At 61.0% G+C, this 456,499-nt stretch carries 421 protein-coding genes, 1 tRNA gene and 6 pseudogenes (2 of these 428 cut by a window edge); 198 read left to right on the forward strand and 230 right to left on the reverse strand.

All coding sequences use genetic code 11. The features are described 5' to 3' along the window. Window positions 1-21: the 3' end of a YaeQ family protein gene (locus tag ACFQND_RS23640; protein WP_377414695.1), read on the forward strand. 537 nt of this gene lie to the left of the window's left edge; the window shows 21 of its 558 coding nt (coding positions 538-558); the start codon falls outside the window, past its left edge; it ends in the stop codon at window positions 19-21. 4 nt (window positions 22-25) lie between these two features. Here the strand turns inward: ACFQND_RS23640 and ACFQND_RS23645 are convergent, their stop codons facing one another. Then, the gene (locus tag ACFQND_RS23645; RefSeq protein WP_377414698.1) at window positions 26-919 is read right to left on the reverse strand and encodes an ion transporter; all 894 of its coding nucleotides are present in this window, start codon (window positions 917-919) and stop codon (window positions 26-28) included. Window positions 920-1,098: 179 nt separating this feature from the next. Beyond that, window positions 1,099-2,865 (reverse strand): long-chain fatty acid--CoA ligase, encoded by a 1,767-nt coding sequence (locus ACFQND_RS23650; protein WP_371439991.1) that lies wholly within the window; start codon window positions 2,863-2,865, stop codon window positions 1,099-1,101. Between the two features lie 149 nt (window positions 2,866-3,014). Between ACFQND_RS23650 and ACFQND_RS23655 the strand changes: the two genes are divergently transcribed. The 8 genes from ACFQND_RS23655 to ACFQND_RS23690 all read left to right on the forward strand — a co-directional run bounded on the left by ACFQND_RS23655 (window position 3,015) and on the right by ACFQND_RS23690 (window position 9,771). Continuing rightward, complete coding sequence (locus ACFQND_RS23655) at window positions 3,015-4,010, forward strand: Bug family tripartite tricarboxylate transporter substrate binding protein (RefSeq protein ID WP_371439992.1); 996 nt, start codon at window positions 3,015-3,017, stop codon at window positions 4,008-4,010. 146 nt (window positions 4,011-4,156) lie between these two features. Further along, complete coding sequence (locus ACFQND_RS23660; protein WP_371439993.1) at window positions 4,157-4,936, forward strand: GntR family transcriptional regulator; 780 nt, start codon at window positions 4,157-4,159, stop codon at window positions 4,934-4,936. Then, window positions 4,933-5,733, forward strand: coding sequence for a transporter substrate-binding domain-containing protein (locus ACFQND_RS23665; RefSeq protein ID WP_371439994.1), 801 nt, complete (start codon window positions 4,933-4,935; stop codon window positions 5,731-5,733). Before ACFQND_RS23660 ends, ACFQND_RS23665 begins: the two co-directional genes overlap by 4 nt. Window positions 5,734-5,875: 142 nt before the next feature. Beyond that, window positions 5,876-6,538 (forward strand): amino acid ABC transporter permease, encoded by a 663-nt coding sequence (locus ACFQND_RS23670; RefSeq protein ID WP_371439995.1) that lies wholly within the window; start codon window positions 5,876-5,878, stop codon window positions 6,536-6,538. A 93-nt stretch (window positions 6,539-6,631) separates the two neighbouring features. Continuing rightward, window positions 6,632-7,285, forward strand: a complete 654-nt coding sequence (locus ACFQND_RS23675) for an amino acid ABC transporter permease (RefSeq protein ID WP_371439996.1) — start codon at window positions 6,632-6,634, stop codon at window positions 7,283-7,285. Next, on the forward strand, window positions 7,269-8,051 hold the full coding sequence (locus tag ACFQND_RS23680) for an amino acid ABC transporter ATP-binding protein (protein WP_371439997.1): 783 nt from the start codon (window positions 7,269-7,271) through the stop codon (window positions 8,049-8,051). Before ACFQND_RS23675 ends, ACFQND_RS23680 begins: the two co-directional genes overlap by 17 nt. Before the next feature lie 252 nt (window positions 8,052-8,303). Continuing rightward, window positions 8,304-9,464, forward strand: a complete 1,161-nt coding sequence (locus ACFQND_RS23685) for an MFS transporter (RefSeq protein WP_371439998.1) — start codon at window positions 8,304-8,306, stop codon at window positions 9,462-9,464. A 16-nt stretch (window positions 9,465-9,480) separates the two neighbouring features. Further along, entirely contained in the window at window positions 9,481-9,771 is a 291-nt protein-coding gene (locus tag ACFQND_RS23690; protein WP_371439999.1) for a hypothetical protein, read from the forward strand. A 15-nt stretch (window positions 9,772-9,786) separates the two neighbouring features. Here the strand turns inward: ACFQND_RS23690 and ACFQND_RS23695 are convergent, their stop codons facing one another. Further along, the gene (locus tag ACFQND_RS23695) at window positions 9,787-10,266 is read right to left on the reverse strand and encodes a Cd(II)/Pb(II)-responsive transcriptional regulator (RefSeq protein WP_371440000.1); all 480 of its coding nucleotides are present in this window, start codon (window positions 10,264-10,266) and stop codon (window positions 9,787-9,789) included. A gap of 120 nt (window positions 10,267-10,386) precedes the next feature. Between ACFQND_RS23695 and ACFQND_RS23700 the strand changes: the two genes are divergently transcribed. The 7 genes from ACFQND_RS23700 (at window position 10,387) to ACFQND_RS23730 (ending at window position 15,505) form a co-directional block, all read left to right on the forward strand. After that, complete coding sequence (locus ACFQND_RS23700; RefSeq protein WP_371440001.1) at window positions 10,387-10,815, forward strand: hypothetical protein; 429 nt, start codon at window positions 10,387-10,389, stop codon at window positions 10,813-10,815. Window positions 10,816-10,926: 111 nt separating this feature from the next. Beyond that, window positions 10,927-11,244, forward strand: coding sequence for a hypothetical protein (locus ACFQND_RS23705; protein WP_371440002.1), 318 nt, complete (start codon window positions 10,927-10,929; stop codon window positions 11,242-11,244). Between the two features lie 11 nt (window positions 11,245-11,255). Next, window positions 11,256-12,674, forward strand: coding sequence for a TolC family protein (locus ACFQND_RS23710; protein ID WP_371440003.1), 1,419 nt, complete (start codon window positions 11,256-11,258; stop codon window positions 12,672-12,674). Between the two features lie 32 nt (window positions 12,675-12,706). After that, entirely contained in the window at window positions 12,707-14,119 is a 1,413-nt protein-coding gene (locus ACFQND_RS23715; protein ID WP_371440004.1) for a multicopper oxidase domain-containing protein, read from the forward strand. A 22-nt stretch (window positions 14,120-14,141) separates the two neighbouring features. Further along, window positions 14,142-14,642: a cupredoxin domain-containing protein gene (locus tag ACFQND_RS23720; protein ID WP_371440005.1), complete on the forward strand. Its 501-nt coding sequence runs from the start codon at window positions 14,142-14,144 to the stop codon at window positions 14,640-14,642. Window positions 14,643-14,659: 17 nt separating this feature from the next. Continuing rightward, window positions 14,660-15,145 (forward strand): DUF411 domain-containing protein, encoded by a 486-nt coding sequence (locus ACFQND_RS23725; protein ID WP_371440006.1) that lies wholly within the window; start codon window positions 14,660-14,662, stop codon window positions 15,143-15,145. A 12-nt stretch (window positions 15,146-15,157) separates the two neighbouring features. Further along, window positions 15,158-15,505: a copper-binding protein gene (locus tag ACFQND_RS23730; RefSeq protein ID WP_371440007.1), complete on the forward strand. Its 348-nt coding sequence runs from the start codon at window positions 15,158-15,160 to the stop codon at window positions 15,503-15,505. Window positions 15,506-15,565: 60 nt separating this feature from the next. Here ACFQND_RS23730 and ACFQND_RS23735 read toward each other — a convergent pair whose 3' ends face one another. Beyond that, the gene (locus ACFQND_RS23735) at window positions 15,566-15,760 is read right to left on the reverse strand and encodes a heavy-metal-associated domain-containing protein (protein WP_371440008.1); all 195 of its coding nucleotides are present in this window, start codon (window positions 15,758-15,760) and stop codon (window positions 15,566-15,568) included. Between the two features lie 183 nt (window positions 15,761-15,943). On the opposite strand from ACFQND_RS23735, the gene ACFQND_RS23740 reads away from it, so the two are divergent. From ACFQND_RS23740 to ACFQND_RS23750, 3 genes are all read left to right on the forward strand, one after another. After that, window positions 15,944-18,364 carry a heavy metal translocating P-type ATPase gene (locus ACFQND_RS23740; protein ID WP_371440009.1) on the forward strand — a complete coding sequence of 807 codons (2,421 nt, stop codon included), beginning with the start codon at window positions 15,944-15,946 and terminating at the stop codon, window positions 18,362-18,364. Then, on the forward strand, window positions 18,361-18,801 hold the full coding sequence (gene cueR, locus ACFQND_RS23745) for a Cu(I)-responsive transcriptional regulator (protein WP_371440010.1): 441 nt from the start codon (window positions 18,361-18,363) through the stop codon (window positions 18,799-18,801). Before ACFQND_RS23740 ends, cueR begins: the two co-directional genes overlap by 4 nt. 189 nt (window positions 18,802-18,990) lie before the next feature. Continuing rightward, window positions 18,991-20,322 carry a TAXI family TRAP transporter solute-binding subunit gene (locus ACFQND_RS23750; RefSeq protein ID WP_371440085.1) on the forward strand — a complete coding sequence of 444 codons (1,332 nt, stop codon included), beginning with the start codon at window positions 18,991-18,993 and terminating at the stop codon, window positions 20,320-20,322. Between the two features lie 43 nt (window positions 20,323-20,365). On the opposite strand, the gene ACFQND_RS23755 is transcribed toward ACFQND_RS23750, so the two are convergent. Further along, window positions 20,366-22,741 carry a DUF1631 family protein gene (locus tag ACFQND_RS23755; RefSeq protein WP_371440011.1) on the reverse strand — a complete coding sequence of 792 codons (2,376 nt, stop codon included), beginning with the start codon at window positions 22,739-22,741 and terminating at the stop codon, window positions 20,366-20,368. Window positions 22,742-23,317: 576 nt separating this feature from the next. Between ACFQND_RS23755 and aqpZ the strand changes: the two genes are divergently transcribed. Beyond that, window positions 23,318-24,004 carry an aquaporin Z gene (gene aqpZ / locus ACFQND_RS23760; protein ID WP_371440012.1) on the forward strand — a complete coding sequence of 229 codons (687 nt, stop codon included), beginning with the start codon at window positions 23,318-23,320 and terminating at the stop codon, window positions 24,002-24,004. Between the two features lie 61 nt (window positions 24,005-24,065). Here the strand turns inward: aqpZ and ACFQND_RS23765 are convergent, their stop codons facing one another. Together ACFQND_RS23765 and ettA are read right to left on the reverse strand one after the other, a co-directional pair. Continuing rightward, on the reverse strand, window positions 24,066-24,605 hold the full coding sequence (locus ACFQND_RS23765; RefSeq protein WP_371440013.1) for a DUF1415 domain-containing protein: 540 nt from the start codon (window positions 24,603-24,605) through the stop codon (window positions 24,066-24,068). Between the two features lie 130 nt (window positions 24,606-24,735). Continuing rightward, on the reverse strand, window positions 24,736-26,397 hold the full coding sequence (gene ettA / locus ACFQND_RS23770) for an energy-dependent translational throttle protein EttA (protein WP_371440014.1): 1,662 nt from the start codon (window positions 26,395-26,397) through the stop codon (window positions 24,736-24,738). A gap of 292 nt (window positions 26,398-26,689) precedes the next feature. On the opposite strand from ettA, the gene ACFQND_RS23775 reads away from it, so the two are divergent. The 4 genes from ACFQND_RS23775 (at window position 26,690) to ACFQND_RS23790 (ending at window position 30,597) form a co-directional block, all read left to right on the forward strand. Beyond that, window positions 26,690-28,435: a DEAD/DEAH box helicase gene (locus ACFQND_RS23775; RefSeq protein ID WP_371440015.1), complete on the forward strand. Its 1,746-nt coding sequence runs from the start codon at window positions 26,690-26,692 to the stop codon at window positions 28,433-28,435. A gap of 22 nt (window positions 28,436-28,457) precedes the next feature. Beyond that, entirely contained in the window at window positions 28,458-29,009 is a 552-nt protein-coding gene (locus ACFQND_RS23780; RefSeq protein WP_371440016.1) for an epimerase, read from the forward strand. Between the two features lie 116 nt (window positions 29,010-29,125). Further along, entirely contained in the window at window positions 29,126-29,920 is a 795-nt protein-coding gene (locus tag ACFQND_RS23785; RefSeq protein ID WP_371440017.1) for an SDR family NAD(P)-dependent oxidoreductase, read from the forward strand. Window positions 29,921-29,937: 17 nt separating this feature from the next. Continuing rightward, the gene (locus ACFQND_RS23790) at window positions 29,938-30,597 is read left to right on the forward strand and encodes a DNA-3-methyladenine glycosylase I (protein WP_371440018.1); all 660 of its coding nucleotides are present in this window, start codon (window positions 29,938-29,940) and stop codon (window positions 30,595-30,597) included. Here ACFQND_RS23790 and ACFQND_RS23795 read toward each other — a convergent pair. From ACFQND_RS23795 to ACFQND_RS23805, 3 genes are all read right to left on the reverse strand, one after another. After that, window positions 30,587-31,990 carry an MATE family efflux transporter gene (locus ACFQND_RS23795; protein ID WP_371440019.1) on the reverse strand — a complete coding sequence of 468 codons (1,404 nt, stop codon included), beginning with the start codon at window positions 31,988-31,990 and terminating at the stop codon, window positions 30,587-30,589. The genes ACFQND_RS23790 and ACFQND_RS23795 overlap by 11 nt on opposite strands. Window positions 31,991-32,125: 135 nt before the next feature. Further along, window positions 32,126-33,370 carry an MFS transporter gene (locus ACFQND_RS23800; RefSeq protein WP_371440020.1) on the reverse strand — a complete coding sequence of 415 codons (1,245 nt, stop codon included), beginning with the start codon at window positions 33,368-33,370 and terminating at the stop codon, window positions 32,126-32,128. Beyond that, window positions 33,363-33,848, reverse strand: a complete 486-nt coding sequence (locus ACFQND_RS23805) for a MarR family winged helix-turn-helix transcriptional regulator (RefSeq protein ID WP_371440021.1) — start codon at window positions 33,846-33,848, stop codon at window positions 33,363-33,365. Before ACFQND_RS23805 ends, ACFQND_RS23800 begins: the two co-directional genes overlap by 8 nt. A 59-nt stretch (window positions 33,849-33,907) precedes the next feature. On the opposite strand from ACFQND_RS23805, the gene ACFQND_RS23810 reads away from it, so the two are divergent. Next, the gene (locus ACFQND_RS23810; RefSeq protein ID WP_371440022.1) at window positions 33,908-34,456 is read left to right on the forward strand and encodes a PaaI family thioesterase; all 549 of its coding nucleotides are present in this window, start codon (window positions 33,908-33,910) and stop codon (window positions 34,454-34,456) included. Between the two features lie 7 nt (window positions 34,457-34,463). Here ACFQND_RS23810 and ACFQND_RS23815 read toward each other — a convergent pair whose 3' ends face one another. Beyond that, window positions 34,464-35,414: a LysR family transcriptional regulator gene (locus tag ACFQND_RS23815; protein WP_371440023.1), complete on the reverse strand. Its 951-nt coding sequence runs from the start codon at window positions 35,412-35,414 to the stop codon at window positions 34,464-34,466. A 133-nt stretch (window positions 35,415-35,547) separates the two neighbouring features. Between ACFQND_RS23815 and ACFQND_RS23820 the strand changes: the two genes are divergently transcribed. Further along, window positions 35,548-36,546 (forward strand): Bug family tripartite tricarboxylate transporter substrate binding protein, encoded by a 999-nt coding sequence (locus tag ACFQND_RS23820; RefSeq protein WP_371440024.1) that lies wholly within the window; start codon window positions 35,548-35,550, stop codon window positions 36,544-36,546. A gap of 1 nt (window position 36,547) precedes the next feature. Next, window positions 36,548-37,771, forward strand: a complete 1,224-nt coding sequence (locus ACFQND_RS23825) for a CaiB/BaiF CoA transferase family protein (protein WP_371440025.1) — start codon at window positions 36,548-36,550, stop codon at window positions 37,769-37,771. Between the two features lie 111 nt (window positions 37,772-37,882). Here the strand turns inward: ACFQND_RS23825 and ACFQND_RS23830 are convergent, their stop codons facing one another. Beyond that, window positions 37,883-38,908: an ABC transporter substrate-binding protein gene (locus tag ACFQND_RS23830; RefSeq protein WP_371440026.1), complete on the reverse strand. Its 1,026-nt coding sequence runs from the start codon at window positions 38,906-38,908 to the stop codon at window positions 37,883-37,885. Continuing rightward, on the reverse strand, window positions 38,905-40,752 hold the full coding sequence (locus ACFQND_RS23835; RefSeq protein WP_371440027.1) for an SLC13 family permease: 1,848 nt from the start codon (window positions 40,750-40,752) through the stop codon (window positions 38,905-38,907). The genes ACFQND_RS23830 and ACFQND_RS23835 overlap by 4 nt, the downstream gene beginning before the upstream one ends. 144 nt (window positions 40,753-40,896) lie before the next feature. Here ACFQND_RS23835 and gloA point away from each other — a divergent pair, with 144 nt between their 5' ends. The 3 genes and pseudogenes from gloA (at window position 40,897) to ACFQND_RS23850 (ending at window position 43,372) form a co-directional block, all read left to right on the forward strand. After that, the gene (gene gloA / locus ACFQND_RS23840) at window positions 40,897-41,343 is read left to right on the forward strand and encodes a lactoylglutathione lyase (RefSeq protein ID WP_377414716.1); all 447 of its coding nucleotides are present in this window, start codon (window positions 40,897-40,899) and stop codon (window positions 41,341-41,343) included. Between the two features lie 83 nt (window positions 41,344-41,426). Beyond that, window positions 41,427-41,857, forward strand: a pseudogene (locus tag ACFQND_RS23845) (DUF3363 domain-containing protein); the annotation flags it as partial. Window positions 41,858-42,004: 147 nt separating this feature from the next. Beyond that, window positions 42,005-43,372, forward strand: a complete 1,368-nt coding sequence (locus ACFQND_RS23850) for an IS5 family transposase (protein ID WP_377414719.1) — start codon at window positions 42,005-42,007, stop codon at window positions 43,370-43,372. 124 nt (window positions 43,373-43,496) lie between these two features. On the opposite strand, the gene ACFQND_RS23855 is transcribed toward ACFQND_RS23850, so the two are convergent. Next, on the reverse strand, window positions 43,497-44,522 hold the full coding sequence (locus tag ACFQND_RS23855) for an AraC family transcriptional regulator (protein WP_449301356.1): 1,026 nt from the start codon (window positions 44,520-44,522) through the stop codon (window positions 43,497-43,499). A gap of 188 nt (window positions 44,523-44,710) precedes the next feature. On the opposite strand from ACFQND_RS23855, the gene ACFQND_RS23860 reads away from it, so the two are divergent. The 8 genes and pseudogenes from ACFQND_RS23860 to ACFQND_RS23895 all read left to right on the forward strand — a co-directional run. Further along, window positions 44,711-44,845, forward strand: a complete 135-nt coding sequence (locus ACFQND_RS23860; RefSeq protein WP_377414722.1) for a hypothetical protein — start codon at window positions 44,711-44,713, stop codon at window positions 44,843-44,845. Between the two features lies 1 nt (window position 44,846). Then, on the forward strand, window positions 44,847-45,992 hold the full coding sequence (locus ACFQND_RS23865; protein WP_377414725.1) for an acyl-CoA dehydrogenase family protein: 1,146 nt from the start codon (window positions 44,847-44,849) through the stop codon (window positions 45,990-45,992). Further along, the gene (locus tag ACFQND_RS23870; RefSeq protein ID WP_377414728.1) at window positions 45,989-47,059 is read left to right on the forward strand and encodes a CaiB/BaiF CoA transferase family protein; all 1,071 of its coding nucleotides are present in this window, start codon (window positions 45,989-45,991) and stop codon (window positions 47,057-47,059) included. Before ACFQND_RS23865 ends, ACFQND_RS23870 begins: the two co-directional genes overlap by 4 nt. Further along, a complete protein-coding gene (locus ACFQND_RS23875) occupies window positions 47,056-48,732 on the forward strand; it encodes a long-chain-fatty-acid--CoA ligase (RefSeq protein ID WP_377414731.1) in 1,677 nt (558 codons plus the stop codon). The genes ACFQND_RS23870 and ACFQND_RS23875 overlap by 4 nt, the downstream gene beginning before the upstream one ends. Window positions 48,733-48,759: 27 nt before the next feature. Beyond that, entirely contained in the window at window positions 48,760-49,941 is a 1,182-nt protein-coding gene (locus tag ACFQND_RS23880; RefSeq protein ID WP_377414734.1) for a thiolase family protein, read from the forward strand. Beyond that, on the forward strand, window positions 49,938-50,738 hold the full coding sequence (locus ACFQND_RS23885) for an enoyl-CoA hydratase/isomerase family protein (protein ID WP_377414737.1): 801 nt from the start codon (window positions 49,938-49,940) through the stop codon (window positions 50,736-50,738). Before ACFQND_RS23880 ends, ACFQND_RS23885 begins: the two co-directional genes overlap by 4 nt. A 30-nt stretch (window positions 50,739-50,768) precedes the next feature. Beyond that, window positions 50,769-51,551, forward strand: a complete 783-nt coding sequence (locus tag ACFQND_RS23890) for an SDR family oxidoreductase (RefSeq protein ID WP_226463329.1) — start codon at window positions 50,769-50,771, stop codon at window positions 51,549-51,551. Between the two features lie 150 nt (window positions 51,552-51,701). Continuing rightward, window positions 51,702-51,818, forward strand: a pseudogene (locus tag ACFQND_RS23895) (acyl-CoA dehydrogenase C-terminal domain-containing protein); the annotation flags it as partial. Window positions 51,819-51,820: 2 nt separating this feature from the next. On the opposite strand, the pseudogene ACFQND_RS23900 reads toward ACFQND_RS23895, so the two are convergent. The 12 genes and pseudogenes from ACFQND_RS23900 to ACFQND_RS23955 all read right to left on the reverse strand — a co-directional run bounded on the left by ACFQND_RS23900 (window position 51,821) and on the right by ACFQND_RS23955 (window position 65,436). Beyond that, window positions 51,821-52,913, reverse strand: a pseudogene (locus tag ACFQND_RS23900) (IS630 family transposase). Between the two features lie 304 nt (window positions 52,914-53,217). Further along, window positions 53,218-53,949 (reverse strand): TetR/AcrR family transcriptional regulator, encoded by a 732-nt coding sequence (locus ACFQND_RS23905; protein WP_377414740.1) that lies wholly within the window; start codon window positions 53,947-53,949, stop codon window positions 53,218-53,220. Window positions 53,950-54,041: 92 nt separating this feature from the next. Further along, the gene (locus tag ACFQND_RS23910; protein ID WP_377414743.1) at window positions 54,042-55,193 is read right to left on the reverse strand and encodes an acyl-CoA dehydrogenase family protein; all 1,152 of its coding nucleotides are present in this window, start codon (window positions 55,191-55,193) and stop codon (window positions 54,042-54,044) included. A 43-nt stretch (window positions 55,194-55,236) separates the two neighbouring features. Then, window positions 55,237-56,025, reverse strand: coding sequence for an ABC transporter ATP-binding protein (locus tag ACFQND_RS23915; RefSeq protein ID WP_377414746.1), 789 nt, complete (start codon window positions 56,023-56,025; stop codon window positions 55,237-55,239). Between the two features lie 60 nt (window positions 56,026-56,085). Further along, window positions 56,086-57,336, reverse strand: coding sequence for an ABC transporter substrate-binding protein (locus ACFQND_RS23920; protein WP_226463324.1), 1,251 nt, complete (start codon window positions 57,334-57,336; stop codon window positions 56,086-56,088). Window positions 57,337-57,416: 80 nt separating this feature from the next. Next, the gene (locus ACFQND_RS23925; RefSeq protein WP_377414749.1) at window positions 57,417-58,469 is read right to left on the reverse strand and encodes a branched-chain amino acid ABC transporter permease; all 1,053 of its coding nucleotides are present in this window, start codon (window positions 58,467-58,469) and stop codon (window positions 57,417-57,419) included. 2 nt (window positions 58,470-58,471) lie between these two features. Beyond that, the gene (locus tag ACFQND_RS23930; RefSeq protein WP_377414752.1) at window positions 58,472-59,356 is read right to left on the reverse strand and encodes a branched-chain amino acid ABC transporter permease; all 885 of its coding nucleotides are present in this window, start codon (window positions 59,354-59,356) and stop codon (window positions 58,472-58,474) included. Further along, entirely contained in the window at window positions 59,353-61,320 is a 1,968-nt protein-coding gene (locus ACFQND_RS23935; protein ID WP_377414755.1) for an AMP-dependent synthetase/ligase, read from the reverse strand. The genes ACFQND_RS23930 and ACFQND_RS23935 overlap by 4 nt, the downstream gene beginning before the upstream one ends. Beyond that, entirely contained in the window at window positions 61,317-62,114 is a 798-nt protein-coding gene (locus tag ACFQND_RS23940) for an ABC transporter ATP-binding protein (protein ID WP_377414758.1), read from the reverse strand. The genes ACFQND_RS23935 and ACFQND_RS23940 overlap by 4 nt, the downstream gene beginning before the upstream one ends. A 106-nt stretch (window positions 62,115-62,220) precedes the next feature. Next, entirely contained in the window at window positions 62,221-62,982 is a 762-nt protein-coding gene (locus ACFQND_RS23945; RefSeq protein ID WP_226463319.1) for an SDR family NAD(P)-dependent oxidoreductase, read from the reverse strand. Between the two features lie 26 nt (window positions 62,983-63,008). Further along, window positions 63,009-64,247, reverse strand: coding sequence for a thiolase family protein (locus ACFQND_RS23950; protein WP_377414761.1), 1,239 nt, complete (start codon window positions 64,245-64,247; stop codon window positions 63,009-63,011). 122 nt (window positions 64,248-64,369) lie between these two features. Further along, window positions 64,370-65,436: pseudogene (locus ACFQND_RS23955) on the reverse strand (CaiB/BaiF CoA transferase family protein). A gap of 134 nt (window positions 65,437-65,570) precedes the next feature. On the opposite strand from ACFQND_RS23955, the gene ACFQND_RS23960 reads away from it, so the two are divergent. The 6 genes and pseudogenes from ACFQND_RS23960 (at window position 65,571) to ACFQND_RS23985 (ending at window position 70,066) form a co-directional block, all read left to right on the forward strand. Further along, window positions 65,571-66,353 carry an enoyl-CoA hydratase/isomerase family protein gene (locus ACFQND_RS23960; RefSeq protein WP_377415213.1) on the forward strand — a complete coding sequence of 261 codons (783 nt, stop codon included), beginning with the start codon at window positions 65,571-65,573 and terminating at the stop codon, window positions 66,351-66,353. 15 nt (window positions 66,354-66,368) lie between these two features. Then, a complete protein-coding gene (locus ACFQND_RS23965) occupies window positions 66,369-67,595 on the forward strand; it encodes a phenylacetate--CoA ligase family protein (RefSeq protein WP_377414764.1) in 1,227 nt (408 codons plus the stop codon). Between the two features lie 127 nt (window positions 67,596-67,722). Beyond that, window positions 67,723-68,472, forward strand: coding sequence for an electron transfer flavoprotein subunit beta/FixA family protein (locus ACFQND_RS23970; RefSeq protein ID WP_377414767.1), 750 nt, complete (start codon window positions 67,723-67,725; stop codon window positions 68,470-68,472). 1 nt (window position 68,473) lies between these two features. Further along, complete coding sequence (locus ACFQND_RS23975) at window positions 68,474-69,415, forward strand: electron transfer flavoprotein subunit alpha/FixB family protein (RefSeq protein WP_377414770.1); 942 nt, start codon at window positions 68,474-68,476, stop codon at window positions 69,413-69,415. A 45-nt stretch (window positions 69,416-69,460) separates the two neighbouring features. After that, window positions 69,461-69,766: pseudogene (locus tag ACFQND_RS23980) on the forward strand (LysR family transcriptional regulator); the annotation flags it as partial. Window positions 69,767-69,844: 78 nt separating this feature from the next. Further along, window positions 69,845-70,066: a hypothetical protein gene (locus ACFQND_RS23985; protein ID WP_377415235.1), complete on the forward strand. Its 222-nt coding sequence runs from the start codon at window positions 69,845-69,847 to the stop codon at window positions 70,064-70,066. Here ACFQND_RS23985 and ACFQND_RS23990 read toward each other — a convergent pair. The 4 genes from ACFQND_RS23990 to ACFQND_RS24005 are packed head-to-tail and all read right to left on the reverse strand — an operon-like array spanning window position 69,988 to window position 73,078. Beyond that, window positions 69,988-70,656: a class I SAM-dependent methyltransferase gene (locus ACFQND_RS23990; protein WP_377414773.1), complete on the reverse strand. Its 669-nt coding sequence runs from the start codon at window positions 70,654-70,656 to the stop codon at window positions 69,988-69,990. The two genes, ACFQND_RS23985 and ACFQND_RS23990, sit on opposite strands and share 79 nt — an antisense overlap. After that, complete coding sequence (locus ACFQND_RS23995; RefSeq protein WP_377414776.1) at window positions 70,644-71,237, reverse strand: hypothetical protein; 594 nt, start codon at window positions 71,235-71,237, stop codon at window positions 70,644-70,646. The genes ACFQND_RS23990 and ACFQND_RS23995 overlap by 13 nt, the downstream gene beginning before the upstream one ends. A gap of 25 nt (window positions 71,238-71,262) precedes the next feature. Further along, the gene (locus ACFQND_RS24000) at window positions 71,263-72,531 is read right to left on the reverse strand and encodes a type II toxin-antitoxin system HipA family toxin (protein ID WP_377414779.1); all 1,269 of its coding nucleotides are present in this window, start codon (window positions 72,529-72,531) and stop codon (window positions 71,263-71,265) included. A gap of 4 nt (window positions 72,532-72,535) precedes the next feature. Further along, on the reverse strand, window positions 72,536-73,078 hold the full coding sequence (locus tag ACFQND_RS24005) for a helix-turn-helix domain-containing protein (RefSeq protein WP_377414782.1): 543 nt from the start codon (window positions 73,076-73,078) through the stop codon (window positions 72,536-72,538). A gap of 250 nt (window positions 73,079-73,328) precedes the next feature. Between ACFQND_RS24005 and ACFQND_RS24010 the strand changes: the two genes are divergently transcribed. The 6 genes from ACFQND_RS24010 (at window position 73,329) to ACFQND_RS24035 (ending at window position 80,353) form a co-directional block, all read left to right on the forward strand. Next, the gene (locus tag ACFQND_RS24010) at window positions 73,329-75,749 is read left to right on the forward strand and encodes a DEAD/DEAH box helicase (RefSeq protein ID WP_377414785.1); all 2,421 of its coding nucleotides are present in this window, start codon (window positions 73,329-73,331) and stop codon (window positions 75,747-75,749) included. A gap of 11 nt (window positions 75,750-75,760) precedes the next feature. Next, on the forward strand, window positions 75,761-77,032 hold the full coding sequence (locus tag ACFQND_RS24015) for a hypothetical protein (RefSeq protein WP_377414788.1): 1,272 nt from the start codon (window positions 75,761-75,763) through the stop codon (window positions 77,030-77,032). A 29-nt stretch (window positions 77,033-77,061) separates the two neighbouring features. Beyond that, window positions 77,062-77,535: a hypothetical protein gene (locus tag ACFQND_RS24020; protein ID WP_377414791.1), complete on the forward strand. Its 474-nt coding sequence runs from the start codon at window positions 77,062-77,064 to the stop codon at window positions 77,533-77,535. A gap of 159 nt (window positions 77,536-77,694) precedes the next feature. Next, on the forward strand, window positions 77,695-78,951 hold the full coding sequence (locus ACFQND_RS24025; protein WP_377414793.1) for an IS256 family transposase: 1,257 nt from the start codon (window positions 77,695-77,697) through the stop codon (window positions 78,949-78,951). A gap of 12 nt (window positions 78,952-78,963) precedes the next feature. Beyond that, window positions 78,964-79,401 (forward strand): hypothetical protein, encoded by a 438-nt coding sequence (locus ACFQND_RS24030; RefSeq protein WP_377414795.1) that lies wholly within the window; start codon window positions 78,964-78,966, stop codon window positions 79,399-79,401. Then, window positions 79,394-80,353 carry an O-methyltransferase gene (locus ACFQND_RS24035; RefSeq protein WP_377414798.1) on the forward strand — a complete coding sequence of 320 codons (960 nt, stop codon included), beginning with the start codon at window positions 79,394-79,396 and terminating at the stop codon, window positions 80,351-80,353. Before ACFQND_RS24030 ends, ACFQND_RS24035 begins: the two co-directional genes overlap by 8 nt. Here ACFQND_RS24035 and dndE read toward each other — a convergent pair. The 17 genes from dndE to ACFQND_RS24120 form a co-directional block, all read right to left on the reverse strand. Beyond that, window positions 80,350-80,736 (reverse strand): DNA sulfur modification protein DndE, encoded by a 387-nt coding sequence (gene dndE / locus ACFQND_RS24040; protein ID WP_377414801.1) that lies wholly within the window; start codon window positions 80,734-80,736, stop codon window positions 80,350-80,352. The genes ACFQND_RS24035 and dndE overlap by 4 nt on opposite strands. Further along, window positions 80,736-82,718 (reverse strand): DNA sulfur modification protein DndD, encoded by a 1,983-nt coding sequence (dndD, locus tag ACFQND_RS24045; protein WP_377414804.1) that lies wholly within the window; start codon window positions 82,716-82,718, stop codon window positions 80,736-80,738. Before dndD ends, dndE begins: the two co-directional genes overlap by 1 nt. A 3-nt stretch (window positions 82,719-82,721) precedes the next feature. Next, window positions 82,722-84,185, reverse strand: a complete 1,464-nt coding sequence (dndC, locus tag ACFQND_RS24050) for a DNA phosphorothioation system sulfurtransferase DndC (RefSeq protein WP_377414807.1) — start codon at window positions 84,183-84,185, stop codon at window positions 82,722-82,724. After that, on the reverse strand, window positions 84,182-85,306 hold the full coding sequence (gene dndB / locus ACFQND_RS24055) for a DNA sulfur modification protein DndB (RefSeq protein ID WP_377414810.1): 1,125 nt from the start codon (window positions 85,304-85,306) through the stop codon (window positions 84,182-84,184). The genes dndC and dndB overlap by 4 nt, the downstream gene beginning before the upstream one ends. Window positions 85,307-85,599: 293 nt before the next feature. Continuing rightward, on the reverse strand, window positions 85,600-85,854 hold the full coding sequence (locus tag ACFQND_RS24060; RefSeq protein ID WP_377414813.1) for a DUF2274 domain-containing protein: 255 nt from the start codon (window positions 85,852-85,854) through the stop codon (window positions 85,600-85,602). Then, a complete protein-coding gene (locus ACFQND_RS24065; RefSeq protein WP_377414816.1) occupies window positions 85,851-87,152 on the reverse strand; it encodes a TrbI/VirB10 family protein in 1,302 nt (433 codons plus the stop codon). The genes ACFQND_RS24060 and ACFQND_RS24065 overlap by 4 nt, the downstream gene beginning before the upstream one ends. 2 nt (window positions 87,153-87,154) lie before the next feature. After that, on the reverse strand, window positions 87,155-88,168 hold the full coding sequence (gene trbG, locus ACFQND_RS24070) for a P-type conjugative transfer protein TrbG (RefSeq protein WP_449301357.1): 1,014 nt from the start codon (window positions 88,166-88,168) through the stop codon (window positions 87,155-87,157). Further along, window positions 88,165-88,869, reverse strand: a complete 705-nt coding sequence (trbF, locus tag ACFQND_RS24075; RefSeq protein WP_377414819.1) for a conjugal transfer protein TrbF — start codon at window positions 88,867-88,869, stop codon at window positions 88,165-88,167. The genes trbG and trbF overlap by 4 nt, the downstream gene beginning before the upstream one ends. Before the next feature lie 10 nt (window positions 88,870-88,879). Continuing rightward, window positions 88,880-90,256: a P-type conjugative transfer protein TrbL gene (gene trbL, locus ACFQND_RS24080; protein ID WP_377414822.1), complete on the reverse strand. Its 1,377-nt coding sequence runs from the start codon at window positions 90,254-90,256 to the stop codon at window positions 88,880-88,882. Then, window positions 90,253-90,546: an EexN family lipoprotein gene (locus ACFQND_RS24085; protein WP_377414825.1), complete on the reverse strand. Its 294-nt coding sequence runs from the start codon at window positions 90,544-90,546 to the stop codon at window positions 90,253-90,255. The genes trbL and ACFQND_RS24085 overlap by 4 nt, the downstream gene beginning before the upstream one ends. Before the next feature lie 10 nt (window positions 90,547-90,556). Next, a complete protein-coding gene (gene trbJ / locus ACFQND_RS24090) occupies window positions 90,557-91,321 on the reverse strand; it encodes a P-type conjugative transfer protein TrbJ (protein ID WP_377414828.1) in 765 nt (254 codons plus the stop codon). After that, window positions 91,318-93,768, reverse strand: a complete 2,451-nt coding sequence (gene trbE, locus ACFQND_RS24095) for a conjugal transfer protein TrbE (protein WP_377414830.1) — start codon at window positions 93,766-93,768, stop codon at window positions 91,318-91,320. The genes trbJ and trbE overlap by 4 nt, the downstream gene beginning before the upstream one ends. A 22-nt stretch (window positions 93,769-93,790) precedes the next feature. Beyond that, window positions 93,791-94,063: a VirB3 family type IV secretion system protein gene (locus ACFQND_RS24100; RefSeq protein WP_304850780.1), complete on the reverse strand. Its 273-nt coding sequence runs from the start codon at window positions 94,061-94,063 to the stop codon at window positions 93,791-93,793. A gap of 17 nt (window positions 94,064-94,080) precedes the next feature. Then, the gene (locus tag ACFQND_RS24105) at window positions 94,081-94,413 is read right to left on the reverse strand and encodes a TrbC/VirB2 family protein (protein ID WP_377414833.1); all 333 of its coding nucleotides are present in this window, start codon (window positions 94,411-94,413) and stop codon (window positions 94,081-94,083) included. Continuing rightward, a complete protein-coding gene (trbB, locus tag ACFQND_RS24110) occupies window positions 94,410-95,450 on the reverse strand; it encodes a P-type conjugative transfer ATPase TrbB (protein ID WP_377414836.1) in 1,041 nt (346 codons plus the stop codon). The genes ACFQND_RS24105 and trbB overlap by 4 nt, the downstream gene beginning before the upstream one ends. Next, window positions 95,434-95,910, reverse strand: coding sequence for a CopG family transcriptional regulator (locus tag ACFQND_RS24115; RefSeq protein WP_377414839.1), 477 nt, complete (start codon window positions 95,908-95,910; stop codon window positions 95,434-95,436). Before ACFQND_RS24115 ends, trbB begins: the two co-directional genes overlap by 17 nt. Further along, window positions 95,907-97,937, reverse strand: a complete 2,031-nt coding sequence (locus ACFQND_RS24120; protein ID WP_377414842.1) for a conjugal transfer protein TraG — start codon at window positions 97,935-97,937, stop codon at window positions 95,907-95,909. Before ACFQND_RS24120 ends, ACFQND_RS24115 begins: the two co-directional genes overlap by 4 nt. A 375-nt stretch (window positions 97,938-98,312) precedes the next feature. Between ACFQND_RS24120 and ACFQND_RS24125 the strand changes: the two genes are divergently transcribed. The 11 genes from ACFQND_RS24125 (at window position 98,313) to ACFQND_RS24175 (ending at window position 108,697) form a co-directional block, all read left to right on the forward strand. Continuing rightward, window positions 98,313-99,503 (forward strand): ABC transporter substrate-binding protein, encoded by a 1,191-nt coding sequence (locus tag ACFQND_RS24125; protein WP_377414845.1) that lies wholly within the window; start codon window positions 98,313-98,315, stop codon window positions 99,501-99,503. 69 nt (window positions 99,504-99,572) lie between these two features. Then, a complete protein-coding gene (locus tag ACFQND_RS24130) occupies window positions 99,573-100,430 on the forward strand; it encodes a branched-chain amino acid ABC transporter permease (RefSeq protein WP_377414848.1) in 858 nt (285 codons plus the stop codon). Window positions 100,431-100,482: 52 nt separating this feature from the next. Further along, window positions 100,483-101,283 (forward strand): SDR family NAD(P)-dependent oxidoreductase, encoded by an 801-nt coding sequence (locus ACFQND_RS24135; RefSeq protein WP_377414851.1) that lies wholly within the window; start codon window positions 100,483-100,485, stop codon window positions 101,281-101,283. Window positions 101,284-101,330: 47 nt separating this feature from the next. Further along, window positions 101,331-101,630, forward strand: coding sequence for an ABC transporter substrate-binding protein (locus ACFQND_RS24140; RefSeq protein WP_377414854.1), 300 nt, complete (start codon window positions 101,331-101,333; stop codon window positions 101,628-101,630). After that, entirely contained in the window at window positions 101,627-102,514 is an 888-nt protein-coding gene (locus ACFQND_RS24145; protein WP_377414857.1) for an ABC transporter substrate-binding protein, read from the forward strand. Before ACFQND_RS24140 ends, ACFQND_RS24145 begins: the two co-directional genes overlap by 4 nt. 171 nt (window positions 102,515-102,685) lie before the next feature. Further along, window positions 102,686-103,693 carry a branched-chain amino acid ABC transporter permease gene (locus ACFQND_RS24150; RefSeq protein WP_377414860.1) on the forward strand — a complete coding sequence of 336 codons (1,008 nt, stop codon included), beginning with the start codon at window positions 102,686-102,688 and terminating at the stop codon, window positions 103,691-103,693. Continuing rightward, window positions 103,690-104,448, forward strand: a complete 759-nt coding sequence (locus tag ACFQND_RS24155; RefSeq protein WP_377414863.1) for an ABC transporter ATP-binding protein — start codon at window positions 103,690-103,692, stop codon at window positions 104,446-104,448. Before ACFQND_RS24150 ends, ACFQND_RS24155 begins: the two co-directional genes overlap by 4 nt. Beyond that, complete coding sequence (locus ACFQND_RS24160; protein WP_377414866.1) at window positions 104,445-105,152, forward strand: ABC transporter ATP-binding protein; 708 nt, start codon at window positions 104,445-104,447, stop codon at window positions 105,150-105,152. The genes ACFQND_RS24155 and ACFQND_RS24160 overlap by 4 nt, the downstream gene beginning before the upstream one ends. Next, window positions 105,149-106,396, forward strand: a complete 1,248-nt coding sequence (locus ACFQND_RS24165; RefSeq protein WP_377414869.1) for a thiolase family protein — start codon at window positions 105,149-105,151, stop codon at window positions 106,394-106,396. The genes ACFQND_RS24160 and ACFQND_RS24165 overlap by 4 nt, the downstream gene beginning before the upstream one ends. Before the next feature lie 29 nt (window positions 106,397-106,425). After that, window positions 106,426-107,994, forward strand: a complete 1,569-nt coding sequence (locus ACFQND_RS24170; protein WP_377414872.1) for an AMP-binding protein — start codon at window positions 106,426-106,428, stop codon at window positions 107,992-107,994. Further along, the gene (locus tag ACFQND_RS24175) at window positions 107,984-108,697 is read left to right on the forward strand and encodes a GntR family transcriptional regulator (RefSeq protein ID WP_377414874.1); all 714 of its coding nucleotides are present in this window, start codon (window positions 107,984-107,986) and stop codon (window positions 108,695-108,697) included. Before ACFQND_RS24170 ends, ACFQND_RS24175 begins: the two co-directional genes overlap by 11 nt. A 114-nt stretch (window positions 108,698-108,811) precedes the next feature. Here ACFQND_RS24175 and ACFQND_RS24180 read toward each other — a convergent pair whose 3' ends face one another. The 10 genes and pseudogenes from ACFQND_RS24180 to ACFQND_RS24230 all read right to left on the reverse strand — a co-directional run bounded on the left by ACFQND_RS24180 (window position 108,812) and on the right by ACFQND_RS24230 (window position 115,818). After that, complete coding sequence (locus ACFQND_RS24180) at window positions 108,812-110,773, reverse strand: DUF3363 domain-containing protein (protein ID WP_377414877.1); 1,962 nt, start codon at window positions 110,771-110,773, stop codon at window positions 108,812-108,814. Window positions 110,774-111,091: 318 nt separating this feature from the next. Further along, window positions 111,092-111,604 carry a S26 family signal peptidase gene (locus ACFQND_RS24185; protein ID WP_377414880.1) on the reverse strand — a complete coding sequence of 171 codons (513 nt, stop codon included), beginning with the start codon at window positions 111,602-111,604 and terminating at the stop codon, window positions 111,092-111,094. Then, window positions 111,601-112,119: a DUF2840 domain-containing protein gene (locus tag ACFQND_RS24190; RefSeq protein ID WP_449301360.1), complete on the reverse strand. Its 519-nt coding sequence runs from the start codon at window positions 112,117-112,119 to the stop codon at window positions 111,601-111,603. Before ACFQND_RS24190 ends, ACFQND_RS24185 begins: the two co-directional genes overlap by 4 nt. Next, complete coding sequence (locus ACFQND_RS24195) at window positions 112,119-112,382, reverse strand: chromosome partitioning protein ParB (RefSeq protein ID WP_377414886.1); 264 nt, start codon at window positions 112,380-112,382, stop codon at window positions 112,119-112,121. The genes ACFQND_RS24190 and ACFQND_RS24195 overlap by 1 nt, the downstream gene beginning before the upstream one ends. Next, window positions 112,379-113,080: a ParA family partition ATPase gene (parA, locus tag ACFQND_RS24200; RefSeq protein WP_377414889.1), complete on the reverse strand. Its 702-nt coding sequence runs from the start codon at window positions 113,078-113,080 to the stop codon at window positions 112,379-112,381. The genes ACFQND_RS24195 and parA overlap by 4 nt, the downstream gene beginning before the upstream one ends. Window positions 113,081-113,321: 241 nt before the next feature. Beyond that, a pseudogene (locus tag ACFQND_RS24205) lies at window positions 113,322-114,125 on the reverse strand (replication initiator protein A); the annotation flags it as partial. A gap of 44 nt (window positions 114,126-114,169) precedes the next feature. After that, the gene (locus ACFQND_RS24210) at window positions 114,170-114,457 is read right to left on the reverse strand and encodes a helix-turn-helix transcriptional regulator (RefSeq protein ID WP_377414892.1); all 288 of its coding nucleotides are present in this window, start codon (window positions 114,455-114,457) and stop codon (window positions 114,170-114,172) included. 92 nt (window positions 114,458-114,549) lie between these two features. Then, window positions 114,550-115,227, reverse strand: a complete 678-nt coding sequence (locus ACFQND_RS24215; protein ID WP_449301361.1) for a DNA -binding domain-containing protein — start codon at window positions 115,225-115,227, stop codon at window positions 114,550-114,552. Next, entirely contained in the window at window positions 115,115-115,408 is a 294-nt protein-coding gene (locus tag ACFQND_RS24225; protein ID WP_377414898.1) for a transcriptional regulator domain-containing protein, read from the reverse strand. Before ACFQND_RS24225 ends, ACFQND_RS24215 begins: the two co-directional genes overlap by 113 nt. A 68-nt stretch (window positions 115,409-115,476) precedes the next feature. After that, a complete protein-coding gene (locus ACFQND_RS24230; protein WP_377414901.1) occupies window positions 115,477-115,818 on the reverse strand; it encodes a DUF2958 domain-containing protein in 342 nt (113 codons plus the stop codon). A 141-nt stretch (window positions 115,819-115,959) separates the two neighbouring features. On the opposite strand from ACFQND_RS24230, the gene ACFQND_RS24235 reads away from it, so the two are divergent. After that, the gene (locus ACFQND_RS24235; protein WP_377414904.1) at window positions 115,960-116,268 is read left to right on the forward strand and encodes a helix-turn-helix domain-containing protein; all 309 of its coding nucleotides are present in this window, start codon (window positions 115,960-115,962) and stop codon (window positions 116,266-116,268) included. A gap of 12 nt (window positions 116,269-116,280) precedes the next feature. Here ACFQND_RS24235 and ACFQND_RS24240 read toward each other — a convergent pair whose 3' ends face one another. From ACFQND_RS24240 to ACFQND_RS24260, 5 genes are all read right to left on the reverse strand, one after another. Continuing rightward, the gene (locus ACFQND_RS24240; RefSeq protein WP_377414907.1) at window positions 116,281-116,628 is read right to left on the reverse strand and encodes a DUF2958 domain-containing protein; all 348 of its coding nucleotides are present in this window, start codon (window positions 116,626-116,628) and stop codon (window positions 116,281-116,283) included. A gap of 589 nt (window positions 116,629-117,217) precedes the next feature. Then, window positions 117,218-117,523, reverse strand: coding sequence for a DUF736 domain-containing protein (locus ACFQND_RS24245; RefSeq protein WP_377414910.1), 306 nt, complete (start codon window positions 117,521-117,523; stop codon window positions 117,218-117,220). A 549-nt stretch (window positions 117,524-118,072) separates the two neighbouring features. Then, window positions 118,073-118,600 carry a thioesterase family protein gene (locus ACFQND_RS24250; protein ID WP_377414913.1) on the reverse strand — a complete coding sequence of 176 codons (528 nt, stop codon included), beginning with the start codon at window positions 118,598-118,600 and terminating at the stop codon, window positions 118,073-118,075. 293 nt (window positions 118,601-118,893) lie between these two features. Further along, the gene (locus ACFQND_RS24255; protein WP_377414916.1) at window positions 118,894-120,903 is read right to left on the reverse strand and encodes a ParB/RepB/Spo0J family partition protein; all 2,010 of its coding nucleotides are present in this window, start codon (window positions 120,901-120,903) and stop codon (window positions 118,894-118,896) included. Between the two features lie 727 nt (window positions 120,904-121,630). After that, entirely contained in the window at window positions 121,631-122,026 is a 396-nt protein-coding gene (locus ACFQND_RS24260) for an ATPase (RefSeq protein ID WP_377414919.1), read from the reverse strand. Between the two features lie 549 nt (window positions 122,027-122,575). Here ACFQND_RS24260 and ACFQND_RS24265 point away from each other — a divergent pair. The 3 genes from ACFQND_RS24265 to ACFQND_RS24275 are packed head-to-tail and all read left to right on the forward strand — an operon-like array spanning window position 122,576 to window position 126,242. After that, entirely contained in the window at window positions 122,576-123,799 is a 1,224-nt protein-coding gene (locus ACFQND_RS24265) for an ABC-three component system protein (protein ID WP_377414922.1), read from the forward strand. 29 nt (window positions 123,800-123,828) lie between these two features. Then, on the forward strand, window positions 123,829-124,284 hold the full coding sequence (locus ACFQND_RS24270; RefSeq protein ID WP_377414925.1) for a three component ABC system middle component: 456 nt from the start codon (window positions 123,829-123,831) through the stop codon (window positions 124,282-124,284). Next, a complete protein-coding gene (locus ACFQND_RS24275; RefSeq protein ID WP_377414928.1) occupies window positions 124,281-126,242 on the forward strand; it encodes a DUF3732 domain-containing protein in 1,962 nt (653 codons plus the stop codon). Before ACFQND_RS24270 ends, ACFQND_RS24275 begins: the two co-directional genes overlap by 4 nt. Here ACFQND_RS24275 and ACFQND_RS24280 read toward each other — a convergent pair whose 3' ends face one another. Beyond that, window positions 126,243-126,500: a DUF1016 N-terminal domain-containing protein gene (locus tag ACFQND_RS24280; protein ID WP_449301358.1), complete on the reverse strand. Its 258-nt coding sequence runs from the start codon at window positions 126,498-126,500 to the stop codon at window positions 126,243-126,245. Between the two features lie 375 nt (window positions 126,501-126,875). Between ACFQND_RS24280 and ACFQND_RS24285 the strand changes: the two genes are divergently transcribed. Further along, a complete protein-coding gene (locus ACFQND_RS24285; RefSeq protein ID WP_377414931.1) occupies window positions 126,876-127,166 on the forward strand; it encodes a DUF3892 domain-containing protein in 291 nt (96 codons plus the stop codon). A 208-nt stretch (window positions 127,167-127,374) separates the two neighbouring features. Here ACFQND_RS24285 and ACFQND_RS24290 read toward each other — a convergent pair whose 3' ends face one another. After that, window positions 127,375-128,136 (reverse strand): abortive infection family protein, encoded by a 762-nt coding sequence (locus tag ACFQND_RS24290; RefSeq protein WP_377414934.1) that lies wholly within the window; start codon window positions 128,134-128,136, stop codon window positions 127,375-127,377. 388 nt (window positions 128,137-128,524) lie between these two features. Between ACFQND_RS24290 and ACFQND_RS24295 the strand changes: the two genes are divergently transcribed. Both ACFQND_RS24295 and ACFQND_RS24300 read left to right on the forward strand, forming a co-directional pair. Beyond that, on the forward strand, window positions 128,525-128,695 hold the full coding sequence (locus tag ACFQND_RS24295) for a hypothetical protein (protein WP_377414937.1): 171 nt from the start codon (window positions 128,525-128,527) through the stop codon (window positions 128,693-128,695). Continuing rightward, on the forward strand, window positions 128,692-129,000 hold the full coding sequence (locus ACFQND_RS24300) for a helix-turn-helix domain-containing protein (protein WP_377414940.1): 309 nt from the start codon (window positions 128,692-128,694) through the stop codon (window positions 128,998-129,000). The genes ACFQND_RS24295 and ACFQND_RS24300 overlap by 4 nt, the downstream gene beginning before the upstream one ends. Here ACFQND_RS24300 and ACFQND_RS24305 read toward each other — a convergent pair. Next, on the reverse strand, window positions 128,927-130,153 hold the full coding sequence (locus ACFQND_RS24305) for a tyrosine-type recombinase/integrase (protein ID WP_377414943.1): 1,227 nt from the start codon (window positions 130,151-130,153) through the stop codon (window positions 128,927-128,929). The genes ACFQND_RS24300 and ACFQND_RS24305 overlap by 74 nt on opposite strands. A 368-nt stretch (window positions 130,154-130,521) precedes the next feature. Further along, complete coding sequence (locus ACFQND_RS24310; protein WP_371440029.1) at window positions 130,522-131,406, reverse strand: LysR substrate-binding domain-containing protein; 885 nt, start codon at window positions 131,404-131,406, stop codon at window positions 130,522-130,524. A gap of 118 nt (window positions 131,407-131,524) precedes the next feature. On the opposite strand from ACFQND_RS24310, the gene ACFQND_RS24315 reads away from it, so the two are divergent. Genes ACFQND_RS24315 through ACFQND_RS24325 form a run of 3 tightly spaced genes read left to right on the forward strand, consistent with a single transcriptional unit; the run spans window position 131,525 to window position 134,698 of the window. Beyond that, window positions 131,525-132,508, forward strand: a complete 984-nt coding sequence (locus tag ACFQND_RS24315; RefSeq protein ID WP_371440030.1) for a Bug family tripartite tricarboxylate transporter substrate binding protein — start codon at window positions 131,525-131,527, stop codon at window positions 132,506-132,508. A gap of 4 nt (window positions 132,509-132,512) precedes the next feature. Continuing rightward, entirely contained in the window at window positions 132,513-133,952 is a 1,440-nt protein-coding gene (locus ACFQND_RS24320) for an N-acyl-D-amino-acid deacylase family protein (RefSeq protein WP_371440031.1), read from the forward strand. Next, window positions 133,949-134,698, forward strand: a complete 750-nt coding sequence (locus ACFQND_RS24325) for an aspartate/glutamate racemase family protein (protein WP_371440032.1) — start codon at window positions 133,949-133,951, stop codon at window positions 134,696-134,698. Before ACFQND_RS24320 ends, ACFQND_RS24325 begins: the two co-directional genes overlap by 4 nt. A gap of 163 nt (window positions 134,699-134,861) precedes the next feature. Here ACFQND_RS24325 and eda read toward each other — a convergent pair whose 3' ends face one another. The 3 genes from eda to ACFQND_RS24340 form a co-directional block, all read right to left on the reverse strand. Next, window positions 134,862-135,476 (reverse strand): bifunctional 4-hydroxy-2-oxoglutarate aldolase/2-dehydro-3-deoxy-phosphogluconate aldolase, encoded by a 615-nt coding sequence (gene eda / locus ACFQND_RS24330; protein WP_371440086.1) that lies wholly within the window; start codon window positions 135,474-135,476, stop codon window positions 134,862-134,864. A 38-nt stretch (window positions 135,477-135,514) separates the two neighbouring features. Next, a complete protein-coding gene (gene edd, locus ACFQND_RS24335) occupies window positions 135,515-137,332 on the reverse strand; it encodes a phosphogluconate dehydratase (protein ID WP_371440087.1) in 1,818 nt (605 codons plus the stop codon). A gap of 166 nt (window positions 137,333-137,498) precedes the next feature. Beyond that, a complete protein-coding gene (locus ACFQND_RS24340) occupies window positions 137,499-138,050 on the reverse strand; it encodes an OmpA family protein (protein ID WP_371440033.1) in 552 nt (183 codons plus the stop codon). Window positions 138,051-138,158: 108 nt separating this feature from the next. Here ACFQND_RS24340 and ACFQND_RS24345 point away from each other — a divergent pair, with 108 nt between their 5' ends. Both ACFQND_RS24345 and ACFQND_RS24350 read left to right on the forward strand, forming a co-directional pair. Further along, window positions 138,159-138,707 carry a gamma-glutamylcyclotransferase gene (locus ACFQND_RS24345; protein ID WP_371440088.1) on the forward strand — a complete coding sequence of 183 codons (549 nt, stop codon included), beginning with the start codon at window positions 138,159-138,161 and terminating at the stop codon, window positions 138,705-138,707. A 93-nt stretch (window positions 138,708-138,800) separates the two neighbouring features. Then, complete coding sequence (locus ACFQND_RS24350) at window positions 138,801-139,313, forward strand: superoxide dismutase family protein (RefSeq protein WP_371440089.1); 513 nt, start codon at window positions 138,801-138,803, stop codon at window positions 139,311-139,313. A 149-nt stretch (window positions 139,314-139,462) separates the two neighbouring features. On the opposite strand, the gene ACFQND_RS24355 is transcribed toward ACFQND_RS24350, so the two are convergent. Continuing rightward, entirely contained in the window at window positions 139,463-140,014 is a 552-nt protein-coding gene (locus ACFQND_RS24355; protein ID WP_371440090.1) for a nucleotidyltransferase family protein, read from the reverse strand. 72 nt (window positions 140,015-140,086) lie between these two features. Between ACFQND_RS24355 and pdxH the strand changes: the two genes are divergently transcribed. Next, window positions 140,087-140,740 (forward strand): pyridoxamine 5'-phosphate oxidase, encoded by a 654-nt coding sequence (gene pdxH / locus ACFQND_RS24360; RefSeq protein ID WP_371440034.1) that lies wholly within the window; start codon window positions 140,087-140,089, stop codon window positions 140,738-140,740. Here pdxH and folK read toward each other — a convergent pair. The 5 genes from folK to ACFQND_RS24385 are packed head-to-tail and all read right to left on the reverse strand — an operon-like array spanning window position 140,737 to window position 145,398. Further along, window positions 140,737-141,246: a 2-amino-4-hydroxy-6-hydroxymethyldihydropteridine diphosphokinase gene (gene folK, locus ACFQND_RS24365; RefSeq protein ID WP_371440035.1), complete on the reverse strand. Its 510-nt coding sequence runs from the start codon at window positions 141,244-141,246 to the stop codon at window positions 140,737-140,739. The genes pdxH and folK overlap by 4 nt on opposite strands. 3 nt (window positions 141,247-141,249) lie before the next feature. After that, window positions 141,250-142,878: a polynucleotide adenylyltransferase PcnB gene (gene pcnB, locus ACFQND_RS24370; protein WP_371440036.1), complete on the reverse strand. Its 1,629-nt coding sequence runs from the start codon at window positions 142,876-142,878 to the stop codon at window positions 141,250-141,252. A 60-nt stretch (window positions 142,879-142,938) separates the two neighbouring features. Further along, complete coding sequence (locus tag ACFQND_RS24375; RefSeq protein WP_371440037.1) at window positions 142,939-143,613, reverse strand: HAD family hydrolase; 675 nt, start codon at window positions 143,611-143,613, stop codon at window positions 142,939-142,941. Between the two features lie 10 nt (window positions 143,614-143,623). After that, complete coding sequence (hda, locus tag ACFQND_RS24380) at window positions 143,624-144,310, reverse strand: DnaA regulatory inactivator Hda (RefSeq protein WP_371440091.1); 687 nt, start codon at window positions 144,308-144,310, stop codon at window positions 143,624-143,626. 17 nt (window positions 144,311-144,327) lie between these two features. After that, window positions 144,328-145,398 (reverse strand): AI-2E family transporter, encoded by a 1,071-nt coding sequence (locus tag ACFQND_RS24385; protein WP_371440038.1) that lies wholly within the window; start codon window positions 145,396-145,398, stop codon window positions 144,328-144,330. Window positions 145,399-145,578: 180 nt separating this feature from the next. On the opposite strand from ACFQND_RS24385, the gene purM reads away from it, so the two are divergent. Both purM and ACFQND_RS24395 read left to right on the forward strand, forming a co-directional pair. Further along, entirely contained in the window at window positions 145,579-146,610 is a 1,032-nt protein-coding gene (gene purM, locus ACFQND_RS24390) for a phosphoribosylformylglycinamidine cyclo-ligase (RefSeq protein ID WP_371440039.1), read from the forward strand. A gap of 143 nt (window positions 146,611-146,753) precedes the next feature. Continuing rightward, window positions 146,754-147,737, forward strand: a complete 984-nt coding sequence (locus tag ACFQND_RS24395; RefSeq protein ID WP_371440040.1) for a nucleotide-binding protein — start codon at window positions 146,754-146,756, stop codon at window positions 147,735-147,737. A gap of 23 nt (window positions 147,738-147,760) precedes the next feature. Here the strand turns inward: ACFQND_RS24395 and ACFQND_RS24400 are convergent, their stop codons facing one another. Both ACFQND_RS24400 and murJ read right to left on the reverse strand, forming a co-directional pair. Beyond that, window positions 147,761-148,612, reverse strand: a complete 852-nt coding sequence (locus tag ACFQND_RS24400) for a SirB1 family protein (protein WP_371440041.1) — start codon at window positions 148,610-148,612, stop codon at window positions 147,761-147,763. 93 nt (window positions 148,613-148,705) lie between these two features. After that, a complete protein-coding gene (gene murJ, locus ACFQND_RS24405) occupies window positions 148,706-150,271 on the reverse strand; it encodes a murein biosynthesis integral membrane protein MurJ (RefSeq protein ID WP_371440042.1) in 1,566 nt (521 codons plus the stop codon). A 348-nt stretch (window positions 150,272-150,619) separates the two neighbouring features. Between murJ and rpsT the strand changes: the two genes are divergently transcribed. Next, complete coding sequence (gene rpsT, locus ACFQND_RS24410; RefSeq protein ID WP_007864125.1) at window positions 150,620-150,931, forward strand: 30S ribosomal protein S20; 312 nt, start codon at window positions 150,620-150,622, stop codon at window positions 150,929-150,931. 264 nt (window positions 150,932-151,195) lie between these two features. Here rpsT and ACFQND_RS24415 read toward each other — a convergent pair whose 3' ends face one another. After that, window positions 151,196-151,507 (reverse strand): DUF3579 domain-containing protein, encoded by a 312-nt coding sequence (locus ACFQND_RS24415; protein WP_371440043.1) that lies wholly within the window; start codon window positions 151,505-151,507, stop codon window positions 151,196-151,198. A gap of 249 nt (window positions 151,508-151,756) precedes the next feature. Between ACFQND_RS24415 and ACFQND_RS24420 the strand changes: the two genes are divergently transcribed. The 5 genes from ACFQND_RS24420 (at window position 151,757) to ACFQND_RS24440 (ending at window position 157,568) form a co-directional block, all read left to right on the forward strand. Further along, window positions 151,757-152,971: an aspartate aminotransferase family protein gene (locus ACFQND_RS24420; RefSeq protein WP_371440044.1), complete on the forward strand. Its 1,215-nt coding sequence runs from the start codon at window positions 151,757-151,759 to the stop codon at window positions 152,969-152,971. Window positions 152,972-152,973: 2 nt separating this feature from the next. Further along, complete coding sequence (argF, locus tag ACFQND_RS24425; protein ID WP_371440045.1) at window positions 152,974-153,909, forward strand: ornithine carbamoyltransferase; 936 nt, start codon at window positions 152,974-152,976, stop codon at window positions 153,907-153,909. A 34-nt stretch (window positions 153,910-153,943) separates the two neighbouring features. After that, window positions 153,944-154,882, forward strand: a complete 939-nt coding sequence (locus ACFQND_RS24430) for a LysR family transcriptional regulator (RefSeq protein ID WP_371440046.1) — start codon at window positions 153,944-153,946, stop codon at window positions 154,880-154,882. A gap of 162 nt (window positions 154,883-155,044) precedes the next feature. Continuing rightward, window positions 155,045-156,544: an aldehyde dehydrogenase family protein gene (locus ACFQND_RS24435; protein ID WP_371440047.1), complete on the forward strand. Its 1,500-nt coding sequence runs from the start codon at window positions 155,045-155,047 to the stop codon at window positions 156,542-156,544. A 46-nt stretch (window positions 156,545-156,590) separates the two neighbouring features. After that, the gene (locus tag ACFQND_RS24440; RefSeq protein WP_371440048.1) at window positions 156,591-157,568 is read left to right on the forward strand and encodes a Bug family tripartite tricarboxylate transporter substrate binding protein; all 978 of its coding nucleotides are present in this window, start codon (window positions 156,591-156,593) and stop codon (window positions 157,566-157,568) included. 9 nt (window positions 157,569-157,577) lie between these two features. Here ACFQND_RS24440 and rraA read toward each other — a convergent pair whose 3' ends face one another. After that, a complete protein-coding gene (gene rraA, locus ACFQND_RS24445) occupies window positions 157,578-158,063 on the reverse strand; it encodes a ribonuclease E activity regulator RraA (protein ID WP_371440049.1) in 486 nt (161 codons plus the stop codon). Between the two features lie 4 nt (window positions 158,064-158,067). Beyond that, window positions 158,068-158,832 carry an SDR family oxidoreductase gene (locus ACFQND_RS24450; RefSeq protein WP_371440050.1) on the reverse strand — a complete coding sequence of 255 codons (765 nt, stop codon included), beginning with the start codon at window positions 158,830-158,832 and terminating at the stop codon, window positions 158,068-158,070. A 203-nt stretch (window positions 158,833-159,035) separates the two neighbouring features. Here ACFQND_RS24450 and kynB point away from each other — a divergent pair, with 203 nt between their 5' ends. The 3 genes from kynB (at window position 159,036) to kynA (ending at window position 161,938) form a co-directional block, all read left to right on the forward strand. Continuing rightward, window positions 159,036-159,683, forward strand: a complete 648-nt coding sequence (kynB, locus tag ACFQND_RS24455) for an arylformamidase (RefSeq protein ID WP_371440051.1) — start codon at window positions 159,036-159,038, stop codon at window positions 159,681-159,683. Between the two features lie 11 nt (window positions 159,684-159,694). After that, window positions 159,695-160,975 carry a kynureninase gene (gene kynU, locus ACFQND_RS24460; RefSeq protein WP_371440052.1) on the forward strand — a complete coding sequence of 427 codons (1,281 nt, stop codon included), beginning with the start codon at window positions 159,695-159,697 and terminating at the stop codon, window positions 160,973-160,975. Between the two features lie 117 nt (window positions 160,976-161,092). After that, window positions 161,093-161,938, forward strand: a complete 846-nt coding sequence (gene kynA / locus ACFQND_RS24465) for a tryptophan 2,3-dioxygenase (protein ID WP_371440053.1) — start codon at window positions 161,093-161,095, stop codon at window positions 161,936-161,938. A 71-nt stretch (window positions 161,939-162,009) separates the two neighbouring features. On the opposite strand, the gene ACFQND_RS24470 is transcribed toward kynA, so the two are convergent. The 3 genes from ACFQND_RS24470 to ACFQND_RS24480 all read right to left on the reverse strand — a co-directional run bounded on the left by ACFQND_RS24470 (window position 162,010) and on the right by ACFQND_RS24480 (window position 166,649). After that, a complete protein-coding gene (locus ACFQND_RS24470) occupies window positions 162,010-163,197 on the reverse strand; it encodes an FAD-dependent monooxygenase (RefSeq protein ID WP_371440054.1) in 1,188 nt (395 codons plus the stop codon). Next, window positions 163,194-166,109, reverse strand: a complete 2,916-nt coding sequence (locus ACFQND_RS24475; protein WP_371440055.1) for an aconitate hydratase — start codon at window positions 166,107-166,109, stop codon at window positions 163,194-163,196. Before ACFQND_RS24475 ends, ACFQND_RS24470 begins: the two co-directional genes overlap by 4 nt. 126 nt (window positions 166,110-166,235) lie before the next feature. After that, entirely contained in the window at window positions 166,236-166,649 is a 414-nt protein-coding gene (locus ACFQND_RS24480; RefSeq protein WP_371440056.1) for a hypothetical protein, read from the reverse strand. A 159-nt stretch (window positions 166,650-166,808) separates the two neighbouring features. Between ACFQND_RS24480 and ACFQND_RS24485 the strand changes: the two genes are divergently transcribed. Further along, entirely contained in the window at window positions 166,809-167,657 is an 849-nt protein-coding gene (locus ACFQND_RS24485; RefSeq protein WP_371440092.1) for a helix-turn-helix domain-containing protein, read from the forward strand. 69 nt (window positions 167,658-167,726) lie between these two features. Here the strand turns inward: ACFQND_RS24485 and ACFQND_RS24490 are convergent, their stop codons facing one another. The 7 genes from ACFQND_RS24490 to ACFQND_RS24520 all read right to left on the reverse strand — a co-directional run bounded on the left by ACFQND_RS24490 (window position 167,727) and on the right by ACFQND_RS24520 (window position 176,180). Next, on the reverse strand, window positions 167,727-169,196 hold the full coding sequence (locus ACFQND_RS24490) for an MFS transporter (RefSeq protein WP_371440057.1): 1,470 nt from the start codon (window positions 169,194-169,196) through the stop codon (window positions 167,727-167,729). Window positions 169,197-169,474: 278 nt separating this feature from the next. Beyond that, window positions 169,475-169,792, reverse strand: coding sequence for a hypothetical protein (locus ACFQND_RS24495; RefSeq protein WP_371440058.1), 318 nt, complete (start codon window positions 169,790-169,792; stop codon window positions 169,475-169,477). A gap of 216 nt (window positions 169,793-170,008) precedes the next feature. Further along, window positions 170,009-172,636: a bifunctional aconitate hydratase 2/2-methylisocitrate dehydratase gene (locus ACFQND_RS24500; protein WP_371440059.1), complete on the reverse strand. Its 2,628-nt coding sequence runs from the start codon at window positions 172,634-172,636 to the stop codon at window positions 170,009-170,011. A 49-nt stretch (window positions 172,637-172,685) separates the two neighbouring features. Continuing rightward, window positions 172,686-173,327: a hypothetical protein gene (locus tag ACFQND_RS24505; RefSeq protein WP_371440060.1), complete on the reverse strand. Its 642-nt coding sequence runs from the start codon at window positions 173,325-173,327 to the stop codon at window positions 172,686-172,688. 53 nt (window positions 173,328-173,380) lie between these two features. Then, the gene (locus ACFQND_RS24510) at window positions 173,381-174,379 is read right to left on the reverse strand and encodes an HpcH/HpaI aldolase/citrate lyase family protein (protein ID WP_371440061.1); all 999 of its coding nucleotides are present in this window, start codon (window positions 174,377-174,379) and stop codon (window positions 173,381-173,383) included. Beyond that, window positions 174,376-175,152, reverse strand: a complete 777-nt coding sequence (gene tam / locus ACFQND_RS24515; RefSeq protein WP_371440062.1) for a trans-aconitate 2-methyltransferase — start codon at window positions 175,150-175,152, stop codon at window positions 174,376-174,378. The genes ACFQND_RS24510 and tam overlap by 4 nt, the downstream gene beginning before the upstream one ends. 41 nt (window positions 175,153-175,193) lie before the next feature. Further along, entirely contained in the window at window positions 175,194-176,180 is a 987-nt protein-coding gene (locus ACFQND_RS24520; RefSeq protein ID WP_371440063.1) for a malate dehydrogenase, read from the reverse strand. A 210-nt stretch (window positions 176,181-176,390) separates the two neighbouring features. Between ACFQND_RS24520 and ACFQND_RS24525 the strand changes: the two genes are divergently transcribed. From ACFQND_RS24525 to ACFQND_RS24620, 20 genes are all read left to right on the forward strand, one after another. Then, a complete protein-coding gene (locus ACFQND_RS24525) occupies window positions 176,391-177,173 on the forward strand; it encodes a GntR family transcriptional regulator (RefSeq protein ID WP_371440093.1) in 783 nt (260 codons plus the stop codon). A gap of 235 nt (window positions 177,174-177,408) precedes the next feature. Then, window positions 177,409-177,855 carry a succinate dehydrogenase, cytochrome b556 subunit gene (sdhC, locus tag ACFQND_RS24530; RefSeq protein WP_371440064.1) on the forward strand — a complete coding sequence of 149 codons (447 nt, stop codon included), beginning with the start codon at window positions 177,409-177,411 and terminating at the stop codon, window positions 177,853-177,855. Window positions 177,856-177,874: 19 nt separating this feature from the next. Next, window positions 177,875-178,240 (forward strand): succinate dehydrogenase, hydrophobic membrane anchor protein, encoded by a 366-nt coding sequence (gene sdhD / locus ACFQND_RS24535; RefSeq protein ID WP_371440065.1) that lies wholly within the window; start codon window positions 177,875-177,877, stop codon window positions 178,238-178,240. 44 nt (window positions 178,241-178,284) lie between these two features. Further along, the gene (gene sdhA / locus ACFQND_RS24540; RefSeq protein ID WP_377414957.1) at window positions 178,285-180,081 is read left to right on the forward strand and encodes a succinate dehydrogenase flavoprotein subunit; all 1,797 of its coding nucleotides are present in this window, start codon (window positions 178,285-178,287) and stop codon (window positions 180,079-180,081) included. Window positions 180,082-180,119: 38 nt separating this feature from the next. After that, window positions 180,120-180,824, forward strand: coding sequence for a succinate dehydrogenase iron-sulfur subunit (locus ACFQND_RS24545; RefSeq protein ID WP_371438668.1), 705 nt, complete (start codon window positions 180,120-180,122; stop codon window positions 180,822-180,824). A 25-nt stretch (window positions 180,825-180,849) separates the two neighbouring features. Further along, window positions 180,850-181,173 carry an FAD assembly factor SdhE gene (locus ACFQND_RS24550; protein WP_371438669.1) on the forward strand — a complete coding sequence of 108 codons (324 nt, stop codon included), beginning with the start codon at window positions 180,850-180,852 and terminating at the stop codon, window positions 181,171-181,173. Window positions 181,174-181,195: 22 nt separating this feature from the next. After that, on the forward strand, window positions 181,196-182,506 hold the full coding sequence (gltA, locus tag ACFQND_RS24555; RefSeq protein ID WP_371438670.1) for a citrate synthase: 1,311 nt from the start codon (window positions 181,196-181,198) through the stop codon (window positions 182,504-182,506). Window positions 182,507-182,536: 30 nt separating this feature from the next. Further along, window positions 182,537-182,764: a hypothetical protein gene (locus ACFQND_RS24560; protein ID WP_371438671.1), complete on the forward strand. Its 228-nt coding sequence runs from the start codon at window positions 182,537-182,539 to the stop codon at window positions 182,762-182,764. A gap of 43 nt (window positions 182,765-182,807) precedes the next feature. Continuing rightward, complete coding sequence (locus tag ACFQND_RS24565; protein ID WP_371438834.1) at window positions 182,808-183,728, forward strand: LysR family transcriptional regulator; 921 nt, start codon at window positions 182,808-182,810, stop codon at window positions 183,726-183,728. Window positions 183,729-183,768: 40 nt separating this feature from the next. Then, the gene (leuC, locus tag ACFQND_RS24570; RefSeq protein WP_371438672.1) at window positions 183,769-185,190 is read left to right on the forward strand and encodes a 3-isopropylmalate dehydratase large subunit; all 1,422 of its coding nucleotides are present in this window, start codon (window positions 183,769-183,771) and stop codon (window positions 185,188-185,190) included. A 10-nt stretch (window positions 185,191-185,200) separates the two neighbouring features. Continuing rightward, entirely contained in the window at window positions 185,201-185,851 is a 651-nt protein-coding gene (gene leuD, locus ACFQND_RS24575; RefSeq protein WP_371438673.1) for a 3-isopropylmalate dehydratase small subunit, read from the forward strand. Between the two features lie 78 nt (window positions 185,852-185,929). Beyond that, complete coding sequence (gene leuB / locus ACFQND_RS24580; protein ID WP_371438674.1) at window positions 185,930-187,000, forward strand: 3-isopropylmalate dehydrogenase; 1,071 nt, start codon at window positions 185,930-185,932, stop codon at window positions 186,998-187,000. Window positions 187,001-187,277: 277 nt separating this feature from the next. Then, window positions 187,278-188,417, forward strand: coding sequence for an aspartate-semialdehyde dehydrogenase (asd, locus tag ACFQND_RS24585; protein WP_371438675.1), 1,140 nt, complete (start codon window positions 187,278-187,280; stop codon window positions 188,415-188,417). A 270-nt stretch (window positions 188,418-188,687) separates the two neighbouring features. Continuing rightward, window positions 188,688-191,504: a FimV/HubP family polar landmark protein gene (locus ACFQND_RS24590; RefSeq protein ID WP_371438676.1), complete on the forward strand. Its 2,817-nt coding sequence runs from the start codon at window positions 188,688-188,690 to the stop codon at window positions 191,502-191,504. A 62-nt stretch (window positions 191,505-191,566) separates the two neighbouring features. Then, on the forward strand, window positions 191,567-192,361 hold the full coding sequence (truA, locus tag ACFQND_RS24595; protein ID WP_371438677.1) for a tRNA pseudouridine(38-40) synthase TruA: 795 nt from the start codon (window positions 191,567-191,569) through the stop codon (window positions 192,359-192,361). Between the two features lie 157 nt (window positions 192,362-192,518). Next, complete coding sequence (locus ACFQND_RS24600; protein WP_371438678.1) at window positions 192,519-193,235, forward strand: phosphoribosylanthranilate isomerase; 717 nt, start codon at window positions 192,519-192,521, stop codon at window positions 193,233-193,235. Continuing rightward, a complete protein-coding gene (gene trpB, locus ACFQND_RS24605) occupies window positions 193,213-194,472 on the forward strand; it encodes a tryptophan synthase subunit beta (RefSeq protein WP_371438679.1) in 1,260 nt (419 codons plus the stop codon). The genes ACFQND_RS24600 and trpB overlap by 23 nt, the downstream gene beginning before the upstream one ends. Next, a complete protein-coding gene (trpA, locus tag ACFQND_RS24610) occupies window positions 194,469-195,275 on the forward strand; it encodes a tryptophan synthase subunit alpha (protein WP_371438680.1) in 807 nt (268 codons plus the stop codon). The genes trpB and trpA overlap by 4 nt, the downstream gene beginning before the upstream one ends. 150 nt (window positions 195,276-195,425) lie before the next feature. Further along, complete coding sequence (accD, locus tag ACFQND_RS24615) at window positions 195,426-196,298, forward strand: acetyl-CoA carboxylase, carboxyltransferase subunit beta (protein WP_371438681.1); 873 nt, start codon at window positions 195,426-195,428, stop codon at window positions 196,296-196,298. Between the two features lie 204 nt (window positions 196,299-196,502). After that, window positions 196,503-197,162, forward strand: a complete 660-nt coding sequence (locus ACFQND_RS24620) for an LON peptidase substrate-binding domain-containing protein (RefSeq protein WP_371438682.1) — start codon at window positions 196,503-196,505, stop codon at window positions 197,160-197,162. A gap of 23 nt (window positions 197,163-197,185) precedes the next feature. Here ACFQND_RS24620 and ACFQND_RS24625 read toward each other — a convergent pair whose 3' ends face one another. The 19 genes from ACFQND_RS24625 to ACFQND_RS24715 all read right to left on the reverse strand — a co-directional run bounded on the left by ACFQND_RS24625 (window position 197,186) and on the right by ACFQND_RS24715 (window position 218,776). Beyond that, complete coding sequence (locus tag ACFQND_RS24625) at window positions 197,186-198,994, reverse strand: polysaccharide biosynthesis protein (RefSeq protein WP_371438683.1); 1,809 nt, start codon at window positions 198,992-198,994, stop codon at window positions 197,186-197,188. Continuing rightward, window positions 198,981-200,486: a DegT/DnrJ/EryC1/StrS family aminotransferase gene (locus ACFQND_RS24630; protein ID WP_371438684.1), complete on the reverse strand. Its 1,506-nt coding sequence runs from the start codon at window positions 200,484-200,486 to the stop codon at window positions 198,981-198,983. Before ACFQND_RS24630 ends, ACFQND_RS24625 begins: the two co-directional genes overlap by 14 nt. Continuing rightward, on the reverse strand, window positions 200,483-201,124 hold the full coding sequence (locus ACFQND_RS24635; protein ID WP_371438685.1) for a NeuD/PglB/VioB family sugar acetyltransferase: 642 nt from the start codon (window positions 201,122-201,124) through the stop codon (window positions 200,483-200,485). The genes ACFQND_RS24630 and ACFQND_RS24635 overlap by 4 nt, the downstream gene beginning before the upstream one ends. Window positions 201,125-201,148: 24 nt before the next feature. Beyond that, window positions 201,149-202,285, reverse strand: a complete 1,137-nt coding sequence (neuC, locus tag ACFQND_RS24640; protein WP_371438686.1) for a UDP-N-acetylglucosamine 2-epimerase — start codon at window positions 202,283-202,285, stop codon at window positions 201,149-201,151. A gap of 5 nt (window positions 202,286-202,290) precedes the next feature. Continuing rightward, complete coding sequence (gene neuB / locus ACFQND_RS24645; protein WP_371438835.1) at window positions 202,291-203,328, reverse strand: N-acetylneuraminate synthase; 1,038 nt, start codon at window positions 203,326-203,328, stop codon at window positions 202,291-202,293. After that, window positions 203,322-204,119 (reverse strand): SDR family oxidoreductase, encoded by a 798-nt coding sequence (locus tag ACFQND_RS24650; protein ID WP_371438687.1) that lies wholly within the window; start codon window positions 204,117-204,119, stop codon window positions 203,322-203,324. Before ACFQND_RS24650 ends, neuB begins: the two co-directional genes overlap by 7 nt. Further along, window positions 204,116-204,805, reverse strand: a complete 690-nt coding sequence (locus ACFQND_RS24655; RefSeq protein ID WP_371438688.1) for an acylneuraminate cytidylyltransferase family protein — start codon at window positions 204,803-204,805, stop codon at window positions 204,116-204,118. The genes ACFQND_RS24650 and ACFQND_RS24655 overlap by 4 nt, the downstream gene beginning before the upstream one ends. Beyond that, window positions 204,802-205,776 carry a Gfo/Idh/MocA family protein gene (locus tag ACFQND_RS24660; protein ID WP_371438689.1) on the reverse strand — a complete coding sequence of 325 codons (975 nt, stop codon included), beginning with the start codon at window positions 205,774-205,776 and terminating at the stop codon, window positions 204,802-204,804. Before ACFQND_RS24660 ends, ACFQND_RS24655 begins: the two co-directional genes overlap by 4 nt. After that, complete coding sequence (hisH, locus tag ACFQND_RS24665; RefSeq protein WP_371438690.1) at window positions 205,776-206,435, reverse strand: imidazole glycerol phosphate synthase subunit HisH; 660 nt, start codon at window positions 206,433-206,435, stop codon at window positions 205,776-205,778. Before hisH ends, ACFQND_RS24660 begins: the two co-directional genes overlap by 1 nt. Then, entirely contained in the window at window positions 206,432-207,187 is a 756-nt protein-coding gene (hisF, locus tag ACFQND_RS24670; RefSeq protein WP_371438691.1) for an imidazole glycerol phosphate synthase subunit HisF, read from the reverse strand. The genes hisH and hisF overlap by 4 nt, the downstream gene beginning before the upstream one ends. A gap of 11 nt (window positions 207,188-207,198) precedes the next feature. Then, complete coding sequence (locus tag ACFQND_RS24675) at window positions 207,199-208,482, reverse strand: N-acetyl sugar amidotransferase (protein ID WP_377414969.1); 1,284 nt, start codon at window positions 208,480-208,482, stop codon at window positions 207,199-207,201. 93 nt (window positions 208,483-208,575) lie between these two features. After that, window positions 208,576-209,775, reverse strand: coding sequence for a hypothetical protein (locus ACFQND_RS24680; protein ID WP_371438693.1), 1,200 nt, complete (start codon window positions 209,773-209,775; stop codon window positions 208,576-208,578). Between the two features lie 54 nt (window positions 209,776-209,829). Further along, window positions 209,830-211,137: a type III glutamate--ammonia ligase gene (gene glnT, locus ACFQND_RS24685; protein WP_371438694.1), complete on the reverse strand. Its 1,308-nt coding sequence runs from the start codon at window positions 211,135-211,137 to the stop codon at window positions 209,830-209,832. 16 nt (window positions 211,138-211,153) lie between these two features. Then, a complete protein-coding gene (asnB, locus tag ACFQND_RS24690) occupies window positions 211,154-212,908 on the reverse strand; it encodes an asparagine synthase (glutamine-hydrolyzing) (protein ID WP_371438695.1) in 1,755 nt (584 codons plus the stop codon). A gap of 9 nt (window positions 212,909-212,917) precedes the next feature. Next, window positions 212,918-214,345 carry an aminomethyl-transferring glycine dehydrogenase subunit GcvPB gene (gene gcvPB, locus ACFQND_RS24695; RefSeq protein WP_371438696.1) on the reverse strand — a complete coding sequence of 476 codons (1,428 nt, stop codon included), beginning with the start codon at window positions 214,343-214,345 and terminating at the stop codon, window positions 212,918-212,920. A 1-nt stretch (window position 214,346) separates the two neighbouring features. Then, window positions 214,347-215,747 carry an aminomethyl-transferring glycine dehydrogenase subunit GcvPA gene (gene gcvPA / locus ACFQND_RS24700; RefSeq protein WP_371438697.1) on the reverse strand — a complete coding sequence of 467 codons (1,401 nt, stop codon included), beginning with the start codon at window positions 215,745-215,747 and terminating at the stop codon, window positions 214,347-214,349. A gap of 105 nt (window positions 215,748-215,852) precedes the next feature. Next, entirely contained in the window at window positions 215,853-216,407 is a 555-nt protein-coding gene (locus ACFQND_RS24705) for a sugar transferase (RefSeq protein WP_371438698.1), read from the reverse strand. After that, the gene (locus tag ACFQND_RS24710; protein ID WP_371438699.1) at window positions 216,404-217,222 is read right to left on the reverse strand and encodes an aldolase/citrate lyase family protein; all 819 of its coding nucleotides are present in this window, start codon (window positions 217,220-217,222) and stop codon (window positions 216,404-216,406) included. The genes ACFQND_RS24705 and ACFQND_RS24710 overlap by 4 nt, the downstream gene beginning before the upstream one ends. A 42-nt stretch (window positions 217,223-217,264) precedes the next feature. Beyond that, entirely contained in the window at window positions 217,265-218,776 is a 1,512-nt protein-coding gene (locus tag ACFQND_RS24715) for a lipid II flippase MurJ (RefSeq protein WP_371438700.1), read from the reverse strand. 221 nt (window positions 218,777-218,997) lie between these two features. Here ACFQND_RS24715 and lysS point away from each other — a divergent pair, with 221 nt between their 5' ends. From lysS to ACFQND_RS24735, 4 genes are all read left to right on the forward strand, one after another. After that, window positions 218,998-220,533, forward strand: coding sequence for a lysine--tRNA ligase (gene lysS, locus ACFQND_RS24720; RefSeq protein ID WP_371438701.1), 1,536 nt, complete (start codon window positions 218,998-219,000; stop codon window positions 220,531-220,533). 137 nt (window positions 220,534-220,670) lie between these two features. Then, entirely contained in the window at window positions 220,671-221,180 is a 510-nt protein-coding gene (locus ACFQND_RS24725) for a YgjP-like metallopeptidase domain-containing protein (protein WP_377414974.1), read from the forward strand. Between the two features lie 122 nt (window positions 221,181-221,302). Continuing rightward, on the forward strand, window positions 221,303-222,418 hold the full coding sequence (locus ACFQND_RS24730; protein ID WP_371438703.1) for a phosphoserine transaminase: 1,116 nt from the start codon (window positions 221,303-221,305) through the stop codon (window positions 222,416-222,418). Between the two features lie 77 nt (window positions 222,419-222,495). Next, complete coding sequence (locus tag ACFQND_RS24735) at window positions 222,496-223,668, forward strand: 3-phosphoglycerate dehydrogenase family protein (RefSeq protein WP_371438704.1); 1,173 nt, start codon at window positions 222,496-222,498, stop codon at window positions 223,666-223,668. A gap of 143 nt (window positions 223,669-223,811) precedes the next feature. Here ACFQND_RS24735 and nagZ read toward each other — a convergent pair whose 3' ends face one another. The 24 genes from nagZ to ACFQND_RS24855 form a co-directional block, all read right to left on the reverse strand. Next, window positions 223,812-224,870: a beta-N-acetylhexosaminidase gene (gene nagZ / locus ACFQND_RS24740; protein WP_371438705.1), complete on the reverse strand. Its 1,059-nt coding sequence runs from the start codon at window positions 224,868-224,870 to the stop codon at window positions 223,812-223,814. A gap of 60 nt (window positions 224,871-224,930) precedes the next feature. Continuing rightward, window positions 224,931-225,329, reverse strand: coding sequence for a holo-ACP synthase (acpS, locus tag ACFQND_RS24745; RefSeq protein ID WP_371438836.1), 399 nt, complete (start codon window positions 225,327-225,329; stop codon window positions 224,931-224,933). Window positions 225,330-225,474: 145 nt separating this feature from the next. Continuing rightward, the gene (locus tag ACFQND_RS24750) at window positions 225,475-226,272 is read right to left on the reverse strand and encodes a pyridoxine 5'-phosphate synthase (protein ID WP_371438706.1); all 798 of its coding nucleotides are present in this window, start codon (window positions 226,270-226,272) and stop codon (window positions 225,475-225,477) included. A 30-nt stretch (window positions 226,273-226,302) separates the two neighbouring features. Further along, window positions 226,303-227,052: a DNA repair protein RecO gene (gene recO / locus ACFQND_RS24755; protein ID WP_371438707.1), complete on the reverse strand. Its 750-nt coding sequence runs from the start codon at window positions 227,050-227,052 to the stop codon at window positions 226,303-226,305. 214 nt (window positions 227,053-227,266) lie between these two features. Further along, entirely contained in the window at window positions 227,267-228,220 is a 954-nt protein-coding gene (gene era / locus ACFQND_RS24760; protein WP_371438837.1) for a GTPase Era, read from the reverse strand. A 156-nt stretch (window positions 228,221-228,376) separates the two neighbouring features. Further along, a complete protein-coding gene (gene rnc / locus ACFQND_RS24765; RefSeq protein WP_371438708.1) occupies window positions 228,377-229,060 on the reverse strand; it encodes a ribonuclease III in 684 nt (227 codons plus the stop codon). Between the two features lie 18 nt (window positions 229,061-229,078). Then, complete coding sequence (locus tag ACFQND_RS24770; protein WP_371438709.1) at window positions 229,079-229,420, reverse strand: DUF4845 domain-containing protein; 342 nt, start codon at window positions 229,418-229,420, stop codon at window positions 229,079-229,081. Window positions 229,421-229,492: 72 nt separating this feature from the next. Beyond that, window positions 229,493-230,458: a signal peptidase I gene (lepB, locus tag ACFQND_RS24775; protein WP_371438710.1), complete on the reverse strand. Its 966-nt coding sequence runs from the start codon at window positions 230,456-230,458 to the stop codon at window positions 229,493-229,495. 84 nt (window positions 230,459-230,542) lie between these two features. Next, complete coding sequence (gene lepA / locus ACFQND_RS24780) at window positions 230,543-232,354, reverse strand: translation elongation factor 4 (protein WP_371438711.1); 1,812 nt, start codon at window positions 232,352-232,354, stop codon at window positions 230,543-230,545. Between the two features lie 586 nt (window positions 232,355-232,940). Next, the gene (locus tag ACFQND_RS24785) at window positions 232,941-234,398 is read right to left on the reverse strand and encodes a DegQ family serine endoprotease (protein ID WP_371438712.1); all 1,458 of its coding nucleotides are present in this window, start codon (window positions 234,396-234,398) and stop codon (window positions 232,941-232,943) included. A 119-nt stretch (window positions 234,399-234,517) separates the two neighbouring features. Further along, on the reverse strand, window positions 234,518-235,549 hold the full coding sequence (locus ACFQND_RS24790) for a MucB/RseB C-terminal domain-containing protein (protein WP_371438713.1): 1,032 nt from the start codon (window positions 235,547-235,549) through the stop codon (window positions 234,518-234,520). Between the two features lie 32 nt (window positions 235,550-235,581). Continuing rightward, window positions 235,582-236,208 carry a sigma-E factor negative regulatory protein gene (locus ACFQND_RS24795; protein ID WP_371438714.1) on the reverse strand — a complete coding sequence of 209 codons (627 nt, stop codon included), beginning with the start codon at window positions 236,206-236,208 and terminating at the stop codon, window positions 235,582-235,584. Window positions 236,209-236,312: 104 nt separating this feature from the next. Beyond that, the gene (gene rpoE / locus ACFQND_RS24800) at window positions 236,313-236,948 is read right to left on the reverse strand and encodes an RNA polymerase sigma factor RpoE (RefSeq protein WP_371438715.1); all 636 of its coding nucleotides are present in this window, start codon (window positions 236,946-236,948) and stop codon (window positions 236,313-236,315) included. Beyond that, window positions 236,945-237,445 (reverse strand): hypothetical protein, encoded by a 501-nt coding sequence (locus ACFQND_RS24805; protein WP_371438716.1) that lies wholly within the window; start codon window positions 237,443-237,445, stop codon window positions 236,945-236,947. The genes rpoE and ACFQND_RS24805 overlap by 4 nt, the downstream gene beginning before the upstream one ends. A gap of 56 nt (window positions 237,446-237,501) precedes the next feature. Beyond that, window positions 237,502-238,746: a beta-ketoacyl-ACP synthase II gene (gene fabF, locus ACFQND_RS24810; protein WP_371438717.1), complete on the reverse strand. Its 1,245-nt coding sequence runs from the start codon at window positions 238,744-238,746 to the stop codon at window positions 237,502-237,504. Window positions 238,747-238,834: 88 nt separating this feature from the next. Then, window positions 238,835-239,074, reverse strand: coding sequence for an acyl carrier protein (acpP, locus tag ACFQND_RS24815; protein WP_007873885.1), 240 nt, complete (start codon window positions 239,072-239,074; stop codon window positions 238,835-238,837). A gap of 181 nt (window positions 239,075-239,255) precedes the next feature. Further along, window positions 239,256-240,002, reverse strand: coding sequence for a 3-oxoacyl-ACP reductase FabG (gene fabG / locus ACFQND_RS24820; protein WP_371438718.1), 747 nt, complete (start codon window positions 240,000-240,002; stop codon window positions 239,256-239,258). Next, on the reverse strand, window positions 239,999-240,949 hold the full coding sequence (gene fabD, locus ACFQND_RS24825; protein WP_371438719.1) for an ACP S-malonyltransferase: 951 nt from the start codon (window positions 240,947-240,949) through the stop codon (window positions 239,999-240,001). The genes fabG and fabD overlap by 4 nt, the downstream gene beginning before the upstream one ends. Window positions 240,950-241,005: 56 nt before the next feature. Beyond that, window positions 241,006-241,653 (reverse strand): hypothetical protein, encoded by a 648-nt coding sequence (locus tag ACFQND_RS24830; protein ID WP_371438720.1) that lies wholly within the window; start codon window positions 241,651-241,653, stop codon window positions 241,006-241,008. Next, window positions 241,634-243,058 carry a sialidase family protein gene (locus tag ACFQND_RS24835; protein ID WP_371438721.1) on the reverse strand — a complete coding sequence of 475 codons (1,425 nt, stop codon included), beginning with the start codon at window positions 243,056-243,058 and terminating at the stop codon, window positions 241,634-241,636. Before ACFQND_RS24835 ends, ACFQND_RS24830 begins: the two co-directional genes overlap by 20 nt. Before the next feature lie 9 nt (window positions 243,059-243,067). Continuing rightward, window positions 243,068-244,045, reverse strand: a complete 978-nt coding sequence (locus tag ACFQND_RS24840) for a beta-ketoacyl-ACP synthase III (protein WP_371438722.1) — start codon at window positions 244,043-244,045, stop codon at window positions 243,068-243,070. A 32-nt stretch (window positions 244,046-244,077) separates the two neighbouring features. Beyond that, entirely contained in the window at window positions 244,078-245,169 is a 1,092-nt protein-coding gene (gene plsX, locus ACFQND_RS24845) for a phosphate acyltransferase PlsX (RefSeq protein ID WP_371438723.1), read from the reverse strand. Between the two features lie 89 nt (window positions 245,170-245,258). Beyond that, window positions 245,259-245,441, reverse strand: coding sequence for a 50S ribosomal protein L32 (gene rpmF / locus ACFQND_RS24850; RefSeq protein ID WP_007873878.1), 183 nt, complete (start codon window positions 245,439-245,441; stop codon window positions 245,259-245,261). A gap of 242 nt (window positions 245,442-245,683) precedes the next feature. Beyond that, on the reverse strand, window positions 245,684-246,226 hold the full coding sequence (locus ACFQND_RS24855) for a YceD family protein (RefSeq protein ID WP_371438724.1): 543 nt from the start codon (window positions 246,224-246,226) through the stop codon (window positions 245,684-245,686). A gap of 25 nt (window positions 246,227-246,251) precedes the next feature. On the opposite strand from ACFQND_RS24855, the gene ACFQND_RS24860 reads away from it, so the two are divergent. The 3 genes from ACFQND_RS24860 to ACFQND_RS24870 all read left to right on the forward strand — a co-directional run bounded on the left by ACFQND_RS24860 (window position 246,252) and on the right by ACFQND_RS24870 (window position 252,144). Further along, a complete protein-coding gene (locus ACFQND_RS24860; protein ID WP_371438725.1) occupies window positions 246,252-246,899 on the forward strand; it encodes a Maf family nucleotide pyrophosphatase in 648 nt (215 codons plus the stop codon). A gap of 5 nt (window positions 246,900-246,904) precedes the next feature. Then, on the forward strand, window positions 246,905-247,663 hold the full coding sequence (locus ACFQND_RS24865; protein WP_371438726.1) for an SAM-dependent methyltransferase: 759 nt from the start codon (window positions 246,905-246,907) through the stop codon (window positions 247,661-247,663). Between the two features lie 185 nt (window positions 247,664-247,848). After that, complete coding sequence (locus ACFQND_RS24870; RefSeq protein WP_377414984.1) at window positions 247,849-252,144, forward strand: hypothetical protein; 4,296 nt, start codon at window positions 247,849-247,851, stop codon at window positions 252,142-252,144. Between the two features lie 120 nt (window positions 252,145-252,264). Here ACFQND_RS24870 and ACFQND_RS24875 read toward each other — a convergent pair whose 3' ends face one another. Genes ACFQND_RS24875 through ACFQND_RS24890 form a run of 4 tightly spaced genes read right to left on the reverse strand, consistent with a single transcriptional unit; the run spans window position 252,265 to window position 255,545 of the window. Next, window positions 252,265-253,350 (reverse strand): S49 family peptidase, encoded by a 1,086-nt coding sequence (locus ACFQND_RS24875; protein ID WP_377414987.1) that lies wholly within the window; start codon window positions 253,348-253,350, stop codon window positions 252,265-252,267. Between the two features lie 21 nt (window positions 253,351-253,371). After that, a complete protein-coding gene (locus ACFQND_RS24880) occupies window positions 253,372-253,737 on the reverse strand; it encodes a Rieske (2Fe-2S) protein (protein WP_377414990.1) in 366 nt (121 codons plus the stop codon). Between the two features lie 17 nt (window positions 253,738-253,754). After that, complete coding sequence (locus ACFQND_RS24885) at window positions 253,755-254,414, reverse strand: HAD family hydrolase (RefSeq protein WP_377414993.1); 660 nt, start codon at window positions 254,412-254,414, stop codon at window positions 253,755-253,757. A 42-nt stretch (window positions 254,415-254,456) separates the two neighbouring features. Then, window positions 254,457-255,545, reverse strand: a complete 1,089-nt coding sequence (locus tag ACFQND_RS24890) for an RluA family pseudouridine synthase (protein ID WP_377414996.1) — start codon at window positions 255,543-255,545, stop codon at window positions 254,457-254,459. A gap of 751 nt (window positions 255,546-256,296) precedes the next feature. Here ACFQND_RS24890 and ACFQND_RS24895 point away from each other — a divergent pair. After that, window positions 256,297-259,386 (forward strand): Rne/Rng family ribonuclease, encoded by a 3,090-nt coding sequence (locus ACFQND_RS24895; protein ID WP_371438732.1) that lies wholly within the window; start codon window positions 256,297-256,299, stop codon window positions 259,384-259,386. Window positions 259,387-259,679: 293 nt separating this feature from the next. Here ACFQND_RS24895 and ACFQND_RS24900 read toward each other — a convergent pair whose 3' ends face one another. The 4 genes from ACFQND_RS24900 to hemC are packed head-to-tail and all read right to left on the reverse strand — an operon-like array spanning window position 259,680 to window position 264,002. Then, a complete protein-coding gene (locus tag ACFQND_RS24900; RefSeq protein WP_371438733.1) occupies window positions 259,680-260,969 on the reverse strand; it encodes a heme biosynthesis protein HemY in 1,290 nt (429 codons plus the stop codon). An 18-nt stretch (window positions 260,970-260,987) separates the two neighbouring features. Beyond that, window positions 260,988-262,112 (reverse strand): uroporphyrinogen-III C-methyltransferase, encoded by a 1,125-nt coding sequence (locus tag ACFQND_RS24905; protein WP_371438734.1) that lies wholly within the window; start codon window positions 262,110-262,112, stop codon window positions 260,988-260,990. Then, window positions 262,109-262,999, reverse strand: coding sequence for a uroporphyrinogen-III synthase (locus tag ACFQND_RS24910; protein ID WP_371438735.1), 891 nt, complete (start codon window positions 262,997-262,999; stop codon window positions 262,109-262,111). The genes ACFQND_RS24905 and ACFQND_RS24910 overlap by 4 nt, the downstream gene beginning before the upstream one ends. A gap of 4 nt (window positions 263,000-263,003) precedes the next feature. Next, window positions 263,004-264,002, reverse strand: a complete 999-nt coding sequence (hemC, locus tag ACFQND_RS24915) for a hydroxymethylbilane synthase (RefSeq protein ID WP_371438736.1) — start codon at window positions 264,000-264,002, stop codon at window positions 263,004-263,006. A 69-nt stretch (window positions 264,003-264,071) separates the two neighbouring features. On the opposite strand from hemC, the gene ppc reads away from it, so the two are divergent. From ppc to ACFQND_RS24940, 5 genes are all read left to right on the forward strand, one after another. Next, a complete protein-coding gene (gene ppc, locus ACFQND_RS24920; RefSeq protein WP_371438737.1) occupies window positions 264,072-267,050 on the forward strand; it encodes a phosphoenolpyruvate carboxylase in 2,979 nt (992 codons plus the stop codon). Window positions 267,051-267,624: 574 nt separating this feature from the next. After that, window positions 267,625-268,380 (forward strand): gluconate 2-dehydrogenase subunit 3 family protein, encoded by a 756-nt coding sequence (locus tag ACFQND_RS24925; RefSeq protein ID WP_371438738.1) that lies wholly within the window; start codon window positions 267,625-267,627, stop codon window positions 268,378-268,380. 12 nt (window positions 268,381-268,392) lie between these two features. Beyond that, window positions 268,393-270,153, forward strand: coding sequence for a GMC family oxidoreductase (locus tag ACFQND_RS24930; protein WP_371438739.1), 1,761 nt, complete (start codon window positions 268,393-268,395; stop codon window positions 270,151-270,153). A gap of 29 nt (window positions 270,154-270,182) precedes the next feature. Then, a complete protein-coding gene (locus ACFQND_RS24935; protein ID WP_371438740.1) occupies window positions 270,183-270,566 on the forward strand; it encodes a c-type cytochrome in 384 nt (127 codons plus the stop codon). Window positions 270,567-270,764: 198 nt separating this feature from the next. Next, window positions 270,765-270,905 (forward strand): hypothetical protein, encoded by a 141-nt coding sequence (locus ACFQND_RS24940; RefSeq protein ID WP_371438741.1) that lies wholly within the window; start codon window positions 270,765-270,767, stop codon window positions 270,903-270,905. A gap of 18 nt (window positions 270,906-270,923) precedes the next feature. Here the strand turns inward: ACFQND_RS24940 and ACFQND_RS24945 are convergent, their stop codons facing one another. Genes ACFQND_RS24945 through ACFQND_RS24965 form a run of 5 tightly spaced genes read right to left on the reverse strand, consistent with a single transcriptional unit; the run spans window position 270,924 to window position 276,342 of the window. After that, window positions 270,924-271,685, reverse strand: coding sequence for a CoxG family protein (locus ACFQND_RS24945; RefSeq protein ID WP_371438742.1), 762 nt, complete (start codon window positions 271,683-271,685; stop codon window positions 270,924-270,926). Next, on the reverse strand, window positions 271,675-272,151 hold the full coding sequence (locus ACFQND_RS24950; protein ID WP_371438743.1) for a (2Fe-2S)-binding protein: 477 nt from the start codon (window positions 272,149-272,151) through the stop codon (window positions 271,675-271,677). The genes ACFQND_RS24945 and ACFQND_RS24950 overlap by 11 nt, the downstream gene beginning before the upstream one ends. A 10-nt stretch (window positions 272,152-272,161) precedes the next feature. Beyond that, window positions 272,162-273,028 carry an FAD binding domain-containing protein gene (locus ACFQND_RS24955; RefSeq protein ID WP_371438744.1) on the reverse strand — a complete coding sequence of 289 codons (867 nt, stop codon included), beginning with the start codon at window positions 273,026-273,028 and terminating at the stop codon, window positions 272,162-272,164. Next, window positions 273,021-275,357, reverse strand: a complete 2,337-nt coding sequence (locus ACFQND_RS24960; RefSeq protein ID WP_371438745.1) for a xanthine dehydrogenase family protein molybdopterin-binding subunit — start codon at window positions 275,355-275,357, stop codon at window positions 273,021-273,023. The genes ACFQND_RS24955 and ACFQND_RS24960 overlap by 8 nt, the downstream gene beginning before the upstream one ends. A gap of 4 nt (window positions 275,358-275,361) precedes the next feature. Further along, window positions 275,362-276,342, reverse strand: a complete 981-nt coding sequence (locus ACFQND_RS24965; RefSeq protein WP_371438746.1) for a Bug family tripartite tricarboxylate transporter substrate binding protein — start codon at window positions 276,340-276,342, stop codon at window positions 275,362-275,364. A 284-nt stretch (window positions 276,343-276,626) separates the two neighbouring features. On the opposite strand from ACFQND_RS24965, the gene ACFQND_RS24970 reads away from it, so the two are divergent. Continuing rightward, window positions 276,627-277,178, forward strand: coding sequence for a MarR family winged helix-turn-helix transcriptional regulator (locus ACFQND_RS24970; RefSeq protein ID WP_371438747.1), 552 nt, complete (start codon window positions 276,627-276,629; stop codon window positions 277,176-277,178). A gap of 107 nt (window positions 277,179-277,285) precedes the next feature. Here ACFQND_RS24970 and ACFQND_RS24975 read toward each other — a convergent pair whose 3' ends face one another. Beyond that, complete coding sequence (locus ACFQND_RS24975) at window positions 277,286-278,038, reverse strand: GntR family transcriptional regulator (protein WP_371438748.1); 753 nt, start codon at window positions 278,036-278,038, stop codon at window positions 277,286-277,288. Window positions 278,039-278,296: 258 nt separating this feature from the next. Here ACFQND_RS24975 and ACFQND_RS24980 point away from each other — a divergent pair, with 258 nt between their 5' ends. The 5 genes from ACFQND_RS24980 (at window position 278,297) to ACFQND_RS25000 (ending at window position 283,593) form a co-directional block, all read left to right on the forward strand. Next, a complete protein-coding gene (locus ACFQND_RS24980) occupies window positions 278,297-279,676 on the forward strand; it encodes an FAD-binding oxidoreductase (protein ID WP_377415003.1) in 1,380 nt (459 codons plus the stop codon). A 25-nt stretch (window positions 279,677-279,701) separates the two neighbouring features. Further along, a complete protein-coding gene (locus ACFQND_RS24985; RefSeq protein ID WP_371438750.1) occupies window positions 279,702-280,724 on the forward strand; it encodes a TauD/TfdA family dioxygenase in 1,023 nt (340 codons plus the stop codon). 4 nt (window positions 280,725-280,728) lie between these two features. Continuing rightward, window positions 280,729-281,742, forward strand: coding sequence for an NAD(P)H-quinone oxidoreductase (locus tag ACFQND_RS24990; protein ID WP_377415006.1), 1,014 nt, complete (start codon window positions 280,729-280,731; stop codon window positions 281,740-281,742). A gap of 77 nt (window positions 281,743-281,819) precedes the next feature. Continuing rightward, window positions 281,820-282,803, forward strand: coding sequence for a tripartite tricarboxylate transporter substrate-binding protein (locus tag ACFQND_RS24995; protein WP_371438752.1), 984 nt, complete (start codon window positions 281,820-281,822; stop codon window positions 282,801-282,803). A gap of 91 nt (window positions 282,804-282,894) precedes the next feature. Further along, window positions 282,895-283,593, forward strand: a complete 699-nt coding sequence (locus tag ACFQND_RS25000; RefSeq protein WP_377415009.1) for an ABC transporter ATP-binding protein — start codon at window positions 282,895-282,897, stop codon at window positions 283,591-283,593. Window positions 283,594-283,729: 136 nt separating this feature from the next. Here the strand turns inward: ACFQND_RS25000 and ACFQND_RS25005 are convergent, their stop codons facing one another. Next, on the reverse strand, window positions 283,730-284,368 hold the full coding sequence (locus ACFQND_RS25005) for a tRNA-uridine aminocarboxypropyltransferase (RefSeq protein WP_371438754.1): 639 nt from the start codon (window positions 284,366-284,368) through the stop codon (window positions 283,730-283,732). 249 nt (window positions 284,369-284,617) lie between these two features. On the opposite strand from ACFQND_RS25005, the gene ACFQND_RS25010 reads away from it, so the two are divergent. Further along, complete coding sequence (locus tag ACFQND_RS25010) at window positions 284,618-285,769, forward strand: zinc-binding dehydrogenase (protein ID WP_371438755.1); 1,152 nt, start codon at window positions 284,618-284,620, stop codon at window positions 285,767-285,769. 34 nt (window positions 285,770-285,803) lie between these two features. Here the strand turns inward: ACFQND_RS25010 and ACFQND_RS25015 are convergent, their stop codons facing one another. The 3 genes from ACFQND_RS25015 to ACFQND_RS25025 all read right to left on the reverse strand — a co-directional run bounded on the left by ACFQND_RS25015 (window position 285,804) and on the right by ACFQND_RS25025 (window position 288,413). Further along, entirely contained in the window at window positions 285,804-286,256 is a 453-nt protein-coding gene (locus ACFQND_RS25015; protein WP_371438756.1) for a DUF2214 family protein, read from the reverse strand. A 179-nt stretch (window positions 286,257-286,435) separates the two neighbouring features. After that, window positions 286,436-287,218 (reverse strand): 3-hydroxybutyrate dehydrogenase, encoded by a 783-nt coding sequence (locus tag ACFQND_RS25020; protein ID WP_371438757.1) that lies wholly within the window; start codon window positions 287,216-287,218, stop codon window positions 286,436-286,438. Between the two features lie 70 nt (window positions 287,219-287,288). Then, the gene (locus ACFQND_RS25025; RefSeq protein WP_371438758.1) at window positions 287,289-288,413 is read right to left on the reverse strand and encodes a patatin-like phospholipase family protein; all 1,125 of its coding nucleotides are present in this window, start codon (window positions 288,411-288,413) and stop codon (window positions 287,289-287,291) included. Window positions 288,414-288,593: 180 nt separating this feature from the next. Between ACFQND_RS25025 and ACFQND_RS25030 the strand changes: the two genes are divergently transcribed. Beyond that, window positions 288,594-288,821: a SlyX family protein gene (locus tag ACFQND_RS25030; RefSeq protein ID WP_371438759.1), complete on the forward strand. Its 228-nt coding sequence runs from the start codon at window positions 288,594-288,596 to the stop codon at window positions 288,819-288,821. 141 nt (window positions 288,822-288,962) lie between these two features. Here ACFQND_RS25030 and ACFQND_RS25035 read toward each other — a convergent pair whose 3' ends face one another. From ACFQND_RS25035 to ACFQND_RS25065, 7 genes are all read right to left on the reverse strand, one after another. Continuing rightward, on the reverse strand, window positions 288,963-290,444 hold the full coding sequence (locus tag ACFQND_RS25035) for an MBL fold metallo-hydrolase (protein WP_371438760.1): 1,482 nt from the start codon (window positions 290,442-290,444) through the stop codon (window positions 288,963-288,965). A gap of 179 nt (window positions 290,445-290,623) precedes the next feature. Continuing rightward, window positions 290,624-291,007, reverse strand: coding sequence for an HPF/RaiA family ribosome-associated protein (locus ACFQND_RS25040; RefSeq protein ID WP_371438761.1), 384 nt, complete (start codon window positions 291,005-291,007; stop codon window positions 290,624-290,626). 221 nt (window positions 291,008-291,228) lie between these two features. Next, window positions 291,229-291,639, reverse strand: coding sequence for a DoxX family protein (locus ACFQND_RS25045; protein WP_371438762.1), 411 nt, complete (start codon window positions 291,637-291,639; stop codon window positions 291,229-291,231). Window positions 291,640-292,030: 391 nt separating this feature from the next. Beyond that, a complete protein-coding gene (locus ACFQND_RS25050; RefSeq protein WP_371438763.1) occupies window positions 292,031-292,279 on the reverse strand; it encodes a hypothetical protein in 249 nt (82 codons plus the stop codon). Window positions 292,280-292,425: 146 nt separating this feature from the next. Then, on the reverse strand, window positions 292,426-292,680 hold the full coding sequence (locus tag ACFQND_RS25055) for a DUF6868 family protein (RefSeq protein ID WP_371438764.1): 255 nt from the start codon (window positions 292,678-292,680) through the stop codon (window positions 292,426-292,428). 48 nt (window positions 292,681-292,728) lie between these two features. Then, window positions 292,729-292,971 (reverse strand): helix-hairpin-helix domain-containing protein, encoded by a 243-nt coding sequence (locus tag ACFQND_RS25060; protein ID WP_371438765.1) that lies wholly within the window; start codon window positions 292,969-292,971, stop codon window positions 292,729-292,731. A 194-nt stretch (window positions 292,972-293,165) separates the two neighbouring features. Next, complete coding sequence (locus ACFQND_RS25065) at window positions 293,166-293,573, reverse strand: GFA family protein (protein ID WP_371438766.1); 408 nt, start codon at window positions 293,571-293,573, stop codon at window positions 293,166-293,168. A 275-nt stretch (window positions 293,574-293,848) separates the two neighbouring features. Between ACFQND_RS25065 and ACFQND_RS25070 the strand changes: the two genes are divergently transcribed. After that, window positions 293,849-295,087 (forward strand): MFS transporter, encoded by a 1,239-nt coding sequence (locus ACFQND_RS25070; RefSeq protein WP_371438767.1) that lies wholly within the window; start codon window positions 293,849-293,851, stop codon window positions 295,085-295,087. Between the two features lie 150 nt (window positions 295,088-295,237). Here the strand turns inward: ACFQND_RS25070 and ACFQND_RS25075 are convergent, their stop codons facing one another. From ACFQND_RS25075 to ACFQND_RS25110, 8 genes are all read right to left on the reverse strand, one after another. Next, a complete protein-coding gene (locus tag ACFQND_RS25075; RefSeq protein ID WP_371438768.1) occupies window positions 295,238-295,984 on the reverse strand; it encodes a maleate cis-trans isomerase family protein in 747 nt (248 codons plus the stop codon). Next, a complete protein-coding gene (locus ACFQND_RS25080; RefSeq protein ID WP_371438769.1) occupies window positions 295,981-296,424 on the reverse strand; it encodes an acyl-CoA thioesterase in 444 nt (147 codons plus the stop codon). Before ACFQND_RS25080 ends, ACFQND_RS25075 begins: the two co-directional genes overlap by 4 nt. Continuing rightward, window positions 296,421-297,629 carry an FAD-dependent monooxygenase gene (locus ACFQND_RS25085; protein ID WP_371438770.1) on the reverse strand — a complete coding sequence of 403 codons (1,209 nt, stop codon included), beginning with the start codon at window positions 297,627-297,629 and terminating at the stop codon, window positions 296,421-296,423. Before ACFQND_RS25085 ends, ACFQND_RS25080 begins: the two co-directional genes overlap by 4 nt. Next, window positions 297,626-297,880, reverse strand: coding sequence for a hypothetical protein (locus ACFQND_RS25090; RefSeq protein WP_371438771.1), 255 nt, complete (start codon window positions 297,878-297,880; stop codon window positions 297,626-297,628). Before ACFQND_RS25090 ends, ACFQND_RS25085 begins: the two co-directional genes overlap by 4 nt. Beyond that, the gene (locus ACFQND_RS25095) at window positions 297,880-298,509 is read right to left on the reverse strand and encodes a VOC family protein (protein ID WP_371438772.1); all 630 of its coding nucleotides are present in this window, start codon (window positions 298,507-298,509) and stop codon (window positions 297,880-297,882) included. The genes ACFQND_RS25090 and ACFQND_RS25095 overlap by 1 nt, the downstream gene beginning before the upstream one ends. 45 nt (window positions 298,510-298,554) lie before the next feature. Then, on the reverse strand, window positions 298,555-300,252 hold the full coding sequence (locus ACFQND_RS25100) for an AMP-binding protein (protein WP_371438773.1): 1,698 nt from the start codon (window positions 300,250-300,252) through the stop codon (window positions 298,555-298,557). A gap of 28 nt (window positions 300,253-300,280) precedes the next feature. Next, window positions 300,281-301,261, reverse strand: a complete 981-nt coding sequence (locus tag ACFQND_RS25105; protein WP_371438774.1) for a Bug family tripartite tricarboxylate transporter substrate binding protein — start codon at window positions 301,259-301,261, stop codon at window positions 300,281-300,283. 66 nt (window positions 301,262-301,327) lie between these two features. Continuing rightward, entirely contained in the window at window positions 301,328-302,584 is a 1,257-nt protein-coding gene (locus tag ACFQND_RS25110; protein WP_371438775.1) for an alpha/beta hydrolase, read from the reverse strand. A gap of 78 nt (window positions 302,585-302,662) precedes the next feature. On the opposite strand from ACFQND_RS25110, the gene ACFQND_RS25115 reads away from it, so the two are divergent. Continuing rightward, window positions 302,663-303,481 carry a TetR/AcrR family transcriptional regulator gene (locus ACFQND_RS25115; protein WP_371438776.1) on the forward strand — a complete coding sequence of 273 codons (819 nt, stop codon included), beginning with the start codon at window positions 302,663-302,665 and terminating at the stop codon, window positions 303,479-303,481. Between the two features lie 21 nt (window positions 303,482-303,502). Here ACFQND_RS25115 and ACFQND_RS25120 read toward each other — a convergent pair whose 3' ends face one another. From ACFQND_RS25120 to ACFQND_RS25135, 4 genes are all read right to left on the reverse strand, one after another. Then, window positions 303,503-304,759: an AI-2E family transporter gene (locus ACFQND_RS25120; RefSeq protein WP_371438777.1), complete on the reverse strand. Its 1,257-nt coding sequence runs from the start codon at window positions 304,757-304,759 to the stop codon at window positions 303,503-303,505. 33 nt (window positions 304,760-304,792) lie between these two features. Further along, window positions 304,793-305,515, reverse strand: coding sequence for an FkbM family methyltransferase (locus tag ACFQND_RS25125; protein ID WP_371438778.1), 723 nt, complete (start codon window positions 305,513-305,515; stop codon window positions 304,793-304,795). Between the two features lie 103 nt (window positions 305,516-305,618). After that, a complete protein-coding gene (locus ACFQND_RS25130; protein ID WP_371438779.1) occupies window positions 305,619-306,359 on the reverse strand; it encodes a LytR/AlgR family response regulator transcription factor in 741 nt (246 codons plus the stop codon). Further along, window positions 306,356-307,417 (reverse strand): sensor histidine kinase, encoded by a 1,062-nt coding sequence (locus tag ACFQND_RS25135; protein ID WP_371438780.1) that lies wholly within the window; start codon window positions 307,415-307,417, stop codon window positions 306,356-306,358. Before ACFQND_RS25135 ends, ACFQND_RS25130 begins: the two co-directional genes overlap by 4 nt. A gap of 255 nt (window positions 307,418-307,672) precedes the next feature. On the opposite strand from ACFQND_RS25135, the gene argH reads away from it, so the two are divergent. The 4 genes from argH to ACFQND_RS25155 all read left to right on the forward strand — a co-directional run bounded on the left by argH (window position 307,673) and on the right by ACFQND_RS25155 (window position 313,016). After that, window positions 307,673-309,118 carry an argininosuccinate lyase gene (gene argH / locus ACFQND_RS25140; protein WP_371438781.1) on the forward strand — a complete coding sequence of 482 codons (1,446 nt, stop codon included), beginning with the start codon at window positions 307,673-307,675 and terminating at the stop codon, window positions 309,116-309,118. 260 nt (window positions 309,119-309,378) lie between these two features. Next, entirely contained in the window at window positions 309,379-310,038 is a 660-nt protein-coding gene (locus ACFQND_RS25145) for a response regulator (RefSeq protein ID WP_371438782.1), read from the forward strand. After that, the gene (locus ACFQND_RS25150; protein WP_371438783.1) at window positions 310,035-311,405 is read left to right on the forward strand and encodes an ATP-binding protein; all 1,371 of its coding nucleotides are present in this window, start codon (window positions 310,035-310,037) and stop codon (window positions 311,403-311,405) included. Before ACFQND_RS25145 ends, ACFQND_RS25150 begins: the two co-directional genes overlap by 4 nt. Window positions 311,406-311,591: 186 nt before the next feature. Continuing rightward, window positions 311,592-313,016, forward strand: a complete 1,425-nt coding sequence (locus ACFQND_RS25155; RefSeq protein ID WP_371438784.1) for a phospholipase D-like domain-containing protein — start codon at window positions 311,592-311,594, stop codon at window positions 313,014-313,016. A 23-nt stretch (window positions 313,017-313,039) separates the two neighbouring features. On the opposite strand, the gene ACFQND_RS25160 is transcribed toward ACFQND_RS25155, so the two are convergent. Continuing rightward, window positions 313,040-313,972 (reverse strand): LysR family transcriptional regulator, encoded by a 933-nt coding sequence (locus tag ACFQND_RS25160; RefSeq protein WP_371438785.1) that lies wholly within the window; start codon window positions 313,970-313,972, stop codon window positions 313,040-313,042. 147 nt (window positions 313,973-314,119) lie between these two features. Between ACFQND_RS25160 and ACFQND_RS25165 the strand changes: the two genes are divergently transcribed. The 9 genes from ACFQND_RS25165 (at window position 314,120) to ACFQND_RS25205 (ending at window position 331,219) form a co-directional block, all read left to right on the forward strand. Further along, window positions 314,120-315,613, forward strand: coding sequence for an MFS transporter (locus tag ACFQND_RS25165; RefSeq protein WP_371438786.1), 1,494 nt, complete (start codon window positions 314,120-314,122; stop codon window positions 315,611-315,613). 398 nt (window positions 315,614-316,011) lie between these two features. Then, window positions 316,012-317,520: a DegQ family serine endoprotease gene (locus ACFQND_RS25170; protein WP_371438787.1), complete on the forward strand. Its 1,509-nt coding sequence runs from the start codon at window positions 316,012-316,014 to the stop codon at window positions 317,518-317,520. A 200-nt stretch (window positions 317,521-317,720) separates the two neighbouring features. Then, on the forward strand, window positions 317,721-323,738 hold the full coding sequence (locus ACFQND_RS25175) for an alpha-2-macroglobulin family protein (RefSeq protein WP_371438788.1): 6,018 nt from the start codon (window positions 317,721-317,723) through the stop codon (window positions 323,736-323,738). A gap of 23 nt (window positions 323,739-323,761) precedes the next feature. Next, entirely contained in the window at window positions 323,762-324,352 is a 591-nt protein-coding gene (locus tag ACFQND_RS25180) for a hypothetical protein (protein ID WP_371438789.1), read from the forward strand. A gap of 97 nt (window positions 324,353-324,449) precedes the next feature. Next, window positions 324,450-326,717 (forward strand): penicillin-binding protein 1C, encoded by a 2,268-nt coding sequence (gene pbpC, locus ACFQND_RS25185; protein WP_371438790.1) that lies wholly within the window; start codon window positions 324,450-324,452, stop codon window positions 326,715-326,717. Between the two features lie 24 nt (window positions 326,718-326,741). Beyond that, window positions 326,742-327,650 carry a LysR family transcriptional regulator gene (locus ACFQND_RS25190; protein ID WP_371438791.1) on the forward strand — a complete coding sequence of 303 codons (909 nt, stop codon included), beginning with the start codon at window positions 326,742-326,744 and terminating at the stop codon, window positions 327,648-327,650. A gap of 116 nt (window positions 327,651-327,766) precedes the next feature. Next, complete coding sequence (locus ACFQND_RS25195) at window positions 327,767-328,921, forward strand: mandelate racemase/muconate lactonizing enzyme family protein (RefSeq protein WP_371438792.1); 1,155 nt, start codon at window positions 327,767-327,769, stop codon at window positions 328,919-328,921. Window positions 328,922-328,956: 35 nt separating this feature from the next. Then, window positions 328,957-329,943 carry a Bug family tripartite tricarboxylate transporter substrate binding protein gene (locus ACFQND_RS25200; protein ID WP_371438793.1) on the forward strand — a complete coding sequence of 329 codons (987 nt, stop codon included), beginning with the start codon at window positions 328,957-328,959 and terminating at the stop codon, window positions 329,941-329,943. A gap of 127 nt (window positions 329,944-330,070) precedes the next feature. Continuing rightward, on the forward strand, window positions 330,071-331,219 hold the full coding sequence (locus ACFQND_RS25205; protein ID WP_371438794.1) for an alpha-hydroxy acid oxidase: 1,149 nt from the start codon (window positions 330,071-330,073) through the stop codon (window positions 331,217-331,219). A 38-nt stretch (window positions 331,220-331,257) separates the two neighbouring features. Here ACFQND_RS25205 and ACFQND_RS25210 read toward each other — a convergent pair whose 3' ends face one another. The 9 genes from ACFQND_RS25210 to ACFQND_RS25250 all read right to left on the reverse strand — a co-directional run bounded on the left by ACFQND_RS25210 (window position 331,258) and on the right by ACFQND_RS25250 (window position 343,424). Beyond that, entirely contained in the window at window positions 331,258-332,844 is a 1,587-nt protein-coding gene (locus ACFQND_RS25210) for a class I adenylate-forming enzyme family protein (RefSeq protein ID WP_371438795.1), read from the reverse strand. A 48-nt stretch (window positions 332,845-332,892) separates the two neighbouring features. Further along, window positions 332,893-333,711 carry an SDR family oxidoreductase gene (locus ACFQND_RS25215; RefSeq protein WP_371438796.1) on the reverse strand — a complete coding sequence of 273 codons (819 nt, stop codon included), beginning with the start codon at window positions 333,709-333,711 and terminating at the stop codon, window positions 332,893-332,895. 43 nt (window positions 333,712-333,754) lie between these two features. Continuing rightward, entirely contained in the window at window positions 333,755-335,311 is a 1,557-nt protein-coding gene (locus ACFQND_RS25220; protein ID WP_371438797.1) for a class I adenylate-forming enzyme family protein, read from the reverse strand. A 54-nt stretch (window positions 335,312-335,365) separates the two neighbouring features. After that, the gene (locus tag ACFQND_RS25225) at window positions 335,366-336,526 is read right to left on the reverse strand and encodes an acyl-CoA dehydrogenase family protein (RefSeq protein WP_371438798.1); all 1,161 of its coding nucleotides are present in this window, start codon (window positions 336,524-336,526) and stop codon (window positions 335,366-335,368) included. Continuing rightward, window positions 336,523-338,547, reverse strand: a complete 2,025-nt coding sequence (locus ACFQND_RS25230; RefSeq protein ID WP_371438799.1) for an acetyl/propionyl/methylcrotonyl-CoA carboxylase subunit alpha — start codon at window positions 338,545-338,547, stop codon at window positions 336,523-336,525. Before ACFQND_RS25230 ends, ACFQND_RS25225 begins: the two co-directional genes overlap by 4 nt. Before the next feature lie 13 nt (window positions 338,548-338,560). Continuing rightward, a complete protein-coding gene (locus ACFQND_RS25235) occupies window positions 338,561-339,739 on the reverse strand; it encodes an acyl-CoA dehydrogenase family protein (protein WP_371438800.1) in 1,179 nt (392 codons plus the stop codon). A gap of 73 nt (window positions 339,740-339,812) precedes the next feature. Continuing rightward, entirely contained in the window at window positions 339,813-341,435 is a 1,623-nt protein-coding gene (locus ACFQND_RS25240; protein WP_371438801.1) for an acyl-CoA carboxylase subunit beta, read from the reverse strand. Beyond that, window positions 341,432-342,340, reverse strand: coding sequence for an SDR family oxidoreductase (locus ACFQND_RS25245; RefSeq protein WP_371438802.1), 909 nt, complete (start codon window positions 342,338-342,340; stop codon window positions 341,432-341,434). The genes ACFQND_RS25240 and ACFQND_RS25245 overlap by 4 nt, the downstream gene beginning before the upstream one ends. 286 nt (window positions 342,341-342,626) lie before the next feature. Continuing rightward, a complete protein-coding gene (locus ACFQND_RS25250; protein WP_371438803.1) occupies window positions 342,627-343,424 on the reverse strand; it encodes a crotonase/enoyl-CoA hydratase family protein in 798 nt (265 codons plus the stop codon). Window positions 343,425-343,608: 184 nt separating this feature from the next. Here ACFQND_RS25250 and ACFQND_RS25255 point away from each other — a divergent pair, with 184 nt between their 5' ends. From ACFQND_RS25255 to ACFQND_RS25300, 10 genes are all read left to right on the forward strand, one after another. Beyond that, window positions 343,609-344,484, forward strand: coding sequence for a branched-chain amino acid ABC transporter permease (locus ACFQND_RS25255; protein ID WP_371438804.1), 876 nt, complete (start codon window positions 343,609-343,611; stop codon window positions 344,482-344,484). Between the two features lie 124 nt (window positions 344,485-344,608). Beyond that, the gene (locus tag ACFQND_RS25260; RefSeq protein WP_371438805.1) at window positions 344,609-345,685 is read left to right on the forward strand and encodes a branched-chain amino acid ABC transporter permease; all 1,077 of its coding nucleotides are present in this window, start codon (window positions 344,609-344,611) and stop codon (window positions 345,683-345,685) included. Window positions 345,686-345,775: 90 nt separating this feature from the next. Then, entirely contained in the window at window positions 345,776-346,612 is an 837-nt protein-coding gene (locus ACFQND_RS25265) for an ABC transporter ATP-binding protein (protein WP_371438806.1), read from the forward strand. Next, complete coding sequence (locus ACFQND_RS25270; protein ID WP_371438807.1) at window positions 346,609-347,400, forward strand: ABC transporter ATP-binding protein; 792 nt, start codon at window positions 346,609-346,611, stop codon at window positions 347,398-347,400. The genes ACFQND_RS25265 and ACFQND_RS25270 overlap by 4 nt, the downstream gene beginning before the upstream one ends. 54 nt (window positions 347,401-347,454) lie before the next feature. Then, window positions 347,455-349,311 (forward strand): AMP-dependent synthetase/ligase, encoded by a 1,857-nt coding sequence (locus tag ACFQND_RS25275; protein ID WP_371438808.1) that lies wholly within the window; start codon window positions 347,455-347,457, stop codon window positions 349,309-349,311. A gap of 100 nt (window positions 349,312-349,411) precedes the next feature. Continuing rightward, window positions 349,412-350,572: an ABC transporter substrate-binding protein gene (locus ACFQND_RS25280; RefSeq protein ID WP_371438809.1), complete on the forward strand. Its 1,161-nt coding sequence runs from the start codon at window positions 349,412-349,414 to the stop codon at window positions 350,570-350,572. 74 nt (window positions 350,573-350,646) lie between these two features. Next, window positions 350,647-351,807 carry an ABC transporter substrate-binding protein gene (locus tag ACFQND_RS25285; RefSeq protein ID WP_371438810.1) on the forward strand — a complete coding sequence of 387 codons (1,161 nt, stop codon included), beginning with the start codon at window positions 350,647-350,649 and terminating at the stop codon, window positions 351,805-351,807. 98 nt (window positions 351,808-351,905) lie between these two features. Then, on the forward strand, window positions 351,906-353,069 hold the full coding sequence (locus ACFQND_RS25290; RefSeq protein WP_371438811.1) for an acyl-CoA dehydrogenase family protein: 1,164 nt from the start codon (window positions 351,906-351,908) through the stop codon (window positions 353,067-353,069). A 102-nt stretch (window positions 353,070-353,171) separates the two neighbouring features. Further along, complete coding sequence (locus tag ACFQND_RS25295; protein WP_371438812.1) at window positions 353,172-354,377, forward strand: acetyl-CoA C-acetyltransferase; 1,206 nt, start codon at window positions 353,172-353,174, stop codon at window positions 354,375-354,377. Window positions 354,378-354,525: 148 nt separating this feature from the next. Beyond that, window positions 354,526-356,679, forward strand: coding sequence for a 3-hydroxyacyl-CoA dehydrogenase NAD-binding domain-containing protein (locus tag ACFQND_RS25300; RefSeq protein ID WP_371438813.1), 2,154 nt, complete (start codon window positions 354,526-354,528; stop codon window positions 356,677-356,679). Window positions 356,680-356,748: 69 nt separating this feature from the next. Here ACFQND_RS25300 and ACFQND_RS25305 read toward each other — a convergent pair whose 3' ends face one another. Next, window positions 356,749-357,501: a TetR/AcrR family transcriptional regulator gene (locus ACFQND_RS25305; RefSeq protein WP_371438814.1), complete on the reverse strand. Its 753-nt coding sequence runs from the start codon at window positions 357,499-357,501 to the stop codon at window positions 356,749-356,751. Window positions 357,502-357,747: 246 nt separating this feature from the next. Here ACFQND_RS25305 and ACFQND_RS25310 point away from each other — a divergent pair, with 246 nt between their 5' ends. Further along, window positions 357,748-358,950: a Y-family DNA polymerase gene (locus ACFQND_RS25310; protein WP_371438838.1), complete on the forward strand. Its 1,203-nt coding sequence runs from the start codon at window positions 357,748-357,750 to the stop codon at window positions 358,948-358,950. On the opposite strand, the gene ACFQND_RS25315 is transcribed toward ACFQND_RS25310, so the two are convergent. Then, window positions 358,947-359,465: a DUF1569 domain-containing protein gene (locus ACFQND_RS25315; protein ID WP_377415028.1), complete on the reverse strand. Its 519-nt coding sequence runs from the start codon at window positions 359,463-359,465 to the stop codon at window positions 358,947-358,949. The two genes, ACFQND_RS25310 and ACFQND_RS25315, sit on opposite strands and share 4 nt — an antisense overlap. A 212-nt stretch (window positions 359,466-359,677) precedes the next feature. Between ACFQND_RS25315 and ACFQND_RS25320 the strand changes: the two genes are divergently transcribed. From ACFQND_RS25320 to ACFQND_RS25330, 3 genes are all read left to right on the forward strand, one after another. Further along, on the forward strand, window positions 359,678-360,136 hold the full coding sequence (locus ACFQND_RS25320) for a tetratricopeptide repeat protein (RefSeq protein WP_371438816.1): 459 nt from the start codon (window positions 359,678-359,680) through the stop codon (window positions 360,134-360,136). Window positions 360,137-360,258: 122 nt separating this feature from the next. Continuing rightward, entirely contained in the window at window positions 360,259-360,561 is a 303-nt protein-coding gene (locus ACFQND_RS25325; RefSeq protein WP_371438817.1) for a hypothetical protein, read from the forward strand. Between the two features lie 24 nt (window positions 360,562-360,585). Continuing rightward, the gene (locus tag ACFQND_RS25330) at window positions 360,586-361,434 is read left to right on the forward strand and encodes an enoyl-CoA hydratase-related protein (protein WP_371438818.1); all 849 of its coding nucleotides are present in this window, start codon (window positions 360,586-360,588) and stop codon (window positions 361,432-361,434) included. A gap of 44 nt (window positions 361,435-361,478) precedes the next feature. On the opposite strand, the gene ACFQND_RS25335 is transcribed toward ACFQND_RS25330, so the two are convergent. The 6 genes from ACFQND_RS25335 to ACFQND_RS25360 form a co-directional block, all read right to left on the reverse strand. After that, entirely contained in the window at window positions 361,479-361,727 is a 249-nt protein-coding gene (locus ACFQND_RS25335) for a GlsB/YeaQ/YmgE family stress response membrane protein (protein ID WP_371438819.1), read from the reverse strand. A gap of 163 nt (window positions 361,728-361,890) precedes the next feature. Beyond that, a complete protein-coding gene (queF, locus tag ACFQND_RS25340; RefSeq protein ID WP_371438820.1) occupies window positions 361,891-362,718 on the reverse strand; it encodes an NADPH-dependent 7-cyano-7-deazaguanine reductase QueF in 828 nt (275 codons plus the stop codon). A gap of 75 nt (window positions 362,719-362,793) precedes the next feature. Continuing rightward, window positions 362,794-363,684: an alpha/beta fold hydrolase gene (locus ACFQND_RS25345; protein ID WP_371438821.1), complete on the reverse strand. Its 891-nt coding sequence runs from the start codon at window positions 363,682-363,684 to the stop codon at window positions 362,794-362,796. Window positions 363,685-363,847: 163 nt separating this feature from the next. Then, on the reverse strand, window positions 363,848-364,681 hold the full coding sequence (locus ACFQND_RS25350) for a 2OG-Fe(II) oxygenase (protein WP_371438822.1): 834 nt from the start codon (window positions 364,679-364,681) through the stop codon (window positions 363,848-363,850). A gap of 15 nt (window positions 364,682-364,696) precedes the next feature. Continuing rightward, window positions 364,697-365,473 (reverse strand): peroxide stress protein YaaA, encoded by a 777-nt coding sequence (gene yaaA / locus ACFQND_RS25355; protein ID WP_371438823.1) that lies wholly within the window; start codon window positions 365,471-365,473, stop codon window positions 364,697-364,699. Between the two features lie 93 nt (window positions 365,474-365,566). After that, window positions 365,567-365,995 carry a LysR substrate-binding domain-containing protein gene (locus tag ACFQND_RS25360; RefSeq protein WP_371438839.1) on the reverse strand — a complete coding sequence of 143 codons (429 nt, stop codon included), beginning with the start codon at window positions 365,993-365,995 and terminating at the stop codon, window positions 365,567-365,569. Here ACFQND_RS25360 and ACFQND_RS25365 point away from each other — a divergent pair. Next, on the forward strand, window positions 365,975-366,331 hold the full coding sequence (locus ACFQND_RS25365; RefSeq protein ID WP_371438824.1) for a Bug family tripartite tricarboxylate transporter substrate binding protein: 357 nt from the start codon (window positions 365,975-365,977) through the stop codon (window positions 366,329-366,331). The two genes, ACFQND_RS25360 and ACFQND_RS25365, sit on opposite strands and share 21 nt — an antisense overlap. 98 nt (window positions 366,332-366,429) lie before the next feature. Here the strand turns inward: ACFQND_RS25365 and ACFQND_RS25370 are convergent, their stop codons facing one another. The 3 genes from ACFQND_RS25370 to ACFQND_RS25380 form a co-directional block, all read right to left on the reverse strand. Then, on the reverse strand, window positions 366,430-367,020 hold the full coding sequence (locus tag ACFQND_RS25370; protein WP_371438825.1) for a DUF3501 family protein: 591 nt from the start codon (window positions 367,018-367,020) through the stop codon (window positions 366,430-366,432). Window positions 367,021-367,034: 14 nt separating this feature from the next. Then, entirely contained in the window at window positions 367,035-368,384 is a 1,350-nt protein-coding gene (locus ACFQND_RS25375) for a heterodisulfide reductase-related iron-sulfur binding cluster (RefSeq protein ID WP_371438826.1), read from the reverse strand. A gap of 240 nt (window positions 368,385-368,624) precedes the next feature. Further along, window positions 368,625-369,047 carry a rubrerythrin family protein gene (locus ACFQND_RS25380; protein WP_096671699.1) on the reverse strand — a complete coding sequence of 141 codons (423 nt, stop codon included), beginning with the start codon at window positions 369,045-369,047 and terminating at the stop codon, window positions 368,625-368,627. 336 nt (window positions 369,048-369,383) lie between these two features. Here ACFQND_RS25380 and ACFQND_RS25385 point away from each other — a divergent pair, with 336 nt between their 5' ends. The 4 genes from ACFQND_RS25385 to ACFQND_RS25400 all read left to right on the forward strand — a co-directional run bounded on the left by ACFQND_RS25385 (window position 369,384) and on the right by ACFQND_RS25400 (window position 373,211). Then, window positions 369,384-370,043 carry a VOC family protein gene (locus ACFQND_RS25385; protein ID WP_371438827.1) on the forward strand — a complete coding sequence of 220 codons (660 nt, stop codon included), beginning with the start codon at window positions 369,384-369,386 and terminating at the stop codon, window positions 370,041-370,043. A 99-nt stretch (window positions 370,044-370,142) separates the two neighbouring features. Next, a complete protein-coding gene (locus ACFQND_RS25390; protein ID WP_371438828.1) occupies window positions 370,143-371,885 on the forward strand; it encodes an FAD-dependent oxidoreductase in 1,743 nt (580 codons plus the stop codon). Continuing rightward, window positions 371,882-372,079 carry a DUF2783 domain-containing protein gene (locus ACFQND_RS25395; protein WP_371438829.1) on the forward strand — a complete coding sequence of 66 codons (198 nt, stop codon included), beginning with the start codon at window positions 371,882-371,884 and terminating at the stop codon, window positions 372,077-372,079. The genes ACFQND_RS25390 and ACFQND_RS25395 overlap by 4 nt, the downstream gene beginning before the upstream one ends. 73 nt (window positions 372,080-372,152) lie before the next feature. Beyond that, window positions 372,153-373,211 carry a S1C family serine protease gene (locus ACFQND_RS25400; RefSeq protein WP_371438830.1) on the forward strand — a complete coding sequence of 353 codons (1,059 nt, stop codon included), beginning with the start codon at window positions 372,153-372,155 and terminating at the stop codon, window positions 373,209-373,211. Window positions 373,212-373,421: 210 nt separating this feature from the next. Here ACFQND_RS25400 and ACFQND_RS25405 read toward each other — a convergent pair whose 3' ends face one another. Further along, window positions 373,422-374,321 (reverse strand): LysR family transcriptional regulator, encoded by a 900-nt coding sequence (locus tag ACFQND_RS25405; protein ID WP_371438831.1) that lies wholly within the window; start codon window positions 374,319-374,321, stop codon window positions 373,422-373,424. 70 nt (window positions 374,322-374,391) lie between these two features. Between ACFQND_RS25405 and ACFQND_RS25410 the strand changes: the two genes are divergently transcribed. Continuing rightward, window positions 374,392-375,393: a bile acid:sodium symporter family protein gene (locus ACFQND_RS25410; RefSeq protein ID WP_371438832.1), complete on the forward strand. Its 1,002-nt coding sequence runs from the start codon at window positions 374,392-374,394 to the stop codon at window positions 375,391-375,393. 253 nt (window positions 375,394-375,646) lie between these two features. After that, window positions 375,647-378,547, forward strand: a complete 2,901-nt coding sequence (locus ACFQND_RS25415; RefSeq protein WP_377415037.1) for a valine--tRNA ligase — start codon at window positions 375,647-375,649, stop codon at window positions 378,545-378,547. A 248-nt stretch (window positions 378,548-378,795) separates the two neighbouring features. On the opposite strand, the gene ACFQND_RS25420 is transcribed toward ACFQND_RS25415, so the two are convergent. After that, the gene (locus ACFQND_RS25420; RefSeq protein WP_371435080.1) at window positions 378,796-379,812 is read right to left on the reverse strand and encodes an NAD(P)-dependent oxidoreductase; all 1,017 of its coding nucleotides are present in this window, start codon (window positions 379,810-379,812) and stop codon (window positions 378,796-378,798) included. A gap of 136 nt (window positions 379,813-379,948) precedes the next feature. On the opposite strand from ACFQND_RS25420, the gene galU reads away from it, so the two are divergent. Then, window positions 379,949-380,839: a UTP--glucose-1-phosphate uridylyltransferase GalU gene (gene galU, locus ACFQND_RS25425; protein ID WP_371435081.1), complete on the forward strand. Its 891-nt coding sequence runs from the start codon at window positions 379,949-379,951 to the stop codon at window positions 380,837-380,839. 64 nt (window positions 380,840-380,903) lie between these two features. Here the strand turns inward: galU and ACFQND_RS25430 are convergent, their stop codons facing one another. The 3 genes from ACFQND_RS25430 to cysM form a co-directional block, all read right to left on the reverse strand. Next, window positions 380,904-381,131, reverse strand: a complete 228-nt coding sequence (locus ACFQND_RS25430) for a sulfurtransferase TusA family protein (RefSeq protein WP_371435082.1) — start codon at window positions 381,129-381,131, stop codon at window positions 380,904-380,906. Between the two features lie 77 nt (window positions 381,132-381,208). After that, entirely contained in the window at window positions 381,209-381,739 is a 531-nt protein-coding gene (locus ACFQND_RS25435) for an NUDIX domain-containing protein (protein WP_371435083.1), read from the reverse strand. 95 nt (window positions 381,740-381,834) lie between these two features. Further along, window positions 381,835-382,737, reverse strand: coding sequence for a cysteine synthase CysM (gene cysM / locus ACFQND_RS25440; protein ID WP_371435084.1), 903 nt, complete (start codon window positions 382,735-382,737; stop codon window positions 381,835-381,837). Window positions 382,738-382,777: 40 nt separating this feature from the next. On the opposite strand from cysM, the gene ACFQND_RS25445 reads away from it, so the two are divergent. Together ACFQND_RS25445 and ACFQND_RS25450 are read left to right on the forward strand one after the other, a co-directional pair. Continuing rightward, window positions 382,778-382,862 (forward strand) — tRNA-Leu (locus ACFQND_RS25445). Window positions 382,863-383,013: 151 nt separating this feature from the next. After that, window positions 383,014-384,234, forward strand: coding sequence for an MFS transporter (locus tag ACFQND_RS25450; RefSeq protein WP_371435085.1), 1,221 nt, complete (start codon window positions 383,014-383,016; stop codon window positions 384,232-384,234). 111 nt (window positions 384,235-384,345) lie between these two features. On the opposite strand, the gene ACFQND_RS25455 is transcribed toward ACFQND_RS25450, so the two are convergent. Beyond that, the gene (locus tag ACFQND_RS25455) at window positions 384,346-385,338 is read right to left on the reverse strand and encodes a Bug family tripartite tricarboxylate transporter substrate binding protein (protein WP_371435086.1); all 993 of its coding nucleotides are present in this window, start codon (window positions 385,336-385,338) and stop codon (window positions 384,346-384,348) included. 74 nt (window positions 385,339-385,412) lie between these two features. Further along, window positions 385,413-386,333, reverse strand: a complete 921-nt coding sequence (locus tag ACFQND_RS25460) for an NAD-dependent epimerase/dehydratase family protein (protein WP_371435087.1) — start codon at window positions 386,331-386,333, stop codon at window positions 385,413-385,415. Between the two features lie 77 nt (window positions 386,334-386,410). Between ACFQND_RS25460 and ACFQND_RS25465 the strand changes: the two genes are divergently transcribed. Then, a complete protein-coding gene (locus ACFQND_RS25465; RefSeq protein WP_371435088.1) occupies window positions 386,411-387,451 on the forward strand; it encodes a CDP-6-deoxy-delta-3,4-glucoseen reductase in 1,041 nt (346 codons plus the stop codon). A 62-nt stretch (window positions 387,452-387,513) separates the two neighbouring features. Here the strand turns inward: ACFQND_RS25465 and ACFQND_RS25470 are convergent, their stop codons facing one another. Continuing rightward, window positions 387,514-387,870, reverse strand: a complete 357-nt coding sequence (locus ACFQND_RS25470; RefSeq protein WP_371435089.1) for a hypothetical protein — start codon at window positions 387,868-387,870, stop codon at window positions 387,514-387,516. Between the two features lie 162 nt (window positions 387,871-388,032). On the opposite strand from ACFQND_RS25470, the gene ACFQND_RS25475 reads away from it, so the two are divergent. Further along, window positions 388,033-389,037 carry a Bug family tripartite tricarboxylate transporter substrate binding protein gene (locus ACFQND_RS25475; protein ID WP_371435090.1) on the forward strand — a complete coding sequence of 335 codons (1,005 nt, stop codon included), beginning with the start codon at window positions 388,033-388,035 and terminating at the stop codon, window positions 389,035-389,037. 114 nt (window positions 389,038-389,151) lie between these two features. Here ACFQND_RS25475 and ACFQND_RS25480 read toward each other — a convergent pair whose 3' ends face one another. The 11 genes from ACFQND_RS25480 to ACFQND_RS25530 form a co-directional block, all read right to left on the reverse strand. Further along, window positions 389,152-390,126 carry a Bug family tripartite tricarboxylate transporter substrate binding protein gene (locus ACFQND_RS25480; RefSeq protein WP_371435091.1) on the reverse strand — a complete coding sequence of 325 codons (975 nt, stop codon included), beginning with the start codon at window positions 390,124-390,126 and terminating at the stop codon, window positions 389,152-389,154. Beyond that, window positions 390,123-390,746, reverse strand: a complete 624-nt coding sequence (locus ACFQND_RS25485) for a nuclear transport factor 2 family protein (protein ID WP_371435092.1) — start codon at window positions 390,744-390,746, stop codon at window positions 390,123-390,125. The genes ACFQND_RS25480 and ACFQND_RS25485 overlap by 4 nt, the downstream gene beginning before the upstream one ends. A 171-nt stretch (window positions 390,747-390,917) precedes the next feature. Next, window positions 390,918-391,826: a LysR family transcriptional regulator gene (locus ACFQND_RS25490; RefSeq protein WP_371435093.1), complete on the reverse strand. Its 909-nt coding sequence runs from the start codon at window positions 391,824-391,826 to the stop codon at window positions 390,918-390,920. A 79-nt stretch (window positions 391,827-391,905) separates the two neighbouring features. Next, complete coding sequence (locus ACFQND_RS25495) at window positions 391,906-392,622, reverse strand: ABC transporter ATP-binding protein (protein ID WP_371435094.1); 717 nt, start codon at window positions 392,620-392,622, stop codon at window positions 391,906-391,908. A gap of 17 nt (window positions 392,623-392,639) precedes the next feature. Next, window positions 392,640-393,407 carry an ABC transporter ATP-binding protein gene (locus ACFQND_RS25500; protein WP_371435095.1) on the reverse strand — a complete coding sequence of 256 codons (768 nt, stop codon included), beginning with the start codon at window positions 393,405-393,407 and terminating at the stop codon, window positions 392,640-392,642. A 10-nt stretch (window positions 393,408-393,417) separates the two neighbouring features. Then, window positions 393,418-394,503: an ABC transporter permease subunit gene (locus ACFQND_RS25505; RefSeq protein WP_371435096.1), complete on the reverse strand. Its 1,086-nt coding sequence runs from the start codon at window positions 394,501-394,503 to the stop codon at window positions 393,418-393,420. 45 nt (window positions 394,504-394,548) lie between these two features. Further along, window positions 394,549-395,478, reverse strand: a complete 930-nt coding sequence (locus ACFQND_RS25510; protein WP_371435097.1) for a branched-chain amino acid ABC transporter permease — start codon at window positions 395,476-395,478, stop codon at window positions 394,549-394,551. 265 nt (window positions 395,479-395,743) lie between these two features. Continuing rightward, window positions 395,744-397,099, reverse strand: a complete 1,356-nt coding sequence (locus ACFQND_RS25515; RefSeq protein WP_371435098.1) for a replication-associated recombination protein A — start codon at window positions 397,097-397,099, stop codon at window positions 395,744-395,746. Window positions 397,100-397,144: 45 nt separating this feature from the next. Continuing rightward, on the reverse strand, window positions 397,145-397,780 hold the full coding sequence (lolA, locus tag ACFQND_RS25520) for an outer membrane lipoprotein chaperone LolA (RefSeq protein WP_371435230.1): 636 nt from the start codon (window positions 397,778-397,780) through the stop codon (window positions 397,145-397,147). A gap of 113 nt (window positions 397,781-397,893) precedes the next feature. After that, window positions 397,894-400,248 (reverse strand): DNA translocase FtsK, encoded by a 2,355-nt coding sequence (locus ACFQND_RS25525; protein WP_371435099.1) that lies wholly within the window; start codon window positions 400,246-400,248, stop codon window positions 397,894-397,896. Between the two features lie 278 nt (window positions 400,249-400,526). Then, window positions 400,527-401,204, reverse strand: coding sequence for a Crp/Fnr family transcriptional regulator (locus ACFQND_RS25530; RefSeq protein WP_371435100.1), 678 nt, complete (start codon window positions 401,202-401,204; stop codon window positions 400,527-400,529). Window positions 401,205-401,373: 169 nt separating this feature from the next. Here ACFQND_RS25530 and trxB point away from each other — a divergent pair, with 169 nt between their 5' ends. The 3 genes from trxB (at window position 401,374) to rpmG (ending at window position 402,897) form a co-directional block, all read left to right on the forward strand. Then, on the forward strand, window positions 401,374-402,315 hold the full coding sequence (trxB, locus tag ACFQND_RS25535) for a thioredoxin-disulfide reductase (protein ID WP_371435101.1): 942 nt from the start codon (window positions 401,374-401,376) through the stop codon (window positions 402,313-402,315). Window positions 402,316-402,484: 169 nt separating this feature from the next. Continuing rightward, window positions 402,485-402,718, forward strand: a complete 234-nt coding sequence (gene rpmB / locus ACFQND_RS25540) for a 50S ribosomal protein L28 (protein ID WP_092128623.1) — start codon at window positions 402,485-402,487, stop codon at window positions 402,716-402,718. Window positions 402,719-402,729: 11 nt separating this feature from the next. Beyond that, window positions 402,730-402,897, forward strand: a complete 168-nt coding sequence (rpmG, locus tag ACFQND_RS25545) for a 50S ribosomal protein L33 (protein WP_007863188.1) — start codon at window positions 402,730-402,732, stop codon at window positions 402,895-402,897. Between the two features lie 285 nt (window positions 402,898-403,182). On the opposite strand, the gene ACFQND_RS25550 is transcribed toward rpmG, so the two are convergent. Together ACFQND_RS25550 and ACFQND_RS25555 are read right to left on the reverse strand one after the other, a co-directional pair. Beyond that, a complete protein-coding gene (locus ACFQND_RS25550; RefSeq protein ID WP_371435102.1) occupies window positions 403,183-404,382 on the reverse strand; it encodes a DesA family fatty acid desaturase in 1,200 nt (399 codons plus the stop codon). A 195-nt stretch (window positions 404,383-404,577) separates the two neighbouring features. Next, window positions 404,578-405,834 (reverse strand): RsmB/NOP family class I SAM-dependent RNA methyltransferase, encoded by a 1,257-nt coding sequence (locus tag ACFQND_RS25555; RefSeq protein WP_371435103.1) that lies wholly within the window; start codon window positions 405,832-405,834, stop codon window positions 404,578-404,580. 55 nt (window positions 405,835-405,889) lie between these two features. On the opposite strand from ACFQND_RS25555, the gene ACFQND_RS25560 reads away from it, so the two are divergent. Together ACFQND_RS25560 and ACFQND_RS25565 are read left to right on the forward strand one after the other, a co-directional pair. Then, window positions 405,890-406,126 (forward strand): DUF1653 domain-containing protein, encoded by a 237-nt coding sequence (locus ACFQND_RS25560; RefSeq protein ID WP_371435104.1) that lies wholly within the window; start codon window positions 405,890-405,892, stop codon window positions 406,124-406,126. Between the two features lie 145 nt (window positions 406,127-406,271). Then, window positions 406,272-407,888 (forward strand): peptide chain release factor 3, encoded by a 1,617-nt coding sequence (locus tag ACFQND_RS25565; RefSeq protein WP_371435105.1) that lies wholly within the window; start codon window positions 406,272-406,274, stop codon window positions 407,886-407,888. Between the two features lie 71 nt (window positions 407,889-407,959). On the opposite strand, the gene ACFQND_RS25570 is transcribed toward ACFQND_RS25565, so the two are convergent. Next, the gene (locus tag ACFQND_RS25570; protein WP_371435106.1) at window positions 407,960-408,430 is read right to left on the reverse strand and encodes an Lrp/AsnC family transcriptional regulator; all 471 of its coding nucleotides are present in this window, start codon (window positions 408,428-408,430) and stop codon (window positions 407,960-407,962) included. A 106-nt stretch (window positions 408,431-408,536) separates the two neighbouring features. On the opposite strand from ACFQND_RS25570, the gene mdeB reads away from it, so the two are divergent. Then, entirely contained in the window at window positions 408,537-411,224 is a 2,688-nt protein-coding gene (mdeB, locus tag ACFQND_RS25575) for an alpha-ketoglutarate dehydrogenase (RefSeq protein ID WP_371435107.1), read from the forward strand. 64 nt (window positions 411,225-411,288) lie between these two features. On the opposite strand, the gene ACFQND_RS25580 is transcribed toward mdeB, so the two are convergent. Together ACFQND_RS25580 and purN are read right to left on the reverse strand one after the other, a co-directional pair. Then, window positions 411,289-411,810: a fasciclin domain-containing protein gene (locus ACFQND_RS25580; protein ID WP_371435231.1), complete on the reverse strand. Its 522-nt coding sequence runs from the start codon at window positions 411,808-411,810 to the stop codon at window positions 411,289-411,291. 146 nt (window positions 411,811-411,956) lie between these two features. After that, window positions 411,957-412,562, reverse strand: coding sequence for a phosphoribosylglycinamide formyltransferase (purN, locus tag ACFQND_RS25585; protein WP_371435108.1), 606 nt, complete (start codon window positions 412,560-412,562; stop codon window positions 411,957-411,959). 13 nt (window positions 412,563-412,575) lie between these two features. Between purN and ACFQND_RS25590 the strand changes: the two genes are divergently transcribed. From ACFQND_RS25590 to ACFQND_RS25610, 5 genes are all read left to right on the forward strand, one after another. After that, on the forward strand, window positions 412,576-413,274 hold the full coding sequence (locus ACFQND_RS25590) for a YceH family protein (RefSeq protein WP_371435109.1): 699 nt from the start codon (window positions 412,576-412,578) through the stop codon (window positions 413,272-413,274). A 61-nt stretch (window positions 413,275-413,335) separates the two neighbouring features. Next, a complete protein-coding gene (locus tag ACFQND_RS25595) occupies window positions 413,336-414,517 on the forward strand; it encodes an acyl-CoA dehydrogenase family protein (protein WP_371435110.1) in 1,182 nt (393 codons plus the stop codon). A 34-nt stretch (window positions 414,518-414,551) separates the two neighbouring features. Continuing rightward, window positions 414,552-415,667, forward strand: a complete 1,116-nt coding sequence (locus ACFQND_RS25600; protein WP_371435111.1) for an acyl-CoA dehydrogenase family protein — start codon at window positions 414,552-414,554, stop codon at window positions 415,665-415,667. Between the two features lie 271 nt (window positions 415,668-415,938). Then, window positions 415,939-417,576 carry a hypothetical protein gene (locus ACFQND_RS25605; RefSeq protein WP_371435112.1) on the forward strand — a complete coding sequence of 546 codons (1,638 nt, stop codon included), beginning with the start codon at window positions 415,939-415,941 and terminating at the stop codon, window positions 417,574-417,576. 177 nt (window positions 417,577-417,753) lie between these two features. After that, window positions 417,754-420,771, forward strand: a complete 3,018-nt coding sequence (locus tag ACFQND_RS25610; RefSeq protein WP_371435113.1) for a beta strand repeat-containing protein — start codon at window positions 417,754-417,756, stop codon at window positions 420,769-420,771. Window positions 420,772-420,849: 78 nt separating this feature from the next. On the opposite strand, the gene ACFQND_RS25615 is transcribed toward ACFQND_RS25610, so the two are convergent. Beyond that, window positions 420,850-421,407 (reverse strand): HNH endonuclease, encoded by a 558-nt coding sequence (locus tag ACFQND_RS25615; RefSeq protein WP_371435114.1) that lies wholly within the window; start codon window positions 421,405-421,407, stop codon window positions 420,850-420,852. A 368-nt stretch (window positions 421,408-421,775) separates the two neighbouring features. Here ACFQND_RS25615 and ACFQND_RS25620 point away from each other — a divergent pair, with 368 nt between their 5' ends. The 4 genes from ACFQND_RS25620 to ACFQND_RS25635 all read left to right on the forward strand — a co-directional run bounded on the left by ACFQND_RS25620 (window position 421,776) and on the right by ACFQND_RS25635 (window position 427,977). Next, on the forward strand, window positions 421,776-422,786 hold the full coding sequence (locus ACFQND_RS25620) for a bifunctional riboflavin kinase/FAD synthetase (RefSeq protein ID WP_371435115.1): 1,011 nt from the start codon (window positions 421,776-421,778) through the stop codon (window positions 422,784-422,786). Between the two features lie 118 nt (window positions 422,787-422,904). Then, window positions 422,905-425,742 (forward strand): isoleucine--tRNA ligase, encoded by a 2,838-nt coding sequence (gene ileS / locus ACFQND_RS25625; RefSeq protein ID WP_371435116.1) that lies wholly within the window; start codon window positions 422,905-422,907, stop codon window positions 425,740-425,742. Beyond that, window positions 425,742-426,242, forward strand: a complete 501-nt coding sequence (lspA, locus tag ACFQND_RS25630) for a signal peptidase II (RefSeq protein ID WP_371435117.1) — start codon at window positions 425,742-425,744, stop codon at window positions 426,240-426,242. The genes ileS and lspA overlap by 1 nt, the downstream gene beginning before the upstream one ends. 73 nt (window positions 426,243-426,315) lie before the next feature. Beyond that, window positions 426,316-427,977: a Na/Pi cotransporter family protein gene (locus ACFQND_RS25635; RefSeq protein ID WP_371435118.1), complete on the forward strand. Its 1,662-nt coding sequence runs from the start codon at window positions 426,316-426,318 to the stop codon at window positions 427,975-427,977. A 24-nt stretch (window positions 427,978-428,001) separates the two neighbouring features. On the opposite strand, the gene ACFQND_RS25640 is transcribed toward ACFQND_RS25635, so the two are convergent. Continuing rightward, complete coding sequence (locus ACFQND_RS25640; RefSeq protein WP_371435119.1) at window positions 428,002-428,823, reverse strand: NUDIX hydrolase; 822 nt, start codon at window positions 428,821-428,823, stop codon at window positions 428,002-428,004. Window positions 428,824-428,825: 2 nt separating this feature from the next. Further along, window positions 428,826-429,809 carry a quinone oxidoreductase family protein gene (locus ACFQND_RS25645; protein ID WP_371435120.1) on the reverse strand — a complete coding sequence of 328 codons (984 nt, stop codon included), beginning with the start codon at window positions 429,807-429,809 and terminating at the stop codon, window positions 428,826-428,828. Window positions 429,810-430,059: 250 nt separating this feature from the next. Between ACFQND_RS25645 and ACFQND_RS25650 the strand changes: the two genes are divergently transcribed. The 4 genes from ACFQND_RS25650 (at window position 430,060) to ACFQND_RS25665 (ending at window position 433,299) form a co-directional block, all read left to right on the forward strand. Next, on the forward strand, window positions 430,060-430,953 hold the full coding sequence (locus ACFQND_RS25650) for a Bug family tripartite tricarboxylate transporter substrate binding protein (RefSeq protein ID WP_371435121.1): 894 nt from the start codon (window positions 430,060-430,062) through the stop codon (window positions 430,951-430,953). Between the two features lie 160 nt (window positions 430,954-431,113). Next, window positions 431,114-431,491: a cupin domain-containing protein gene (locus ACFQND_RS25655; protein WP_371435122.1), complete on the forward strand. Its 378-nt coding sequence runs from the start codon at window positions 431,114-431,116 to the stop codon at window positions 431,489-431,491. Between the two features lie 14 nt (window positions 431,492-431,505). Next, on the forward strand, window positions 431,506-432,441 hold the full coding sequence (locus ACFQND_RS25660; RefSeq protein WP_371435123.1) for a DUF6282 family protein: 936 nt from the start codon (window positions 431,506-431,508) through the stop codon (window positions 432,439-432,441). A gap of 27 nt (window positions 432,442-432,468) precedes the next feature. Then, complete coding sequence (locus ACFQND_RS25665; RefSeq protein WP_371435124.1) at window positions 432,469-433,299, forward strand: IclR family transcriptional regulator; 831 nt, start codon at window positions 432,469-432,471, stop codon at window positions 433,297-433,299. 419 nt (window positions 433,300-433,718) lie between these two features. On the opposite strand, the gene ACFQND_RS25670 is transcribed toward ACFQND_RS25665, so the two are convergent. Then, window positions 433,719-435,110, reverse strand: coding sequence for an aminotransferase-like domain-containing protein (locus ACFQND_RS25670; RefSeq protein WP_371435125.1), 1,392 nt, complete (start codon window positions 435,108-435,110; stop codon window positions 433,719-433,721). 177 nt (window positions 435,111-435,287) lie between these two features. On the opposite strand from ACFQND_RS25670, the gene ACFQND_RS25675 reads away from it, so the two are divergent. Further along, complete coding sequence (locus ACFQND_RS25675) at window positions 435,288-435,521, forward strand: hypothetical protein (RefSeq protein WP_371435126.1); 234 nt, start codon at window positions 435,288-435,290, stop codon at window positions 435,519-435,521. Between the two features lie 440 nt (window positions 435,522-435,961). Then, window positions 435,962-436,384: a GFA family protein gene (locus ACFQND_RS25680; protein ID WP_371435127.1), complete on the forward strand. Its 423-nt coding sequence runs from the start codon at window positions 435,962-435,964 to the stop codon at window positions 436,382-436,384. A gap of 184 nt (window positions 436,385-436,568) precedes the next feature. Here ACFQND_RS25680 and ACFQND_RS25685 read toward each other — a convergent pair whose 3' ends face one another. Continuing rightward, window positions 436,569-437,480 (reverse strand): LysR family transcriptional regulator, encoded by a 912-nt coding sequence (locus tag ACFQND_RS25685; protein WP_371435128.1) that lies wholly within the window; start codon window positions 437,478-437,480, stop codon window positions 436,569-436,571. A gap of 94 nt (window positions 437,481-437,574) precedes the next feature. Between ACFQND_RS25685 and ACFQND_RS25690 the strand changes: the two genes are divergently transcribed. The 3 genes from ACFQND_RS25690 to ACFQND_RS25700 all read left to right on the forward strand — a co-directional run bounded on the left by ACFQND_RS25690 (window position 437,575) and on the right by ACFQND_RS25700 (window position 440,475). Beyond that, window positions 437,575-437,988: a RidA family protein gene (locus ACFQND_RS25690; protein WP_371435129.1), complete on the forward strand. Its 414-nt coding sequence runs from the start codon at window positions 437,575-437,577 to the stop codon at window positions 437,986-437,988. Window positions 437,989-438,011: 23 nt separating this feature from the next. Next, window positions 438,012-439,436, forward strand: coding sequence for an amidase (locus tag ACFQND_RS25695; RefSeq protein ID WP_371435130.1), 1,425 nt, complete (start codon window positions 438,012-438,014; stop codon window positions 439,434-439,436). Window positions 439,437-439,500: 64 nt separating this feature from the next. Continuing rightward, a complete protein-coding gene (locus ACFQND_RS25700) occupies window positions 439,501-440,475 on the forward strand; it encodes a tripartite tricarboxylate transporter substrate-binding protein (RefSeq protein ID WP_371435131.1) in 975 nt (324 codons plus the stop codon). Window positions 440,476-440,536: 61 nt separating this feature from the next. On the opposite strand, the gene ACFQND_RS25705 is transcribed toward ACFQND_RS25700, so the two are convergent. Beyond that, the gene (locus ACFQND_RS25705) at window positions 440,537-441,373 is read right to left on the reverse strand and encodes a class III extradiol dioxygenase family protein (RefSeq protein WP_371435132.1); all 837 of its coding nucleotides are present in this window, start codon (window positions 441,371-441,373) and stop codon (window positions 440,537-440,539) included. Window positions 441,374-441,380: 7 nt separating this feature from the next. Then, the gene (locus ACFQND_RS25710) at window positions 441,381-441,749 is read right to left on the reverse strand and encodes a protocatechuate 3,4-dioxygenase (RefSeq protein WP_371435133.1); all 369 of its coding nucleotides are present in this window, start codon (window positions 441,747-441,749) and stop codon (window positions 441,381-441,383) included. Window positions 441,750-441,972: 223 nt separating this feature from the next. Here ACFQND_RS25710 and ACFQND_RS25715 point away from each other — a divergent pair, with 223 nt between their 5' ends. Beyond that, window positions 441,973-442,956, forward strand: a complete 984-nt coding sequence (locus ACFQND_RS25715; protein ID WP_371435134.1) for a Bug family tripartite tricarboxylate transporter substrate binding protein — start codon at window positions 441,973-441,975, stop codon at window positions 442,954-442,956. Between the two features lie 145 nt (window positions 442,957-443,101). Here the strand turns inward: ACFQND_RS25715 and ACFQND_RS25720 are convergent, their stop codons facing one another. Beyond that, on the reverse strand, window positions 443,102-444,094 hold the full coding sequence (locus tag ACFQND_RS25720) for a Bug family tripartite tricarboxylate transporter substrate binding protein (RefSeq protein WP_371435135.1): 993 nt from the start codon (window positions 444,092-444,094) through the stop codon (window positions 443,102-443,104). 24 nt (window positions 444,095-444,118) lie between these two features. On the opposite strand from ACFQND_RS25720, the gene ACFQND_RS25725 reads away from it, so the two are divergent. The 3 genes from ACFQND_RS25725 (at window position 444,119) to ACFQND_RS25735 (ending at window position 446,382) form a co-directional block, all read left to right on the forward strand. Then, window positions 444,119-444,391 carry a hypothetical protein gene (locus ACFQND_RS25725; RefSeq protein ID WP_371435136.1) on the forward strand — a complete coding sequence of 91 codons (273 nt, stop codon included), beginning with the start codon at window positions 444,119-444,121 and terminating at the stop codon, window positions 444,389-444,391. Then, a complete protein-coding gene (locus ACFQND_RS25730) occupies window positions 444,388-445,248 on the forward strand; it encodes an IclR family transcriptional regulator (protein ID WP_371435137.1) in 861 nt (286 codons plus the stop codon). The genes ACFQND_RS25725 and ACFQND_RS25730 overlap by 4 nt, the downstream gene beginning before the upstream one ends. 78 nt (window positions 445,249-445,326) lie before the next feature. Beyond that, complete coding sequence (locus tag ACFQND_RS25735) at window positions 445,327-446,382, forward strand: hypothetical protein (protein WP_371435138.1); 1,056 nt, start codon at window positions 445,327-445,329, stop codon at window positions 446,380-446,382. Window positions 446,383-446,424: 42 nt separating this feature from the next. On the opposite strand, the gene ACFQND_RS25740 is transcribed toward ACFQND_RS25735, so the two are convergent. Further along, entirely contained in the window at window positions 446,425-447,219 is a 795-nt protein-coding gene (locus tag ACFQND_RS25740) for an SDR family oxidoreductase (RefSeq protein WP_371435139.1), read from the reverse strand. Window positions 447,220-447,261: 42 nt separating this feature from the next. Here ACFQND_RS25740 and ACFQND_RS25745 point away from each other — a divergent pair, with 42 nt between their 5' ends. Beyond that, complete coding sequence (locus ACFQND_RS25745; RefSeq protein ID WP_371435140.1) at window positions 447,262-447,870, forward strand: SH3 domain-containing protein; 609 nt, start codon at window positions 447,262-447,264, stop codon at window positions 447,868-447,870. 11 nt (window positions 447,871-447,881) lie between these two features. Beyond that, window positions 447,882-448,925 carry a M48 family metalloprotease gene (locus ACFQND_RS25750; RefSeq protein ID WP_371435141.1) on the forward strand — a complete coding sequence of 348 codons (1,044 nt, stop codon included), beginning with the start codon at window positions 447,882-447,884 and terminating at the stop codon, window positions 448,923-448,925. 279 nt (window positions 448,926-449,204) lie between these two features. Here the strand turns inward: ACFQND_RS25750 and ACFQND_RS25755 are convergent, their stop codons facing one another. The 6 genes from ACFQND_RS25755 to ACFQND_RS25780 all read right to left on the reverse strand — a co-directional run. Further along, a complete protein-coding gene (locus ACFQND_RS25755) occupies window positions 449,205-450,122 on the reverse strand; it encodes a DMT family transporter (RefSeq protein ID WP_371435232.1) in 918 nt (305 codons plus the stop codon). A gap of 51 nt (window positions 450,123-450,173) precedes the next feature. Beyond that, window positions 450,174-451,790, reverse strand: coding sequence for a gamma-glutamyltransferase (gene ggt / locus ACFQND_RS25760; protein WP_371435142.1), 1,617 nt, complete (start codon window positions 451,788-451,790; stop codon window positions 450,174-450,176). A 34-nt stretch (window positions 451,791-451,824) separates the two neighbouring features. After that, entirely contained in the window at window positions 451,825-452,820 is a 996-nt protein-coding gene (locus ACFQND_RS25765; RefSeq protein ID WP_371435143.1) for a Bug family tripartite tricarboxylate transporter substrate binding protein, read from the reverse strand. A gap of 145 nt (window positions 452,821-452,965) precedes the next feature. Further along, on the reverse strand, window positions 452,966-454,477 hold the full coding sequence (locus ACFQND_RS25770; RefSeq protein ID WP_371435144.1) for a tripartite tricarboxylate transporter permease: 1,512 nt from the start codon (window positions 454,475-454,477) through the stop codon (window positions 452,966-452,968). A 9-nt stretch (window positions 454,478-454,486) separates the two neighbouring features. After that, entirely contained in the window at window positions 454,487-454,975 is a 489-nt protein-coding gene (locus tag ACFQND_RS25775) for a tripartite tricarboxylate transporter TctB family protein (protein ID WP_371435145.1), read from the reverse strand. A gap of 290 nt (window positions 454,976-455,265) precedes the next feature. Beyond that, window positions 455,266-456,499, reverse strand: partial view of a GspE/PulE family protein gene (locus ACFQND_RS25780; RefSeq protein ID WP_371435146.1) — the 3' portion only. The gene runs 578 nt beyond the window's last position; the window shows 1,234 of its 1,812 coding nt (coding positions 579-1,812); its start codon lies beyond the right edge, outside the window; its stop codon occupies window positions 455,266-455,268.

Consider the following 456,499-nt stretch of genomic DNA (forward strand, 5'->3'; position numbering starts at 1 on the left):
CGGTTGACGGCAGGCGACTAAAACTTCAGGATGCCGTGTCGGCGTGCTGCTGGTAAGGCGGCAGCCGTGCGCCGCAGCTGGAGCAAAAATCAGCGCCCGGGCCATGGCCTTCGCTCAGGCATTCATGGCAGGTGCGTGTGGTCGGCGCCTGCGAGACCTGCATCTGCCGCTGCGCCGCCATCTCCGCCGTCACGATACCGGTGGGCACCGCCAGAATGCCCCAGCCCATCAGCATCATGAAAGACGCAATCAGCCGTCCCAGATCGGTCTTGGGCGTGATGTCGCCAAAACCTACCGTCGTCACCGTGCTGATGGCCCAGTAGACCGAAGTGGGAATGCTGGTGAAACCGTTGGTCTGGCCCTCGACCACATACATCACCGTGCCCATGACCAGCACCACCATCAGCACGGCCGACAAAAACACCAGGATTTTCCGGCCGCTGGCGGCCAGCGCGCGACCCAGAAACTGGTACTCGGCCACATAAGCGGCGAGCTTGAACACCCGGAACACCCGAAGCAGGCGCAACACCCGCACATCAATGAGCGCATGCAGCTCGGGGAAAAACAGCGCCAGGTAGGTCGGCAACACGGCAACCAGGTCGATGATGCCGAAAAAGCTGGTGGCATATTGCAGCGGCTTGCGCACACACAGCAGGCGCGCAATGTATTCGGCGGTAAACAGCACGGTAAACAGCCACTCGGCGCCGTTCAGCATGGGCCCATGGGACTGATGGATCGCCTGCACGCTGTCGGCCATGACCACGGCAATGCTGAGCAGGATCAGGGCGATAAGCGACAGGTCGAACACACGCCCGGCGCGGGTGTCGGCCTCGAAAATAATCGTGTACCAGCGCAGGCGCCAGCCGGCCAGCGGCTTGCCGTAATGTGGTGTGGAGAGCGAAGAAGAAGGTTTTGCCATGCTTGCAGGCCGCGCCATTTGGCGCGACCTTGTTGATTACCAAGTCACGCACGATACATCAGTGCCGCGCGGGTCCACGGACGAGCCGGCGATCACTCTCTTTTTAATAGCACGTTGCGCGCCAAAGACGGTGGCCAGGGGCACTTTTCATCCAGAAATTGGGCCTGAGGAGGCCAAATTCAGGTTTTTGCGGCCTCCGCCTCCTGCAGGGTGCGCCACATCACCTTGCCCGAGCCGCTTTTCGGCAGTGCATCGACAAACTGCACCACACGCGGGTATTTGTAGGCCGCCATATTGTCCTTGCACCAGTTGATGATGTCTTCCTCGGTGGTCTTGCCTTTGGCGGCAGCGCGCAACACCACCACGGCCTTGACGCTTTCACCGCGGTAGGCGTCATGCGTAGCGATGATGCAGGCCTCCTGGATCGCCGGGTTCTTGAACATCAGCGCCTCCACTTCCGCAGGCCAGACCTTGAAGCCCGACGCGTTGATCATGCGCTTGAGCCGGTCGGTGAGGAAAAAGTAGCCCTCTTCATCCACATGCCCCAGGTCACCGGAGCGGAAAAACCGCTTGCCGTCCAGCTCCATGAAGGCTTCGGCGGTCGCGTCCGGGCGCTTCCAGTAGCCCTGGAATATTTGCGGTCCGCTCATGATGATTTCGCCCTGCTCGCCCTGCGGCACTTCCTCCAGCGTCAGCGGGTCTATCACGCGGGAATCGCAGCTGAGAAAGGGTACGCCAAGGCATTGCTGTTTGGTCGCATCCGGCGGATTGCTGTGCGATGGTGCTGCCGTTTCTGTCAGGCCGTAACCTTCGGCGTAACGCAAGCCGTATTGCTCCCACAGGCGCTGGGCCACGGCCTGCGGCATGGCCGCACCGCCGCCGCCTATGTAGACCAGACTGCTCAGGTCAAAACTCGAAGTTGCCGCAGCAGGCGTACCGTCTTTTGCCTGCACCGGCCCGGCGGGAAAGTTGGGGCTGGCCATCAGGTCTATCACCATGGTCGGGATGTTGGCCCAGTGCGTCACGCGCCAGCGCGAGATCAGCCGCCCGGCCAGTTCACGGTCCCAGCGCGGCATGATGACCAGCGTGGCGCCGCCGTAGATGGCCGTATGCATCACCGAAACCATGCCGGTGATGTGGAACATGGGCACCACCGACAAGACAACATTTTCAAACGTGCTGTTGCCCCACAGCGAGCCGGCCACGGCGTTATGCATGATGCTGGCGTGCGTGTGCATGCAACCCTTGGGAAAGCCGGTGGTGCCGCTGGTGTAGGGCAGCACGGCCAGGTCTTGCGGCCCCACGCTGTGCGCGGGCAAGCTATCGGTGGTGAACGACAGCGCATCCTGCCAGGCCATGACCCTGCCGCCATCCAACACCTGCAAATCATGGCGAGCTCCCAGCCAGTCGCGCCAGGCCTCGGGCATTGCGTCGCCGGCCGCAGCGATATCAAACGCATCGCTGTAGTGCGACACGATCAGGGTCGTCAGGCGCTGCGCGGGTTCAAGCTGCGAACTGGCCCGGGCCAGTTCGGGCGCCAGATCAGCCGCCGCAATGGCAACTTTGGTGTCGGGGTCGGTGATGTAGTGCTTGAGCTCTTCGGCGCGGTTCATGGGATTGACCGGCACCACCACGGCGTTGGCCCGCAGGATGGCAAAGTGCGCGATCACCCATTGCGGGCAGTTCTGCATGTAGAGCGCCACGCGATCACCCTTTTTGACGCCCTGCGCATGCAGGGTGGCGGCCAGGCGCTCGGCCTGCTGCATGACCTGCGCATAACTCAACACCTTGTCAAAAAACACCAGCGCGGGTTTGTCGGGAAAACGCAGCGCACTGACCGCCAGGTTGTGCCACAGGGAAGTGGCCGGCGGCGAGATGCTGCGCGGCAGCCGCTTGGGCCAGACTTTGTAGTGCAGGTTCTGGCGGGTAGTTGTAGGCTGGGGCAAGGAAGAACTCCGGTGGGTTGGGCGCCTCCAGCGTAACCGCAGCGCGCGTGCCCTGCATTGGGGAAGCACCTGATAAAACAGTGTCGCCTCAGCGACCTGCAATCACTATCATGAAGCATTGCCACCAGCCGTCTTTACAAAGAAACACCATGCGTTTTTTCAATGCCCTTTCAAGCTTCCGCACACATTCCCGCCAGGCTTTGCTGGGCGCCTGCCTGCTCGCGGCCAGCGCCAGCGCATTTGCCGCCTTTCCCGAAAAGCCGATAAGGGTCGTGATCGGCTTTCCGGCCGGCGGCCCGCTGGACCAGCACGCCCGCCTGCTCACCGACAGACTGCAGGCGGTGCTGGGCCAGCCCATCATCATTGACTACAAGTCCGGCGCCGGCGGCACAGTGGGAGCTCAGGACGTGATGAAAGCGGCACCCGATGGCTACACGCTGATGCTGGCCAACACCGGCGTGATGGTCATCAACCCGGCGCTGTACAGCAAGCTGCCCTATGCCACGCTCAAGGACTTCACGCCCATTGCCCGCACCGCCATGCAGCCGCTGGCCCTGCTGGTCAACCCCAAGCTGCCGGTCAGGACACTGAAGGAATTCATCAGCTACGCCCGCGAGCGGCCGGGCCAGATCAACTACGGCTCGGCCGGCAACGGCGGCATCAGCCACCTGGTGCCCGAGATGTTCAAGAACGCCACCGGGCTGTTCATGGTGCACATCCCTTACCGCGGCAGCGCCCCGGCGTTTACCGACCTGATGGGCGGCCAGGTGCAGTTCATGGGCGAGTCGATCCCGCAGGCAGCCAACTATCACAAGCAGGGCAAGGTACGCGCCCTGGCCGTCACCAGCAAGGAACGCAACCCGGCCCTGCCGGATGTGCCCACCGTGATTGAATCAGGCGTCAAGGGTTTTGAAGTGGTCGGTTTTTATGGTTTCCTGGCACCTGCCGGCCTGCCCAAAGACGTAACCGCCAAACTGAGCGATGCCTTCAAGCAGGTCATGGCCAACCCGGACATCCGCAACCGCATGGTGACCCAGGGCGCCGACCCGGCCTTCATGGGCAGCGATGAGTTTGCCCAGTTCCTGGCAGCGGAGATGCCGCGCTGGGCAGCGGCCGTCAAGGCATCGGGCGCCAAACTGGACTGAGGGCGCCGCACACCCAAACCTGGTGCATGTTCCAGCACATAAACGCCAGACTGGTGCCCATAACTTGTATACCAGCCTGGCAACCAGGCTGACTCCGGGGATTTCCTGCTGAAAATCGGTGGCACGGGAGTTGCACTGCCTTGTGCATGGCCACCGCATCCGACATCAGCAAACGCATCATCGAAGCCGTGATGGCGCAAAAGCTTGCCCCCGGTTCACGCCTGGGCGAGCAGCAACTGGCCATGCTGTTTGACTGCAGCCGCACCATCGTGCGCGAAGCCCTAAACCAGCTGGCAGCCCGCGGCATCGTCACCGTCAGCAGCCGGCGCGGCTGGTACGTCATTGAGCCGTCGCAGGAGGAAGCGCGTGAAGCCTTCGAGGCGCGGCGCGTGATCGAAATGGGCCTGATACGCTGCACACCCGAAGTCAGCAAGGCCGCCGTCAGGCAGCTCAAAAGCCACCTCAGCCAGGAGAAGGCCGCCATCAGGGGCAGCGACGTCGGCCTGCGCAGCTTTCTGCTCGGCGACTTTCATGTGTGCCTGGCCGAATGCCTGGGCAACAGCCTGCTGGCCGACACGCTGCGCGACTTCACCGCGCGCACCACGCTGATCGCCATGCTCTACCAGTCCTCGCACGACGCGGCGCAGTCCTGCAATGAACACGTCAGGATAGTCCAGGCCCTCGAAAAGGGCGACCTGGTGCTGGCCGAAAAACTCATGCAGGCCCATATCGGCAGCGTCCAGGCCACGCTCAAGCTGCACCCGGCCAGCGGCGATCCGCTGGCGCAGCTGCGCAACGCCCTGAGCCCCCTGTCGCCACCCGCAGTCAAAACGGCACAAGACTTGCATACAAGCTCAGCCAAAACCCGCCGGGGTGCGGCCAAACCCCTTGATGAACCCTCAACTTACCTCGGAGCCTTGTTATGAAACCATCGACACACACAAAACGTTTCTTTTCCCTTGGCATCGCTGCGGCGGCCCTGCTGCTCGCCGCCGGCGCGCAGGCACAGTCCGCACTTGACGAGGTCATGAAGGCGAAAAAAATCACCATCGCCATCCCCACCGACTTCCCGCCCTACGGTTTTGTCGGCACCGACCTCAAGCCGCAGGGCCTGGACATCGACATGGCCAACTACATTGCGGCCAAACTCGGCGTGGAGATTGAGCTCACCCCCGTCAGCAGCGCCAACCGCGTGCCCTACCTGCAAACACGCAAAGCCGACCTGGTGATCTCCACCCTGGGCAAAAATGCCGAGCGTGAAAAGGTCATCGACTTCACCGCGGCCTACTCACCGTTCTTCCAGGCCGTCTTTGCGCCAAAGTCCATGAGCATCAAGAGTTTTGCCGACCTGGCGGGCAAAAGCGTGGGCGTGACGCGCGGCGCCATCGAAGACCAGGAGTTGAGCAAACTCGCCCCGGCAGGCACGGACGTCAAGCGTTTTGAAGACAACAACGCTACCGTCTCCTCCTTCGTCGCAGGCCAGGTGCAGCTGATTGCCACCGGCGCTTCCGTTGCCGGCAACATGATGGCCAAGAACCCGCAACTGAACACCGAATACAAGCTGCTGCTCAAGGACTCGCCCAACTTTATCGGCGTGGCCAAGGGCGAAGACAAGCTGCGCCTGAAGGTCAACGAGATCATTGCCGCCGGCAAAAAAGCCGGCGACCTCGACAGGATGGCCGTCAAATGGCTGGGCCGCCCGGCAGGAGACCTGCCGCAATAAATGCACACCCCTGTTGGGGCTCGCTGCGCGTAGCCCCCTCTCCCCTTGCAGGGGACGCTGTCTGCGGCCTGGCAGAGCCAGTTCCGCGACAGCACTGGCTTCGGACGGGGAAACCCCCATTTTTTTTTCGAGGTGCCACTAGATGCGTGTTGAACTTGATTTCATCGCTGTGCTAAGCCAGTGGCCTTTGCTTGCCAAAGGCGTGGCCTGGACTGTGGGCCTGACGGTTATTTCGGCCGTGATCGGCGTGGTGGTTGGCGTGGCATTTGCCTGGGCCCGCTCGCACGGCTCAGTCTGGCTCAAGGCGGTGGTGGGCACCTATGTTGAGTTGATACGCAACACGCCCTTCATCGTGCAGCTGTTCTTTGTGTTCTTCGGGCTGCCTGCGGCGGGCATCAAACTCTCGCCCGAACTTGCCTCCATCATCGCCATGGTGATCAACCTCAGTGCCTACGCGACGGAGATCATTCGCGCCGGCATTGATGCCACACCCAAGGGGCAGATTGAGGCCGCCATGAGCCTTGCGCTCAACCGCATGCAGACCTTTGTGCGGGTGGTGCTGCCGCCCGCCCTGCGCAAGGTGTGGCCCTCGCTGGTGAGCCAGATCATCATCGTGATGCTGGGCTCGGCCGTGTGCGGCCAGATCTCGACAGAGGAACTCAGTTACGCCGCCAACCTGATACAGAGCCGCAACTTCCGCGCCTTTGAAGCGTATATCGTCGCGACGCTGGTTTACCTGGCGCTGGCTATTGGTGTACGGCAGCTACTCAACTGGCTTGGTCCGCGCTTTTTATTCGGGAGGTGACCATGCAGCCCCCACCCTCACTCACTACGTGTAACTCACTGCCCCTTGGGGGGGCGCAGGCCCGCTTGGGGCGGCCCGGCGCGAGGCCTGATCATGGTTGACTTCACCGTCTGGGACATCTTCCGCAACCTGTTGCTGGCCGCGCGCTGGACCGTGGTGTTGTCGCTGATTGCCTTTATCGGCGGTGGGCTGGTGGCCTTGCTGCTGCTGGTTGCGCGGCTCTCAAAAGCCAGGGGCATGGGCCGGCTGGTCGGCGGCTACGTGCAGTTATTCCAGGGCACGCCGCTGCTGATGCAGCTGTTCCTGGCCTACTTTGGCCTGGCGCTGTTTGGCGTCAAGACATCCGCCTGGGTCGCCGCATCCGTGGCGCTCACGCTTTACACCAGCGCCTACCTGACTGAAATCTGGCGCGGCTGCGTGGCGGCGATTCCCCAAGGGCAATGGGAGGCAGGGCAAAGCCTGGCGCTCAGCTTTCGCGAGCAGTTGCAGCACGTGGTGTTGCCGCAAGCCGTCAAGATCGCGCTGCCGCCCACGGTCGGCTTCCTGGTGCAGGTGGTCAAGGGCACGGCGCTCGCGTCCGTCATCGGTTTTATCGAGCTGACCAAAGCCGGCACCATGATCACCAATGCCACCTTCAAGCCCTTTGTGGTTTACAGCTGTATAGCCCTTTTGTACTTTGCGCTGTGTTTCCCCATCAGCCTGTACGCCAAAGTCCTGGAAAGGAAAATCAATGCAAGCCGTCGCTGAACAAACCGCCACTTCCGGCGAGGCGCCTGCGCGCTCCATCGTGCAAATCACCGCCCTGCGCAAATCCTACGGCGCCAACGAAGTGCTCAAGGGTATAGACCTGCAGGTCAGGCCGGGCGAGGTCATCGCCATCATAGGCAAAAGCGGCTCGGGCAAAAGCACGCTGCTGCGCTGCATCAACGGCCTGGAGGTTTTCCAGGAAGGTGCACTCACGGTCGACGGCAAACCCCTGCTGCATGAAAGCGCCATGGCCATGCGCGAACTGCGCCAGCGCGTGGGCATGATCTTCCAGAGCTTCAATTTATTCCCGCATTTGACGGTCGGCAAAAACATCATGCTGGCGCCTTCGCTGGTGAAAAAAACCGATCCGCAGGCTGCCGCCGCGCAGGCGCGGCTTCTATTGACCCGCGTTGGTCTGGCCGAAAAGTTCGATGCCATGCCCGAGCAACTCTCGGGCGGCCAGCAGCAGCGTGTGGCGATTGCCCGCGCGCTGGCCATGGAGCCGGCCGTGCTGCTGTGCGACGAGATCACCTCGGCGCTGGACCCCGAACTGGTCGGTGAAGTGCTGCGCGTGGTCGAGAGCCTGGCCGACGAGGGCATGACGCTGCTGATGGTGACGCATGAAATGAGTTTTGCCCGCAAGGTCTCGGACCGCGTGATCTTCATGCACCAGGGCCGTGTGCACGAGATGGGGCCGCCCGCGGAAGTATTCGGCAATCCGCAAACGCCTGAACTCAAACAGTTTTTGTCCTCGCTGAACGACTAGACTGCGACCAGGCCGGAAAACCGGGCGCCAGGCGCGCGGTCACCTCAGGCCAGCAACATCACGCCCTTCCCGGCACAATGCAGGAGGCGCACGCCTTTCTGCCAAAACCGCCCGGCCCGCCGGGGCTGATAAAGCCAGCAGGCGCGCTTCTTTTTTGATAGCTGGCTGCGCCCATTCACCGGGGGCCAGACAGCTATTTGACATGTATTTTTGCCTTGTCCAGGCGATTTTCACTCCCCGCCTGCCCACACCATGCCCCGCATCCTTTATTTCTTCGCACTGTGCAACCTCGTGATCGGCAGCAGTGCCTTTGTACTGGGCGGCATTTTGCAGCCCGTAGGCGCGGCGCTGGGCATCAGCGTTGCAGCAGCCGGCCAGGTCATGACGGCCTATGCCGTGGCCACTGCCGTGCTCGCGCCCGTGCTGATCATCCTGACGGCAAAGTGGTCCAGGAAGCGCGCCATCCAGCTTGCCCTGGGGTTTTTTACGCTGGGCGGCCTGGTGTCGGCACTGGCGCCCGACCTGACCACCCTGCTGCTGGGCCGCGTGCTGATGGGTGCGGGCGCCATGTTCTCGGCCGCCGCATCGGCACTGGCGGTGAGCATGGTGCCGCCGGCGCTGCGCGGCCGGGCGCTGTCGATTACTTTTTTGGGCATGAGCATCAGCTATGCGGTGGGCCTGCCCATGGGTGCATGGCTGGGCCTTGAGTACGGCTGGCGCGTGCCGGTGTGGCTGTCTGCGGGCGCAAGCCTTGCCGTGCTGCTGGCCGCGAGCTGGCTGATCCCCGCCAGCATGGCCAGCGCGGGCAGCAGCTTTGCGGGCTTCAGGGCTGCGGCGCGGCAAGGCGCCGTGCTGCGCGTGTGGCTGCGCACGCTGCTGTTTTTTATCGCCATCTTCAGCGTGTTCGCCTATGTGGGTCCGGTGCTGCTGACACTGAACCCCATGAGCTCGACACAACTGTCCGTGACCCTGGCCGTGTTCGGCCTGGCCGGCGTGGCCGGCACGCTGGTGGGCGGCTGGGCCAATGACCGTTTTGGCGCGCTTAAAACCATACTCGTACAGCTGGCGGTGCTGACCTCCACGATGTGCCTCTTGCCCCTGACGGCGGGCAATGTGCCTGCGACGCTGGCAACCCTGGTGGCCTGGGGTATCGCAGGTTTTGGCCTGATGGCGCCGCAGCAAAGCCGGCTGGCCAGCCTGTCTCCTGCGCAGGCGCCCTTGCTGCTCAGCCTGAACGGTTCCATGCTTTATATCGGCACGGCGCTTGGCGCGGTCATCAGCGGCGCACTGATTGACAGCGTAGGCTTTGCCCATCTCGGATGGGTGGGCGCACCTTTTGGCCTGCTGGCCATCCTGACCCTTGTATTCGACCGTGCACCGGCGGCATGTCCCGCCGTCCCCAATCCAAGCTGATATCACAGGACACCATATGACACCTGAATCACAACACCAGGACCTGCAAACCGCTTTGCAGCAAGTAAGTGCCGGCACACTGGGCGTGGTCGCGTTCTCGAACCTGGCCCGCAGCCAGCAAGTGCTGGCCCAGGCCTTGCCTGAACGCTTCAACGAAGTCCTGCTGAATTTACTGGACCGGCTGGAGTCAAGCGCGCTGTTCACCGATGAAAGCTGCTCATTCAGCCACAAGGACTTGCTGGACAGCCTGCAGATGTGGCTGGACAAGGCGCAGCTTCAGCTCCAGAAAAACCTGAAGCCCGGTTAAAAAGAAACGCCGCCCTCAGACGTGACGTTTGCGGGCCGGGGCCGCCGGCTGAACAGGCGGCAGGGGCAGGCTGTCGGCCTGCTCGTGCAGCGCCTCGATGATGTGGCAATGTGCATCCGTGCCGTCGCAGCGGTCGCGCAGGGCTTTCAGGTCTTTTTCAAGCGCCCGCAACTCCTTCAGCCGTGCCCGCACATGGCCCAGGTGCCCGTCCAGCGCAACACGCGCCGTGGCGCAGTCAGCCTTGATGTTCAGGTCCAGCCCCAGCAAGGTGCGCACCTCGTCCAGCGACATGTCCAGCGCTCGGCAGAGCCGGATGAAGCGCAGCTGGTGTATATCGCCATTGCTATAAAACCGATAGCTGTTGTCGCCCCGTCCCTGGGGACTGAGAAGCTTTTCCTTTTCATAAAAACGGATGTTCGCGCTGGACACGCCGCTCAGGGCGGCGGCTTCGCCAATCTGGTAGGCACCAGGTGTTTTCGGATGGAGTGAAGCCATGCTTAACCTTAAAGCTACTTTATGGTTTCCAATGGTAGTTCTGCTTTAAAAAAACTTCAAATGCAACAAACAAATTCCCCTTGTTATTGAACTTTCCCTGCCACCCACTATCATTAGCCCATGCGTCATTTGCTGCTCGCCCTCCTGATTGTCCTGCTGCCCCTGCGCGGCTGGCTCGGTGATGCGATGGCCACCAGCATGGCAACAGCCCCCTTGCAGCACCAGCAATCCGCTATGGAAGTTATAGCTGGTCACGCGCATGAACCGGTGGCTGCAAGCCATTCCGGTCATGAAATGGCATCCCATGCACCGGCGCAGGCCCTGCATGACTGTGCGGAGCAGGCCGATGACCAGTCAGCCCAGTCCGGCAATGCACATGACGGCCATTGCAATACCTGCGAAGCCTGCCAGGCTTGCCACACCGTTGCGCTGTCGCCCGTGGCGCTGGGCCTGAACACCTCGTTCAATGCCCCGACGCAGCCCCGCGCCATGGCAGCGCAATTCACCAGTGCACCTGCTGCACTGGGCCAAAAACCACCGATTTCCTGAAGCCCAGGCCCGTATTGGGTCTGTACCAGCCTCCGGCACGCGCGGCCCACGCCGCCCTGCCCGGATCACCGCGATTTTTTCAATCGCCCGCTTGTATTTCAGGAGACTTTTGTGGACATCCGTTTTATTTCAAAACCGCTGGTCGGGCTGCTTGTGCTTTTGCCTGTGTGGGCCAGCATCGCCCAGGCCCAGACACCGGCAGCACCACCGCCGGCCAACACACCAGCCCAGGCTGCGCCGGCGCCCTTTCGTTCCGCGCTGGAGAACTACCAGCCCTACACCGACCAAAAAACCGCACCCTGGAAAGCCGCCAACGAACAGGTGGACCGCAACGGCGGCTGGCGCGCCTACGCCAAGGAAGGCCGAGCCGCCGCGTCACCCGCTGCCGCACCTCAAGCCGATCCGCACGCCGGACACGCCAAACCATGAGCGGCGCACCCATGAAACAAATAGCGCGATACACCGCCCTGGCCACGGCCTGTCTGGTGCTGGCCGGCTGCGCTTCGGTCGGGATGGACGAGGCTATCAACGACACCAACAGCCAGCGCAAGAGCTTCACCCAGGGCAAGCTGGAACTCAGCCGCACGGCCGAGCAGCAGGAAGCGCGCCGCAAACTCAGCAGCGAGTTGCTGGCAGAACCATTGCGCATGGACGACGCCGTTCAGCTCGCCCTGGCCAACAGCCCGGCCGTACAAGCCCTGCTGGCCCAAAGCTGGGCCGACCTGGCGCAGGCCAGGCAGACCGGCCGCATCGCCAACCCCATCTTCAGTTTTGAACGGATACGCGCCGGTGACGAACTGGAACTGGGCCGACTCTTGTCGTTTGGGCTGCTGGATTTGTTGACGCTGCCACAGCGCCAGGCCATTTCGCGCGGCCAGGTGGCGCAGGCCAAGGTGCAGCTCAGCGCCAATGTGGTGGAGCAAGTCACCCAGGTGCGCCAGGCCTGGGTACGCGCCGTGGCCGCGCAACAAAACCTGCACTATGCGAACCAGGTCAACCGCACGGCGCAGGCCAGCGCGGAACTGGCGCGGCGCATGCAGCAGGTGGGCAACTTCACCAGACTGCAACGCGCCCGCCAGCAAAGTTTTTATGCCGATGCAAGCGCCCAACTGGCGTTGGCGCAACACGCGGCCACGGCCACGCGGGAAGAGCTGGTGCGGCAACTGGGCTTGAGCGACAGCCAGGCAACGCAGCTGAAACTGCCAGAACGCCTGCCCGACCTGCCCAAAGAAGCGCGGCCTGCGGCGGTGGTGAATACCAGCGCCACCGAGCAACGGCTGGATGTGCAGCTCGCGCGCAACCAGCTCGACATCGCCGGCAAATCCCAGGGGCTGAACCTGCTCACCAGCCTGGTCGATGTGGAATTGGGCATTCGCCGGGACACGGTGTTTGACAACAGCAAAGGCACCAGCACCGCGCGCAAAGGGTTTGAACTCGACATCCGCCTGCCCCTCTTCGATTGGGGCAATGTGCAGCGCGACGCGATGAATGCGCAATCGCTGGCGGCGGCCAACCGTTATGACAACACGGTGCGCAATGCCTCATCGCAACTTCGTGAAAGTTATTCGGCCTACCGCACGGCGTACGACGTGGCCGCGCTGTACCGCGATGAAATTGTGCCGCTGCGCAAAACCATGGCCGAAGAAAACATGCTGCGTTACAACGGCATGTTCATCGGTGTCTTCGAACTCCTGGCCGACACCCGTGACCAGATCAGCAGCGTGATGGCGGCGATCAACGCCAGCCAGCAGTTCTGGCTGGCCGACGCCGCACTCGCCGCCTCGCTGACCGGCCGACCGGCCGCGACAGCCGCCCTGTCTTCCTCTGCAGGCAGTGCTGCTGCCGCCGCTGCGCACTGAGCCGCGGCATCACCTCATTCAACGGACTACTTATGACGAACAGAAGAAACTTTTTGGCGGGTGCCGGTGCCTTGACCGGCGCCGTGGCCGCCGCCTCGGTCAGCAAGGTGACCATGGCCGCCCTGCCCGAACCCGTGTTGCAGACCAGCCCCGACACCATGGCGCCGCTGCTGCCCAACACCGGCCGGCCCTACAAGCCGGTGGTGACGCTCAACGGCTGGACCCTGCCCTGGCGTATGAACCAGGGCGTGAAGGAGTTCCACCTGGTGGCCGAACCGGTGGTGCGCGAAATGGCGCCCGGCTTCAAGGCCCACCTCTGGGGTTACAACGGTCAGTCGCCCGGCCCGACCATCGAAGTCGTGGAAGGCGACCGCGTGCGTATTTTTGTCACCAACAAGCTGCCCGAACACACCAGCGTGCACTGGCATGGTCAGCGTCTGCCCAACGGCATGGACGGTGTCTCGGGCCTGACCCAACCGGCCATTCCGGCGGGCAAAACCTTTGTCTACGAATTTGTGGCGCGCCGGCCCGGCACCTTTATGTACCACCCACATGCCGACGAGATGACACAGATGGCCATGGGCATGATGGGTTTCTGGATCACGCACCCCAAAACCCAACACCCGCTGATCGACGAGGTGGACCGCGACTTTGTGTTTCTGCTCAATGCCTACGACATCGACCCCGGCGCCTACACACCCAAGATCATGACCATGCTGGACTTCAATCTGTGGAGCTGGAACAGCCGGCTCTTCCCCGGCATCGATCCGCTGGTGGTGCGCAAAAACGACAAGGTGCGTATCCGCGTCGGCAACCTGACCATGAGCAACCACCCGATTCATATCCACGGGCATGAGTTCACTGTCACCGGCACAGACGGTGGCCCGACGCCCAAAACCAGCCGCTGGCCGGAAGTCACAACCGATGTCGCGGTGGGCCAGATGCGGCAGATCGAGTTCCTGGCCGACGAAGAAGGCGACTGGGCTTTTCATTGCCACAAGAGCCACCACACCATGAACGCCATGGGCCACGAGGTGCCCACCATGATTGGGGTGGACCACCGCAAAGTTGCCGGCGAGATCAGCAAGTTGCTGCCCGACTACATGGTGATGGGTGAACGCGGCATGGCTGACATGGCCGAGATGGAAATGCCGCTACCCGACAACACCCTGCCCATGATGACGGGCGCCGGGCCTTTCGGCTCGGTCGAAATGGGCGGCATGTTCTCCGTGCTCAAGGTGCGCAAAAACCAGAAACCCGGCGACTACAAAGACCCGGGCTGGTACCAGCATCCGGCCGGTGAAGTGGCCTATGAATGGACTGGCAGCCTGCCCAATCCTGCACGTTTTGCGGCCGAGGGCGGCAAGTCCATGCCGCTGCGCAACAGGCCGGCCAAAGACATCGAAGTGCAGATCCGTAAACCCCAAGGCCATGCCGGCCACTGACTTTATTGACCCAAGGAATCCCATGAACACTCAAAACGCTCTCAAATTCGTAGCTGCTTGCGCCCTGCTGGCGGGGGCCACAAGCACTTTTTCCCATGAAGGCCATGCCGGGCCCAAAGCCGCGGCCGGCGCGCCCGAACAAAAAGCCTGGGGCGTGGCGGGCGACGCCAAGTCGGCGACACGCACCGTGACCCTGACGATGGACGACAACATGCGTTTCACGCCGGACAAGCTGGTCTTCAAACAAGGCGAGACCGTGCGTTTTGTGATCCGCAACCAAGGCAACATCCTGCACGAAATGGTGATTGGCACCAAGGACGAGCTCGACAAACATGCCGCCATGATGGTCAAGTTTCCCGGCATGGCGCATGACGAACCCTATATGGCCCACGTCGCCGCCGGCAAGTCCGGCGAGCTGGTCTGGACCTTCAACCGGCCCGGCGAATTTGACTTTGCCTGCCTGATCGCCGGCCACTACCAGGCCGGCATGGTCGGAAAAATCAGCGTGACTGCAAACCCTTAATCTCAAGAAAGCAAAAGATGAAAAGACGCTACCTGCTTCAAACCCTCGCCGGCCTGGCCGGCGCCTGCACCCTCACACCCGCGCTGATGGCGCAAACCCGGCCGCAGGTCGAGGTCTGGAAAGACCCGGACTGCGGCTGTTGCGCCGACTGGGTCAAACACATGGAGGACAACGGCTTCCAGGTGCTTGTACACGACAGCGGCAATGCCGCGGTCAGAAAACGCCTGGGCCTGCCGGAAAAACTGGGCTCCTGCCACACCGCCCTGGTCGATGGCAAATACCTGGTCGAAGGCCATGTGCCCGCCCGCGATATCCAACGGCTGCTGAAAGAACGGCCGCAAGCCCTGGGACTGACCGTGCCCGGCATGCCGGTCGGCTCGCCGGGCATGGATGGGCCCATCTACGGTGGCCGCCAGGACCCCTACAAAGTGCTCTTGGTGCTGAAAAACGGCGACACCCGCGTCTTTCAAGACTACCCCACCAAAACACCTGCCAAATCCTGAAAGGAAGAACACATGACATCACGCCACACCCTGTTGCTGCTGGCCGCCCTGCTGGCCGGCGCGGCCCACGCGCAAACCACTGCACACATGCACACGCCGGCCAGCGAGCCCGGCAAAGAAGTTGCGCAGCCCGCTGCCGAGCTGAGCGAAGGCGAAGTCCGCAAAGTGGACAAGGACGCCAAAAAAATCAGCATCAAACACGGTGAACTCAAAAACCTCGACATGCCACCCATGAGCATGGTGTTCCAGGTCAAGGACCCGGCTTTGCTGGACAAGGTCAAGGCCGGTGACAAGATTCGTTTCCGCGCCGAGAAGGCCGGCCCGGCCTTTGTGGTCACCGATATCCAATTGGCCCAATAAGACGCAAAAAAACCCACCAGGCCAACATCAGGCCGGGTGGGTGTTGGGGACAAATGCCGCTTACGCAGCAGGCGGGTAACCCGCCTCCGTCAACGCCTCGACAAAGGCCGCGCGGTCCTCGCTGGACTCAATCTTGACCTTTTTACTGGCCACATCCACCTCGACTTTGGCCTCTGGATCGACCAGCTTGACGGTGCGGTTCACCATGCCGGCGCAGTGGCCGCAGGTCATGTCTTGCAATTCAAATTCAATCATGGGTACTCCTGGAAAGATGGAAAACCTGACTCTAAACCTTGCCCCCATGGTAAGGTCAAAGCCTGTCGCGCCATACCCACATGACACCCGGGGGATTGATCTCAAGCCCCTTGACCTTACCATTATGGGAAGCTTGACACTTGCCTCATCGCCGGTCAAACGGCACAACACCCGAGGAGCCCCATGAACACCGCAGCCCTGCCGATAGCAACCCCCTTGCAACAAACCGACTGGACTTTGCCAGTAGAAGGCATGACCTGTGCCTCCTGCGTGTCACGGGTAGAAAAAGCGTTGACCGCCGTCCCCGGCGTGGGCGAAGCCAGCGTCAACCTGGCCACCGAGATGGCCAGTGTCAAGGCCGACAAACAAGTCACGCTGCAGGTGTTGCGCGCGGCTGTCGACAAAGCCGGTTATTCGGTGCGTGAGCAGTCGGTACAACTGAAGGTGGACGGCATGACTTGCGCGTCCTGCGTGTCCCGCGTTGAAAAAGCCCTCAAGCAAGTACCCGGCGTGGCCTCGGCCGAAGTGAACCTGGCGACCGAAACCGCCGAGGTCAGGTTTGTCGGCCGGGATAACAACCTCGCGGCCCTGATCGCTGCGGTCGACAAAGCTGGCTACAGCGCCAGCCCCGTGACGCAGGATGGCTCCAGCACCACCGCCAGCACAAAACCCGCCAACGACTGGTGGCCAGTCGCGGTGGCGGCTGCGCTGTCCGTGCCGCTGGTCCTGCCCATGTTCGGCCTGTTGTGGGGTTCCGGGTGGATGTTGCCCGGCTGGCTGCAACTGGCCCTGGCCACCCCGGTGCAGTTCTGGCTGGGCGCCCGTTTTTACCGCTCTGGCTGGAAAGCGCTCAAGGCGCGGGCCGGCAACATGGACTTGCTGGTTGCGCTGGGCACCTCTGCCGGTTATGGACTGAGTGTCTACCTCTTGTGGGCCCATCGCGATCACGGCATGCCACACCTTTACTTCGAGGCCTCGGCCGTCGTGATCACCCTGGTGCTGCTCGGAAAATGGCTGGAAACCCGGGCCAAACGCCAGACCACCGAAGCCATACGTGCGCTGAACGCCTTGCGGCCTGAGACCGCACGGGTACGGCGCGACGGCCAGGACATCGAGCTGCCGATCAGCCAGGTGCTCAAAGGCGACAAGGTGGTGATCCGGCCCGGCGAACGGGTAGCGGTGGACGGCGTGGTGATCGAAGGCTCCAGCCAGATCGACGAGTCCCTGATCACCGGCGAGAGCCTGCCGGTTGCCAAACACGCGGGGGACAAGGTCACCGGCGGCTCGGTCAATGCCGAAGGCCTGCTGGTGGTGGAAACCACGGCCATAGGCGCGGAATCCACCCTGGCCCGCATCGTCAGGCTGGTGGAGTCGGCCCAGGCCAAGAAGGCGCCCATCCAGCGCCTGGTGGACCGGGTCAGCGAAGTGTTTGTGCCGGTGGTGATTGGCATCGCGCTGCTCACCTTGCTGGGCTGGGGCCTGGGCACCGGCAACTGGGAAACCGCCATTCTCAATGCGGTGGCGGTGCTGGTCATTGCCTGCCCCTGTGCCCTGGGCCTGGCCACGCCGACGGCGGTGATGGCGGGTACCGGCGTGGCCGCGCGGCACGGCATTCTGATCAAGGACGCGGAAGCGCTGGAAGTCGCCCACAAGATCAAGATCGTGGCTTTCGACAAAACCGGCACCTTGACCGAAGGCAAACCCGAGCTGGTGGCGGCCGACACCGTGAACGGTGACCACGCGGCATTTTTGATCGCCAGCGCTTCGATTCAGGCCGGCAGCGAACACCCGCTGGCCCGTGCCGTGCTGGAGGCCGCCAGCCGTGAAGGCCTGCAGCCCATGCCGGCCACCGAGGTCCGGGCGATTGCGGGCCGCGGTATGGCGGCCGTGGTCGGCCAGCGTGAGTTGCGTCTGGGCAGCACCCGTTTCATGGAGGAGTTGAAGGTAGACCTGGGCATGCTGACGGCCCGGGCCAGCGAGTTGCAGGCGCAGGGACGCACCGTGTCCTGGGTGGCTGACGTGACCGGTCAGCCCGTGTTGCTGGGCCTGCTGGCTTTTGGCGACACGCTCAAAACCACGGCCGCACTGGCTGTCGCCAAATTGCACGAACAAGGTGTACGCGCCGTGCTTGTAACCGGCGACAACCGCGGCAGCGCCGAGATGGTGGGCCGGCAACTGGGCCTGGATGACATCCGCTTCGAAGTCCTGCCCGAAGACAAGGCCAGGATCATCGCCGAACTCAAGGCCGGCGGCCTGGCCGTCGCGATGGTGGGTGACGGCATCAACGATGCACCGGCGCTGGCAGCGGCCGATGTGGGCATCGCCATGTCCACCGGCACCGACGTGGCCATGCATGCGGCCGGCGTGACCCTGATGCGCGGCAACCCGGCCCTGGTGGCCGACGCCATAGATATCTCGCGCCGCACCTACGCCAAGATTCGCCAGAACCTGTTCTGGGCTTTTGTTTACAACGTGGTCGGCATCCCGCTGGCGGCTTTCGGCCTGCTCAATCCGGTGATCGCCGGCGCCGCCATGGCATTCAGCAGCGTCAGTGTGGTGAGCAACGCCCTGATGCTGCGCCGCTGGAAAGGAAGCAACACATGACCATGAACCCACTCCCGGCCGGCCCTTTCAATATTGGCGAAGCCGCGCGCCAGTCGGAGGTTTCCGCCAAGATGGTGCGCCACTACGAGTCCTTAGGCCTGTTACCCAGCGTGCACCGCACGGACTCGGGCTACCGCCAGTACAGCGACAAGGAAGTGCACACCCTGCGCTTTATTAAACGCTCGCGTGACCTGGGTTTCAGCATGGCGGAGATTGCCGACCTGCTCAAGCTCTGGCAAAACCGGCGCCGCTCCAGCGCCGACGTGCGGCGCATTGCCATCAAACATGTGGACGACCTGAACCAGCGCATGGCCGAGATGCAGGCCATGAAACACACGCTGGAACACCTGGTCCACTGCTGCCAGGGCAACCAGCGGCCGGACTGCCCGATTCTGGATGAGCTGGGGAAAGAACCCGCGCCCGCCGGCAAGAAGTGAAACGTGCAAGGGGCACCAGATCGGCACGGCATAAAAATGGCCCCTTGCTGCAGGACTTCTGGGCACCCTTCTTTCGCTATATCTTCTATAGCTGCTTGCGCTCATTTTTAAAGGGCTGCAAGCCTTTTTCCTATAAATTCAGAAACAGTTAACCGGAGCCTCACAGGCGTGACCATGCTATGGTTGCGCATGCCCAAAACCATACGCTACACCTTGCTGTCGCTGCGTGATCTGGTGGTCTCCGCCGGTCCCTTTATCCTGCTGGCCGTCACGCTGCTGGCACTGGCTTACTGGTGGCTGGACCCGAACCCGCCCAAACGCGTGACCCTGGCCACCGGCCCGGCACAAAGTGCTTATGACGAATTTGGCAAACGCTACGCCAAGGCGCTGGCCGCCGAGGGCATTGAAGTGGTGCTGCACCCGTCCGAAGGTTCGGCTGCCAACCTGAAGCTCTTGCGGGAAGGCAAGGTGGACCTGGGTTTTGTGCAGGGCGGCAGCAACGATTACAGCGAAGAAGACGAGGAAAAGCTGGCATCGCTGGGCAGCCTGTTTGTAGAGCCCGTGTGGCTTTTTTACCGCGAAGAGTCCGCCCGCCAGGCAACCCCGACCGGCACCCTGTCAGCCCTGACCCAGTTGCAGGGCCTGCGCATCAACGTGGGAACCCCCGGCAGCGGCGTGCCCCGCCTCATGAACAGGTTGTTCGAAAGCAACCACATTGACCCGGCCAGCCTGCGGCTGTCCAGGCTGGCGCAAACACCGGCCACGGTGGCGTTCCTGGGCGGCGAGCTGGACGCGATTGTGTTTGCCTCGGCCCCCGAATCGCTGATGGTGCAAATGCTGCTGCAGACACCGGGTGTCAAGCTCATGAACTTCGCGCAGAGTGAAGCCTACTCGCGCCGGTTTTCATTTTTGAGCCCGGTGCGTTTGCCGCGCGGCATGGTGGACCTGGCCGGCAATGTGCCGCCCGAAGACGTGCGGCTGGTGGCGCCGACCACTGCGCTGATTACCCGCACCACCACCCACCCGGCGTTGCTGCAGCTGTTTGCGCAGGCGGGCAACCAGATTCATGGCAAGGCGGGCTGGTTCAAGCACGCCCGCGAGTACCCGAATATTGAAAACAACGAGTTGCCGATTGCCAAGGAAGCCGAACGCGCCATCAAGAACGACTCCCCGCTGCTGCAGCGCTACCTGCCGTTCTGGGTGGCCAACCTGATCGAGCGCATGTGGCTGGTCATGGGCATCATCATCGCCGTGCTGCTGCCGCTGTCGCGCATCGTGCCGCCGCTGTATGCCTTCCGGGTGCGCTCGCGCATTTTCAGGTGGTACGGCCAGCTGCGCAGCATAGAGGTGCGCAGTGAAACCGAGGACTGCGGCGCACTGCTGCGTGAGCTCAACCAGCTTGACAGCCGGGTCGAGAAAGTCAGCGTGCCGCTGTCCTATACCGATGAGTTATACGCATTGCGCAACAACATCCACCTGGTCAGGAAAAAGCTGCTGCGCGCAGAAACTGCCACGGACTGAAAGCGGCGCGCCAGCCTTACCGTTTTGCCGGCCTTGAGCGGTGCTACAGCCTGCTGCTGCCGTCCGCGCCACTCACGCTGTTGCGCATGGCTGTGCGGGCCACATTGTCCAGCGCGCCGTCGAGCACACCCTGCTGGCTGATGACCTTGACCAGTTCCTGCAGCAGCAAATACTGCAGCAGCGGGCCGGTCATGGAGTGCGTGCGGCCGCCTTCGCTGGTAAACATGTACAGGGTGTTGTAAGGGCTGATCCAGGTCAGCTGCGCACGCAGCCACTGCGTGTCATGGAGCAACTCCACCCAGGCGCCCAGGCGCAACTCCACGCCTTCGCCTGGCTCTGGCCGGACAGGGGCGGCGGTCGCAGCAGGCTCTCTCTCCTCGGGCCTGGTAGCTTCAAAACCGGGTTTGGTAGTGGCAGGAAGATCATCCATGAACCCGGAGTTCTGGGCTTCCTTCGGGGCGAGCCACGGTTTTTTGCGTGTGGTTTCATCATTGGCGTCAAACGCCTCGTCAAGGTCTTGCCGGCTTCTGGACCTGGAATCGACAGGCGCGGGCTCGGCCTTCAATGCCGCCTGGTGCACCTGCATGAGCTCGTCAAAAAACTGTTTGGAATCTGCCAGCGGGTAGTCGATCGATAGCAGCCCCGCGCGTATTCCTTCCAGCATGCCGGGAATGATCTTGACCAGCCGCTTGCGATGGCGCGAGGTCTGGGCAGGATCCAGGCTCCAGAGCATCTCACCCAATGTCAGGCTGAACTCGGCCTTTTTGGTTTCGGGCCCGCCGTGCTCGCCGGACAGGCGCTCCCGCGCCATCACCTGCGCCCATGGGCCGGTCAGGAAAGCCGTGACCACACGGTTGCCGCTGACAAAATCCGGGCGCGCGCGGATTTCCGCAGCTATCTTTTCGGCCAGCAGGTTGCGCTGCTCCGCCTGCAGCAGGGCCTGCACGGCCAGGCTTTGTGATTCATTGTTTCCCGAACTGCGCAGGGCCTGGCTGGTTTCAAAAGTTTTCAGCAGCGTGGCGAAATGCTGGGCATCGCTGGCATGCTCCTCCGTCAAAAGAGGCGCGATATCCTGCAGGTCCTGCATGAACCCGGCAAAACCTGCCGCGTTTTCGCTGGAGTACGCCAGGCTTTTGGCCGTGATCACTTCAAGCAGGCGCCTGGCGGGGTGGTTCTTGTCACTGAAAAAGCGGGGGTCATTCACGCCCAGCCGCAAAAAAGCCGGCTCTGCATCTGCAATGATCTGCCGCACCGGCGCCAACAACCGTGGATCGCTGGCCATCTGCTCGATCATCAGCCCAACCACCTCGATGGCCAGCGACTGGCCCAGGCTCTTGGCCTCGGTCTTGAGTTGCGCCCGCATCTGCGCCAGCGGCAAAGGCGGCGCCACGCGAGCCCTTTTCGCCCGGCTCGAGGCAATGCCCTTTTCCTTGAGTTCGGCCAGGACATCCATGGCAGCCGGCACGGTATGCGAAAACTCCTGTTGCGCCATCTGCTCAAAGCCCGACGGCAGGAGGCTCTCCTTGAAGGATTCGTCGTAATCGCCCACCAGCAGGCGGTGCAGGTGGTCCAGCGTCAGCAATGCGTCATTGCCGGATCTGGCTTGCGCAGCGCCTGGTGCGCGGCCAACGGGAACGAAGCCGCTGTGACCATAATATCCAGAAGCAGGGGCGCCAGGCGCATCCATCAACCCCGCCTGGTCATGCCACGGACCTGACGGGCCGGCTGGCCTGGCCGTTTTATCTGCATGCGAAGGGATCACGCCATAAGCGGCCGGCGCGATCCCCTGCTCTGTCAGTTGGTCGCTCAGCAGGACATACAGCGACTGCAACTCCCTGCCCATGAGCTGGGCGCCATGCATCAACCAGCGCGAACGCGCCAGGTTGTCCGCGGGGAGATCCTGCAGTTGCTTCATCAAGGCCTGGCAGAAAATTTCGGGTCGCAGGGGATTCTTGTCGGCCTTGACCGAACTGAAACCCTGGGCCGTGCTCAGGCGCGCGGACAGCCCGGCCAGCCCGGCTTCACAAGCCAGTGAAACGATTTGCAGCAGGCGTGCGCTGTCGACGGTTTCCTGGACCTGGTTGTCCCCCATCAACTCAAGGTCGTCAAAACTCAGGGATGAAAATGAACGGCTGGTCTTGTCCGCTTTTTTGGCGACAGCAGGTTTTGTGTCATCGGCAATCGCATTGGTCAGCACAGTCGCAAAACCCTGCTCAATCACCGACTGGTTCTTCTTGAGTGCCGAAATGGCATCCTGGAGCTGGCGTTTTTCCGAGCTTTCAGAAACAAACATCGAGCGCTCATACAGAGCATCCACCAGCTTGCTGCACCAACGCGAAATCAACAGCGGGCACTGCCGGAATGCTTCGTTAAGACAGGCTTGGTAAGCGGCGGTAAGGGCTTGCGGGGACTTGCTCATGGTCATGGTTTTGGGATTGCACTTTCAGGCCAGGGAGCGAAAAAGACTGAAGCAGAGGGGAAGTCCAGATGATAGCGGCCAGCAGCACGATTGATGCACTTCACCGGCACCACTCACCACAAGCGCGCCGCAACATCAATGTTCATCTACTTCGACGGCGCGTCCAGTAACCATTTCTTACATGCCAAATAGCAATGAAACAGTGCACCCTCCAATAGAAAACCGCATCACCCTCGCCCCCAAAACCTTACACCTGGTTACCTGGCGCCATAAAAATCCCGGGTGACGGCCATGGGAATTTGTTGTGAACAAACATCGCCTGGCCATAGCCTTGCCGGCTATCGAAGGCCGTGCATCGCTTCAACAGCCCTGAACGGGCGCCGGGAAAACCCGTACTCCATAGGCCAGAAAATTCGTGAATATGCCAACAATCTCCGCACACGATCAAGGCTGGAACCGTAAGATCTCCATGGCTTATATGAAGTACAAAGCCTTAATCCGAAATGATGCACACAGGCAGGTGCCTTGTTCATCCCCTGACCTTTTTCTCACAAACAAACCCGGAGGGAAATCCTTATGAAACAGTACGGTGCAGAATTTTTTGGTACGTTTTGGCTTGTGCTTGGCGGCTGCGGCAGTGCGGTTCTCGCCGCAGCATTTCCGGGACTGGGCATCGGGTTTGCCGGTGTCGCGCTGGCCTTCGGCCTCACCGTTCTCACCATGGCGTTTGCGATTGGCCATATTTCAGGCTGCCATTTGAACCCTGCGGTCTCGGTCGGCTTGTGGGCCGGCGGCCGCTTCCCCGCGAGCAAGCTGCTGCCCTACATCGTGGCCCAGGTGCTGGGGGCGATTGCTGCCGCTGCCGTGCTGTACGTGATTGCCAGCGGTGCCCCGGGGTTTGATGTCACCAAGGGCTTCGCCTCGAATGGCTATGGCACCCACTCCCCCGGCGGCTACTCCCTGATGGCCGCTCTGGTCACCGAGGTCGTGATGACGATGTTCTTCCTCATCGTCATTCTGGGCGCCACCGACAAGCGTGCACCTGCAGGCCTGGCCCCTGTCGCGATCGGGCTTTGCCTGACCCTGATCCACCTGATCAGCATTCCGGTGACCAACACTTCCGTGAATCCGGCACGAAGCACCGGCGTCGCGCTTTTTGTGGGCGACTGGGCGGTCGCCCAGTTGTGGTTGTTCTGGCTTGCGCCCATTGGCGGCGCACTGCTGGGTGCTGCCGCCTACCGCTTCATAGGCAGCGAAGACTGATCCCCACCTGGCTGTTCCGCAAAATGATTCGCAGGCCGCCGCGGCGGCCCGCCTCCCGGAGTCATGACAGTCCCAGGGCCTTCCAGCCGGAGTGGCCCAGCTTCTCCAGCGTGGCAATGTTCTGTTCAAAGATTGTCTCGGCCTCGGGAAAGGCCTCTACCGCACGCTCCACACTGTCCTCGCGCAGCAAATGCAGGATGGCAAACGGCGCGCGGTTGGTGTAGTTGCTGATGTCGTCAGGCTCCGTGCCATCGAACTGGAACTGCGGGTGAAAGCTGGCAAGCTGCACCACGCCTTCCAGCCCGTGTTCGTCGACCACACCTTCGGCTATTTCAAGGAAATCATTGAAGTCCAGAAAGTCTTCAAACAGCGTCGGATGAATCAGCAGCGTGGTGTCGATCTCTTCAGCAGGCGTAGCCACCAGCAGGTCCAGCTCCCGGTCAAGTTCCTCAAGCAGGTCGTCAGCATGGCGCGCCTTGCTGACCACCAGACGGACCTGGTTCTTCACGTACACCGCTTTCGCAAACGGGCACAGGTTGAGCCCGATCACGGCCTTCTCAAGCCAGTGCCGCGTAGTCGCAAGAACAACGTCGTCCGTCACGCCCACAGCACATCTCCCCGTACCAGTTCCCCATTCAAGCAGGGGCCGCGGGACTGGCTCCGCCAGACCGCAGGCGCAGCGGCCCCCTCGGGGGGCAGGGAGCTACACGTAGTGAGCGACCGTGGGGGCATTATTTCAGCGCTTTGAAACGCACACGCTTGGGCTTGGCACCCTCTTCGCCCAGGCGCTTCTTCTTGTCGGCTTCGTATTCCTGGTAGTTGCCGTTGAAGAAGGTCCACTGGCTGTCGCCTTCGGCCGCCAGGATGTGGGTGGCGATACGGTCCAGGAACCAGCGGTCATGGCTGATCACCAGCACGGAGCCTGCAAATTCGAGCAAAGCGTCTTCCAGCGCGCGCAGGGTTTCCACGTCGAGGTCGTTTGACGGTTCATCGAGCATCAGCACGTTGCCGCCGGCAATCAGTGTCTTCGCCAGATGCAGGCGACCGCGCTCACCGCCGGACAACATGCCCACGCGTTTTTGCTGGTCGGCACCGTTGAAGTTGAAACGGCCCGCATAGGCACGGCTGGGCATGGTGAACTTGCCGACAGTCAGCAAATCGAGGCCGCCGGAGATGTCTTCCCACACGGTTTTTTCGTTGGACAGGTCGTCCCGGTGCTGGTCCACGAAAGCCATCTTGGCCGTCTTGCCGATGGCGACTTCGCCGCTGTCCGGCTGTTCCTTGCCTGCAATCAGCTTGAACAGCGTGGATTTACCCGCGCCGTTGGGGCCGATGATGCCGACGATAGCGCCTGCGGGCACCTGGAAGCTCAGGTTGTCGATCAGCAGGCGGTCGCCAAAGGATTTGCTCACGCCCTTGAATTCGATGACTTCATTGCCCAGGCGGTCGGCCACAGGGATGAAAATCTCGTTGGTTTCAACGCGTTTCTGGTATTCGAAATCCGACAGTTCCTCGAAGCGGGCCAGGCGCGACTTGCTCTTGGCCTGACGGGCCTTGGGATTCTGGCGTGACCATTCCAGCTCTTTCTTCAGGGCCTTGGCGCGGGCTTCCTCGCCCTTTTGCTCCTGCGCCAGGCGTTCGCCCTTTTGCTCCAGCCAGGTGCTGTAGTTGCCCTTCCAGGGGATGCCGTGGCCGCGGTCCAGCTCCAGAATCCACTCGGCGGCGTTGTCCAGGAAATAGCGGTCATGGGTGATGGCGACCACGGTGCCCGAGTAACGCTGCAGGAACTGCTCAAGCCAGTCCACCGATTCGGCGTCCAGGTGATTGGTGGGTTCGTCAAGCAGCAGCATGTCGGGTTTGGACAGCAGCAGGCTGCACAGCGCTACGCGGCGTTTTTCGCCGCCCGACAGCACGCCGATCACGGCATCCCAGGGCGGCAGGCGCAGCGCGTCAGCAGCGATCTCGAGCTGGTGCTCAGAGTCCGTGCCGGCAGTGGCGATGATGGCTTCCAGGCGGGCCTGTTCAGCGGCCAGTGCGTCAAAGTCGGCATCGGGCTCGCCGTAGGCGACGTACACCGCTTCCAGCTGGGCCTTGGCGGCAAACACCGCGCCCATGCCGGCCTCCACACTCTCGCGCACCGTATGGGTGGGGTCGAGCTTGGGTTCCTGCGGCAGGTAGCCGATGTTCAGGCCCGGCATAGGCGTGGCTTCGCCCTCGATTTCGGTGTCCAGGCCGGCCATGATCTTGAGCAAGGTGGACTTGCCCGACCCATTGGTGCCCAGCACGCCGATCTTGGCGCCGGGGAAAAAGCTGAGGGACACGTCTTTGAGAATTTGACGTTTGGGCGGCACGATTTTGCCGACCCTGTTCATGGTAAATACGTACTGGGCCATCTGGATTGATCTCTAAAAAAGGAAAACAGGACAAGTGCGGCATTGTGAAAACAGGGCAGTTTTCCGCTGCCATTTCTGCCGTTAACCCTCTATTATCGTTCCGTGAGACAATAGCGGGGTTGCTGGCTCCAGTTACCCGCAACAATTTGGGCACATCCCGGGCTTACTTCCAAAGTAGCTACGTGATACTTTCAGCCCGACTTTTTGACCCCATCTGCCTATCACTGGCGGGTTGCCTCCAAACAAAGAGCACCCAACAGGCCGATCACTAGCACCCAAGCGGTGCAAAACCATGACATTTGAAGAATTGAATCTGGCCCCGGCCATTCTTAAGGCCGTGCTTGAGCAGGGCTACGACACCCCCACGCCCATCCAGGCCCAGGCCATCCCGGCCGTGCTTGCGGGCGGCGACCTGTTGGGCGGCGCCCAGACCGGCACCGGCAAGACCGCGGCGTTCACGCTGCCCCTGCTGCAACGCCTGTCCACCGAGCCGCGCCTGACCAACCGCCGCGGCGTCAACGCCGTGCGCGCGCTGATCATGACACCAACGCGCGAGCTGGCGGCACAGGTTGAGGAAAGCGTGCGCACCTACGGCAAATACCTGGACCTGACATCGATGGTGATGTTCGGCGGTGTTGGCATGGGCGCACAAATTGAAAAACTGCGCCGCGGCGTGGACATCCTGGTGGCCACGCCCGGCCGCCTGCTGGACCATGCAAGCCAGGGCACGCTGGACCTGAGCCAGGTGCAGATCCTGGTGCTGGACGAAGCCGACCGCATGCTGGACATGGGCTTCATCCATGACATCAAAAAAGTGCTGGCGCTGGTGCCCAAACAAAAGCAGTCCCTGCTGTTCAGCGCAACCTTCAGCGATGAAATCCGCGAACTGGCGAACGGCCTGCTGCGCGACCCGGCCCACATCCAGGTCACGCCGCGCAACACCACTGTGCAGCGCATCACGCAGACCATTCACCCGGTCGGCCGCGGCAAGAAAAAAGCCCTGCTCACGCACATCATCAACGAGCACAACTGGAGCCAGGTGCTGGTGTTCACCCGCACCAAGTTCGGCGCCAACAATGTCGCCGAACACCTGACCAAAAACGGCATCCCGGCCATGGCACTGCATGGCAACAAGAGCCAGACCGCCCGTACGCAGGCGCTGCAGGACTTCAAGAGCGGAGCCATCCGCGCGCTGGTGGCGACCGACATCGCAGCCCGCGGCATCGACATTGATGAGTTGCCGCACGTGGTGAACTACGAGATCCCCAATGTCAGCGAAGACTATGTGCACCGCATCGGCCGCACCGGCCGCGCCGGCAACAGCGGCGAAGCCGTCAGCCTGGTGTGCCTGGATGAAGAAGGTTTCATGCAGGACATCGAGCGCTTCACCAAGCAGAACATTGACAAAGTGGTCGTGCCAGGCTTTGAAGCCGAGCCCGGCGAAAAAGCCGAGCCGCTGGCCATGGGCCGCCAGACCATCTGGGGCGGCCTGGGCAAACCACCAAGCCGCGACGTGATGCAGGCTGCCGCCAAGGCCGCCCGCACTGAAATGATGCAACGCATCCGTGACACCAAGGGCTCGCAGCCTGCACGTGGTGCCAGCAACGGCAATGGCGGCGGCGGCGGTGGACGCGGCCGTGGCCCGGCCGGTGGCGGCAATGGCGGTGGCAACAGCGGTAACGGTGGTGGCAACGGCGGCGGCAATTTCGGCCGTGGCCCGCGCACGCCCAACCCGGGCCAGCCACGCCAGAACTCGGGCTACGGGCAGCCAAGGAATGCGCAGGCAGCCCGCCCGCGCGATGAGCAGCCGCGCGCACCGCGCAACGAGTCACGAAACGAGCCACATAATGACTTCGACAACCACCAGCCTGCCAGCCACGCCTCTTCAGGCTTCCCGTCTTCCGGACAACCTACGGGCGGCAACCGCGGCAACTTCCGCGGCGGACGCTCCGGTGGTGGCGGCGGCTCGGGTGGCGCTGGTGGCCGGGGCAACGGGCCTCGTCGGCCGGGCGGTCCTGGCTCGTTTACTGGCCGATAAGGCTTATTCGGCGGTTCACTGCGTGGGCCGTCGCGCGCCGGATGTGCAGCACCTCAAGCTGGTGTCGCACATCACCAACCATCCCGGGGCATTCACGGCCCCTCCGGTCGATGATGTTTTCATAGCACTGGGCACCACCATCAAGGTGGCCGGTAGCCGCGAAGCTTTCCGGGCCGTGGATTTTGACGCCGTAGTCGCCATCGCAAAGGCAGGCCGCGCCGCCGGTGCAAGTCGTCTGGGCGTTGTCAGCGCCATGGGCGCCGACAGCCACTCCAGCGTCTTCTACAGCCGCGTCAAGGGCGAAATGGAAGCGGCAGTCAGCAGCCTCGGTTTTGCAACCGTGGTCATTGCGCGTCCCTCACTCCTCGCAGGCGACCGCGCATCTTTAAAGCAGGCCCAGCGCCTGGGCGAAAAGCTGGCGCTCTCGGCCTTCAAATGGATCAACCCCCTGCTCCCCGCCAACTACCGTTCGGTGGAAGCCGGCCAGGTTGCGCACGCGCTGGTGAACACGCTGCAGTCAACCGCCACAGGGTGCCACATTCTGCTTTCCGGCGAGATAAATCAGGTCTTCTAGGCCTCTAGCCGCCTGTAGCCGTGCGCGACCAGCTATTCTTTTTATAGCAAACAGGCAAGCGCTGCGATGCGCCCATGCCTGCTGCACCTGAAAGCTGCCGCAGTTACCATAGCGGCATGACTGCCCCAACCCAAGCCGCCATTTCCTTTGGACTCATGGACCGCGTCTGCATCGTCACCGGCGGTGCGCAAGGCATAGGTGAGGCCTGCATTCGCCGCTTTGCACGCGAGAAGGCCAAAGTCGTCATTGCAGACATTGACGATGCACGCGGCGCAGCACTGGCAGCCGAAGTGGGCGGCCTGTATGTGCATTGCGACGTCGGCGACAAGGCCCAGGTGGATGCGCTGGTGAACAGCACCGTGGCAGCCCATGGCCGCCTTGACGTTCTGGTCAACAATGCCGGCATCTTCAAGGCCGCCGATTTCCTGGAGATCAGCGAAGCCGACTTTGATGCTGTGCTGCGTGTCAACCTCAAGGGCGCCTTCCTCGTCGGCCAGGCTGTGGCGCGTGAAATGGCCAAAGCGGGCGCCGCCTGCAAAGGCAGCATCATCAACATGAGTTCGGTCAACGGCGTGCTCACCATTCCGACAATCGCCAGCTACAACGTCAGCAAGGGCGGCATCAACCAGCTCACACGGGTGATGGCACTGGCGCTGGCCGACAGGGGCATACGCGTGAACGCCGTTGCGCCCGGCACCATCGCCACCGAGCTGGCGGCCAAAGCCGTGCTGACCAGCGACGAGGCCAAAGCCCGCATCATGAGCCGGACCCCCATGAAAAGGCTGGGCGAGCCTTCCGAGATCGCAGACACCGTGGCCTACCTGGCCAGCGATGCAGCCAGCTACATCACCGGCGAGATCGTCGTGGTGGACGGCGGCCGCATGACACTGAATTACACCGTGCCAACCTGAAAGCTCCCCGACGCCATATGCCCGCCGACACGACACCCCTGCCCTCAGGGCTTTTCGCGGACGACAGCCACACCGCACGTTGCGCCTGGTGCCAGGCCACACCGCTTTACCGCAACTACCACGACAGCGAATGGGGCTTCCCCGTGGCGGACGAACGCAGGCTGTTTGAAAAAATCTGCCTAGAGGGTTTTCAGGCAGGCCTGAGCTGGCTGACGATACTGAACAAGCGTGAAAACTTCCGCAGCGCCTTTGCCAACTTTGAGGCCGAGCAGGTCGCCTGCTTTGACCAGCACGACGTCAAACGCCTGCTGGCCGATGCCGGCATAGTCCGGCACGCAGGCAAGATCGCCTCGACCATCAACAACGCCCAGCGCGTCATTGAGCTGCGCCGCGAGTTCGGCTCGCTGGGCGCCTTTGTCTGGCAGATGGAGCCCAAAGCTGCGGAGCGGCCAAAACACATCACGCATGAGGTTGTGAAGGCCATGCCCAGCTCGCCGGCATCTGCCGCCCTGTCCAAAGACCTGAAAAAACGCGGCTGGAGTTTTGTCGGTCCCACCACCATGTATGCCTTCATGCAGGCCATGGGTCTTGTCAACGACCACTTTGAAGGCTGCGCCAGCCGTAAAGCCGCGCTGGCAGCACGCGCGGCATTCAAGCCGCCAACAATCAGCCGATGACGCCCGGCTGGATACGGCGCAACAGCGTGGCCGTGCGGCACGGCCATCCAACCCGGCCAAACCAAGCGCCGCCTGCAATGGCAGCTGCGATCACAACACCGTAGACCAGCAGCGCAGTTCCCTGCGCCATGAACACCTGCGCCAGCCCGCCGCCCCAACGTATGGCAAGCCAGCCACCTGCGGCAGCCACTGCCAGCCTGGCAATGTTGCCGGCAACAGGCCACAACAAACGCCCGGCCCCCTGCGAGGCGAAGTACAGCACCAGCCCGACGCCAAAAAAGCCATACAGCGGGCCGACCGAGCGCAGGTAAAGCGTGCCGGCCCCTATCATGGCCGGGTCGCTGCCAAACAGCGACAGCCAGGCGTAGGGGAAAATCGCGGCCGCCAGCCCTATCGCTTCGGTCAGTGTGAAAGCCATGGCCGCACCTATCCAGGTCGCGCGCAAGGCACGTTCATGCTGGCCCGCACCCATGCAGGTGCCGACCATGGCCACCAAAGGCGCGCCCAGGCCGAACACCAGCGGCACCAGCAAATACTCCAGCCGGGAGGCCGTGCCGTAACCGGCAATGGCGGCAGGACCGAAACCACCGGCAAGCGAAGTCGCCACAGCTATGGACAGGTTGGTCGCCACAGTGGAAATCGAGCCCAACAAGCCAATACGCAGGATGTCGCGGAACAGCGGCCAACGCAATTTGACCTGCGTGAACGATGGTTTGAGCAGGCTGTGATCCGACCACAAATAGGCCGCAAGCACCAGCGTGCCGAACAGGTAATACAGCAACAGCGCGATGGCACCGCCGGCAATGCCAAGCGCCGGCACCGGTCCCCAGCCGAAGATCAGCAAGGGAGACAACGGCACCACCACAACAACACCCGCCACGGTTACATTGGCCGGCACCGTCATGTTGCCGGTGCCGCGTATCACGGCCGCCAGTGAATTGAACAGCCAGACCAGGATCGCGCCGGCAAACACCCAGTGCGAGTACGTGGTCGCCGCTTCAAGTGAAGCGCCGCTGCCACCCATCTGCGTATAAAGCCAGCGGCCACCCAGCAAAAGCACCAGCGAAAACGCCAATCCGAAAGCCAATGCAATCACCATGGCATGCAGGACCAGCGCATCTGCATCGTCGCGACGCCCTGCCCCCAGCGCACGTGCAACCGATGAGGCAATGCCACCGCCCATCGCACCAGCGGAGGTCATCTGCATCAGCATCACGATGGGAAACACCAGCGCCATGCCGGCCAGTGCATCGGTGCCAAGCTTGCCGACAAAATAAGTCTCTATCAGGCCAACGGAAGCCTGCGCCACCATCACGAGGATGTTGGGCGCAGCCAGGCGCAACAGCGTGCGGCCAATCGGCGCTTCAAGCAAGAGGCGAGTGCGCGCGTCCATATCAACCCCCACGGTTGCTCACTTCGTGTAGCGCCCTGCCCCCCGAGGGGGCCGCTGCGCCTGCGGACTGGCAAAGCCAGATCCGCGGCCCCGGCTTGAAAATGCCGGCGGCCACGCTTTGCGCCTTGAGCTGTCTCATATGGCCGCCCTCGTTTGACGCGGCAGCAGGGCCTCGCGAATGGGCAGGTTCACCAGCGCGGCGCCGACGGCCAGTACGATGTCTATGTACCAGACCCAGTCATAGCTGCCGGTCGCCTGGAACACATAACCCCCGAGGAAGGCACCAAAGAAACCGCCGACCTGGTGCGCCAGCATGACGATACCGAACAGCATGGCCATGTTGGTGGTACCAAACATCTTGGCCACCAGCCCGGCCGTGGGCGGCACTGTTGACAGAAAAGTCACGCCCATGACTGCTGCAAAAATCAGCATCACTGCCGGTGTTTTGGGCGCCAGCAGAAACAACAGCACAGCCAGGCCGCGTGTTGCATAAAGCAAGGCTAGCAGCGACTTCATGCGCCAGCGGCCCACGGCCCAACCCATCGCCAGGCTGCCGACGATATTGAACAGCCCAATCATCGCCAGCGCCCAGCCGCCTATCTCGGGCGGCAAGCCGCAGGCAGCCACCACACCCGGCAGGTGCGTGGCCAAAAAGGCAACGTGAAATCCGCACACCAGGAAACCCAGGCTCAGGTAGCGGTAGCTGGGCGTGGCAAGCGCCTGGCCTATCGCCTGGCGGGCGCTGAGCGCTTTCGTGCCCGAACTTGCCGCGGCCTGGGCGGCCAGTGCCTTCGAATTGCCCTTGAGCACAAACACCGCCGGCAAAGCCAGCAGCACCAGCACACCCAGCCATTGCATCGCGCTGGCCCAGCCAAGGGCGGCAGTCAGGCCTATCGCAATCGGCGCCATGGCGAACTGGCCGAACGAGCCGCCCGCATTGACGATGCCTGTGGCCAGGCCGCGTTTTTCGGCGGGAACGAGGCGTGTGCTGGCGGCCATCAGCACCGATGGGCCAGCCATGCCGGCGCCGCCTGCAGCCAGCACGCCTATGGCAAAGATCAGGCCGGCCGTGCTGGTCATGAGCGGCGTGATGATGGTGCCAATCGCAACCAGCACCACGCCCAGGAAGATCACACGCCCGGTGCCTATGCGGTCAGCCACGGCGCCGGCAAAAGGCTGCGTCAGCCCCCACCAGAGCTGGCCAAACGCAAAAGCCAGGCTGATGCTGCCTATGCCCAGCGCGGTCGAGGTATTCAGTGCAGACAAAAACAGGCCCATGGTCTGCCGCACCCCCATGGTCAGTGCAAAAGCGCCGGCGGCGGCCAGCAATACCAGCCAGATCGCCATGCCTGCCTGGGCAGGTGCTTGGGGTTTATTCATCATCGGCTCCATCTTCAGGCTCAAGGGGGGACAACAGTTCGAGGGATTCATTGATCAGCACATGCAGCGCCAGCACGCGCTCGACACCCAGCATCTCGTTCAGGCCTTCCTGCGCCGCCTTCCAGCGGTGGCGTGCCTCTTCGCGTTTGGCGCGGCCTGCAGGGGTGATGGCCACACTGCGGCTGCGTGCATCGGAGCCGGCGGCAAGCTCCAGCCAGCCCGCGTCGGTCAGTGGTTTGAGGTTGCGCGTCAGGGTGGAGGCGCTGATTTTCATGCCTTTGGCCAGCTCACCCGGGCGCAAGGGGCCCAGCTTCAACACATAGGTCAGCAACGAATACTGCGTTGTCTTGAGCCCGGCCTTTGCCATTTCGATGTCGTAATGCCTGGCCACCCTGCGCATGAGCTGGCGCAACCGCAGGTTGGTACACCCTTGCGCTTTCAACTGGACCAGAATTGACGGATCAGGTTTTTTTGCCATGATTAAATTGTAGCTACAATCATTGTATATACAAACATAATTCGACAGGAGTTTGCCAAATGACCCCACAGGACACATTGACTCAATGGCTGGAGCAAAGCACCGCGGTACGGGCCCGCATGACGGCCGGCGGCGGCAAACCCGGCCTGGCGCGGCCCGAGCAGGTCGCCGGCAAGACTGGCCTGGAGATCATGCAGGCCATGCTGGCCGGCGGGATTCCCTACCCGCACATTGCCGAAACGCTGGACTTTTCACTGATAGAAGTAGAGCCCGGCAAGGCAACCTTCCAGGGCACACCGCAGCTCAAGCACTACAACCCGCTGGGCAGCGTGCACGGCGGCTGGTACGCCACGCTGCTGGATTCCGCAGTCGGCTGCGCCGTGCACACCATGATGCCTGCGGGCCGCGGCTACACCACGGCGGAATTGAGCGTCAACATTGTGCGGGCCGCATCACACAAGAGCGGGCCGCTGCGCGCCATAGGTATGGTGATTCACTGCGGCAGGCAACTGGCCACCGCCGAAGGCCGCATCGTCGGGCCGGACGGCAAGCTGTATGCGCATGCAACAACGACTTGCCTGGTGTTTGAATTGCCCAAACAAGGCTAGGCTGATTTCACCCGGCATGCCGCCGTATCGCAGCCTGTATCAAGCCGACCGCGGGCAGTTTCGCCGCCCCCTTGAGCGTGATAAACACAAGGTGGTTGATAGGGAACGGCTCAGCCAGGCTTAGTTTCCGGACCTTGCCCGCCGTCGCGTAGTAGCTCACGGCACTCTTGGGCGCGATTGTGAGGAAATTGCTTGCAGCCACCGTCGCAAGATTGGTGTGAAAGGACGAGCTTTCAATGTGGGGACGCGGGGGCAGCAGGCCTATGCCGACAAAAGCCGCCTCAAACATCTGCCGCGTATAGGTGGCCCGCAGCGGAAGAATCCACGGCTGCCCAAGCAGCCTTGACAGGGCAAGCTTGCGTGCGCGGGCCAGCGGGTGGTTTTGTGCGCAGGCGATTTCAAGATTCTCGTCGGCCAGCGGGTCTATCTCGAACACATCAAGATTTTTCCGCGCGCTCTCGGTGTCAATCCGGCCAATGACACAGTCAATCTCGCCGGCCCGCAGCCTGTCCAGCACCTCGGAAACCGAGCCCTCCTGAAACCAGAGCCGGGGCAGTTGCCCGCTAGCTGCCAGCTCGGCAACCAGGCGGGGAATCAGCGCAACGCCGGCCAAGGGCAGCATGCCTATGCGGACCAGCGGCATTTCAGGCTGCTCCGCAAATGCCTGCCCCGCTGCATCAAGCGCCCCAAGGGCAATTCTCAAACGCTCCAGCGCGCGTTCACCCGCGGGTGACAGGACGCCGCCCCGCGTGGTGCGCTCCATGAGCCTGCAACCGAAAGCGGTCTCCAGTTCCTGCAGCATTTTTGTCGCGCTTGGCTGGCTGATGCGCAAGGCGTCTGCAGCGGCAGTCAGGGTCCCCGTGGCAGAGATCAGGTCCAGCAGCTTCAGGTGACGGATACGCAGCCGGTCCACCCTGGCACTCGAAAAACTGCCCGGAATTGGCGCTGAAGCAGGCATGTTGGTCATCATGATTTCGAATGACTCTATTCAAAATCAATAGTTTACAGAGATTAATGCTGAAACCACAATCAGGTCTGGCAACGCCAGAGACATGCACCGTGCCACGATTCAAACCACGAAGGAGACAGCAATGAAACGTATTGTTCCAGGCCCCCAATCCAGCACACGCCGCACGGCGCTGTGCCTGGCCTTGCTGGGCGCATTCAGCCTGCAGGCGCAGGCCCAATCAACCTACCCCAACAAGCCGGTCCGCATGGTTGTGAGTTATGCCGCCGGCAATGTCACGGACCTGCTGGCGCGGGTGGTTGCAGAAAGGCTTTCGGACAAGTGGGGCCAGCCCGTCACGGTCGACAACCGGCCCGGCCAGGGCGGCAGCCTGGGCGCGCAGATCGCGGTCAAAACGCCTGCTGACGGTTACACCCTGCTGTTCTCTGCCATGGCCGCCATGGCCATCAACCCGCACGTTTATGGCAACCTGGGTTATGACGTCAGGAAGGACTTCGTGCCTGTTGTCAACGTGGCCTACCCAACCATGGTCATGGTCGTCAACCCCGAGCTGAAAATCAACTCGCTGACAGCGCTGATCGCCTACAGCAAGGCCAACCCCACGGCCCTGAACTATGGCACCGCAGGCAACGGCACGGTCCCGCACCTGAACATGGAAACACTGAAAGCGCAAACCGGCCTGGTTGCGCAGCATGTTCCCTACAAGGCGGCAGGCGCCGTGCTCACGGACGTGCTGGGTGGCCGCATCCAGATCCAGCAGGAAGCCCTGTCGGTCCTTCTTCCGCAGGTCAAGGCGAAAAGGCTGATCCCCATCGCCGCAGGCTCGTCAAAACGGCTGGCGCAACTGCCCGACGTGCCGACGATTACCGAGCTGTTTCCAAAATACCAGGCCGTCGTTCCATGGCTGGGCATCTTCGCCCCGGCAGGAACACCCAAAGCCATCGTGGACAAGATCAACAAGGATGTCGATGACATCCTGAGGCAGCCCGACGTACAGGAAAAGCTGCTGGGCAACGGCCTGGATGCCGTGGGCGGCTCTCCCGAGACCTTCGCAAAAACCGTCGCCACCGACTACGAGCGGATGGACAAGCTGGTCAAGCAACTGGGACTGAAAGTTGACTGAAATGACATTGACCAAAAACCACCCAGGCAAGCCAGCACCGCTTCAGAGCATACGCATACTGGACCTCACCACCGTCCTTGCCGGCCCCTACTGCACCTACCAGCTCGGGCTGCTGGGCGCAGAAGTGATCAAGATAGAGCGCCCCGGACAGGGCGACTGGGCCCGCAACGGTTCGCCGATCACAAACATACCTGAATTTTCGGCGCAGTTCGTCGCACAGAATGCCGGCAAAAAATCGATCACACTGGACCTTCAGTCAGACCAGGGGCGCGAGATTGCCCTGAGGCTGATTGAAAGCTCGGACATCCTGGTGGAGAACTTTTCACCAGGCGTGGCGGACCGGCTGGGCCTGGGCTACGAGATGGCACGCGGGCAGCGCAAGGACATTGTGTATTGCGCGCTCTCGGGCTATGGACAGGACGGCCCCATGAGCCGCCGGCCTGCGTACGACCACGTCATCCAGGCCATCTCCGGCATCACCATGCTGACAGGCACCAGGGAAAGTGTGCCCAACCGGATTGGCCCGCCGCTGTTCGATTACCTCGCCGGCATGTATGGCGCTTTTGCGGTGATGGCAGCGCTGCGCGAACGCGACCGCACCGGCCAATCGCAAATGGTGGATGTCGCCATGCTGGATGCCGCGATCGTGGCCATGGCGTCCACGGTCTCCACCCTGGTGAATGGCGGGATCACACCCCAGCCCAACGGCAACACCGCAGCCAGCGGAAGCCCGGCGTCCGGCATTTTCGAGACCCGCGAGGGCCTGCTGTCCATGACCGGCAACCAGGAACAACAGGTCGTGCGCCTGTGCCGCGTACTGGGGCTGGACGCGCTGCTGGACGACGACAGTTTCTCCACGACTGCCAGCCGCGCCGCGAATGCAGATGCCTTCCGCCGGCTTCTTGCATCGGCCCTGCAGCAGCGCACGGCGCTTGAATGGGAAGAGTTGCTGGCGGCAGCGCACGTGCCGGCAGCCAAGGTGCGGACCGTGATGGAAACCATGAATGAGGCGCATGTGGCGCATAGGGAAGTGCAGCAGCAGGTCCAGGACCCGGTGACCGGCCACAGCATGTCGGTTCCGTCCATAGGTTTCAAATGGAATCAGCTCGCTCTGGGCCCTGACGAAGCACCACCGCGGCTCGGCCAGCACACCGACCAGTTGCTGGCGGCACTGGGCTTGAGTGCGACGGACATCGGCCAGCTCCGTAGCGCAAACGTTATCTGAACCAGCTGGCGTGCTGCGGGCCGCGGGCCGCGGGCCGCGCACCATATCGCTATATTTTTCATAGCTGGTGGCGCAAGCTGCACGCCGGCCTGGGTCATTTTGAATTAAAAATCAGGGGTAATAGAGCTGGTTGAGGCGCGCTGCCTCTATATAAATCGAGGGCAAACGCACATTGCGGGCCCGCAGCGCGGCATCACGAATCGCGACGCTGTAGTGGCTGCCCTCAACGATGGGCGGCGGCGGTGATCCAGGTTTGGCTTTCAGCCAGGCCAGCGTCGTCGTCGCAGCCGCCTCGCCCATGGCCCTCGAAGAAGGGGCAACACTCAGGCCGCCGCCCTGCTCGACATAGTCGACACGGATACCGATGGGCAGCGGCTGGGCATTGGCCTCAATCCATCGAATGACCGTGGCCGGGGCCGCGGACTCACGTGTTTTTGGCCTCACCGTCAGACCGTCATACGACAGCACCAGCAGCGCGTCGGCCTTGCCGGCCATGCCCTGGATGGCGGCCTGCCACGAAGCAAAATCATCCAGCGTGTGGACTTCCACCACGCTGTGCGGTGCCCAGTTGAAGGCCTGGATCTGCCTGAGCTGGCCGGCGCCTGTCGTGCCGGTATTGCTGATAACCGCCAGTCGCGCGGGCAAGCCCTTGCGGGCCTGCAGCAGGGTTTCACGAATGGCATCCAGGGGCAGGACCTCCACAATCCCGGTCACATTCGCCGCACCGGCATAGCCATAGAACTGGGGTTCACGGTCAATCGCGGTGAAAACCACCTTGGGGCGGGCCCTGGATACATAGCGGCGCGCCACGTATTCCTGCGCTTCATCGTCAACCGCCAGGATCACATCCGGGTCAAACTGCCACACGGCCCTCTGGCCTTCCTTGCCGGCATCTTCCCTGTGGTCGTCGTCCGGCAGGCTGTCTATGCCCAGGTAATGCCGGCGCACCGAGACAGGTTGCCTGTTTTTGTCCAGAACCCGCTGTATGCCCTCATCCATTTTTTTGGCGGTCGATGAATTGCGGTCAGAACTGTGCAGCACCAGGATGCGGGGTTTGGAAAGATTGAAACCGCCCAGCAGCAAGAGCGCAACCACCAGGAAAGTGCCCGTCAGTATGGCCGCCTTGCCTTTTTTCATACGAGGCCCAGCCATTCCCAGTAAGGGATTGAAAGGTAGGCGGCAAGGATGCGCGCCAGGTTCATCCAGTGGTTGTAAAGCAGGAACTCCGCGCGCCTGCAGTACTGGCCAAGACCGCTGCCCAGCACCTGCAGGTACTGGGAACTCTGGTACGGCATGAACCAGATGTCACTGAACATCGCCGTCAAAAACACCACCACCCACGGGTTGATGAATTGGGCCTGGGCGATCGGGACAAGCACAACCGCAGCCACCACCATGCCGGCGGTAACCGGCAACACCAGGCGCAGCATCAACGTGACCGCCAGCGCAACGGGAATGAAAACTGCCATGCGCCCACCGACAAAGTCAAACGCGCTCCCTACGCCCTGGGCAAGTGCCGTATCCAGCCCCAGGTAAGTGATGGCCCGGCTCAGGCCGTCAAGGCTCAGCAAAAAGAAGATCATTGGCCAGTCAATTTTTTGCTGGAAATCCTGTTTGCTCAGCAGCCCCAGCAAGAGCAGGCCAACCAGCAAAAATGCCGCGATCCACGCCGGGGAAATCTGGTGCAAGCTGGCAGTGGTCGCACCCACCAGAAAAAACAAAAAACCGATCAGGGCGGCTTTCTCCGCGCCGGTCATGGGGCCCAGCAACGCCAGTTGGCGCGCCAGCCGCGGCTTGGGCAAGGGCGCGCCGGCAGTGGGCGCCCCAAAATACAGGCGCGTGACCAGCAGGTGCGCAGCGGTCACCGTCAGCGCGGCAACACCTGCCGCCACAAACCAGAAGGCGCCCTGGAACTGGTTCTGCAGCTGGGTCGGCAACATGCCAAACACCATCAGGTTGGACGACTTGCTGGTCAGGAACATGGGTGAAAAAAGCACCGTCCCGGAAAAGGCGGCGGCCATCAATGCCGTTGCCGCCCGGCTTTGGGCCGGCAGGTTGAGGCCTTCAACCATGTCCTTGTAAAACGGCAAAACCAGGGACAGCCGGGCATTGCCGGAAGGCATGATGGGCGAAAGGATGTAGCCGGACAGCAGCAAGGCAGCCTGGTGCCAGAACGGCGTGTCCGGCAGGCGTATCAGCAGCCACAGCATGAAGCGGTAACTCAGGCCGGAAGAAGCAATGACCGCAGCCAGGGCGTACACGCCCAATAGCGTGGTCAGGGTTCTGGATGAAAAACCCGCCAGGGCCACATCCGGCGGCACCAGGCCCACAATCAAAACCGCAACGATGGCGATCAGCGGCGGAATGAATTCATCCGCCAGGGTAAACAGCCACATCAGCACCGTGCCCGACAGGATGGCCAGGAACAGCGCAGCCTCAACCACCAGCCCCGCCATGCCTGCAAGAAAATAAATCGCCGGCGGCACAATGACAACGCTGGTCCAGCCTGCGATTTCCCTCGGCGAAAGGGGCAATAGCGGTTTTCTCTTTGAGGCAGCCGGTTTGAGGAAGGGCTCCCCGCCCACATAACCCATCAAACCCAGCAGCGCACGGGAACGCAGGGAAGGATCGGCAGCGGCAAGTTCCGCCAGGGCCTCGCGTGGAATCTGAATCGCCCTGCCCGGCGTGATGGCAGTCACGTCACACAGATAGCTGGCCATGTCGCTGGCCGCTTCTTCACCGCAGCGCTGGTCCGTCAATGCCACGACACGCCCGGCAGGCGTTGCCAGTTGCAACTCGCCCGACTCGATCAGGTAAAGAAATTTGGCCGCTGCGTTCCTGGCACAAAGCACTTCGCCTGCAGCAAACTCCACCGTGCGCAGGGAACCGACAAGCCGGGCCAGCGGTTTGCCCGAGGCACCGGAAAAAAGAGCATCCCGGCGCAGGCGGGCAGCGTGTTCGGAGTCGTTCTGGTCAGACACTGCAGGGCATTGTGCAAATGAACTCTGTTAAGAGGAGGGAGCATGGGCCGGAAGCCGAACCGATGGTATCACCGGGTTTTACAAATCCAAACCGCCTGTTGCAGGCTGCCTGCAAATTCCGGCCGCCCGCAGGATAATCCCCTCATGCGACTACTCCACACCATGCTGCGCGTTGGCAATCTCCAGCGCTCCATCGACTTCTACACCCAGGTACTCGGCATGCAGCTGCTGCGCAGGTCGGAAAACCCGGAATACAAATACAGCCTGGCGTTTGTGGGTTATGAAGGCAATCCGGCGCAAGCCGAGATCGAGCTGACCTACAACTGGGGCACCGAGAGCTATGAGATGGGAACGGCCTACGGCCACATCGCGCTCGGCGTACCCGACGCCTACGCAGCCTGCGACAAGATCAAGGCAGCCGGCGGCAACGTCACACGCGAGGCCGGCCCAGTGAAGGGCGGCACCACGGTGATTGCGTTTGTCACCGACCCGGACGGCTACAAGATCGAATTAATACAATATAAATCAATGACTTACGACGACGGACGCCATTCAGACGCCAAAAACAGTGATCCGCTGCGCAGCGCGTAGCAGATGAGCAACAAAAGCCTGCACAAGCTGGCATTTGTTTGTCCGGTTATGGCACGGAGCCTTGGATACCAACTTTCGCTCCATTGATCGGCGGCAACAAGGGGTTGGGCGACCTGGGCTTTGGCGGCGAGGTCAAGAACACCATGCAACAGCGCGCCGACTTCCTCGCCGAGCAGGGGCTGGCCGAGCGACGCGGGCAGCGAGTGATCCTCGCCCGGAACCTGTTGGGCACACTACGCAATCGGGAACTGGCGCAGATCGCCAAGGACATTGCGGCCGCAACCGGCTGGTGCATCGACCCGTCACGGACGGACAGCGCGTTGCAGGCATCTACCGGCGTTCCGTCATACACACCAGCGGGCGCTATACGATGCTGGACGACGGCTTGGGTTCATGCCTAGTGCCGTGGAAGCCGGTGATCAAGCATTGGCTAGGGCAGCAAATCGCCGCGAGAGTGCGCGGTGGCGTGGTTTCGTGGGAAATTGGACAGCAGCGTGGCTACTCACTGAACTGAGGCCACTCGAACTTGTCATGGCCGAACATAGTCTAGTCGTCCCTGAGAAACCCCCTAACTCCAGTATTGATGAGGGTTAGCGGGGTGGTAGAGCGGCATAGATATTGCAAGAATTGAGGCCATTAAAGCTTCAAACCTTGCAAACTCATGGCACTTCGCGAGACCCGACATTCAACTGAAGTGGACCTGTTCCGCCAAGAACTGGTCAATCTCATCGACCTGCGTCACCCGCTGGTCAAGCTCGCGCAGAACATCGACTGGAAGTCCTGCGGGGCCCGCTTCGGCGGGCTGTACGCCACCGGCATTGGTCGCCCCGGCCACCCCCTGCGGCTGATGGTGGGCCTGCAACTGTTGAAGCACACCAGCAACCTGTCCGACGAAGAAGTCGTGGCCGTCTGGGTGGAGAACCCGTACTGGCAGCACTTTTGCGGCGAGCAGTACTTCTGCCACGACTTTCCCATTGATCCGAGCCTGATGACCGGCTTTCGCAAGAGGATTGGCGAAGCTGGTTGCGAGTTCATCCTCGGCCTGACCGTGATTGCAGGCCTGGCGACGCGCACGGTAGCGAAGACCTCACTGGCCGTGGTCAACGTGGACACCACCGTGCAAGACAAAGCAGTTGCGTTTCCCACCGATGCCCGACTGCTGCACAAGGCGCGCGTGGCTCTGGTCAGGCGTGCCAGGAAGGGTGGCATTGAGTTGCGCCAAAGCTACGAGCGCGTTGGCAAGGCAGCCTTCGTGCGCTCCCAGCGCTACGCTCATGCCCGCCAGTTGAACCGAGCCAAAGCCCAGAGCAGAAAGCTGCGCACCTACCTGGGCCGGGTGATCCGCGACATCGAGCGCAAGACCGAGGGCAACGGCGCACCGCAAACCAGCTTTGCCCGGCTGCTGCAGGTGGCGCGGCGTATCCACAGTCAGCCCAGAAAGCGCAGCGAGGGTGATCCGCCCAAGCTGTACAGCGTGCACGCCCCGGAGGTTGAATGCATCGCCAAAGGCAAGGCGCACAAAAAGTACGAGTTTGGTGTGAAGGTCGGTATCGTCTCAACCAGTAAAGAAAGCTTTGTGATCGGTGCCAAGTCACTGCCGGGCAATCCGTATGACGGGCACACGCTGCAGGCGTGCATTGAGCAGGCTGAGCGCGTCACGGGCATCCAGCCCAAAGAGGCCTACACGGACAGAGGCTACCGGGGTCATGGCTGCAACACTGGCACATTGAAAATCTGGATCGCCGGTGCCAAGCGTGGGGTGACAGCGGCAATCCATCGAAAGCTCAAACGAAGGAATGCGGTGGAGCCGGTGATTGGGCACATGAAATCAGACGGCCGTCTGGCCAGAAACTTCCTCAAGGGCGTTGACGGTGATGCGATCAATGCGCTGCTGTGCGGTGCCGGGCACAACATGCGCAAGATCCTCAAGAAGCTGCGGCTTCTTTGCGCCCAATTGGGCATCATGATCGGGCAACTCTTAAGTGCGACACGTGAACAAACCGCTGCACTCAAACTGCGGACCGTCTGAAATGTGAGTTTCTCAGGGACGACTAGTCTAGAAGCCAGCTTCGCAAGTTGATTCATATGTCGACATCATGCCGAAAAGTTCATTTATGGCCTTGATGAATCTCTTCCAGTTGCGCGCAATAGAACTATGCGCTGCGGGAATGTGATCGATAGGCGCCGGGGGCACTACCCGTCCACGATTTAAAGGCCCGCTGGAATGCGGTGCTGTCGGTGAATCCTAACTCTGCGGCAATGATACTCAGTGGTGCGTTGGTGCTTGCCAACCGAACGATTGCCATGTCGCGCCTCAACTCATCCTTCACCATCTGGAACGATTGCCCCTCCATGGCCAGATGACGCTGAAGGGCGCTGACCGACATGTGCAGGCACTGTGCAGCGGCAGCCAAATCGGGCCATTCCGGGCACACCTGCTGCAATAGTGCGCGTACCCTTGCGCTGTATGCGCGCTCGTTCAGACGATAGCCCACCAGATTGCCCGGTGCGGCGCGCAGAAAAGACTGCAGCGCGACCGCGTCACGGCGCATCGGCTGCGCGGATGCGGTGGAGTCGAACCAGACAGCGGGGCACCTCTGCCCGAAACGCAAGCTACCGGAGAAGATTCGAGCATAGTCTTCGGCATGGGCAGGCTGCTCGAAAGGGAAGTCAAAACCTTTAGGTACCAACCGGCCACCATGCAGCCACACAAGAAGGCGCCAGAAGACGCGCAGCAAGAGGCCATGTAGAAAGTCGGCGTGCTCACCTGGACCGCCTCTCGACTCTAGGGTGACACCAAACAGCGAGCCATCGGTGACAGGCACAAGAAGCACATCATCTTGTAGTAGGGCGAAGGATTCGCTCACGCGGTGCAAAGCTGCTGCCAGCGTTCGTGTCCCGAGTGTGGAACGAGCCACTAGAGCGAAACTGCCGCAGCGTAACGGCCTGCCACGCAGGTAGCCTAAGCATTCGTCGTCCAGGCTGTCCTTCACGGCACTGAAAAGCGCGATGTATTGATTGACGGTCACGCGCGACTGCGTCAGGTGCAGCAATGACTCGACGATGCCAGCCCGCCCCAGGACGCTGCTGATCCAGGACTCGGTGGCCAACCCCTTGTCGCGCGCACCGTCCAGTAGCCCATGCACGGCAAAGATAGGAACAGTGACAACGGGTCTCACGATGGTTTAGGGGCGCAGCTTCTTCTGCACCAAGAAATAGATGTCGTTTGTCAGTTTATCGAGGTCATTTGCCATCGTCACTTAAGAGGCTGACTACTACGATCTTGCGAGGGTTCTGAGCACGCCCGAATCGTTCAGTTCGACATGATAAAGACGTTTCGGGCCATACCAAAAAAGGAGACAAGCACATGATTCAATTTGCCAAGCTTGGTGCCGGCGAGCTCCGGCGTCGCATGTCTGGAGAATTGCAGGACAACGACCTAGGCTGTACCCGGGCATTGCAGCTCTTCTGCGGTCTGGCCGCCATTCGAGGAGTGTTCTGACGTGCTTCCGCAATTGCACCGACATCCCTGGATGGACAGCGACATCGAGACCTTTCGCGAGCAGGTTCGCCGCTACATCGGCGCCGAGATGGCTCCCAAGCTGCCAGGCTGGCGCGAGCAAGGCTATATCCCGCGCGAAACCTGGCGGCCCCTCGGTGAAATGGGCTTCTTGCTGCCAGAAATGCCCGAGACCTATGGCGGCGTTGGGGCCAGCCTCGCCTATCAGCTGGTGGTGCAGGACGAGCTGACCAAGGCCGAAATGCCGAACAACGTCACGGTGCACAGCATCGCCTCTCACTACATTATGGACTACGGCACCGAGGCGCAAAAGCAGCGTTGGCTGCCCAAGCTCAGTAGCGGAGAGATGCTGGTCGGCATCGCGATGACCGAGCCCGGCTGCGGCACGGACCTCAAGGCCATCGCCACGCGCGCTCGCCTCGACGGCTACCACTACGTGATCGACGGCGCCAAAACCTTCATCACGAACGGCTTTACCTGCAACCTTCTGATCGTGGTCGCACGCACCGGCGAAGCGGGCAGCCGGGGACTGTCGATGATCGTGGTGGAGACCGAGAACTTACCCGGGTTTCGCGTGGGCCGCCTGCTCGAGAAGATCGGTATGCCGGCGTCGGACACGGCCGAACTCTTCTTCGATGGGGTTCGCGTACCGGTCGACCAGTTGTTGGGAGGCGTCGAAGGGCATGGTTTCAAGCAGCTGATGGGCCAGTTGCCCTACGAACGCATGTCCATCGCCGTGCCGGCGGCAGCCGTCATCGACCGGGCCCTAGAACTCACGCTGGCGTACACGAAGGAGCGCAAGATCTTCGGCGCGCCGCTGTTCGACATGCAGACCACGCGCCACAAGCTGGCCGAAGTGGCCACCATCGCCCACGTGGTGCGCACCTTCGTCAACGATTGCATCCAACGGCTGCTGGACGGAACGCTTGACGACGAAGCCGCGTACATGGCCAAGTGGTGGTGCACCGAGCAGCAGTGCCGCGTGACCGACGAGTGCCTACAGTTGTTCGGTGGCTATGGCTTCATGGCCGAGTACCCGATCGCGCGCATGTACTCCGCCTCGCGCGTGCAGAAGATCTACGGCGGCGCGAACGAGGTCATGAAGGAACTGATCGCGAGGAAGCTGTGAACGCGCCGCACGCTCTGCGGACGCCGCTGCACGGCATCCGCGTGGTGGAGTTCGAGGGCATCGGACCGGGTCCGCTGGCCGCCAGAATGCTGGCCGACATGGGCGCCGAGGTGGTCGCGCTGACACGGGCCGAGCAGGCCGCTGCTGCGCAGCGGCTGGGCGGGGCGGCTGAGAATCCACTGCGCCGCGGCAAGACGGTCGAGGTCATCGACCTGAAATCACCCGACGGCAAGGTGCGCGCCCTGGATCAGATCGCCCAGGCCGACGTCCTAATCGAGGGCTATCGCCCAGGTGTGATGGAACGGCTGGGGTTCGGCCCTGCCGAATGCGCGGCGCGCAATCCCAGGCTGGTCTATGGCCGGATGACGGGCTGGGGCCAGGACGGCCCGCTCGCCCAGTCTGCCGGCCACGACCTGAACTACGTCGCGTTGACGGGCCTGTTGTCGCTGTCGGCGCGCAAGGGACAGGCGCCTATCGTGCCGCCCACGGTGCTGGGGGATGCGGCCGGGGCGCTGGGCTTGGCCTTCGGTGTCGCCTGCGCGCTGGTCGATGCACGCGCCACCGGCCGCGGCCGGGTCGTGGACGCGGCCATCGTTGACATCGTGGCCATGCTGGGCACGCTGGTGCACTGGATTCGCGCCAATGGGCAGATCGACGGCGCGCAACCGAGCCCGTTTCACGATTCGCCGTTCTATGACGTGTACGCCTGCGCCGACGGCGGCTTCATCAGCCTCGCGGCGGTGGAGCCCACATTCCATGCGCTGCTGCTCTCGAAGCTGGGCCTCACGGACGTGGACCCTGCCGACCAGTACGACACGGCGACGTGGCCAGCGCTGAAGCAACGCATCGCGGCCCTAATCCGCAGCCTACCCCAGGCGCACTGGAGCGAACTGCTCGAAGGCAGCGACGCCTGCTTTGCGCCCGTGCTTAGCCTGGCCGAGGCGGTGCGACATCCGCACAACACGGCAAGGGGCATCTACCAATCCACCCCCTCCGGCGCCATCGAAGCGGCCACGGCCCCACGATTCCAGGCACTCAACGCAACCACTCAGGAGACAAGAAAATGACCAACACCACCCACCCTGCCAAGCCCGTCCGCGGTTGCCCGTCCACCACGGGCAACGAGCGCCAGCTCAACACCACGACGCTGATCCGGCACGCCGCGCGCACCCACCCAGACCAGGAGATCGTCTACCGCACGCCCGATGGGGGCTGGGACCGTTACACCTATGCCGATTGCTACGCGCGCGTCTGCCGAAGCGCCAATGCACTGCGCGCGCTCGGCGTTGCGCCGGGCGACCGGGTCGGTATCCTGGATTGGAACAGTCGGCGCCACTTCGAGCTGTACTGGTCCATCCCCGGCCTGGGCGCGGTCATGCTGCAGATGAACCTGCGCTTGGGCGCAGAGGACCTGGGCTATGTGGTCGGTCACAGCAAGGTGTCCTACGTTTGCGTGGACGAGTCATTGCTGCCCATTGCCGAATCCGTCGCAGCGAATTCGCCCCAGATCAAGGGCTGGATCGTCATGACCGACAAGCCGCTGGACCAGATCAAGACCATGCTGAAACCGCTACGGCACTACGAAGACCTGCTGGCCACCGCCGACACGAAGATCGACTGGCCCGAGATCGACGAAACCTCGGCCTACAGCGCTTGCTACACCACCGGCACCACGGGCAAACCCAAGGGCGTGTACTACTCGCACCGCGGCATCTACCTGCACTCCACGGCCATGGCCACCAACATGGGCATGACGCTGGACGACTGCGTCATGCTCATCACGCCCATGTTTCACGGGCAGTGTTGGGGCCTGCCACAGGCCGCCACGCTGCTGGCTGACAAGATCGTGCTGCCGGGCCGCTACGCCGCCGAGGACACCATGCCGCTGGTTGACGCCATGATTGCCGAGGGCGTGACGATCACCAACGGCGCACCGGCCATCTTCCAGCCCATGCTGCAGTACATCGAGACGCTGCCGGTCAAGCCGGACTTCAGCCGCATGCGCATGCTGTCCGGCGCGAGCGAGCCGCCGCTGTCGATGATGATCGGTTTCCACGAAACCACGGGCGCCGAGGTGGTGCACGCCTACGGCGCCACCGAAGCCACGACGCTGGTGACCGTCAACCGCCTCAAGCCCACGCTCAAGAAGCACCTGACCCAGGACGAGCGGTGGAACCTCAAGCGCAAGCAGGGCCTGGTCCTGACCGGGGTTGACATCCGCATCCTCGACGCCGGCGACCAGGACCTGCCGCATGACGGACAGTCGGCAGGCGAGATTTGCCTGCGCGGCCCCTGGATCACGACCAGTTACCACGACATGCCCGATTCCGGCGATCGCTTCCTGGAGGGCGGCTGGTGGCGCTCGGGCGATGTCGGCACGGTGGACGGGAACGGCTACCTCAAGGTCACCGATCGCATCAAGGACGTGATCAAGAGCGGCGGTGAATGGATATCTTCTATTGACATGGAAAACCTGCTCATGGGCCACCCGGCTGTGCGCGACGCCGCAGTGGTCGGCATTCCCCATGCGAAGTGGCAGGAACGACCGCTGGCCCTAGTGGTGTTGAAGCCCGGCCAGCAGGCGACCCAGGAACAACTGCAGGAACACCTGACCAGCACCTTCGCCAAGTGGCAGTTGCCGGATCTGGTCCTGTTCGTCGAGGCCATCCCCAAGACCAGCGTCGGCAAGCTCGATAAGAAGCGCATTCGCGCGGAGCATGCGGGTCGCTATGTCGAGTGAGCCAACCTATTGCTACAGGAGAACAACATGAATGACCAAGAACCCGTCATCGTCGGTGCGCTGCGCACCCCCGTGGGCAAGCGCGGCGGGCGCCTGCAGAAATGGCACCCCGTCGATCTGCTGGCCGAAACACTGCGCCAACTGGTCGAGCGCTCCGGCATCGATCCGACGGACTTGGACGACGTGATCGTCGGCTGCGTGCTGCAATGGGATCAGCAGCACGGCAACCTGGGCCGGCATGCCGTGCTGGCGGCGGGGCTGCCCGAATCCGTCCCTGCGGTGACGGTCGATCGGCAATGCGGCTCCGGCCAGCAGGCGGTGGGCTTTGCCGTGCACGGCATCCGGGCGGGCGCCTACCAACTGGTCATCGGCGCCGGGGTGGAGTCGATGTCGCAGGCCCCCATGCCGCCGTCGTTCAAGCCCGGCGCGCCGCTGGGCTCGCAGTACAGCCCGCGCGAGCTGGCGCGCTACCAGGACAACCCGCTGCTGCCGCAAGGAGCTTCATCGGAGTTGATGAACAAGCGCTTCGGCCTCACACGCGAAGCACTGGATGCCTTCGCCGTGCGCAGCCATCGGCGTGCCACCGAGGCCTCGCAGGCCGGTCGCGTCAAGGATCAACTGGTGCGGCTGACCGAGGACCCGGCCGACCCGGACAGCCCGCTCGTCACCGCCGACGAGGGCATACGCGCCGACCCCAACCCCGAGAAGATGGCCACGCTCAAGCCGATTTTTGCTGCCGACGGCGCCACCACGGCCGCCAACTCGTCGCAGATCAGCGATGGCGCCGCCGCGCTGCTGATCGCCAGCCGCGCCTATGCCAAGCAGCATGGCCTGAAGCCGCGCGCGCGCTTCGTCAGCACCGCCGTGGCCGCCGCCGATCCGGTGATCCAGTTCACTGCGGTGCTCGACGCCACCCGCAAGGCACTGAAAGAGTCGAGCCTGAGCCTGGCCGACATCGACCTGTTTGAAGTCAACGAGGCCTTCGGCGGCGTGCCGCTGATGTTCCAGCAGGAATTTGGCATCCCTGACGACCGCCTCAACGTCAATGGCGGCTCGGTGGCGATCGGCCATCCGCTGGGCTCCACCGGCGCGCGCATGCTCACCGACCTGTTGTGCGAGCTGGAGCGCCGGGGAGGCCGCTATGGTCTGCAAACCATCTGCGAGGCCTCGGGCACGGCAAATACCACCATCATCGAGCGGCTTGCATGAGCTTGACCACCATGACCGAAGCCAGCGAAGTGCTTGTCGTCCGTGAAAGTGCCATCGTCACCTTGACCATCAACCGCCCGCACGCGAAGAACAGCTTAAACCGTGCGGTATTCGACGGCCTACGCGCGCAGCTTGCGCAACTGCGCGACGACGATGCCGTGCGAGCGGTCATCATCACCGGTGCCGAGGGCGTGTTCTGCGCCGGCGCCGACATCACGACCTTCGACGCTCTGCGCGCCGAGCCGCTGCTGGGCGAACGCGCGGCGGTGGGCGGCAGCTTCTGGTCCGAACTCGGGAGCTTCCCCAAGCCAGTCATCGCGGCGGTGGAAAAGCTCGCGCTGGGCGGCGGCACGGAGCTGGCGCTGGCCTGCGACATCGTGATCGCTGGCGAGTCAGCCAAGTTCGGCGTGCCGGAGGTCAAGCTAGGCGCCATTCCGGGTGCCGGGGGCACCCAGCGCCTGATCCGTTCCATCGGCAAATCCAAGGCCATGTCCCTGCTTCTGACCGGCGATTTCATCGACGCCCGCAAAGCCTGCGCGGCAGGCATCGTCGCCGAAGTGACGGCTGACGGCCAGGCCCTGCCAACGGCATTGGCGATGGCCAGTCGGATTGCGGCCAATTCGCCGCTAGCCGTGGCGCTGGCGAAAGATGCGGCCCTGTCCAGTTTTGAAACCCCGCTTGCGCAGGGTCTGGAGCATGAAAAGCGCAATTTCTTCATCGCCTTGCGTTCAGCCGACAACCTGGAAGGGCAAGCGGCATTTTTGGGCAAGCGCGCGCCCAGCTTCACCGGCCAATAGCGCCTATCTGTGATCCATCGAGGAAAAGCCATGCACCTGAATTCCAACATTTCTGCCGTCATCACTGGGGGCGCCTCCGGTCTGGGGGCTGCTGCGGCCAGGCGTTTGGCCAGCCATGGCGTCAAAGTCGCCATCTTCGACATGAACGAAACCATCGGTCAGGCGTTGGCAAGCGAACTCGGCGGCGTGTACTGCAAGGTGGACGTGACGTCAGAGGAGCAGGTGGACGCAGCCTTCGCCAAAGCCCGCGCAGCCATCGGGCAGGAACGCATTCTGGTCAACTGCGCAGGCACTGCCGACGCCGCCAAGACTGCCAGCCGCGACAAGAAGACTGGCGAGATTCGCGCGGCATCTGCGGATCGCTTCAACCGCATCATCCAGATCAACCTGGTGGGCACTTTTCGTTGCATTGCCAAGTCGGCGGCGGGCATGATGGCACTCGACGCGCTGTCCGACGGCGACCGCGGCGTCATCGTCAGCACCGCTTCGGCAGCCGCGCAGGACGGCCAGATCGGCCAGGCCAGCTACTCGGCGAGCAAGGCGGCCATTGTGGGCATGACCTTGCCTGTCGCACGCGACCTGATGGACGAAGGGATCCGGGTCAACACCATCTTGCCCGGGCTCTTTGGCACGCCGTTGCTGCAAGGCCTGCCCGACAACGTCAGACAGGCGCTGGCGGCGTCTGTGCCGTTTCCGAAGCGCCTGGGTGAACCCGACGAATTTGCGCAGGCCGTCGAGTTTCTCGCCACTTGCGGTTATATGAACGCTGAGTCCATCCGAGTGGATGGTGCCATTCGTATGGCTCCGCGCTGATGCGCATGCAGCTTCTTCAAGGTTGATACGCGTGACCCACAACTCGCGCAAAGTGATAACGCCTTGATGAAAGTAAATCGGACCTTGGAGGAAAGCGCCGACTGGTTGCTCGCTCACGGCAAAGCGTAATCTCAGGACTGCGAGGCAGGTGCGGTGCATTTCCTGAAGCTAACTGGCATTGTGATCGGAGGCTGGTTGCTGGCACGTATGGCCGAAGCCTCCACGGCGCAACTATCGGTGGGTTCGGGCAACGCGAGCCTCATCTGAGCCTAGTGTCCTGTCCCGCTGATACGTGAGCAAAGTCGGTGCAACTTCTCTAGGATCGAATCGGCAGTAGCAGTCCACTTGAAAGGCTGGCAATTTGCGTTGTGCGCGGCGACGAAGTGATCGATGCGCTGCACGAGTTGCTTGACGCTGGTGAACGAGCCGCGGCGGATCGCCTTGTCGGTGATGAGCGCGAAGAATCGCTCGACCTGGTTGAGCCATGAGCTGTAGGTCGGTATGAAGTGCATGTGCCAGCGCGGGCGCGCTGCCAGCCAGACCTTGATCTTCGGATGGCTGTGGGTGGCGTAGTTGTCGACGATGCAGTGAACGTCCAGTTCGTGTGGCACAGACTTGTCGATCTCGCGAAGGAACGACAAGAACTCCCGATGTCGATGCCGTGGCTTGCAACTAGCCAGCACGGCACCGTTGAACACGTTTAGCGCTGCGAACAACGTGGTCGTTCCATGCCGCTTGTAGTCATGGGTGACACCCTCAACGTAACCAAACCCCATAGGCAGCATCGGCTGCGTGCGCTCCAGCGCCTGGCACTGGCTCTTCTCATCGACACAGATGACCAGCGCGTTGTCCGGCGGGCTCAGGTACAGGCCGACGACGTCGCGCAGCTTCTCGATGAAGAACGGGTCGTTGGAGAGCTTGAAGCCCTCGGTGCGGTGCGGCTGCAGGCCAAAGAGTTGGAAGTAGCGCGCCACACTGCTCTTGGAGATGCCCGTCTGGGCGGCCCACCGTGCGCACGCTCCAGTGCGTGGAACCATTGGCCGGCTTGGTGTGCAACGTGGTCTTGATCATTTGCGCCACACGTTCATCGTCAATCGAGCGCGGCTTGCCTGGGCGCACATCGTCGCACAGACCAGGGATGCGTCGATCGATGAGTCGTGATCGCCACTTGCCCACCGTAGCCTTGGTCAAATCCAAGCGCTCTGCGATCAAGTTGTTGGGCTCGCCATCGGCACTGCTCAGAACAATGCGCGCTCGATTGCTCAAGGATGCGGGCAGCGAGCGGCTACGCGCAAAGGACTGCAGTTGCGAGCGCTCCTCGTCCGACAACACCAAATCGACTTTCGGTCTGCCTGTTCTCATCGCGGTATCTCCGTTCCAAAGATACCGCAATGACATGCAAAACTAATGCCAGTTATTTACGGGACAGAACACTAGCGCATCATAGCTCGACGCTATGCGACGCACATTCTGGTAGAGGCTTCACCTTTGCGCAACATCGTGGTCACCGCCGCGTCCAGCACATTGGCATTGTCGGACGACCAGCTTTGAACGACGGGCCGAGCATGAGTGATCAGGATGTCTTAGCGGCATGAATCTTGAAAGAAAATTTTTACATGAAAATTCTCATATCCACCAAGAGATTCGGATTTTGTCAAGAGGCCCCCTACTTGTCGGCCGACTTCGCCCTCGTATCCGTCTTTCCGACGGCAACCGGACGAATGCCGTGGGCCAGCAATCCAATGAAGATGTCGGCGACCTCATCGCCGCGCAGACGGCCTTCTGCGTGGAACCACTGGGAAATCCCGCCGACAGCCCCCATGAACCAGAACACGGCCAGCTTGGCATCGCATTGTGCGATGGACCCGTCCCGAATGCCATCCTCAAACACTTTGCGCAGTTCCAGATCGAACTTGCGGCGCCTCGCGGTGATCTTCGTCTGGTCCGCCGGCGTCATCGCCGAAAAATCGTGAAGGATCGCAGGCGCTCCCATTTCGTCAGTCAGCAGCGAGATGTAGTTCTTGATGAAGGTCGTGATGCGTCCGTACCCCGTTGATTCCGAGGCAATAGCGTCTTTGAGGACTTGGTCCCCAAGCCCCATCGACAGCTCGTGGCACTCGTAGATCAGTTCCTGCTTGTTCTTGAAGTAGTAATAGAGCGCGGGCTTCGTGACGTTGAGCGCAGCGGCAATCTCGTCCAAGGACACATTCTTGTATCCATGGCGGCCGAACGTGCGTGACGCCTCCGCAATGACCGCCTGCTTCTTCAGCTGGTATTGCTCATCAGCGCCGCCGACCGCGTTGTTCCACTTCACACTCTTGGCCGGGCGTTTGACGGCCGGGCCACGGGGTTTCGGCTTCGGCTTCGGCTTCGGTTTGGCGTCGACTTTCGTGCTCATTCTTACTGTGTCCTCTATGCATTCGCCCCGAAAAAGGCATGGTTTCAATGATATCGGACAGACAAATCGCAAGCACCAAGCCCGCACGCATGTCAACTCGTCAGTATCTGACGTGCAATGATCAACCGTTGAATGTGGCTGGTGCCCTCGTAGATCTTCGTCACTCTCACATCGCGGTAGTATCGCTCGACAGGGAAATCGTTCACGTAGCCATAGCCACCATGCACCTGCAGCGCAGCCGAACAGACCTTCTCCGCCATTTCACTGGCAAATAGCTTGGCCATCGCGGCTTCCTTGATAGACGGGAGCTTCGCATCCGTCAAGCGCGCCGCGTACAGCATGAACTGGCGAGCCACGTCGACCTGCATGGCCATGTCCGCCAGGTCGAAGCTGACGGCCTGCAACTCGGCGATCGGTTTTCCGTAAGCCTCGCGCTCCTTCGCATACCGGATCGCAGCCTCCAAGGCTGCGCGGGCAATGCCGATGGACAGCGCCGCGATCGCAATGCGGCCGTCGGACAGCAACGAGAGCGCTTTGCCATAGCCGCGCCCTTCCTCGCCGATCATGTTCTTCGCCGGCACACGCAGATTGTCCAGCTGAATCTGGGCGGTGTGCGCCGTGTGCTGGCCCAGCTTGTTTTCGACTCGAAGGCATTGATAACCCGGGTCCTTCGGGTCCGCGATGAACAAGCTGAAGCGGTCGCGAGCGCCCGGCGCTCCCGTGGCGGCTACCACCAGGGCAAAGCCGGCCTCGCTGCCGTTGGATATCCATTGTTTGCTGCCATTGAGCACATAGCTGTCGCCATCGCGTTTGGCCGTGGTGCGGATGGCCGCAGTGTCGGACCCGGCATGCGGCTCCGACAACAGGAAGGCCCCAATGCGTTGGGCGTTGGCCAACTCGGGCAGGTACAACTGCATCTGCTCCTCGGTGCCAAACGATCGGAGCACGTGCGCGGACGAGTTGTGCACATGCATCAGGGTGGCAAAACCACCGTCCGCTGCGGCGAACTCCTCAATCGCCAGACAGTACTCCACGAACGACAACCCGGCGCCGCCATAGGCCTGTGGCGCCAGCATCCCCATGAAGCCAACCTCGGCCACTGCGCGGATTTCATCGTAGGGCCAGGCGCTGCTGCGGTCACGTTCCGCCGCAGTGCGGGCCACAACTTCGCTGGCCACGCGCCGGGCCGACTCCCGGATCATCACTTCCTGTTCGCTCAAAAATGCATTGGAAACGTTCGTCATCGCTCATCCTTGAATGTTGTCGATCCTGCGGGGCACGTGCCCATCAGCCTAGCCACCGCTTTCGGCGGCGGTAATGTTTCATGTCCCTGAAGCTCTTGCGCTCACCGTCCACCGTCAGACCCAGATAGAACTCGCGCACGTCCTCGTTGCTCTTGAGGCTGACAGATGGGCCTTCGAGCACGACCCGGCCGCTTTCCATCACGTATCCGTAGTCGGCCAGCTCCAGCGCGACGCGCGTGTTCTGCTCGACGATCAGCAGTGTCAGGCCACTGGCCTTAAGTTCAGACAGCAACCCATAGACCTCTTCCACCATAAGGGGCGCCAAGCCGAGCGAGGGTTCATCGATCATGACCAGCTTCGGTCTGGCCATAAGGGCACGCCCGATCACCAGCAACTGCTGCTCACCCCCGGACAGATAGCCCGCGGTACGGTTGCGCAATGCGGCGAGCCGCTTGATACGGCCATACACCTCGTCAAGCAGTTCCTTGGCATCGCGCCCATTGCCCATGTGCCCGCCGACCACCAGGTTTTGTTCCACTGTCATGTGGCGCAGAACTTTGCGACCTTCCATGACGTGTACCAGCCCCCTCTGGACCTGGGCGGCCGGATTTCCCCCCGCGATGTCGACACCATCAAAGGTGATGGCGCCTGCCGTCACGCGACCATCTTCGGTCTTGATCAGGTTCGAAATGGCCTTCAGCGTGGTGCTCTTTCCAGCACCGTTCGCGCCCAGCAAGGTCACGCACTGCCCAGCAGGCACTTTGGCTGAAATGCCTTTTACAGCGAGAATGACATCGCTGTACAACACCTCAACGTTGTTCAGTTCAAGCACAAGTGTCTCCGGTTGGATTGGCGTGGATCCCGAACGAACCGAATCCACGCCGGGTTGCAGTTACCACTTGCTCAGCAGAGGCACGGGGACGCTTTGCTCAAGGAGCTTGTAATGGCCCTTTTCAACAGTACCGATGTTGACGGCCATGCCTTCGGTGGGGAACGGCGCGTCCTTGCTATATTGGATGTTGGGCAGCACACCGAAGCTGCGTTCGCTCGACATCGGCGTCGACAGCAGCGCCGCCCGGACGTCTTCCCCCTTGACGTCTTTGATACCCTTGATCTTGACCGCCTGCTCGAAGGCTCTGGCCACGATAAGGCCTTGGCTCATGCCCATGATGCAGGCTGAGGTGTAGCTGACCTGTGCCTTGTACTTGGTGCGCAGCTTCTCGAAGAATGCCCGCGCCGTGGTCGGATCTTCCGTGGGCATGGCCATCCCGTAGACCTCGTAGTTGCCTTCCATCTGCTCTAGACCGCCCAAGGCCTTGCCCGACGAAATCAACCCGTTGTGGGCCGACATGACGATCGGGATGTTGGTCTTTCCAAGGCTTTGCAGGGCTCGACGAGTCGCCACGACGGAGGCCGTGTTGTTGAAGACTTGAAGCACGTTCGCGCCCTTGCGAATCAACCGGTTCACTTGCTGGGTCAGGTCGGTTGGTTGGGCTTCGGTGTAGACCGTCTCCACGACCTCCAGGATCTTGGGGTTGTCTTTCGCGAACTTCTCGATGCCCTTGTGGATATCCACATAAGCCGGGGAAACTTCGGAAGAGATCACACCTACCTTGATGGGTGCGTTGGAGCCCGATTTCTTCTGCAACCAGGTGTAGAAAGCCGCCGCCTCGTGCGGATAGGTGGCCCGGGCGTTGAACACCCAGCTGTCGCTCTTCCACGCGAAGCCATAACCGGCGGTCGCAAGGACCTGAGGCACCTTATCATTGGGTAATCGCTGCTGCAGGGCCGCAGCATCCGAGCCGCCGATACCCAGAATGGCCACGGGGTCCAGTTCCGACTTGATGCCGGGCCACAAACTGGCCACCTGCGCCACGTCGTAGCGCGTGTCGTATTCCTTGACGCGAAGTGCCACGCCTTGCGCCTTGCCCACCTCATCGCTCCACCAGTCGAGAACGCCTTTGCGGCAACCCGTCATGTCTTTCATGACGTCGGCAAACGGACCGGTAAAGTCCGCGAGGCCAGCGATATTGTAGGTGGTCTGTGCCTGGGCAGCGCCCGCCAGACCGAACACACCGGCGGCCAAAGCACTGCATCGCGCCAAACGGGCGAAGGCCGACAGACATTCTTTGTTTGTATTCACACAAGTCTCCTGGTTTTGATCACGCTGTCCAACACGAATCAACCGTCCTCCAGCGAAACAGACGGCCGCGAATTTCGGCATCAGTAGGGGTAAGGCCACATCCGGTAGGAACGTTTGAGAATGTTCCACCGGTGCATCAATCCACGCGGCTCAAAGATCAGAAAGCCAGCGATGATGCCGCCCAGAAAAATGTTCAGCGCGGCGAAGACCAAGTCGCCACTCAGGAACGAGAAGTTCTCAACCAGGGAAGGACCCACGCTGGTGAAGAATTCCTGAGCGAACCGGATGACGAATACGCCAATCAGCGCGCCGGTCACCGATCCCATGCCGCCCACGATGACCATGGCGATGAACCAGATGGAGTGGATCAGGGTGAACTGATCGATCGAGACGAAGCGCACGTAGTACGCCCACAAACCGCCGCCGATGCCCGCGTAGAAGGCGCCCAGAAGGAAAGCCAATGCCTTGGTCCGCACCACGTTGATACCCATCATTCCGGAGGCGACGTCGTCATCCCGAACGGCCGCAAAGATCCGGCCATGGCGGCTGCGCGCCACGCCATAGGCACCCGCGATCATGATGCAGGCGACCACCAGACACAGGTAGTAGACGCCTGCATCGGTGTCGAGCACCCAGCCGAACAGCCGCGCCGGTTCGACCGTGATGCCGTTGGAGCCACCCATCCAGGCAGCGGGTAGGTTCAGCACCATGAAATGGAACAGGATTTGTGCCGCAATCGTCGTGAGCGCCAGATAGAAACCCTTGATCCGGACCGCAGCCAGTCCAAACACCAGACCGAACGCAGCGGCGCACACACCACCGATCGGCAGCGCGATCCAGAGCGGCATACTGCCCTTCGTCGCGAGCAGCGCCGTGGCGTACGCGCCCGCGCCCATGAACGCCGCTTGGCCCAGGTTGATCTGACCGGCAAGACCGGTGTTGATCTGCAACCCGGTCACCACCACGGCGGTGATCAGCATCGAGGTCATCACCGCCACCGAGCGGGCGTCGGCGATCCACGGCAGAGCGAACATGAACAGAACGAACAAGCCCAGCGTCACGGCCTGGCTTCGCGTGCGGACCAGCGCCTGGTCTTGGGCAAAGGACGTTGCAAAAACACCTGCGGGATCCATGCTCATACCCTTTCAATGGTTTTCCAACCGAACATGCCGGTGGGACGGATCAACAACATCAAAAGCATGATGATGAAAGGAAAGACAGAGCCCAGTGCCCCGCCCACCAACGGATCGAGGTAGGCAGACGCCAGCCCCTGGATGACACCGACCAGCAGGCCGGCCAGCAGCAGTCCGGCAAGCGATTCCAAGCCGGCGAGCAAGGCCACTGGCAGCGCCGCCAGACCGATGTCGGAACTCATCATGTTGATCGACCGACCGCTCAGGTGCACCATGGCTCCCAGCGTCGAGAGCACGGCTCCCAGCATCCAAGCGAATGCGATGGAGCGCTGCACCGAAATTCCCATGGACATCGCCACCTGGTGGTCTTCGGCCACTGCCGTCATCGTCAAGCCCACGCGGGTCCGGTTGAAGAACCAAGAAAGGCCAAGGCCAATGACGATGGTCAGGCTGCCGCCATACAGGAGCGAGCGGGAGATCACCATATCCCCGAGGATGACGGGTTCCAGCGGAAAGATGATCGGGAACGCGCGGACCTGAGGACCAAATAGCACCAGCACGATTCCTCGAATCAAGATCAACAGGCCGATCGTCACCATCACCATCGAGAACACCGACTCGCCCACGAGGCGCGCGAAAAATATGCGCTCGATCATCAAGCCGAAGATCGCCGCGCTGGCGAAGGCCACCGGCAAACCGATCCACACCGGCATACCCATCTGAATGACGGTCCACCACACCATGTAGCCACCGAAGACCACGAGCTCGCCCTGTGCAAAGTTGAACACCTTGGATGCGCGGTAGATCACCACGAAGCCCATCGCGATGAGGGCATAGAGAAGACCGGACAACGCACCGTTGACTAGGTAGTTCAGAAAATCGCTCATGCGTGTCTCCTTCGATGGGGTTGGGTCGACGTGTTCAAACTGAATCCGTCGGCATCGTGAATGAATACCTGCGCGTTGAAGTTGCTTCGACGCCCGTCCTGGTAGGTCACAGGTATGTCGATTTGTACTTCCCGGGAACCGTCGTACAAGCCCTGGATCAAGACGCCGTAACGCTCCTCCAGGAACTCGCGCCGCAGCTTGCGCGAACGCGTCAGCTCGCCCTCGTCGGGATCCAGTTCCTTGGGAAAGTTGGCGAACCGCTGCACTCGTGCATGGGGTGGCAGAAACTGGTTGACCCGCGCAATTTCCTGGCTGATCAAGACCGCGATTTCGGGACGCTGCGAAAGATCGGTGAAGGTCGAGAAACCGATTCGCTTGTCCTCGGCCCAGCGCGACAGGACGGCCATATCGATGTTGATGAGTGCGGCCACGAAGTCGCGCCCCTCATCGCCCACGGTCATGATGTCCTTGATGAAAGGGCTGAACCGCAAACGCGTCTCGACGAACTGGGGTGGAAAGGTGTCGCCACTGCGAAGTCGCTTCAAGTCCGACAGCCGTTCGAGGAAAACCAGCTCACCACGGGCGGTCTTGGTCACTGCGTCACCTGTGTAGAACCAGCCGTCCTTGACCTTCGACTCGATCGAGCCTTCCCGTCGGTAGTAGCCCAGAAAAGGGCTTCCACCCCGGATCTGGAGTTCGCCGTCCGGACTCACCCGCCATTCGAGGGGAGCACCGGCCTCCGGGTGCGCCCGCATCCAGTGTCCCACGGTCTCCAGGTCGAAGCGATCACTCTGGTGGCACGTGAGCAAGCCGGTTTCGGTGGAGCCATAGATGTTCCGCAAGGGCACGCCCATGGCATGGAACATGCGAAACACATCGGGCGCCATGGTGGCACCACCGCAACTGGCAATGCGCAGCCGGGTCAGACCCAACTGGTCACGCAATGGCCGCAGAACCAGAGCATCGGCCAAGGGAAACTGCAGGCGATCCAGCCAGTCGATCGGCTTGCCATCCAGGCGGCCGACGTTGAAGGCGTGCCCCACCTTCATACCCCATTCGTAGACGGCACGCCGCAGGGGCCCAGCGTCCAACATGTGGGCCTGCACCGAGGAGGCCATGCTTTCCCATTGACGCGGGGCGAAGGTCATGGCCTCGACGGCGAGCTCGCGGATGTTGGCCAGCACCTGCTCGGGGCTTTCCGGGAAGTTGACCACCATGGGCAACCCCAGGCCCGCCGAGATCCCGTTGATTTGCTCGGTGGCCCAGGCAGGCGCGATGTAGCTCAGATACTCCATGCCCGGTTTTGCATCGGTGGCATGGATCAGGCGCTGCGCGTTGTCGATCAGGAAGCGGTGCGTGAGCACCACTCCCTTGGGTTTGCCCGTGGTCCCCGAGGTGTAGGACAGCACCGCCACATCATCGGGCGAGCCCTTCGCCACCAACGAACGGTACAGCCGAGGGTCCTGCGCATCCCGTTCAAGCCCTTGCTGCTGCACCGACTTGAAGGTGTTGAGGATCGGGTCGTTGTAGGACCACATGCCCGTGTCATCCCAGTACACGACATGGCGAAGCAGCGCCAGCTTGCCCTTGACGTCCAGGGCCTTATCCACCTGTTCCTGGTCTTGGGCGAAGAGGCAGACGGTCTCGCTGTCCTCCAGCAAATACTGCACTTCGTCCGCCGTCAGATCCGGATACAAGGAGACCACTTTGCAGCCCAGCGCGTGCGCCGCGAACTCCGCCCAATAGTGCTGCGGCTCGTTCTCGCCAATGATCGCCACCGTCGCACCGCGCTGCACGCCCATGTGGTGCAGGCCCAGTGCCAGCTCCAGCACATTGCGCTCCACCTCCGCAAAGGTATATTCACGCCAGATGCCGCGCTGCTTGTGACGCTGAGACAACCGCTCGGGTGTGGAGTCCGCGTGGCGTTGCAACAGTTGCGGCAGCGTTTCGATCTTGAGCATCATTGCCCACCCTCCCCGAGATATGCCTTCATGACGGCCGGATTGGCTTGGATCTCCTTGGGGGTTCCCTCAGCGATCTTGCGACCGAAGTCCAGCACCGCAATGCGGTCTGCCAGATCCATTACCACGCCCATGTCGTGCTCCACCAGCACGACCGGAATCCGTTTGGCTTCGCGCACGTCCAGAATGAAACGCGCGAGGTCTTCCTTTTCTTCCGCGTTCATGCCGGCCATGGGCTCGTCCATCAACAGGATCAGGGGGTCCTGGGCCAGCGCCCGGCCCAAGTCCACGCGTTTGCGAAGTCCGTAGCCGAGGCTTCCCACCGGTGTATGGCGGATGGCCTCGATCTCCAGGAACTCGATAATTTCCTCCACCACTTCCCGATGGACAACCTCTTCGCGCCTGGCGGCACCGAAGTAGAGGAACGACTGTGCCAGGTTCGAGCGCATGTGCATGTGGCGGCCCACCATCAGGTTCTCGACCACCGTCATGCCGGAGAAAATGTGCGTGCCCTGAAAGGTCCTGGCCAGACCTTGGCTCGCGACTTCGTGGACCGCCATGTTGCGAACGCTCAGCCCCCCTAGCGTGATGTCGCCTTTCTTGGGACGGTAAAATCCACTCAGGCAATTCATGAGCGAGGACTTCCCCGCGCCATTCGGACCTATGATGGCCAGCAGCTCGTCCTTGCGCACCTCGATGGACACATCGTTGAGCGCGACAATTCCACCGAACTGCAGCAACAGGTTGCGGGCTGAGAGCACTACACCGTCCGGGTTGACACTGGTGATTGCCGTCATGACGCGTACCCCTTGACGGGTGGGATCATGTCCATCGAGTCTCCTTGTTCGGACCGTTGTGGGGTCTCGTGGTGGTGTTCTGTTTGGGCTTCCATGTCCGATACCGTCAGAGCCGTGCCCCGCCATCGATGCTCAGCGTGGTGGCGTTCAGATAGGCGTTCTCCACCACATGCCGGACCAGCGCCGAGAACTCCGGCGCCTGCCCCATCCGATTCGGGAACAAGATGACTTTCTCGACGATGTTCTGTGCCACCTTGGTCGGCATGCTGGCCGACATGCCGGTCTCGAACAGGCCCGGCGCGAGCGCGACCACGCGCACTCCATGCGGGGCTAAGTCCCGGGCCACCGGAAGGGTCAGGCCCATCACTGCCGCCTTGCTGGCGCTGTAGGCGGCCTGGCCTATCTGCCCCTGCCAGGCCGCGCCCGACGATGTATTGATGATCACGCCACGTTCGCCATCCGCGTTCGCGTCGTTCTGCGACATGGCCAGGGCGGCGTGCCGGATGACGTTGAAGGTGCCAGTCAAGTTGACACCGATCACGCGGTTCCAGAGGTCCAGCGGAAACAGCTCGCCCTTGGACAAGGTCTTGCAGGGTCCGAGGATGCCCGCGCAGTTCACCGCCACATGCAACGCCCCAAACGTGTGGACTGCGAACTCCACGGCGGCCTTCACACTGGCGTCGTCGGCCACATCCGTTTTCAGCGCACGCACGCTGTCGCCCAACGGGGCCATCTCGCGCATCAGGCGGTCTTCATCCAGGTCGACCGCCACCACCTTGGCGCCCGCATCGAGCAGGGCCTTGCAGGTTGCAAGGCCTAGCCCCGAGCCCGCGCCAGTCACCAGCGCAACCGTGTTCTTGATGTCCATGCTTGTCTCTTCTTTCGGTGAGGCGCTCAGCGCGCCAGGATGGAGATGCAGGCAACAGCTTCCTCGATGCCCTCAAGGCCGCCGCCGTTTTCGGCCAATGCGATGCGGGCGCCTTCGACTTGCCGCGCGCCGGCTTCCCCGCGAAGCTGGCTCACCAGCTCGTGCACTTGCGCCAAGCCTGTCGCACCAACCGGATGCCCCTTCGACTCCAGGCCTCCCGACGGGTTGATGGGAATGCGCCCACCGATGCGGGTTTCGCCCCGCTCGGCGATCACACCCCCCTGGCCGAACTCGCAGAAGCCCAGGTTTTCAGACTGGATGATTTCCCCCATGGCCGTGGCGTCGTGGACTTCGGCCACGGAGATGTCGTCCGGCCCAACGCCGGCCAACTCATACGCCCGCCGCGCGGCCAGCGCCGTGCAATGGCTTGCAACGTCGTCCTCACTGCGCTCGGAGCCACTTTGAACCACAGCGGCCAGCACCCGGATCGCCCGGCTCGCGCCGATGTTCAACCGCTTGAGCGCAGACCGGTTGCACACGATGACCGCGGCGGCGCCGTCCGACACAGGCGAGCACATCGGCAAGGTCAGCGGGTAGGTGATCGGTGGCGCAATCAGCACGTCGTCAATGCTGTACGACACTTGGTATTGCGCCAGTGGGTTGTGGACCGAATGCGCGTGGTTCTTGGCCGAGACGGCCGCCAGCTGCCGTTGCGTAGTTCCGAAAGTGCGCATGTGGGAGCGCGCAAAGGCCGCGTACACATCCATGAACACGCTGTAGGGCCGGGGAGAGGTCGAGCCTTCCGGAACCGCCACATCGCGCCCGAGCCTCATCAGCTCTTCGCGGATGTCGGCGGCCCGCGACAGATCCCAGGCGCTGTCGAAGACCGAGAACATCTTCGGCTTGTCCGAGGTGAACATCTTCTCCGCGCCTATAGCCAAGGCCACATCGCCCGCGCCCGCACGAACATGGTTGCACGCCAACACGAACGCTGACGATCCGCTGGCGCAGGCGTTTTCGATGTTGACCACGGGAATGCGACCGACCCCCATGGCGCGCAATGCAATCTGCCCGCGGATCATGTGCTGGCCCTCCATGTGACCTTGGGATGTGTTGCCGAAAAAGGCCGCTTGCAGGTCCTCTTGCCGGATCCCGGCATCCACCAGCGCCGCCTCGGTCGCTTCGCGCGTCAGCTGCTTGATGTCCTTGTCCAGATGCCGACCAAACGGGGTCATTCCTACGCCGATGACATAGATTTCTTCCATGCATTTCTCCTCTAAACGGGCTTATGAGAAGGCATCACATCGACGCCAAGTTACTGCCAATAAAGTTGTTTTACTATAGAGTAAAATATGTTCCGAAACATTAGGGAAAACCCGACGTCAGATCAGGCGTCGGCGGCTTGATCGGTCAGTGCAAGGAAGCGCAAGCCCCTCGCCGTCTCGATTTCGCCACTCGGCATCACGCGGTACAAACCACGCGCCACGTTGTGGGGGTGTGCGGCTGCCTCGGTCAGGTTCAAAACCGGCGCATAGCAGGCATCCGTACCTTCCAGAATTTGCGTCCAATGGGCACTGCGGCGCGATGCAAAAAGAGCTGTCATTCGCGCTTTCAGCGCCGGCCATGTAGACCGGTTCATCTGATCGGACAACACGACATCGGTCAGACCCAGGCGCTGCAGGAGCAGAGCGTAGAACTGGGGCTCGATGGCCCCCACGGTGATGTAACGACCGTCTGCGCATATGTACCGGTCGTAGAAGGGCGAGTCGTGGAATACACTGGGCACACCCAGATCAAAACCGCCGGAGGCGCTGATGATTTGCACCAGCGGGGACAACATCGCGAGCACGTCCACGATGGCGCCATCCACCACGCAGCCCTGCCCACTGTCCCTGGCCGGAGCAACCCCGACACCATACCCAGCGCGAAACCCAGCGCACCCGCCGCATCGCCCAACACAGTGGGAGGCAGCATGGGCGGGTGGCCAGGACGCTCCGTCAGCGACATCAGGCCGGTAAGCGCCACATAGTTCATATCGTGACCGGCGACCTGCGCCAGCGGCCCGTCCTGACCCCAACCGGTCATGCGCCTGTACACGAGACGCGGGTTCAGTTGCCCACAGACATCCGGTCCGAGGCCCAGGCGCTCCATGACGCCCGGACGGTTGCCTTCGATCAATCCGTCACTGGCCGCAACGATTTCAAGCGCCCGGGCGCGGTCGTCTTCCTGTTTCAGGTTCAGGACCATTCGGCGCTTGCCGCGAGACAGCAAACCATCCTCGCGCGACGTCATGTCCTTGGGCAACTGGCCCGGTCCTGGGCGTGCCACCACGGTGACCTCCGCCCCCAGCTGCATGAGCAGCAAGCCGGCCAATGGCCCCGGTCCAATGCCCTCGAATTCCACGACGCTGACCCCCTTCAGAGGAGATCCAAGCGATGACGTCTGTTGTTTCATGTGCTCTTCCAGTTGACCGCGTTTTACTGTATAGTAAATGCATATACTTTGCAGTATATTGAATCCTGATTTACTAAACCACGGTTGAATCGCAGAGTCCGCTAGTGAAAAGCCAACCCATGAAAAGAGAAGCAATGCCACCCCCCGCTGTTGTCGTAGAAGTTCGCCAAGGGGCCCAGTGGATCCGCCTGAATCGGCCGGAGGCGATGAACGCCCTCACGCCGGAACTGCTCGGCGGCATCGATCACGCCCTGCACGAAGCCGAGAAGAACCCGGAGGTGCGGGCGGTCGTTCTCACCGGCACGGGCCGGGCTTTCTGTGCGGGGGCCGATCTCAAGTTCGTCCAAGCGCAATCGGACGCAGACGGCCCGCGCCGCTTTCTCGACCTTGTCTTGGCGACGATGAATCGGTTGGATAGCTTTCCCAAGCCGGTGATCGCCGCTCTCAACGGGTTGGCCCTCGCCGGAGGTCTGGAGTTGGTGCTCTGCTGCGACCTGGTGCTTGCTGCTCGCGGCGTCAAGATCGGCGATGCCCATGCCAACTACGGCTTGCTGCCGGGCGGAGGGAGTTCGGTTCGCCTGCCTCGAGCCATCGGGCCCGCACGCGCCAAGTACCTGCTTTTCACCGGTGACTTTTTCACCGCCGAAGAACTGGTGGCGGCCGGCCTGGTCAACCAGGTGGTGGACGCCGCTGAACTGGAGGCGGCCACCCAGGCCTTGGTGGACAAAATCGCCATCAAGAGCCCGCTGGGCCTGCGGCGCATGAAGACACTGGTCGATGACGGCCTGCAGCAACCCATCGAGACCGCGTTGCGGCTAGAGCTTCTCGCCTCCGAGGTGCACTCGCATAGCGCCGACCAGCGCGAAGGCTTGCTGGCGTTCCAGGAGAAGCGCTCGCCCCGCTTCACTGGCCAGTAAGCGAAGGGGCCCATCATGACGCATCCCCTGCCGGTGGACCGGCTTGACGCACTGCGCGCAGCTCAGCAGTACGCCTACGACCGGGCGCCCGCCATCCGCGACATCTATGAGCGTGCGGGCCTGACGCCGCAAGACATCCGTAGCGCGGCCGACCTGGCGCGCCTACCCGTCACCAGCAAGGACGCGCTGCTGGACTGCCAGCGCAAGGCGCCGCCCTTCGGCGGTTTCCTGGCCGCCAACGAGGCGGCGATCCGGCACATCTTCGTGTCACCGGGCCCCATCTACGAACCACGGCTGAATGACGATCAGGACGGCCACGGCTTCGCTCACTGCTTCTGGCGGGCTGGTCTCGGTCCCCAGGACCGGGTGCTGAACACCTGGTCGTATCACCTGGTGCCCGCCGGCGTCCTGCTGGACCAGGGCATCGCGGCCACGGGCGCCACCGTTATTCCATGCGGCCCCGGCGGCGCCGAGCAGCAGGCCCAGCTGATACTGGAGCTGGGCATCACCTGCGTTTGCGCCTCTACCGCCTTCTTCATCACGCTGATCCACACACTGGAGCAGCTGGGCCATGCGCTGCCGGCCGCCTGGAAGCTCAGGTCGGTGCTGCTCGGCGGGGAAATGGGTGACTGGATGGGCAAGCGGCGCGAGCTTGAGAGCCGCTACGGCATCAAGACCTTCTCGGCATACGCAACCGGCGACTTCGGACTCATCGGCTACGAAGAAGCGGAGCTGGATGGCTACACCGTGCAGCCTCGAAGGCTGGTTCAGATCTGCGACCCGCAATCGGGCATTCCCTTGCCACTGGGCGAAACCGGTGAGGTCGTGGTCACCACCCTGGACCGGGGCTGGCCTCTCGTCCGGTTTGGTACGGGCGATGTGGCGGAAGGAATCGCCGCATCGACCGACGGCTTCGTCAGACGGATCAGCCTGCTCAAAGGCCGGGTCGGACAGGCAGTGAAGGCCCGCGAGATCTTCATTTATCCGCGCAACATTGAAACACTGCTGATGCAACTGCCACGGGTACTACGCGCCCAGGTGGTGGTCACCAATCGAGGGCACCGCGAGACGATCACTCTGCGCGGCGTGCTGCAGCCGGGCGCAGCGGCGGCAGAGATCGAGAAGGAACTGCTGGACTGCTTCAAACAGCACACTCGCCTGAAGCTGGATGCCGTCGAATGGATATCCGCGGACGATCTGACTGTCGACGCCCCTCTTCTGGTTGATCGGAAAAACGTCTAGACGGTTAACGATCAAAACGACTACTACACAAAGGACCTGCAGCTAGGCGTGCACGTCTCGCACGCTACGTCTAGTGCGCGAGTTCCAAGCCTTGTCTTTGAGTTGCAAATAAACAGGAAACTCTCATATGAAAATCCTTGTATCTGTTAAGCGAGTCGTGGACTACAACGTCAAGGTGCGAGTCAAGAGCGACGGCACGGGCGTGGACATCGCCAACGTCAAGATGAGCATGAACCCCTTTGACGAAATCGCGGTGGAAGAAGCCGTGCGCCTGAAGGAAAAGGGCGTGGCCAACGAAGTGATCGCCGTCTCCTGCGGCGTGGCGCAGTGCCAGGAAACGCTGCGCACGGCCATGGCCATCGGCGCCGACCGCGCCATCCTGGTCGAGACCGACGTGGAGCTGCAGCCCCTGGCCGTGGCCAAGCTGCTCAAGGCCCTGGTGGACAAGGAACAACCTAGCCTGATCATCCTGGGCAAACAGGCCATCGACGACGACGCCAACCAGACCGGCCAGATGCTCGCCGCGCTGGCTGACCTGCCGCAGGCCACGTTTGCTTCCAAAGTTGAAGTGGCTGGCGACAAGGCCAAGGTCACGCGCGAAATCGACGGTGGCCTGGAGACGCTGGAAGTGAGCCTGCCGGCGGTGGTCACCACCGACCTGCGCCTGAACGAGCCGCGCTACGTGACGCTGCCCAACATCATGAAGGCCAAGAAGAAGCCGCTGGAGACGGTCAAGCCCGAAGAACTGGGTGTCGATGTGACGCCGCGCCTGAAGACGATCAAGGTCGCAGAGCCGGCCAAGCGCGGTGCCGGTGTGAAGGTCCCCGATGTCACCGCACTGGTCAATAAGTTGAAAAACGAAGCGAAGGTGATTTGATATGACCGTACTGGTGATCGCCGAACATGATAGTTCGTCACTCAAAAGTTCCACGCTCAACACGATCAAGGCTGGAGCAGAGATCAGCTTTTTTGGCAGTGGTGAGGTCCACGTTCTAGTCGCAGGATACCGCTCGATGCCTGCTGCAATGGCTGCCTCTGAGGTGCAAGGCGTTAGCAAAGTCATCCACGCCGACGGCGAAGGCTTCGCCCACGGCCTAGCCGAGAACATCGCCGCCCAGGTTCTGGCGATTGCCAGCGGCTATAGCCACATCCTGTTACCGGCCACGGCAGGCGGCAAGAACGTCGCCCCGCGGGTGGCCGCCAATCTCGACGTCGCGCAGATCAGCGACATCACCAAGGTCATCAGCGCCGACACCTTCGAGCGCCCGATCTACGCCGGCAACGCGATTGCCACCGTGCAGAGCAGCGACGCCACCAAAGTCATCACCGTGCGCGCCACGGGCTTTGACGCCGTAGTCCAGGGCGGCAGCGCCACCGTGGAAACCGTGACCGCCGCAACAGGTAATGGCAAGAGCGCCTACCTGGGCAGCGAGATCGCCAAGAACGACCGCCCCGAACTGACGGCGGCCAAGATCATCGTCAGCGGCGGCCGTGCGCTGGGCAGCAGCGAGAAGTTCAACGAAGTGATGACGCCGCTGGCCGACAAGCTGGGTGCGGCCATCGGCGCCTCGCGCGCTGCGGTGGACGCGGGCTACGCCCCGAACGACCTGCAGGTGGGCCAGACCGGCAAGATCGTGGCGCCGCAGCTGTACATCGCCGCCGGCATCTCAGGGGCCATCCAGCACCTGGCTGGCATGAAGGATTCCAAGGTGATCGTGGCGATCAACAAGGACCCCGAGGCGCCGATCTTCAGCGTGGCCGACTACGGCCTGGAGGCCGACCTGTTCACAGCGGTGCCGGAACTGGTCGCTGCGATCTAAAAACAATAGTCATCGAGTCGAGAATGGAAATATTCAGGGAAAACAATGGAACTGAGGCACCTTCGGTGCTTCTTGGCAGTCGCTCAGGAGCTGCATTTCGCCAGAGCCGCTGAGAAGCTACACATTGAGCAATCGCCACTTTCAAGGGCGATCAAGGAGTTGGAAGAAGAGCTGGGGGTCCGTCTCTTCGACCGCAACACACGGAGCACGCACCTGACCCGTACAGGTCAGGTCTTCGTGGAGCACGTACCGCGTGTGTTCGCCGCGCTGACTCAGGCGAGTGACAGCGTACGGGCCGCGTCGGCCGGAAATCAGGGGCAGTTGCGTATCGCACTCTCGGGCAGCGTGACAGCAGTCCCGTCTCACGGCACTGCTTGTTGATTTCGTTTGAAAACTGAGCCACTAAAGCGCTAATTTCGCCCCAAGGTTGTGACCCAGTCTCCGCGCAACGGCGCTGCCGGTGGAACTTCGCCGGTCGAGTTCGAACAACGCCATTCCCAACTGCTCACGGGTGTCCAGGAAACCCGTGGCGATTCACGTGCGTTCCTTCAGGAAGAACAGGACATCCATGCTCACTCCGTCCTTGAGGCCAGTGGTGCACCATCGCTTGGCTCGACGGTGGCCAACCGAGGCGGTTCAGTCTGCGACTGAAGCACAAGCTTGATCCATCGAACCTTCTCGCGCTTCAGAGAGTCCACGGACTTTCGGCTCTGGTACACCGCCTTGAGCCCGACAGAGGCCGCCTGTGCAATGAATTCGTCAACGTTGATCGGGTACATGGGCCTGTTGGGGGGCGCGTCTCCGATTCTTAAGGTTAGCGCGATGCTCCCGTGTGATCCAAGCAGTTGCCTAAGCGTTTGCAGCGACAGCTGTCTATCCTTTGGCTCGATGTGCATCCAGACGGCACTAAGCAGAACGAAGTCGTATGCCTCTCCCAGAGCCTTGACCTTGTCAAGGTTCGGCAAAGCATCGTCGATCCACCTGATGTTGACTTGGCGATGCTTGGCCATAGCCAGGGCTCGAAGACCACGACTCGGTTCGACCGCAGTAACTTGATAGCCTCGTGCTGCAAGGGCAGACGCATCCCTGCCCGACCCTGCACCGACATCCAGGCACCTTGCCCCTGACGCTGGAAGAAATCGCAAGAATGACCGGTGGGTTGACGAGAACCGAAGGCTTTCATAGGTCTGAAAGAAGCTCTCGCTGGCGTCATCGTATGCAGACCAGGCTACTTGGCGCATGGCTTGCTCGAAGCGGTTGATTGCCGTTTGAAGGGGGGCTTGGCAGAGCAGGCCGGAGGCTGCACAGGGTTTGTGACCACCTCGATTTGCGAAACACAGCACTTTGCTTCCTTAGGGGGTTCCTGCTTCTTTGACAGGTACGATGGATTCAAAGCACCAAGCGTGCTGACGATTGCAGAACCTAAAAGCGCTGCAATCCAACAACCAATCACTACGTACTTTTCTCGCGGCGCATCCTCGTTATCAGGAGAAAACCGGCTCTGCCTGCCTATGTGCATTTGAATCAGCCTGCGGAGGCGCCAAATGATCACAATGGTCAGCAGACTGAACACAGCAGCAAAGTACAAGACCACGGCGCGAGCTTGAAGCTCATCGACCGTGGTGGATCCATACCAAAGCCCGCCAGTGATTGCGATCACCATGCTCGGAACCTGCCACATGAGCTGATTTAAAGACCTGAGATGCTGCCCCGCTTCCAGGTACTGGAGCTCGAGCTTCTTGAACTGCCATTTGCGCTCTTCCAGGTCACTGGCAAGGCGGTGTTTCAAAATCTCTATCGATTTGGGAGATGTGGTTTTCATAGGGAAAAAAGCTCCGAGCGACCAATCAGTCTGCGAGTTTGAACGCGTCGGCCATCCGTTGTTGTTCTCGATCAGAAATTCTCAAACTCTGGGCGATTGTTGGCCATTGCCTCACGACTTCCTTGCACCTCAAGATGATCTCGTCCGCCAGCTTAGCGGGGACTCGGAAGAAGCCAGCAACCGATCTAGCCAGATCAAGATCAAGCGCGTTGTCCGTCTGACCCACATTGAGCTTCAACCCATGCGAGTTCGGGAGAGGATTCATGTCGTAGGCCTCGGACAGGCGCCAGCCCTTGCCCGGAACCAGAATGAAGCCGTGATTGCGCAGGTGATCGTCGGTGTTGGACACCATCATGTTAAACACGATCCTGGTCCACAACTCGCGCAAGTCATCGGCCACCTGGCAACCATGCTCGATCAGCACCCGCGCGATCTCCAAATAGCTCACTCCAGTCGACGCGTCTTCGCCATCGACGTGTCCTGTCAGCGTCATCGCAGAGGCGAAGTGCAGCCTCCCCTCCAACGTTCGATCAAAGCGCTTCACCAGAAAAGTGTGATGCTCACTCGCAAACCTACGCCCCAGGCTGGTGGGAACCCGTAGGCCGCAACTCTTCGCCAGGGTCTGAACAACCAGTTCCCACGCCCCGACGTCATGTTCATCACGCACGCTGGGGAACTTCGCAATCCACAGCTGACCTTGCGGATCGACAACGCTTGCCTTTGGACGCGCACCACCAAGAGAGCCACCAGGTGCAATCAACATGCGCAGCCACTCGTCAGCAGCAACCGATGTGTTGTCATCGTCACGCTCCAACGCCAAGCTGGCCGCTTCCAGTTCGCGCAGTTTGACGAACGGTGGCGCGGCTGTTCCGTGCTGGTTGTCCAGAAATTCACCCTGATCGTCCAACTTGAAGCGCAGCGCACCTGAGCGATAGGTGTCATGCACACCCAGCAAATAGTCCGATTCGTACAAACGGACAGACTTGTCTACTGTGCCAGCGCGCTGCGCTCTCTCAAGACGCCGCCGCATCAACACCCGCCCCCAACGATCGGGGCTCGAATCGGCGAAAACACCAAAAATCTCTTGCCCTTGTGGTGGGTGCTGACGCCCTTCAAAATGCCCCAACCGCGGATCCAGGTGTATGCCCAGAAAGCCGCTGTGGGCCAATGCGGAAGATTCAAAGGCGAACTCGAACACCTCACGTCCCGCTCCACGTCGGGCATACAGCCATCCAAGCCGTGTCGGCTCTGCGAGTCCCACCCAATCCGCATAAACGGCAATGTTCGTGCGCATGGGATCAGCGCTCCTTCTTCGCAGGAGTCGCTGCCTTGGCGATGAGGCTAGACAGCACATCGGCACTGGCGAAGTCGCCACTCTTGATCCAGCTCTCCTCTTCTGCACTGACAGCTGGATTGGGCCTAGAGGACAGATCTGGTTTTGTCTGAGCCAATGGAATCGGCTCATCCTGTTGGGATGCACCTCTCTCGCTCGGTGACGAGCGCGTTGATCGCCCCTTCGGCGATCCAGCAATCCGCCGTGTCACATTTGCTGCTGGACGTAGCCGCGAGTCCTGCAGCTCTCGACCAACGGGATCGGCCTTGGCCAAGAAATCAAGATCTCTCTCAATCCCAAGCACTTGCATGACCGCGAGGTAGGCGCCCATGGTCACGCCAGAGCCGCCGCGCTCAAGGCTGCGCAATGTCATCGGCGACATCCCGGCACGCTCAGCCACTTGCTTTGCAGGAAGACGCCTTCTCAGCCTCGCAAGACGCAGGCGCTCCCCGAACTGCTGAAGCAGCTTGTCAACAGACGGGAGGAGTGGCGCAATCTTCTTAGCCATAGTGCAGGTATTTTGCCGCAAAGACTTTATAAATGCCAAAATATTTGCACTATATAGTCAGCGCGTCTACAGTAACTTCCAGCGCAAATGGAACGCCACTTGATGGGTAAAAGTGAAAGAATATTGGCAATATTGCAACTTGAGAGTGCCCAGTCAATGCGAGGCCGTTTTCACCTCTGCCTTGCATTCCATTATTTTGGCATTGACATAACTAATTCCATTGTTATAGAATTTAAGCCAAGGAGTATCCATGGCACGCCTCAGCATCAACAGTGAACCTGTTCAGACACTCATCACCGGCAAAGTGATCCCACTTCTGCTGGCGAGTGGAAACGTTGCATCGCTGACAAAGGCGTTGAACGACGCAGCCCAGTCCACAGGACTGGACGGGCGCCTCCACGCCAACCGTATACATGCGCTGCTTTCCATGGATGCATCCAGGGCCCTCAACGAGGCTTCCGTTGCCTTGATTGATCAAGCTTGCGATGCGATGTTGGCCGCAGATGGCACCACAACCAACCGTGCCGCCGCTGCGATGCACGAACTCTCTGCGGAAACTTCAAGGCTGGCAGCGTTCTCGACATTGACAGCGACCGAAATCGCAGAGCGTCTGAGCATCCCGCCCGCTCTCGCGCAGCAACTGGTTGGCGCCCAAGGCGCTGGGGAAGCCTCGGCGACTTCCAGCCAAAGCCTTGCGCCGCGGCTCGAAACCGACGGCGCCGCACCTGACTGGAGCTACCAAGACATTGCGGTCAGTCGCTGCTTGGATGCACTCAACAGGCGGCCAGGCGGGCGTATCGGCCTGATCTTGCCCACCGGCGCTGGCAAAACACGAACGGCACTGCGCATCGTGCTTGCGATGCTGGATCGTGCTGCAGACCACAAAGCACCGGTCTACTGGGTAACTCACCGTCGCAACCTACGCGAGCAAGCACATCGCGAATTGCAGAAGCTGATTGCCTCTGCATCTGCTGACCAAGGCGAAACCCTTTCCGAGCTGGGCAACCGGATCAAGTTTGTGATGGTGGGTGATTTGAGCCCGCTACTCGATGGCGCCTCCAACCGCCCTGCCCTGATCGTCGTTGACGAGGCTCATCATGCTGCCGCCCCGTCCTATCAGCCAGTCTTTGCAAACCCATGGATGGCTCCGGTATTGCTGCTCACAGCCACGCCGAATCGAGGCGACCGCCTTCCCATCGGCATCGACGAAATTGCCTTCACGATCACGTACCGGGAGCTGGCTGAGCGACGCGCAATCCTCACGCCAAAGTTTGTTGATTTTCCGGTCGACAACTTTGACTGGTCGCCAGATTCGCTCGACGACCTGGTGGACTTCATCATTGACCGCACGGCCGCAGATTTCACCAAGGTCTTGGTGCTGGCACCACGCGTTGATCGAGTCGAAGAGTTCTATGCAGCCCTGGCCGCAAGACTCCCCAACGACCATCCGCTGACGGCAGAGGATCTCGGTTTTGTCCACGGCAGCGGCAACTCACTCGCCATCGACAACGAAGATTTTCTAGCGCGCTTTGCCAACAAGCCACGCGCTGTGCTGGTGTCGGCCCAGCTCCTGTTGGAGGGGTTTGACGACCCAGCCATCAACGCTGTCGTGCTGACCTACCCAACGAGCAGTGTGATCCGGCTCATGCAGGCAGCCGGACGGTGCGTGCGTTATTCCCCGGACAAACGAGCCGCCTATGTGGTCCAGGCACGAAACGATGGGCTGGCATATCACTTCGATCAACGATGGCTGTACCAAGAGATTGACGACTTCCTTAGGCCTCAGTTGATCGATATCGACTATGGGAGTCATGCGGAATTGCTGGCCAAAGTCGAAGACATCCTGAGCAAGCACTGCGTGGAAACCAAGCAAGCCAACCGCATCAGGTTGAGGCTCAATTCGGTCGTGCCAGGCGAAACCTATCGCCTATTCCTCTATGGGCTCCCGCACTTTGGCGAGTTTGATCGTTTTGAGCAGGATGCCAAATGGGGCATCTTGGCCGAGACCCCGGAGACGTCACACACACTTCGCGGCATCTTCAACGAGTTTTGCGCGCGCGGTGCGGACCTGTCTGATCCGTCGGACTTCCTAATCAGTGAAGGCTCAAAGTTCGGCTTGATCAAGGACCTCACGCCTGGCAGTCGCTGGCTGGAAATGTCTCACTTGCTGACCGCCGCTTACTTTGCCAAGCGCGAGGTTCATGGTCCCTCTGCCATCGATGCTGTAGGAAAACGCCCGTACAAGACAAACAGTGCAACCAGCTGGCTCAAGTACATCACCCTCCACTTTCGACCTGCAATTCCCCAAGCGCTGGCGGCATTTCTCAAAGACTGCCACAACGCTCAAGAGATCGAGGCTCAGTACCTTCGCGCGCCTCTATATGCGGCAGTGGCGATCAAGGTGCCGCTGCCGTTAGCCGGTTCAGAAGCTCACCTGCTGAATGAGGTCGAGTCCAAATCCCTGCTCGGAATGCTGGATGCACTTCGATTGGAACTGACTCAAGTAGAACCGCGAGCCCAATTCGGCACCCTCGCTGCCTACTTGATGAGCGCCGGTACAACACCCCTCCCCGCCCGCCTGCATCACCGCATTGAGTTCTTGCTTGACCCAGCTGCGCGGCACGGTCGCATGCTCACCCTCAACAAAGACACAACCGTTTCAATCATTTAAGGAGCATCCACATGCCTGACAACGCTACCCCCATCAGCGATCTGCAAGATTCCAAGCTCGTTCCGTTCGACTCCATCTATCTTGATCCGAACAATCCCCGTATTGCGCCCGAGAACCCGCCTGGCTACCACGATGATGCGGCGTTGTTCGACCTGAGCTTGCAGCAGGACCTTGAACGCCGCGTCTCCGATGTATATGAGGTAGCCACACTGCGTGACTCCATCATGGCGCATGGCTGGGTTCCGATTGACTCAATCATCGTCTGGGAGCACCCGAAGCGACCCGGACACTATGTTGTCGTCGAAGGCAACACCCGGACAGTTGCTTTGCGGACCCTTCGAGGCGAACGTTTGGATGCTGAGGTCAAGAAGCTTGAGCGTCTCAAGAAAAATCCATCCCGTTTCCAGGAAGAATTACGTGTACAGCAGGAAACGGTCGATCGATTGGAAACCATTCGTGCTCAGACCTCGCAGCTGCGCGTGTTTCCAGTGCTCGCGAAATCGGTCGAGCAACTGCAAGCCATCCTGCCTCGTCTCCTCGGCGTCCGTCACATCAGCCACGCTAGGGAGTGGAAGCCGTACGCCACCAACCTGTATATCCTGTCGCTGTACGAGCGCCTGTTTCGGGAGCGGCACGGCGCCAAAGGTGCACTGCGCCTGGAAGACGATTTGGTTAACGCGGTGGCGGAGATGGTCTCGCTTGGAGCAACCAAGGCGCGTCGGAACATTCAAGCAGCTTCTGCATTCACGCATTTCAAACGCGACTACGAGGATCGCCTACCCGAGGGCGAGAAACTCTCGGATGAAGATCACTACTTCTTTGAGCTAATCCTGCAGAACCCTTACCCGAAGGAGCAGTTTGGCGTTACCCGGGAAAGCATGAGGCTACCCAAGGAGTCAGAAGAGGCGCTCTTCCAATGGGCGTTTTCGAAACCACGCGCGGGCAAGGAAGAGGACAACGAAAACGTCTTCTACAAGGCCGAAAGCGTGCGCCTCTGGAACCAGATGGCCACCTATGACGGGAAGGCCAGCACCAATTTTTCCAAACAACTGGACGTGAACGCACCTGAGGAAGCGCGCCCCATTCGCCTAATTGAGGCGGAGTTCTTGCAACACAAGACACAGCGCACCCCGATCGATACGTTAACCTCTTTGCTGAAGGCTCTACAAGAACTGAAGGTGGATACGCTGGTGTCTCAGCAGGAGCATCTGGAGCCGATGCTCGTCAAAATTGCCCAGCAAGTGTCCCAGTACCAAAAAATGATGAAAGCAATAACGGCCTGATCTATCCAAGATAGGCGGAAGGAGAATCCATGACCATTGTTGAAGCCCTCAAAGAGGTTATGCGCGGAGCAGGACGAGCGCTCAGTTCGCGCGAAGCATACGACGAGATAGTTGCGCAAGGGCTCTACCAATTTCAGGCAAAGGATCCGCACCATGTTGTCTTGATGCAAATCAGGCGGCATTGCGCGGGGGTCGACTTTCCTACTGCATCGCCAACCAAGCACTTCAGGTTACAAGGCGACAACACATACTATCCGCTAGATCAGCCAGATATACAGACTGCAGGCAGATCACAAAGCAGGCAGCGTAACTCTCGGAAAAAATCGCCCTCACAAAGATCAGTCGGAAAGTCGGATTTCAGCCGTTTGTCTTCAATCGAAAGAGATCTATGGGAGAACCACAAAAGATACTTGGGCACCTTCAAGCAAAAAATGCTTCAAGAACTCAAAAAAATGACGCCGGTGGCGTTCGAAGCATTTGGTCGAGAGATACTTGATGGCTAAGCACCATTCCAAAATATCATGCTGACTTTGCGTACTTTAGAGGGCTTGTAGAGTTCTCCTCCGAGGACTCAAGCAAGCTTCCTTGGACAACCACAAAAACCGGCGTGAGCCTGTCAGAAATTTTGTGTGTGAGGCATAACATGTCACCAAGGAACATGAATGCCAAGCAAGACACGCAAGACCAAAGCAGCGCAGGCGCTGCCAACTATCCCCAAAGAACTCATTGACCAGTTCGTGAATGGCCCCATGAGCGCAGAGGCGGTAAATGCCGCCTCGATGGCGTTCAAGAAGGCGTTGATTGAGCGCGCGCTGGGCGCCGAACTCACCCACCACTTGGGCTATGCCTCTGGTGCAGACAAGCCCCTTGATGCCAAGAACCACCGCAATGGCGCCTCAGCCAAGACCGTGCTGACCGAGGATGGCCCCCTGCGTATTGAGGTCCCACGTGACCGCACAGGCAGCTTTGAGCCTCTGCTCATCCCCAAGCACGAACGCCGCTTCACCGGCTTTGACGACAAGATCGTGGCCATGTACGCGCGTGGCATGACGGTACGCGAGATTCAAGGCTTTCTGGCCGAGCAGTACGGCACAGAAGTCTCACCAGACCTGATCAGTTCGGTCACGGACGCGGTGATGTCCGAGGTGACGGCCTGGCAGGCACGTGCCTTGGAGCCCATGTACCCCGTGGTCTTCTTTGACGCACTGCGGGTGAAGATTCGCGAAGACGCGGTGGTGCGCAACAAGGCCATCTACCTGGCGTTGGGCGTACGCCCCGATGGCACACGCGACATCCTGGGCCTGTGGATAGAGAGCACCGAGGGCGCGAAGTTCTGGATGAAGGTGTTCAACGACCTCAAGACGCGCGGTGTCAACGACATCCTGATCGCAGTCACCGATGGCCTCAAGGGCATGGCCGAGGCCCTGGGTGCTGTGTTCCCTGCCACCACCCTACAGACCTGCATCGTGCACCTGATTCGCAACAGCCTGGACTACGCGTCATGGAAGGACCGCAAGGCGCTGGCAGCGGCCATCAAGCCGATCTACACAGCACCCAGTGCCGAAGCCGCCTTGAGTGAACTGGATGCGTTTGAACAGGGGTCATGGGGCCAGAAGTTCCCCACCGTTGTGGCGTCATGGAGGCGTGCCTGGGACAAGGTGATTCCCTTCTTCGCCTTCCCGGCTCACATCCGGCGCGTGATCTACACGACCAATGCCATTGAGAGTGTGAACGCCAGACTACGCAAGATCATCAAGACGCGGGGGCACTTCCCAACGGACGATGCGGCCACAAAGCTGATCTGGCTGGCACTGCGAAACATCACGGCTGATTGGGACCGGGCAGGCAGAGATTGGAAGGAAGCCATGAACCAGTTTGCGATTCTCTACGACGACCGGTTTACCAAACAATTCAATTAAGATGAAATCCGCTTGCCCAATACTGTGGGCGAGTATCTCCGCCTCACACACAGAAATTCAGACACTCCCACCGGCGTCGATGAAGATCAAAAAATTTACAAGGCGGCGCTATATCACATGAGCGTCGCCATGAAGCCTGTTCTGACCTTTTTGAGAGAGCTTGCACAAGAAACTACAGCATTCAATGAAGGCACTCTGAAAGAGATGCCTCTAGCAGCATCGCTTACTTCCGCTAAGTCAGTTCGGATTCTTGAATCTGCAACCATGGATGTCTTTATGAGGCCGGAGAAATTGATTCCCGCCGATGAAGCAAAAGTAGCCCATATCCAATACCGCGTGCCACTTGAACGTTACGAATTAGCAAGAGCAGCACTGTCGGCAAACACAATGAAAGAGGTTGGAGAACAGACCTTCGATTATTTCTATACGTATGAGTGCAAAGATGAGTAACTCTGGTAGAAAAATCAACTACTCCGTTCGGCCCGCTAAAAATGTTGAACGAAAAATGATGAGAGACTTCTTTTTGAGACTCTCACATTTCGGTCGAATAGAGGACTATCGATATATAGGTTTTGGATCGAAGTATTTTTCTGATTTTATTATCTTCCATCGACACCTAAATATATCAGAAATGATAAGCATCGAGGCAGACACAAATAACAGAGCCAGATATGAATTTAATAAGCCCTACTCAAATATTCGCATGGAGTGGGGGCACTCTTCCGAGGTTCTGCCAAAGTTAGCTCAATCAGCCAAGAAAACAATCTATTGGCTCGACTATGACGGTGCGTTTGAACCGTTTATGCTGCAAGATGCAGCTATTGTTGCCGAAGGAATTTCCTCGGGCAGCGTATTTTCTGTTTCATTTAATTGTCAGCCTCCTGAATTCGTGGATGGCGACATAGATGGCCTTAAAGATGCCTTGATTAAGCAGGTAAACAAAAAGAATATCCCTGCAAACCTCGATCTCAGAGGGTGGAAATCCAGCCGAAATAATGCCATTTTTCTTAAAAATTGCATTAGAGACGAAATCGGTGCAATTCTGAAGGATAGAAATCTAAGTGAAGAAAACAGTGCATTAAAGATGAAGTTCGAGCAAAGACTATTCTTTACCTATGCAGATGGCGCCCCGATGGCTACGGTAGCTTTCTTGTTCTTCAATGAAGGGGATGAAAAATACATTGGCAACTGTAGATTGGATGACTTGTATTTTTCAAGAAATGGTGACGAGCCTTTTGACATCACTATGCCCAATCTAACAATAAAAGAGATACGGCATTTGATGGAAATTAGACCCGATCAATCCAAGCTAAACGAAAAAATATTTACACCCAAAGATGCGGAATCTCTCTGGCAGAACTATCGATACTTTCCCGGCTTCTCTGAGATTGAGGCATTTTAGGCCAATGCCTTTTGCATAGACACGGAAAGACTTAGCTCGATTAACAGGTCATCCTCTCTTCTGCTAACTAGGTATGAAAGGCCTCGATGCACATGCAAGAGGAAGGTTTGCCTGATCGCCTCTTCAGAAACCCGTTTGCCCTCAGACTGCAGCCGAACGACCAGCAGGTTTGTGTAAAGAGCTTCTTGCCCCCCCGTGAAGGTGCGCCAGTCAATCTCCAAGCCTCCCGCGAAGGAAAAATTTTCCTCTGGAGGCACTGAAGGGTTGGCCAGTGACATGCAGAGGGCATGGCGGCAGATCGCATTGTTGTGCTCGATGCCCGTACGGCGCTTCAGTGTGGCCAGTTGATTGCGCGCGGAGGCGCTGAGCTTGATTCGTTCCATCAGTGCATCCCTGCGCCGTGCACCCGGCGAGCGGTCGTGCATCCGGTGCTGTCGTCGTAGCTGAGTTCGTATTCTTGGCTATTGAAAGGTTGAAGGGCTGTGTACGCCGGCCCTTCAACCTCTTGGTCGGTAGAAAGCACCACCACCTGGTGTGAGACCGTGGCGAAAAAGCCTTTGATCAATGCAGACCGATGCTGCTGATCCAAGCGAGCCAACGGAGTGTCCACCACCACAGGGAATCGTCCCTTCCTCTCCTTGATCAAGGCACTGAGCACGGACGTTGCAAGCAGTTGCCGCTCACCAGCGGACAGGCGATCCATCGGTAGTTCCTGCTGCTTGCTGTCGAGAATGCTGACCCGATAAGTTTGAGGATCCACCACAACAGAGGTCATGAGGTTGCGCTTGCGAAGCAGCTTCTGAAACTCGGTGGTAATCATGCTGGACAACCACTGCGCCTTTGAAGCCAGCAAACGATCTTTGAACAGCACCAGTGCCTTACGAGCTCTTGCGGAGGCATCAAGGCTCTTAGCCTCCATCGATCGATCACGGAACTCGGCACCGAGGCGATCTTGAGCGGCCTTCAAACGCATACTTACGTGCGTTATATTGCTCTGGACGTCCTCCAGTTGCTGAACAACCTGGGACAGGCGAACTGCGGCCAATGACGCGGTCTTGCTCCGCTCCTGAAGCTGAACCAAGATGCCCGAGACCTGCTCCTCAGCGGGAATCTGGCCGATGCGCTGCTCGGCCCTGTCCACCTGGGTTTGCGAGTCCTGGATCTGCTCCAGTTGCCGTCCCACCCGTGAACGGGCGAGCTCAAGCTGGCGTTCGGTATCACGCGGATCAGCATCAAGCATGCGGGGCGCACTCGGGCCACGAGTGGCTGTGTAGGATTTCAGATCCGCATCGAGAGCCTGTCGCAGAGCAACCGTACTGCCCTTGGGAAGGCCCTTTTCCAGGGCGGCCAAGATGCGCTGATCGCGCTTCTTGAACTCTTGCCCCAAGAGCTTGGAGAGCTTGACCTTTTGGTCTTGCTCCCAGGCCTGCTTGTACTGCGACCACAGTGAAGCGGCCCAGGCGATCGGAAGCACGGGGTCTGACATCGCATCGATCAGATCAGCGCGCGAGGTCTCAACGGCTTTGCGGGCGTGAACCACAGTGCTGCGGATCTCCGCAGCTTGCTCGTACGCGACCAAGCCCTTGCGCTGCGCCTCAGCATTGAAGCGGTTCAAGGCGATGTCGGCTTGATCAGCCAAGTTCTGAGCTGAGGCCTTCTCTTGTGTCAGGGTTTCTACCTTGCGCTCCAACTCTTCAAGCTGTGCCTGCCAATTCAACAGGTTGGCGCGGGCCGCATCGAACGCCTCAGAGCTTCCTTTGTTCTTGAGGACCGCTCGGCGCTCAAGGGCCTTCAGGTCGTTTGACAGTGCGTCGATACCGCCGATGCCAAGAAAGACTTCAGTGGCACGCTTCAGCAGCTCTGGCAGTCGATCCGGATTGGCCAGAGCTTCGATCTTTTCGCCATCGAAGAGGAATAGCTGAACCAGCTCCGCTGGAAGGATAGAGCCGATGAACTCGTCCCAACCTTGCGAAAAATCAAGGTCTATGCTGCCATCCTCCGAAACCGAAATCTGCTCATTCAAGGTCTCGCCACGCACCGACCACTCGCGGCGCACAAGCAGTTGCCGACGAGCAGCGCCGATCTCCACCTCAACGGCGATCTCCACAATCGAGTTGCCGAGGGTATCGCGCCGCTTCAACCCGAGAATCAGTTGCTCGTACTCTGATCGCTTGAGGTCGGCAAGTGCCTTCTGACCATACAAACCCACCTGCAGTGCGGTGAGCAGGGTTGTTTTTCCGCTACCGTTGAGCGCCTTGATCAGGACAACAGGCTTCCCTGTCTTGACTGACAAATCGATGGTTTGGCGTTCTCGAAAAGGTCCTAGGTTTTCAACGGACAGAGCTTTGATTGTTATTCCTGCCATACATCATGCAATCATGGTCGTGCCATCGGAGGCATCGCCATCCGGTTCCGATTCACTTGACGCGCTGGACTTTGCAAACTCCAGGGCTTCTTGTTCATTGCGGAAGGCGTATTGGCGCAATACACCTTCGAGCTTATCCAAATGCTTGGACCGCTTATGAGATTCAATGGACTGAAACTGCAACGCAAGCAGACTGCGAGTGAGTTTGTACAACTCCTGCGCAGCTTCCGTTTCCGATTCAACTTCAGTGGAAACCTGCCGCAGGATTGTCAGGTCACCCCGATCAAGCGGGACTTGCTCCATGTCTCGCCCGGGATAAGCGACTCCCAGCACATCAGCGTATACCTTAGGAACCAGGTCCTCAATCTCGCCCTTCTCTTCAACCCAAATGCGGCGAATTTCTTCCAACTCTGCAACAGAGATCAGCTCAATCAGTTGGGTACCCTGCTTGTGGTCAGATTCCTGCACCAACTTCTGCGTCTGCAAGAGCTCCTTGAGCAAAAATTCGCGACGCTGCTGTGTATAGGGCCCATGCACCAACTGGTCCCGGAACAAGGTCAGACGCCCGTTCAGACGCCGAAAATCACGCTCATCGCGGTCCTCAACCGCAAGGTTCTTGTTGCGGAAGTCAAGGATGGGCTGCATCCATTGCTTCTGATCATCGTTCTGAATCATGGCTTGCATGGACTTGTCCTGCGTGACCATCGTACAGACGTAGCAGCCGAATCGACTATCACCGCAGCTCGATGTCGAGGTGTCCACCACGATGGGGCATTCCGCATCAGGTGTCGCGCCTCGATAAATGCCGAAAAGCTCCTGGTTGTCGAGGCCCCAGGGGTTGGGCGTAGTGATTAGGTACTCCCAAACATCATCACTGGTCCAACTCTCAATGGGGGGATAGACCCAGACTCTCGACAGCTTAGGGTCCTTGTTCTTGCTCAAACGATCTCTTGTGCTGCCCTTGTACTGATCCATGACCTTGTCACGGGCCTGGCTCTCACCACGTCGCTGTCCCAATACAAGGATCGCTTCCCCTTGTGACTCTGATAGCTTCTGAATGAACTCCGTCGAGGTGCTGATTTTTAGCCGATCAGTGCACCAGCGAAATTTGGGCCGAGGTGCCGGATAGCCCTTTCCGATTAGATTCACCCAGAAACGGTTACCCACGGCAGGGGTCAATCGTTCTGCCTTGATATTCAGACCTTGCTGCTTAGCTGCCACGTCGATACGCAACAGAGATGTTTGCACCCACGCCGCAATGACTGGGTTCTCAACCAAAGTATCGGTGCTGATCACATAGACCATCTTGGTGCGCTCTTCCGGCGGCAAACCCGCTAACGCCGTCCACACCAATTGCAGGCTAGCGGTCGAGTCCTTACCGCCGCTGTAGCCCACAATCCACGGCATAGAGTCAGAACGGAACAGGGTCTGAATCTCCGCCACAATCTGATCTGCTGTCATGGTCATGCTGTTCTCTTTGTACGAGCGCGCTTCGGCGCACGCGCCGCAGCCCAAGCCTCTTCCGCCACAGTTTCTTCCGGCGTCAAATCCAGGCCAAGCACTCTTTTGATTTCATTGCAGGTCAGGGTAATGTTTTGCCCTGACTTTGCCATGCTGCCACCGACCATGGCGCGCCCTTCCCAGGTGGCCGCATTGCTCCGCAACCAATCCACGGTTCGCAGCCGCTTCACACGTTGAGCGCGCTCCGCCGCTGGCAGTTGCTGCAGTGATCGACCGGCGCGTCCCAACGCCTGGAGCACGATGGCATGGGAATGAATGAAGTCACGGCGGACATCACCAGAGGTGATGCGTGACTCGCGAACATAAGTCCACTCGGGAATCTGCTCTCCGATCATCTCCCAGAACGCCAAACACTTGACAGAGGCCGCGTGAAAGTCTTCCAGTTCACTCTCCGTCAGTAGCTCGGTTGTGGCGAAGTGAAGAGCGCTCAGCGTGAAGAGGCTGCGGGATCTGGGAGACAGGGAAGACCGTTCAGACTCAATGAGCCCTTTGAAGACTTTGGAAGTCAACGACAGATGACGCGCCACATTGGCCGTCGCACTGCGATGGTCATAGAGCACACCCAGTGAAGCAGAAGGCTTGACGGCATGCCGATTGAGGTCGGCGAACATCTGCTGGCACCGCTTCAACCCTCGGTCCATAAAGAACACGACCGCAATGGTTTCGTCGCCAAGCTCTGGCGCATTATCCAGAGCTTGAACGATAGCGGCCCGTCGGTGTTGCCCATCATTGACGACGAATTTCGAAGTCATGGACACTGTTAAGCTACCCATGCGATAGCTCGCTGACCCATCACCGCCCACGGACTCGAACTTCAGGTCGCCATCAACTGAAACCGTGATGGCGGAGAAGGTATAGCTGTCTTGGTTGTCTACGATGTAACGCGCGATCTCTGGAACACGAGCCTTGTTGAGTGTTCGTTGAGCACGCAACTCCGGCACAAGCTCTTCATCATCAAAGACAAAGAGCTTGCGCAACAAACGCAGAGGGCACATCGAGACATAGAATTCCCGTCCCGCCTGCACCCCTCTGATCGCCGGGAAAGTGTAGGAAAAAGCATCAGCCATATCAACCTAGCATTCTAGCTTGTTTGTATGCCTAATAACAAACGTATGGGTGTTATGGACAACAGTATTGGCACCCGGGTTTCTCAATTGACTGGGCACTGCTTTCGGCGCCCTGCCTCCGGGCTCGCGCTTTTCGCCAGCGCTTCCAGTCGAATCGCGGCCATGCGGCATCGATCTCCCACGTCTGCGTCCTGCGTACTGCGCTTGCTCTTAACTCTATGATACGGGGTGGGAGCCATACGGTTCCATTCATTCGACTATGCGATTTCCGATCTGCTTAAGTTCTGTGTTGGTTAACCGGTGTCTCCCGTACGCGATCCCAACACCTTTGCGTTCATTGTCTTGAATCCCCGATCCCTCTTCATGAACGATTCCAGCATATGCGGAATCAGCGTGACAGCATCCACCGGCTCACCGTAAGTCTGCGCGTGCAACGCGGCATAGCGCTCCAGATTAACCTTAAGCGCAGCAGTCACGGCAATGGTCAGCTTCACAGTTTCGGTGTTGGGCAACGGCCCCAGCCGCAGTTTGCCAACGTTCGTGCTCATTGCGGCACCCCTCTCACAAAAAACAGCGGCTGGTATGGCCGCAAAATCAAATCCTTACTCACCATCACCCGCATCGGAAACCCAGGCCGAATCGTCAGCGTCGGTTGAATACTCACATTCCGCTTGGTGATCTCCTGCCCCACCTGGTTGAAGGTATCCTGCGCACCCTGGCGCACTGCAATGATCACCTTGCCATCAGTACCGGTACGGTCCGGCGCCGCCAGCTCAGCCCCAACACCCAACAGCGTGGACAGCGCCGCACCGGCAAGAATCCGATCCCAATGCCAATCAACACCATCCTCCAGCCCGGCATAGCCCGCCGGATCAATTCCAGGCAAGCGGTCCAGCGCAATTGACGAGGTATCGGGCAGGATCAGCCGTGTCCACACCAGCAGCACCCGGCGCTGACCGAAAGCCACCTGGCTGTCATAACGCCCAATCAAGCGCGAGCCTTGCGGAATCAACAGATAGCGCCCCGTCACCGTGTCGTACACCGCCTCCGTCACATTGGCGATAACCTGCCCCGGCAAGTCTGAGTTGATGCCTGTCACCAGCGCTGCCGCAATGACAGTCCCCGCCATCACTTGATAAGGCGAGATGGTCATCTGCAGGCTGGCAAGATTACGCGTAGCCGTGTCGCCCGCATTCGCAACAAAGGCTGTCTTTTGATCCTGCCGGTTCTGCGCAGCGGTCGGGTCGGCGGACTGCCCAGTGGCAGTAACCGGCCCCATCGGATTGAATGGCTGATTGCCAGACACTGATACGGATGGACTGCCAGCAGCAGCCGTGCTCACAGTGGCTGCCGACTTGGTGCCATTGCCACTGCTGCGGAAGAACACCGCAGAGCGTGCCGCCTCCTCCGCATCACGCAGCTGTGTCAAACGATCTGCATGCGCTGGATCGTTGTATGCCGCCGATACATTGGCTTGGCGCTGGCGTTCCGCACTGACGATGGCAGGCCCCAGATCACCCGGTAGCGGTTCACCTAAAACCGGTATAGCGGATTTGGCCGGAGACGGTATCTTCGAGTAATCCTTGGGCAACTGGTCCAAACTCTCGGCCCGCGAGACCCTATCCACGTTGACCAACTCCGTGGCTGGGTTTCGCTCGCGTTTCTGCGACTGCAGCGACCACAAGGCGCCCCCGAATACGGCAGCGGCCAGCGTGCCTGCACCGAACGCCAGCATGCGCCGGTTCAGCCTCACCACCGGACGCGGCGGAGCACGCAAAGTCATGCTGTCCGGATCAACCTTCGGAGGCAATGGCGTGTCAGCCTGCGGTGTGGCGGGCGTACTCATGCTCAGTTCCTCCGTGCCGTACTGGCAACCCCATCGGTGCGCTCAATCCGCACCACCTGGGCCTTGTCTGCCCCCAGCCGCAGCTCGGCGGCACCGAACAACCGGTCCACCACGTAGTACGGCGAACGGAAACGGTAATTCACGAGCTGTCCATCGCCCTGCGGCCCAATCACGAACAGTGGCGGCAATTCACCCTGTGCAATGCCCCCAGGAAACTGGATGTACACCCGCTGCCCGTCATCAAAGGCGCGCAGCGGCTTCCAGGGCGGACTGTCACCCGTGATGGCATAGCGGAACCTGATCTGCTCCAGCGACAAGCCGGAATCCACCGGCGCTGCAGCTTGAGCCTGCTGCGCCTGCTTCTGCAAGGCCAGCATCCGGTCCTTAGGATAGTCCCAGGACACCGAAGCCATCCAGGCCTGCGGCGTCGAAGACAGCTCCAGCAGGTACATGCGCCGGTTCGTGGTGATGACTAGGTTGGTCTTCAGACCGGTGCGGGTGGGTTTTACGAGAACGGTCACGCGCAAGCTGGTGCCTGCGCCGCTGGCCGTGTCCCCCACAATCCAGCGCACCGTGTCGCCCGCCGATACCGTCACCAGCTCTTCGCCCTCTTGCAGCGCGACGACGGTGACCCGGCCTGGACTCGTATAGACCTGGTACAACGCGCCATCGGCATACGGCCAGACCTGGATGGCATTGACGTAGCCCTCCCGACTCGGTGCCACGCGTGCCTCCAGATTGGCGCGTGCGACACGGACCTTTTCGTCGATGGATTCCGGTGCGACCTTCGTCTCCGCTTCTGCCGATAGCGGCTTCAACTGCGCCGGCAGTGGCAGTGGTTCAGACAGCGTCACCACCTCAATAGGTTTGGGTGCGTCCGGCAACAGCTGCGCAGCAACGGGTTCATCCAGTGTGATCGTTGGCGGCGGCTTGCCGTGCGTGGCACAGCCGGTGACGGTCACCAAGGCGGCGACCATCACCAACGGCAAAGCGTAACTACGGATTCGTGTCTTCATGGTTTTACTCCTTGTGTCGCTTCGAGTTCACGGCTCCAGGACAGGCCGTTGACGTAGATGCCCAGTGGATTGCGGCGCAAGCGCTCTTCCGTGCGAGGCGGCTGCAGCACCACTGAAACCACTGCTGTCCAGCGTTCGATGCCCGAAGGCGCGCCATTTGCATAGCTGCGCTCGATCCAGCGCATCTGGAACGAGGATTCACTGGCCCGCACAACGCTGGTGACTTCCACTGAGACAGAGTTCTGCCCGATGCGCGCAAAAGGATCATTGGCCCGCGCGTACTCATTCAGCGTGGCCGCACCCTTGTCCGTGGTGTATTCATAAGCTTCCAGCCAGTTCTGCCGTACCACGATGGGATCGATCGACAGCGAGCGCACGTCGGTCAGAAAGCGCGCCAGGTGGTAGGCAATCTGCGCATCATTTGGTTTGTACGGCGTGGCAGCTTCACCAACTGCCCGCACCTGACCCGCGCTGTCCACCTCGACGACATAGGGTGTCACGATGGACTGTGCGGATCGCCAGACCAATCCACCCGCCATCAGCAAAGCCAGGGACAAGCAGCCAAAGGCCATCAGCCGCCAATTCTTGGCCTGTACGCGGGCATTGCCAATGCGGTTGTCCCAGACCTGCGCTGCAGCCTGGTACGGGGTGACGGGTTCGGGCGTGTCCGAGTAGCGCACCTGGGGTCGTTTGAACAGCATGTAGATTTCCTCAATGGTTGGAGTCGTCGCGCAGGCTCGGACTGGCTCCGCCCCCGCCGTGGTCACCGGAGCGCAGGGTGTGCGCAGCAGTAGAAATGCCATGCGACAAACGCTGGTTGCGTTGCAGGCGTTTCGCCCAGGCGGGTGCAGGGGGTGGTGTGTCGGACGTCGTTGCATTCGCGGCAGTGCCGGCGCCTGCGGCTAAAACCGGCTCAGCCTCCCCGGCAGCCGCCGATGCGACACGATCCTTGACGGCCTTGGCCCCTGCCGCAACACGCTGGCCAACCGCGCTCGCACCGCTCTTCGCCACGTTGGCAAGGCCCGCACCCGCAGCGCGCACACCGCCACCGCCGGATGCGGCGGCACCGGCCTGGTAGGCTGACTTCGCTCCACCGGCCATCGCGCTCGCCGAACGGACAGCGCTGGCACCTCCGCCAACGGCCGCGCGTGCCGCACCCGGCACCATGCGCGCACCTGCGGCTACGGCCGCACCGCCTGAGGCAATCGCCGCACCACCCGCCACGGCAAGACCTGCGGCACCGAGCGCGGTTCCTGCTGCCGCACCCGCACCCAACTGCGGCGCCCCCGATACCAGACCAGTCGCAATACCGGGGCCAAAAATCCCCAACCCCAGCAGCGTGAGCGATGCCAGCATGATGACCAGCGCATGGTCAATGGAGGGCTCGGTCCCCGGTGGCATCTGGAACTCCGCAAACAAACCCGAACCAATACCGACAATCACGGCCAATACCAGCACCTTGATCCCGGACGACACCACGTTGCCCAGCACCCGCTCGGCCAGGAACGCCGTCTTGTTCCACAAGGCAAAGGGCACCAGCACAAAGCCCGCCAGCGTCGTTAGCTTGAATTCGATCAGCGTCACAAAGAGCTGAACCGCCAGCACGAAGAAACTCACGATCACCACCAGCCAGGCCAGGAACAGCACGCTGATGACGTCCAGATTGGCGAACACCTCCGGAAAGCCCGTCAGGTCGCTGATCTGCGCCATGATGGGCCGACCCGCATCCACACCGGCTTGCGCCAGCCGCCCCGGCTGCAACAACTGCGCCTGGGTCATGCTGGAACCGGACGCCACCAGTCCGAGTCCCGCAAAGGAGCGGAACACGATGCCCGCCAGGTTGTTGAAGTTGCCGATGATGAAGGCAAAGGCCCCGACGTACAGCACCTTCTTGACCAGCTTGGCGATCACGTCGTCGCCACCCCCACTGGCATGACTCATCGCCCAGAACAGACCGGCCAGCGTCATGTCGATCCCGACCAGTGTGGCCGTCAGGAAGGCCACCTCGCCATGCAGCAGGCCAAAGCCCGAATCGATGTAGCGCGAGAAGACGTCCAGAAAGCGGTCGATGACCGACAAATCGTTCATGACGGTTCACTCTTAGCTCTGGCCGGTGGCGTCGCAGTCGGAGTTGGCACGGGATCGCTTGCATACGGCGATTTGCCACCACCCATGAAGCGACGCCGCGTGGCCTCGGACACCGCAGCGCAGACAGCATCCCCCACCTTGACATGGTCAGCCTTGCACTGGGCTCTCAGTTCCTTCAGACGCTCGAGATTCGCAACCAGTGATTCGACCGTGTCGGTCGGCACCGACTTGCCGCAAGCCGCGATCAACGATATTGACACCGCAAGCGCAATGACCAAAAGCTGTTTCATGGCGACCCCCTCAGTTGCTGTAGAAGTTGACCGTGTACGGGGTGTAGGGCGTACCCTCCCCCTGAAACCGCCGCCGCACCTCGCGCGCGCGTTCCTGCACCGCCACCTGCCGCGCCTGCTCCAGCGCGGTGGCCCGGTCCTGCGTGATCTGTAGCTGCTGCGCCTGGATGGTTTGGCGCGACTGCAGGGCCAGCAACTGGTTGGTTGCCTGCATGGCCTGCAAGGCACCGACAGCGGACTGGCTGCGGTTCACCAGGTCCGTCAAGGTTTGTTCGTCGGATGCAAAGTTCTGCACCGCCTGCGACTGCACCTTGGTTGCAGTACGCAGCGCCTCCAGCGAGTTGCGCCAGCGCTGGCGCGCATCCAGCGCCATCTGACTGCCGGACGTGGATGCGGAATAGGCATTCGGGTACAGACGGGTGAATTCCGCTTCCATCTGCGACACGTTGAAGGCCAGGCCCTGCGCCTGCTGGATCAACTGGTTCGTCGCGGCCAACGCCGCACGCAGTTGGGCCAGCGCGCTGAAGTTCAAACCCGTCAGGTTCTTGGCTTGGTTCATCAGCATCAGCGCCTCGTTCTGCAACTGCCGGATCTGGTTGTTGATCTGCTCCAGCGTATGGGCGGCCGTCATGATGTTCTGCACTAGGTTCGTTGGATCGAACACGATGTCGCCGACGCCAAAAAGCGCGTGCGCCGGCGGCGCGATACCAAGGGCGAGCGCGCTGGCGACGGCCAGGGCAGCCATGCGGGGCTTGAGGAAAGATTGGCGGTTCATGGCGATTTCTCCTGCGTGGTTGAGGAAGGGGACGGAAACGACGGAATCAGGTCCGCAGCCCAGTCCAGGCCGCGATGGCGCAGCCAGGCAGCTGCAAAGTCCGCGGGCGGGACGGATGCCGACACCGCATCCATGGCGCGCTGGTCCTCGGGCTTGGCAGCAGCGGCAAACGCCAGCGCCACCGGCCCGAGTCCCAAGTCAAAGACCCGGTTGCCCAGGCGCGACTGGTAGTAGTAATCCCGTTTGGGCTGCGACTGGGCGACGATGTCAATCTGTCGGCTGTTGAGGCCAAAGCCTTCGTAGATGACGCGAATCTGCGGTTCAGTCGCCTGAGGATTTGGCAAGAAAATGCGACTGGCGCAGCTCTCAATAATGGCCGGGGCAATGGCCGACTCCTTGATGTCCGCCAGCGACTGCGTGGCAAAGATCACCGACACATTCTTCTTGCGCAAGGTCTTCAACCACTGGCGGATGCGCGAAGCAAACACCGGATCGTCCAGAAACAACCAGGCTTCGTCCAGAATCAAGAGCGTCGGCGCCCCGTCGAAGCGTTCCTCGAAGCGCGCGAACAGGTAGCCCAGCACGGCCAGCATTGCCGCCTTGCTGTGCATCAGTTCCTCCATCTCGAAACCCTGCACGTCGGCGGAACCCAATCGGTCTGCATCCGCATCCAGCAGCTTGCCGTGCGCGCCACCCAGCACATAGGGCTGCAGGGCCTGGCGCAAGACGTTGGACTGCAGCAGCACCGACAAGCCCGTCATGGTGCGTTGGTTGACCGGCGCGCTGGCCAGGCTGTTCAGGGCCGACCAGACCGCATCCTTCTCGGCCGGACCGACGGCTACGCCTTCGTGAATCAAGCGCCCCGCTATCCATTCGGCAGCCCAGGCGCGGTAACCATCCTGGTCGATGCGCGCCAGCGGCTGAAAGGCGATGGTGTTGTCCGCTTCTCCATCAAAACCCAGGTCATAGTGCTCGCCGCCCACCCCGAGAATGGTGGCCCGTATGGAGCGCCCCATGTCAAAGGCCAGAATGCGCGAACCTGCATAACGACGGAATTGCATAGCCAGGGTAGCCAGCAAGACCGACTTGCCCATACCGATGGGACCCACCACCAGCGTATTGCCCACATCGCCAATGTGCGTGACCAATCGGAACGGGGTTGCACCATCGGTGCGGGTCACGATCAGGGGTGGCCCATCCAGGTGCGCATTGCGCTCCTGCCCGGCCCAGACCGCAGACACCGGCATCATGTGGGCCAGGTTCAAACTCGAAACAATGGGCTGGCGCACGTTGGCATACGCATGTCCCGGAATCGACGACAGCCAGGCATCCACCGCATTCAAGGTCTCGGGGATCGTCACGAAGCCCCGGCTCTGAATGGTTCGCTCCACGGCACGCAACTTCTCGTCAGCGGCCGTGGCATCCGCATCCAGTACCGTCACGGTCGCAGTCACATAGCCGAACGACACCTGGTCGCTCCCCAGTTCCTGCAGGGCAGCATCGGCATCGCTCGCCTTGTTCGAGGCATCGGAATCAACCAATGGGCTTTCGTGCTGGAAGAGGGTCTCGCGCAGTAGTGCGACGATGTTCTTGCGCTTGGAAAACCACTGGCGACGCAGGCGCACCAACTCACGCTCAGCTTCAGCCTTATCCAGGCACAGGAAACGCGTGCTCCAGCGGTAGGCAAAACCCAATCGGTTCAAGTCATCCAGCAGCCCCGGCCAGGTCGAGGTCGGGAAGCCGCGCACCGACAGCACACGCAGGTGCTGATTCCCCAGCATGGGTGCCAGCCCGCCCGTCAGTGGTTCGTCCGCCAACAGCGCATCCAGGTGCATAGGCACCTCGGGTACTGCCACCGGATGCCGGCGCGCGGACACGCAGCCATGCAGGTAGGTCAAGGTCTGGCCGTCGTTCAGCCAGGCAATCTCAGGCATCACCCCTTCGAGCAGGCCAAAGAAGCGTTCGGTCTCCGACACGAAGCCTTCCAGCCGCTCGCGCCAATCCACGCCTTCAACCTTGGTGTTCTCGTACAGCAGTTTGGCGGCACGCGCCTGGGACTCCTCGGGCGGCAGATACAGCAGGGACAGGTGGTAGCGACTCTCGAAGTGACTACCAGCCTCTTCGAAAGCCGCCCGGCGTTCTTCATCCACCAGCCAGGACAGCGGCTCCGGGAAAGAGGACTCGGGATAGTCCGCCGCTTCGCGCCGCTCAGCCTCCACGAACAAGGCCCAGCCAGACCCCAGCCGACGCAAAGCGTTATTGAGTCGCGCAGAGGTCGCGACCAGCTCCCCCAGCGTGGCACTGTCCAGGTCCGGCCCCCGAAACCGGGCCGTGCGCTGGAATGAGCCGTCCTTGTTCAGCACGACCCCCGGTGCCACCAGCCCGGCCCAAGGCAACCAGTCGGCCAGCAAGGCCGGGCGCTTGCGGTATTCGGCGAGGTGCATCATGCGGTGTTCTCCATGGCTTACCTCACACGTCCAGCAGCACGCGGTGCTTGATGTGCCGTGCGAAGACCTGCATGAACTGCGGGTCCAGGCGGGCACCCCAGACCGCCAGCGAGTGGCCGATGATCCACAGCGCGATACCCGGCAGCCAAAGCTGCAGGCCCAGCCCGACCGCAGCAGCCAGCGTGCCGTTGGCAATCGCTACGGTGCGCGGCGCACCACCCAGCAGGATGGGTTCGGTCAGGGACCGGTGCAGCGGAATCTCAAAACCACTGGCAAAACCCGGCGCGTTGGCCATGGTGGTACTGGCAGCGTTCACGCCAGCACCGCTCCACCCGAGAAGCTGAAGAAGGTCAGGAAGAACGAGGATGCGGCAAAGGCGATCGACAGCCCGAACACGATCTGCACCAGCTTGCGAAAACCCCCGCTGCTGTCGCCAAACGCCAGCGTCAGGCCCGTGGTAATGATGATGATCACCGCCACGATGCGCGCCACCGGCCCCTGGACCGATTCGAGGATGGACTGCAATGGTGCTTCCCATGGCATGTTCGAGCCGGCCGCAAAGGCAGGCAAGGTAACGGCCAGTAATAGCGCGCCAATGGCGGCGGCCTGGAGGACTGGTTTTACGTAAATGCGTGAAGTCGTCATGACGGTTCTCCGGTGGTTGGTAAGTTGGTGGCGGGTGAAATGGATGGAAATGCAGGCATCAGATCGGTACTGAGCTGGTAGCCGTGGCTGTCAAAGCCGATGACCCGTGCAATCTCCTGCACGCGCCTATGCCGACCTCGCCCGGCGATGAAGACGATGACGTTGACCGCCTCGGCGATCAGTGCGCGAGGCACCGTGACAGAGACTTCCTGGATCAGTTGCTCCAGGCGAACCAAGGCTCCATGGGCCGAACCAGCGTGCACGGTGGCAATGCCACCGGGATGGCCGGTACCCCAGATCTTGATCAGGTCCAGCGCCTCGCCACCCCGTACTTCGCCGACGATCACCCGGTCGGGACGCAGTCGCAGCGTGGCGCGCACCAGGTCGGCCATGGTGCTGACACCCGGCTCGGTGCGCATGCACACGTGGTCATCGGATCGGCACTGCAACTCCACCGTGTCTTCGAGGATCATGACCCGGTCGCCGGTGTCGGCAATCTCGTCCAGCAGCGCATTGGCCAGCGTGGTCTTGCCGGTACTGGTGCCACCACATACGACGATGTTGAGCCGCTCGCGCACGGCGGCACGAAGAAACCCGGCTTGCGCCTCGGTCAGGATGCCATCGGCCACGTAGTGGTTCAGCGTCATGATGCGCAGCGCCCGCTTGCGGATGGCAAACGAGGGCGCACGCACCACCGGTGGCAGAACACCCAGGAAACGCTCCCCGGTCTCGGGCAGCTCGGCCGACAGAATGGGCGCCCCGGCATTCACCTCGGCCCGCACGTGCGCCGCCACTAGGCGGATGATCCGCTCTGCCACCGCTGGTGGTAGCGTCGTTCCGGTCGGGGCACGGCCAGAGCCCAGTCGGTCCAGCCACAGGGTACCGTCCGGGTTCAACAGCACTTCCACGACTTCCGGGTCTTCCAGTGCCGCAGCAATCTCCGGCCCCATGGCCGTGCGCAGCATCCGTATGCGGCGCTCCAGGGAGACGGCGGCGCTGCCACCGCCCTCTCCGTCCTTATCAGGCTTGCGAATCATTGCTTATCTCCCCTTCCTTGTGTTCTGGTGTAGTGGCCTGCGAAGTCCCGTCATCTGGAGTGACCTCTTCATGGACTTCGCGGACCAGGCTTCGCCCGCGCTGAATGTGGCGTGCGAGTTGTTCGACAAACTGGGCGTAGCGGGCACGGCCCTGCGCACGGGCGGCGTCCTGCTGGCCGTCGGGCACGGGTAGCGAGACCGTCAAAAAATAGCGGATGTAAAGCGCTACTGTTTCGATCAGGATGCTTTGGTCCCGCTCCAGCCGGTCAAACTGGCGCGAGAGACGGTCCAGCCGCTTGCCCATGGCCGCCTCGCGCTGGTCGGCTGCATCGGGTGAAAGGAACGACGCCAGCGCCGCCGCAATCACTGCCGACTTCGACACGCCCTTGTTCACGGCGAGCTGGTCCAGCCGCTTCGCGTGATCGGGCTCAATGAAAATATTGAGACGGGTCCGGCTCATAGTGCAATCCCGTCATCCGGGTCCAGTGCTGCGAGTCGCGCAGTGCGCTGCATTCTCTGGTCTGTATCCCCTATATCCCGCTCATCCCGCCTCTCCCGCTTCAGGCTGTGCGGCTGCAGTGGCATGTCGTCCTCGTCATCGAACACCAGCAGGTCGTCGACGTCCACTAAGGGCTGGGCATCCAACGCAAGGTCCAACTCCGGCTTGAGCTGATGGCCTCCCTCGTCGGCAAAGCCACCTGACGGGTTTGCGGTCAAGGCCTCCGACATGGCAGGAATCGCCAATCCACTCCAGTCGTCTGACCGCGGGGTAGGTTTGTCTGCATACCCGTCCAGCGCCAGCACCGGCGGCGCCAGCATCCGCCCCATGAAATTCCGGTCCTGGTAGTAGCGCAGTTTGGCGGCCTTGATCGGTGGATGGCCCGACACCATCACGACTTCTTCATCGGGTGGCAACTGCATCACCTCGCCCGGTGTCAACAGGGGGCGCGCGGTTTCCTGCCGCGAGACCATCAAGTGCCCCAGCCACGGCGCCAGCCGGTGACCTGCATAGTTGCGCTGCGCCCGAAGCTCGGTGGCAGTGCCCAGCGCTTCGGAGATCCGCTTGGCGGTGCGTTCATCATTGGTCGCGAACGCAATGCGCACATGGCAGTTGTCCAGGATCGAATGGTTCTGGCCGTAGGCCTTGTCGATCTGGTTCAAGGATTGCGCAATCAGGAAGGCTCGCAGACCGTAGCCGGCCATGAAGGCCAGAGCCGACTCAAAGAAGTCCAGACGCCCCAAGGCCGGGAACTCATCGAGCATCAACAGCAGCTTGTGCTTCCGGGCAATGCCGTCCGAGCCGTCCAGCGATTCGGTCAGTCGTCGGCCAATCTGGTTCAGGATCAATCGAATCAACGGCTTTGTGCGACTGATGTCCGACGGCGGCACCACCAGGTACAGCGATACCGGGTGCACGGCAGAAATCAGGTCGGCGATGCGCCAGTCGCAGCGCGAGGTGACTTCAGCCACCGTAGGGTCGCGGTACAGGCCCAGAAAGCTCATGGCAGTTGAGAGAACGCCGGAACGCTCGTTGTCACTCTTGTTAAGCACTTCGCGGGCGGCTGAAGCGACGACAGGATGGGTAACGTCGCCCAGGTGCCGTGTCGTCATCATCCGATGCAGCGTGATCTCGAATGGATTGGCTGGGTCGGACAGGAAGTTGGCGACGCCGCGCAGGGTTTTATCGTCACCGGCGTAGAGCACATGGAGGATGGCACCGACCAGCAGGGCATACGAAGTCTTCTCCCAGTGGTTGCGCCGCTCCAGCGCGCCTTCGGGGTCCACCAGGATGTCAGCAATGTTCTGCACGTCGCGCACCTCGTGCATGCCGCGCCGGACTTCGAGCAGCGGGTTGTATGCGGCTGAGCGCGCATCGGTGGGGTTGAACAGCAGACAGTGCGAGAAACGTGAGCGCCATCCTGCCGTCAGGGCCCAGTTCTCACCCTTGATGTCGTGGACGACGGCGGAGCCGGGCCAGGACAGCAGCGTCGGCACAACCAGGCCGACGCCTTTGCCAGAGCGAGTGGGTGCGAAGGCCATCACGTGTTCCGGGCCTTCGTGGCGCAGGTAGTCGCCCTCTTTGGTCCGCAGCCGACCGAGGAACACGCCAGCCGGTTGCGTCAGGCCCGCCGCACGAACCTCTTCAGGATCTGCCCATCGTGCTGAACCGTAGGTCGTGACGCGCTTTGCAAGGCGTGACCGCCAGACTGCCATTGCAATGGCAGCCCCCGTGGCGAGCAATCCGCTCGATGCCGCGATGATGCCGCCACGCAAGAAGACATCGGGCGCATAGGCATCGAAGAAGTACCACCACTCGAACAGACTCCATGGGTGATAGATCGGGGTGCCGAACAGGTCGAACCACGGCAGTCCGAGCCGCGACTGGTAACCCAGTACTGCCGCTATCCATTGGGTTGCGGTCCACACGCCGCATAGCGGGACGCCCAGCACTACCATGATTTGCCCAAAGAGGATACCGGTCGGCATTTACCACCTCATTCACATCTTCACTCGCACCTGTTCACATGCCACAGCGGCATCGTCGCCCGAGTTTGGAATCAAGTCGCATCACTTCACACTCATTGAGGCGTAGCCCAGCGAACGCCAGCGGGAATACTGAACCAAAGATTGAAGACATACGTACCTTCCGGAGCCGCAAGGGGCCGCAGCAAATCACGTGTTCGTGAAGTACGGGTGTCGACAGCCACCCTAAATCAAAAGGGGGTGACCTCAGACTTTTTCACATTCACAGTCCCATTCCGTCATTTTGAAAACCGTCTACGTATAAACCCCAGTAACATATTTAAAATTTACTCGTAACATATCACAACGTTATCGTAACGTATCAACAATAGGAGACATATGAAACATTCAGCTATTCAACGAAAGGTTTTTGTCGGCCTTGCGGCGCTCGGCTTGTGCATTGCGCACACGAGCAGCTTGGCAGAACCCACCGTATTCAAGATCGGCGGTGTGGTGTCTCTTTCGGGGACCTATGGCATCTTCGGCGAGGATATGCGTAAGGGTGTGGAAGTTGCCATTGAGCAGCGTGGCGGCAAGGTGCTGGGCAAGCCTATTCAAGTGATCTGGGAGGATGACGAGACCAAACCTCAGCCAGCCGTGCAAAAGACCACTCGACTCATCTCAGACGATGTGCAAATGATCTTCGGCGCAGTCAGTTCAGCCTCCACCATCGCAATGATGAATATCACCAAACAACGCAAGGTGCCACACTTGGTAACCATGTCGGCAGACGACAAGATCACTTTGCCTGGCGGCTCGCGTTACACATTCCGGACCTCCAACACGCTAGGCATGGAGCAGCGCATGGCGCTATCCTTTACCAAGGACAAAAAGCTCAAGCGAATCTATGGGGTGACGGCCGACTACCAAGCCACGCGTGATAGCTGGGAGTGGTACCGCAAGGAGGCCGAAAAAGCCGGCGTTGAAATCGTCGGTGACGATTTTCCACCGCTGGGTAACCGCGATTTCTCATCCATCGTGGACAAAATCGCGCGCTCCAATGCAGACGGTGTGGCTTTGTTCATGACAGGCTCGGACGTCATCACATTGACCAAGCAAGCAGGACAGGTGAACCTGGGTGCTACGCGCGCTATCTTTGGCCCGGTAATCGCCGACGAATCCATGGCGGCAGCCGTGGGACCCACCTCCATTGGAGTGCAGTCGGGCGTCCGTTACCACTTCTCAACGGACAACCCGGTCAATAAGGCCTTTGTTCAGGTCTACCGGGAGAAATACAACGAATTTCCTTCCAGTGCGGCAGGCGAGGCCTTTGACGGCATGTCGTGGTGGCTCGACGTGGTGGACAAGACCGGCTCCTGGGATAAAGAAAAGTGGATCACCGCGTTTGAGAATAGCGTACGCGAAAACTCTGTGGAAGGCCGCAAGACCATGCGAGCCTGCGACCATCAGGCTATGCAAGACGGCCTGTGGGGTGTGGTGGCGCGCGGAAAACCACCGCAGCCGGCCTATGTGATGAACATCGTCAAGGTGTTTCCGCCAAACGAGATGTTCGAGGCCTGCCAGCGCTGAACGCCACCGCGCGGGCTCCAATGGGAGCCCGCGCATTCCAGGCCCTTCGTTCTTCACAAAATACCGCCCATGTCCTCACTCATCATCGGTCTTAGCTTGGGAATGCTGTTGTTCCTGCTGGCATCTGGTCTCACGCTTATCTTCGGTATGTTAGGCGTCATCAACTTCGCCCACGGTGCTCTGTACATGCTGGGCGCGTACCTTGCATTCGACATCGGCCGGCGTACCGGCTCGTTCACAGCCGGCGTGGTGTTGGCAACGCTGCTGACGGGCGCCGCTGGTGCGCTGATAGAGCGCTTGGCGCTACGGCCAATTTACCAGCGCCCGCATTTCTATCAGCTCATTCTGACTTTCGGTTTCATTCTGGTTATTAGCGAACTAGTCAAGTTTACCTGGGGCCTCGGCTATCAGGAAGTCTCCATACCTCTTGCGCTGTCCGGCACGCTACAAATCTCCGGCAGCACTGTTCCCGTATACCGTTTGTTCGTGATCGCCCTGGGTTCGATAGTGTGCACAGGACTCTTCCTGTTGCTTGAGCGCAGCACCTTTGGCATGCTAGTGCGCGCCGCCAGCAGCGACGATGAGATGGTGCGTCTACTTGGCCTCCCGGCCTCAGCCGTGCGAACCGCCGTATTCGCGCTGGGCGCTGCACTGGCCGGTCTGGCTGGAGCCATAGCCGCGCCGCTGTTCCCGGTGGAGCTGGGCATGGCCACTAACACGATCATTGACTGCTTCATCGTGGTCATCCTTGGCGGCCTGGGCAATATCCGCGGTGCGGTGGCGGCGTCACTCCTGATCGGTATGGTACGCGCACTGGGCTACACCTTCGCGCCGAGCTGGGTGGACGTGATGACATTCACATTGCTAATCGCCACGCTGCTGACTCGCCCGCAGGGGCTGTTTTCCCGACCTGTGAGGGCCGCATGAAGCATGCGGCTGTGGACTGACTTAACTTAACTTAATACAAGGAAATAAACAGATGGGCGAACGTCTTAAAGGCAAGGTGGCCTTGATAACAGGCTGTGGTTCGAGCGGCCCAGGCTGGGGCAATGGCAAGGCGATGTCGGTACTTTTTGCCCGCGAGGGCGCGAGTGTCTTCGGCTGTGACATCCAGCAGGCTTCGGCAGAAGAGACGCGGGACCTCGCAACCAGTGAAGGCGCTGACATGGCGGTCATGCAATGTGATGTTGCTGACGACACCCAGGTCGCCGCAGTCGTGTCGGAATGCGTTGCCCGCTATGGCCGCATCGACGTTTTGGTAAACAACGTGGGCATCGCGAATCTCGGCGGTGTAGTCGACTGTCCGCTTGAGGATTGGCAAAAGGCCTGGGCGGTGAACGTCACCTCCATGTTCCTGATGTGCAAGTATGTCGTTCCACATATGCTGCATCAGGGCAGCGGCAGCATTGTCAATATCGGATCGGTCGCAGGTATCCGCGACAGCGGCGTGGCTTATGTGTCCTACAGCACGACCAAGGCTGCGACATTGGGGCTGTCGCGCAGCGTTGCGCTTCAGTATGCGGCGCAGAACATCCGCTCAAACGTGATCCTGCCCGGACTGATGCATACGCCAATGGTCGCCGAGCATCTGAAGGCAGGTTACGGCGTCGGCAGCAAGGAGGCAATGCTGGATAAGCGCAGCAAGCAATGTCCAATGGGCCGTATGGGTGACGCATGGGACGTGGCGCATGCGGCGCTCTGGCTTGCCAGCGATGACTCCAAATACGTCTCAGCCGCGGAAATCGTTGTAGATGGTGGCTTGACGGCGAAGTTTGCGTGAAGCGCGCCGTGTCCAGTATCGAAGCATCGACAACAAAGGAGACCTTCATGAACGACTCAAAATCCTGCCTGCAACGCAATGTAGTTGCCGTACTTGCCTTGAGTGCATGTCTGTCCGGCATGGCCCGCGCCGAGCCTGACCAATTTAAAATCGGCGGCGTGGTGTCGCTGTCGGGTACCTACGGCATCTACGGGGTTGATATGCAAAAGGGTGTGACCCTCGCCATCGAACAGCGTGGTGGCAAGGTGCTCGGCAAGCCCATCGAGGTGCTCTGGGAGGACGACGAAACTAAGCCCCAGCCAGCGGTGCAGAAAACCGCCAAGCTTATTGGGGGGGCGTGGACATGATCTTCGGCGCCGTCAGCTCCACCTCGTCGCTGGCGATTATGAACCTGGCCAAGCAGCGCAAGGTCCCGCATTTGGTCACGACATCGGCCGACGACAAAATCACCCAGCCCAATGGCTCGCGCTATACCTTCCGCACCGGGAACAACTTCGGCCTGGAAACGCGCATGGCTTTCAACTTCACCAAGGCACGAAAACTCACCCGCGTCTATGGAGTCATCGCCGACTACGGTGCAACGCGCGACGGCTGGGAGTGGTACCGGCGCGAAGCGGAAAAATCGGGCGTAAAAATCGTCGGCGCAGATTTCGCCCCACTCGGCAATCGCGACTACGCCAGCATCATTAACAACATTGCCAACTCGGATGCCGATGGTGTGGCCATTTTCACCTCCGGTTCGGACTCGGTCACGCTGCTCAAGCAGGCAGCCACCGTGAATCTGGGCCGCAACCGTGTTGTCTTCGGCCCGGGGCTGATAGACGACGCTCTGGCTACGGCAGTGGGACCGGGCGTCGTCGGCGTTTACTCCGGCGTGCGCTCGCACTTCTCGCTGGACAACGCGGCGAACAAGAGTTTCGTCGAAGCCTTTCGCAAGAAGTTCAATGAATATCCTTCCAGCGCAGCGGGCGAGGCATTCGATGGAATGACCTGGTGGCTCGACGTGGTCGAAAAAACAGGGGTATGGGACAAAGAAAAGTGGATCGATGCATTCGCGGCGAGCACACGCGATTATTCAATCAGCGGCAAGAAAGTGATGGGTGCCTGCGACCACCATTCGAGCCATTCCGGATTGTGGGGTGTGGCAGTAAAAGGTACCACGCCGCAGCCACTCTACATGATGAAGATCATCGACGTCTTTCCGCCTGATAGCCCCCATTCACCTTGTTAGTGAACCGTCGCCATGAGCGGCCACTGATTTCATCCCTCGTTTCTACAGGCACTATTGGAGATCTCCCATGTGTAATAAGCTCATCGATTTCATTTCGAGGATGGTCTGGCACGCGAGCGCACTCAATTGCATGCATACCATCCACAGCCCCCGCCACCATGTGAGGGCCGCATGAATCATTCTCGCTTCGATCGCTGGGTCGGCGCGCTGGTATGCGCGCTGATCGTGGTACTGCCGCTGGTTACGCACGACGACTTCCTGCTCAACCTGGCCACGCTGGTGATGATCTGGTCCATCTTCGCTGTGGGCTTCGACTTGGTGTTCGGCGCCCTCGGCATGGTGTCGTTCGGGCATGCGAGTTTCCTGGGCATTGGCGGCTATGCGCTAGCCATTGCCACTCAGCGTCTTGGCCTGCCGTTTTCGGCCGCGATTTTATCGGCAATAGTGCTGGGGGCAGCAAGCGCCTGGCTCATCAGCTTCTTCGCGCTTCGTGTCTCGGGTATCTTCTTCGCGCTGGTCACACTGGCGCTGTCGCAGTTGCTCTACATCTTGGCCGATAGCAAGCTGCGCTCCTTCACCGGCGGCGCCGACGGCTTGCCGGGCGTGGACCGCCCGTCCTTGGCAGGCATTGACTTCTTCAATTCGCTGAACTTCTACGGCTATGTGGCCGCGATCTTCCTTCTGGTGCTACTGGGTGTGGCAGTATTGCGGGCCTCTCCTTTTGGACGCGTGGTGTCTGGCATCCAGCAGAACGAAATCCGTTGTGAGCAGCTCGGCTACGACGTGCAGCGTGTGCGCCAGATCACCTTCGTGGTCTCGGGCGGCATCAGTGGGCTGGCCGGCGCACTGCTGGCCTCGCTGCTGATGTATGTAAATCCGCAGATGCTGCACTGGACGACCTCGGGCGATGTAATCATTATGACTCTGCTCGGCGGCGCTGGCACGCTGTGGGGCCCGGTGGCCGGTGTGCTGCTGTTCGAGGTGCTCAAGGAGTGGCTAAGCGGCAAGACGCAGTATTGGTACGGCATCCTAGGCTTGATTTTCATCCTGGCTACGATCTACTGCCCGCGCGGTGTGCTAGGCGAAATCCAGCATCGACTTCGCATGGTTCGGCCCTGTAGAGCAAAGCCCATCGTGCAAGTAGCGCACGCCATTCCACCCCAGGAGCGTAAGGCATGAGTAACATCGCATTGTGTTGCGCAGACGTGGGCGTGCAGTTCGGCGCGCTCAAGGCTGTCGACGGCGTGAGCTACAACTTCCACCGCGGTGGCGTGTACGGTCTAATCGGTCCTAACGGTGCGGGCAAAACAACTCTTCTCAACGTGCTGGCCGGGCGCCTGATGCGTCACAGCGGGAGCATCGTCTGCGAAGGCGTGGACATCACCAGCATGTCGCCACACCAGCGTGCGCGTTGCGGCATCGGGCGCAGCTTCCAGATCACCAAGATCTTTCCTGACATGACCGTGCTGGAAAACCTGCGCATTGCCGCGCAAATCGGCCATGGACGCTTTCTGCCGTTCTGGCTTGCGCCGCGCTACGACCGCCGGTTGGCCCAGGGCATCGACGCCATGCTCGACCTCACGGGCCTGACCGCGCACCGAGACACCGTGGCCGGCACGCTGTCATACGGCCTGCAACGCGCCCTGGAACTCGGCGTCACCCTGATGCCCGGCCCGCGCATCCTGTTGCTTGACGAGCCGCTCGCCGGCGTGGGCCACCACGAGATCGAAAGCTCGACAAACCTCATCGAGGTCGCCTCAGTGGGCCGCACCGTGCTGCTGATTGAACACAATATGGATGTGGTGATGCGCCTGTCGCAGCGCATCGTGGTTATGGCCGCGGGCCGCGTGATCGCCGATGGAACGCCTGCGGATATTCGCGACAACGCCCTGGTGCGCTCTGTGTATTTGGGCGATGAAGAGGTGGAGGCATGATCGCGCTTGAACAGGCCAGCGTGCAGTATGGCCATGCGCTGGCGCTGAGTGAAGTGACGCTGCACGCAGGCACTGATGAGATCGTCGCCATCGTGGGCCGCAACGGTGCGGGAAAATCGACCCTGTTGAAGACCTTGGCCGGCCTGCTGCCTCTGATGCACGGGCGGCGCATGATCGACGGGCAGGATGCCTCGCGCGATTCCGTGGAGCGCATTAGCCGTTTGGGCGTGGCTCTGGTGCCCGACACGCGCCGCATCTTCCCCAACCTCTCGGTGCAGGAGAACCTGCGCATCGGCGCGCTGGCACACCGGCCCGGCTACTGGACCATGCCGCGCGTGCTGGAGATCTTCCCGCGCCTGCAAGAACGGATCGCCTTCGGTGGAGACCAGCTTTCGGGCGGGGAACAGCAGATGCTGGCAATCGCGCGCGCCCTGCTAGGTAACCCGCGCGTGTTGTTGCTTGACGAGCCCACCGAAGGCCTGGCGCCAGTCATCGTCGGCCAACTGATTGGCGTCTTTGCCGAAGTGCACCGACAGGGCACCGGCATCGTGCTGGTCGAACAAAACCTCAGGGTGCCCATGCGCCTGGCACAGCGCCAGTACGTGCTGGACCACGGCAGCGTCGCCTGGTCGGGCAGCACTGAAGAACTTCTCGCCCAGCGCGAGCAGGTCGAATCCATCATCACATTAGGAGCAGCAGCATGAGCCATCAAAACATCCATATCGCCGGCGTTGGCATAACCCGGTTTGACAAGCAGCCGGATAAAAGCGTCAAGGACCTGGTCCGCGAGGCCGTCACCGAGGCCCTGCAAGATGCTGGCTGCGAGGCGCACGATCTGCAGGCCGCCTACTTCGCCACCGCCGGCCAGGGTGCCATCGAAGGCCAGCACATGGTGGCTGGTGAAATCGCACTCAAGGCCATAGGCATAACGGGCATTCCGGTGACCAACGTGGAGAACGCTTGCGCCAGCTCCAGCACGGCGCTCAACGCGGCGCAATGGTACGTGGCTGCAGGCGGCGGCGATATCTGCCTCGTGGTGGGCGTGGACAAACTGTTTTCGGCGGACAAAGAAAAGAGCTTTGCAGTGTTCGATGGCGCTTGGGACGTGCATACCGCGAAGGAGCAGGCCCAGGCTCTGCGTGAACTCGCACCGGGCGTGCGACCGCCCGCCGACTATGTGGAGCCGGGACGGCGCAGCGTGTTCATGGACATCTATGCCAGCCTAGCGCGCCTGCACATGCAGACCTTCGGCACCACGCAACGGCAGATCGCCGCCGTGGCAGCCAAGAACCATGTGCATTCCACGCGCAACCCCAAGGCCCAGTTCCAGTACCCGCTGACCGTCGACGAGGTGCTGGCGGCTCGCGCCGTTTCGTGGCCATTGACGCTGCCAATGTGCGCACCTATCGGCGACGGTGCTTCCGCCGCCATCGTCTGCAACGAAGCGGGCCTGAACCGTCTGCGACACTTGCGACGTGAGCGCGCGATACGCGTCTACGCCAGCGTGCTTCGCACCGCCACAGAACGCCAGGTCGACCGTTATGACCAACACCTGTGCCACTTAGCCGCACTCGAAGCCTATGAGAAAGCCGGTGTCGGGCCGCAGGATATGTCGCTGGCTGAAGTCCACGACGCCACGGCCTTCGCCGAGATCCAGCAAACCGAGGCTCTGGGCTTCTGTGCCTTCGGCGAGGGTGGCCCGATGGCCGAGGCCGGCGTCACCACACTCGGCGGCCGTATTCCGATTAACGTCAACGGAGGCTTGCTCTCGCGCGGGCACCCGATCGGCGCGACTGGACTGGCGCAGGTGCATGAAATGGTCACGCAACTGCGCGGCGAAGCTGGCGCGCGGCAGGTTGAGGGCGCGCGCTTCGCCATTGCCGAGAACGGGGGCGGCTTCAACGGCGTTGAGGAAGCAGTGACCTGCATCACGATCTTGGGCCGCTGAGCCCCAAAGAACACCACAGGAAAAACTCCATGCATTTGAGTCGACTATTCCAACGCAGCGTGCACATGTTCGGAGACCGGCCCGCGCTGGCGCTAGGATCCGCCGCCGCCCTCAGCTACGCCGAACTGGACCTGCGTGTGCGCGCCCTTGCGCGCTGGCTGCGCGAAGACCTGAAGCTTGAGCCAGGAGACCGCGTGACACTGGCCATGAAGAACTGCACCGAGTACGCTGAGGCGCTGCTCGCCATCTGGCACGCACGGCTGTGCGCGGTGCCGGTCAACAACAAGCTGCATCCGATCGAGATCGCCTACGTGCTTGAAAACTCCGGCTCGCGTGTATGCCTGTCGCATGGTGAACTGCACGAGTCCTTGTGTGCCACGGTCAAATTGATTCCAGGACTGCAGCTCGTGGACGTATGCGGCGAGTCCTGGCGTAGCGCACTTGCCGGCCCCGCGATGGCGGTCGATCCTGTGCGTGACGGCGACGACGAAGTGGCCTGGCTTTTCTACACCAGCGGGACTACGGGGCGGCCCAAGGGTGTCATGCTCAGCCATGCTAATCTGGCAATGATGGCGCTGAATTTCTCCGCCGACGTACTGGCGATTGACGAGGACGATGTGCTGCTGCATGTTGCGCCGATGTCACACGGCGGCGGTATTTACAGCATTCCCTATTTCCTGCGCGGCGGCTTGCAGGTAGTGGCACCGAGCGGAGGTCTTGACGAACCCGAACTATTCGGCCTGCTGAACCACTACCGGCGCGCAAGTCTCTTCGCTGCACCGACCATCGTGGGGCGCATGGTGCAGCATGCCAAAACGCTGCAGCTCGCGGCCAGAAATGAATGCTGCCCTGGCCTGCGCTGCATCCTCACTGGAGGCGCGCCCTTCTACGTGGAGGACATCAAGGCCGCCGTCGCCTGCTTCGGCCCTCGCATCGCGCAGGTGTATGGTCAAGGCGAGACGCCAATGACTATCAGCGCAATTGGTGCGGACCACATAGCCGCTGCGGTCACAACCGGCGACGACGAAATGCTGGCCTCGGTGGGCTACCCGCAGACGACGGTAGATATCGACATCCTCGACGGAGACGGTCAACCCGTCCCTCCGGGCGCCACGGGTGAAGTCACCGTACGTAGCCCGACCGTGATGCTCGGATACTGGGACAACCCCAAAGCCACCGCCCAGACGTTGCCCAACGGCGCCTTGCGCACCGGCGACGTGGGTCTGGTGGACGCGCGGGGCCTACTGCACCTCAAGGACCGGTCCAAGGACGTGATCATTAGCGGGGGCACCAACATCTACCCACGCGAGGTCGAAGAGGTACTGCTGCGCCACCTCGCGGTGGAAGAGGTGTCGGTGATCGGCGTGCCGGACACCGAGTGGGGCGAATCGGTCACCGCTTTCGTGGTCCGACATGCGGACGCGTCGGTAGACGAGGCGGCGCTCAATGCGCTGTGCATCGCCAGCATCGCTCGTTTCAAGCGGCCGAAACACTATGTATTCGTACCGCAGCTGCCCAAAAATCCAACTGGAAAAGTGTTAAAAGATGTACTTCGCGAAACTTTCGCCGCCATCGCCCTGCCCACCCATGCCCAATGAAGAATCCGACACCCTGTTCGCCCGAACGACGGTTACTCAGAACGAGAAAGCCTACTGCGCGCTGGAGGAGTTGATTGTTATTGGCGGCCTGCCGCCGGGCAGTCAATGGTCTGAAATCGCGCTGGCCGAAACCATCGGTCTGGGGCGCACGCCCACGCGCGAGGCTCTGCAGAAGCTGGCGTACCAAGGTCTGGTACGTATTGCGCCACGCCAGGGCGTCTTCATTTCCGATGTTGATTACCAGGGGCAGCTTAAGGTCATTCAGGCGCGGCGTGAGATCGAACGGCTGATCGTCGCGCAAGCCGCGCAGTGGGCCAATGCAAAGGAACTGGCGTCACTCCAGCAGATTGCACGAGAGCTTGAAAACTTGAAGAAGTCGAAGGACATGCGCATGTATATGCGCCTGCATTTCGCATTGACGCGTGTTCTTGGCGAAGCCTCTCGCAACAGTTATGCTGCCGAGTTTTATTCGAAGCTGCAGACCTTGGCACGCCGCTTCCTGTATTTTCATCCAACCCGTCACAATGTTGAACAGATTTGCGACCTCCATATCCGGCAGGTGGAGGCGGTTATAGCGAGAGACATCAAGGGCGCAGTTGACACCGCAGTGGCGCGAAACGACTACGCTGAGACTTTCGCCCGAGACATCCTAATGGAAATGATCGCTACTTCGGCCGTCACTATTCGTCTGGCCGATACTTGAACTTCTGTAGGGTTTGATATCGTCATGTCAGGCTCGCATGGAACTCCGCAGCGGTCCCAGTATCTCCGATGACAACGCTGAACTGTGGAATGCTGCGAAAGTGTTGCACCATACTCATATTGCGAGCCCCCGTTGCCGCGCTAGCTGCCAAGTCACCGACTGACCACGCACGATAGCCGACGCTTGCTGTCCCAGTCGCGGCTCCACCACTGGCCGCCACGGCACCAGACTGAATCCCACGCCGTCATCTAACATCGCGAAGCGCCCGCTGGCAAGCTGAACAGAACGGCGGAAAACGCCATTTATGCGCGCGCCATCGCGCAACGGACGATGAATTAGCCCGGCCTCCTTCTGAATCACCTTGCCCACCTCGGTCAGCTCCCGGTCTCGCAGGGTGGAAAGCAGGTTGCGCGCCAAAAACACATGCGAACCGCGCCTCTCGGCCAAGCCCTGCTCGACCAGAAAACCCATTCGGTCCTGCAAGGCATCGTGCACCTGAGCACCAAAGCCCTTTGGCGGCAGATCTCTGGCCTCCCCCACCATTTGATGGTCCAGCCACGTCGCGCCCTGGGCGCGCACTTGCTGTTCAATCGATAGGTGCGAGCGCAACTCAATGGTGACTCCTGCAGTCTTCTGCGCATCATGTGCCTGTGCTCGCGACAAGAAGTCAGGCGGTACGTGCCAAACGCCATCAGTCACCCGCTCCACGATGCCAGCCCGGCGCAGTGCTTCGAGCCGACGCACGTGAACATCGACCGCAGTTTGTGGGTCTGTTGCACCTTCCTGTCGAAGCTGCACAAGATGGTCAGCGCTACGGTACAGACCTTCGCGCACAACACCTGCAATGTTGCGGTCCACTGCTCGTTCTCCTCCAGCGGCCTTCACTTCCACAATGCCTCCCACCGGCAGTGCGGTCAGGTCAGCGCTGACCGGCAAGCGGACGTAGTGCGCACGGCCATCAATGCCATCCACCACCAAATAGCCCCGGTCATTCAGTTCGTCGGCCAGGCCCTTGGCCGCTATACGGCCGATGACAGGGGTTGCCAGTTCCGTTTCCAACACCAACTCCCGCTGCTGCCCCTTCAAAGCTTTTTGCATAGCGCGCAGGATGTCGCCGCGCTCGCCCATGCCGATCAACGTCTGTTCCATGTTTGGGGGCAATTTCCAGCGATTCGCGTTGATTCGCTCGGCCAGCTCCATCGTCTCAAGTCGCTGCAGCCGGGCACGGAGAAGGGTCTGGCGCTGTCGGTCCTTGGGTTCCTGCGTCAGGTCCACAACATCCACGGAGGCCTGCCGCAACAGCGCCCGGTCCAGGCTCGTCAGCCGCTCCTGCTCTACCTCCCGCAACAAACCCTGCCGGATCTCCAGCTCGGTACGCGGCCCCAGCCATTCGGTCGCCAGCTCGCTGGCACGCATGCGCATGCCGTGCGCCATGTAGTCCGGTGCAATCACCAGGTCCTGACCCTTTCCTTTACCCTCCCCTGCCCGCCCACGCAACACGATATGGGTATGCGGGTTGTCGGTATCCCAGTGGTCAACGGCCACCCAGTCCAGCCGGGTTTCCAGGTCGGTGGCCATGCGCTGCATGAACTCGCGCGTGTAACCGCGAAGGTCTTCCAGTTCCCCGGCATCCTCCACCGAAACGATGAAGCGGAACTGGTGCCGGTCGCCCTTACCGCGTTCCTCGAAGGCCTTGAGGTCGACCGTGTCGGTCTCAGATCCATAGGCCTGGCCGGGTTGCCCGTCGCGTGTCACGCCATCGCGTTCGATGTAGCGCAGATGCGTTGAAACAGATTTGGCCCCTGCCTTCTTCAGCACGACATAGCGGGACTTGATCACCACGCGCCGGGTAGTCACCGTCAGCGTTTGGCCCGCCCTGCCCGCTGCGACGCGCCCTCGTCCGAAAGTCGATGCAGGCCGCGCACCACGCACGCCGGAAGCAATCGCCCCCGCCTTGGAAACCTGCTTCAGCACCTGCGATACAAATCGCTGCGAACGCTGTCCGTTACCTGCACCGGCACCGCCTTTGGGTGCTCCTGGTTTGACCTTGAAACGGTCATCGTCACGAGATGCCACGGCACAAGCTCCAGCGTAATGCAGCGAATCGCATCCAAAGCGGCACGCCGCCAACCCTGATGCTCTGCGGGTTTGCGTTCTTTGGCGACACACAGGCTGCAAGCCGCCGTGCCGCGCCCAACCCACGTGCAGACTGGCTTAGCGGCTCGGCACGTGCCGGCCCTTTTATCTTGCCCTCTGTCTTCCCCGGTCCCCAAGGTGCCCAGCTCAGACGCCGCGCCAACCGCACACGGGGTGCGCCGAATAGCCCAATGGGCGGCGCCAACGCAACGATCACTGCACGCTGGCGACAAAACATCCGCACCATGGACAACACCATCATGGCGCACTCCAGGTCCACAGTGGCTGCGCACTGCCAATCACGTCCGACGCACGGATGGGGCCGAAGTAACGGCTATCGAACGACGCCGGATTGGTATTGCTTAAGAGAAACAGTTCACCGCGCACCAGGTGTCTGCACTGCGACCAGTCAGACAGCGGACGACCATGCCCATCGGCACGCATCACGGCGACCACAACCACATCGTCAATGCGTACCGACATGCCATCGATGCACACCCGTTGCGGTGCCATGGCACCAACGCGCTTGAGCAAGGGAACACCCGCTGGCAGGTAGCCGCGCTGCGCCGCCAACGCAGTGGCAGGTGCCGGAAGTCGGGCCAGCACGATGTTCCCAACCTGCAGCGCGTCGGCAGGCCCAATGCGGTACCAGCCACGCGGCACGCTGTCGCTGGGGTTGTAGACGATCTGCGCCCGGTGCGGCACGGCCAACGGCATAAGCAGCGCCGCCAGGCCGATGTCCATGCAGAGAATCACGACGGCCCGCCTCATTGCAGCGCTCCACGCGCAATGTGCGCAGCATGCCGTTCGAGTGTGTACTCGGGCAACGGCTGGTGTGCAGCAAGCGGGTTGCCGACCCCACTCCAGTACGTCACGGCCACGGCACATGGATCGATGCCCAGGCGTTCCATGGCGTCAACCACGGCAAGCACTGCATTGACTTGCTGTTCGCCGTCGGCACGCAGCAGGACGCGCGCGCCTGGAACCACGCCCGCAATACGCCGTGCGCCGTCAAACTGCGTGGGTGCCTGCAACACCATCAACTGCCAGAGCGTGGTGCCGTAGTCATTGGCAATCCACTTCACACGACAGCAGACCGCGCCAGGCTCAAACACCGCGACGCGCCGCCAGCGGTTCAGAACGGTCTCGCGGACAGGCCAACCAAAGCGCAGCCACACGTTCACCCGCCGTTCCACGAAGGCAAGGGAAACCTGCATGGGTACGGTTCTGCGCGTTTGCAACTCGGGCCGCGTCACCTGCCCCACTACTTGCATGCTCGGCTGCATCATGGCGTCGCCTCAGGAAACTCACGCTCCAGCATCTCGCGCAACATCTCAACGGCCGTAATGCCACGCTGAAACGCCACAACCTTGATGCGTCCACGCATTGCGGGTGTGACATCGATGGTGAGCCGTGCCGTGTAGACCGATGCTTTTGCGGCTGCCATCACCGCATCGACCTGCTGCACCCAGGCCGATGCTGGATCGGCACCGGGCCTGCGGCCAATCGGTGCCCGTCGCTGCGAATTGGATACTTGTGGCTTGCTCATAACAGCATCTCCCGTACCGCCTGCGCCAGCGCCGCGATCTCGCGCGCGGCTGCGCAGCTCGGAGCCACTTCAAACGCCAGCCGGCCCGCAGCCACGCTGTCGGCAAACACGATGCGCTGTGAGACTTCCGCCTGCAACGCCGGAAACGGTTGATCGGCGAGCGCCGCACGCGACTCACGCCCGATCACCGTACCCACCACACGCCGGTTGATCACGAAGGCTGCGCGAAGCTGCGGCCTGAACACCCGCGCTTCGGCAATGAGCTGCACCATCTCTTGGCTGGCCCAGACGTCGTAGGCGCTGGGCTGCACCGGGATCAGCACCAGGTCCGCGGCCAGCAACGCGGAGCGTGCGAGTGCTGCGACCCTGGGTGGACCATCAATCACGACGAAATCCGCCTGCAAGGCGATTAGGGGAGCTTCCTGGTGCAAGGAGTCTCGCGCCAGGCCAAACACGCCGTACAAGCGATCCTGCCCGCTTTGTGCCCGCCGTTGCGCCCAGTCCAGCGCAGACCCCTGCGGATCGGCATCCAGAAGCGTCACGCGCTGTCCTTGCATGGCGAACTCGCCTGCAAGGTGTGTGGCCAGCGTGGTCTTGCCGGCCCCGCCTTTTTGGTTGAGCAGTGCGATCACCTTGCCGGGTGGCTTGACTCCCTCTGACAAACGGTATTCGATGCCTTCGGATTCAGCGCTGCTCATTTTTTGAGCAGCGACATTTCCTCTTTTATCCATAGTTATGTCTTTAGTTAGAAGAGTTAAGGAGGTCCGAAACCGTTGCTGGGCATGGGCTGGCGGTCGATGCGCACGTGTGATTACCCGTGTCGTTTGCGGGCGATTCCCCGAATGGCGTGCGGGTGATTCCCGAGTCCGGACACAGCTTGTCCACCGACTTGTCACCCGTGCCTGTGGATAAGTCGGGCTGGGACAGATGCGACCAGCAGCGGAACCGGAGCCAGTCCGTGCTGCCCACGTGCTCAATGGAGAGCCAGTAGCCCGGCAGTGACTGGCGGTGCACCAGGCGCCGCAACTGAACGGCGAAGTCCGCATACCGCTGCAAGCTGCCCGACTTGAGATGCAGGTGGCGCAGGTCGAAACGCCAGCCGTCCACTTGTCGGCCCCCATGCTTGCGCACCAGGCGGTACAGCCAGCGCTCGAAGCCACCCGTGAGTTTGAAATAGGCCGGGTCCAGGGTCAGGACCAAGGCATCCTCCATCACACCGGCATAGAACCAGTCCGCCAGGATCAGCTCAATACCGTAGGCCCGGCCATGGGCGCCGGGCAGTTCCTTCCACTCGTTAATCCAGGAGAAGCGGTGCATGCGCCGCCCCGCAGACTGGCGGATGGAGGTGGCCACCGTGGTGGACTGCAGCCGGTCCAAAGCCGCCTTGAGCATCAGGTAGTCCTTGAAGCCGGTGCCACGCTGCACGAAGGTCAGGATTTCGTGCGGCGTCGCGGCCATCAGGCGCGAGGTACGCAGGCCCTGATCCCGCGCCTGCACGATGTGACTGGCCGCCCAAATCAACACGTCGGCGTCCCAGATGGTCGCGATGCCATGCTCTGGTACACCTTCGACCGTCAAGCTCACCCCACCGGCCTCAAAGCGTATCGGAACCACCCTGCGAGACTTGGCCAACGAGAAGAACGGGTAGGCCATCAGGTCCTGCGCATCACGCGGGGCCATGTCACCGCCCGGCAGTGCGCGGAACAGCATGAGCTGGTCGCGTTCACTCAAGGGCTTGACCATGGCCACGATCCTGTTCGTGCATCTGACACTGAATCAAAGCCAACTCAACGCACCGAGGCCCGCTGCGGGCTGCCCGGATCAGAGGTCATGCCGTAAGCACGGCCGTCGGCCCAGGTACGCAGATCGCCCACCGCGTACAGCACACGCGCACCGAACTTCCGATAACGCGGGCCACCGCCGAGAACGCGCTGCTTCTCCAGCGTGCGCGGCGAGAGGCGCAGAAAGGCTGCGGCCTCGTCATTGGTCAGGAACTCGGGGTTGCCGGGTACTGCAGCAGACGGCTGCGCAGCCCCAGGTAAGGGACGCAAAGGCAGGGAATTCGCAGTTGCCATGAAGGACTCCATCGACGGTCATCGCCTGGCAGCGAAATGCCGCCAGATGGAGGGAGTCTCGGGAAACAGGGGACAACTGCGAAGGGAGATATTCAGCGCGCGGGTTCGTCTCCGGGGGCACTGCAGGGGACATCAATGTGCTGCTGGCGCACGCCAGCCAAGGCCAGATAGCCACCACGCATGAAGCCCTCGGCACGGGTCAGAAGGTGGCGAACCTGCGCGCGAAGTTCGCCATCCGCCGTCCAGCGCATGCGCACGGCATCAGCGCCGAACAGAGCCACGGCAATATCGCGATGTTGAGCGCCCGCCTGCGATGCATCAAGCGCCTGCAGGGCGTGCAGGTGCAGCAAGGAAGCGCGAGTAATTCTTCTGGCGTCAACAGAAGGCCATTTCCCTTGGATGGCGTTGGCCTGCATCTGGTACCCGCTCAATCGCGTGCGCAGGTGAGTATCAAGCGGCACGGCCAAGCCGTAGGCCGAACCGTCCGCCAGCGCAGTAGACAGCAACGCCCGTAGGCGATGCTGTCCATGCTCTGCGGTAAAGCTCAGTTGTTCGCCCGTATGTACCACGCGCTTGCGCCCGGGAATCTTCCAGAGGCTGAAGACGGGCGGGTCGCTTACATCGTGCTCGCGGACGGCGCGTACTTGCAGCAGCGCGTCAGCCGCTACCGACCAGCGCGGGTGTGCCCTGCGCGCATCGAACCCCGGGTTTTCGGCTACTTTGCAACCCCCAGCGGAGCACTGAGGCGTGGCGTTGCCGACCGAGCCAATCGGCCTGATAGCCAGAATGGCGCCGTAGGTATTCCCATGCGAGCGAGGGGCCGTCGAGGTCCAGCGTGTAGAGGTACGCAGCCACAGCGCGCCAGGGCGCAGAACTATCGGCTGGATGATGATGACTCGTCATGGCAATAACTCCCTTTTTGTGTTTTGGGGAGGATGCCACAAATTCCATTGGAAATTGTTACGCGATCCGTTACACATTGCGCGCATCAAATTCGATGGATGCGCTTACCGCAATAGTCAGTCGTTGACCGATCCGTCCCGCATCGCCTCGGCTGCGTAGGCCGACAGCGACTGACGCGGTTTGAAGTGGGAATCAGCCACGACGCGCAGGCCGCGTGGACCGCGTACGCCGTCCAATGCGGAAAGGCTCACCGTGCCCAGCTCTGGAAACCCGGTCCCCGCATCGCACAGTCCATAGGCCTGATCACCGCCCGCATCCAGACTCACCAGCAGCCATACGGCACCAGCGTCCAGAGTATGGAGCTTGACGATGGGATAGGGATCGATGATTTCGCCACGCGCACGCGCGGCGCCATTGGCCAGCATTTGCGTGCGCTGTGTCTCAGTAAGGTAGGTCATGGCGCATCCAAAGAATCGTTTTTGAAATTTATTGTTTTAAAACCGCCCTGCGCCCTCCCACTTTAATGGAGGTTTGGATTCAGAGCAAATGAGTTAAATATAACGTGGTTTAAATTGTTCTAAACAACGACGCTCCTGCCCATGCAGAAGCGTGTGATCCAGCGAGGAAGACCGACAGGGGCGACGACCTTTGAAGCCGCGCCTGCGCAAGCGTTCGGGGCAGCGGTTCGGGCCGTGAGAACCGAAGACGGTATCGCCCAGGAAACGCTGGCGCATTTGGCAGGAATCGAACGCTCGCACATGGGCAAGATCGAGCGTGGCGAGCATATGCCCACACTAGCCCTGGTATTCAAGATCGCCCGGGCGCTGGGCCGCAGCGCCGGTGAACTGATGTTGGAAACGGAAGCCAGGCTTCCGATGGAATGGCATCAACCGCCGAACGACGGTTGATGCCGGTGGCGCCTACGCCACGATGCGGCCCGACATCCGGGCTTCGCGCGCATAAGCGCTGATAGTTTTGTCTGCCTTGAAGTGCAGATCCCGCTCTGCCGGCAGTCCAAGACGGCCGCGCAGGGTAGCGAGTTCAGCCAGGCTCACATAGCCTAGCTCGGGAAAGCCGAGCCCCAGGTCGCACAGTCCGAATGCATGGTCGGCATCGTCTGGATCAATCTCGGTCAGTAGCCAGGTTGCACCCGCATCAGGTGTGAACAGCTTGACCACCGGTGATGGATCGAAACCCTCGTCAGCGAGGGATTGTCGGCCGTTGGCCAGCAACTGAGCGCGTTGCGCGTCGGTAATGAGATTTGACATGGTCTTCTCCTTGGAAGGAATCAGGGCGGAATTGCCCGAGACCGGGAGAAGCACGGTGCAGCGCAGCTGTCAGGGTTCGCAGACGGCCGCAGGACGCCAGTGCGCAACGCGCGCGCAGACCTTGACAGCGAGAACGCCGTGGTACGTTGAAGGGAACAGCAAGCCAGCCCCTCCGCTCCAGTGTGATACGTATCGAACCAAGCAAGCGAAGCGCGCAGGCGTCAGGGATGGGAGCCCGAAGGGGCGAGACGCCATCGGTGGCTCGATGCACAGCACGACAGCCCGACCCGGCATCGCCGGGGGACGCCAGTAAATCCGTCAAACCGGTAATGCGTCTTTACTTAAAACCTCAGAAACACAAAACCACTTTCACGCATCTGCGTAAACCCACAAAACCGTATATCCGTAATAGCGACTTTGCGTCCATGCACGAATCCGGATTGACTTGACTGCGTAAAGCCACACATCCGCAAACCCGTCAATCAGCAAAGGAGGTTGCACGTAAAAAAGGCCCGCAACATCCGGCGGACCACTAATTTGTCGGGATTCGTAAAACGCCCCGCCGCAAGGCGGGGCGTCGGGGCGACGCTCAGTCGCCCTTGCTGCGCGACCAGATCAGGTTGTGCGTGCCGTCCTCGGCTTCAACCAGTCGGGCATAGATGGTCGCCGGGAACGACGGATCATCCAGGGTCGCCGACAGGTAAGGCCGGTCCGCCTTGCTGATTTTCTTCCACGCCGCACCGATCTCGTAGTTGCCAGCGACGATGCGGTAGTCTGGGGCGTTCTCGCCTTGCTTGTCGTTGGGAATGATTTTGACTTTGACGTTCAGCGTCAGGGTGCGAACCGTACCGGAGAAGCTGTTGCCTTGTGCGGTGAAATTGCCGATGTTGGCCATGATGAAGTCCTTTAGAAGTTAACCAGGTCGCAACCATTGCGGCCTTGGCGTGATCCGACAGGCGCGGGTCCGGGCGCGCTGCACCGCAAGGCGGCCGCAACGCAGTGGAGGACCGGTAAGCCCAAAGAATTTGTTTCGCGAGGAAGGCACACCGTGCCGGGGAAATTGTTTGGGCCGGACGGTTGCAGCGAATAAGCCCGAGGCGAAGCCGTGCCCGCGCCAGGATTCACGACAAATACAAGGCCGCTGTGGGTGCGATCCTGACCCTCAAGGACGCATGGCCCAGACAACTTCACCGCAAAGACGTATCCCGGCACGTACCCAGACGCAGTTCAGGTTAGTTTCCCAGCAACAAGGATGAATACCCCACCGCATCAGTGCTGGCTGGATCGGTCTCGGCGTGGTCAGTTCGGGCACGGTGGATGGCCTGTCGGTGACCGGACATCGTCCATGGCGATCTGCCCGACGATTGAGGACGGTGCGACATTGCATAACTTGGCGCAGCAAAGGCAGTCCCGCTCTGATGCCTCGCCCAGCGGTGGGGCGTGTTCAGGACGTTTCAGCCTCCTGGCTGCTGGAAGTCACAACGCGCGCGGCACACCTGCCGCGCGCACCGCCAGGCGAGTCCCCAGCAGGGCTGACCCCAAGTGCACCAAGCTTCACAGCGATTCGAGATTCCATCGGCGCCCGCTGTGCCGCGACCAACGTGACCGAGCTCTCACAAACGACTTCGTGGTCATCGGAAACTTGAACGCAAAACGTTGCACTTCGTTCGCCCAGCCGTTCCACCCACCCGCGCAGCTTCAGCGACGATCCCGGCGGGATCGGCCCCTTGTGCTCCAACTGGATCGTCCGGCCCACCACCACTTCGGTGGCGGCGTCTACATGCTGCTGCATCTCGCGGATGCAGATGGACTCAATGACTGCGACCAGGTACCCGGTCGCCAGACATTCAATCAGTCGCTCCGCGTAATCGCTTCCGTGCGGAAGCCTGGAAAACAATGCCCGTGCCGTCTGCTCGGGCGGCACGCAATAGGTTTCTTCAAAGGATATTTCACTAACGCCTTGGTGATTCATGGGTATTTTTTTGAAAGGTTGTCGAAGTGAATCCGTTCCGAACATCCGCACAAAACGGGATGACCGGAACAGCTTTCGATCCTCGTGCGGGTGAGCCGCACGACCAACCCACTCTGGCGTTCTCCAGCGTAGCTGGGCTTGATACCGCTGTTCACCGCGATTGCCCACTGGGGCAACGCTGAAGGGGTGTTGGGTGTGGTGGCTGCAGGAAGTCAAAACGCGCGCGGCAGGTGTGCCGCGCGCGCCGCGCTGTTGGGGTTCAAGCCCCAATCCAAAGGACCAGGGCTTCGTGCTTACGCCAGCGCGGGCTCTTGCTCGTGATCTGCATCCGCAGCGGTGGCCTCTGCTTCAACCGCCGACACGGCCTGCACCTCGGTGTCAGGTTCTTCCGCGCCCCTGAACATCGCCGGCAACCATCCCGTCCCAGCCACCAGTCGCTCGGCCTCGTTGGCAAGTTCTACCTTCTTGAGCTTGGCCAGCCGGCTGACCTGCTCCGGCGCGAACACCTGCACCGCTTCCAGCGTCTTGGCCTTGGAGACGTGTTCAAAGTAGCCCACAACGGTGGGCGTCCACCAGTCGTGCATATCCAGGCCCACCGCCTGCGCCAGCAAAACGGCAGGTGTGTCACCCTCCCGCCCAGTCACAGCACCGACCGTCGCAGCCACACACACCGCCAGCAGCGACAACAGCTCAGACTGGGGGAAGGCCAGCAGTTCGGTAAACAGCGCATCCGGGTCTTGGGGCAGGCGGTCCGCCCAAGCCTGCCGGACTTCCCGGATGCCGATGGCGGCACGCGATTGCGCCACGTCCGGTGCATGGGCGTCCAGCCCATCCTGTGGTGACGCGCTGATGTTGACCGGCGATCCCTCCGAACGGTAGGCATCAAGCACCACCCGCAGCGCCAGCCGGTGCACCACGGCCACCAGTGCAATATGGGGATGGCGTGCCACCTCAGCCTGCAAGGCTGCCGTGCGGTGCGCACTCAGGCGCTTCGCCAGCTTCTCCGAAATACCGGACTTGACAGGCTGTTCCGCGCCCTCTTCCGCGCCGCCGTCCATTTCTCCCGCCTCCTGCCGCTCCTGCGCCCGCATTGCCTTGGCCTGTTCCTCCCGCAGCAGCCCGCGATGCACCACCACGCCGCCCATGTGATCGACCGATACCACGGCCCCGCCCAGCGCCAGCGTATCCGGCGCATAGACGGTCAAGCCCTGCTCGATGGCCTCCAGGTCGTTGCCGAGCCGGTCGATTTCCTCATGCAGTGCCTGCACCTCTTCATCCGGCAGATCGGAATCTTCATCGTCCAGCCGGTCCTGCAGTTCGTGCTGCCTGGCTTCCAGCTTGGCAATGCGCTTGGCCTCAGACTTATTCGGGTCGCGGCGCGTGCGCCGGGCACGCTGGAATGCGTGCAATTCCGCATGGGTGGCGCGCGGTGCCACTTCCACCCAGTTCCAGCCCTCCAAGCGAATGGAATCCGCCACGGCGGCAAGCTTGTCCCGCGCGAGGGTATCCAGCAAGGCCGAATCCGTCAGGTAAACGCCTTGCTGTGCGTCCGAGAACAGATCACGCCGCACACCGCCGCCCGCCACCTCGTAGGCCTCGATACCCACCAGACGCGCCAGCGCATCGCGGCTGGCATCGATCTCCTCATGGGTCAAATGCTCCCGCAAGGCCTGAGGGCTGCGTTGCCATTGCGGGGCGTCATAGAACGCCGCTTCCTGTGCAGCGTGGTCATCGGTGATCGCCAGCGCCATCAACTGGTCCAGTGTGACGGCATCAGAGCGGTAATCCTCCAGAAGACGCGGCGAGACATTGGCCAGTTTCAAACGCCGCTGCACCACCAAGGGCGTGACCCCGAAATCCGCCGCAATGTCTTCGACCGGTCGCCCCTCGGCCACCAGTGACGCGAAAGCTTCGAACTGGTCAGCCGGGTGCATGGCTTCGCGCTGCACGTTTTCTGTCAGGCTGGCCGTGCGGGCCGATGCATCGGCCACCAGCAGGCAAGGCACTTGATAGTCCTTGGCGATGCGTCGGCGCTTTGCCAGCAGCTTGAGCGCCGCCAGACGACGCCCACCCGCCACGACTTCGTAGTGCTGGCCGTCGACGGAAACCACGACGGTGAGGTTTTGCAGCAGGCCCACGCGCAGGATGCTGGCGGCCAATTCGGGAATGGAGGCGCGTCGGCTCTTGCGCACGTTGCGCATGGAGGGACGCGAACGCAATTGCGTCAACGGCACAAGGCGCATGTCCTGTGCAGGCATGGCAGCCTGCAAGGCCTGCGTTTCTTCAAGGGTAGCGGTATTCATGGTGATAGCTCCTGTCCCTGGAGGGACGTTAATAACAAAGAGAAATAAGAAACAAGACTTCGATGTCGATTCACGTTGTTGGTGTCTGCATGCACTGCCCTCCTGTGGTTTCCAAAACCAACCGGATTCCAAGATTCGGAGCCCGGTGTGGCTTCGGTGGGTTCGGCGCAATGACCTGGGCGGGTCGCCATAACCGTCATGCGTCGCCGTCTTTCCTGAGTTCATCGCCCGCGAAGAACCGGGCCAGCGGGGACTGGCTGTCAAGGAACAAGCGCAGGGGTGGTGCGGCCCGCAGCCGCAGGCGAGGACACGGCCCTGCGCGCCTTGACGACCAGGCACCGCGGGCTACGGTCGCGGGATCAGTGATGAAGGAGGGATAAGACGGATGAGCGACCTACGGCCAAAGATCAACAGGGATGCGACGGACCCACGCCGCGCGGCGAGCGCCCCTGCGTGTGCCTGCCAACAGGGACACGCCTGGTTGGAGGTGGGCCAAGCGCATCGCGCGAAATGAGCATGAAGAACTGGCCGATCAGGCAACGCCTGTTCGGCTGCATTGCAGGGGCGCCAAACGGAGTGCGGCGGGGATGGGCTGACCAGCCGATCCCCTAGAGGGCAAGCGCAGCGGGCAGTTCCGCAGGGCCACAGGAATCGACATCAGATGCAGCAAAAAAACACCGTCCCCGTAGTCAGCGGGAACGGCGCACTGGATGCTTACATCAAGCGATCAATCTGACGCCGGTGCCACCATCGTCTGAAGCTGCTCAATCACGCCGGGCTCGACGAAGACGCAGGCCTGATCGGCTGTGATCGGTACGTTGAACATGGCGGCGAACACGTCGCGTTTCAGGTGAGCCAGTCGGCCTGTTCGATAGGCTTGTCCCGGTTTCAAACGATCAGCGCCTGAAGCCTTGCCACTGCGCTGTGGGTCGCATTCGACCAGTGCGACAAAGCCGTCATCGGACAGCTTCTGGTGTTCGGCGCACAGGCCCCAGCCTGTCGTCGTGTGGCGCTCCAGACTTGCTCGCAGGCGCTTGTCGAGCAGAATGCTGCCGGTGTCATAGGCGATGCCGCAGACCAGGCAGGCGTGTTGTTCCAGCGAAACGTGTGATTTGTCGTTCATGATTGCTCTCCGGTTACTCGGGCGGAATTACCCGGAACCGACGCCAGCACGGCGCAGCGCAAGCAGTCAGGGGTCACAGACGGCCACGGGCCGCAAGCGCCAGAGGCGCGTAGCCCTTGACGGCGAGCACGCCGTGGTACGGTAAAGGGACACAGCAAGACCACCCAACCCACCTTCAACGAAGGCACGCATTGGCAAGCGCAGCGCGCAGGCCAAGAACGAAGTAGAGGCCGGAGGCGTCAGGGATCAAAGCCGCATGGCCGCGACTCGGTACGAGGCGTGGGGCAACGCCCGCGAGCCCGACGGCGGTACGCCGGGATGCACAGACTGTTGTCATATGCAACAACCTTGTCCAAGGGCCCCTCCCGACTACCTAATAACCCCCATCAAAGGAATCGTTTTGTTACCATTAATAAAAAGTGAGCAGAAATGACTTTGGCATCAGGGGGATGCGACCGACGCAAGCCAATCAAAATTGGTGCAAGCTTGAATCCCTTCATGTCACGTCTGACTGCTCGTTCGAAGAACAATCGACATAGGGGCTAGAGCATGGGAGAGGCTTCCACCGACCAGTATTCCGCCGGAGAGCAGGGGCTGGGATACATCTATCAGCCTCGCTTCGCACTGCTTAGGCTCTTGCAGTTGCCGGAGAGCACATCGGTTTTAATTGAAAAAGACGATGATCTTGACTTCATCGATAAGGATGGCGTCAAAACACTTGCCTCGCTCAAGCACAAGGGAGTCGGTGATCGTCTGACGGATCTGTCGACGGACTTCTGGAAGTCGGTCCGAATCTGGCTGGCCCGCTATAACCGTGATGGGCGCAGCGAGGCGAGTCTCCGCTTCTTCCTGTTTTCGACGGGCACTGTTTCAAATACCTCGTTCTTGCGACGCTTCCTGCCTGAACCGCCGGCAGAAGATGAAGATGCCGTGTCGTTGTCTCAGCTTGCCGCCGATGCTCTTGCCAAGTCAGAATCGAAGCTCATTGGTGAAATCGCCGTCGAGTTCCATAAACTCAACGATGATGAAAAGGATGATTTTCTTTCGCGCATCGTGATATTTGATGGCGGACCGCGCATTGAGGATGTGCCTTCAATCATCAAAGACCAGCACATGCGCAGCATCCGGCGCGAAAACCGAGACGCCATCTTCGAGCGTCTCGAAGGTTGGTGGAATGACACCATCGTCAACCTATTAGTCGGCAAGCGCGCAGACGCCATCGTCGGCTACGAGATTTCGGACAAGCTTTCCGCATTTTCGGAGGAGTACAAGTCCGACAACCTCCCAATCACATTCAGAGGGAAGGTTCCCGCTGGAGAAATCGATGCAGACAACGACCCGCGACTTTTCGTTGTGCAACTGCGAGAAATTGGCATTGCCTCGAACCGCATTCGCAACGCCATCCTGGATTACTACCGAGCGTTCGAGCAACGGTCCTCCTGGGCTCGCCAAAACCTTCTGGTTTCGGGAGAAATGGAGGAGTATGAAGACCGCCTTGTTGATGAGTGGAGCCGCTACCGAGATGTGGTCTTCGAGGAACTTGATACGGAAAGTGCCGATTCAGTTCTTTTGGAAGCAGGCAAAGCGCTGTATCAATGGGCTGACCTAGAAAGTGGCAACAGCAGCACTCTTCGCATTCGGGAGCGTGTGACCGAACCCTATGTTGTGCGTGGCGGATTTCATATTCTTGCGAACAACCGACCGCTTCCCAGGATTTATTGGCACCCTCGTTTCCTTAGCCGTGTCGGCCAATTGTTGGGGGCGGCGGAATGAAAAGATGGGATCAACGGCCATTCGAAGTTATGAATCTTTTCAATCCCGCATTCTGCGGCCTGGTGCTATTCAGGGCATTGCAAGGCTATGAGGAGGAGAACCCGGACGGCATGCCGTTCTCTCTTGCGCTGCTGGTGTTACCGCTGTGTTTGCAGAAAGACTCTCGCGAAGTGATCGCGGGCAGTTCTCGCAGCTATCTTCTGAAAATCGTCGAAAAAAACCCTCAATTGCTGGTTGGCTTCGCCGACCGCGCCAGCGACCTGTTGCCATTTGCGCTCGAAGCTTTCGGCGTGCTGATGGAACGAGGATGTTTTGTCGTGTCGCACGATGGCCGGTTGAAGACCGTGCCGAATCGCGTTCGGAAATCTGTGACAGGGACCGATGAATCCATCGCCTGCCAGCGCGTCGCACGCATTGTTGGAAAAGAATTTGCCCGCATCGCAGACCGCGTGACGGTGTACACGACCTTTGGAATTCGCCCATGAAAATCAAATCGATTCATATCTACAGTCACGACGGGCAACGCCGGGATCTTCAGTTCAAGGTGGATGGCCTGAACGTCATCACCGGTCGTTCCTCCACTGGGAAATCAGCGCTCTCCGAGATCATTGAGTACTGTATGGGGCGTTCAACCTTCAATGTCCCGGAAGGCATCATTCGGGACAAGGTGGCGTGGTTCGCTGTGATCTATCAGTTCGCCCAGGAACAGGTACTAATCGCAAAACCCACACCAACCGCTGGCGGCACAAGCTGCAGTACCGCCATGCAGCGAAGGGGGAGTCAACTGGCAGCCCCTGACTTTAAGGAATTGGCGGCCAACACCGACGACGATGCGGTGGTTGCGCTGCTGTCGCGGCTGCTCGGCATCCCGGAGAACCGTACCGATGTTGCGATAGAGCACAGCCGGGAAAGCTATGACGCGAACGTCAAGCACTCGTACTACTACTTATTCCAGAAGCAAGGCATCGTTGCCAACAAGGATCAACTTTTCTATCGTCAGAATGAAGCGTTTCAGCCACAGGCGATCCGCGACACATTGCCGATCCTTCTTGGCATTTCTTCCAATGACCGGTACGAGCTGGAAGCCAAACTGCGCGCGGCGCAGCGAGAGCTGAAACTCAACGCCAAGCTCCTCGAACAGGCTCGGGACGCCATCGATACATCCCAGCAGAAGGGAATTGGCCTTTTCTCGGAAGCCAAGACGGTTGGCATCATTGCGCTGGAGAATCAACAGGCTGGGCCGGATGGCGTGATCGACGCCTTGCGTACTACCCTGCAATGGAAGCCGGCCACGGTTCCCGACGACGACGGTCAAAGAATATCTCGGCTCGAAGAAGAGATTAGCCAACTACGCAAGGATCGGCGAGAGGTCCAATCCAGGGTTGATGCTGCCCGCCAGTTCTCCAGGCGGGCTGGTGGTTTTGAAAGTGAAGCGCTGGAGCAAAAAGATCGACTCGCGTCCATCAAGGCGCTTCCCAAGAACCCTGAGACCGGTGAATGGCAGTGGCCATTTTGCGAAGCAAATCTGGCTCTGGAGTCCCCCATTGCACAAGTGCTCCTCAAAGAACTGGCAACACTCGACGAAGAAATGAGCATTGTCGCGGGTCAACGCCCCAAATTGGAGGCGTACCTTGCCGAGCAGGATGACAAGGTGCGCGAGGTCGTGGACGCGATAAAGAACAAGGAGGCGGAGTTGTCTGCTGCGATCGCGGCCAACGAAGTTATCGCACAAATGGGGACGCGCAACAATGCGGCGGCACGGGTTGTTGGCCGCATCAGTTTGTTCCTGGAAAATCTCATTCCCAATGCGGAGTTGGCGTCACGCGAAGCAGAGCATCGGCGCCTGAAGTTCAAGGTTGATGAACTGGAGAAGAAAGTCGGTGCTGACGACAGCCACGAACGACTAACTTCGATTCTGAACAACATCTCGGCACAGGTGTCACGGTACATCCAGACCTTCGAGGCGGAGTTCAGCGCCTTCCCCGCACGGCTTGATCTCAACCATCTCACCATCGTTTTTGATCGCCCGGATCGTCCGGTTCCCATGAGCCGTACGGGCGGTGGCGAAAATCATCTGGCCTACCACCTCTCGGCGTTATTGGCACTGCATCTTTTCGCCTCAAGGAATAACTGCCCGATTCCTCAATTCTTGCTTATCGACCAGCCAACCCAAGTCTATTTCCCTTCGGAAAAGGTCTACCAAGAAGCGGATGGAACTGTCCAGAAAACGGAGGCGGACGCCGACTTAGCAGCGGTCCGCCGACTGTTCGAGTTACTGCTGAATTTCACGAAGAAGGATGTCCCTGGTTTCCAACTCATCGTGACAGAACATGCCAATCTTCGGGACCAGTGGTTCCAAGATTCCTTGGTTGAGCAGCCCTGGACCAAACCGCCAGCGCTGGTGCCGGAAGATTGGCCCTTGATGTCGAAGCATACTTCTTGATCAGAAGTGCTGGATGAAGAGCCATGACGATTCGACGTACTCGCGCACCGTCCACGCGCTCCAACGTTCAGCACTGGCGATCTGTGCGCAGTAGTCCCGCTGGAGCGGGTCTTCCAGCGGAATAAGCACGATGAAGTGAGTCCCACTCAATTGTCGTATCAGTGATACGACAATCAGCTCATCTTGGAAGATGACGGCGAATTGCACCATGCGGCGCAGGTTCTTGAATGAGAAACTGCCACCGTACTCCTTCGTCAACTGCACCGCCAGCCTGAGCAGAACTTTCGCCCATGTTCCACCCGCCTCCTCGCCCCTCCAAGACTTGCGTGTGGATGCGCTGGTCGATGCGCCAGTAGAGCAACATCAGTTTGCTATTCATCTCTGCGCGGCCAGCGAAGGGCGCAGGCCCGGATCTGAAAGCCGGGCTGGAGGCGTCAGCCGAGCGGAGCGAGGGAACGATGGGAACCCGAATGGGGCGAGACGCTCCAGGCGGCTCGCCGCAAAGCACAACAGCGTCCCAGGCCGTGATTCACGGCCGGGGACGCTCTTTTTCAGGATTTGGAGCTATTGAAATCCACTCAAACACCCTCACTTCTCCAACGGCACTCGCCATTCACATAATAAGGTAGGGAAATGACAGATTTTTGCATCACGGCTGTCAGGTACAACCAAGAACGCAGCCATATCGAATTCGTTCGTGTAAAAGAAGAAAAGCCCGGAGAAATCGGGCCGAACCGAACTGTGCCGCGTGCGTTCGTCGCCGATCTCATTCGCCTCGGCAAAGTGACATTCCAGACAAGGACGAAAACCCCTGAGGGGAAATGGAAGACAGGTGCGCAAGTGCACCTCATTGACGACATCTACCTGACAACCAACAAAAACAGCACCGAACGGGATAACCTCGAAAACTTGCCCGAGTTCTAATGAAATAGACCAATCTTCTTCGCCTGAAAGCACTCTGGTGATGTACGTAGATCTAGGTGCCCTATAACGTCTCATTTACTTTGTTAGGCATCAATCCGTCCAGCCAGTCGCGCTTCGCGTGTATCGCGGTACTCAAAGGCTTCTCGGCGCTGAATGACAAGTCACGTTCAATCGGCAGGCCTAGCTTGAATGGGCTGGCAGGCTACTCTTACGAACGAATCTTCTGGCTCAAATAGTGAAAGATCGTTCGGACGGCATTGACAACCAATTCGCCCTCAGCCCGCTCAACAATATTCTCGTTGGGGTGGGCGACACTTCCATGGTTACGGAGGGTGTTAAGTGCATCGAGTACAGATGCAAATGATCCCAATATTCTCCCGATCTCACTGTCATGCTCACCCAACGATTGCAACGCAGGGTGTTGAGCACGAAGCGCCTTGTACGCCTGGGTGAGAGTTGCACTTTCTGGGACCGCGATCGCACCGTCCTGGCAAGCCGACTTCAGATACCCATGCATGGCTGTATGAAGGCGATCGATCGCACTTGGAGCCCCAGATGTGAGAAGCAAGTGGTCGGCATCTGCTAGAGCGCGGCGCACGACCTCTGATGCAGAGACGGTTGGCAGCACAGCAGGAACATGCCCCGCCTGGTAGCCCAGTTCAATCAGCTTGGCTGGTTGTTCCCGTTCAAGATTCGGGCGAACCTTGAGGTGGTCAATGACGGCAACCAAGGCTCGAATGTCGTTGCTCGCAAAATGCTCAAGCACCTGGAAGACACAGCTACCGTAGTCGTCATCCCCGAATCCCAGGCTTCGGAGCAGCCGTGCGTGCCCACGGATGTAGTCATGGAACCCTGTTAGGTAGCCAAGCTCATGCCAATCCGTCGAATTGAATTCGGCCAAGATGGCGCGCTGCATCGCAAGCATGAGAGGGCCACGCCATGCGGAATCCTCCAACAGTTCATGGTTCATTCCTATCCCTTCAAATTAGCATTTTGACTGAGCATAGCTGCGATGGCAGCCTAGACTTTCTCCGCACGCACCTAAGAGTCATCCTGTCGCCTTGTTGGCGGCCATCGACACTGGGTACCACCGGTTGTATCCATGCACGGGGCCATATCAAGTGGCCACAACTACGGTAAGACAAATGAAGATCCAGCAACGAAAAGCACCGCAACAAGAGAGCGATGGAGTGGCTAGCTGACCGACTGATGTGTCCAATACGGTTGTCCGCGCAGCCTTTACACGCCCCACTACGCCCAACCGCGCCCACGCAGGTTTTGCGCAAGGGGCATGGCTAGGACAATGTCCCCGTGTCGTACACGACCACTCAGCACGATGGTCCTACATGGAGGCCACCATGAGCAATCCCAGCCAGTGGGTACTGGTCAAGCGATTCGCCGGTGTCATTTGGTACAGCGAAGAATCCGCATGCCACGAGAACATGACCGAACTATGGAAAGGCAACCGCTTCATGGCTTTCGACGCGCGCGATAGCCACAAACACTATCGGCAAGGCGGCGCAGCATGACTGACGAAACGATCAACGCCGAACAGTGCGCCGAACTCCTGCACTGCACCGAACAACGGATAGAGGAACTGACCCGTAGCGGCGAGCTACCGGGGATGAAATTCGGCCGCGGCTGGATTTATGTGAAGGCCGACCTGCTGGCCTACATCGCGGATCGCGCCCGGAAGGAGGCTGAGGAGCGGCGCCAGGACCTCAATGCCAGAAAGACGGTCCCGAACCTGAATACACCGATCAGGCCACGGCGGCAGATACCCCCGCCGCTTCCGATACCGACCAAAGCCTTTGTGCAAGGTCTACTCCCCTGAAACTGGCGTACCGCTGGGCCATCACCGAACCAGGTTTCCATCCCATAATTTTGTTCAACTCTTCCAAGCGAAACATATCGCGTCCGTCTACGTCTTTCAGCTCCAGCCATCGGCACGTCGCCTCGTGTCTCAGGTCGTGCTCATGCAGACCTTCAATGTCCATGTACTCGAAAGCGATCCTAAAACGGAACGACAGCCGCTGGCTGGCACGCGTCAAGCCCTTCTTCCCCTCCTCTACCCCCTCTTCCGCCAGGAACGGAAATATCGGCGTGCCGCGTTCAAAAGGGGGCCGGCTCGCAAAGTAGGAAGACAGCGCCCTATACACCTCGGGGCGCATGGGCACATCCCGGAAAGAAATCTTTCCCCGCCACTGTTTTGTTTCCTTGACTCGAATCACCTTGTTCTCCATGTCAACCTGGCCACTGGTAAGCGTGTAGGCCTCCCTCAGCCGCAGACCGGTATTCAGGATCAACAGATACAAGGTCAACAATGCATCACCGCCCTTGAGTTCCAGGCCGCGCTCGCGATCCGGTCGCTCATAACCCGACAACACCGCAACAATCTTCTCGTGTTCCCCTGGCAGCAGGCGCCTATCGCGTGCCTCATTCACCTTCACCTCGCCGCCCTTGGCCACCACCATCTTGGCATCGACCTCGGAATAGGTCGAGTAGCCCTTGGGGAGCAGCTTCACTGGGTTGCTGATCTTCACGTTCAGGTTATGGCGCAAATACTCGTCGATGGCGCGGCTTAGAGCCTGGATGCGGTGTTTGATAGACGTGGGTGACAGATTCTTTTCCACCTTCAGGAAGCGGAGATAGCCGGTCAGCCACTTGTAGTTAGCCTCTGAAAATCGTATCGACCCCACCTCGTGCGTCAGCGTCTTGAGGGTGAGGATTTGCGTAGGCGCTGCGAAACCGCTGTCCGACCACTCGCCAAGAATGCGCAACAAGCGCACACCCTCGCCCGGGGATGTCGGGGTGGTCAGCTCTGCCGGCGGGGGGATATCCGCATGCTTCATCAGCTTCCACTGCTGTCCGTAGCCAATGGCTTCAGCCTCCGTGTCAAAGGTAAAATATTTGCGTCCGTTCGGGAGTAATGGGTGCCTCAGCCCTATTTCCCATTTCCCAGATGGCTTGAGTCGGGGTTTTGCCATGAAACGATCTCCAAGACTTGAACAAGATGGATCATCGTACAGTCTGATTGAGTTTCAGCCGCCATTTTTTGGCGTCTTTCATCATTTATCAGGCATGTTGAGGCATTTTTCCGATATTACAATGCACGTAACTTGTTGATTCATAATGATTTATGAAAATATGGAAATTAGATCAATCGGCTACAAGATCGAGTTGATCCAGCGCGCCGAATCCGGTGCAGGTGGCGGACTGCGCTGACGCAACCCTTAAACCTGTTTGCTGCCTTTTTGATGACTGCCTGCATGCTTGCCCAGGAAACCGGCCCGGTGCAGACATTGGGCATCTGCATTGGAAGACCTTGCAACAGGCCGGCAACGAAACGAATGGATCACACCTGCTCAAGCAACCATGCGCGAAATGTCTGCAGGGCACGTTGTTCTCTATGGGCGTGAGGATAGACAAGGTAGTAGCCCTTGGCTGAGCGCCACTTCAGCGGCGACAGCCTCTTCAGCCGCTGCGTGGCCACCGCTTCGCTCGACATATAGGGCGGCAACAATACCGCGCCCAGATCGCTCGCCGCAGCGTTCATGGCCATCCACATCAAATCGTAGAGCGGCCCTTCACGGCCCGGGTCGGCGCTGATGCCGGCGTGGCGGAACCACTCCGTCCAGGCTTCAGGCCCGGTAGAGTGATGGATCAATGCCATCTTGGGCGTCTGCGCGCCCAGTTTGGCGCCGAATTTCCGAATCCAGCCTGGCGAGGCGTAGGGCTGAAGTTCCAGCGGCATCACAAAATCAGACGCCATCCCCGGCCGCTTGCCGTCGCCAAACTCCAGTGAGGCATCGATGCCCGGCGAACTGAAATCCGCCGGCCCCACGCGCGTGGCGATGTTCAGGACAATCTCCGGGTGCTCGCGGGTAAACGCCGACAGGCGTGGAATCAGCCAATAGCTTCCCAGCGATGCACCCACCGACAAATTGAGCGCTCCGCCGCTGTCCTGGTGCGCCATCGCATTGACAGTGGCGCGTTCGAGCTGCTGGAGCAGCGGCGCAATGACATCCAGGTAACGGCGCCCGGCATCTGTCAGCGCCAGCGTGAGCGCATTTTGTTTGCGCAGGAAGAGCCTGGTACCCAGGCGCTCCTCCAGCCCGATCACCTGCCGGCTTACCGCACCCTGGGTGAGGTGCAGTTCCTTGCCGGCACGCGTGAAAGAGCCAAGACGGGCACTGACTTCAAAACACAGCAGGGACGTCGTGGAAGGTATGCGGCTCATAAATCATCATGAGAAAACCGCATGATATCCAATAAAAAGAATCGTTTGAAGGCAGCATCTGCCTGATGCATTATTCGCCCAGGCCGCCTTGTGTGAGGCGATCAGGAAAGACATCATCATGAGTAAAACAGATATATCCCGCCGCCGAATCCTGCACACGGCAGGGGCAGCCCTGCTGGCCACGCCTATGCTGGCCCGCGCAGCCTGGCCCGACAAACCCATCCGCCTGATTGTTCCCTCCCAGGCAGGCGGCTCTCCCGATATTCTTTGCCGGATTCTCACCAGCGAACTTGGCAGGTTGCTCGGGCAACCCTTTGTCATCGACAACAAACCTGGAGCCGGCGGCAACATCGGCATGCAGGAACTCGTACGTTCGCCAGCTGACGGGTACACCCTGGGTTACGGCAATGTGAACACACTCGCCATCAATAAATCACTCTACAAGAAACTGCCCTACGACCCCGATAAGCAACTGGTACCCATTGCAATCATGGGCTACACGCAAAGTGCGCTGGTGGTGCGCAATGATCTCCCGGTCAACACAGTCAAGGACCTGATCGCTTTGGCCAAAGCCAGGCCAGGCAAGCTTACAGCGGGCTCGGCCGGCACCGGCACGACAGGTCACCTGGGCACCGAGCTTTTCAAGAGCATGACCAACACCTTCATGGTCCACGTGCCCTACCGCGGAAGCCCCCAGGCCATCCAGGACCTGATAGGCGGCCAGATCGATGTCATGTTCGACAACATCGGCTCGATTGCGCCGCACATCCAGAGCGGCCGTGTCCGCATACTGGGTGTATCGGGCCGATCGCGCAGCCGGCTCTTTCCCAACGTACCAACGATTGCCGAGGCCGGCGTGCCCGGCTATGAAACAACCAGCTGGGGCGGCATCGTTGCCCCGATCGGCACACCGCGGGACATCGTTTTCCGGCTCAACGCAGAGATCAACAAGGCTCTTGGCACGCCCTCACTCAACGAGAAATTCAACGCCCTCGCCTTTGAAACCGCCATGGGCCCGCCCGAACGCCTGTTCGATCGCGCCCTGCGCGAAACCCGCATGTGGAGCGACATTGTGCAGCGCTCAGGCGCCCAGGTGGACTAGGCCCATGCTTGATCTTGTCATCGCAGGTGGCGATGTGGTCGACGGCACCGGCTCGCAAAGAAAGCGTGCGGACATCGGCGTGTACGCGGGGCGCATCACCGAAGTGGGCGACCTGGCGGGAACGCCAGCGCACCGTCGCTTCGACGCGCGCGGCCTGGTCACTTCGCCGGGCTTTATCGACGTTCACACCCATGACGACCAGCTGTTGCTGCAACCGGATGACCGCCCCCACCCCAAAGCCCTGCAGGGCGTCACTACCGTCATAACCGGTAACTGCGGCGTTAGCCTTGCACCGCTGGTATGTGACCGGCCACCCCCGCCGCTGGACGTCCTTGACCCTGCTGCCTATCGTTTTGCATCGTTCGACGCGTACCTGAGCGCCGTGGAAAATGCCCGGCCGCTTCTCAACGCGGCATGCCTGGTCGGGCATTCGACCCTGCGAGTCGCCCACATGGCGGACCTGGACAGGCCAGCCACGGCCAGTGAAACCCTGGCCATGCAGCTTGCGCTTGACAACTCACTGCGTGCGGGCGCCTGGGGACTTTCCACCGGCCTGTATTACCCGACCGCCAGCGCCGCCACGGCCGAGGAAGTGATGGAACTCGCACGGCCGCTCACGGCGTCACGCGCCTTGATCACCATGCATATCCGCGACGAAGGCAACAACATCGACGCAGCCCTGCGGGAAGCGTTTTCCATAGCGCGCGCACTGCAGGTGCCGCTGGTCCTGTCACACCACAAGCTGGTGGGCAAACAAAACCACGGCCGTTCAGTCGAGACTTTGGCCCTGGTGGAAAAGGCCGCGCTTGAGCAAAGTGTGTGCATGGACTGCTACCCGTACGACGCATCCTCGACCATGCTTTTGCCTTCGCGGATCAGCCAGTCGCGTGACGTCATGGTGGCTTGGTCCCGGTCGCAGCCTGAAGCTGCAGGCCGCTCCCTGTTTGAACTCGCGGCCCAGCGCAATGAAGAACCGGAGCAGACCGCACGGGCACTTGCACCAGCCGGCGCCATCTACTTCGCCATGAGCGAAGCCGACGTCAGCAACATCCTCAGCCACCCGTTGACCATGGTGGGTTCGGATGGACTCGCCCATGACACACATCCACATCCGCGGCTGTGGGGTACCTTCCCGCGCGTGCTGGGCCGCTACGTACGCCAGCAAAAATTGCTGACCCTTGAGCAGGCCGTGCACAAGATGACCGGCCTGAGCGCACGCCGCTTCGGCCTGGACCGCCGCGGCCTGGTCGCCCCCGGCTTTCATGCCGACCTCGTGACATTCGATGCCGACAGCGTCCTGGACCGGGCCACCTACCGGCAACCCGAGCTGCCGCCGGACGGCATCAAGGCCGTCTACGTCAATGGAGAATTGACCTGCGAGGAAGGTCACATGACAGGCTCCCGCGCAGGCCGGGTGCTGCGGCGAAAGGGGCATGCACCGTGAGACGGCAAACCGCGGTGGTCGGCATTCTGGGCGGCATGGGACCCGCAGCCGGCGCCGACTTCCTGCGATTGTTCGTCGATGCGTGCGCAGCCCGGCTGCAGCATGACGGACACACGGTGAACGACCAGGCTTTTCCCGAGCACTGGCTGGCACAGTTGCCGATTCCCGACCGCACGCACGCGCTACAGGATACGAGCCCCGGCACGCATCAACCACTTGAGCCCATGCTGCAGGCCGTCGGCCGCCTGGCCGCGCTCGGCGTGCGCCATCTGGCGATTGCCTGCAACACGGCGCATGCCTGGCACACCGCCATCCAGGAACGTTTTCCCCGTATCGACGTTCTGCACATTGCGCAGGAAGTCGCGCTTGTTTTGAGCGCAGGCGGGACAGTTCGCGCCGGACTGCTTGCAACCGAGGGGACCTACAGCAGCGGCATTTACCAAAAAGCACTGGCCGACACCGGGCTGGTGTGCCACATCCCGCTTGAAGCGGAACGCAGCGCCCTGATGCACGGAATCTACAAGGGAGTCAAGGCCGGCGACCTGAAGCTCGCGAACCGGCAGTTTCAGGAAGTGGCCAGCGCGCTGATCGACAGGCACGCCCTGGACGTACTTGTCCTGGGTTGCACGGAAATCCCCCTGGCCCTGCGAGAGCTCGAAAAACACCCGCAGGTTCAGCTGATTGATCCAACCCAGGTGCTGGCGCAGGCCTTGGCTGACAAGGCCCTGGGAGCATGCTCCGACTAAAACTCGCACAACCAGGTAACGGCCAGCCCGGTCAAAGCTGGTACGGACAGTGGCCAGAGTCAGCGCGCGGATGCTACGTTTTTGATAGCTGATTGCGCGCACTACACGGCGGCCACAGGCACTTTTCACCTGAAAAAGAGTGGTTTTTATGCCTTTACAGCGCTCAAACAGCCTGCCGCGCCAGCCGGCAGGCCTGGAAAGCCAGCGCGGTCACGTGTGACCAGTTTCCGCGTGCCAGCGTGTCCGCAGGCGTGAGCCAGGAACCGCCCACACACAGCACATTGGGCAGCGTCAGAAACTCCGGCGCATTGGCGACGGTCACGCCGCCGGTGGGGCAAAACCGCACATCTCCGAACGGCCCGTTCCATGCCTTGAGCATGGCCGGGCCTCCGGCCTGCATCGCCGGGAAAAACTTCAGCTCCGTCAGGCCATCTTCCTGCGCGGCCATGATCTCGCTACCGGTGGCCACACCGGGCAGCAGGGCCAGCCCGGCGTCACGGCAGGCCTGGCCCACGGAATGCGTGTAGCCGGGGCTGACGGCAAAACGCGCACCGGCCATGGCGCAAGCCTGTGCGTCGGCAGCGCTGCGCACCGTGCCTGCGCCAACTACCACTTCCGGCACACCGCGTGCGATCGCTTCAATGCAGGCCAGTGCCTGCGGTGTGCGCAAGGTGACCTCCAGCATGCGTATGCCGCCGGCCAGCAGGGCCCTGGCCAGCGGCACGGCCTGGTTTGTATCGTCCAGCACAATGACCGGAATCACCGGCGAGTCCAGCATCAGTTGCAAGGCCGTCAGCCTGCCGCTCACGTCAAGATTTACATCCACGACAAAGCTCCTTCTTCAGCCGTCAGGGCATGGCGACGCATGCCGGTAAACAATTGCCGCCCCATGCCGATGGCGTTGCCGGCACGCAGGCCATCAGGCATCACATCGGTTTGCCGCGCTGCCCATTCAGCGTCGCCCACCAGTACCTGCAGCAGGCCCGTGAGCGCATCGACGCGGATCACATCACCGTCGCGCACCTTGGCCAGTGGCCCACCGGCAGCCGCCTCCGGGGAGACATGGATGGCCGCAGGCACCTTGCCCGACGCACCGCTCATGCGGCCGTCGGTCACCAGCGCCACCCTGTAGCCCTTGCCCTGCAGCACGGCCAGCGGCGGCGTGAGTTTGTGCAGCTCGGGCATGCCGTTGGCCTGCGGCCCCTGCCAGCGCACCACACACACCACATCCCGGTCCAGTTCGCTGTTGTTGAATGCCGCGTGCAAAGCCTCCTGCGAATCGAACACACGGGCAGGCCCTTCAATCACATGCCGGTCGTCTGGCACGGCCGAGACCTTGATCACGCTGCGGCCCAGGTTGCCCTGCAGCAGCTTGAGCCCGCCCGTGGCACTGAACGGACTGGCAACCGGACGGACAATCGACTCGTCTTTGGATGCATCGGCGTCATGCCATGCCAAGGAGGATTCAAGCAGTGAAGGCTCCCGCGTGTATTCACGGATGCCCCCGTCCCGCACGGTCAGCACGTCCTCATGCATCAGGCCAGCGTCCAGCAGTTCGCGAATGATGAGCCCGGTGCCGCCCGCCGCCTGGAACTGGTTCACGTCGGCACTGCCGTTAGGGTAGACATGCGCCAGGGTCGGCACGACATCGGACAGGTCGGAAAAGTCATTCCAGTCAATCACGATACCGGCTGAATGCGCCACCGCCACCCAGTGGATCAGGTGGTTGGTGGAGCCACCCGTGGCCAGCAGGGCCACCATGGCATTGACGATGGCGCGCTCATCAACAATCAGGCCGATAGGGGCAAAGCGTTTGGCCTTGATGATGCCCAGCACGGTACGCGCGGCTTCGCGCGTCAGTTCATCGCGCAGTGTGCCGCCGGGCGCTACAAACGCCGTGCCGGGCACGTGCAGGCCCATGGCTTCGAGCAGCATCTGGTTGCTGTTGGCCGTGCCGTAAAAGGTGCAGGTACCCGGGCTGTGGTAACTCTTGAGTTCGGCGTCGAGCAAGCCCTCACGCCCCACCAGCCCCTGCGCGGCCTGCTCGCGTATGCGGGCTTTTTCCTTGTTGGGCAAACCCGAGGGCATGGGGCCGGCCGGCACAAACACCGTTGGCAAATGCCCGAAATGCAGTGCGCCTATCAGCAGGCCGGGCACGATCTTGTCGCACACACCGAGCATCAGTGCCGCATCGAACATGTCGTGCGAGAGCGCCACGGCGGTGGCCATGGCGATCACATCGCGGCTGAACAGGCTGAGTTCCATGCCGCTGGTGCCCTGTGTCACGCCGTCGCACATGGCGGGCACGCCGCCTGCCACCTGGGCAGTGGCGCCTAACTTGCGCACCTCGTCCTTGATGAGGTCCGGGTAGGTTTTCAGCGGCGTGTGCGCCGACAGCATGTCGTTATAGGCTGTGACGATGGCTATATTGGGTGCGCGCTCGGTGACGACCTTGAAGCGGTCGTCCAGCGGCATGCCAGCCACGGCATGCGCCAGGTTGGCACAACCCATGCGATCAGTACCACGGTCACGTGCGGCAGCAGCATGCAGTTGCTGCAGGTAAGCGCTGCGCGTGGGGCGGCTGCGCCCGGCAATGCGGGCGGTGACGCTGGAGACGGTCGGGTGAAGAACTATGGGATGGGCGGCCATGCGGTGCTACTTCCGGTTGTGTAACTTAATTACCAACCCCATAGTAACTGTTGGGCGCCGCTTTGGCTGTAGTCCTGGTTACCAAAGGGTTACCAGAACCCGGCTAAAACCACCTGCAAAAAAAGGCGGTGCTGGCCGGCTTCAGGCAGGATTACTGCAACGTGACTTCCACACGCCGGGCTTCGGCATTGCTGCCGCTGGCCGTCAACTGCTCGGGCTTTTTAAGTTCGATCTGCTGCTCCGTCACGCCGGCAGCCTTGAGGGCGTCGCGCACGGCCAGGGCACGTTGCTTGGCCAGTTCCGCATTTTTGGCGGCATCGCCGGTCGCATCATGAAAACCGGAGATCACCAGCTTGCGGCCGGCCTTGGCACCCTGGACCACATCGGCCAGGGCATCACCAGCACCCGCAGCCAGGTCAGCCTTGCCGGTCGCAAAATAAAACTTCACGACGCCGTTCTCGACCTTGATACTGGCCGCATCAGAGGCGGCCTGGGCAGCATTGGCGGCATTCGCTGTGTCCGCCTGGGCCGTGGCAGCCACTGGCACCACGGCCGGAGCGCTGGCGGCCAGGGCCGTCGCAGGGGCAATGTCCTTGCCGCTCTGGTAAATGCCCACACCGATCACCAGTGCGACCACCAGGGCAATCAGGCCAAAAACAATCGTCAACACCAGGCCTTGCTGGCCGTCATCATCCTGAGACATCGCTTATTCCCTTTAAAAAAACTCTGCGCATTGTAAAGTGTGACTGTGGCAAATACAGTCCAACCCCGACCGGCGCCCAGCCCGCAAAACCCCCGCGACCCGGCGCATATGCTCGAAGTGGTGAGGCGCGAGTGGGGCGGGAAAAGCGACCTGTGGATTTTTGGTTACGCCTCGCTGATCTGGCGGCCTGAGTTTGAGTTCGCTGAAAAACGTTTTTCCACCATTTACGGCTACCACCGCGCCCTGAAAATGTGGAGCCGGGTGAACCGCGGCACGCCCGAATGCCCGGGCCTGGTGTTCGGGCTACTGCACGGCGGCAGTTGCAAGGGGGTGGCGTTTCGTATACCGCGGGAACGTGTCGCTGCCGCCCTGCCCGCCCTGTGGGACAGGGAAATGCCCAACGGCGTGTATGACCCCAAATGGCTGCGCTGCCAGACTGAAATGGGCGTGGTACGGGCATTGGCCTTCACACTGTCCAAACGCAGCCCCAACCATACCGGCGTGCTCAGCGAGGAAGCCTACAGGCAGATTTTTTCAGACTCCTGCGGCCGCTATGGCACGACACGTGAGTATGCCCAACTGACTTACGACAAATTGCGCGAACTGGGTATCCATGACCACGCGCTGGGCAAGCTGCTGGCGCTGGTCAGGCGCTGAACCGGTTTGGGGCCTGTGCTTGCCAGTCTGGGCGGTACGGCCTAAAGTGGGCGCTCCAGTTCCCAATACCAACAGCAAGGAGACCCCATCATGATGAAATACCGTCTGGCGCCGCTGGCTGCGGCCCTTGTGCTCAGCGCCTGCGCCTCCAGCATGGGCGGCCCGCGCGCCGTGGCGCAGTTGCAAGGCACCACCGGCAGCAGCGTCAGCGGCACGGTCAACTTTGTCCAGAACGGCGACAAGGTGATGGTCTCCGGCGAGGTACGCGGCCTCAAGCCCAATGCAGAGCACGGTTTTCACGTGCATGAAAAAGGTGACTGTTCCAGCGGCGACGGCATGAGCACCGGCGGGCATTTCAACCCAGGCGGCCAGCCGCACGGCAACCATGCCGACATGGCGCACCATGCCGGTGACATCCCCAGCCTCAAGGCCGATGCAAACGGCGTGGCGACAATCAGTTTTGAGTCAAGAACCATTGCAGTGGGCAGCGGCAGCACCGACATCGTGGGCCGCGGGCTGATCGTTCACCGTGACCCGGACGACTACAAAACCCAGCCCACCGGCAACGCCGGGCCGCGGCTGGCCTGCGCGGTCATAAAAAGCTAGAGCCCCCACACTCGCTCGCTTCGCGTAGCTCTCTGCCCCGAGGGGGCGCTGCGCCTACGGCCCGGCAAAGCCGGTTCCGCGGCCCCGGCTTGAGTAAGACCTCAACAGTTGCTCAATGCCTCTTGGGCTCACGTTTTTACTTCCCAAAATCAGCGCGTGGCAAGCAGCATTTCCGCCCGGCGCAGGTCATCGAGGGTATCAATGTCGGTCACGATGCCGGCATCATCAAGCTCCAGAAACGCTACCGAATTGATAGCTGACTGCGCACGTACTACCTCGGCTGCGCCCTGATTTCCCTTTAATTCCATCAATTCCCGAGCGCACGCCAGGCCAAAACGCACCGGGTGGCCGCGCTGGCCTCTGTACAGCGGAACCGTCACAGCGGCGGGCGGTGCCAGTGCGATGGCGAGCAAGGTCTGGCTGCGAACCAACGGCAGGTCGGCCGGCAGGATCAGCCAGCCCGGCGCATCGGCAGTGGCCCGCACGCCGGCCGCAATCGAGTCCCCCATGCCGGGGCGCGAAGCGTCTGCAACCACCACATGGCAAGGCAGGCCGCTGGCGCGCACGGCATCCAGCACATGTTCGACGACAGGTTTGCCTGCCAGCAAGGCCTGGAGCTTGTGCACGGTGCCGCCCGAAGCCGCAAAACGCTCACCACGGCCGGCGGCAAGAACAATCACAACGGGAAGAGAAGGCATCATGGGACGGCAGTTGGACAGGGAAGTCGCCAAGGCAGGCTTGGCAAAAATGGAAAGAGCAATCCTTATACTTGAATGATGTCAGATTCCAACCCCTCCATCGCCGACCTTCGCAAAAGCTACGAACGCGCCGAATTCAACGAAGAAGCCTCGCAGGCCGACCCGATGAAACAATTCGACCTGTGGCTCAAGGAAGCCCTTGCCGCGAAGGTTCCCGAGCCGAACGCCATGACGCTGGCCACGGTCTCCAGTGACCTGCGCCCATCGACACGCGTGGTGTTGATCAAGGGCTATGACGAGCGCGGCATCGTCTGGTACACCAACTACAACAGCCGCAAGGGCACGGAGCTCGCCGGCAACCCCTATGCAGCGCTGCAGTTTCACTGGGTCGAGCTGGAGCGCACGGTACGCATTGAAGGCATGGTCGAAAAAGTATCCGCAGAAGAAAGCGATGCCTATTTCAGCAGCCGGCCACTGGACTCACGCATAGGCGCCTGGGCCAGCCCGCAAAGCGAAGTGATTGCCGGCCGTGGTGTGCTGGTGGCCAATGCGGCCAAATTCGGCGCGAAATTTTTGCTGCAGCCGCCGCGCCCGCCGCACTGGGGCGGCTACCGGCTCAAGCCGGATAACTGGCAGTTCTGGCAGGGCCGCAAGAGCCGTTTGCATGACCGTTTGCGCTACACCTTGCAGGCTGATGCCAGCTGGCTGCGTGAGCGCCTGGCGCCTTAGCTTTTCAGCTCACCAAACCTTTTGATAGCCTGGTGCGCAACGGCCTGCAGTTGCTCGGCGCTCACCAGATCAGGCGCGATTTCCGCCAGCGGCACCAATACAAATGCCCGCTGCAGCATGCGCGGATGCGGCACTGTCAGGCGCGGTGAATCGATGCTGGCGCTGCCGTACAGCAGCAGGTCCAGGTCCAGTGTGCGCGGTGCGTTGCGGTACGGCCTTTCACGGCCGGCGGCCTGTTCTATTTGTTGCAGATGCTCAAGCAATGAAGGCGCAGTCAGGCCCGTTTCCACCCCGAGCACGGCATTGATGTAATCATCGCCGGGCGCGTTCGCTTCAGCACCCGAGTCGGTATCCAGCGGAGCAGTTTTATACAGGCTGGAAACCTTGAAAACCTGCGTGAGCGGCAGGCCATCAATGGCCTTTACCGCCTGCCCGAGCGCCGCAGCGGCATCACCGAGATTGGCGCCCAAAGCAATCCAGGCCTGCACGGAACGGGCGGCGCTCACGGCTCAGGAACTGGAGGCGGCGTCCGGCGATGGCTGGTCGCTGCTGCCTTCGGCGGCACCGGGGTTGACACGGTTCGCAGGCTTGCGGCGGCGGCGGCGTTTTTTGGCCGGCGCCATGTCGCCTTGTTCTGCAAACGTCTCCGCCGGCTGGCCGGCATCCGCGCCGACTGAGGACTTGCCGGCAGCGGGGCTGCCCGCATCGCCGTCCTGCCGCTTCACACGCGTGCGGGGTTGCTGCGGTTTTTGCAGTTGTGCCTGCCTCACGGCCTCGATCATGGCGTGGCGTTCATCGTCATAAGCCGTGCTGAACTTTTCCCACCACTCGGCCAGTTCGGTATCCACCTCGCCGGTTTGCGCACGCAGGCGCAAAAAGTCGAAGCCGGCACGAAAGCGCGGCTGCTCCAGCAGCGAATAGGGCGAGCTGCCAACGCGTTTTTCAAACCGCGGCTGCATGGTCCAGATTTCGCGCATGTCGGTGCCCAGCTTGCCGCGGCCCGACACATCGCCGATTTTGGCGTTGAAGGCATCGTCAATCGCATCCTGCAGCGCGGGCATGGTGTGCTCGCCGCGCTTCAATCGCCGTGCCCAGCCGTCACGCACATCCGACCACAACACGCAGGACAGCAAAAAGCTGGGCGCGACAGGCTTGCCCTCGCCGACGCGGCGGTCGGTGTCGCTCAGGGCGAGGTTCAGGAAAGGCTGATCGGCCGCCTCGACCACCACGTCCAGCAGCGGGTAAATGCCCGTGCCCAGGCCGAGTGCCTTGAGCTGCTCGATGCTGGCCAGCGCGTGGCCGGTTTGCAGCAGCTTGAGCATTTCGTCAAACAGGCGCGACTGCGGCACGTCGGCCAGCAGGCCCTTCATTTCGCGCAGCGGCGCAACGGTCTTGTCTTCAAACCTGAAACCCAACGCGCTGAGCTTGGCGGCAAAGCGCACGGCGCGGATGATGCGCACCGGGTCTTCGCGGTAACGCACGGCCGGGTCACCGATCATGCGTATGATTTTTTTCTTCGCATCCTTGATGCCGTTGTGATAGTCGACCACGATCTGCGTTTCAGGGTCGTAGTACATGGCATTGATGGTGAAATCGCGGCGAGCGGCGTCTTCCTCCATCGGGCCCCAGACGTTGTCGCGCAGCACCCGGCCGGACGCATCCACGGCGTGTTTCATGCCGGCCAGCTCGCTCTTGCTGGTGCGTTCGTTGCCACCCACCTGCTCGGCCTGGCTGCTGTCCAGATGTGCGCGGAAGGTGGATACCTCAATCACCTCATGCTCGCGGCCACGGCCATAAATGACATGGACGATGCGAAAACGCCGGCCGATGATGAAGGCGCGGCGAAACAGCTGCTTGACCTGCTCGGGCGTGGCATCGGTGGCCACGTCAAAGTCCTTGGGACGCAGGCCGACCAGCAGGTCGCGCACCGCACCGCCCACGATATAGGCCTGAAAACCGGCTTCTTTCAGCGTATGGACGACATCCCAGGCCCTCTCGTCGACCAGTTTGGTGTTGATGCCATGCTCTTTGACAGGGATGTCGTGGCGCGTGCCGAAGGGGGATTTTTTGACCCGTTTGGCGGCGGATTCCGGGCCTGGAGCCTTGCCAAACAGCTTGTCGATAAATTTTTTGATCATGAGGTCGCGAATTTTGGGGAGCCACCGCCGTCTGCAGCGGGACGGGCTCTACCCAAATGATTAAAACAGGTCAAGTATGCGCCATCCGCGATCTGCGGCCAGCGCCCGCAGGCGTGCGTCCGGATTGGTGGCTACCGGGTGGCTTGCTTTTTCAAGCAGCGCCAGGTCGTTCATGGAGTCGGTATAGAAGGTGGTTTCCACGTCGTTCCAGCCCAAGCCGCGGTCAGCCAGCCATTGTTCAACGCGGGTGACCTTGCCTTCACGGGCTGAAGGCGTGCCCTTGATTTCCCCCGTCACCCAGCCTTGCGCATCGCGCTCCAGCTCCACCGCAATCAGCTCCTTCACACCGAATGCGTCGGCAATCGGTCGGGTTACAAATTCGTTGGTGGCGGTGACGATCACAAGCTCATCACCAGCACGCTGATGACCCTGGACCAGCTCCAGGGCCTGCTCCTTGATGTTCTTTTGCACCACAGCCTCCATGAAACGGGCATGACCAGCTATCGATTTGGTAGCACCCTGCTCCCGGATGGCCTGCGTGGCAAAACGCACATAGTCATGGATGTCGAGCGTTCCGGCGCGGTACTGTTCAAAAAACTCGGTGTTGCGGCGTTTGAACTCGGTGGCATCACACCAGCCCAGGCTGATGGTGAACTCACCCCACTCGTAGTCCGAATCTATGGGGATCAGCGTATGGTCAAGGTCAAATAAGGCAATCTTTTTAGGCACGGTCATACAGTCACATTTATTCGTTTTCCAGCATGGCCTTGATCAGCGGGATCGTGATGGCACGCTGGGTTTGCAGCGCATAGCCGTCAAGCTGGTCCAGCAGCTGCATGAGGCTGCTCAGGTCGCGGGAAAAGCGCGTCAGCATGAAGTCCATGGCTTCGTCGCTTAGAAACACCCCGCGCGCATCGGCCTCACGCCGCAGCACGGCGCGCCGCTCGGGTTCGGTCAGCGCGTGCAGCTCAAACACATGGCCCCAGCCCAGCCGCGTGCGCAAGTCCTCGCGCAGCGCCAGGTCGGCCGGCGGCAGGTTGCCGGCGGCCAGCACCCAGCGCGGCTGCCCGTCGGCAGAACTCAGGGCATTGACGAACCAGTTGAACGCCGCCTGCTGCTGCACGGCTGTGTAGAGATGGCACTCGTCCAGAATCACCGCTGCCCAGGCATCGTCAAATTCAGGCGGCTCCAGCACCGAGGCATCCAGCCAGCCGGCACGCGCGCCCTGCTCGCGCAGGGTTTCGCTGACAGCCTTGAGCAAATGGGTTTTGCCGCTGCCCGGCTCGCCCCACAAGTAGGCCGGCACCGGCGAACGCAGCGTGTTGCCGGCCCACAACTCGAGGTGCCTGAGCGCCGCCTCGTTGGGGCCGGCAAAAAAATTGGCGAACGACGGCACCGAGGCAAGCCCGATATCCAGCGCAATCTGTTTCATGCCCGTCATGGTGCCCATCAGCCTTTGTAAAGCTTGCTGGCCATGTAGCTGGCCTTGAGGCGGCGTATGCCCACCAGCAAGACGGCACTGGCAGGCAACGCAACCAGCACGCCGACAAAACCAAACACCTGGCCAAAGGCCAGCAAGGCAAAAATAACCATCAGCGGATGCAGGCCTATGCGTTCACCAACCAGCCGCGGCGTCAGGAACAGGCTCTCAACCACCTGGCCAATGCCGTACACCACCGCCACCATGACCAGCGCCTTGAGCGAGGCAAACTGCAGCAAACCGGCGAGTATCGCCAGCAACAGGCCTATGCCGAAGCCGAGGTAGGGGATGAACATGGCCAGCCCCGTAAAAATGCCTATGGGCAGGGCCAGGTCCAGCCCGAAAAGCGCCAGCCCGACGGCATAAAACGTGGCCATCGCCAGCATCACCAGCAGTTGCCCGCGCAGGTACTGGCCGAGCACGGAATCCGCTTCTTTCGTAAAACTGTCAAAAGACGTCCGCATGGGCGAGGGCACCAGCTCCAGCAGGCGGCCGACAAACTTGTCCCAGTCCATCAGCAGGTAAAACAGCGCCACGGGAATCAGCACCGCGTTGCCGATCACGGTCAGGGCGACGCTTCCGCCCAGCTTGAGCGACGACAGCAATGACCCGAAGGCCTCTTCGTAATTGGCATTGAGGTACTTGAGCACAACGGCCTTGATGCTTGCGACGTCCAGCGACACGTTGATGCCGAACTGCGCCAGCCAGGGCGTCAGGCCGGTGCTGAGGCGGTCCACCAGCAAGGGCACCTGCTCGCGCATCAGCGGTACTTCCTTGGCCACGATGGGCACTATCATCAGCACGATGCCAAGCGCGGTCACCAGGAAAAGCAGTTCAACCAGGATCACCGCAAACACGCGCGGCATGCGGCCCCTGCCCCAGCCGTCTATCCGGTTGACCAGTGGCGTCAGCGCATAAGCCAGCACGGCGGCCACCACAAAGGGCGTCAGTACCGGGCCGAGCTGCCACAGCGCCAAAACGAGCAGCGCCGCAATCAGGCACCAGGCGGACGCACGTTTTTGGGTGTTGGTGAATTGCATAAAGCCTTGGGTTGAGCTTGCCCGGATGGACTATTGAAGGCGCAAAGCGTGCCGAAAAGTGGCATTCCACAGAGCCTTTAGAATCATCACCTGATTCTATCGGGCTTGTAGCGCTGCCAAAGTCGGCAAACCGCCCATGCCCGCCACCCCAGCCCCTATCCGCCGCATCAAGACCCCACCATGACGAATTCCCCCCTCTCCTACAAAGACGCCGGCGTTGACATTGACGCGGGCGATGCCTTGGTTGAACGCATCAAGCCACTGGCCAAAAAGACCATGCGCGAGGGTGTGCTGGCGGGCATTGGCGGCTTTGGCGCGCTGTTTGAAGTGCCCAAACGCTACAAGGAGCCGGTGCTGGTCAGCGGCACCGACGGCGTGGGCACCAAGCTGCGCCTGGCTTTTGAATGGAATATGCACGACACCGTGGGCATTGACCTGGTGGCCATGAGCGTCAACGACGTGCTGGTGCAAGGTGCCGAACCGCTGTTTTTCCTTGATTATTTCGCCTGCGGCAAGCTGGACGTGGACACGGCCGCAGCCGTGGTCGGCGGCATCGCCAAAGGCTGCGAACTGAGCGGCTGCGCCCTGATTGGCGGCGAAACCGCCGAAATGCCGGGCATGTACCCGGACGGTGAGTACGACCTGGCCGGTTTTGCCGTCGGCGCAGTCGAAAAATCAAAAATCCTGACCGGCAAGGAAGTCAAGGCCGGCGATGTCGTGCTGGGCCTGGCCAGCAGCGGCGTGCATTCCAACGGTTTCAGCCTGGTACGCAAATGTATTGAGCGCGCTGGCAGCGATGCCCCCGCAAAACTCGACGGCAAGCCGTTCCGGGAAGCCCTGATGGAGCCGACACGGCTGTACGTCAAGAATGTGCTGGCCGCGCTGGCTGCACATCCGATCAAGGCGCTGGCCCACATCACCGGCGGCGGCTTGCTGGAAAACATCCCGCGCGTGCTGCCCGAAGGCACGGCGGCACACCTTAAAAAGGGCAGTTGGCCACAAACCGAGCTGTTTGCCTGGCTGCAGAAGACGGCCGGCATCGACGACTTCGAGATGAACCGCACCTTCAACAACGGCATAGGCATGGTCGTGGTGGTGGACGCCGCCAGTGCGCAAGCCACGGCAAAAACACTGCGCGATGCAGGCGAGCAGGTCTACGAGATCGGCGTGATTGCAACGCGTGCGGATGGTGCCGCCGTCGTCGTCGGCTAAACACCGCGCGATGCATTGAAGGCCCCGATTCGGGTCCTTCTGCTACAAAAATACTAGCTGCCCGCGCGCGCCCTGACTGGGCCAACTGGACATTTGATCGTATTTGTATCAAACTGTGCCTTTGTATTGCTCATGGAGCACCCATGCCAGTCATTGCAGTCGTCAACCGTAAAGGGGGTAGTGGCAAAAGCACGCTGGCCGCGCATATCGCGGCGTGGGCGGCCCGCCGCGGCAGTTCCGTCATGCTCGGCGACGTGGACCGGCAGCAGTCCGCACGGGCCTGGCTCAAGCGCCGCGACCCCGGCCTGCCCGTCATCGCACCCTGGGCTGTTGACCAAAAAAACATGTTGCGCGTGCCCACTGGCATTACGCACGTGGTGCTCGACACCCCCGGCGGCATGCACGGTTTTGAGCTGGCACGGGTGGTGATGTTCGCCGATGCCATCGTCATGCCGGTCTGCAATTCCATGTTTGACCGCGAATCGGCCGAAGCCTGCCACGCAGAACTCATGACACTGCCGCGTGTCGCCAGCGGCCGCTGCCGCCTGGTGACCGTCGGCATGCGCATCGATGGCCGCACCCATGCCGCAAAAAACCTCCAGGAATGGTTTGAAGGCCTTGGCATTCCCTTCCTGGGGGCCTTGCGCGAGACCCAGCTGTATGTCAAAAGCCTGGAGCGCGGCATGACCATTTTCGACCTGCCGCCCCAAATTGCCGCCACCGACCTGCTGCAGTGGGAGTCCATACTCGGATGGCTGGAGCCGCAGCTCTATCCGCCGCAGGCCGCCAACGATTCCCTGACTGCAGGGGCAGGCAGCCTGGCCGCGCCCAGCGCTCCCGCGGCAAGGCCCGTGCAGGCGGTGCCCCGGGCGGTCACGCCGGCACCGGCATTACCCGGTACATTTCGTCCGGCGCAGCCAGACAGCTCGCGCCTGGGAAGGTCCCTGCCCAGCAGCCTCATGCCCGCGCAGGAGTCCATGGTGCATGGCGGGCGTTTGTCAGTGCTGGGGGCAGGCAGGCTCAGCAGTGCACCCGTTGTGTCCAGCGGAAAACCCGCGATGACACGAAATGTGAATTCAACGGATGGCCTGCAGATTCCGCAATTTTTAAAGCGCGCGCCGCACTAGCGCCCTGGTTGCGTTCGCCGGGTTCAGCTGGCCTGGTCGCGCAATTGCGCCAGCCGCAGCGCCACCGCATCCAGGTCCTGCGCGTCCTCGGCCTGAGCCAGGTATTTCTCAAGATCAGGCACGGCACGCGCGGGCTGACCCTGAACCGCCCAGGCCAGGCCACGGTCGCGGTACTCGGGCCAGGCGTCGGGCTGCAGCACGATCAGGCGATCTTCGACGGCAATCAGACGCTGCCAGTCCTCTTGCGTTTTGTGGATTTCCTTGAGGTTGCGCAGCATGCGGCTGATGATCTCGCGGGGCGGCGCCGACTGCAGGTACAGCCCTATGGGCATTTCAAATTCGTCGTCCAGGCTGCTTTTTTGCTTGAAGGGCTCCAGCCGCTCCGACAATTCCTCGCGGCTCAGGGACTGGCCGGTAAACGGGTCTATCACCACCTGGCCCTTGGGCAGGTTGATCTTGACCATGAAATGCCCGGGGAAAGCCACACCACGCGCGTTCAGTCCCAGCCCGCCGGCCAGCTCCAGCCACAACACGGCCAGCGTGATAGGGATGCCACGCCGGGTTTTCAGCACCGCGTTGAGGTAGCTGTTGTCGGGGTCGTAATAGTCATTGACGTTGCCGCCAAAATTCAGGTCGTGAAAGAAAAACTGGTTCAGCAGGCGCAACTTCTGCAGGGAGGACGCATCAGCCGGCAGGCGGCGCTTGAGGCGGGCCAGCAACTGGTCCACATCGCCCAGCACCTGCTGCACGTCCAGGTCAGGGTATTCGTCCTGGGCCAGGCTGATGGCAGCCTCCAGCAGGGGGAAATGCTCATCGCTTTGGACCAGGCTGGAGAAATATTGCAGGGGGGACGGAACGTCCAGATTTAATTCCATGGCCCTACTTTCTCACAAATTACGGCCCCGGACATGGCAAACCGTGTGCACCCTGCCACAAGCGCCCGGTGCGCCCCGGCAGGCCAACGCCGCTCAACGCCGCATCAGCTGGCGCAGCTTGAGCCCTGATACCCTGAGCGCTATGAAATATATAGCTGCTGATGCGCACAGAACGCCAACCAGCAGGCCAATCCGTTGTAAATACGCAGCTTTGAGGCCCAGCCAGTTCACGCTGCCGTCAGCCCACAGCAAAAACACGGCCAGCAGCGCGCTGGCGCCAATCACCTGGCAGGCGAATACACCCCAGCCGGGCGCGGGCCTGTAACTGCCGCGCCGCACCAGACCAAACAGCAGCAGCAGCGCATTGATCAAGGCGCCTATGCCTATGGCCAGCGCCAGCCCGGCCTGCTGCAGCACCGGGACCAGCGCCACGTTGAGCAACTGCGTCAGGACCAGCACCAGCACCGCAATGCGCACCGGCGTCTTGATGTCCTGGCTGGCGTAAAAGCCCGGCGCCAGCACCTTGATGGCCACCAGGCCAAGCAGGCCCGCGCCATAACCCATCAGCGCCGTGGTGGTCTGCTGCACATCCTTGTCGGTAAAAGCCCCGTAGTGGTAAAGCGTGGCCACCAGCGGCTGGGCAAAGGTCAGCAAGGCCACTGCGCAAGGCACAGCCAGCAGCACCACGATGCGCAGGCCCCAGTCCAGCATGGCCGAATACCTGTCAGCGTCATTTGCCGCCTTGGCCGCCGCCAGTTGCGGCATCAGCACCACGCCTATGGCCACGCCCAGCATGGCGGTAGGGAACTCCATCAAGCGGTCTGCGTAACTGAGCCAGCTGACACTGCCGGGAGCCAGGTGCGAGGCAATCTGCGTGTTGATCAGCAGCGAAATCTGCGCAACGCTCACACCCAGCAAGGCCGGCACCATCAGTTTTGCGATATTTTTGGTCGCGGGATCGGTCCATGCTTCCTTGACCAAGGTCCAGCTCAAGCCGATTTTCGGGAGCATGCCCAGGCGCAGCAGCGCCGGCACCTGCACCGCCAGTTGCAGGATGCCGCCCAGCATCACGCCGCCGCCCAGGGCGTAAACCGGCTCAATGCCGTGCGCCTTGAGCCAGGGCGCGCCCAGCCAGGCCGCCGCAATCATGGACAGGTTGAGCAGCACAGGCGTCGCCGCAGGCACCGCAAAACGCCGCCAGGTGTTGAGTACGCCCGACGACAGTGCCACCAGCGACATGAAGCCGATATACGGAAACATCCAGCGCGTCATGAACACGGCCGCCTCAAAACCGCGCGGCTCCTGCTTCAGCCCGCTGGCCATGACCCAGACCAGCACAGGCGCGGCGGCCACACCCGCCACGCAGGTCAGCAGCAGCGCCCAGGCGAGCAAGGTGGCAACCCGGTCTATCAGCAGTTTTGTCTGCTCCTCGCCGTGTTTGGCCTTGCTCGCCGCCAGCACCGGTACAAAGGCTTGGCTGAAAGCCCCCTCGGCAAACAGGCGGCGAAACAGGTTGGGTATGCGAAATGCCACGTTGAAAGCGTCGGTCATGGCGCTGGCGCCAAAAGTCGATGCGATCAGCAGCTCACGCACCAGGCCGGTGATGCGGGAAACCAGGGTGAGCAGTGAAACGGTGGAGGCGGCTTTGAAAAGTGACACCGGGAGAGTGTAATGGCCCCCACGTTCGCTCACTTCGTGTAGCTCTCTGCCCCCCGAGGGGGCCGCTGCGCCTGCGGTCTGGCAAAGCCAGTCCCGCGGCCCCTGCTTGCGAAGAGGGCTTGCCACCCATGGTTGTCCGGTGAGGAAGGAAGGCGGGAAAGGGCACTGCGCTCAACGGAGAGATTCAAGCTCAAGCCGTGGAACCGGCTGCTTCGCCGGGCCACAGGCGGGCGGCCCCCTCGGGGGGCAGGAAGTGACACGAAGTGCACGACCGTGGGGGGCGTTGTATAATCATGGGCTTCGCTCGCAACATCCGCAGACTCCTCCCAGGATTAAAGGAAACTATTTATGGCAACCGCCAAACCCAAGAAAAAGAACCCACGCCTTGCATCAGGCCGTAAACGCGTCCGCCAGGACGTCAAACTCAACGCCGCGAACACCTCGCTGCGCTCCAAATACCGCACCGCGGTGAAGAACGTCGAAAAAGCCGTTGCCGCTGGCGACAAAGACAAGGCCAAAGACCTCTTCGCCAAGGCCCAAAGCATTGTGGACACGGTTGCCGACAAGGGCATCTTCCACAAGAACAAGGCAGCACGCGATAAAAGCCGTCTGTCCGCCAAGGTGAAAGCCTTGGCACTGGCCCCCGCAAAGGCCGCCTAAGCGATTAGGCAAAACCGCCCGGACTGTTTTAAACAGACAGTCCGCCGTTTTGCAGGGTGCGCTGCAAGTGAAGCAAAAAGCCGTCGAAAGACGGCTTTTTTGTTTCTGCCTTCGTTCTTCGTATTGGCAACACTAACGATGAGTCAGAAAGCGTAGCGAGCAGGGTGTGAGGCAAGGCGCCCGGAGCACAGCAACCGGAATGTACTTCAGGTACATGAGGATTGCGAGCACCGCGCAACGCCGCATCGCACACGCGCAGTAGCTTTATGGCTTATCGGGAAGAAGACAGGCTTCGGCCATCTGCAGGTCGTTGTCTTTGGCGAAGTTGATCGCAAAATCCCAGGCCATGGGCTCGGCATCGCGCAGTTCGGCATTGACCACCACGCATTTCACGCCATTGATAAGCATGGGCACACACCAGGGCGAGTAGGTCAGGTGGCTGCCGGGCTGCGGACCGCCGGGGCGAAACTGGCTCATGACGCCGCACAACCTGTCGGCCCAGTCGCTGGGCCGGAAGGTTCTGCCATCATGGGTAATGCCCTGAATAAAGACTTCTTTGGCGGAGTTTGAGACCATCGGGTGGAGGGTTTTTGGCGTGCCACGGAGTTGGATATGACCCCATGCTGCACCGCACAAGTATTCTATCTTATATAAGACTCAGGTCCGGGTTTACAACAGCTGGTTTCATAAAACGGCCCTGCATCGCAGTGATGCAGTATCGTCACAAATGGCAGCAAGGTCTGCGCCTAAAATCATTTCAGCCCGCAACATTTTGTAGCGGGCTTCCCATTTCCAACAGTAGCCCGCAATGCCCCGGAGTTTTTAATGACTGCAGCCCTTCCCAAGCACATCGAAGCCGCCTCCCCTCATGTGATGAACACCTATGGCCGCCTGCCGATAGCGCTGTCGCACGGCCAGGGCTGCCGAGTCTGGGACGTCAACGGCAAGCGCTACCTGGATGCCCTGGGCGGCATTGCCGTCAACACACTGGGGCACAACCACCCCAAACTGGTGCCCGCGCTGCAGGACCAGATCAGCAAGATCATCCACAGCTCCAACTACTACCATGTGCCGCTGCAGGAAACACTGGCCACCAAACTGGTCGAGTTGTCCGGCCTTGAAAACGTGTTTTTCTGCTCTACCGGCCTGGAAGCCAATGAAGCTGCCCTGAAGCTGGCGCGCAAGTTCGGCCATGACAAGGGCATCGAGCGGCCCGAGATCGTGGTCTATGAACATGCCTTCCACGGCCGCAGCATCGCCACACTGAGCGCCACGGGCAACCCCAAGGTGCAGGCCGGTTTTGGCCCGCTGGTCGAGGGTTTTATCCGTGTGCCGCTCAATGACATCAAGGCGCTGGAGGCGGCCACCACCGGCAACCCCAACGTCGTCGCTGTGTTTTTTGAAGCCATCCAGGGCGAAGGCGGCATCCACAGCATGAAGGACGAGTACCTGCGCGAGGTGCGTGCGCTCTGCGACAAGCGCGACTGGCTGCTGATGATTGACGAAGTGCAGTGCGGCATGGGCCGCACCGGCAAATGGTTTGCACACCAGTGGTCGGGCATCAAGCCCGACGTGATGCCGCTGGCCAAGGGGCTGGGTTCCGGCGTGCCGATTGGAGCCGTGGTGGCCGGCCCCAAGGCCGCCCATATCTTCCAGCCCGGCAACCATGGCACCACCTTTGGCGGCAATCCGCTGGCCATGCGCGCCGGGGTTGAAACCATACGCCTCATGGAAGAAGAAGGCCTGCTGGCCAACGCCGTCAAGGTCGGCGACCACCTGCGCGCAGCACTGGCACGCGAACTGGCCGGCGTGGCCGGGGTCAAGGAAATCCGCGGCCGCGGCCTGATGCTGGGCATTGAATTGACCGTGCCCTGCGGTGAACTGCTGGGCCGTGCCGCCGAAAACGGCCTGCTCCTGAGCGTCACCGCCGACACCGTGATCCGCATGGTGCCCTCGCTCATCATGACCACAGCCGAAGCCGATGAAGCGGTCGCCATCCTGGTCCCGCTGATCAAGCAACTGCTCAAGGAAAAAGCATAACCATGACCGCCAGCAGCAGCAACCAGATCAAACACTACCTGCAGTTCAGCGACCTCGACGCGACCGAGTACGCCTACCTGTTTGAGCGCACCGCCCTCATCAAGAAGAAATTCAAGGCCTACGAAAAACACCAGCCGCTGATTGACCGCACCATGGTCATGATTTTCGAGAAAGCCTCCACGCGCACGCGCGTGAGCTTTGAGGCCGGCATGTACCAGCTGGGCGGGACCGTGGTCAACCTCACCACGGACAACAGCCAGCTGGGCCGCGCCGAGCCGATTGAAGACAGCGCCAAGGTCATCAGCCGTATGGTGGACCTGGTGATGATCCGCACCTTTGAGCAAAGCAAGATAGACCGTTTTGCAGAGCATTCGCGCGTGCCCGTCATCAACGGCCTGACGAATGAATTCCACCCCTGCCAGATCCTGGCAGACATCTTCACCTACATAGAGCACCGCGGCTCCATCAAGGGCAAGACGGTAGCCTGGGTAGGCGACGGCAACAACATGGCCAACACCTGGCTGCAGGCCAGCGAAATCCTGGGCTTCAAGGTGCACCTGAGCACACCGGGCGGCTACGAGGTGGACCAGTCGATTGCAGGCATACGCTCGGCCGAGAGCTACAAGGTCTTCAAGGACCCGATGCAGGCCTGCGCCGGCGCCGACCTGGTGACCACCGACGTGTGGACCAGCATGGGTTACGAAGCCGAAAACGAAGCGCGCAAGAAGGCCTTTGCCGACTGGTGCGTGGACACCGACATGATGAAGGCCGCCAGGCCCGACGCATTGTTCATGCACTGCCTGCCCGCGCATCGCGGTGAGGAAGTCGAGGCCGACGTGATCGACGGACCGCAGTCGGTTGTGTGGGATGAGGCCGAGAACCGGATGCATGTGCAAAAGGCACTGATGGAGTACCTTTTGCTCGGCCGGCTGGACTGACACGCGCTCAAAGCAGTCCCACGCCAGCGCATCCATGAACCTCAATTCGCTGGACCTGAATCTCCTGCTTGTGTTCGATGCACTGATGCGCACACGCAGCGTGACGCTCGCCGGGGAACGGGTCGGCCTGTCCCAGTCCGCCGCCAGCAACTCGTTAAAACGGCTGCGCGACGCACTGGGCGACCCGCTGTTTGTGCGTACGCCCAAGGGCATGGAGCCGTCCCCGCTGGCCATGGAGCTGGAGCTGCCCATACGCGGCACACTGGAGCAATTGCGCGACACATTGCAGCGCACCCGCGTCTTCAAACCCTCTACCGCCAACCGCAGTTTCAAGCTGCTGCTGAGCGATATCGCGCAGCTGGTGCACATGCCGCTGATGGTGTCGCAGCTGCGGCAACAGGCACCCGGCATTTCCCTTGAAACCGTTGCGCCGCCCCTGCGCGAAGCCAAACAGGCCATGGTCGATGGTGAACTGGACCTGGCCATGGGTTTCCTGCCGGACCTGGGTGCTGACTTCCATCGCCAGTCGCTGTTCACCGAAACCTGGACCTGCGTGGTCAGCAAGGACCACCCCACGATAGGCGAAACACTGACGGAGGCCGAGTACATAGCCGCCACGCACATCGCCTACCATCCGGCTGTCTCCATTCATTCCATACTCGACCAGTTGCTGGTCGCGCAGTTTTCATCCAAGGGCATCAAGCGGAAAATCGGCCTGTCTGTGCCCTACTGGGGCGGGCTGGCATCCACCGTCGCAGCCTGCGACCTGGTCCTGACCGCACCGGTAGGCCCGGCGCTGTCCATGACCCGGCTGGCCAATGTACGCATTGTTCCCTTGCCCTTCGAGTTGCCAAAAATAGACCTGTGCATGCAGTGGCACACGCGCATGCACCGCGACCCGGCCAACCAGTGGTTTCGCAACCTCTGCGCACAAAGTTACCGCGCCGGCGAAGCCCTGCCCATGCGCGGCTGATATCACTCTGACCAGGCCAGGTGGCAGGCACGGTCGCGACGTTTTGCCAGCCACTTTCATGCATTGCCAATTCATGGCGTCCATTCCCCAAATGCGCCTTATCCATTTGCCTGCCTGAGCTGCCGTCCCTAACATCTGGCGCACATCACAGAAAGCCGGAACATGGAACAGCAACTTCAGCAACGCATCACCCCAGCAGCCCGCAAACCCGCAGCAGCGCCCTTCCCCCTTCCCAAAAACCGCGACCTTTATTACGCAGGCGCCTGGCACAAACCACAAGGCGGCTACCTGGACACCGTGAATCCCGGCACCGGTGAATCGCTGGGCCCATGCGCAGAGGCCAATACGGCGGATATCAACGCAGCCGTGGCCGCAGCCCACCAGGCCTTCCCGCAGTGGAGCCGAACCAAACCAGCCGACAGGGCGGCCATGCTGCGCAAAGTCGCCGCCATACTGCGCGCCAACGCCACGGAGCTGGCCATGCTCGACGCCATCAACTGCGGCAACCCGGTGGCCGAAATGACGCGTGACGTGCTCGCTGCAGCAGCCCAGTTCGACTTCTTTGCCGGGCTGGTGACAGAACTCAAAGGCGACACCATGCCCATGGGCGACGGCGTTGTGAACCTCTCGGTACGCGAGCCCTTTGGCGTTGTGGGCCGTATCGTGGCCTACAACCACCCGCTGATGTTTACCGCAGCCAAAAGCGCAGCGCCGCTGGCCGCGGGCAACACCGTCATCATGAAGCCGCCCTACCAGGCGCCGCTGTCGGCCTATCGCTTCATGGAGCTGATAGACGGCATCCTCCCGCCCGGCGTGCTGAGCATCATGAGCGGCGGCACGGAATGCGGCAGCGCCCTGGCGGCCCACCCGGACGTGCCCTATGTCTCGCTGATAGGCAGCGTGCCGACCGGCCGCGCCGTCGCAAAATCTGCCGCGGACAGGCTCAAGCATGTGTCGCTTGAACTGGGCGGAAAAAACCCCTGTATTGTTTACCCGGACGCGGATATCGAACGTGCCATCACCGGAGCGGTGGCCGGCATGAACTTCACCTGGTGCGGCCAGTCATGCGGCTCGACCTCGCGCCTCTTCCTGCACGAATCCATCCATGACGAGGTGGTGGCCGGCCTGCTGAAAAAAATCGGCCATTACAAACCCGGCATCCCGACCGACCCGGCCACCACCATGGGCGCCATCGTCTCGCATGCGCAGCAACAAAAAATCCTCGGCTATATCGACCTCGGCATCAAAGAGGGCGCGACGCTGGCCTGTGGCGGAAAAGTCCCTTCCGAACCTGAACTGCAGGGCGGCTTCTATGTGGAGCCCACCGTTTTTACCGGCGTGTCGCAGGATATGAGAATTGCAAACGAAGAAGTTTTCGGACCGGTGCTGTCGGTGATCAAATGGAACGATGAAGAGGCCATGCTTGAGCAGGTGAACCGTGTGGAATATGGCCTGACGGCTGCCATCTTCACGAAAGACCTGGCCAAGGCACACCGCACCGCTTCACGCGTGCAGTCGGGTTTTATCTGGGTGAACAATGCCGGACCGCACTTCATGGGAACAGGTTATGGCGGATACAAACAATCCGGCATAGGCCGCGAGGAATCGATTGAGGAACTGCTGGCATTCACGCAGAGCAAGAACATCAACATCACGCTTTAGCAAGCCGGCGCATACAGCTGCCGTTAACAAAAAGGAGACAAGACTGATGACCCCATTTTTCAAAAACCTCGTCGCAGGCACTTTTGTCGCACTGTCGCCGGCCCTCGCGCTGGCACAAGCCTGGAGCCCGACCAAGGCCATCACATTTGTGGTGCCCGTCGCGCCCGGCTCAAGCAACGACCTGATTGCACGCATGCTGTCCGAGAAATTACCGGCAAAGCTGGGCCAGCCCGTGGTGGTGGATAACCGCCCCGGCGCCAGCGGACTCGTCGGTGCATCCAGCGTGGCCCGCTCGGCACCGGACGGCCACACCATCGTGATTGTGCCCAGCGACGTCTATATGGCGCCCATACTCACGCCCAAGGCGGGTGGTGCCAACTTTGATGTCATCAAGGACTTCACGCCCATACTCACGGCGGGCAACGCACCCGTGCTCATCGTGGCCAGCCCGTCCATCAATGTAAAAACCCCACAGGAACTGCTGGCCTTCCTGAAAAAGAACGGCCCCACGAGTTACGGCAGCCCGGGTACAGGTTCACCCATGAACATCGCTGGCGAAATGCTCAAACGCTCCAGCGGTACCCAACTGAACCATGTGCCTTACCGCGGTGTGCTGCCCGCAGTCAATGCCGTGCTGGCCGGCGAATTGCCGCTGTCGATCGTGGCCCTGGCCGGTGCCGCACCGCATATCGCGGCCGGCAAGCTGGTGCCGGTTGGACTGGTTGAAAAGCAGCGCTCCGAGCTGATTCCCAGCCTGCCCACCATGACGGAGTCCGGCATTGCCGGTGTTGAAACAGCGGTGTTCTTCCAGATACTGGCGCCTGCCGGCACACCGGCCCCGGTCATCCAGCGCCTGAACACCGAGATCAACGCCATCCTCGCGACGCCGGACTTCAAGGAGCGCCTGCGCACCATGGGTGTACAGATCACAGGCGGCAGCTCTGCCGATGCTGCCAGACTGGCGCGTGACACCTATGCCCGCAACCAGCAACTGGTCAAGGAACTGAAGATCGTGGTGGAGTAAAAGCCGGCCCTAACCGGTTTTCAGGTCCAGCTTCACCTTGCTGACCAGGACGGCATCCTGGTCGCAGTAAATCCAGTCGCCGGCTTCAAAGCGCGCATCGCCGAACTCAACCGGTTCACCTTTCACAGAGGCTTTGGGTTCACGACTCCTGAGCGCAGTCACACCCAGCGCCTTGACACCCAGGTCAAGCGTCTTGAGCTTGACGGTGTCGCGTATCGCACCGTGAACGATCACACCCGCCCAGCCGTTGCGCACGGCGATGGCGGCCAGCCGGTCACCAAAAACCCCGATGCGCAGGGAGCCACCACTGTCCACCACCAGCACACGGCCTTCACCCGGCGTACTGACCATCTCGTCGACAGGCCTGTGGTCCTGCTCTACCCGCAGCGGAAAGCAGGGACCGAAAAAATAATCGCGCCCGCCAAAGTTGCGCAACTGCAGGTCGCACACCTTTGCATCAAGGTTGGCGTCAGAAAGATTCGCGGTACTGAACATGCCGTCAACCCCGTCCCACAAATGGCATCTTCGTCGCCATGATGGTCATGAACTGCACATTGGTTGACAGCGGCAAGGCCGCCATGTGCACCACGGCATCGGCCACTTCCTTTGCGTCCATCATGGGCTCGACGGCAATCTCGCCGTTGGCCTGCGGCACGCCCTTGGCCATGCGCGCGGACAGTTCGGTCAGGGCATTGCCGATGTCGATCTGCCCGCAGGCAATGTTGTACTTGCGGCCGTCCAGCGAGATGGATTTGGTCAGGCCCGTGATGGCATGTTTGGTCGAGGTGTAGGGTGCCGAGTTGGGCCGCGGCGCATGCGCGGAAATCGAGCCGTTGTTGATGATGCGGCCGCCTTGCGGCAACTGCTCCTTCATCAGTTTGAAAGCCCCCTGCGCGCACAGGAATGAACCCGTCAGGTTGATGTTGACGATGTTCTGCCAATGGTCAAAGGCGATGTCTTCAAAACCTGTGCCTATGCCGCTGACGCCGGCGTTGTTGAACAGCACATCAATGCGGCCAAATTTTTCCCTGATTTTTTCGAACAGCGCCGTGACGGATTCGGGGCTGCCTACATCAGTGGAAACGGGCAAGGCGCGATCCGAACCAGACTCTTTGGCGACCTCATTCAAGGGCTCAATGCGCCGGCCGGCCAGCACCACGCTGTAACCCTCGCGCAAAAAAGCCAGCGCGACCGCCCTGCCTATGCCGGTGCCCGCGCCGGTAACAAGTGCGACTTTGGGATTGGTTTTGTCACTGGATGTCATGGATGCCTTTTTCTCTCTTTAGGAAAGCTACGGATCAACACTGAAAATCTGGATTGTGCCCCAGCCTCCCCATGCCCGCTGCACCCGCCCGGCCCAGCACCGGATCACGGCCAGCGCATCCAATATTTCAGGTTTAAGGTATTTTCAGGGGCTGTTGGAAATAACCGACACCACGGTATTTTCAGCGGTGCTACCTTTGCAGCATGACAGCTCGCACCCCCGCCAGGCCGCTGAAAATCTGGGACATCTCACCCCCGGTGGACGAGCAGGCTGCCGTTTTCCCCGGCGACACGGCTTATTCGCAGCGGCTGCATTTCTCGCTGGCGCCGGGCTGCCCGGTCAACGTGAACAGCATCACCCTGTCGCCGCATACCGGCGCACACGCCGATGCGCCCATGCACTATGCCGACGGCGGCGCCAGTTCGGGCGAGCTGGACCTGGCGCCCTACCTCGGCCCGTGCCGCGTGATCCACTGCATGGACTGCGGCCCGCTGGTATTGCCCGAACATATCGCCCATGCGTTTGACGGTTTGCCCGCACGCGTGCTGCTGCGCACGGCACGTACCGCGAGCCAGTCCTGGGCATCTTTTACGGCCATAGCCCCCGAAACACTTGCGCTGCTAGCTACCAAAAAAATAGCACTCATAGGCATAGACACACCCAGCGTGGACCCCGCCGCCAGCCAGGACCTGCCCAGCCACCACCAATTGCTGGCACATGGCCTGCGGGTACTGGAAAACCTGGTGCTCGACGACGTACTCGAAGGCGACTACGAACTGATTGCGCTACCGCTCAAGCTGATGCGGGCAGACGCGTCACCCGTGCGCGCCATCCTGCGTGAACTCCCCTGAAAAAAAATCCCATGACCACACTGCAAGACTGCCACGTCCTCGACAAGCAAGACCCGTTGCGCGAACTGCGCTACCAGTTCACATTACCTGAAGGTGTGATTTACCTCGACGGCAACTCGCTGGGCGCGTTACCCAACACAGCAGCCGCACGCGTGGCGCAAGCGGTGACACAAGAGTGGGGCCAGGGCCTGATACGTTCCTGGAACGAAGCCGGCTGGTTTGACCTGCCGCAACGCCTGGGCGACAAGATTGCGCAGCTGATTGGCGCAAACCCCGGCGAAGTGGTGGCGACTGACAGTACCTCGATCAACCTCTACAAGGTATTGAACGCCGCACTGCATATCGCAGCCGTTGACGCGCCGCGGCGCAAGGTGCTGGTCAGCGAGCGCAGCAATTTCCCCACCGACCTTTACATCGCAGAAGGGCTTTGCAGGGAGCGCGGGATGCGGTTGCTGCTGGTGGAGCCCGAAGAAATAGCGGCAGCCTTGACGGCCGAGGTTGCAGTGCTGATGTTGACCCATGTGAACTACCGCACCGGCGCCATGCACGACATGCAAGCCGTGACCCGCGCAGCGCATGCGGCGGGCATCTTGACCGTGTGGGACCTGGCGCACAGCGCGGGTGCGGTACCTGTGGACCTGAACGGCGCACAAGCCGATTTCTCCGTCGGCTGCGGCTACAAATACCTTAACGGCGGCCCCGGTGCGCCGGCCTTTGTCTGGGTCAACCCCAAACACGCGGACCGTTTCTGGCAACCGCTGTCGGGCTGGTGGGGCCATGCCGCACCTTTCGAATTCACACCCGACTACCGCCCCGCGCCCGGCATCACGCGCTACCTGTGCGGCACACAACCCATCCTGAGCCTGACAGCGCTGGAATGCGGCCTGGATACCGTGCTGGCCGCGCAGGCGCTGGGCGGCATGCAGGCACTGCGCCGCAAATCGCTTGCATTGACCGACCTGTTCATCACGCTGGTGGAAGAACGTTGCGCCGGCCACGGCCTGGGTCTTGCGACGCCACGTGAACACGCACAGCGCGGCTCACAGGTGTGCCTTACCAAAACCGAAGGCGCCTACGCCATCGTGCTAGCGCTGATTGCGCGCGGCGTGATTGGCGACTTTCGTGCTGGCGACGGCGATGCGGGCAAGCACCTCGACATCCTGCGCTTCGGCTTCACGCCGCTGTATATCGGCTTTGAAGATGTGTGGAACGCTGTCGAGCATCTCAAACAAGTGCTGGACAGCGGTGAATGGCAAAGACCTGAATTCAATCAAAAAAATGCGGTGACCTGAAATGAATCGCCCCCACGCTTGTCGCTTCGCGTACTACGCTGCCCCCCGAGGGGGCCGTCTGCCCTTGGGGCGGCCCGGCGGGCAGCGCGCTTCGCGCCTTCTCAAGAAAGACCTCTCATGAAAAACAAGGCACCTGCCGATATCGTGCGCGATGAAAAGGCGCAACTCGACTTCAGCCAGTCCATGAGCTACGGCGACTACCTGCACCTTGATGAAATCCTGAGCGCGCAAAAACCGCTCTCGCCCGCGCACGACGAGATGCTTTTTATCGTCCAGCACCAGACCAGCGAGCTCTGGATGAAACTGATGCTGCATGAGCTGCATGCCGCCATCGCCAACATTGCAGCAGATGAACTCGGCGACGCCTTCAAAAAACTCGCACGCGTGAGCCGCATCATGGAGCAACTGGTACACGCCTGGGATGTGCTGGCCACCATGACGCCGCCCGAGTACAGCGCCATACGCCCTTACCTCGCCAACTCCAGCGGCTTTCAAAGTGCCCAGTACCGCTGCGTCGAGTTTGCGCTGGGCAACAAGAATGCTGCGATGCTCAAACCGCATGCACACCGGCCCGATTTGCTGGCGCAGGTGCAGGCGGCGTTTGAAGCGCCCTCGCTTTACGACGAGGCCTTGCGCCTGCTGGCGCGGCGCGGCCTGCCCATTCCGGCCAGCCATACCGAGCGCGACTGGACACAGGCTTATGTCGAGAGCGATGCCGTGGAGCAGGCCTGGCTGGTCGCCTATCGCGACCCCAAACAGCACTGGGACCTGTACCAGTTGGGCGAGGAACTGACAGACCTGGAAGACGCCTTCAGGCTCTGGCGTTTTCGCCATGTCACCACGGTGGAGCGTGTGATCGGCTTCAAGCGCGGCACGGGCGGTACCGGCGGTGTGAGTTACCTGCGCAAGATGCTGGATGTGGTGCTGTTTCCCGAAATCTGGAAGCTGCGCACCGATTTATAGGCAAATTTATAGAAAGAAGTAGCCGCAGCCGCCGTCAGATGCGCGCAACCAGCTATTGTTTTTATAGCAAATCAGGAGGCCTTTGGCGTTGCAGCATACAGCCAGGGCATGTCCAGTATCTTCTCGCCCAGCAGCTTGAGCGAAGCATCACGGCCCCAGCGCAGCAGGCCCTCGGCATGGAATATCTCGCCGTTGCGCAGGGCCCGGGCCTGCACCCTGGCGTTGCGTTGCCAGCGGTTCAGGGCGTAGCGCTGCAACACCGTGGGCACATCAAAAGCCGGGTCCAGCGCCAGGGCCAGCACATGGCCCAGCTCGGCCGCGTCTTCAATCGCCATGCCGGCCCCCTGCGCCAGGTAGGGCCGCATCGGGTGCGCGGCATCACCGAGCAGGGCCACGCGCCCCACGGCATGCTGGTACGCCCCCTGCATGGGTGGGCGGTCGCACAGGGCCCAGAGCCGCCAGGCATCCACCGCGGCAATCAGGTCCTGCAATGCCGGGCAACTGCCGGCGCAGGAAGCGGCCAGATCCGCCGCGTTGGCGCTATGGTCCCAACCATCTGCCTCCAGGCCCATGTCGCCCTGAACGATGGCCACCACATTGAGCCATTCGCCCCGGCGCACCGGGTACTGCACGATATGCATGCGCGGACCCAGCCAGGCCGTGACGTTTTGCGACCGGAGCGACTCCGGTAATACCGCTTGCTGTACCAGGGCACGGTACGCCAGGTGGCCGGTACGCCGCGGCGGGCCGTCCCCCAGCAACTGCCCGCGTATGGTGCTCCACAAACCATCGGCACCGACAAGCACATCGCCTTCAATGTCCGGCCCCTGCCCGGTCTGCACCGTGATGGCCTGCGGCGTCTGGCTGAAACCCTTTAGCGCGCGGTCCAGATGCAGCCTGGCCCCGGTTTGTTGCACCGCATGCAGCAGCAGGCCATGCAGGTCGGCGCGGTGTACCGTGGCATAGGGCGCGCCGTAACGCCCGGCCATCACGGCGCCAAGACGCAACTCACCCAGCGTTGCGCCGGAAACGGCACTGCGCACCTGCAGGCGTTCGGGAAAAGCCGCGACCCCGGCAAGCGCATCCGCCAGCCCCCAGCCGTGCAACACCTTGACGACGTTGGGACCCAGCTGTATGCCTGCGCCAACCTCGCTAAAGGCCGGTGCACGTTCAAACAGGCGGACGTCCCAACCTGCGCGCGATGCCGCAAGCGCAGCGGCAAGCCCGCCTATGCCGCCGCCTGCAACAAGGACCGTCATTCAGCCAGTAGCTGCCTGAGAACGTAAGGCAGGATGCCGCCGTTGCGGTAGTAATCCACCTCGATGGGCGTGTCCACACGCAGGATCACGGTGACTTCCTGGCGCGTGCCGTCAGCGCGTGTGATCACCAGCTTGGCATCGCTTTGCGGCTTGAGCTCGGGGTGCGGGATCACGTCAATAAACTCGGAGCCGCTGAGCTTCAGTGTCTGCCAGGATTCACCCGGCTTGAACTGCAGCGGCAGCACGCCCATGCCCACCAGGTTGCTGCGGTGTATGCGCTCAAAGCTGCGCGCCACCACGGCCTTGATGCCCAGCAGTTGCGTGCCTTTGGCAGCCCAGTCGCGCGACGAGCCGGTGCCGTATTCCTCACCGGCAAAAATCACCGTGGGCGTGCCTTCTTCCATGTACTTCATGGCGGCGTCGTAGATCGGCATTTTCTGGATCACGCTGTCGGGCGTGCGGTCGTGCGGGTGGTACAGGGTCACACCGCCCTCCTCGCGCGAGCCGTCCTTGCCGGCCGGGATCATCAGGTTCTTGATGCGCACATTGGCAAAAGTGCCGCGCATCATCACGTCATGGTTGCCGCGCCGCGCGCCGTAGCTGTTGAAGTCGGCCTTTTGCACGCCATGCGCCTGCAGCCACAGGCCCGCCGGCGAGCTGGCCTTGATGGAGCCTGCCGGTGAAATGTGGTCGGTGGTGATGGAGTCACCAAACAACGCCATGATGCGTGCGCCCTTGACCGACACGCTGCCTTCTTTCCCCGGAGCCATTGCAAAGTCGGCAAAGAACGGTGGTTCGGCAATGTAGGTGCTTTTCGGCCAGGTATAGGCCGTGCCCGTCACGCCCTTGATCTTTTCCCACAGCTTGCCGGGCTCGGTCTTGACCTTGGCGTAGTTCTCGCGGAAGGCCTTGCCGTTCATGGCGTACTTCATGAGCTTGTAGATCTCGTCGCTGGTCGGCCAGATGTCGCCCAGGTAGACATCCTTGCCGCCCTTGCCCTTGCCTACCGGCTCGGTCATCAGGTCGCGCATCACCGTGCCGGCAATCGCATAGGCCACCACCAGCGGCGGGCTGGCCAGGAAGTTGGCCTTCAGGTTGGGGTGGATGCGCGCTTCAAAGTTGCGGTTGCCTGACAGCACGGCGGCGCAAACCAGGTCGCTCTTGTTGATCGCTTCGTTGATCTCGGGCGTCAGATCGCCGGCGTTGCCTATGCAGGTGGTGCAGCCGTAACCGGCCAGCGCGAAGCCGAGCTTTTCCAGGTAGGGCAGCAAGCCGGTTTCAGTCAGGTACTCGGTCACTATGCGCGAGCCGGGTGCCAGCGAGGTCTTGATGTGCGGCTGTACTTTCAGTCCCGCCTCCACCGCCTTTTTGGCCAGCAGGCCGGCCGCCAGCAACACGCTGGGGTTGGAGGTGTTGGTACAGCTGGTAATGGCGGCGATCAGCACATCGCCGTTGCCAATGCTCACGCCGGTCGGTTTGGGCTCGGGTAACAGGACATCGGAGTGCGCGGTTGCCAGCGTGGGGCGGTTGCCCTCCATCTCGACCACCGAGCGCGGCGCGCCCGAGGGCGTGGGCGGCGCACCGGGCAGCGTGTCAGCCCTGCCATGGTCGGTGTGCCGCAGCAAATGCCGCGTGGCCAGCACGGCGGCGGGCTGGTTAAAGCCGTTTTCAGCAATCGGCTTGCTGAACAGCGAGGCGAACTGCGTTGCCACGTCACCGAGTTCAATACGGTCCTGGGGCCGCTTGGGGCCGGCCAGGCTGGGCGTGACATCGCCAAGATCCAGCTTGACCACTTGCGAATAGTCAATCTCGCCGGCCTTGGCCACGCCAAACAGGCCCTGCGCCTTGAAGTAGGCTTCAAAAGCTTCGATCTCGGCCTTGGTGCGGCCTGTGCCCTTGAAGTAGTCAATGGTTTTTTCATCGACCGGGAAAAAACCCATGGTGGCGCCGTACTCGGGCGCCATGTTGCCAATGGTGGCGCGGTCAGGCAGGGCCAGCGTGCGTGTGCCTTCGCCGAAAAACTCGACAAACTTGCCGACGACTTTTTCACGGCGCAACTGCTCGGTCACGCGCAGCACCAGATCGGTCGCGGTCACGCCTTCACGCAGGCTGCCTGTCAACTCAAAACCCACCACGTCAGGCGTTAAAAAGTAAACCGGCTGGCCCAGCATCGCTGCTTCTGCCTCGATGCCACCGCAACCCCAGGCGACCACACCAATGCCGTTGATCATGGTGGTGTGGCTGTCGGTGCCTACCAGCGAGTCGGGGTAATACACATCGGCAGCCGTTTTGTGCACGCCGCGTGCCAGGTATTCAAGGTTAACCTGGTGCACGATGCCAAAGCCCGGCGGTACCACGCCGAAGGTATCAAAGGCCTGCATGCCCCATTTCATGAATTCGTAGCGCTCGTTGTTGCGCTTGAATTCAAGCTTCATGTTCAGGTCCAGCGAATTTTTCTTGCCGTAGTGGTCCACCATGATGGAATGGTCCACCACCAGGTCCACCGGCACCAGCGGCTCGATCAGCTTGGGGTTCTTGCCCAGCTTGAGCGCCACGCTGCGCATGGCGGCCAGGTCGGCCAGCAACGGCACGCCGGTAAAGTCCTGCAGCACCACGCGCGAGACCACAAACGGGATTTCCTGTGTGCGGGCCGCATTCGGCTTCCAGTTGGCAAGCTCGGCCACGTGTTCCGCCGTCACCCTTTTGCCGTCGCAATTGCGCAGCACCGACTCCAGCACGATGCGCATGGACACCGGCAGGCGCGACACATTCGGGAATTGTTTGGCCAGCGCCGGCAGCGAGTAGAACTTGCCGGCCTTGCCGGAGGCCGTCTTGAAGGACTTTAGGGTGGGCGCGAAAGCGTGTTTACCAGCGCGGGCGGGTGTGGGGGACGTGGTGGGCGATACAGCCATGGCGAACTCCTGTTATTGAACCAGCAGCCCCCATTCTGGCAGGCGCGGGGCCGCCCGGCGAGCCCACACCAGCATACCCAAGTCCGGCGTGCGTTATTTTCGCCTTCAGTTCCTGTTCAGCGCCCCTCACCAGGCAGGCTGGGGAGCTGTGCGCCGCAGCCCAAAGAACTGCAGTTCGGCCAGCACCGCAACCGTCAACGCCTGGACCACAACATAAGCCGTGCCCAGCATGGTAGGCGCCACCTGGCCGCTGAAGAGCAGACCTGCACAGGCGGCCGCCCAGCCCAGGTTGCCAAGCACCAGCGCCCAGACCAGCGAGCGCGGCAACGGGCTGCGTGTGGAAATAAAGGCCACCACCGCCGCATACACCAGCAGGAACTCGCCGGTATACGCCAGCAGCGGCTCAGGCAAATTCAGCAGGCGTGCCATCTGGCCGGACAAGGCGACCTGCAGCAAGCCGCAGGCAACACAGGACAGCGCATCAATGCGCAGCACATTGCGCAGGAAACTGGGGGACGACATGAGTGAACTGGACGACATAAAAATCTCCTTGGAATGGGGACAGCCTGAAACCGGATCAGCCGCCGCACCCGGCCATCAAATCAGTGCGGCATGGGTGAATCATTCCCGCACCCGCATCACAAAGCCATGACGCGGGAGGTAATGGAAAGCCGCCCTTCGTGGCTTTACGATGTCGCCATGAGCGCAAGCCCCCACCACCATCCCGGCCGCCCTGCCCAGCGCGGCATACCGCAACCTTTTGGCGACCACCTGCGCCACTGGCGCCAGCACCGCCGACTGAGCCAGCTCGACCTGGCAACCGAGGCCGAGATTTCAACCCGGCACCTGAGTTTTGTGGAAACCGGCCGCTCCGTGCCCAGCCGCGAGATGGTGCTGCGCCTGTCCGAACGGCTGGACATTCCGCTGCGCGAACGCAACGCCCTGCTGGTGGCGGCCGGCTATGCCCCCATGTACCGCGAGCGGCCGCTGGACGATCCGGCGCTGGATGCCGCGCGGCAGGCCGTCGAGCTTTTGCTCAAAAGCCATGAGCCCTACCCTGCGCTGGCAATCGACCGGCACTGGAACCTGGTCGCAGCCAACCGCATGGTGCCGCAGCTGATGGCCGGGGCCGATGCATCCCTGTTGCAAGGGCCGGTCAACGTGCTGCGCCTGAGCCTGCACCCGCTGGGCATTGCCGGCAATATCGTCAACCTGGTGCAGTGGCGCAGCCATCTTTTTGAACGCCTGCGCCAGCAGATCGCCGCCACATCCGATCCGGTGCTGGTGGATTTACTCGAAGAACTGAAGGCCTACCCGGCGCCTGAAAGCACCGCCAGCCCGCACCTGAAAGGCGAACACGCGGGCGTCGTCATGCCCTTCAAGTTCAGGACGCCAACTGGCGTGCTGAGCTTTATCAGCACCACCACCATCTTCGGCACGCCGGTCGATGTCACCCTGCAAGAGCTGGCCATGGAAACCTTCTTCCCCGCAGACGACTTCACGCGGCAGGCACTGCAGGCCATGCAGGCGTCGATGGCTCCGGCCTGACAGACAAATCGCTATATTTTTGATAGCTGGCTGCGCTTACTGCACGGTGGCTACGGGCACTATTCATCATTATTTCTGGCTCACAGGACGGGTTTTCGGCAGTTTCTGGAACAGCAAAGCCACCAGCACGGCCAGCACCAGCAAATACAGCAGGCTGTTGCCCAGGGCACCGGCATAGGCCTCTGCGCTACCCGCCGCACCGCCGCGCCCCAGCCGGCCATAAAACAGCAACCCGATCAACGCCACGCCCAAGGAATTGCCGACCTGCTGCACCGTCGCCAGCACGCCCGATGCCACGCCGGCATGCCGGGGCGACAAACCCGCCAGCACCGTGGACACCATGGGCGCCATGACCATGCCTATGCCCGCACCTTCGATAAACAGCACCGGCGCCATCCGCCACACCAGGCCGTGGAGGATGCCTGCCGTGACCACCGCGTACTGCATCAGGTGGCCGGCAGCCAGCAGCAGCGCACCGATGGCGATCGATTGCCGGCCCAGCCAGCGCGCCAGCATGGGCGCAGCCAGCGAGGTGCCCAAAAAGCCCAGTGCCAGCGACGAGAAGACCAGGCCGGAGTCCAGGGCCGACAGCCCCAGGCCCTGCTGCATGTACACCGCCAGCACAAAATAAAACGAGGCATTGCCGGCGTAAAAAAACAGGCTGGTCAGCAGCCCAGTCACAAACGCCGGCTCGGCAAACAATGCGGGGGCAAGCAGCGGCGAACCGCCACGCGCGGCCAGCCGCTGCTGGTGCAAACCAAAAACCAGCAGCACAGGCGCGGCGCCCGCCAGGCACAGAACGCTCCACAACGGCCAGCCCTGCTCGCGGCCTTCAACCAGGGGCCATATCACCGCCACAAGGCCTGTGGCTACAAGACACATGCCCACCAGGTCAAGGCGACTCTCGCCTGAGGCCTTTAACGCCGGAATAAATCGAGGCGTGAGCGCCAGCGCCGCCAGTCCCACCGGCACATTGATCAGAAAGCAGCTGCGCCAGCCCATTCCGGCGATGTCCGCCTGGATCAGCAACCCGCCAAGCAATTGCCCGCCCACGGCGCCAAGGCCCAGTGCAAGGCCGTAGGCCGCAAATGCCTTCGCACGTTGCGTGCCGGTGTACACAAGCCCCAGCATGGCCAGCACCTGCGGCTGCAGCAGGGCGCCGGCCATGCCCTGCATGATGCGGGCCGCCACCAGCACACCCGCATTGGGCGCCAGGCCGCACAGGGCCGAAGCCAGCGTAAACAAGGCCAGCCCCAGCGCAAACATGCGGCGGCGGCCATACAGGTCGCCCAGCCTGCCGCCAGTGATCAGCCCGGCGGCGTTGGCCAGGCCGTAACCGGCCACCACCATCTGCAGGGCACCGGAGCCGGCATGCAGCTCCTGCTGAATCGAAGGAAGCGCCACATTGACGATAAAAAAGTCCAGCACCACCATGAAAGTACCGCTGAGCATGACCAGCGGCGTGGCCCAGTGCATGCGGGAAGCAGCGGGCCCGGCGGCAGCGTGGCCCGGCTTGAGTGTTGTGTTGATGAATGACATGGCTTTCTCCTGGCTGTCTCTTCGCGCTTCTCGAAGGGATGCACTGAGTGTCATGAATGGCAGCTCACATCGGCAATTACGCCAGAGGTAAACACTTCAGGCGCATCGCCCACGCCAAACAGGAGCAAGTACGCCCCCCATCCCGCTGCCGGATGCCCCCGCCTGCCGCAAATAAAAAAAGCCCCGCAACACAAGGCTGCAGGGTTTTTTGATGTGTATGGCTATCAGGCGATACAACAGGGGCCATCCGCCAGGCGGGCATGCATGCCCGCAGCGAATCAGTTACCCCAGTCGGAGTGCTTTTCGCAAGTCTTGTTGATGGCTTTGCCCTTGGCGGTTTCAGCGAACTTGGCCAGGCTGCCCTTGAAGTCGTCAGGCGTTTCGTTCCACAGGCAGGTGCAAAAAGCCTGGGCTTTGGTCTGGCCTTTGACCGGGCTCTTTTCGTTGCCGCCTTCGTAGTTCTTGTTCGACGACGTGATGCAGGCTGCATACTGTTTGTCGCCCGCTGGTGGTGCGTTGTAGTCATCGGCAGCCATGACGGAAGTCGCTGCACACAAGACGACGGTCGACAACAGAGTCGCGAATAATTTGTTCATTGAGTTCTATGGATTGTTAAAAGCAAAAATATTTTTGCGTCGCAATTGTAACAATCGCATCCAAATGAACGGTTTATTTATTTGCAATAGAACCAATTTGCAGCAGCTTGTGCCAGATGCAATTCCAGTTACGGAGATTTATGCCAAATGCAATAAAAAAGGCCTCGCAGCTTTCGCTGCAAGGCCTTCAGAAGCTCAAGGCAATTCCGGTAATGCTCAGGCCGGCACGCCGTCCTTCACCGTGTCAGCCAAGTCCGTGTAGTCCTTGACCTGGTCAAAGTTCAGGTACTGGTACACGGTGTCGCTGGCAGCGGTCAACACGCCCATGTCGGCCATGTATTCGGCCCTGGTCGGGATGCGGCCCAGCTTGGAGCAGATCGCCGCCAGTTCGGCAGAACCCAGGTAAACGTTGGAGTTTTTGCCCAGGCGGTTCGGGAAGTTGCGTGTCGAGGTCGAGAACACCGTCGCGCCCTCTTTCACCTGTGCCTGGTTGCCCATGCACAGGCTGCAGCCGGGCATTTCCATGCGGGCGCCGGCCGAACCCAGCACACCGTAGTGGCCTTCTTCCGTCAGTTGCTTGGCATCCATCTTGGTCGGTGGCGCCATCCAGAGCTTGACCGGGATGTCGCGCTTGTTCTCGAGCAGCTTGGAGGCTGCACGGAAATGGCCGATGTTGGTCATGCACGAACCGATGAAGACTTCGTCGATCTTGGCACCGGCCACATCGGACAGGGTTTTCACATCGTCCGGATCGTTCGGGCAGGCCACGATAGGCTCGTGGATGTCGGCCAGGTCGATCTCGATCACGGCGGCGTACTCCGCATCCGCATCACCCTTGAGCAATTGCGGATCAGCCAGCCAGGCTTCCATGGCGGCGATACGGCGCTTGATGGTGCGCACGTCCGAGTAACCCGTGGCGATCATCCACTTCAACATCGTGATGTTGCTGTTGATGTACTCGATGATGGGTTCCTTGTTCAGGTGCACCGTGCAGCCGCCGGCGGAACGCTCGGCCGAGGCATCGCTCAGCTCAAACGCCTGTTCGACCTTCAGGTCTGGCAGACCTTCAATCTCCAGGATACGGCCGGAGAAAATGTTTTTCTTGCCCTGCTTGGCCACGGTCAGCAGACCTGCCTTGATGGCGTACAGCGGAATCGCATTGACCAGGTCACGCAAGGTGATGCCAGGCTGCATCTCGCCCTTGAAACGCACCAACACGGATTCAGGCATGTCCAGCGGCATCACACCGGTGGCGGCGCCGAAAGCCACCAGGCCGGAACCGGCCGGAAAGCTGATGCCGATGGGGAAACGTGTGTGGCTGTCGCCGCCGGTACCGACGGTGTCAGGCAACAGCATGCGGTTGAGCCAGCTGTGGATGATGCCGTCGCCCGGACGCAGCGGGATGCCGCCGCGGTCGCTCATGAAGTCGGGCAACTCGTGGTGCATCTTCACGTCCACAGGCTTGGGATAAGCCGCCGTGTGGCAGAAGGATTGCATCACCAGGTCGGCGGAGAAGCCCAGGCAAGCCAGGTCTTTCAGCTCGTCGCGTGTCATCGGGCCGGTGGTGTCCTGCGAGCCGACCGAGGTCATCTTGGGTTCGCAATAGGTACCAGGGCGCACGCCCTGGCCTTCCGGCAGGCCGACTGCACGGCCGACCATTTTTTGCGCCAGGGTGAACCCACGGCCATTGTTGACCGGGTCTTGCGGCAAACGGAACTGGGTCGACAGCGGCAGGCCCAGCGCAAAACGAGCCTTGGCGGTCAGGCCGCGGCCAACGATCAGCGGAATGCGGCCACCGGCGCGCACTTCGTCAAACAGCACATCGCTCTTGAGCTTGAACTCGGCAATCACCTTGCCGTCTTTCAGGGCCTTGCCATCGTAAGGGCGCAGCTCGATCACGTCGCCCATGGCCATCTGGCTCACGTCGAGTTCGATAGGCAGCGCGCCCGAGTCTTCCATGGTGTTGTAGAAAATCGGGGCGATTTTCGAACCCAGGCAAACGCCGCCGAAGCGCTTGTTCGGCACAAACGGAATGTCTTCGCCGGTGAACCACAGCACCGAGTTGGTGGCGGACTTGCGCGAGGAACCGGTACCCACCACGTCGCCGACGTAGGCCACCAGGTTGCCCTTGGCCTTGAGTTCTTCGATGAACTTGATGGGGCCGCGTTTGCCGTCTTCTTCAGGCGTGATGCCGGGGCGTGCATTCTTGTGCATGGCCAGCGCGTGCAACGGAATGTCGGGGCGGCTCCAGGCGTCGGGTGCGGGCGACAGGTCATCGGTGTTGATCTCGCCAGCGACTTTGAAAATCGTCAGCTTGATGGACTCTGGCACCTCGGGACGGCTGGTGAACCACTCGGCATCAGCCCAGCTTTGCAACACAGCCCTGGCGTAGGTATTGCCCTTGTCGGCTTTTTCCTTGACGTCATGGAACTGGTCGAACATCAACAAGGTGTTCTTCAGGCCGGCGGCCGCTTGCGTGGCGACGCTGTCCTGTGCATCGTCGAGCAATGCAATCATGGGGCTGATGTTGTAGCCGCCCAGCATGGTGCCCAGCAGTTGCGTGGCGTGTTCGCGTGAGATCAGCGCGCACCTTTCGGTGCCGTGCGCGACAGCCGCCAGGTAACTGGCCTTGACCTTGGCGGCGTCATCGACACCGGCCGGCACGCGGTGCGTGATCAGCTCGACCAGAAAGGCTTCTTCGCCTTTGGGCGGGTTTTTCAGCAGCTCGATCACTTCACCGGTTTGCCTGGCCGACAGCGGCAGCGGTGGAATACCCAGCACGGCGCGTTCGGCGACGTGGTTGCGGTAGGTTTGCAAAAAATTCGATGCGGTGTCGGATGACATGCGGGCTTCTCCTGTGGTCTAAATCGTGGGGTTAAAAATTGTGTTGAATCTATTTGGCGGCAGATGAGGCGGGTGCGGCGGCACTCGCCACAGGCTTGGGCGCATCCAGCACGCTGACAGGCGGGTTCAGCTTGATGGCTTCAGCCACGGCCATCTGTGCCGGGCTCATGCACTCGTCGGCAAGGCGCGTTCCCAGCTTCTGGCTCATGAGCATGGACTTGTTGCCCATCTGCAACCATACCGCGCCGGCCTTGCGGTCTTCCAGGCGCACTGTATTGGTCGTCGTGGGCACCGGGAACATGCGGTACTTGAAGTTTTTGCCGTGCACGTCGAAGTAGCCCGGCGCCTTCGCATCGGCCACCAGCGTGACCGTTGCGCCCAGCTCACAGGGCAGCTGGCCGATGTACACACGTTCGGAAATGGCCAGCTCCTCAGGCGTCAAGGCAGCTTCGGCTGCTTCAATGCCGGCTGCCACATTTTTGGCGGCGCTTTTAAGCTGGATGCGGCTTGCACTTGGCGCCTCCTTCTTTTTGGCGGCAGCTTTTGCCGCGGGCTTGGCGCCGGAAGTTGTGGCCGGCTTGTCAGCCCCGCCTGTTGCTTGCGCCACCGCCACGCCAGGCAACGTCGCGGTCAGAAGAAAAATGGTGGCGGCCAGTGTGATGGCATGGCTTGCTGCGATGTGATTTTTCATGCGGCTTTCAATATGGGATGGGTCAAACGTGGGGTACAACTGCGAAACAGGACTCAGCCGGCTGCCGAGGTGAAATAGGCTTGCGCATCAGGCGGCAGCGCGCGCCCGGTCTGGTGCGCGCGCTCCAGCACCTGCCAGAAGTAGCGGTAGCTGGCGCGGTCATGCAGCTTGCCGTCAAAACTGATGGGGGCCCAATCAGCAAGGGCGGCAGCAGCCATGATTTTTGAAGCACCATCGACCTCATCCTCGCTCGGCGAAAACGCCTCCAGAATCGGGCGAATCTGGCTGGGGTGAATGCTCCACATGCGGGTGTAGCCAAATTCGCTGGCAGCCTGCCTGGCGGCACTGGCCATGGCGACGGCGTCATTGAACTCGGTGACCACACAATGCGATGGAACCTTGCCATGCGCATGGCAGGCAGAAGCTATCTCGAGCTTGGCACGAACAACCAGCGGATGCGTGAACTGGCCCTTGCCGCTCATGCCGTCGGCAGGAATCGCCCCGCCATGTGCGGAGACAAAGTCCATCAGGCCAAAGCTTATGGACTGCACTCGCGGGTGGGCTGCGATATCAAAAGCGTTGCGAACAGCGAGTGGCGACTCCACCAGCACATGCAGGGGCAAATTGTCCGCCGATGCGTCCAGCAGCGCCTTTTCGGCCCGAATGACGTCGGCCACCGACTCCACCTTGGGCACCATGATGTGGCACAGGTGGCGCGACAGCTTGCCGGCAATCAGCGACATGTCCGCCTCGAAAGCCGGGTGGTCCACAGCATGCACACGAACCGCGACACGGGCCTTGTCGCCGGCAAGCGCCGCCAGCGCCACCACCATCGCCGCATGGTCGGCTTCGCCACCCACGGGGGCGCCGTCTTCGCAATCAAGCGTCACGTCAAAAACGCAGGCGCCGAACTCTTCCGTCATCTCGGCCTGCAACTGCAGACTCTTGCGCATGCGTGCTTCAACGCCGCTGTAGTGGTCGCAGACAGGCAAAACGACGGATGCGGCCTGCGCACCAAGAAGTGCCTCGCGTGGGTGAACAGGTGTACTCATGATTTGCGTTGTGCCACTATGAACATGCGAGGGAAGGCCAGCAGCAGCTTGCCGTCGGCGCGCGGCTGATAGGCAGCGGCGATACGCTTTTCGTACTCGGCAAGGTAACTGGCCCGCAATTCAGCATTCAAGGGCTCCACAAAAGGCTTGAGCCCGGTCGCGCTGACCCACTCCACAATCGCGGCGGGTGAGGCCATGGGATGCTGGTAAATCGTGTGCCAGACATCGATCTGGAACGCCTGCGGCGCGAGCAGGTCGTAGTAGTCCTGCAATTGCAGGATGGCGGTGCGCAGTGAAGCAGCTTCCCCAATGGCCCCAGCCCATGGCGCTTGCCCTGCCACATCCCGCATGGAACGGTGCGTGGGCTCGCTGCGGTTGTCCGGCATCTGGATGGCGAGGACACCGCCGGGCGCGAGCGCGGCAAACAGCTTGGGGATCAGTGTCTCGTGCTGCGGCACCCATTGCAATGCCGCATTCGCATAAATCAGGTCAGGGGCTTGCGCCGGTGCCCATTGGGAAATATCGCTCAGCTCGAACTGCACGCCGGGCAAACGCTTTCTGGCACTGTCCAGCATGGAGGGGGAGTTGTCGGTACCGACCACGTCGGCTTTCGGGAAACGTTGCGCCAGCAGTTCGGTGGAGTTGCCCGGGCCGCAACCCAGGTCAACCACATGCCTGGCATTTTCAAGCGGCACCCGGGCCAGCAGCTCACGCGCAGGCCGGGTCCGCTCATCTTCAAAACGGCTGTAGAGCGAAGGATTCCAGTCGCTCATAAGCACGTTGGGTACAAGGTCTTGACTAGCAATGACTTGATTTAAAGAAGATGTTTGACGCCGTCCTGCTCGCCTTGCAGCTCTTCCTGCGTCTTGTTGATGCGCTCCTGGCTGAAGGCGTCGATTTCAAGGCCTTCGACCAGCTTGTATTCGCCGTTTTCGCAGGTGACGGGGAAACCGAACATCATGTCCTTTGGAATGCCGTACTGGCCATCCGACGGAATACCCATGGTGACCCACTTGCCGTTGGTGCCCAGAGCCCAGTCGCGCATGTGGTCAATGGCGGCGTTGGCAGCAGAAGCAGCCGAGGACAGGCCACGGGCTTCGATGATGGCGGCGCCACGCTTGCCAACGGTAGGCAGGAACACGTTGGCGTTCCATTCCTGGTCGTTGATCATCTTGGCGACGCTTTCGCCCTTGATGGTGGCGAAACGGTAGTCGGCGTACATCGTGGGCGAGTGGTTGCCCCAGACCGTGAGTTTTTCGATGTCGGCCACGGCCTTGCCGGTCTTGGCAGCGATCTGGCTGGCGGCGCGGTTGTGGTCCAGGCGCAGCATGGCGGTGAAGTTCTTGCGTGGCAGGTCAGGAGCCGACTTCATGGCGATGTAGGCATTGGTGTTGGCTGGGTTGCCGACGACCAGCACCTTGACGTTGCGGCTGGCAACGGCGTTCAGCGCCTTGCCCTGTGCCGTGAAGATGGCGCCGTTGACGGCCAGCAGTTCGGCACGTTCCATGCCTGGGCCGCGGGGGCGCGAGCCGACCAGCAGGGCATAGTCGGCATCCTTGAAGGCGGTCATCGGGTCGCTATGGGCTTCCATGCCGACCAGCAGCGGGAAAGCGCAGTCGTCGAGTTCCATCATCACGCCCTTGAGCGCTTTTTGCGGGCCTTCAACCGGGACTTCGAGCAGTTGCAAAATCACAGGCTGGTCCTTGCCCAGCATTTCGCCGGAGGCAATGCGGAACAACAATGCGTAACCGATTTGGCCTGCTGCACCGGTAACTGCAACACGGACGGGTTTTTTGCTCATGATTGAGAACTTTCAGGTTGGTTAAGTGAGATTGGATATCTGCTCGATCGGGTGGGATGGATAGCTGTGTGAAATGCGGTGTTTGACGCAGGTGCACAGGTCCATCGGAGTGCCGGTTCAGCGCGGGATTTTACGCCTGAAAAGCAGACCCCGTCAATTTGTCTTATGTCTTATATAAGATATGATGGCGGCTACCCCACCTTTGCACGCATGGCCGCCATTCCCCCCTCCTCCCCAGCGCTTTCTGCCGATGATTTTGCAGGGGCAACGCCAGCATTCAGCCCCTTGTATCAGCAGATCAAGGGCCTGATCCTGCAAAGCCTGCAGTCCGGCGAATGGAAGCCTGGTGAAGCCATCCCGTCCGAAATGGACCTGGCCGCGCGCTACCGTGTCAGCCAGGGCACCGTGCGCAAGGCGATCGACGAGCTCGCTACCGACAACCTGGTGGTGCGACGCCAGGGCAAGGGCACGTTTGTGGCCACCCACGCCGAGCAGCATGTGCAGTTCCGCTTCCTCAAGCTGGTGCCCGACAGCGGCACACCGGGCAGCGAAGGCCCGGCCCAGCGCGAGATCGTCGACTGCCGCCGCCTGCGCGCCAGCGCGGACATTGCACGGGCACTGGCATTGCGGACCGGCGACTCGGTGCTGCAGGTGCGGCGCGTGCTGAGTTTTGCCGGCACACCCACCATCCTGGAAGACCTCTGGCTACCCGCCGCGCCCTTCAAGGGCCTGACCGCCGAGCGCCTGGCAAATTACCACGGCCCCATGTATGCGCTGTTTGAAACTGAATTTAATGTCCGCATGGTCAGGGCCGAGGAAAAAATACGCGCAGAACCAGCCATTGACGGGCGGGAACTGCTCCTGAAAGTAGAGCGCGGCACACCACTGCTTAGCGTGGAGCGCATCGCATACACCTACCAGGACGTTCCCATGGAGTTGCGCCGCGGTTACTACCGCACCGACACACACCATTACCACAACACCCTGAACTGATCGCATTCGCAACGCATCAAGACCAGGCCATCTTGTGAGCACATATTGCAGGTCGCACGGGCATTCCACGCGGGTGTTGCGAACGCTGATTCCCCAGTGTCCGGGCCCCTTATCCGACAAAAACTTTCAGTCATCGCCCAGCCGCGCGCAGACCCATGTTGCATTGCAATAGAATCCGGGGTTGAGCGGGTTTTGCCGGTTACAACGCAGTTACTCAAAATATAGAAAGCCAAGTATGTCCGAATCAGCGACAACCGTAGCGAAGAAGCGGCCAGAGTTCCGCAACATCAACGCATTCAAGGATCTGACCACTTATCGCATGGCCCCTGCGGCCTGGGTTTCCATCCTGCATCGTGCAAGCGGGGCCATCATGTTTCTCCTGATGCCCTTCATCATCTGGATGTTCGACACCTCGATTTCCTCCGAAATCTCCTTTGCCAAATTCAAATCGGCTTTTAACGTCGGCATGCTTTACCTGCCCGGCGTCATCTGGAAGCTGGTAGCACTGGCCCTGATCTGGGCTTTCCTGCACCACTTCATCGCCGGCCTGCGCCATTTGTGGATGGACATAAGCCACGCCGCCGTCAGCAAGGAGTTCGGCAAGTCTTCCGCTGTTTTCACGCTGGTTGTGAGCATCCTGCTGACGCTGGTGCTGGCCGCCAAGCTGTTCGGCCTGTACTGATAAGAAGGAGCAAATAAAAATGGCAGTTAATTACGGCTCCAAACGCATCGTTGTCGGCGCTCACTACGGTCTGCGCGACTGGCTCGCCCAACGCGTTACCGCAGCGCTGATGGCACTTTTCACCGTGCTGGTGCTGGCCCAGATCATTTTCAGCAAAGGCCCTATCGGCTACGACCTCTGGGCCGGAATCTTCTCCGCGCAGTGGATGAAGGTATTGACCTTCACCGTCATCGTCGCCCTGCTCTGGCATGTGTGGGTTGGCATGCGGGACATCTGGATGGACTACGTCAAGCCGGCCTCCATCAAGCTTGTATTGAATGTCTTCACGATTGTCTGGCTTGTCGGCTGCGCCGGCTGGGCCATCCAGGTTTTGTGGCGCGTCTGATCCGGCCATAGCTCCCACGACAACAAAAATCCCACACAAAAACCATGACCGCAACATCCAAACTCCCCAAGCGCAAATTTGACGTCGTCATCGTCGGTGCCGGCGGCTCCGGCATGCGCGCCTCGCTGCAACTGGCCCGCGCCGGCCTGAATGTGGCCGTGCTCTCCAAGGTGTTCCCGACCCGTTCCCACACCGTGGCAGCCCAGGGCGGCATCGGCGCCTCGCTCGGCAACATGAGCGAAGACAACTGGCACTACCACTTCTACGACACCGTCAAGGGCTCCGACTGGCTCGGCGACCAGGACGCGATCGAATACATGTGCCGCGAAGCGCCCAAGGTTGTGTACGACCTCGAGCACATGGGCATGCCGTTTGACCGCAACCCCGACGGCACGATTTACCAGCGCCCCTTCGGCGGCCACACCGCCAACTACGGCGAAAAGCCCGTGCAACGCGCCTGCGCCGCAGCCGACCGCACCGGCCACGCCATGCTGCACACGCTGTACCAGCAAAACGTCAAGGAAAAAACCAGCTTCTTCGTCGAGTGGATGGCGCTGGACCTGATCCGTGATTCGGCCGGTGATGTCGTGGGCGTGACCGCCCTCGAAATGGAAACCGGCGACGTGCATATTTTTGAAGCCAAGACCACGCTGCTGGCCACCGGCGGCGCCGGCCGCATCTTTGCCGCTTCAACCAACGCCTTTATCAACACCGGCGACGGCCTGGGCATGGCGGCGCGCGCCGGCATCCCGCTGGAAGACATGGAGTTCTGGCAGTTCCACCCGACCGGCGTGGCCGGCGCCGGCGTGCTGCTGACCGAAGGCTGCCGCGGCGAAGGCGCCATCTTGCGCAACAGCAACGGCGAGCGTTTCATGGAACGCTATGCGCCCACGCTGAAAGACCTGGCGCCGCGCGACTTCGTCTCGCGCTCCATGGACCAGGAAATCAAGGAAGGCCGCGGCTGCGGCCCCAACAAGGACTACATCCTGCTGGACATGACCCATCTGGGTGTGGACGCCATCATGAAGCGCCTGCCTTCGGTGTTCGAGATCGGCCACAACTTCGCCAACGTCGACATCACCAAGGAACCGATTCCTGTCGTGCCCACCATCCATTACCAGATGGGCGGCATTCCGACCAACATCCACGGCCAGGTGGTAACGCAAGACGCCAACAACCACAGCCAGATCGTCAACGGCCTGTATGCCGTGGGCGAATGCTCTTGCGTGAGCGTGCACGGCGCCAACCGTCTGGGCACCAACTCGCTGCTCGATTTGCTGGTCTTCGGCAAGGCTGCCGGCAACCACATCGTTGAGTTCAACAAATCCAACCCCACGCACAAGCCGCTACCGGCCAACGCTGCAGACCAGACCCTGGCCCGCATCGCCCGCCTGGACAACGCAACCGACGGTGAATACGCCCAGGATGTGGCCAACGACATCCGCGCTGCCATGCAGCAGCACGCCGGCGTGTTCCGCACCCAGGCCATCATGGACGAAGGCGTGGCCAAGATCGCGGCCATGCGTGCGCGTGTCGCCAATATCGGCCTGAAAGACAAGTCGAAGATTTTCAACACGGCGCGCATTGAAGCCCTGGAAGTTGAAAACCTGATGGAAGTGGCGCAGGCCACCATCGTTTCAGCAGCTGCCCGCAAGGAAAGCCGCGGCGCACACTCGGTGGACGACTACGGCGATACCCCGGAGCACCCGAACGGCCGCAATGACACCGACTGGCACAAACACACGCTCTGGTACAGCGAAGGCAGCCGCCTGGCCTACAAGCCTGTGCAGATGAAGCCCCTGACCGTCGAGTCCGTGCCGCTCAAGACGCGTACGTTCTAAAAACACGGCCCTGCGACCCCAAAAGAAGCGAGAACCCCATGACCAAACGTACTTTCCAGATTTACCGCTACGACCCGGACACCGACGCCAAGCCTTACATGCAGACGATCGAGGTGGAACTCGACGGTCATGAGCGCATGCTGCTGGACGCGCTGATGAAACTCAAGGCACAGGACCCGAGCATCAGCTTTCGCCGCTCGTGCCGCGAAGGCGTGTGCGGCTCCGACGCCATGAACATCAATGGCAAGAATGGCCTGGCCTGCCTGACCAACATGAACACGCTCAAGGGCACCATCGTGCTCAAGCCGCTGCCAGGCCTGCCTGTGGTGCGCGACCTGATCGTCGACATGACGCAGTTCTTCAAGCAGTACAACTCGATCAAGCCTTACCTGATCAACGACAACCTGCCGCCCGAAAAAGAACGCCTGCAAAGCCCCGAAGAGCGCGATGAGCTCAACGGCCTGTACGAGTGCATTTTGTGCGCCAGCTGCTCGACCAGCTGCCCCAGCTTCTGGTGGAACCCGGACAAGTTTGTCGGCCCGGCCGGTTTGCTGCAGGCTTACCGCTTCATCGCCGACAGCCGCGACGAAGCCACCGCCGACCGCCTCGACAACCTTGAAGACCCGTACCGCCTGTTCCGCTGCCACACCATCATGAACTGCGTCGACGTCTGCCCCAAGGGCCTGAACCCGACAAAGGCCATTGGCAAGATCAAGGAAATGATGGTCCTGCGAACCGTCTGACACAGCACCGTTGCCTGAATAGAGTATGGACGCTACCGACACACTGATTGATGAGCGAGCCCTGAGCAAGCTCAAATGGCGGTGTCGTCGCGGCCTGCTGGAAAATGACCTGCTTATCGAAAAATTCTTTATCCGCCACGAAGCCACATTGACCATCAGACAGGCCAAAGGCCTGAGCAATCTGATGGACTTGTCTGACAATGATTTGCTGGATCTTTTGCTAAAACGTAAAAATCCGGATCAGCTGTCCGATGCCGATTCGCAGGCATGTGCATCCACTTCCGAAGCTCTTGAAGTTTTAAACCTGTTACGTCCTGCCGCAAGTGGTGCCGTGACTGCCCTCGTTTGATTTGATTAGAAAGAAGCATGAAATGAAGCTAGCCGACAACAAAGCCACCCTGTCCTTCAGCAACGGCAGCCCGAGCATCGATTTGCCTGTGTACCAGGGCAACGTAGGTCCGGATGTAGTGGACATTCGCAAGCTGTATGCCCAGACCGGCATGTTCACCTATGACCCGGGTTTCCTGTCAACCGCGTCGTGCCAGTCCGCCATCACCTACATCGACGGCGACAAGGGCGAATTGCTGTACCGCGGTTACCCCATCGAGCAGCTGGCCACCAACTGCGACTACATGGAAACCTGTCACCTGCTGCTGCAGGGCGAGTTGCCCAACGCCGCCGAGAAGAAGGAATTCGTCAGCCGCGTGACCAACCACACCATGGTCAACGAGCAGATGCAATTCTTCCTGCGCGGTTTCCGCCGTGACGCGCACCCGATGGCCATCATGACCGGCCTGGTCGGCGCCCTGTCGGCCTTCTATCACGACAGCACCGACATCAACAATCCGGAGCACCGCGACATCTCGGCGATCCGCCTGATTGCCAAGATGCCGACCCTGGTCGCCATGGCTTACAAGTACACCGTGGGCCAGCCCTACATGTACCCCAAGAACGACCTGAGCTACGCCGGCAACTTCCTGCACATGATGTTTGCCACGCCTTGCGAAGAGTACAAGGTCAACCCGGTGCTCGAACGCGCCCTGGACCGCATCTTCATCCTGCACGCAGACCACGAGCAAAACGCATCCACCTCCACGGTGCGCCTGTGCGGCTCGTCCGGCACCAACCCGTTTGCAGCAATTGCAGCCGGTGTGGCCTGCCTCTGGGGTCCGGCCCACGGCGGCGCCAACGAAGCAGCTCTCAACATGCTGGGCGACATCCAGAAGCAGGGCGGCGTCGAAAAAATCGGTGAGTTCATCAAGCAGGTCAAGGACAAGAGCTCCGGCGTCAAGCTGATGGGTTTTGGTCACCGCGTTTACAAGAACTACGATCCGCGCGCCAAGCTCATGCAGGAAACCTGCAAGGAAGTGCTCAAGGAAATGGGCCTGGAAAACGATCCGCTGTTCAAGCTGGCCATGGCCCTGGAAAAGATTGCCCTGGAAGACGATTACTTCGTTTCGCGCAAGCTCTACCCGAACGTCGACTTCTACTCCGGCATCGTGCAGCGCGCCATCGGCATCCCCGTGCCGCTGTTCACCGCAGTGTTCGCGCTGGCCCGCACCGTCGGCTGGATTGCCCAGCTGAACGAAATGATCGGTGATCCAGAGTACAAGATCGGCCGTCCACGCCAGCTCTTTACCGGCTCCACCACCCGTGAGGTCAAGCCGCTGGCCCAGCGTTAATCCGCTACGCCTTTGCGCAAAGCCCGCCTGATGGCAACATCGGCGGGCTTTTTTACGTATGGCCCCACCTGCGGGACGGGCAAGAAGCCACGCGCAGTCACCGGACGCTATATTTTTGATAGCTGGTGGCGCGCATTAGACGGGGGCCAGGGGCATAAAACCCTTGATATTTTGGTGTTTCCGGCCAAAAACACCCATTTCGGCAAGCCAGTCATCGTGTATTGCGATGGCAAGACCAAGAACATACCGGCAAAATAGCGATTCATCGTCGCCAAATGCGATGACCTTACGCCCCATGTCCATCAAAAGCTCAGAACGCAATTTCGCCCGCCGCATAGACCTGACCTCGCTTCAGCTCTTTGTGGCCGTCTGCGAGCTGGGCAGCATAGGCAAGGCGGCCGAGCGCGAATTCATTGCGGCCTCCGCCGTCAGCAAGCGCCTTTCCGACCTCGAAGCCACGCTGGACACCCCCCTGCTCTACCGCCACACCCGCGGCGTGGACCTGACCCCGGCGGGCGAAAGCCTGCTGCACCATGCGCGCTCGGTGCTTTTCAGCCTTGAAAAAATGCAGGGCGAGCTCAGCGAATACTCGGACGGCGTGCGCGGCCATGTGCGCGTGCACGCCAGTATCTCGGCCATCGTGCAGTTCCTGCCTGAAGACCTGGGCGCCTTCATACGCCAGCATGCAGAGATCAAGATAGACCTCGAAGAACACCTGAGCACCGAAGTGGTCCGCGCCGTGCAGGAAGGCGCCGCCGACCTTGGCATCTGCAACACCGCCGACGGCACGGGTGAATTGCAGACGCTGCCTTACCGCACCGACAAACTGGTGCTGATTGTGCCCACAGGCCACGCGCTGGCAGCGCAAGGCGCTATTAATTTTGAAGCAGCGCTGGACTACGACCAGGTCGGCCTGCATTCCAACAGCTCGATTTACCTGGCCATGCGGCAGGCCGCCGCCGCAACGGGACGCACCATCAAACTGCGCATCCACGTCACCGGGCTGGACGCCATGTGCCGCATGATCCACAACGGCCTGGGCCTGGGCGTGATGCCGCAGCGCGCCTTTGAGCTCATGCACGGTGTCGGCGAACTTGAAGCGGTCACGCTGCTGGATGCCTGGGCGACCCGCCGGATCGAGCTGGTGGCCCGCGATTTTTCAACCCTGCCGGTGACCGGCAGACTGCTGGTTGAGCACCTTACTGCAACCGCAGCCCCCTAAAATCAAACCCAAAACCACATAGAAACCACGAAGGAAAACCATGGGACGCACCCTTTACGACAAGATCTGGGACGAGCACGTTGTTCACACCGAAGAAGACGGCACCTCGATTCTTTATATTGACCGCCACCTGGTACATGAGGTCACCAGCCCGCAAGCCTACGAAGGCCTGCGCGAGGCCGGCCGCAAGGTCTGGCGCATCAGCTCCATAGTGGCCACCGCCGACCACAACACGCCCACCACCGGCTGGGAGCTGGGCTACGACGGCATCACCGACCTAGTCAGCAAGGAGCAGATCACCACGCTCGATGCCAACATCAAGGAATTCGGCGCAGCGGCCTTCTTCCCCTTCCTCTCCAAACGCCAGGGCATAGTCCATGTGATCGGCCCCGAGAACGGCGCCACCCTGCCCGGCATGACGGTGGTTTGCGGCGACTCGCACACATCCACCCACGGCGCCTTCGGCGCGCTGGCGCACGGCATCGGCACCAGCGAGGTCGAGCACGTCATGGCGACGCAAACCCTGCTGGCCAAAAAAGCCAAAAACATGCTCGTCAAGGTCGAAGGCACGCTGCCCAAGGGCTGTACCGCCAAGGACATCGTGCTGGCCATCATCGGCAAGATCGGTACCGCGGGCGGCACCGGTTACACCATTGAATTCGCCGGCTCGGCCATTCGCGGCCTGAGCATGGAAGGCCGCATGACGGTCTGCAACATGGCCATCGAAGGCGGCGCACGTGCCGGCCTGGTGGCTGTGGACCAGAAAACCATCGACTACATCAAGGGCCGGCTGCTGGCACCCACGGGCGTCGAGTGGGATATGGCCGTCAAGTACTGGAACACCCTGCAATCCGACGCGGATGCCAGGTTTGACGCTGTGGTCGAGCTCGACGCCAGCCAGATCGTGCCGCAAGTGACCTGGGGCACCTCCCCTGAAATGGTGCTGCCCATTACCGGCAAAACGCCGGACCCAGACAAGGAAAAAGACGCCAACAAGCGCGGCGCAATTGAACGCGCACTCGAGTACATGGGCCTGCAGCCCGGCAAGGCGCTGGACGATATTTATGTCGACAAGGTGTTCATCGGCTCCTGCACCAACAGCCGGATTGAAGACATGCGCGAAGCGGCTGCCATTGTCAAAAAGATAGGCCAGAAGGTCGCCAGGAACGTCAAGCTGGCCATGGTGGTGCCGGGCTCAGGCCTCGTCAAGGAACAGGCCGAACGCGAAGGCCTGGACAAGATTTTTGTCGCCGCGGGTTTTGAGTGGCGCGAACCCGGCTGCTCGATGTGCCTGGCCATGAACGCCGACCGGCTGGAGCCGGGCGAGCGTTGCGCCTCCACCAGCAACCGCAACTTCGAAGGCCGGCAAGGCGCCGGTGGCCGCACCCACCTCGTCAGCCCCGCGATGGCCGCCGCTGCGGCGATTCACGGCCATTTCGTAGACATCAGAAAATTCGCCTGAGGAAATCACCATGCAGAAATTCACCGTACACAAGGGCCTGGTCGCCCCCATGGACCGCGAGAACGTCGACACCGACGCGATCATTCCCAAGCAGTTCCTCAAATCCATCCGCAAGACCGGCTTTGGTCCCAACCTGTTTGACGCCTGGCGCTACCTGGATGCCGGTTTTCCCGGCCAGGACCCGGCCAGCCGCAAGCCGAATCCGGACTTTGTGCTGAACCAGCCGCGTTACAAGGGCGCCTCGGTGTTGCTGGCACGCAAGAACTTCGGCTGCGGCTCCTCGCGCGAACATGCGCCCTGGGCGCTGGACCAATACGGCTTTCGCGCCATCATTGCACCCAGCTACGCCGACATCTTTTTCAACAACAGTTTCAAGAACGGTCTCTTGCCCATCGTGCTGACCGAGGCACAGGTGGCGCAGCTGTTTGACGAAGCGCTGGCCTTCCCCGGCTACCAGCTCACGGTGGACCTGGAGCGCCAGGTTATTGTCAAGCCGCAAGGGGAAGAGCTGCCCTTCGACGTGCAGGCTTTCCGCAAATACTGCCTGCTCAACGGCCTGGACGACATCGGCCTGACCTTGCGCCAAAGCGACAAGATCAAGGCCTTTGAAGCCGAACGCCTGGCAAGCAAACCCTGGCTGAACCACACCGTGGCAGGCTGAGCGGGCGCCATTTATCAATAAAACTGCGCTACAGCCGCCTGGATATGCGCGCAGCCAGCTATAAAAAAGATAGTAACCATGAAAATCGCAATTCTCCCCGGTGACGGCATAGGCACCGAAATCGTCGCCGAGGCCGTCAAGGTCCTGCAGGTTCTGGACCTGAAATTCGAAACCGAAACGGCGCTGGTAGGCGGCGCCGCCTACGAAGCCCACGGCCACCCGCTGCCCGAAAGCACGCTCAAACTGGCCAAGGAATCCGACGCCATCCTGTTTGGCGCCGTCGGCGACTGGAAATACGACAAGCTGGACCGTCCCTTGCGTCCCGAGCAAGCCATTTTGGGCTTGCGCAAAAACCTCGGCCTGTTTGCCAACTTCCGTCCCGCCATCTGCTACCCGCAACTGGTGGATGCCTCCAGCCTGAAGCGCGAGCTGGTGTCCGGCCTGGACATCCTGATCATCCGTGAACTGACCGGCGACATCTACTTCGGCCAGCCGCGCGGCCGCCGGGTTTCTCCGGACGGGCACTTCCCGGGCGCCGAAGAAGCCTTCGACACCATGCGTTATTCACGCCCGGAAATCGAGCGCATCGCCCATGTCGCGTTCCAGGCGGCCCGCAAGCGCGGCAAACGTGTCACCAGCGTGGACAAGGCCAATGTGCTGGAGACCTTCCAGCTCTGGAAAGACGTCGTCACCGAGATCGGCACACAGTACCCTGACGTCGCACTGGACCACATGTACGTGGACAACGCCGCCATGCAACTGGTCAAGGCGCCCAAGAAGTTCGACGTGGTCGTCACCGGCAACATGTTCGGAGACATCCTCTCCGACGCCGCCGCCATGCTGACCGGCTCCATAGGCATGCTGCCCTCGGCCAGCCTGAACGACAAAAACCAGGGGCTGTACGAACCCAGCCACGGCAGCGCGCCCGACATTGCCGGCAAAGGCGTGGCCAATCCGCTGGCGACGATTTTGAGCGCGGCCATGATGCTGCGCTTCAGCCTGAACCAGCCCGAAGCCGCCGCACGTATTGAAAAAGCCGTGGATGCCGTGTTGACGCAGGGCCTGCGCACGCCCGACATCTACAGCGAAGGCACGACCAAAGTCGGCACGGCACAGATGGGCGATGCCGTCGTAAAAGCACTGGGCTGACGTTTTTTCGCTGCAAATCGCCGGGGTTCCGGTGGTTTGCAGCTGCTGCCAGCCCCGCGCCAGGGCAAGCCTGGCTACAATAGCCAGCTATGCGTCAAAACCCCGCCCCCACCTACTTCCCCGCCGCCTTGCGCGCGGGAAGTGTTGCGCCGGTTTTTGCCCAGACCACCAAGACGACAACCATTAAAGGCTGATACAGCCCGGTTCGTCGTGCCCTGCTGGCTCGATGAGCCGGGCCAAAAAGCCTATTTTTTAGTACTTTTTGAAGGGTAATCCCATGAAACTCAAAGGCAATCTCACAGGACTCGTCGGCTGGCGCGGCATGGTCGGCTCGGTGCTGATCGACCGCATGCAGGCCGAAGGCGACTTCGAGCTGATCGAACCGGTCTTTTTCTCCACCTCGAATGCCGGCGGCAAAGCCCCGGCGCAGGCCAGGAACGAGAAAACCCTCAAGGACGCCTTTGACATCAAGGCCCTGAAGAAGTGCGACATCATCATCACCGCGCAGGGCGGCGATTACACCTCGGAAGTGTTCCCCAAGCTGCGCGCCGCCGGCTGGACAGGCCACTGGATTGACGCGGCTTCCACCCTGCGCATGAACGACGATGCCGTCATCATCCTGGACCCGGTGAATCTGCCGGTCATCCAGAATGCCATGGCCAAGGGCGGCAACAACTGGGTGGGCGGCAATTGCACTGTCAGTTGCATGCTGATGGGCGTGGGCGCACTGTACAAGGCCGGCCTGGTCGAGTGGATGACCAGCATGACTTACCAGGCCGCTTCCGGCGGCGGCGCCCAGCACATGCGCGAACTGCTGACCCAGTTCGGCACGCTCAACGGCGAAGTCAAGGCCTTGCTGGACGACCCGAAATCCGCCATCCTTGAAATCGACCGCCGTATCCTGGCCAAGCAGCAATCGCTGTCAGCCAGTGAAACCGCCAACTTCGGCGTGCCGCTGGGCGGCTCGCTGATCCCCTGGATCGACAAGGACCTGGGCAACGGCATGAGCAAGGAAGAATGGAAAGGTGGCGCCGAAACCAACAAGATCCTGGGCCAGGGCGCCAGCTTCGGCACTGCCGAAACGCCGGTGGACGGTTTCTGCGTGCGCATAGGCGCCATGCGTTGCCACAGCCAGGCGCTGACTTTCAAGCTCAAGAAAGACGTGCCACTGGCCGACATCGAAGCCATGATCGCGGCCGACAATGACTGGGTCAAGGTTGTGCCGAACACGCGCGAAGCCTCCATCAAGGACCTCACGCCCGTGGCCGTGACCGGTACCATGCAGATCCCGGTCGGCCGGCTGCGCAAGCTGGCCATGGGCCCCGACTATCTGGGCGCCTTTACCGTCGGCGACCAGTTGCTGTGGGGTGCGGCCGAACCCCTGCGCCGCATGCTGCGCATTCTTCTGCAGGCCTGAGGGCTTTCAAGTGGGGCGCCGCCATCGAAAGTTAGCGGCCACCCACTACTGTGCCGCTCGTAAGTAATTGCGACACGGCGTTGTCGTCAGACAACAATCGAAACTTGTAAGTTGACCCTAAACCGCTGTGTCAAAACTTAAGTGGTGTCTTAGCTTGTCAGCGTAATGCCTTGATGTTAAGGTTGTTTTTCGAAAATTCGCATCGAGGTTTTTGTGCGCTTAAGCAGAATAAAGTTACAAGCAAACCGAGCACCGGAGGCTCAAAACCCCATGAATCATCGTCTTCGTTGGCGTGTGGGTGCCTTGGCGAGTGCCATTGCACTGCTGGGTAGCCTCACAAGCCTTGACGCCCAAGCCCTGGGCCTGGGCCGCATGACCGTCCAATCCGCACTGGGTGAGCCCCTGAAGGCGGAAATCGATATTTCCGAGATCAGCGCCGATGAGGCTGGCAGCCTCAAGGCCGGTGTGGCCAATGCGGAAGCCTTCAAAGCCGCCGGACTGGAATACACCCCCGCAGTAGTTGGCGTGCAGGTCAGCCTGCAAAAACGCGCGGATGGCCGCTCCTACCTGCGCCTGAGCAGCAGCCGGCCGATAACAGAGCCGTTTGTGGACCTGATCCTGGAAGCCAGCTGGTCTTCAGGCCGCATCGTGCGTGACTACACCATGCTGTTTGACCCGCCAAACCTGCGCCAGTCCGGCATGGCCGCAGCCCCGATAGCACCTGTAGCGCCCATTCTGTCCCGTCCCGCTGCTCCGGCGGCTCCGGCAACTGCGCTTACGGAAAGAGCTCCCTATTCCCCGCCACCGGCTGAACGGGCACCATCGGCCATACGCCCTGCGCCCGTAGCCAGGGCAGCGCCGCCGGCCAAGGCCAGCCCCGCACCCAAAGCACCTGCCAGCGGCCAGCAAGTTGCCGTAAAACAGGGCGATACCGCCGGAAAAATCGCTGCCCAGAACAAACCTGCCAGCGTTTCGCTTGATCAGATGCTGGTGGCCTTGCTCAGAAGCAACCCGGACGCGTTCATTGGCGGCAATATCAATCGGCTGAAGTCCGGCGCCGTACTGGACCTTCCCGGCGCGGACGAGGCTGGCGCCATCTCCGCCGGTGAAGCCTCCCGGACCGTCGTTGCGCAGGCCAGGGACTTCAACGAGTTCCGCCGAAAGCTGGCCGAAGGCGTGCCGACGACCCAGGTTGGCAGCGCCAACCGGCAGGCCGGCGGCAAGGTGCAGGCAAAAGTCGAAGACCGCGCACCCACCACGGCAACACCCGACAAATTGACCCTGTCCAAAGGCGCGGTGCAAGGCAAGCCTGCGGCCGAAGACCAGATTGCCAAAGACCGCCAGGCCAAGGCCGCTTCGGACCGTGTGGCCGAGCTGTCCAAAAATATCAGCGACCTGAACAAGCTTGCAGGGGCACCTGCAGGAGTTGCCACCGGTGCGGCAGCTGCAGCCAGTGCTGCCGGCGTTGCCGTAACCAAGCCGGGGGCACTTCCCGCTACCCCGGCAACTGCGGCGTCTGCGGCCGCACCCGCATCCATTCCCGCGAGTGCTTCAAAGGCTATAAGCACAGGCACGCCAGCCCTGGCTGCTGCCAGCGCCCCTGCCGCACTGTCGGCGCCGCCAGTCACCTCAACAGCTGCAGGTACGACGCCCACGACGGCCGCAGCCAGCGCTACGGCCACGGCAGCAGCCCTGGCCCCTGCATCTGCTGCGCCAGCCGCAAGTGCCAGTGCGCCCGTCGCCGCAGCATCACAGGCAATGGCGGCCGCTACTGCAGCGAGCACGCCAGTTGCCGCCGTGGTGGCCAAAAAACCGGTGGTAATCCCCCCACCGCCGCCGGAACCAGGCCTGATTGACGAATTGACCGAAAACCCGCTTGTATTGCCGGCTTTTGCAGGCTTGCTGCTGCTTTTGGGTGGCTTTGGTTATTACCGCTACAAAAAGCGCAACAATGCCGTGCAGGTCGACAGCTCTTTCCTGGAAAGCCGCTTGCAGCCTGACTCCTTCTTTGGCGCCAGTGGCGGCCAGCGCATTGACACCAGCGAAGGCGGCGCAACAGGCTCCTCACTGGTCTACTCGCCCAGCCAGCTTGATGCTGCTGGCGATGTTGACCCAGTTGCAGAAGCCGATGTCTACCTGGCCTACGGACGTGACCTGCAGGCAGAGGAAATCCTCAAGGAAGCCATGCGCACCAGCCCGACGCGGGTGGCCATTCATGCGAAGCTGATGGAAATCTACGCCAAACGCCGCGATGCCAAAGCTTTTGAGGTGGTGGCTATTGAGGCCTTTAACCTGACGCGCGGCGAGGGCCCCGAATGGGCTTACATCGGCGAGATGGGCCGCGAACTGGACCCGGCCAATCCGATGTACCAGCCAGGCGGGCAACCACAGGTAGCCACTCGCGGCAATGCAACCGAAGCGCAGCAAGCCGCTGCCGCTGCTGCATTCGGTGCCAGCACCATTCCGCAAATGATCGAGCCTGAGGCCGAAGCCCCGGCGGCTTCGGTCGACTTTGACCTAGACCTGGATTTCTCCCTGGGAGATGAACCGGTCGCAGCAGCACCGCCGCCTCCAGCCGTAGCCACGGCCCCTGCTGGCTACCGGGCCGAGCCGACGCTGGCCATGAATGCCCATCAGGACCCTGTTTTTGAAGGTCTGGACATGGACTTCTCCACCGAACCTGCGGTCAAACCCACGGCTAAGCCCCCCTCCGCCAATGGTTTTGATGCAAACGCGGGTGACATGGCCCTGTCCGCCAGCGGCCTGAGCTTTACAGCCGACGCACCTGTCGCAGTCAAACCGGCACCGGCGCCAGCTCCTGTGGCTTCCGCACCGGACAGCGGCATGCTGGAGTTCGACCTCGGCTCCCTGTCTCTTGACCTGAACGGTCCGACGACCGAAAGCCCCGCGTTGTCGGCACCGACCGCGGCCTCGGGCGACCCGCTGGAAACCAAGTTTGCGCTGGCCGAAGAGTTTCGTGCGCTGGGCGATATGGACGGAGCGCGCTCGCTGGCAGAGGAAGTCGCGGCCCATTCCACCGGCTCACTCAAAAGCAAAGCGCAGGCGTTTATCAACGCGCTGTCGTGAACGCCAGTTGAACGCCTGGCGTTGTTCGCTGGCCACCGACAGGAATTGCCCATGAGACACCCGTGAGGATAGCCCTCGGCATCACCTACAGCGGCAGCGGCTATGAAGGCTGGCAAAGCCAGCTCTCGGGCAACACAATCCAGGACAAACTGGAGCTGGCACTTGGCAAATTCGCCGCTCAGCCTGTGCGCACCCTGTGCGCTGGCCGCACCGATGCAGGCGTGCACGGCCTGATGCAGGTAGTGCACTTTGACACCCTGCTGGTGCGTGACACCGCCTCCTGGGTGCGCGGCACCAACGCCTTCCTTCCTCGCGACATTGCCGTGCAGTGGGCGCGGCAGGTGCCCGACGAATTCCATTGCCGCGGCAGCGCCATTGCGCGCCGTTATGCCTATGTGGTGCTGGAGTCCCCAGTGCGCCCCAGCGTCGAAGCGGGCCGCGTCGGCTGGGTCTACCGCCCGTTGGACGGCGCTGTCATGCAGCAGGCCATTGAGCACCTGATCGGCGAACACGACTTCAGTTCCTTCCGCGCCGCCCAATGCCAGGCCAAATCCCCCGTCAAAACAATCCGCCGGATTGACATCACCTGTAGCGGGGAGCCGGGGGCAAGGTATTGGCGCTTCGAATTTGAAGCCAATGCTTTTTTACACCACATGATCCGCAACATCATGGGCTGCCTGGTGGCCATTGGCCAGGGCAGCCATACGCCCGACTGGCTGGCCGAGGTTGTGGCCGCGCGCAGCCGGCAGGCCGCCGCCCCCACCTTTCCCCCCGACGGCCTGTATTTTCTGGGGCCGGTCTACGAAGACCATTACGGCTTGCCGGTGCGCACGACATCTTATGATTGGCTTCCATGACACTCCCCCCCGTTGCTCCCCCACTCTGTGTGGGTCGCCTCCCCCCTCAAGGGGGCAACACCAGCAGCCCGGCAAAGCCGGTTCCGCGGTGTTCCTGGACCGTGCAGCGCCACGATCATAGGCAGCAGGTGTCGCTTCGCGCCGTGGAGACCCCGGCATGAAAACGCAAAATACCCCTATCCGCACCCGCATCAAGATCTGCGGCCTCACGCGCGAGGAGGACGTGGATGCAGCGGTTGCGGCTGGTGTCGATGCCATCGGTTTTGTCATGTACGAAGCCAGCCCGCGCCATGTCAGCGCGGAACGCGCCGCCGAACTGGCCCGCCGCCTGCCGCCCTTTGTCACTCCGGTGCTGCTTTTCGTCAACGCATCCGCTACAAAAATAATAGCTGCCTGCGCTCATCTACCCTCGGCCTTGCTGCAATTTCATGGTGATGAAACTCCTGAAACCTGCCTGCTGGCCGGCCGGCCGTTCATACGAGCCGCCCGTATCCCCCTGGATGAGCAGGTTTCTGCGAGAACTGCCCGCTTTGATCTCGTAAAATACGCAGAAGACTTCAAGGCTGCCCAGGCCATCCTGCTCGACGCCCATGTCGAGGGTTATGGCGGCGGCGGAAAAACATTCAATTGGTCACTTCTTCCTCCAAGCGTCAACGCTCACCTCGTTTTGTCTGGTGGGTTGACGCCTGCAAACGTGACCGATGGCATTTTGCAAGTCAGGCCGCGCTGTAAAACGCTGGCCGTTGATGTGAGCTCAGGCGTCGAGATTTCCAGGGGAATCAAAAGCGCCGACAAAATCAACCAATTTGTCGCAGCCGTCCGCGCTGCCGATGAACAACTTGCGAAGAATCATGTACGACTATCACCAACCTGACACTAGCGGTCACTTCGGGATTTACGGCGGCAGTTTTGTTTCAGAGACGCTGACCCACGCGATCAACGAGCTGAAAGACGCCTACGCCAAATACCAGAACGACCCGGAATTCCTCGCCGAATTCCATTCCGAGCTCAAGCATTTTGTAGGCCGCCCGTCCCCGATCTACCACGCCGCGCGCATGAGCCGCGAGCAGGGCGGCGCACAGATTTACCTCAAGCGCGAAGACCTCAACCACACCGGCGCGCACAAGATCAACAACACCATAGGCCAGGCGATGTTGGCAAAACGCATGGGCAAACCACGCGTGATTGCAGAAACCGGCGCCGGCCAGCACGGCGTGGCCACCGCCACGATCTGCGCCCGCTACGGCCTGGAATGTGTGGTCTACATGGGCAGCGAAGACGTCAAGCGTCAAAGCCCCAATGTCTACCGCATGAACCTGCTGGGCGCCACCGTGGTACCGGTCGAAAGCGGCAGCAAGACGCTGAAAGATGCGCTCAACGAAGCCATGCGCGACTGGGTTGCCAACGTGGACAACACCTTCTACATCATAGGCACGGTGGCCGGCCCGCATCCCTACCCCATGATGGTGCGCGATTTTCAGAGCGTGATAGGCACCGAGTGCCTGGCACAGATGCCGGAATTCATAGGCCAGCAGCAGCCCGACGCCGTGATTGCCTGCGTGGGCGGCGGCAGCAATGCCATGGGGATTTTTCATCCCTACATCCCTTATGAAAACACCCGCCTGATAGGTGTGGAAGCCGCCGGCGAAGGGCTGGATAGCGGCAAGCATTCGGCCTCGCTGCAGCGCGGCCTGCCCGGCGTGCTGCACGGCAACCGCACCTATGTGCTGCAAAACGAGGATGGCCAGGTCACCGAGACGCACAGCGTCAGCGCCGGCCTCGATTACCCTGGCGTGGGCCCGGAGCATGCATTTTTGAAGGATATTGGCCGTGCCGAATATGTAGGCATCACCGACAGCGAAGCACTCGAAGCCTTCCACTACCTGTGCCGCACCGAGGGCATCATCCCCGCGCTGGAGTCCAGCCACGCTGTGGCCTGTGCCATGAAGATGGCACGCAGCATGCGCAAGGACCAGAGCCTGCTGGTCAATCTCTCGGGCCGGGGCGACAAGGACATAGGCACGGTGGCCGACCTGTCAGGTGCCGACTTTTACGACCGGCCCTCCATGCGCGGGCTGGCGGTCAAGGGCGGCAGCAAGGAAACCTCATGAGCCGCATTGCATCGACCTTTTCCGCACTGAAAACCCAGGGCCGCAAAGCCCTGATTCCTTATGTCACGGCAGGCTTTCCGTTTGCCGACATCACACCCGAGCTGATGCACGGCATGGTGGCCGGCGGCGCCGACGTGATTGAGCTGGGCGTCCCCTTCTCGGACCCGAGCGCCGACGGCCCGGTGATCCAGCAGGCCGGCGAAAAAGCCCTGGCCCAGGGCGTGGGCACACTGCAGGTTCTGGAGATGGTTCGCATCTTCCGCAGCAAAAACAGCAGCACGCCGGTTGTCCTGATGGGTTATGCCAACCCGGTGGAGCGTTATGACATCAGGCACGGCAAGGACGCCTTCATCCGCGATGCGGCCCAGGCCGGCGTCGACGGGATGCTGATCGTCGACTACCCGCCCGAGGAGTGCGTGGAGTTTGCTGCAAGGCTGCGTACCCACAACATGGACCTGATCTTTTTGCTGGCCCCCACCAGTACCGACGCCCGCATGGAGCAGATTGCCGGGGTCGCCAGCGGTTATGTCTACTACGTCTCGCTCAAGGGCGTGACCGGTGCCGGCACGCTGGATGTAGGCGGCGTGGAGGCCATGCTGCCACGTATCCGCCAGCATGTGAGCGTGCCTGTAGGCGTGGGTTTTGGCATCCGCGATGCGGCCACCGCCAGGGCCATCGGCAAGGTGGCTGACGCCGTCGTGATCGGCAGCAAGATCATCCAGCTGATTGAGAACCAGCCGAAAGAGAAAGTCGCAGAAGTTGCCCAGGATTTTCTGGCAGAAATCCGCCGCGCGCTGGACTGAAATCCGTGCCGGGAACACAGAGCATAATGATGCCTGTTCTCCCGGTTACCGTTGTTTGATACGCCGGTTATGACACCATCATCCGATATCCGCAGCCCCGCCAGAAGGCCATTGACCCCGGCAGCAGCGGATCAACAAGGACCCGAATCCATGTCTTGGCTAGAAAAACTCCTCCCACCCAAAATCACGCCCACTGACCCCACCGAGCGCCGTAGCGTGCCCGAGGGCCTGTGGATCAAGTGCCCCAGCTGCGAAGCCGTGCTCTACAAGACCGACCTGGAGAAAAACCAGAATGTCTGCCCGCAGTGCAGCCACCACCATCGCATAGGCGCCCGCGCCCGGCTGGACGCCTTTCTCGATGCCGAAGGCCGTTACGAACTGGGCCAGGAAGTCCTGCCGGTCGATGCCCTCAAGTTCAAGGACAGCCGCAAGTACCCCGAACGCCTGAAAGAGGCACTGGAAAACACCGGCGAAACCGATGCACTGGTCGTCATGGGTGGCGCCGTGCACAGCATTGGTGTGGTTGCCTGCTGTTTTGAATTCGACTTCATGGGCGGCAGCATGGGCAGCGTCGTTGGTGAACGTTTTGTGCGCGGCGTGCACGCTGCTATCGAGCAAAAAGTCCCCTTCATCTGCTTTACCGCCACAGGTGGCGCACGCATGCAGGAAGGCCTGCTCAGCCTGATGCAGATGGCCAAGACCAATGCAGCCCTGACCCGCCTGGCTAAAAAAGGCCTGCCTTACATCAGTGTGCTGACGGACCCCACCATGGGAGGCGTGAGTGCCGGTTTTGCTTTTGTTGGCGATATTGTCGTGGCCGAACCCAAGGCGCTGATCGGGTTTGCAGGACCCCGGGTCATTGAATCCACAGTCCGGGTCACATTGCCCGAAGGTTTCCAGCGCGCGGAGTTTTTGCAAACCAAGGGCGCTGTCGACTTCATCTGCGACCGCCGCGAACTGCGCAAAACCATTGCAAGCTCGCTGGCGATGTTGCTCAAGCAACCTGCTGACGCTGTGGCGTGAGCCTGGCCTGGCGGCGCAAGGCATATTTCCGCTACTTAATTGATAGCTAGCCGCGCTCGCCAATTAAGGGATTTGGCTACTTTTCCCTTATTTTCACATTGCTTCCCCGACCATCGCCAATGCGGGAAAACACAAGACAAGGCAAAAGCAGGGGACTCCCGGATCGTGGGATGATGTCAGCATATTTATCCTAGGCATGCTTCGATGTCTGACGCCCTCACCCTGTTCTCGCTCCCCCTGTTTCCCTTGGGCACGGTTCTTTATCCAGGCGGATTGCTGCCCCTGCGGATTTTTGAAGTTCGCTACCTGGACATGATAGGAAAGTGCCAAAAAAATGGGGCTCCTTTTGGTGTTGTATCCCTGACCCAGGGCTCAGAAGTGCGAAAAGCAGAACCCGGCAAGCCTGGCGGTGACGGGTTTGCCCATGAAGACTTCAATATGGTCGGCACCCTTGCAACCATTACAGAATTTTCAGTGCCCCAGCCCGGTTTGATGACCATCCGTTGCGCGGGAGCCCAACGCTTCAGGATCTCGAACCGCGAAAAACTCAGGCACGGTTTGTGGATCGCCGACGTTACCCGGCTGGACGACGATATAAGCATCAAGGTACCCGATGACCTGCAAGCCAGCGCCAATGCACTGGGCAAACTGATCAAGAGCTTGCAGCAGCGCGAAGTGCCGAACGAGCAGATGCCCCTGACAGCCCCCTATCGACTGGACGACTGCGGCTGGGTTGCCAATCGCTGGTGCGAACTGCTACCGATGCCGCTGGAGCTCAAGCAGCGCCTGATGGAACTGGACAACCCGCTGGTACGGCTGGAGCTGATCAGCGATATTCTCGAGCGCACCGGGATTGCGCTGTAGAGAACAAACTGTTCTCAATAATCCTAGGCTTGGGATTTATATTCCGGCACATGGCCCCGCAGCCAGGCCCTGACATCATTGCTCGACGGCAAAGGGCCGACATTCTCAATCCAGTCGATCACGCCCTGGATACCTACAGCCTGCTGCCCTGACGTTTTTGCAACGCGCAACTTCGGATGAGGTGTCGGCTCAGTGGTTTCATCGTCAGCCATCAACTCTTCAAACAGCTTCTCACCAGGCCGAAGACCGGTAAACGACAAGGGAATTTCCTGCTCACTCTTGCCTGACAGGCGAATCATCATGCGCGCCAGATCGGCGATCTTGACCGGATCACCCATATCCAGAACATAAATCTGCCCACTTTTTCCCATCAATCCGGCCTGCAATACCAACCGGGCGGCCTCAGGGATGGTCATGAAATAGCGCACGATATCAGGATGGGTGACGGTAATTGGCCCACCTCTGGCTATCTGCTCGGTGAACAGAGGTACAACCGACCCACTCGAACCCAATACATTGCCAAAGCGCACCGACACAAACTCGGTAGCCGTAAATTCCAGCGCAACACTTTGCACAACCAGTTCGGCCATGCGTTTGGTAGCGCCCATGATGTTGGTCGGGTTCACCGCCTTGTCGGTCGATATCTGGACAAATTTTTGAGCGCCGCAAGCTCCTGCCACCCGGGCGGCGTGAAGAGTCCCCAGGATATTGGTGCGAATCGCTTCAATTTCGTTGTGCGACTCCATCAACGGGACATGTTTGTAGGCTGCCGCATGAAAGAAAACGGACGGCTTGTATTGCATGGCAATCGCCAGCAAACGTTCTTTCTCACGTATATTGGCAGTGTAATAAAAGCCCTGCATTTGCGGATGCGTCTCGCGCAACTCCTGCTCCAGCTTGTAGATCGCAATTTCAGATGCATCAACGCACACCAGGCGGGTGACACCCAACCGTGCGATCTGACGACAAAGTTCGGAACCGATGGAGCCTCCTGCACCGGACACAAAGGCGGTCTGGCCTGAAAAAAGTCCGGCCAGACCACGCATATCAAGCTCTACAGCCTGGCGCCCTAGCAAATCCTCAAGCTCGATTTTTCGCGGACTGGTCCCGTCAGTTCGCAGCCACTCGTCAGGTCGCGGCATTGTCAGTAACGTCAAACCGGCCCGGCTGGACTGGAGCAGGACATCGCGTCGCTCATCCGAGCCCGGAGGACTGGCGATCAATGCGGTGGAAGCGCCAACAGATTTGGCAATCTCAACCGCCGCCCCGGACAAACCAAGTACAGGAATCTGATTAAGATAGGTTCCGCGTTCAGTCGCCAGCGGTGAAACAATACCGACACAACGCCACTGGCTGGATCCTTTCAGCGCACGCAGCGCATCCGCGGCATCCTGTAACGAGCCGACAATCAGCAACGGCCTCGATCCATCTGGCGGCCGCGTCTGCTCTGCAAAGGTCCTCCACCCAGCTCGTACAGCCCCCAAAAACACCAGACCGATGAGCGGGTGCAGCAGCAACACGGAACGTGGAAAACTGGGATACCGCATCATCAAAACAATGGCGGCGGAAAAGAGGCCACCAAGAAAAACCCCCCAGCCCAACTGCCGCAACTCAGGCAAACCTATATACCTCCAGACTTGGCGGTCAACATGAGCAATACCCAGACCAGCAGCAAAGCTGGCAACAGTCCACGGAATACCAAGCCAGGCCAGTGTTTCAAACTCATCAGGAATGTCGAAGTTGAAGCGCAGCCAGAAAGCGGTCCACCACGCCAGACCAATAAGCAGCAGGTCGATCAACCAGAGCGGCAAAACTTCTTTACGCAAGCGCACTGCAATCCTCTGCCATTAACAAGGTGTGGCGCAAATGAGCAATCACTCGGTCTTGCTGCTCTTCACTCAGATTGGAGCCAGAAGGCAGGCATATGCCGGATTGAAAGAGGTTGGCCGAAACGTCCATCTCGGGATCATGGGAAAAATACGGTGCCCCCATAAACAGGGGCTGCAAATGCATTGGTTTCCATACTGGTCTGGCTTCGATCAAGTGACGCTCCAGAGCCTTCATGACCCGATGGCACCTCACGTTGGCATCAGACCCGCCCAAAGTAAAACATGTGAGCCAGCGTGTCGACTGAAAGCCATCGGGTTCCGGCATCCATTGCACTTCCCGCAGGTCCGCCAAAGCCTCCACATAACGCTCAAACACGCGTCGTCTCTGTGCAACGCGCTGCTTGAGCACCCGCAGCTGACCTCGCCCAATTCCAGCCAGCACATTACTCATGCGATAGTTGAATCCAAGCTCTGTGTGTTCGTAATGAGGTGCAGGTTCACGGGCCTGTGTCGAGAGTTTGCGAGCCTTTGCGACAAGATCAGGATCGTCAGCCACCAGCATGCCTCCGCCTGAAGTAGTAATGATCTTGTTGCCATTGAACGAGTACACAGCGATCCTGCCAAAGCTTCCGCTGCTCCTGCCTTTGTAATGGGCACCAAGCGACTCGGCTGCGTCCTCGAGTACAGGTACACCATAGCGTTCGCAGATAGGCAACAGAGAATCCATGTCAGCACTCTGGCCATACAGGTTAACCAGAATCACGCAGGCAGGCATCCGGTTTTCACGCTTTGCCCACTCAAATGCCCGTTCGAGCGCAGCGGGCGACATATTCCAGGTCTGTGGTTCAGCATCAATAAAAACAGGACGCGCACCACAATAAAGAATGGGGTTACAACTTCCCACAAAAGTCAGCGAAGAACAGAAAACCGTATCGCCAGATTTAACTCCCAGCAGCACAAGCCCCAGATGAATGGCTGCCGTTCCCGAACTCACTGCGGCAGCATGGGCAACACCGATATGGCTAGCCAACTCCCGTTCAAATGCATCCACATGAGGTCCCAACGGGGCAATCCAGTTGGTCTTGAATGCCTCGTCAACAAACATGGTCTCCTCCTCACCAAGATGCGGCGAAGAGAGCCAGATCCGCTGTGACAGCTCTCGGCGAAAGATCACGTCCACGGGTTTGCCTCGTGAATCTAGTATTGGTATATGGTCAATCTGATGCTGGTCCATCAACTGCAAAATCCCCGCGGCATTGGCGTCTTGATTGGCCGTTACGGGCTTGACGTCTGGCAGTTCCCCGACAGGGGATGCATCGCTGGCATGGTTCAGGATAGCTCGCCGCAAATCACCGTCTGTCACAGTGCGAACGAGTATCCCGTCGTCACGAAGTACCAGCAAAATGCCCCGTGCCGTCTGATCCATGCGCAACAGCGCCTCACGCAGCGTAAAAGCCGGCATTATGGAAAGTGCCGCAAGCTTGTTCGGACTCATTGAATTTTCCTTGCGGGTACACCCGTATAGGTACCGGGTTCCGGGAGATGGGTTGTAACTACAGCCCCCGCCCCCACAGTCACATCGTCGGCAATCGCCATGGAAGGCAATACTACGGCACCGGCCCCAACCAGGACTCGCCGCCCCACTTTGACGTCCCCACCCAAAGTCGCATTGGGTGCTATGTGTGAAAAGGCCCCGACCTTCACATCATGGTCAACTACCGAGCCGTGGTTAACGATGGAACCAATGCCAATGCTGGCGCCGGGACCTATGACAGCGCCCCCGGCCACGAAACAGCCATCGGAAATATGACTGAACTGTGATACCAGCGCCAAAGGATGGATGATCGAGACCAGGCGTTTATCCCCCCACAGCCCAGCCTCCCGCTCTCGAGCAAGATTTCCGCCAATGGCAATGTGCATGACCTGCTCCAGGGATTTCGCAATTTGTGCGTCAAGCAATTGAATTCCCGGCAAAAGCTCACCGTGACAAACTGCCGGATTGCGGTCAGAAGCAACAATGCGAGCCCAGCGACCGCCCAGGAGCGCGGCATCTGCGACCACCCGGCCATGCCCACCCGCGCCAAACAATAGAAGCACAACATTGGCTGCAGGCAATGGTTTACGCAAACTCATGTTGGTATGGCATGGAAATTTCAGTCAATAGGTATTGATTTTCTCAAGAACAGTCCGATCAAGAGACAAGGCCATCAGGCACTCCACAATACGCGGCCCCGCAAAACCATCTCCATACTTATTGTTACATGGCCATTTCCCATGACGTAACGCTTGCTGGATTGCAGCATGGATATGCGCAACCTCGACTGCGACATCCTGCACATTGCTGTTTCTCTCGCGAAAACGCTGACGATCGCCAACATTGACAACAGGTGTTCCAAAAGATGCCGCCTCAATAATGCCGGCAGATGAATTACCCACCATAACGGCACAGTGCTTCATGGCAGCACAAAACAAGGGGCGCTGAAAATGCCTGGCGCGATGAGAACCTGCAGGCAAGGGTATATCGACCAGTGCGCGAAGAATCTCACGCGAACCAGCATCTGCATTAGGCTCCGACCATACCACTGGCAACGCTACTTTCTGCAGCGCCTTGAGCAATTGAACCGTTTGTTCATAAGCATCTTCAGCCTGCTGGACAACGGGGTGGAAAATCGCAAGAAGAAACAGCTCATCTGCCGGCAACTCCAAGACTGCTCTGTAGTTTTTAGCAAAAAGATGCGCATCATCGGCAATGCCATCCAATCCGGGAGCACCAGTTATGTGAATCCGGTCAGGAGATTCCCCCATGCGAATCAATCGTTCGCTTGACTCTTCTGTTGCCACAAAATGGTAGCTGACAAGCTTGCTGATGGCATGCCGCACGGGCTCATCGACCGTACCTGAGCGCTCACCCCCATGAATATGCACACACACAATGCCAAGATGCAAAGCTGCAATAGCACCAGCCAGCATTTCCCCACGATCGCCCAGAACGACAAGGATGTCAGGTTGCTCACGCTGCAAAAGCATAGTTACACCTTGAAGGCATTGACCAATGCCCGCAGACATGCTCTGTGGAGTGCGGGTTTTAACATCTACCGGAACCTCACCGCAGATACGTAAGCCGGCCGCCCGAATCTCATCCACGGTACGGCCAAATCGGGGTTCCAGATGCATGCCAGTCACAGCTACGCTCAAATCGGCCAGTGGGGCAAGTCGCTGAAGTGTGGACTTCATCAAGCCGAAGTCAGCGCGCGTACCACTGAGGTAAATGATCTTTCGGACCGAAGCGCCCATTTCTCTTAATCCACCAGTCGATCAACAAGTTGATCCCACTGCAATGCAGAGCCTGCCGCAATTGAAACACCAGCACGCCTTCCAATAAGCTGCTGCAGATCACGTGGTGCAATGCCCGTCGCCGGTCGGCGGCAAATAAGCATATCAGTGGCAAGAATCTCGCCTGCCGCAATATCACGTGCAGCAACAATGCTGCGCCGGGCAACAAGGGCCGTACCAAGCTCCTCGGGCAGGGGCGTCTTGATGCCATTGCCAAGCATAGCGCTAACCCGCCGGATGCCCTGCACCATACGCGCAAACTCATCCGGTTCAAGAGACGCAGCATGATCAGGCCCGGGTAGTTGCCGATCCAGTGTCAAATGCTTTTCAATCACACTGGCGCCCAGCGCAACCGCTGCCAGCGGAGCTTCAATGCCCAGGCTATGGTCGGAGTAGCCAACAGCCAGTTCCAGGTCGCGCGCCATGCTCAGAATGGCTCGCAGGTTCAACGTGTCGTCCGGTGCCGGATACGCCGACGTGCAGTGCAACACCACCACATCATGCACACTCCCGCGGGCTGACCTCACCCAACCAACGGCCTCCCTGATTTCTTCCATCGTACCCATGCCTGTAGACATCAGCAAAGGCAATTGGGTAGCAGCAGCGTGCTCGACAAGCGCACGATGCGTGAGTTCCCCTGAGGACAGTTTCAAACGCCTGACGCCGAGCTGAACCAGCATTTCCACGGCATTCACCGAAAATGGCGTGGAGAAAAACTCAATGCCTATCGAATCGCAATGCGTCTTGATCTGTTGATGCTGTGCTTCAGACAGCTCCAGACGCTCAAGCATTAAAAACTGGTCGTTATCCCCGGTTTGGCGTGCCTGGTACTGGGCTGTGGGCGCTCCGCGCACAACCAGGTCTTCTGCCCGAAAGGTCTGGAACTTCACAGCATCGGCGCCAGCGTTCTTTGCAGCATCACAGAGCTGCAGCGCCAATGCAAGGTCCCCATTGTGGTTTACACCGGCTTCAGCGATCACAAAGACCCGCCCCGCGTTCACCATGCCGTCCACCCGCCATCCACGACCAGGTTATGACCTGTCACATATTTCGCGGCATCGCTGGTCAGGTAACGCATGGCATTGACCATGTCGTCGGTCTGGGCCATGCGCCCGAGCGGTGTACGGCGTGAGTAATTTTCAACAAACGTATCGTTTTGCCCGCTAAAAACACCACCCGGCGTAACAGCATTTACACGCACACCCTTATGGCCCCAATAGGCTGCAAGGTATTTAGTGAGACCCCAAAGGCCCGCCTTGCTGGCCGCATAAATGGCCGGGGTGTTGATGGCGCGGCCCAAGTATTCAGACCCCTCATAAATGCGCTGATCGGGAGCAACGATACCGTAGATGGACAGCGTATTCACGATGCTGCCGCGCCCGCGCTCGGCCATAGGACTGCCAAACACCTGCGCGCACAGCATGGCACCAGTCAAATTAACGGACATCACTTCGTTCCATTCGTCCACCGGGAAGGTCTCAAAAGGTTCAAAGAAATTCTCGGACTTCGTCGCTGCATTATTCAGCAGCGCGTCAGGTTCGCCCCATCGCGATACCAGCAGTGCATGGGCTTGGCTCAAGGAATCGCGCCCGGCAACATCGGCTACGCAGGTGATCAGGGAATCATGCATCGGCCCCAGCCTTTCCTCAAGTAAAGCTGCATCGCGGTCTATGGCAAACACACGGGCGTTGGCCTCCAGGAATGCTTTGACGACCTGCGTGCCTATGATGCCGGCGGCTCCGGTCAGCACCACCACCTTACCGTCCAGCGCAAACGCATCGCCCTTATCGATCATGCGAGACCTTTCTTTTGCATCAGCAACTCCACCAGATCAAAATCGATGGGGTGGTCAATGTCGATGGAGCGTTCACGCGGCATCACATGCAGCCTGATTCTGGGCGATCCCCACAGGGATGGGGACAGCGTTCTGCGGTGCCATGCATAAATGGACGCGTTCATCGCGTAAACCTTGGGCGCAGACTGCCTGCCCAACACCTCATTGCCCGGCGGGCAAACGCGCTCGAAAAATCCGTTTGTCTTGAGTTCGACCATGTTGAAGTAGGGATTTTTGTCAGCCTCATAGCCTGTAATGACGACGTCGGTTTCAGTATCAAGCATTGCAAAACATGCCTGGATATCTGCAGTATCACGCAATGGCGATGTTGGGTCGAGATCAATGATGCTATTAACCGGGGCGACATTTTTTTCGACCCATTCCACCAAGTGCTGGATGACCGGTAACTTGCCGGCTGTAGAGGTGGCGAGCTCTGCAGGACGCGAAAAAGGCACTTGCGCGCCCAAACTGCGGGCCACCTTAGCGATCTCCTCACTGTCTGTAGAGACAAAAACATGGTCGGCTATTTTCGACTCGAAAGCCTGCTCGATTGTCCAGGCAATCAGGGGTTTGCCGCATAGAGGGCGGATGTTTTTACCCGGCACCCCGGCAGATCCCCCACGGGCGCAGATGGTGATGATATTCATGACACCGCCTCCTGCATCCCAAGCATCAGATCGGCCGTCGCTACAGCCTCGGCAAACGACAGGACTACCTCATGCGCTGGATCAGCAATCGCAGCGAGCCAATCCATCATTTGCAGCTGATAGGTTCGTTTTACATCAAAGTCATCCGCAATGTCCGTAATGACACAGCGGCCCTGCCGATCAAGCAGGGTGATGTTTTTCCCGATAATATCCACCTCAAAAGTTCCATCGGTGGTGACAATTGTGTACTTGCGAACGGCCTGCTGAGACACATAGTCAAGGCTGACGACGACCGGAGCACCGCACACTGTTTTCAACAATGCCACATGCACATCATCCGACTGGATGGGCAGCGGACTGAGGTGGCCACCGACAGCGCCATGCACCTGCAAAGGGCCAAGCAACCACTGCGCCATGTCGATCTCATGAACAAGGTCAAATATAACGCCGCCACCCAAGGAAGAAATCGCGCTGTACGATGTTTCAAGGTCCCGCGAAGGCCGCCACTGCGACAAATCCTGCCCTACCTCCAGATGAGCCCTTAGAACGCGATAAGGCGCGGCACGCCAGAGTTCATCATGGAGTTTTCTCAGTGCAGGCAAATAGCGCAGGTTACAACCCACCACCAGAGCTGATGGCCGCATTTTTTTTTGCGCCAGTTGCTGAAGGCTGACCAATTGGTCCCGGCTGACCACCAGGGGTTTTTCAATAAGGCAAGGAATTCCCAATTGCAGGCAAAGCTCCAGTTCCTGGGCATGCTTGCTGGAAATACTGGCGATCACCACGGCGTCTGGCTTCCAGGCCAGGCCGGTTTGCATCTCACTGAAGGAGGCACACGGCAAAAAAGTGGCGTCCATTTCGCCGGTGCTGGAAATAACCGCCAGTTCCACGGCCGGCACCAGTTCGCGCAAATGCCGTACATGCCGCTGTGCTATCGATCCACGTCCGGTGACAAGCACGCGCATCGGCATCACAGCTCCAGAAATGAGGACAGGATGCTCAAGCCATGGCTGGCACTCCGTTCCGGATGAAACTGGCAGCCATAAATGGAACCACGAGAAACCGCCGCACAAATTCGCAAACCGTTGTAATAGGTGTCGGCAAGCCTGTGCTCTTCGCTTTCCGGGACAGGCGAAAATGAATGAACAAAATACATGGGCTCACCTGGTGCGACCTCGCTCAGGATAGTGTTTTTCCATGAGCTGCGGGCTGCGGGTTGTTCCAGGGCGCTCCACCCGATATGCGGAATCCGGTGCGCTTTTCCGGTCAAGCCGGTCGACGCCACCGGCATCACCCGTCCGGGAATAAGGCCAAGCCCGGCGTGGTCGCCGAACTCCTCACCCACATCAAAAAGCATCTGGGCACCCACGCAGATTCCCAAGAAGGGACGCTCAGTCTGCGCATAGCGTTTGACGAGATCATCAAACCCACGGGCTTTGAGTTCCGCCATCCCATCGGCAAAAGCCCCAACACCCGGAAGCACCAGCCTCTCCGGCAGTTCAGACACCTGCAGGGCGCTGTCCACCACGCTTACGTCAGCACCACAGTGCTGCAAGGCCCTCACGACGTTAAGAAGATTGCCTATGCCGTAGTCGATGACAGTCACCGGCCGGCGCTGCACGGCGCTCACAGGCGGACCTCCAGCCCGAACTGCCTGGCCCGCAATTTGATCTCGCCGACCGTTGTCCGCTGCCAGTGAAGTGCGTCTGCGATTGCAATCGCAGAAGTACCCACATCGCTGGCCCGCTTCAAATCTGCAGGATCACCGAACCCGCCGCTGGCAATCACCGGTACATTGACCCGGGAATTAACCGCACGCATCAATTCAATATCCAGGCCCTTGCGCGTACCTTCCTGATCAACGGCAGTCAGCAGGACTTCACCGGCCCCAAGCCTGACGGCGCGTTCAACCCACTCAACAACATCAAGTCCGGTATGTTCGCGACCATTGTCGGTATACGCCTCCCATTTTTGCGGTCCGGTGCGCTTGGCCTCCACTGAAAGCACCATGCACTGCGAGCCGTAGCGGCTGGACACCTCGGAAATAAGCTCAGGCCGGGCAATCGCCGCTGTATTGATCGCGACCTTGTCCGCCCCCGAACGCAGCATCGCATGCACGTCATCCAGCGAACGGATACCTCCACCTACCGTGATCGGTATATATATCTGGTCGGCCGCGCGCCGAATGATGTCCGTCAGGTTGTTGCGCTGGTAAAGGCTGGCCACGATATCCATGAAAATGATTTCATCAGCTCCCTGCGCGTAATAGCGCAGCGCAAACTCGTGCGGGTCCCCGACCACGCGCAAACCTTCAAGGCGAATACCCTTGATGAGGTTGGCCCCCTTGACATCCAGCCTTGGAATGATGCGCAAACCTGCCATGGCTTGTTCAGTCAGACCTTGTCGAACACGCGGTGGCGAAGCTTCCACTGGTCCGCCTCGCGCGTCCACAGGTGAGGAGACCTGAAGCTGTCTGCCAATCGCATGAAGTAATTCCTGTCCATGACGGGGCTCTCGAACATTTTGCTCGCCACCGGGAACTCCTTTGCAGGAATGCTCAGGTAACGGAATATCTCCTCAGCGAACCGCTCGGGAAACTCACCGTCATAACGCTTGACAAGCGCCACCCCTTCGTCACGATTGATGTCCCCGGAGCGGATTTCCTGGGCCGCATCATAGGTCGCGCGACCGATGCCAAACTTCGTGAACGTCGTGTAGTAATGAAAGTCGTCAATACGGTCGTCGATGCTGTTGTATTTGCTGTAGGTGCCAGGAGTCCGCTCCGGTGATGCCTCGAAGCCACCGTGTTCAACCGCATAGTAATAACAGCTCTGCGGATGCCATTTCAGGTAGTACCCGAGATAGTGAACCTCGATTTTCTTTTTTTCGATCAGCGCCGGATCAGCCGGAAGATAAGGCAACAAGTCCTGCTCTTCAAGCCCGAAGTCGTTGTACAGACTGTTGATAGGCGTTCCACCAAGGTGGATCTGGGATTTGTCTGAAGACGTGAAATAGGACCAATCGCGTTTGGCGCTATTTGTATCCCCGATGGGGTTGCCGTATTCCGCCTCATTTTCACCATAAATGACAAAAGGGATGTCATGCAGTATGGCCATCTTGGGCGCCAGGGATTTCTGGCCAAACATGAACGCCTGAAACGGGTGAAAGAGATTGTCAACTGCAAGACGGGTCAACAACCTGTGCACGCGTCCATTAGGCGTCATCAGGTAGTTGTCAAAACCCGCGTGCAGCCACGACTGGAAGTTCTTCCATCCCCACTCCGTATACACATGGGGAGCCCATGTCACCGTCAGGGGGTGCATGTTGAAACGCGTCTTCAGGATATGCGATGCGTAAAAACTGTCCTTGCCGCCCGAGCCCGGGACGAGGCAGTCATAGCCGGACTTGCTGCGGTATTTGTCGCACAGGGCTGCCAACTGGTCTTCACGCATCTTCCAGTCGATCGTGTTGTGTTTTTGTTCGGCAAACAGGCACGCGTCGCACACGCCTTCCCGATCAAATGCGATAGTCGCCTTTTTGCTGGCCTTGGTATGTTCGTACTCAACCGCAGAATTGGGGCGCTGGTTTGAAATAACACACTGCTTGCAGAAGTGCACGTAGCGGGGCAAGCCATATTTGACCTGCGCCTCGTCGTCATTGTCGGCAAAGGCATCCAAATCGACTGTGGCTGGATTTTTAATAAGTGACATGAGGGTCCGGACTAGGGGTTGACTGGCTGGCCGCAGCTGGGCCGCAAAGGCATAACCAGATTATAGGAATCCGCAAACGACCTCCAGGACTTTGTCTGCCGCCCTGGGCTGGATCGTCCCTGGTGGCCTACGGGGCCGATGCTGGCAGCGATCAAGCGCGGCGGGAATGCCAGCGACGTCAACCGCTTCGTCCGCGATCCCGTAGGCTTTCAGGGGCATGGCCTTATCAAATACCGAGCCCAGAACCTGCAACAGCCCTGTGCCTGCAAGGTGGCCTTCCAGTCCGACCGTGGAATTCAGGGTGACCACCATGTCCACTGCCTGCAAAAGCACCGGCAGGCTGACCTCCTGGCCGGTCAGCACGATGCGAGGGTCACCCGAAACCATGGGCAAAGCCTCTCCTGCGCGTGGCCGTATGCACAGGATGCAATCATCGCGCGACAAGACCCACTCAACAACCTTCTCGAGCGCACGCCGTGGCAAATCAACATCTCCAGGCAAGCCGTTAAAGGGGTGGTAAGCCGGCTCCACCTGCGTTGGCCAGAGCAAAACATGTTTGTTGCCCCATTGCCGGTCATGCCGAAGTTGCCGGCCCTGCCCGACATGCGAAGGGTCACTCAAAGTGTCAAAGGCCGGGTTGCCGGTGACCACCACCTGCTCCTCTGCACGGCCTGCAGAAACCAAAAACCGCTTGACAGAATCATTGAGTACGCAAACCTTGTCCGCGTAGTCTGAAGCGCTTACCCACACCTCATCCAGGCAAAAAAGATCCACGAGGCATGCGGAAGGCAGGCCCAATGCCCGCGCAGCCATGATTGAAGCGCGCTCGGCTCTGGGAGAGTTCGTCGCCACGACCAGTGACGGTGCCACCTGCCCAACAATGCGCCGCAAGGTGCGAAGGGGCAAGAAGGCCTGCCGGCCATCGCGCTGATAAAGGCGGGCAGCTTCCGTGAGGCCGACGTCCTGTACCAGCTCCGCATAACTTAGTCCCAGGTAAGCGATGGTTTCTTCCGGATCAGCCACCGGCCCAGGCATGTCGGCCAAAAGCCGCTTTCCGTGTCCTACGGCAAGCTCATCCGCGGAAGTAATGAAGTCCTTGAATTGCAGCACTTCCACGCCGGCCGCACGGACCGCAGGCGCCGCCGTTGTCAGCGCAAGCACCACCGGCTTGGCCTGACCGCCAAGTGCCAATGCGCGGGCGACTGGCAACACCATGCGAACGTGGCCGCTGCCATACGTAACAAACAAAACCGTTTTCATGGCTGGCTCACCAGGCGCAGCGGGCTAGCCACGCGGCAAGGGCGCATGGCTTGTTCAGAAAAAGTCGACGTAACGCCGAAATTCCGCCGGGGACACCTGGAGCAGCAGCTCATCGCATTCCGTTCGCTTGACCTGGATAAACTCATTTACAAAGGCATCGCCCAGACCGGCGCACAGGGCTTCGTCCGCCTCCAGCGCGTCCAGCGCGTCCGGCAAGGATGCAGGGAGCCGCTTTATGCCACGCGCGCTCAAGTCGCTCAGGCTTAACTGGTAGAGATTGTCATTGCAGGGCTGGCCCGGATCGAGTTTGCGCCTGATGCCGTCCAGCCCCGCATACACAATGGCCGCCGTCAGCAGGTACGGGTTGGCGGAAGCATCGGGCACCCGCAACTCCAGCCGGCCACCAGGTATACGGACGAACGCCGTGCGATTGTTATCGCCCCAGGCGATGTTGATCGGCGCCCAGGTCGCACCAGAACGCGAACCGCGCGATACCAGCCGCTTATAGGAATTAACGCAGGGAGCAGCGATCGCAGTCAAGCCCGGCGCATGCGCCAGTAGACCTCCAAGGAAGTGATAAGCCATCGGACTCAGGTCCATGCCACGCGGATCAGTCTTGTCCTCAAAAGCGTTATCCCCGATTTTTTTCCCCGCCGACATGTGCATGTGCAAGCCGCTGCCCGAGCGCTCAATAAAAGGCTTGGGCATAAACGAGCACAACATTCCATGCTTTTGGGCGATAGCCTGGGCCGCCATCTTGAAGTAAGTCAGGTTATCCGCCGTACGCAACCCATCTGCGTAAGTGAAGTTCATTTCGAACTGGCCATTGGCGTCTTCATGGTCGATCTGGTAGACGTCAATGTCCGCGCCTGCCAGCGCCGCGCGCAACTCCATCAGGAAAGACGAAACCGACGACAGGTGCCGAAAATCGTAGCAAGGCTTGTCCAGCGATTCGGAGTCCGTTGCGACTTCGTAAGAGCCCGCGTCGTTTTTCTTGAGCAGAAAGAATTCCGGCTCAAGCCCGGAGAAAAATTCAAGGCCAGTAGTTTCTTGAAATGCCGTCAACGCCTTTTTGGCAATGACACGCGAATCCAGCGGATGCGGCTTGCCGCCCACATACCCCTCGCAGGTCACCGAGGCGGTGGACGGCATCCACGGCACGGGACGGATCGCATCGCGATCTCCAATGGCCATGAACTCCTGGCCGTGCGGGCCCATGCCCATACCCGCGATCGCGAAGCCCGCAAAGCCCGCGCCCGCACCAAAAATCATTTCCTTGTGCCTGGCTGGCACAAGCTTGGCTTTGGGCCTGCCATGGATGTCAACGAACTGGGCAAGGTAGTAGTCAAAGTCGGCCATCATGCAGAGTCTCCACCTGTTATTTCTGTTGTGGGAAGAATTCCTGCAACCAGAGTTTGGTCATCAGCAGGGTGCGCAATGGCTTGGTGTGGTTGTGCAGGCCGCTACGATGCTCCTCAAGCATCACGTGCAGTTCCTTGCGGTCAAAGCGGCCACCGTCAGGCAGGTTCAGCACGTCCCGCGCCCAGGTGTAAAGAGGCCCCTTGATCCATTCGCCTATCGGCAAGGTAGGCATGGTTTTTGGGCGGAACACAAAGTCGTGGTCAAAATAATTTGCGGCGGCCTGCTTGAGAAAATGTTTGCCAATGCCGTCACGGAACTTCGAGGTGATCGGCAGGCGCGCAAACATTTCGCTGACGCGATGATCGAGGAAAGGTGCGCGGCCCTCGATGGACCAGCAGGCACCCATGCGATCGCCCTTGACCGAATTATTGCCCGGCATCAGCGAGTTGAGCTCATAAGCAGCGACCTGCTCGGCCGGCTCAAGGTCACCGAAGGGCGCAATGATTTCCATAAACTTGTCGAGCGCGCCCTGGGTGTGCGGGAAAAATTCAGGGCTCATCATGCGCTGGCGATCCTTTTCGGTGCTGTAGCTGATAAGGTCGAAGTAATTGCGCATCGGAAAATTCGTACGCGTCATTTCGGAGAAGAACTGCTCGTTATGGCGGAAACCGAGCATCACCTCATCCGGTCCATCACCGGTAAACATCACGATTTTTCCGCGCTTGTGCGCTTCGCGCGAGAGCAGGAAAAACAGGAAAAATGAAAAATCGCCATGCGGCTGCTCGGCATGGCGAACCACGGTTTGTGCAATCTCGGGAATGTCAGCAGGCGTGATGTCAAGCGGATCCAGTCTGATGCTGAGGTCGGATGCCACACGCTGGGCATAGGCGTACTCGGAAAAGCCCTTGTCCTCGATACGCAAGCCAATCGCGTCAAGCTGCGGGCGGTTCCACTGCGGCACCAGGCGATTGGCGATCACCGATGAATCAACACCACCCGACAAAAACAGCCCGCCATCCACGTCGAAACGCATCTGTAGCCTGATGGCTTCATCGAGTGCTTTTTCCAGATCCTCCTGGCTTGCATCGACACGCGGGCCGTCAAGCGGCCAGCTCCAGTAACGCACCGGCTCCGAGAACTTGCCCGCGCCGTACCGCATGAAGGTGCCTGGCGGCAGGTGACGTATACCCTGAAAACAGGTTTCAGGCGGGGGGCAGTAGTTGAACGTGAACACGTTGCCCAGCGCCGACTCATTGACCTTGCGCTCAAATTTCGGCAAAGCCAGGATGGCCTTCATCTCACTGGCAAACGCAAGACCCCCTTCATACGCTGCATAAAAACATGGTTTGATGCCCTGGCGGTCGCGCGCCAGCATACCGGTCTCGGTGCGCTGGTCCCAGACAAAAAAAGCAAACATGCCGACCAGGTCGTCCAGCATTCTCTCGCCCTTTTCGCACCACAGATGTACCAATACCTCGGTGTCGCAGCGCGACTTGAACTTATAGCCCTTGGCCTTGAGCTGTTCACGCAACTCGATGAAGTTGAAAATTTCGCCGTTAAAAACCACCCACACCTTGCCGTCGGTGCTAGACATGGGCTGCATGCCGTTTTCCGGATCAACGACTGCAAGCCGTGCATGGCCCAGAACGGCACGGCCGAGTTCTTCAACGCCTTGTTCGTCCACACCGCGGTACTTGATGCAGTCGATCATCTTCCAGACATCGTCTTTGGTCGTACCCTTGGCGTTGACAACGCCAGCTATTCCACACATGGCAAATCCTTAATTCTTCAAATCGATTCGTGCAATCTTGCGGCTTAACGGGGCGCTTTCAACCAACGCCTCGTCAGTGGCATCCTCGTCAAAGACGCGCTGAAATATCTCCACCTGGTAATCCAGGCTGGCTTTGGTCTCGGTCTCTGTCGGCTCAATCAGCATGGCTGATTTCAGGTCGCCGGGAAAATACACGCAGCCCGCACCCACCAGCGTAGGCGGGTGTATGCCGTAATCAATCAGGCGTTTGGCAAACTGGCGGGCCGAGGTATTGAGCCTTTCTCCCGACAGCAGGGTTTCGTGTTTGCAGAACTGCGCATACACCGGAGGCAACATGTGGCTAAGCCTGCGCTGCAAGTAGTTGGCGTTGAGTACGGCATTTTCCGAAGCCTGCCGCAAACCCGCGGCCCCCATGGTCCGTAAATAGCCATAGGCACGCAACAGAACCGCAACATGCCCGTGAAAACTCTTCATTTTTCCGATGGACAACGGCCTGTCGTCGTCGCGCTGCGCCACGCCATCACGCCTGACCGCAATCGGGCTGGGCAGGTAAGGCGCCAGCGCAGCCTTGACGGCCACAGGCCCGGCACCCGGCCCGCCACCACCATGAGGCGTGGAAAAGGTCTTGTGCACATTGACGTGCACCACATCAAAGCCCATGTCGCCCGGTCGCACTATGCCCATCAATGCATTCAGGTTTGCGCCATCGTAGTAAAGCAGGGAACCGTTGGCGTGTACCGCATCGGCAATTTCCACGATCTGATCTTCAAAAAGCCCCAGTGTGGACGGATTGGTCAGCATGAAGGCCGCCACATCGGGTGTCAGCATTTCACGCAACGCAACCAGGTCAACACGGCCCTTGAGGTCCGAAGGCACGATACGGCATTCAAAACCCGCCATGGCCGCGGAAGCCGGGTTGGTGCCATGCGCGGAATCGGGCACCAGAACCACGGGACGGCGATTGTTCTGGCGATCAAAGTGGGCGCGGATCACCAGCAGTCCCGCCAGCTCACCATGCGCACCCGCTGCAGGCGCCAGGCAACAGGCATCCATGCCGGTGATTTCGCAGATCATGCCCTGAAGCCGCACGTACATTTCCCACACGCCGCCAAGGGTGTCGGCATCCTGCAAAGGATGGGCACAGGCAAAACCGGGAAGCGCAGCCAGCGCGTCATTGCGCTTGGGGTTGTACTTCATGGTGCACGAACCCAGCGGATAGGGACCGTTGTCCACGCCGTGAGACTCCTGGCTCAGTCGGGTGAAGTGGCGCACCACATCGACTTCACTGACTTCGGGCAGACCGATCGCGAGACGCTGCCGTACAAACGCGGGCGGCGACGGGATAGGCGACGTGACGCGGGAGCCAGAAAAGACATCACTTGCTGCCCCTGCACGATGCAGGTCAGTAATCGTTTGCGAAGGAGAAGTCGCAGCCATTTCAGGATGCATCCAGGCAGGCACCGGCATGCCGTGCATAAGCCTCGATATCGGCACGATTTTTTGTCTCGGTGACTGCCACCAGCAAGCCACGCTCATGTCCTGCCAGCGACCTTGCTACCGGTACGCCCGCAAAAATTCCAAGTTTGCGCATCCGTAAACTGAACTGCATGGCATCCATGGGCAGCTCCAGCGCAAATTCATTGAAATGTACTCCTGTGCGCAACAGCCTGACACCAGGCAACGCCGTCAGCAAATCACACAGCAGCGCTGCGTTTGCAGCATTGGCCTGGGCGATACGCATGAAGTTGGCCTCGCCCAGGCAAGCCAGGTAAATCGCCACACGGATGGCATTAAGCGCCTGGTTGGAACAAATGTGGCTGGTGGCCTTGTCGCGCGCCACATGCTGCTCACGATCTTCCTTGACAAGCGCGTAGCCGAGCTTGCCATTGAGGTCATGCACACGCCCGACCAGCCGTCCGGGCAGATAGCGTTCGAGCGGTTTGGCACAGGCAATGATGCCGACATAAGGTCCACCGGCACTCAAAGGCAGGCCCAAAGGCTGGCCTTCACAAACCACAATGTCAGCGCCCAATTTCCCGGGAGCCTCGAGCCATCCGCAAAGTAGCGGATTGACGCAAACACAAAGCAGGGCCTGATGAATTTTGCAAATCTCGGCCATCACCGCCACATCTTCAATAACGCCCAGCGCATTCGGGCTTTGCAGCACCACGCCGGCAATATCTCCACCAGCCACCAGCACTGAAACTGCAGCCGGACAGGCAAGCCCCGTCACCGGATGCTGAGCTACATAGTCAATTGTCACGCCACGCGGCTCAAGGTAAGTGGACAGTACCTCTTGGTATTCAGGCCAAATGGCCTGAGCCACAATCACGCGACGCTTGCCGGAAGCGGAGCACATCATCCAGCACGCTTCGGCCAACGCCGTAGCGCCGTCGTAGACGGAACAGTTCACGCACTCCTGGCCCAGCAAACGCCCGACCAGCAGCTGAAACTCGAACAGCGCCTGCAACAATCCCTGGCTCATCTCGGGCTGGTACGGCGTGTAGGCGGTAAGGAATTCGCCTCGTGAAACGATGGCATCCACCACCGAGGGAATGTAATGCTCGTAAGCACCGCCACCTAGAAAACTGGCATGCGACAAAACCGTACTGTTCATGTCAGCCATGGCACGGACATCACGCATGAGATCCCACTCGCTCAAGGCTGGTGGAATATCAAGCTCACGGCGCAACCTCACCTTGGCCGGCACATCCTCAAACAACTGCTCGATGGAGTGAAGCCCCATCACCTCCAGCATGGACTGAACGTCCGAACCGGTGTGGACGTTATACCCAACAGGCTTTTGCTCCAGCATAAATTCGTGTTGTCTTTGATTCACGTCTTTTTTTCAGCTTGTTAAGCACCATTCAGGGATGGGCGGTAGCGATTTTTGATTATATGGCGGGGTCTTGAGCCAAACACCGCAACGAAACGGCAATTGCCCTCAGTTGGCGTGCCTTCGACCCAACTGTTGTGCGGTCCACCACAGGATCCGGATATCGTGCCACAACGACACATCCCGAACGTACTGAAGATCAAACGACAACCGTTGCTCGAACGACGCCAGCGATCGGCCCCTCACTTGGGCCAGACCCGTGATCCCCGGGCGCACGCTGCAACGGCGCACCCAGTCTTCGGGGGTGTACAGTGAGCGCTGGTCCGGCACATCAGGCCGAGGTCCTACAAGGCTCATATCACCGCGCAGTACGTTGATGAGTTGCGGCAACTCGTCAATGCTGGTGCGGCGAATAAACCAGCCCACCCTCGTAATACGTGTGTCGTTTGCCTGCGTGAAATATGGGCCGGTTAACGCAGCATTCCGGCGCATGCTCCGAAACTTCAGCATATTGAATTCCCGCCCACCTAGTCCAAGCCGCGTCTGGCGGAAAAAAACCGGGAAACCACTTTCCAGAAAAACCATCATGGCCACCAGCAGCAGCAAAGGTGATAGCACAACAAGCGCCACCAACGACAGCGTGATATCCATGAAACGCTTCATGCGACAGCTTTCATGCCTTGTGCAAGAACACCGATCAAGCCAGCTACACGCACGCGGTCGCTCTCGGCCTGGCTTGCCGTGCGCAGCATCAATTCCGCCTCAGTTTTTCTAAGCGCGTTGACAGCCTCTTCAAACGATTGCTCGCCATCCGGACGATTAAACGTGCGCGACAAAATAACTGCGCGAGATCCCAATCGCACATGCTCACCCAGTACGTCCCGGCCCGGAAGCAAGCCTTCATCAATCCGGGCAACACCACCAAAACCCATCCTCAAGCCGCGCTCCTTTGCTGCGGTCGCTACGCGGTCAACATGCCCCTGAAGCAGCGGCTCAAACATGAAGTTGCAACCCAGCGACAAATGCAGGTCATTTAAGCCAATAAACACTTCATAAAGCCCAGGCATATCCAGCCACTCATACAGTGACTCAAGTGCTCCGGCTGTTTCAAGCAACGGCACGATAGGCGCACGGCCATCAACCATTTCGGAAAAGGACTGCAGTTGCCACGCGCCAGTGAACATGGGAAGCATAAGTAGATCAGCGCCCTGCGCCAAAACTTCTTCAATTTCCGCCCTGATAGCCCCGGGGTTGTCTAGTTGGTAGGGATTGACACGAACCATCAAACGGGAGCGCTTGAGGACAGCTTTTACACGCCCCACATCATCAACCTGATGAGTGCTGATGAAAGTATTCCTTCCGGCCTGTCGCTCGGCCTTGCCGTTGCGCTCCAGATCAACAAATACCCGCATGCCCTCCATCTGGTCACAGCGTGCAGCCAGTTCCGGATCATTCGTAATGGTCAGTAAGTCAATCATGGCGAGAGAATAAAGTCTGGTGACGGCTTGCTTGCACGGCGCTCAAGAATTGACGGGGAACGCCCCTCGCCCAAGCCGCTCAAACAGCAAGCCCCGCAACAGCGGACTTGCCAACACGGCACTGCCCACGACCAGCAAACCATAAACACAACACAGAATCATAATTAATTGCAGGCTCAGGGCAGCAAACAGGGGTTTCAACGAGATGAGCAAGAGCGATGCCAGCAAGGGCACAAGGCAGGCCAGCCACGGAAAAGTCCGCCGGAGGCTTTTGCGTTCAGCCACCAGCAGCACCAGGGCCACAGCCGCCAGCACGGCGTCCAGCATCCACATGACTGCAGCCCCTTTTGCCGCCCCATCATGCTCACCGGCACCGGCCCAGCCCAGCATGAGCAGTGCCAGCAAACCTGCGACATAGGCCCAGACCGCCACATGCATGCGTTGCGAAATGGCCATCACGGTCAGCAACACGGCAATCAGGGCCTGCGGCAACAGGGACCAGACCCCGATCGCGCTCCACTGGGCGATGATTTCGAGCTTGTCTGCTCCCATACGCCCCCAGCCGAACAACAGCCCGGCCAGCGGCAGGGAAAACGTCGCAACTACAGCCACGGCAGCACAAGCCAGCGCCCAGGCCAGCGAAAAAGCCAGTTGCAGCGCCCTCTCTCGCTCCGGGGTGCCGGTCTCGGTGCGGGTGATGGCCGGAAACGCCAGGCTGGCGACCAGTTGCACCGCCAGTACCAGCGGCAGTTCGACGAGCTTCCAGGCGTAGTTAAAACTCGCCAGCGCGCCCTCGCCGCCTTGCGACGCAATGCTGCGCCCCACCAGAGGCAGCAGCAACAGCAAGCCAGAAGACAGTCCCGCCCAGATCCAGACGCTGGCCTTGGGTAACTCCATCCCTCCGGCCCCTTTAATTGGGCCCGCTACCGGCACCAAATCCCTTCGCAGGCGCCAGCCAAGCCAGCCCAGGCGCGCAAGCATGGCCAACACCAGAAACAGGCCCAGGCCGGCCGTAGCTCCTGCCCCCATGGCCCCCGCCGCAACCAGCAGCAGGGCAGCCACCAGCACAAAATTGAACAGCAAATTGCCGGCATACATGCCAATAAAGTCACGCTCGTGTTGCAATCGTGTGGTCCACAGGGCTGCCAGCATGGCCAGCGGCAATACAACAGCGCTCCAGACCAGGGACGAGGCACCCAGCGCCTTCATGTCACCCTTCAGGCCTGGTGCCAGTGCCTGCGCCAGAAAGTCCTGTAGCAGCCAGATCGCCAAACCCAGCACTACGCCGGCCGCGATCAGGGTTTTCGCCACCTTTTTCTGGCTGGCGTTCTGTTCGGCAGCACCTTGCTGGGCCCAATGGGGTAGCAGCACGTAAGCCAGAGCGCCGCTGAGAAAAATGCCCACCAGCAAATCTGGCAGGGTAAACATGACAATCACCACGTCACCCATGCCGCTGGAGCCAAACGCTGCGGCCTGCACGGACTCCCGAAGCAGCCCCAGCACGCGGCTAAGCAGCAATAAACCCAGGGAAAAGACGCCAGCGCGCAAATACATATGACCCGGATTATCCGGCCTTAAAACAAGGCTCCACACACATAAAAGCCAAAGCGCTCCCGTAAAAAACTAAAATCAGGGCTTTGAATGCGCTTAAGTCACATTCCGGCCAAGCTGACCCGGCCGGATTGCAGGCATCTGCCGTCGCCCCCGCAGGCTGTGGGCAATGCCCTTACGTGTGACTTTTCGATCAACCCATCCGAGCATAAGAATCCAAGCCCATGACCACGAACGCGCCCGCTACCAGCCCCGCCCCGCAAGATGAAAACCAGCTCATCATCGAGCGCCGCGAAAAGCTAAAGGCCTTGCGCAGCGCGGGCATTGCCTTCCCCAACGACGTCAAGCCGGAGCACCGTGCGGCAGCCCTGTTCGCCGAATACGGCGACAAGACCAATGAAGAGCTGGAGCCACTGGGGATCAAGGTCAGCGTTGCCGGCCGCATGATGCTCAAACGCGTGATGGGCAAAGCCAGTTTTGCCACCCTGCAGGACGCATCCTTTGGCCCCTCCGGCGGCCGCATCCAGCTTTACATCAACAACGAAGGTGTGGGCGAAGCCGTCCACAGCGCCTTCAAGCACTGGGACCTGGGTGACATCGTGGCCGCCACCGGCACGCTGTTCAGGACCAAGACCGGCGAGCTGTCTATCCACGCCAGCAGCCTGCGCCTGGTGACCAAAAGCCTGCGCCCCCTGCCCGACAAGTTCCACGGCATGGCCGACCAGGAGGTCAAGTACCGCCAGCGTTATGTGGACCTGATCATGGACGAGGCCGCGCGCAAACGCTTCATGGCGCGCAGCAAGGCCGTCAGCGGCATTCGCGAGTTCATGGTGGCCAACGACTTCCTGGAAGTCGAAACGCCCATGCTGCACCCCATTCCGGGCGGCGCCAATGCCAAGCCCTTCAAGACGCACCATAACGCGCTGGACCAGGAAATGTTCCTGCGCATTGCGCCCGAGCTCTACCTCAAGCGCCTGATCGTTGGCGGTTTCGAGCGCGTGTTCGAGATCAACCGCAGCTATCGCAACGAAGGTATCAGCGTGCGCCACAACCCTGAGTTCACCATGATGGAGTTCTACGCGGCGTGGTGGAACTACTCCGACCTGATGAGCTTCACCGAATCGCTGATCCGTGATGTGGCGCAAAAGGTCTGCGGCTCGCTGCAACTCAGCTACGGCGGCAAGGAGGTTGACCTGGGCAAGCCTTTTGAACGCCTGACGATTCGCGAAGCCATCCTCAAGCACACCGAGGCCGGTGACCACGTGGACGACACCGTCTGGCTGACCAACGCCCTCAAGAAACTCGGCATGAACGAGGAAAAGGACCGCCTGTCCAGCCGTTCGCTGGCCAGCCTGCAGGTGCTGTACTTTGAGGAACTGGTGGAAGAAAAGCTCTGGCAGCCGACCTTCATCATGGAACACCCGACCGAAATCTCGCCGCTGGCGCGTGCCAACGACAGCCGGCCCGAAGTCACCGAGCGTTTTGAGCTCTACATCACCGGCCGCGAATTCGGCAACGGCTTCAGCGAACTGAACGACGCCGAAGAGCAGGCCGCGCGCTTTAACGCCCAGGTCGAAGCCAAGGACAGCGGCGACGACGAAGCCATGTTTTATGACCACGACTTCATACGCGCGCTGGAATACGGCATGCCGCCCACCGGCGGCTGCGGCGTGGGCATAGACCGCCTGATGATGTTGTTGACCGACAGCCCCAGCATCCGCGACGTGATCCTGTTCCCGGCGTTGCGCAGGGAAGCTTGAAGCGCCTTCTGGACGTATTTTTTCCGGTTTTCGAAGCCTTTTATGGCTTTGGCCACCGTGGAATGGGCGCAAGCAGCTATTAATTTGATAGTAGCCAATTCACCCGCAAGAACACTGCAGGCATGCCCGACATCACCATGAAATACCTCACAGGCTATCCGGAAAGCCTCAAGGCACAGGTGCAGCAGCTGCAGGCAGAGGACAGGCTGGGCGACATGCTGCTCAAAAAGTACCCGCATGGTCACGGCGTGCGGACCGACAAGGCGCTTTACGACTACGTCATGGCGCTCAAGGACAAGTTCCTGCGCAGTTCGGAGCCGCTGTCCAAAATCGCATTCGACAGCAAACTCCACGTCATCGCCAATGCGCTGGGCACCCACACCACCGTATCCAGGGTGCAGGGCAACAAACTGAAAGCCAAACGCGAGATCCGCGTGGCTACGCTGTTCAGGGAAGTGCCCGAGGAGTTCCTGAGGATGATCACGGTGCACGAGCTGGCCCACATCAAGGAAAAGGCACACGACAAGGCCTTCTACCAGCTCTGCACCCACATGGAGCCGCGCTACCACCAGTACGAGTTTGACCTGCGCGTCTACCTGACCCATGTGGATGCGGCGGGCAAACTCGACTGGCCGGCCAGGACCTGAACCCGCGCCCGGGCGACCCCACAAGCCCCACGTTAGCACCCCAAAAACCGGTTGCTACAATGATTTTGACCGGCCCCCTGCCGCGTCATTCCAGTTTCTTTTGTCCCCCAACAGAGATAGCCATGCAACCGTCTGTCAAACCCAAAGTCCCCAATTTCTCTTCAGGCCCCTGTGCCAAGCGCCCCGGCTATGACGTGAGCAAGCTGCAGCTCGACGTGCTGGGCCGTTCGCACCGCTCCGCGCTGGGTAAAAAGGCGCTGGGTCTGGCCTGCTCCGAGACCGCGCGCATCCTCGGCCTTCCCGAAGGCTACCGGGTGGCTGTTGTCCCCGGCTCCGACACCGGCGCGATAGAAATGGCCATGTGGTCACTGCTGGGCCCGCGCGGCGTGGACGTTCTGGAGTGGGAATCCTTCAGCGCCGGCTGGGTGACCGATATCGTCAAGCAGCTCAAGCTGCCCAATACCAATGTGCTCCATGCCGGCTATGGTGACATCACCGACTTCTCCAAAGTCAATTTTGACAACGACGTGGTGTTTGTGTGGAACGGCACAACCTCCGGCGTCAAGGTGCCCAACGGCGACTGGATTCCCGCGAACCGCGCCGGCCTGACCCTGTGCGATGCCACCTCGTCCGTGTTTGCCATGGACATGCCCTGGGACAAGCTCGACGTGGTCACCTATTCATGGCAAAAAGTGCTGGGCGGTGAAGGCGGCCACGGCATGCTGATCCTGAGCCCGCGCGCTGTTGAACGGCTGGAGGCCTATAACCCGCCCTGGCCCATGCCCAAGGTGTTCCGCATGAAGTCCGGCGGCAAGATCTCCGAAGGCCTGTTCAAGGGCGAAACCATCAACACCCCGTCCATGCTGTGCGTGGCGGACTATCTGGACGCGCTGCAATGGGCGGAAAGCGTTGGCGGCGTCAAGGGCACCATCGCCCGCAGCGAAGCCAACCTGAAGGTCATAGAAGACTTCTGCGCCGCCAACGACTGGATTTCCTTCCTGGCGAAGGACAAGGCCACCCGCTCCAACACCAGCGTCTGCCTGAGCCTGAAGCTGACGGAAGAACAGGTCAAGAAGATGGCCAAACTACTGGAAACCGAAGGCGTGGCCTACGACATAGGCGCCTACAAGGACGCACCTGCCGGACTGCGCATCTGGTGCGGTGCAACGGTAGAGAAGGCCGACCTGCAGGCGCTGATGCCCTGGCTGACCTGGGCCTACGAACAGGTTCGCGCCTAGACGCAGCCTGTTACCCTGCCTTCTGCGGCGCTCTTGCCAGGGCGTCGTACCCAGTTACCCGCCAGGAGTCGCTGAATATGTACAAGGTCAGAACCTACAACCAGATTTCTGTCAAGGGACTGGATCGTTTTCCGCGCCAGGCATATGAAGTGGGCAGTGACATCGGGCAACCCGATGCATTTTTATTGCGCAGCCAGAAACTGCAGGATGTGGAAGTGCCCAAATCCCTTTTGGCCGCCGCGCGCGCGGGGGCCGGGGTCAACAACGTGCCGGTTGCGCAGTACAGCAAGCAGGGCATCGTGGTGTTCAATACACCGGGCGCCAATGCCAATGCTGTGAAGGAACTGGTGATGGCCGGCATGCTGCTGGCCACGCGCGGCATCCTGCCGGGCATGGCCTATGTGAACTCATTGACGGCCATGAGCGATGCGGCAGAGATGGCCGCCCTGCTGGAAAAGGAAAAGACCCGGTTTGCCGGCGGTGAGATCAAGGGCAAGACCCTGGGCATTGTGGGCCTGGGCGCCATTGGCTCCATGGTCGCCGACATGGCCCTGGCCATGGGCATGAAGGTGGTGGGCTTTGACCCGGCGCTGTCCATCGATGCTGCATGGCGTCTGTCCAGCGAAGTCAGCCGCATGGAAAACCTGCAATCCCTGCTGACCCGTGCCGACTACATCTCGCTGCACGTACCGGCCATGGACGCCACGCACCATTTGATCAACGACGATGCGCTGGGCCTGGTCAAGACCGGCGCCGTGCTGCTCAACTTCGCCCGCGAAACCATCGTCGATTCGGCGGCCGTCAAACGCAGCCTGGACAAGGGCAAACTCGGCAAATACGTCTGCGACTTCCCCGAACCCGCCCTGCTCGGCCACGCAAAAGTCATTGCCACGCCGCACATAGGCGCCAGCACCGAGGAGTCTGAAGAAAACTGCGCCGTGATGGCCGCCAACCAGCTCATGGATTACCTGGAAAACGGCAACATCGTGAATTCGGTGAATTTCCCCAATGTCAACATGGGCCGCACGGCAGGCACCACCCGCATCACCTTTTCCAATGACAACGTCTCAGGTGTCCTTGGCGACGTACTGTCGGTGCTGGCGGAAAAAAAGGTGAACGTCATAGACATGATGAACAAAAGCCGCGGCGAGCTGGCCTTCAACATCATCGACGTCGAGACCTCGCCCGGCGACCATGTGGTGGCCGCCATTGAGGCGGTGGCGCATGTGATTCGCGTACGGGTGATCTGAAGGCCACCCGCAGGCTTCCAAAAGTCATTTTTTACCTCAAAACCGTGTTTTTGAGCATCAAAATGACCCGAGGCCCAATAGATATGCGCGCAACCAGCTATTAAATCAATAGCAAATCAACAGCCCTTCATGCTGGCAAAAGTTCAGGGAATCAGCCCCATCGCATGCATGTAGGCCGGTTGCAGCATCAGGTCGTCCCAGCCGTGGGCGGGCCTTGCTGGCAGCAGCTCCAGCCGGCGCATCTCGCTGGACTCCAGCGCCTCCCAACGGCCTTTGAGCAACGCCTCGGCCATGCCGTCCAGCAACTCATCCACCGGCTTGCCATCGCCCACCGACTGGTTGCACAGCAGCACCATGTCGCAGCCGGCATTCAGCGCGGTCACGGCGGCCTGGGTGTAGCTGACCTGCTCGCCGTCTATCAGGCGCGCACCGGCCATGCTCAGGTCGTCGCTGAAAATCGCACCGCCAAAACCAAGCTGACCGCGCAGGATAAAGGTCAGCCATTTTTCTGAAAAACCGGCCGGGCGCGCATCCACCTTGGGGTAAATCACGTGCGCCGGCATCACGCTGGTCAGCGTGGTGTTGAGCCATTCATAAGGCGCAGCATCGTCGGCCAGGATGGCCTTGAGGCTGCGTTTGTCAACCGGGATGGCCGTGTGCGAGTCGGCCTTTACAAAGCCGTGGCCGGGGAAATGTTTGCCGCAATTGGCCATGCCGGCCTGCAGCAGGCCGTGCATCAGGCTTTTGGCGAGCAGGGTGACCACACGCGGGTCGCGGCCAAAAGCACGATCGCCGATGACGCTGCTTTCGCCGTAATCAAGATCCAGCACCGGCGTAAAGCTGAAATCCACACCGCAGCTGCGCAACTCGGAAGCCAGCACATAACCGCAGGCGGTGGCCGCATTGGTAGCTGCAAGCTGGTCTTTGATCCACAGCTCTCCCAGCGCACGCATGGGCGGCAGGTGGGTGAAGCCGTCATTGCGAAAACGCTGCACGCGGCCACCTTCGTGGTCAACGCAGACCAGCAGGTCCTTGCGTATGCTTTTGATCTGGTCGCACAGCTCGGCAAGCTGCCGGCGGTCCTGCCAGTTGCGGCCAAACAGGATGATGCCGCCGACAAGCGGGTGCTTGAGGCGCTTGCGGTCGGCCTTGCTCAGGGCCAGGCCTGCGATGTCGATGATGAGGGGAGCGTGCTGGGTCATAAGAAGACAGGGTTTGAAATACTATTAAATTAATAGCTGCTTGCGCAGCATGGGCGGTGGCTAGAGTGTATTTTTCTCTACAACCACAAAACTGGCGGCGTAATCGGTTTCATCGGTCACAGTGACATGGGCGCTGAGCTTGCGTTCTTCAAACCAGGCCTTGAGCGCGCCGTGCAGCACGATTTCGGGTTTGCCGCTGGCTGCCTTGGCGATTTCGCAGGAACGCCAGGTCATGGGCATGCGCATGCCCATGCCTATGGCTTTGCTGAAGGCTTCCTTGGCCGAAAACCGCGTGGCCAGGTAGCTGACACCGCGGTCCGGCCAGCGGGCGGAGCGGACTTTCCAGGTGACAAGCTCACCGTCGCTCAGGATCTTGCGGGCAAAACGCTCGCCGTGACGCTCCAGGCTGGCGCGAATACGCCGTACGTCGCAAATATCTGTCCCGATGCCGTAAATCATCGGAGATGGCCCCCACGCTTTGCGCCGATGGACCCCGTTCGTCCTGAGCTTGTCGAAGGATGCCCCCCGAGAGGGCTGGCCTTGCTTGGGGCGGCCCGACGCTGCGGCCGTTGGCCGTCCGCCAAAAAAGATGGACAGGGCATACTCACGCGCGGGTAAACGCTTCATCGATGCAGCGCAAATAGTCTTTCACCGTGGCCTCGTAGCCCAGTTCCAGTGCGTCGGCAACCAGCGCATGGCCTATGGACACTTCCTGTACGCCGGGAACCGCACGCAAAAACTCGGTGAGGTTGTCCCGGTTCAGGTCATGGCCGGCATTCACGCCCAGATCTATGGCCACGGCTGCCCGTGCGGCCTCGGTAAAACGGCTTAATGCCTTGTTTTTCCCCGGTCCGGGCCAGGCCCTGGCATAACTCTCGGTGTAGAACTCCACACGGTCTGCGCCTACGGCCTTGGCGGCGGCCATGGCCTGTGCGTCCGGGTCCATGAAAAGGCTGACGCGCACGCCACGCGCATGCACCTGTTCGATCAGCGGTTTGAGGCGTTCGGCATCCTGCGGGAAGCTCCAGCCATGGTCGCTGGTGAACTGGTCTTCGCTGTCGGGGACAAAGGTGCACTGGTGCAGCGGCAGGCCGCGTGCCGACAGGTCATGCGCAAACTCCATCAGGTTGTGGAAAGGATTGCCCTCGATATTGAACTCGCGGCCGGGCCAGTCCTTCATCATGGCGGAAATCTCGTACACGTCGTCACGGCGGATGTGACGCTCATCAGGGCGCGGGTGCACCGTGATGCCCTGGGCGCCGGCCTCCAGGCACAGGCTGGCCGCCTTGACTACATCGGGGATGCCGAGATGGCGGGTATTGCGAAGCAGCGCGACCTTGTTGACATTGACGGACAGGGCCGTCCTGGCGCTGGGATGGTTGGGGTGCTGGTCTGCGGTCATGGTTTTTACAGAGGTTGGGTAAAGCACTGTTTAAAAAGCCTGCAGGTCCCGCATCATCTGCCGGGTTTTCAGGACCTTCACATCGCAATGGTAGTGCAGCAAGACCCGCAACTGGGCTTTGAGTTCGGGAAGGCTGTTGACACAGGCATGCATGGTGTCTGAAAAGGGAGCGTCGCCGTCCAGCGCCTCCTGCAAAGCCTGCCATTGTGTACCGCTCATGCTGGCCCGGTCGTCGTCATGGGCTTCGCGCAGGCCAGCCTCGGCCAGCAACACGTACTGGGTGTCGGGCTCCAGCTCTGAGAGGGTTCCAGTCTGCGCATCCAGCGATGGCAGCAGCCCGATATCGCGAAGCAGGCGCAACTCAAAGGCACGCAGCGCCACCTGGAGCGTGTCTATGCTCTGGCTGGCCAACAGTTGCACGGTGGCGGCGTAAGCGTCAAACAGCGCCGGGTGCGGGTCATCCCGCGCCAGCAAACGCATCAGCAATTCATTGAGGTAATAACCCGACAACAGGGCATCACCCGTAGGCATGACATGGCCACCCTGCCATTCCGCACCCTTGAGCATGCGGATTTCAGCGTCCCCGCCAAAGGCAATGTGCAGGGGCTGCAGGGGCAAAAGAATGGGCCTGAAATTGGAGCTGGGCTTTTTTGCACCGCGCGCGATCAGCGCAACCCGGCCGTAACTGCGGGTGAACACCTCAAGAATCAGGCTGGATTCGCTCCAGTCGTAGCGGTGCAGGACATACGCGGGTTCGTCAGATATACGTTTAGTAGCCACGATGAGGCGTCAGGCAAAAAAACCGTAGCCCAAATGCAAGCAGGGGCCGCGGAACTGGCTTCGCCAGTCCGCAGGCGCAGCGGCCCCCGAGGGGCTGGAGCCCGCGGCTCCAAGCCTGCCTGCGCAGGCTTGGACGGGCGACAGAGGCGAAGCGTCTCGCGAGCCGCGGCCTGCAAGGCCTCGGAAGCTACACGAAGTGAGCGACCGTGGGGGCTTATTCATACCCGAACGTCTTTACCCTGGCTTCATCATCGGCCCAACCCGAGCGCACCTTGACCCAGATTTCCAGGAACACCTTGGCACCGGTGAGCGTTTCCAGTTCGTGCCGGGCTTCCGTGCCTATGCGTTTGAGTTTTTCGCCCTTTTCGCCAATGATCATGCCCTTGTGGCCGTCACGCTCGACAACGATGGTGGCGGCGACCTTGCGCAGGTTGCCCTCTTCCTCGTATTTGTCGATGATGACCGTCGAGGTATAGGGCAGCTCGTCGCCGGTCAGGCGAAAGAGTTTTTCGCGGATGATCTCGGCCGCCATGAAACGGTCGCTGCGGTCAGTCAGTTCTTCCGCGCCGTACATCCACGGCTGCATGGGCAGGTATTTCTCGCAAATGCCGAAGAGCCGCTCCACGTCTTTGGCGTTATTGGCCGACATGGGCACAAACTCGGCAAAGTTATGGCGCTCCTGCATGGAACGCAGCCAGGGTGCAATCTCGGCGCGCCGGTGTATCAGGTCAAACTTGTTGGCCAGCAGGATGGCCGGCGTTTTTTCGGGCAGGAGCGACAGCACCTTGGCATCTGCCAGGTTGAACTGCCCGGCCTCGACCACAAAAATGATCAAGTCCACGTCATTGACGGCGCCGACCACTGTTTTGTTCAGCGAGCGATTGAGCGCATTGCCGTGCCGCGTCTGGAAACCGGGCGTATCGACAAACACAAACTGGGTGGTGTCGACCGTGCGCATACCCGTGATGCGGTGGCGCGTGGTCTGCGCCTTGCGCGAGGTGATGCTGATTTTTTGACCGACCAGCGCATTGAGCAGCGTGGACTTGCCTACATTGGGCTTGCCGACAATCGCGATCAGGCCGCAACGCTGGCTCTCGACGGGTGGCGCGGGTGGCGCATCGGCCGCCGGCTCGGTACTGGTGCGCACCGACAGCGCCTTGGCCAGCATGGCATCCAGCGATTGCTGCTGGGATGCCTGCGCCGCCCCGCCCTGGTCGCTCTCGCTGGTATCCGCGGGCTTTTTGGGAGGGCTTTTTTTACCGGTAGTCATAATCTGCCATTTAGTTGAGTCATTGGAACTGCAGCCTGCGTCAGGCGCCAGGCTTCAGGCGTCGAGTGTTTTGACAAAAGCCAGCATGGCCGCTGCGGCGGCCTGTTCACCTGCACGCCGGGAACCGCCTATGCCGCGCTCGGCCCGGCGGTATTCCGCAATCTCACACTCGACATCAAAGGTCTGTTTGTGGGCCGCGCCCTGGGTGCCGACCACCCTGTAGATGGGCAGGTTCATTTTGCGGCCTTGCAGCCATTCCTGCAATTCCGTTTTAGGGTCTTTGCCTATCGCCTGCATGCGGGGGTTGATTTCAACCCCTTTGAACAGGCGCCGCACCAATTGGGACGCCGGATCGAACCCCGCATCAAGATAGACCGCGCCAATCACAGCTTCCAGTGCATCAGCCAGTATCGAAGGGCGTTTTTGACCGCCCGACTTGGCCTCGCCTTCGCCCAGGCGCAGCATGTCGGGCAAGCCCAGTTCAACCGCCAGCTTGTGCAAGGTATCCTGCTTGACCAGGTTGGCCCGTACCCGCGACAAGTCGCCCTCAGGAAGCTCGCTTAACTGCTCATAGAGCAGGCCGGCAACCGCCAGGTTGAGAACGGAATCCCCCAGAAACTCGATACGCTCGTTGTGGTCCGATGAAAAGCTGCGGTGCGTCAGCGCCTGCAGCAACAGCCTGGGATTGGAAAAGTCGTGCTGCAGGCGTTTTTGCAACGCCGACAGGTTGGGGCTCAAAGCGGCACTGGCTCTCACTTACTTGGAGCGACCGGTGTATTTGAGGAGCAAATACGCAGGGCCGCCGATGTGGATTTCCTTGTTGTACGCAAAAGCCACGACGGTCTTTTCGCCTTCCTTCGTGATCTCAAGGTCTTTTCCGGAAATGGATTTGATGTCGTCAATCTGCGCAGCCTTGTCAAAGATGCTGCGCACTTCAGGCACGGAAGCGCCTTCCTTGGCCTTGCTCGCCGCTTTGGTGATAGCCTGGAATTCGATCAATGTGGGGAATACCTGGGCCGCAATGACACCGGCAAACGCAAGTACGCCGACAACAAACAAGACACCGATAAACGAAATACCACGTTGCTTCATATTCATGCGTTCCTCCTGCTAATCCCAAGGCATGTCGATAGGTGAGCGGAACCAGTGGAAGGTGCCGCAATGACCCTATCAGTCAAAAGAGCCGATACGTTTCAGATTTCCGAAGTTCATCCAGACAAAAAAGGCTTTGCCCACGATGTTCTTGTCCGGCACAAAACCCCAGTAGCGCGAGTCCAGCGAATTATCGCGGTTGTCACCCATCATGAAGTACTGCCCTTCAGGGACCTTGCAAACCACGCCCTCGCTACTGTAACGGCAATTTTCCTTGAAAGGAAAGTCCTCGGTGCCCGGAATAAAGGCCGGCCTGTCGTCGTCATTGAGGATTCGGTAATGCTTGCTGCCCGTCACTTCCTCAAACTGCTTGGCATAACGCATGGAGTCTTCGTCAAAAAAATCGGGCAGCGGGCTCTTGCTCAGGGGCTTCCCGTTGATCGTCAGTTTCTTGTTCAGGTATGCCACCTCGTCACCCGGCACGCCCACCACGCGCTTGATGTAATCAAGGCTGGGCTGGGGTGGGTAGCGAAACACCATGACATCGCCGCGCTGCGGGGTGTGGTTGTCCAGTATCTTGGTATTGATGACAGGCAGGCGGACGCCGTAGTGGAATTTATTGACCAGGATCAGGTCGTTGATCAGCAATGTCGGGATCATGGAGCCCGAAGGAATCTTGAAGGGCTCGAACAGGAAAGAGCGCAGCAGGAACACCACCAGGATCACCGGGAACAGACCGGCCGTCCAGTCCAGCCACCAGGGCTGCATGATGAGCCGGGTTTTCGCTTCGCTGGTGTTGTCATCCACCTTGTGGATGCCCATTTTGGTCAGTTCGGCCTGGCGTTTGGCAGCGTTTTCTTCCAGCGCCGCAACCGCCTGGCGACGCTGCGGCAAAAAGTAGAAGCGTTCGGCGAGCCAATAAATGCCGGTAACCACGGTGGCCAGGAACAGCAGCAGCGCAAAGTTGCCCTCCACCGCACCAAAATACCAGGCAGCGCCGTAAGCGACAAACGCGGCCAGTACGACGGCGGTGATTGAACTCATGTAATTGCGCATTTGGGGGGTTCCAGAAATTCAGTTAAGTCGGGATGGAGGGCGCAGGGAATACCGGACGCCGGGATGCATGTGTCAGTCCTCTACCTGCAGGATTGCAAGAAAGGCTTCTTGAGGCACTTCCACTGAACCGATTTGTTTCATGCGTTTTTTACCCGCTTTTTGTTTTTCGAGAAGCTTCTTTTTGCGCGAAATATCGCCACCGTAGCACTTGGCAATCACGTTCTTGCGCAGCGCCTTGATTGTCTCACGCGCAATAATATTGGCACCTATGGCGGCCTGGATCGCCACGTCGAATTGCTGGCGGGCAATGATCTCGCGCATCTTGGCCACCACGGCCCGCCCGCGGTAGGCCGACTGGCTGCGGTGCACGATGATGGACAGCGCGTCCACCTTGTCGCCGTTGAGCAGGATGTCCACCTTCACCACATCGGAGGCCCGGAACTCCTTGAACTCGTAGTCCATGGACGCGTAGCCGCGCGACACCGATTTGAGCTTGTCAAAGAAGTCCAACACGATCTCGCCCAGCGGCATTTCGTAGGTCAGCATGACCTGCTTGCCGTGGTAGGCCATGTTCAGCTGGATGCCGCGCTTCTGGTTGGCGAGCGTCATGACGGCGCCCACATAGTCCTGCGGCATATACAGGTGCACGGTCACTATGGGTTCGCGAATCTCGTTGATTTTTCCGCCATCCGGGATTTTCGAGGGATTCTCAACCTTGATGACATCGCCATTGGCCTGCAGCACTTCGTAGACCACGCTGGGCGCGGTCGTGATCAGATCCTGGTCGAACTCACGTTCGAGCCGCTCCTGGACAATCTCCATATGCAGCAAACCCAGGAAGCCGCAGCGAAAACCGAAACCAAGCGCCTCGCTGACCTCAGGCTCGTAGTGCAGTGACGCATCGTTGAGTTTGAGTTTTTCCAGTGCGTCGCGCAGCGACTCGTACTCGCTTGCTTCCGACGGGTACAGGCCGGCGAACACCGCGGGCTGGATTTCCTTGAAGCCGGGCAGCGCCTCCGTCGCGGTGAAAGCCGCACCACCCGTCCCGCCCTTGATCAGGGTGACGGTATCCCCCACGCGCGCCGCCTGGAGTTCCTTGATGCCAGCAATCACAAAACCGACTTCGCCGGTTTCAAGTGCCGGCCGCGGTTCGGTATGCGGCGTGAAGACACCCAACTGCTCGGCGTTGTACATCGCCTCGCTGGCCATCAGCTTGATGCGGTCACCCTTGGCGAGCCGGCCATCGACGACGCGCACCAGCATGACCACGCCCACATAAGCGTCGTACCAGCTGTCGATGATCATCGCGCGCAGCGCTGCATCCGGATTGCCCTTGGGCGGCGGAATTCTTGCAACGACCGCCTCAAGAATTTCATCGATGCCCATGCCGGTCTTGGCACTGCAGGGGATGGCGTCGGTCGCGTCGATGCCGATGACCTCTTCAATTTCCTGCTTGGCATTCTCGGGATCAGCCTGCGGCAAATCCATCTTGTTGAGCACAGGCACAACTTCAACGCCGAGGTCGAGTGCGGTGTAGCAGTTGGCAACGGTCTGCGCTTCAACGCCCTGGCTTGCATCAACCACCAGCAGCGCGCCTTCACATGCAGACAGCGAACGGCTCACTTCATAAGAGAAGTCAACGTGGCCCGGTGTGTCGATCAAATTGAGGTTATAGACCTGGCCGTCGAGTGCCTTGTATTTGAGCGCAGCGGTCTGTGCCTTGATGGTTATCCCACGCTCTTTTTCAATGTCCATCGAGTCAAGCACCTGCGCACTCATCTCGCGATCCTGCAAGCCACCACATCGCTGGATGAGTCGATCCGCGAGCGTGGACTTGCCGTGATCAATGTGCGCAATGATCGAAAAATTTCTGATGTGATTCATCAACGAGAACGCCTAAGTACTTGAAAGTATTGCGAAGAGACACGCGTCATTCGCAATGGACCATAAAAAAGGGCGCGTCGATTGCGACGCGCCCTGAACCAACAATCTATGGCAACTGCGATAGTTGGAAACTTCATTGTAGGCAAAAAGCCGGAAGCCAACAGTCCCAAAATGCCCATATTTTTGTCGTTGCAGGCTAGCAACAGGAATCTTATACACAACTTATTCACAAATTCAGTTGAACAACTCTGGACAACTTGTGGGTGATCTGTGGATCAGCCATGAATACATTGAATTGGGCGTGAATTGAGGTTTGCAATGATCCTGATATATCAAAACATCGCGAAAAACTTCCCCCATTCTAACCAAATTCGCCACTCACTCAGACCAAATGTCAGTAATCACTAACAATCTTGAGCCCATTTATTTTTAAAATATATTTTTCTGAAGGCCCAAAAAAGCTGTCCCGTCAGGAAAAACCCCCAACCCAAGCTGGGTATGGGGGTCCGCCTCAACTGCCTTCGGCGACGCATTCATCAAATGGTCCGGGACACTGCTTCGTCCGAAACACGATGCACAACAGCCATCAGCGTGCGGGTCGAATGAGTGCGTACTGTGCCCACTCACCGCGCCGGAACAATACATTGACAGGCTTGGACTTGTCCACTTTCGCCAGTGCCGCATCGAACTCCCTGACACTCGTCACTTCAGAGTTGGCCACCGCCACAATCACATCACCCTCCCGCAACCCGGCCCTGGCTGCAGCGCCTTCGGCTGTGTCGACCTTGACGCCGCCCTTGACCTTGAGCTCCTTTTTCTGCGCTTCGGACAACTCGCTCACCGCAAGGCCCAACACTTGCGCCGGGCCGGCTACCGGTGGCTTGACCTCAGGGGCCGAGGTTTTGCGGGCCGGTTTGTCCGCCTCCACTTCAGCGATGACCACCGACAGGTCCTTGCTGCTGCCGCGCCTGAACACAGTCACCACGGCCTTGGTGCCGGGTTTGACGTTGCCGACGATGCGCGGCAGGTCGCTGGATTTTTCAATCTGCTTGCCATCAAACTTGATGATGATGTCGCCGGCTTCAATGCCGGCTTTTTCTGCAGGCGCACCGCTCTCGACACCCCTGACCAGCGCCCCCTGCGGCTTGCCCAGGCCAATGGATTCGGCCACATCCTTGCTGACCTGCTCGATCTGAACGCCTATGCGTCCGCGTGTGACCTTGCCGGTGCTGCGCAACTGGTCAGACACGCGCGCCGCCTCGTCAATCGGGATAGCAAATGAAATCCCCTGGAAACCGCCGGAGCGTGAATAGATCTGGCTGTTGATGCCCACAACTTCACCACGCATGTTGATGAGAGGGCCACCCGAGTTGCCCGGATTGATGGCCACATCGGTCTGGATGAAGGGAAGGTAATCGCCGGTGTCGCGCTGCTTGGCGCTCACGATACCGGCCGTCACGGTGTTCTCAAGGCCGAACGGCGAGCCTATGGCCATGACCCATTCGCCCACTTTCAGGCGGTTGATGTCGCCGATTTTCACGGCCGGCAAACCGGTCGCCTCGATTTTGACGACGGCCACGTCGCTACGTTTGTCGGCCCCTATGATTTTGGCCTTGAACTCGCGTTTGTCGGTCAGGGTGACGATCACTTCATCGGCGCCCTCGACCACGTGGGCGTTGGTCATCACAAAACCGTCTGCGGTAAGAATGAAGCCGGAACCCACGCCACGCGGCTGGTCCTCGTCCGGCTGGCTGCGGTCTCCGCGCGGGGCACGCGGCAGGTTGGGTGGAACCGGAATGCCAAAGCGCCGGAAAAACTCCAGCATCTGCTCGTCAACCCCGCCCGCGGCGGCGGCCTTGACTTTCTCCGAGGTCCGGATGTTCACCACTGAAGGGCCCACCTGCTCGACCAGATCGGTGAAGTCAGGCAAGGCACGGGCCTGGGCCCATGCAGGGCTGACAGGCAGGACGGCGCCCGCTGCGGCGAGCGCCAGCAGTCCCGCAGCAAGACAGGAGCGCAGTGGTTTCAGGTTCAATTCATGCATCATCGGCCTCGTCGTAAATATTGGTAATCAGGCAAGCGAACTATAGATGGAGACGCAGGTCAGCGCCCACAACATCCCCACCGGGAAATCAACGACTCGGTGCGGAGGCGGGAGTCGCCTTACTTTTTCCGCTCCAGCCCATTGGCAAAGAGCTTGAGGGTAGCCATGGGCACTTCCCCCATGGCGGTCAGCCAATAGGCGCCCAGTTGCCTGGTCATGGTCTGGGTCGCTCCCATGGACATGCTGGACTCCTTGTCGTGGCGCTGGCGGTCAAAGGGCTCAAGAAAGAGCGAAACCGAGGCGAGGCCATCAGAAAAAATCCACTGCAGGGGCTCATCTCCGCCCTGGGAAGCGGAGGGAGCCGCGGGGCGTTTGTAGCAGCTCATGGGCGTGAAGCCGGCGACAGGGGCCTTCAGTACCCAGCCCTCGGCGCTGGCCGAAGTTTTGACCAGGACGGGTTTCTCCACCCGGTAGCCGTCCACCTTGCCCATCATCTGCAGGAGCTTGTCTATCTTGACGGGCGCGTCGAGTTGCAACTCCGAAAACGCGGCCTGTTCAAGCACCTTGCCGTCGGTATCCAGGGTCTGCAGCTTCACGACCATGCCGCTTTTTTGCTCGGTCCAGACGCGGTAGCCGAAACGCATGGTGTCCCGGGGAACCAGCACCACGATGTCTGCCTCGACGCCCGCTACGCGATCAGCACCTTCCCGCTTGACCTTGTAAAAATCGGCAATGCGACTGTCCGTCGACTGCAAAAGCTCGGGAAAAAGGCCCAGCGATTCGCGTTTTTCGCTGCGCACCACTTTATGGTCCGGCATGAAAGTCACGACCCGGTCGTTATGCCGGAAGATGGAGCGAGGTGCACCCGTCAGCGTTTCAACCCGCTCCATCTGCTGGTTGCCTTCGCAAACATGCCAGATCTTGGCGCTCGAGATGGTGCCGCCGGAGGACACCACATAGGTCCCGATATATGCCTGCTTTTTTGAGGCCTCATGCATGCGCATCAACCAGTCGTTGATGCTTTTGGCCTCCGCCGCAGTACCGGACGAGGCCTGGGCAGGCACCGGCGGAGGCACCTGGGCCGCTACGTAATTCATAGCAAGCAGCGCCGATGCAACGGCGGCCAGAAGGCTAAAAGGCTTGGAATTCATGGTTATGGAAGGCTCGCCACGTTAATCACGGCTCAACGCCCGGTGTTTTGCGGCGTCTCAAAAGTGGCGTTCCGCAAAAAGCCCGAGGGCACCTGGAGGGCCGACGTGCTGCCCAGTTCCCGGTGCGCGGCCAGCAACTCCTCCAGCCTCGCATCACGCACCATGGGTCCCTGCGGCGAAGCCACGATCACCTGCTGCTGTTGCGACGACGGCCCCTGGGCCAGTTGCGGCGCAGGGGAAGAACCCAGCTGGCCTGCGGCATTCCAGGCAATGGTGGCGACCGCTGCCATCGAGGCAAAACCCGCGACCAGCTTCCAGCGGAAACTGCCGTCATTGGCCGCCGGGGCGCGATGGCGAATCAGGCCAGGGGCCAGTTTGCCGACAGTTGGCGCTTCGGCAGCGGCTGGCGGCGCCTGCGTTTTCTCCTGCGCAATACGCTGGTTCAGGCGATCAAGAAAAGCCATGTCGGCGCCCCGTTTGGCCGGTGCGGGCGAGCGCAAGACATCGCCGATCAGGTGATAGGCATTCCAGTTGGCCACCACCGCCTCATCTTGCCGGCAAGACTGGAGCACAACGGAGATTTCCTCACGGCCCAGTTCACCATCGGCCAGGGCAGAAAGGAGTTCGCAGGTTTGTGTAGAGGATTTCATGGTGTTCATGGTTTTACTCGCGTCACCGGTTCACTGGCACCAGGGCCTGCGGGGATTTATTGGTTTGATTGAGAATCATGGTGGCTGTCTGGTTCTGTCGCATTGCGGTGCACTTACCAACGTTTCCCCGACTGACTTTCCAGCAGGGGTTTAACCCTTTCCGAAATCGCCTCGCGCGCCCTGAAGATCCGGGACCGCACCGTACCTATGGGGCAATTCATGGCCTCCGAGATTTCTTCGTAGCTCAGACCTTCGATTTCCCGCAAGGTAATCGCCTGGCGGAGCTCTTCGGGCAAAGCCTCCATGGCCGCATTGACCATCTCCGCAATTTCCTTGCTTGCCAGCACCGCATCCGGCGTTTCGGAACTCGTTAGTTCGTTTTCCAGCGGGGAAGTTTCATCATCGTCCCCCGATTTAAAGGAATTTTCCGAAACAGTCGGGTCCCGCTTGAGGTCCATCAGGGACTTTTTGGCCGTATTGACCGCAATCCGGTACAGCCAGGTGTAAAACTGGGCCTCACCCCGGAACTGCGCCAGCGCCCGGTAGGCCCGGATAAAGGTCTCCTGGGCAATGTCTTCCACCAGATCCACATCGCGGACCATGCGCCCTATCAGGCGCTGGATGCGCCGCTGGTATTTGATGACCAGCAGCTCAAAGGCTTTCTGGTCGCCCGCAACCGTGCGCTCGACCAGCACGGCATCGCTGTCGACGGCTTTTTCGCCCGGCGAAGGTGTCACGTCGGCAGTCATCGGTTTATTTGCGCGGTATCAGCAATTTGCCCATGGCCCGATACTGCCACAGCGCGCGCAGGCGAGCGCTGCGGGGAATACACCGCCCGCCGCAAATCCAGCCAGCGCTCAGGCATGGCCGACCGCTCTGCCCAGAGCCACAGGCTGGCATGCGCCTGGTTCTCGATCCTGAGAAGCAGCAGGTGCTGGAAGTCGGCAATGACAGAAAGCTGCTGCTCTGCAATACCGGTCTGGTAGCCCGGGCTTTCCCAGCGCCAGCACTGACCGTCCCATGCAAGTTGCCCGGTGGGAGCATTTTTCCAGCCTATACAGGCAGCCGCTCCCGCGACCGCAATGGCGGTTCCCGCCAGAAGCATTCGCCAGTCCAGTTGCCGCGTCGCGTAGAACCAGAACAATGCCAGCAGCAGGCCGGCACACCACAAAGCCACCAACACCCAGCCCTGAAAACGAGAACGCCCCAGCGGATAGACAACCGGCGGGGCGTTGTGCGTGATCAAAGCGGTTGGTATCTTGAGTGACCGGAACAGGGACCAGGACAGAACATCAACACGCGTCAGACGCGTTTGAACACCAGGGATCCATTGGTGCCGCCAAATCCGAAATTGTTTTTGACCGCGATTTCAAGTTTGGCATCCCGCGCCGTGTTCGCGCAGTAATCCAGGTCGCATTCGGGGTCCTGGTTGAAGATATTGATCGTGGGCGGAATCTTCTGGTGATGCAGGGCGAGCACCGTGAATACGGACTCAATACCGCCGGCACCGCCCAGCAAATGCCCGGTCATCGACTTGGTGGAGCTCACCACCAGGTTCTTTGCATGGTCGCCAAAGGCAGCCTTGATGGCATTGGTTTCGTTCAGGTCGCCCAGCGGCGTGGAAGTACCGTGCGCGTTGAGGTACTGAACCTCGTCCGCATTGACGCCGGCGTTTTTCAGTGCCATCACCATGGAGCGGCGCGGGCCATCAATGTCCGGTGCCGTCATGTGGTACGCGTCGGCACTCATGCCGAAGCCTATGACTTCGGCATAAATCTTCGCGCCGCGCGCCTTGGCGTGTTCGTATTCTTCGAGCACGACAACACCGCCGCCTTCGCCCAGCACGAAGCCGTCGCGGTCCTTGTCCCATGGCCGTGATGCCGTTTTGGGATCGTCATTGCGTGTTGACAAGGCGCGGGCGGCGGCAAAACCGCCTACGCCCAAAGGCGACACACAGGACTCGGCGCCGCCGGCCACCATCACGTCGCAGTCGCCATATTCGATCATGCGCGCCGACAGGCCGATCGCGTGCAGGCCGGTGGTACAGGCCGTCACAACCGAAATGTTGGGTCCCTTGAATCCAAACTTGATCGAGACATGCCCGGAGATCATGTTGATGATGGACGCCGGCACAAAAAACGGGGAAATCCGGCGCGGGCCGCGATTGACCAGTTCGGTATGCATGTCCTCGATCATGGGCAAACCGCCTATGCCCGAACCGATATTGCAACCGATGCGTGTCGCCATCTCGCCGTCAAGCGCATCGCCTGTGGGCAGGCCACTGTCAGCGACGGCCTGGCATGCGGCCGCCAGCCCCAGGTGGATGAAGCGGTCCATGTGACGGGCTTCTTTTTCGGGGATGTAGTCCGCGATATTAAAGCCCTTGACCTCGCCGGCAAACCTGCAGGCGAAGCTGGCAGCATCAAACTGCGTGACCAGGTCAATGCCGGATTTCCCGGCAACAAGGTTATCCCAGGATTCAGCTGCGCTGTTACCCACCGGGCTGACACAACCCAGACCTGTCACGACGACACGACGACGACTCATTCAGTGATCCTGAAAAAAACCTGAAAAGGCCGTGAATGGCTTTTCAGGTTTGATGATGGCAAATCCACAGGCACTAAGGCCCGGACAATCAAGCCTTTTGATGGGTGTTGGCGTAATCGATCGCGTTCTGGACGGTCGTGATTTTTTCGGCGTCTTCGTCCGGAATCTCGATGCCAAACTCGTCTTCCAGAGCCATGACCAGTTCTACGGTGTCAAGCGAGTCAGCGCCCAGATCGGCCACAAAGGCTTTTTCATTGGTAACTTGACCTTCTTCCACGCCGAGTTGTTCGGCAATGATTTTCTTAACACGTGCTTCGATATCGCTCATAGTTCCCTCTGAGGGTTGTAAATTAATCCGTGATTTTACCGCGTTAGAGTTGTGTCCCTACGCATCGGGCCGGACGGATAAAAACCGGCGTCGATTTGCTTAGCATTTGCTGTGTTTTACCACTGTCAACTTACGGCTATTGTGAAACTGACAGGGCCGGTACAGCCGACCGGGGTCACGGCTACATGTACATGCCGCCGTTGACGTGAATTTCCTGGCCTGTAATGTAAGCGGCATGCGGGCTGGCCACAAAAGCCACGGCATGCGCAATGTCCTGGGGTTTGCCAAGATGCCCGAGGGGAATTTGCCCCAGAAGTGCCTTTTGCTGCTCTTCGGGCAGGCTGGCCGTCATGTCGGTCTCGATAAAACCCGGTGCCACACAATTGACCGTGATATTGCGCGAACCCAGCTCGCGCGCCAGTGCCCGCGTCATGCCCGCCACACCGGCCTTGGCCGCCGCGTAATTGGACTGCCCGGCATTGCCGGAGGCTCCAACCACGGACGTGATGCTGATAATCCGGCCGTAACGCTGCTTCATCATGGTGCGCATCACGGCGCGGCTCATGCGGAACACGGCCTTGAGGTTGGTGTCCAGCACCGCGTCCCAGTCGTCGTCTTTCAGGCGCATGGCCAGCATGTCGCGGGTGATGCCGGCATTGTTGACCAGCACCTGCAGGCCGCCATGTTCTTTCACAATGCTGTCAATCAGCGCTTCGGCCGCGGCTGCATCGTTCACATTCAGGTTCCTGCCGGAGCAGCCCGGAAATGCCGCCAGGGTATGCGAGATTTTGGCCGCGCCCTCGTCGCTGGTCGCGGTACCAACCACTTTCAGGCCTTTTTGGGCCAGTTCCAGTGCAATCGCCGCGCCTATGCCGCGCGAGGCGCCGGTAACCAGCGCAACCTGTCCTTCAAACTTTATTTCGCTCATGCCAGTATCTCCTTCGCTTCAGCCAGCGAGGCCGGGTCAAACAGGGGCGCGCCCGTCAATTCAGTATCAATCCGCTTGACCATGCCTGCCAGCACCTTGCCTGGCCCGCACTCAACAATGTTGGTCAGGCCCCTCGCCTTGATGGCCTGTATGCATTCAACCCAGCGCACCGGACCGAACGCCTGGCGGTACAGCGCGGAACGGATACGGTCGGCATCGACCTCCACCGCAACATCGATATTGTTGACGACAGGGATCTGCGGCGCGGCAAATTGCACGCCCGTCAGCTTTTCCTTCAGCTTTTCAGCAGCAGGTTTCATGAGGCTGGAATGAAAAGGCGCGGAAACCGGCAGCGGCAAGGCGCGCTTGGCGCCGTTGGCCTTGAGGATTTCGCAGGCTTTGTCTACCGCCGCCTTGCTGCCAGCAATGACGGTCTGTGCCGGGTCGTTGAAATTGACGGCTTCCACTATTTCAGAGGCATTTTGGCCGAAGGTCGCCGTAGCTTCTGCGCAACCAGCTATCACTTTTGTAGCATCCATCCCCAGGATGGCAGCCATCGCACCGACGCCCACAGGCACCGCGTCCTGCATGGCCTGCGCCCTGAAGCGCACCAGCGGCGCTGCCTGCGCCAGCGTCAACACGCCGGAGGCTACCAGCGCGGAGTATTCACCCAGGGAGTGCCCGGCCACCACCGCAGGCGCCACACCCGTTTCGGCCATCCACACCCGGTATGCCGCAACTGCCGCCACCAGCATCACGGGCTGCGTGTTGGTCGTCAGGGCCAGCGCCTCTTTGGGGCCATCCTTTATCAATTGGGCCACATCCTGGCCCAGCGCGTCAGAGGCTTCCGCCAGCGTTTGAGCAACAACGGGATGGTCGCTCCAGGCATCCAGCATGCCCACTGATTGAGAGCCCTGACCGGGAAAAACAAAAGCAAACGATTTCAAATAATTACTCCAGTTATCAAGACATCAAGAGGCGCTGAAAATTGACAGCACCCATTTTAAGAAACTGCACCGGGCCTACCCCGCCCGGACAACTTCAGCAATTTCAGGATGGCTGCCTTCGCACAATACACAAGCGCAGCAACGGACAGCCACGGGTCCAGGAGGTAATCCCAAAGATTGGAGGACTCCAGCAAGCCTGCCGTCCATGCCAGCAAAGCCATGGCCACCAGCACCGGCAACAGCCTCAAACCCCGCAGCCAGCACACCAATGACAGGATCAACAAGGCCGCCCACATGCCCGGCGCCCCCCAGCCCAGCCTGTAGGCATCCCAGTCGCCCCAGCCCAGAGCCAGCGGATAAAGAAACATAGCGGCCACCGCAATCACAGCGAACAACGCGTTGCACTCGCGCTGCCCGATGGCGCTCAAGCCCAGCAGGCGCCGGCCCAAACCCAGGCAAGCCAGCACCACCAGCGTGATGCTCAGGTCGGAACTGATGCCACGTACATAGGCCACGATGGGCAACTGCGCTGCACCCACAGGAACCCACAAGAGCACAAACAACACTACGCCAGTCCATTTCGCCCATGGCCGGGCTTCACCGCTCAAGCCGACCCCCGCCGCACCCAGCAGTCGCAGGCATCCGGCGCACAGCACGAGGTTGATGCCCAACAGGGCAAAAAAATCAGTTAGCGGGGGAAACATGGTTCACAGCCGGGCTGGCGGTCAAGGCAGCTTGCAGGGGATCAAACCGGACGTGTTTGATGCGTGTGCGGTGCCATGTGTACAGCAAGTGGATATACCCATCACTGGTCTGCAGCAGATAGGGGTAAGAGAACTCCTGCGAGCAGGTTTGGGCACCGCACAGCTGGCGCCTGGCGCTGGCGACATAGGCCTGGGTCTGTGCTTCGCTCGCTCCCCGGGCCTTGAGCTCCTTGCCCAGCAAGCGCTCGTAGTCGCTTACAGGAAGAGGAAGGCCCGTTTGCGCTGTACCTGAACCCTCCACGATCCATGGAGAAACACCATCCAAACTGCCAGCCACGTTTGCCCGCAGTACCGCCAGCGTTTCACGGCCTGCGGATGTCGGGTTCAGGGCCAGCCACTGCCTGCCGGTATGACTGACCACCCCGGCCAGCGCGGAGTCCGGATTGGGCCAGGCGGTTGCGCGAGCCCTTGACCAGCTCAGGCCTGCGTCATCAGTCCCGGCAGCCATCAGCTTCCCGCCCTGGCCCGCGCGCATATAGACCTGCGCCCGCTCAGGCCCAGCCACCAGCATCACCGGCTGCAGGCTGGTCTGGCTCCCCGGGATGCGGATTTTGTCGACCACCTGCCCTTGCGGGTTGATGCGCAAAACCTCACCAAACTTGGTCACAAACTCGTGGTACACCGGCAAAACAAGCTGTCCATCCGCCAGGGCCGCTGGCGCGCCTTTCACCAGCGTACTGATATTCAGGAATGGTGACGTCACCAGGCGCCGGGGCAGGCTCCAGCTGACCCCTTCGTCGACAGAGCGCGACCATGTAATGGCACTGCCCGCCCAGCCGCCCAAAGAAACATTCACCATCCAGAGAAAAAGCGAACCATCGGGCGCGCGGGCAATCACCGGGTTGCCCAGCTTCTTGACGTAACGCCAAAGTCCGCGCTCGAGTTGCTGGCGGTTAAACAACGTGCGTTCAGGCTCCCAATGCTGGTTTGCCGCATCCATCAGTGCCGTCTGGATGGTCACGTCCCCCGCGCCCTCCCGTGAACCGGAAAACCAGACAGCCCTCAAACGGCCATCGCGCAATTCGACCATCGATGCGGCATGCACCGCTTGGCCCGGCATGGCCGATACAAACTGCGCGTCAAACAGGAAGCGTCCATCAGGCGAGCGCTCCTTCGCCGGAGGCATTGCAAGGGGTATTACGGAGGGAACAGCAGGGGCCATGCGCGGCGGCACAAGCACCTGCATGCCACTGGCAAAGGGGGCTGCAGGCGAGCGGCTCCAGACTTTCCATCCTGCCACCGCAAAAGCCAGCAGCAGCAATATGGCGGCCAGAATATCTGTCAGGCTCCTGAGCCCGAGACTCAAACGTCCCCCCCTCATGCTGGGGCGGGCCGATGTAGACATGCTGCCATCTCAGTAGTTGAGAAGCACCGCACCCCAGGTGAAACCGCCGCCCACGCCTTCCAGCATGAGGGTGTCCCCTTTTTTGATTTTGCCGCTGCGCACGGATGCATCAAGCGCCAGCGGAATCGAGGCAGCAGAGGTGTTACCGTGCTGATCTACCGTGACGATCAGCTTTTCCTGCGGCATCTTCAGCTTTTTGGCAGTGCTCTGCATGATGCGGATATTGGCCTGGTGCGGAATCAGCCAGTCGATATCGGCATCCGTCAGGTTTGCCTTGGCAAGCGTCGCGCGGGCAGCGCTTTCAAGCACGCCCACGGCCAGCTTGAACACGGCCTGGCCGTCCATCTTGAGCAGGGCATCGCCCATTACCTTGCCGCCCGACACGTTGCCCGGGACACACAGGATACCGACGTGCTTGCCATCGGCATGCAGGTCGCTGGCAAGAATGCCGGGGGTCTCGGATGCTTCCAGCACCACCGCGCCCGCACCATCGCCAAACAGCACACAGGTGGTACGGTCGGAAAAGTCGAGGATGCGCGAGAAGACTTCCGCGCCTATGACCAGCGCCCTGGTGGCCGAGCCGGTCTTGATCATGGCATCGGCCACGGTCAGAGCATACACAAAACCGCTGCACACAGCCTGCACGTCAAAAGCCGGGCAGCCAGCAATGCCCAGCTTGTTCTGCAGGATGCAGGCTGCCGAAGGAAACACCATGTCCGGCGTGGAGGTTGCCACGATGATGAGGTCAATATCCGCTGGTTGCAGACCAGCTGCCTCTATGGCCCGCCTGGCGGCTTCCACGCCCAGGTCGCTGCTCGAAACATCGGGCGCCGCGAAGTGGCGGGCATGGATGCCTGTGCGTTCGACAATCCATTCATCGGAGGTTTCAACACCCTTGGCAGCCAGCTCGGCGACAAGTTCGGCATTGGTCAGTCGGCGTGGCGGAAGATAGCTACCGGTGCCAGTGATACGTGAATAGCTAGCCATTAAATTTTTAAGTATGTCAGTGAGTCCGTGTCTCAGGCCGCTGCGTCAGCAGACACCGCAGCAGCAGAGGCACCAACTGTCGGTGCGGCCTGCGCGGCAACCAGCAAAGGCGCGGCATGGGCGATGCGCTCACGGACCCTTTCAAGCAAGTTGTTACGAGCCGCATCATAAGCCCGATTGAGCGCCCGCTCAAAAGCAAAGGCGTCAGCCGAGCCGTGGCTCTTGAACACAAGGCCTTGCAGGCCCAACAGTGCTGCACCGTTGTAACGCCTGTGGTCAACGCGGTTTTTAAATGCAGTTAGAACCGGATAAGCAATGATGGCGGCAATTTTCGTCAAGATATTGCGCGAAAACTCCGCCTTGATGAACCCACCAATCATGCTGGCCAGGCCTTCGCTGGCCTTGAGCGCCACATTGCCAACAAACCCGTCGCACACCACGATATCCGTAGTGCCCTTGAAAATATCGTTACCCTCGACATTTCCATAAAAATTAAGGTCACCGGAGTTGGAGGCCGAACGCAGCAATTCACCGGCTTTTTTGATGGTTTCACTGCCTTTTATGGCTTCTTCGCCAATATTCAGCAGTCCGACACTGGGCGCCGGGTTGCTGGTGATGGCGGCTACCAGCGCAGAGCCCATGACCGCAAACTGCAGCAAATGGTCCTCGGTACAGTCCACATTGGCACCAAGGTCCAATACGGTAGTGGCGCCACCTGCGGCATTGGGCAGCTGCGTCGCGATGGCCGGCCGGTCTATGCCATCCAGGGTTTTAAGCACATAGCGGGCGATTGCCATCAAGGCACCGGTGTTACCGGCAGATACGGCAGCCTGCGCCACGCCGTCCTTGACCTGGTTGACCGCCACCCGCATGGAAGAGTTTTTCTTGCGCCTGAGTGCGATTTCTATGGGGTCGTCCATGGTGACAACCTCGCTGGCTGCCACGATCTGGCAGCGCGGATGCGCCTGCAGCCGGGCGTATAGTGGCTGCGCCTCGAAGGCCTCGGGCTGGCCTACAACAACCAGTGCGGCATCGGGATGCCCATCCAGGAAAGCCAGGCTTGCAGGAATGGTCACCGAAGGACCAATGTCCCCGCCCATGGCATCAACAGCGATCCTGATCATGTGGAGACCGGTGCCAGTCAAGAATAATTAATGCTTGGACAAAAGAAAGGCCCGCAGGATGAGTGCGGGCCAGTGCTTGAAGCGATGAATTACGCTTCGGATTTGGTTTTCAGCACCTTGCGGCCACGGTAGAAACCGGTTGGGCTGATGTGGTGGCGCAGGTGCGTTTCACCGGTGGTGGATTCCACGGCGATACCTGGCACGGTGAGTGCGTTGTGCGAGCGGTGCATGCCGCGCTTGGAAGGTGACTTTTTGTTCTGCTGGACGGCCATGATCCGCTCCTGAGGGGGTATAGGGTTGGTAAATTGCGCACCAGATTTTTCAATCATAAGTAGCCGGGACCGTATGGAATCACCGCTGCTCACATTACCAGATCAGTACGCGAAGCCTTTGATTATAGCCCGGATCAGCGATTTTCTCCACGCCCCTGATTGCCGGACCACATCCGGGCAAGCCACAGCGCGGGATTGATGGATAAAACCAACGCATCCGGCACAAATTTAAATCCAAAGAATTAATTTTTCTTCTTGAGCTGCGCCAAAACCGCAAAGGGGTTCGGCTTTTCGGCACGCTCCGGCACATCCTCAATGTCACCGGCACCCAGCACCGGGGCAACCGGACATTGCTCGTGCATGGGCACCAGCGGCAAGGCCATCAGCAACTCGTCCTCGAGCACTTCCAGCAGGTCAAACTGCGGCGCCATCACCAGCAGGTCCTCCTCGGACTGGTCATCCTCGGCCATGGCGATGTCCTCGCTGGCCACAAAGCGGTACCACTGCTCCACCTCGATGGGCGTCTCCACGGCGCCCATGCAGCGCTGGCAGGTCAGTGGAATGGATGTTTTGGCCTGCAAATGCAGCCAGATGTCGCCGTCCGCGCCCGAGCCGGCCCGCAATTCGGCCCTGGCTTGCCAATTTACGGCCGAATCGGGTTGTAGCCCCTGCGCTTCCTGCGCAAGGCGCTCCATATTTTGTAGCAATGTAGTTTCAACAAGGGGCACGCCCTCCTGGGCGAAGGCCTGCATATTGAGGCGGCTGGCTTGAAGCTGTCTGGTCATGGGTGCAGTGTAAGAGAATCGGGTGATGAACTTTGCCACGCCACCAGCCACAACGCCCCCCAGCACAAAAAACCCTCGCACCCTGGTTTTGGGCTCGACTTCACGTTATCGCCGCGAACTGTTGCAGCGCCTGCAAATACCGTTTGAGGTAGCCGCCCCGGATGTGGATGAAACGCCTCTTGCCGGTGAAACACCCCGCGCGCTGGCCCAGCGCCTGGCCCTGGCCAAGGCCCACGCAGTTGCCCGGGCTTTCCCGCACGCCGTGGTTATTGGCTCCGACCAGGTAGCCGACCTTCACGGCCTGCCGTTGGGGAAACCCGGTAGCCATGAACGGGCGACAGCACAACTGCGCCAGATGCGCGGACAGACCGTGGTGTTTCAGACAGCAGTGGCCGTGGTCTGCCTGGACAGCGGTTTTGAGGAAAGCGACCTTGCCGCTGTAGAGGTGATTTTTCGCGACCTGACGGACAACGAAATTGAAAACTACCTGCGCGCCGAGCAGCCCTATGACTGCGCGGGCAGCGCGAAGAGCGAAGGCCTGGGCATCGCCCTGCTGGAAGCCATCCGCAACGACGATCCCACCGCGCTGGTCGGCCTGCCGCTGATACGGACCTGCCGGATGATCCAGGCAGCAGGCGTTGCCCTGCTGGCGGACAGGGCAGACAAGGCATGAACACGATGACAAAAGGAAAACTCTACCTCGTACCCGCACCGCTTGATTTCGGTTGCGACGTGCAGGCACCGCTACAAGACGTGATGCCGCTGGCAACCATCCAGGTCGCAGCGCGGCTGCCCTGCTGGATCTGCGAAAACGCCAAAAGCACGCGCGCCTATTTAAAGCGCGTCAACGATATCCAGCCCCTGGCACAACCACTGCAGTCATTGCATATCCAGGAGCTGCCACGCGAAGTCCATAAAAAAGGCGATCACACCGGCAACTTCGATGCACGGCCATTGCTGATTGCGGCCATGGAGGGCCGGGACATGGGCCTGGTCAGTGAAGCCGGCATGCCGGCGATTGCCGATCCCGGTTCGTCGGTCGTGCGCGCGGCCCATGACCTGGGAATGCAGGTCATACCGCTGACCGGCCCGATGTCGCTGATGCTCGCGCTGGCGGCCAGCGGCCTGAACGGCCAGAACTTCGCATTCGCCGGTTACCTGCCGCAGGACGCGGCGGGACGGACACAACGCATACGAGAACTCGAATCGCTGGCGCTCAAGACCGGCCAGACACAGCTTTTCATCGAAACGCCGTACCGTAACGCCGCCCTCGTCCAGGCACTGCTGCAAACACTGCAGGCCAACACCAGGCTGAGCATCAGCAGCGGCCTGACGCTGGACAGCGCACACACGCGCAGCACCACCGTGCGCGAGTGGAAGAAATCGCCTGGCGGCCCCGACAACAGTACCCCCGCTGTGTATGCACTGGGCCGTTGACGCCTCGTTGACGCCTATATCCCACAAAGACGGTATTAGTTCATAGACCAGCGTAGCCGGACAGGTCTTGTGCCTCCCTGGCACGGCCTTGTCACGATTGCTGGTACACAATACCCGGCCTGCAAACTGATCTCCCCGCCATCCATTTGGCATGGCTGAAATTTTCTCGAAGCAACTACAAACTGATGTTTTTTTCCTTCTGCGCCAAGGCCCGTTCGGGCCGCTGGGCCAAGCTCTCCGCACGCAACACCGCATTCCTGACTTCACTCACCATGGCATTGATGGCCGCATTGCCGGCCGCAGCGCAGGTGTGTGCGCCGCCGTCCAGCCTGGTGACGGGCCCCAACAGCGGCATTGTCAATACCTACTACCAGGGAGGCAGCAACCTGTCTGTAGGCGCCAGTTCATTGACACTGGGCACCCGCGATACACGCGGCGCAGCAACAGGGCTCATAGTCGGCGACCTGCTGCTGGTCATGCAGATGCAGGACGCCACAATCACCACCGCCAACAACAACACCTATGGCGATGGCACGGGCAACGGGCAAGGCAGCACCAGCGTGGGCCGTTCGGGGCTGCATGAATTCGTCCGGGTCACCTCCGTCTCGGGCAACAACATCACGTTCACCCCGCCACTGGCCAACTCCTATGCCCAGGCAGCGGCTACCGCCAGCACGCCGCAAAAGCGCTACCAGGTCATCCGCGTGATGCAGTACAGCTCGCTGACGGCCAACGGCATCACGGCGCCTGCATGGGACGGCCTGGCCGGCGGCGTGGCCGCCGTCGACGTGCGCGACACGCTGACCCTGGGCAACGCCACTGTCGAAGGACAAAGCGGCCGGGCCTTCTTCCTTGCAGGCAAGGGTTTTCGCGGCGGTGCCGGCCGGCGCGGGACGGCGGCTACCGGTACCCGTTTTGACTACGCCACCGCTCCAACAGCGTATGACGTAGCCAGTCTTTATAACGGCGTCAAGGGAGAGGGCATTGCCGGAACACCCCACTCCATCGCCAGCTACACCGGCATCTGGGGGTACAGGACGACCAACAACCCGACGGCGGCCACACTGGCTGTGCTTGCCCTGACGCCGGGGTATCCCGGCGGTTCTTTCGCCCGCGGCGCGCCCGGCAACGCCGGTGGCGGCGGGTCCGACGGCAGCACGGGCGGCAACGCCGAGAACGCCGGCGGCGGCGGCGGCGGCAACTATGGGCCTGGCGGCATTGGCGGCCGGCCCTGGAACGACCCCCTGTACGACACGGGTGGCCGGGGCGGAGCCGGTTATGCCGGCACGCTGGCCTTCAACCGGGTGTTCCTTGGCGGCGGCGGCGGTTCGGGCGGCACCAACGATGGCACCGCCGACAACAACGTTTATACAAACCAGGCCATGGCCTGCACACTGGGCGAGGGTATTTGTTCTTCCGGCGCCTCAGGCGGCGGCGCTGTGATCATTCGCGCCCGCTCCATCACCGGCAGCGGCATCATCGATGTCCGGGGCGCACATGGCTACGCCGTCCTCAATGACGCAGCCGGTGGCGCAGGCGCCGGCGGCTCGGTGATCATCCAGACCAGCCTGGGCGGAAATGCGGCCATAGAAGCAGCCGGCGGCGACGGCGGCAATGCCTGGGCCGGCTCGGCCGGCGGCCTGGGCGGGCGGCACGGCCCCGGTGGCGCTGGCGGCGGCGGCTTTGTGGCTTTCTCGCCGAGCAGCATGAGCGTCTCGGCCAATGTCAACGGCGGCGTTCCGGGCAAGACCATGAGCGACCTGACGCCTGACGAGCACTATGGCTCCTCCGGCTACAACGGCGGCATTACCACCTTTCTGGCACCCAACGTGCCCGGCGTGGTGCCGGCTGCACAATGCGACCCCAATCTCTCTCTGACAAAAACCGACGGGGTCTCTTCACTCAACTCACCCGGCACTACTTCCTACAGCCTGACAGTCCTGAACAGCGGCATTGGCGCGAGCTCCGGCACCGTAGCCGTGGCCGACAAGCTGCCGGCCGGCCTCTCGGTCCCCCCCGGACCACTCAGCCTGGGTGGCGTGAACGCGGCCAGCTGGTCCTGCGCGGCAGCCAACAGCACAGACATCCTGTGCACTTCGGCCAGTTCGATCTCCGGTGGCGGCTCCAGTACCTTTGCCATCACCGTGGCGGTGTCCGCAGCCAATGGCAGTTCCCTGATCAACAAGGCACAGGTCAGCGGTGGCGGTGACCCGAACAAGACCACGCCCGCCGACCCGGTTGCCTCCGCAGCGAGTTGCACGGCCAACAACACCCCCGCAGGCTGCGCGCTGGATACCGATACGGTGCTCGCACCCAACCTGGGCCTGACAAAAACGAACAACCTGGGCAGCGTGACGCGCGGTGCAACCTTCAGCTATACGCTCACGGCATCCAACCAGGGCGGCGCCGCCACCGCCGGAACCATCACCGTCATGGACGTGCTGCCGACGGGTTTGTCTTTCAGCGGTACATCCCCATTCACCGTGAACAGCTTCACCTGCACGGCCAGCGGTGCGGCGCTGAGCTGCACACGCACGGCAGCGCTGGGCGCCGGCGCTTCGGCGACCATTACCTTCCCCGTGCTGGTCGCCGCAGATGCGCCCAGTTCCGTCACCAACCTGGCCCGCATAGGCGGCGGTGGCGACCCCAGCCCGAACAAGCAGACCGCCCCCACAGCCGCCAGCGTAGCCGCCTGCACAGCCCCCGTTGCACCGGACACCAACGCATCCGACCTCAATACCGGTTGCGCCGCCGAAACCGACGAGGTGCGCTACGTGAACCTGTCTCTGAGCAAGGACGACGGCGCGCCGTTCATGAGCACAGGCGGCTCTGTCGTCTACACGCTCATCGTGCGCAATGACGGCACAGCGCCCAGCAGCGGCAGCATCAATATCCGGGACGTGCTGCCCTCGCCCATGAACTTCAGCACAGGAACGCTCACGCCGGGCGGCGACAACGGCACAGACTGGTCATGCACCCGCGTCAGCGCCACCACCGCCACCTGTACCTCGGCTATCCCGATTCCCGCGGGCGGTGCATCCTCCTTTACCTTGCCTGTCAACGTCGGGGCTGCAACCAGTGGTGACCAGTTGACCAACAAGGCACGCGTGAACGGCGGCGGTGATGTCTCCACCGGGATGGTCACCACCACGCTGACCAATGCCAACGTGACCGACTGCCTCACGGACAACAACCCGGCAGGATGCGCCATCGACATGAACACGGTGCAAAGCGCACCCAAGATCCGAATGACCAAATCGCATCCGGACCCGCAATCCCGCAATCCCGGAGCCGCCTTTGCCTTTACCTTGACGATAAGCAACACCGGGGGAAGCACTGCGGCCGTGGGGTCCATCCAGGTCATTGATGTCCTGCCTGCAGGGCTCACATTCAACTCCTACGCAGCAACCGGCTTCACCTGCGCCAACACCGGCCAGATCGTGAACTGCCGCAATGCGAGCAGCGTCACCGGGACGGGAGGCACGGCAGGAACCTACCAGTTGGCCGCAGGTGCGTCGCGAAACATCACCATCAATGTGACTGTCGCCACCACCGCCACCAATGACCTTCTGAATGTGGCAAAGGTGGCCGCCTCGGGCGATCCGCAGAACAGCACCCCGCTGACAACCTCCACAGCCAACCTCGATATCGTGCGGCAGTGCGTCGGCACAGATGCGCCCAACTACGGCTGTGCCAGCGACCTGGTGCCCCTCAACGCCGACCTGCAGATCAGCAAACTGCAGCGCACAGGCACAAACGCCTTTGCCAGCACGCTGACCTCAGCCGTGCCGACCGGTGGCACCGTGCAGTTCGCGATTGACGTGACCAACTCCGGCCCCAGCCGGGTAACAGCGACCGTGGTCTCCGACACCGTACCCACCAACTTCACAAATGTGACCTGGGCTTGCGCCGTCACCACACAAGGCAGCGGCACGGGAACGACGGCCTGCGGCACCGCCAGCGGCGCGGGCAACGAGATTTCACTGACCACCGGCCTGTTGAAAGTCGGCGCCGTTTTGCGCATAACCGTCACCGGCTACGCCACCTATGCCACCGACATGGACGGCGTGACCAACACTGCTGTGGTCACGGCACCCAGCGGCATTGTGGATGGCACCCCGACGAACAACATCTCGTCCGTCAATACCCGGGTCGGCTCGGTGAACCTGAGCATCAGCAAGGACAACGGCACCAACACCGTCGTGGCCGGCAGCACCACCACTTACACCATCGTGGTCAAAAACACCGGCGACTACCCTGCCGACGGTGCCCGCCTGCAGGATCCGCTGGCGGCAGGTTTGTCCTGCACGGCACCGCCGACCTGTGTCGCTTCAGGTGCCGCCACCAGTTGCCCGCCCAGCCTGACGGTAAGCCAGTTGCAAAATACGACAGCGCCCGCCGGCGTGCTGATTCCCACACTGGGCCCGGGTGGTACCCTGACACTGACCTACACCTGCAACGTCACAGCCACAGGTCTGTAGGCGAAAGTCCTTGGACCAACAAAACGAAAAACCCGCCGCACCAACAAGTGGTGCGGCGGGTTTATTTTTTGTGCCGCTACAAGTGCCCGGCAATGCCCGGAGGCAACGGGGAAAGCGCGACTACCGAATCATGGGCAGTGCTTTAAGGGCACGCACCGTACCTTCGCCCATGGCCGCACCAAACTTCTTGGCAAGGCGCTCGGCCACGTTGTCGCGGCGCGTGTAGTCGATGACTTCTTCAGTCTTCACGATCTCACGGGCAACGTAGTCCAGGTTGCCCAACTGGTCAGCCAGGCCCAGTTCTATGGCTTGCTGGCCCGTCCAGAACAGGCCGCTGAACATTTCAGGGGTTTCCTTCAAGCGGTTACCGCGGCCGGCCTTCACCACCGCAATGAATTGCTGGTGGATCTGGTTCAGCATGGCCTGGGCAAAAGCGCGCTGCTTTTCGGTCTGTGCACTGAAGGGGTCCAGAAAACCCTTGTTCTCACCCGCCGTCAACAGTCGGCGCTCAACGCCCAGCTTGTCCATCAGGCCGGTGAAGCCAAAGCCGTCCATCAGCACGCCAATGCTGCCCACAATGCTGGCCTTGTCGACAAAAATCTGGTCGGCCGACACGGCAATGTAATAAGCAGCAGAAGCGCAGCTTTCCTCCACCACGGCATAGACCGGTTTTTTGTATTTGGCCTTGAGGCGCAGGATTTCGTCGTTCATCATGCCGGCCTGCACCGGGCTGCCGCCTGGCGAGTTGATCAGCAGCACGATGGCTTTGGAGCCTTCGTCTTCAAAGGCGGCGCGCAGGGCGGCATTGACAAACTCGGCGCTGGCATCGGCACCGGCCGCAATTTCGCCCTTGATCTCAACCACCGCCGTGTGCGGCACCGTCGCGTCGCTGGCAGGCGTGCCGCGGTGCAGCGCCATCCAGACCAGGGCGACAAAAAAGGCCAGCCAGGACAGGCGCACAAAGGTTTTCCAGCGGCGCGTGGCTTTTTGCTCGTTCAGGGAGGCAAAAGCGAGCTTTTCCAGCGTCGCCCGCTCCCAGCCCGGGACGCTGGAAGGATCCGCTGAAGCAGATTTTTTTGCTATCTTTTCCGTAGCTTGCTGCGCCCGTCCAGCGGGCGGCTCAGGCTGGTTTTCACCCAAGTCATGAGCGCTGCTGGCAGGGTCAAGGGATGGATCGATCGGATCCGGGCGGTTTGAATCATTCATGGTGGCTAGTTTAGAGGGGTATTAAAAGGCCAGGGGCTGGAGGTTGTAAGCGGAATGCCAATAAACAACTCCGCCGCTTTCTGATAGCGTGATTTTGACCAGGCCGCCGTGGCAGGGGCCGCCCGCGCATTGGCCGGTATCGGGCAGGTAGGCGGCGCCGTGGCTGGCGCACAGCAGCCACTCGCCGCTGTCGTCAAAAACCCGGTTGGGCTGCCAGTCGAGCTCCATCGCCACATGCGTGCAGCGATTGAGGTAAGCATGGGGCAGGCCCTTGAAGCGCACGGCAAAAGCCCGGCAGGCCTGGCCAGCGTAATTGACATCAAACGGAACCGCCTGCCCGCCATCAACCAGGTCGCGGCTGTTGCAAAGGGGCAGCAACTCGTTCACGGACAGGCAATCCGGCTTTAGCCGTTGGCAAGCAGCCAGTCACGCAATGCACGCACCGAACTTGCCACATAACGCGGGTTCAGGACCGCAAAGGCATCCGGCTCGTGTGCGCCGTAGCTGACACCTACGCTCGGGCAGGCGGCATTCAGCGCCATCTGCAAATCGTGCGTGGTATCGCCCACCATCAGCACGCGCCCGGGCCGGACATCGAACTGCTCCATCAGCTCATGCAGCATGCGCGGATCGGGCTTGCCGGCTGTTTCGTCAGCGGTGCGGGAGCCGTCAAACACCCCTTTGAGTTCGGCACTTCCCAGGGCCTCATCAAGCCCGCGCCGCGATTTCCCGGTCGCCACGGCCAGCAGGTGGCCGCGCGCCTTGAGACTGGCCAGCAGCGGCAGCACGCCGTCGAAAAGGCTGAGGTCATCGTAATGCGCCGCATAGTGGTGGCGATAACGCTCGCCCAGCGCCGGGTATTTTTCGGGCGGCACATCGGGCGCAGCGTAGGCCAGCGCCTGCGTCAGGCCCAGGCCGATCACATAGCCGGCGGCTTCATCGCTGGGCACGGTCCCACCCACATCGCGCACCGCCTCCTGGATACAGCGGGTAATGATCCTGGTCGAATCAAACAGCGTGCCGTCCCAGTCGAAGGCAATCAGGTCAAAGTTTCTTGCTTGCATCCGCCTATTGTCGCCGGGCCGGGAGACTGGCGTGCGACGGACCTACGGCACGACTCCGGGCGCCAGCACTTCCATGCCGGGCGGCAAAAACTGCTGCAACTCCGGCGGCAGCGCGGCCTGCAGGTGAACGACCTTGCGCAACTTCGGGTGGTTGAACTTCAGGCTCCAGGCATGCAAAAACATGCGCTTCAGGGCGGGCGCGCCCGCCACCGTTTTTTGCAGCGCCTTGTTCAGCTCAAAGTCACCGTATTTGTCGTCCCCTGCAATCGGGTGGCCCTCACCCGCCAGGTGCACACGGATCTGATGGGTACGGCCGGTCTTGATGGTGACTTCAAGCAGGGTAAACGGCGTCGCCGGCGCTGCCGGGCTGGCCGGAATCGCTTGCCTGACCTTGACCAGGGTGACCGAACGCAGGCCATCGGGATGGTCGTTGGCCACCACCTTGACGCGGCGCTCGCCGTTTTCCAGCAGGTATTTATGCAGCGCCTTGTCGATCACACGGTGATTGGCCGGCCAGTCACCGCAGGCCAGGGCCAGGTAAACCTTGTCGGTTTCGCGCTCGCGGAACTGTTCCTGCAGCAGCTTTAAAGCCATGCGCCGCTTGGCAATCAGCAAAATGCCGCTGGTTTCACGGTCCAGCCGGTGCACAAGTTCCAGAAAATCAGCCTCCGGCCTGGCCATGCGCAATTGCTCGATCACGCCAAAACTCACGCCGCTGCCGCCATGAACGGCCACACCGGCGGGCTTGTCTATGGCCAGCACAAAATCATCTTCAAAAAGTACCGGGAATTCAGCCGCCGGCGCGTAACCGCCGACCGTGGAACTGGCACCGTGGCGCGCCACTTCCCGGGCCATGGCCTGCACCTTCTGCTCGGCCCGCTCCGAGGTGCGTACCGGCGGCAGCCGCACAATGTCCCCGGCCTCCACACGGGTATCGGCCTGCGCCCTGCCCTTGTTGACCCGTACCTCGCCGCTTCGGATGATGCGGTAGACATGGGTTTTGGGCACGCCCTTGAGCTGGCGTATCAAAAAATTGTCCAGCCGCTGGCCAGCGTAGTCCTCGTCCACGGTCACCAAAGTGGCCTGGGGCAGGATTTTTACCTCCGGCGCGATGCTTTCCACGACGGGCACGGCCTGGGGCCTGGGTTGCAGGCTCGTGGCAGCGCGGGCAGGCGCCCGGGCTTTGGCTGGCCGCACTGCTGTCCGTGCGTCCGGTCTCTTCTTTGATGGTGTAGCCAAGCCGTTCACTGCCCCTATAATGTGTTTCACCAGCGATGCGCTGTAAGTGGTTGATTTGTCTGGAGTTTAGTCCACACGGGTCCGGAGCCGGCCAAAAAGGCCTTAATCCCAAGCTGCAAACAGCCTCACTGGAAGGTCGATGCCCATGCCGGTAATTGCCCGCAAGCGACGAGTGCCAGGCACCTCGCGGCGAGCGGATTACAGGGCAGACAGGTCGACGTTTTGCGAATACAACTACGGAATACCATGCGTGCAGCCCAAGTCACACACAAAAGGCTGCATGCGGATCCAGCCGAGATCAAGTCCTTTAACAGGTAGCTCTTTGACAACCATGCTGTTCAGTCTGATTTATATGTGCCTGCGGCGCTTCACGACATTCGTGAGCCCTGCTTTCGGCATAAATCAGCCTCCAGCCTCTGTAAAACGAGCGCAAGTAGCTATTAATTTAATAGCAATCACCTGTTTGACCCCTGCTCGCTCCATCCACGCGCCTACGCCCAGACCACTCGGCTGACTGATTTTTCAGTTGGCCTGGGTAGCGTCAAAAGCTCTCCGGCAATTCCCCACGTTCGCATAACGTCTTCTCCGGCATCGTTGGCCCATTTTGGGTTTGAGAGACAAAGAACGATAAGGAAAGCTACCCATGAAACGGATGCTGATCAACGCCACGCAGGCTGAAGAACGCCGCCTGGCGATTGTCGATGGACAAAAACTCCTCGACTACGAAATTGAAATTGAAGGGCGCGAGCAGCGCAAGGGCAACATCTACAAGGCTGTCGTCACGCGCGTCGAGCCTTCTCTGGAAGCCTGTTTTGTCGACTACGGCGAAGACCGCCACGGTTTCCTGCCGTTCAAGGAAATCTCCAAGAACTACTTCACCCCCGGCGTGCCGGTGAGCCAGGCGCGCATCAACGACGTGATCCGCGAAGGCCAGGAACTGATGGTCCAGGTCGAGAAGGAAGAACGCGGCAACAAGGGCGCCGCCCTCACGACCTTTGTGTCGCTGGCAGGCCGTTACGTGGTACTGATGCCGAACAACCCGCGCGGCGGTGGCGTCAGCCGCCGTATCGAGGGTGAGGACCGGGCCGAGCTCAAGGAAAACATGGACCAGCTGGAATACCCGGCCGGCTCCAGCATCATCGCGCGCACCGCCGGCATTGGCCGCAGCGCGCCGGAACTGCAGTGGGACCTGAACTACCTGATCAAGCTCTGGACGGCAATTGAAGGCGCCGGCAAGGGCGGCAAGGGCGCTTTCCTGATTTACCAGGAATCCAGCCTGGTGATCCGCGCCATCCGCGATTACTTCAACAGCGACATCGGCGACATCCTGTTCGACACCGACGACGTCTACGAGCAGGCCAAGCAGTTCATGGCCCACGTGATGCCCGAGCATGAGCACCGCGTCAAACGCTACCGCGACGACGCACCGCTGTTCTCGCGTTTCCAGATCGAACACCAGATCGAGTCGGCTTACGCCCGCACGGTGCAACTGCCATCCGGCGGCGCCATCGTGATCGACCACACCGAAGCTTTGGTCTCGGTGGACGTCAACTCGGCCCGCGCGATCAAGGGCGGCGACATCGAAGAAACCGCCACCCGTACCAACCTCGAAGCCGCCGACGAAGTCGCGCGCCAGATGCGTTTGCGCGATCTGGGCGGCCTGATCGTCATCGACTTTATCGACATGGAAGAGTCGCGCAACCGCCGCGATGTCGAAAACCGCCTGCGCGATGCGCTGCGGCAGGACCGCGCGCGCGTGCAGTTCGGCACCATCAGCAAGTTTGGCCTGATGGAAATGAGCCGCCAGCGCCTGCGCCCTGCATTGAGCGAAGGCGCATCCATCCCCTGCCCACGTTGTGGTGGTTCCGGCCACATCCGCGACACCGAAAGCTCGGCACTGCAAATCCTGCGCATCATCCAGGAAGAGTCGCTTAAAGACAGCACGGCTTCGGTGCTGTGCCAGGTCCCTGTCGACGTGGCTTCTTTCCTGCTCAACGAAAAGCGCTCCGAGATCGCCAAGATCGAAGTCAAGCAGCGCATCAACGTGCTGCTGGTGCCGAACAAGACGCTGGAAACCCCCAACTACCGCCTGGAACGCCTGAAACACGACGACCCGCGCCTGGACAACATCGAAGCCAGCTACAAGATGGCGGAAGAGATTGAAGATCCGACCCTGGTCACGCGCCGCAGCCAGGAAAAGCACAACAAGCAGGAGCCCGTCATCAAGGGCGTGCTGCCTGATGTGCCGGCACCCGTGGCACCGCCCAAGCCGGAAGCTGCTGCACCCAGGGCCGCACAGCGCCCGGCCGCGGCACCTGCTGCTGCACCTGCGGAAAAAGGCTTCTTCGGCTGGATCAAGGGCCTGTTCGGCGGCGCGGAAACGCCTGCCGCAGCACCTGCAAAAGAAGTCAAGAAAGAAGAACGCAGCGGCGAAGCCCGCCGTGACGGACGCCCCGAAGGACGCGGCGGTGAACGCTCGGACCGTGGCGAGCGCGGTGGCCGTGACGGCCGCCGTGGCGGCCGTGGACGCAGTGACCGTGGCGAAGGCCGCGGTGATGCTCGCGGAGAAGGACGTGCAGAAGGCCGGCCGGAAGGTCGCAATGAACGCCGTGAACGCAATCCTGAAGGCCGCGCCGATGCCGGCCGTCCGGAACGCCAGGAACGCCCGGCCGGTGAGCAGCGTGCTGACGCACCCCGCAACGAAGGCCGCAATGAAACCCGCGAGCCGCGTGAACCACGCGCCGAAGGCAGCCGCAACGAGCGCCCACGCCGCGAACGCGGTGAACGCAGCGACCGTGGTGGCGAGCGTAGCATCCCGCGTGACGCCGTAGAACAGGACCTCGCACTGGCCAACCAGGCCGCCATGGCCGCAGCCATGGGTGGCGGCGAAACTTCCGAAGCACGCCAGGACCGTCCTGCACAGGAAGGCCGTGAGCCACGTGAAGGTGGCCGCCGCGACCGCAATGGCCGCCGCAATGACCGCCGGGGCGAGCGCACTGAAGGCGCTGCTGGTGAAAACGCAGGCTCTGAAGAGCGTGCATTCAATCCAGAAGGCCTGACGTCCGGCGCACAACAAGCTGCACAGGAGGCCGGCAGCAACGCCCCCGCCATGGAGCAGACCGGTGAGCAAGGTGAAGAACAGCGCCAGCCCCGCGAACGCCGCAGCCGCGACCGTTATGGCCGCGACCGCCGTGAGCGTGGTGAAGGCGGTGAACGGACTGAACGCAACGAGCCAGCGGCCGCAGGCAGCGCAGCACCCGTAAATGCAGAGCCAAATCAGCCTCAAGCCCAACAGGAACGCGCGCAGCCGGCTACTGAATTTGTAGCGCCCGCAGCAGCACCTGCAGCGGCCGTTGTGGCGGCCCCAGCAGCACCCGTGCGGGCAGCCGAACCGGCTGTTGTACCGGCGCCAGCGCCGGTCAAGGCGGTTGAAGCTGTCGCGGCAAGCACTGCATTGCCCAAGGTTCAGTCCTACGACCTGCCCTTGCAGGACCTGAGCCAGGTCGCCCAGGCTTCGGGCCTGCAGTGGGTCAATTCCGACGCCGGCAAGATTGCCGAGGCACAGGCTGCGATCGCCGCCGAAGTCAAGGCCCCACGTGTGCCGCGCGAGCGCCCGCCTGTGGTGGTGTCCAACGAAGGCCCGCTGGTGCTGGTCGAAACCAAACGCGATCTGGGCAACATGACGCTGCCTTTTGAACAGGCCGCAGCGCCCACCAGCGACAGCACGGTTTAAGGCAAAGGGGCCGGAATCGGCCCTGACCTCTAACCCGACCAAAAGGGCAGCTCTACAGCTGCCCTTTTTCTTTTTGTGCTGCAGGGAAATCCAGTGCCGACTGGGCATGGGTCAGGATGAATAAGCGGTCCCCTGCCCAAAAGGGCGTCACTGGGGCAATACAGTCACCAGCCAGTTCGCCTGTCCGTCGTCGCACAACCGCCTGGCCACGCAAAAGGCCTGTGTTGTCGTCGGGAGCAAGGGATGGTGGGGGAAGACAGCGTCAAACCGGGGGGCTCACGCGGCTTGAAGCACTACAGTTCGGCAGCCCGCTTGTAGGCCTGTGCAGCGGCGGCCTCGTCGCCGCGCTGCTCGGCCAGCACGGCCAGCGCCCGCCAGGCCTTGCGGTGCAGGCCTGCATCCTGCAGGGCCATGGCGGCGCGCGACAGCAGTTGCTGGGCCTTGCCCCAAAGCTGCAGGCTCAAGCAGGCCATGCCGGCCAGGTACTGCAGGTTGGCATCGCGCGGGTAGGCCTGCTGCGCCGCCTCAATGCGCGCCAGCCAGGTGGCATCAATCGAATCCAGGCCGGCTTCCAGCACACCAATAAGCTTGATACGCAGGTTGTCGCCTATGCTGGAGCCCGGCTGCGTCATGCGGTCCCACACCTGCAGCAGCCAGCTGCGGGCCAGTTCGACATCGCCATTCAGGGCCATCAGGCGCGATGCGGCATGCACCACCAGTTCGGGCATGGCGCGTTCGCTTTCATCCAGTGAAGCCCACGCTTGCTGAAGCTGCGCCGGGTCATGCGCATCATTGAGCAGTTCCAGCGCCAGGCCACGCACAATGCTTTGCGCCGCGGCTGCGGAGAACGCACGATGCTTGGCCAGCAGGCGTGCGGTTTCCAGCGCCGGCAAGGTCTGTTTCAGCTGCCGGGTTGCACGCAGTTTCATGCGCAGCGCCAGGGTGCGGCGTGCGGCGCCCTGCGGCAACTGCGTCAACCAGTCAAGCGCGGCACCGGCATCGCGGTCGTCCAGCGCCCAGCGCGCGGCGCGGAACTGCACGCCTTCGCGCACTTCCTGCGCATGACGCGGGGCAGAGCTTTGCAGCGCCGACTGCAGGTGCTGCTCCCGCAAGGTCCGGTTCTGCAGCGATTGCGCGCTTTCGGCCACCAGCAGGTGCGCCAGCGACTGCAGCTGGCTGGAGCGGGCAGCGCTGTGGCCGGTCACCTGGCCTGAGTGTTCGGTGAGCTGGCCCAGGCTTTTTTCCTGTGCCAGCGCGTTTTGCGCCGACTTGGTGGCGCGGATGTAGCGCCCTGCAAGCTGGTGCGCCAGCGCGTCCATGAGGGCGCCGTACATGGCACGCTCTTTTTGCTGGGCACGCCAGCGCCTGGCTTCCAGTGGCAGCGAAAACACGGCGGACAGCGCACGCAGGGCCACGTACAGCAGCGTAAACAGCCCTGCCAGCAGCAGCACCGTCAGGTTGAACGAAATATCTATCCTGTGCGGCGGCCAGAAGATGGTCACCACGGCCTGGTTGTTGCCCGCGAACAGGGCACTCGCAGCAGCCACGGCAAAGAGGGCCAGGAGCCAGAAAGCGGCGCGCATGATTTGCCTCCTGCCCTTTTAGCGGCCAGCGGCCGCCGTGGCCAATGCGGCCATGGTGTTGTCAAGGCGCGGCATTTCACTGGTTTTGAGCTGGCCCTGCACCTGTTGCAGCAACTGGACCGCGGTCTGGGTCTTGCGCGATGCGGGGTCAAAGTACTTGCCCAGCCAGGCGCTGGCGTTGGCCAGGTCGCTGCGTGCGGTCTCCGTCTGGCGCGACAGCAATCCCAGGCGCGCATTGAGCAGCCTGAGCTTGAGGTTTTCACGCATGAAAACGGCCTGCTCGGGCGCCATCAGCGCCGCCTCGGGCTGGTCGATGCGGCTCACGCGCAACAGGCGACGGGCCTCCTCGCGCACGCTGTCCAGAAAGCGCTGCAGCCAGGCATGCAGCACCTGCCGGTCAAACATCTGCGCGAAGGTTTTTTCGTCCTGGGCGGCGCCTGCTTTGGCAGCGGGTGCGGCAGGCGCCGGAGCTGCGCTTCGAGGCGTGGTGTTCATGGCATTGGCAATCGGCAGATCGTCCACCAGCCGGCTCAACTCGTCGAGCTTGATCAGCAGGACCGGCACATCGGTCAGGCTGGCCGCCCGGACGCGGTCCAGGTCCTTGGCAATCGCACGCTGCAGGGGATTCAGGCGCGGCTGGGCCGCGCGCGACAGGCGCAGGTCAGCCGACTTCAGCGCGGCCACCATGGGTTCGACACTGCCGGTAAGCTGCGCCTGCTGCTGGGCCAGCCGCAGCCCGGACTCGATGTCCACCACCAGGTTTTCGTCCCGCGAGCGGGACAGGCTTTGCATCAGTTCTTCAAGTTGCGTGCGTTGCAGGCTGACCTCACTGATGCGGGTTTCCTGGATTGCCAGCCGCGCCGCCAGCTCGCGCGTGCTGTCCTGGGCCGCCCTGGCCAGGGTACGCGCCTCTATCGCCTGGGCGCCCGAATCGGTGCTGCGGCGGGCCAGTTCTTCCTGGATGTTGCCCAGCTTTTGCCACAACAGCCCGGTGGCGAACAAGCCGGCCACAACAAGTGCGGCAAGCAGCAAGGCCCACTTGACGGGAATCTGTAATACGCCCGGAGCAGCCGCCGGTACGGGCACGTTGTCGGGCGCAGGCAAAGTAGCGGGAAGGGGCGGAACTGTTGGACTGTCGCTCATGAATAACCTGATTCTATCGAGCGCAGGCTGCCCAGGATGTCCTTCAAGGCCGGACGTGACTCCACAACAACACCCCAGCCGGCGGCCCGCACGGTTTCGGCGATGCGCGGGTGCGTAGCCACGGCCCGGGCGCGGCTCCAGTCCAGCGCCGGCAGGCCGTGCGCACCAAGCAGGTTGGCCACGGCCTCGGAACTGCTGAACAGCCAGACCGAACCGTCAGCGCTGGCGGCTTGCGCCAACCGGACCTGCGCCATGTCCAGCTGCGGGGCACGGCGTTCATACACACTGAGCACATCCACGCTGGCACCGGCGGCCTGCCACTGGCGCATCAGCCAGTTGCGCCCCGGCGAGCCCGGCCCTTCGCCCGGTGCGCCCAGGCTTTGCCCGCGCACCAGCAGCACCCGTCGGTCCTGCCAGTCGCGCCGGCCAATGACCTCCCACAAGGCTTCGGAATCAAACTGCAGGGCCGACTCCGGCGGCACGTCCAGCTGGCTGGCGGGAACGCCCACTGCCAGCAATGCCGCAGCCGTACCCGGGCCAGGCGCCATCACGCGCAGGCCTGGCGGCACCATGGCCTGCCCCATTTTTGCTACGCTATTTATAGCTGACTGCGCACATGTATCAATGGCTACAGGCATTTTTCGCCTGAAAAAATGCTCCACGGCGTTGCCACTGACAAACATGCAGGCGGTGTAGCTGTCCAGCTCGTTCCAGGCTTGCTGCAAGGCCGCGACCTCGGTGGTAGCCGAAGCCGGGGCAATTTCAATCAGGGGCAAGGCCTCAGTCTTGAATCCACCTTGTTGCAACTGTTGCACCCAGTGCTGCGCATCATGGGCGGGCCGGGTCACGATGACGCGGACTCCACCCACGCTGTTCACGGCATCCACGGCGTCACGCGCCAGGCGCTGCGGGCGGATTTGCGGCCCAGACCGCTCCGCCGGCACGTAACTGGGCAGCCACAGCTTCGCCCAGGGCTTCGGCTTCCTCGAAATTGCGCACTATTGCCGTTTTTTGCGCATGGACAAGGGGTTTGGGCGCCAGGCCAGAACCTTCTTCGGCACTCGCCGGATCGCCCCAGGCCGCATAAAGCTGCATGCCTTGTGCGCCAGGCCCTTGTGTAAAAGCCGCCAGCGGCATGGAACAACTGCCACCCATGGCCCGTGAAACTGTCCGCTCGGCCGTCACGGCCAGCCAGGTCGGCTTGTCGGCCAGCGTGGCCAACGCCTCAACAAGGTCGGCCCGGTCCGCGCGCACTTCAATGCCCAAGGCACCCTGGCCCGCTGCGGGCAGCATGTCGGCCTGCGCAAAAACACTGCGAATCCGCGATTCAAGCCCCAGCCGCTTGAGGCCGGCGGCTGCCAAAACGATGGCATCGTACTGGCCCTCGTCAAGCTTGCGCAAGCGGGTGTCGAGGTTGCCGCGCAGGGGTTCTATCTTCAGGTCGGGCCGCAAGGCCTTGAGCAGCACCAGGCGCCGCAGGCTGGAAGTGCCGACGACGGCACCCTGCGGCAAGTCAGTCAGTGTTGCAAACCGGTTGGAGACAAAGGCATCGTGCGGGTCTTCGCGCTCCAGCACACAGGCCAGGGCAAAACCTTCGGGCAAATCCATGGGCACGTCTTTCAGCGAATGCACGGCCAGGTCGGCGCGGCCTTCGGTGAGCGCAACTTCCAGTTCCTTGACAAACAGGCCCTTGCCGCCAACCTTGCTGAGGGAGCGGTCCAGGATCTGGTCACCCTGGGTGGTCATGCCCAGCAACTCGACCTGCCAGCCCAGGCGAGACTCGAGCAAGGCCTTGACATGCTCGGCCTGCCACAACGCAAGACGGCTTTCGCGGGTGGCGATCACCACTTTTTTGGCTGTTTTTTCAGCCGTTTGAAACTCTGCAGACACTGGTAACCTGTTCGTAATCCTGAGGGAAAGGTAATGCTAGCATGCGAGCTTCAGAATTAGAGGGCCACGATGGTTACTTCCGCGCGCGTCAAAAAGAACAATGATCCTGTCCAGGAGGCTGCCAAAGACAAGACAGCAGGCAAAACCATCGGACGCTCCAGGGACAACGAAAGGCCGTTGGTAGAAGACATCCGCCTGCTGGGCCGCATCCTCGGCGACGTGATCCGCGAGCAGGAAGGTGTGGCAGCCTATGAGCTGATCGAACAGGTGCGCAAGCTTTCGGTGGCTTTTCGCCGCGACGCCGACCAGGAAGCTGACAAGGCCCTGAAAAAGCTGCTGAAAAGCCTCACAGGCGACCAGACCGTCAGCGTGATCCGCGCCTTTACCTATTTCAGCCACCTGGCCAACCTGGCCGAAGACCGCCACCACATCCGTCGCCGCGCCGTCCACGAACGCGCCGGCGACACCCAGGAAGGCAGCATAGAAGTGGCCCTGGCCCGCCTGCGCTGGGCGGGAATAGCTCCCAAAACAATAGCAAACACGCTGGCCCACAGCTTTGTATCGCCGGTGCTCACCGCGCACCCGACCGAAGTCCAGCGCAAAAGCATCCTGGACGCCGAACGCGACATTGCACAACTGCTCACCGCCCGCGACGACATCAAGGCCCTGGCGCTCGCCGTCACCGCAGTCAGTCCGGCACGCGCAGCAAAAGACGCGCTGACGCCGCGCGAGCTGGCGGCCAACGAGGCCCAGTTGCGCGCCCGCGTCATGCAGCTCTGGCAAACGCGCCTGCTGCGCTTTACAAAACTCACAGTGGCCGACGAAATCGAGAACGCGCTGAGTTACTACGAAGCCACCTTCCTGCGCGAAATACCCAAGCTCTACGCCAACCTAGAGCGCGAACTCGGCAACCACGCCGTGCACAGCTTTTTGCGCATGGGCCAGTGGATAGGCGGCGACCGCGACGGCAACCCGAATGTCAGCGCCGAGACCCTCAACTACGCACTGGGCCGGCAAGCCGAAGTCGCGCTGCGCCACTACCTGACCGAGGTGCACTTCCTGGGCGGCGAGCTCTCACTCTCGGCCATGCTGATCGATGTGAGCCCGGCCATGCAGGCGCTGGCAGAAAGCTCACCCGATACCAATGAACACCGCCAGGATGAACCCTATCGCCGCGCCCTGACCGGCGTGTATGCGCGGCTTGCCGCAACACTCAAGAGCCTGACCGGCGGTGAGGCCGCGCGCCATGCCGTGGCACCGCAAAACGCCTATGCCAATTCAGAAGAGTTTCTTGCAGACCTGCGCACGATTGATGCGTCCCTGCGCGCAAACCACGGCGAAGCGCTGATTGCCCAGCGCCTGCACCCGCTGATACGCGCTGTTGATGTGTTCGGTTTTCACCTGGCCACCGTCGATTTGCGCCAAAGCTCCGACAAACACGAAGAAGTCGTGGCCGAGCTGCTGGCGGTGGCGCGCATTGAACCCGACTACGCGAGCCTGCAGGAAACCGCCAGGCGCGCGCTGCTGATACGCCTGCTGAACGACGCCAGGCCCTTGCGTGTGGTCGGCACGGCCTATTCGGCGCATACACAGGGCGAGCTGGCAATCTTTGAAGCCGCGCGCACGGCGCGTGCGCGTTTCGGCAAGGAAGCAATCCGCCACTACATCATCAGCCACACCGAAACCGTGAGCGATTTGCTGGAAGTGCTGCTGCTGCAAAAAGAAGTCGGCCTGATGCATGGCATCCTCGAAGACCCCCACGCTGGTCACTCCGTGTACGACGCTGCCCCCCGAGGGGGCGGTCGCGCCTTGGGGCGGCCCAGCGGCGCGACGGACAACGGTGCCACCAACGACCTGATCGTGGTGCCGCTGTTTGAAACCATTGAGGACCTGCGCAATGCCGCCCCCATCATGCGCGAGTTCTATGCCCTGCCCGGAATTGCGCAACTCGTGCAGCGCAGCGGCGCCGAGCAGGACATCATGCTGGGTTACTCCGACAGCAACAAGGACGGCGGCATCTTCACCAGCAACTGGGAACTGTACCGCGCAGAAATTGCGCTGGTCGAGCTGTTTGACCAGCTGGCGAACTCAAACAACATCCAGTTGCGCATGTTCCACGGCCGCGGCGGCACCGTGGGCCGCGGCGGCGGCCCGAGCTACCAGGCCATCCTGGCGCAGCCACCGGGCACGGTACGCGGGCAAATCCGCCTGACCGAACAGGGCGAAGTGATTGGCTCCAAGTACGCCAACCCCGAGATTGGCCGGCGCAACCTTGAAACGCTGGTCGCAGCCACGCTGGAAGCGACACTGCTGCAACCCACCAAACCCGCGACCAAGGATTTTTTGCAGGCCGCGGCCGAACTCTCCCAGGCCAGCATGGCCGCCTACCGCGCGCTGGTCTACGAGACCCCGGGCTTCACCGAATATTTTTTCAGCGCCACGCCTATCCGCGAGATTGCAGAACTCAACATCGGTTCGCGCCCGGCGTCCCGCAAGGCCACGCAAAAGATTGAAGACCTGCGTGCGATTCCCTGGGGCTTCAGTTGGGGCCAGTGCCGGCTGACGCTGCCCGGCTGGTACGGTTTTGGCTCCGCCGTTGAGCAATTGCTCAGCCGGGGCGGTTCAAGCGCCAGTCGCAAGGAAGCGCTCAGCCGCCTGCAAAAAATGTACAAGCAATGGCCCTTCTTTCGCACGCTGCTCAGCAACATGGACATGGTGCTGGCCAAAAGCGACCTGGCGCTGGCTTCGCGTTATGCAGAATTGGTGGCCGATGCCCGGCTGCGCAAAAAGATCTTCAGCGCGATAGAGGCCGAGTGGCACCGCACCGTGGAAGCACTGGCCTTGATCACGGGGGAAAAAACCCTGCTGGCCGGCAATGCGGCGCTGCAGCGCTCCATTCGCCACCGTTTCCCCTACATAGACCCGCTGCACCACCTGCAGGTCGAGCTGGTGCGGCGTTACCGCGAAGGCCAGGCGGATGATCGCGTGCAGCGCGGTATCCACATCTCGATCAACGGGATTGCGGCGGGATTGCGTAACACAGGTTGAGATTGCTACAAATTCAATAGCTTCCTGCGCTCATTTGCCAATATCAGGAAGCACTTTCGCTCATCGAGTTTCGGATACTCCCTAGGATACGAACTCAATAGGCAAAGACTCGAAAGACCGCTCCGGGCCCGTGCTGCATGGAAACGCATTCGGCGCATCTGGATCAGGCTGCCTAACAGGTGGTAACGCCTGATTTGCGACCCGTTATCGGCCACTCGAGCCCAGCCTGACGGGCTCGTGCACTGTGCAGGGCGTCGGGTTTGCAATCCGACCGCGTCACCCAAGTAGCCATCGAGCCCGAAACTCGGGTTCGCTTGCGACCACCAATCAGCATTTCATTATCCCGGCAAAGACAGTCCAGAATTTTCTTTACAAAACTTCGAGCCAAAAGCGCATTGTTTTGTTTAGGGATTTACGTTAGAAAGGTTGCTACGCCAGATATTGATCTGGCGTAGCCATCTTGTCTTTGCACTCCAGGCGCAGGAGGATCAAGAACCAGACCATATCAGGCAGCGAGTTGTTTCAGTTTCATTTCTCCGTAGCCACGGGGGATGCATTTCGATTGGAAAACACGATGAATGAAAAACCAGCCGACCTCAACAAGCGGCGCAACTTCCTCAAACAGGTGGCAGGCGCGACAAGCGCATTGCCTTTCGGCCAGGGTCTGGTAGGCGGCATTGCGGCGACATCGCTGGCGGCGAACGCGCAAGCTCCCGGGGCCGCGGCGCCGCCGGCTGCCAGCCCGGTTGTCGGTTATGTCTGCTTCAGCCAGGACGAGGCGGCTTTTGTCGAGACCATGGTCAACATCATGTGCCCGGCAGACGAGTTCACCCCCAACGGTGTGGATTGCGGCCTGCCCATCTACATCGACCGGCAACTGGCCGGAGACTTCGGGCGGGGTTCAAAGCGCTATAGCCATGGCCCCTGGCAACAGGGCAAACCACAGCAGGGTTATCAACTGCCAATGACGCCCGAGCAGCATTTCAAGGTCGGCATCGAGGCTGCAAACAAGGCGTGCGTGGCGAAATACGGCAAACCGTTTGACCAGGTGGCGGCATCTGATGGCAATGCCTTTCTGAATGACCTGGCAGCAGGCAAAGTGAGTGATCCGCGCCTGCCGATGGATGCCTGGTTCAACGAACTGATGTATCCCCTGTTCACGCAGGCCTGTTTTGCCGACCCGATTTATGGCGGCAACTACAACAAGGTTTTCTGGAAGATGGTTGGTTACCCGGGCTTGCCGGCCACCAACACCGTCAACATGGTCCAGTACCGCGGCAAGCCATTTCCCGGTGCCAAGGATCCCAAATCCATGGCCGACTTTAGTTAGGAAGACCAGATCATGATCAAAAAACTTCCCAACAAGACGGTGGTGATGGTGGGCGGCGGTTTGACGGCCGCTCTGGCTGCCCGCCAATTGACCAATCACAACATTGATGTCCTGGTGCTGGAGCGCGGGGGCGACCACACCAATGGCGCCGAGGCCAAATTGCCTACGCAACGCGACGAACTTCGCTGGGACGTCCGGCAGGGCCTGGTACAGGACTGGTCTGTGCAGACCTATACGTTGCGCTATAACCGCACGGAAACCGCATTGCCCGTTCGCTGGATGGAAGCATTCCTGCCGGGTGAAGGTCTGGGTGGGGCTGCCAACCACTGGAATGGCCATACGTGGCGCTGGTCCGAATACGAACCCCAGATTCGCACGCGCAATGAAACCCGCTATGGCAAACAGGCCATCCCCAAGGATGTGCCGCTCCAGGACTGGGGAACCACCTACGCAGAAATGCGCCCTTACCACGAGCTGTTTGAAAAGCTGTTTGGCCTGGCCGGCAAGGCCGGCAATATCCAGGGAAAAATCCAGGAAGGCGGCAATCCTTTCGAGGCGCCTCGGGATGGCGAGTTTCCACAAAAACCTCTGGAGTTCACGGAGGCCGGCCTGGTTTTCAAAGCCACGGCCGAGCGCATGGGCTACAAGCCCTTTCCGACACCGGCGGCCAACTCATCCGGCGCCTACACCAACCCCGATGGACAAAAGCTCGGGGCCTGCCAGTACTGCGGCCACTGCGAGCGCTTTATCTGCGAAGCCAAGGCCAAGGCGTCTCCCGAAGTCCTGCTCTATCCCATGCTGAAGGCGCGCAAGAACTTTGAGGTGCGCCTTCGTTGCCACGTCCTCGGCTTGACCTATGACCGGGCAGGGAAGAAAGTCACGGGTGTGCATTATGTCGACCTGCAAACGGGTCAGGAATACGAGCAACCGGCCGATGTGGTGATGCTGGGCGCGTTCACGATGACCAACACCAAACTGTTGCTGACCAGCAAGATCGGCAAACCCTACGACCCGGCAAGCAACACCGGCGTGGTGGGCAAGAACTTCTGCTATCAGGCCAACTCGGGCGTGTCCCTGTTCATGAAGGACAAATGGTTCAATCCTTTCATGGCCACCGGCAGCACGCAGGTTTACCTGGACGAGTTCAACAACGACAACTTCGATCACTCAGGACTTGGCTTCCTCGGCGGCGGCGGGATTGGCGCCAGCATGTTCGGCGGGCGCCCCATCAATACACGCAGGGTTCCGCCCGGCACACCGCGCTGGGGAACGGACTGGAAACGCGCCAACGCGCAGTGGTATGCCCACTCGATGGCCCTGGGCATCCAGGGAAGTTGCTACCCTCACCGTGAAAACTATATCGACCTGGACCCGAACTACCAGGATGCGTATGGCCAGCCCCTGATACGCATGAATTTTGACTGGCGCGACAACGAATTAAAAATGTCCAGCTATGTGACCCAGAAGATGGCCGACATTGCCAAGGCCGTGGGCGCGGATATCGTGGGGCCCGCCACCCCGCTGAAGGCGCCGTTTGATACGCGCGTCTACAACTCCACGCACATCACCGGCGGCACCATCATGGGAAAAGATCCGCGCACCAGCGTGGTCTCACCGCATTTGCAGCATTGGGATGCGCACAACCTGTTCATTGTGGGGGCCTCGGTGTTCACGCATAACGCAGGTTACAACCCGACAGGGCCGCTCGCTGCGCTGGCCTTGCGTGTGGGCGACGATATAGCCACCTATGTTCAACGCCCCCGGATGCTGTGAAAACCTGCAGAATTTCAAGGAAGCCAGATATGAAAATCAATCAATCATTCAGGGTTCTCGTGGCCAGCGTCCTTGGCGGCGCCTTTGGGCTCGCCATGGGTTCGGCGCAGGCGCAAGATGTTAGTGCCGGAAAGCAGGTCTTCACGCAATGCGCGGCCTGCCACTCGATCGACGGCAGCAATGGCGCCGGGCCGAGCCTGCAAGGCGTGTTCGGGCGCAAGGTGGGAAGCTTTCCGGGTTTTCGTTTCAGCCGTGCGATGAAGGGCAACGGCAAGACCTGGGATGACAAGATGCTTGAAGCCTACCTCGCCGAACCCCAAAAAGAGGTACCGGGAAATGTGATGCCCTTTTCAGGCATTCCAGATGCCAAGCAACGCGCTGACCTGATTGCCTACCTTAAAACCCTGAAGTGACCCAGAAACAGTCAGGAAGGTCCACTACCGTTTTTTGCAGTTGTGGCCTCCTGAACATTCCCATGCCGGGCCGACAAGGCCTTGTTCCGTTTCCAAATCATTAGTAAACACGAAGACGAAGCGCAGACAGTACAAACGTAGGGCCAGCGAAGCCGACAAAGTGCACAGATGGTTTGGAAGTGGAATTACCATTGGGGCATGAAAACAAGCTACATCCTCGGCGCCATCCTCGCCTGCAGCGTCATCGGAACCTTCGTTGGCGCCCGCACAGCAAAAACCGTACTCCTGGTACTGTCAGGCGCACTTTCCCTTTATGGCCTGTTTCGCCTGTTGGGTTAAGAGCATTGCCAGATCTTGCTATCTGGCGTAATCGCGCAGCCAGTCCGCGCAGGCTTTTGAATCTGTCGTTGGCCAATAAACCGTTGCAGTGGTATCGCCGCGTTTCAGGTCTACGCGCACGTGCGGCCAGTCCGGCTCGGCCTGTGCTGCCTGCACTTGCGGTGCCGGACTGAAGAGCCGGGACAGCCAGCTGCGTTTTATGCCGGACGGCCGATGCCTGACCAGGTCGCCGCCAGCGGTCGTACTGGCCATTTCAGGCGCCTGCATGTCGAGCGTTGGAACGGCACCAGCTTCCTGCGACGGGGCAATGTCATCGCATGCCGGCTGCTGGTCAGCAGGCGCCAGCCGCGCTGCGAGGTTGACACCGAACTCGTCCCACATGCGGTCCGCCTTGGTCTTCATCACGCTCAGGCCAAACGTACCCAGCCGGCCCAGCACATCGACCTTGATTTTCATGCGCAGTTCGGTCTGGCCGTCGGGAAGTTCACTGAGGAATATCTCGCTGACCTGTTTGAGTGAGCTGGCGACCGAGGCATCCTCGCCCGTGCCTTCGCTGCGCAGGTAAAAAGGTGGCCGCGTCTCGACGATGGTGGTCTTGATCTTGAAACGTGCACTGATGAAAGCGATCTTGACATGCATTTCAGCCAGGTACTCGACGTCGCTGACAACGTCAATCGACTTCATTCCCGGCACACACGATCCCATGACCGTGGGGTCAAGCAGCAGCGCCCAGACTTGCGCCGGGGGCGCAGCCACGGTCAGTATTTTTTCAATTTCCATTCATCTTCTCCGCAGCCGCCATGACTGATTCCACAATTTGCGTATAGCCGGTGCAGCGGCACAAGTTGCCGCTGAGTCCGGCGCGAACCTCGTCTTCACTTGGGTGAGGATTCTTTTTCAGCATCGCGCAGGCGGTGATTAAAAAACCGGGCGTGCAGTAGCCGCACTGCAGCCCGCCCAGTTCCATAAAACACTGCTGCAGCGGGTGCAGGCTATCGCTGGTGCCCAGCCCTTCCACCGTGGTGACGGCAGCGCCGTTGGCCTGGACTGCAAGCGACAGGCAGGACTTGACGACTTCGCCGTCCACCAGCACTGAACAGGCGCCGCAGGTGCCGGTTTCGCAGCCGCGTTTGGTCCCGGTCAGGTTGAGGTCGTCGCGAATGAAGTCACACAGCAATCGCCGCGACGGGACCTGCAGGCTGTGCGCGTCGCCATTGACGCGGATGTTGATGGGGTGCGTGCTCATTGTGGTGTCCTCAGTTTGCCGGCAGGCCGAACAGGCTGGCGATGCTGCGCCGGGTGACCACCCGGACCATGTCGCGCCGGAAGTCCGCGCTGCCACGCTGGTCGGAAAGGGTTTCAATGTCTGTTGCCACCATGTCGGCCGCTTCGGCAGCGACTTCGAGCGTGATGGTTTTCCCCGCCAGAAAAGCTTCGGCGCGGGGTGCCCGTGTGGGTATGGTGGTGGATGCACCAACCACCAGCCGGGCCTGCAGGCAGTTTGCACCGCTGCGCCTCGTCATCAGCGACAGGTTGACCAGCGGCCGGTGTTCTGCGGCCGTCCGGCGAAACCGGGTGTACAGGCCCTCACTGTCTGCAGCTTGCACCGGCACAAGGATTTCAAGCAATAGTTCGTCGGGTTCGAGCGCGGTCGTGTAGTAGTCGACCAGGAATTCTTCTATGGACAAAACCCTTTCGCCGCGCGCGCTGCCCAGCACCACCTGGGCGCCCAGCGACATCAGGCAGCCCGGCGGGTCGGTCGCCGGGTCGGCATAACAGAGGTTGCCGCCTATCGTGCCCTGGTTGCGCACCTGCGGATTGGCAACCCGCGAGGCCATCGATGCCAGCATAGGGTAGTGTTGTTGCACCAGCGCCGAGCGTTCGACATCGCTGTGTTTTGCCAACGCGCCGATTCGCAGGCCCTTGGCTGCATCAAACTCGATGCCGCGCAGGCGGTCTATCTTTGCCAGCGAGACCACATGCGTTGGTGTGGCCATGCGTTGCCGCATGGCCAGCAGCAAGGCCGTGCCTCCGGCCATCAGCCGGCAGTCATCGCCAACTTCGGCCAGGATTCGGCTGGCTTCTGCAACAGAGGCCGGTTCGAGAAATTCAAATTCACGCATGCCGCGCTCCTTCAGGCAGGGCTTGCCGGTTTGCACGCAACGCGGCCAGGATTTTTTCCGGCGTGATGGGCAAGTCGTTGATGCGTATGCCGATGGCGTTGTACACCGCATTGGCAATGGCCGGTGCACCCGGCAGGATGGCGGTCTCGCTGGCCCCCTTGGCGCCATACGGCCCATTCGGGTCATGCGACTCCACAAGGCCGCCCCGGAACATGGGCACGGCATCGGCGGTGGGCATGGTGTAGTCGGCAAAATTGCCGTTCATCAAACGCCCGCCTTCAAGCTGCAGCTGCTCGTACAGGGTCCAGCCGATGGCCTGTGCCGTTGCGCCATTGGTCTGGCCGTGGATGGCTTGCGGGTTGAAGGCCCTGCCACAGTCGTCTGCGACATAGCTGTCGACCACGGTTACTTGCCCGGTCTCCATATCCACCTCGACCTCAACGGCTTGCGCGGCGAATGAATACGCCGGGGCGATGTTGCCGTAATAGTTGGCGTCGTGCATGACGGTGTTGGCATCCCAGGTGGCACTGACCTGCAGGCCCTCGCCGCCGTGTCGCCAGATGTGCTGCCGTGCCGCATCGGCCAGGCTGGTTTTTTTGTCGGGCTCACCGATGACGCTAATCCCCGCATCGCTGATTTCAAGCTGGCTGGCATCCACCTTCAGGATGCCGGCCGCGACTTCAAACAGCTTTTCGCGCGCTTGCCGCGCCGCCAGAATCGCCGCATTGCCCGCGACGATGGTGACGCGCGACGCCAGCGAGCCAATACAAAACGGCGAGCTGTCAGTATCCGGTGCCAAGACGTGTACATGTGCCAACGGGATGTTCAGCTCATGCGCCACGACCTGGCTGAGCATGGTCATCGCGCCCTGGCCCATGTCACATTCGCTGCTGTGCACGACCACACGGCCATCTTCATTGACCTTGAGCCCCACCGTGGAGCCATCCCAGTTGCCTATGGTGCGGTTGCCGCTGACATGCATGGCAGCGGCCATGCCCACACCGCGGCGCTTTGCTCCGGGTGCTGGCGTTTGTTTGCGCTTGACCTGCCAGCCTATTGCCGCGGTCGCGCTGTCCATGCACTCCTTCAGGCCGGTGCTGCCTATCTGCCAGCCGTGCACCGACACCTCGCCGGCACCGATGGCATTGCGTTTGTGTATATCCACCGGGTCCAGTTGCAGCATGCCCGCCATCATGTCTATGTGGCTATTCAGGGCAAACAGCATTTGGGTTCCACCAAACCCGCGAAACGCGCCGTGCGGCGGGTTGTTTGTATAAACCAGGCTGGCGTGCGAGCGCACGTTCTTCAGGCGGTGCATGTTGTCGCTGCGCATCGCGCTGACGTGTATCACCTCAGCCGTCAGCCCGCTGTAGGCGCCGCACTCGGCAACAATGCGCACGTCCTTGGCAACGATCAGGCCGTCCCTGGTCATTCCCAGCTTGAGGGTGATCTGCTCCGGCAGGCTGGAGCAGCAGGCCTGAAAGTCCTCCAGCCGGTTGTTGACCAGCCGTACCGCTGAGCCGGTCTTGACGGCGAGCAGGCCGGCAATCAGGTTGTTGGCGTCTTCCACCAGCTTGCCGCCAAAGCCTCCGCCCGTCGTAGCCTGGATGACACGAACGCTGCTGACAGGCCTTTCCAGTGCCGAGGCCAGCCGCGCGCGCGCAAGAAACACCGACTGCGTCGAGGTCCACACCACCAGCCGCCCTTCGGCGTCAATCATGGCCACGGTGCCCATGGGCTCAAGGTAGCCCGGGTACTGCGCGTGGGTGTTGTAAGTGGCTTCGTAAACAACATCTGCAGTTGCAAAGCCGGCATCGACACTGCCGCGCTCGAACTGGATCTCGTGCGAAATATTGTTGCGCCCCAGGTGTATGCCGGGCGTGCCTTCTGCCATGGCCGCCTCGGGGCTCAGGACTGCGGGCAATTCTTCGTAGTCAACGCGGATCAGGTCAAGCGCGTCGCGTGCGATTTCTTCCGTGATGGCCGCTACGGCAGCAACCTCCTCACCGGCAAAAATCACCCGGCCTTCGGCCAGTATGCGGCGTTCCTTATGGCTCACACCCCACATGGTTTTGGGCGCGTCCGCACCGGTCAGGACGGCCTTGACGCCGGGCAGGGCAAGCGCCGCAGACACGTCGATATTGACAATGCGTGCATGCGGGTAGGGGCTGCGCAGGACCTTGCCATGCAGCATGCCCGCCACCTTGATGTCACCGGCATATTGGGCGCGGCCAAGAACCTTCGCGCGCGCCGTGACCTGCGGCACCGAAGTGCCCAGTGTGGATAAATTTCTGGCGTCCATCGCTGGACCCGGCGCGTCGCGTTTCATGCTTTTATTCGGCGGTGATGCCAAGTTCGCGGATGACTTTGCCCATGACCTCGAAGTCCGATGCATTGGTTTTGCCAAGCACATCCGGCGCGCCACCGACGGGGAGCGCCCCAAAGACTGCAAGCTTTTCAACGACCTCGGGCATTTTGACGATTTCGTTCAGGTTGCTATTGAGCAGCCTGACCACGTCGGCCGGTGTGCCTTTGGGGGCAAAAAAGCCATTCCAGGCACCGACGATCACGTCCTTGTAGCCAAGCTCCACCAGGGTAGGGATACCAGGAGCCAGCGGCGAACGTTTGGCATCACCGATGGCCAGTGGTATCAGACGGCCCGTGCTGGTGTACTGGCTGACTGCACCCAGGGTGACCCATGCGGTGGGTACATGGCCTGCAACCACGTCGGTGACGGAAGGCCCGACACCGCGGTAGGGAATGTGCGTGATTTTTACGTTGGCGGAGCGGTTCAGCCATTCAGCGGCAACATGCATGGGCGAGCCGGCGCCCGGGGTGGCATAACTGAGCGGTTTGCCGGATTTGGCAACAGAGATCATCTCCGGGATGTTCTTGAAGCCCGCATTGGGATTGGCCACCAGCACCAGGGGCTGAACGGCGGTTTTGATGATGGGTTCAAAACCGTTCAACACGTCGTAGCTGCTGCTTGGGGCAAGCTTGAGCACCATGGGAGCGGTGGTGAAGGGATTGGGTGTGAACAACAGCGTGTAGCCGTCCGGCAATGCCCGTCCCACATAGGAATTGCCCAGGGTACCGCCGGCACCGGGCTTGTTCTCGATCACCACGGTTTGTTTCAGGCGCTGCGACAGCTTGTCCGCAAAGAGGCGCGCAATCGCGTCGGTGTCACCACCAGGCGGATAGGCCACCACCACGGTAATCGGCTTGGACGGATAGGACTGCGCAAATACCGGGCCGCCGCTCAGGGCGGCAATGGCAATGCCTGTAGTACATAACGCTTTAAAAATCTTTTTCATCATGGAACTCCTGGTGGGCCACCCTTTTCCCGACGGTTCGGAAAAGAGTCGCAGGCGGGGCATGTTCTTGAATCCGTCTACGGCTTGACGCCTTTTGGGGCACGTTTCAAACAGTGGGCGAATGCTAAATCTCTTTGTTGATCGATCAACTTGCTGTAACTACTTATTTACTTTTTTTATTTTTGAAATTTATTTTCAATAACTCAAAAAATTGACATGTGCCGCTTATGAAACAATGCGTGGCCTTGCCCCACAAGACCCGGGCAACCAAAAGACAGGAAGCCATGACCCGCAAGAAGACATCACCAGAATCCCCGACAGCGTCTTTGCCGGAGACCGATCCCTGGTCCGGCCTGTCCGAAACGGGTGATGGCCTGACGGTTGACAACTTCCTCACGACGTTCATGAGCCAGGTGACCAACGCGCTCAGGCGCTCCATCACGCTGCCGTATGCACAGCAGTTCGACCTGACGATTCCGGAGTGGCGCTTGCTGTCATTGCTGGCCCACGCAAAAAGCCTGCCGTTCGCGGAGCTGGTCCTGCAGTCCACATCCGACAAGGCACTGGTAAGCCGCACCCTGCGTCTGCTCGAAAAACGTGGTTTCGTCGAAATACAGGCAGAAGGCAATACGCCCCGAAAAAGGCTGATCTGTTTTATATCGGCCGCAGGCGAGGCGCTGCATGAAAAAATCATCCCGCTGGCACGCCGCAGCCAGGCCGAGGTCATTCGCATCATGACGCCCGAAGAGCGCCGCGTGGTGTTTCATGCACTGAAGCGTGTGCAGCAAAGCTGCCTTCAAAATGCCGCGACAGACAATATCGGGCTTGACGAGTAAGAGACTGACAAGGATTCGCCAGGCAGCTTCCTATGCCGCTGGCAACAACAAAGCCCGCAGCAAGCAGCAGGACTCGCGGTCCGCCTCGCGATTGCCAACCTGCTCCCTCAGCGCGCCTGAGAACGCCGTGTTGCGGCCGTAGCCTTGGACTCTTCCTGCAACCTCGCCGCGATCGCTACAGCGATATCCACCATTCGATGCATGTGCTGCTTGGCAAAATGATCTGCAGCAGTGGGATCGCCATTGAATACCGCCCGCGCAATATCCAGGTGATCAGACATATTGCGCTCCCAGTGCGCATGGCTGAGGTCCCTGAAGTAAATCGTATGCAGGATGGGAAAATTGGATTGATCCAGTAGTTCACCGATGTCCGCAATCCCGGACATTTCGTTGATGGCCCGATGGAAGCGACCATTCTCGCGACGATGATTCCCCTCGGAATCACGCGACCGCTGCTCCTCGATTTCGTCGAGAAGGGTTTGCATGATGGCCTTGTTACCCTGCAAGTGCACCCGCTCAGCGGCCCCCCTGGCACCAAGGCCGGAGATCACCTCCCGGATGCGGAACTGGGCAACGATTTCATCCCGGTTCGGCGTCGCCACTGTCGCACCCCGGTTCGGCTCAATACGGATGAAACGGTTGATCTCAAGCCGACGCAGCGCCTCACGCACAGAACTGCGACTCACCCCCAGATCCTGGGTGAGCTCAGCCTCAACCAGGCGCTGACCCGGACGGTATTCGCCATCCACAATGCGGCGCGCAATCTCACTCAGCACGTAGTCGGCAACGCTGCCGCTTGGCCCATCTCGCAACGTTACCGGCTTATAGAAGGGAACAAGTGACTCTCTGGTGGTTGTCATGTTTTGGGTGTAAATGATTTACCGCAAATTGTCCGACAAAAATATGCGCATGATCTTTTTCTAAATATTTTGATAAGGGTTTTCACTGTTAATTTGTATTAATTTCAAGTTGACCAGAAAAATAATGTCGGACAATAATTGCATATTCATAAGAAATTAACATGAAAAATGCATTCATTGTCCGACAATAAATTGAAAGGGCCAGACTTCCCAGGCAATCTTCGCGGCCAGGAACTTGACCGGAAAATCAAAAACCTGTTGGCAGATTTGTCTGAAGATGTCTCTCTGATCGGTAGTAGCGAGGCTGGGCCAAGGTACTGGCGCGACTGGAATGATGACTATGGCGCTCCCGCGCCCGTTGCCCGGCCGCGCACGCCAGCGGCACTTGTCGAGGTAGTCCGGCGCTTGAGCAAGCTTCACATTCCCATGGTGGCTCAGGGTGGCATGAGCGGGCTGGCAGGAGGCGGCGCCCCGGAGGCGGGCGAAGTGGTGGTGTCAACCGAACTTCTGCGCCAGATTGAGGACGTCGATGTCTTCAGTGGAACCATGACCGTACAGTCGGGCGTGACCTTGCAGGCCGTGCAGGAAGAGGCGGAACGACACGGTCTTTTCTATCCGGTCGATCTGGGTAGCCGCGGCAGCTGCACCCTTGGCGGGAATATTGCAAGCAACGCAGGCGGCAACCGGGTCCTCCAGTACGGCATGACGCGCGCGAGCATCCTGGGCCTGGAAGTGGTTTTGCCCGACGGCACACTGATCTCAAGGCTAAGCCAGGTCGTCAAGGACAACGCAGGCTACGACCTCAAGCACATCTTTATCGGCTCAGAGGGCACGCTGGGCATCGTGACACGTGCCGTCCTGCGCTTGCAGCCGCTGCCAAGAGAACGGGTCACCGTTGCATTGGGCTGCGCCCGACTGGAGCAGGTGCTCAAGGCGCTCGTGGCAGCCAGGCGAAGCTTTGGCCCCGCACTGACCTCGTTCGAGGTCATGTGGCGGGATTTTCACAGCTTCGTCACCAGAGAGCTGGGCATAGGCCGCGACCCTTTCAACGGGGATGCAGAGTTTGTGGTGATTCTTGAGATTTCCTGTTTCGATAGCGACGCTGACCGTGACCGGGCGCGCATCGAAGACGCGCTGGCACACATGTCGGAAGACCTGGGCACGGATCAGGTCGTGATCGCCCAATCGCTGAAGGACGCCGCGGAAATCTGGCGCATTCGCGATGCCTCCGGTGAAGTGGCGCGCATGCTGGGCGAATACCTGTCCTTTGACATAAGCATTCCGACCAGCCGCCTGACGCATGTACTGGGTGTGATTGAAGCAGGACTGCAGGACATTGACCCGGGACTCCGAAAAGTGACCTACGGCCACCTGGGTGACGGCAATTTGCACCTGCTGGTGGCCTGCACGGCGGAATTCATCGAGCCAGTGGAGCGTCTGGTGTACGGCGCCATTGCGGGCATCGGGGGTTCGATCTCCGCTGAGCACGGGATTGGCCTGTCCAGGCGGACTGCGCTTGCGAGCGCATTGCCACGGGCGGAAATTGAAGCCATGCGCCGGATCAAGGCGGCATTGGACCCAAATAACCTGTTTAGCCCAGGCCGCGTACTGGACATGGCCAGGGCATTGAGCCATTAATTTTTTTGACAAAGGAGATACCGGGATGGTTGATATTTTACGAGTGCCTTTCGAGGGGCCCAGTGCCTGGACCCGCGACCAAATGGAACGCAACGCCAATTGGCGCTACACACTCAATGCCGGGGAGGTAGACGAAATACGCAATGCGGTACGCGTTGCTGTCGCAAGCGGTCAGCCCCTTGAGAAAATCACCGCAGCGCATTTTCCCTTGCCCACACTGGGGGCCCGCATCCGCCGCCTGGCGGAAGAACTGGAGAACGGGCGCGGTTTCGAATTATGGAGCGGTCTGCCGGTCCATGAGTGGACGACCGAGGAATTCAGCGTCGCCTACTGGGGACTGGGTCGGCACCTGGGAGAGCCCGTCGTACAAAATGCCCGCGGCGAGCTTTTTGGCCATGTAACGGATACCACCGGCGCGGACCCCCAGACCAACGCCAACTCGCGCTTCTACCACACCAACCATGCCGCGCCATTTCACGTCGACGGAGCCGACATCGTTGGGCTGCTGTGCGTCCGGACCGCGCAGGCTGGCGGGGCCAGCCTGGTTGTCAGCTCCACCAGCATCTACAACAGCTTGCTGCGCGACCATCCTGACCTGATTGAGCTGCTGTACCAGCCGCTGTGGTTCGATCACCGGGGCGAGCGCAACTCGGTCACCGGCCAGCCCTACTGGGTCACGTCTATCGCAGGCTGGACTGGCGAGAAACTCTCCATGATGTACCTGCGTAACTTCATCGAGTCCGCGCAGCGTTACGAAGGCGCGCCACCGCTGACCGACGCGCACCGGAAATTGCTGGAGCTCATTGACAGCTACGCGCAGTCGGAGGAATTGCTCCTTCCGATGGATTTCCAGCCTGGTGATATCCAGTGGCTGAACAATCACGTGACGCTGCACTCCCGAACCGGATTCACCGACTGGGAGGCCCTTGAGCGCAAGCGCTGGCTCATGCGCCTGTGGATCAATCAGTTTGAGCGCGACCGCTTTACCTCAAACTACAAATACCACGGCATCGCTGTGGATGAGCCCTCGAATGCCGCGATCGCCTGAAATGATGAAACAGGTTCAGTTCGACCGCTTCGGGCCACCTGATGTTCTCCGGATGGAGCAGGCGGAGGCGCCGCAGCCCAAGCCAGGCGAGGTCCGGATCAGGGTACATGCAGCCGGCGTCAACCATGCAGATCTGGCACAGCGCCAGGGAACTTACCCGGCGCCTCCAGGGGCATCCAGGGTTCTTGGACTGGAAGTCAGCGGGGTTGTCGACTCGCTGGGAGAAGGTGTTACCTCTCATAGTGTGGGTGAAAGAGTTTGCGCCTTGACGCCTGGCGGCGGATATGCAGAACAGGTTTGCGTGCCTGCCGCGCACTGTCTGCCGCTGCCGCAGGGCTTGAGCTTCGTGCAGGCGGCAGCACTTCCGGAAGCCGCCATGACCGTGTGGAGCAATGTCTTTCAGATGGGACGACTTGCCAGGGGCGAGAGCCTGCTTGTCCACGGCGGTACCAGCGGCATAGGCGCGTTCGCCATCGCCTTGGCCCGCGCCTTCGATCACCGGGTGTTTGCCACAGTGGGCAGCGAAAGAAAGCTGGAGGCGGTAGAAAGCTGGGGCGCCGAGGGCATTAACTATGAGCGCGCCGATTTCTCGGAGCGCGTCCTTGCATTGACCGGCAATATGGGCGTGGATGTTGTTCTGGACATCGTTGGCGGCCCCTATGTCGCCCGTAACCTGGATTGCCTGGCAATGGACGGGCGCATATTGCAGATCGCCTTCCTGGGTGGACCCGAAGCCCCGTTGCGCCTGTTCGAGCTGATGCGCAAACGTGCCGTTCTGACCGGCTCGTTGCTGCGGTCCCGCAGCGACCAGAGCAAGGCAGAGATTGCAGCCGGGCTCAAGAGCCGGGTCTGGCCACTCTTTATCTCGGGGCGTTTGCCCGCGCCGGTGATCGACTCAGTCCATCCCATGGAGGACGTGGCTCGAGCGCATACCCGCATGGAGTCATCCCATCACATCGGCAAGCTCATCCTGGTCTGGGATCGGGAGCTTGCAAACGGCCACCCCACCGCACCGTAAAAGTGCTCTCGAATGCAAGTGCCTGGCATCACGGCTGATGCGAAGCGAAATTTTCATCATCAAACAGGAGATCAAACATGAACGCGAAGTGGACACGCCGAACCTTTCTTGCCGGGTCGGCAGCCCTAGGATCGATGACACTCCCGGGAACTGCCTTTTCCCAGACGGCGGGAGCACCCATCAACATTCTTGTGGGATTTCCGCCAGGCGGCAATGTGGATGCCGTAGCGCGCAACCTGGCCGCAAGCATGCAAACAGCCCTGAACCGATCCGTCGTGGTGGACAACCGGCCCGGCGCTGGCGGCCAGATCGCCATGCAGGTCCTGGCGCGCGCACCGGGCGACGGCCGCATGCTGATGCTCTCCAACGAGCATGCGGTATCCATCATTCCCATGACAGTCAAAACCCCCGGCTATGACGTCGGCAAAGATTTATCCCCGGTGGCAACGGTCGCAACACTGCCCATCGCGCTCGCCGTTCACCCCAGCGTGAAGGCGACCAATTTGCAGGAGCTGGTTGCCTGGGCCCGCGGACGGGGCGGTGTGCTCAATGTTGGTGTCCCCGCCCCCGCGAGCCAGCCTGATTTTGCAGTCAACCTCATCGGCAAGAAGTTTGGACTGAAAGCCAACTCCGTCCCGTATCGCGGTGGCGCGCCGCTCGTTGCAGATCTGCTGGGAGGACACGTCCTTGCCGGCCTGACAGGCGTGAGCGAGCTCATTCCCAACCACAAGTCGGGCGCGATGCGGATCATCGCCATCTCGGGCCAGCAGCGTCTGGCGCAATTTCCCGAGGTTCCGACCTTCACCGAAGGCGGCCTGCCGGGATTCGAAGAGCGCACCTTCATGGGACTTTTTGCACCAGCCGGAACACCAGCCGACATCCTGGCCCGGTATCGCGAGGCCGTACGCGTGGCCACAAATTCCGCAGCGTTTCGCAAGGCGCTTGACGGGCTGGGGCTTGAAGCAGCCTATGGCGATGAAAAAGACCTGGCTGCACGGGTTAAACATACGACGGACACCTGGGGGCCGGTCATCAGGGAGTCCGGCTTCGTCATGCAGTAAGCGTACACATACGGACCGGCCATATGTCGGCCCGATCTGTCCCCGCCAGCCGGGTACCGGCCGGCGCTCGGGTAATCTGCACACAAAACTCATGTCCAATAGGGGCATGAAAGAGCCGCACTACACACCCGTCGCCCAACAGCACCAGACCAGCCTGGAGGGCAACGCCACTACTGCGGTCCTTCAGCTCAAAGGCCTGGACTTCGGTTATCCAGGACACCAACTGTTCACCAGCCTGTCCGCAGACATACTGCCCGGTGTCACCTTGATACAAGGCGGCGACGGGCGTGGCAAAACCACGCTCGTGCGCCTGCTGGCGGGTGATTTGCAGGCCGATGCGGGGCAGCTTCAGATCGGGGCTGCCAGCATGCAGGAGCAAGCCGCTGCCTATCGCCAGCAAGTCTTCTGGATAGATCCACGCACAGAGGCGTTTGACCAGATAACGGCGCTTGAGTTTTTCGAATCCCGGCGCGCTGCCTGTCCCGCGTTTGATGAGCGGATACTCGGCAAGCTTGTCGATTGCCTGGACCTGGCACCACACACGCACAAAAAACTGTTCATGCTGTCCACCGGCTCCAAACGCAAAGTCTGGATGGCCGCGGCGTTTGCATCGGGTGCCGCCGTCACGCTGCTGGACATGCCGTTTGCTGCACTGGACAAGGCATCCATTGGTTTTATCCTGGAGTTTTTGCAGGACGTATCGGATCACCCGCAGCGCGCCTGGGTGCTGGCGGATTACGAAGCGCCGGCCGGCGTGCGGCTGGCGGGGGTCATTGCGCTGGGTGACTGAGCAAGGCCTGTTCGGTTCTTTTTCCGGGCACAGAATTGCTATCAAATAAATAGCTGACGGCGCGCAGAACGCGTCGGCCAGAGGCCTAAAACACCATGAAAAGCGCGTCAGACAGAGCGATTACGGGCAAAACGCCCTACCCCAGCCGATACGCCAGTTGCTGCGCGACAAAGCCGTCGAACGCCTGCAGCAAGGGCTGGAATTTTTCAGTGTCGCCTTCCAGCTGTGCCAGCGCGGCGCAGGTCGCCTCCAGCGTTGACAGCTGGTCGGGCTTGTGCGCCTTGCGAATCAGGTAGCTGGATGCAGGCAGGCCCTGCAGCGACAGGCGCGGCATATGCTGCAGCAACGGGTTGAGGTACAGCATCTTGCGGCTTTTGCGCCAGGTGCCATCAATCACGATCAGGCGCAATTGCGTGGGGTCATGCAGCGCATCAGGCGCAAGAACCGGTGGCACGGCAATGCCCCGCGCCTGGTCATGCGGCGTGTCGGGGTACAAAAGAATGTTGTACTTCGGGCGGTGCACTGCCTGTGGTTCGTGCGGCGCGCCCAGCAGGACCCGCCCGTCAAATTTTTCGCCCGCCACCATGCGGCTGTGCGGCAGGCTCAGTTGCAGAAGGCGGGCACTGCCCTTGGCTTGCGCCACCTCAAGCGGGTGCTGCAGGATCAGCACCTCCACCACATGCTCGACCGGCGTGACCCACTGGCAGATGCAGGCGCTCAGCGGCCGCAAGCATTTTGTGCAAGCGGGACGTCTGGGGTGCAACGCAGTTTGCATGGATGCAACTCAGGGGCCGCCAAAGACGATCAGCATGAATAGCGAAAATATGTTCATCACCGAAGCCGCAGGTCGTTTAAACAGGCCTTGAGTGTAGTGGTCGCCAATCCATCATGGTGCAGTCAAGGCACTGGTGCCAAACACCAGCCTACAAACCAGCTCCGCCGCCAACCCATGCGCCCCACGGGTCATGGATTGGGCGTATGCTGCAATTTCCTTTCAACCAGCTTCCCCAAAAAAGAGGTCCATATGCCTATCACTTCCACTCGCACAGGCCTTCAACTTCGCTCCCTGATCAAGCCCGGCGGCGAGCTGGAACTGTCGCTGGTTGAAGAACCCATTGCACAACCCGCAGCCGACGAAGTGGTGGTGCGCATCGAGGCGTCCCCCCTCAACCCATCGGATATAGGCCTGCTGTTTGGCGCGGCCGACATGAGTACAGCCAAAGCAGCGGGCACCGCAGACCGTCCAGTGCTTACCGCCACCGTGCCCGAACGACTGATGGCCGGCATGGCCGCGCGGCTTGGCCAGTCCATGCCCGTTGGCAACGAAGGCGCCGGCGTGGTGGTTGATGCAGGCTCATCTGCCGAGGCACAAGCCCTGATGGGCAAAACGGTGGCCGTGCTGGGCGGCGCCATGTACTCGCAGTACCGGTGCGTCAAGGCAGACCAGTGCCTGGTGTTGCCCGAAGGCAGCACGCCGGCGGACGGCGCGTCGTGCTTCGTCAATCCGCTCACCGCGCTCGGCATGGTGGAGACCATGCGGCGCGAAGGCCACAAGGCGCTGGTGCACACGGCCGCAGCGTCCAACCTGGGCCAGATGCTCAACAGGATTTGCGTCAAGGACGGCATCGGCCTGGTCAACATCGTTCGCAAACCCGAACAGGAAACGCAGCTCAGGTCGCTGGGCGCGAAGTACGTCTGCAACACCGCCTCGCCCACTTTCATGGACGAGCTCACGGCCGCACTGGTGGCCACTGGTGCCACGATAGCCTTTGACGCCACAGGCGGCGGCAAACTGGCAGGACAGATTCTGACCTGTATGGAAGCAGCCCTGAACAAAACAGCGAAGGAGTACAGCCGCTATGGCTCCACCACGCACAAGCAGGTCTACATTTACGGTGGCCTGGAGCTGGGCCCGACGGAGTTCAACCGCAACTTCGGCATGGCCTGGGGCATGGGCGGCTGGCTGCTGTTTCCGTTTCTGCAGAAGGCTGGCGCCGACACCGTGCAAAGACTGAAGCAGCGGGTGGCAGCGGAGCTGAAGACGACCTTCGCCAGCAGCTATTCAAAAGAAATATCGCTGGCAGAAGCGCTGCAACCGGAGGCCATCGCGGTCTACGGCCAGCGCGCGACGGGTACCAAGTACCTGATCAATCCCAACAAGGGATTGAAGACGTAACAGGCCGGGCTAAATCAGGACACGCAGGCGGGCTTTACTTCCCGAAGCCGCGCGCCATGAACACCGCCGCCAGCGGAATCAGCGGCACGATGTGCGCCTGCACCATGACCAGCCGGCGCGCCAGTCGGACCTGCGCTTCATCGGGCAGGCTGCCGGTCGCGCGCAGCTCACGGCGCCAGCGCAAAAACATGAGGGTGGGTTTGATGGACAGCAGGCCTATCACCACAAACAGCGTCACCTTGATGTGCAGCAAGGGATTGGTCCAATACCAGGCCGTGCCCTTGATGCCCCACCAGGTGCGCGCAATGCCGGTCAGCAACACAGAGACGGCGGCTATGCCGTAGATGGCGTCGATTTTTGCGAGCCGCTCCACCACGGCAGCATTCAGCCACTGCACCCGGCACAAGGCGGCTTCGCTCGCGAGGAACACCACCATGGTCAGGATGGCAAGGATGTGGGCATACGCCAAAAGGGCTTCCAGGGTCATGTGTTTGCCTTTGAAGGGAAATGGGCAATTACAGGCAGCGCCCCGCGAGCCCGGGGCGCCGTCCAGTCCGGAACCTTATTCCGTTTCCACATCATTCGTGAACGCGAAGGCGAAGCGCAGACAGTACAAACGTACGGCCAGCGAAGCCGACAAAGTGCACGGATGATTTGGAAATGGAATCACTGCATGAACCAGCCGTGGCTGACCACCAGCGACTGGCCGGTCAGCGCGTTCGAGCCGAAGCCGGCAAACAGCAATGCCACTTCGGCCACGTCCTGCACGGTGGTGAACTCGCCGTCCACGGTTTCTTTCAGCATGACCTTTTTGATCACATCGTCTTCACTGATACCCAGCGCGGAGGCCTGCTCCGGGATCTGCTTTTCAACCAGCGGCGTGCGCACAAAACCAGGGCAGATCACGTTGGCGCGTATGCCGTGTTTGCCACCTTCTTTTGACACGGTTTTACACAGGCCGATCAGGCCGTGTTTGGCCGTCACGTAGGCCGACTTGAGCACCGACGCTTCCTTCGAGTGCACCGAGCCCATGTAGATGATGCTGCCGCCCTTGCCCGAGGCCTGCATGTGCGGCATGCAGGCTTTCGTGGTCAGGAATGCGCCGTCGAGGTGGATGGCGAGCATCTTCTTCCAGTCGGCAAACGGGAACTCCTCTATCGGGTGCACGATCTGTATGCCGGCATTGCTGACCAGCACGTCCACACCGCCATAAGACGCCACCGCCTCGGCAACAGCGGCATTGACCTGCTCTTCGCTGGTCACGTCCATGGCCACCGCCATCGCGGTGCCGCCGGCCCTGGTGATCTCGTCGGCAGCGGCCTGCGCTGCGGCCTTGTTCAAATCGGCAATCACGATTTTTCCGCCTTCACGCGCATACGTGAGGGCGATTTCCTTGCCTATGCCGCTGGCGGCGCCAGTGACGATGCAGACTTTGTCCTTGAGTTTCATGGAATGCCTTTCAGGTTTGGGTTGGATGGGGGTCAATGAAGAACAAGAGTTCAGGCCGGATTCCGGCCGATCAGGTTGAAGAGGGACTGTCCGAACTCAGGTCGTACACGTGTACGCCGCAAGCGCTGTGTTCACGCCCAAGCCAGCGCGGGTCATGCAGGGTGTGCGCGGTGTCGGCCCGGCCCGTGGCCCAGTGCTCCAGCATCGAGAGGCGCGAAAACTCATAGTCCTTGGACTGGCTCTCGTAGTGCTTGCTGCGGTAGATCAGGTGCACCACTTCGACGGCATGTTCGCTGCGCACACGCGACAGCGCACGCACGTCGGGGTCGTTGCGCAACGCAGGCGGCAATTTGGCGATCAGGCGCTGCGCGGCCTGCGCGATCATCTGCCGGTCCAGCTCCATGGTGGTGTTCAGGCGCGTACGGCTTGAGTAGCGGATGTCCTTTTCGCGTTCGGTGACTTCCGCAAGCGTGGCTGGCAAGGCCCCTCGCGCGGGAAACAGGTCCACCTGGAAAACGACGCGCCGCTGCCTGGCAGGCTGGTCCAGCACATACTGGAGCGGCGTGTTGGAAACCAGCCCGCCGTCCCAGTAATGCTCACCATCGATTTCGACCGGTGCAAAACCCGGCGGCAACGCGCCGCTTGCCATGATGTGGCGCACGTCAATACGCTGCGTAGCCGAATCGAAGTACTCGAAGTTGCCGGTGCGTATATTGACCGCGCCGACCGACAACCGTACCGGGCCGGCGTTGATGCGGTCAAAGTCGACCAGCCGCTCCAGCGTCTGCTTCAGCGGCGCCGTGTCGTAATAACTGATGGCCTCCGGCGTGCCCTGCGGCTGCAGGGGCGCGGGCGGAAAACGCGGTAAAAAAAACCCCGGCACGCCGAACAGCATGACCTGCGCGGCGCTGGCCTCGTTAAGGGCCTGGCGGGCAGTTGCATTGGCCGGGGCGGCAAGTGCTGGCGATACGAGCGATGAACTTAACAGCTCCCAGAATTCACGCAGCCTGGCCACGCGCGAGTTCTCCGGGTTGCCGGCAATCAGCGCGGCATTTATTGCCCCGATCGAAATCCCGGCGACCCAGGTCGGTTCACGGTAAACCGTGCTGAGTGCCTCGAAAACACCCGCCTGGTAAGCCCCGAGGGCGCCGCCCCCCTGCAGGACAAGTATGCACTCCTGGTCTGCGTGGGTCATGGTTTTTGGGGGTGCTTTTTTTGCCACGGCTTAAAGCTTCCAGATGATTGCTTTCAGGTACAGCATGGCTTGCGAAAATCGTGCCTTATCGTCCCTGCACAAGATTGAGACGCCAATATTCACAGCCTAACAGGTTCAACCATGGCTGTGCATGGCCGCAGATTCATGTCCAATAGGGGCATGGACAATCCAATTTACGCCCACGATGCTGAGCAACGCCTGACCGACCTGGAGATCAAGGCCACTTTTACAGAGGACCTGCTGGAACAGCTGGACAAAGTCATCATCCGCCAGCAGCAGCAAATCGACCTGCTGATTCGCGAGATTGCCGAACTCCGGCAGCCGGCCATAGATGGCGGGCTGGGCCCAGCGCGCAGCCTGCGTGACGATTTGCCGCCGCATTTCTGAAAATGCCAAACTTTAGCGCTATCAAATATATAGCTGGTCGCGCCCGTTTTACGGCGGCCAGGGGCCTAAAAGACTCTTGAAACCCCGAAAACGGCAGGAAAAGCAGCCCGTTGGGGCCGGCTTTCCCGGTTCTTGACTGCCTCAGTTCTTTTTGCCCACCGCCGTATACAGCTCGGCCACCTGCACCCTGCGCCCATGCAGCGGCAGGATTTGCTCGACATTGAGGTTCAGGCGCTCCATGTTTTGCACCAGGTTCACCTGCAGGGCATTGGGTATGGCCGGTGCCGGCGCGTTGGGCGGGCCAGGGGTGTAGGCGTCAGCCTCGACCAGTATTTTTTCATTCGGCAGGTAGACCATCATGAAACCCTGCGCATGCACGCTGCCCTCGATGTAATACACCTCGACCACACGCGCGCCATCGCTAAACGTGCGTTTGCCGCTGACGCCGGTGATCACGGCTTTCTTGCCGGACTTTTCCATTGCGTCAGGGCTGATCCGGTTGGGGTTTAAAAACACCTTCTCGAAATACGGTCGGGCCAGTTCGCTTGTCACCAGCGTTGCACCCTCGGCCACTGCGGTGCGCAGACCGCCCGAGTGATCGAAGTGATGGTGTGAGTTGACGACATAACGGATGGGTTTGCCGTTCGCCAGTTTTTTTACCTCTGCCAGCACCGGCAGGGCCCGGCCGTCGTACAGCGGGCTTTCAACCAGCATCATGTGGTCTTTCATTTCAATCGCCACGCTGTTGTGCGAGCCACCCGCCAGAAACCAGACGCCGGGCGCGGCCTGGTCGCTTGTGACTCGTTCAGTGGCTGCTGTTACCTGCGCCGGGATCTCAATGGCTGCGGGTGCATTCGGCTTGACCTCGCTCACCGCAAGGTCCAGCACGGGGAAGCCGCCCATGTCCTGCCGGATGCGCATGGGGAATTTCACGCCGCCAAAATCCCTGTAATCCGAAAAGCTGATGACGGACTGCGTGTCGCCCAGCACCGGGTTGGGCTGTATCGACTCGACCTGCTCGACCAGGCCGGCTGCGTTGATAAGGGCCGTGGCGCTGAATCGGCCGGGCACCGCAAACGACACCGCCGTGAGCGAGCGGCCGCCTTCGTTGCGCATGGCGACCGTGGGTTTGTTGGCAAGCGCGGCCTTGATCACGCCGTGCGGTGTGGTCCACAAGTCGTGGGTGCGGCCATCCACCGCGAGGGGCGCGGGTGTCGCCGCCGTGCCGGCCAGGTTCCAGGCGCTGCCGCCCCGCATCAGTCCCGTTGTGCGTTGCTCGCCCGTACCCATCAAGGGCACGGCACCGCCGCCTGTGGGTTCCGCACGGCTGCGGGCCGCGTCTTCCCGGAACGCCGCATGCTCATAGTCGGCGACGCGCGAAAAGCTGGAGTAAGTGATCTTCGGCCAGGCCATGCCCGGCTGGTAGGCCTGGCCAAAGGTGGCACCCGTGCCGCTGCCGGCAAACGAAATGCTGCGCAAGGCGCTGCTGCCCATGGCCGTGTTGGCGCGCTGCAAAGCCGCGTCGGCAGTTTCCGTGGGCACGCTGGCGCAGGACACAAGGCCGGCAAGCGTGATTGTCAGAGCCGCTGAGCGGCCCAGCGTGCGCAGGTAAGTAGCTTGCATTGATGTCTCCCGTTTTTTGCCTGAAGGCCTGTGCGCCGGCTGGCGCGTCGCCATCGTAGGCGCGACGCGGCCAGGGCAGGCCTAGGGAAAACACAGGCAACAGGGCCCGAACATCATGGAACTTTTCGCCTGCGGCGCGCCAGCAGGCTTTTCAGACCCTGCGGCTTGAAACCTCTTTTTTATGAGGAGCTGCCCGCATCCCCAGCCACTGCAACGGCGGCGATGGCATCCGGCAAGGCGGCATTGTGCCGCGGGTCGTGTTTTTCCAGCACGGTGGCGATGGCGCGTTTGAGTTTGCCGACCGCGCCCTGGATGGCCTGGTGGGCATTGGCCGCACGATCCTTGACAACCACGGGCTCCCGCCCCGCCAGCCTGGCCTCCAGGGTGCATTGAATCTCGTCCGGATTGGCCTTGGCGTGGCTGTTTTCGTCGGCAATATGGGCTTCCACGCGCGTCACGTGCTCGCCAAAACGGGCAAGCGCATCTTTCACCACGCTGCTCAGATGGTCGGCCATTTCATGGCGGCCGTCTGTGTGGGGGTCGGTATTCAGGAAAACTTGCATAAGGCATCTCCTTGTGAAGGCAAGGGTGGCTGGCGGTATGCCTGGGCCAAGGTGTCTCCATCATGCGCCCGAAACCAATCCATCACTACCGGAATGGATGGCCAGCACCTGTCAGCAGAAACCTACAGGCACAAATGCTCCTGAAACCATAGCTGCTTGCGCTTGATGCAAAAGGGCTGGTGACCTGAAACATGCCAGGCGCAGCCCCGTGGCAAGCTGTTTCAGGCCTTGCCGCGTGAGCGTGCGGCATCCAGGCTCCACGGTCCGGCGCCGGCGGCTGCGAGGAACAGGAAAATAAAGCAGAACAACACGGCCGACTCGCCCTGGTTCAGCGTGGGGAACAGGAAAAAGCCTTTGCTCGCATGACCGATGAAGTAGGCGCATGCCAGAAGGCCTGACAGTACAAACGCTACCGGCCGCGTGAACAGGCCCACCAGCAGCAGCGTTCCGCCCACGACTTCAAGGATGCCGGCCAGCCCGATCAGCGAGAAGACCTGCAGGTTGTCGAAGTAGGCAACATGGGGGAAACCAAACAGCTTGGAAGTGCCGTGCTGCAAAAGCAGGAAGGCAGAAACGATGCGCAGGACAGAAAGCGCGCGTTGGGTCAGGACAGTGTTGTTGCTTGAGAACATTGGATCTTTATGTCAAAAATGTGAATCGGAAAATGGCAAAGCCTGCCTGGGAGCAGCTTGCATTGCAACCCTGTCCCCGACAGCAACCCGTTAGACAGGCTGCCGTGATTTAGTTGCCTGGCGCCGGAAAATAAATGAAAAAGAAACCGTATGAGCAGGGCTTCGGCAGACCTGGGCCGGCCAGCGCCCGCCCCTGTCGATTTCAGCGCACACGTGCCCCATGTTTCCACTAATGCTTGACCCACCATATTCCAGCGCGCACGCCTCCGCTCCAGTACACCATTGAGCAATAGCGGGTCAGCTCTCGCTAGAAAATTGGGTCAAGCGTGCGTGAGAATCTACACTCTTAGCCGACTGCTGTCGGATTTTTGAGGTTGCATCGAGAACTGGTTCAGTCTTTCCCCCAACGCCACCGAGGTGGCTCTCCCTTGAGCCAGCATACGGCGATAAGAATGAGGCTCAGGGTCGTGACTAGCAAGACAAAGATAAAGGTCTCTCGATGAGGAGGGAAAAGCAGCGTAGCCAACCCAAGCAGCGAGAAGTATGTGACAAGCACCGCCCAGCCTTGCCAGGAGGTAGGAATGCCCCAACCCCAACCATAGCGTTTTGCCGGAAACCAGTATTTATGTTCGCTTGGCATCTATCGTCTCCAAACTCCGGGCCGGAGTTATTTTGAGCTGTCCGAATACGATGCGGACCGTCCGGTATTGGCCGGATTCTGCCCTCCCAGAGCGGCAACATTATTCTGACCTGTTGGCGCTTCAAACCGTCAGGACGCACGCCTTGTCAGCCAGTATGACTTCCCAGGATGCGCAGGGCAACGTAGGGCACAACGTTGAAAAGAAGAATGCCTAGCTTGTAGACCGCCATGCATGCGTAGTGAATGCCATCGAAGCGCTCATCTGATATGTGAAACCATCGACTGTGGAGTTCTCGCATCCAGGCATGCGCGAACCTGAAGGCAATAAACCAGGCAAGCAGCACGGCGTAGTTGAGCATCGCGCACCAGAGCAGAAGATCGCTCGCGAACTGAAGTGTCATTGACCATCCTCCATGAGAAGCCGTTCTTGGCCGATCGCCGTCACGCAGCTACATCGTCTCGCGCTGCTGGGCGAGCGCTATCGCTGACGAAATCGCCGCTCGCGCCTGGGGACTATTTTTCCAGCAGCTCGAACCGAGAAGCGAAGCCGCATTCGACACGATATCCAGCGTGTTGGCCTTTGCCAGGTGCGTCAAGGACTCGAACCCAAGTTGCTCCAGGCGAAACACGACGGTAGGACCGACACCCTTCAGTGCCAGAAGGGCCTGGCGTTCCGAGATTGGAAATGGCATGTTGAACGGGCGCTTATGCGCAATTTTTAGTTGGCGAAGGCCAGCATAACGCGCCGGCCATGCAGTTATTCGGAATTTCGGTCATCGCCGGGTACATATCGAATGTCAGTTCTGGCCGAATTCTGCCGGATATGCCCCAGGTCTGGTTTGCACACATGGCCCCTATCGGCCACAGTCTGCAGAGGCCCTTTGAATCACGGTTGGCCATCGTACGTTTCACTCACCCCGGCAAGCTCCACCCATGGTCGACGCCGTTTCGCCCAAATCTCCCGCTGTGGTGTACCCAACTCGCTACGCTGTTTCAGGACGCCGGTGCGTAACGAGTAAGCCTGCGGATTTTCTATGGCGCAGGCATATAAAGGACTGCCGCAGTTTTCACAGAATGCAAGAATGCGCTTCGCACCGCTGGCGGCTGTCTTGACGAAGGTGCGAGGTGTGCCTTTTATTAGATTAAAACCAGCCGCAGGGGCAGGGATATTGACCCTGAAGGCAGAGCCTGAATGCGTTTGGCAGTCTAGGCAATGACAGACCGTCACGGTGCCTGGTTGAACTTCCGCCTCGAACTCAATGGCGCCGCATTGGCATTGGCCTTCTACTTTCATCCTGTTCCTCAGTTGGGAGGGTCTGGCTCAATGGCCGTTCCTGGCCATTCTTGACCGATTCTAGCCAGTCACGTGGTCAGTCGCATCATCCATTTTCGCTACCTTGCGGTCGATTGACACCTTGGGTCGCGCAGGTGTTTACGACTTTAATTGCGCAGAACACCTGGCGCATAAAGCGGCAGCCCATCAATTTTTGTTTGCATGCTTACAATATAAAAACCGGGCACCCAGCACCCACCTGCGGCAAGCAGGGTCCGGCCGGAATCCACACGCACATGACCAACGGCACAGCCATCGCCCCCATTCCCGCGACCACACGGCGCACCATATTCCTGCTCTCCTGCGCCACCTTCTCCAGCATGGCAACGCAGCGCATTTGCGATGCCATGCTGCCCGAGCTCTCGCGCGTGTTCTCCGCCAGCCTGGCGCAGGCGGCGCAGGTGGTCTCCATGTTTGCCGTGGTGTACGGCGTATCGCAGCTGTTTTACGGCCCGCTGGGCGACCGTATTGGCAAGTTCCGCATCGTCACCTTCGCCACACTGGCCTGCGGCGTGGTCAGCCTGGTCACCGTTTTTGCGCCCAGCCTGAACCTGCTGGTGCTGGCGCGCATTGTCGTGGCACTGGGCGCGGCTGCCATCATTCCGCTGTCCATGGCCTGGGTCGGGGACGCGGTGAGCAATGACCGCATGCAGGAGACGCTGGCACGCGTCGGCCTGGGCACCACGCTGGGCATCGTGGGCGGCCAGTTGATGGGAGGCCTGCTGACCGACCTGCTGGGCTGGCGCTGGGCCTTTGTTTTCATGGCGCTTCTTTTCGGCGTCGTCGGTGCCCTGCTGTTCGCCGACGGGCGCCGCCAGCAGGCCGCTGCCCCTGTTGCAGCGCGCGCCGCCCCGGCTGACCGGCCGGGCTTTGTCAGGCAGGCGCTGCTGATCCTGACCGGTTCCTGGTCGCGCCGCGTGCTGCTGGCCGCCTTTGTTGAAGGTGCCGCGGGTTTTGGCGTGCTCGCCGTCTGGGCCTCGCACCTGCACAACATGCTGGGACTGTCGCTGTCGGCATCCGGCGCCATCGTGGCGCTGTTCGGCCTGGGCGGAATGCTTTATATGGCCTTTGCCCGCCAGCTGATACGCCGCTTTGGTGAAAGCGGGCTGGCCATGGTGGGCGTCTGCATCCTCGGCGCATCAACCGTGGTCATGGCTTTTGCGCCCTACTGGGTGCTCACCGTCCCGGCGAGCCTGCTGGGCGGCTTCGGGTTTTTCATGTTCCACAACACCATGCAGGTCAACGCTGCGCAAATGGCGCCCAATGCGCGTGGCACGGCGTCGTCGCTGTTTGCTTCGGCCATGTTCCTTGGCCAGTCGGTGGGCGTGTTGCTGGCCGCCAGCCTGATTGACCGCATAGGCTCGGGTGCAGTCATCGTGCTGGGCGGCGCGATGATGCTGGCGGCAGGCGCCTGGTTTTCGCACGCCATACGCCGCCGCGACAGCATCACCGCCAGGACCAAACCTGCGGCATGACCGCAGGCTCCGGATCGCTATCAAAACGATAGCTGGTTGCGCTTGTTTGAAGGCGGCCAGAGGCCCAAATGATGCTTAAAACAGGCCAATCCAGGCTTCCACAGGTCCCACGGGCCGGATTCACCTTCCCAAGGCGTCGCAGCACGTCTTTTAAACCACCAGCACCTGTCCGTAACCCGGCGTTGCGGCCTCCAGCCCCAGCAGGTCCAACATGTTGCGGGTGGTGCAGGCCGACGTTGAAGTAACCGGAATGCCCAGCCGGTCCTGCGCCGTCTGCAAGGCAGGTATGGACTGCATCTGCACGCAGGCCGACAGCACCACAACATCGACATTGGCGGTGTTGAGCTTTTTCATGTCATCGAGCAACTGCATCGGGTCGCGCCTGCCGACCTCCAGGTTGTCGGGGATTTCAAAGCAGATGCTGTCCACGACTTCTATGCCCTCGCTTTCAATGTAGGCCACGACCTTGGCGGTCAGGGGCTTCATGTAGGGCGCCATCAGGGAGATCTTTTTGGCCTTGAGTTTTTTCAGGCCGTGGATCAGTGCGCCGGCGGAAGTCATGACCCTGGCATCGGCGCCGTTCTCGCTGACGATGCGCCGGAAGTCTTCCTCGACCTGGCGGTGGTAGCCCAGGCCCTGCGCCATGATGGCGACCAGGCAGGCGGTGCTCATGACGTCAACCCTTGCATCGGCCAGCTCGGCCGCGCAGCGCAAGCCTTCCCTGTTCATGTTGGCAAGTTCTTCCGGCGTGACCTTGTGCATGCGCATGCGGCTGGAATGAAAGGTAAAACGCTCCGGGTGCAGCGCCTCGCGGGCGCGCAGCATGGCCGGGATTTCCGTCTCCATCGTGGTGTTGGAGCTGGGCACGATCTGGCCGATTCGGTAAAGGGTTTTCATGGTTTGAATTTCTGGAGCGCATCCAGCATTTGCTGTGGGATGGGTGCGCGCCTGCGCACTTCGCGGCTGATGCAGATGGGAGAGAACCGGCCAGTGAAGATGCGGCGGCCGTCTTTTTGTTTCGCTTCGATATGGATGTCGTAGCTGTGTTCGCGTATGGCGGACACCGTGCACTGCATGTCGAACTCGTCCTCAGGCCAGAGCGCGCCGTGGAACTCCATGTCCAGCCCCTTGCATGGCGTATCGACGTTCAGGTCCTTGAGCCACTGGAAGTAGTTGCCGCCGCCAAGCTCGTCAAAAAAATAATTGACGGCTATCAGCATGTATTCGTTGAACTTGCCGGTATAGACCACACCTGCAGGGTCGCAGTCGGCCCAGCGCACCCGCTTGGTCACGACCAGCGGCCGGGCCGAGGTCACAGCCTCATAACTCTTGCTCACGCCGGGTGCCCGCTTTCTTCATGCCTTGCAGCCTTCTTGAGAACACCTGCCTCTTCAAACTGAGCAAACAGTTCCGGGTACTGCTGCGCGAGCCGCTCGTTGCCCATGCGGCCGGTGCGTGTCATGAAGGCATGGATGAATTCAAATGGCGTGTAGCGCTGCATCCACTCGCTGATGTTTTCATACCAGAGGTAGGACTTGCGCGATGCCGTGAGCAGCTTGTCTTTTTCAGGGCCGCGCCTTTGCACAAAATTGGCCAGCCGCTGCAGGGCTGAGGGTTCGATGCTGCCCGCAGGGGCTGCTTCAGTCAGCGCCTCGGCCAGCGCAATCGAATCCTCCATCGCAATGCGTGTGCCCGAACCGATGGAAAAATGGGCGCTGGTCTGCGCGTCGCCAATCAGCACATGCTTGCCCGCTGTCCAGTTGCTGCTGCGCGTGACCGGGAACTGGCGCCAGTTCGAGTTGTTGGAGATCAGTTTTTCACCGGCCAGCTCTGGCGCGAAGATTTTCTCGAACAGTTGCTGTCGCTCGTCGTCGCTCATGGCCTCCATGCCCAGCTTGAGCCAGGTGGCATGGTCGCATTCGGTGACAAAAGTGCTGCCCGTCGCGCAATAGGGGTAGTAGTGCGCCACAAACGAGCCGCCCTGGTACTGCCTGAACACCAGCGCTGATTTCTCGAACACCTTACGTGTGCCGAACCAGGCAAAGTGGTTGGTGAGGAAGGTTTTTGTCGTACCGAACGCTTCTTCATGCGCAGCACGCACCACCGAGTTCACACCATCCGCACCAACGATCACGTCCGCATCGCCCAGGCCCAGCGCCGCCAGTTCACGCGGGTGGTTGATACGCTGGCCAAAACGCACATCGACACCCACTTTTGCAGCGGTCTCCTGCAGCACATGCAGCAGGTCAATGCGGGCAATCGCACCACCCTTTGCCGGGTGGTTGATGTCAATGGGCTGCTCCTTGAGGTTGATGGTCTGGCAGCAGGTAAAGGTCATTTTGGCGACCAGCTTTTCATAGATCTCTGCATCCGCCGCCTGTATGCGCGCCAGGCCCGAATCGGCCAGCACCACACCAAAGCCAAAGGTGGAGTCGGCCACGTTCTGCTCGATGACGCTGACCTGCCACGACGGCTTGCGCTTTTTCACCAGGATGGCGAGGTAAAGCCCCGAAGGGCCACCACCGACAATTGCGATTTTCATGATGTGGCCTCCGCAATGGACAGCGTGTCGTTGTCGAAGTGCGTGATGCGCCCGACCAGCCCGCCTGTCAACGCGCCATGCCAGACCGCCGGCTTGAAGCCCAACTCCTTGCGTTTAAAGCTCAACGACGGGCTGCCCGAGATACGGAAGTAACCCAGGCGCGGCCCGTCAACCTTGCAGTCGGCCTGTTTGCGGGCAAACTCCACCAGCGGCAGGAACTCGGGCACATTGAGGACAAAAATGGCGGGCATCAGGCGACCTCTTCAAGTGTTTTCGCTTGTTCGAATTCTTCGGCGAGCTTTCCAGCCTTGCCTGACCAGACCTGGTCAATCTTCGTGAAGGGTGTTTGCCCGCGAGCATTCTCCAGGGCAACGGCAGCATCCATGGTGCGCGCGGCATCGTCAAGGTCCACCTGCCCGAAAGGCCTGACCTGCCAGGTGATCTCCAGCGAATAGCCGTTCGGGTCGTCAAAATAAATCGACTCGATCACTTCATGGCGGATCTGGTATTTGATCTCGATACCTGCAGCTTCTATTTTTTCGCGTGCGGCTAGCAGGTCCTCGCGAGACGTGACGCGCCAGGCAGTGTGTGACGCACGGTAGCGGTAGTCGTCACGCACCGCCACAAAGTCGGGCGGCGTGGTGCCTATGTAGTAGAAGAAGGCGATCGTGCTGCCGTTGCCGCTGTCAAAGAAGAAATGCAGGAAGTCCGCATGGTCTTCAGGGCCCCAGCCGCGAGCCGAGATCGCATGCACCAGCGGCAGGCCCAGCAGGTCGCGGTAGAAATGCACGGTCTCGGCCAGCTTCCAGGTCGGCCTGGCGGTGTGGTGCACGCCGGCAATTGGAACCGGATTTTTTACAGGTGTACTGGATGCAGTCATGGAATCCTCTCTTGGCTGATTACAAATGTGGCGTATCAAAAGTGCTCAGGCAGTGACGGGCTTTTCAGCCGCCAGCTTTTGCACAATCATTTCCTTGAGTTTGGGCTTGCTGAGCTTGCCCGCGTTGGTCAGCGGCAGTTCCGGCAGCACCTCGATACGCTCCGGCCACTTGAATTTGGCCAGGCCCTGCGCCTGCAGGAAGGCGCCCAGATCTGCGACCGTGGGCGCCGCCATGCCGTCACGCAAGGTGATGAAAGCGCAGACGCGCTCGCCATACACCTTGTCGGGCATGCCGATGATCGCCGTCGCAGTGATCGCAGGATGGCGGCCAACCATCATCTCGACTTCTTCGGAGTTGACCTTCTCGCCGGCGCGGTCGACCACGTCCTTGGTGCGGCCGCGGAACTGGTAATAACGTTTGCCCCCTATGTCGCGGAACAGCATCAGGTCGCCGGAACGGTACATGCCGCCGCTGGTGAAGGTCTGCGCGTTGCGCTCGGCTGCGTCGTAGTAGCCGTGTATGGTGTACGGGCCCGAGAAGGCGCACTCGCCTTCAACGCCTTCTTCGGTGATTTCTTCCTCGGAGCCTATTTTGTAAAGTTTGACCTGGTCATGGCTAGACACAGGCATGCCCACCATGTGGTCCTGCACTTCCTGCGGGTCACTTTCGCTGGTCAGCATGATCACGCCTTCAGTCATGCCGAAGATGTGGCGTACCGGCGCCTTCAGCAATTGCCTGAGTACCGGCGCGTTGTTGGCGCTGATGACACCGCGCAGTTTGTCGAGCGGCAGCTTGCCGGATTCGATGGCAGGTTTCAGGCGTTCTGCAATCGGCCCGGCGACAACCGTCCAGGTTGGGTTGCAGCGCTTGAAGATATCGCCTATGGCTTCGGGTGCCAGGCTGGTTGCCACCGCAACCGTGCCGCCCCTGAGCAGAAAGGGTCCAAAGCAGCAACCCATGTTGAGGTTGTGCATCATGGGCAGCGGCATGAAGAGGCAGTCGTCCGGGCCGTAGCCGCAAAAATCCGCCACCGAACGCATGTTGTAGATGTACTCGTTGTGAAACCGCGGAATTATCTTGGGCACACCGGTGGTGCCGCCCGAGAGCTGGAACACCGCAACCTGGAAAGGGTCAAGCTCGACCTGTGCCAGCATCTTCCGGGCTTCTTCCAGCGGCATGGCATCGACCAGTTCACGCAGGTGAAGCGCCTTGCCGCGCCGCTCGCCGCGCGCCTGCACCGTCCACTGCATGCCGGGAATGCTTTCACGCATGCGTTCGGCAAAGGCCACATCGTCAAACTTGGCGTCGTCGCCCTGGACAAAATGCATGCGTGCCGCCGCGTGCTTGCCAAGGTAGCCAATCTCGCTCTCGCGGTGCGCGGCCAGCGTGCAGACAGGAACCAGCCCCGCCTTCAGGCAGGCGATAAAACCGAACACCAGTTCGTTGCAATTGCCAAGCTGGAAGATGACCCTGTCCAGCGGCTGCAGGCCCATGCGCAGGAAGGCCGCGCCCAGCCTGTCGGTGATGGCATCAAGTTCGGCATAGGTCACCTCACTTTCGCTGCCCCTGAGCGCCAGGCGCGAGGCATGTTGTGCAAACGACGCACGGAAGGCTTCGGGCATGGTCTCACGGGTGAGTACTCCGGCGTCAAGGTAGCGGCGCAGGTCTGCAGGCGGGGCGTAGACGACGCCAGGAAGGGGTTTACGCACCTGCGTCTGGAGGCTGGTTGGGCTGGCTGGCATGTGTAGTCCTGTGATTGTGCGGCGCGGTTTATTCGGGCTTCAGGCCCAGCGTGCGGATCACGCCGCCGAACTGCGCCGTTTCGCTCTTCACGAAGTTGTGCGCATCGGCCACGCTGCCGGGCGTGACGTAAGTGCCGAATTCGCGGAACTTGGCAACCACATCGGGCTGCTGCATGGCAACGTTGACTTCTGCATTCAGGCGCTGCAGCACGGCAGCCGGTGTGCCCTTGGGCGCCTGCATGCTGAACCAGCCATAAACGTTGAGGCCGGGCACGGTCTTGTTGGCCAGAGGAATGCCTTCGAGGCCGGGCAGCTCGGTCTCGGACGCGATGGCGAGCGAGCGCAGCCTTCCGGCCTTGACCAGCTGGATCAACGGGCCTACGCCATCCACATAAAAAGCGGTGTCGCCGTTGACGACAGCCTGTATGCCCTGGCCGGTGTTGGCGAAAGACACCTGCTGGAACTTCGCATTGGTCTTGATGCCAACCAGTTCCGCCGCGAGATGGGGAATCGAGGTGCGTGTGGGGTTGCCCACGGCCACCTGATCGGGTTTAGCCCTGGCCATGGCTACCGCATCGGCCAGGTTTTTGGCCGGGTTGCTGGCGTTGGTCACAAACAGCATGGGCGTCTTGCCGACAACGGCGAAGGTTTCGAAGTCACGTTCGATGTCGTAACTGGCTTCCTTGTACGTAAATGGCGTGACCACCACCACGGCAGCTTGCGGGATCGCGAGCGTGTAGCCGTCAGGCGGCGCCGACTTCAGCATGCCCATGGCAACGATGCCACCGGCGCCAGGCCGGTTGTCGACGATCAGAGGCTGACCGAGCTGTTTGCTGAGTTTGTCGCCGATGATGCGGGCAATCAGGTCCGGTGCAGAGCCGGCAGGTGCGGCCACCAGCAGGCGAATCTGCTTTTGCGGCCATGCTGCGGTTTGCGCCAGGGCACCCGCCGCCGTCAAGCCTGCCAGCAATGCTGCAGCGCCAATTTTGAAAAAAGTCTTGCGTTTCATGCTTTGTCTCCGGTAGTTTTATGTCGAAAGGGAATGAAATGGAATGCTGGTGAGTCGGTTGGTGGTTCAGGCCGCAGGCACGTCACGCAACCATTGCTGGACCAAACGGCCGGCCACGACCTGGCCGGACTCTTCACCTTCTGCGAGTGCCTGGCCGTGGTGGTTGCCCCGTACTCTTTCAGACCGCTTGTTGGTCGCGCCTATGGAGTCGTAGATCGCCGCCATGTCGGACGGAAAGGCCGCCTGGTCGCCGGTGTATTCAATGACAAAGGAAGGCAAGCTCAGCTCAGAGCCGCATTTTTCAAAGCTCGCGTTCGATTTGATGCCCGACCATGTGGACAGCCAGGACTCGGGCGTGACCATGCGTGCAAAACCGACGCTGCCGAGGTTGGAGGCAAACGGGTCGCGCCCCCACAGCGTGCCGACTTCACGATCCGAGGGGTCGATGGACAGGTCCCAGCAGCGCAGGTCCGCATCGGTACGCCAGATCTGGAAGATCTGCGTATGTGCGGCAATACGTTTTGTGGCGGCAGATGCATTGCCGTCCTTGACCTGCTTGCGTGCTGCATTACGTACAGCCAGCATTTCCTTGGCCTGCGCATCGAGACGTTCGACGCGTGCGCGCTGGGCAGCGCGGTAGCGGGTGATGAATTCAGGCGAATAGCGTGAGGAGGCCGGCGCCGGCACAAAACCATTGGCAGCATCGAAGGGGTCCAGTGCACTGTCCACAGACAGGGGATTGTTTTCATCACTGACCGATGGGTCTATGCCATTCATCAGCAGCTTGCCCTGGCCGGGATGCGGCGACACAAAGATCAGGTCGCTGGGCACCGGCATCTCCGCCGTTGCCAGCTTGACGGGCCGGCCGCTGGGTGAATGCGTGATGCGTTTTTCCGGCGTGCGCAATGCCTGTTGCACATAAAAGGCATAAAGCCCTGCCCCGCCCGAGTTGCCCAGCAACACGATGCGTGTGAAGCCCAGGCTGCGCAGGTGCACCATGCCTGCGGCAACATCAAGGATGGCAAGTTCGTGTTCCAGCCTCAGGTCGGTCCCTATGGAGCGCGGTGCCTGCACCCAGGCGGCGCAACCGGCATCCAGCACATCCGGCACAAGGTAGGGCGTGCCGGTGAATTCGCGCGGATGCATCAGGCAGACCACGGTTTTTTCCTGGCCGGTCTGCGAGTAGAGCAGGCCCAACGTGCGCTGGTCATCAGCCGTGCGCAGGCTGAAAGGCTGGGTGCGGAAGGGCCGGTTCATGCGCGCAGGGTTCCAGCCTGCACCCCGCAAGCCTGCGGTAACCTTGCCTTTTGCTGTCTCGACCATGGCACTCTCCAGATATAATTTAGATGGTCTCAATTAAACAATTGAGACCATAACAATTAAATAGGTACAAACCCTTATATGGCTAAATCCGTGCGTGAACCCCAGGCCGTTCGACCCACCCGTCATGCGGAGGAAAAAAGGGAAGAAAAAGCTGTTGTCCCCAATGCAGCACCGGCGCCGCTGGAAAGCCCGGTACGCAAGCGCGGCCGGCCAAAAACGGGCACACCCGCAAGCGGCGCCGCACCTGCGCTGTCCCGGGAACAAATCCTTGACCGGGCCACGGAGCTGGCCAGGGTGGAGCCGCTGGGCGATATCTCCATGGTCGGCCTGGCGCGCGAACTGGGCGTGACGCCCACCCTCATCCACTACTACATCGGCAGCCGCGACGACCTGATCTCGGGCGTGGCGAATCGCTATTTCAAGGAGCGGCTTTCGCGGCTGCAGCCGCTGACGGGCAAGTGGAAAGAGGATCTACAGCGCGAGGCCACTCAGTCCTTCCACATGGGCGTGGAATACGGCGGCGTGCTTCGCTACATGATGTCGCACAACCGCTTTCGCCTGTTCCAGCAGGTAAGCGAAGGCGAGGTCGATTACGGCGTGCTTTACCTTGACCGCATGGCGGGGATTTTCAGCAAGGGCGGCTTCACGCCGCAACAAGCCGCCATCGGCTACCACCTGCTGTCGCAATATGTGATGTCCTCGTCCTATGCCGAAGTGAGCCGGCAACTGCCGGCCTTTCACGAGCACTACATTCGGGACCAGATAGAGGCACGGCCTGCAGGACAATTGCCGGGCGCCCGTTATTTCGCAGAGGCTTTCTCCACGCTCGACTCAGCGACGTCTTTCCCCGAGGGCCTCAAGCTGCTGATCGGGAGTTTCGAGACCTGGCTCAAATAAATCGCCCCGTTGCCCTCGGACTCAGGACCCCAAAAACTCACCCACAGGCTTGAGGTCGTCCACCCGGTCACAGACCGACTTCACGATCATCAGAATCGGGATGCCCAGCAGCAGCCCCCACACGCCCCACAGCCAGCCCCAGGCCAGCAGACCGACAAACACCGCCACCGGGTTCATGCGGCTGGCGCGGCTGGTCAGCCAGGGCGTGAGGAGATTGCCCACGATGGTGTGAATGAGCAATGATGCGCCGCCTACCGCCAGTGCCATATTCAGCGAGCCGAACTGCAAAAATCCGACCAATGCCGATGTCACGGCAGTCACCAGCGAACCGACATAAGGCACCAGGTTGAACACACCTGCTGCAATGCCCCACACGGCCGCGTTTTCAAGCCCGAGTATCCGCAACGCCAGACCGGTCAACAGGCCGACCAGCGCGCTGGTCAGCAGCTGCACCTGCAGGTAGCGCTGGATCTGCCCGGTGATTTCGTCCAGCGCCTGCAGGGTGATTTTTTTCCTGGCCAGGCTGGGGCCAGTGAGCTTGACCAGCTTGCGCCTGAAGGTATCGCCCGAGACCATGAGGAAATACGTCAGGAAAACAACCACGGTGACCTGCCCGACCAAAGCCGCCAGGCCCAGGGTGCCCGTCCACAAATAGTCCTTGATGTTGAACCTGGACGGCTCGACCACGACACGCATGGCGCCCCGGCTGGTAGCTGGCATCGCACCGTCCTGCGCGGCCTGCTCGATCTGCGTGGCGGCTTTTTGCACCGTCTCCAGCGTGCTGTCGGATTTGCCGCTTCGTGTCTTGATGGCTTGCCCGAATTTTTGAGCTGCAGCGGGAAGTGACTCGACCAGCCGCGCGGCTTCGTCACTCAGGGAATAGGCGCTTTTCCCCATCGCGCCGAGGATGGCCAGCAGCAGCAGCGCCGCCCCCAGCCAGCGCGGCACGCGCCGCAACTCCATCCAGTTGACCAGCGGCGACAGCGCGTAACTGAAGATCAGGCCGAGCATGAAGGGAATAAAAACAGCCTTGGCCCAATACAGTACCAACAGGCCGGCGAACATCGCCAGCAGCGCCAGCGACAGGCTGCGTATGTTGACCGGCATGTGGATCACGATGGGCTCGCGTACCCTGCCAGCGCGCCCGGGCGAGGTGCCATCGGCAGGGCCAACCGCCCTGCCGGACGGGGCTTCAACCGGCTTGTCCGGTTCCGGGATTTCAGCCGCCTGCGCGGTATCAAAGGGCTGCCCTTCGGCAGCGGGACGGTCAGGTGTCATGCAGCTTCTTTCCGGCTGCAGGGGCAATCAGGATTATCCGTGTTCCCGCGAATAACGAAACTTGCGCCCCGGCAGGCCAAGGTAATACTTCCTCAAGTATTCAAACCTGGCGGACAGGGAAAAGCTGTAGGACTGCTCCGCCGGCACATACCAGCTGTTTAGCCCGGTGCGCATGAGCAGGCGGTAACCGTTCTGCAGCATGAGCTGGTGTTTCCTGAGGTGCGTCACATGGTCTTCAATCAGCACCAGCCGGGGTTTCCAGGCTGAAAAACTGAAACCCGACAAGGCGATGAGCTCGTGCCCCTCGATATCAATCGACAACAGGTCAAAACCTGTGGGCGCGGCGTGGGTGCGCAGGATGGTGTCCAGCGTTTCGCACTGCACTGACACAGTGGAGCGAACCACCGCACCCAATGCAATCGGGCGATCTTCAAGTGTGGAGTGCGGCCCTGCCCGGTTCAGCTGCAGTTGTTTGCCGGCGTTTTCCGGGCTGGAGCAGGCCATTTCCACCACGGTGCCGGTGCGCGTTTTTCGCAGCAGTTCGCAGCAATCCGGGTCGGGTTCGACCAGCAGGCCGGTCCAGCCCAGCGCTTCAAGGTGCTGCGACTGTGAATCAAGCACCGGGTCGTTCGCGCCCACATCCACATAAAACCCCTTGCTGCCGCCAAAAAAGGCCTGTACGAGTTGTTGTTCTACCGCCGGCTCATTGCTGAATTGCTGGACATGGCGTGTACTGAAATCGGCTCGGCTTTGCATGGGTGGGGGTGTGAGGTGGAGATTCAGGCAGGAAAACGGAAAACCGATTATCGGTGCAGCGCAGGCACCGCGCGCCCATCAGGCAGCGCGTGCAGGCGGGGACTCAGGTCGCGATCGCTTCGCGCACCGCGCTGAGCTGGCGGCGCGATACGGCCAGCAGTTCGTCGATGCCATTAAGCCGCACGGCCCAGCCTTCGCCTTCTTCAGGGTCGAAGTGCTTTTCCAGCGCCCGCACCGCACGCCGTGCAATCAGGGCATTGCGGTGAATGCGCATGAACTGCGCCACGTATTTCTCTTCAAGCTCGCTCAATGAGCCATCCAGGATGTAGCTGCGCGTCCTGGTGCGCACGGTGATGTATTTGAGCTCGGCTTTCAGGTACAGCACCTCGGCCAGCGGCACACGCTCGGTACGGCCGCGGTCCTGGATGATCAGGATTTCTTCTGGCAAATCATCCTTTGGCCTTTGTCCTGCATGCGCAGCACGCTCTACTTTTTGTAGCGCCTGCTGCAGGCGTTCGAGCCGAACCGGCTTGGTCAGGTAATCCACAGCATCGACTTCAAAAGCCTGCACCGCATGCTCGGCATGCGCCGTCACAAACACCACGGCCGGCGGTTTGGCCATGGCGGCAATGCTGCGCGCCAGCGCCACGCCGTCCGCGCCCGGCATGTGGATGTCGAGCAGCACCAGGTCAAACACCTCGCGCTGCAGCGCCGTCATGGCCTGCACTGCATTGGCGGCCTCGCCCAGCACATCGGCCGCGGGCGCCGTGCAATCGCCCAGCAGGGTGCGCAGCCGGGACCTGGCCAGTGCCTCGTCATCCACCACCAGAACCTTGAGTTTCATGCAGGAACCTCCAGCCGCACCTGAAAAACACCGTCCTTGAAGACAGTCTGAAAACGCGCCTGCACATCATGCAACAGCAACAGCCGGTCGCGCACATTGGCCAGCGCCAGGCCGTGGCCACGCTCACCCACTCCTGCGGGCGACGAGTTCGTCACCTTGACTACCACCACATTGCCACGGCGCACAGTCGAGATTTTGACCTGCGCACCCGTGGCGCTCGGCTCCACGCCATGGCGGATGGCATTTTCCACCAGCGGCTGCAGCAGCAGCGGCGGCAACCTGGCCGCATCGGCCTGCGGGTCCAGGCTCCACTGCACCTGCAGGCGCTCGCCAAAGCGGATTTCCTCGATCGCCAGGTAACGCTGGGCCAGCGCTATTTCATGGCTCAGCGTGACCGACTCGGTGGGGTCGGCCAGCGCGCTGCGGAAAAGCTCGCTTAAGTCCTCCAGCACCGCTTCTGCCTTGAGCGGCTCGGCGCGCACCAGGGCAATGGCACTGTTCAGCGTGTTGAACAAAAAGTGCGGACGGATGCGCGACTGCAGTTCCGCCAGCCGGGCCGCCGTGGCCGCCGGCGTGCGTGCCTTGGCACGCCAGAACAGGCCCGCCAGCAGCATGGCCGACAGCAGCGCGCCGGCGAAAGCGCTGGCCCACCAGGGCACCGGCTGGAGCAGTCCCATCAGGGCCAGCAGCCCGCAGCCGTACAGGCCCGCAACCGCACCCAGCGTGATGCCTGCCAGCCACTGCAAACGCGGTGCCAGGAGGTTCAAACGGGTCTTGAGCGCACATGCAGCAATCAGCCAGGCCAGTGTGGCGGGCAGCACACCGCCTGTCAGCAGGGAAAAGCGCATCAGCCAGTCCATCGGCTGGGCGGCGCCAAACATGGCGCCCACCCCCACCACCGCCTCCATAAACAGCACCGCGCGCAACACCACACCCACATGGCAGGCGTCAAACATGCTGACGCGCACGGACGGCACAGGCACGTCACCATCCGCAGGGGTCAAACTGCCCAATATGGTGGATTCGGCGAAATGGTTGAAATCAGGTGACGGTTTCATGGTTGGTTCGGGCCTTGTTTGCATTGTCCTGCCGGTTTTGACCCTGTTTTTGCGTTCTTTTCGCAACTTGTAAGCCCGCTCACCCGAGGCACTCAGGCCCAGATAAAATCGGAACCATAAGTATTGCACTGGTCGCGGCCTTCCTGCCAGGGGTTTAAACACCTTTCAGGCCGCACCCAGCCCCCTTCATCCGGAACAAGTCCTGAAACAGCGCACTGAGGACTTGCCCGTGACCGCCAGACAAGAAAGCCCACCGTGAACCAATTCGACAAAAAGTCCCAAGCCTGGTCTGCCCTGTTCTCCGAACCCATGAGCGACCTGGTCAAACGTTACACGGCCAGCGTGTTTTTTGACAAGCGCCTGTGGCAGGCCGACATCACCGGCTCGCTGGCGCATGCCGAGATGCTGGCCGCGCAAAAAATCATTGGCGCCGAGGATCACGCGTCCATCCAAAAAGGCATGGCGCAAATCACCAGCGAGATTGAATCCGGCGCCTTTGAATGGAAGCTGGACCTGGAAGACGTGCACCTCAACATCGAAGCCCGCCTCACACAGCTTGTAGGTGACGCCGGCAAACGCCTGCACACAGGCCGCAGCCGCAATGACCAGGTTGCCACCGACGTGCGCCTGTGGCTGCGCGGCGAGATTGACCTGATCGCCGACCTGCTCACGGACCTGCAAAAGGCGCTGGTCGATATTGCCGAAAAAAATGTCGAGGTGATCCTGCCCGGTTTTACCCACCTGCAGGTTGCCCAGCCCGTGAGTTTTGGCCACCACATGCTGGCCTATGTGGAAATGTTCGCGCGTGATGCAGAACGCATGGCCGACGTGCGCCGCCGCGTCAACCGCCTGCCGCTGGGCGCAGCCGCACTGGCCGGCACCAGCTACCCGCTGGACCGCGAGCGCGTGGCGACCACGCTGGGCATGGTCGACGGGAACGGCCAGCCCTGCGTCTGCCAGAACTCGCTCGATGCCGTCAGCGACCGCGACTTTGCGATTGAATTCACCGCCGCCGCCAGCCTGTGCATGGTGCATATCAGCCGCATGAGCGAAGAACTCATCCTCTGGATGAGCCAGAATTTCGGTTTTATCCAGATTGCCGACCGCTTCACCACTGGCTCGTCCATCATGCCGCAGAAAAAAAACCCGGATGTGCCCGAGCTCGCACGCGGCAAGACCGGCCGCGTGGTCGGTCACCTGATGGGCCTGATTACCCTCATGAAGGGCCAGCCGCTGGCCTACAACAAGGACAACCAGGAAGACAAGGAGCCGCTGTTCGACACGGTGGACACCCTGAAAGACACGCTGCGCATCTTTGCCGAGATGGTGGGCGGGCAGATGGATACGGCCACCGGTGCGCGCACTGGCGGCATCACGGTCAAACCCGAGGCGATGGAGAGCGCCGCCCTGCGCGGCTACGCCACGGCCACCGACCTGGCCGACTACATGGTCAAAAAAGGCCTTCCCTTCCGCGATGCCCACGAAGCCGTGGCGCATGCCGTCAAGGCAGCCATCTCGCACAACGTGGACCTGTCCGAATTGCCGCTTGAAGTGCTCAAGCAGTTCAACCCGAAAATCGAAAAAGACGTGTACGACGTGCTGAGCCTGCGCGGCTCGCTCAATGCCCGCAACATCCTGGGCGGCACTGCCCCGGCGCAGGTGCGGGCGCAGATTGCGCGGCACCGGGCCCGGCTCGGCTAAGCCCTGCCGACCGGCCTAAGTTCCGGCTAAGGTGTGCCTTGTAGACTGAACAACTGCCAAGGACACAACCATGCACCTGCCGCCACCCAGTGAACCCAAACCAGCCAGCGCCCCCATTTGGGTCAGCGAGCTGCACCCAGTGAATGGGGGCTCTTCATTCAAGCAGGGGCCGCGGAACCGGCTTAGCCGGGCCGCAGGCGCAGCGCCCCCCTCGGGGGCAGGGAGCTTGCGCGTTGTGAGCGAACGTGGGGGCCCATACCATGCGTTTACTGCTGGTTGAAGACGACGCCATGATAGGGGAGACGGTGCTGCAGGTACTGCGCACCGAACACTATGCCGTCGACTGGGTGCGCGACGGCGCCATGGCTGACCAGGCGCTGCGCAGCGGGGAATACGACCTGGTCCTGCTGGACCTGGGCCTGCCCAAACGCGACGGACTTGAAGTACTGAGGGCCTTGCGCAGCAGGCGCAGCACCGTCCCGGTCCTGATTGCCACCGCACGCGACGGCGTGAGCGACCGCATTGCCGGGCTGGACGCCGGCGCCGACGACTATGTTGTCAAACCGTATGACACCGACGAGTTGCTGGCCCGCATACGCGCCCTGCTGCGACGCAGCGCCGGCCGCGCAGAACCGGTGTTTGAACACAAGGGCGTCAGCCTGAACCCGGCCACACGGGAAGCCACGGTGAATGGCCAGCCTGTATCCCTTTCGGCACGCGAATGGGCTGTTCTGGAACCCCTGATCGCGCGCCCCGGCGCGGTGCTGTCGCGCGCCCAGCTGGAAGAAAAACTGTTCAGCTGGAAAGACGATGTCAGCAGCAACGCGGTAGAGGTCTACATCCACGGCGTGCGCAAAAAACTCGGCAATGAATTCATACAAACCGTGCGCGGACTGGGTTATCTGGTACCCAAGGAATGAAAGCACCCGCATCACACTCATTAAGGCGGCGACTGCTCTGGTTCGTCCTGGTTGCGATTTTGCTGGCTGCCGTGCTGCAGGCGGTCACGGCCTACCGCGGTGCGCTGCAGCAGGCCGATGCGATGTTTGACGATCACCTCCAACAGGTCGCGCGCTCCATGCGCAGCGGTGCGCCGTTGGGCATGCCGCTCAAGGACAGTGACGATGACGCCGGTTTTGACCTCTATGTACAGATTTGGGGACAAGACGGCACGCCTATCTTTCGCTCGACACATTCGGCCCTGCCGCCGCGTGCGGTGCTCGGGTTTTCGGATGTGGAAGCCAATGGCAACCGCTACCGCGTCTACTCCCTGCAAACGCCTTTGCAAACCGTGCAGATAGCGCAGAACCTGAGTGCCCGCACGGCGCGCGCGCGCGCACTCGCAGCCAGGGCCGTGCTGCCCTTCATCTTGCTGACACCCCTGTTGATGCTGGCCGTCTGGTGGGTCATCAGCCGCTCCCTCGCGCCCATAGAGCGGGCTCGCCGCCAGGTGGCAAGCCGGGCTGCCGATGATTTTTCCCCGCTGGCCGACACTGACCTGCCCGACGAGGTACGCCCGCTGGTCGATGAACTCAACCTGCTGTTTGGCAGGGTGCGCGGCGCTTTTGATGCGCAGAGGAATTTTGTGGCCGATGCTGCCCACGAGCTGCGCTCGCCCCTGACTGCGCTCAAGCTCCAGGCCCAGGCATTGCGCCGCGCCGACGACGAACCCGCAGCGCGCGAAGCCGGTATTGCACGGCTGAACCAGGGCATTGACCGCGCCATAAGGCTGGTGGAACAACTGCTGACGCTGGCGCGGGAAGAGGCCAGCCTGGCACAAACGGACGCTGTGGCCGGACCCATCGACTTGCAGGACGTGGTCAGGCTGGCCGTGGCCGACGTGCTGCCGCTGGCGGCGCACAAGCACATTGACCTGGGACTGGCAGATAACGAGGAAGACCAGCCGGTACAACCGGTGCTTGTCACGGGGCAGCGCGAAGCGCTGCGCATGATGCTGCGCAACCTGCTCGAAAATGCCGTCAAGTACACACCCGAATCGGGCCGGGTCGACGTGTCGCTGCAACTGCAGCCAGACAGCAATGGCTCAAAAGGCCAATGCCTGTTGACCGTCGAGGACAGCGGACCCGGTATTGCGCCGGAAGACCGTTCGCGTGTGTTTGACCGCTTCTACCGCAGCAGCGACCTGGCGCCTGAAACCGGCAGCGGCCTGGGCCTGGCGATTGTCAAAACGATTGCCGACCGGCACGGCGCCACCCTGCAGCTGGATGCCTCCCCGCGCCTGGGTGGCTTGCGTGTGCAGATCCGTATGGACACGGCGCACCCCTAGTACTGCAACCCGAAAATATCGAAACATGAAAACGCGTCATCGCACCCATGGCGGCGTTGCAACCCTTGTGAAGGCGCACGGCCTTCACTGCGGTTTGCGCCTTGCCCTGGGCGCGAATCCATCGTTTTCATCTTGTTTCGCTACTTCCAGGTTGCAGTACTAGCGCCAAACCGGGAAACGATGCGCATGGACAGTCCCTTGGCCCTTCTTGCCCTTGTTTCCCACTTTGCCTTTGTACTGGCCGGCCTGCTGATCTATGCTGTCGGCACCCATGCCAGGGGCCAGCGCCGCCACCCGTCCGCCGCACTGGCCTGGGTGCTGACCATTGCACTGCTGCCCTATGTGGGCCTGCCTTTGTACCTGCTTCTGGGCACCCGGAAGTTCGCACGCCCATCACACATCCTGCAGCACACCATGCCAGCCCTGCGCCCGCAGGAGGATGGCCTGCAGGCCTGCGCCATCGCCACACTGGACGGCATGGGGCTGGCACCGCCTGCAACCAGCAGGCAGGTGCGTTTTCATGCCGATGGCCAGGCCGCCTGGGACGGGCTTGCCATTCTGATCAACAGCGCCCGGGAACAACTGGACATCAGCACTTTTGTGCTCGGGAACGATGCGTTGGGCCAGCGCGTGGCGCGCCTGCTCTCGGAGCGGGCCGCTGCAGGTGTACGTGTGCGTTTGCTGCTCGACTCTGTGGGCAGTTGGCGCACATCGGTGATGCTGGTGCGCCAGCTGCGCGCCGCCGGGGTGCAGGTGCACTGGTTCATGCCGCTGCTGCACAACCCGCTGCGCGGGCGCGTAAACCTGCGCAACCATCGCAAGCTGGCCATCGCCGACGGCCGGCGTCTGTGGAGCGGCGGACGCAACCTGGCCGCGGAATATTTCAACGGCGAACCCCGGCAAAAACCCTGGATTGACCTGAGCTTCACGCTGGCAGGTGCACTGGCCGCACAGGCGCAAGACCTGTTCGACAGCCACTGGCGCTACAGCCGCGGGCCCCGTGTGGCCGATGACAACCCACCGACACCGGCTGCACAGGAGTCGCCCGAACAGGCAACACCCGGATATCCGGACCAGACACTGACCCAGATGGTGCCCAGCGGCCCGGACCAGGCCGAAGACACTTTTTACGGCCTGCTGCTCACACTGCTTTTTCGCGCAGAGCGGCGCGTGCTGGCAGTCACGCCTTATTTTGTTCCCGACGACAGCCTGCTGACGGCCTTGTGCCTGGCCGCGCGGCGCGGCGTGCAGGTGGAACTGGTCGTGCCTGCGCGCTCCAACCACAGGCTGGCCGACATCGCGCGTGCCCGCGCCCTGCGCGACCTGGTGGCGGCAGGTGGCCAGGTGCGGCTAGCCCCGGGCATGGTGCATGCCAAGGCCGTAGTGGTGGACGATGGCGTGGCCCTGACCGGTTCGCTGAACATTGATTCACGCAGCCTGTTCCTGAATTTCGAGCTGATGGTGGCGTTTTATGGCAGCGAAGACATTGAGGCCGTCACGCAATGGATTGACGGCAATTTCCACGACCTGCCGCTTCACCAGCCGGCCCCGCCCTCGCTGCTGCGGGACATCGCCGAAGGACTGGTGCGCTGGCTGGGTTTCCAGATTTAATTTTGCTTCAACACGACAGGCCCTTACGCCGGCTTGACCGCCCTGCTCGCCTGTGCGTCCGGGCGTTGCCCGGCGCAAACGTCCCGCACACACCCGCGCAACCAGCGATGCGCCGGATCGGCATCCATCCGTGGGTGCCAGAGCAATGACACCGTGATCTCCGGCATGGGTACCGGAAGCGCAAAACTGTGCATGCCGGCGCTCAGGTTTTCGGTATGCCGCTCTGGAACACTCGCGATCAGGTCACAGGCCCGGGCCAGAGCCAATGCGGCCGAAAAGCCACTGACCATCGTGACGATCTCCCGTTCCAGCCCGAATGGTTTCAGGGCATCATCCACCGGCTCGGCGCCCAGGCCGCGCCGCGAGACGCCGATGTGCCTGCCGGCCGCATAGCGGGCGGGCGTGATCTCGCCTTGGCTCAGGGGGTGCCCCTTTCGCACAACGCCAATGAAACGGTCCCGGAACAATGCCTGCACCCGAAGCTCCGGTGCCGTCGTCGTTCCCACAACGCCGGTTTCCAGGTCGACGGTCCCGTCGCGAAGCGGTGCGCTGTCTTTGTCCGCCTTTTGCACAAAGCACAGCCGCACGCCGGGTGCTTCCTCGCTGACGCGGGCAATAAGGTCCGGCCCGAAGTTTTCCACAAAGCCCTCGCGGGTCCGCAGCGTGAACGTTCGGACCAGTTGCTTGAGCCTGAGTTTTTTTGCGGGGCGCAGGACCGCTTCGGCATCCTGAACAAGCTGGCCGACCTGCTCGCGAAGAGCCATTGCCCGGGGCGTGGGAACGAGGCCGCGTCCGGCCCTGACCAGGAGTGGATCGCCCGTTGTCTCACGCAATCGCGCCAGCGCCCGGCTCATCGCCGACGGGCTAAGCCGCAAGCGCCGGGCTGCGCCCGCAACACTGCCTTCCGTGAGCAGCACGTCCAGGGTGACCAGCAAGTTGAAATCAGGTGTAGCCATGCATGGACCATAGCGCAAATTGGGCATGACATGGCGTTTGGCACACTTATAAAGTGCAAATGGTGCGCCTTCCGCCATGTTGAGCAAAGAACTACGCTTCAGGCAGCTCCATTTCAGGAGTGGCCAAAGAATCGGAAGGTGCAGTTCATGTCGAAGTCAATCATTGCAAAACGGAATGCGGCCGTCGCTGGAAGGGAAAGCAAAAATGCGGCGCTGCCGCGGCCGGTCCGGTGGGTGCTCGCCGGACTCTCGCTGTCCATGCTGCTGTCCTCGCTGGGCACCAGCATCGCCAATGTGGGGCTGCCCACCCTGGCACAGGCGTTCAACGCCTCCTTTCAAGCGGTCCAGTGGGTCGTCCTCGCATATCTGCTCGCCATCACCACCCTGATCGTCAGTGCCGGGCGGCTCGGTGACATCCTTGGCCGGAGGCGGCTGCTGCTGGCCGGCATCTTTCTGTTCACCGCGGCCTCGGTCCTGTGCGGCCTCGCACCCACGCTCTGGCTGCTGATTGCCGCCAGGGCAGCACAGGGCCTGGGGGCCGCCGTCATGATGGCCCTCACCATGGCATTTGTCGGTGACGCGGTTCCAAAAGAAAAGACCGGTAGCGCCATGGGACTGCTCGGCACGATGTCTGCCGTCGGCACCGCGCTGGGCCCATCGCTGGGCGGTTTCCTGATCGCCGGGTTCGGCTGGCGGGCCATCTTCCTCGTCAACGCACCGCTGTGCATCCTGGCGCTGCGTCTTGTGTACCGCTACCTGCCAGTTGATCGCCGGGGGCCGAAGACAGGTCGCAACCGCTTCGACCATCTGGGTACGCTGCTGCTGGCCCTGACGCTCGCGGCGTATGCGCTCGCCATGACCATCCACCATGATGATGGACACGGTGCTTTCGGCCCGCTCAACATGGCACTGCTGTTGGCGGCCGCCCTCGGCACCGGCCTCTTTGTACTCGCCGAGGCAAAAGTCGCATCGCCCCTGATCCGGCTGGCGACGTTCCGCGACCCGGGCTTCGGTGCAAGCCTCGCCATGAACGTACTGGTCTCGACAGTGATGATGGCAACGCTGGTGGTCGGGCCGTTCTATCTGTCCCGTGCGCTCGGGCTGTCAGCGGCACTGGTGGGGCTCGCCCTGTCGATGGGCCCGGTGATCTCCGCGCTGAGCGGTGTCCTGGCGGGGCGCATGGTCGACCGTTTAGGTGCGCCCTTCATGATCGTCGCGGGACTCATCGCCATGGCGGCGGGTTCAATGGCCCTGACCGTGCTTCCGGCGATGTTCGGCATTGCAGGCTACATCGCCGCCATCGCCGTCCTGACCCCCGGTTATCAGCTGTTCCAGGCAGCCAACAACACCGCGGTCATGATGGGTGTCCATCCGGACCAGCGGGGCGTCATTTCCGGCATGCTCAGCCTGTCGCGCAATCTCGGGCTCATCACCGGCGCATCCGTGATGGGCGCTGTGTTCGCGCTCGCTGCGGCGGCGACCGACATCACGAGGGCCCGTCCCGAGGCCGTTGCTACCGGTATGCAGGTCACTTTCGCAGTCGCGGCGATTCTGGTCATCGTTGCCCTCGCCATGGCGATAGGAAGCCGCGCTCGCGCAACACGCCTGGCACGCCTTGCACATCCTGAAGACCTGTCATGACGAGCGCCTGGCACCGTAACCCCGAGGCAAGCCGGATGTTTTCAACAAGAAGCCAATGCGTGCCGGCTGGTACGGCCTACAGCGAGAATCGTCAGTAAAACAAGAGGCGCAAGAGGAACGGGAGGCGTTGGAACTTGCGCGCAACCTTGGAGCCTGTTTGCGCTCTATACGGAGCCACGCAAGTACCTTCTCGGGCGGGCTGCAAGGCGCGGTGCGCCGCCCAGGCCCTTGCATGGGCATCAGCCCATACTGCGTGCCCGGACAGCACACTCATCCCGATTGCACCCCAACGCGGCTCCGTATAGAGCGCAAACAGGCTCTTAAGCCCCACCTAAGACTGCATCCTCATAGTTATGGGTATCGGCACCGACGTGTGCTTCCAACTGAAGGAAAAGTCCATGAAATCCACAGCCCTGAAAAATTCCTCGCTGGTGATTGCGCTGCTCACAGCCGGTGCCATTGGCGGTGCCGGTGTAGGTGCGTTCAATGCATTGCAAACACCCTCCATTGCAGCCCCCCTGGCTGCCCTGAGCAGCAGCGCGGCAGGCGATATCAGCTCGTCCGCAGTCGTCCCCAACTTCCCGCAGATCACTGAGCGCTACGGTCCCGCCGTGGTCAACATCAGCGTCACGGGCACCACCAAGGTATCCGACGAATCGGCCATGGCGCAAGGGGACGACGATGCTTTTTCCGGCGACCCCTTCCTTGAATTTTTCCGCCGCTTCCAGCAAGGCCAGGGCCAGCGCCCGGGCAATGGCCGGGGCGGCCAGCAGGAAGTCCCTACACGCGGCCAGGGCTCGGGGTTTATCGTCAGCAGCGACGGCATCATCCTGACCAACGCCCACGTGGTGAAAGATGCCAAGGAAGTCACCGTCAAACTGACGGACCGCCGCGAATTCCGCGCCAAGGTCCTGGGCTCCGACCCCAAAACCGACATTGCAGTATTACGCATTGAAGCCAAAAACCTGCCCGTGGTCACCCTGGGCAAAACCAGCGACCTCAAGGTTGGCGAATGGGTGCTGGCGATAGGCTCACCCTTCGGTTTTGAAAACACCGTGACCGCAGGCGTTGTCAGCGCCAAGGGCCGTTCGCTGCCTGACGACAGCGCCGTGCCCTTCATCCAGACCGATGTGGCCATCAACCCCGGCAACTCGGGCGGGCCGCTGTTTAACGCACGCGGCGAAGTGGTGGGTATCAACTCGCAGATCTACACCCGCAGCGGCGGCTACCAGGGCGTGTCCTTTGCCATCCCGATTGACATTGCCAACAAGGTCAAGAACCAGATTGTGGCCACCGGCAAGGTTGAACATGCACGGCTGGGTGTGGCGGTACAGGAAGTCAACCAGGCTTTTGCGGACTCCTTCAAGCTCGACAAACCCGAGGGCGCGCTGGTGTCCACCGTCGAAAAAGGCAGCCCTGCCGACAAGGCCGGCCTGCAATCCGGCGACGTGATCCGCAAGGTCAACGGCCAGCCCATCGTGTCCTCTGGTGACCTGCCTGCGCTGATCAGCCTCGCCGCCCCCGGCGACACCGTGAAGCTGGAAGTCTGGCGCCAGGGCTCCGCCAGGGAGTTGACGGCACGCCTGGCCAATGCCAATGACAAGACCAGCGAAGTCGCCAGCAAAAAAGAAGCTGCAGGCCAGGGCAAGCTGGGCCTGGCGCTGCGTCCGCTGCAACCGGATGAAAAACAGGAAGCAGGCCTGGACAGCGGCCTGGTGGTGGAGCAGGCCAGCGGCCCGGCAGCCATGGCGGGTGTGCAGTCCGGCGACGTGCTGATTTCCATCAACGGCGTACCGGTGAAAAACATAGACCAGGTACGGGCTGCAGTGGCCAAGGCAGAAAAATCCGTGGCCTTGCTGATACAGCGCGGCGGCGACAAGATTTTTGTGCCGGTCAACCTCGGCTGACAGGCGGCCGGTGGCAGCTGTTTAAAAAAAGCGGGCTTCGGCCCGCTTTTTTTATACGCGCTGATATCTCTCGGACGGCGTTTTCCGGAGGCTGAAGAATATTTTGTTACATGTAATTCCGTTTCCAAATCATTCGTGAACGCGAAGGCGAAGCGCACACAGTACAAACGTACGGCCAGCGAAGCCGACAAAGTGCACGGATGATTTGGAAATGGAATAAATCGGCTACGCTTGACTTCCCAGGAGGAGGAACCGTGGTCAAAACCATTGCAAAAACAGCTGCTGCGCTTATAGCCGTAGCCGCCCTGCAGGCGCATGCGCTGCAAATCATCAGTTTGTCACCACAAGGCGAAGTCGCGCGCGTACGGCAGGTGGTAGCCAAGTTTGATGAAAGCGCCGTCAACTTCGGCGACCCGAAAGCGCCCGCGCCGCTGACCTTGAGCTGCAGCGACGCCCAGGCCACCAAGGGCAACGGCCGATGGATCAGCGACCGCGAATGGGCTTTTGAGTTTGAAAACGACCTGCCGCCCGGCGTCAGTTGCTCGCTGCAGGTGCGTTCCGGCATGAAATCGGCCTCTGGCAGCCTGTTGACGGGCGCAACCAGCTATAAATTCAATAGCAGCGGCCCCTTCATCAGTTCCCTGCGTCCCGGCACCTACGAACGCATCGATGAGGAGCAGTACTTCCTTCTCCAGCTCAACGGCCCGGCCACCCTGCAAAGCGTGCAGGAAAACGTCTGGTGTTCTGTGGACGGCCTGGGCGAGCGTGTACCCGTCAAGCTGATAGCCGGCCCCGAGCGCGATGCCCTGCTCAAGTCGCAATACCTCGACAAGGCCGCCGCCAAAGATCCCTTGAAATTTGTCACCCTGGCATGCAACCGGCGGCTCACACCGGCCGCCAAGGTGCAACTGGTTTACGGCAAGGGCGTGAGCACGCCAAGCGGTGTACCGAATTCGGTGGAGAAACGCTACAACTTCCAGGTACGCGAGCCGTTCTCGGCCAGCTTTAACTGCGAGCGCGAAAACGCCCAGTCAGCCTGCCTGCCGATTCGCCCCATGAGCCTGAATTTCAACGCACCGGTGCCGCGCAAGCTGGCTGAGGCGATTCGCCTGAAATCGGGCTCAGACACGCTCAAGCCGGTGTTTGATGCGGAGAGCGGTGATGCGGCTGATGTGGTCACCAATGTCAGCTTCAAGCCGCTGTTTACGGAGTCCGCACAGTACACGCTGGAGCTGCCCAGGGACTTCAAGGACGCCTCGGGACGTGTGCTGCGCAATGCCGACAGCTTTCCCCTGAAGCTTGCCACGGGCGCCATGCCTCCGCTGGCCAAGTTTGCTGCATCGCCATTCGGTATCGTGGAGCGTTTTGCAGAGCCGGATACAAAACCCGGCGACCCGGCCCTGCTGCCCGTCACGCTGCGCAACGTGGAGGCCGCGTTGCAGGTCAAGGGACTCACCCCGGCCACATCCGGCAAGGTCAGCGACCTGCAACCCAAAACCGACGCCGACATCATTGCCTGGTTCCGCAAGGTACAGCGTTACGACGACTACGAGGTCCCACGCAAGCAGGCAGCGGCCGACATCAAGGGCCCGCTGCCCAAGGTGCTGGATGCACAAGGCAAGGACTATGTGCAGTCGCGCATGCTGTCGCTGCTGGGCGGCCAGCCCGGCGTCAAGACGCTGGACCTGCCCAAGCCTACCAACAACGACCCACGCCCGTTTGAAGTCGTGGGCATACCGCTGGCACCGGGTTTTCACGTGGTGGAGATCGCCTCGCAAAAACTGGGCAGTTCCCTGCTGGACGATCGTCACGGCGCGAACCGGACCATGTATGTGCGCACATCCGCGCTGGTTACCAACCTGGGTGTGCACTTCAAGCTGGGCCGCGAGAATGCGATGGCCTGGGTGACCACCCTTGACAAGGGCGCACCCGTTGCCGGAGCCGTGGTAAGGGTGTCCGACTGCAATGGTGCGGAGCTTGCCAAAGCCGCCACCAATGCGCAGGGGATTGCGAACTTCACCGGCCTGTCGCCGCAGCCGCCGCGATGCAGCCGTGACGACGGGGGGAACAGCGCTTATTTTGTCAGCGCGCGCATGACGAGTGGTGGTGTGGAAGACATGGCGTTTACCTGGAGCGACTGGCACAGGGGCATAGAGCCCTGGCGCTTCAACGTGCCGACCAGCCAGGAGGTGCAACCCGATGAGCTGGTGCATACCATCTTTGACCGCACCCTGCTGCGCGCCGGTGAAACGGTGTCCATGAAACACATACTGCGCACCCAGACCAGCAAGGGTTTTGGCCTGGCGGACACCCAGCCGACAACGCTGGTCGTCACCCACGTGGGCAGCGGTCAGCAATACACCCAACCCATCGTCTGGCGCAAGACGGCGACAGGCGGGCAAAGCGCGGAGAACACCTTCCAGATCCCGCCTGCAGCCAAACTGGGCGTGTACGACGTGCAGCTCAACGGCAATTCCAAAGGAAATGGCCGCAGCCAGAATTTCAGCAGCGGCCAGTTCAGGGTTGAAGAGTTCCGCCTGCCGGTGCTTGAGGGCCGCATCACGCCTGCAGAGAAAAAAGCTCTGGTCAATGTGAAGGCTGTGCCCACCGATGTACAGATCAATTACATTGCCGGTGGCGGCGCGGTAAACCTGCCAGTGCGGGTGTCCGCGCTGGTGCGCGGTAAATATTTGAGCTACAGCGATTACGAGGAATTCAACTTCTCGCCCCCAAGAGGCAAACGGGGCGACAGCGCGGAAGGCGAAGAGGAAGCCACCGCTTCGCAAGACCAGCGCGTGATTGCCGACAAGCTGCCGCTCACGCTGGACAAGAACGGCGCAGGCAAAGTCACCATAGACAATGTGCCCGTCGCCAAACAGCCTCAGGAACTGCTGCTGGAAGCCACCTACGCCGACCCGAATGGCGAGGTGCAGACCATACGCAGCGTCTCCACCCTGTGGCCGGCTGGCGTGATCGCCGGCATCAAGACCGAGGGTTGGGTCTCCAGCAGCCAGAAGATCAAGTTCCAGGCCCTGACACTCGACCTTTCAGGCAAGGCCGCCGCCGATGTGTCGCTTGAAGTCAAGGCCGTGGCGCGCATAGTCACCACCAGCCGTAAACGCATGGTGGGCGGTTTTTACACCTACGACAACAAGACGGAAACCAAGGACCTCGGTAATGTCTGCAGCGGCAAGAGCGATTTGCGCGGCCTGCTGCTGTGCGAGACCAAACTGGGCGAAGCCGGCGAGGTCGAACTGATCGTCACCGCAAAAGACAAGGACGGCAACACCATACAGGCGGCCAGCTCGGTGTATGTCACCAAACAGGGCGAGCTCTGGTTTGGCGGTGAAAACCATGACCGCATGGATGTGCTGCCCGAGAAAAAAAGCTACCAGCCTGGCGACACCGCCAAATTCCAGGTGCGCATGCCTTTCCGTTTTGCAACCGCACTGGTGGCCATAGAACGTGAAGGCATCATCGAAACCCAGGTGGTGCAACTCAACGGCCAGGACCCGACGATCAGCCTCAAGATCAAGGACGGCTGGGGCCCGAATGTGTACGTCAGCGTGCTGGCGCTGCGCGGCCGGCTGCGTGAAGTGCCCTGGTACAGCTTTTTCACCTGGGGCTACAAGGCGCCGCGTGAGTGGTGGACATCCTTCTGGTACGAAGGCCGCGAATATGTGGCGCCGACCGCGCTGGTTGACCTGAGCAAACCCGCTTTCCGCCTGGGGCTGGCCGAGATTCGTGTCGGCACCAAAGCCCACCAGCTGGACGTGAGCGTGAAAGCCGACAAGGAAAGCTACGCCGTGCGCAGCCAGGCCAAAGTCACCATCACCGTCAAGCTGCCCAACGGCCAGCCCGCCGCCAATGCCGAAGTGGCGCTGGCCGCTGTCGATCAGGCGCTGCTGGAGCTGATGCCCAACAACAGCTGGGACCTGCTGGGCGCCATGCTGCAGCGCCGCGCCTGGGGTGTTGAAACCTCAACCGCACAAATGGAAATCATAGGCCGCAGGCACTATGGTCGAAAAGCCGTGGCTGCGGGCGGCGGTGGTGGCCGCAGCAACACGCGTGAACTGCTGGAAACGTTATTGCTGTGGAACCCGAAAGTGGTGCTTGATGCCAATGGCCAGGCGGTGGTGAATGTACCGCTCAATGATGCCTTGACGACCTTCAGGATCGTCGCCGTGGCCGACGCCGGCACCAGCCTGTTCGGCACCGGCCAGACCAGCATCAAGGCAACGCAAGACCTGCAGATCATCAGCGGCCTGCCGCCGCTGGTGCGAGAGGACGACCAGTTCCGCGCGCAGATCACCTTGCGCAACACCACCAAGGCGGCGATGAAGGTCGAGGTCAGCCCACGTGCAACGCTGCTCGACTTGAAACCACAAACCGTGGATATTCCCGCCGGTGAAGCACGTGAAGTCGCCTGGATGGTCACCGCGCCGGCGCAGCTGGCGCTGACCCGTCTAGAGGCCATACTGTGGGAGATAGAAGCAAAAGACACCATCAGCGGGGCACGCGACGGCCTCAAGGCGCGCCAGCGCATCATCCCGGCCGTACCGCTGACGGTGCAGCAAGCCACGCTGGTGCAGGTTGACAGCTCTTTCAACCTCGATGTGAACCCGCCTGCCGACGCATTACCCGGCCGCGGCGGCCTGAAGATGTCGCTGCAGCCCAAACTGGCCGAAGGCATGGACGGCGTGCGTGACTGGTGGGCCAACTACCCGTTTGCCTGCCTCGAGCAAAAAACCAGCAAGTCCGTCGGCCTGCGCGACGGCAAGCTCTGGCAAACCGTCATCAGCCAGATCCCGACTTACCTGGACAGCGACGGCCTGGCCAACTACTTCCCGCCGCGCGATGGCGAGGCTTCACGCGGCAGCGATGCACTCACGGCCTACCTGCTGGCCGCCACGCATGAAGCGGCGGGCATCAACCCGGCGTTTGCCCTGCCGGATGACGTGCGCGCGCCCATGGAACGCGGGCTGATCGCATTTATCGAAGGCCGCATACAACGCGATTTCTGGAGCCCGCGCAAGGACCTGGATGTGCGCAAGCTGGCCGCCATAGAAGCCCTGTCGCGTTACGGCAAGGCACAGGGCCGCATGCTCGGCAGCATCACGATTGCACCCAACCAGTGGCCGACAAATGCGGTGATCGACTGGCTGAACATCCTCAAGCGTGTGGCCGATGTACCGCAGCGCGAGCAACGCATGGCCGAGGCCAACCAGGTCTTGCGCTCACGCCTGTCCTTCCAGGGCACCAAACTGGTCTTCAGCACCGAAAAAGACGACTACTGGTGGTGGCTGATGGTCAACGGCGACGTCAACACCGCACGCCTGATGCTGGCCGTGATGGACGACCCGGCCTGGAAGGACGACATGGGCCGCCTGGCCAACGGCTTTATAGGCCGCCAGCAAAAAGGCGCATGGCACACCACCACGGCCAACCTCTGGGGCGGCCTGGCACTGGACAAGTTCTCGGCAAAGTTTGAAGCCACACCGGTGGCTGGTGTGACCAAGGCAACCCTCGCCGCGGCGGCCGCCAGTGTTGCAAGCGTGGACTGGAGCAAGGTCGACCGCGTCAAGACCACGGACGCCGCGGGCGCGCCCAACCAGACCACCTTCTTCGGCGCACCCGCGTCGCCGGGCAACCTGCGCAACAACAGCATGTTCCTGCCCTGGGGCTCGGCGGCGAAAGACACGCTGACGGTAACGCACCAGGGCACCGGCAAACCGTGGCTGACCTTGCAGTCGATTGCAGCCATCCAGCTGAAAGCACCGTTTAACGCCGGTTACCAGATCAAGAAAACGATCACCCCGGTGGAGCAGGCGGTGAAGGGCATCTACACCCGCGGCGACGTGATCCGCATCACGCTGGAAGTCAACGCCAGCGCCGACATGACCTGGGTGGCGATCACCGACCCGGTGCCCGGTGGCGCCACCATCCTGGGCACAGGCCTGGGTCGTGACTCCGAAATTGCCACCAGTGGCGAAAAGAAATCCGGCGCAGGCTGGCCGGCGTTTGAAGAGCGCAGCTTCGAGGCTTTCCGCAGCTACTACGAGTACCTGCCCAAAGGTGTGGTGAAGATGGAGTACACCGTGCGCCTGAACAACGTCGGCGACTTCGCGCTGCCGCCCAGCCGGGTGGAAGCGCTTTATGCGCCCGAGATGTTTGGCGAAACGCCGAATGCGCGGGTGAAAGTGGAGGCGGCGAAGTGAAGCTGAAGCATTAGGAGAAAGACATGAACTTAGGATCAACAGAAGTCACGAATCTCATTTCATATGTTGCGTTAATAGTTTCCGCAACTTTGGCAATCTTCTACCTCAGAGATCGCAGTCATGCGAAGTACGCAATCGAAAGAGACTACTGCAACCAATTGTTGACGTGGCACGCGTCTGTTGTGGACTTACTTATAGAACTGTGCGTAAGCTCAGGCCGAAATGTGGAGGAAAAACATCCTTCCCTAATAAAGCTTTCTTCATTAATTGAACAAGGAAGGTTTTACTTTCCCAACATCGCTCCAGAAAACTATGGCCAGGACAAACCCCCTGCATATCGCGGCTATCGAAATATAGCTTTGGACTTCCTTGTCGCCTCTTACAACCTTCACCACAAGCCGCATACAGAAGCCAATAGAAAACAGGCAATTAATTTGCAGAGGCAATTTACATCTGTTGTTTTCGAAATTGTTCGCCCATCAGATCGGCTTTCAACAATACGAAAGCTCACAGATAAGTATTTTGTAAAAAATCTTTCTATTGAGGATCTAGAAAGACGAGAGCAGATTGATGCTGTCAGCCATATGTGGGATACCCCGGAGAGTAGAGATTGATTAATGTAGTGGCGCTGACGCTTCCCTTTGTCCTGGTGGTCTGGCTGTTTGTTCTGGCCAGCCCCCTGTTCACGCGGCTCCGGCTCGCGGGCAATCCATGATAACTCCTGTACCCCGGCTCGCCGGCTCACTCAAACGAGCCGGATTCGCTCTGCTTTTAATAGCTGCCTGCGCCCGTCCCGCCTTGGCTGCGGCCACATTTGATGAAGTAAAACGCGAATTTCGGCCTTCCGACACGCTGATCCTTGCTAGAGATGGTGAAGTCATCCAGCGCCTGCGCACCGATGCGACGGTGCGGCGCGGCCAGTGGGTGGCGCTGGCCGATGTGTCGCCGGCGCTGCGCACGGCCATGGTACTCAGCGAAGACAAACGGTTTTACGAGCACAGCGGTGTCGACTGGCGTGCCGTATCAGCAGCCGCCTGGGGCAATTTGTGGAACACCAAAACCCGTGGCGCATCCACTCTCAGCATGCAACTGGCTGGTTTGCTGGATGAAGACTGGCGCGCCAATGCCGGCGGCCGCAGCCTGACGCAGAAAATCGGCCAGACCGTGTCGGCCCAGGTGCTGGAGACGCGCTGGCGCAAGGACCAGATCCTGGAGGCTTACCTCAACCTCGTACCTTTTCGCGGCGAGATTGTCGGCATAGATGCGCTGAGCCGCACCTTGTTCGGCAAGGCCGCGCACGGGCTGGATGAACGTGAAGCCGCCATCGCCGCCGCACTGGTGCGTGCGCCCAATGCCAAGACGGCGCAGGTGACGCAGCGCGCCTGCGGTGTGCTCAAAACCATACAAGCCCCAGCCAAAGTAGATTGCGATGGGCTGGACCTGTTTGCCACGGCGGCGCTGCAACGCAAGGCATTTGATGCCTCCGAAGGGATTGCGCCGCACCTGGCCCGCAGGCTCATCTCCGTTCGGGCTGAGCCTGTCGAAGCCATGCGCGGAAAAACCAGCACATCCACAAGCTCAGTGCGAACGGCGACGTCAACCTTGCGCGCCCCACTCCAGCGCTTTGCAGTGCAAACACTGAGTCAACAGTTGCGCGAACTGCGCGGCCGCCATGTGGAGGACGGTGCCATCGTGGTGCTGGACAATGCCACAGGCGAGGTGCTGGCCTGGGTCGGTTCGTCCGGCGAACTCAGCAGCGCAGCAGAGGTCGATGGCGTGCTGGCGCTGCGCCAGCCGGGCTCCACACTCAAACCCTTTTTGTATGCCCAGGCAATTGCCGAAAAGCGCATGACCGCCGCGTCGCTGCTGGACGATTCACCCGCCAACATCCAGACGGCCGGTGGCCTGTACATTCCGCAAAATTACGACCACCAGTTCAAGGGACTGGTGTCGGCGCGCACGGCACTCGGGGCATCCCTCAACGTGCCCGCCGTGCGCACGCTGGTGATGGTGTCGCCGGATGCCTTCCAGAAGCAGCTCGCCGCTGTTGGCATTCCGCTCAAGGAGTCCGGCGACTATTACGGTTACAGCCTGGCACTGGGCAGCAGTGAGGTGTCGCTGCTGTCGCTGGCCAACGCCTACCGCACGCTGGCCAATGGCGGGCGTTACAGCGCAACATCACTGGTGCGCAAACCAAAACCGGAATTCAAACCGGCGCTGGACCCTGGCGCGGCCTTTATCGTCACCGACATCATGGCCGACCCGCTGGCACGCGCCCGCACCTTCGGCACTGACAGCATCCTGGCTACCCGCTTCTGGACGGCCGTCAAAACAGGCACCAGCAAGGACATGCGCGACAACTGGGCCATGGGGTTTTCGCAGCGCTATACGGTCGGTGTGTGGGTCGGCAACTCCGGCGGTGCGCCCATGTGGGACGTGAGCGGCACCAGCGGCGCGGCACCCATCTGGGCGGCACTGATGAACTACCTGCACAGGGCAGAACCCAGCCGCGCGCCCACACCGCCTGCGGGGCTGGTACTGGCACGCACGCAGTTTGGCAACCAGCTTGAGGCCTCGCGCGACGAATGGTTTGTCAAGGGTACGGAACAAACCCTTTTCGCTATTAATTCGATAGCTGATGGCGCGCACAGCAAGCCGGCCAGGGGCCAAAAACGCATAAAAAATGCGGCTCCCGAAGATGAAATCGCCCCGCGCATCACCGCGCCCACGTCCGGCACCATCATTGCGCTGGACCCGGACATTCCCCCCACGCGCCAGCGCGTGAGCTTCAGCGCCCAGGGGCATAACCTGCGCTGGGTGATGGACGGCAAACCGTTTGCGCGCGGCGAGCAGGCCCAGTGGCTGCCCTGGCCGGGCCGGCATGTGGTGCAACTGCTGGACGCCAATGGCAAGGTGGTTGACGAAATACGGCTGGAAGTGCGCGGGGCGGGTATCAAAACAGCCGCATCGCAGCGCTGACCCCGGACCACGCACAATCAGGCCATGAATGAACAGATAGACCTGATCACCCTGCGCGTGATCGTGACCGCGGCGGACCTGGGCTCCATCAGCGCCGCCAGCGACCGCCTCAACCTTGCAGTGGCCGCTGCCAGCACGCGCATCTCGGCGATGGAAGAATCGCTCTCTTTCCGGATTTTCGAGCGCTCCTCCCGCGGCGTGCAGCTCACGCCCGCAGGCCGCATGATGGTGCAGCGCAGCCGTGAATTCCTGACCGATGCCGATCGCCTGTCGGTAGACCTGTACGACTACAGCCAGGGACTGCAAGGGCATGTGCGCGTGCTGGCCAACACCTCGGCCATGCTCGAAGTCCTGCCGGGGCTGCTGGAAAAATTCATGCACAGCCACCCGCTGATCCGCATAGACCTGGAAGAGCAAAGCAGCCCGAACATTCCCGTTGCCGTGCTGGAAGGCCGCGCAGACCTGGGCATCGTGGACCTGAGCAACGCACCGCCGGGCCTGGCCCTGCGGGACTTTTTCAGCGACACCCTGGTGCTGATCACGCCCACCCACCACCGCCTCGCGCGGCTCACCCAGCTGGCCCTGAAAGACGCACTTGACGAGGACTTCATCACCCTCACCGACGGAACCGCCCTGACGAACCGGCTGATGGCCTCGGCCGCCGAAGCCGGCAGGCCCATCCGCATCCGCATGCGCATGCGCGGCTTTGACGCCGTCTGCCGCATGGTCGCCGCTGGCCTGGGCGTGGGTGTGCTGCCGATGGAAGCCATAGAGCCGCAACGCGCCTGGCTGCCCATCAAGGCCATGCCGCTGACCGACCCCTGGGCCAGGCGCACACACCGCATTGCAACGCGCAGCAGCGTGCAGCTGTCGCCCGCCGCGCGCACGCTGATGGAGGCCTTGACACGCCAGTCCGGGGTTTCCACCGCCTAAGCCGCTTTCGCGAACGGCGAAAGCCGCTTTCTGGCTGCATGCTTGCCGGGCTTTAACCGGTTTCCTAAACTGGCCCTATATCTAATACAGGGCCGGAAAGCAGGCCAGGAGACTTCATGAAAATCACACGCGTCAGCGCCACGCCGCTGAACCTGCCCGTATCCGTCAGCATTTCGGGCCGCACAAAAAACACTTCCCTGTCCATTTGCCTGGTCACCATAGAAACCGACAGCGGCATCACGGGCACGGGCATGACGGCCATTACCGAAGAAGAGGTGGTGGCCAGCATCGTCAACGACATTGCTTCCCACGCACTGGAAGGCCAGGACCCGATGCGCCACGAGCTACTCTGGGAAAGGCTCTACTGGCTGCTCACGCCGCGCGGCCAGTCCGGCTACGCCAGCCACGCCATCGCCGCGCTGGACCTGGCGCTCTGGGACATCAAGGGCAAGGCCCTGGGCCAGCCCTGCTGGCGGCTTCTGGGCGGTGCCCGCTCGCAGGTGCCGGTGTATGCCACCTTCGGTTTTGCATTTTTCGACCGCGATGAACTGGCCGATGCGGCCAAGAGCTGGGTCGGGCGCGGCTTCACGCGCCTGAAAATGACTGTCGGCCACCATGGCCTGCAGCGGCGCGACGAACCCCGGCCACTTGCCGAGGTGATAACCGAAGACGTGCAGCGCATACGCGCCGTGCGTGAGGCCGTGGGCCCGGATGTCGAGCTGTACATTGACGCCAACTGCAGCCTGGACTACTTCCACGCGCAGTCGCTGGCGCAACGGGTAGAGCAATACGGCATTACTTTTTTCGAAGAGCCGGTGTCGCAGAACGACATCCCCAACCTCGTCAAGCTGCGCGCCAAAACCTCCATCCCGCTGGCGGCCGGGCAAAACGAGGGGCTGGCCAGCCGTTTCCGCGACATGCTGGTAGCCCAGGCGGTGGACGTGGTGCAACCGAATGCCTGCATCACCGGAGGCTTCACGCAGTGCAGCCGCGTTGCCGGCATGGCCGCCGCCTTCAACACGCGTTTTGCCAATGGCGGCGCCTGGCCGCACCACAATATGCACCTGCATGCGGGACTGGCCAATGGATCACTGGTGGAATACCACTCGGTCGCAGTGGACTGCTGCAAACTCGTCTTTGACGGCCTGCCCGAACCCACCAACGGCTGGCTCACCCTGCTGGAAACCCCGGGACTGGGCTTTGAGCCCAACATGGAACGCGTCAAGGAGTTGGCCAAACGACCTGGTTCGCGCGGCGTTGGCAAGGCCTGAGCCCACACTTTCACCATAACGACAAGGAGACAAGCATGACCCACCCGACTTTCCCCCCAATCTCCCGGCGAACGCTGCTGGCCGCCGGCCTGGGCACGCTGGCAGGCACCGCCGCGCAGGCCCAGGCCGCCTACCCCAGCCGGCCGATACGGCTGATGGTCGGCTACTCGGCCGGCGGCGGGATAGACGCGGTGGCGCGCCTGCTGGGCCCGCGCCTGTCGACGCTGCTGGGCCAACAGGTCGTGGTGGAAAACCGCGCCGGCGCCTCAGGCCTGATTGCCGGCGACCTGGTGGCCAAGGCCGCGCCCGATGGCTATACCCTGTTCCTGGGCGACAGCTCGGCGCTGATCGCCCAGCACCTGCAGGCCCGCATGAGCTTTGACCCGATCAAGAGCTTCGCGCCGGTGGCCGGCGTCTTCAAGCTGCCGCTGCTGATCGTGGCCAACAACGAATTCCCGGCACGTACGCCGACGGAGTTCCTGTCCGCCATGAAGGCCGCCCCGGGCAAGTACTCCTATGCCACCTCGGGCGTGGGTCAGGTCCAGCACCTGGGCTTCGAGATGCTCAAGGGGCGCACGCAGAGCTTCGTCGTCCATGTACCCTACCGCGGCGCGGCACAGATCATGCCTGACGTGATCAGCGGCCAGGTGCCGCTGGGCGTGGTCAGCGCCACCGCCGGCATGGCGCAGGTCAAGGCCGGGCGCGTGAAGGCCATCGCAGTGATGAGCCCGATCACGCTGGCCGGAGCGGAGAACGTGCCGCCGCTGTCCAGCGTGCTGCCCGGCTTTGACGCCGCACCGCGCATCTACATCGCCGCGCCGGCGGGTACGCCGCAAGCCGTGGTGGACCAGCTCAGCGCAGCCCTGCAAAGCGTGATGTCGGCCCCGGACATGGCCCAGATCGCCGCCCAGCAAGGCGCCGTGCCGGCTTTTGTGCCCGCAGCGCAGATCGCTGCGGACCTCAGGCGCGAATCCGCGATGTGGGCCAAAATCATCCGCGAACAGAAGATCAGCGCCGAGTAAGCCGGCGCAACGGGCGGCGCGCAGCGGGCGGGCATGAAAAAATTTACACCCGCACGCCAGCCGCACAAAAACTTTCAACCCGCCAGGCCGGCGAAATGGCTACGATGGCGTCAGGAGTTACCCATACATGTCTGTCATCACCACCATTGAAGATCTGCGCGTTCTGGCGCAAAAACGCGTTCCGCGCATGTTCTACGACTACGCCGACTCCGGCTCGTGGACGGAAGGCACCTACCGCGCCAACGAAGCGGATTTCAAAAAAATCCTGTTGCGCCAGCGTGTGGCCGTGAACATGGAAAACCGCTCGACGCAAACAAAAATGCTGGGCCAGGACGTCGCCATGCCGGTGGCCATTGCACCCACCGGCATGACCGGCATGCAGCACGCCGACGGTGAAATCCTGGGGGCGCTTGCGGCGAAAAAATTCGGCATCCCCTTCACGCTGTCGACCATGAGCATCTGCTCCATCGAAGACATTGCCAAGGCGACCGGCGGCCACCCCTTCTGGTTCCAACTGTATGTGATGCGCGACCGCGACTTCATCGAACGCCTGATAGACCGCGCCAAGGCCGCCAACTGCTCGGCCCTGGTGCTCACGCTGGACCTGCAGATCATCGGCCAGCGCCACAAGGATTTGAAAAACGGCCTGAGCGCGCCGCCCAAGCTGACAATACCCAACATCATCAACATGGCCACCAAACCGCGCTGGTGCATGGGTATGCTGGGCACGCCGCGCCGCAACTTCGGCAATATCTTCGGCCACGTCAAGGGCATAGAAAACATGGGCTCGCTGTCGGAGTGGACCAACAAGCAATTCGACCCGGCGCTCTCATGGAACGATGTGGAGTGGATCAAGAAACGCTGGGGCGGCAAACTGGTCCTAAAGGGCATACAGGACGTGGAGGACGCGCAGCTGGCGCTAAACAGCGGCGCCGACGCGCTGATTGTCTCCAACCACGGCGGCCGCCAGCTCGACGGTGCGCCGTCCTCGATCTCGGCCCTGCCGGCCATTGTCGATGCCGTGGGCAGCCGCATGGAAGTGCACATGGATGGCGGCATCCGCAGCGGCCAGGATGTGCTCAAGGCCCTGGCGCTGGGCGCCAAGGGAACCTACATAGGCCGTTCGTTCCTCTATGGCCTGGGCGCCATGGGCGAGGCCGGCGTGACCAAGGCGCTGCAGATCATCCACAGGGAACTCGACCTGACCATGGCTTTTTGCGGCCGCACGGACATCAGGACAGTTGACAAAAGCATACTGCTGCCCGGCACGTACTGATCTGCTGGCCGGCATTGCTGCCGGCCAGCAATCATTGCCTAGCGTGTCTCTTCTGCCAGCCAGTACGCCGCGTATTCCTTTCGCAGCACATTTTTCTGGACTTTCCCGGTCGCGGTCGATGGCAGGACCTCGACAAAACGCACGGCCTTGGGCACCTCGAATCCACCCAGCAGCGCGCGGCAGTGTTCGATGATGATGGCCTCGTCGCAGGTGGCGCCGGGCTTGCGCACGACGAAAGCGCTCACGGCCTCGCTCCAGTGCGGGTGCGGCAGGCCAAGCACGGCTGCACCGGCCACATCCGGGTGGGCCAGGATGGCAGCCTCGACCTTGACGCTGGCCACGTTCTCGCCACCGGTCTTGATCATGTCCTTCTTGCGGTCCAGAAACAGCATCTGCCCACCCTCATCAACCATACCAAGGTCGCCGGTGTGGTGCCAACCGAATTTTTGCGCCGCCTGCGTGGCCTGTGGGTCCTTGAAATAACCCAGCATCACATTGGGGCCGCGGTGCACGATCTCGCCAACCTGGCCCGCAGGCAGCAGTCGGCCTTCGTCGTCCATGATCGCTGTTTCGCAGACGCTGGCGGACAAGCCCCAGTAGTTTGCCTCGCGCTGCGGGTTGTCTATCGGGCTGAAGCTCATGGTGGCCGGGTAGATCTCGGTCTGGCCGGTGGCCAGCAGGATGTTGGATGTCATCTTCTGGGCGATTTGTGCAATCAGCGGACGCGGCATGGGCGCCATGGCGTAGATGCACAAACGCATCGCCGAATAGTCCGGGCTTGCAAACCCCTTGTCCGCCAGCAGCGCGGCGTACATCATCGGCAAGCCGACAAACATCGTGACCCGCTCCTGCGTGGCGATGCGCGCCACCTCGGCAGGCACAAAAGCCCGGCTCAACACAATGCAGGCACCTGCGGCACAGGCACTGGTTGCCAGCACATGCTGCGCGCAATGGAACAGGGGCAGCAGCCCGGTCAGCACGTCCATGTGCGTGTAGCCGAAATCCGCCACATTGCCCACGGCAGCGCAGTGGACCGAGGCGTGTGTGTGCACCACGCCCTTGGGGTTGCCGGTGGTGCCGCTGGTGTACATGATCAGTGCCGGCTGCATGCCGTCGATATCACACTCGGGCAGGCTGGTCGGCTGCCCCTGCAGCGCAGCGCCCAGCGTGATGCCGCCTTGATGCCCGGACCCGGCCATGGTCACGATGACCGGCAGTGCCAGCGCATCCAGCAATTGAGCCATGCCGGGCTGCGCGCGTATGGCCTCGTCCACCACCAGGCAGGCGACTTCGGCGTGGCGCAGGATGTAGCCGATCGCATCCACATCAAGCTTGAAGTTCACCGGCACCCAGACATTGCCTGACTTGTGGATGCCGTGTGTAGCAACCACCATGTCAGCCGAATTGGCGCACAACATGCCGACCTGGCAGCCGCTGCCGACAAGCTGCAGCAGGTAATGCGCAAACTGCGAACTCTGCGCATCCAGCTCGGTATAACTCATGCGCTGGTCACCGTCCACGATGGCGGTACGCCGGCCCCATTTTCGGGCGGTGCGGTACACCAGGTCACCGAGGGCTACGCGGCGGATGCGCCTGGCTTCGGCTGAAAGTGGCATGTCTATCATTTTTTTGTCTCCTCTAAGGGTTTTATGGAAAAAAGGCCGGCGCGCCTTTTATGCTTTTTGCGCCTTCAACTGCTGTCCCGCAGCTTCAATCATGGGTTTGACGCTTTCAAGGGCGCCACCGCCGTCGCAGGGAATCACCGTGCCGGTCATGTACGAGGCGGCATCCGTAGAAAGGAACATCGCGAGATGGGCGATGTCGTCGGTTGTTCCCATGCGGCCCAGCGGCACCGAGCTGCGCACCATCTCCTGGCCGCTCTGGCTTTGCGGCGAGAGCCTGCGCATGCCTTCCGTGCCCTCAATGGCACCGGGCGAGATCGCGTTGATACGTACACCTGCGGGGCCCCATTCCAGTGCCAGCACACGCGTGAGCTGGTCTACACCGGCCTTGGCGGCGCACACATGGGCCTGATAGCGCATGGGAATGACCGACTGAGGCGCCGTGATGTTGATGATGCTGGCGCCGGGTTTTTTCAGGTAAGGATAGGCCCGGCGCATGACGTGGAAAGTACCGTTCAGGTCAATGTCCACCACCACCTTGAAACCGTTGGAAGACAGGTCGTTGACCTCGGCCAGAAAATTGCCCGCCGCGCCCGAGACCAACACGTCGATATCGCCAAAACGCTCATGTGCCCTGGCCATGGCCCGGCCCACGCTCTCGTCATCACGCACATCGGCGACCAGGCCCAGCGCCTGTGCGCCAAGGGCGGTCAGCGTGGCCACCGCGGCGTCCACGTTCTCCTGTTTGCGGCTGGCCACCGACACATGTGCACCGGCTTTTGCAAAACTGCAGGCGATGCCCAGGTTGATGCCGGTGGTGCCGCCAAAAACCACCACGTGACGGCCCGTGAAATCAAAGCTGATTGACATGAATACTCTCCTTGTAGTTAAAAAATCCTGGCACAGAAAGTCTCTATTCCGTGCGCAGGGCGGCTTTTTGAATCTTCCCGGCAGGGGTCATGGGCAACTGGGTGCGAAAGACAACCTGCCTGGGCACCTTGTAGTCCGCCAGACGATTGCGGCAAAACTCCTGGATCTCCTGTTCAGTCACATTGCGGCTTTCTTTACGAATGATGTAATAGCGCCCCACCTCGCCCAGCACCTGATCGGGCACGCCTATGCCGGCCACCATCAGCACATCGGGATGCATGGCAATGACGCCTTCGATTTCAGCCGGATAGACGTTGAAACCGCCCTGTATGTACATGTCCTTTTGCCGTCCCATCAGGTAGATCAGGCCGGCATCGTTCAGGTAACCCAGATCGCCGCTGTGCAGCCATCCTTGCGCATCAAAGGTACCCGTGCTTTGCTGCGCACCAACGTAAGCGGGAATCACACTCGAGCCTCGGAACCACAGCTCGCCCACTTCGCCGACAGGCATGTCCGCCCCTGCCGCGCTGACCACCCGGACCTCGGCGCCTGCCAGCGGCTTGCCGATGGAGCCCAGCAATTCGTCCTGGCTGCAGTCCCAGGGCGTCATCACGATAGCGCCAGAAGACTCGGACAGGCCATACAGATTCATGATGCTCACACCCGGCACGGCAGCCTGCAAGCGGGTCAGCAGGGCAGCCTCGACATTCGAACCACCGATGATGACCAGCCGCACACGGCTGAAATCGGCCGTGGCAAGCTTTGGGCTCATCAGCAGCAAGGTGATCATGGTCGGCACGCCGACAAACAGGGTGGGCGGATGGCGTTGCATCATGCCCAGCACTGCATCAGGGCTGAAGGCCGGCACCAGCTCGCAGCTTCCGCCGGCCAGCATCATGGACAGCACACCGCAAGTGATCCCGCCCACATGGTTCAGCGGCATGGCCAGTTGCATCAGGTCGTCGGGTGACATATGCGTGTGTTGGGACTGCGCCCTGGCGGATGCCAGCTGGGAGCGGTGCGTCAGCCCGGCGGCCTTGGGCTGGCCTGTGGTGCCCGAGGTGTAAATGATCATCACCAGGTCATCCGCATCAGGCGGTGCGCCTGCAGGCTGCCGCGCCGTGCCTTTTGCTGGCGCCAGCAGGTCGGAGAAATTCACGCCGCCGCCGGCCTGCGGCTCGCCCACATAGATGGTGTGTTGCAGGGCCGGAAAGCGCTGCCGGCCTTCCGCGAAAAACTTCACGTAGTCAAAGCCGGAAAACTCCCGGGGCGACACAACAGCCTTGATCCGGCTGTCGTTGAGCATGTAGTCGATCTCGTTGTCGCGGTAACGGACACTCATGCCAACCACGACGGCTCCAATTTTTGCCGCGGCAAAGTAGGTGTAAATCCACTCGATCTGGTTCAGCAGGATGACGCCTATGCGATCGCCCTTGCCCAGACCCATGGCCTGGAATTGCACGGCCAGCTTGCTGGTCACAGCGTCAACCTCCTGCCAGCTGTATTTTTTCTCTCCGCAGATATAAGCAGTCTGGTGGTGTGTTTCAGCCGCCAGTGCGAGTGCAGCACCCACGGTGCCTGGTAATTGCTTTGTTGTCATTGCATCTTGTGTAAATGTGAAATCAAAAATCGCACAGACAGGCAGGCAGGGCCATCACAGTCCCCACTGGCGCGCCGCCAGGTCTTTCATGATTTCTTCGGCGCCACCGCCAATCATCATGACCTTGACCTCGCGGTAAATGCGTTCGCTGACAGTGCCGCGCATAAAACCCATGCCGCCCAGGATCTGCACCGCCTGGTCGGCGCAGAACTGCATGGTCTGCGTCGCGTGGTTTTTCAAAATGCACACCTGCCCTATCCAGTCGGCACCGGTGTCGCCGGCATCGGCACGCGCGGCCAGCACCTCCAGCCACGCGGCCGTGGACTGGATGCGCATCTGCATGTCTACCAGCTTGTGGCGTATGGCCTGGTGGCCTACCAGCGGGCTGCCAAAAGTCTTGCGCTGGCGCGCCCAGGACAAGGCCTCGTCATAACAGGCATGGCTGAAACCCAGCGCAGCTGCGGACATGCCAAAACGTTCTGCATTGAAGTTACCCATGATGATGCGAAAGCCCTCACTCTCCTCGCCCAGCAGGTATCGCGCCGGCACACGCACGCCGTCAAAACGCAGGAGTGCCGTGTCAGAGCACAGCCAGCCCATCTTGTCGAGGCGGGTGCGCGACAGGCCCGCACTGTCGCCCGGCACCAGCAGCATCGAGATGCCCGCCGCACCCTTGCTGCCGGCTTCGCCTGTACGCACGGCCACCGTGATCCAGTCGGCTCGCATGCCCGACGTGATGAAGACTTTTTCGCCATCGATCACATAGTCGTCGCCGTCCCTTCGCGCCGTGGTGCGCAGCGCCGCCACGTCGGAACCGCCGCCTGGCTCGGTGATGGCCAGGGCCGCAATTTTCTGGCCGGCCAGCACCGGTGGAATCACCTCGCTGCGCACCGCCTCGCTGGCGTGCGCCAGCACCGGCGGCAGGCCTATGTTGTGCGACAGCAGGCTGGCCAGCACCCCGCCGCTGGCGCCGTAGCGGCACAGCGCCAGCCACAGGTCCATGCGCAGGGCGTAAGGTGCAGGTGTGCCGCCATAGGCCTCGGGGTAACCCAGCCCGAGCAGGCCCAACTCGCCCGCACGCAAATACAGGCTGCGCGGAAACTCTCCGGCCTCATCCCAGACCGTGACGTAGGGTGCGATTTCGCTACGCGCAAAACGCTCGACCGTGTCGGTGATGGCGGCGCGCTCGGCCTTGAGATCAGCTGATGAGCTCATGCACGTGGCTCCTTGGTGGCATCGGTGGCAGCCACCGCAAAACGCACCAGAACCTGCCCAGGCGTGACCTGCTGGCCGGCACTCACAAGCACCTCGGCCACGGTAGCTCCGGCGCTGGCGGCCAGGCTGTGTTCAAGTTTCATGGACTCAATCACCACAGCTGTTTCGCCCGCCGCCAGCACCTGGCCAGGCGTGGCCGACACCTGCACCACACGGCCGTTGAAGGGCGCGCGCAATTCGGTGGCGCCAGCGCCCGCGCCGGATCGCGCTGCGGGCATGAACGAGACATCTTCCTGCCACCAGTCCACCGCACCCGCCTGCATATGCCAGCGCTGCCCGCCCGCATGGACCACCCGCACACGCTGCGCCACGCCAGCCTGCACGTACTGCACAGCGCCATCGGGCTGTATGGAGAGTTGCAATCGGGCTGGCGGCGTCTCACGATCAGCATCGACGCTTGCAGCTTGCACTTGCAGGGCGCCCGCACCCAGGGCTTGCACCGCCAGCGCCGTTGTAGTGCTGCGGTAGCGCAGGCGCACCGGCCGCGGGAAGGGGCAAGACAGGCTCCAATCAGTCGAATTTTTGGTAAAAATGGCCGCCAGCCCACATTTTTCGTGCGCAAGCAGCTCCTTTTTTAATAGCGATTCGCGCACCGTATCGGCCTCGGACGCAAGGAATGAAATCAACGCCTGCCCGGCGCGGAATTGCGGGTGGTCCAGACATTCGGCCAAAAAGGCCCGGTTGGTCGGCAGGCCCAGCAATTCCAGCTGGCCCAGGGCCTGTACCAGGGCGCTTATGGCCGCCTCGCGTGTGGCGGCATGGACTATGAGTTTGCCCAGCATGGCGTCGTAATATGGCGAGACTTCGGTACCGCATTCGATGGCATGGTCAAAACGCAGCGTGGAGCGCGCATCCGTGCCCCTGGGCACCACGGCAAACGCGCCTGCGGCCGGGGCGGAAAAATGCAGCACGCGGCCCGTGTGCGGTGTAAAACGCTCGTCTTCGGCGCACAGGCGGACTTCAATGGCATGGCCCTGCAGGCGCACCTCAGGCTGGGCCAACGGCAGCGGCTCGCCGCGCGCCACGCGTATCTGCCACTCCACCAGGTCCAGCCCGCTCAGCGCCTCGGTCACCGGGTGCTCCACCTGCAGGCGGGTGTTCATCTCCATGAGATAGAAGGCATTGCCCTCCATCAAAAACTCCACCGTACCTGCCCCCGTATAACCTGCCCCCTGAGCCAGCGCCACGGCGCAGGCGCCCATGCGCTCACGCAGGGCCGCGTCTACCGCCGGGCTGGGCGCTTCTTCAATGATTTTCTGGTGGCGCCGCTGCACCGAGCAGTCGCGCTCACCCAGGTGGATGCAGTGGCCAAGCGTGTCGGCAAACACCTGTACCTCGACGTGGCGCGGGTGCAGCACGGCGCGCTCGATCAACAAGTCGCCATTGCCAAAACCGGCCAGCGCTTCGGAACGCGCGCTGGCAAGCGCGGCGGGCAATTGCGCAGGCTCGTTCACCAGCCGCATGCCGCGCCCGCCACCGCCCGCCACGGCCTTGACCATCACGGGGTAACCGACACGCGCGGCCTCGCTCACAAAACGCGCTTCACTCTGATCCTCGCCCGCATAACCCGGCAGGCAGGGCACGCCCTGCGCCGCAGCCAGCGCCTTGGCGGCGGATTTACTGCCCAGCGCACGGATGGCGGCAGGCGGTGGGCCAATCCAGCACAGGCCGGCGTCCTGCACAGCCTGGGCAAAACCGGCGTCTTCACTGAGGAAACCATAGCCAGGATGGATGGCATCGGCGCCGGTGGCTCTCGCGGCCTCCAGCAGACGATCAACGCGCAGGTAACTCTCGGCCGAAGTGTTGCCGCCCAGCGCAAAAGCCAGCGTTGCCTCGCGCACATGCAGCGCCTGCGCATCGGGTTCGGAATACACCGCCACGGTCTCAATGCCCATGGCATGTGCGGTGCGGATGACGCGCCTGGCAATCTCGCCGCGATTGGCGATCAGGATTCTTTTCATTGATATGCGCCTTTCAGGCTATGCGCTTTTTGGCGATGCCCATGGTCTTGGCGATAATGCCCATCATGACCTCGTCGGCACCGCCGCCTATGGAGCCCACGCGGCCGTCGCGGTACAGGCGCGAGATGCGGTTCTCCCAGGTAAAGCCCATGCCGCCCCAGAACTGCAAACAGGTGTCCGCCACCGTGCGGGTCAGGCGGCCGGCCTTGAGCTTGGCCATACTGGCCAGTTGCAGCACGTCCTGGCCCTGCACGTACAGGTCGCAGGCATTCCAGGTCAATGCGCGCAGCGCCTCAACCTCGGTCTGCAATTCGGCCAGTTTGAACTGCACCCATTGCTGGTCAGCCAGGGTAGAGCCGAACATCTTGCGGTCCTGCGCCCATTCGATGGTGTCGCGTATGCACTGGTCGAACGTGACCAGGTTGCTGGCGGCAGCCCACAGCCGCTCTTCCTGGAACTGCTGCATCTGGTAGATAAAGCCCTGGCCTTCCTGGCCTATGAGGTTGCGCTGCGGCACGCGTACTTCGTCAAAATAGATCAGGCCGGTGTCGCTGCTGTTCATGCCGATCTTGCGGATCTTCTTGGCAACCTCTATGCCCTTGGTGAGCTTGCCCTTGGGGCCATCGCGCATGGGCACCATCACCAGGCTTTTGTTCTTGTGCGCGGGGCCGTCGCTGGTGTTGACCAGCATGCACATCCAGTCGGCCTGCAGGCTGTTGGTGATCCACATCTTCTGGCCGCTGATGATGTAGTCGTCGCCGTCCTTGCGTGCATGACTTTTGATTGCCGACACGTCGCTGCCGGCGCCCGGCTCTGACACGCCTATGCAACCCACCATGTCGCCCGCGATGGCCGGGGCCAGGAACTCGCGGCGCAACTCGTCGCTGCCGAAGCGCGCAAGCGCCGGCGTGCACATGTCGGTCTGCACGCCAATCGCCATGGGCACACCGCCGCAGTTGATATGGCCCAGCGTCTCGGCCATGGCCAGGCCGTAGGAGTAGTCCAGCCCGGCGCCGCCGTATTCCTCGGGCTTGCACAGACCCAGCATGCCCAGATTGCCCAGCTTCTTGAAAACCTCGTGCGCCGGGAATATTTCGGCCTCTTCCCATGCGTCGACATGGGGGTTGATTTCCTGCTCGATGAAACGTTGCAGGGTTTTCTGGATTTCGCGGTGTTCGTGCGTGAATTGCATGGTTTTCTCCTGGTATTACCGTTCGGCCTGAGTCTGTCGAAGGCTTCGACAGGCTCAGCCCGAACGGATGTTCTTACATTCGTGCCACGCCAAATTGCATGGCTTGCAGGGTGTGGGCATCGGCCTGCACACACATGTCAAGGCACTGGCGCAGGACGTCGCGCGTGTCGCGCGGGTCTATCACGCCGTCGTCCAGCAAGAGGCCGCTGGTGTAGGCCACATCGGCCTGCGTCTCGAACATATGCACGATGCGGTCGTACTGGGCCTGCGATTTTTCCGGGTCGGCTGCCAGGCCTTTGCGCACCATTGCCGCTTCGGCCACGATCTGCATGGTGCGGGCCGCCTGCTCGGCGCCCATGACGGAGGTGCGCGCACTCGGCCAGCTGAACAGGAAGCGCGGCGCATAACCGCGGCCGCACATGCCGTAGTTGCCGGCACCAAAACTGGCACCGCACTGGATGGTGATCTGCGGCACGGTGGCGTTGGTCACGGCCTGGATCATCTTGCTGCCGTGCTTGATCATGCCGCCCTGCTCGCTGTCCTTGCCGACCATGAAGCCGGTGGTGTTCTGCAGGTAGATGATGGGCTGGCCGCGCTGGCACATCCACTGAATGAAATGGGTGGCCTTGTTGGCGCCCGCCACATCGATGGGGCCGTTGTTGCTGATAAAACCTACCGCATGGCCGCCCACAAAACCCTGGGCGCACACTGTTGCCGCGCCGTACAGCGCCTTGAAGTCCAGCAGCTCCGAGCCGTCAACCAGGCGCGCGATCACCTCTCGCATATCCACAGGTTGGCGCAGGTCGTCCGAGATCAGGCCGAGCAGGTCGTCCGCCGCCAGGCGTGGTTCGGCAAAAGCGTTCTCCGCAGATGCAGGCGCGGCGCGTGGATAGCCCAGCCGCGCCACCACCTCGCGTGCCATGCCTATGGCCTCACGGTCATCCTGCGCCAGGTATTCACCCAGGCCGGACACCGTGGCATGCATTTGTGCGCCGCCCAGTTCCTCCTCGGTGGCGATCTCGCCGGTGGCCGCCTTGAGCAGCGGCGGGCCGGCCAGGAAGGCCCGTGACCGGCCTTCTACCAGGATCACAATATCCGACAGGCCCGGCATGTAGGCGCCACCCGCCGTGCCCGAGCCGTGCTGCACGGTGATCACCGGGATGCCTGCCGACGACAGGCGCGCCAGATTACGAAACAGCGTGCCGCCGTGCACAAAACCTTCGACGCGGTAGCGCATGAGGTTGGCGCCGGCGCTCTCCACCAGATGCACAAAGGGCAACTTGTTTTGCAGTGCGATTTCCTGCACCCGCAATATCTTGTCCAGGCCCATGGGCTGGATGGCACCGGCCTCAATGCCCGAGTCGCTCGCCACCACCATGCAGCGCACGCCCGACACAAAGCCGATGCCGGCCACCACGCCGCCGCCGGGCACGGATTTTTCAGGATCCTTCACATCCTGCAGGTAACCACCCAGCGCGGCCAATGGCAGCCACGGTGTACCCGGGTCCAGCAGCAAGGCCACGCGCTGGCGCGGCAGCAACTGGCCGCGTCGTTCGAAAACAGGCAAGGACTTGGCCGAGGCATGGGCCGCGCGGTCTTCAAGAGCACGCAAGGCCTGCAGGCGCTCCAACATGGCGGCGCGGCGCTGCTGCGCGGCAGGTGACTGGGGATTCCAGCGTGATTCAAAGCTGCTCATTTGGATACGTCTCCGCTGCCTGATGCGTCCTGGAACACGCGCGGCACCACGGCACGGTGAAAGCCGCCAAACTCACGCACGGCCGGACGCTGGCGCGCCGCCGCATCGGGCAGCGCCATGAGCCAGCCCATGCGTGCCTGCGGCCGGGCGCCGTCCACACGCAGCATGCTGCCGCTGATAAAACTGGCCGCCGGGCTGAGCAGGAAAGCAATGGCACCGGACACTTCGGCCTCGTTGCCGAAACGCCCCAGCGGCACCGTCTTGCGCATGGCGCGCAGTTGCGCGCCGGCCTCGGGCGGGTAGTGGTCCATGCCGCTGGAGGCGATGTAGCCCGGGGCGACTGCATTTACACGCACGCCGTTCACGGCCCATTCCAGCGCCGCTGTTTCGGTAAAACTCACCATGCCCGCACGTGCCGCACCGCTGTGGCCCATGCCCGGCATGGAGCCCCACATGTCGGCCACGATGTTGACAATGCTTCCGCCGTGCGCGGCCATGGCTTGCCGGTAGCACTCGCGCGCCACAAGAAAACCTCCGGTCAGGTTGGTGTTGATCACGGCCTCCCAACCCTTGGCAGAGATGGCCTCCAGCGGCGTCATGTACTGGCCGCCCGCATTGTTGACCAGGCCGTCGATGCGACCCCGGGCTGCCACGATGGCCTGCACCAGAGCCACCACGGCCTCTTCATTACGTATGTCGCAGCTGTGCCAGCTGGCCTGGCCACCGTCGGCAGTGATTTCATCCTGCACCGCCTGCAGCTTTTCTGCCTTGCGCCCCACCAGCACCACATGGGCGCCCAGGCGCGCCAGTTCGTGCGCGGTACAGCGACCAATGCCCGAGCCACCGCCCGTGACCACAATGACCTGCCCGGAAAACAGCCCGGGCGCGAAAACGGATTGATACATCAAGCTTCTCCAGAAGAACGAAGCCGGGGCCTGCACCCATGAATGCGGTACGCAAACTCCCTGGCACGCCCGTAAAGATAACAGTTATACCTATTTATGACAAGCGATTGCTTTGTATAAATAAAGTTGCGACCGTAAACAACCGCAACCTGGCCGCGCCAACACCGGAGAAAGGATGTGTCACCCGCAGGACGCACCTTCGCACGCAGGCACACGGTGCGAAATTATTTACTCCTGATTTGATAGCTGTCTGCGCGCGTCTTATAAGCGCCAGGGGCCATTTTTCCTAGAATTTTCCGTGGCGCCCGTCGCCTGCGCTAAAACGGGCGGCGCCTTGCAGGGCTTCGGCCAGGCATTCACGGCCACCTGCCCACTCCTGCAACAGGGCCCCGGTCAGCGGCAGGCCGTCCTGCGCCATCGCGCTGAGCCGGTCGGCACGCAGCGTGGCCTGCGGAAAGGCGGCCAGCTCGCGCGCCAGGTTCATTGCCGCCGCCAGCGCCTGCCCGGTCGGCACCACACGGTTGCACAGGCCTATGCGCAGGGCCTCGTCCGCTTCGACCTTGCGGCCCGTGAGGATCAGGTCCATTGCGTGGCCCATGCCAATCAGGCGCGGCAGGCGTACCGTACCGCCATCAATCAGGGGCACGCCAAAGCGCCGGCAGTAAACGCCGAAATAGGCATCCGACTCCATCACGCGCATATCGCACCACAGGGCCAGCTCCATGCCGCCAGCCACTGCGGCACCGCTCACGGCCGCAATCACGGGCTTGGACAGCAGCAATCGGCTCGGACCCATCGGGCCGGCCGGGTGCGGTGTTCCAGCATTGAAATCGAGCGACTCGGCAAGCGCCTGCGGCGACACGCCTTCGGCCAGCAAACGCGCTCCGGACTGCAAGTCCCAGCCCGCACAAAAATGCCCGCCTGCGCCATGGAACACCGCCACGTCGGCCGCATCATCGCGCTCAAAATCCAGAAAGGCCGCGTGCAATGCCTGTGCGCAAGCCGCGTCCACCGCATTGCGCACATCGGGCCTGTCCAGGGTCACCAGCGTGATCCTGTCCCGGGTTTGTATCTGCACTGTCATGCCATGCCTCCTGTTTTGCCGACTCATCCAAAACCCTTATTGCGCCGCGGCCTGCGCAGTGTCAGTATGCGGCTTGCTTTGATGCCCGCATCATCAGGGTTAGCCCCGAGTGCGGTATCTGCGGGGCACATCTACATTATTTATGGAAAGCAAATGCTTTGTGTAAATATTCGGGAGAATCCGGGTGCAACTTGTGCAATTGTTGATAAGCGGCATATCGCAGGGATGCATCTACGGGCTGATCGCCCTCGGGTTCGTGCTCATCTACAAGGCCACCGAAACCGTCAGCTTTGCGCAGGGCGAACTCATGATGCTGGGCGCTTTCTGCGGCCTGGCGCTCATGACGCTGCTGGGTTTCCCGTTCTGGGTGGCGGTGCTCTCCAGCATCGCGGCCATGGGCCTGTTCGGTGTTGTGCTGGAGCGGCTGGTGATACGGCCCATCCTCGGCCAGCCGGCGTTCTCCATCGTCATGCTGACCATAGGCATAGGCTACGTGCTGCGCGGGCTGGTGACCATGATCCCGAACATCGGCACCGAAACACACACGCTGCCCGTCCCCTACAAGGACATGTCCTTCAACCTGGGCGGTTTGGTGCTGAATGCCGAGCAACTGGTGGTGGTCGGTGCGACGGCCCTGCTCTGCCTGTTGCTGTTTGCACTGTTTCGCTACAGCAAGCTGGGCATTGCCATGCAGGCGGCATCCCAAAACCAGCTGGCCGCTTATTACATGGGCATTCCGGTACAGCGCCTCAACGGCCTGGCCTGGGGCCTGGCGGCAGCCGTCGCTGCCGTGGCCGGGCTGCTGCTGGCACCCATCACCTTTGTGCATGCCAACATGGGCTTCATCGGGCTCAAGGCCTTCCCTGCGGCAGTAGTGGGCGGTTTTGGCAGCCTGCCCGGCGCCATTGTTGGCGGGCTGGTGATTGGCATCGTCGAGTCGCTCTCGGGGTTTTACCTGCCCGATGGGTTCAAGGATACGGCGGCCTACATCGTCGTGCTGATCATGCTGATGGTGCGCCCGAACGGCCTGTTTGGCGGAACACTCAGGAAAAAAGTATGAAAAGCACACAGACTGATGCGTGCCAGGCCGCACTGCGAAGCCACCGCGGAACCGGCTCTGCCGGGCCGCTGGTGGCGCCCCCTGAGGGGGAGGTGCCGAAGGCGCTTCGGGGGGGAGTCGTCTAATGCGCTTCGTCTTCAAAACCAGCTACGCGCAAGACATTCGCCTGGCCAAACACGGCGGCTACACGTTCTGGTACGGCCTGCTGCTTGTTGCACTGGTGACTGCACCATGGATCGCACCCGAATACTGGCTGGCACAACTGACCTTTGTGCTGATCTACGCCATCGTCGGCCTCGGACTGATGCTGCTGGCCGGGTTCACCGGGCAGTTCTCGCTAGGCCATGCGGCCTTTCTTGGCGTGGGTGCCTACACGCAGGCCGTGCTCACCGGCATGGGCTGGCCGTTCATGCTGTCCATTGCCTGCGCGGCAGGGCTTTCCGCAGCGGTGGGTGTGGTGGTCGGCTTGCCTGCATTGCGCGTCAAGGGCATTTACCTGGGCATGGCCACGCTGTCGTTCGGTTTCATCGTCGAAGAGGTGTTTGCGCGCTGGGAGTCCGTCACCGGCGGCAATGCAGGCAAACACCTGAGCCCGCCCGAGTTTTGGGGCTGGAAGCTCGAATCGACCGAGTCGTTTTACGCCCTGTGCCTGGTCATTGCGGTGGCCTGCACGCTGGGCATACTGAACCTGCTGCGCAGCCCCACGGGCCGCGCCTTCGTCGCCATACGCGATTCGGAAATCTCGGCGCAAAGCATGGGCATCCATCTGGCCTATTACAAGACGCTTTCGTTCTCGCTGTCGGCTGCACTGGCGGGCATAGGCGGTGCCCTGTATGCACACAAGCTGCAGTTCATCTCGCCCGACCAGTTCAGCATCCTGCAATCGATAGACCTGCTGCTCATGATCGTGATAGGTGGGCTGGGTTCGGTGCATGGTGCGTTTCTGGGCGCCCTGTTCCTCATCGCCATGCCGCAAGTGATTTCCCTGGGCAAGGACTGGCTGCCCGACGCCATTGGCCAGGCACCCGGTCTGCAGGCCGTGGTGTACGGCGTGGTGCTTGTCGCCTTTGTGCTGTTCGAGCCCATGGGCCTGTACGGCCGCTGGCTCAAGGTGCGCACCTGGCTGCAGATGTTCCCGTTCTACCGCCAGGGCATGTTCAAGCGGCAGAAATCATTCCAGAAATCGGACAGATTGAAATGACCCCCACGCTTGTCACTTCGTGTACTGCGCTGCCCCCCGAAGGGGCCCTCGCGCCTTGGGGCGGCCCGGCGGCGCTCAAGGGTTTTACCCATGGATAACATTCTTCTTTCCGCCCGTGACCTCAGCGTGCGTTTCGGTGGTGTGCTCGCGGTCAACCAGGTCAGCTTCGACGTGCGGCGCGGCGAAGTGTTCACGCTGATAGGCCCCAACGGTGCAGGCAAGACCACGGTGTTCAACCTGATCAGCCGAATCTACACCCCCACGACCGGCAGCATCAGCTACACCGGGCCTCAGGGCCAGGTGCTGCTGACACAGCAAGCGCCCCACACCGTGGCCGGACTGGGCATCGCGCGCACCTTCCAGAACATCGAACTGTTCGAGCACGCCAGCGTGCTGCACAACCTTCTGATAGGCCGCCATACCCGCCGGGAAACCGGCTTGTGGTCCGACATGCTGTTCACCTCCCGCGTGCGCAGCGCCGAAATGCGTGCACGCCACAAGGCCGAGGAAGTGATCGAATTTCTTGACCTGCAGCACTACCGCGACACGCTGGTGGCCGGCCTGCCCTACGGCGTGCGCAAGGTGGTGGAACTCGGGCGCGCGCTGTGCACCGAGCCTGAACTGCTGCTGCTTGATGAGCCCTCTTCCGGATTGAACACCGAGGAAACCGACGACATGGCTTTCTGGATACAGGACATCCGCCAGGACCTGGGAATCACCGTGCTGATGGTCGAGCACGACATGTCGCTGGTCTCCAAGGTCTCCGACCGCGTGCTGGCCATGAACCAGGGCGAGGTCGTGGCACTGGGCACGCCGCAGGAAGTGCAGGCGCACCCGCGCGTGATCGAGGCTTACCTCGGCAGCATAGACGACGTGAGCAACCTGCGCCGCCCCGCCGGCAGCGCCCCGGCAAGGACGGCAGCATGAGCGCGGTAGCCACACCGGCCCAACCCCTGCTGCGGCTGCAAAACGTCGAAAGCGCCTATGGCCCGATCAAGGCCATACGCGGCGTGAGCCTGCAGGTGCAGCCCGGCGAGATCACCACTGTGCTGGGCAGCAATGGCGCGGGCAAGACCACCATACTCAAGACCATCTCCGGCATCATCGACCCTCGCAAGGGCTCGATTGAATTCCAGGGTGCCGACATCACCGCACAGGACCCGGCAGCCATCGTGCGCCGCGGGCTGATGCACGTGCCCGAGGGGCGCGAGGTGTTTGCACTGCTGTCCGTGCGCGACAACCTGATCATGGGCGCCTACACCCGCTCCGATGCCGACGCCGTTGCGCGCGACCTGGAACAGGTCTATGCCTATTTCCCCATACTGAAAGAACGCGCCGCGCAGGACGCGGGCCTGCTTTCGGGCGGGCAGCAGCAGATGCTGTCCATCTCGCGCGCACTCATGGCCAACCCGGCGCTGATCCTGCTGGACGAGCCCAGCCTGGGCCTGTCGCCCAGGCTTACCAAGGAGATTTTTGAAATCGTGGTGCGCATCAACCGCGAGCGCGGCACCACCATACTGCTGGTGGAGCAAAACGCCAACATGGCGCTCAACGCCGCCGATTACGGCTATGTCCTGGAAAACGGCCGCATCGTGATGGAAGGCAGCTGCGAGGTGCTGCGCAACAAGGACGACATCAAGGAGTTCTACCTCGGCATGAAAGACGCCGGCGTGCGCGGCGAGCGGCGCTGGAAGAAAAAGAAAAACTGGAGATAGCCATGCCACACCCCAAATGCAACACCGCCCGCCAACTGACCTCCCGGGAGGCTCATGTCTAATCTCTGGGACCTGTCCCACATACAGCCCACGACCGAAAGCGTGCTGCCGGGCGACACCATTCCCGCGATGTTCTGGGCCGGCGTTCAAAAGCGCGGGCCGAACGTGTGGATGCGGCAAAAAGAGCTTGGCATCTGGCGCAGCTGGACCTGGGACGAAAGTGCCGAAGCTGTGCGCGAGATTGCCGGCGGCCTGCTCTCGCTGGGCTTTGCGCCCGGCGAGTGCGCCTCCATACTGTCCAACACCATCATCGAGTGGGTGCTCGCCGACATCGCCGTGCTGGCCTGCGGCGGCGTATCCAACGGTATATACCCCACCGACGCCACCAGCCAGGTGCATTACCTGTGCGAAGACTCGCGCACCTGTGTCCTGCTGGTGGAAAACGACGAACAGCTCGACAAGGCGCTGGAAGTGCGCGCACAACTGCCGCTGCTGCGCAAGATCATCGTGTTCGACATGGAAGGGCTGCGCACACTGAACGACCCCGGCGTGCTGAGCCTTCAGGCGCTGCGCGAACTGGGCCGGGCCTGGAACCAGCAGCACCCCCAGGAACTCATGCGCCGCTCCGAGGCCTGCCGGCCGGAAGACCTGGCCATCCTTGTCTATACCTCCGGCACCACCGGAAAACCCAAGGGTGCCATGCACACCCACGGCGGACTGGCTTACACCGTGCGCGGCTACAACACGCTGATTGCGCGCGACGAGGACGACGAAGCCATGTGCTTTTTGCCGCTCTGCCATATTGCCGAGCGCATGGGTGGCGAGTATTTCGCGCTGTACACCGGCTGCAAGCTCAACTTCGTGGAAAACCCCGACACCGTCCCGGAAAACGTGCGCGAAATTGCGCCCACGGTCTTCACTGCGGTCCCGCGGGTGTGGGAAAAGTTTTATTCGGCCGTGGCCATTTCGCTCAAGGAGTCAACCCTGCTGCAGCAGGTCGCCTACCGCTGGGCCATAGGCGTGGGCGCACGCATTGCCGACCAGGTGCTCGCCGGCCAGGCCGTAGGCGCCGGTCTCAAGCTGCAGTTCCGGCTGGCGCGCTGGCTGGTGCTGGACAACGTGCGCAAGCTCATCGGCATACACCGCGCGCGTTTCCTCGTTACGGGCGCCGCCCCCATCTCGCCCGAACTTGTGAAGTGGTATCTCGCCCTGGGTGTGCCCATGCTGGAAGTCTGGGGCATGACCGAGACCTGCGGCGCAGCTACCGGCGTGCCTGCCAGCCGCATCAAGCCTGGCTCCATAGGCCCGGCAGCCAGCTTCAATGAAGTACGCGTGGATGCAGCCACGGGTGAAATCCTGGTGCGCGGCCCCAATGTTTTCAAGGGCTACCTGAACCTGCCCGAAAAAACAGCCGAGACCATCGATGCCGGCGGCTGGCTGCATACCGGCGACGTGGGCGTGATGGATGGCGACGGCTACCTGCGCATCATCGATCGCATGAAAGACATCATCATCACCGCCGGCGGCAAGAACGTCACGCCCAGCGAGCTTGAGAACGAACTCAAGTTCAGCCCCTATGTCACCGATGCCGTGGTGATAGGCGATGCGCGACCCTACCTCACGGCCATCATCATGATCGACCAGGAAAACGTCGAGAAATACGCGCAGGACAACGACGTGCCATTCAGCAACTATGCCAGCCTGACCCGCACGCCGCAGGTGCAGACGCTGATACAGGGCGAGCTGGACCGCGTGAATGCCCGCTTTGCACGCGTGGAACAGATCAAGAAATTTTTCCTGCTGGACACCCAGCTTTCGGCCGAGGACGAAGAGCTCACGCCCACCATGAAACTCAAACGCAAGCTGGTGCAACAGAAGTACGCAACCCAGGTGGATGCCATGTACCGCTGAAAGCCCCGGTGACGGCGTTTTCCTGTGCATACAGGGAAATCACTGGTGCCTTTCAACGGGTGTGGCCCTATAACCGTTCATTACTCCCTAGGAGACGAGCATGAAAATGAAATCCACCCTGGTTCTGGCCGTTCTGGCATTGGGCGCCACACTGGCTCTCGCGCAGCAGCAGGACGTCAGCAAGGACGAGATTCGGATCGGCTCCATCCAGGACCTCTCGGGGCCACTGGCCGGCTACGGCAAACAGGCACGCAACGGCATGCAGTTGCGCGTTGCCGAGGTGAACGAGCAGGGCGGGGTCCATGGCCGCAAGCTCAAGCTGTTGATTGAGGACTCTGGCTACGACCCCAAAAAGGCGGTGCTGGCAGCGCAAAAGCTGGTGAATCAGGACAAGATTTTCATCATGGTGGGCCACATCGGCACGGCGCAAAACAATGCGGCAATGCCTGTCCAGTTCGAGAAAAATGTCGTCAATTTCATGCCGCTCACGGCTGCGCGCGAGATGTACGAACCCGTGCACAAGCTCAAGTACGCCATGCTCAGCGCCTACTACAGCCAGATGCTCATCGCCGTGCCGCGCATGATCAAGGAAAAAGGCTCCAAAAAAGTTTGCATCATCTACCAGGATGATGAATTCGGGCTGGAAGTTCTGCGCGGCGCCGAGGCCGGCGCCAAGGCCGCCGGCCAGGAACTCGCCGAGAAAACATCCTTCAAGCGCGGCGCCACCGACTTCTCTTCGCAGGTCGCCAAAATGAAGGCCTCCTCCTGCGATCTGGTTGTGCTCGGCACCATCATCCGTGAAACCATTGGCACCATTGGCGAGGCACGAAAAACCGGCTTCAATCCGGTTTTCCTGGCATCCGTGGCGGCTTACACCGACCTGATCCACAAACTCGGCGGCAAGGCCATGGATGGGCTCTATGCCACCATGACGGTGCAAAACCCCTACCTGGACGAAGCATCGCAGCCGCTACGTTTCTGGGCCAACAAATACAAGACCCAGTTCAACGAAGACCCGTCGGTTTTCTCAGCCTACGGCTACACCCTCATGGACCTGTTCATCAAGGGTGCGCAAAAGGCCGGCCCCAACCTCACGACCGACAGCTTCGTGAAGGCCATGGACACGCTCAACGTTCCAGTCGACATCTTCGGCAGCCCGCCCCTGTCATTCAGCGCCACCAAACGTCTGGGCAATGATTCGTCGCGCCTTTCGCAGTTGCAGAACGGCAAATGGCACGTGGTTTCCGAGTATTTCAAATAGCAACTGGCATTTTTTCAGAACGCCTCATACCCCTTCATACCTCTTTACACGTTCAACCCAAGGAGTCTGTCACCATGAAACTGATCTCACGTATAGCACTGCTGGTTCTGGCCTTGCCGCTGGGCGCCCTGGCGCAGCAACAAGGCGTCTCCAGGGACAGCATCACACTCGGTTCGATCCAGGACTTGTCAGGGCCTCTTGCGGGCTTTGGCAAGCAGGTTCGGCTCGGCATGATGCTGCGCGTGGACGAAGCCAATGAACAGGGCGGCGTGAATGGCCGCAAGCTGCAACTGCATGTGGAGGACTCGGGCTACGACCCCAAGAAGGCCGTATTGGCCGCGCAAAAGCTTGTGAACCAGGACAAGATCTTCATGATGGTGGGCCACATAGGCACGGCGCAAAACCTTGCCGCCATGCCGGTCCAGTTCAGTAAAAACGTCATCAACTTCTTCCCGGTGACGGCTGCACGCGAGATGTACGAGCCCTTCAACAAGCTCAAGTATTCCTTTGCCGCCACCTACTATGACCAGATCCGCCTGGCCGCGCCCAAGCTCATAAAGGAAAAGAACGCAAAAAAAATCTGCACCATCTACCAGGATGACGAGTTCGGGCTCGAGGTGATGCGCGGCGGCGAGGCGGCACTCAAGGCCATGGGCACTGATTACGCCGAGAAGACCTCATTCAAGCGCGGCGCCACCGACTTTTCCTCGCAGGTTGCCAAGATGAAATCCGTCGGCTGCGATTTTGTGATCCTCGGCACCATCATCCGCGAGACCATAGGCACCATAGGCGAGTCGCGCAAAACCGGCTTCAACCCGACCTTCCTCGGCTCCAGCGCGGCCTACACCGACCTGATCCACAAACTCGGCGGCAAGGCCATGGACGGGCTGTACGCCACGATGACCGTGCAAAACCCCTACCTGGACGAGGCATCACAGCCTATCCGCTTCTGGGCCAACAAGTACAAGACCAAGTTCAACGAAGACCCTACCGTTTTCTCCGTCTACGGTTACAACGTCATAGATGCATTCATAGGCGCCGCACGAAAGGCAGGCACCAACCTCAACACCGAGAGCTTTATCAAGGCCATGGACACCATGGTCATCCCGCCCGATATTTTCGGCAGCGCCGAGGCCACCTTCGGCCCGCAAAAACGCCTGGGCAGCAACCTCAGCCGCCTCTCACAAATCCAGGACGGCAAATGGAAAGTGGTTTCCGACTACGTGAAACCCTGAGACCAGCCGCCCTTTCACCTGCAGCCGCCCTTAGGGGCGGTTTTTCTTTTCCAGTTGCAAAATCATCCCCTTCCCTTCTTATCCGAAAGCCCGCCACCATGATCGACCGCACCCTGTTCAACGCCGACCACCAGGCCTTTGCCGAAAGTTTCGACCGCTTCATTGAAAAGGAAATCGCACCCCACCATGCCGCCTGGGAGGAGCAAGGTTACGTTGAGCGCGCCGTATGGACCCGGGCCGGCCAGAACGGTTTCCTGTGCATGAGCCTGCCTGAAGAATACGGCGGCGCGGGCGCCGACAAACTCTACTCGGTCGCCCAGATCGAAGCCATAGGCCGCGCGGGCTTCACCGGCATCGGCTTTGGCCTGCACAGCGAAATCGTGGCGCCCTATATCCTGCATTACGGCACCGAAGCGCAAAAGCGCAAATACCTGCCCCGCCTCGCCAGCGGTGAAATGGTGGGCGCCATTGCCATGAGCGAACCCGCCGCCGGCAGCGACCTGCAAGGCATCAAGGCCACGGCCCTGAAAAGCGCCGATGGCTCGCACTATGTGCTGAATGGAAGCAAAACCTTCATCACCAACGGCTGGCATGCCGACCTGGTGGTGGTGGTCGCCAAGACCGACCCGGCCGCCGGCGCCAAAGGCACCAGCCTGCTGCTGGTGGAGCGCGGCATGCCGGGCTTCGAAAAAGGCCAGCGCCTCAAGAAGCTGGGCCTGAAGGCGCAGGACACCTCCGAACTTTTTTTCGACAACGTCAAGGTACCCACAGACAACCTGCTGGGTGGGCCCGCCATGGAAGGACGCGGTTTCATCTGCCTGATGGAGCAACTGCCCTGGGAGCGGCTGCAAATCGCCATCACAGCCGTGGCTGCAGCACAGGCGGCGATCGACTGGACCGTCGACTACACCCGCCAGCGCAAGGTGTTTGGCCAGAACGTGGCGACCTTCCAGAACACGCGCCACAAGCTGGCTGAACTGCAGACCGAAGTGCAGGTGGCACGCGTGTTCGTGGACAAGTGCTGCGAGCTCATCACACAGGACAAGCTTGACACCGCCACAGCCAGCATGGCCAAGTACTGGACCACCGACCTGCAGTGCAAGGTGATGGATGAATGCGTGCAACTGCACGGCGGCTACGGTTATATGTGGGAATACCCCATCACCCGCGCCTATGCCGACGCGCGCGTGCAGCGCATCTACGGCGGCACCAACGAGATCATGAAAGAGGTGATCTCACGCGCCATGGGACTGGGCAGGTAAGGGCTTTCAATTTACACAAAGCATATGCTCTGCAAAATATATACTGCTGTGTACGGGCCATCAATCGCCTGATCCATCGCCACACTCACTGGAGACCATGCCATGACTGAAGCCTATGTATTCGATGCCATTCGCACCCCGCGCGGCAAGGGGAAGAAGGACGGCAGCCTGCACGAGGTCAAGCCCATCAACCTGCTCGCCGGCCTGCTGACCGAGCTGCAGGCGCGCAACCGCTTCGACACCGCCGCCGTGGACGACATCGTCATGGGCATCGTCTCGCCCGTGGGCGAGCAGGGTTCAGTGCTGCCCAAGGTGGCTGCGCTCAAGGCGGGCTGGGACTTTCGCTGCGCCGGTGTGCAGGTCAACCGTTTTTGCGCCTCTGGCCTGGAGGCCGTCAACATGGCCGCGCAAAAAGTACGCTCGGGCTGGGAAGACCTGGTGGTGGCCGGCGGTGTGGAAAGCATGAGCCGCGTGCCGATTGGCTCCGACGGCGGTGCCTGGGCGCAGGACCCTGAAACCAACTCGGCCACCCTGTTTGTGCCCCAGGGCATAGGTGCCGACCTGATCGCCACGCTGGACGGCTTCACACGTACCGACGTGGACGCCTTTGCACTCGAATCACAGCGCCGCGCAACCGCCGCACGCGCCGCGGGCTATTTTTCCGGCTCCGTGGTCCCGGTACGCGACACCCTCGGCCTGGCCATCCTGGAGCAGGACGAGTTCATCAAGCCGCATTCCACGCTCGAAGGCCTGGCCGCGCTCAAGCCTTCGTTCGAGCAACTGGGTGCCATGGGCTTTGACGCCGTAGCGCTGCAACGTTACCCGCAGGTCGAGCGCATCCACCACGTTCACCATGCAGGCAATGCCTCGGGCATCGTCGATGGCGCGGCCGCCGTGCTGATAGGCAATGAAGCCGCCGCCAAGGCCCACGGCCTGACGCCACGCGCGCGCATCTTGGCCACGGCGCTGAGCGGCGCAGACCCGACCATCATGCTCACCGGCCCGGTACCGTCGGCGCTCAAGGCGCTGGCGCGTGCCGGCATGCGCATTGAACAGATAGACCTGTTCGAAGTCAACGAGGCCTTTGCCGCCGTGCCCATGCGATTCATGCGTGAACTGGGTGTGCCGCACGACAAGGTCAACGTCAACGGCGGCGCCATCGCCCTGGGCCATCCGCTGGGCGCCACCGGCGCCATGATCCTCGGCACCCTGATTGACGAGTTGCACAGGCGCAAGCTGCGCTACGGCCTGGCCACCCTGTGTGTGGGCGGTGGCATGGGCATCGCCACCATCATTGAACGGGTATGAGAGCCCCCCTGAGCCGCTTCGCGTCTTCCCCCCAAGGGGACGCCGCCAGCGGCCTGGCAAAGCCAGATCCGCGGCGGCCGCTGGCTTGGACCGCGCTGGTTTTATCCGCCAGGCGCACCACATGAATCACTGACCAAGAGAGAAACTCATGCAAACCATTCGCTACGAACTCCTGGACGCCGCCGGCGGCAAGGTCGCCCTGATCACTTTTGATGAACCTGGCTCCAGCGTCAACACCATGTGCCGCCAGTGGCAGACCGACCTGGGCGAAGTCACCACCTGCGTCCTGGCCGACCGCGCACAGCTCAAGGGTGTGGTACTCGCCTCGGCCAAGGGCAGTTTCTTCGCCGGCGCCGATCTGAAGGCCACGATGCGCCTCACACCCGCCGATGCACCCGCCGTGTTCGCCGAAATCGAGCACATGAAAAAACACTTCCGTGCACTGGAAACACTGGGCATTCCGGTGGTCAGTTGCCTCAACGGCACGGCGCTGGGCGGCGGCTGGGAAGTCGCGCTTGTCGGCCACTACCGCATAGCCGTGGACAGCCCCAAGATCCAGTTCGGCCTGCCCGAAGTCACGCTGGGCCTCATGCCCGGCGCCACCGGCGTCACCAAGATGACCCGGCTGCTGGGCCTGATGGGCGCACAGCCCTATATCCTCGAAGGCAAGCTCTTCAACCCGCGTGAGGCGGCGGAGCTGCAACTTGTGCATGAACTGGTGGCCACACCTGAACAGCTGCTGCCTGCAGCGCTGAAGCACATTGAAGCCCATCCCGTGTCTGTCCAGCCCTGGGACGACAAAAACTACAAGATACCCGGCGGCACGCCGGCCAACCCCAAGATCGCCGCGGCGCTTTCGGTGGCGCCTGCCATGCTCAAAAAGACCACGCGCGGCCTCTACCCGGCCCCCGAAGCCGCGCTGGCGGCCATGGTCGAAGGTGCCTTGGTGGACTACGACACCGCGCTGCGTATAGAAAGCCGCTACCTCGCACGCCTGATGACCGGCCCGGTGGCGCGCAACATGATCAACACCTTCTTTTTCGACATGAATTCGATCAAGGGTGGACAGTCACGCCCCGGGAAATCCCCGCGCTACAAACCAGCGAAGGTCGGCATCCTCGGTGCGGGCATGATGGGCGCGGGCATTGCCTGGGCCCAGGCCAGCCGGGGCATCACCACCATGCTCAGGGATGTGAGCATCGAGAAAGCCCAGACCGGCAAGGCCTACAGCCAAAAACTCACACAGGCACGGGTAGACAAGGGTCGCATGGATGCTGCCGCACAGCAGGCGCTGCTGGAGCGCATCACCCCCACCGCTTATGCCAGCGACCTCGCGGGTTGCGAGCTCATCATTGAAGCGGTGTTCGAAAGCCGCGAACTCAAGGCCCAGGTCACACGCGAGGCCGAACCGCAACTGGCTGCAGGTGGCTTTTTTGCCAGCAATACCTCCACGCTGCCGATCACGGGCCTGGCACAGGCCAGTGCACACCCCGAAAAATTCGTGGGCATTCACTTCTTCAGCCCCGTGGACAAGATGAAACTGGTCGAGATCATCCGCGGCAAGGCCACCGACGACGAAACCGTGGCACGCGCCTTCGACTATGTGCAGGCGCTGGGCAAGGTGCCCATCGTGGTCAACGACTCACGCGGCTTTTACACCAGCCGCACTTTTGGCACATTTGTGATGGAGGGTGCGGCCCTGTTGGGCGAAGGCGTTCCTGCACCCGTGATCGAGAACGCCGCCATGCAGGCCGGCATGCCCGTGGGACCGCTGGCGGTGCTGGACGAAACCGCGCTCACACTCAGCGTGCATGTGCTCGACCAGACGCGCGCCGACTTCGCCGCCGAAGGTAAAACATTCGCAGCCACACCCGGCGAATTGCTGGTGGAACGCATGGTCAAGGAATTGAAACGCCCCGGCCGTGTGGGCGGCGGCGGCTTTTACGACTACCCGGCCGGCGGCAAAAAACAGCTCTGGCCCGAGCTGCGCAAGCTGTTCGAGAAACCCGATGCACCCTGGAACATTCAGGAGATCAAGGACCGCCTGCTTTACCGCCAGGCTGTTGAAACCGCACGCTGCCTCGCCGAAGGTGTTCTGACCAGCGTGCATGACGCCAATATCGGCTCCATCTTCGGTATCGGCTTTCCGGCCTGGACCGGCGGCGCCATGCAGTTCATCTACGGCACGGGCATCGAGACCTTTTTGCGCCGAGCCGACGAACTCGCGCAGCGCCATGGCCCCGGCTTTGCACTCGACGCAGCAGCCCGCGCCGCCATCAGCAGGTTCCAGCCACGCTACTGAGGATTTTTAACAAGAATGGCTGTTGGCCCTTGTCGATCAAGCGCAGGCAGCTATTCTTTCAGAAGCAGATCAGGCTTTCTGGATAAACAGGAGCAGTGCCTGTTCCGTCAGCTGGTCCAGCGTCTTGCCGCCCTTGGGCGTGTACCACTGGGCCGCCCAGTTGAGTGCGCCGAAAATAAAGAGCCGCGCCACACGGGGCTCGGACTGCAGCGCACCTTGCTGAACAAGTGCATCCAGCACAGGCATCCACACAGCCTCATAACCATCCTTCACGCGTGAGATGCCCTTGCGCTGCACGGTCGTCAGCGAGCGCCATTCGTACAGCATCACGGGGATGAAATCGCTGCGCGGACCCAGCACCACTTCCAGATGGTGGCGAATGAGCACGCGTAATTTCTCGGATGCCGATGCATCCGACCCCAGGGTCTCCAGCGCCTGCTGCTGGCTTTGTGCCGCCATGGCCATGCCCTCGCCCATGACGGCATAAAGCAGCGCACTTTTACTTTTGAAATGATAGAAAGGCGAGCCGCTGTGCATGCTGGCCGCTGCCGCGATGTCGCGGGTGGTGGTCGCATCAAAACCCTTGGTGCGGAACAGCCGTGCGGCGCCATCAATGATCAGGCGGCGGCGGTTGCCCTCGTCGAGTTCGGCATGGGTTTTACGTGGCCGCCCGCGCGACCGCTTGGGTGCCGGCTCGGCCTGGGTCAGCGCCGCGGCAGTTGCTACAGCGGCAGGCCGCCGCTTGCTCACGGCCACAGGCTTTCCCGCAATAAGGCGCACGGCGGCGGCGGATGGCTGTGTACCCGAACTTCCTTTTTTCATACTTACAATGGTATCAAGCAAGCCTTATTTAAGCAATCATTTGCTTTCTAAAAATAAAGCCGGATCTGCCGGAGCCAGGCCAGCGCCCAAAGCCGCATGCAGGCTGCCTGCCGCCCGCGCATTCCCTGCCAAAGCACAAGCCTTTTCCGGCGAACGCGACCACCTGCCCAGAAACGCTATGCTTGCCACGTGAGCGCCCCATCCACCCCTGACCGGCCCAAAATCCGCCGCATTGCCCACCTCGACATGGACGCTTTTTTTGCGTCGGTCGAGTTGCTGCGCTATCCGCAGCTCAAGGGCCTGGCGGTGGTCATAGGCGGCGGGCGGCGCAAGATCGATGAAGAACTGCGGGCGGCGCAAGGCGAGCGGGCGCTGCGTTTCATTCCGGTCGAAAGTTTTCCCCTGCTCAAGGATTATGTGGGCCGCGGTGTCATCACCACGGCCACCTATGCAGCGCGGCAGTTCGGCGTGGGTTCGGCCATGGGCATGATGAAGGCCGCCAAACTCTGCCCGCAGGCCATCGTCCTGCCGGTGGACTTCGAAGAAGTTCGCAGGTATTCGCGGCTTTTCAAAAGCACCATCACCGAGATTGCGCCGCTGATGCAGGACCGCGGGGTGGACGAGGTCTACATCGACTTCACCGACGTGCCCGGCGGGCAGCGTGAAGGCGGCCGGGTGCTGGCACGGCTGATACAGAAAGCCATCCTTGAAAAGACCGGCCTGACCTGCTCGATAGGCGTAGCTCCCAACAAGCTGCTGGCCAAGATGGCCAGCGAGTTCAACAAGCCCAACGGCATTTCCATCGTGTATGAGGATGACCTGCAGGGCAAAATCTGGCCCCTGCACGTGCGCAAGATCAACGGCATAGGCCCCAAAGCCGGTGAGAAGCTGGCGAAGCTGCACATACACACCATAGGCGAGCTCGCCGCACAAAACCCCGAATGGCTGGTTGACAACTTCGGCAAAGCCACAGGCGCCTGGATGCACGAGGCTGCGTGGGGCCGGGACGACAGGCCGGTGGTGACGGAAAGCGAGCCGGTCAGCATGAGCCGCGAAACCACTTTTGACCGGGACCTGCATGCGGTGCGCGACAGGGCGGTTCTGGGCGCCATCTTCACCGACCTGTGCAGCAAGCTGGGCGAGGACCTGCAGCGCAAGGGTTATGTGGCCAAAACCATTGGCATCAAGCTGCGTTACGACGACTTCAGGATCGCGACCCGTGACCAAACGACGGAGTCCTATACGGCCGATGGCAGCACCATACGGAAACTGGCGGGCCAGTGCCTGAAACGGGTGCCCCTGGACAGGAAACTGCGCCTGCTGGGTGTGCGCGCAGCCACCCTGGCAAAAGCCGGCGAGGAGGCCATTTCAGAGAAAAAAATGCCCGCAACCTCCGTCAAACGTGCGCAGGCAGCTACTGAATCAATAGCAGGTGACCAGCTGTTCTAAACCTGGTCCAGCACGATCTCGTCCTGATGGTTGGCGATGTGCAGGACATGGGCCCGCGCAAAATCGCTCTTGCTGAGCGCACCATAGGCGAAGTGCGGTTTTAGCGGCCCCTGGTGCAGCCCGAAGCGCGTGATGGCGGCGTCCAGGCGCACCGCTGCGGGCCGCCAGTCACCCGCCGGGGTGAGTGCTGCCGCGCCGGGAATGGGCTCGCTCAGGCCATGGCTCATTCGCCCGCGCCATTTGAAGAAGGCAAATGCTGCGGCACCGGCTGTACTCTGGAACACCACGCTTTTGGGCCGCGGAAAACCATCCATGCTCATCTCCACGCTCTGAGCCATGTGCTCCAGCACCGAAACCAGGGGCCAGGCCCCGGTGGTCCGGGCACTGGCGGCCTTGTCCATTTTGTCGAGCCAGTGCAAGGCATCGTTCAGCGACTGGATTTTTGGGAAATCGGCCATGGTGATCGCTCCGGTTAAAGCCAGCATTGTCATGTCGGGAAAGTCGCGGTGGTCCATGGCAATGATGGCAGCAGACCCGTACCGGCGGCCCTGCCGTTTCCATGCCGCCCGACACCTCGAAAAGCAGCAGAACTGTGCCAGCTTATGGCAATCCAGCCCATTTAGGGATAAAACCGGAGCAGCCCGCATCCTTTTTCAGGCTTTTGCCATTTATCCCGGGAGCGGGCTTGCAGTGCACCTCAAACAACCGATGACTCAAGGAGTCCGACATGAACACTTTTTCAATCCGAAAATTCATCGCATGGCCCGTCCTGGCCCTGGTGTTGGCCGGCGCGGCCCTTGCGGCCGACATCCAGAGCACCCCGGTGCAAAACGCACAGATTGACGACTTCGCGGTCGGCAAAAAGGCCATTGACGCCAAGAACTGGACGCAGGCGGTCAGCAGCTTCAGCAAGGTCGTCACGCAGAACCCGAAAAATGCCGATGCCTACAACTACCTCGGTTACGCCAACCGCTGGCTGGGCAAATACGACGAGGCCTTTGCTGCTTACGACAAGGCCCTGGCGCTGGACCCCAGGCACAAGGGTGCGCTGGAATACTCGGGCATCGCCTACCTGAAGACCAACCAGAAACCCCGGGCCGAGGCCCAACTGGCCAGGCTACAGGCCATCTGCGCCACCTGCGAAGAAACCCGCGACCTGGCCAAGGCCGTTGCCGCAGCCAAATAAGCGAAAACCTGCCGCGCCGTTTTGCAGGTGCAGGATTCAGGGCCCGCGCCCCAAAAAAGCCATGAGCGGCATTGACAGAAGCTTTCACGAAACTTACATTGGAGTTTCTGCACGGAGGCTTTATGTCAGATCCTTCCAGACACCACCCGGTCCACCACATCACGCTGGCGCAATTGCAGCGCATCAAGGACTGGCACGCGGCCCAGTACGGCGTGCACCCCGTAGAACGCCAGTTGTGGGAAGCCGTGATGACCGTATGGGTGATGGGCTGGACGGGCTGGGTGCCGGCCTATGTTTTTGAAGCGTCCTGGGCTTATCCGCTGTGCCTGCTGGGCATCTGCATGCCGCGGCTTTATGTGCACTGGCGCGCCCACGCCCATGACAGCGGGCGTCTCAGGTGTGACTGGCTGCATCTGGTGTACTGAGCTGCTCTGGCTTACAGTGCGGGCATGACGCCCACAACCTGCTTTTCGCTCAGCACCACCGACCACATTGCCCATCTGGTGCTCAATCGCCCGGAGGCGATGAACACCATGCACCCGACCTTCTGGCGCGAGCTGGATGAGGTCCTCACCCATATCCACAAGGCGGGCGAGGCCCGGGTGCTGCTGGTCTCCAGCACCGGCAAACACTTCAGCGCGGGCATGGCGCTGGAAACCTTTGGCGGCGATATCGCCATGGACGACCAGAGCCCCGAAGGCCGTGCGGCAATCTTTGACCTGCTGACCGACATGCAGGCCACATTCACAAAGCTGGAAACCCTGCGCATCCCGGTGATTGCCGCGATACAGGGTGGCTGCATAGGCGGTGCGGTCGACATGGTGACCGCCTGCTGCCTGCGTTATGCCACCGCCGACGCATTCTTCTGCATCCAGGAAATCAACATCGGCATGGTGGCCGACGTAGGCACGCTGCAGCGCCTGCCCAAGCTGGTGCCGCTGGCGGTAGTCAAGGAGCTGGCCTACACTGGCCGCCGGCTCAGCGCGGCCAAGGCACTGGGTTATGGCCTGGTCAACGAGGTGTTTGAGTCACAGGAAGCGATGCTGGCCGGCGCGCTGCAATGCGCAAAGGAGATTGCAGCCAAACCGCCTGTAGCCATCTGGGGCACAAAACAGGCGATCCATTACACACGCGACCATTCAGTCGATGATGCACTGAAACAAATGGGCTGGCTGCAGGGCGCGATCTGGAGCAACCAGCAGGTGCGCGAAGCCGTCACGGCCATGAAAGAAAAACGCAGCGCCGATTTCGATGCGCTGCAAACGCTGCGCAGCTTTCGCGACGTGTCCGGAAGCTGAGCAACCGGGGGGCATGCCCCCGGAACAGCACAAGGCCTGAGCGATCAGGTTTTTTTGGCAACAAGCCCGTAGAGCACCAGCAGCACAATCGCGCCAATCACGCTGGCGATGAAGCCGGTGCTTTCACCGGCCTTGTACCAGCCTATCGCCTGCCCCAGGTACTGGGCCAGAAATGAGCCTGCAATGCCCAGCACAGCAGTCATCACAATGCCGATGTTGTCCTTGCCCGGATGCAGGGCGCGGGCCACAAAACCGACAATCAGCCCGATAAGGGCCATCCAGACATAGTGCATGAGAAAAACTCCTGTGTTGGCCCGCACAAAGTGCGGATGACAGGACAATAAACCAGCGGCTGCCGATACGCGACAAGGCCGCAACAGGCCGGCTCACCGTTCGTATCATGCTTCCGCATGGTGTCGCCTCACCACCACAAGAATGCCCAGCAATGCACAGCGGCTATTGCCGCGCCATCCGGATATTGGGCGGCAGGGCTTGCGGGTGGCTGGTGCGAAACGGGTTGATGTCCAGCCCGCCGCGGCGCGTGTAGCGCGCGTACACGGAAAGCTTGAGCGGTTTGCAGCGTGCCCACACGTCCATGAAGATGCGCTCCACGCACTGTTCGTGAAACTCGTTGTGGTTGCGAAAACTCACCAGGTACTGCAGCAGTCCCTCCTGGTTGATCTGCGGGCCTGCGTAGCTGATCTGCACGCTGCCCCAGTCGGGCTGGCCCGTCACCAGGCAATTGCTCTTGAGCAGGTTGCTCGTCAGGGTTTCCTCAACCGGCGGCTCGTCAAACTCTGCAAACAACAGTTCGGGCGCCGGCGTGAAATGTATGCACTCCACGTCCAGCCGGTCCAGGTTGAGGCCATCCATCTCATGCACGGGCTCACGGTCAAAAAGCTCGGGCCCCAGGGTCTTGACGCCCACACCGGCGCCCACCGCCGCGTTGATGTCTGCACGGATGCGCTCCCGCACATCACGCGCATCGGCAAAACGCGTGTTGTTGAAGCTGTTGAGATAAAGCTTGAAGGACTTGCTCTCGATGATGTTCGGTGACTCGCAGGGCACGGTGATGTGCGCCAGTGCCACCTGCGGTTTGCCGCGCAGGTTCAGCCAGCTCAGCTCAAAGGCCGTCCACATGTCGGCGCCAAAAAACGGCGGCGCGTCCGTGATGCCGATTTCAGCACGTTTGCCGGCACGCGGTATAGGGAAAAGCAGCGATGCGTCGTACTGGTCAATGTAGGCAGAGCTCTTGCCCAGCTGGGATTCTTCAGGAGTGTTCATATCCCCATTTTCGCTGTTAAACCCTTAGCGCGCTGCCAGAGGCATATGTGGTGACCAACGTGGGGGCCATTGCTTTTACTCTTGCTTGAGATGCGGGATCAACAGCGTCAGCAAACGCTCCACCACGCCGGACGGCAAATCATGGCCCATGCCCTCGATGCCGGCCATACGTGCGCCCGGGATACGGCGCGCCGTGTCCTCGCCACAGGCAAACGGCACCAGCGGGTCGGCCTTGCCGTGCACCACCAGCGTGGGGACACTCACCTTTGCAAGAGCCGCTGCGCGTGTATCGTCCGCCACGATGGCGGCCATCTGGCGTGCTATGCCCTGCGGATGGTGGTTTCGCCCGGTGGCTTCAGTGACGCGCTGGCGCAGGTCAGCATCGTCCATCTGAAAGCCGGGGCTGCCTATGACCTTAAACAACCTGACCGAATGCTCAATGGCCGCCTGCATGCCCTTGCCCGACGGACGGCCCAGGAGCACGCGCATGACTTCCGGCCTGGCAGCAGGCAGGCCGCGCGCACCGCTGGAGCTCATGATGCTCGTCAGGCTCAACACCCGTTGCGGCGCCAGCAAGGCCAGCCGCTGGGCGATCATGCCGCCCATGCTCACGCCCACGACGTGCGCCTTGTTTATCTGCAGGGCGTCAAGCACGCCCAGCGCATCCTCCGCCATGTCCTGCAGGCTGTAAGGCGGCGCAACACGCAGGCCCAACCTGTATTTGAGCCCCATCCACAGCAGGTTGGGCACACCCAGCGCGTCAAAGTGCCGGCTCAGGCCGATATCCCGGTTGTCAAAACGCACAACCCGAAAACCCGCATCCACCAAGCCCTGCACCATGGCCGGCGGCCAGGCGATCAGTTGCATGCCCAGGCCCATGATGAGCAGCACCACGGGCCGGCCCGTGGCATCACCCGGGTGGGTGTCCTCAATTTCGAGATCGATATTGTTGGCTTTGATTTTCATGATGGATTATGGTCACCCCTTGAAGCACGTCAATCATCGCGTCACCCAAGCGCCCTTATGTATCCCCTGTCAACGGGGGCCGCGGGACTGGCTTTGCCAGGCCGCAGGCGCCGCCCCCTGCAAGGGGGGAGGAGGCTACACGCAGTGAGCCTCAACGGGGGTGTTAAATAAACTCGCGTTCACGCAGCCACTTGGTGGCTATCCATTTTTCGCCAGCCTGCACGGGCGCGCCGCCGTGCAGCGTGCGGCTGGCAGGATGCGGCTGCGCGTAGCTGAAAAAAACTGCTTGCCCGGGCCTGGGTACCACCTTCAGGTCCAGGTCGGGGAAAACAGTGGCACCGCCTTTTTCAGGCTCGTTCAGGTACATGATGAGGGTCGCCACACGCTGGCCGCCGCGCGTGAGGATGGCGGGCGTACCCAGCTCGGCCGGGTCAAAGTAGTCGTAATGCGGTTTGTACTCGGCGCCCGGGCCGTAGCGCAGGACCTGCAGGCCTTCGCCGTTTTCGCGCGGCCAGCCCAGCAGTTTTGCGATGCGCGTTTCGATACAACGGACGATGCTGTTCTCGGAACGTTCAAAAAACATGCCCTCGCTGGTGCGGTCGGCGTTGAGCTCTTCACCGCCAGTCTTCGTATCCACCGTCAGCGAGCGCGACAGGCGCGGCCGCGCGGCTTCAATCAGTGCCCGGCACTCGCTCGCGCTGAGCAGGTTGGCAAACAACACAACGTCGGGCGCCTGGAAAAGCTGCTGCACTTCCACCCATTTGTCGCCAGCATCCACCATACGGCCCGAGACCGGCAAGGCCAGCGAGGGCACGCGCAATGATGCAAGGCCCTCGGGGTGCATCTGCATGGCGAGGGCTGCCACCTCCCGGCTCCAGCCCGCAGCCCGCATGGCGTCAAAAATGCTCTCTTTTGTATATCCTTGCGCTGCCTGCGCCGCCATCCACGCCAGCACATCCGATGTCAGGTGCTGTTCAGTGGCGGGCGGCTGGTTCATGGCAGGGACTGTGTATCAGGCAGCCTGTTTCCGGCGGAAAACCAGCCGGTCGGGCGCTGAGGCACCGGCATCAAAGGCGTAGCCCTCGGCGTCAAACCCCTCGAGTTTTCTGACCGTGGCGATTTTCCTTTCAACCGCATAACGCACCATCAGGCCGCGTGCGCGTTTGGCATTAAAGCTGATGATCTTGTACTTGCCGCCCCTGAACTCTTCAAATACACAGCTCACCACGCGCGCCTTGAGCGCCTTGCGGTCCACCGCCTTGAAATATTCTTCGCTGGCCAGGTTGACAATGACGGGAGAAGTGTCCGCCGCTGCCCGCTCATTGAGGTACTCCGAAATCTGCGCACCCCAGAACTGGTAGAGGTTTTTGCCGCGCCCCGTGGCCAGCGCGGTCCCCATCTCGAGACGGTAGGGCTGCATCCAGTCCAGCGGCCGCAGCACACCGTAAAGCCCGCTCAGAATACAGACATGCTGCTGTGCCCAGTCGAGCTGCTGCTCACTCAGGGTTTTGGCATCCAGCCCGCCGTACACATCACCGTTAAAAGCCAGCGCGGCCTGTTTGGAGTTTTTGGCGGTGAATTTGGGGGACCAGGCCTGGTAACGCGCGACATTCAGGCCCGACAAGGCATCGGACAGCTTCATCAGCGTGCTGATCTGCTGCGGTGTTTTGGTTTTAAGGACGTCTATCAGTTCGGCTGACTGGCGCGTGAAAAGCGGTTTGGTGTGGTTTGAAACCTGGGGTGGTGTGTCGTAGTCCAGTGACTTGGCGGGCGAGATGAGAAAAAGCATGTTATTTTGCGTATCCAGTATCGGATCGATTATCCAGTACCCATTGGCAAGCTGCCTGGGCTATTGATCCATCGAGCCAGGACCAGCGGCAGCTCAAGCGGAATCACGCTCCACGCCCCGTCCTGTTTTGCTTCTCAGGCTGGTCACCGAAGCAGTCAACATGCTGGCCAGCGTGGCCGACAGCGGTGTCAGCGGCACGGTGCTGCGATGGACCAGACACAGGTCGTAATGCAGCAAGGCATCGGAAAACCTGATTTCAACCAGGTCCTTAGGCAAGAGACCGTTCTCCAGTACCAATCGGGGCAACAAGGCAAGGTAGTCGGTAGACAGCAGCAATGCCGACACCTGCGTCAGCGTCTCACAAGTGATCGCCGCCCTGGGCGGTGTGAGTCCGGCGTTGCCAAACAGCCGCATGACAGTTGCTCCGGGTGCGCCGACCGGGCCCGAGAACACCCACGCCTGATCTTCCAGTTCGGCCAGCCGCCGGGCCTGTGACTTGGGATGGCCGCGGCGCGCGACGATGTGCGATCAGGCCGACTCAAGCTGCTGGCCATCGCCAATACCAGCAATTCGTCCATTTTCCCGGATGTGCCGACCCTGCAGGAAGCCGGACTCAAGGACTTCGATGCCAGCACCGTTTATGGCATTTACGCGCCAGCCGGCACACCAGCCAACGTTGTCGCCCGCCTGAATGAGGAAATCAACAAGGCCCTGCAACTCAAGCCGGTTCGTGACCGCATTGCCGCGCTGGGTGCAGAGGTGGTGACCGGTACACCTGCCGATCTGGCACGCAGCAATCAGGACGATGGCAAACGTTTCGGAGCCATCGCCAAGGCACTCCACATCCGGCCCGACTGAAGAAACGCCTGCGACGCATGCGGCAATCACCACATGCGCCGGTTAGTGGGGGGTTGCAGGCCGGCTTGGCGCGAGCTACCACCGCCCGGCAAGACCGCTCAGCGCAAATCGCTGGCCAGCGATGCCAGTGTCTCGGCCGCAATCGTGGTGTGCGCCGGGTAGTTGGTGTGGTCGCAGCCCAGCTTGACACCGGCACCGGCCTTGACGGCGGCGCACATGGCAGGGTCCAGCTCAAAGCGCACAAAATGCACGGCTGAAGTTTTCTCGTCGTTTTCGCGGTCCATGTCTTCGTCGGCAATCGCATAGACGCGGGCATGCCCCTCGACTTCGACAAACATGTGGTCTTCGACGCCGATCAGCCGGGCCAGTTCACGCTTTCGTTCGTTGACATCGGGGTACTCCAGCATCAGCGTGCCCTTCCAGTTGCTGCCGTCGGGCATCAGCGGTGCGTAGGCTTCGATCTCCTGCAATATGCCGTCTTCCTCAAACACTTTTTCGATGCGCAACATCTCCTGGATCTGGTAGCGGATGGTGGTTTCGCTCTCAAACTGCAGGTTGATGAACTCGCCCAGGCGAACACTGCGCAGCTTGCGGTGCGCCATGATGGCGGGTTTGTTGTCCTTGCGGTACTTGCTGTAGGCCTCCAGCGTCATGAGGCTGTCTCGGGTGATTTTTCCGGTGTTTTGCATGGCAGGTCGTCAGTTCATTTCAGTCCGTAGGCCGTGCGTATCAAGGTCAGCGGATGTTTTTGCGGCGGTGCGCCCAGCTGGTTGACTTCAAAACCCTGGGCAATGTGGTGGCCGCCCAGCGGGCAGTCGCTGCTGATGACATCGGGCAGGCCGCCGTCCCTGTGGTTCGCCATGGCCTTGAACAACGGCTTGCCGATTTTCATGGCCTGCTGGTGGTAGGGCAGCTTCACGCCGAAGGTGCCGGCGTGGCCCGAGCAGCGCTCGTGGGTTTGCACGCTGGTGCCCGGCACCATCTTGAGCATTTCCTCTGTCTTCTTGCCTATGTTCTGCACGCGTCCGTGGCATGGGATTTGGTGGCTGATCTTGCCCAGCGGCGTGCTGAACTCGGTCTTGAGCAGGCCGTCGCGCTTGCGGGCCATCAGGTACTCAAACGGGTCCCACATGTGTTCCTTGACAAGTTGCACATCGGCATCGTCGGGGTACATCAGCGGGATTTCCTGCTTGAACATCAAGGTGCAACTGGGCACTGCGCTGAGGATGGCGAAGCCGTCCTTCGCATATTTCGCCAGCACCGGGATATTTGCTTCCTTGCTGCTGTTGACCGAATCCAGGTCGCCGAGTTCGAGCTTGGGCATGCCGCAGCATTTTTCCTTTTCAACCAGCACATAAGGCACTTCGTTATGGTCGAGTATCTTTAGCAGGTCGTGGCCTATGCCGGGCTCGTTGTAGTTGACATAGCAGGTCGAATAAATCGCGACCTTGCCGGGCGTCTTGGCGCCGTCTTTCACCGCATGCGGTGGTGACTCCAGCGCGCTGCTGCGGAACTTGTGCGTTGCCAGTTCGGGCAGCCAGGCGTTTTTATCCACGCCCAGGACTTTTTCCATCACAGCGCGTGCCGGCTTTGTCTTGTTGACGGCATTGGCCATCTGCACCACGATGGGAATACCGGCAAACTGGCCATGCACATCGGTGGAAGCCAAAAACTTTTCAGCCAGGCCGACTTCGCCCTTCTTGAACTTGATGGCCTTGGCGCGCAGCATGGTGTGCGGGAAATCCAGGTTGAACTCATGCGGCGGCACATAGGGGCACTTGGTCATATAGCAAAGGTCGCACATATAACACTGGTCGACCACTTTCATGTAGTCCTTCTTGTCCACCCCGTCGACCTCGCCGGTCTTGCTTTCATCCACCAGGTCAAACAGCGTGGGGAAGGCACCGCACAGGCTCACGCAGCGGCGGCAGCCGTGGCAGATGTCGAAGATGCGCTCCATCTCATGGACGGTGGCCTCCTCGTTGTAGTAGTCCGGGTTTTTCCAGTCAATCGCATGACGGGTAGGCGCTGCGAGGTTGCCTTCAGTAGCCATGGTGTGTCTCTTTTACGGAATCCCTGTAAATCCGATTTCCGGGCGCATGGCTGCGTTGCGCGGTGCTCGGAATCCTCATGCACCGAAGTGCATTCCGGTGTCCTGCGCTCCGGGCGCCTTGCCCTGCATCCCGCCAATCAAATTTCCAGAGACTCCTTTTTAATGGGTGGGTTTCAGAAAAAATTGCACTTGAAATTTTTTCCAAAACCCACTACGCCTCATAACGTAGTGGGCTAAAACTTAATCGACCAGTTCGGCCAATGCTTTTGTATAGCGGTTGGCGTGTGAGCGTTCCGCCTTGGCCAGCGTTTCAAACCAGTCGGCGACTTCGTCATGGCCTTCGTCACGAGCCGTTTTGGCCATGCCGGGGTACATGTCGGTGTACTCGTGGGTCTCGCCCGCTACCGCGGAAGCAAGGTTCTCACGGGTTCCGCCGAAAGGCATGCCGGTGGCCGGGTCGCCGCACTGCTCAAGCCACTCGAGGTGACCATGGGCGTGGCCGGTTTCACCTTCCGCCGTGGAGCGGAACAGCGCTGCAACGTCTGGCTGGCCTTCTACGTCGGCCTTGTTTGCGAAATACAGATAACGGCGGTTGGCCTGTGATTCGCCGGCAAATGCCGCCTTCAGGTTTTCTTCCGTCCTGGAGCCTTTGAGTGCTGCCATGGAAATCTCCTAGTGGGTTGATAAAACGAAATGAATTGGAATCAATCGCTGCTGGCTTCTGGCCTGGCGGCCGAAGACTACGCCACCTTAGTCCCATTAGGCAGATGCGTCTAATTGCCTGAGTCAATCTTTAAAAATTAAAAAAACTATCGGCTTGACAGTATTAATAACCATTCTCAATTAAACCATCCCAGACCTTCGATACATGCGCTTGGCAAGCCCCAAAGATTACGATATAGTAAATTCATTACGAATAGGTAAACTCAAACAACAGACCAAACCAGCAGGCTGTCCGCTTGTTGACCTGTCGGCAAACGCACCAAGGAGATATTGAATATGAGTACGCTCATCAAGGAAGCCCATACCGCTTTGCCCGGCTTGTCCGGCACCGGCCTGCCGCCGCCGGCCCCCATCCATCAGTTGCACCATTACGCTTACCGCGCCAGGGACGCCGAGGAAACGCGGCATTTTTACGAAGACATCCTCGGCCTGCCGCTGTACCACATCATCCAGAGCGACTACGTGCCCAGCACCGGCGAGTACTGCCCCTACACGCACTTTTTCTTCCGCCTGCAGGATGGCTCCTTCATCGCGTTTTTTGACCTCGGCAACGACGAGGCCGCCCTGCCCTCGCCCAACACGCCGCTGTGGGTCAACCACATCTCGTTTCGCGTGGACACCATCGCCGACCTTGAGGCCATGAAGGCACGGCTGCAGGCCGATGGCGTGGAAGTACTGGGCGTGACCGACCACCACATCTTCAAAAGCATTTACTTTTTTGACCCCAATGGCGTGCGGCTGGAGCTGACAGCGCAGCTGGCCGATGAATTCCAGATGCACAAGGAAAGCCTGAGCACCCACGCGCGGCTGGCAGAGTGGACGGCGCGCAAGCAGCAGTGGCGCAAGGAACGCGCCGAAGGCAAGGCTGCCGGAGCCTTGAAGCCGCAGCAAAACGACAGGCCCGAGTTCGCAGGCAAGACCCCGGCAGGGGTTTGACGCGAGGTATTTGCTACTTATTTGATAGCTGCCCGCGCGCGGCAGACGGCGGCCAGGAGCATAAATCATTCATAAAAACCGTGCAGGAGCAAGCCAAGCATGCTGGAGACACCCAAAAACTATGCCGCAGCAGTTTTTTCCAACGGTTATGAATTCTCCCAGGGCACGGGCTACCAACTGCCCGAATACCCGTTTGTAGAACCGCCGGAAATTGCCAGCGGCGAAGTCAAACGCCACGCCATCGTCATCGTGGGCGGCGGCATCACCGGCCTGACCCTGGCCTGCGCGCTGGCGCAATACGGCGTCAAGGCGCTGCTGCTGGACGAGGACAACACGGTAGGCGTCAAGGGCGCATCATCGCGCGGCATTTGCTACGCGCAAAAAACGCTGGAGATCTTCAAGCGCCTGGGCATCTACGAGCGCATCGCCAAAAAAGGCGTGCAATGGAGCGTGGGCCGCACCTTTGCCGGCAGCGACGAGGTGTACTCGTTTGACCTGCGCCAGCAGCAAACGCATTCGCTGAGCCTGCAGCCGCCTTTTATCAATATCCAGCAGTTTTACATCGAAGGGTTCCTGGTCGAGCAGCTCTGCCGGCCCGATGCAAAAGACCATCCAGTGAGCCTGCGCTGGAACCACCGCATCACGGCGATTGAACAACACGCGGACCACGCCACGCTGTCCATCACCACACCTGCCGGCAGCTACACGCTGCAGGCCGACCACGTGATTGACTGCACCGGCGCGCACAGCCCGTTTCGCCGCTGGTGTGAGGCCTCGGTCACCGCCAAAAAAGGCGATGACCGCTGGTGCATTGCCGATGTGCGTTTTAAAACGCCGCCCCCCGTCGAGCGCCACACCTGGGTTGAAGCGCCCTTTAACCAGGGCCGGGCCGTCTGGCAGCACCTGATGGCCGACGGCGTCTGGCGCATCGACTACCAGATGCCGCCCGATGCCAACCCGGAAGAAGTCAGCCGTGAAGACGTGGTGCGCGCCAGGCTGAATGCCCAGTTTGGCCGCGAGCTTGAGCATGATGAATGCGAGATCGTCTGGGTCGGCCCCTACGCCTATCGCAGCGAGTGCCTGGACAGGCTGCGCCACGGCCGCGTGTTTTTTGCCGGCGACGCGGCCCATGTGGTCAGCCCCTTTGGCGCGCGCGGCGGCAACTCGGGCGTGCAGGATGCCGACAACCTGGCCTGGAAACTCGCCGCCGTCGTGCAGGGCCGTGCCGCACCCGCTTTGCTCGAAAGCTACCACCACGAACGGCATGAGGCCGCGCAGCACAACGTGCTGGTGACCAACCGCACGGCCCGCTTCCTGCGACCGGCCGACGGCGTGGAGCGCCTGTTTCGCGCCGCCGCCCTGGGCCTGGCGCGCCAGCACCTGTTTGCGCGCCAGTTGGTCAACACCGGCCGCATGTCCACGCCCAACACCTACACACGCTCGGGCGCCTGCCGTCCCGGCGGCGGCAGTGCCACACAAAATGTCGCCTTTGCCTGGGCCGACGGCAGCCAGGGCGATCTGACAGAGTTGTTGCGCTGGGCGGGCGGGCGTTTGTTGCTGCTGGTGTTTGGTGATGTGCCGCCGGCCACGGCGAAACGGCTGCGGGCCTTGTCGGTACAAACCGACGTGCGCTGCGTGCAGGTTGCAGCAGCAGATGGCAAGGCGACTGCGCTTGAGCATGTCAGGGACATCCATGGCCACCTGCGAGCCACCTGCCAGATAAAAGCAAAAGGCCCGGCCTGGGCACTGCTGCGGCCGGACAGCTACATCGCCGCCAGCGGCGAGCACCTGGACGCTTCGCTGGTGCAGGCACTGGCCGTGACCATGGGAGCCGGCCAATGAAATCCGAACTCAATTTCCAGGACGCCGATGCGTTTTATGAAAGCCTGCTTGACGCCCACCGCGGCCTGAGCCGGGAACAGTCCGAGCTGCTCAATGCCCGGCTGATACTGCTGATGGCCAACCAGCTCGGCGATACCGCGCTGCTGCAGGCCTGCATAGCGGCGGCAAAACAGGCCGCGGCACCCACGACCTGACCTCACACTTGCGCAGGTTTTGAATCGGGCGCATTCTATGGATGCGGCCTTCCCGCGCTTTCGGGAGTTCATCATGCGTGCTTCAAGTCTCTGGCTATTTGTCGCGCTACCGCTGGCCCTGGGCGCCCTCGCGCCATCCTCTGCGGCCACCGCGTCGCCATCCAGCGTCCAGGCCACCATGGACGCCATGAACAGAGCGAACGCAGCCGTCGTCGGCATCCAGGTAACGGCCATCGAAGACGCCCGATCAGCGGAAAGCCTGGGCTTGAACCGCACCGGCTCGGGCGTGGTGATCGCCACCGACGGCCTGGTCCTGACCATAGGCTACCTGATACTCGAAGCCGAACAGATCGAGATCGTTACCCAGGACAACAAGGTTTTGCCGGCCATGGCCGTGGCCTATGACATCGCCACCGGCTTCGGCCTGGTCAAGCCGCTGCTGCCGCTGCGCGGCGTGGCGCCGGTCAAGCTGGGCAGCGTACGGGATTTAACACCCGGCGAGCCGCTGATGGCAGCGACCGGAGCCAGTGGCGGCGGCATCAACGATGCCGATGGCGGCGTCAGCATGACCCAGCTGGTCAGCCTGCGCCCGTTTTCCGGCGCCTGGGAATACCACCTCGACACCGCGCTGTTTACCAGCCCACCCGTCAGCTCGGGCCGGGGCAACCACAGCGGTGCGCCGCTGTTCAACCAGAAAGGCGAGCTGGTGGGCATAGGTTCACTGCTGGTGCTGGACGCCGCCGGCGACAACCGCCGCATGCCCGGCAACATGTTTGTGCCGGTAGACCTGCTCAAACCCATATTGCTGGAGTTGCGGCAGTCGGGCAGCAGCCGCCAGAGCCACAGGCCCTGGCTGGGCCTGACTTCCAGCGACCGCAGCGGGCGTGTGCAGATACTGCGCATCGCCGCCGACAGCCCGGCCGAGGACGCCGGCCTGCAACCCGGCGTGGTGGTGCTGGCCGTGGACGGCAGCGAGGTCAGCACGCTCGAAGCCTTTTACAAAAAACTCTGGGCGCATGCAGCGCCCAACGAACCCATCAGGCTCACGGTGCTGCAGGACAGCGAAGTCAAAACCATCGTGCTCAAGCCGCAGGACCGCATGCTGATGCTGAAAAAGCCTTCCGGCATCTGATTTTTAAATAAAAAGTACCCCTGCCCGGCTGGATATGCGCGCAGCCAGCTATTGATTTAATAGCATACAAGATGTCGACGTAGCACTGCCGCAAGGGCCCTGGCGGACGCATTCCATTTATAGATCATTCATGTCTAGGCGTTGAGCCGCAGGCAGTGCTACAGCACGACAAGGCGAGACAACAACGACAGGGATGGTTTAGAAATGGAATCAGGCCGGCACACCGGCCTTGGCAGTCGCCTGCACCAGCTTCCAGACAAACCCGGCCAGCGGCGACAGCGCCCGGTTGCGCCTGCGCACCAGCATGATGCTGCGCTGCACGCGCGGCGTCAGCGGCAGCACGGCCAGGCCGGGCAAACCGGAAGGCGGCACGCCCAGCGCCGGCATGACGCTGATGCCTATGCCCGCCTCGACCATGCGAAACACCGTGGTCGGATGACCCAGTTCCTGCTTCACGGTGCATTTCGCAGCGTTCAGCGCCAGCGCATCGTCAATCAGGCGGCGGCTGCCCGAGGCATGGTCGAGCAGCACCAGCGATTCACCATCGAGCGCTGTCCAGCGCACGCTCTTTTTGCCGGCAAGCGGATGCGCGCGCGGGGTGACCAGCACAAAGGGATCGCTCAATATGGTTTCAAGGTAAAGGTCTTCTGCGGAAGACGGCTCGATCACCACGCCAAAGTCCACCTCACCGCTGCGCACGCTGGCCAGCACGTCCTGCTGGATACGGTCCAGCAACATGAACTGGATTGCCGGCGCCTGCCTAGCACAGGCTGCTATGCATGCCGGCATCAGGTTGGCCGACAGCGTGGGGCTGCTGGCCACCCGCACCTTGCCGCCGCGCGCGCTGGCCAGGCCCGCCACGTCCTGCAGGGTCTGGTCCAGCTCTTCGAGCAGGCGGTCCAGCCGCGCTGCCAGCGACTGGCCGGCCTCGGTCAGCACGACCTCCCGTGTGGTGCGGTCCAGCAGCCGCAGGCCGAGCTGGGATTCCAGCTCCACGATGGAGCGGCTGACCGCCGGCTGGCTCAGGCCGATCTCGTCGCCGGCACGGCTGAAGTTGCGGCCGCCGGCCACTGACAAAAAAACGCGAAGCTGGCGCAAGGTGACATTCATGCATTGAAATCATATATCTATTTGATAAATCCATTTCTCTTTTAACTCCGGACGCGGTCAAATCCAGTCCATGTCACGTTCAAGCTATCTCCCGGACAATTTCACGCTCGCACTGGTTGGTGTGGTCACGCTCGCCAGCCTGCTGCCCGCCAGCGGCCAGACTGCGCGCTTTTTTGAAGGGCTCACGACAGCCGGCATAGCGCTGCTGTTCTTCCTGCACGGCGCCAGGCTGTCGCGCGAAGCCATCCTGGGCGGCATCATGCATTGGCGGCTGCACCTGCTGGTGTTTGCCAGCACCTTCATCATGTTTCCGCTGCTGGGCTGGGCCATGCGCCCGCTGCTGCTCCCGCTGGTCACGCCCGCGCTGTACACCGGCGTGCTGTACCTGTGCGTGCTGCCGGCCACGGTTCAATCGGCCATTGCCTTTGTCTCCATGGCGCGCGGCAATATTCCTGCGGCCATCTGCAGCGCTTCGGCCTCCACGCTGCTGGGTGTTTTCTTCACGCCGCTGCTGGTCAACCTCATCGTGCTGCCGGGCGGCAACGCGGGCTCGTCGTTCGATGCCATTGGCCGCATCCTGTTGCAACTGATGGTGCCGTTTATCGCCGGTCACCTGCTGCGGCCATGGCTGGGCGGCTGGGTCAAAAAGCGCGCAGCCGTGCTGAAGTTTGTCGACCAGGGTTCCATCCTGCTGGTGGTTTTTACCGCCTTCAGCGCCGCCGTGATCGAGGGCCTGTGGAAGCAGGTTCCCCTCAGTGCACTGGCCGGCCTGCTGGTGGTCTGCGCCGTATTGCTCGCCCTGGCGCTGGGCAGCACGACCTGGCTGGCCCGCCGCCTGGGTTTTGACAAGGCCGATGAAATCACCATCGTGTTCTGCGGCTCCAAGAAAAGCCTGGCAAGCGGCATTCCCATGGCCAACGTGCTGTTCGCATCCCATGCCGTGGGCGCCATCGTCCTGCCTTTGATGCTGTTTCACCAGATGCAACTGATGGTCTGTGCGGTGCTGGCGCGGCGTTATGCCAGGCGCCAGGAAACTGTCATCGGGCAAGGAATGACTGCTTCGGCAGAATAAATCCGGCATTTTTCAGAATTAAAAGGGCCACCAGCCCAATAAGGGCTTGCGCCACCAGCTATATATTCAATAGCAAACCCCAAAGCACTGCCAGGCTCGAACGCCCTGCGCACATCCCCCGAAGCCCGGCAACCCCGGCCTTGCAGGGGGCGGATCACACGCCGCAGGGCAGGCAGCGGCCAGTCGAATAAAATCAGGGCAGTTCACTACAACACCCAGCGGCATCCTTCTGATGCCGCTTTTCCATTGCCCCATGACCAACGCTGCCACCCCCACGCCTGCAAGCCCCGCTACTGACACCGCCAAACCGCCGGATCCCACACCGGGACTGGACAGCCTGGCCAAGTCCTTTGAGCCGGCGGCGATTGAAAGCCAGTGGAGCCCGCGGTGGGAGCAAAGTGGCCAGTACGAGCCCACGCTGGATGCAGGCAAGGAATCCTTCTCCATCCAGCTGCCGCCGCCGAATGTGACCGGCACGCTGCACATGGGCCATGCCTTCAACCAGACCATCATGGACTCGCTCACGCGCTACCACCGCATGAAGGGCGACAATACCCTGTGGGTGCCCGGCACCGACCACGCCGGCATCGCCACGCAGATAGTGGTGGAACGCAAGCTGCAGGGCGAGGGCAAAAGCCGCCACGACCTGGGCCGCAAGAACTTCGTCGCGAAAGTCTGGGAGTGGAAGGAAGAATCCGGCTCCACCATCACGCGCCAGATGCGCCGCATGGGCGACTCGGTGTCCTGGAAGCACGAGTACTTCACCATGGACCCGAAGATGTCCAGGGTTGTAACCTCGACCTTTGTGCAGCTGTATGAGCAAGGCCTGATTTACCGCGGCAAGCGCCTGGTCAACTGGGACCCCATCCTCAAGTCCGCAGTGTCCGACCTGGAAGTCGAGAGCGAGGAAGAAGACGGTTTCCTCTGGCATATCCGTTATCCGCTGGCCGATGGCTCGGGTTCGCTGACCGTCGCCACCACACGGCCTGAAACCATGCTGGGCGACGTGGCCGTCATGGTGCACCCGGAAGACGAACGCTACAAACACCTGGTTGGCAAGCAAGTGAAGCTGCCTTTGTGCGACCGCGATATTCCGGTCATTGCAGACGACTATGTGGACAAGGAATTCGGCACCGGCGTGGTCAAGGTCACGCCCGCGCATGACACCAATGACTATGCGGTCGGCCAGCGCCACAGCTTGCCCATCATCGGTGTGCTGACGCTGGACGCCGCCATCAACGACAATGCGCCCGTGAAATACCGAGGCATGGACCGCTTCGTGGCCCGCAAGGCAGTTGTCGCCGACCTCGAAGCACAGGGCTTTCTGGTCGAGGTCAAAAAACACAAACTCATGGTGCCGCGCTGCGCCCGCACCGGCCAGGTGATAGAGCCCATGCTGACCGACCAGTGGTTTGTTGCCATGAACAAGGTCAGCGAGAAAGACCCGACCGGCAAATCCATTGCACAGAAAGCCATTGATGCGGTCGACAGCGGCGCCGTGAAGTTTGTCCCCGAGCAGTGGGTCAACACCTACAACCAGTGGATGGGCAATATCCAGGACTGGTGCATTTCGCGCCAGCTCTGGTGGGGCCACCAGATCCCGGCCTGGTACGACGAGGACGGCAAGGTCTATGTCGCCACCAGCGAAGAAGAAGCGCAAAAACAGGCACCCGGCAAAAAACTCACGCGTGATGAGGACGTGCTCGACACCTGGTATTCGTCTGCGCTGGTGCCCTTCTCCTCACTCGGCTGGCCCGAAAAAACAAAAGAGCTTGATCTCTTTCTGCCATCGAGCGTGCTGGTCACCGGCTACGACATCATCTTCTTCTGGGTCGCCCGGATGATCATGATGACGACGCACTTCACCGGACAGGTGCCCTTCAAGCATGTGTACATCCACGGCCTGGTCAAAGACGCCCAGGGCAAGAAGATGAGCAAGTCCGAAGGCAATGTGCTGGACCCGGTGGATTTGATCGACGGCATTGAGCTCGCGCCGCTGCTGGACAAACGCTCGCAGGGCCTGCGCAAGCCCGAGACCGCGCCTCAGGTACGCAAGAACACCGAAAAGGAATTCCCCGCCGGCATCCCCGGCTACGGCGCCGATGCACTGCGGTTTACCTTCGCCTCGCTGGCCAGCCTGGGCCGCAGCATCAACTTCGACAGCAAGCGCTGCGAGGGTTACCGCAACTTCTGCAACAAGCTCTGGAACGCGACGCGCTTCACCTTGATGAACTGCGAAGGCCAGGACTGCGGCCTGGCCGAGCACACCAAGGAGCAGTGCCAGCCTGGCGGCGAGTTCCACAACTATCTTGATTTCTCGCAGGCCGACCGCTGGATCTCCTCGACCATGCAGCGCGTGGAAGCCGACGTGGCCAAGGGCTTTGCCGACTACCGCCTGGACAACGTTGCCGGCAGCATTTACCAGTTTGTCTGGGACGAGTTCTGCGACTGGTACCTGGAAATTGCCAAGGTGCAGATCCAGACCGGCACGGACGCACAAAAACGCGCCACGCGCCGCACCTTGATACGCACGCTGGAAGCCATACTGCGCCTGGCACACCCGGTGATTCCCTTCATCACAGAAGAACTCTGGCAAAAGGTTGCACCGGTTGCCGGCGTGAAAAAAGGCGAGTTCATAGGCCAGGCCGCTTACCCGAAAAGCCAGCCCGAAAAAATCGACGACAAGGCCGAGGCGCATGTCGCCAAACTCAAGACCCTGGTCGATGCCTGCCGCAACCTGCGCGGCGAGATGAAGGTCTCACCGGCCACGCGCCTGCCGCTTTTTGTCGTCGGCGATACGGCCTTCATGACCGCAGTAGCACCCGCCCTCAAGTCGCTGGCCAAGCTCAGCGAAGTCAAGGTGTTCGACGACGAAGCCGCCTGGGCCGCAGCCGCACAGGCCGCGCCCGTGGCCGTGGTGGGCGATGCCCGTGTCTGCCTGTATATGGAAGTGGATGTCGCGGCTGAAAAAGCCCGCCTGGCCAAGGAAGCGACCCGCCTTGAGGGCGAACTGGTCAAGGTCAATGCCAAACTGGCCAACGAAGCCTTTGTAAACAAGGTTCCGCCGGCCGTGCTGGATCAAGAGAAGAAACGCCTGGTGGAGTTCACCGCGACGCTGGAAAAGATCCGCGAGCAACTCGCACGGCTGAAGTAAGGCAGAAGGCCCATAAAAAAAGCCCCATTGAATGGGGCTTTTTTTATGGTGCGGGCCGCCCCCTTTCAAGCAGGGGCCGCGGGACTGGCTTCGCCAGACCGCAGGCGCAGCGCCTCCGAGGGGCTGGAGCCTGCGGCTCCAAAGCTGCTTGAGCAGCTTTGGACAGGCGACAGAGGCGAAGCGTCTCGCAAGCCGCGGCCTGCAAGGCCTCGGGAGCTACACGCCAGTGAGCGACCGTGGGGGCCACATCATCTGATCATGAACTCCTGATCAACCCACGGCGGGTTCAAACCTACACCGGGAAGCTCCAGGTCCATGGGCGCGCTGGGCAACTGGTCAACACCGGTTGCATGTGCGCTGATCGCTTCATGCATGCGGTGGGCCACATACCAGCTGGAACGCAGCCGTGCTTCCCGCGTGTGCGAACCCAGGCGCGGCGTCACGAACAGGTTTTTCAGGCCCTTGAGCGGGGACTGGTCGCCCAGAAAACTCGCGTCGGCACCATCCAGGATGCAGGCCTCAATCCGGCCATCACACAGTGCGGCGGCAAGTGCACCTTCGTCAAACAGTTCGCTGCGGCTGATGCCCACCCAGAGCTGGTTGCGCTTGCAGGCAGCCAGCAGTTTGCTGTTGACAAAGCCCCGGAAACGGCTGGCATACAACATTTGCACGGACACCGCATCGGCCTGGCTCATCAACTCGGGCAGGGTGACGGGTTGTATGCGCAAGCGCTCCCAGATCGGGGCCGTATGGTGCACCGCCGGGTCATAACCGATCAGGCGAACGCCCAGGCCGTTCAGCATGCCGGCCAGCGTATGCGCGGTAGGCGCTAGGCCCAGGATCCCCACAGTGCTGCCATGAAGCTCGCGCCCCATCTGGGCGGAAGGATGGCGGCGGCCCATCAGGGCAGACACCACGCCACGGCGGTAAAGCAGCAACAGGCAGCTCAGCAAATATTCCGCGTTGGAGCGCACGTTGGCGCTGCTGGCGTGGATGACCTTGATGTCCCTTTCCTTGCAGGCTTCAAGGTCGGTGTTGTCGGTGCCCACATGCAGGCGGCCCACGGCCTTGAGCTTGGGCAGGAAGTCAAGGAACTCGCGCGTGACGACAGTCTGCCGGGGAAAGACTATGCCCTTGGTTTTGTAGGCGGCCTGGCGCAGGGAGACAAGATCGTCAGCAAACTCGGGCCGGTATTCCACACTGTGCCTGGTTTCAAGCCAGGCCATGGCTTCGGGAACCAATGCGTCTAGAAGTAAGATGTCCACCCTGCGGTCCTTTTGCTGATTGTTTTAGTTCGTTTTTTTCCTGGCGCGGTTTCGTATTTCGCCCTGTCGCGCACTTGTCTGACGCGCCGACTGTCACAACAACGCCACACTTTATGCTCTTCCCTTGCCAAAGTCGATGCAAAAAATCACAAATTTAAACAAAGCTGTCTTCCCGGTTGCCGGTTTGGGCACACGTTTTTTACCCGCCACCAAAGCCCAGCCCAAGGAAATGCTGCCCGTCGTGGACAAGCCGCTGATCCAGTACGCTGTGGAAGAGGCCTATGCGGCCGGCATACGGCATATGATCTTTGTCACCGGACGCAATAAACGGGCCATAGAAGACCACTTCGATACTGCTTACGAACTCGAGAACGAGCTGGAGGTCGCCCAAAAGCTGGATTTACTGGCCCTGGTCCGGTCCATGCAACCAGGTGACATGGATTTTTCCTATGTACGCCAACCCCGCTCCCTGGGCCTGGGGCATGCTGTTCTGTGCGCGGAGCACCTGGTCGGAAACGAGCCGTTCGCCGTCTTGCTGGCCGATGACCTGATGGTAGGCCCGCCGGGCGGCCAACCGGTTCTGGCCCAGATGGCAGCGCAATTTGAAGGACTCCAGCAATCGCTGCTGGCGGTACAGGAAGTGCCGCTGGAGCACACCCGCCGCTACGGGATTGTGGCCGGGGAAACCGTGAACGGCGAGCTGATGAAAGTCACGGCCATGGTCGAAAAACCCGCACCGGAAGTCGCGCCCTCACGCATGGGCGTGGCCGGCCGCTACATCCTGAACCCCGCTGTTTTCAGGCACATCCGCAGCCAGCCTACCGGCGTGGGCGGGGAAATCCAGCTCACCGACGGCATCGCCAGCCTGATGAGTGAAGAAAACGTGTATGCCTTTCAGTACAAGGGCAAGCGCTACGACTGCGGTAGCAAAGCCGGTTTCCTGGAGGCAACTGTCGAGCTTGCCTTGCAGCATCCAGAAGTTGGCAAACACTTCAGGGACTACCTGAAAAACCTCAAACTGGGCTGATCGGGAAAATCGCCACCAACAGAATCAAGGGTCTTTAAAGGCCCTTGATTGTTTTTAACGGCGTTTAACGGCGTTTAAGTACGTGAATAAAGTCGTTGCCGGCCGTCGACTGCTCAACCAGGTCGTTGCCGGTCTGCTTGGCAAAAGCCTGGAAGTCGCGGGTTGAACCCGAGTCCGTGGACACCACACGAAGCAGTTGCCCGCTTTGCATCTCGGCCAGTGCTTTTTTGGCTTTCAGTATGGGCAGCGGGCAATTCAGGCCGCGCGTGTCGAGTTCTTTGTCGATGTTCATGGATGTCCTTGGGTTGCCACCGATTTTAATGGCGCTTCCGAAAATCTGAATTTCCAGAACGCCATTGCGCAATTAAATCAATCCCTTTTTTGCCATTCGACGAATTCCGGCACATGACCCCGGGACTTCAGCCAGTCGGCCAATGCGTAACCAGTGCCGGCCGGCCAGCACTTCACCTTCTCCGGCGCGTAGAGCTTGTAGTCCACCAGTTCCGGCGAGAGTTTCACCTCACCCGTGCACACTGCGTGGTAGGCGATGATGATCTGGTTCATGCGCTGGAAGTCATACACGCCAATCAGGTCCAGCGACACAGTCTCCAGGCTGGTTTCTTCCTGAATCTCCCGTTCAATCCCGCCCTGCGGGGTTTCGCCGGCCTCCATGAAGCCGGTGATCAGCGCGTACATCCTGTGTGACCATGCCGCGTTGCGGGCCAGCAAAATCTGCCCGTCGTACTCAATCACGGCAGCCAGCACGGGCGTCGGGTTGTTCCAGTGGGTGTACGCGCAGGCCGTGCAGCGCAGGCGCGCTTTTTCACCGCCGTCTTCCATCTGGGCGAGCATCTGCAGCGGCGTTGCGCAGTTGGGGCAGTACCTGAATTCATGGGTCATGGTTTTTTTTGCTACTTTATTGATAGCTGGTTGCACTCATGTACAGCCGGCCACAGGCATTTTTGAACATGAATTTCGACAAAATCAGGCACAGGTCAGGCGGGAAAGACGCCTGTTGACAGGTAACGGTCGCCCCGGTCGCACACGATAAAGACAATCACCGCATCCTTGACGGTTTTTGCAATCTCCTGGGCCACCCAGCAGGCGCCGGCGGCCGAAATGCCAGCAAAAATGCCCTCTTCGCGCGCCATGCGCCTGACCATGTCTTCGGCATCGGCCTGGCTGACCAGCACCAGCTTGTCCACCGTGCTCGCGTCATAAATCTTGGGCATGTACTCCTGCGGCCATTTGCGTATGCCCGGTATGCGCGAACCTTCGCTGGGCTGCGCGCCTATGACCTGGATCGCCGGGTTTTTCTCTTTCAGGTAGCGCGAAACGCCGGTAATCGTGCCCGTGGTACCCATGGCACTGACAAAATGTGTCACCTTGCCTGACGTATCTGTCCATATTTCGGGCCCGGTGGTCTCGTAATGGATGCGCGGATTGTCCGGGTTGGCAAACTGGTCCAGCACCCGGCCCTTGCCTTCGCTTTGCATCTTGTCAGCCAGGTCGCGTGAATACTCAATGCCCGCGCTCTTGGGCGTGAGGATCAGTTCGGCGCCAAAGGCCTTCATGGTCTGGGCACGCTCGATCGAAAGGTCCTCCGGCATGATCAGCACCATGTGGTAGCCCTTGATGGCCGCAGCCATGGCCAGCGCAATGCCGGTATTGCCCGAGGTTGCCTCGATCAGGGTGTCGCCGGGCTTGATGTCGCCGCGCTCTTCGGCCCGCTTGATCATGGACAGCGCAGGCCTGTCCTTGACCGATCCGGCCGGGTTATTGCCTTCCAGCTTGCCCAGGATCACGTTGTTGCGGGCTGCATTCTCAGTTGCGGCAATGCGCTGCAGCGCAACCAGCGGCGTTTTGCCAATGGCGTCTTCGATGGTTGGGTATTTCATAGCCCACACTGTGCCATAATTCGAGGCTTCGCTTCTTCCTGCCCGGGTGGTGAAATTGGTAGACGCAGGGGACTCAAAATCCCCCGCCGCAAGGCGTGCCGGTTCGATTCCGGCCCCGGGCACCAGCCCCTTCATTCAGAGGGGCCGCAGAAGTACGGCTACAGAACCCCCAGGATCAGCGGTCTGCCCCTTGCCACCTTCCCACGCGATGTCTGACCGGCCGGAAGGCGCCCTCCTTACCCAAATCAGCGGCTTCGCTTCCACGATGGCGCATTTGTGTGGTCCACGAATGGGCTTGATGTGAGTTCCGGCGAAATTTCCCAGGGGCGCATCAACACCACCGTCATTTTGATGGCCTGCGCTGCGTTTTTCAGTGGCGCTGCGCTGCGTATCTGCGACTCCCTGCTGCCGCGCCTGGCACATGATTTCAACCGCACTCCCGGCGCTGCGGGCCAGGTCATCATCAGCTTTTCCATTGCCTACGGCCTGATGCAGCTGGTGTTTGGCCCCCTCGGAGACCGTTATGGCAAGGCGCGGCTTATCTCGATTTCCCTGTCCGGGTGCGCGGTCACCGCCCTCGCCTGCGCGCTGGCGCCCAGCTTTGAAACACTGGTCTGGACGCGCGCTGCGTGGGGCATGTGCGCCGCCGGCGGGATACCGCTGGCCATGGCGTGGATAGGCGACAACGTGCCTTATGACCGGCGCCAGGCCACCCTGGCACGCTTCATCACCGGCAGTTTGTCCGGGATGATGGCCGGCCAGCTTGCCGGGGGCCTGTTTGCCGATTCCGGGCTGGGCTGGCGGGGTGCTTTTTTCAGCCTTGCCGTCGGTTTTGCCATCGTGGCACTGTTGCTCTGGAACTGGCTGCGCGCCATACCCACACCAAAGAGCGTGGCTGGCAGCCTGAATTTTCTCGGCCAGCTGCGTTCGGTGCTGGTGGTGCCGTGGGCGCGCGTGGTGCTGGCATCGGTCACGGTCGAAGGCATTTTCCTGCTCGGACCCCTGAGCTACCTGCCATCCTACCTGCACGATCGCCACGGCCTCACGCTGTCCGCCGCGTCGGCGCTGATTGCGCTTTACGCACTGGGCGGGCTGGTGTATGCAGTGACCGCAAGAAAAATCGTCACCTCCTTCGGGGAGCGCCGCATGGTCCTGGCTGGCGGGCTGCTGATGGGCACCGGCTTTTTGGGCCTGTGGTTATCCCCTCTGCCACTGGCCGCCGCTCCCCTGGCCTTGCTCATCGGCTTTGGAACCTATCTTTATCACAACACGCTGCAAACCCACTCTACACAAATGGCCCCTGCATTCAGGGGCACTTCGGTTGCGCTGTTTGCCTTCTGCCTGTTCGGCGGGCAGGCCTTAGGCGCCTCGATGGCCGGCTACATCTATGACCACCTGGGCTACACGCCCATGCTGCTGGTCCCCGCGCTGGTTTTGCCGCTGGCCGGCTGGGGCTTTGCACGCGCTTTGGTCCGCGGGCCAGACCCCGGCACCTGAGCGTTCTTCAGGCTACCCAGTCTGCGTCGACTTTTATGAGAAAAACAGCTGTAGCCCCATTAAATCGGTCGTAAACAGCTATCTTTTTCATAGCGTATTTTTTCTCCGAACCTACTCAGGCCTGATGCCCAGATCGGTAAACAGCTTGCCCCACTGCGCGTATTCGCTGCGAACAAAATTGGCGCATTCGCCCGGCGTTGACTCGGTGAGGTTCGCACCCAGCGCGGCAAAACGCGCCTTGACCTCCGGGTCACGCAATACCTTGTTGATCTCGCTGTTGAGCCTTGCGACAACAGGCGCTGGCGTCGCTGCAGGTGCGATGAAGGCATACCAGACGACAAATTCGTAATTCGGGTAACCCGACTCAGCCACCGTCGGCAGGTCCGGCAGTTCAGCGAACCTTGTTTTGCTGGTCACCGCCAGCGGACGCACCTTGCCGGCACGTATCTGCGGCAACGAAGTCTGCACCGGGTCAAACAATACCTGGATCTGCCCGCTGACAAGATCCGCCATGGCCAGCGCATTGCCCTTGTAGGGCACGTGCACCATGTCGATCCCGGTCACCTGCTTGAACAGTTCGGCCGAAAGGTGGGCCGAATTGCCGAGGCCGGCCGAGCCGAAATTCAGCTTGCCGGGATTGGCCTTTGCATAGGCCACCAGTTCGCGCACATTTTTGACGGGCAATGCCGGATTCACATCCAGCACAAACGGCGTGGTGCCGGCGCAGGCCAGGTAGGTGAAGTCCCTGCGCGAATCGTAGGGCAGGCTTTTGTACTGGTGCGGCGCAAGCACCAGCGGCGAGGTACCGGACATGCCTATGGTGTAGCCGTCAGGCGGAGCACTTGCAACCATCTGGTGGGCGATGGTGCCGTTGGCGCCTATGCGGTTGTCGGGCACGACCGGCTGGCCCAGCGCCAGCGATACCTTGTCCGCGATCACCCGGCCGAGCACGTCCACCGACCCGCCCGCCGCGAACGGGACAACCATTTTGATCGGCCGGGATGGATAGCTTTGTGCAAGCGCCAGTACGGGCACGGCGCTGGCAATGGCCAGCAGGGCGGCGCCGGCGAACCGCGCGCGCAAGGGTTTACCAAATACAGTCATCTTGTCTCCTGTCGTTTGTTTTCCTGGCTCCCTGAATTGGTTTTTTAGTGTTGCCGGATCTGCCACACCGGCTGCTAGCGCAAGCCGGTATTGACGGTGGGGTAGCGCAGTTTCAGCCTTAATTCCTTTTTCAGGCGCCGGTTATCGAGCCGCCGCGATTCACCCATGAAACTCAGCAGGCTGATGGGCAGCTGTTGCTGTGCCAGGTCGCGCCCCAGCCTCGGGGGGCGCGGCAAACCGTAGATATCCGCAGCCAGGTCAAAGTAATCGCCCATCTTCAGCCGCGTGTCGTCGCTGGCGTTGCTCACGCGCTGGGGCTTGCCGCGCCACAGGGCCGCGATACAGGCACGCGCCAGGTCGCCTGCGTGGATATGGCTGGTGTACACGTCGTCCTGCGCCGTCAGCACCGGCGTTCCCTTGAGCAGCCGCCCGCGCGGCGTGCCGCCCTCCCGGTCGGGCGCGTAGATGCCCGGAATGCGCAGGATGTGCACAGGCGTGCCGCTTGCCCGGCCGAACACCCGCAGCGCATCCTCCGCATCCACCCTGCGCCAGGCCCGCGGCGTGGCCGGATTCACGCGCCTGGTTTCGCTGACTTCGTCACCCTGGCAGTCGCCGTAGACCCCGCTGGTCGAACCGTAAACCACGGCCTGCGGCAGGCCGCGCAGGCGCAAAACACGCAGCAGGGCCCGCGTTCTCGGATCATCGCGTGCCCCGGCGCCGTCATTGGGCGGCGGCGCCAGATGTATCACGCGGGTCGCCAGCCCTGCCAGGCGCCGCAAGGTAAAGGCAGCATCCAGGTTGCCCTGCAGGGGCGTGATGCCCTGTGCCCGCAAATCGGGCAAACGCGCAGGTGATGAGGTGAGGGCCATGACCCTGACACGGGGAGGCAATTGCCGGGCCACGCGCAGGCCCACATCGCCGCATCCGACGATCAGCAGACGCTGGCGGCGAAAGCGCGAAGGCAGCGCGCCAAGGGGATTTGAATTTGAGGGCAAAATTGGGGGCTGCACTGGAAAACCAGCCGCATCAAAAAAAAGCAGATACGCCAAGCATACCCAAGAGGACTGAGACCATGAGCTTTACCGTGACCGTGCAACCCAGCGGCCGAACTTTTGTCGCCGAAACCGACGAAGCCCTGCTGGCCGCCGCCATTCGCCAGGGCATAGGCATGCCTTATGGCTGCAAGGATGGCGCCTGCGGTTCCTGCAAGTGCAAAAAGCTCGAAGGCACCATCACGCAAGGCCCTCACCAGCTCAAGGCGCTCTCGGCCGAAGAAGCCGCCAATGGCTTCATCCTGACCTGCTGCGCCACGGCCCATACGGACATCGTGCTGGAGTCGCGCCAGGTCACTGACGAAAGCGCCTTCCCCATCAAGAAAATGCCGGTTCGCGTCAACAGCCTGTCCAAGGCCTCGCACGACGTGATGGCCGTGCGCCTGCAGCTCCCCGCTGCCGATGTGTTCAAGTATCACGCCGGCCAGTATGTGGAGTTTTTGCTGCGCGACGGCGACCGCCGCGCCTACTCCATGGGCACCGCGCCGCACACGCAACTTGAGAACCCGGGCGTGGAACTGCACATCCGCCACATGCCGGGCGGGAAATTCACCGACCACGTGTTCAGTGCGATGAAGGAAAAGGAAATCCTGCGCATCGAAGGGCCCTTCGGCAGCTTCTACCTGCGCGAAGACAGCGACAAGCCCATGGTGCTGCTGGCCTCGGGCACGGGCTTTGCGCCCATCAAGGCCATCATCGAGCACATGCAGTTCAAGGGCATCACACGCCCCGCCGTGCTGTACTGGGGCGGACGCCGCCCGGCTGACCTGTACATGAACGACTGGGTGCAGGGCAAGGTCGCGGAAATGCCCAACCTGAGTTATGTGCCCGTCATCTCCGACGCACTGCCGGAAGATGCCTGGACGGGCCGCACCGGCTTTGTTCACAACGCCGTGCTGCAGGACATTGCAGACCTCTCAGGCCACCAGGTCTATGCCTGCGGCGCACCGATCGTGGTGGACTCCGCGCAGGCGGCCTACACCGCAGCCGGTTTGCCTGAAGGTGAGTTTTATGCCGACTCTTTTGTCACCGAAAAGGAAAAGGCGCAGGCCAGCGCCTGAGGTTCAGTCTCCAGCAAAAAAGCCCCGCAGTTGCGGGGCTTTTTTATTTCAACGCCTGTCGCTTATTTTGCGGCGGTGGTCTGCGCGTCGTGTTTTTGGTGCTTGATCGCAGCGCTGGCACGGTTTTGTTCGTGGTTCAGTTTGCGGCGCTCGGCCTTGGTTACCTTGCCGTCGGACTTGGCAGCCAGTTTGTCCGATTCAATTTTGGTTTCGCGCTTGTCCAGCCTGGTGGCTTCCTTGTTGGTCAGGGCGCCGGATGCGATGCCCTGGTCAATGCGTTTTTCCTGGTTCGCCTGGCGCTGGTCAATGCGCGGTGTTGCCAGCGGGTCTTTTGCTGCCACCGGGGCGGCAGGAGCCTGGGCAAACGCAGCGCCACCGGCGGTCAGGGCAATGGCGGCAATCAGGGTATGAATCTTCATGGAGGTCTTTCGTGAGCTGGTGGTTGAACAAAAAAACATGAAGCAATTGCCTCATGTACATGCAACGCGGCAGCGCCGGCCGGCGAACACTTCGCGGGTGTAAAGAAGCTGTAATGAAATGTCATTAATCGGGCGCCCCGATTTTTTTGCAACAATACATTCATGAACACCCGACACCCCGCAACCCATTTCGCCCGCGCCCTGCTCAAGCCTCTTGCGATCATGTCCATCGCCACGCTGGCCCTGTCTTCAACGCTGGCGCTGGCACAGCCCAAGATCATGCGCATCATCGTGCCCTATGCCCCTGGTGGCCCGATCGATGTCACGGCCCGCCTGATGGCCGAACGCGTCAAGGATTCGCTGGGTCCCGTGATCATTGAAAACAAGCCCGGCGCAGGCGGCAATATCGGCGTGGATGCCATCGCCAAGGCCGCGCCGGATGGCCTGACTGTAGGCATCGCCGCAGTGGCTACGCATGCCATCAACCCCTGGCTCTATAGCAAGATGCCCTACAACGCGGCCACGGACTTTGCACCCATCACGCAAATGCTGCGCGTGCCGAATGTGCTGGTGATGAATGCCGACACCGCCAACCGGCTGAAAATCAACACACTGGCCGACCTCATCAAATACGCCAAGGCCAACCCGGCCAAGCTCAATTACGCCAGCGGCGGCAACGGCAGCGCGGGCCACCTGGCCGGTGAAATGTTCAAGGCCCAGGCCGGCATTTATGCCGTCCACATCCCCTACAACGGCGGCAACCCCGCACAGCTCGCATTGCTGAGCGGCCAGGTCGATTTCAACTTTGACAACCTGGCTACGGCCTCCGCCAACATCAAGGCAGGCAAGCTCAAGGCCATTGCCGTGACCACGGCAAAACGCAGCGCTGTGTTGCCGGACGTACCGGCCGTTTCCGAAACGCTCAAGGGTTTTGAGATCGACACCTGGTGGGGCCTGGTCGCACCGGCAGGCACACCGCCCGACGTGATCGCGAAACTGAACAGGGCTTTTGTCGAGGCGCTGCATTCAACCGAGGCAAAGACACGTTTTGCCACGCTGATGGCCGAACCGGTTGCCAGCTCGCCTGAACAATTCGCCGCTTTTATGAAAAGCGAATTGGCCAAGTATGAAAAGGTTGTGAAAGCCTCGGGCGCCCGGGTTGATTGACCCCTGGGCATTTTGAGCGAACTTTAGGCCTGTGAAGCAATCCGGACGCGCGGGACCAGCTATTTAATCTGTAGCGCCGCGCCAAAGCACAAAGGCCTGCTCCCCGCGGCCTGCTCAATCCAGCGTGATGCCCGCCGAGCGAATCACCTGCGTCCATTTTTGGTATTCCGACGCCACATATTTCGCCGTCTCTGCGGCAGGAACATAAGGCACGGGCTGGAAGCCACCAGCTTCAAGCTGGCTGCGCAACTCTTCGTCTTTAAGCGAGGCCTCAAGCGCCTTGTGCAAACGGGCGAGAACATCTGACGGTGTTTTTGCCGATGCAAAAAGCCCGAACCACGACGTCATTTCAGAACCTGGCAGGCCGGACTCGCGCGCTGTCGGCAGGTTGGGAAACAGCGCATCACGCCTGGCGCCGGTGGTGAACAGGGCATGCACCTGCTGGCTTTCGATGAAGCGGCGGGCCGAGGGCAGCGAGTCGACAAAAAGGTCGACACGCCCGCCCAGCAGGTCGGTATAAACAGCCTGCGCGGCCTGGTAGGGAACCTGCACGATGTCGGCGCCGGTCTCCTTGAGGAAGGCGGCTGCCAGCACCTGCTGGCCGGTCCCGGAGCCTGCATTGGCGATATTCAGCTTGCCCGGATTGGCCCTGGCGTATTTACGAACGCCAGCCAGATCGCTTTCCGGCAGGTCCTTGCGCGCGAGCATCACATAAGGCGTTTGCGCCACAATGCCGATGCCTACAAAATCAGCCATCGGGTCGTAGGGGCGCTTCTTGTACATCGAGCCATTGAAGACGATGTTGCTGAGACCGCCCATCAACAGCGTGTAGCCATCGGCCGGCGCATTGAGCGCCGCCAGGGTCCCGACCAGAGAGCCGGAACCGGGGCGGTTCACCACCACAACACTCTGGCCCAGGTTTTTGGAGAGTGCTTTTTCGAGGCGCCGCGCGACCAGGTCAAAGCCGCCGCCTGGCCCGGTGGCAACGATGAGCGTCACGGGTTTCGACGGATAGGACTGCGCGTTCACGACAGGCAAAAAGCCAAGGCCAACGCAGGCAGCCAGCAGGATGGCAACAGCTTTTTTCATGCGCCGGCCCCTTTCAGCCATTCCTTGCCCCGGGCATAAACGGCTTTTTCTTCATTGCTGTACGGGTCAGGAATGCTGAGCGTGATGCTCGCGCCTTCCGACGACTGGACATACGCCAGGTGACGGAATCCGGCCGGATACTTTGCGAGTTCTTTCGCGTCCAGCACGAGTGTTTCACCGGGGTCCACGGGCCGCAGGCTGTCCTTGTCATATACCGGTTCGCGCGACTGGATGCGCCACTGGCCCCCCGACTTCAGCAGGCAGTCAAGAAAGCGCCCATAGACAGTGATGTCCACCAGTTTTTCGTGAACCACACTGCGCAGCAACAACGTGATGCGTGTTTCCGCTGTCGCCCGGTTTCCGTTGATCTCGCTGGTGCTTCCGCCAATGATGTGCAGGCCACCCCGGTCTTTGGGTTGCCTGGCCCGGCCCTGGATGCTGGCGTCCACAAAGCCGGAAGCCGGCCCCTTGTACCAGGTTGTGACCATGGTGGCGTCCGGTGTGTAGCAGTTGCGCAGTTTGTCCCACTCACCCGTGTCGCGCCAGTTACCCCAGTTCTGCGCCAGTTGCGCGATCTGGAACTGGTCCAGCAATTCGTTGGTGTTGCCGCTGTCTGGCATAAAGATTTGTCTCCTTGCTATGTCGCTATTGCTTCGCGGTCACCCCGGTTCAAAACCGTGAGCGTTCGTGGCGCCACTTTAGTCAGCGCAAGGAGATGGCGGAAGATGGCAGTTTGATGCGAGCCATGCCTCGCAGGCATGCGGTCGCCCAGACTGTGACGCTTGAAACCTCTACGGATAAAGCTTCATCATGGGCACGGCAGCGCGCCGGATCATGTCGCAGAAATACTCGGCCGCAGGTGTGGGCGGCACGCCTGCACGGTAAACCAGTGCAATGGCAGGCGCCGTCAGGACTTCTTCCACATCCAGCACCGTGAGGAGGTTTTTAAACATGGGGGTGTCGGCCCACGCCCTGGAGCTGATGACCAGCGCATCACTGCTGGTAAGGGCGACGATCAGCGTCAATGCCGTGCCAACGCGGATGGAAAGCCGCGGCGGCGGCAGGCCGATCTGCTCGAAGATGGCACCAAACTCCGTCTCGGCCTTGTCGGTGATGGAGGTTGTCAGCCAGTCCGCATCCAGCAACTCGCGTATCGACTTTGCACCGGCCAGCGGATGGCCCTTGCGCGCCAGCACCACACGCGGCGGCTGGAAGAGTTTTTCAAGCTTCAGCTCGGGCGGCACACCGCCTTCGGGTGCCGGCCCTACATAAGCGTCAATCGAGCCTTCCTTGAGCCGGTTTTCATACAGCGGATAAACACCCTCGATCAAATTGAGCCTGACCAGTGGATAACGATCCTGGAACGGCCCAAGGGCCTCGCCAAGCAGGGTGAGGTGGCTGACGCCCGAGATGCAGACCGCCACGTCGCCATGCACCTGGCCCTGTATCTGGTTGATCTCATCCCTGCCCTTTTCAAGTTCGCGAACCGCCATGCGCGCGCGTTTTGCAAACACCTTCCCCATCTGCGTCAGCGCCGCGCCACGCGCATGGCGCTCGAACAGCGGCACGCCGAGTTCCTTTTCAAGCTCACGAATGCTGCGGCTCAGCGACGGCTGCGCGATACCCAGGTATTTGGCGGCTGCGCTGATGCTTTCTTTTTCGACGATGGCGAGAAAGTCGCGCAGGTGATGAAGTTTCATGCTACTTATTTGATAGCTTTCTGCGCACGTTACACGGACGCCAGAAGCCGAAATGGTCTAAAAAACCACCTGGCGGATGTTATTCGCCCAGATAAGCCGCCCGAACCCGGGGATCATCCAGCAGCTCCCTGGCGGCACCGTTCATGGTGACGATGCCCGACTCCATCACATAGCCGCGATCGGCAATGCCCAGCGCGCGGCTGGCATTTTGCTCGACCAGCAGGATGGTGACGCCACGTGCGGATACATCACGCACCACTTCGAAAATCTTGTCCACCATGATGGGCGACAGCCCCATGGACGGCTCGTCAAGCAGCAGCACCCTGGGCCGGCTCATCAGCGCACGGCCCATGGCCAGCATCTGCTGCTCGCCGCCGCTCATGGTGCCGGCCAGCTGGTCCTTACGCTCGCGCAGGCGCGGGAAAAGTACAAACATCTTTTCAATGTCTTCGGCAATACCGGCCTTGTCGCTGCGAATGTAAGCGCCCATCTGCAGGTTCTCAAGAATGCTCATGCGGGTGAACACGCCGCGGCCTTCCGGCACCATGGCCAGGCCGTCCGCAACCAGGTCCCAGGCGCCCTTTCCCCTGATGCTCTTGCCAAGGTATTCGATATCACCGTCAACCATGGGCAGGCTGCCGGTGATGGCTTTCATGGTGGTGGTCTTGCCTGCGCCGTTGGAGCCGATCAGCGTTACGAGCTCGCCCTCATCAACATGCAGGTCAACGCCCTTGACGGCCTTGATGCCGCCGTACGCCACTTTCAGGCCGCTGATTTTGAGGAGTGTGTTTGCCATTTTTCTTCAATCCCCTTCTAGTGGCCTGTGCCCAGATAGGCAGTGATCACTTTTTCGTTCTTCTGCACCTCCGCCGGCGCGCCTTCGGCGATCTGCTTGCCGTAGTCGAGCACCGTCACGCGGTCGCACAGGCCCATGACAAGTTTCACGTCGTGCTCAATCAACAGGATGGTGCGATTGTCCTTGCGGATCCGGTCTATCAGCTCGCGCAGCTGTGCTTTTTCGGTCGCATTCATGCCGGCGGCGGGCTCGTCCAGCGCAATCAGTTGCGGGTCGGTTGCAAGGGCCCGCGCGATCTCCAGGCGGCGCTGGTCGCCGTAGCTCAGGGTGCGGGCCTTGAAGTCGGCATACCTGGCGATGCCCACATAGTCCAGCAGCTCATGTGCGCGTTTTGCAATGGCCGCCTCTTCGGCCTTGAAGCCCGGCGTGCGCAGCACGGCACCGATCAAACCCGATTTTGTGCGGATGTGGCGGCCGACCATGACGTTTTCCAGAGCTGTCATTTCAGCGAACAGCCGGATGTTCTGGAAGGTGCGGGCAATGCCGGCCTTGGCGACTTCATGCACGGCGCTCGGTGTGTAGGCCTTGCCCGCCAGTTCAAAGCTGCCGCTGTCGGGCGTGTACAGGCCGGTCAGCACGTTGAAGAAGGTGGTTTTACCTGCACCATTCGGGCCTATCAGGCCATAGACCTGGCCACGCTCTATGTGGATGCCGACATCGCTGAGGGCCTGCAGGCCGCCAAAACGCTTGGACACACCGGAGACCTTGAGAATCGTTTCGCTCATGTCTCGTCCTTCAGGCTTTGGCGGGTTTGACGAGCGACTTCCCGTGATCCGGCGCCGGCCAGAGCCCGCGTGGGCGCATCAGCATGATGACGATCATGGCCAGCGCAATCAGCAACTGGCGCAGGATGGCCGAGTCAAGCCGGCCGTCGGTCATGGCCTGCAGCGGGCCGGCCACATGGCGCAACACCTCCGGCAATGCCGCCAGCAGCAAGGCGCCCACAATGACCCCGGGCAGGTGGCCTATGCCGCCCAGCACCACCATGGCCACAATCATGATGGACTCCATCAGGCTGAAGGATTCTGGCGACACAAAACCCTGGAAGGCGGCAAACATCGAACCCGACACGCCACCAAAAGTTGCGCCCATGCCGAAGGCCAGCAGTTTCATGTTGCGGGTGTTGATGCCCATGGCCTTGGCGGCGATTTCGTCCTCGCGAATCGCCATCCAGGCGCGGCCTATACGTGAGGTTTCAAGCCGGTGGCAAATCACCACCGACACGACCACCAGGACCAGGAACAGGTAGTAATACATGGACACCGAATTGACCTGGATGCCAAAAACCTCATGCGTTTTCCCCAGGTCAAGGCCAAAGAACTTGAGGGAGTCAATCTCGCTGATGCCCTTGGGCCCGTTGGTCAGATTGATGGGACGGTCCAGGTTGTTCAGGAACACCCGGATGATTTCGCCAAAACCCAGGGTCACGATGGCCAGGTAGTCGCCCCGCAGCTTGAGCGTGGGCGCGCCCAGCAACACGCCAAACAAACCGGCCAGGGCCGCTGCCGCCGGGATGATGGCCCAGATCGGCAGGTGCAGGCCGTTGGGGAAGGTGGTTGCAATGAATGCAAAGGCCTCCGCAAGGTGGGGCGAGCCCAGCAGCGCATACATGTAGGCGCCGACGGCAAAAAAGGCCACGTAGCCCAGGTCCAGCAGGCCGGCATAACCGACCACGATGTTCAGGCCAAGCGCCAGCAGGACATACAGCAGCGCCATGTCGACGATGCGCACCCAGGCGTTGCCGCCCTGTTGCAGCACCAGCGGCAGCACCAGCAACGCGACGGCAACGACCAGGAAGGTAAGCAGTTTGTTGGGTTTCATGAGGGTTGATCCTTTGGCAAACAGCAATAGGGGTTCAAACGGCTCTCAGGCCCGGTCAGCCACACGCTCGCCCAGCAGGCCGGAGGGACGCAGGGTGAGTATGAAAATCAGCACAATGAAGGCAAAAATATCCGAATACTGGCTGCCCAGCACACCGCCGGTAAGCGGCCCTATGTAGCCCGCACCAATGGACTCGATCAGTCCCAGCAGGATGCCGCCCAGCACCGCCCCGCCCAGGTTGCCGATGCCGCCGAACACCGCCGCGGTAAAGGCCTTGAGGCCGGGCAGGAAACCCATGGTGTGCTGCACCGTGCCGTAGTTGGAGGCATACATCACACCAGCCAGCGCAGCCAGCACGGCACCGATGATGAAGGTGGCCGAGATGACGGTATCGGGCTTGACGCCCATCAGTGCCGCAACACGCGGGTTCTCGGCTGTGGCCCGCATGGCGCGCCCCAGTTTGGTGTAGTGCACCAGCCACATCAGGATGGAGAGCGAGACCACGGTGGCGCCCAGGATGAACAGCTGCGTGACGGTGATCACCGCACCGCCTATCTGGAAGGGTTCGGGCGGCAGCAGGGTTGGATAAGGCTTGTAGTTCGGCTTCCAGATGATCATGGCCAGCGTCTGCAACAGCAGCGACATGCCGATGGCGGTGATCAGCGGCGCCAGTTTGGGCGAGTTGCGCAGCGGGCGGTAGGCGATTTTTTCAATCGCAAAATTCAGCGCCCCGCACACAACAAAAGCGATCAGCAATGAAATCAGCAGAATCAGCCAGCCCGGTGTTCCCGGCATGGAAGACTGCATCAGCCCGATGATGGTCCAGCTCGTCAGCGCACCGACCATGAGCACCTCGCCGTGCGCGAAATTGATCAGGTTGATGATGCCGTACACCATGGTGTAGCCAAGAGCGATCAAGGCATACATGCTGCCGAGAACCAGACCATTGATGATCTGTTGCAGGAATATTTCCATAAGCGTCTCTCCCGTTTGACTGGTGATCTGACTTTGCGCTCCTGACAGGAACCGTGCACCGGGGGCACACGGCAAATAGCAGGAGTTAACAAAAAGCCCGCCTTGAAAAACCAGGTGACTGGGCTTGGGGGCGAGCTATGCGCAAATTGTAGCCACGGGGCTTTAGCGAGAATCGGGCCAACACGCCGCTTTTCGCGGGGTTTACCCTTGAGGACGCCGGGTTTTTTGTATCAAACGTGAAGCTATCGGCGGGATTTTATTTACATCAGTTTTTCTGATTGTTCTTGAGCTTCAACTCATTCAACTTATCCGCAATCCTGATTTCCAGCCCCCGGTTGACGGGCCGGTAAAACGCCGGGGCCGCCATGCCCTCGGGAAAGTAGTTTTCACCCGCCGCAAAGCCGTCCTCTTCGTCATGGGCGTAGCGGTAGTTCTTGCCGTAGTCCAGCTCTTTCATGAGTTTGGTGGGCGCATTGCGCAAATGCATGGGCACAGGGCGGGTGCCGTCTTTTTTGATGAAGGCCTTGGCTTCGTTAAAGGCCTTGTAGACCGCGTTCGACTTGGGCGCCACCGCCAGGTAAACCACGCACTGCGCCAGCGCCAGTTCGCCTTCGGGTGAGCCCAGGCGTTCATACACCTCGGCCGCATCCAGCGCCAGGCGCAGGGCGCGCGGGTCGGCCAGGCCTATGTCTTCGCTGGCCATGCGGACCAGCCGGCGTGCCATGTATTTGGGCTCGGCACCGCCGTCGAGCATGCGCATGAACCAGTAGAGTGCGGCATCGGGGTCGGAGCCGCGCACGGATTTGTGCAGGGCCGAGATGGTGTCGTAAAACTGCTCACCACCCTTGTCGTAGCGGCGCATGCGCTCGCCCAGCACCTTGAGCAGCCAGGCGTCTGTCACTTCGGAGATGACTTCGCCCGACTTGTCGTTGCCCGCCGCCACACCCAGCGACTCCAGCGTGTTGAGCAGGCGCCGGGCATCGCCGTCGGCATAGGCGACAAGCCTGTCCACCGCTGCCGGCGCTATGCTTTCAATAGCTTGCAGCGCTTGCCTTTCAAGGGCCACGGCCACTATTCGCTTCAAATCCGCTTCCTGCAGCGGCTGCAGCACATAGACCGCTGCGCGCGACAGCAAGGCCGAGTTGACCTCGAACGACGGGTTTTCGGTGGTGGCGCCTATAAAGGTAAAAAGCCCGCTTTCGACATGCGGCAAAAAAGCGTCCTGCTGGCTTTTGTTGAAGCGGTGCACCTCATCGACAAAAACAATGGTGCGTTTGCCGCCCGCATCGGCCAGGTCGCCGCTTTGCCCACGCCAGATGCTGGCCTGCTCCACTGCTTCGCGGATTTCCTTGACGCCGCCCAGCACCGCCGAGATGGTGATGAAGTGCGCATCAAAACTGCTGGCCATCAAACGGGCGATGGTGGTCTTGCCCACGCCCGGCGGCCCCCACAAAATGCAGCTGTGCGGCTGGCCCGATTCGAACGCAATACGCAGCGGCATGCCTTCGCCAAGCAAATGCTGCTGGCCTATCACTTCACCCAGGGATTGGGGGCGCAGGCGCTCGGCCAGGGGCATGGCCGGTGTATTTCTGGTTTTGCTGGTGGATTTGGCAGCCGTCATAGGACCCAAGCTTAACCCGCGCTGCGTGGCCGGGCGACGGCCTTGTTACTGGCGAATCACGTCACTGCCTGCGGGCGGCTTGAACTGGAAAGTCGCTGCACCCAGGGCCGGGTTAACTTCGAATCCGCTAAAACTCATGACCGAACGCTGGCCAAAACTGTCGAGGATTTCCAGCGACGCCAGCTCGCTGCCCTTGTCCGTTGTCTTGAAGCCCACGCTGATGCTCTGCAACTGGCCATCCTTTGTTTTGGGTACGGCCTGCACCCACTGCAAACCGGCTTTTTCCGGAAGTGCGCTCAGGGTGAAATCGGCCTGCAGGCCCTTGAGGTCTGCCGCTGCTGCAATCACGGCGGCGGGCGTACCGTTGAGGACCTGCGCCAGCTTGCGCGAGGTGACCTGGTTCAGGTCCACGTCATACAGCCACAGCGTTTGCCCGTCGGAGACTATGCTTTGTTCAAACGGTTTTTTATAGATGAATTTGAAACGGTTGGGGCGCAAAAACTCAAACGTCCCGCTGGAGGTTTTGCTCCTGGCCGCCTCTCCTTCCCTGACCGGGCTGGTCACGACCTGCGTGAACACCGCACGGCCGCTTTTGGTGTTTTTAACGAAGTTTTCAAGGCTTTCCAGGCCTGTAGCCGGCGTGGTTTGCGCGCAGGCAGCTATCGAAACCATAGCAACCATGGCGGCAGCAAACTGCCTGGCTACGGCGAATGCGGAGCCGCGGGGAAAGGGAATGGAAAAATTTCGGATCATCATGGCCATAGTGTGGTGTAGCAAGGCGCTGCCGCCTGTCGTCATTCAGCCCGTGCCGGCACCAGAATGTCGCGCTGGCCGCTGCCCGACATGGCGCTGATGAGGCCGGCTTTTTCCATGTCTTCCAGCATGCGGGCCGAGCGGTTATAGCCGATCTTGAGGTGCCTTTGCACCAGCGAGATGGAGGCCTTGCGGTTTTTCAGCACCACCTCCACGGCCTGGTCGTACATCGGGTCTTTTTCGTCGCCCTTGCCGCCTGACAGACCCAGATCGCCGCCCAGGTCGCCGCCTTCGCCATCGACCGTGCCGCCTTCCAGCACACCGTCGATGTAGTTGGGCTCGCCCTGTGCCTTGAGATAGGCGACGACACGGTGCACTTCGTCATCGCTGACAAAAGCCCCGTGCACACGGATGGGGAAACCGGTGCCGCTGGGCATGTAGAGCATGTCGCCCATGCCCAGCAAGGCCTCGGCGCCCATCTGGTCAAGGATGGTGCGGCTGTCAATCTTGCTGCTGACCTGGAAGGACAAACGCGTCGGGATGTTGGCCTTGATCAGGCCGGTGATCACATCCACACTGGGGCGCTGCGTGGCCAGCACCAGGTGGATGCCGGCGGCGCGGGCTTTTTGCGCCAGGCGGGCAATCAGCTCCTCGATCTTCTTGCCGACCACCATCATCAGGTCGGCCAGCTCGTCAATCACCACCACGATATAGGGCAGGCGCTCCAGCGGCTCCGGCTGCTCGGGCGTCAGGCTGAAGGGGTTGTAGATGAACTCGCCCTTGGCCTGGGCTTCGTCAATCTTGACGTTGTAGCCGGCCAGGTTGCGCACGCCAAGCTTGCTCATGAGCTTGTAGCGTTTTTCCATCTCCATCACGCACCAGTTCAGGCCGTGCGCGGCCTGCCGCATGTCGGTAACCACCGGGGCCAGCAAATGCGGAATGCCCTCATAGACGCTCATCTCCAGCATCTTCGGGTCTATCAGCAACAGGCGTACGTCGCGTGCATCGGCCTTGTACAGCAGGCTCAAAATCATGGCGTTGATGCCGACGGATTTACCCGAACCCGTGGTACCGGCCACCAGGCAGTGCGGCATCTTGGCCAGGTCAGCCACAACGGCATTGCCGCCAATGTCCTTGCCCAGGCCTATGGTGAGAAGCGACTTGGCTTCGTTGTAGACCTGCGAACCCAGGATTTCACTGAGCTTGATCGACTGGCGTTTGGCGTTGGGCAGTTCCAGCGCCATGTAGTTTTTGCCGGGAATGGTCTCAATCACGCGTATGGACACCAGGCTCAGCGCACGCGCCAGGTCCTTGGCCAGGTTGACGACCTGCGAGCCCTTGACGCCCGTGGCAGGCTCGATTTCATAGCGGGTAATCACGGGGCCGGGCGCGGCAGCGACCACACGCACTTCAACGCCGAAGTCCTTGAGTTTTTTCTCTATGAGCCGCGAGGTCATCTCCAGCGTCTCGGGCGCCACGGTCTCCTGCCGGCTTAGTGCGCCGTCGAGCAGGTCAACCTGCGGCAGCTTGGAATCAGGCATTTCGCTGAACAACGGTTTTTGCTTTTCCTTGATGACCCGCTCGCTTTTCGGAATATCAATCAAGGTCGGTTCGATCAGCACCGGCACGGGGTGGTGCTCCTCGATCTCGATGCGCTCGTCGATCAGGGTCTCTTCGCGTTCACGAGCGGCCTTTTTCCCCATCGCCAGATCTTCGGCAATCTCGCGTTTTTCACGCCGTGAGTCGATCAGGTTGGCGATCCTCTCGCCAACGCGCTGGGCCGTATGCGCCCATGAAAAACCAAACACCACGGATACCGCGATCACGCCCAGGGCGATCAGCACCAGCCCGGAGCCCGCAAAGCCCAGCCACTTCATGCCCACGCTGCCAACGAGGTAGCCAAGCGCCCCACCGGCCTGGTCGGGCAGGCGGGACTCAAACCGGTATAAGCGCGACCACTCCAGCCCGGTGCTGGCCGCCAGCAGCAGCAGCAGGCTCAGCCAGAATTTAAGGCGGCTCGAATGCAGGGGCACAGCCGCTGCCGGCGACTCACCGCGCAACCAGCGCGCCAGCGAGGCCAGCCAGACGCGGGCGCCCGCGGCAAGCATCCACCAGACAGAAAAACCCAGCAGGAAATAACTCGCATCGGCCAGCCAGGCGCCGAGACGCCCCCCCCAGTTGCGAACAACGGATGGCGCAAGGCCCGCAGCCTGCGCAGCGCCGGAGGTTGACCATGCGGCATCCTGCGACGAATAGCTCAGCAGCGCAGCCAGCCAGAAGACCAGCCCGAGCAGGCCGAGGATCAGGACGACTTCGTGGGCGAAGCGCTTCACGCCGCCGGGTGCGGCGGCAGTTGGGGTGTTTCGGGAATTCAGGGTGTCAAGTGAGTAAGTCATGGCCGCGTCAGAGCTTACCGCAGTTGGAGCCAGTACCTGGACCTGCGCCGGTGTAACAAGCTGTCCGCGGACAGGCCCAAGAGCCTGTTTACGGCCTATACGGGGCCGCGCAAGTACCTTGTCGGGATGGGCTGCAAGGCGCGGTGCGCAGCCAATAACTGGTTATTGGCAAGCAGCGCAACGCTGCAGACCGCCCGAGAAGGTACTTGCCCTTCGGGTTGGGGTGAAATCGGGCGATTGCACCCCAACGCGGCCCCGTATAGGCCGTAAACAGGCTCTTAGCCCAGGGAATTCAGGCGCTCTTTCACCAGCATGGAACCATCGCTACGCGTTTCGATAAACCCGCGCTCTTCGAGATCCTTCATCACGCGGCTGACCATTTCCCGCGAGGCACCCACCATTTTGGCCAGGTCCTGCCGCGACACCTTGTCGCGAATGACGGCATTGCCCTCTGCATCCTGGCTGGCAAACTCAAGCAGCGCCCTGGCCACCCGGCCATACACATCCATCAGCGCCAGCGACTCGATCTTGCGGTCTGCGTGACGCAAACGCTGCACCAGCCCGCGCATGACGGCGTAAGCCATGGAACTGTTTTCAGGCAGGCACCGGGCGAACTCAAGCCGCCCCAGCACCAATACATCGGTCTGCACTTCCGCGCGCACGGTGGCCGAATGGGGCTCGTTGTCTATGAGGCTCATCTCGCCGACATAGTCGCCCGGCTGCATGGTTGCAAGAATGACTTCCCTGCCGCGTTGGTCGGTGGTAATAACACGGGCACGACCCGTCAGGATGATGGACAGGGCGTTGGATTTTTTGCCCTGCTCCACAATCGCATCCCCGCGTTTGAGGCGACGTTTCACGACGGCCTCCGAGACTGATTCCGCCTGAGTGGCGGTAAGCATAGAGAACAGGGGAACCCGGCGGATTAATTCCAGGTTGGACACCATAGTAGACATATTTAAATTTCTCCTCTGACCTCACCACCGACAGGACTTCGCCGACTTCATACAATGGTATTTTATTTACCCGGCGCATGTCGAGCAACGCAAGCAAAGCCCCACCCAACGCCAACGGCTGGCTTTGACTGTAACTGAGTTGCCATGATTCCCATATCAGCTTTTTACTATGAAACACTCTAAAGTTCTCATCCTCGGTTCCGGCCCCGCAGGCTACACCGCCGCCGTGTATGCAGCCCGCGCCAATCTCGACCCGGTACTGATTACCGGGATCGCCCAGGGTGGGCAGCTCATGACCACGACCGAAGTCGACAACTGGCCCGCCGATGTGCACGGCGTGCAGGGGCCAGACTTGATGCAGCGCTTCCTGGAGCACGCAGAGCGTTTCAAGACAGAAATCATCTTCGACCACATCAACAAGGTCGACTTCAGCAAGCGGCCGTTCACGCTCACGGGCGACAGCGGCAGCTATACCTGCGACTCGCTGATCATCGCCACGGGTGCATCCGCCAAATACCTGGGCCTGGAATCCGAAACGGCATTCATGGGCCGCGGCGTATCGGGCTGCGCGACCTGCGACGGTTTTTTCTACCGCGAACAGGAAGTCTGCGTGGTCGGCGGCGGCAACACGGCCGTGGAGGAAGCCCTGTACCTGTCCAACATCGCCAGCAAGGTTTACCTTGTACACAGGCGCGACAAGTTCAAGGCAGAAGCCATCCTGGTCGACAAGCTCAATGAGAAAGTGGCCGCCGGGAAAATCGTCCTGAAAGTTCACAACACGCTGGAACAGGTGCTTGGCGATTCAGGCGGCGTGACCGGGGTTCGCCTGAAAAGCACCCTAAACGACACCCTGCAGGACATCGAGCTCAAAGGCTGTTTTATTGCCATCGGCCACCAGCCCAACACCGAGATTTTTGCCGGCCAGCTGGAGATGAAGGACGGTTACATCATCACCAAAACCGGCCTGCAGGGCTTTGCCACCATGACCAGCGTGCCCGGCATTTTCGCCGCCGGCGACGTACAGGACCATATCTACCGCCAGGCCATCACCAGTGCGGGGACGGGCTGCATGGCCGCACTGGACGCCCAGCGTTTTCTCGAGCAATCCTGATCAACCCGGAAATCCCTTATAATCCAAGGCTTTGCTAAATTTAACCTTTGGGTTGGGTCTGGCAGTCATGGGTTACCGCCACCCTATTCTGGCGAGGTGAGGCAGGAATGACGACGGGCACACAGTGCCCGGCCGACATGACTGCTGTAAAAAGTACTGGAGTGCTCAAATGGCACGCGTATGTGAAGTAACGGGCAAGGGCCCGATGGTGGGAAACAATGTTTCCCACGCCAACAACAAAACCAAGCGCCGGTTCCTCGTGAACCTGCAATATCGCCGCTTCTGGGTCGAGACTGAAAACCGCTGGGTTCGCCTGCGTGTTTCCAGCGCAGCACTGCGCCTGATCGACAAGAAGGGCATTGATACCGTGCTCGCAGACCTGCGCGCACGCGGCCAAGCTTAAGGAGCACCATCATGGCTAAAGGCGCACGCGAAAAAATCAAGCTGGAATCAACCGCCGGCACGGGTCACTTCTACACGACCACCAAAAACAAGAAGACCACGCCCGACAAAATGCTGATCATGAAATTTGATCCAAAAGCACGCAAGCACGTGGAATACAAAGAGATCAAGCTGAAGTAATTCAGGGCAATTTCTGCAGCACCTTCTTTGCTGCAATCAAAAAAAAACCGCTGCATCACAGCGGTTTTTTTATGCCTGTTCGAACCCCTCCGGGACGGAGCACTGCTTCATGCAACGCGGCATCTCCCTGCAAGAATCAAACACCCGGCATCCGACACACACCATCCCACGGCAAGACGATAAACGTCGCCCATAAAAAAACCGCCCGGGCGAATCGCTACGGACGGTTTTTGAATTTAATGGCCTGGCCGCGCAAGGGCCTGGCCAGGTCAGTGCATCAGATGATCATGCACGCGCAGCACGCAGCTTCATGGAAAACTCGCGAAGCGCAGCAATACCGCTTTCCTCGGCGCGATGGCACCAGGCCTGCAGGTCTGCAGCCAGCTGCTCGCGCGAAGCCGTCGTCGTCAGCCACATCTGGCGCAGTTCTTCACGCATGGTGACCATCTTGTCCAGCACAGGGTGCTCGGCCCTGGCCTGCGCAATATGCGGCTTGGCCGTTGCAGGCACCTTGTCGTCGTCGCGGTGCAGCCAGCGATTGGCGGCACGCAACACGGATACGTCGGCCTTTTTGGCCTGCAGCACTTCGATCTCGGCCTTGCCAGCGCGGCGCAATTCGCGTGCAAAACCGGCCATCACTTCATAGCGGTGGGCAATCAGGGCTTCAAGCGTTTTCTCGTCGGCCACCGGCTGGACGGAGCCGAGCAGCAGCTTGGGCGGCACCTTCTTGACCGTGGCCAGGCCCACTTTTTCCATCGCGCGGATATAGATCCAGCCGATGTCGAACTCGTAGGGTTTGACCGAGAACTTGGCCGACGTGGGGTAGGTATGGTGGTTGTTGTGCAGCTCTTCGCCGCCAATCATGATGCCCCAGGGCGAAATGTTGGTGCTGGCATCCGGTGCCTCGAAGTTGCGGTAGCCCCAGTAGTGGCCGATACCGTTGATGATGCCGGCTGCCGTCACGGGAATCCAGGCCATCTGGACAGCCCACACAGCCAGGCCAGCCGCGCCAAACAGGGCCAGATTGATGATCATCATCAGGCCCACGCCCTGCCAGCTGTAGCGGGTGTACAGATTGCGTTCAATCCAGTCGTTCGGCGTGCCATGGCCGTACTTGGTCATGGTTTCCTTGTTCTTGCTTTCGGCGCGATACAGCTCGGCACCTTCCCAGAACACCTTCTTGATGCCGTAGGCTTGCGGGCTGTGCGGGTCTTCAGCGGTCTCGCACTTGGCGTGGTGCTTGCGGTGAATGGATACCCATTCCTTGGTGACCTGGCCGGTACCCAGCCACAACCAGAAACGGAAGAAGTGCGAAGGGATGGCGTGCAGATCCATTGCACGGTGCGCCTGATGGCGGTGCAGGTAGATCGTCACGCTGGCGATCGTGATGTGTGTCGTCACCAGCGTGTACAACACAATCTGCCACCAGCTGGCATTGAGTAAACCGTTAGCCAGCCAGTCGAGGGCGGCATCAAAAAAGATCATGAAAGTCCTTTAAACAACCTGCAGCAATTGCCGGCTCAAAACCGCGCCTGGCAACCGCAAAAAATAACACTCCATTGTAAGGCCGCAGCCCCAAAACACCAAGTCCTGCCGGGCGCCTCTGGAATCGTCAAAAACCCAACAAAATCAACAATCAAATAGCAACCAATACATAAAAAGCATCATCTGCCGCCAAAATCAGGATGCTTTCTGCCAAACAGCAGCAAAGAAACCATCTGTCTGGTGCAGGTAAGGCCAGAGCCGCAGGTAGGGGCCCCGGCACAACGTTTCTGCCTGCTCTACCCCTAGATGGGTCAACAAAGGCCCCGTTTCAAGGAGGTTGAACTCTTTATTCGCGGCGCTGAAGGCTTCGGCAATCTGTTCATTTTCTTCACGCAAAACGCTGCAGGTGGCATAAACCAGCCGCCCGCCAGGCTTGAGAAGGCGTGCGGCGCTCTGCAAAATGGCGGTTTGTTTGGCCACCAGCTCTTCAATCGCCTTGGGGTTTTGCCGCCATTTCAGGTCCGGGTTGCGCCTCAGGGTGCCCAGACCCGAACAAGGTGCATCGACCAGCACACGGTCAATCTTGCCTGCCAGCCGCTTGATGCGGTCGTCGCGCTCATGCGCAATCGCCACCGGGTGAACATTCGACAAACCGCTGCGTGCCAGCCGCGGCTTAAGCGCGTCCAGCCGGTGGCCGGAGGTGTCAAACGCATACAGCCGCCCGGTATTGCGCATGGCAGCCCCCAGGGCCAGGGTCTTGCCGCCGGCACCTGCGCAAAAGTCAACCACCATCTCGCCGCGCTTGGCATCGACCAGAAGCGCCAGCAGTTGCGAGCCTTCGTCCTGCACTTCAATCGCACCGCGTGTAAAGGCATCGAGCTTGCCCAGTTGCGATTTGTCCGCCAGCCGCAAGCCCCAGGGCGAATATGGCGTGGCGACGGTTTTAAGCCCTGCCTTGGCAAGTTCTTTCTGGATGTCAGCGCGCTTGTCCTTCAGCGTGTTGACGCGCATATCCAGGCCCGCAGGCGCATTCAGGCTTTCGACCAGCGGCCAGAAGTCATCGCCCAGTTGCTCCTTGAGCGGCTCGACCAGCCACTGCGGCAGGTTGTGGCGGTGCAATTCCATCAAATCCGCAGGTTTGACCTGGTCGCAACGCTTCAACCAGTCAATTTCCTGGTCGGTCAAGGCGCCGAACAGGAAATCGCGGTCCGCAGCAAAACCCAGAATCGCCAGCCGCCGCTCTGGCGGGCCGCTGCCGTGCTGGGCCAGGTAGGTGTAGAGATTTTTCTTGCGCAGCACGCCGTAAATGGTCTCGGCCACGGTGGCGCGCTCGCGCGGCCCGAGGCGAAACTCGCGAAAATAGCGCGACAGGACCATGTCGGCGGGGTGGTCAAATTTGAGAACCTGCTTGAGAAGCTCGGAACAACTGTCGAGTAAGGCTTTAGGATGCATAGCCCCCCATTGTCCCACTGTGCCCCTTAGCCGCACCTTATAACCCTGCGAAACCATGTCTGAACCCCTGCCTCCGCTGATAACAACGCCACCCGGCCTCTACAAACACTACAAAGGCATGCTCTATGAAGTCGTTGGCACGGTGCGGCACAGCGAGAGCCTGGAGCCCATGACGCTGTACCGCGCGCTGTATGGCGAAAAAGGCCTGTGGGTGCGCCCCGCAGCCATGTTCAATGAGGATGTGGTGATCGACGGCGTGAAACAGCCGCGCTTTGCCCGGCAACCTGATTAACCGCAGAGAACAGCCTTGGACTCACCGGCCGCAACGCAGGGCCGCCCCAAGCAAGGCCGGCCCCTGTCTCATAGGAAAGGGGCAGCGAACGCCGAAGGCACGCAGCGGCGGAGCGTGGGAGCCATCTAACCGATAATCGTGGGTTATGTCCGAATCCACCGAAATCGAAAAACAGGTCAAGCGCCGCCGCACGTTTGCCATCATCTCCCACCCCGACGCGGGTAAAACCACGCTGACCGAAAAGCTGCTGCTGTTCTCGGGCGCGATCCAGATTGCCGGCAGCGTGAAGGCACGCAAGGCCGCACGCCACGCCACCTCCGACTGGATGGAGATTGAAAAGCAGCGCGGCATCTCGGTGGCTTCATCGGTGATGCAGATGGAATACCGCGACTGCGTGATCAACCTGCTGGACACACCCGGCCACCAGGATTTCTCGGAAGACACCTACCGCGTGCTGACCGCCGTGGACGCTGCGCTGATGGTGATTGATGCTGCCAACGGCGTCGAGCCGCAAACCCGCCGCCTGCTGCAGGTTTGCCGCGCGCGCAACACGCCCATCCTGACCTTTGTCAACAAGATGGACCGCGAGGTGCAGGACCCGATGAGCGTGATGGACGAAATCGAGCAGGAACTGGGCATGACTGTTGTGCCCTTCACCTGGCCGGTCGGCATGGGCAAACTCTTCCACGGCGTTTATGACCGCCGCGAAAAACGCATGCGCGTCTTCAGCCCTGGCGAAGACAAGGCCGGCGGCGACGATGAAATCCTGGCCGGCCTGGACAACGCCGAGGCCACCAAGCGCTTTGGCGCCGAATTCACCCAGGCGCAGGACGAGCTGGAGTTGCTGGAAGGCGCCTCACCCGAGTTCAACCGCGACGAGTTCCTGGGCGGCAAGCAAACGCCCATGTTCTTCGGCTCGGCCATCAACAACTTCGGCGTACAGGAAGTGCTGGACGCGCTGGTGGACCTGGCCCCTGCGCCCGCCGAGCGCCCGGCCATACAGCGCGTGGTGCATCCGGAAGAGAAAAAATTCTCCGGCGTGGTCTTCAAGATCCAGGCCAATATGGACCCGGCGCACCGCGACCGTATCGCCTTCCTGCGCGTGGCCAGCGGCGAGTTCACCCGCGGCATGCGTCTGAAGGTGGTGCGCAGCGGCAAGGAACTGCGGCCCAACACCGTGGTGAGCTTCATGAGCCAGCGCCGCGAACTGCTGGACACCGCCTTTGCCGGCGACATCATCGGCATTCCCAACCACGGCGTACTGCAGCTGGGTGACACGCTGACCGAAGGCGAAGCGCTGCAGTTCACCGGCCTGCCCTTCTTCGCGCCGGAAATGTTCCGCGCCGTCGAAGTCGCCGACCCGCTGCGCAGCAAGCAGTTGCGCGCAGGCCTGACACAACTGGGTGAAGAAGGCGCGATCCAGGTGTTCCGCCCGATTGCCGGCTCATTGCTGCTGCTGGGTGCTGTCGGCCAGTTGCAGTTTGAAGTGGTGGCGCACCGGCTGGAACATGAATACGGCGTCAAGGCGCGCATCATGGGCAGCAACTTCAACCTGGCACGCTGGGTCACGTCTGATGACCAGAACGAGTTGAAAAAATTCATGGATGCCAACGCCCACCGCGTGGCGCTGGATGCGGTCGATGCACCGACGCTGCTGGTGGACCACAGCGCCACCTTGCGCGCTGTCGAGCAGCAGTGGCCCAAGATCAGGTTCCACGCGCTGCGCGAGCACGCCGGACTGGTTTTTCAGTCAAAAATGTAGTGTTTTAATGCCCTGGCCGGCGCAGAATGCGCGCGACCAGCTATTCTTTTTATAGCAAGCAGAGGTGCATTTCAGGCCACGCCTGGCAGCGGCAGCGCGGTCTTGTAGCGCACCTGCTTGAGCGCAAAACTTGAGCGGATCTTTTCAATGCCCGGGATAGGCGTGAGCTGCTCGAGAATGAATTTTTCAAGCGCGCCTATGTCGGCCACGGCCACCCGGATCAGGTAGTCGCTGTCGCCCGTCATCAGGTAGCACTCCATCACCTCGTCGTGTTCGGCAATGCGGCGCTCGAACTCGGCCAGCGCTTCCTTGCTTTGCGAACGCAGGCTGATGGAGATAAACACGCTCAGGCCCAGCCCCAGTGCGGCGGCATTGGCGATGGCTACATAACGGTCAATGACTTTTGCCGCTTCAAGCGCCTTCACGCGCGCCAGGCAAGGCGAAGGACTTAAATGCACGCGCCTGGCCAGCTCCACATTGGACAGCGAGCCGTCGCGCTGGAGTTCGTCAAGAATCTTCAAATCAAGGTTATCTAGCTGCATAAGTTCTATAAACCTTCAATTTTCAGCATTTTATGCCGCAAAAACGCCTTGTCAAACCTTATTGAAGCAGCACCTTTTGCTTTGAACTGGGTAGAGTCAGAATGCCATGAACGACACCACCCCACTTCATCTTCTGCAGGCTGCGGCCGCCATGAACCAACATGATCCTGACCCGCAGGAAACCGCCGAATGGCGCGAAGCCTTCCTGGCGCTGGTCGCCACGCAAGGCCACGCGCGCGCGCGCCAGATGCTGGACGAACTGAGCCGCGTGGCGCGCACACAGCGCACCGGCTGGCAGCCCGATCTGTCGACGCCTTACGTCAACACCATCCACGTGAACGAACAGCCTGTCTTCCCCGGTGACCTGGCCATGGAAGAGCGCCTGGCGTCCTTAATGCGCTGGAACGCGCTGGCCATGGTGGTGCGCGCCAACCAGGCCGAGACCGGCGGCTCCGCAGAACTGGGCGGCCACATTGCCAGCTACGCGAGTGCCGCCGACCTGTTTGAAACCGGCTTCAACCACTTCTTTCACGCCCGCGAAGGTTTGGCTGAAGGCCAGCACCGGGGCGACCTGGTGTTCTTCCAGCCGCACAGCGCGCCCGGCGTCTATGCACGCGCCTACCTTGAAGGCCGCCTGAGCGAAAAAGACCTGGGTTTTTACCGCCAGGAGCTGACCGCCGGCGACGCGCAGGGCCTGTGCAGCTACCCGCATCCCTACCTGATGCCGGACTTCTGGCAGTTCCCCACCGGCTCCATGGGCATAGGGCCTATCAGCTCGATTTACCACGCGCGTTTCATGCGCTACCTCACGCACAGACGCCTGCTCGACTGCAGCGGCCGCAAGGTCTGGGGGGTGTTTGGCGACGGCGAGATGGACGAGCCCGAATCCATGAGCGCGCTCACGCTCGCCGCACGCGAGGGTCTGGACAACATGGTCTGGGTCGTCAACTGCAATCTGCAGCGCCTGGACGGGCCGGTGCGCGGCAACGGCCGCATCATCGACGAGCTCGAAAAACTGTTTGCTGGCGCCGGCTGGAACGTCATCAAGCTGGTCTGGGGCAGCGACTGGGACGGCCTGTTTGCGCGCGACCTGACCGGCGCCTTGACGCAAGCCTTTGCCCACACGGTGGACGGCCAGATGCAGACTTTTGCGGCCAAGGACGGGCGCTTTAACCGCGACAACTTCTTTGGCCAGAACGAAGAACTCGCGCGGCTGGCGCAGGGCATGACGGACGAGCAGATTGACCGCCTCAAACGCGGCGGCCACGACCTGGTGAAAATCCACGCGGCCTACGCAGCGGCGGCGAATCACAAAGGCCAGCCCACGGTGATCCTGGCGCACACCAAAAAAGGCTATGGCATGGGGCAAGCCGGCCAGGGCAAGATGACCACGCATTCGCAGAAAAAATTCGACGAAAGCGACCTGCTTGAATTCCGCAACCGCTTCAACCTGCCGCTGAGCGACGAGCAGGCCAGGCGCATTGACTTTTACAAGCCGGCGCCTGACAGCGCCGAGATGCAATACATGCACGCCAAACGCCAGGCACTGGGCGGCTACCTGCCAAAACGCGAAACCACGGCAGAGAAGATCGCCATCCCCGCCCTGCCTTCTTATGCCGGCTTTGCGCTTGCCGCAGACGGCAAGGAGATGAGCACCACCATGGCCTTTGTGCGCATGCTGGGCGGCCTGCTGAAAGACGCAGCGCTGGGCCCGAAGATCGTGCCCATAGTCGCCGACGAGGCGCGCACCTTCGGCATGGCCAACCTGTTCAAACAGGTCGGCATTTACTCCAGCGTGGGTCAGCGTTACGCACCAGAAGATATAGGCTCGGTGCTGAGCTACCGCGAGGCGCTGGACGGGCAGATCCTGGAAGAGGGCATCAGCGAAGCCGGCGCGCTGGCCAGCTGGACGGCGGCGGCCACCAGCTACAGCGTGCATGGCCTGGCGATGCTGCCTTTCTACATTTATTACTCGATGTTCGGCTTCCAGCGTGTGGGCGACCAGATCTGGGCAGCCGCCGACCAGCGCGCACGCGGCTTCCTGCTGGGCGCCACTTCCGGCCGCACCACCTTGGGCGGCGAAGGCCTGCAGCACCAGGACGGCACCAGCCACCTGATCGCCGCGACCATCCCCAACTGCAAGGCCTACGACCCGGCATTTGCCTGCGAGCTTTCAGTCATCCTGGACAAGGGCATGCAGGACATGATGGTGGAGCAGAAAGACGTTTTTTATTACGTCACGCTCATGAACGAGAACTACGCCCAGCCGGACCTGCGCGCAGGCAGCGAAGCCGGCATCATCCGTGGTTGCTATAAATTCAATAGCTATCCGCGCGCACCAGACGCCGACCAGGGGCATAAAACACTTGAAAATGCAGGCCGGAGCGTGACTTTGCTGGGCTCAGGTGCCATCCTGACCGAAGTCATCAAGGCGGCAGAACTGCTGGCCGGCCAGGGCGTCAACGCCACTGTGTTCAGCGTCACCAGCTGGAGCGAGCTGGCACGGGACGGTATGGCCTGCCAGCAGCAGATGCTGGACGCTGAAGCGGATGTGGCGCGGCCTTTCATCGCACAACAGCTTGACGACAGCCACGGCCCCATCATTGCCGCGACCGACTACGTGCGCGCCGTGCCCGAAAGCATTCGCGCCTTCCTGCCAAAAGGCCGTTCCTACATGACGCTGGGCACCGACGGCTTCGGGCGCAGCGACACCCGTGCCGCGCTGCGCGCATTTTTTGGCGTCAATGCGCAAAGCATCGCCAGGGCGGCTTTGCAGCAGCTCAAGGCGAATTGAAAACGCAAAAGCCCGTGAGCGGCAACACCGCTCACGGGCTTTTTTCAAGGTGCCTTTGTTGCGCTTATTTGGGCAGCAGCACTTTGTCCACCACGTGGATCACGCCGTTGGACTGGTACACGTCGGCAATCGACACATTGGCAACACCGCCTTTTTCGTCGGTCACGGTGATCTTGCCGCCGGACGACTTGGCCACCAGCGTGCCGCCGGCCACGGTCTTGATCGAAGCCATGCCCTTGCCGTCGGCAATCATCTTGCTGATGGCCGCAGCGTCCCATTTGCCGGGCACCACGTGGTAGGTCAGGATGCCGGTCAGCATGCCCTTGTTTTCAGGCTTGAGGAGTGTATCCACCGTGCCGGCCGGCAGGGCTGCAAATGCGGCGTTGGTCGGTGCAAACACGGTGAACGGGCCCGGGCCCTTGAGGGTGTCAACCAGGCCCGCTGCCTTGACCGCAGCAACCAGCGTGGTGTGGTCCTTGGAGTTCACGGCGTTGTCAATGATGTCCTTGCTGGCATACATGGGCGCGCCACCGACCATCACCTGGGCAAAAGAAGATGCCGCCGTCAGCCCCATGAACATGGCCATGCCGATGGAAGCGAGTTTGTGTTTCGTCTGCATATAAATTCCTTTGAATTGAGGTTGAAACAGTCGCCGGAATCAACATGATTTCCAAACGGCTGTACTGAATACGGCGGCAGATGCCGACTGGATTCAACCCGGATTCAGGGAATTCAATTTAGTGGCTCAGCCGAGGCCAGCAAGGCCTTGATGGCCTGCGGATAAATGCGGTGCTCCTGGCTCAGCACACGCGTGGCCAGCGCGGCTACCGAGTCGCCCGGCAGAACCGGCACCACCGCCTGCGCCAGGATGGGGCCGTGGTCCAGGTCGGCCGTCACCAGGTGCACCGTGGCGCCGGCAACCTTGCACCCGGCATCGATGGCGCGCTGGTGCGTGTTGAGCCCCGCAAAGGCAGGCAGCAGCGATGGATGAATATTCACCAGCCGCCCCGCGTAGTGCGACACAAAGGCCGGCGTCAGTATGCGCATGAAACCCGCCAGCACCACCAGCGCAGGCTGGTAGCTGTCTATGGCGCGCTGCAAGGCGGCATCAAATGCATCACGGGTTTCAAATTGTTTGTGATCCAGGACCTGTGTTGGAATCCCCATCCTGGCTGCGCTGGCGAGGCCCTCGGCACCGGGCTTGTTGCTGATGACACAAGCCACGCGGGCCTGCAGTTTTTCATGCCACTGTTCTTTTTGCGCCGTGTTGGCAATGGCTACCATGTTGGAGCCGTTTCCCGAGATCAAAATAACGATGTTTTTTTCAAGACTTCCCATAACCTCCTAGTTTATGACCATCAGAACCCTGACTCCCATCGAAGCGCGCGTGCTGGGCACGCTCATGGAAAAAGCCCGCACGGTGCCCGACAGTTATCCCCTGAGCCTGAATGCACTCGTATCAGGCTGCAACCAGAAGACCAGCCGCGACCCCTTGATGGAAGTCAGCGACGACGAGGCGCGCGCCGCCATCGAGAGCCTGAAGGCGCAAAGCCTTGTCTTTGAGGGCAGCTCCAGCCGTGTACCGCGTTTTGAACACAACTTCCAGCGTGCTGCGGGCGTCAATGAAACCCAGGCCGTGGTGATGGGCTTGCTGATGTTGCGCGGCCCGCAAACTGCAGCCGAGTTGCGTACCAACGGCGACCGCTGGTACAAATTTGCAGACACGGCGGCGCTTGAGGGCGTGTTGCAGGAATTGCAGCAACGCGGTGACGACGGCGGCCAGGCCATGGTGCAAAAGCTGCCGCGCGCACCCGGCGCGCGTGAGCAGCGCTGGGTGCATTTGCTCTGCGGCGAGCCGGACCTGGACGCATTCGCCGCCAGTGCCTCCTCTGCAGGCGAAGCCTCGGACCTGCTGGCCCGCGTTACGGCACTTGAAAATACAGTCGCCCGCCTCAGGGCAGACAACAACGGATTACGCGAACATGTCCGGCTTATCAGCGAGCAGTTGGGCATAGACTTGCCCGATTCCGCCGATTTGTCCCCGCTTTGACACGTCGAAAAGCACATTCGTGCTAAAACCGGTTCAACTACATGAAGTTACGGAGATCAGTATGGATTTAGCCTTCACCCCTGAAGAGCAGGCCTTTCGCGAAGAGATACGCGCCTGGGTTCACGCCAGTTTGCCTGCAGACATTTCACACAAGGTGCTCAATGCCCTGCGCCTGTCGCGCGACGACATGCAGCGCTGGGCCAAAATCCTCGGCAAAAAAGGCTGGCTGGGCCATGGCTGGCCCAAGGAGTTTGGCGGCCCGGGCTGGACCGCCATCCAGAAACACCTGTTTGAGGAAGAGTGCGCCCTGGCCGGCGCACCCCGCGTGGTTCCGTTCGGCCCGGTCATGGTGGCTCCTGTCATCATGGCTTTTGGCAATGCGGAGCAGCAAAAGCGCTTCTTGCCCGGCATCGCCAGCGGCGAAGTCTGGTGGAGCCAGGGTTACAGCGAACCAGGCTCGGGCTCCGACCTGGCCTCCGTCAAATGCAAGGCAGAACGCCAGGGCGACAAATTCATCGTCAACGGGCAAAAAACCTGGACTACCCTGGGCCAGTACGGCGAATGGATTTTTTGCCTGGTGCGCACCAGCAATGAAGGCAAGCCGCAAACCGGCATCAGCTTTTTGCTGATAGACATGAAGTCAAAAGGCGTGACCGTGCGGCCCATCAAGCTGCTGGACGGTGAGAGCGAAGTCAATGAAGTCTGGTTCGACAACGTTGAAGTGCCCGCCGAAAACCTGATCGGCGAGGAAAACAAGGGCTGGACTTACGCCAAGCATCTGCTCAGCCACGAACGCACCAACATTGCCGATGTGAACCGCGCCAAGCGCGAACTCGAACGCCTCAAGCGCATCGCCAAAACCGAAGGCGTGTATGACGACACACGTTTTCGCGATGAAATCGCCAAGCTGGAAGTCGATGTGGTCGCACTCGAAATGCTGGTGCTGCGCGTGCTGTCCGCCGAAAAATCCGGCAAGAACTCGCTGGACATTGCCGGCCTGCTGAAAATCCGCGGCAGCGAGATCCAGCAGCGCTACAGTGAGCTCATGATGCTGGCCGCAGGCCCCTTCAGCCTGCCCTTTATCGAAGAGGCCATGGAAGCCGGCTGGCAAGGCGACTTCCCCGGCGGTGTGCTGGCCAATGCACCGCTGGCCTCCAGCTATTTCAACATGCGCAAGACCACGATTTACGGCGGCTCCAATGAGGTGCAACGCAATATCGTTTCGCAATTTGTTCTTGGTTAATCCCGGCTGACAAAAGAGGGAAAAGGAAAACATCATGGATTTTGATTTCACAGACGACCAGGAACAGCTGCGCGACGCGGTTCGCAAATGGGTTGACAAGGGCTACGACTTCGAGCGCCGCCGCGGCATCACGCAGGCGGGCGGATTTTCGAAGGAGGCCTACGAAGAGCTGGCCGGCCTGGGCCTGGCGGGACTTTACGTTCCGGAGGACGACGGCGGCCTCGGCATGGGGCCGGTAGAAGGCATGGTCGTGATGGAGGAGCTGGGGCACGGCATGGTGCTGGAGCCGCTGGTCCAGACTCTGGTTACAAGCCGCGTGCTGGCAAGCTACGCGCCGGATGCTGTCAGGGCCGAATGGCTGCCCAAGATTGCTTCGGGTGAAAGCCTGCTGGTACTGGCATACCAGGAGCGCGGCGCACGCTACAAATTCGAAAAATGTGAAGCCAAAGCCTCCCAGGTTGCCGAAAAATGGGCACTAAATGCTACAAAAAGCATAGTGGCTGCGGGCGACCACGCGGACGCATTCATCGTGCCCGCCATGGCCAACGGCAAGATGGCGCTGTTTTTGGTCGAACGCACGGCAGCCGGCGTCAGCACCCGGGGCTACCTCACGCAGGACGGCGCACGCGCTGCCGAAGTCACCTTCAACAACGCGCCCGCCACCCTGGTGACGCTGGACGGCCTCACGGCCCTCGCCCACGCGATGGACATCGGCATTGCCGCCACCTGCGCCGAGGCCGTGGGCGTGATGGACAAGACCCTGGCAGTGACCGTCGAATACATGAACACCCGCAAACAGTTTGGCGTTGCGATCAGCAGCTTCCAGGCCCTGCGTCACCGCATCGCCGACATGAAGATGCAGCTGGAGCTGGCCCGTTCCATGAGCTACTACGCATCGCTCAAGCTCAACGCACCCACTGAAGAGCGCCGCCGCGCCATGGCGCGCGCCAAGTACCAGCTGGGCGTCTCCATGCGTTTTGTCGGCCAGCAGGCCGTGCAATTGCACGGCGGCATAGGCGTGACGGACGAGTACATCGTGAGCCACTATTTCAAGAAGCTGACCCAGCTTGAAATTACATTTGGCGACACGTTCCATCACCTCGGCGAGGTGTCGGCCCGCATGCAGGACACGGCCGGCGTATTCGCTTGAGCCGCTAAAACCAGTCATTCAATCCCAATGAGCGTTCGTAGCGTGAAGTAATTCACACTACGGGCGCAGCCATGCCCGCTGACTTTTGTTTAGTCAGGCAAAAGCTGGCTTGCCAAACAAACTCCAATTACACTATTTGTTACAGTTAAACCCTCCCAAGATCTTCTTACTTTTAATTTAATGCGCACCCAGGTCCGTGGCGTCGGCATAAGCCCATGAACGCTGCATCAGGCGCTGCCTGCAAAGCCTTCTTTTTGCGTTTACCTGCACCATGAAACGGCCCGCCCCCCATGCAAAGCCCTTGCCCACCAGCCTTCTGCTCCGGCTAATGCGTTTCGCGCGGGTTCTGGCGGTTCTTTTTGCGAGCCTGTTTGCTGCCCATGCCTGGTCGCAAGCGGTCTATGGGGTCGGCACCAGCGGCGCAGCCAACCGTCTTTTTTCTGTCAATCCTGCCACTGGCGCCGCCACCAGCCTCTGCGGGCTGGGCGTTGCCAGTGCGGCCAACGGTGTCAGCCCGGTGGATGGACTGGTTTACTACATTGCCAGCGGCACCGCCGCCAATCCGGCCCTCAGAAGGATCGACCCCAGTACCTGTGCGGATACGGCCATAGCCAACACCAACCTGGTGGGGTCCATTATTCGCATGACCTTCTGCCCGGATGGCAGGTTGTATGCGGCGTCAAATACCGGCCAGGGAAACAACAGCTATATCTGGCAGGTCAATCCCACAACAGGCCAGACAAGCCGCCGCATCACGCTGACCGGTGTACGCCCGGGGGGTAGCGGGGATATGACCTGCGTGAACAACGGCACCCTGTACATACTGGCCAACACCACCAACGGAGGCGACACCTACAAGCTGTACCGGATTGACGGTACGGCCTTGCAGAATGCAGCCAACAATACGGCCATCGCATCAACCGCCCTGGCCAACAACATTGCCCTGGCCGGCGCACCCAATGGCCTGTCCGAGGTCTCCACCGCGGTGACCGGCTGCAACGCCACCATTGCAACCTATCCCTGCCTGATTGCCAGCACAGGCACCACCAACCAGACCTGGGGCCTGAACACGCAGAACGGTTCGGCCACCAACATAGGCGCGACGGGCACCGGTTTTTCAGTCACCGACCTGTCCCGATCCTTCCCTGTAGATGCAGTAGTGACCAAATCACGCACCAGCGCAGCCACCATCCAGCAGGGCAGCAACCTCACCATCACCTACGTGATTACGGTCACCAACAGCGGACCGGGCCTGGTGGGAGGCGGCGCAACCGTCACCGACGTGCTGGACCCGGCCATCTTCAATGCGGCCGCAGCCAGATGGACATGCAGCGTGAGCAATGCGGGGTCGGCAACCACAGTCACCACAGCCTGTGGCGCGGCGAACGGTACCGGCAATATCAACCAGGTCGTCACCCTGTCAAAAGGCGGTGTTCTCACCTATACCATCGCAGCACCGGTGCTGAGCACCTTCAACGGTACGGCCACCAATGCCGCGACGCTCACGCTGGTAAACAATATCACCGATACGACACCGGGCAACAACACGGGGACGGCCCCCGGCACGACCGTGACAGCTGCGACCATCCTCACCATTTCCAAGACAAACGGCACGGCCGCGCTGGTCGCCGGCGGCACCACCAGCTACACACTGACGGTAGCGAACACCGGCCTGGCCGATGCGGATGATGCAGCCCTGCGCGACCCCGACGTCAATGGCCTGACCTGCACGCAGGTGACCTGTACCAGTGCGGTGGGCAATGGCGCCACCTGTCCACCCGCCGGCAACGTGACCATTGCAAACCTGCAAAACATGGGGCCGGGTGGCGGCATACGGCTGCCCGACTTTCCTGCCGGCAGCACATTCACATTCACCCTCACATGCGGCGTTGACGCCACGGGGTCATGACATGGTTCTTGCGCCGACCCCTCCTGAAAGCATGAATCCGGCGCGCTGCCTTGCAGCAGGCGAAACCCTGCTTCGCCAACCAAAGGCCACCCCCTGTTTTTACAGGCCGAGACAGTCATGACCGGAGGCCGCCTGAAGATGCCCCGGGAAGCATTGCCTATATCAGGACCATCATTCATGCAGTTTTTTGCACGCAGCCTCTTTCGCACAGCCCTGTTGCTTCTCGGCGGCCTGGGTCTGGCCGCCCTTTCGCATGCGCAAACCTGCTCGATACCAGGCCGGGCCGGCACGGCAACGATCAACGCGCAGCCCAACACGTTCTTTCCCGGTACAGGTAGCCCGACAGCAGGTGCGACCGCCATCGCCGTAGGTGCCGGCACCGGCGTCAACAGCGCCATCTCGGCCGGCGACCTGCTGCTCATCATCCAGATGCAGGGTGCAGACATCAACACTACCGACTCCAATGCCTATGGCGCCGGTACCACCGCAGCGGGCGTGACCAACACCGTGGCCTTTGGCGCATCGGGTTATGCCGGCGGTGTCAGCGCCAACCTCGTGGCCGGCAACTATGAGTGGGCGGTCGCCACCAGCAGTGTCACCTTCGCAGCCGGCGGCACGATCAACCTGAGTGCGCCCTTGGCCAATGCCTACTTCACGCGTGCCAGCTCAACAACGCAGACCCGGCAGGCCTTCCAGGTGATACGCGTGCCGCAATACGCCAACCTCACCTTGAGCGGCGGGCTCACGGTGCAGGCATGGAACGGCAGCACCGGCGGCGTGCTGGTGCTTGAAGCTACAGGCGACATATCACTGGGCGGACAGACCATCAATGGAAACGGCCAGGGTTTTCGCGGTGCGGGCGGCGTGAACGTGGCAGCGAACGGGACCTGTACCGGCGCCTACAACACCACGGGCTGCCAGTCCTATGTGTCGCTGATCTCTGCCTCACTCGGTGGCTCCAAAGGGGAAGGTATTGCCGGCACACCGGCGCGAATCTACACGGGCGACCCCACGGGTACAGGCACAGGGGTGGTTACAGCGGGAACAGTCGACGGCTACCCTGCGGGTGAAGCCTCGCGCGGCGCGCCCGGCAATGCCGGCGGCGGCGGCAACCAGCATAACGGCGGCGGCGGCGGCGGCGGCAACGGCGGCGCCGGCGGCAAGGGCGGCAACACCTGGAACAGCAGCGTCGTCGGTTTTGCCGGCCTGGCGCTGGGCGCATTCGGCGGCTCCCCAGCGGGCAACAGTGCCAGCCGCTGGATCATGGGCGGCGGCGGCGGCGCAGGTGACATAGGCGGCAACACCACCACATCGCCCGACGGTTCGGGCGGCGCGGGCGGCGCGCTCATCATTCTGCGTGCAAGCCGCGTGGTGGGCGCCGGCACCATCAACGTCAACGGTGCACCCGGCCAGCGCAGCCGCGCTACCGATGCCGGCGGCGGCGGCGGCGCGGGCGGCACGGTCGTCGTGGCCGTGGGCAGCGGCGGCCTGAGCGGTGCCCTCACGGTCAATGCCAATGGCGGCGCTGGCGGCGCCTACCAGGGCGGCTCCGCCGAACAGGATGGCCCCGGCGCCGGCGGCGGCGGCGGGGTACTGGTGACCAATGCATCGGGCATCACCTTCAGCGCGGCCGGCGGGGCGGCCGGCGCATCCAACACGACGGCCGGCTGCGCAGGCACCAGTTGCGGCGCAACGGCCGGTGCCGCTACAGCGGGCTCTGCGGGCTATGCGATCACCAGCCCGGGCGTACAGGTCGGTTATGAATGCCTACCCAACCTGGCGGTCACCAAGGCCACCAGCACACCCATCGTCACCAGCTCGACGGGTGCCACGGCGGCATACACCATCGTTGTCACCAACACGGGCGGGGCCGCGCGCTTTGTCAACGTGCTGGACACTGCCCTGCCGCCCGGATGGACACTGTCGGCAGCGCCAACCTACACCTATAACCCCGTAACGCCGTTGGCAGCCGGACGCCTATCCAGCGGCGCAGAAACCAGCGCGATCAATACTTCCAGCACCTGGGCGGTCGGCGCCACCCCACTCACGGTTCCGGCCACCGGCTCCAACACCCTGACCTGGAGTTCTTTCGCGGTGGCCCCGGTCACGGGTGGCGTGCCGGCCGTGGTCACCATTTCCTTCGTTGCAAACATCCCGAATACAGCTGCAGTGGGGACCTATCACAATGGCGCGGGCGTGACCTTCCTTGACCCCACACGCGCGGCCGCCAGCACGCGCACCGTATCGCCAGCCACCAATGTGAGCGCCAATCGGACCACGGCGGCGTATAGCGCCAATACCACCTACAACAGCTATGCAGGCGGAACGCCCAACGTAGGCGGCAGCAATTACGACGGTAGCCAGACTGGCCCGACCACCGAGGACGTGCAACTGGTCCCCGACTTCAGCATCACCAAGACGGCACCCGCAACGGCCACGCCCGGCACCACCTTCACCTACACCATCACGCCCCGCAACAACGGCCGCGCCATAGGCACCCAGACCTACACCGTGAGCCAGGCCAGCGACGTCACCCTTGCCAACGTACCTTCGGTGCTGGGCTCCAACCCCTTGACCGTGACCGATACCTTGCCTGCAGGCGTCACCATCAGCACCGCCTTTAACGGCACCGGCTGGACCTGCACCGGCACAGCGCCCGTGGTGTGTACGCTGGCCAATGCCAATGCCTACCCGATAGCCGCGACCACCAGCTTTGCGGCCATTACCGGGACAGTCACGGTGACCGCCGTGTGTTCCCCATCGATACCGCCACTGACCAACACGGTCGCCGTTTCATCACCTGTGGGCGAGTCGGTCACCAGCAATAACACGGCCACTGCGGTCACCGCGTTCAACTGCGTCTCCACCAATCTGGGCATCACCAAAACGGATGCGCTCGGCACATTGACCGCAGGCGGCACGGTGAGCTACACCATCACGGTCAAGAGCACGGGCGCCGCAGCCAATGGCAGCGTCCTGACCGACACGCCTTCTACCGGCCTCGTCTGCACCGCCGTCACCTGTACATCGGCCATCAACGGCGCCGCTTGCCCAACCGTAGGGGCCGGCGCCGGGCAATTGAGCATTGCCAACCTGATTGCACCCGGTACTGGCGTCGCACTCAACACCCTGCCGAATAACGGGACCATCACCTTTGCCGTGACCTGCAGCGTGACAGCCACCGGCCTGCCTTGAGCAGGCTGGCCCGGGACATTTCCGGCATAAAAAAGCCGCCCTGAAGGCGGCTTTTTTACGCACCGGTTTTCGGCCCGGTCATGCCAGCAGGCGCGATGTCTTTGGCACGTGCGCCATCAGGAACTCCATCTGGTCCGCCAGAATCCGGCGGTTGCGCAAAATAAAGTCTTCCCAGAGGCTGGGAACATATGGTGTGTAAAGCAGCGGCATGTGCGCCTGCTCGGGCGTACGGCTGCTTTTGCGGTGGTTGCAGGGCCGGCAGGCCGTGACCACGTTCATCCAGGTGTCTATGCCGTTCTGGGCAAACGGAACGATGTGTTCACGTGTGAGATCTTCTTCGTGAAAATGCTGGCCGCAGTAGGCACACACATTGCGATCCCGGGCAAACAGCTTGCTGTTGGTCAGCCCCGGCTTCAGCTCAAACGGGTTGATATTGGGAACCCCCTTGGTGCCAATAATGCTGTTGACCGTGATGATGGACTGGTCTCCAGTGATCGCGTTGTAGCCCCCGTGAAAGGTAGCGACCCGCGCACCCATTTCCCAGCGCACCTCATCAGCCGCGTAATGCAACACGGCCTCTTCCAGGCTGATCCAGGACTGGGGCAGCCCTTGGGCTGAGAGCTTCAAGACCTTCAAAACAGACCTCCATCATCGTGAATGACACATGGAAACGGGGCGTTCGACTGACCAGGGCCTGTTAACACTGTGTTTGCAAGATGCGTTGCGAGTCAAAAAGGCGCTGGGCAAGGCGCAAAACGAAGCCGGGGCAACCCCCGGCAAGGCTTTGCAACGCGGCCCAGCGTCTTTTTGATCGCAACCCGAAGGGAACCGGGCCAAAACAGCGCCACTCTACGTTGCACGCCTTGATTGGCACTGTTTTGATCCCGTTCGCATTTGCAAGCACAGTGTTAGCAGGCCCTATCAATATACAGTGAAATCACGACAAACAGGTTAAACGCCGTGATTAAGCTGCGCCCGGCGCTATAAAAACGATAATTGGACCCATGAAAGTTTTTCGCGGTTACCGCAACCCCCGGCTTGCGCCAGAGTGCGCCCTGACAATCGGCAATTTCGACGGTGTGCACCGGGGCCACCAGGCCATGCTGGCGCTGCTTATCAATGAGGCACAGCACCGGGGCATTCCCAGCTGCGTCATGAGCTTTGAGCCGCATCCGCGCGACTATTTCGCCGCCCAGGCCCGCAAACCAGAGCTGGCGCCCGCCCGCATCGCCACCCTGCGCGACAAGCTGACCGAACTGGCACGCTGCGGCATTGACCAGTGTGTGGTACTGCCCTTTGATGCGCGCCTGTCGGGGCAATCCCCCGACGCCTTTATCAACGAGGTACTGGTGCAGGGTCTGGGTGCCAAGTACGTGCTGGTGGGCGACGACTTCCGTTTTGGGAGCAAACGCGCCGGCGACTACGCCATGCTGGACGCAGCGGGAGACCACCTGGGCTTTGATGTGGCCCGCATGAACAGCTATGAGGTGCACGGCGCGCGGGTTTCAAGCTCGGCCGTGCGCGAGGCCCTGGGCCAGGGCCAGATGAACCGGGTGGCCGGCCTGCTGGGACGCCCCTACAGCATCTCCGGCCATGTGGTTCATGGCCGCAAACTGGGCCGCGACCTGGGGTTTCGCACGCTCAACCTGCGGTTTTCACACTGGAATCCGGCAGCCAGCGGAATTTTTGCGGTGCAGGTGCACGGCCTGGCCGACAAGGCCTTGCCGGGCGTGGCCAACATGGGCATACGCCCCTCGCTGGACCCGGACGATGTCAATGGCGGGCGCGTGCTGCTGGAGACCCATTGCCTGGAATGGCCTGCCAGCCTCGGAGCCGAGGGGGCGTACGGTAAAATCATCCGCGTGGAACTGCTACATAAACTGCACGACGAACTCAGGTACGACAGCCTGGAGAGCCTGAAAGCGGGCATCGCCAAAGACTGCGACGACGCGCGGGCGTTTTTTGCCTCCATGCACACGGAAACCAGCCGCCAGACCACGCGCGACCGAATTTAGACGATCTCGTCACTGGTCGCCGCCCTTCGACAAGCTCAGGGCGAACGGCACTCAATTTCCCATTCCACCCGACGCCCGCGTTCGGGCTGAGCCTGTCGAAGCCTCTCCAGAAATTCCCATGTCCGACACCAAAACCGATTACCGCAGTACCCTCAACCTGCCCGACACCCCTTTCCCCATGCGCGGCGACCTGCCCAAACGCGAGCCGGGCTGGGTCAAGGAATGGGACGAAAAAGGCATTTACAAAAAGCTGCGCGACGTGCGCGCCGGCGCGTCCAAGTTTGTGCTGCACGATGGCCCGCCCTACGCCAACGGCCAGATCCACATGGGCCACGCGGTCAACAAGATCCTGAAAGACATGATCGTCAAGGCGCGCCAGCTCAAGGGCCTGGACGCCATCTACGTGCCGGGCTGGGACTGCCACGGCCTGCCCATCGAGAATCAGATCGAAAAAACCTTTGGCCGCAACCTGAGCCGCGACGAAGTGCAGGCCAAAAGCCGCGCCTACGCCACCGAACAGATCGCGCTGCAAAAAGAAGACTTCAAACGCCTGGGTGTGCTCGGCGAATGGGACAACCCCTACCTGACCATGAACCCCGGCAACGAGGCCGATGAAATCCGCGCGCTCAAACGCATCATGGAACGCGGTTTTGTCTACCGCGGCCTCAAACCCGTGTACTGGTGTTTCGACTGCCGCAGCTCGCTGGCCGAGTTCGAGATCGAATACGCCGACAAGAAGTCGCAAACCATAGACGTGGCCTTTGAATCCGCCGAGCCGGCCAAACTGGCTGCGGCCTTTGGCCTGCCGGCGCTGGACAAACCGGCATCCATCGTCATCTGGACCACCACCGCCTGGACCATCCCCGCGAACCAGGCGCTGAACCTGAATCCGACGCTGGAATACGCGCTGGTGGACACCCCGCGTGGCCTGCTGGTGCTGGCCTCGGCCCTGGTCGAAAAAGCCTTGGCGCGTTACCAGCTCGAAGGCACGGTCCTGGCCACCGCTCTCGGCGAAAAACTCGCCGGGTTGAACTTCAAACACCCCTTCCATGATGTGGCCGACCCGGGCACAGGAACCTATAGCTACCGGCGCCTGTCCCCCGTCCTGCTGGCCGACTACGCCACGGCCGACGACGGCACCGGCATCGTGCACTCGTCACCCGCGTACGGTGTGGATGACTTCAACTCCTGCGTGGCCAATGGTTTCCACCACGACGACATCCTGAACCCGGTGCAAGCCAACGGGGTGTATGTGGATGAACTGCCCATGTTCGGCGGCCAGTTCATCTGGAAGGCCGCACCGGTGATCGTCGATGCGCTGCGCGACGCGGACCGCTTGCTGGCCACCGAAACCATCAGCCACAGCTATCCGCACTGCTGGCGCCACAAGACGCCGGTGATCTACCGCGCCGCGGCCCAGTGGTTTATCCGCATGGACGAAGGTGAAGGTGTGTTCACCAAGGACAAGGCGCCGCAAACCCTGCGCCAGCTGGCACTCAACGCCATCGAAGAAACCAGCTTCTACCCCGAAAACGGCAAGGTCCGCCTGCGCGACATGATCGCCGGCCGGCCCGACTGGTGTATCTCGCGCCAGCGCAATTGGGGGGTGCCCCTGCCCTTTTTCATCCACACCGCCACGGGTGAGTTACACCCGCGCACCATGGAGTTGATGGACACAGCGGCCGACATGGTCGCCCAGGGCGGCATCGAAGCCTGGAGCAAGGCCACGGCCGAATCGCTGATAGGCGCGGATGCAGAGTTCTACACCAAGAGCAACGATATCCTCGACGTCTGGTTCGACTCCGGCACCACGCATTACACCGTGCTGCAGAAAAGCCATGCGGCGCAATCGACCTGGCCGGCCGATCTCTACCTGGAGGGCCACGACCAGCACCGCGGCTGGTTCCACAGCTCGCTGCTCACGGCCTGCGCCATGTACGACCACGCGCCCTACAAAGGCCTGCTGACCCACGGTTTCACCGTGGACAGCCAGGGCCGCAAGATGAGCAAGTCGCAAGGCAATGGCGTTGATCCGCAAAAAACCAGCGAAAAACTGGGTGCCGAGATCATCCGCCTGTGGGTGGCGGCCAGTGACTACTCGGGCGACATCGCCGGTGACGACAAAATCCTGGCGCGGGTGGTGGACACCTACCGCCGCGTGCGCAACACCTTGAAATTCCTGCTGGCCAACATCAGTGACTTCGACCCGGCGACGGACGCGGTACCGCTGGAAGAGATGCTGGAGATAGACCGCTATGCGCTGAGCCGTGCGGCACAGTTGCAGGCCGACATCCTGGCGCATTACGAGGTCTATGAGTTCCACCCGGTGGTCTCCAAACTGCAAATCTATTGCAGCGAAGACCTGGGCTCCTTCTACCTCGACATCCTGAAAGACCGGCTGTACACCACCGGGCCGAAATCGCTGGCACGCCGCAGCGCACAAACCGCACTGCACGCCATCACCCAGGCCATGCTGCGCTGGATGGCGCCGTTCCTGAGTTTCACCGCAGAAGAAGCCTGGAAGGTCGCCGGAAGTTCGGAGTCCATCTTCATGGAGACCTACGCTTCGTTCAATCCGCAAAACGACGCCCTGCTGGCCAAGTGGTCGCGCATCCGCGAGATCCGCGATGCCGTCAACAAGGACATCGAGGCCCTGCGCGCCGACGGCAAGGTGGGCTCATCCCTGCAGGCCGAAGTTTCACTGGAGGTCAATGCGGACGACCACGCACTGCTTTCCAGCCTGGGGGATGACCTGAAGTTTGTCTTCATCACGTCCGCTATTAATTTGGTAGCTGGCAGCGCAACAAATACGGTGGCCAGGGCCAGTTCTTATACAAAATGCGAGCGCTGCTGGCACTACCGGGAAGACGTGGGCATTGACGCAGCCCACCCTACCATTTGCGGCCGCTGCACAAGCAACCTGTACGGCGCCGGTGAAGACAGGAAATACGCCTGATGGCCAAATCCAGCTTCACCAAAACATCGGGCGCCATGCTGCCCTGGCTGTGCCTGGCCTTGCTGCTGCTGATTGCGGATCAGTTCACCAAGGTGCTGATCCTGGGCTACTACCGCCTGGGCGATGCGACCCATGTCACCAGCTTTTTCAACATCGTGCGGGTGCACAACACCGGCGCGGCATTTTCCTTCCTGGCGTCGGCGTCGGGCTGGCAGCGCTGGTTCTTCACGGCCATAGGCGTTGCCGCAGCGCTCTTCATCGTGTGGATGCTCAAGTCGCATGCCGGGCAAAAGCTGTTCTCGTTTGCGCTGGCCTGCATCCTGGGCGGCGCGCTCGGCAACGTGATTGACCGCAGCATGCACGGCTATGTGGTGGATTTCCTGGATTTTCACTACGGCAACTGGCACTTCCCCGCATTCAACATCGCCGACAGCGCCATCACCATAGGCGCCATCTGCCTGATCCTTGACGAGATCCTGAGGGTGCGCAGGGCCAGATAAAACCAGGAGCACACCCCGCTCAGCGGATGCACTTCAGGGATCGCATACAGGCGTATAGTCATCCCTGACATTTATGACGCATTTACTGAATCTCCTGGCGGCCATTGCGCTGCTGGTCTGGGGCACCCATCTTGTACGTACCGGCATCCTGCGGGTGTTCGGTGCCAATTTACGCCACATCCTCGCGCGCAGTGTCGGCAACCGCTTCACAGCGGCGCTATCGGGCATAGGCGTCACCGCGCTGGTCCAGTCGAGCACGGCCACCGCCCTCATCACCTCCTCCTTTGTCGGCCAGGGCCTGATCAGCCTGCCGGCGGCGCTGGCCGTCATGCGCGGCGCCGACATCGGCACGGCACTGATCGCCGTGGTGTTCTCCTTCGACCTCTCCTGGCTGTCCCCGCTATTGATCTTCATCGGTGTGGTGTTGTTCATCCCGCGCCAGGCATCGACCATGGGGCGGATAGGCCGCATCCTGATCGGGCTGGGCTTGATGCTGCTGGCCCTGCGCCTGGTCACCGCGTCCACCGAAGTGCTGATGCAGGCGCCCGCGGTGAAGGCCCTGCTTGCATCTGTCGGCAGCGACCTGCTGCTGGAGATCACATTGGGCGCGGTGCTGGCCGTCATTTCCTATTCCAGCCTGGCCGTGGTGCTGCTGATCGCCACCCTGGCGGCCTCCGGCGGCGTGCCGCTGGAAGTGGCCCTGGGGCTGGTGCTGGGCGCCAACCTGGGCAGCGGCCTGCTGGCGGTGCTGACCACGGCCAGGTCGTCCATCGAAGCCCGGCAAGTGCCCCTGGGCACGCTGGCCTTCAAGATCCTGGGTGTGATGGTTGCCGCGCCATTCCTCGGCTGGTGGCTGCTCAATGTACGGCCGCTGATAGGCGAGTCGGCTTCCGTCGTGGTGATCTTCCACCTGATGTTCAACGTGATGGTCGGCGTTGCCTTCATAGGCCTGACCAATCCGGTCGCGCGCTGGACGCAAAAGCTGCTGCCCAAGCCCGAGAAAAACGCCTCCGGCGAACGGCCCAACCACCTCGACCCTTCGGCCCTGTCTACGCCCTCGCTGGCAATTTCCAATGCAGCGCGTGAAGCCCTGCACCAGGCCGATGTGGTTGAAAGCATGTTGCTGGGCGTGCTCGAAGTCATACGCAAGAACGACCTCAAGCTGGCGGAAGACCTGCGCAAGATGGACGACTCGGTCGATGCGCTGTACTCCTCCATCAAGTACTACCTGACCAAAATATCCCGCGAGGCCCTGGCCGAGGAAGAAAGCCGCCGCTGGACCGACATCATCAGCTTCACCATCAACATGGAGCAGATAGGCGACATCATCGAACGGGTGCTGATTGATATCGAAGACAAGAAAATCAAGCCCGGACGCAATTTCTCGGAAGCCGGCATGGCCGAGATCTGCGAGCTGCACGCCCGCCTGATCGACAATCTGCGCCTGAGCATGAGCGTGTTCCTGAACGGCTCTGTGCGCGACGCGCAAAAACTGCTGGAAGAAAAAGCCCGCTTTCGCGACCTGGAACGCGCCTACGCCACCACCCACCTGGGCCGGCTGTCGGAAAACACCGTGCAAAGCATAGAAACCAGCTCGCTGCACATAGACCTGATCAGCGATCTGAAGCGCATCAACTCGCACATCTGCTCCATCGCCTATCCCATCCTGGACTCGGCAGGTGCGCTGGCGCCCAACCGGCTGCGACAACCGGCCCTGGCAGACAACAATCTCTGAGCACGCTGCGGGCAGCGCACGGCTTCAGGCCAGCTTCATCACGTCCGCAAGGATCAGTGCCGCATCGGCAGTGAAGTGCCCCTGCTGCATGGCGTCCAGCAACTGCTGTGCATCCATCAGCCGGAACTGCTCGACCTCACCATCCTGGTTGTCCGGCACCAGACCTTCCGGCACGGTGCAGCCATACCATTCAATGTCTTCAATGACATAACCGGCGCCGGCGCCATCCGTTGCGGGCCTGCGGGTGGTCAAGCGGCCACCGTAGCGCAACTGCTGCAGGTCTGCGATCCTGAGGCCGGCTTCCTCCCAGGTTTCACGGAGCAGCGCTGTGTCCAGCGTATCCGCCGCCGAAACCATGCCGCCCACCAGCGTGTCCCACAGGCCCGGATCGTTGGACTTTCCAAACGAACGCTGCTGCACCCAGAAACGGCCATCCGGTGCCTGGCCCACCAGGTGCACGGCCTGCGTGGTGATACCCAGCGGCCGCACGGCGGCACGTTCCACCGTGCCCTTGAGGTGGCCAAACTGGTCATGCACGGCCAGCTGTTCATCGCGCCATGCGCCGGCCAGGCCGGCCTCATGCAGGACTTTGGCAAGCTGGTTCAGGCTGATCGTGACGTCCCCCATCAGGCGCCAGCCCAGCCGCTCCGGATGCTCCTCTTTTAATAGCTGGTGGCGCCCTTCCGACAATGGCTGGAGGGCCATTTTGTGTAAAAAATCGGGCTCTACCGAGCCAATCACCGATTCACCCGCCCAGAGCGGCACCCGTGGCCGCAGCGGCGGCTGGATAGCCCCGGCGCGCAAGGCGCCCAGCCAGCCCGGGTCAACAGCAACCTGCGTCGCCATGATCAAAGCGTGAGGATGGTGCAGCCCGTGGTCTTGCGCGCTTCCAGCGTGCGATGCGCCTCGGCCACATCGGCCAGTGCAAAACGCTGGTCGATACGGATCTTGACCTTGCCGCTGGTGACCATTTCAAACAGCTCGTCCGCCATCTCCTGCGTGGACTCCCGCGTCGTGATGTGGGTAAACAGCGTCTGGCGTGTCACATACAGCGAGCCTTTGGGGCCGAGGATGCCGGGCGAGAACGGCGCGACCGGACCGGACGCATTGCCAAAGCTCGCCATCAGGCCGAACGGGCTCAGGCAGTCGAGCGAGCGGTCAAAGGTGTCCTTGCCGACGGAGTCGTAAACCACCTTGACGCCCTTGCCGCCGGTGATTTCTTTCACGCGCGCCACAAAATCTTCTTTGGCATAGTTGATGACGTGCGCCGCACCGTGCGCTTTGGCCAGGGCGCATTTTTCATCGGAGCCGGCCGTGCCTATCAGCTGCAGGCCCAACGCATGGGCCCACTGGCAGGCAATCAGGCCGACACCGCCGGCCGCCGCATGAAACAGCACATGGTCGCCGGCTTTTAATCCGCCCTGCGGCAGGGTGCGGCGCAGCAGGTACTGGGCGGTCAGACCCTTGAGCATCATGGCCGCACCGGTCTCGAACGAAATCGCATCCGGCAGCCTGCACACACATTTGGCCGGCATCACACGCACTTCACAGTAGCTGCCCGGCGGCTGGCTGGCATAGGCCGCGCGGTCGCCCACCTTGAGGTGCGTGACACCCGCGCCTACGGCCTCGATCACGCCTGATGCTTCCATGCCGAGCTGCAGCGGCATGGGCAGCTGGTACAGGCCGCTGCGCTGGTAAACGTCGATGAAGTTCAGGCCCACAGCCTTGTGGCGGATGCGGATCTCGCCCGGGCCGGGCTCACCCACGGTGACGTCAACCAGTTTGATTTCTTCGGGGCCACCGTGCTGGTCGATGCGGACGGCGAGGGTCATGGCTAGTTTCCTTTGGATGGTGGTCAAAAAATCTGAACCACATCCTGCCATACATCGCACAAATCCGCCCCGGCGGAAACCGCCAGGGTGTGAACGCCACCCGTACTCAAGAGCATCCAGAAGATGCCTCAATGCTGTTTTTAGGTGAAAACCCTTATCTTCTTTTTGTTCCTCTGAATGGTACAGTATTCCTCTCAACGGTACGATCCGATTAGAAATTTGCTTTTTCATCCATCTGCGGAGACTTCTCATGATCAACAAACTTGTCAAAAAATACCTCGTGGGCGCATGCGTGCTGGCGCTGGCGGGGACCGCCTCGCTGGCAGGCGCCCAGTCCTTCCCGAACAAGCCGGTCAAATTGATCGTTCCCTATCCGGCAGGCGCGCCGGTGGACAACTTTGCACGCGGCCTGAGCGAGGCGCTCACCGGTTTGTGGGGGCAGCAGGTGGTCATTGACAACCGTCCAGGCGCCAACGAAATCATCGCCGCCACGGTCGTGGCCAAAGCCCCGGCCGACGGCTACACGCTGCTGCTGGGATCAGATGCGGCGTTTACCCACAACGCGTTTCTCTATACCAAGATGCCCTACGACGCGGACAGGGACCTGGCTCCCATCACCCGGGCTGTTTACTTCAACATGGTGCTGATCACCAAAGGCGGCCTGAATACCCCAACGCTCAAGGACTTCGTGAGCCTGATGAAAAAAGAGGGCTCCAAACACAGCTACGGCTCGGCCGGCAGCGGAGGCACCACACACCAGGCCATGGAAAGCCTGAAACAGGAAGCCGGGTTTGAGATGGTCCACGTGCCCTACAAGGGCATCGCGCCGGCCATACAGGACATGCTGGGCGGCAACATCGACGCCATGGTTGCGGGCGCCACCGCCGCCATTCCCCACCTGCAGGGCGGCAAGGTCAAGGTGCTGGCCATCGCCGGCAGCAAACGCGCCAAGGCATTGCCGGATGTGCCCACCTTTGCAGAGTCCGGCTACCCCAACGTCGTGGCCAACCTCTACCTGGCACTGGCTGCCCCCGCCGGGACACCTCCAGCACTCGTGAGCAAGATCACGGCAGACGTGCAGAAAGTGCTGAAAACAAGGACTTCCTGGACCGCTTTGTGGACCCCTACGGCTATGAGCCCATAGGCGACACAAGCCAGCAATTCGAAGCCTTCCTGAAACAGGACAAGCAAATCTCCGGCAAGCGCATCAAGGCGCTGGGCATCAAGCTGGACTGAGGCAACACCCGGCCCGCATGCATGCCTGAAGGCCGGAATCACTTATTCATACCAACAAGGAACATTTCATGACCCAGATGTTTGACTGGAACAAGCTGCCCCGCGAATTTGTGCGTGAGGGCATTGAGCGCTGCGGGTTCCGCGGCGAAGACGTGATCATGGTGATGAACTGGATAGAACCCAAAATCCAGGTACGCCCGCACCAGCATGATTTCGAGCAGATCGCCATCTGCGTGCAGGGGCGCATGAACTACCACGTGGGCGACCAGGTGTTCGAGATGACGCCAGGCTGCATGGTCCGCGTGCCGCCCCACACCCTTCACTATGTCGAGCCGATTGGCGACGAGGTCGCGCTCAACCTCGACGTGTTCGCCCCCATACGCGATGACTACAAGCACCTGGTCGAATACCAGGCGGCCGAATTTTCCGACAACACCAAAGCCTGAAGAAAGAACCGACCATGACTACCGCCAACCCCACCGCATGGCGCACCACCGACCCCGGCCTGCCCGACCGCCTGCTTGAGGGCGCCATCGACCTGCATTGCCACAGCGGCCCATCGGTCATGCCGCGCTACTTTGACCACTACGATGCCATGCACGAGGCCTCTTCCGTCGGCATGCGGGCCCTGCTCATCAAGGACCACTACTACTCGGCCACACCCGTGACCGAAATGCTCAATAAAAAGTTTTCCCACCTGAAAGTGACGCTGCTGTCGGGCGTGCCGCTGAACAACACCACCGGCGGGCTCAACCTGTATGCCGTGGAGCACGGCATCAAGCTCGGGGCAAAACTGGTCTGGATGCCCACCTTCTCGTCCAAAAACCATCTGGACCACCACAAAAAGGACGAGCACTTCAAGGACAAGTTCCCGCAGACCAAAAAGGTCATGACCGAGCCCACACCGCTGACCGTCACCGACGAGGCCGGGAAACTCCTGCCGGAAGTCCTGCCCATCCTGGACATGATTGCGGAAAGCGACATCGTCCTGTCTTCGGGGCACCTGCATATCAGCGAGATCTGGCCCCTGTTCGAGGAAGCCAAACGCCGCGGCGTCAAGCGCCTCCTGTGCAACCACCCGACCTATGTTGTGGATGCCTCGCTCGAGGACATCCGGCAACTGGTGGGCATGGGCGCCTATATGGAACACTCCATGTGCATGTTTGTGCCCGGTTCCAAATTCAAGTTCTACGACCCGCCGGAGTTGCAGGCCATGATCACGGCTGGTTCGATAGACCGCACAATCCTGGGGTCCGACCTGGGGCAGATCGGCAACCCGCGGCTCATAGACGGCTTTAAAAATGTCATCGAAACCTGCCTGGACCTGGGCTACAGCGAAGTGGACGTGCGAAAAATGGTGTCTACTAACGCAGCTCAACTTATTGGACTGGAATAAATGCCATTGACGAGGAAGGACACCGCCGTGCCAACGGAAAGCGCAAACTCGCTCGACTCCGTCGCGGTGGTGGCCCAACTGCTGGATGAACTGGCTGCCGCACCGGCCCCCATGGGGGTCAGTGAGATAGCCCGTGCCCTGAACCAGTCCAAGGCGCGGATTCACCGCAACCTCGTCTCCCTCAAGAATTTCGGGCTGATTGACCAGGACCAGGCAACCGAAAAATACCGCCTGGGCTGGAAGCTGTTCCAGCTTGGCGAACGCGCCGGCGTGCAGTCCAACATCCGTGCGCTGGCCGCCCCCTACCTCAAGCTCCTGTGCGAAACCACCGGGCAGAGTTCGCTGCTGTCGATTCCGCTCAACGGCGAGGCCCTGGTCATCGCCGCCGTGGACAACGACAGCAATGTCAGCATCACCGTCAAGCCCGGCAACCGCCCGCTCCCCCACTGCTCGGCCCAGGGCCGCATCGCCCTGGCCTATGCAACGGACACGCAACGGGAACGGCTGCTGGGCGGCACCCTGGCCGCGCCGACACCCCATTCGCTGGTGGATACCCACGCGATTGGCCTGCGCCTGCAAAAAATCCATGAACAGCTGCTGGAAGACGCCCCCAACGAGGCGCTGACAGGCATCAACGTGGTTGCCGCACCCATCCTGCGCAGCGAAAAAGACCTGATAGGAATTGTCGCCATCGTGGGCTCCATACAGAATATCCCGCATTCACCGGCCGGCGCCATGGCCGACATGGTCCGCGGCTGCGCAGCGGCGCTCTCAACACTGTTTGGATGCGATGCCTATGAGCAGCGCGGCATCGCCATCCCGCCCGAAGTTCGCCGCCTGATGTCCGGCGGGAAATAATTCCATTTCCAAACCATCCCTGTCGTTGCTGTCTCGCCTTGTCGTGCTGCAGCACGGCCTGCGGCTCAACGCCTGGAGATGAATGATTTACAAATGGAATAAGGGCTCGTGCCGCGTCTACTCCGACCAACCAGAGTCGTAAACACATTCAGTTAACTCGACACCAACTCCATGTCAAGGCAGAAACATACACTCGTGACCTGAAGCACTTCAGACGGGAGTTTTGAATGTCCGCTTCGGAGCAAGGCGTACAGCCGGTACGAGCCCAAAGCAGACATTGTCCTGCACGGCTCACGTAGCTTTCTTCCAGTCTGTCCACTTTCGCGCGTGATCTCACGATACATAAACACTGAGGCAGCAAACCCATGTGCGACCGCATTGAGAGAACTCCTGAATGATGCACCGTGTTTCCTGGACAGTTAAACCACAGCAGCGCTGAACGACTCGGGCCGCCGCGCAAGCAGATGAGACAGCCGTTGAAGACCCGCCTGCAAGCGTCCACGGTTCTTGATGCTGCCCAAAGATATCCGAATGGCATTCACGGATTCGCTGCTGGTTGCGCCAGTCGCGAATGCCTCCGCCGGCGTGACTGCTATGCCGGAGCTAGCGGCTGCACGCGCAAGCTGTGAGGGGTTCCAATACCCCGGCAACTCGAGCCATACATGCAGGCCGTCTCCAACGCCGCTGTACCGCCCCGCCAGAATATCCCTGGCCATCCGGTGGCGCAGGCGCGCCTCCTTGCGTACGCCTTCCATCAATCCGTCGGCCGAACCGTCGAAGATCCACTGCGTGGCCAGCGCGGCCGTCAGAGGCGCGACCATCAGCGCAAATGATCTGAGCGCGACCAGGAAACGTTCGCGTTCGTGCGGGTCACGTATGAGCACGAAGGCGACACGCAAGCCGGGCGTCAGGCATTTCGACAGGGTTGAGATGTAGTACACCTGTTCTGGGGCAAACGTGGCAATAGGTGGTGGCGGTGCATCGGCAAGCAGCCAGTAGGGATCATCCTCGACGATGCGTACATTGCAGCGCTTCGCGATGCTGGCGAGCTCCTTGCGCCTGCGTTCTGGAATGGTGATGGCGGTCGGGTTCTGTAATGTCGGATTGAGGTAGACCAGCCCAGGCTTGTGCTGGCGGCACGCTTGGCTTAGCATCTCAGGCACCATCCCGTGCTTGTCCGCTTCCACCGCAATGATGCGCCGGCCGAATTGGGTCGCTGCGGTACGCAGGCCGGGATAACTTGCTGGCTCTGCCAGGATCACATCGCCAGGCTCCGTCAACACAAGGATCAATGCGGCGATCGCCGCTTGCGCACCCGGACAGACAACAACCTGCCCTGAATCCAGATATCCAAACATCGGCGCCAGCCATTTGGCTCCAGCCTTGCGGTCAGAGTCGCTTCCCCCACCCAAGTGGTAAGTCATCAGCAAGTGAGCATCTGCCCTCATCAATACTTGAGACAAACCTTGTTTCAACATGTCGTCGAAGTCCACGCCATCCGGCGGTGGTGGGGTATTCATGCTCAGATCGAGGATAGCGGTCAATTCGATTTTTGGCGCCGCAACATAAGTGCCTCGAGCGCCGCGTCCCTCCAACAAGTGGCGGCGTCTGGCTTCGTCGTATGCGCGCGTGACCGTCGTCAGGTCGACGTCCAGCTGGGCTGCCAACTGGCGCTGCGGAGGTAAACGGTCACCCGGGGTCAAAGATCCGTCTGCCACCGCCGCCTGCAAGGCATCTGCAATCTGCAAAAAGCGTGGTCCGCCCTGCGCGGTCAATCGCGGCAACCAGATTGGCAATCTGTCATCTTGCATGGTTTTCAACGGCGACGTTTTGTCTCAATGTATGGAAATTGCTTTTAAGTAGTATGTCCCAGAACGTGCAGCAACACCATCCTTGTATGGCAGTCGCTGACGTTTTCGCCTCTCTCATCTGGGAAGAAGTGCTCCCCACGATAGACAGTGTCAAGTCATAGGCTGGAAATTCTCAAAATGTTCGATTGGATCCCCATAGTCTTCGGTACGTTCAAGGCTCTCGCGCTCGGCACGTGCATGTTCTTCGCCATCAAGTGGCATTACGACCAAGGGAAGAAGGGGACAGACAAGCGCGCGGTGCTACGCGCGGGCGGCAAGGTGGCTGCCGTCTTCATGCTAGTGCTCCTGGGCCTGGGGCTCTTCACCTTCGCCCTTGCCAGGATGCTCGGTTTGGACTTGAGCTTCCCATGATGGCAAAGAATGGTCGGCCGATATCCAGTCATGCGACGAGCCTTGAATGCGTCGGACGACCATAACTTGTAACTTCATCGAAGATGGCAATCTGCCTCGCGTCGCTGTTGCAGGCTACCTTTGACTCCAGGCATTCGGGGAAACCATTTGCTTCAGATGACGAGGCTGACGCCATGGATTTCGAACAGAAACCTTGGCGTGGGTAGATGCCCGCTTTTTGGCCGACTGTAGCCTACACCGCGTCAAAGCCCATACGGCCTGCGCACTTCGATACTGCTCACCGGCGTACCTTTTCCTTGCGTTATGGCTTTCGTCAATCCACTGGGCGACGAATTTTCAAACCTGTTCCATCTCGTCATCACGAGACGCGGGCACCCGGTCAGTCGCTGGGCGCAACCCGGAGGTGTACATATACTTCCGGAGCACAATCCGGAGCTGATATGACCTTACCGCGTTTTATGGCGTGCCTATGCGGCACCGTTAGCATCACACTGAATGGCGAACCTCAGGCAAAAGCGAACTGCCATTGTGGGACTTGTCGCGATTTTTATGGAACGCCAATGCTGTCGGCAACTGCGTGGCTGGCTGAGCAAGTCGAGGTCACTCGCGGCAGCGTGTCGACATATTCGCACCCGACCAAAAAACTCTCACGAGCATTCTGCTCCGCTTGCGGTGAAACGGTGTTCGGCACGAACCGACTCGGCATGCGCGTTGTTCCCAACGGCATCGTCGCCCGAGCCTCAGAGCAGGAATTGCCCGAAGAAATGCAGCCGACGATGCATCTCTTCTATCGGCATCGGACCATAGACATACAAGACGAACTGCCGAAGTACCTCGACGGGTGGGATGGTCCGGCTTACTAATCTTCGTCGCGTGACGAGTCCTCATGCGTCATTTGTCGATGAACTCGGCAGCGAGTGCACGACATACAGTGCATAAGTGAGAGGCCGATTCCAGCCAGTCACATCATCCATTTCCGCTACCTTGCTGTTGATTGACGCCTTGGCGTCTCGCAAGTTTTTACAATTCTAATTGCTCAGAACAGCGTCAGTTCGATGTGGCATTGCCGCCGGCGCCGCGCAGCAAATCAGCAAAACGCTGGATCACCGGCGTATGGTTGTCGCGCCGCCAGACCAGGTCTATAGGCATGCGTACATTGAGGTCGGGCACACGCAGCAGCCGCACGCCCGGCGGCAGCCGCTGCTGGGCGCTGGCGGGCATCACGCTGCAGCCAAGCCCCGCCGCCACCAGCCCCAGCACGGTGTAGTGCGTTGTGCCTTCCTGCACAATGCGCGGGGAAAACCCCTGCTGGTGGAAATGGTGGATCATCACGTCATGCAGGCGTGGCGACTGGTCGCGCCTGAACAAAATAAAGTCCTCGCCATTGAGCTCGGCCAGCCGCCGGGGAGGGCGCTTCGCCAGGCTGGAGGCTTCGTTGACCGCCAGAAAATAATCGTCCGCCAGCCAAGGAAGGCTTTGCAGCGGGCTGCCTGCGTCCAGCACACCGGTATATGCCAGCCCCAGGTCCAGATGGCCATCAAGCACCCGTTCGGTAACGGCGCCCGACAGCATCGCTTCGACCATAAAGGTCACACGCGGGCTGGCATGCCTGTAGGTCTGCAGGGCACGCAACACGTCCGGGTGCCAGGCGTAGATCTCCGAAAACCCCAGGCGCAGGTGGCCAACCTCGCCGCGCGCGGCCAGTTGGGCCCGCGCCGATGCGGCCGTGGCCTCGTCCAGCAGCCGACGGGCACTGGGGTAGTAGGCACGCCCGGCCGCCGTAAGCGTCATGCCGCGCGCATTGCGCTCCATCAGCGGCACGCCGACGTCCTCTTCGAGCAGCCGGATCTGGCGCGACAAGGCGGGTTGCGCAATGTGCAGGACGTCCGCCGCACGCCCCAGGCTGCCGAGATCAGCCACGGTGAGGAAATAGTGCAGTCGGCGTCCGTCCAGGTACATACAAAAATTATATGACTTCGCACTCAATATTGTATTTGTGCGAATGCTGCCTGCTGACTACATTGGCGACAAACCCCTTTTTCTGATTTGCAGCATGAACACCCCTGAATCGCAAACCACGCAACACATTGAGCGCCTCAACTCGCCGGCCTTCAGCCGGCTCGGCCTGCCTTTTTCCGAGATCGTGCGCATGGGCGACACGCTCTACCTGTCGGGACAGATGGGCACCCTGCCCGGCACGCTGACGCTCGCTCCTGGCGGCATGCAGGCCCAGGCGCAGCAGACCATGGAAAACATCAAGTCCACGCTGGAGGCGCACGGATACTCCATGGACCACATCGTCAAATGCACCGTGATGCTGGCCGACATGAAAGACTGGCCGGCTTTCAACGAGATTTACAAACGTTTTTTCACTGCACCCTACCCGGCACGCAGTGCCTTCGGCGCCAACGGGCTGGCCATGGGCGGCCAGCTGGAGATTGACGTGATCGCCAGCGCCCGGCGCTGATAAACCTCAACGAAGAAACCACCATGTCGATTACTTTCACCGATTACCGCGCTTTCGACGCCATGGGCCTGGCAAATGCCGTGCGGCGTGGCGACATCTCGCGCCGCGAAGTGCTGGAGGCTACCCTGGCACGCGTGGCGGCCGTAAACCCGCAGGTCAATGCAGTCACCTATGTTCATGAGGCGGCAGCGAGCGAAGCCAGCGGCGATGCGCAAGCGCCCTTTGCTGGCGTGCCTTACTTCATCAAGGACCTGCATGCGCCGGTGGCGGGCATGCCGCTGGCCCATGGCAGCCGGCTGTTCGCCGGTGATGTGCACGACTTCGACAGTGAAACCGTCGCCCGCCTGCGGCGCGCCGGTTTCGTCATCCTCGGCCGCACCGCGTCCTCCGAGTTCGGCATGAATGCATCAATAGAACCGTCACTGGGCCAGCCCACCCGCAACCCATGGAACCTGGCACACACCGCCGGCGGTTCCAGCGGCGGCGCCGGTGCGGCCGTGGCCAGCGGCATGCTGCCGGCCACCCATGCCACCGACAGCGGCGGCTCCATACGCATACCCGCATCGTGCAACGGCCTGGTCGGCCTGAAGCCCACGCGCGGATTGATCCCGACCGGACCACACCGGGGCGAAGCCTCGCACGGACTGAGCCACGAACACGCGGTGACACGCTCGGTGCGCGATTGCGCCGCCATCCTGGATGTCACCGCGGGCCCCGACACCGGCGCGCCCTACTTCACCGCCAAACCGGCCGAGTCCTACCTGCAGGCCATCGCCCGCCCGCCCGGACGCCTGCGCATTGCCTTCACCACCACGACTTTCGATGGCCGGGCTGTCGATGCCGAATGCCGCACCGCCGTGGAAAACACCGTGCGCCTGCTGCAGGACCTGGGGCATGAGGTCGAAGAACGCCGGCCCGAATTTGATGGTGCCGCATTGGGCGCCGCCTGCGGCACCTTGCTGCTCACCGGGCTGGCAGCCCTTGTCGACGCACGTGAGACCCAGCTGGGCCGCAGTGCGCGGCCAGACGAGATGGATGCCGTGGTCCATGCTGCCATCGCCATGGGTCGCAAGGTCAGCGGTGTGCAATATGCCTCGCGTTTTGCCGTGATCAACCGCGAGGTCAGGCGCATTGGCCGCTTCTTCGAAAGCGCAGATGTATTCATCACGCCGACCATGGCCAAACCCCCGGTCGCCATCGGCCAGCTGTCAATGCAGACGCTGACCATGGAGCAGTTCCAGCAAGCAATGGCCGCGTTCTGCCCATTCACGGGCGCCTTCAACGCGACCGGCCAGCCCGCCATGAGCCTGCCGCTGCACTGGACTGCCGCCGGCCTGCCGGTAGGCGTGCAGTTTGTCGGCCGTTTTGGCGAGGATGCGCGCCTGCTGCAACTGGCTGCCCAGCTGGAACAGGCCGCACCGTGGTTCAAGCGCACGGCATCGTTGTAACGCCATCCTTCACCCGATTCCTTTTCTTTCCCACCTGTCATCAACCATCACTCAAAGGTTCGCCATGCAAAACCGTCGCTTCCTGTCCCTTGCCCTGCTCCCCATGGCACTCGCCCTTGCCGGCCTCGCACAGGCCCAGGTTCCCAAAGACCGCGGTGCGGTCAAGCTGGTGGTCGGCTTCCCGGCCGGCGGCTCGGCCGACGTGCTGGCGCGCATCATGGCCGACAAGCTCAAGGAAGAACTGGGTGTGCCCGTGGTTGTCGACAACCGCGCTGGCGCAGGTGGCCAGATCGCCGCTGACTATGTCAAAGGCCAGCCCGGAGACGGACTGACGATCCTGCTGGGCACCTCGCACATGATGGTCATGGCACCCCTTACCGTGAAATCCATCCGCTACCAGGCAGCCAGGGATTTCAAGCCGGTTGCGCGTATTGCCAGTTTCTATGAATCGATTGCCGTGCCCGCCAGCTCACCGGGCAACACCCTTGCCCAGTGGCTGGAAGCCGCACGCAAGGACCAGAAACACGCCAGCTATGGCGTGCCCGCGCCCGGAAGCCTGCCGCAATTCATTGGTTACCAGCTGGGTACCGTGTCCAAGACGGCATTGCTGGCCGTGCCTTACAAAGGCTCTGCACCGCTGGCGCAGGACCTGGTGGGCGGTCAGCTCGCCGCCGGCGTGCTGCCTATCGCCGACATGGTGCAGTACCACGGCACGCGCGTGAAAATCCTGGCCGTCAACGGAACCCGTCGTGCCGACCAACTGCCGAATGTGCCAACGCTCAAGGAACTGGGTTACCCCCAGTTCGACGACCTCGAATGGACCGGCTTTTTTGTACCGGCATCCACCTCCCGTGCCACGGTGCAGCAATTGCAGGCCGTGACAGCCAAGGTCGTGGCGCTCAAGGAAGTGCGCGAAGCCCTGCAGAAAATGGGCACGGAAGCCGATTTCGCATCGGCAGAGGTGCTTGAAAAACGCATTGCCGACGACGTCGCCATGTGGGGCCCGGTGGTCAAGGCTTCCGGCTTTTCGTCAGACTAAAACTGATAGCCGGAACCCGGCGCGCGCAACAGGCGCGTGCCGGGCACCAGGGCTACATCAGTCACAGCCCATGGTCATCCATGACCAGCAGGCCATACCCCGTCAACATGGGTGAATAGCTGTATTGCAGGACCCGCGTCACTTGTGGAGACAAGGCCCCGCGCATGGCCAGCCACATGATGACCTCCACGCTTTCAACACCGCCCCGGACCATCAGTTCCTTGAGGGTGATTCGGCTCAGTTCGCCCGGCTCATCCACCAGCCGGTTCATGAACTCCACGTCCCAGTCAGGGTTGAGGTGGCCAAAACGCTGGCCGCTGAGTTGATGCGATAGCCCGCCGGTGCCCATGACCACAACACGAAGGTCGGAAGGGAAAGATGCAACCGCCCGCCGTATCGCCTGCCCCAGCTTGAAACAGCGCGCGGGCGTCGGCAGCGGGGCCTGGATGACATTGATTTCAACCGGGATGATGGGCGCCGGCCAGCGCGCATCGGTCAGCAGCGGCAATGGCGACAGGATGCCATGGTCAATCTCTATCTCCTGGCAGATCGTGAGGTCAAACTCATCCGAAACAAGTGACTCTGCAAGATGGATTGCCAGTTGCGGATGCCCGGGCAGCGCAGGAAAAGGCCGGCGCCCCCAGCCTTCATCCGCGATGGGGTGCTGGTCCCCAATGCCAAGGGCAAAAGTCGGGTAGGCATCAAAAAAGAAACGGTTCAGGTGATCGTTATAAAAAGCGATGATGACGTCAGGCCTGGCTTCGGCCAGCCATTGTTTAGCCTGGCCGTAGGTATCAAACACAGGTTTCCAGTCCGGGTCCGATTGTTTGCCGTGATCGTAGGCGTAGGCCAGGGAGGGTGCATGCGAGGTGCCGATGCCGCCAATAATTTTTGCCATGTCTGTCTCAAGCCTTTCCGCGATTCAATGGCCGCGTTGCCAAAAAATCAGCAACTGATTCGTCCCGCAATACAGCGCCCTCCTGGATCAGCGTGACACCAACGGTACCAGCCAGTTTCACAAGGGCGTACTGGTTCGCACCCGCCTCCTGAAGTCCAAACCAGTCCCGGCGCCTGACCAGCGCCTGCTGCGATTCGCTCAGGCCCATGCCTCTCATGTATCCCGCTTCGTCGGCAACGAACGCTGCCCGGTTGGCCGCGTCCCGCATGGAGCGGCAAAGCTGGTTAAGCAGGTAACCCCGCTGCGAAGCCTCCAGTCCGAACAACAACGAAGCCGGGTATGCCAGCGGGTCTGCGGGAGGGTCTTTTGAGTTCATGGTTTTGCCGTTGTAAATGATGCCGAGGTTTATCTCTCTTGTATCGCCTATAGAAATAGCATATCATTTAAAGAAACAAAATTTCACAAAATCCAGCGAGCACGAAGAAGTATTGCCTGGGCTCATGCAAGTCGCTCGAGAAGATACAGACGGATGGATGCCATGTTATTTCGGGACATCAGGCAAGACCCCAACAACTAAATCAAACAGGTAGACAACAGCCATGAAAAAAATTCGCTTTCTCCCATGCCTGGCCATAGCGGCTCTTGCAGTACCCGCAGTGCTTTCCACGCAAGCGCACGCAAAAGACTATCCCGTCAAGCCGGTAAAAATAGTGGTTCCATTTGCCGCAGGCGGTGGTGCCGACCAGCTCGCAAGGCTGATTGCGCTGCACTGGCAAACCACCTTGGGCACGCCCGTCATTGTTGATAACAAAACGGGTGGCAACACCGTCATTGCCGCCGAGTATGTGGCCCGGGCCGAGCCCGACGGCTATACGCTGCTGCTCACCACGGGCTCTACCATGGCGGTTACCCCAAGCCTGTACGCCCGCCTTCCCTACGATGCACAAAAATCCTTCACACCGGTTGGCCAGGTCTCCCAGGTACCATTTTTCCTGACGGTTCCCGCCAGCGGCGGGATCACCAGCGTCGCCGATCTGATTGCCAAAGCAAAGGCAAAGCCGGGGGCCATAAGCTATGCATCAGCCGGAAGCGGAACGACCGGGCATCTCGCATTTGAATTGCTGGGCCGGACGGCGGGGTTTGAAGCCATTCACGTACCGTACAAATCTTACGCGGCGGCGATTCCGGACCTGGTCACGGCGCGTGTCTCTGCGCTCATCGCCGACATACCGGTCATCGGCAGCCAGCTCAAGTCCGGACAATTGCGTGCGCTTGCCACGACGGGCAAGAACAGGTCGCCATTCCTGCCACAGGTCCCGACCCTGGCCGAATCGGGAGTCGCGGGATTTGACATGTCGGTGTGGTTCGGCGTTTTTGCACCGGCTGGAACACCGCCTCAGGTAGTCGCCCGGCTTAATGCCGAACTGCAGAACTTCCTGAACTCAAACACGGGCAAGGAAAAATTCAACGCCATTGGTCACAACCCTGCACCATCCACGCCAGAAGCGCTGAGTACCCTGGTCAAAACCGAAGCTGAAAAATGGGGCAAGGTCATACGCGACGCAGGCATCAAGCCCGACTGAAACACCGGCTGTTGCGGGCACCTGCCAGCGCTTGCCCGAATCATGCTTTTCTGATGCCTGCGCGCAGCAGGCCGGATAAAAAGTCTGCCGGCAAGGCGCACTGCCCAACCAACCGGGCAATGCACCGCAACCTGCGATGCAGGTCTTACTCGGCAGTGGCTCCCGATGACTTGATGATGGCCGCCCAACGCGGGATTTCCAGCTTCAGCCGTTCCGTCACACGACTTGCACTGCCGCCTTCAGGTTCTGCGCCGACCACGGACAGGCGCGCCCGCACAGCGGTTGTTTGCAGCGCCTTGTTCAGGGCCGTATTGAGTTTCTCGACAATTTCAGGAGGCGTGCCGCGTGGGGCCATCAGCGATATCCACGAGCTCACGTCGAAGTCGCGATAGCCGAGCTCCTTGAGCGTCGGTGTGTCCGGCAGCAGGCTTGAGCGTTTTGGCGTCGTCACGGCCAGGGCCCGCAATTTCCCCGTATTGATCAGCGGCGAGGCCGTCGGCACGATATCCATCATCACGTCCAGCCGCCCGGCCATGAGTTCGGTCAATGCCGGCGCACTGCCCCTGAATGGAACGTGAAGCCATTTGATCCTGGCCTTCTCCTGGAAATACTCACCCATCAGGTGATTGATGCTGCCGCTCCCGGCCGACCCCATGTTCAGCGGTTGCGGCGCTGCCTTGGAGATGGCAACAAGCTCATTGACGGTTTTGGCCTTGACTGCCGGGTTGACGACCAGCACCCCGGGCGTGCTCGCATACCAGATGACCGGCTCGAAGCGGGCGATCGGGTCGAAGTTGCGGCTTTTATACAGGGACGGGCTCATGGACAGGGGGCCTGCAGCACCGATGGCCAGCGTGTAGCCATCCGGCGCTGCACTCGCTACCTGTTCCAGTGCAAGCAGGCCGCCGGCACCTGGCTTGTTTTCGACCACAAAAGCCTGGTTCAGGGATTCATTCAGGGCAACAGCGATCTGCCTGCCGATCAGGTCGACGGCGCCACCTGCGGCAAAAGGCACGATCAGGCGCACAGCCTTGGTCGGGTAGGCAGAAGCGGCTGCGGTTTGCGCAGTGGCCGTGCCGGCAAGAAAGCCAAGACAAAGAACACCTGCAAGCGCGGTGAAGGGTAATTTTTTTCTCATGAGATCTCCAGATTTTCGAGTGGTATGAGGGACTTCACGCCGCTTGCCCGGTGTGTTCGTGCAACACGGCATTTAAGATATTTTATTCTTTTCAAAAGAACCGAATTTCTTTTAAAGAAACAATATACTTTTCCTGTTGGCACTTTTTTTGATTTGGCGTATTTTTTGCAGCACCCGGGCCTTGGCTATAGTGAAGACATGCCCCTGCAAACAGGCATCGCAAAACGCCTGCCGATTGATAAAAACCTGATCAACCCGGCATTTCAGTGCCCGCAACAAAAACCAATCCAGCCATGACCAAGTTGTCCCCCTCAAACGACCGGCGAAAGAAAGCTGTGCCTGCGGCACCAGGTGCACCGACCGGCCCGGTGATCCTCGAGTCCGTAGGCATCGTCTTTGACATTCTGGACAAGCTCAGCCAGGCACGCCGCCCCATGGGCGTGACGGAACTGGCGCAGATGATGAACCAGCCCAAACCACGCATCTACCGGCACCTGGCATCCATGCGGCAAATCGGCGCCGTCGAGCAGGAACCGCTCAGCGAGAAGTACCGCCTGGGTGCCAGGCTGGTGGCTTACGGCACCGCCGCCAACAACCAGTTCGACCTGCGTGCCCTGGCCGACCCTTACCTTACCCGCCTGCGCGATACAACCGGTGAGACCGCCCTGCTGTCGGTGGCCGCGCAGGAGTCGGCGCTGGTTGTCGCGGCGGTCGAGTCAAACAACCCCGTCTGCATCTCCGTCAAACCCGGCAACCGGGTCTCCATCCACAGCTCGGCGCAAGGGCGCATCGTGCTGGCCTGGTGCGATGAAGCGACGCAGCGCAAGCTCCTCAAGCGCAAGCTTGAGCGCTTTACGGACAAATCCATCGTCGACCCCATCCAGGTACAAAAGCGCCTGGTGAAAATCCGAGAGCGGCTCTACGAAGACGCGAACGGTGAAGTGTTCGACGGCGTGAATGTACTGGCTGCACCGATATTTTCGGCAGGCAACGAGTTGGTGGGGATCATCGGGATCATAGGCGCGACGCGCAACATTCCTTCGCCGCCACCAGCCGCGCTGCTGCAGGCTGTACAGGGCGCCGCCGCAGAGTTAAGCGCCCGCCTCAACAGCGACATGTATGCCAGGGTTGAGGGCAAACGCAGCACTCGCTGAACCGCATTCCGCTCATCGGCGAAAGCCCATTGCCGGAAAACTTTCCGGCCCACACCACCCTCATGGAAACAGGAAAACATGGCCAATTTGCAAACCACCATCGGCAGCATCACACTGAAAAACCCCGTTATCTGCGGATCGGGTGAACACACAATGACCGCAGCAGGCATACGCGCCGCCATCGCCAGCGGCGCAGGTGCGGTGGTGGCCAAATCAACCAACGAATCGCAGGCCGCAAAAACCCAGCTCGACAAAACCGACTACCGCCTGCTTGGCAAGGACTGGCAAGCCTTGCCATGGGACTTCAATGCACCTGGCGACGCCAGCATTTTTTGCCGCTCCGGCCTGGTGCAACAGGCCTTTGAGCCCTGGATGCGGCAGTTGCTGGCACTGGACCAGGAAGCGGCTGCGGTCGGCAGCTACGTTATTCCCAGCCTGATCCTGAGTGGCCTCGACCAGTGCGTGGCCTATGCGCAAGCGATTGAGGCCATGGGCTTTCGCATTCTTGAGGTCAACATAGGCGCACCGCACGGCGACGAGGCAGCCAAGGGCGCCATCGTGCTTGAACGCGACGCGAGCCGCATCGAAACCATTGTCAGCCGGCTGCGCGCCGCGACCCGCCTGCCCCTGTGGATCAAACTGACGGGCCAGAGCGAAGACCCCGCAGCCCTGGCCGCCGCGGCACAACGCAGCGGTGCGGACAGCGTGGTGCTGATGGGGCGCTTCATGGGTTTCATGCCGGACCTGGAAACCGAAGCCCCACTGCTCGGCACTTCGGCCGCGCTGGGCGGTGGCTGGGCCCTTCCCCTGACGGCGCGTTGCATCGCCCTGGCGCGAAAGCGCGTGGGCCGGGATTACCCGCTGCTGGCCACCAACGGTGCACGCAGCGGGCTGGATGTTGCGCGCTTCCTGCTTTCGGGCGCGGCAGCAACGGAAATCACCTCGCTGGTATTGATGCAGGGTTACGGTGCGCTCAGCGGCTGCATCGCCGAGCTTGACGCCTACCTGGACCGCCGCGGCAAGTCAGCCGGCGAACTGCTGGGCGCCTCCGCAGATCGCCTGCAGAGTTATGCAGAGCAATCCGACCGTCCCGAGTACTGGCGCGAATTTGCGCCGCCCACCGGCAGCAGGTAAGCCAGACCGGCGGGCACCAACGATGCCCTGAAAGTACCCGAACTAGAAAGTGCCCGAATAGGCACCGCCATCGGCCAGCACGTTCTGCCCCGTCATGTAGGAGGCATGCGTGCTGCACAGGAAAGCGCAAATTGCACCGAACTCCTCGGATGTGCCGAAGCGCCGGGCGGGAATGGTTTTGCGGCGCGCGTCCATCACCACATCCAGCGCCTGTCCGCTTTTCTGGGCGGCACCGCTCATGGTGACCTTCAGCCGATCAGTCTCAAAGGAGCCCGGCAACAGGTTGTTGATGGTCACGCCCTGGCCGGCAAGTTTGCTGCGCGACACGCCTGCGACAAACCCGGTCAGGCCGCTGCGTGCGCCGTTGGACAAACCCAGGATATCGATAGGCGCCTTGACCGCGCTGGAGGTGATGTTGATGATTCGGCCAAAGCCGCGCGCGGCCATGCCGTCCACCGTGGCCTTGATCAGCTCTATGGGGGTCAGCATGTTGGCATCCACCGCCTTGATCCATGCGTCCCGGTCCCAGTCGCGGAAATCACCCGGCGGCGGGCCGCCCGCATTGGTCACCACGATGTCAAAGTCCTTGCGCACGGCGAATACCGCGGCGCGGCCTGCTGGCGTGGTGATATCTGCGGCAACAAATTGCACGCTGGCGGCCGCAGGACGCGCGCCATCAGCTATCAATTTTGCAGCAGCAGCCTCCAGCGCTTCGGCACCACGCGCCACGATGAGTACATTCACGCCTTCGCGCACCAGGGCCTGGGCGCAACCGAAGCCCAGACCTTTGCTGGCGCCACATACCAGCGCCCATTTGCCTGCAATACCCAAATCCATAATAATTCCTTGGTTACACCGATAAGTAGGGGGGAGCGGGCCATGATACTGAGTAAATCGAACCTTCAGGCGGGGCTGGGTATCTGCGCGCTGGTGGTTTTTTGCAGCGCGGCCTTTGCACAAAACGAGGCCGTGCTGATCAAGCGCCCGGCCCAGTTGCGGGACGCACCGGGTGAGTCCTCGCGCAGCGTGGCGCCACTGCCGGTACAAACTGCCGTAACGCGGCTTGGAGAACGGCAGGGGCCGTGGATCAAGGTCCGCATGGCCGACGGCACCCAGGGCTGGGTGCACATGTTTGACATCACTTCTGCCAGCAGCGCACAGGGCAGCAACGCCGGCACCGGGGCATTGCGCAGCATCACCAGCTTCTTCAACAAGGGCAGCACGCAGGCCAACGCCAGTGCATTGCCGACTTCCACCGTGGGTATCCGCGGCCTGGGTGCCGAGGACATCGCCAATGCACAGCCCAATGTGGCGGCCGTCGCACAGCTCGATACCGTAAGGGTTGACGCAACACAGGCGCGCCAGTTTGCGGACAGCGCCCCGCTGTCCAGCAGAACCGTCAGCCCGCTGCCTGTTCCCGTCGCACCAGCGCGCGCCCCAAGCGGCCCGGCCGATGGCGGCAGCAACCAGTTCCAGAGCGGCGGCTAGGAGTGCACGGCATGACTTTTCCACAGATTTGCACGACCCTGGCCCTGCTGGCCTGCCTGGCCCCGGTGGCCGCGCAAAACAATGATGCGGCCAATGCCCTGAACCTGTTCCAGAACCTGCTTCGCGGCGGCCAGCCGGCGCCCGCCGCACCGCAACCGACGACACCTGCCGGACTGGCCGGGGGCCTGCTAAACGGCCTGGTACCCGGCGCCGCTGGCGCGCAGGCCGCCCGTCCCGGCGCACAAGACCTGGTCCAGTTGCTGTCGCAATCGCTGGAGCAGATTGACGAACCCAAAGAGATCCAGATCGGGCGCCAGCTTGCCGCCATGCTGCTGGGCAGCAAGCCGCTGTACCCCGACATGGCCATGCAGCGTTACGTCAACCAGTTGGGCCGATGGATCAGCCTGCAGTCATCCCGCCCTGACCTGCCCTGGACTTTTGCCGTGCTCGACGATCCGGGCTACAACGCCTTTGCAGCGCCCGGTGGTTATGTGTTTGTAACCAGGGGCCTGCTGGACCGTGTGGCGGACGAGTCCGAGCTGGCCGGCATCCTGGCGCACGAGATCACCCATGTCACGGCCAGGCACCACCTGATCGCCATGAACAAGGCGGCGCGCACCGGCCTGCTGACCCAGGTCATCAGCTCGCAACTCAAGAACGACATTGGCGGCATGGTCTCGTCCCAGTTGCTGACCCTGGGGCGCAATATCTACACCAAAGGGCTGGACCAGGACGATGAGCTGGATGCCGACCGCACCGGCGTGGCACTGGCCACACGCGCGGGGTTTGATCCCTACGGCCTGGTGGCCGTGCTGCAGCAGTTGCGCACGGCCGCCCCTGACGATGCGCTGTTTGCCCTGTCACTGAGCACACATCCGCCGGCACAACTGCGGCTGAACCAGCTTGAGCTGGCCATGGGCAACCGGCTCGACGAATATGCCGGCCAGCCGGCCATCACGGTGGCGCAACGGATGAGCAGTCTTGCCGCCGTAAACCGCAGATCCGCAGCACAGGCGCCTACACAAAAGGCCCCACCCGCCAAAAAGAAAAATTAAGGCCTTCAAGGCCAGCAACTGCACGCAATACGTGCAAGCGAAGAGCCACCCCCTCGGGGGCATCCTTCGACAGGCTCAGGACGAACGGATGCAGAAAGTGAAAAGCTTGGACTCCAATTTTCCGCCGGGCCGCCCCAAGGAAAATTAGCTCCCTCGGGGGGGCAGAGAGCTACACGCAGTGAGCGACCGTGGGGGCTATCGCGCCGCGAAGGGCCGCCCCGAGCAAGCGACGGCCCCCTCGGGGGGCAGCGCATTACACGAAGTGAAAAGCGTGGGGGCCTATTTACTAACAGACGCCCGGCTAAACACAAAGATCCCTGCAATCACCAGCGCGGTACCGGCTGCCACCCAGGCCGTGAAGGGCTCACCCAGGAGCACCACGCCCATCAGGATGGTGGACAAGGGTCCCACCATGCCGGTCTGTGCGGCAAGGCTGGCGCCTATGCGCTCAATCGCCATCATCACCATCAGCACGGGGGCTGCGGTGCACAGCGTTGCGTTCAGCACCGAGAGCCAGATCACCTCTGGCGCCACCACGGCAGCACTCAGGGGCCGGAGCAGCACAAACTGCAGCAGGCAGCACAGGCAAGCCACCATCGTCGCAAGCCCGACAAGGCGCAGCGAACCAAGCCGCTTGACCATCTCGCCGCTGTACACAAGGTACACCGCATAACAAATGGCACTGAGGAAAACCAGCAAGGCGCCCAGGGCCGTGTGTGCCCCCTGCAAAGTAATTTCCTGGCCGAACACCAGCACCACGCCGCAATAGCTAATGGCCATGCCCGTCATCTGCCGTGCCGACACCCGCCGCTTGTAAAGCACCAGCCCTAGCAACATGACGATGGTCGGGTTGAGGTACAGGATCAACCGCTCAAGCGAGGCGCTGATGTAGGCCAGCCCGGCAAAGTCCAGGAAGCTGGACAGGTAGTAGCCCGTAAAGCCCAGCAAAAGCACACCCTGCCAATCCTTGCGCGTGAGGGCTGCCTTGCCTCGTCCTGCCCACCAGGCCATCAAGGCAAAAATGGGCAGCGCAAACAGCATGCGGTACATGATGAGCGTGACCGCATCCACGCCGTGGCGGTACGCCAGCTTGACGATGATCGCCTTGCCGCTGAACGCTATCGCGCCCACGGTTGCCAGCAGCAGGCCGGACGCTATGCTTTTCGTAGCTGGTTGCGCACTATTTACGGGGGCCAGAGGCTTATTTGATTCAGAAACAGTGCTCAAACGGGTTCCAGTTGGTGTTTTTTAGAAGCCCACGGCCTGGCCATCGCGCCGCGCATCGCTGGCGGCAACGTAACCTTCAACCTTGGGGTTGCCGGCGCGCCAGATGAACTGGCCTGCACCGAAGTCCTGGTAAGAATCGTTGATGACTTCCATGCGGTGTCCGCGGTCGGCCAGGCCCTGCACAACCGCCTTGTCCATCGAAGCCTCAACGTTGATTTCAAAACCGGCGTTGTAGCGCCAGCGCGGCGCATCGCAGGCAAGCTGCGGGCCCTGGCCGTAGTCGAGCATGCGCACCAGCGTCTGCATGTGACCCTGCGGCTGCATGTTGGCGCCCATCACGCCATAACTCATCACCGGCTGGCCGTCCTTGCTCAGAAAGGCTGGAATGATGGTGTGGAAAGGCCGTTTGCCCGGTGCGACCTGGTTGGCGCCCGGCTGCAGGCTGAAGCCGTATCCGCGGTTCTGCAGGCTGATGCCGAATTCAGGCTCGACACAACCCGACCCAAAGCCCATGTAATTGCTCTGGATAAAACTCACCATCATGCCGTTTTCATCGGCCGCGGTGAGGTAAATGGTGCCGCCCTTGACCGGGTTGCCCGCGCCAAAGTCCTGTGCCTTTTTCATGTCTATGAGTTTGGCACGGGAAGCGAGGTAGGCGTCATCGAGCATTTGCTCGGCTGTCACCTCCATAAACGATGGCTCGGCAACGTATTTGTAGGTATCGGCAAATGCCAGCTTCATGGCCTCGATCTGCAGGTGCTGCGAATCCACGCTGTCAACTGGCAGGCCTGCCACGTCAAACTTGTCCAGGATGCCGAGTGCGATCAGCGCCGAAATGCCCTGCCCGTTGGGCGGGATTTCATGCAGGGTGTAACCACGGTAATCCTTGGCAATGGGCTTGACCCATTCCGGCGTGTAATTCTCAAAGTCTTTGGCCGTGATGCTGCCGCCGTTCTGTGCAGAGAATTTCTCGATGGCATGGGCGATCTCACCGCTGTAATAAGCAGCACCCTTGCTCTGCGCAATCGCGCGCAGGGCTTTGGCGGCTGCCTTGAACTGGAACAGCTCGCCGACATTCGGTGCCCGACCCCAGGGCAGGAAGGACTGCGCAAAGCCCGGCAGGGATTTCAGCTCATTGGTCGCGGCGGCCCATTTCTGCTGGACCACAGGCGGCAACAGATAACCACGCTCGGCAATTTCAATGGCCGGTTCCATCAGGTCGGCAAACGGCAATTTTCCAAAGCGTTCGCTTAAGGCAACCCAGCCGCCAACAGCGCCCGGCACGGTTACAGCATCCATGCCGCGCTTGGGCAGTGTGCTGGCGCCGTCACCGTATTTGCGCCTGAAGTACTCGGGCGTCCAGCTCTGCGGTGCACGGCCGGAGGCATTCAGGCCGTGCAGCTCTTTACCATCCCACAAAATGCAGAACGCATCGCTGCCAAGGCCGTTGCTGACGGGCTCCACGATGGTCATGGCGGCAGCGGCTGCAATCGCCGCGTCTACCGCGTTACCGCCCTTGAGCAGCATGCGCAGGCCGGCCTGCGCGCCCAGCGGATGCGAGGTGGACACAACATTGCGCGCAAACAGCGGCAGGCGGGTGGAGGTGTAGGGGTTGTTGAAGTTGAAATTGAGACTCATGGGAACCTGTCAAAAAATTACCGGGAAAGTGCCATTACTCTGCAGAAATCTTCCGCTCTGAAATGATTTTTTTCCATTTGTTCGTATCGCTTTTCACCATCGCTGCAAACGCCTGCGGTGTGCCGCCGGTAGGCTCTGCGCCCAGGCGCGCAAACCGCTCTTTCACATCGCTGTCGGCGAGTGCCGAGTTCACCGCCTGGTTGACCTTGCCGGCCAGGTCGGCAGGCAGGCCCTTGGGGCCGTATACGCCAAACCAGGTAACGGACTCGAAACCCGGCAAGGTCTCGGCCACCGCCGGCAAGTCGGGCGCCAATGCCGTGCGTTTGAGGCTGGTCACCGCCAGCGCGCGCAGCTTGCCATCCTTGACGTGCGGCATGCCGGTCACAAACGAGTCAAACAGCACATCCAGTTTGCCGCTGATCAGGTCCGGCATGGCCAGCGCAGTGCCGCGGTAGGGTATGTGAAGAATGTAGGTGTCGGACTGGGCCTTGAAGTACTCGCTCGTCAAATGCACGATGGTGCCGTTGCCGCTGGACGCGTAGTTCAGTCGCCCGGGATTTTTCCTGGCGTAGTCAATGAATTGCCGCATCGTTTTGGCTGGCGATGAATTGGGCACCAGCACGATATTCGGCGAGCTGGCAACATAGGCAATCGGCGTGAAGTCGGTTTCCGCGTTGTAGGGAATCTTCGGGTTGATGGCCGGGCCTATGCTGTGTGTGCTGGACGTGGCCAGCAGCAGCGTGTAGCCATCCGCAGCTGCCTTGGACGCAGCATCGGCCCCTATCGTGCCGCCGGCACCGGGTCGGTTGTCGACGATGACAGGCTGCCCGATTTTCTCACCCAGCTTTTGCGACAGTGCCCGCGCCAGGATGTCGGTGGCGCCCCCGGCCGGAAAGGGCACGATCATGCGGATCGGCCTGGATGGGTAGCCCGACGCTGAAACCGCCGAAGCAGTTTGGGAAAAGGCTGGACCTGCGGCACAGACGGCAACAGATGCCAGGGTGGAGAAAATAATATGTCTACGTTTCATAAGGCCATTGTGCAACGATTCCCGAGGCACGGGAAAGAGCGGAACTAGCCGGGGCGCTGGCGGAGAACAACAAAGAAAAAAGGCACCCGGAGGTGCCTTTTCAGGAGGTTTGCAGCAGGAGACCCGCTCCTTGCCTGCACGGGCCTTAGTCTTCGACGAAGGCCTCTTCCCGTTTGTTCTTGACCGATGGCAGAAGAACAATGACCAGCAACAACAGGGCCGCCGCCAGCAAACCTGCGGACAGTGGGCGGGTCACAAACACGCTCCAGTCACCACGCGACAGCAGCAGGGCACGGCGCAGGTTTTCTTCCATCATGGGGCCCAGGATAAACCCAAGCAGCAAAGGCGCCGGCTCGCAACCCAGCTTGACAAACAGGTAACCGATGATGCCGAAGCCACCCACGGTCCAGATGTCAAAAGTGTTGTTGTTTGTGGAGTACACACCGATCGCACAGAACAGCACGATAGACGGGAACAGGTAGCGGTAAGGCACGGTCAGCAGCTTGATCCACATGCCGATGAGCGGCAGGTTCAGGATAATCAGCATCGCATTGCCAATCCACATGGATGCAATCAGGCCCCAGAACAGTTCAGGGTTGCTGGTCATCACCTGGGGACCAGGCTGGATGTTGTGAATCGTCATGGCACCGACCATCAGCGCCATCACAGCATTGGGTGGAATACCCAAGGTCAGCAAGGGAATGAAGGAAGTCTGTGCGCCGGCATTGTTGGCCGACTCAGGCGATGCAACACCGCGGATATTGCCCTGGCCGAATGGAACTTCGCCCGGTTTCATCTTGATTTTCTTCTCAAGCGCGTAAGCGGCAAAAGCAGCCAGCAAGGCACCGCCGCCAGGCAGGATACCGAGTGCAGAACCGAGGAAAGTACCGCGCAGCACGGCCGGTGCCATGTTCTTGAAGTCTTCCTTGGTGGGCATCAGGCCCGTCACCTTGGCCGTGAAGACCTCGCGCTCATGTTCTGGCTGGGCCAGATTGCTGATGATTTCACCGTAACCGAACACACCCATGGCGATCACCACGAAGCCAATGCCGTCAGTCAGTTCAGGAATGTCAAAGCTGAAGCGTGCGACACCCGAGTTCACGTCGGTGCCGACCAGGCCCAGTAACAGGCCCAGCACGATCATGGCAATTGCCTTGAGCAGCGAACCAGAAGCCAGCACCACAGCGCCGATCAGGCCCAGCACCATCAGGGCGAAATATTCAGCAGGGCCGAACTTGAAAGCCAGCTCGGTCAAAGGTGGCGCAAAAGCCGCCAGAATCAGCGTGCCCACGCAACCGGCAAAGAACGACCCCAGGCCGGCAGCGGCCAGTGCAGGCCCTGCCCGCCCTTTGCGCGCCATCTGGTAGCCGTCAATACAGGTCACCACCGATGAGGACTCACCAGGCAGGTTGACCAGAATTGCGGTGGTCGAACCGCCGTACTGTGCGCCGTAATAAATACCGGCCAGCATGATCAGTGCCGACACGGGCGGCAGCGCATAGGTGGCAGGCAGCAGCATGGCAATGGTGGCCACAGGGCCAATGCCAGGCAAAACCCCGATCAGCGTACCCAGCAGGCAGCCGACAAATGCGTAGACCAGGTTGATGGGCGTGAACGCAACGCCAAAACCCAGCGAGAGATGTTGAATCAATTCCATTTTTTTTCCTTAGCCTGTAATGAAGGCTGGCCAGACGGGAAACTGCAGCTTGAGCAATATGACAAAGGCAACGTAGCTGCCGACGGCCAGCACTGTGGCCAGGATGAAGGTGTTTTTGACTTTCCAGCCCGGCTCGGCCATGCTGGAAATAAAGGTCAAGGCATAAATGGCGACGATCATGCCCATGGCGGGCAATTTGATGCTGGGCAAGCCACCCAGCAAAACGCCAAACACAAGATTGGCCAGAATGATGTAGACCAGTGGCTTCCATGCCCACTTGCCGATCTTGTCGCCGCCTTCCGTTTCAACCACAAGGGCCTTGAAAGTGATGCCGGCACCGAGGATGGCCATCAAAATACCCAGCATGAGCGGGAAATAGCCAGGACCCATGCGGGCACCCTCGCCGACGTTGTAGGTCGTAGCGCCCCATGCGAACGCCACACCGACGCCCATAAACATGAGGCCTGAAAAAAAGTCTTTTTGACTCTTGATATTCACGGCTTGTCTCCAGTAGAAAAATTGAACTTCGCGATTGTGCATTCATTCATGCCGATTCAGCATGTGGCTTTCACCTATAGAGCCCCTCATTTCCCCTGTGAAACGCTTTAAACACCGGGCCTTCAGTCATATGCACACATATGGCCCACAAAGGTCAGGATCCGGTCAGGTAAAACTCAGGGTTTATAGGGATACGAAGCCCAAAAAAGCACTGCAGGCAAATTGCGGAAGCGCTTTGCACCAGAGCAGTGCAAAAAAAGATTTGTGAAATTGCCAGGCCAGGAGCCTGTTTACGACATCGACGGCGTGGCCGCCAGGATTTCTTCAATTGTTGTCAGCCCTTCGGCTACCTTGAGGGCGCCCGCCAGCCGCAGGGGGCGCATGCCCTCCACAACTGACTGGCGGCGCAGCGCATCGATGTTCGGCTCTTTGGAAACCTTTTCCTTGAAGGCTTCAGTCACCGTCAGCAACTCGTACAGGCCCATACGGCCCCTGAAGCCGGTCAGGCGGCAGTCCACACACCCGACCGGTTTGTAAGGACGGTAACCTCCGCTGATTTGCCAGGGTTTGACGAGTTCTGCCAGGGCTTCCCGCGAGGCGCTATCGTCTTTTTCGCGGCAATTGCTGCACAGGGTGCGCACCAGCCGCTGCGCCAGAACGCCGAGCAGCGTGGCATTGATCAGGTAAGGCGGCACGCCCAGCTCCATCAGGCGCGATACCGCGGACGGCGCATCGTTGGTGTGCAGGGTGCTGAACACCAGGTGGCCCGTCAGCGCCGCCTGCACCGCCATCTCGGCGGTTTGCAGATCGCGGATCTCGCCAACCATGATGATGTCCGGGTCCTGCCGCATCAAAGCGCGCAAGCCTTCCGGGAAATCAAAATCAAGATGCGGCTGTACCTGAGTCTGGTTGAACGAGGGCTCAATCATCTCGATCGGGTCTTCCACCGTGCTGACGTTGACCTCCTCGGTCGCAAGGCGCTTGAGCGTTGAATACAGCGTGGTGGTCTTGCCGGAGCCGGTCGGCCCGGTCACCAGGATGATCCCGTAAGGCCGTTTGACCAGTTGCTCCCAGCGCGTCGCGTCGTGTTCGGAGAACCCCAGCCCATCCAGGTCCTTGACCGTGGTGTCCGGGTCAAAAATCCGCATCACCATTTTTTCGCCAAAGGCGGTGGGCAGGGTTGACAGCCGCATTTCAATTTCATCGCCGCGCGGATTGCGGGTCTTGATGCGCCCATCCTGCGGACGGCGTTTTTCAACCACATCCATGCGACCCAGCAGCTTGATGCGTGCCGTCATGGCGTTGTGCACACCCATAGGTAGTTGGTAAACCAGGTGCAGCACGCCGTCAATGCGAAACCGTATCACGCCCTGCTCGCGCCGCGGCTCCAGGTGGATGTCGCTGGCGCGCTGGTCGAAGGCGTATTGCCACAACCAGTCCACAACCTGCACCACACCCTGGTCGTTGGCGTCGAGCTGCTTGTTGGTTTTGTTGAGTTCTACCAGTTGCTCAAAACTGGCGGTC

The organism is Polaromonas aquatica (assembly GCF_042659145.1).
In the GTDB taxonomy this organism is placed as follows: Bacteria; Pseudomonadota; Gammaproteobacteria; order Burkholderiales; family Burkholderiaceae_C; genus Polaromonas; species Polaromonas aquatica.

Bases quoted from the DNA above. Each gene is read 5' to 3' on its own strand.
- ACFQND_RS24735 (WP_371438704.1), top strand. From the start codon at position 222,496: ATGTACAAGGTCAGAACCTACAACCAGATTTCTGTCAAGGGACTGGAT.
- ACFQND_RS25490 (WP_371435093.1), bottom strand. From the start codon at position 391,826: ATGAAACTTCATCACCTGCGCGACTTTCTCGCCATCGTCGAAAAAGAA.
- ACFQND_RS23645 (WP_377414698.1), bottom strand. From the start codon at position 919: ATGGCAAAACCTTCTTCTTCGCTCTCCACACCACATTACGGCAAGCCG.
- ACFQND_RS25145 (WP_371438782.1), top strand. From the start codon at position 309,379: ATGCGTTTACTGCTGGTTGAAGACGACGCCATGATAGGGGAGACGGTG.
- mdeB (WP_371435107.1), top strand. From the start codon at position 408,537: ATGAACGACACCACCCCACTTCATCTTCTGCAGGCTGCGGCCGCCATG.
- ACFQND_RS24630 (WP_371438684.1), bottom strand. From the start codon at position 200,486: ATGAGTCCGAACAAGCTTGCGGCACTTTCCATAATGCCGGCTTTTACG.
- ACFQND_RS25010 (WP_371438755.1), top strand. From the start codon at position 284,618: ATGCCTATCACTTCCACTCGCACAGGCCTTCAACTTCGCTCCCTGATC.
- ACFQND_RS25045 (WP_371438762.1), bottom strand. From the start codon at position 291,639: ATGTTCTCAAGCAACAACACTGTCCTGACCCAACGCGCGCTTTCTGTC.
- trbJ (WP_377414828.1), bottom strand. From the start codon at position 91,321: ATGAACCGCCAATCTTTCCTCAAGCCCCGCATGGCTGCCCTGGCCGTC.
- ACFQND_RS24125 (WP_377414845.1), top strand. From the start codon at position 98,313: ATGAAACATTCAGCTATTCAACGAAAGGTTTTTGTCGGCCTTGCGGCG.
- ACFQND_RS24310 (WP_371440029.1), bottom strand. From the start codon at position 131,406: ATGAGCCGCATACCTTCCACGACGTCCCTGCTGTGTTTTGAAGTCAGT.
- trbB (WP_377414836.1), bottom strand. From the start codon at position 95,450: ATGATTCGCAAGCCTGATAAGGACGGAGAGGGCGGTGGCAGCGCCGCC.
- ACFQND_RS24260 (WP_377414919.1), bottom strand. From the start codon at position 122,026: ATGAACGACAAATCACACGTTTCGCTGGAACAACACGCCTGCCTGGTC.
- ACFQND_RS25470 (WP_371435089.1), bottom strand. From the start codon at position 387,870: ATGAAGATTCATACCCTGATTGCCGCCATTGCCCTGACCGCCGGTGGC.
- ACFQND_RS23740 (WP_371440009.1), top strand. From the start codon at position 15,944: ATGAACACCGCAGCCCTGCCGATAGCAACCCCCTTGCAACAAACCGAC.
- ACFQND_RS25060 (WP_371438765.1), bottom strand. From the start codon at position 292,971: ATGCCATTTCCAATCTCGGAACGCCAGGCCCTTCTGGCACTGAAGGGT.
- ACFQND_RS24395 (WP_371440040.1), top strand. From the start codon at position 146,754: ATGCCAGTCATTGCAGTCGTCAACCGTAAAGGGGGTAGTGGCAAAAGC.
- ACFQND_RS25670 (WP_371435125.1), bottom strand. From the start codon at position 435,110: ATGCAAGATGACAGATTGCCAATCTGGTTGCCGCGATTGACCGCGCAG.
- ACFQND_RS25165 (WP_371438786.1), top strand. From the start codon at position 314,120: ATGTCGAAGTCAATCATTGCAAAACGGAATGCGGCCGTCGCTGGAAGG.
- ACFQND_RS23700 (WP_371440001.1), top strand. From the start codon at position 10,387: ATGCGTCATTTGCTGCTCGCCCTCCTGATTGTCCTGCTGCCCCTGCGC.
- fabF (WP_371438717.1), bottom strand. From the start codon at position 238,746: ATGAGTCGTCGTCGTGTCGTCGTGACAGGTCTGGGTTGTGTCAGCCCG.
- trxB (WP_371435101.1), top strand. From the start codon at position 401,374: ATGAAACACTCTAAAGTTCTCATCCTCGGTTCCGGCCCCGCAGGCTAC.
- ACFQND_RS25150 (WP_371438783.1), top strand. From the start codon at position 310,035: ATGAAAGCACCCGCATCACACTCATTAAGGCGGCGACTGCTCTGGTTC.
- ACFQND_RS24025 (WP_377414793.1), top strand. From the start codon at position 77,695: ATGCCAAGCAAGACACGCAAGACCAAAGCAGCGCAGGCGCTGCCAACT.
- ACFQND_RS24960 (WP_371438745.1), bottom strand. From the start codon at position 275,357: ATGAAACGCGACGCGCCGGGTCCAGCGATGGACGCCAGAAATTTATCC.
- ACFQND_RS25645 (WP_371435120.1), bottom strand. From the start codon at position 429,809: ATGACCCTCGCCGTCCGCATCGACCAGCACGGTGGCCCCGAAGAAATC.
- ACFQND_RS25375 (WP_371438826.1), bottom strand. From the start codon at position 368,384: ATGGCTACTGAAGGCAACCTCGCAGCGCCTACCCGTCATGCGATTGAC.
- ACFQND_RS24120 (WP_377414842.1), bottom strand. From the start codon at position 97,937: ATGCCGACCGGTATCCTCTTTGGGCAAATCATGGTAGTGCTGGGCGTC.
- ACFQND_RS25510 (WP_371435097.1), bottom strand. From the start codon at position 395,478: ATGGAAATATTCCTGCAACAGATCATCAATGGTCTGGTTCTCGGCAGC.
- ACFQND_RS25595 (WP_371435110.1), top strand. From the start codon at position 413,336: ATGGATTTAGCCTTCACCCCTGAAGAGCAGGCCTTTCGCGAAGAGATA.
- ACFQND_RS25705 (WP_371435132.1), bottom strand. From the start codon at position 441,373: ATGGCAAAAATTATTGGCGGCATCGGCACCTCGCATGCACCCTCCCTG.
- ACFQND_RS25330 (WP_371438818.1), top strand. From the start codon at position 360,586: ATGACGCCCACAACCTGCTTTTCGCTCAGCACCACCGACCACATTGCC.
- ACFQND_RS24520 (WP_371440063.1), bottom strand. From the start codon at position 176,180: ATGAGCAAAAAACCCGTCCGTGTTGCAGTTACCGGTGCAGCAGGCCAA.
- ACFQND_RS25480 (WP_371435091.1), bottom strand. From the start codon at position 390,126: ATGAAAAAAGCTGTTGCCATCCTGCTGGCTGCCTGCGTTGGCCTTGGC.
- ACFQND_RS25295 (WP_371438812.1), top strand. From the start codon at position 353,172: ATGACTGAAGCCTATGTATTCGATGCCATTCGCACCCCGCGCGGCAAG.
- ACFQND_RS24170 (WP_377414872.1), top strand. From the start codon at position 106,426: ATGCATTTGAGTCGACTATTCCAACGCAGCGTGCACATGTTCGGAGAC.
- eda (WP_371440086.1), bottom strand. From the start codon at position 135,476: ATGCTGGACTCGCCGGTGATTCCGGTCATTGTGCTGGACGATACAAAC.
- sdhC (WP_371440064.1), top strand. From the start codon at position 177,409: ATGTCCGAATCAGCGACAACCGTAGCGAAGAAGCGGCCAGAGTTCCGC.
- ACFQND_RS25430 (WP_371435082.1), bottom strand. From the start codon at position 381,131: ATGAACATCGACAAAGAACTCGACACGCGCGGCCTGAATTGCCCGCTG.
- ACFQND_RS25005 (WP_371438754.1), bottom strand. From the start codon at position 284,368: ATGCAAACTGCGTTGCACCCCAGACGTCCCGCTTGCACAAAATGCTTG.
- ACFQND_RS24945 (WP_371438742.1), bottom strand. From the start codon at position 271,685: ATGGAAATTGAAAAAATACTGACCGTGGCTGCGCCCCCGGCGCAAGTC.
- ACFQND_RS25495 (WP_371435094.1), bottom strand. From the start codon at position 392,622: ATGGCAAACACACTCCTCAAAATCAGCGGCCTGAAAGTGGCGTACGGC.
- lolA (WP_371435230.1), bottom strand. From the start codon at position 397,780: ATGGTTGCTATGGTTTCGATAGCTGCCTGCGCGCAAACCACGCCGGCT.
- ACFQND_RS25245 (WP_371438802.1), bottom strand. From the start codon at position 342,340: ATGTATCAATCCGTTTTCGCGCCCGGGCTGTTTTCCGGGCAGGTCATT.
- ACFQND_RS24250 (WP_377414913.1), bottom strand. From the start codon at position 118,600: ATGAATCACCAAGGCGTTAGTGAAATATCCTTTGAAGAAACCTATTGC.
- ACFQND_RS25170 (WP_371438787.1), top strand. From the start codon at position 316,012: ATGAAATCCACAGCCCTGAAAAATTCCTCGCTGGTGATTGCGCTGCTC.
- ACFQND_RS25220 (WP_371438797.1), bottom strand. From the start codon at position 335,311: ATGACAACAAAGCAATTACCAGGCACCGTGGGTGCTGCACTCGCACTG.
- ACFQND_RS25610 (WP_371435113.1), top strand. From the start codon at position 417,754: ATGCAGTTTTTTGCACGCAGCCTCTTTCGCACAGCCCTGTTGCTTCTC.
- ACFQND_RS25570 (WP_371435106.1), bottom strand. From the start codon at position 408,430: ATGCAGCTAGATAACCTTGATTTGAAGATTCTTGACGAACTCCAGCGC.
- ACFQND_RS23655 (WP_371439992.1), top strand. From the start codon at position 3,015: ATGCGTTTTTTCAATGCCCTTTCAAGCTTCCGCACACATTCCCGCCAG.
- ACFQND_RS25135 (WP_371438780.1), bottom strand. From the start codon at position 307,417: ATGAAACCGTCACCTGATTTCAACCATTTCGCCGAATCCACCATATTG.
- rpmF (WP_007873878.1), bottom strand. From the start codon at position 245,441: ATGGCCGTCCAGCAGAACAAAAAGTCACCTTCCAAGCGCGGCATGCAC.
- gloA (WP_377414716.1), top strand. From the start codon at position 40,897: ATGCGACTACTCCACACCATGCTGCGCGTTGGCAATCTCCAGCGCTCC.
- ACFQND_RS24860 (WP_371438725.1), top strand. From the start codon at position 246,252: ATGAACTTTGCCACGCCACCAGCCACAACGCCCCCCAGCACAAAAAAC.
- ACFQND_RS24210 (WP_377414892.1), bottom strand. From the start codon at position 114,457: ATGGCAACTGCGAATTCCCTGCCTTTGCGTCCCTTACCTGGGGCTGCG.
- ACFQND_RS24635 (WP_371438685.1), bottom strand. From the start codon at position 201,124: ATGAGTTTGCGTAAACCATTGCCTGCAGCCAATGTTGTGCTTCTATTG.
- ACFQND_RS23660 (WP_371439993.1), top strand. From the start codon at position 4,157: ATGGCCACCGCATCCGACATCAGCAAACGCATCATCGAAGCCGTGATG.
- ACFQND_RS24020 (WP_377414791.1), top strand. From the start codon at position 77,062: ATGACCATTGTTGAAGCCCTCAAAGAGGTTATGCGCGGAGCAGGACGA.
- ACFQND_RS23750 (WP_371440085.1), top strand. From the start codon at position 18,991: ATGCCCAAAACCATACGCTACACCTTGCTGTCGCTGCGTGATCTGGTG.
- trpB (WP_371438679.1), top strand. From the start codon at position 193,213: ATGTACGACTATCACCAACCTGACACTAGCGGTCACTTCGGGATTTAC.
- ACFQND_RS24995 (WP_371438752.1), top strand. From the start codon at position 281,820: ATGAACGCGAAGTGGACACGCCGAACCTTTCTTGCCGGGTCGGCAGCC.
- ACFQND_RS25180 (WP_371438789.1), top strand. From the start codon at position 323,762: ATGAACTTAGGATCAACAGAAGTCACGAATCTCATTTCATATGTTGCG.
- ACFQND_RS24840 (WP_371438722.1), bottom strand. From the start codon at position 244,045: ATGGCTAGCTATTCACGTATCACTGGCACCGGTAGCTATCTTCCGCCA.
- sdhA (WP_377414957.1), top strand. From the start codon at position 178,285: ATGACCGCAACATCCAAACTCCCCAAGCGCAAATTTGACGTCGTCATC.
- ACFQND_RS25195 (WP_371438792.1), top strand. From the start codon at position 327,767: ATGAAAATCACACGCGTCAGCGCCACGCCGCTGAACCTGCCCGTATCC.
- ACFQND_RS23685 (WP_371439998.1), top strand. From the start codon at position 8,304: ATGCCCCGCATCCTTTATTTCTTCGCACTGTGCAACCTCGTGATCGGC.
- ACFQND_RS24510 (WP_371440061.1), bottom strand. From the start codon at position 174,379: ATGAGTACACCTGTTCACCCACGCGAGGCACTTCTTGGTGCGCAGGCC.
- ACFQND_RS25710 (WP_371435133.1), bottom strand. From the start codon at position 441,749: ATGAACTCAAAAGACCCTCCCGCAGACCCGCTGGCATACCCGGCTTCG.
- rpsT (WP_007864125.1), top strand. From the start codon at position 150,620: ATGGCAACCGCCAAACCCAAGAAAAAGAACCCACGCCTTGCATCAGGC.
- ACFQND_RS24225 (WP_377414898.1), bottom strand. From the start codon at position 115,408: ATGGAATTTGTGGCATCCTCCCCAAAACACAAAAAGGGAGTTATTGCC.
- asnB (WP_371438695.1), bottom strand. From the start codon at position 212,908: ATGTGTGGAATAGCTGGCGTTGTCAACGCCAAGGGTACGACCAAAGAC.
- ACFQND_RS24450 (WP_371440050.1), bottom strand. From the start codon at position 158,832: ATGACATCCAGTGACAAAACCAATCCCAAAGTCGCACTTGTTACCGGC.
- ACFQND_RS25285 (WP_371438810.1), top strand. From the start codon at position 350,647: ATGAAACTGATCTCACGTATAGCACTGCTGGTTCTGGCCTTGCCGCTG.
- ACFQND_RS25590 (WP_371435109.1), top strand. From the start codon at position 412,576: ATGACCATCAGAACCCTGACTCCCATCGAAGCGCGCGTGCTGGGCACG.
- ACFQND_RS25475 (WP_371435090.1), top strand. From the start codon at position 388,033: ATGAACACCCGACACCCCGCAACCCATTTCGCCCGCGCCCTGCTCAAG.
- ACFQND_RS25695 (WP_371435130.1), top strand. From the start codon at position 438,012: ATGTCGATTACTTTCACCGATTACCGCGCTTTCGACGCCATGGGCCTG.
- ACFQND_RS25505 (WP_371435096.1), bottom strand. From the start codon at position 394,503: ATGAAACCCAACAAACTGCTTACCTTCCTGGTCGTTGCCGTCGCGTTG.
- ACFQND_RS25230 (WP_371438799.1), bottom strand. From the start codon at position 338,547: ATGAAAAGAATCCTGATCGCCAATCGCGGCGAGATTGCCAGGCGCGTC.
- ACFQND_RS23965 (WP_377414764.1), top strand. From the start codon at position 66,369: ATGACGCATCCCCTGCCGGTGGACCGGCTTGACGCACTGCGCGCAGCT.
- ACFQND_RS25455 (WP_371435086.1), bottom strand. From the start codon at position 385,338: ATGACTGTATTTGGTAAACCCTTGCGCGCGCGGTTCGCCGGCGCCGCC.
- ACFQND_RS24430 (WP_371440046.1), top strand. From the start codon at position 153,944: ATGAACCTCAATTCGCTGGACCTGAATCTCCTGCTTGTGTTCGATGCA.
- ACFQND_RS24385 (WP_371440038.1), bottom strand. From the start codon at position 145,398: ATGCAATTCACCAACACCCAAAAACGTGCGTCCGCCTGGTGCCTGATT.
- ACFQND_RS25485 (WP_371435092.1), bottom strand. From the start codon at position 390,746: ATGCCAGACAGCGGCAACACCAACGAATTGCTGGACCAGTTCCAGATC.
- ACFQND_RS25155 (WP_371438784.1), top strand. From the start codon at position 311,592: ATGGACAGTCCCTTGGCCCTTCTTGCCCTTGTTTCCCACTTTGCCTTT.
- ACFQND_RS24005 (WP_377414782.1), bottom strand. From the start codon at position 73,078: ATGGCTAAGAAGATTGCGCCACTCCTCCCGTCTGTTGACAAGCTGCTT.
- sdhD (WP_371440065.1), top strand. From the start codon at position 177,875: ATGGCAGTTAATTACGGCTCCAAACGCATCGTTGTCGGCGCTCACTAC.
- ACFQND_RS25465 (WP_371435088.1), top strand. From the start codon at position 386,411: ATGAGCTTTACCGTGACCGTGCAACCCAGCGGCCGAACTTTTGTCGCC.
- ACFQND_RS24375 (WP_371440037.1), bottom strand. From the start codon at position 143,613: ATGACCGTGCCTAAAAAGATTGCCTTATTTGACCTTGACCATACGCTG.
- ACFQND_RS24490 (WP_371440057.1), bottom strand. From the start codon at position 169,196: ATGTCATTCATCAACACAACACTCAAGCCGGGCCACGCTGCCGCCGGG.
- ACFQND_RS25275 (WP_371438808.1), top strand. From the start codon at position 347,455: ATGTCTAATCTCTGGGACCTGTCCCACATACAGCCCACGACCGAAAGC.
- ACFQND_RS24115 (WP_377414839.1), bottom strand. From the start codon at position 95,910: ATGAGCCGGACCCGTCTCAATATTTTCATTGAGCCCGATCACGCGAAG.
- dndE (WP_377414801.1), bottom strand. From the start codon at position 80,736: ATGGAACGAATCAAGCTCAGCGCCTCCGCGCGCAATCAACTGGCCACA.
- ACFQND_RS25040 (WP_371438761.1), bottom strand. From the start codon at position 291,007: ATGCAAGTTTTCCTGAATACCGACCCCCACACAGACGGCCGCCATGAA.
- ACFQND_RS25100 (WP_371438773.1), bottom strand. From the start codon at position 300,252: ATGCCAGCCAGCCCAACCAGCCTCCAGACGCAGGTGCGTAAACCCCTT.
- trbF (WP_377414819.1), bottom strand. From the start codon at position 88,869: ATGCTGTTCAAACGACCCCAGGTGCGCTACTCGGACACGCCCGAACCC.
- ACFQND_RS25250 (WP_371438803.1), bottom strand. From the start codon at position 343,424: ATGACAGTGCAGATACAAACCCGGGACAGGATCACGCTGGTGACCCTG.
- ACFQND_RS25405 (WP_371438831.1), bottom strand. From the start codon at position 374,321: ATGAATGTCACCTTGCGCCAGCTTCGCGTTTTTTTGTCAGTGGCCGGC.
- ACFQND_RS24480 (WP_371440056.1), bottom strand. From the start codon at position 166,649: ATGTCGTCCAGTTCACTCATGTCGTCCCCCAGTTTCCTGCGCAATGTG.
- ACFQND_RS24885 (WP_377414993.1), bottom strand. From the start codon at position 254,414: ATGCAAGCAAGAAACTTTGACCTGATTGCCTTCGACTGGGACGGCACG.
- lysS (WP_371438701.1), top strand. From the start codon at position 218,998: ATGACCACGAACGCGCCCGCTACCAGCCCCGCCCCGCAAGATGAAAAC.
- ACFQND_RS24475 (WP_371440055.1), bottom strand. From the start codon at position 166,109: ATGGCTGTATCGCCCACCACGTCCCCCACACCCGCCCGCGCTGGTAAA.
- ACFQND_RS24590 (WP_371438676.1), top strand. From the start codon at position 188,688: ATGAATCATCGTCTTCGTTGGCGTGTGGGTGCCTTGGCGAGTGCCATT.
- ACFQND_RS24235 (WP_377414904.1), top strand. From the start codon at position 115,960: ATGCAGAAGCGTGTGATCCAGCGAGGAAGACCGACAGGGGCGACGACC.
- ACFQND_RS25335 (WP_371438819.1), bottom strand. From the start codon at position 361,727: ATGCACTATGTCTGGATGGCCCTTATCGGGCTGATTGTCGGTTTTGTG.
- tam (WP_371440062.1), bottom strand. From the start codon at position 175,152: ATGAGCGACTGGAATCCTTCGCTCTACAGCCGTTTTGAAGATGAGCGG.
- ACFQND_RS25000 (WP_377415009.1), top strand. From the start codon at position 282,895: ATGTCCAATAGGGGCATGAAAGAGCCGCACTACACACCCGTCGCCCAA.
- ACFQND_RS25030 (WP_371438759.1), top strand. From the start codon at position 288,594: ATGGACAATCCAATTTACGCCCACGATGCTGAGCAACGCCTGACCGAC.
- ACFQND_RS24770 (WP_371438709.1), bottom strand. From the start codon at position 229,420: ATGAATATGAAGCAACGTGGTATTTCGTTTATCGGTGTCTTGTTTGTT.
- ACFQND_RS24925 (WP_371438738.1), top strand. From the start codon at position 267,625: ATGAATGAAAAACCAGCCGACCTCAACAAGCGGCGCAACTTCCTCAAA.
- ACFQND_RS23680 (WP_371439997.1), top strand. From the start codon at position 7,269: ATGCAAGCCGTCGCTGAACAAACCGCCACTTCCGGCGAGGCGCCTGCG.
- ACFQND_RS24245 (WP_377414910.1), bottom strand. From the start codon at position 117,523: ATGGCCAACATCGGCAATTTCACCGCACAAGGCAACAGCTTCTCCGGT.
- ACFQND_RS23990 (WP_377414773.1), bottom strand. From the start codon at position 70,656: ATGCGCCAAGTAGCCTGGTCTGCATACGATGACGCCAGCGAGAGCTTC.
- ACFQND_RS25390 (WP_371438828.1), top strand. From the start codon at position 370,143: ATGCTGGAGACACCCAAAAACTATGCCGCAGCAGTTTTTTCCAACGGT.
- ACFQND_RS24655 (WP_371438688.1), bottom strand. From the start codon at position 204,805: ATGAATATCATCACCATCTGCGCCCGTGGGGGATCTGCCGGGGTGCCG.
- ACFQND_RS25565 (WP_371435105.1), top strand. From the start codon at position 406,272: ATGTCCGAATCCACCGAAATCGAAAAACAGGTCAAGCGCCGCCGCACG.
- ACFQND_RS25190 (WP_371438791.1), top strand. From the start codon at position 326,742: ATGAATGAACAGATAGACCTGATCACCCTGCGCGTGATCGTGACCGCG.
- ACFQND_RS23730 (WP_371440007.1), top strand. From the start codon at position 15,158: ATGACATCACGCCACACCCTGTTGCTGCTGGCCGCCCTGCTGGCCGGC.
- aqpZ (WP_371440012.1), top strand. From the start codon at position 23,318: ATGAAACAGTACGGTGCAGAATTTTTTGGTACGTTTTGGCTTGTGCTT.
- gcvPB (WP_371438696.1), bottom strand. From the start codon at position 214,345: ATGGCTGCGACTTCTCCTTCGCAAACGATTACTGACCTGCATCGTGCA.
- ACFQND_RS24600 (WP_371438678.1), top strand. From the start codon at position 192,519: ATGAAAACGCAAAATACCCCTATCCGCACCCGCATCAAGATCTGCGGC.
- purM (WP_371440039.1), top strand. From the start codon at position 145,579: ATGACGAATTCCCCCCTCTCCTACAAAGACGCCGGCGTTGACATTGAC.
- gltA (WP_371438670.1), top strand. From the start codon at position 181,196: ATGAAGCTAGCCGACAACAAAGCCACCCTGTCCTTCAGCAACGGCAGC.
- ACFQND_RS25515 (WP_371435098.1), bottom strand. From the start codon at position 397,099: ATGACGGCTGCCAAATCCACCAGCAAAACCAGAAATACACCGGCCATG.
- ACFQND_RS25560 (WP_371435104.1), top strand. From the start codon at position 405,890: ATGTCTGAACCCCTGCCTCCGCTGATAACAACGCCACCCGGCCTCTAC.
- plsX (WP_371438723.1), bottom strand. From the start codon at position 245,169: ATGATCAGGATCGCTGTTGATGCCATGGGCGGGGACATTGGTCCTTCG.
- dndC (WP_377414807.1), bottom strand. From the start codon at position 84,185: ATGACCATGACAGCAGATCAGATTGTGGCGGAGATTCAGACCCTGTTC.
- trbL (WP_377414822.1), bottom strand. From the start codon at position 90,256: ATGAACGATTTGTCGGTCATCGACCGCTTTCTGGACGTCTTCTCGCGC.
- ACFQND_RS24710 (WP_371438699.1), bottom strand. From the start codon at position 217,222: ATGATTGACTTACTGACCATTACGAATGATCCGGAACTGGCTGCACGC.
- yaaA (WP_371438823.1), bottom strand. From the start codon at position 365,473: ATGCTTTTTCTCATCTCGCCCGCCAAGTCACTGGACTACGACACACCA.
- lspA (WP_371435117.1), top strand. From the start codon at position 425,742: ATGGCCAAATCCAGCTTCACCAAAACATCGGGCGCCATGCTGCCCTGG.
- ACFQND_RS25115 (WP_371438776.1), top strand. From the start codon at position 302,663: ATGGCTAAATCCGTGCGTGAACCCCAGGCCGTTCGACCCACCCGTCAT.
- era (WP_371438837.1), bottom strand. From the start codon at position 228,220: ATGCTGGCCAAGGCGCTGTCGGTGCGCACCAGTACCGAGCCGGCGGCC.
- ACFQND_RS25685 (WP_371435128.1), bottom strand. From the start codon at position 437,480: ATGTACCTGGACGGACGCCGACTGCACTATTTCCTCACCGTGGCTGAT.
- ACFQND_RS24950 (WP_371438743.1), bottom strand. From the start codon at position 272,151: ATGAGCACGCACCCCATCAACATCCGCGTCAATGGCGACGCGCACAGC.
- ACFQND_RS24940 (WP_371438741.1), top strand. From the start codon at position 270,765: ATGAAAACAAGCTACATCCTCGGCGCCATCCTCGCCTGCAGCGTCATC.
- acpP (WP_007873885.1), bottom strand. From the start codon at position 239,074: ATGAGCGATATCGAAGCACGTGTTAAGAAAATCATTGCCGAACAACTC.
- ACFQND_RS25070 (WP_371438767.1), top strand. From the start codon at position 293,849: ATGACCAACGGCACAGCCATCGCCCCCATTCCCGCGACCACACGGCGC.
- ACFQND_RS24990 (WP_377415006.1), top strand. From the start codon at position 280,729: ATGAAACAGGTTCAGTTCGACCGCTTCGGGCCACCTGATGTTCTCCGG.
- ACFQND_RS24255 (WP_377414916.1), bottom strand. From the start codon at position 120,903: ATGAATACCGCTACCCTTGAAGAAACGCAGGCCTTGCAGGCTGCCATG.
- dndB (WP_377414810.1), bottom strand. From the start codon at position 85,306: ATGGCTGATGCTTTTTCCTACACTTTCCCGGCGATCAGAGGGGTGCAG.
- ACFQND_RS24300 (WP_377414940.1), top strand. From the start codon at position 128,692: ATGACTGACGAAACGATCAACGCCGAACAGTGCGCCGAACTCCTGCAC.
- ACFQND_RS24715 (WP_371438700.1), bottom strand. From the start codon at position 218,776: ATGTATTTGCGCGCTGGCGTCTTTTCCCTGGGTTTATTGCTGCTTAGC.
- ACFQND_RS23860 (WP_377414722.1), top strand. From the start codon at position 44,711: ATGATTCAATTTGCCAAGCTTGGTGCCGGCGAGCTCCGGCGTCGCATG.
- trbG (WP_449301357.1), bottom strand. From the start codon at position 88,168: ATGAAGACACGAATCCGTAGTTACGCTTTGCCGTTGGTGATGGTCGCC.
- ACFQND_RS23675 (WP_371439996.1), top strand. From the start codon at position 6,632: ATGGTTGACTTCACCGTCTGGGACATCTTCCGCAACCTGTTGCTGGCC.
- ACFQND_RS24500 (WP_371440059.1), bottom strand. From the start codon at position 172,636: ATGTCATCCGACACCGCATCGAATTTTTTGCAAACCTACCGCAACCAC.
- ACFQND_RS24130 (WP_377414848.1), top strand. From the start codon at position 99,573: ATGTCCTCACTCATCATCGGTCTTAGCTTGGGAATGCTGTTGTTCCTG.
- ACFQND_RS23875 (WP_377414731.1), top strand. From the start codon at position 47,056: ATGACCAACACCACCCACCCTGCCAAGCCCGTCCGCGGTTGCCCGTCC.
- ACFQND_RS23755 (WP_371440011.1), bottom strand. From the start codon at position 22,741: ATGAGCAAGTCCCCGCAAGCCCTTACCGCCGCTTACCAAGCCTGTCTT.
- galU (WP_371435081.1), top strand. From the start codon at position 379,949: ATGCAAAAAATCACAAATTTAAACAAAGCTGTCTTCCCGGTTGCCGGT.
- ACFQND_RS24550 (WP_371438669.1), top strand. From the start codon at position 180,850: ATGGACGCTACCGACACACTGATTGATGAGCGAGCCCTGAGCAAGCTC.
- leuB (WP_371438674.1), top strand. From the start codon at position 185,930: ATGAAAATCGCAATTCTCCCCGGTGACGGCATAGGCACCGAAATCGTC.
- ACFQND_RS25400 (WP_371438830.1), top strand. From the start codon at position 372,153: ATGCGTGCTTCAAGTCTCTGGCTATTTGTCGCGCTACCGCTGGCCCTG.
- ACFQND_RS24970 (WP_371438747.1), top strand. From the start codon at position 276,627: ATGACCCGCAAGAAGACATCACCAGAATCCCCGACAGCGTCTTTGCCG.
- ACFQND_RS25635 (WP_371435118.1), top strand. From the start codon at position 426,316: ATGACGCATTTACTGAATCTCCTGGCGGCCATTGCGCTGCTGGTCTGG.
- ACFQND_RS24240 (WP_377414907.1), bottom strand. From the start codon at position 116,628: ATGTCAAATCTCATTACCGACGCGCAACGCGCTCAGTTGCTGGCCAAC.
- ACFQND_RS25320 (WP_371438816.1), top strand. From the start codon at position 359,678: ATGAACACTTTTTCAATCCGAAAATTCATCGCATGGCCCGTCCTGGCC.
- ACFQND_RS23935 (WP_377414755.1), bottom strand. From the start codon at position 61,320: ATGATGCTCAAGATCGAAACGCTGCCGCAACTGTTGCAACGCCACGCG.
- ACFQND_RS25240 (WP_371438801.1), bottom strand. From the start codon at position 341,435: ATGAGCAGCTTTGAATCACGCTGGAATCCCCAGTCACCTGCCGCGCAG.
- ACFQND_RS24470 (WP_371440054.1), bottom strand. From the start codon at position 163,197: ATGACGGTCCTTGTTGCAGGCGGCGGCATAGGCGGGCTTGCCGCTGCG.
- ACFQND_RS25555 (WP_371435103.1), bottom strand. From the start codon at position 405,834: ATGCATCCTAAAGCCTTACTCGACAGTTGTTCCGAGCTTCTCAAGCAG.
- ACFQND_RS24875 (WP_377414987.1), bottom strand. From the start codon at position 253,350: ATGAATGATTCAAACCGCCCGGATCCGATCGATCCATCCCTTGACCCT.
- ACFQND_RS24790 (WP_371438713.1), bottom strand. From the start codon at position 235,549: ATGAATTCCAAGCCTTTTAGCCTTCTGGCCGCCGTTGCATCGGCGCTG.
- ACFQND_RS24320 (WP_371440031.1), top strand. From the start codon at position 132,513: ATGCTTGATCTTGTCATCGCAGGTGGCGATGTGGTCGACGGCACCGGC.
- ACFQND_RS25735 (WP_371435138.1), top strand. From the start codon at position 445,327: ATGGCCAATTTGCAAACCACCATCGGCAGCATCACACTGAAAAACCCC.
- ACFQND_RS25090 (WP_371438771.1), bottom strand. From the start codon at position 297,880: ATGCCCGCCATTTTTGTCCTCAATGTGCCCGAGTTCCTGCCGCTGGTG.
- ettA (WP_371440014.1), bottom strand. From the start codon at position 26,397: ATGGCCCAGTACGTATTTACCATGAACAGGGTCGGCAAAATCGTGCCG.
- ACFQND_RS24275 (WP_377414928.1), top strand. From the start codon at position 124,281: ATGAAAATCAAATCGATTCATATCTACAGTCACGACGGGCAACGCCGG.
- ACFQND_RS24680 (WP_371438693.1), bottom strand. From the start codon at position 209,775: ATGAAAACGGTTTTGTTTGTTACGTATGGCAGCGGCCACGTTCGCATG.
- ACFQND_RS25125 (WP_371438778.1), bottom strand. From the start codon at position 305,515: ATGCAAAGCCGAGCCGATTTCAGTACACGCCATGTCCAGCAATTCAGC.
- ACFQND_RS25105 (WP_371438774.1), bottom strand. From the start codon at position 301,261: ATGAAACGCAAGACTTTTTTCAAAATTGGCGCTGCAGCATTGCTGGCA.
- ACFQND_RS25305 (WP_371438814.1), bottom strand. From the start codon at position 357,501: ATGAAAAAAGGAAGTTCGGGTACACAGCCATCCGCCGCCGCCGTGCGC.
- leuD (WP_371438673.1), top strand. From the start codon at position 185,201: ATGCAGAAATTCACCGTACACAAGGGCCTGGTCGCCCCCATGGACCGC.
- ACFQND_RS24175 (WP_377414874.1), top strand. From the start codon at position 107,984: ATGCCCAATGAAGAATCCGACACCCTGTTCGCCCGAACGACGGTTACT.
- ACFQND_RS24085 (WP_377414825.1), bottom strand. From the start codon at position 90,546: ATGAAACAGCTTTTGGTCATTGCGCTTGCGGTGTCAATATCGTTGATC.
- lepB (WP_371438710.1), bottom strand. From the start codon at position 230,458: ATGAGTTCAATCACCGCCGTCGTACTGGCCGCGTTTGTCGCTTACGGC.
- ACFQND_RS25095 (WP_371438772.1), bottom strand. From the start codon at position 298,509: ATGACTGCATCCAGTACACCTGTAAAAAATCCGGTTCCAATTGCCGGC.
- ACFQND_RS24065 (WP_377414816.1), bottom strand. From the start codon at position 87,152: ATGAGTACGCCCGCCACACCGCAGGCTGACACGCCATTGCCTCCGAAG.
- ACFQND_RS25210 (WP_371438795.1), bottom strand. From the start codon at position 332,844: ATGATAGACATGCCACTTTCAGCCGAAGCCAGGCGCATCCGCCGCGTA.
- ACFQND_RS25410 (WP_371438832.1), top strand. From the start codon at position 374,392: ATGTCACGTTCAAGCTATCTCCCGGACAATTTCACGCTCGCACTGGTT.
- ACFQND_RS23850 (WP_377414719.1), top strand. From the start codon at position 42,005: ATGGCACTTCGCGAGACCCGACATTCAACTGAAGTGGACCTGTTCCGC.
- ACFQND_RS24870 (WP_377414984.1), top strand. From the start codon at position 247,849: ATGTTTTTTTCCTTCTGCGCCAAGGCCCGTTCGGGCCGCTGGGCCAAG.
- ACFQND_RS24525 (WP_371440093.1), top strand. From the start codon at position 176,391: ATGGCCGCCATTCCCCCCTCCTCCCCAGCGCTTTCTGCCGATGATTTT.
- ACFQND_RS25055 (WP_371438764.1), bottom strand. From the start codon at position 292,680: ATGACACTTCAGTTCGCGAGCGATCTTCTGCTCTGGTGCGCGATGCTC.
- purN (WP_371435108.1), bottom strand. From the start codon at position 412,562: ATGGGAAGTCTTGAAAAAAACATCGTTATTTTGATCTCGGGAAACGGC.
- ACFQND_RS25770 (WP_371435144.1), bottom strand. From the start codon at position 454,477: ATGGAATTGATTCAACATCTCTCGCTGGGTTTTGGCGTTGCGTTCACG.
- ACFQND_RS23810 (WP_371440022.1), top strand. From the start codon at position 33,908: ATGACCCCACAGGACACATTGACTCAATGGCTGGAGCAAAGCACCGCG.
- ACFQND_RS24305 (WP_377414943.1), bottom strand. From the start codon at position 130,153: ATGGCAAAACCCCGACTCAAGCCATCTGGGAAATGGGAAATAGGGCTG.
- ACFQND_RS24035 (WP_377414798.1), top strand. From the start codon at position 79,394: ATGAGTAACTCTGGTAGAAAAATCAACTACTCCGTTCGGCCCGCTAAA.
- ACFQND_RS25235 (WP_371438800.1), bottom strand. From the start codon at position 339,739: ATGCAATTCACGCACGAACACCGCGAAATCCAGAAAACCCTGCAACGT.
- argF (WP_371440045.1), top strand. From the start codon at position 152,974: ATGACCGCCAGCAGCAGCAACCAGATCAAACACTACCTGCAGTTCAGC.
- leuC (WP_371438672.1), top strand. From the start codon at position 183,769: ATGGGACGCACCCTTTACGACAAGATCTGGGACGAGCACGTTGTTCAC.
- fabG (WP_371438718.1), bottom strand. From the start codon at position 240,002: ATGAGCGAAATAAAGTTTGAAGGACAGGTTGCGCTGGTTACCGGCGCC.
- ACFQND_RS24620 (WP_371438682.1), top strand. From the start codon at position 196,503: ATGTCTGACGCCCTCACCCTGTTCTCGCTCCCCCTGTTTCCCTTGGGC.
- ACFQND_RS24140 (WP_377414854.1), top strand. From the start codon at position 101,331: ATGAACGACTCAAAATCCTGCCTGCAACGCAATGTAGTTGCCGTACTT.
- ACFQND_RS24100 (WP_304850780.1), bottom strand. From the start codon at position 94,063: ATGGCCAACGCGCCGGGTTTTGCCAGTGGTTTTGAGATTCCGCTGCAC.
- trbE (WP_377414830.1), bottom strand. From the start codon at position 93,768: ATGATGCACCTCGCCGAATACCGCAAGCGCCCGGCCTTGCTGGCCGAC.
- pdxH (WP_371440034.1), top strand. From the start codon at position 140,087: ATGATGTCAGATTCCAACCCCTCCATCGCCGACCTTCGCAAAAGCTAC.
- ACFQND_RS25050 (WP_371438763.1), bottom strand. From the start codon at position 292,279: ATGCCAAGCGAACATAAATACTGGTTTCCGGCAAAACGCTATGGTTGG.
- ACFQND_RS25365 (WP_371438824.1), top strand. From the start codon at position 365,975: ATGGCCGCGGCGCGCGACGATGTGCGATCAGGCCGACTCAAGCTGCTG.
- ACFQND_RS25720 (WP_371435135.1), bottom strand. From the start codon at position 444,094: ATGAGAAAAAAATTACCCTTCACCGCGCTTGCAGGTGTTCTTTGTCTT.
- ACFQND_RS23715 (WP_371440004.1), top strand. From the start codon at position 12,707: ATGACGAACAGAAGAAACTTTTTGGCGGGTGCCGGTGCCTTGACCGGC.
- ACFQND_RS25260 (WP_371438805.1), top strand. From the start codon at position 344,609: ATGCGCTTCGTCTTCAAAACCAGCTACGCGCAAGACATTCGCCTGGCC.
- rpmB (WP_092128623.1), top strand. From the start codon at position 402,485: ATGGCACGCGTATGTGAAGTAACGGGCAAGGGCCCGATGGTGGGAAAC.
- ACFQND_RS23910 (WP_377414743.1), bottom strand. From the start codon at position 55,193: ATGACGAACGTTTCCAATGCATTTTTGAGCGAACAGGAAGTGATGATC.
- ACFQND_RS25325 (WP_371438817.1), top strand. From the start codon at position 360,259: ATGTCAGATCCTTCCAGACACCACCCGGTCCACCACATCACGCTGGCG.
- ACFQND_RS23905 (WP_377414740.1), bottom strand. From the start codon at position 53,949: ATGAGCACGAAAGTCGACGCCAAACCGAAGCCGAAGCCGAAGCCGAAA.
- ACFQND_RS24315 (WP_371440030.1), top strand. From the start codon at position 131,525: ATGAGTAAAACAGATATATCCCGCCGCCGAATCCTGCACACGGCAGGG.
- ACFQND_RS24435 (WP_371440047.1), top strand. From the start codon at position 155,045: ATGGAACAGCAACTTCAGCAACGCATCACCCCAGCAGCCCGCAAACCC.
- neuB (WP_371438835.1), bottom strand. From the start codon at position 203,328: ATGGTGAACGCGGGGCGGGTCTTTGTGATCGCTGAAGCCGGTGTAAAC.
- ACFQND_RS25650 (WP_371435121.1), top strand. From the start codon at position 430,060: ATGATCAACAAACTTGTCAAAAAATACCTCGTGGGCGCATGCGTGCTG.
- ACFQND_RS25700 (WP_371435131.1), top strand. From the start codon at position 439,501: ATGCAAAACCGTCGCTTCCTGTCCCTTGCCCTGCTCCCCATGGCACTC.
- ACFQND_RS23960 (WP_377415213.1), top strand. From the start codon at position 65,571: ATGCCACCCCCCGCTGTTGTCGTAGAAGTTCGCCAAGGGGCCCAGTGG.
- ACFQND_RS23995 (WP_377414776.1), bottom strand. From the start codon at position 71,237: ATGAAAACCACATCTCCCAAATCGATAGAGATTTTGAAACACCGCCTT.
- pcnB (WP_371440036.1), bottom strand. From the start codon at position 142,878: ATGATCAAAAAATTTATCGACAAGCTGTTTGGCAAGGCTCCAGGCCCG.
- asd (WP_371438675.1), top strand. From the start codon at position 187,278: ATGAAACTCAAAGGCAATCTCACAGGACTCGTCGGCTGGCGCGGCATG.
- ACFQND_RS24855 (WP_371438724.1), bottom strand. From the start codon at position 246,226: ATGACCAGACAGCTTCAAGCCAGCCGCCTCAATATGCAGGCCTTCGCC.
- ACFQND_RS25175 (WP_371438788.1), top strand. From the start codon at position 317,721: ATGATTTGGAAATGGAATAAATCGGCTACGCTTGACTTCCCAGGAGGA.
- ACFQND_RS23725 (WP_371440006.1), top strand. From the start codon at position 14,660: ATGAAAAGACGCTACCTGCTTCAAACCCTCGCCGGCCTGGCCGGCGCC.
- ggt (WP_371435142.1), bottom strand. From the start codon at position 451,790: ATGAGTCTCAATTTCAACTTCAACAACCCCTACACCTCCACCCGCCTG.
- ACFQND_RS24660 (WP_371438689.1), bottom strand. From the start codon at position 205,776: ATGCCGATGCGCGTGCTTGTCACCGGACGTGGATCGATAGCACAGCGG.
- ACFQND_RS25290 (WP_371438811.1), top strand. From the start codon at position 351,906: ATGATCGACCGCACCCTGTTCAACGCCGACCACCAGGCCTTTGCCGAA.
- ACFQND_RS24400 (WP_371440041.1), bottom strand. From the start codon at position 148,612: ATGGAATTAAATCTGGACGTTCCGTCCCCCCTGCAATATTTCTCCAGC.
- ACFQND_RS24415 (WP_371440043.1), bottom strand. From the start codon at position 151,507: ATGGTCTCAAACTCCGCCAAAGAAGTCTTTATTCAGGGCATTACCCAT.
- ACFQND_RS25025 (WP_371438758.1), bottom strand. From the start codon at position 288,413: ATGACCCACGCAGACCAGGAGTGCATACTTGTCCTGCAGGGGGGCGGC.
- ACFQND_RS24485 (WP_371440092.1), top strand. From the start codon at position 166,809: ATGAGCGCAAGCCCCCACCACCATCCCGGCCGCCCTGCCCAGCGCGGC.
- ACFQND_RS24135 (WP_377414851.1), top strand. From the start codon at position 100,483: ATGGGCGAACGTCTTAAAGGCAAGGTGGCCTTGATAACAGGCTGTGGT.
- ACFQND_RS24105 (WP_377414833.1), bottom strand. From the start codon at position 94,413: ATGACGACTTCACGCATTTACGTAAAACCAGTCCTCCAGGCCGCCGCC.
- ACFQND_RS25690 (WP_371435129.1), top strand. From the start codon at position 437,575: ATGAACACCCCTGAATCGCAAACCACGCAACACATTGAGCGCCTCAAC.
- ACFQND_RS25300 (WP_371438813.1), top strand. From the start codon at position 354,526: ATGCAAACCATTCGCTACGAACTCCTGGACGCCGCCGGCGGCAAGGTC.
- ACFQND_RS23790 (WP_371440018.1), top strand. From the start codon at position 29,938: ATGCCCGCCGACACGACACCCCTGCCCTCAGGGCTTTTCGCGGACGAC.
- ACFQND_RS25020 (WP_371438757.1), bottom strand. From the start codon at position 287,218: ATGAAACTCAAGGACAAAGTCTGCATCGTCACTGGCGCCGCCAGCGGC.
- ACFQND_RS24000 (WP_377414779.1), bottom strand. From the start codon at position 72,531: ATGCGCACGAACATTGCCGTTTATGCGGATTGGGTGGGACTCGCAGAG.
- ACFQND_RS23805 (WP_371440021.1), bottom strand. From the start codon at position 33,848: ATGGCAAAAAAACCTGATCCGTCAATTCTGGTCCAGTTGAAAGCGCAA.
- hda (WP_371440091.1), bottom strand. From the start codon at position 144,310: ATGAAACAGATTGCGCTGGATATCGGGCTTGCCTCGGTGCCGTCGTTC.
- ACFQND_RS24750 (WP_371438706.1), bottom strand. From the start codon at position 226,272: ATGACCGCAGACCAGCACCCCAACCATCCCAGCGCCAGGACGGCCCTG.
- ACFQND_RS24350 (WP_371440089.1), top strand. From the start codon at position 138,801: ATGAAATACCGTCTGGCGCCGCTGGCTGCGGCCCTTGTGCTCAGCGCC.
- ACFQND_RS24060 (WP_377414813.1), bottom strand. From the start codon at position 85,854: ATGAGCACGAACGTTGGCAAACTGCGGCTGGGGCCGTTGCCCAACACC.
- ACFQND_RS24795 (WP_371438714.1), bottom strand. From the start codon at position 236,208: ATGAACACCATGAAATCCTCTACACAAACCTGCGAACTCCTTTCTGCC.
- ACFQND_RS24955 (WP_371438744.1), bottom strand. From the start codon at position 273,028: ATGCGTGAATTTGAATTTCTCGAACCGGCCTCTGTTGCAGAAGCCAGC.
- ACFQND_RS25205 (WP_371438794.1), top strand. From the start codon at position 330,071: ATGTCTGTCATCACCACCATTGAAGATCTGCGCGTTCTGGCGCAAAAA.
- ACFQND_RS24265 (WP_377414922.1), top strand. From the start codon at position 122,576: ATGGGAGAGGCTTCCACCGACCAGTATTCCGCCGGAGAGCAGGGGCTG.
- ACFQND_RS23710 (WP_371440003.1), top strand. From the start codon at position 11,256: ATGAAACAAATAGCGCGATACACCGCCCTGGCCACGGCCTGTCTGGTG.
- parA (WP_377414889.1), bottom strand. From the start codon at position 113,080: ATGAGCAGCGCTGAATCCGAAGGCATCGAATACCGTTTGTCAGAGGGA.
- ACFQND_RS25730 (WP_371435137.1), top strand. From the start codon at position 444,388: ATGACCAAGTTGTCCCCCTCAAACGACCGGCGAAAGAAAGCTGTGCCT.
- ACFQND_RS24895 (WP_371438732.1), top strand. From the start codon at position 256,297: ATGAAACGGATGCTGATCAACGCCACGCAGGCTGAAGAACGCCGCCTG.
- rraA (WP_371440049.1), bottom strand. From the start codon at position 158,063: ATGTTCAGTACCGCGAATCTTTCTGACGCCAACCTTGATGCAAAGGTG.
- ACFQND_RS25035 (WP_371438760.1), bottom strand. From the start codon at position 290,444: ATGCAAGCTACTTACCTGCGCACGCTGGGCCGCTCAGCGGCTCTGACA.
- neuC (WP_371438686.1), bottom strand. From the start codon at position 202,285: ATGGGCGCTTCGGTCCGAAAGATCATTTACCTCAGTGGTACGCGCGCT.
- ACFQND_RS24440 (WP_371440048.1), top strand. From the start codon at position 156,591: ATGACCCCATTTTTCAAAAACCTCGTCGCAGGCACTTTTGTCGCACTG.
- ACFQND_RS23950 (WP_377414761.1), bottom strand. From the start codon at position 64,247: ATGGAAGAAATCTATGTCATCGGCGTAGGAATGACCCCGTTTGGTCGG.
- ACFQND_RS24705 (WP_371438698.1), bottom strand. From the start codon at position 216,407: ATGAAGCGTTTCATGGATATCACGCTGTCGTTGGTGGCGCTTGTTGTG.
- ACFQND_RS24505 (WP_371440060.1), bottom strand. From the start codon at position 173,327: ATGAAAAATCACATCGCAGCAAGCCATGCCATCACACTGGCCGCCACC.
- ACFQND_RS24195 (WP_377414886.1), bottom strand. From the start codon at position 112,382: ATGAGCAAGCCACAAGTATCCAATTCGCAGCGACGGGCACCGATTGGC.
- ACFQND_RS25385 (WP_371438827.1), top strand. From the start codon at position 369,384: ATGAGTACGCTCATCAAGGAAGCCCATACCGCTTTGCCCGGCTTGTCC.
- ACFQND_RS23940 (WP_377414758.1), bottom strand. From the start codon at position 62,114: ATGACGGCAATCACCAGTGTCAACCCGGACGGTGTAGTGCTCTCAGCC.
- ACFQND_RS23975 (WP_377414770.1), top strand. From the start codon at position 68,474: ATGACCGTACTGGTGATCGCCGAACATGATAGTTCGTCACTCAAAAGT.
- ACFQND_RS23880 (WP_377414734.1), top strand. From the start codon at position 48,760: ATGAATGACCAAGAACCCGTCATCGTCGGTGCGCTGCGCACCCCCGTG.
- ACFQND_RS25600 (WP_371435111.1), top strand. From the start codon at position 414,552: ATGGATTTTGATTTCACAGACGACCAGGAACAGCTGCGCGACGCGGTT.
- ACFQND_RS25580 (WP_371435231.1), bottom strand. From the start codon at position 411,810: ATGGCCATGTTCATGGGGCTGACGGCGGCATCTTCTTTTGCCCAGGTG.
- ACFQND_RS25640 (WP_371435119.1), bottom strand. From the start codon at position 428,823: ATGGCGACGCAGGTTGCTGTTGACCCGGGCTGGCTGGGCGCCTTGCGC.
- glnT (WP_371438694.1), bottom strand. From the start codon at position 211,137: ATGATGGCCGACTTTGACTACTACCTTGCCCAGTTCGTTGACATCCAT.
- ACFQND_RS23695 (WP_371440000.1), bottom strand. From the start codon at position 10,266: ATGGCTTCACTCCATCCGAAAACACCTGGTGCCTACCAGATTGGCGAA.
- ACFQND_RS25075 (WP_371438768.1), bottom strand. From the start codon at position 295,984: ATGAAAACCCTTTACCGAATCGGCCAGATCGTGCCCAGCTCCAACACC.
- ACFQND_RS25715 (WP_371435134.1), top strand. From the start codon at position 441,973: ATGAAAAAAATTCGCTTTCTCCCATGCCTGGCCATAGCGGCTCTTGCA.
- ACFQND_RS23930 (WP_377414752.1), bottom strand. From the start codon at position 59,356: ATGAGCGATTTTCTGAACTACCTAGTCAACGGTGCGTTGTCCGGTCTT.
- ACFQND_RS25740 (WP_371435139.1), bottom strand. From the start codon at position 447,219: ATGGATTTGGGTATTGCAGGCAAATGGGCGCTGGTATGTGGCGCCAGC.
- ACFQND_RS24355 (WP_371440090.1), bottom strand. From the start codon at position 140,014: ATGATGCCTTCTCTTCCCGTTGTGATTGTTCTTGCCGCCGGCCGTGGT.
- ACFQND_RS24905 (WP_371438734.1), bottom strand. From the start codon at position 262,112: ATGAGCGACAGTCCAACAGTTCCGCCCCTTCCCGCTACTTTGCCTGCG.
- ACFQND_RS25605 (WP_371435112.1), top strand. From the start codon at position 415,939: ATGAAACGGCCCGCCCCCCATGCAAAGCCCTTGCCCACCAGCCTTCTG.
- ACFQND_RS23670 (WP_371439995.1), top strand. From the start codon at position 5,876: ATGCGTGTTGAACTTGATTTCATCGCTGTGCTAAGCCAGTGGCCTTTG.
- ACFQND_RS25765 (WP_371435143.1), bottom strand. From the start codon at position 452,820: ATGAAACGTAGACATATTATTTTCTCCACCCTGGCATCTGTTGCCGTC.
- ACFQND_RS24725 (WP_377414974.1), top strand. From the start codon at position 220,671: ATGAAATACCTCACAGGCTATCCGGAAAGCCTCAAGGCACAGGTGCAG.
- ACFQND_RS25310 (WP_371438838.1), top strand. From the start codon at position 357,748: ATGGACGCTTTTTTTGCGTCGGTCGAGTTGCTGCGCTATCCGCAGCTC.
- ACFQND_RS24155 (WP_377414863.1), top strand. From the start codon at position 103,690: ATGAGTAACATCGCATTGTGTTGCGCAGACGTGGGCGTGCAGTTCGGC.
- ACFQND_RS25200 (WP_371438793.1), top strand. From the start codon at position 328,957: ATGACCCACCCGACTTTCCCCCCAATCTCCCGGCGAACGCTGCTGGCC.
- ACFQND_RS24830 (WP_371438720.1), bottom strand. From the start codon at position 241,653: ATGTTTCCCCCGCTAACTGATTTTTTTGCCCTGTTGGGCATCAACCTC.
- ACFQND_RS23785 (WP_371440017.1), top strand. From the start codon at position 29,126: ATGACTGCCCCAACCCAAGCCGCCATTTCCTTTGGACTCATGGACCGC.
- rpmG (WP_007863188.1), top strand. From the start codon at position 402,730: ATGGCTAAAGGCGCACGCGAAAAAATCAAGCTGGAATCAACCGCCGGC.
- ACFQND_RS25265 (WP_371438806.1), top strand. From the start codon at position 345,776: ATGGATAACATTCTTCTTTCCGCCCGTGACCTCAGCGTGCGTTTCGGT.
- ACFQND_RS23775 (WP_371440015.1), top strand. From the start codon at position 26,690: ATGACATTTGAAGAATTGAATCTGGCCCCGGCCATTCTTAAGGCCGTG.
- ACFQND_RS25530 (WP_371435100.1), bottom strand. From the start codon at position 401,204: ATGTCTACTATGGTGTCCAACCTGGAATTAATCCGCCGGGTTCCCCTG.
- kynA (WP_371440053.1), top strand. From the start codon at position 161,093: ATGAAAAACAAGGCACCTGCCGATATCGTGCGCGATGAAAAGGCGCAA.
- accD (WP_371438681.1), top strand. From the start codon at position 195,426: ATGTCTTGGCTAGAAAAACTCCTCCCACCCAAAATCACGCCCACTGAC.
- ACFQND_RS23825 (WP_371440025.1), top strand. From the start codon at position 36,548: ATGACATTGACCAAAAACCACCCAGGCAAGCCAGCACCGCTTCAGAGC.
- ACFQND_RS25120 (WP_371438777.1), bottom strand. From the start codon at position 304,759: ATGACACCTGACCGTCCCGCTGCCGAAGGGCAGCCCTTTGATACCGCG.
- ACFQND_RS25750 (WP_371435141.1), top strand. From the start codon at position 447,882: ATGACTTTTCCACAGATTTGCACGACCCTGGCCCTGCTGGCCTGCCTG.
- ACFQND_RS25345 (WP_371438821.1), bottom strand. From the start codon at position 363,684: ATGAAAATCAAAGCCAACAATATCGATCTCGAAATTGAGGACACCCAC.
- ACFQND_RS25065 (WP_371438766.1), bottom strand. From the start codon at position 293,573: ATGAAAGTAGAAGGCCAATGCCAATGCGGCGCCATTGAGTTCGAGGCG.
- ppc (WP_371438737.1), top strand. From the start codon at position 264,072: ATGGTTACTTCCGCGCGCGTCAAAAAGAACAATGATCCTGTCCAGGAG.
- dndD (WP_377414804.1), bottom strand. From the start codon at position 82,718: ATGGCAGGAATAACAATCAAAGCTCTGTCCGTTGAAAACCTAGGACCT.
- ACFQND_RS25280 (WP_371438809.1), top strand. From the start codon at position 349,412: ATGAAAATGAAATCCACCCTGGTTCTGGCCGTTCTGGCATTGGGCGCC.
- ACFQND_RS24190 (WP_449301360.1), bottom strand. From the start codon at position 112,119: ATGCAGCCGAGCATGCAAGTAGTGGGGCAGGTGACGCGGCCCGAGTTG.
- ACFQND_RS25215 (WP_371438796.1), bottom strand. From the start codon at position 333,711: ATGTCAATCAGCTTTGATTTCACGGGCCGTCACGTGGTGGTTTTTGGC.
- ACFQND_RS25415 (WP_377415037.1), top strand. From the start codon at position 375,647: ATGACCAACGCTGCCACCCCCACGCCTGCAAGCCCCGCTACTGACACC.
- ACFQND_RS25085 (WP_371438770.1), bottom strand. From the start codon at position 297,629: ATGAAAATCGCAATTGTCGGTGGTGGCCCTTCGGGGCTTTACCTCGCC.
- ACFQND_RS23735 (WP_371440008.1), bottom strand. From the start codon at position 15,760: ATGATTGAATTTGAATTGCAAGACATGACCTGCGGCCACTGCGCCGGC.
- acpS (WP_371438836.1), bottom strand. From the start codon at position 225,329: ATGATTTACGGCATCGGGACAGATATTTGCGACGTACGGCGTATTCGC.
- ACFQND_RS24145 (WP_377414857.1), top strand. From the start codon at position 101,627: ATGATCTTCGGCGCCGTCAGCTCCACCTCGTCGCTGGCGATTATGAAC.
- ACFQND_RS24865 (WP_371438726.1), top strand. From the start codon at position 246,905: ATGACAAAAGGAAAACTCTACCTCGTACCCGCACCGCTTGATTTCGGT.
- ACFQND_RS23925 (WP_377414749.1), bottom strand. From the start codon at position 58,469: ATGGATCCCGCAGGTGTTTTTGCAACGTCCTTTGCCCAAGACCAGGCG.
- ACFQND_RS25130 (WP_371438779.1), bottom strand. From the start codon at position 306,359: ATGAAACTCAAGGTTCTGGTGGTGGATGACGAGGCACTGGCCAGGTCC.
- ACFQND_RS24345 (WP_371440088.1), top strand. From the start codon at position 138,159: ATGCTCGAAGTGGTGAGGCGCGAGTGGGGCGGGAAAAGCGACCTGTGG.
- ACFQND_RS24160 (WP_377414866.1), top strand. From the start codon at position 104,445: ATGATCGCGCTTGAACAGGCCAGCGTGCAGTATGGCCATGCGCTGGCG.
- kynB (WP_371440051.1), top strand. From the start codon at position 159,036: ATGACAGCTCGCACCCCCGCCAGGCCGCTGAAAATCTGGGACATCTCA.
- ACFQND_RS25675 (WP_371435126.1), top strand. From the start codon at position 435,288: ATGTTCGATTGGATCCCCATAGTCTTCGGTACGTTCAAGGCTCTCGCG.
- queF (WP_371438820.1), bottom strand. From the start codon at position 362,718: ATGAACACTCCTGAAGAATCCCAGCTGGGCAAGAGCTCTGCCTACATT.
- cysM (WP_371435084.1), bottom strand. From the start codon at position 382,737: ATGAAATACCCAACCATCGAAGACGCCATTGGCAAAACGCCGCTGGTT.
- ACFQND_RS24340 (WP_371440033.1), bottom strand. From the start codon at position 138,050: ATGTCTCAGGATGATGACGGCCAGCAAGGCCTGGTGTTGACGATTGTT.
- ACFQND_RS24900 (WP_371438733.1), bottom strand. From the start codon at position 260,969: ATGCGCGCCGCTTTCTGGCTCCTGGCCCTCTTTGCCGTGGCTGCTGCG.
- ACFQND_RS25270 (WP_371438807.1), top strand. From the start codon at position 346,609: ATGAGCGCGGTAGCCACACCGGCCCAACCCCTGCTGCGGCTGCAAAAC.
- ACFQND_RS24975 (WP_371438748.1), bottom strand. From the start codon at position 278,038: ATGACAACCACCAGAGAGTCACTTGTTCCCTTCTATAAGCCGGTAACG.
- ACFQND_RS25655 (WP_371435122.1), top strand. From the start codon at position 431,114: ATGACCCAGATGTTTGACTGGAACAAGCTGCCCCGCGAATTTGTGCGT.
- ACFQND_RS24785 (WP_371438712.1), bottom strand. From the start codon at position 234,398: ATGCATGAATTGAACCTGAAACCACTGCGCTCCTGTCTTGCTGCGGGA.
- ACFQND_RS23690 (WP_371439999.1), top strand. From the start codon at position 9,481: ATGACACCTGAATCACAACACCAGGACCTGCAAACCGCTTTGCAGCAA.
- ACFQND_RS24495 (WP_371440058.1), bottom strand. From the start codon at position 169,792: ATGAACAAATTATTCGCGACTCTGTTGTCGACCGTCGTCTTGTGTGCA.
- ACFQND_RS25500 (WP_371435095.1), bottom strand. From the start codon at position 393,407: ATGAGCGAAACGATTCTCAAGGTCTCCGGTGTGTCCAAGCGTTTTGGC.
- ACFQND_RS24835 (WP_371438721.1), bottom strand. From the start codon at position 243,058: ATGTCTACATCGGCCCGCCCCAGCATGAGGGGGGGACGTTTGAGTCTC.
- ACFQND_RS23945 (WP_226463319.1), bottom strand. From the start codon at position 62,982: ATGGACATCAAGAACACGGTTGCGCTGGTGACTGGCGCGGGCTCGGGG.
- lepA (WP_371438711.1), bottom strand. From the start codon at position 232,354: ATGAATCACATCAGAAATTTTTCGATCATTGCGCACATTGATCACGGC.
- ACFQND_RS25370 (WP_371438825.1), bottom strand. From the start codon at position 367,020: ATGCAAAACACCGGAAAAATCACCCGAGACAGCCTCATGACGCTGGAG.
- ACFQND_RS24935 (WP_371438740.1), top strand. From the start codon at position 270,183: ATGAAAATCAATCAATCATTCAGGGTTCTCGTGGCCAGCGTCCTTGGC.
- ACFQND_RS23970 (WP_377414767.1), top strand. From the start codon at position 67,723: ATGAAAATCCTTGTATCTGTTAAGCGAGTCGTGGACTACAACGTCAAG.
- ACFQND_RS25525 (WP_371435099.1), bottom strand. From the start codon at position 400,248: ATGACTTACTCACTTGACACCCTGAATTCCCGAAACACCCCAACTGCC.
- ACFQND_RS25380 (WP_096671699.1), bottom strand. From the start codon at position 369,047: ATGGCAGCACTCAAAGGCTCCAGGACGGAAGAAAACCTGAAGGCGGCA.
- ACFQND_RS25435 (WP_371435083.1), bottom strand. From the start codon at position 381,739: ATGACCCATGAATTCAGGTACTGCCCCAACTGCGCAACGCCGCTGCAG.
- ACFQND_RS23820 (WP_371440024.1), top strand. From the start codon at position 35,548: ATGAAACGTATTGTTCCAGGCCCCCAATCCAGCACACGCCGCACGGCG.
- ACFQND_RS24165 (WP_377414869.1), top strand. From the start codon at position 105,149: ATGAGCCATCAAAACATCCATATCGCCGGCGTTGGCATAACCCGGTTT.
- ACFQND_RS25225 (WP_371438798.1), bottom strand. From the start codon at position 336,526: ATGAGCTCATCAGCTGATCTCAAGGCCGAGCGCGCCGCCATCACCGAC.
- ACFQND_RS23885 (WP_377414737.1), top strand. From the start codon at position 49,938: ATGAGCTTGACCACCATGACCGAAGCCAGCGAAGTGCTTGTCGTCCGT.
- ACFQND_RS25660 (WP_371435123.1), top strand. From the start codon at position 431,506: ATGACTACCGCCAACCCCACCGCATGGCGCACCACCGACCCCGGCCTG.
- ACFQND_RS24560 (WP_371438671.1), top strand. From the start codon at position 182,537: ATGGCAACATCGGCGGGCTTTTTTACGTATGGCCCCACCTGCGGGACG.
- ACFQND_RS25550 (WP_371435102.1), bottom strand. From the start codon at position 404,382: ATGATCTTTTTTGATGCCGCCCTCGACTGGCTGGCTAACGGTTTACTC.
- ACFQND_RS24965 (WP_371438746.1), bottom strand. From the start codon at position 276,342: ATGAAAAAGATTTTTAAAGCGTTATGTACTACAGGCATTGCCATTGCC.
- ACFQND_RS25680 (WP_371435127.1), top strand. From the start codon at position 435,962: ATGACCTTACCGCGTTTTATGGCGTGCCTATGCGGCACCGTTAGCATC.
- ACFQND_RS25015 (WP_371438756.1), bottom strand. From the start codon at position 286,256: ATGACCCTGGAAGCCCTTTTGGCGTATGCCCACATCCTTGCCATCCTG.
- ACFQND_RS25315 (WP_377415028.1), bottom strand. From the start codon at position 359,465: ATGGACCACCGCGACTTTCCCGACATGACAATGCTGGCTTTAACCGGA.
- ACFQND_RS23800 (WP_371440020.1), bottom strand. From the start codon at position 33,370: ATGAATAAACCCCAAGCACCTGCCCAGGCAGGCATGGCGATCTGGCTG.
- ACFQND_RS24270 (WP_377414925.1), top strand. From the start codon at position 123,829: ATGAATCTTTTCAATCCCGCATTCTGCGGCCTGGTGCTATTCAGGGCA.
- ACFQND_RS25395 (WP_371438829.1), top strand. From the start codon at position 371,882: ATGAAATCCGAACTCAATTTCCAGGACGCCGATGCGTTTTATGAAAGC.
- cueR (WP_371440010.1), top strand. From the start codon at position 18,361: ATGACCATGAACCCACTCCCGGCCGGCCCTTTCAATATTGGCGAAGCC.
- ACFQND_RS23815 (WP_371440023.1), bottom strand. From the start codon at position 35,414: ATGCCTGCTTCAGCGCCAATTCCGGGCAGTTTTTCGAGTGCCAGGGTG.
- pbpC (WP_371438790.1), top strand. From the start codon at position 324,450: ATGATAACTCCTGTACCCCGGCTCGCCGGCTCACTCAAACGAGCCGGA.
- ACFQND_RS24545 (WP_371438668.1), top strand. From the start codon at position 180,120: ATGACCAAACGTACTTTCCAGATTTACCGCTACGACCCGGACACCGAC.
- ACFQND_RS25745 (WP_371435140.1), top strand. From the start codon at position 447,262: ATGATACTGAGTAAATCGAACCTTCAGGCGGGGCTGGGTATCTGCGCG.
- ACFQND_RS23830 (WP_371440026.1), bottom strand. From the start codon at position 38,908: ATGAAAAAAGGCAAGGCGGCCATACTGACGGGCACTTTCCTGGTGGTT.
- ACFQND_RS23795 (WP_371440019.1), bottom strand. From the start codon at position 31,990: ATGGACGCGCGCACTCGCCTCTTGCTTGAAGCGCCGATTGGCCGCACG.
- kynU (WP_371440052.1), top strand. From the start codon at position 159,695: ATGACCACACTGCAAGACTGCCACGTCCTCGACAAGCAAGACCCGTTG.
- ACFQND_RS24150 (WP_377414860.1), top strand. From the start codon at position 102,686: ATGAATCATTCTCGCTTCGATCGCTGGGTCGGCGCGCTGGTATGCGCG.
- hisF (WP_371438691.1), bottom strand. From the start codon at position 207,187: ATGGCAGGTTTGCGCATCATTCCAAGGCTGGATGTCAAGGGGGCCAAC.
- ACFQND_RS24290 (WP_377414934.1), bottom strand. From the start codon at position 128,136: ATGAACCATGAACTGTTGGAGGATTCCGCATGGCGTGGCCCTCTCATG.
- ACFQND_RS24010 (WP_377414785.1), top strand. From the start codon at position 73,329: ATGGCACGCCTCAGCATCAACAGTGAACCTGTTCAGACACTCATCACC.
- ACFQND_RS24730 (WP_371438703.1), top strand. From the start codon at position 221,303: ATGCAACCGTCTGTCAAACCCAAAGTCCCCAATTTCTCTTCAGGCCCC.
- ACFQND_RS24015 (WP_377414788.1), top strand. From the start codon at position 75,761: ATGCCTGACAACGCTACCCCCATCAGCGATCTGCAAGATTCCAAGCTC.
- ileS (WP_371435116.1), top strand. From the start codon at position 422,905: ATGTCCGACACCAAAACCGATTACCGCAGTACCCTCAACCTGCCCGAC.
- ACFQND_RS24230 (WP_377414901.1), bottom strand. From the start codon at position 115,818: ATGACCTACCTTACTGAGACACAGCGCACGCAAATGCTGGCCAATGGC.
- rpoE (WP_371438715.1), bottom strand. From the start codon at position 236,948: ATGACTGCCGACGTGACACCTTCGCCGGGCGAAAAAGCCGTCGACAGC.
- ACFQND_RS23890 (WP_226463329.1), top strand. From the start codon at position 50,769: ATGCACCTGAATTCCAACATTTCTGCCGTCATCACTGGGGGCGCCTCC.
- ACFQND_RS25620 (WP_371435115.1), top strand. From the start codon at position 421,776: ATGAAAGTTTTTCGCGGTTACCGCAACCCCCGGCTTGCGCCAGAGTGC.
- ACFQND_RS24985 (WP_371438750.1), top strand. From the start codon at position 279,702: ATGGTTGATATTTTACGAGTGCCTTTCGAGGGGCCCAGTGCCTGGACC.
- ACFQND_RS25350 (WP_371438822.1), bottom strand. From the start codon at position 364,681: ATGAACCAGCCGCCCGCCACTGAACAGCACCTGACATCGGATGTGCTG.
- ACFQND_RS24295 (WP_377414937.1), top strand. From the start codon at position 128,525: ATGAGCAATCCCAGCCAGTGGGTACTGGTCAAGCGATTCGCCGGTGTC.
- ACFQND_RS24930 (WP_371438739.1), top strand. From the start codon at position 268,393: ATGATCAAAAAACTTCCCAACAAGACGGTGGTGATGGTGGGCGGCGGT.
- ACFQND_RS24650 (WP_371438687.1), bottom strand. From the start codon at position 204,119: ATGATCGATAAGGGCGATGCGTTTGCGCTGGACGGTAAGGTGGTGGTG.
- ACFQND_RS25110 (WP_371438775.1), bottom strand. From the start codon at position 302,584: ATGGTCGAGACAGCAAAAGGCAAGGTTACCGCAGGCTTGCGGGGTGCA.
- ACFQND_RS23665 (WP_371439994.1), top strand. From the start codon at position 4,933: ATGAAACCATCGACACACACAAAACGTTTCTTTTCCCTTGGCATCGCT.
- ACFQND_RS24185 (WP_377414880.1), bottom strand. From the start codon at position 111,604: ATGAGGCGGGCCGTCGTGATTCTCTGCATGGACATCGGCCTGGCGGCG.
- trpA (WP_371438680.1), top strand. From the start codon at position 194,469: ATGAGCCGCATTGCATCGACCTTTTCCGCACTGAAAACCCAGGGCCGC.
- ACFQND_RS23720 (WP_371440005.1), top strand. From the start codon at position 14,142: ATGAACACTCAAAACGCTCTCAAATTCGTAGCTGCTTGCGCCCTGCTG.
- ACFQND_RS24420 (WP_371440044.1), top strand. From the start codon at position 151,757: ATGACTGCAGCCCTTCCCAAGCACATCGAAGCCGCCTCCCCTCATGTG.
- ACFQND_RS24285 (WP_377414931.1), top strand. From the start codon at position 126,876: ATGACAGATTTTTGCATCACGGCTGTCAGGTACAACCAAGAACGCAGC.
- nagZ (WP_371438705.1), bottom strand. From the start codon at position 224,870: ATGACCCAGCACGCTCCCCTCATCATCGACATCGCAGGCCTGGCCCTG.
- ACFQND_RS25725 (WP_371435136.1), top strand. From the start codon at position 444,119: ATGAGGGACTTCACGCCGCTTGCCCGGTGTGTTCGTGCAACACGGCAT.
- ACFQND_RS25160 (WP_371438785.1), bottom strand. From the start codon at position 313,972: ATGGCTACACCTGATTTCAACTTGCTGGTCACCCTGGACGTGCTGCTC.